Source organism: Anaerocolumna jejuensis DSM 15929 (assembly GCF_900142215.1).
Taxonomy (GTDB): domain Bacteria; phylum Bacillota; class Clostridia; order Lachnospirales; family Lachnospiraceae; genus Anaerocolumna; species Anaerocolumna jejuensis.
Genome location: NZ_FRAC01000006.1, coordinates 1 through 461,373, shown reverse-complemented (window position 1 = coordinate 461,373; position 461,373 = coordinate 1). Strand labels below are relative to the sequence as shown.

General features: G+C 40.5%; 402 protein-coding genes, 2 pseudogenes and 5 riboswitches. Of the genes and pseudogenes, 281 read left to right on the top strand and 123 right to left on the bottom strand.

What is annotated here, in order from left to right:
- The 13 genes from BUB77_RS30365 (at position 1) to BUB77_RS02000 (ending at position 15,863) form a co-directional block, all read left to right on the top strand.
- Positions 1 to 615 (top strand): tyrosine-type recombinase/integrase, encoded by a 615-nt coding sequence (locus BUB77_RS30365; RefSeq protein ID WP_073272424.1) that lies wholly within the window; start codon positions 1 to 3, stop codon positions 613 to 615.
- Positions 555 to 1,328, top strand: a complete 774-nt coding sequence (locus tag BUB77_RS30360) for a site-specific integrase (RefSeq protein ID WP_073272422.1) — start codon at positions 555 to 557, stop codon at positions 1,326 to 1,328. Before BUB77_RS30365 ends, BUB77_RS30360 begins: the two co-directional genes overlap by 61 nt.
- Positions 1,329 to 2,134: 806 nt before the next feature.
- Complete coding sequence (locus tag BUB77_RS02050) at positions 2,135 to 2,650, top strand: hypothetical protein (RefSeq protein WP_073272420.1); 516 nt, start codon at positions 2,135 to 2,137, stop codon at positions 2,648 to 2,650.
- A gap of 724 nt (positions 2,651 to 3,374) precedes the next feature.
- Positions 3,375 to 4,232 (top strand): AAA family ATPase, encoded by an 858-nt coding sequence (locus BUB77_RS02045; RefSeq protein WP_073272418.1) that lies wholly within the window; start codon positions 3,375 to 3,377, stop codon positions 4,230 to 4,232.
- Between the two features lie 184 nt (positions 4,233 to 4,416).
- The gene (locus BUB77_RS02040; protein ID WP_073272416.1) at positions 4,417 to 5,439 is read left to right on the top strand and encodes a DNA polymerase beta superfamily protein; all 1,023 of its coding nucleotides are present in this window, start codon (positions 4,417 to 4,419) and stop codon (positions 5,437 to 5,439) included.
- Complete coding sequence (locus tag BUB77_RS02035; RefSeq protein ID WP_242962336.1) at positions 5,429 to 6,778, top strand: CCA tRNA nucleotidyltransferase; 1,350 nt, start codon at positions 5,429 to 5,431, stop codon at positions 6,776 to 6,778. Before BUB77_RS02040 ends, BUB77_RS02035 begins: the two co-directional genes overlap by 11 nt.
- Before the next feature lie 568 nt (positions 6,779 to 7,346).
- Positions 7,347 to 8,951, top strand: a complete 1,605-nt coding sequence (locus tag BUB77_RS02030; RefSeq protein ID WP_073272413.1) for a response regulator transcription factor — start codon at positions 7,347 to 7,349, stop codon at positions 8,949 to 8,951.
- Complete coding sequence (locus BUB77_RS02025; RefSeq protein WP_073272411.1) at positions 8,945 to 10,762, top strand: sensor histidine kinase; 1,818 nt, start codon at positions 8,945 to 8,947, stop codon at positions 10,760 to 10,762. The genes BUB77_RS02030 and BUB77_RS02025 overlap by 7 nt, the downstream gene beginning before the upstream one ends.
- A 139-nt stretch (positions 10,763 to 10,901) precedes the next feature.
- The gene (locus tag BUB77_RS02020) at positions 10,902 to 12,305 is read left to right on the top strand and encodes an ABC transporter substrate-binding protein (protein ID WP_073272409.1); all 1,404 of its coding nucleotides are present in this window, start codon (positions 10,902 to 10,904) and stop codon (positions 12,303 to 12,305) included.
- 152 nt (positions 12,306 to 12,457) lie between these two features.
- The gene (locus BUB77_RS02015; protein ID WP_242962333.1) at positions 12,458 to 13,372 is read left to right on the top strand and encodes a carbohydrate ABC transporter permease; all 915 of its coding nucleotides are present in this window, start codon (positions 12,458 to 12,460) and stop codon (positions 13,370 to 13,372) included.
- Positions 13,372 to 14,220 (top strand): carbohydrate ABC transporter permease, encoded by an 849-nt coding sequence (locus tag BUB77_RS02010; RefSeq protein ID WP_073272405.1) that lies wholly within the window; start codon positions 13,372 to 13,374, stop codon positions 14,218 to 14,220. Before BUB77_RS02015 ends, BUB77_RS02010 begins: the two co-directional genes overlap by 1 nt.
- 478 nt (positions 14,221 to 14,698) lie before the next feature.
- On the top strand, positions 14,699 to 15,547 hold the full coding sequence (locus tag BUB77_RS02005) for a DegV family protein (protein ID WP_073272403.1): 849 nt from the start codon (positions 14,699 to 14,701) through the stop codon (positions 15,545 to 15,547).
- A gap of 19 nt (positions 15,548 to 15,566) precedes the next feature.
- A complete protein-coding gene (locus BUB77_RS02000) occupies positions 15,567 to 15,863 on the top strand; it encodes a hypothetical protein (RefSeq protein WP_073272402.1) in 297 nt (98 codons plus the stop codon).
- Positions 15,864 to 16,221: 358 nt separating this feature from the next.
- Here BUB77_RS02000 and BUB77_RS01995 read toward each other — a convergent pair whose 3' ends face one another.
- Positions 16,222 to 17,637 carry a DUF512 domain-containing protein gene (locus tag BUB77_RS01995; RefSeq protein ID WP_073272401.1) on the bottom strand — a complete coding sequence of 472 codons (1,416 nt, stop codon included), beginning with the start codon at positions 17,635 to 17,637 and terminating at the stop codon, positions 16,222 to 16,224.
- 406 nt (positions 17,638 to 18,043) lie between these two features.
- Between BUB77_RS01995 and BUB77_RS01990 the strand changes: the two genes are divergently transcribed.
- Positions 18,044 to 19,318, top strand: a complete 1,275-nt coding sequence (locus tag BUB77_RS01990) for a ParB/Srx family N-terminal domain-containing protein (RefSeq protein ID WP_073272399.1) — start codon at positions 18,044 to 18,046, stop codon at positions 19,316 to 19,318.
- A gap of 107 nt (positions 19,319 to 19,425) precedes the next feature.
- A riboswitch (cyclic di-GMP riboswitch) is annotated at positions 19,426 to 19,511 on the top strand.
- Positions 19,512 to 19,651: 140 nt separating this feature from the next.
- Positions 19,652 to 21,163 carry a sensor domain-containing diguanylate cyclase gene (locus BUB77_RS01985; protein WP_073272397.1) on the top strand — a complete coding sequence of 504 codons (1,512 nt, stop codon included), beginning with the start codon at positions 19,652 to 19,654 and terminating at the stop codon, positions 21,161 to 21,163.
- 20 nt (positions 21,164 to 21,183) lie between these two features.
- Here the strand turns inward: BUB77_RS01985 and BUB77_RS01980 are convergent, their stop codons facing one another.
- Positions 21,184 to 22,746: a putative polysaccharide biosynthesis protein gene (locus BUB77_RS01980; protein WP_073272395.1), complete on the bottom strand. Its 1,563-nt coding sequence runs from the start codon at positions 22,744 to 22,746 to the stop codon at positions 21,184 to 21,186.
- Positions 22,747 to 22,936: 190 nt separating this feature from the next.
- On the opposite strand from BUB77_RS01980, the gene BUB77_RS01975 reads away from it, so the two are divergent.
- The 4 genes from BUB77_RS01975 to mnmA all read left to right on the top strand — a co-directional run bounded on the left by BUB77_RS01975 (position 22,937) and on the right by mnmA (position 26,387).
- Positions 22,937 to 23,416, top strand: coding sequence for an RrF2 family transcriptional regulator (locus BUB77_RS01975; RefSeq protein WP_073272393.1), 480 nt, complete (start codon positions 22,937 to 22,939; stop codon positions 23,414 to 23,416).
- 29 nt (positions 23,417 to 23,445) lie between these two features.
- Positions 23,446 to 24,633 carry a cysteine desulfurase NifS gene (gene nifS / locus BUB77_RS01970; protein ID WP_073272392.1) on the top strand — a complete coding sequence of 396 codons (1,188 nt, stop codon included), beginning with the start codon at positions 23,446 to 23,448 and terminating at the stop codon, positions 24,631 to 24,633.
- Positions 24,634 to 24,808: 175 nt separating this feature from the next.
- On the top strand, positions 24,809 to 25,246 hold the full coding sequence (nifU, locus tag BUB77_RS01965; protein ID WP_073272391.1) for a Fe-S cluster assembly scaffold protein NifU: 438 nt from the start codon (positions 24,809 to 24,811) through the stop codon (positions 25,244 to 25,246).
- Positions 25,247 to 25,304: 58 nt separating this feature from the next.
- Positions 25,305 to 26,387 (top strand): tRNA 2-thiouridine(34) synthase MnmA, encoded by a 1,083-nt coding sequence (mnmA, locus tag BUB77_RS01960; protein WP_073272390.1) that lies wholly within the window; start codon positions 25,305 to 25,307, stop codon positions 26,385 to 26,387.
- A gap of 192 nt (positions 26,388 to 26,579) precedes the next feature.
- Here mnmA and BUB77_RS01955 read toward each other — a convergent pair whose 3' ends face one another.
- A complete protein-coding gene (locus BUB77_RS01955; RefSeq protein WP_073272389.1) occupies positions 26,580 to 27,392 on the bottom strand; it encodes a histidinol-phosphatase HisJ family protein in 813 nt (270 codons plus the stop codon).
- Positions 27,393 to 27,701: 309 nt separating this feature from the next.
- On the opposite strand from BUB77_RS01955, the gene BUB77_RS01945 reads away from it, so the two are divergent.
- The 5 genes from BUB77_RS01945 (at position 27,702) to BUB77_RS29725 (ending at position 29,971) form a co-directional block, all read left to right on the top strand.
- Positions 27,702 to 28,016, top strand: a complete 315-nt coding sequence (locus tag BUB77_RS01945) for a hypothetical protein (protein WP_073272387.1) — start codon at positions 27,702 to 27,704, stop codon at positions 28,014 to 28,016.
- A 244-nt stretch (positions 28,017 to 28,260) separates the two neighbouring features.
- Positions 28,261 to 28,395 (top strand): hypothetical protein, encoded by a 135-nt coding sequence (locus BUB77_RS30645; RefSeq protein ID WP_278277698.1) that lies wholly within the window; start codon positions 28,261 to 28,263, stop codon positions 28,393 to 28,395.
- Between the two features lie 272 nt (positions 28,396 to 28,667).
- On the top strand, positions 28,668 to 29,006 hold the full coding sequence (locus BUB77_RS01935) for a hypothetical protein (RefSeq protein ID WP_073272383.1): 339 nt from the start codon (positions 28,668 to 28,670) through the stop codon (positions 29,004 to 29,006).
- A gap of 249 nt (positions 29,007 to 29,255) precedes the next feature.
- Positions 29,256 to 29,498, top strand: a complete 243-nt coding sequence (locus BUB77_RS01930) for a hypothetical protein (RefSeq protein WP_073272381.1) — start codon at positions 29,256 to 29,258, stop codon at positions 29,496 to 29,498.
- Between the two features lie 296 nt (positions 29,499 to 29,794).
- Positions 29,795 to 29,971 carry a hypothetical protein gene (locus tag BUB77_RS29725; RefSeq protein WP_170866556.1) on the top strand — a complete coding sequence of 59 codons (177 nt, stop codon included), beginning with the start codon at positions 29,795 to 29,797 and terminating at the stop codon, positions 29,969 to 29,971.
- A gap of 140 nt (positions 29,972 to 30,111) precedes the next feature.
- On the opposite strand, the gene BUB77_RS01925 is transcribed toward BUB77_RS29725, so the two are convergent.
- From BUB77_RS01925 to BUB77_RS01915, 3 genes are all read right to left on the bottom strand, one after another.
- On the bottom strand, positions 30,112 to 31,881 hold the full coding sequence (locus BUB77_RS01925) for an Rqc2 family fibronectin-binding protein (protein ID WP_073272379.1): 1,770 nt from the start codon (positions 31,879 to 31,881) through the stop codon (positions 30,112 to 30,114).
- A 375-nt stretch (positions 31,882 to 32,256) separates the two neighbouring features.
- The gene (locus BUB77_RS01920; RefSeq protein ID WP_073272377.1) at positions 32,257 to 32,973 is read right to left on the bottom strand and encodes an ABC transporter ATP-binding protein; all 717 of its coding nucleotides are present in this window, start codon (positions 32,971 to 32,973) and stop codon (positions 32,257 to 32,259) included.
- 43 nt (positions 32,974 to 33,016) lie between these two features.
- Positions 33,017 to 35,548, bottom strand: coding sequence for an ABC transporter permease (locus tag BUB77_RS01915; protein ID WP_073272375.1), 2,532 nt, complete (start codon positions 35,546 to 35,548; stop codon positions 33,017 to 33,019).
- 273 nt (positions 35,549 to 35,821) lie between these two features.
- Here BUB77_RS01915 and BUB77_RS01910 point away from each other — a divergent pair, with 273 nt between their 5' ends.
- The 19 genes from BUB77_RS01910 (at position 35,822) to BUB77_RS01815 (ending at position 57,753) form a co-directional block, all read left to right on the top strand.
- Positions 35,822 to 36,700 (top strand): YicC/YloC family endoribonuclease, encoded by an 879-nt coding sequence (locus BUB77_RS01910; protein WP_073272974.1) that lies wholly within the window; start codon positions 35,822 to 35,824, stop codon positions 36,698 to 36,700.
- 19 nt (positions 36,701 to 36,719) lie between these two features.
- On the top strand, positions 36,720 to 36,971 hold the full coding sequence (locus BUB77_RS01905) for a DUF370 domain-containing protein (protein WP_073272373.1): 252 nt from the start codon (positions 36,720 to 36,722) through the stop codon (positions 36,969 to 36,971).
- A gap of 55 nt (positions 36,972 to 37,026) precedes the next feature.
- Positions 37,027 to 37,284, top strand: a complete 258-nt coding sequence (gene rpoZ, locus BUB77_RS01900; RefSeq protein WP_073272372.1) for a DNA-directed RNA polymerase subunit omega — start codon at positions 37,027 to 37,029, stop codon at positions 37,282 to 37,284.
- 232 nt (positions 37,285 to 37,516) lie between these two features.
- Positions 37,517 to 38,026 (top strand): signal peptidase I, encoded by a 510-nt coding sequence (lepB, locus tag BUB77_RS01895; RefSeq protein ID WP_073272972.1) that lies wholly within the window; start codon positions 37,517 to 37,519, stop codon positions 38,024 to 38,026.
- Between the two features lie 26 nt (positions 38,027 to 38,052).
- Positions 38,053 to 38,775, top strand: a complete 723-nt coding sequence (gene lepB, locus BUB77_RS01890; RefSeq protein WP_242962332.1) for a signal peptidase I — start codon at positions 38,053 to 38,055, stop codon at positions 38,773 to 38,775.
- Between the two features lie 31 nt (positions 38,776 to 38,806).
- Positions 38,807 to 39,376 (top strand): Ig-like domain-containing protein, encoded by a 570-nt coding sequence (locus tag BUB77_RS01885; RefSeq protein ID WP_073272370.1) that lies wholly within the window; start codon positions 38,807 to 38,809, stop codon positions 39,374 to 39,376.
- A gap of 215 nt (positions 39,377 to 39,591) precedes the next feature.
- Positions 39,592 to 41,457, top strand: a complete 1,866-nt coding sequence (locus tag BUB77_RS01880; protein ID WP_084123867.1) for an S-layer homology domain-containing protein — start codon at positions 39,592 to 39,594, stop codon at positions 41,455 to 41,457.
- Positions 41,458 to 41,481: 24 nt separating this feature from the next.
- The gene (locus tag BUB77_RS01875) at positions 41,482 to 43,371 is read left to right on the top strand and encodes an RND family efflux transporter (RefSeq protein ID WP_073272366.1); all 1,890 of its coding nucleotides are present in this window, start codon (positions 41,482 to 41,484) and stop codon (positions 43,369 to 43,371) included.
- A 14-nt stretch (positions 43,372 to 43,385) separates the two neighbouring features.
- Positions 43,386 to 44,117: an ABC transporter ATP-binding protein gene (locus BUB77_RS01870; RefSeq protein WP_073272364.1), complete on the top strand. Its 732-nt coding sequence runs from the start codon at positions 43,386 to 43,388 to the stop codon at positions 44,115 to 44,117.
- A complete protein-coding gene (locus tag BUB77_RS01865; protein WP_330392474.1) occupies positions 44,114 to 45,283 on the top strand; it encodes an ABC transporter permease in 1,170 nt (389 codons plus the stop codon). Before BUB77_RS01870 ends, BUB77_RS01865 begins: the two co-directional genes overlap by 4 nt.
- Before the next feature lie 67 nt (positions 45,284 to 45,350).
- Positions 45,351 to 46,940 carry a D-alanyl-D-alanine carboxypeptidase family protein gene (locus BUB77_RS01855; protein ID WP_242962331.1) on the top strand — a complete coding sequence of 530 codons (1,590 nt, stop codon included), beginning with the start codon at positions 45,351 to 45,353 and terminating at the stop codon, positions 46,938 to 46,940.
- 117 nt (positions 46,941 to 47,057) lie between these two features.
- A complete protein-coding gene (locus BUB77_RS01850; protein WP_073272362.1) occupies positions 47,058 to 47,915 on the top strand; it encodes a metallophosphoesterase in 858 nt (285 codons plus the stop codon).
- Positions 47,916 to 47,955: 40 nt separating this feature from the next.
- Positions 47,956 to 48,558 carry a hypothetical protein gene (locus BUB77_RS01845; protein ID WP_073272360.1) on the top strand — a complete coding sequence of 201 codons (603 nt, stop codon included), beginning with the start codon at positions 47,956 to 47,958 and terminating at the stop codon, positions 48,556 to 48,558.
- Between the two features lie 55 nt (positions 48,559 to 48,613).
- Positions 48,614 to 49,369, top strand: a complete 756-nt coding sequence (locus tag BUB77_RS01840) for a segregation and condensation protein A (RefSeq protein WP_073272358.1) — start codon at positions 48,614 to 48,616, stop codon at positions 49,367 to 49,369.
- Positions 49,370 to 49,446: 77 nt separating this feature from the next.
- Positions 49,447 to 50,016: an SMC-Scp complex subunit ScpB gene (gene scpB, locus BUB77_RS01835; protein ID WP_073272356.1), complete on the top strand. Its 570-nt coding sequence runs from the start codon at positions 49,447 to 49,449 to the stop codon at positions 50,014 to 50,016.
- A 297-nt stretch (positions 50,017 to 50,313) separates the two neighbouring features.
- Complete coding sequence (locus tag BUB77_RS01830) at positions 50,314 to 51,885, top strand: spore germination protein (protein WP_073272355.1); 1,572 nt, start codon at positions 50,314 to 50,316, stop codon at positions 51,883 to 51,885.
- 2 nt (positions 51,886 to 51,887) lie between these two features.
- The gene (locus tag BUB77_RS01825) at positions 51,888 to 54,113 is read left to right on the top strand and encodes an endospore germination permease (RefSeq protein WP_073272353.1); all 2,226 of its coding nucleotides are present in this window, start codon (positions 51,888 to 51,890) and stop codon (positions 54,111 to 54,113) included.
- Positions 54,114 to 54,429: 316 nt separating this feature from the next.
- Positions 54,430 to 57,381 carry an N-acetylmuramoyl-L-alanine amidase gene (locus BUB77_RS01820; RefSeq protein WP_073272351.1) on the top strand — a complete coding sequence of 984 codons (2,952 nt, stop codon included), beginning with the start codon at positions 54,430 to 54,432 and terminating at the stop codon, positions 57,379 to 57,381.
- 87 nt (positions 57,382 to 57,468) lie between these two features.
- Complete coding sequence (locus BUB77_RS01815; RefSeq protein ID WP_084123866.1) at positions 57,469 to 57,753, top strand: DUF4491 family protein; 285 nt, start codon at positions 57,469 to 57,471, stop codon at positions 57,751 to 57,753.
- A gap of 97 nt (positions 57,754 to 57,850) precedes the next feature.
- On the opposite strand, the gene srtB is transcribed toward BUB77_RS01815, so the two are convergent.
- Positions 57,851 to 58,867 carry a class B sortase gene (gene srtB, locus BUB77_RS01810; RefSeq protein WP_073272348.1) on the bottom strand — a complete coding sequence of 339 codons (1,017 nt, stop codon included), beginning with the start codon at positions 58,865 to 58,867 and terminating at the stop codon, positions 57,851 to 57,853.
- A gap of 336 nt (positions 58,868 to 59,203) precedes the next feature.
- Between srtB and BUB77_RS01805 the strand changes: the two genes are divergently transcribed.
- From BUB77_RS01805 to aspS, 13 genes are all read left to right on the top strand, one after another.
- Positions 59,204 to 61,291, top strand: coding sequence for a polyribonucleotide nucleotidyltransferase (locus BUB77_RS01805; protein WP_073272346.1), 2,088 nt, complete (start codon positions 59,204 to 59,206; stop codon positions 61,289 to 61,291).
- 568 nt (positions 61,292 to 61,859) lie between these two features.
- On the top strand, positions 61,860 to 62,726 hold the full coding sequence (modA, locus tag BUB77_RS01800) for a molybdate ABC transporter substrate-binding protein (RefSeq protein ID WP_073272967.1): 867 nt from the start codon (positions 61,860 to 61,862) through the stop codon (positions 62,724 to 62,726).
- 18 nt (positions 62,727 to 62,744) lie between these two features.
- The gene (gene modB / locus BUB77_RS01795) at positions 62,745 to 63,422 is read left to right on the top strand and encodes a molybdate ABC transporter permease subunit (RefSeq protein WP_073272344.1); all 678 of its coding nucleotides are present in this window, start codon (positions 62,745 to 62,747) and stop codon (positions 63,420 to 63,422) included.
- A complete protein-coding gene (locus BUB77_RS01790; protein WP_073272342.1) occupies positions 63,419 to 64,459 on the top strand; it encodes a sulfate/molybdate ABC transporter ATP-binding protein in 1,041 nt (346 codons plus the stop codon). The genes modB and BUB77_RS01790 overlap by 4 nt, the downstream gene beginning before the upstream one ends.
- Before the next feature lie 94 nt (positions 64,460 to 64,553).
- Entirely contained in the window at positions 64,554 to 65,798 is a 1,245-nt protein-coding gene (locus BUB77_RS01785; RefSeq protein ID WP_242962329.1) for a winged helix-turn-helix domain-containing protein, read from the top strand.
- 135 nt (positions 65,799 to 65,933) lie between these two features.
- Entirely contained in the window at positions 65,934 to 67,184 is a 1,251-nt protein-coding gene (locus tag BUB77_RS01780) for a M16 family metallopeptidase (RefSeq protein WP_073272340.1), read from the top strand.
- A 208-nt stretch (positions 67,185 to 67,392) separates the two neighbouring features.
- Complete coding sequence (locus tag BUB77_RS01775) at positions 67,393 to 68,691, top strand: sn-glycerol-1-phosphate dehydrogenase (RefSeq protein ID WP_073272339.1); 1,299 nt, start codon at positions 67,393 to 67,395, stop codon at positions 68,689 to 68,691.
- 483 nt (positions 68,692 to 69,174) lie between these two features.
- A complete protein-coding gene (locus BUB77_RS01770; protein ID WP_073272337.1) occupies positions 69,175 to 69,903 on the top strand; it encodes a ClpP family protease in 729 nt (242 codons plus the stop codon).
- A complete protein-coding gene (locus BUB77_RS01765; protein WP_073272335.1) occupies positions 69,888 to 70,130 on the top strand; it encodes a YlzJ-like family protein in 243 nt (80 codons plus the stop codon). The genes BUB77_RS01770 and BUB77_RS01765 overlap by 16 nt, the downstream gene beginning before the upstream one ends.
- Before the next feature lie 180 nt (positions 70,131 to 70,310).
- On the top strand, positions 70,311 to 73,013 hold the full coding sequence (locus BUB77_RS01760; protein ID WP_073272333.1) for an FtsK/SpoIIIE family DNA translocase: 2,703 nt from the start codon (positions 70,311 to 70,313) through the stop codon (positions 73,011 to 73,013).
- A complete protein-coding gene (locus tag BUB77_RS01755) occupies positions 72,994 to 73,932 on the top strand; it encodes an ATP-grasp domain-containing protein (protein WP_073272331.1) in 939 nt (312 codons plus the stop codon). Before BUB77_RS01760 ends, BUB77_RS01755 begins: the two co-directional genes overlap by 20 nt.
- A gap of 68 nt (positions 73,933 to 74,000) precedes the next feature.
- On the top strand, positions 74,001 to 74,918 hold the full coding sequence (locus BUB77_RS01750) for an ATP-grasp domain-containing protein (RefSeq protein ID WP_073272329.1): 918 nt from the start codon (positions 74,001 to 74,003) through the stop codon (positions 74,916 to 74,918).
- Between the two features lie 518 nt (positions 74,919 to 75,436).
- Complete coding sequence (aspS, locus tag BUB77_RS01745; protein WP_073272327.1) at positions 75,437 to 76,753, top strand: aspartate--tRNA(Asn) ligase; 1,317 nt, start codon at positions 75,437 to 75,439, stop codon at positions 76,751 to 76,753.
- Between the two features lie 359 nt (positions 76,754 to 77,112).
- Here the strand turns inward: aspS and BUB77_RS01740 are convergent, their stop codons facing one another.
- Positions 77,113 to 77,799 (bottom strand): HAD family hydrolase, encoded by a 687-nt coding sequence (locus tag BUB77_RS01740; RefSeq protein ID WP_073272326.1) that lies wholly within the window; start codon positions 77,797 to 77,799, stop codon positions 77,113 to 77,115.
- A 170-nt stretch (positions 77,800 to 77,969) separates the two neighbouring features.
- Here BUB77_RS01740 and BUB77_RS01735 point away from each other — a divergent pair, with 170 nt between their 5' ends.
- The gene (locus BUB77_RS01735) at positions 77,970 to 79,640 is read left to right on the top strand and encodes a formate--tetrahydrofolate ligase (protein ID WP_073272324.1); all 1,671 of its coding nucleotides are present in this window, start codon (positions 77,970 to 77,972) and stop codon (positions 79,638 to 79,640) included.
- A 143-nt stretch (positions 79,641 to 79,783) separates the two neighbouring features.
- On the opposite strand, the gene BUB77_RS01730 is transcribed toward BUB77_RS01735, so the two are convergent.
- Positions 79,784 to 80,449: an SdpI family protein gene (locus tag BUB77_RS01730; protein WP_073272322.1), complete on the bottom strand. Its 666-nt coding sequence runs from the start codon at positions 80,447 to 80,449 to the stop codon at positions 79,784 to 79,786.
- Between the two features lie 4 nt (positions 80,450 to 80,453).
- Positions 80,454 to 80,717 (bottom strand): metalloregulator ArsR/SmtB family transcription factor, encoded by a 264-nt coding sequence (locus tag BUB77_RS01725; protein WP_073272320.1) that lies wholly within the window; start codon positions 80,715 to 80,717, stop codon positions 80,454 to 80,456.
- 223 nt (positions 80,718 to 80,940) lie between these two features.
- On the opposite strand from BUB77_RS01725, the gene BUB77_RS01720 reads away from it, so the two are divergent.
- The 6 genes from BUB77_RS01720 (at position 80,941) to recQ (ending at position 88,957) form a co-directional block, all read left to right on the top strand.
- The gene (locus BUB77_RS01720) at positions 80,941 to 81,528 is read left to right on the top strand and encodes a superoxide dismutase (RefSeq protein ID WP_073272318.1); all 588 of its coding nucleotides are present in this window, start codon (positions 80,941 to 80,943) and stop codon (positions 81,526 to 81,528) included.
- 430 nt (positions 81,529 to 81,958) lie between these two features.
- Complete coding sequence (locus BUB77_RS29720) at positions 81,959 to 82,105, top strand: hypothetical protein (protein ID WP_170866555.1); 147 nt, start codon at positions 81,959 to 81,961, stop codon at positions 82,103 to 82,105.
- Positions 82,106 to 82,329: 224 nt separating this feature from the next.
- Positions 82,330 to 84,414: a class I SAM-dependent methyltransferase gene (locus BUB77_RS01715; RefSeq protein WP_073272316.1), complete on the top strand. Its 2,085-nt coding sequence runs from the start codon at positions 82,330 to 82,332 to the stop codon at positions 84,412 to 84,414.
- A gap of 127 nt (positions 84,415 to 84,541) precedes the next feature.
- Positions 84,542 to 85,561, top strand: coding sequence for an SPFH domain-containing protein (locus tag BUB77_RS01710; RefSeq protein ID WP_073272315.1), 1,020 nt, complete (start codon positions 84,542 to 84,544; stop codon positions 85,559 to 85,561).
- A 63-nt stretch (positions 85,562 to 85,624) separates the two neighbouring features.
- Positions 85,625 to 86,596: an NAD(+)/NADH kinase gene (locus BUB77_RS01705; protein WP_073272313.1), complete on the top strand. Its 972-nt coding sequence runs from the start codon at positions 85,625 to 85,627 to the stop codon at positions 86,594 to 86,596.
- Positions 86,597 to 86,662: 66 nt separating this feature from the next.
- Positions 86,663 to 88,957 (top strand): DNA helicase RecQ, encoded by a 2,295-nt coding sequence (recQ, locus tag BUB77_RS01700; protein ID WP_073272311.1) that lies wholly within the window; start codon positions 86,663 to 86,665, stop codon positions 88,955 to 88,957.
- Positions 88,958 to 89,072: 115 nt separating this feature from the next.
- Here recQ and BUB77_RS01695 read toward each other — a convergent pair whose 3' ends face one another.
- Together BUB77_RS01695 and pyrB are read right to left on the bottom strand one after the other, a co-directional pair.
- On the bottom strand, positions 89,073 to 89,498 hold the full coding sequence (locus tag BUB77_RS01695) for an aspartate carbamoyltransferase regulatory subunit (RefSeq protein WP_073272309.1): 426 nt from the start codon (positions 89,496 to 89,498) through the stop codon (positions 89,073 to 89,075).
- Complete coding sequence (pyrB, locus tag BUB77_RS01690) at positions 89,498 to 90,412, bottom strand: aspartate carbamoyltransferase (RefSeq protein WP_073272307.1); 915 nt, start codon at positions 90,410 to 90,412, stop codon at positions 89,498 to 89,500. Before pyrB ends, BUB77_RS01695 begins: the two co-directional genes overlap by 1 nt.
- Before the next feature lie 329 nt (positions 90,413 to 90,741).
- Here pyrB and BUB77_RS01685 point away from each other — a divergent pair, with 329 nt between their 5' ends.
- The 3 genes from BUB77_RS01685 (at position 90,742) to BUB77_RS01675 (ending at position 92,616) form a co-directional block, all read left to right on the top strand.
- Complete coding sequence (locus tag BUB77_RS01685) at positions 90,742 to 91,878, top strand: PQQ-dependent sugar dehydrogenase (RefSeq protein WP_084123865.1); 1,137 nt, start codon at positions 90,742 to 90,744, stop codon at positions 91,876 to 91,878.
- 97 nt (positions 91,879 to 91,975) lie between these two features.
- Positions 91,976 to 92,299, top strand: coding sequence for a DUF3892 domain-containing protein (locus tag BUB77_RS01680; protein WP_084123864.1), 324 nt, complete (start codon positions 91,976 to 91,978; stop codon positions 92,297 to 92,299).
- A gap of 128 nt (positions 92,300 to 92,427) precedes the next feature.
- Positions 92,428 to 92,616 (top strand): ferredoxin, encoded by a 189-nt coding sequence (locus BUB77_RS01675; RefSeq protein ID WP_073272305.1) that lies wholly within the window; start codon positions 92,428 to 92,430, stop codon positions 92,614 to 92,616.
- 88 nt (positions 92,617 to 92,704) lie between these two features.
- Here the strand turns inward: BUB77_RS01675 and BUB77_RS01670 are convergent, their stop codons facing one another.
- Positions 92,705 to 93,916 (bottom strand): YibE/F family protein, encoded by a 1,212-nt coding sequence (locus BUB77_RS01670; protein ID WP_073272304.1) that lies wholly within the window; start codon positions 93,914 to 93,916, stop codon positions 92,705 to 92,707.
- Positions 93,917 to 94,026: 110 nt separating this feature from the next.
- On the bottom strand, positions 94,027 to 95,565 hold the full coding sequence (locus BUB77_RS01665) for an alkaline phosphatase (RefSeq protein ID WP_330392472.1): 1,539 nt from the start codon (positions 95,563 to 95,565) through the stop codon (positions 94,027 to 94,029).
- Between the two features lie 304 nt (positions 95,566 to 95,869).
- On the opposite strand from BUB77_RS01665, the gene BUB77_RS01660 reads away from it, so the two are divergent.
- From BUB77_RS01660 to BUB77_RS01625, 7 genes are all read left to right on the top strand, one after another.
- Complete coding sequence (locus BUB77_RS01660) at positions 95,870 to 96,892, top strand: sugar kinase (RefSeq protein WP_073272302.1); 1,023 nt, start codon at positions 95,870 to 95,872, stop codon at positions 96,890 to 96,892.
- Positions 96,893 to 97,246: 354 nt separating this feature from the next.
- On the top strand, positions 97,247 to 99,535 hold the full coding sequence (locus tag BUB77_RS01650) for a hydratase (RefSeq protein WP_073272296.1): 2,289 nt from the start codon (positions 97,247 to 97,249) through the stop codon (positions 99,533 to 99,535).
- A 179-nt stretch (positions 99,536 to 99,714) separates the two neighbouring features.
- The gene (gene folD / locus BUB77_RS01645) at positions 99,715 to 100,560 is read left to right on the top strand and encodes a bifunctional methylenetetrahydrofolate dehydrogenase/methenyltetrahydrofolate cyclohydrolase FolD (RefSeq protein ID WP_073272958.1); all 846 of its coding nucleotides are present in this window, start codon (positions 99,715 to 99,717) and stop codon (positions 100,558 to 100,560) included.
- Positions 100,561 to 100,615: 55 nt separating this feature from the next.
- Positions 100,616 to 101,314, top strand: coding sequence for a hypothetical protein (locus tag BUB77_RS01640; RefSeq protein WP_073272293.1), 699 nt, complete (start codon positions 100,616 to 100,618; stop codon positions 101,312 to 101,314).
- A gap of 303 nt (positions 101,315 to 101,617) precedes the next feature.
- Positions 101,618 to 102,757: a CobW family GTP-binding protein gene (locus BUB77_RS01635; protein WP_084123863.1), complete on the top strand. Its 1,140-nt coding sequence runs from the start codon at positions 101,618 to 101,620 to the stop codon at positions 102,755 to 102,757.
- Positions 102,758 to 102,767: 10 nt separating this feature from the next.
- On the top strand, positions 102,768 to 103,541 hold the full coding sequence (locus tag BUB77_RS01630; protein ID WP_073272291.1) for a tetratricopeptide repeat protein: 774 nt from the start codon (positions 102,768 to 102,770) through the stop codon (positions 103,539 to 103,541).
- 64 nt (positions 103,542 to 103,605) lie between these two features.
- Positions 103,606 to 104,841 (top strand): GTP-binding protein, encoded by a 1,236-nt coding sequence (locus BUB77_RS01625; protein WP_073272288.1) that lies wholly within the window; start codon positions 103,606 to 103,608, stop codon positions 104,839 to 104,841.
- Between the two features lie 108 nt (positions 104,842 to 104,949).
- Here BUB77_RS01625 and BUB77_RS01620 read toward each other — a convergent pair whose 3' ends face one another.
- Complete coding sequence (locus BUB77_RS01620; protein ID WP_073272285.1) at positions 104,950 to 106,563, bottom strand: hypothetical protein; 1,614 nt, start codon at positions 106,561 to 106,563, stop codon at positions 104,950 to 104,952.
- 178 nt (positions 106,564 to 106,741) lie between these two features.
- Between BUB77_RS01620 and rimO the strand changes: the two genes are divergently transcribed.
- The 21 genes from rimO to BUB77_RS01510 all read left to right on the top strand — a co-directional run bounded on the left by rimO (position 106,742) and on the right by BUB77_RS01510 (position 132,443).
- The gene (gene rimO / locus BUB77_RS01615; RefSeq protein ID WP_073272282.1) at positions 106,742 to 108,103 is read left to right on the top strand and encodes a 30S ribosomal protein S12 methylthiotransferase RimO; all 1,362 of its coding nucleotides are present in this window, start codon (positions 106,742 to 106,744) and stop codon (positions 108,101 to 108,103) included.
- Between the two features lie 45 nt (positions 108,104 to 108,148).
- Positions 108,149 to 108,694, top strand: coding sequence for a CDP-diacylglycerol--glycerol-3-phosphate 3-phosphatidyltransferase (gene pgsA / locus BUB77_RS01610; protein ID WP_073272955.1), 546 nt, complete (start codon positions 108,149 to 108,151; stop codon positions 108,692 to 108,694).
- A 118-nt stretch (positions 108,695 to 108,812) separates the two neighbouring features.
- Entirely contained in the window at positions 108,813 to 110,072 is a 1,260-nt protein-coding gene (locus BUB77_RS01605) for a competence/damage-inducible protein A (RefSeq protein ID WP_073272280.1), read from the top strand.
- 175 nt (positions 110,073 to 110,247) lie between these two features.
- Positions 110,248 to 110,811 (top strand): GerMN domain-containing protein, encoded by a 564-nt coding sequence (locus BUB77_RS01600; RefSeq protein ID WP_073272277.1) that lies wholly within the window; start codon positions 110,248 to 110,250, stop codon positions 110,809 to 110,811.
- A 46-nt stretch (positions 110,812 to 110,857) separates the two neighbouring features.
- Positions 110,858 to 112,102, top strand: a complete 1,245-nt coding sequence (locus tag BUB77_RS01595; RefSeq protein WP_073272274.1) for a BaiN/RdsA family NAD(P)/FAD-dependent oxidoreductase — start codon at positions 110,858 to 110,860, stop codon at positions 112,100 to 112,102.
- A gap of 144 nt (positions 112,103 to 112,246) precedes the next feature.
- Positions 112,247 to 112,930 (top strand): (d)CMP kinase, encoded by a 684-nt coding sequence (cmk, locus tag BUB77_RS01590; RefSeq protein WP_073272271.1) that lies wholly within the window; start codon positions 112,247 to 112,249, stop codon positions 112,928 to 112,930.
- Positions 112,931 to 112,992: 62 nt separating this feature from the next.
- Complete coding sequence (gene ispH, locus BUB77_RS01585; RefSeq protein ID WP_073272268.1) at positions 112,993 to 113,838, top strand: 4-hydroxy-3-methylbut-2-enyl diphosphate reductase; 846 nt, start codon at positions 112,993 to 112,995, stop codon at positions 113,836 to 113,838.
- A complete protein-coding gene (gene rpsA, locus BUB77_RS01580) occupies positions 113,826 to 114,911 on the top strand; it encodes a 30S ribosomal protein S1 (protein ID WP_073272265.1) in 1,086 nt (361 codons plus the stop codon). Before ispH ends, rpsA begins: the two co-directional genes overlap by 13 nt.
- Before the next feature lie 123 nt (positions 114,912 to 115,034).
- Positions 115,035 to 115,814 carry a CheR family methyltransferase gene (locus BUB77_RS01575; protein ID WP_073272262.1) on the top strand — a complete coding sequence of 260 codons (780 nt, stop codon included), beginning with the start codon at positions 115,035 to 115,037 and terminating at the stop codon, positions 115,812 to 115,814.
- Positions 115,815 to 116,184: 370 nt separating this feature from the next.
- Positions 116,185 to 117,192 carry a phosphate acyltransferase PlsX gene (gene plsX / locus BUB77_RS01570; protein WP_073272259.1) on the top strand — a complete coding sequence of 336 codons (1,008 nt, stop codon included), beginning with the start codon at positions 116,185 to 116,187 and terminating at the stop codon, positions 117,190 to 117,192.
- An 18-nt stretch (positions 117,193 to 117,210) separates the two neighbouring features.
- On the top strand, positions 117,211 to 117,444 hold the full coding sequence (gene acpP, locus BUB77_RS01565) for an acyl carrier protein (RefSeq protein WP_073272256.1): 234 nt from the start codon (positions 117,211 to 117,213) through the stop codon (positions 117,442 to 117,444).
- A gap of 214 nt (positions 117,445 to 117,658) precedes the next feature.
- On the top strand, positions 117,659 to 118,390 hold the full coding sequence (rnc, locus tag BUB77_RS01560; protein ID WP_242962327.1) for a ribonuclease III: 732 nt from the start codon (positions 117,659 to 117,661) through the stop codon (positions 118,388 to 118,390).
- A gap of 18 nt (positions 118,391 to 118,408) precedes the next feature.
- The gene (smc, locus tag BUB77_RS01555; RefSeq protein WP_073272254.1) at positions 118,409 to 121,975 is read left to right on the top strand and encodes a chromosome segregation protein SMC; all 3,567 of its coding nucleotides are present in this window, start codon (positions 118,409 to 118,411) and stop codon (positions 121,973 to 121,975) included.
- Between the two features lie 46 nt (positions 121,976 to 122,021).
- Complete coding sequence (gene ftsY / locus BUB77_RS01550) at positions 122,022 to 122,945, top strand: signal recognition particle-docking protein FtsY (protein WP_073272251.1); 924 nt, start codon at positions 122,022 to 122,024, stop codon at positions 122,943 to 122,945.
- A 14-nt stretch (positions 122,946 to 122,959) separates the two neighbouring features.
- The gene (gene ilvA, locus BUB77_RS01545) at positions 122,960 to 124,180 is read left to right on the top strand and encodes a threonine ammonia-lyase (RefSeq protein ID WP_073272248.1); all 1,221 of its coding nucleotides are present in this window, start codon (positions 122,960 to 122,962) and stop codon (positions 124,178 to 124,180) included.
- A 660-nt stretch (positions 124,181 to 124,840) separates the two neighbouring features.
- Positions 124,841 to 127,120, top strand: a complete 2,280-nt coding sequence (locus BUB77_RS01535; protein WP_073272242.1) for a sodium-translocating pyrophosphatase — start codon at positions 124,841 to 124,843, stop codon at positions 127,118 to 127,120.
- Between the two features lie 705 nt (positions 127,121 to 127,825).
- Positions 127,826 to 128,860, top strand: a complete 1,035-nt coding sequence (recA, locus tag BUB77_RS01530) for a recombinase RecA (protein WP_073272239.1) — start codon at positions 127,826 to 127,828, stop codon at positions 128,858 to 128,860.
- Positions 128,860 to 129,456 carry a regulatory protein RecX gene (locus BUB77_RS01525; RefSeq protein WP_073272237.1) on the top strand — a complete coding sequence of 199 codons (597 nt, stop codon included), beginning with the start codon at positions 128,860 to 128,862 and terminating at the stop codon, positions 129,454 to 129,456. The genes recA and BUB77_RS01525 overlap by 1 nt, the downstream gene beginning before the upstream one ends.
- A gap of 529 nt (positions 129,457 to 129,985) precedes the next feature.
- Positions 129,986 to 130,954 carry a glycoside hydrolase family 113 gene (locus tag BUB77_RS01520; protein ID WP_170866554.1) on the top strand — a complete coding sequence of 323 codons (969 nt, stop codon included), beginning with the start codon at positions 129,986 to 129,988 and terminating at the stop codon, positions 130,952 to 130,954.
- Positions 130,955 to 131,094: 140 nt separating this feature from the next.
- Entirely contained in the window at positions 131,095 to 132,240 is a 1,146-nt protein-coding gene (locus BUB77_RS01515; RefSeq protein WP_073272231.1) for a glycoside hydrolase family 27 protein, read from the top strand.
- Positions 132,240 to 132,443, top strand: a complete 204-nt coding sequence (locus BUB77_RS01510) for a hypothetical protein (RefSeq protein ID WP_073272228.1) — start codon at positions 132,240 to 132,242, stop codon at positions 132,441 to 132,443. Before BUB77_RS01515 ends, BUB77_RS01510 begins: the two co-directional genes overlap by 1 nt.
- Here BUB77_RS01510 and BUB77_RS01505 read toward each other — a convergent pair.
- Together BUB77_RS01505 and BUB77_RS01500 are read right to left on the bottom strand one after the other, a co-directional pair.
- Complete coding sequence (locus BUB77_RS01505) at positions 132,436 to 133,137, bottom strand: flavodoxin family protein (RefSeq protein ID WP_073272225.1); 702 nt, start codon at positions 133,135 to 133,137, stop codon at positions 132,436 to 132,438. The two genes, BUB77_RS01510 and BUB77_RS01505, sit on opposite strands and share 8 nt — an antisense overlap.
- Before the next feature lie 3 nt (positions 133,138 to 133,140).
- Positions 133,141 to 133,686, bottom strand: a complete 546-nt coding sequence (locus tag BUB77_RS01500; RefSeq protein ID WP_073272222.1) for a PadR family transcriptional regulator — start codon at positions 133,684 to 133,686, stop codon at positions 133,141 to 133,143.
- A gap of 305 nt (positions 133,687 to 133,991) precedes the next feature.
- Between BUB77_RS01500 and BUB77_RS01495 the strand changes: the two genes are divergently transcribed.
- From BUB77_RS01495 to pgeF, 22 genes are all read left to right on the top strand, one after another.
- Positions 133,992 to 135,278, top strand: a complete 1,287-nt coding sequence (locus BUB77_RS01495; protein WP_073272220.1) for an MFS transporter — start codon at positions 133,992 to 133,994, stop codon at positions 135,276 to 135,278.
- A gap of 449 nt (positions 135,279 to 135,727) precedes the next feature.
- Complete coding sequence (locus tag BUB77_RS01490) at positions 135,728 to 137,161, top strand: acyl-CoA carboxylase subunit beta (RefSeq protein ID WP_073272216.1); 1,434 nt, start codon at positions 135,728 to 135,730, stop codon at positions 137,159 to 137,161.
- A 71-nt stretch (positions 137,162 to 137,232) separates the two neighbouring features.
- Positions 137,233 to 137,607 carry an OadG family protein gene (locus BUB77_RS01485; RefSeq protein ID WP_073272213.1) on the top strand — a complete coding sequence of 125 codons (375 nt, stop codon included), beginning with the start codon at positions 137,233 to 137,235 and terminating at the stop codon, positions 137,605 to 137,607.
- Between the two features lie 37 nt (positions 137,608 to 137,644).
- Complete coding sequence (locus BUB77_RS01480) at positions 137,645 to 138,064, top strand: biotin/lipoyl-containing protein (RefSeq protein ID WP_073272211.1); 420 nt, start codon at positions 137,645 to 137,647, stop codon at positions 138,062 to 138,064.
- Positions 138,065 to 138,091: 27 nt separating this feature from the next.
- Positions 138,092 to 139,522: an oxaloacetate decarboxylase subunit alpha gene (locus BUB77_RS01475; RefSeq protein WP_073272208.1), complete on the top strand. Its 1,431-nt coding sequence runs from the start codon at positions 138,092 to 138,094 to the stop codon at positions 139,520 to 139,522.
- A gap of 107 nt (positions 139,523 to 139,629) precedes the next feature.
- The gene (locus BUB77_RS01470) at positions 139,630 to 140,193 is read left to right on the top strand and encodes a GNAT family N-acetyltransferase (RefSeq protein ID WP_073272205.1); all 564 of its coding nucleotides are present in this window, start codon (positions 139,630 to 139,632) and stop codon (positions 140,191 to 140,193) included.
- A 1,107-nt stretch (positions 140,194 to 141,300) separates the two neighbouring features.
- On the top strand, positions 141,301 to 142,020 hold the full coding sequence (locus BUB77_RS01460; RefSeq protein ID WP_073272200.1) for a TrmH family RNA methyltransferase: 720 nt from the start codon (positions 141,301 to 141,303) through the stop codon (positions 142,018 to 142,020).
- 81 nt (positions 142,021 to 142,101) lie between these two features.
- Complete coding sequence (locus tag BUB77_RS01455; RefSeq protein WP_073272197.1) at positions 142,102 to 142,695, top strand: GNAT family N-acetyltransferase; 594 nt, start codon at positions 142,102 to 142,104, stop codon at positions 142,693 to 142,695.
- Between the two features lie 125 nt (positions 142,696 to 142,820).
- Positions 142,821 to 143,174, top strand: a complete 354-nt coding sequence (gene ylxM / locus BUB77_RS01450) for a YlxM family DNA-binding protein (protein ID WP_073272951.1) — start codon at positions 142,821 to 142,823, stop codon at positions 143,172 to 143,174.
- A gap of 152 nt (positions 143,175 to 143,326) precedes the next feature.
- On the top strand, positions 143,327 to 144,673 hold the full coding sequence (gene ffh, locus BUB77_RS01445; protein ID WP_073272193.1) for a signal recognition particle protein: 1,347 nt from the start codon (positions 143,327 to 143,329) through the stop codon (positions 144,671 to 144,673).
- 72 nt (positions 144,674 to 144,745) lie between these two features.
- On the top strand, positions 144,746 to 144,991 hold the full coding sequence (gene rpsP / locus BUB77_RS01440; protein ID WP_073272190.1) for a 30S ribosomal protein S16: 246 nt from the start codon (positions 144,746 to 144,748) through the stop codon (positions 144,989 to 144,991).
- Positions 144,992 to 145,084: 93 nt separating this feature from the next.
- The gene (locus BUB77_RS01435) at positions 145,085 to 145,315 is read left to right on the top strand and encodes a KH domain-containing protein (protein WP_033166400.1); all 231 of its coding nucleotides are present in this window, start codon (positions 145,085 to 145,087) and stop codon (positions 145,313 to 145,315) included.
- A gap of 144 nt (positions 145,316 to 145,459) precedes the next feature.
- On the top strand, positions 145,460 to 145,966 hold the full coding sequence (gene rimM / locus BUB77_RS01430; RefSeq protein WP_073272188.1) for a ribosome maturation factor RimM: 507 nt from the start codon (positions 145,460 to 145,462) through the stop codon (positions 145,964 to 145,966).
- A 69-nt stretch (positions 145,967 to 146,035) separates the two neighbouring features.
- A complete protein-coding gene (gene trmD, locus BUB77_RS01425; RefSeq protein WP_073272186.1) occupies positions 146,036 to 146,773 on the top strand; it encodes a tRNA (guanosine(37)-N1)-methyltransferase TrmD in 738 nt (245 codons plus the stop codon).
- 313 nt (positions 146,774 to 147,086) lie between these two features.
- Positions 147,087 to 147,434 (top strand): 50S ribosomal protein L19, encoded by a 348-nt coding sequence (gene rplS, locus BUB77_RS01420; RefSeq protein ID WP_073272183.1) that lies wholly within the window; start codon positions 147,087 to 147,089, stop codon positions 147,432 to 147,434.
- 121 nt (positions 147,435 to 147,555) lie between these two features.
- Entirely contained in the window at positions 147,556 to 148,221 is a 666-nt protein-coding gene (lepB, locus tag BUB77_RS01415; protein ID WP_242962325.1) for a signal peptidase I, read from the top strand.
- A 2-nt stretch (positions 148,222 to 148,223) separates the two neighbouring features.
- Positions 148,224 to 149,105, top strand: coding sequence for a ribosome biogenesis GTPase YlqF (gene ylqF / locus BUB77_RS01410; protein WP_073272180.1), 882 nt, complete (start codon positions 148,224 to 148,226; stop codon positions 149,103 to 149,105).
- 13 nt (positions 149,106 to 149,118) lie between these two features.
- Complete coding sequence (locus BUB77_RS01405; protein WP_073272178.1) at positions 149,119 to 149,877, top strand: ribonuclease HII; 759 nt, start codon at positions 149,119 to 149,121, stop codon at positions 149,875 to 149,877.
- A gap of 16 nt (positions 149,878 to 149,893) precedes the next feature.
- The gene (locus BUB77_RS01400; RefSeq protein WP_073272175.1) at positions 149,894 to 150,211 is read left to right on the top strand and encodes an EscU/YscU/HrcU family type III secretion system export apparatus switch protein; all 318 of its coding nucleotides are present in this window, start codon (positions 149,894 to 149,896) and stop codon (positions 150,209 to 150,211) included.
- Positions 150,212 to 150,254: 43 nt separating this feature from the next.
- Positions 150,255 to 150,866 (top strand): GNAT family N-acetyltransferase, encoded by a 612-nt coding sequence (locus tag BUB77_RS01395; RefSeq protein ID WP_084123861.1) that lies wholly within the window; start codon positions 150,255 to 150,257, stop codon positions 150,864 to 150,866.
- Between the two features lie 59 nt (positions 150,867 to 150,925).
- Entirely contained in the window at positions 150,926 to 151,282 is a 357-nt protein-coding gene (locus tag BUB77_RS01390) for a YraN family protein (RefSeq protein ID WP_073272169.1), read from the top strand.
- A 40-nt stretch (positions 151,283 to 151,322) separates the two neighbouring features.
- Positions 151,323 to 152,174, top strand: a complete 852-nt coding sequence (gene pgeF / locus BUB77_RS01385) for a peptidoglycan editing factor PgeF (protein WP_073272166.1) — start codon at positions 151,323 to 151,325, stop codon at positions 152,172 to 152,174.
- A gap of 49 nt (positions 152,175 to 152,223) precedes the next feature.
- On the opposite strand, the gene BUB77_RS01380 is transcribed toward pgeF, so the two are convergent.
- Together BUB77_RS01380 and BUB77_RS01375 are read right to left on the bottom strand one after the other, a co-directional pair.
- Complete coding sequence (locus BUB77_RS01380) at positions 152,224 to 153,402, bottom strand: ribose-phosphate pyrophosphokinase (protein ID WP_073272164.1); 1,179 nt, start codon at positions 153,400 to 153,402, stop codon at positions 152,224 to 152,226.
- A 96-nt stretch (positions 153,403 to 153,498) separates the two neighbouring features.
- Positions 153,499 to 153,912: a GNAT family N-acetyltransferase gene (locus tag BUB77_RS01375; protein ID WP_073272161.1), complete on the bottom strand. Its 414-nt coding sequence runs from the start codon at positions 153,910 to 153,912 to the stop codon at positions 153,499 to 153,501.
- Positions 153,913 to 154,396: 484 nt separating this feature from the next.
- Here BUB77_RS01375 and der point away from each other — a divergent pair, with 484 nt between their 5' ends.
- From der to BUB77_RS01360, 3 genes are read left to right on the top strand one after another with little or no spacing between them, the layout of a single operon-like run.
- Positions 154,397 to 155,722 carry a ribosome biogenesis GTPase Der gene (gene der, locus BUB77_RS01370; RefSeq protein ID WP_073272158.1) on the top strand — a complete coding sequence of 442 codons (1,326 nt, stop codon included), beginning with the start codon at positions 154,397 to 154,399 and terminating at the stop codon, positions 155,720 to 155,722.
- A 1-nt stretch (position 155,723) separates the two neighbouring features.
- Positions 155,724 to 156,350, top strand: coding sequence for a glycerol-3-phosphate 1-O-acyltransferase PlsY (gene plsY, locus BUB77_RS01365; RefSeq protein ID WP_073272155.1), 627 nt, complete (start codon positions 155,724 to 155,726; stop codon positions 156,348 to 156,350).
- Positions 156,351 to 156,363: 13 nt separating this feature from the next.
- Positions 156,364 to 157,377, top strand: coding sequence for an NAD(P)H-dependent glycerol-3-phosphate dehydrogenase (locus tag BUB77_RS01360; RefSeq protein WP_073272947.1), 1,014 nt, complete (start codon positions 156,364 to 156,366; stop codon positions 157,375 to 157,377).
- Positions 157,378 to 157,716: 339 nt separating this feature from the next.
- On the opposite strand, the gene BUB77_RS01355 is transcribed toward BUB77_RS01360, so the two are convergent.
- Positions 157,717 to 158,211 (bottom strand): pyridoxamine 5'-phosphate oxidase family protein, encoded by a 495-nt coding sequence (locus BUB77_RS01355; protein ID WP_073272946.1) that lies wholly within the window; start codon positions 158,209 to 158,211, stop codon positions 157,717 to 157,719.
- Positions 158,212 to 158,456: 245 nt separating this feature from the next.
- Between BUB77_RS01355 and spoIVA the strand changes: the two genes are divergently transcribed.
- From spoIVA to BUB77_RS01300, 11 genes are all read left to right on the top strand, one after another.
- Positions 158,457 to 159,965 (top strand): stage IV sporulation protein A, encoded by a 1,509-nt coding sequence (gene spoIVA / locus BUB77_RS01350; RefSeq protein WP_242962323.1) that lies wholly within the window; start codon positions 158,457 to 158,459, stop codon positions 159,963 to 159,965.
- A 397-nt stretch (positions 159,966 to 160,362) separates the two neighbouring features.
- A complete protein-coding gene (locus tag BUB77_RS01345; protein ID WP_073272152.1) occupies positions 160,363 to 161,415 on the top strand; it encodes a C40 family peptidase in 1,053 nt (350 codons plus the stop codon).
- Positions 161,416 to 161,491: 76 nt separating this feature from the next.
- A complete protein-coding gene (locus tag BUB77_RS01340; RefSeq protein WP_084123860.1) occupies positions 161,492 to 163,159 on the top strand; it encodes a MutS-related protein in 1,668 nt (555 codons plus the stop codon).
- A gap of 154 nt (positions 163,160 to 163,313) precedes the next feature.
- Entirely contained in the window at positions 163,314 to 165,287 is a 1,974-nt protein-coding gene (locus BUB77_RS01335) for a CotH kinase family protein (protein ID WP_073272149.1), read from the top strand.
- Positions 165,288 to 165,592: 305 nt separating this feature from the next.
- The gene (locus BUB77_RS01330) at positions 165,593 to 167,512 is read left to right on the top strand and encodes a sialate O-acetylesterase (RefSeq protein WP_073272146.1); all 1,920 of its coding nucleotides are present in this window, start codon (positions 165,593 to 165,595) and stop codon (positions 167,510 to 167,512) included.
- A gap of 165 nt (positions 167,513 to 167,677) precedes the next feature.
- The gene (locus BUB77_RS01325; protein WP_073272145.1) at positions 167,678 to 168,550 is read left to right on the top strand and encodes an AraC family transcriptional regulator; all 873 of its coding nucleotides are present in this window, start codon (positions 167,678 to 167,680) and stop codon (positions 168,548 to 168,550) included.
- 294 nt (positions 168,551 to 168,844) lie between these two features.
- A complete protein-coding gene (locus BUB77_RS01320) occupies positions 168,845 to 172,387 on the top strand; it encodes a glycoside hydrolase family 2 TIM barrel-domain containing protein (protein WP_073272143.1) in 3,543 nt (1,180 codons plus the stop codon).
- A 186-nt stretch (positions 172,388 to 172,573) separates the two neighbouring features.
- Positions 172,574 to 174,583: an alpha-glucuronidase gene (locus BUB77_RS01315; protein ID WP_207650817.1), complete on the top strand. Its 2,010-nt coding sequence runs from the start codon at positions 172,574 to 172,576 to the stop codon at positions 174,581 to 174,583.
- Positions 174,584 to 174,680: 97 nt separating this feature from the next.
- Positions 174,681 to 175,616 carry an ABC transporter permease gene (locus BUB77_RS01310; RefSeq protein WP_073272136.1) on the top strand — a complete coding sequence of 312 codons (936 nt, stop codon included), beginning with the start codon at positions 174,681 to 174,683 and terminating at the stop codon, positions 175,614 to 175,616.
- Positions 175,617 to 175,631: 15 nt separating this feature from the next.
- Complete coding sequence (locus BUB77_RS01305) at positions 175,632 to 176,543, top strand: carbohydrate ABC transporter permease (RefSeq protein ID WP_242962321.1); 912 nt, start codon at positions 175,632 to 175,634, stop codon at positions 176,541 to 176,543.
- Positions 176,544 to 176,601: 58 nt separating this feature from the next.
- The gene (locus BUB77_RS01300) at positions 176,602 to 178,269 is read left to right on the top strand and encodes a type 2 periplasmic-binding domain-containing protein (protein ID WP_073272133.1); all 1,668 of its coding nucleotides are present in this window, start codon (positions 176,602 to 176,604) and stop codon (positions 178,267 to 178,269) included.
- A gap of 168 nt (positions 178,270 to 178,437) precedes the next feature.
- Here BUB77_RS01300 and BUB77_RS01295 read toward each other — a convergent pair whose 3' ends face one another.
- Together BUB77_RS01295 and uxuA are read right to left on the bottom strand one after the other, a co-directional pair.
- The gene (locus BUB77_RS01295) at positions 178,438 to 180,051 is read right to left on the bottom strand and encodes a mannitol dehydrogenase family protein (protein WP_073272130.1); all 1,614 of its coding nucleotides are present in this window, start codon (positions 180,049 to 180,051) and stop codon (positions 178,438 to 178,440) included.
- Positions 180,048 to 181,121: a mannonate dehydratase gene (gene uxuA / locus BUB77_RS01290; RefSeq protein ID WP_073272127.1), complete on the bottom strand. Its 1,074-nt coding sequence runs from the start codon at positions 181,119 to 181,121 to the stop codon at positions 180,048 to 180,050. The genes BUB77_RS01295 and uxuA overlap by 4 nt, the downstream gene beginning before the upstream one ends.
- A 257-nt stretch (positions 181,122 to 181,378) precedes the next feature.
- Here uxuA and BUB77_RS01285 point away from each other — a divergent pair, with 257 nt between their 5' ends.
- The 32 genes from BUB77_RS01285 (at position 181,379) to BUB77_RS01130 (ending at position 213,039) form a co-directional block, all read left to right on the top strand.
- Positions 181,379 to 181,546 (top strand): YezD family protein, encoded by a 168-nt coding sequence (locus BUB77_RS01285; RefSeq protein ID WP_073272125.1) that lies wholly within the window; start codon positions 181,379 to 181,381, stop codon positions 181,544 to 181,546.
- A gap of 166 nt (positions 181,547 to 181,712) precedes the next feature.
- Complete coding sequence (locus BUB77_RS01280) at positions 181,713 to 182,153, top strand: pyridoxamine 5'-phosphate oxidase family protein (protein ID WP_073272123.1); 441 nt, start codon at positions 181,713 to 181,715, stop codon at positions 182,151 to 182,153.
- Positions 182,154 to 182,282: 129 nt separating this feature from the next.
- A complete protein-coding gene (locus BUB77_RS01275; RefSeq protein ID WP_073272120.1) occupies positions 182,283 to 183,617 on the top strand; it encodes a nitrogenase component 1 in 1,335 nt (444 codons plus the stop codon).
- 172 nt (positions 183,618 to 183,789) lie between these two features.
- The gene (locus BUB77_RS01270) at positions 183,790 to 185,328 is read left to right on the top strand and encodes a nitrogenase component 1 (protein ID WP_073272938.1); all 1,539 of its coding nucleotides are present in this window, start codon (positions 183,790 to 183,792) and stop codon (positions 185,326 to 185,328) included.
- A 39-nt stretch (positions 185,329 to 185,367) separates the two neighbouring features.
- Positions 185,368 to 186,348, top strand: coding sequence for a cysteine synthase A (gene cysK / locus BUB77_RS01265; protein ID WP_073272117.1), 981 nt, complete (start codon positions 185,368 to 185,370; stop codon positions 186,346 to 186,348).
- On the top strand, positions 186,345 to 186,707 hold the full coding sequence (locus tag BUB77_RS01260) for a NifB/NifX family molybdenum-iron cluster-binding protein (RefSeq protein WP_073272114.1): 363 nt from the start codon (positions 186,345 to 186,347) through the stop codon (positions 186,705 to 186,707). Before cysK ends, BUB77_RS01260 begins: the two co-directional genes overlap by 4 nt.
- A gap of 40 nt (positions 186,708 to 186,747) precedes the next feature.
- Positions 186,748 to 187,734, top strand: coding sequence for an ABC transporter permease (locus tag BUB77_RS01255; protein WP_073272936.1), 987 nt, complete (start codon positions 186,748 to 186,750; stop codon positions 187,732 to 187,734).
- The gene (locus BUB77_RS01250; protein ID WP_073272111.1) at positions 187,728 to 188,546 is read left to right on the top strand and encodes an ABC transporter ATP-binding protein; all 819 of its coding nucleotides are present in this window, start codon (positions 187,728 to 187,730) and stop codon (positions 188,544 to 188,546) included. Before BUB77_RS01255 ends, BUB77_RS01250 begins: the two co-directional genes overlap by 7 nt.
- Positions 188,547 to 188,827: 281 nt before the next feature.
- Entirely contained in the window at positions 188,828 to 189,934 is a 1,107-nt protein-coding gene (locus tag BUB77_RS01245) for an ABC transporter substrate-binding protein (protein WP_073272109.1), read from the top strand.
- 19 nt (positions 189,935 to 189,953) lie between these two features.
- Positions 189,954 to 190,373 (top strand): DUF4418 family protein, encoded by a 420-nt coding sequence (locus BUB77_RS01240; RefSeq protein ID WP_073272107.1) that lies wholly within the window; start codon positions 189,954 to 189,956, stop codon positions 190,371 to 190,373.
- Positions 190,374 to 190,415: 42 nt separating this feature from the next.
- Positions 190,416 to 191,639, top strand: a complete 1,224-nt coding sequence (locus BUB77_RS01235) for an ABC transporter permease (protein WP_073272104.1) — start codon at positions 190,416 to 190,418, stop codon at positions 191,637 to 191,639.
- Positions 191,639 to 192,295 (top strand): ABC transporter ATP-binding protein, encoded by a 657-nt coding sequence (locus BUB77_RS01230; RefSeq protein ID WP_073272101.1) that lies wholly within the window; start codon positions 191,639 to 191,641, stop codon positions 192,293 to 192,295. The genes BUB77_RS01235 and BUB77_RS01230 overlap by 1 nt, the downstream gene beginning before the upstream one ends.
- A 208-nt stretch (positions 192,296 to 192,503) precedes the next feature.
- Positions 192,504 to 193,001, top strand: a complete 498-nt coding sequence (locus BUB77_RS01225; RefSeq protein ID WP_073272098.1) for a GNAT family N-acetyltransferase — start codon at positions 192,504 to 192,506, stop codon at positions 192,999 to 193,001.
- 31 nt (positions 193,002 to 193,032) lie between these two features.
- Entirely contained in the window at positions 193,033 to 193,662 is a 630-nt protein-coding gene (locus BUB77_RS01220) for a hypothetical protein (protein WP_073272096.1), read from the top strand.
- Positions 193,659 to 194,129, top strand: a complete 471-nt coding sequence (gene rnhA, locus BUB77_RS01215) for a ribonuclease HI (protein ID WP_073272094.1) — start codon at positions 193,659 to 193,661, stop codon at positions 194,127 to 194,129. The genes BUB77_RS01220 and rnhA overlap by 4 nt, the downstream gene beginning before the upstream one ends.
- A gap of 57 nt (positions 194,130 to 194,186) precedes the next feature.
- Positions 194,187 to 196,880, top strand: a complete 2,694-nt coding sequence (gene mutS / locus BUB77_RS01210) for a DNA mismatch repair protein MutS (protein WP_073272091.1) — start codon at positions 194,187 to 194,189, stop codon at positions 196,878 to 196,880.
- A 47-nt stretch (positions 196,881 to 196,927) separates the two neighbouring features.
- Entirely contained in the window at positions 196,928 to 199,168 is a 2,241-nt protein-coding gene (gene mutL / locus BUB77_RS01205) for a DNA mismatch repair endonuclease MutL (RefSeq protein ID WP_073272088.1), read from the top strand.
- Positions 199,169 to 199,193: 25 nt separating this feature from the next.
- On the top strand, positions 199,194 to 200,162 hold the full coding sequence (gene miaA / locus BUB77_RS01200) for a tRNA (adenosine(37)-N6)-dimethylallyltransferase MiaA (RefSeq protein ID WP_073272935.1): 969 nt from the start codon (positions 199,194 to 199,196) through the stop codon (positions 200,160 to 200,162).
- A 17-nt stretch (positions 200,163 to 200,179) separates the two neighbouring features.
- The gene (locus BUB77_RS01195) at positions 200,180 to 201,466 is read left to right on the top strand and encodes a methionine gamma-lyase family protein (protein WP_073272934.1); all 1,287 of its coding nucleotides are present in this window, start codon (positions 200,180 to 200,182) and stop codon (positions 201,464 to 201,466) included.
- A gap of 79 nt (positions 201,467 to 201,545) precedes the next feature.
- A complete protein-coding gene (locus tag BUB77_RS01190; RefSeq protein ID WP_073272086.1) occupies positions 201,546 to 201,821 on the top strand; it encodes a DUF4321 domain-containing protein in 276 nt (91 codons plus the stop codon).
- 39 nt (positions 201,822 to 201,860) lie between these two features.
- A complete protein-coding gene (gene radC, locus BUB77_RS01185; protein ID WP_073272084.1) occupies positions 201,861 to 202,559 on the top strand; it encodes a RadC family protein in 699 nt (232 codons plus the stop codon).
- An 83-nt stretch (positions 202,560 to 202,642) separates the two neighbouring features.
- Entirely contained in the window at positions 202,643 to 203,665 is a 1,023-nt protein-coding gene (mreB, locus tag BUB77_RS01180) for a rod shape-determining protein (protein WP_073272081.1), read from the top strand.
- Between the two features lie 30 nt (positions 203,666 to 203,695).
- Positions 203,696 to 204,547, top strand: coding sequence for a rod shape-determining protein MreC (gene mreC / locus BUB77_RS01175; RefSeq protein ID WP_073272078.1), 852 nt, complete (start codon positions 203,696 to 203,698; stop codon positions 204,545 to 204,547).
- Positions 204,548 to 204,579: 32 nt separating this feature from the next.
- Positions 204,580 to 205,089: a rod shape-determining protein MreD gene (gene mreD / locus BUB77_RS01170; RefSeq protein ID WP_073272076.1), complete on the top strand. Its 510-nt coding sequence runs from the start codon at positions 204,580 to 204,582 to the stop codon at positions 205,087 to 205,089.
- Positions 205,090 to 207,972 (top strand): penicillin-binding transpeptidase domain-containing protein, encoded by a 2,883-nt coding sequence (locus BUB77_RS01165; protein ID WP_073272073.1) that lies wholly within the window; start codon positions 205,090 to 205,092, stop codon positions 207,970 to 207,972.
- A gap of 31 nt (positions 207,973 to 208,003) precedes the next feature.
- Positions 208,004 to 208,669, top strand: a complete 666-nt coding sequence (gene minC, locus BUB77_RS01160) for a septum site-determining protein MinC (protein ID WP_073272071.1) — start codon at positions 208,004 to 208,006, stop codon at positions 208,667 to 208,669.
- A gap of 22 nt (positions 208,670 to 208,691) precedes the next feature.
- A complete protein-coding gene (gene minD, locus BUB77_RS01155; protein WP_073272932.1) occupies positions 208,692 to 209,483 on the top strand; it encodes a septum site-determining protein MinD in 792 nt (263 codons plus the stop codon).
- A 16-nt stretch (positions 209,484 to 209,499) separates the two neighbouring features.
- The gene (gene minE / locus BUB77_RS01150) at positions 209,500 to 209,772 is read left to right on the top strand and encodes a cell division topological specificity factor MinE (RefSeq protein WP_073272065.1); all 273 of its coding nucleotides are present in this window, start codon (positions 209,500 to 209,502) and stop codon (positions 209,770 to 209,772) included.
- A gap of 20 nt (positions 209,773 to 209,792) precedes the next feature.
- On the top strand, positions 209,793 to 210,914 hold the full coding sequence (locus tag BUB77_RS01145) for an FtsW/RodA/SpoVE family cell cycle protein (protein ID WP_073272063.1): 1,122 nt from the start codon (positions 209,793 to 209,795) through the stop codon (positions 210,912 to 210,914).
- A 6-nt stretch (positions 210,915 to 210,920) separates the two neighbouring features.
- Positions 210,921 to 211,319 carry a methylglyoxal synthase gene (locus BUB77_RS01140; protein WP_073272061.1) on the top strand — a complete coding sequence of 133 codons (399 nt, stop codon included), beginning with the start codon at positions 210,921 to 210,923 and terminating at the stop codon, positions 211,317 to 211,319.
- A 207-nt stretch (positions 211,320 to 211,526) separates the two neighbouring features.
- Entirely contained in the window at positions 211,527 to 212,501 is a 975-nt protein-coding gene (locus BUB77_RS01135) for a D-alanyl-D-alanine carboxypeptidase family protein (protein ID WP_073272059.1), read from the top strand.
- Between the two features lie 118 nt (positions 212,502 to 212,619).
- Positions 212,620 to 213,039: a twitching motility protein PilT gene (locus tag BUB77_RS01130; protein WP_073272057.1), complete on the top strand. Its 420-nt coding sequence runs from the start codon at positions 212,620 to 212,622 to the stop codon at positions 213,037 to 213,039.
- A gap of 101 nt (positions 213,040 to 213,140) precedes the next feature.
- On the opposite strand, the gene BUB77_RS01125 is transcribed toward BUB77_RS01130, so the two are convergent.
- On the bottom strand, positions 213,141 to 213,338 hold the full coding sequence (locus BUB77_RS01125) for a DUF378 domain-containing protein (RefSeq protein WP_073272054.1): 198 nt from the start codon (positions 213,336 to 213,338) through the stop codon (positions 213,141 to 213,143).
- Positions 213,339 to 213,719: 381 nt separating this feature from the next.
- On the opposite strand from BUB77_RS01125, the gene BUB77_RS01120 reads away from it, so the two are divergent.
- From BUB77_RS01120 to BUB77_RS01065, 12 genes are all read left to right on the top strand, one after another.
- Entirely contained in the window at positions 213,720 to 215,105 is a 1,386-nt protein-coding gene (locus tag BUB77_RS01120) for a biotin/lipoyl attachment domain-containing protein (protein WP_073272051.1), read from the top strand.
- Between the two features lie 75 nt (positions 215,106 to 215,180).
- A complete protein-coding gene (locus BUB77_RS01115) occupies positions 215,181 to 215,888 on the top strand; it encodes a YggS family pyridoxal phosphate-dependent enzyme (RefSeq protein WP_242962318.1) in 708 nt (235 codons plus the stop codon).
- A gap of 35 nt (positions 215,889 to 215,923) precedes the next feature.
- On the top strand, positions 215,924 to 216,484 hold the full coding sequence (locus BUB77_RS01110) for a cell division protein SepF (RefSeq protein ID WP_073272049.1): 561 nt from the start codon (positions 215,924 to 215,926) through the stop codon (positions 216,482 to 216,484).
- Between the two features lie 5 nt (positions 216,485 to 216,489).
- Positions 216,490 to 216,750 carry a YggT family protein gene (locus tag BUB77_RS30940; RefSeq protein ID WP_073272046.1) on the top strand — a complete coding sequence of 87 codons (261 nt, stop codon included), beginning with the start codon at positions 216,490 to 216,492 and terminating at the stop codon, positions 216,748 to 216,750.
- 11 nt (positions 216,751 to 216,761) lie between these two features.
- Positions 216,762 to 217,523 (top strand): YlmH/Sll1252 family protein, encoded by a 762-nt coding sequence (locus BUB77_RS01100; protein ID WP_073272043.1) that lies wholly within the window; start codon positions 216,762 to 216,764, stop codon positions 217,521 to 217,523.
- 74 nt (positions 217,524 to 217,597) lie between these two features.
- On the top strand, positions 217,598 to 218,224 hold the full coding sequence (locus BUB77_RS01095) for a DivIVA domain-containing protein (protein WP_073272040.1): 627 nt from the start codon (positions 217,598 to 217,600) through the stop codon (positions 218,222 to 218,224).
- A gap of 81 nt (positions 218,225 to 218,305) precedes the next feature.
- Positions 218,306 to 219,412, top strand: a complete 1,107-nt coding sequence (aroB, locus tag BUB77_RS01090) for a 3-dehydroquinate synthase (RefSeq protein ID WP_073272039.1) — start codon at positions 218,306 to 218,308, stop codon at positions 219,410 to 219,412.
- Between the two features lie 141 nt (positions 219,413 to 219,553).
- Complete coding sequence (gene lspA / locus BUB77_RS01085; RefSeq protein WP_073272036.1) at positions 219,554 to 220,225, top strand: signal peptidase II; 672 nt, start codon at positions 219,554 to 219,556, stop codon at positions 220,223 to 220,225.
- Between the two features lie 20 nt (positions 220,226 to 220,245).
- The gene (locus BUB77_RS01080; RefSeq protein WP_139241072.1) at positions 220,246 to 221,154 is read left to right on the top strand and encodes an RluA family pseudouridine synthase; all 909 of its coding nucleotides are present in this window, start codon (positions 220,246 to 220,248) and stop codon (positions 221,152 to 221,154) included.
- Between the two features lie 246 nt (positions 221,155 to 221,400).
- Complete coding sequence (locus BUB77_RS01075) at positions 221,401 to 222,774, top strand: AAA family ATPase (RefSeq protein ID WP_073272034.1); 1,374 nt, start codon at positions 221,401 to 221,403, stop codon at positions 222,772 to 222,774.
- A gap of 351 nt (positions 222,775 to 223,125) precedes the next feature.
- Positions 223,126 to 223,491, top strand: a complete 366-nt coding sequence (locus BUB77_RS01070; protein WP_073272031.1) for a BlaI/MecI/CopY family transcriptional regulator — start codon at positions 223,126 to 223,128, stop codon at positions 223,489 to 223,491.
- Between the two features lie 116 nt (positions 223,492 to 223,607).
- Positions 223,608 to 225,023 carry an NADP-dependent glyceraldehyde-3-phosphate dehydrogenase gene (locus tag BUB77_RS01065; protein ID WP_073272028.1) on the top strand — a complete coding sequence of 472 codons (1,416 nt, stop codon included), beginning with the start codon at positions 223,608 to 223,610 and terminating at the stop codon, positions 225,021 to 225,023.
- 127 nt (positions 225,024 to 225,150) lie between these two features.
- Here BUB77_RS01065 and BUB77_RS01060 read toward each other — a convergent pair whose 3' ends face one another.
- The gene (locus BUB77_RS01060) at positions 225,151 to 226,131 is read right to left on the bottom strand and encodes a DUF5692 family protein (protein ID WP_073272025.1); all 981 of its coding nucleotides are present in this window, start codon (positions 226,129 to 226,131) and stop codon (positions 225,151 to 225,153) included.
- 257 nt (positions 226,132 to 226,388) lie between these two features.
- On the opposite strand from BUB77_RS01060, the gene BUB77_RS01055 reads away from it, so the two are divergent.
- Together BUB77_RS01055 and rpsO are read left to right on the top strand one after the other, a co-directional pair.
- Positions 226,389 to 227,111, top strand: a complete 723-nt coding sequence (locus BUB77_RS01055; RefSeq protein WP_084123857.1) for a Crp/Fnr family transcriptional regulator — start codon at positions 226,389 to 226,391, stop codon at positions 227,109 to 227,111.
- A gap of 277 nt (positions 227,112 to 227,388) precedes the next feature.
- On the top strand, positions 227,389 to 227,655 hold the full coding sequence (rpsO, locus tag BUB77_RS01050; RefSeq protein WP_073272022.1) for a 30S ribosomal protein S15: 267 nt from the start codon (positions 227,389 to 227,391) through the stop codon (positions 227,653 to 227,655).
- A gap of 51 nt (positions 227,656 to 227,706) precedes the next feature.
- On the opposite strand, the gene BUB77_RS01045 is transcribed toward rpsO, so the two are convergent.
- Positions 227,707 to 229,107: an NAD(P)/FAD-dependent oxidoreductase gene (locus tag BUB77_RS01045; protein WP_073272019.1), complete on the bottom strand. Its 1,401-nt coding sequence runs from the start codon at positions 229,105 to 229,107 to the stop codon at positions 227,707 to 227,709.
- Positions 229,108 to 229,282: 175 nt separating this feature from the next.
- Here BUB77_RS01045 and BUB77_RS01040 point away from each other — a divergent pair, with 175 nt between their 5' ends.
- The 3 genes from BUB77_RS01040 (at position 229,283) to BUB77_RS01025 (ending at position 235,585) form a co-directional block, all read left to right on the top strand.
- The gene (locus tag BUB77_RS01040) at positions 229,283 to 229,870 is read left to right on the top strand and encodes a P-loop nucleotide/nucleoside kinase family protein (RefSeq protein WP_073272016.1); all 588 of its coding nucleotides are present in this window, start codon (positions 229,283 to 229,285) and stop codon (positions 229,868 to 229,870) included.
- Between the two features lie 460 nt (positions 229,871 to 230,330).
- The gene (locus BUB77_RS01030) at positions 230,331 to 231,143 is read left to right on the top strand and encodes a DNA-3-methyladenine glycosylase family protein (protein ID WP_073272010.1); all 813 of its coding nucleotides are present in this window, start codon (positions 230,331 to 230,333) and stop codon (positions 231,141 to 231,143) included.
- A 209-nt stretch (positions 231,144 to 231,352) separates the two neighbouring features.
- Positions 231,353 to 235,585 (top strand): 2-hydroxyacyl-CoA dehydratase, encoded by a 4,233-nt coding sequence (locus tag BUB77_RS01025; RefSeq protein ID WP_073272007.1) that lies wholly within the window; start codon positions 231,353 to 231,355, stop codon positions 235,583 to 235,585.
- Here BUB77_RS01025 and BUB77_RS01020 read toward each other — a convergent pair.
- The gene (locus BUB77_RS01020) at positions 235,545 to 236,270 is read right to left on the bottom strand and encodes a D-alanyl-D-alanine carboxypeptidase family protein (protein WP_073272004.1); all 726 of its coding nucleotides are present in this window, start codon (positions 236,268 to 236,270) and stop codon (positions 235,545 to 235,547) included. The genes BUB77_RS01025 and BUB77_RS01020 overlap by 41 nt on opposite strands.
- 550 nt (positions 236,271 to 236,820) lie before the next feature.
- Here BUB77_RS01020 and BUB77_RS01015 point away from each other — a divergent pair.
- The 4 genes from BUB77_RS01015 (at position 236,821) to BUB77_RS01000 (ending at position 243,043) form a co-directional block, all read left to right on the top strand.
- Positions 236,821 to 237,849: an asparaginase gene (locus BUB77_RS01015; RefSeq protein ID WP_170866553.1), complete on the top strand. Its 1,029-nt coding sequence runs from the start codon at positions 236,821 to 236,823 to the stop codon at positions 237,847 to 237,849.
- An 81-nt stretch (positions 237,850 to 237,930) separates the two neighbouring features.
- The gene (locus BUB77_RS01010) at positions 237,931 to 239,244 is read left to right on the top strand and encodes a D-alanyl-D-alanine carboxypeptidase family protein (RefSeq protein ID WP_242962316.1); all 1,314 of its coding nucleotides are present in this window, start codon (positions 237,931 to 237,933) and stop codon (positions 239,242 to 239,244) included.
- A gap of 140 nt (positions 239,245 to 239,384) precedes the next feature.
- Positions 239,385 to 239,663 (top strand): hypothetical protein, encoded by a 279-nt coding sequence (locus BUB77_RS01005; protein WP_073271998.1) that lies wholly within the window; start codon positions 239,385 to 239,387, stop codon positions 239,661 to 239,663.
- A 152-nt stretch (positions 239,664 to 239,815) separates the two neighbouring features.
- On the top strand, positions 239,816 to 243,043 hold the full coding sequence (locus tag BUB77_RS01000) for a DEAD/DEAH box helicase (protein WP_170866552.1): 3,228 nt from the start codon (positions 239,816 to 239,818) through the stop codon (positions 243,041 to 243,043).
- A 771-nt stretch (positions 243,044 to 243,814) separates the two neighbouring features.
- On the opposite strand, the gene BUB77_RS00995 is transcribed toward BUB77_RS01000, so the two are convergent.
- Both BUB77_RS00995 and tyrS read right to left on the bottom strand, forming a co-directional pair.
- Complete coding sequence (locus BUB77_RS00995; RefSeq protein WP_073271995.1) at positions 243,815 to 244,861, bottom strand: Bax inhibitor-1 family protein; 1,047 nt, start codon at positions 244,859 to 244,861, stop codon at positions 243,815 to 243,817.
- 71 nt (positions 244,862 to 244,932) lie between these two features.
- Positions 244,933 to 246,168, bottom strand: coding sequence for a tyrosine--tRNA ligase (tyrS, locus tag BUB77_RS00990; RefSeq protein ID WP_073271992.1), 1,236 nt, complete (start codon positions 246,166 to 246,168; stop codon positions 244,933 to 244,935).
- A gap of 218 nt (positions 246,169 to 246,386) precedes the next feature.
- Here tyrS and BUB77_RS30355 point away from each other — a divergent pair, with 218 nt between their 5' ends.
- Positions 246,387 to 248,192 (top strand): glycoside hydrolase family 43 protein, encoded by a 1,806-nt coding sequence (locus BUB77_RS30355; RefSeq protein ID WP_073272921.1) that lies wholly within the window; start codon positions 246,387 to 246,389, stop codon positions 248,190 to 248,192.
- A 181-nt stretch (positions 248,193 to 248,373) separates the two neighbouring features.
- On the opposite strand, the gene BUB77_RS00980 is transcribed toward BUB77_RS30355, so the two are convergent.
- Positions 248,374 to 248,928, bottom strand: coding sequence for a folate family ECF transporter S component (locus tag BUB77_RS00980; protein WP_073271989.1), 555 nt, complete (start codon positions 248,926 to 248,928; stop codon positions 248,374 to 248,376).
- A gap of 68 nt (positions 248,929 to 248,996) precedes the next feature.
- Positions 248,997 to 249,095: riboswitch (THF riboswitch) on the bottom strand.
- Between the two features lie 253 nt (positions 249,096 to 249,348).
- Between BUB77_RS00980 and BUB77_RS00975 the strand changes: the two genes are divergently transcribed.
- From BUB77_RS00975 to ybaK, 5 genes are all read left to right on the top strand, one after another.
- A complete protein-coding gene (locus BUB77_RS00975; protein WP_073271986.1) occupies positions 249,349 to 249,732 on the top strand; it encodes a hypothetical protein in 384 nt (127 codons plus the stop codon).
- A gap of 429 nt (positions 249,733 to 250,161) precedes the next feature.
- Positions 250,162 to 252,042 (top strand): TIGR03960 family B12-binding radical SAM protein, encoded by a 1,881-nt coding sequence (locus BUB77_RS00970; protein WP_073271984.1) that lies wholly within the window; start codon positions 250,162 to 250,164, stop codon positions 252,040 to 252,042.
- Positions 252,039 to 252,803 (top strand): TIGR03936 family radical SAM-associated protein, encoded by a 765-nt coding sequence (locus BUB77_RS00965; RefSeq protein WP_073271981.1) that lies wholly within the window; start codon positions 252,039 to 252,041, stop codon positions 252,801 to 252,803. Before BUB77_RS00970 ends, BUB77_RS00965 begins: the two co-directional genes overlap by 4 nt.
- Positions 252,793 to 253,983, top strand: a complete 1,191-nt coding sequence (locus tag BUB77_RS00960) for a ribonuclease E/G (RefSeq protein ID WP_073271978.1) — start codon at positions 252,793 to 252,795, stop codon at positions 253,981 to 253,983. The genes BUB77_RS00965 and BUB77_RS00960 overlap by 11 nt, the downstream gene beginning before the upstream one ends.
- A complete protein-coding gene (ybaK, locus tag BUB77_RS00955; RefSeq protein ID WP_073271976.1) occupies positions 253,961 to 254,443 on the top strand; it encodes a Cys-tRNA(Pro) deacylase in 483 nt (160 codons plus the stop codon). Before BUB77_RS00960 ends, ybaK begins: the two co-directional genes overlap by 23 nt.
- Before the next feature lie 153 nt (positions 254,444 to 254,596).
- On the opposite strand, the gene BUB77_RS00950 is transcribed toward ybaK, so the two are convergent.
- The 3 genes from BUB77_RS00950 to BUB77_RS00940 form a co-directional block, all read right to left on the bottom strand.
- Positions 254,597 to 255,811, bottom strand: coding sequence for an alanyl-tRNA editing protein (locus tag BUB77_RS00950; RefSeq protein WP_073271973.1), 1,215 nt, complete (start codon positions 255,809 to 255,811; stop codon positions 254,597 to 254,599).
- A 154-nt stretch (positions 255,812 to 255,965) separates the two neighbouring features.
- The gene (locus BUB77_RS00945; RefSeq protein WP_073271969.1) at positions 255,966 to 256,511 is read right to left on the bottom strand and encodes a PadR family transcriptional regulator; all 546 of its coding nucleotides are present in this window, start codon (positions 256,509 to 256,511) and stop codon (positions 255,966 to 255,968) included.
- The gene (locus BUB77_RS00940; protein WP_073271966.1) at positions 256,495 to 257,688 is read right to left on the bottom strand and encodes a macrolide family glycosyltransferase; all 1,194 of its coding nucleotides are present in this window, start codon (positions 257,686 to 257,688) and stop codon (positions 256,495 to 256,497) included. Before BUB77_RS00940 ends, BUB77_RS00945 begins: the two co-directional genes overlap by 17 nt.
- Positions 257,689 to 258,022: 334 nt before the next feature.
- On the opposite strand from BUB77_RS00940, the gene rplU reads away from it, so the two are divergent.
- The 10 genes from rplU to BUB77_RS00890 all read left to right on the top strand — a co-directional run bounded on the left by rplU (position 258,023) and on the right by BUB77_RS00890 (position 264,775).
- Positions 258,023 to 258,331 carry a 50S ribosomal protein L21 gene (rplU, locus tag BUB77_RS00935; protein ID WP_073271965.1) on the top strand — a complete coding sequence of 103 codons (309 nt, stop codon included), beginning with the start codon at positions 258,023 to 258,025 and terminating at the stop codon, positions 258,329 to 258,331.
- A 15-nt stretch (positions 258,332 to 258,346) separates the two neighbouring features.
- Positions 258,347 to 258,658: a ribosomal-processing cysteine protease Prp gene (locus BUB77_RS00930; protein WP_073271962.1), complete on the top strand. Its 312-nt coding sequence runs from the start codon at positions 258,347 to 258,349 to the stop codon at positions 258,656 to 258,658.
- A gap of 40 nt (positions 258,659 to 258,698) precedes the next feature.
- Positions 258,699 to 258,986 (top strand): 50S ribosomal protein L27, encoded by a 288-nt coding sequence (gene rpmA, locus BUB77_RS00925; RefSeq protein WP_073271959.1) that lies wholly within the window; start codon positions 258,699 to 258,701, stop codon positions 258,984 to 258,986.
- A gap of 107 nt (positions 258,987 to 259,093) precedes the next feature.
- Positions 259,094 to 260,380, top strand: a complete 1,287-nt coding sequence (obgE, locus tag BUB77_RS00920; protein ID WP_073271956.1) for a GTPase ObgE — start codon at positions 259,094 to 259,096, stop codon at positions 260,378 to 260,380.
- Between the two features lie 108 nt (positions 260,381 to 260,488).
- Positions 260,489 to 260,803 (top strand): ribosome assembly RNA-binding protein YhbY, encoded by a 315-nt coding sequence (gene yhbY / locus BUB77_RS00915; RefSeq protein WP_073271953.1) that lies wholly within the window; start codon positions 260,489 to 260,491, stop codon positions 260,801 to 260,803.
- 19 nt (positions 260,804 to 260,822) lie between these two features.
- On the top strand, positions 260,823 to 261,440 hold the full coding sequence (gene nadD, locus BUB77_RS00910; RefSeq protein WP_073271950.1) for a nicotinate-nucleotide adenylyltransferase: 618 nt from the start codon (positions 260,823 to 260,825) through the stop codon (positions 261,438 to 261,440).
- Entirely contained in the window at positions 261,440 to 262,027 is a 588-nt protein-coding gene (gene yqeK, locus BUB77_RS00905; RefSeq protein ID WP_073271948.1) for a bis(5'-nucleosyl)-tetraphosphatase (symmetrical) YqeK, read from the top strand. The genes nadD and yqeK overlap by 1 nt, the downstream gene beginning before the upstream one ends.
- 10 nt (positions 262,028 to 262,037) lie before the next feature.
- Positions 262,038 to 262,397, top strand: coding sequence for a ribosome silencing factor (gene rsfS, locus BUB77_RS00900; RefSeq protein WP_073271945.1), 360 nt, complete (start codon positions 262,038 to 262,040; stop codon positions 262,395 to 262,397).
- 186 nt (positions 262,398 to 262,583) lie between these two features.
- Entirely contained in the window at positions 262,584 to 264,008 is a 1,425-nt protein-coding gene (locus tag BUB77_RS00895) for a tyrosine-protein kinase domain-containing protein (protein WP_073271943.1), read from the top strand.
- 47 nt (positions 264,009 to 264,055) lie between these two features.
- The gene (locus BUB77_RS00890; RefSeq protein WP_073271940.1) at positions 264,056 to 264,775 is read left to right on the top strand and encodes a CpsB/CapC family capsule biosynthesis tyrosine phosphatase; all 720 of its coding nucleotides are present in this window, start codon (positions 264,056 to 264,058) and stop codon (positions 264,773 to 264,775) included.
- Here BUB77_RS00890 and lexA read toward each other — a convergent pair.
- On the bottom strand, positions 264,758 to 265,372 hold the full coding sequence (gene lexA / locus BUB77_RS00885; RefSeq protein ID WP_073271937.1) for a transcriptional repressor LexA: 615 nt from the start codon (positions 265,370 to 265,372) through the stop codon (positions 264,758 to 264,760). The genes BUB77_RS00890 and lexA overlap by 18 nt on opposite strands.
- Positions 265,373 to 265,698: 326 nt before the next feature.
- Between lexA and yneA the strand changes: the two genes are divergently transcribed.
- Together yneA and BUB77_RS00875 are read left to right on the top strand one after the other, a co-directional pair.
- Positions 265,699 to 266,061 (top strand): cell division suppressor protein YneA, encoded by a 363-nt coding sequence (yneA, locus tag BUB77_RS00880; protein ID WP_084123853.1) that lies wholly within the window; start codon positions 265,699 to 265,701, stop codon positions 266,059 to 266,061.
- 214 nt (positions 266,062 to 266,275) lie between these two features.
- Positions 266,276 to 267,595 carry a nucleotide sugar dehydrogenase gene (locus BUB77_RS00875; RefSeq protein WP_073271934.1) on the top strand — a complete coding sequence of 440 codons (1,320 nt, stop codon included), beginning with the start codon at positions 266,276 to 266,278 and terminating at the stop codon, positions 267,593 to 267,595.
- A 397-nt stretch (positions 267,596 to 267,992) separates the two neighbouring features.
- On the opposite strand, the gene BUB77_RS00870 is transcribed toward BUB77_RS00875, so the two are convergent.
- Complete coding sequence (locus tag BUB77_RS00870) at positions 267,993 to 268,325, bottom strand: hypothetical protein (RefSeq protein WP_073271932.1); 333 nt, start codon at positions 268,323 to 268,325, stop codon at positions 267,993 to 267,995.
- A gap of 194 nt (positions 268,326 to 268,519) precedes the next feature.
- Between BUB77_RS00870 and BUB77_RS00865 the strand changes: the two genes are divergently transcribed.
- The 39 genes from BUB77_RS00865 to BUB77_RS00665 all read left to right on the top strand — a co-directional run bounded on the left by BUB77_RS00865 (position 268,520) and on the right by BUB77_RS00665 (position 312,184).
- Positions 268,520 to 269,659, top strand: a complete 1,140-nt coding sequence (locus tag BUB77_RS00865; RefSeq protein ID WP_073271930.1) for a UDP-N-acetylglucosamine 4,6-dehydratase family protein — start codon at positions 268,520 to 268,522, stop codon at positions 269,657 to 269,659.
- A 121-nt stretch (positions 269,660 to 269,780) separates the two neighbouring features.
- Entirely contained in the window at positions 269,781 to 270,461 is a 681-nt protein-coding gene (locus tag BUB77_RS00860) for a PIG-L deacetylase family protein (protein ID WP_073272917.1), read from the top strand.
- 60 nt (positions 270,462 to 270,521) lie between these two features.
- A complete protein-coding gene (locus BUB77_RS00855; protein ID WP_084123851.1) occupies positions 270,522 to 271,109 on the top strand; it encodes a sugar transferase in 588 nt (195 codons plus the stop codon).
- Between the two features lie 260 nt (positions 271,110 to 271,369).
- Positions 271,370 to 272,065 (top strand): WbqC family protein, encoded by a 696-nt coding sequence (locus BUB77_RS00850; protein WP_073271927.1) that lies wholly within the window; start codon positions 271,370 to 271,372, stop codon positions 272,063 to 272,065.
- The gene (locus tag BUB77_RS00845) at positions 272,062 to 273,168 is read left to right on the top strand and encodes a glycosyltransferase family 4 protein (RefSeq protein ID WP_073271925.1); all 1,107 of its coding nucleotides are present in this window, start codon (positions 272,062 to 272,064) and stop codon (positions 273,166 to 273,168) included. The genes BUB77_RS00850 and BUB77_RS00845 overlap by 4 nt, the downstream gene beginning before the upstream one ends.
- Positions 273,169 to 273,246: 78 nt before the next feature.
- Positions 273,247 to 274,650, top strand: coding sequence for a phenylacetate--CoA ligase family protein (locus tag BUB77_RS00840; RefSeq protein WP_073271922.1), 1,404 nt, complete (start codon positions 273,247 to 273,249; stop codon positions 274,648 to 274,650).
- A 7-nt stretch (positions 274,651 to 274,657) separates the two neighbouring features.
- A complete protein-coding gene (locus tag BUB77_RS00835) occupies positions 274,658 to 275,644 on the top strand; it encodes a glycosyltransferase family 2 protein (protein ID WP_073271919.1) in 987 nt (328 codons plus the stop codon).
- 19 nt (positions 275,645 to 275,663) lie between these two features.
- Positions 275,664 to 276,971, top strand: a complete 1,308-nt coding sequence (locus BUB77_RS00830; protein ID WP_073271916.1) for a glycosyltransferase — start codon at positions 275,664 to 275,666, stop codon at positions 276,969 to 276,971.
- 18 nt (positions 276,972 to 276,989) lie between these two features.
- A complete protein-coding gene (locus BUB77_RS00825) occupies positions 276,990 to 278,132 on the top strand; it encodes a polysaccharide biosynthesis C-terminal domain-containing protein (protein WP_242962313.1) in 1,143 nt (380 codons plus the stop codon).
- A gap of 27 nt (positions 278,133 to 278,159) precedes the next feature.
- Positions 278,160 to 279,182, top strand: a complete 1,023-nt coding sequence (locus BUB77_RS00820; RefSeq protein WP_073271913.1) for a polysaccharide biosynthesis protein — start codon at positions 278,160 to 278,162, stop codon at positions 279,180 to 279,182.
- A 70-nt stretch (positions 279,183 to 279,252) separates the two neighbouring features.
- Positions 279,253 to 280,023, top strand: a complete 771-nt coding sequence (locus BUB77_RS00815; protein WP_073271910.1) for an NAD-dependent epimerase/dehydratase family protein — start codon at positions 279,253 to 279,255, stop codon at positions 280,021 to 280,023.
- Positions 280,004 to 281,251 carry a glycosyltransferase gene (locus BUB77_RS00810; RefSeq protein WP_073271907.1) on the top strand — a complete coding sequence of 416 codons (1,248 nt, stop codon included), beginning with the start codon at positions 280,004 to 280,006 and terminating at the stop codon, positions 281,249 to 281,251. Before BUB77_RS00815 ends, BUB77_RS00810 begins: the two co-directional genes overlap by 20 nt.
- A gap of 95 nt (positions 281,252 to 281,346) precedes the next feature.
- Positions 281,347 to 282,453, top strand: coding sequence for an EpsG family protein (locus BUB77_RS00805; protein WP_073271904.1), 1,107 nt, complete (start codon positions 281,347 to 281,349; stop codon positions 282,451 to 282,453).
- A gap of 208 nt (positions 282,454 to 282,661) precedes the next feature.
- Positions 282,662 to 283,687 carry a hypothetical protein gene (locus tag BUB77_RS00800; RefSeq protein ID WP_084123850.1) on the top strand — a complete coding sequence of 342 codons (1,026 nt, stop codon included), beginning with the start codon at positions 282,662 to 282,664 and terminating at the stop codon, positions 283,685 to 283,687.
- Between the two features lie 45 nt (positions 283,688 to 283,732).
- Positions 283,733 to 285,382: an oligosaccharide flippase family protein gene (locus BUB77_RS00795; protein ID WP_084123849.1), complete on the top strand. Its 1,650-nt coding sequence runs from the start codon at positions 283,733 to 283,735 to the stop codon at positions 285,380 to 285,382.
- Positions 285,383 to 285,444: 62 nt separating this feature from the next.
- On the top strand, positions 285,445 to 286,398 hold the full coding sequence (locus BUB77_RS00790) for a glycosyltransferase (RefSeq protein ID WP_073271902.1): 954 nt from the start codon (positions 285,445 to 285,447) through the stop codon (positions 286,396 to 286,398).
- A gap of 15 nt (positions 286,399 to 286,413) precedes the next feature.
- Entirely contained in the window at positions 286,414 to 287,547 is a 1,134-nt protein-coding gene (wecB, locus tag BUB77_RS00785; protein ID WP_073271899.1) for a non-hydrolyzing UDP-N-acetylglucosamine 2-epimerase, read from the top strand.
- A gap of 105 nt (positions 287,548 to 287,652) precedes the next feature.
- Positions 287,653 to 287,737, top strand: a riboswitch (cyclic di-GMP riboswitch).
- A 39-nt stretch (positions 287,738 to 287,776) separates the two neighbouring features.
- The gene (locus tag BUB77_RS00780; protein WP_073271896.1) at positions 287,777 to 295,543 is read left to right on the top strand and encodes a cellulose binding domain-containing protein; all 7,767 of its coding nucleotides are present in this window, start codon (positions 287,777 to 287,779) and stop codon (positions 295,541 to 295,543) included.
- A 29-nt stretch (positions 295,544 to 295,572) separates the two neighbouring features.
- The gene (locus BUB77_RS00775; protein ID WP_073271892.1) at positions 295,573 to 296,046 is read left to right on the top strand and encodes an Imm26 family immunity protein; all 474 of its coding nucleotides are present in this window, start codon (positions 295,573 to 295,575) and stop codon (positions 296,044 to 296,046) included.
- Positions 296,047 to 296,202: 156 nt separating this feature from the next.
- Entirely contained in the window at positions 296,203 to 297,597 is a 1,395-nt protein-coding gene (locus tag BUB77_RS00770; RefSeq protein ID WP_073271889.1) for an RHS repeat-associated core domain-containing protein, read from the top strand.
- Between the two features lie 14 nt (positions 297,598 to 297,611).
- Positions 297,612 to 297,809 (top strand): DUF4926 domain-containing protein, encoded by a 198-nt coding sequence (locus BUB77_RS00765; protein WP_073271886.1) that lies wholly within the window; start codon positions 297,612 to 297,614, stop codon positions 297,807 to 297,809.
- A gap of 132 nt (positions 297,810 to 297,941) precedes the next feature.
- Positions 297,942 to 299,582 (top strand): RHS repeat-associated core domain-containing protein, encoded by a 1,641-nt coding sequence (locus tag BUB77_RS00760; protein ID WP_073271885.1) that lies wholly within the window; start codon positions 297,942 to 297,944, stop codon positions 299,580 to 299,582.
- 2 nt (positions 299,583 to 299,584) lie between these two features.
- A complete protein-coding gene (locus tag BUB77_RS00755; protein WP_073271882.1) occupies positions 299,585 to 299,941 on the top strand; it encodes a hypothetical protein in 357 nt (118 codons plus the stop codon).
- Entirely contained in the window at positions 299,938 to 300,186 is a 249-nt protein-coding gene (locus BUB77_RS00750) for a hypothetical protein (protein WP_139241071.1), read from the top strand. Before BUB77_RS00755 ends, BUB77_RS00750 begins: the two co-directional genes overlap by 4 nt.
- Positions 300,183 to 300,707 (top strand): hypothetical protein, encoded by a 525-nt coding sequence (locus BUB77_RS00745; protein ID WP_073271877.1) that lies wholly within the window; start codon positions 300,183 to 300,185, stop codon positions 300,705 to 300,707. The genes BUB77_RS00750 and BUB77_RS00745 overlap by 4 nt, the downstream gene beginning before the upstream one ends.
- Before the next feature lie 101 nt (positions 300,708 to 300,808).
- Positions 300,809 to 300,949, top strand: a complete 141-nt coding sequence (locus tag BUB77_RS00740) for an RHS repeat domain-containing protein (RefSeq protein ID WP_073271875.1) — start codon at positions 300,809 to 300,811, stop codon at positions 300,947 to 300,949.
- Between the two features lie 12 nt (positions 300,950 to 300,961).
- The gene (locus BUB77_RS00735; protein WP_073271872.1) at positions 300,962 to 301,489 is read left to right on the top strand and encodes an RHS repeat protein; all 528 of its coding nucleotides are present in this window, start codon (positions 300,962 to 300,964) and stop codon (positions 301,487 to 301,489) included.
- Positions 301,490 to 301,880: 391 nt separating this feature from the next.
- The gene (locus BUB77_RS00730; RefSeq protein WP_073271870.1) at positions 301,881 to 302,210 is read left to right on the top strand and encodes a hypothetical protein; all 330 of its coding nucleotides are present in this window, start codon (positions 301,881 to 301,883) and stop codon (positions 302,208 to 302,210) included.
- 861 nt (positions 302,211 to 303,071) lie between these two features.
- Positions 303,072 to 303,458 (top strand): RHS repeat-associated core domain-containing protein, encoded by a 387-nt coding sequence (locus BUB77_RS00720; RefSeq protein ID WP_073271865.1) that lies wholly within the window; start codon positions 303,072 to 303,074, stop codon positions 303,456 to 303,458.
- Positions 303,459 to 303,578: 120 nt separating this feature from the next.
- Entirely contained in the window at positions 303,579 to 304,349 is a 771-nt protein-coding gene (locus BUB77_RS30230) for a hypothetical protein (RefSeq protein WP_207650825.1), read from the top strand.
- A gap of 9 nt (positions 304,350 to 304,358) precedes the next feature.
- On the top strand, positions 304,359 to 304,622 hold the full coding sequence (locus BUB77_RS00710) for a CPCC family cysteine-rich protein (protein ID WP_073271862.1): 264 nt from the start codon (positions 304,359 to 304,361) through the stop codon (positions 304,620 to 304,622).
- 281 nt (positions 304,623 to 304,903) lie between these two features.
- Complete coding sequence (locus BUB77_RS00705; RefSeq protein ID WP_073271859.1) at positions 304,904 to 305,701, top strand: RHS repeat-associated core domain-containing protein; 798 nt, start codon at positions 304,904 to 304,906, stop codon at positions 305,699 to 305,701.
- Positions 305,702 to 305,748: 47 nt separating this feature from the next.
- Positions 305,749 to 306,075: a hypothetical protein gene (locus BUB77_RS00700; RefSeq protein WP_073271857.1), complete on the top strand. Its 327-nt coding sequence runs from the start codon at positions 305,749 to 305,751 to the stop codon at positions 306,073 to 306,075.
- A 54-nt stretch (positions 306,076 to 306,129) separates the two neighbouring features.
- The gene (locus BUB77_RS00695) at positions 306,130 to 306,360 is read left to right on the top strand and encodes a hypothetical protein (RefSeq protein WP_073271855.1); all 231 of its coding nucleotides are present in this window, start codon (positions 306,130 to 306,132) and stop codon (positions 306,358 to 306,360) included.
- Positions 306,360 to 306,884, top strand: a complete 525-nt coding sequence (locus BUB77_RS00690; RefSeq protein ID WP_073271853.1) for a hypothetical protein — start codon at positions 306,360 to 306,362, stop codon at positions 306,882 to 306,884. The genes BUB77_RS00695 and BUB77_RS00690 overlap by 1 nt, the downstream gene beginning before the upstream one ends.
- Positions 306,885 to 307,247: 363 nt before the next feature.
- Positions 307,248 to 307,778, top strand: a complete 531-nt coding sequence (locus BUB77_RS00685; RefSeq protein WP_073271850.1) for a hypothetical protein — start codon at positions 307,248 to 307,250, stop codon at positions 307,776 to 307,778.
- Positions 307,779 to 307,885: 107 nt separating this feature from the next.
- Entirely contained in the window at positions 307,886 to 308,269 is a 384-nt protein-coding gene (locus tag BUB77_RS00680; protein WP_073271847.1) for a DUF6960 family protein, read from the top strand.
- Between the two features lie 623 nt (positions 308,270 to 308,892).
- Positions 308,893 to 309,351: a hypothetical protein gene (locus BUB77_RS00670; protein WP_073271844.1), complete on the top strand. Its 459-nt coding sequence runs from the start codon at positions 308,893 to 308,895 to the stop codon at positions 309,349 to 309,351.
- 199 nt (positions 309,352 to 309,550) lie between these two features.
- Positions 309,551 to 312,184, top strand: a complete 2,634-nt coding sequence (locus BUB77_RS00665) for an alpha-L-rhamnosidase (protein ID WP_073271841.1) — start codon at positions 309,551 to 309,553, stop codon at positions 312,182 to 312,184.
- Positions 312,185 to 312,520: 336 nt separating this feature from the next.
- On the opposite strand, the gene BUB77_RS00660 is transcribed toward BUB77_RS00665, so the two are convergent.
- Positions 312,521 to 313,402 carry an AraC family transcriptional regulator gene (locus tag BUB77_RS00660; protein ID WP_073271839.1) on the bottom strand — a complete coding sequence of 294 codons (882 nt, stop codon included), beginning with the start codon at positions 313,400 to 313,402 and terminating at the stop codon, positions 312,521 to 312,523.
- 20 nt (positions 313,403 to 313,422) lie between these two features.
- Positions 313,423 to 314,541 (bottom strand): C45 family autoproteolytic acyltransferase/hydrolase, encoded by a 1,119-nt coding sequence (locus tag BUB77_RS00655; RefSeq protein ID WP_073271837.1) that lies wholly within the window; start codon positions 314,539 to 314,541, stop codon positions 313,423 to 313,425.
- Between the two features lie 204 nt (positions 314,542 to 314,745).
- On the opposite strand from BUB77_RS00655, the gene BUB77_RS00650 reads away from it, so the two are divergent.
- The 11 genes from BUB77_RS00650 to BUB77_RS00595 all read left to right on the top strand — a co-directional run bounded on the left by BUB77_RS00650 (position 314,746) and on the right by BUB77_RS00595 (position 323,850).
- Positions 314,746 to 315,201 carry a MarR family winged helix-turn-helix transcriptional regulator gene (locus BUB77_RS00650; RefSeq protein WP_139241069.1) on the top strand — a complete coding sequence of 152 codons (456 nt, stop codon included), beginning with the start codon at positions 314,746 to 314,748 and terminating at the stop codon, positions 315,199 to 315,201.
- A gap of 35 nt (positions 315,202 to 315,236) precedes the next feature.
- Positions 315,237 to 315,740 (top strand): nitroreductase family protein, encoded by a 504-nt coding sequence (locus BUB77_RS00645; protein WP_073271831.1) that lies wholly within the window; start codon positions 315,237 to 315,239, stop codon positions 315,738 to 315,740.
- A 21-nt stretch (positions 315,741 to 315,761) separates the two neighbouring features.
- A complete protein-coding gene (locus tag BUB77_RS00640; protein ID WP_073271829.1) occupies positions 315,762 to 316,052 on the top strand; it encodes a putative quinol monooxygenase in 291 nt (96 codons plus the stop codon).
- A gap of 29 nt (positions 316,053 to 316,081) precedes the next feature.
- Positions 316,082 to 316,924, top strand: coding sequence for a nitroreductase family protein (locus BUB77_RS00635; protein ID WP_073271826.1), 843 nt, complete (start codon positions 316,082 to 316,084; stop codon positions 316,922 to 316,924).
- A gap of 192 nt (positions 316,925 to 317,116) precedes the next feature.
- Positions 317,117 to 317,677: a TetR/AcrR family transcriptional regulator C-terminal domain-containing protein gene (locus tag BUB77_RS00630; protein WP_073271823.1), complete on the top strand. Its 561-nt coding sequence runs from the start codon at positions 317,117 to 317,119 to the stop codon at positions 317,675 to 317,677.
- A gap of 233 nt (positions 317,678 to 317,910) precedes the next feature.
- Positions 317,911 to 319,605, top strand: a complete 1,695-nt coding sequence (locus tag BUB77_RS00625) for an oleate hydratase (protein WP_073271821.1) — start codon at positions 317,911 to 317,913, stop codon at positions 319,603 to 319,605.
- 318 nt (positions 319,606 to 319,923) lie between these two features.
- The gene (locus tag BUB77_RS00615; protein ID WP_170866551.1) at positions 319,924 to 320,625 is read left to right on the top strand and encodes an Ig-like domain-containing protein; all 702 of its coding nucleotides are present in this window, start codon (positions 319,924 to 319,926) and stop codon (positions 320,623 to 320,625) included.
- A 341-nt stretch (positions 320,626 to 320,966) separates the two neighbouring features.
- Entirely contained in the window at positions 320,967 to 322,277 is a 1,311-nt protein-coding gene (murA, locus tag BUB77_RS00610) for a UDP-N-acetylglucosamine 1-carboxyvinyltransferase (RefSeq protein ID WP_073271814.1), read from the top strand.
- A 31-nt stretch (positions 322,278 to 322,308) separates the two neighbouring features.
- Positions 322,309 to 323,025: a phosphotransferase gene (locus tag BUB77_RS00605; RefSeq protein ID WP_073271811.1), complete on the top strand. Its 717-nt coding sequence runs from the start codon at positions 322,309 to 322,311 to the stop codon at positions 323,023 to 323,025.
- 22 nt (positions 323,026 to 323,047) lie between these two features.
- A complete protein-coding gene (locus BUB77_RS00600; RefSeq protein WP_073271808.1) occupies positions 323,048 to 323,272 on the top strand; it encodes a hypothetical protein in 225 nt (74 codons plus the stop codon).
- A 77-nt stretch (positions 323,273 to 323,349) separates the two neighbouring features.
- Positions 323,350 to 323,850 carry a cupin domain-containing protein gene (locus BUB77_RS00595; protein WP_084123844.1) on the top strand — a complete coding sequence of 167 codons (501 nt, stop codon included), beginning with the start codon at positions 323,350 to 323,352 and terminating at the stop codon, positions 323,848 to 323,850.
- 182 nt (positions 323,851 to 324,032) lie between these two features.
- Here BUB77_RS00595 and BUB77_RS00590 read toward each other — a convergent pair whose 3' ends face one another.
- The gene (locus BUB77_RS00590) at positions 324,033 to 325,088 is read right to left on the bottom strand and encodes a tyrosine-type recombinase/integrase (protein WP_073271805.1); all 1,056 of its coding nucleotides are present in this window, start codon (positions 325,086 to 325,088) and stop codon (positions 324,033 to 324,035) included.
- Between the two features lie 356 nt (positions 325,089 to 325,444).
- On the opposite strand from BUB77_RS00590, the gene BUB77_RS00585 reads away from it, so the two are divergent.
- From BUB77_RS00585 to BUB77_RS00520, 14 genes are all read left to right on the top strand, one after another.
- Positions 325,445 to 328,048 (top strand): N-acetylmuramoyl-L-alanine amidase, encoded by a 2,604-nt coding sequence (locus BUB77_RS00585; protein ID WP_073271802.1) that lies wholly within the window; start codon positions 325,445 to 325,447, stop codon positions 328,046 to 328,048.
- Positions 328,049 to 328,227: 179 nt separating this feature from the next.
- Positions 328,228 to 330,588 carry a glycoside hydrolase family 10-like protein gene (locus BUB77_RS30350; RefSeq protein ID WP_242962310.1) on the top strand — a complete coding sequence of 787 codons (2,361 nt, stop codon included), beginning with the start codon at positions 328,228 to 328,230 and terminating at the stop codon, positions 330,586 to 330,588.
- A gap of 257 nt (positions 330,589 to 330,845) precedes the next feature.
- Positions 330,846 to 331,430: a YcxB family protein gene (locus BUB77_RS00575; RefSeq protein ID WP_073271800.1), complete on the top strand. Its 585-nt coding sequence runs from the start codon at positions 330,846 to 330,848 to the stop codon at positions 331,428 to 331,430.
- A 106-nt stretch (positions 331,431 to 331,536) separates the two neighbouring features.
- Positions 331,537 to 332,136 (top strand): non-canonical purine NTP pyrophosphatase, encoded by a 600-nt coding sequence (locus tag BUB77_RS00570; protein ID WP_073271798.1) that lies wholly within the window; start codon positions 331,537 to 331,539, stop codon positions 332,134 to 332,136.
- A 91-nt stretch (positions 332,137 to 332,227) separates the two neighbouring features.
- Positions 332,228 to 332,315: riboswitch (NiCo riboswitch) on the top strand.
- Positions 332,316 to 332,394: 79 nt separating this feature from the next.
- On the top strand, positions 332,395 to 333,279 hold the full coding sequence (locus BUB77_RS00565; RefSeq protein WP_073272902.1) for a cation diffusion facilitator family transporter: 885 nt from the start codon (positions 332,395 to 332,397) through the stop codon (positions 333,277 to 333,279).
- Positions 333,280 to 333,430: 151 nt separating this feature from the next.
- Complete coding sequence (locus BUB77_RS00560; protein ID WP_073271795.1) at positions 333,431 to 335,140, top strand: M3 family oligoendopeptidase; 1,710 nt, start codon at positions 333,431 to 333,433, stop codon at positions 335,138 to 335,140.
- A gap of 50 nt (positions 335,141 to 335,190) precedes the next feature.
- Positions 335,191 to 336,171 (top strand): radical SAM protein, encoded by a 981-nt coding sequence (locus BUB77_RS00555; protein ID WP_073271792.1) that lies wholly within the window; start codon positions 335,191 to 335,193, stop codon positions 336,169 to 336,171.
- Positions 336,172 to 336,196: 25 nt separating this feature from the next.
- Positions 336,197 to 337,999, top strand: a complete 1,803-nt coding sequence (locus BUB77_RS00550) for an ABC transporter ATP-binding protein (protein WP_073272901.1) — start codon at positions 336,197 to 336,199, stop codon at positions 337,997 to 337,999.
- Positions 337,986 to 339,755, top strand: a complete 1,770-nt coding sequence (locus tag BUB77_RS00545; RefSeq protein ID WP_073271789.1) for an ABC transporter ATP-binding protein — start codon at positions 337,986 to 337,988, stop codon at positions 339,753 to 339,755. The genes BUB77_RS00550 and BUB77_RS00545 overlap by 14 nt, the downstream gene beginning before the upstream one ends.
- A gap of 240 nt (positions 339,756 to 339,995) precedes the next feature.
- Complete coding sequence (locus BUB77_RS00540; protein WP_073271786.1) at positions 339,996 to 341,624, top strand: hypothetical protein; 1,629 nt, start codon at positions 339,996 to 339,998, stop codon at positions 341,622 to 341,624.
- A 228-nt stretch (positions 341,625 to 341,852) separates the two neighbouring features.
- On the top strand, positions 341,853 to 342,194 hold the full coding sequence (locus BUB77_RS00535; RefSeq protein ID WP_073271784.1) for an antibiotic biosynthesis monooxygenase family protein: 342 nt from the start codon (positions 341,853 to 341,855) through the stop codon (positions 342,192 to 342,194).
- Positions 342,195 to 342,239: 45 nt separating this feature from the next.
- The gene (locus tag BUB77_RS00530) at positions 342,240 to 342,590 is read left to right on the top strand and encodes a hypothetical protein (RefSeq protein WP_073271781.1); all 351 of its coding nucleotides are present in this window, start codon (positions 342,240 to 342,242) and stop codon (positions 342,588 to 342,590) included.
- Positions 342,583 to 342,762: a hypothetical protein gene (locus BUB77_RS00525; protein WP_073271778.1), complete on the top strand. Its 180-nt coding sequence runs from the start codon at positions 342,583 to 342,585 to the stop codon at positions 342,760 to 342,762. The genes BUB77_RS00530 and BUB77_RS00525 overlap by 8 nt, the downstream gene beginning before the upstream one ends.
- A gap of 73 nt (positions 342,763 to 342,835) precedes the next feature.
- On the top strand, positions 342,836 to 343,354 hold the full coding sequence (locus BUB77_RS00520) for a CHAP domain-containing protein (protein WP_073271776.1): 519 nt from the start codon (positions 342,836 to 342,838) through the stop codon (positions 343,352 to 343,354).
- Positions 343,355 to 343,480: 126 nt separating this feature from the next.
- Here the strand turns inward: BUB77_RS00520 and BUB77_RS00515 are convergent, their stop codons facing one another.
- Positions 343,481 to 344,662, bottom strand: a complete 1,182-nt coding sequence (locus BUB77_RS00515; RefSeq protein ID WP_073271773.1) for a CynX/NimT family MFS transporter — start codon at positions 344,660 to 344,662, stop codon at positions 343,481 to 343,483.
- Between the two features lie 134 nt (positions 344,663 to 344,796).
- On the opposite strand from BUB77_RS00515, the gene BUB77_RS00510 reads away from it, so the two are divergent.
- Positions 344,797 to 345,672: a LysR family transcriptional regulator gene (locus tag BUB77_RS00510; protein WP_073271770.1), complete on the top strand. Its 876-nt coding sequence runs from the start codon at positions 344,797 to 344,799 to the stop codon at positions 345,670 to 345,672.
- A 519-nt stretch (positions 345,673 to 346,191) separates the two neighbouring features.
- Complete coding sequence (locus BUB77_RS00505) at positions 346,192 to 346,770, top strand: chloramphenicol phosphotransferase CPT family protein (RefSeq protein WP_073271767.1); 579 nt, start codon at positions 346,192 to 346,194, stop codon at positions 346,768 to 346,770.
- 214 nt (positions 346,771 to 346,984) lie between these two features.
- On the opposite strand, the gene BUB77_RS00500 is transcribed toward BUB77_RS00505, so the two are convergent.
- Positions 346,985 to 347,173, bottom strand: coding sequence for a hypothetical protein (locus BUB77_RS00500; RefSeq protein WP_073271764.1), 189 nt, complete (start codon positions 347,171 to 347,173; stop codon positions 346,985 to 346,987).
- 673 nt (positions 347,174 to 347,846) lie between these two features.
- Here BUB77_RS00500 and BUB77_RS00490 point away from each other — a divergent pair.
- Positions 347,847 to 348,089 carry a hypothetical protein gene (locus BUB77_RS00490; RefSeq protein ID WP_073271758.1) on the top strand — a complete coding sequence of 81 codons (243 nt, stop codon included), beginning with the start codon at positions 347,847 to 347,849 and terminating at the stop codon, positions 348,087 to 348,089.
- A gap of 70 nt (positions 348,090 to 348,159) precedes the next feature.
- On the opposite strand, the gene BUB77_RS29715 is transcribed toward BUB77_RS00490, so the two are convergent.
- The 8 genes from BUB77_RS29715 to BUB77_RS00465 all read right to left on the bottom strand — a co-directional run bounded on the left by BUB77_RS29715 (position 348,160) and on the right by BUB77_RS00465 (position 353,686).
- Complete coding sequence (locus BUB77_RS29715) at positions 348,160 to 348,333, bottom strand: hypothetical protein (RefSeq protein ID WP_170866550.1); 174 nt, start codon at positions 348,331 to 348,333, stop codon at positions 348,160 to 348,162.
- A 74-nt stretch (positions 348,334 to 348,407) separates the two neighbouring features.
- The gene (locus BUB77_RS00485) at positions 348,408 to 348,683 is read right to left on the bottom strand and encodes a hypothetical protein (protein ID WP_084123839.1); all 276 of its coding nucleotides are present in this window, start codon (positions 348,681 to 348,683) and stop codon (positions 348,408 to 348,410) included.
- 462 nt (positions 348,684 to 349,145) lie between these two features.
- Positions 349,146 to 350,147 (bottom strand): replication protein, encoded by a 1,002-nt coding sequence (locus BUB77_RS00480; RefSeq protein WP_073271755.1) that lies wholly within the window; start codon positions 350,145 to 350,147, stop codon positions 349,146 to 349,148.
- A 245-nt stretch (positions 350,148 to 350,392) separates the two neighbouring features.
- Positions 350,393 to 351,283 carry a zonular occludens toxin domain-containing protein gene (locus tag BUB77_RS00475; protein ID WP_073271754.1) on the bottom strand — a complete coding sequence of 297 codons (891 nt, stop codon included), beginning with the start codon at positions 351,281 to 351,283 and terminating at the stop codon, positions 350,393 to 350,395.
- Entirely contained in the window at positions 351,283 to 351,420 is a 138-nt protein-coding gene (locus BUB77_RS29710; protein ID WP_170866549.1) for a hypothetical protein, read from the bottom strand. Before BUB77_RS29710 ends, BUB77_RS00475 begins: the two co-directional genes overlap by 1 nt.
- A 276-nt stretch (positions 351,421 to 351,696) precedes the next feature.
- Positions 351,697 to 352,986 carry a hypothetical protein gene (locus BUB77_RS00470; protein ID WP_073271751.1) on the bottom strand — a complete coding sequence of 430 codons (1,290 nt, stop codon included), beginning with the start codon at positions 352,984 to 352,986 and terminating at the stop codon, positions 351,697 to 351,699.
- Positions 352,987 to 353,040: 54 nt separating this feature from the next.
- Positions 353,041 to 353,205 (bottom strand): hypothetical protein, encoded by a 165-nt coding sequence (locus BUB77_RS29705; RefSeq protein ID WP_170866548.1) that lies wholly within the window; start codon positions 353,203 to 353,205, stop codon positions 353,041 to 353,043.
- A gap of 205 nt (positions 353,206 to 353,410) precedes the next feature.
- Positions 353,411 to 353,686: a hypothetical protein gene (locus BUB77_RS00465; protein ID WP_073271748.1), complete on the bottom strand. Its 276-nt coding sequence runs from the start codon at positions 353,684 to 353,686 to the stop codon at positions 353,411 to 353,413.
- 359 nt (positions 353,687 to 354,045) lie between these two features.
- Between BUB77_RS00465 and BUB77_RS00460 the strand changes: the two genes are divergently transcribed.
- Positions 354,046 to 354,387: a hypothetical protein gene (locus BUB77_RS00460; protein WP_073271745.1), complete on the top strand. Its 342-nt coding sequence runs from the start codon at positions 354,046 to 354,048 to the stop codon at positions 354,385 to 354,387.
- Here the strand turns inward: BUB77_RS00460 and BUB77_RS00455 are convergent.
- Positions 354,370 to 355,125 carry an N-acetylmuramoyl-L-alanine amidase gene (locus BUB77_RS00455; protein ID WP_073271742.1) on the bottom strand — a complete coding sequence of 252 codons (756 nt, stop codon included), beginning with the start codon at positions 355,123 to 355,125 and terminating at the stop codon, positions 354,370 to 354,372. The two genes, BUB77_RS00460 and BUB77_RS00455, sit on opposite strands and share 18 nt — an antisense overlap.
- A gap of 378 nt (positions 355,126 to 355,503) precedes the next feature.
- Between BUB77_RS00455 and BUB77_RS00450 the strand changes: the two genes are divergently transcribed.
- Positions 355,504 to 358,086, top strand: coding sequence for a glycosyl hydrolase (locus BUB77_RS00450; protein ID WP_330392467.1), 2,583 nt, complete (start codon positions 355,504 to 355,506; stop codon positions 358,084 to 358,086).
- Positions 358,087 to 358,549: 463 nt separating this feature from the next.
- On the opposite strand, the gene BUB77_RS00445 is transcribed toward BUB77_RS00450, so the two are convergent.
- The 10 genes from BUB77_RS00445 to BUB77_RS00400 form a co-directional block, all read right to left on the bottom strand.
- Positions 358,550 to 360,394: a heavy metal translocating P-type ATPase gene (locus BUB77_RS00445; RefSeq protein WP_073271738.1), complete on the bottom strand. Its 1,845-nt coding sequence runs from the start codon at positions 360,392 to 360,394 to the stop codon at positions 358,550 to 358,552.
- A gap of 13 nt (positions 360,395 to 360,407) precedes the next feature.
- The gene (locus BUB77_RS00440; RefSeq protein ID WP_073271736.1) at positions 360,408 to 360,629 is read right to left on the bottom strand and encodes a cation transporter; all 222 of its coding nucleotides are present in this window, start codon (positions 360,627 to 360,629) and stop codon (positions 360,408 to 360,410) included.
- A gap of 26 nt (positions 360,630 to 360,655) precedes the next feature.
- Positions 360,656 to 361,009, bottom strand: coding sequence for an ArsR/SmtB family transcription factor (locus tag BUB77_RS00435; protein ID WP_073271733.1), 354 nt, complete (start codon positions 361,007 to 361,009; stop codon positions 360,656 to 360,658).
- 426 nt (positions 361,010 to 361,435) lie between these two features.
- Positions 361,436 to 362,773, bottom strand: a complete 1,338-nt coding sequence (locus tag BUB77_RS00430; RefSeq protein WP_073271730.1) for a metallophosphoesterase — start codon at positions 362,771 to 362,773, stop codon at positions 361,436 to 361,438.
- A gap of 199 nt (positions 362,774 to 362,972) precedes the next feature.
- A complete protein-coding gene (locus tag BUB77_RS00425; RefSeq protein ID WP_073271727.1) occupies positions 362,973 to 364,472 on the bottom strand; it encodes an ATP-binding protein in 1,500 nt (499 codons plus the stop codon).
- A gap of 88 nt (positions 364,473 to 364,560) precedes the next feature.
- The gene (locus BUB77_RS00420; protein ID WP_330392466.1) at positions 364,561 to 365,934 is read right to left on the bottom strand and encodes a vWA domain-containing protein; all 1,374 of its coding nucleotides are present in this window, start codon (positions 365,932 to 365,934) and stop codon (positions 364,561 to 364,563) included.
- A gap of 46 nt (positions 365,935 to 365,980) precedes the next feature.
- A complete protein-coding gene (locus BUB77_RS00415) occupies positions 365,981 to 366,973 on the bottom strand; it encodes a leucine-rich repeat domain-containing protein (protein WP_073271724.1) in 993 nt (330 codons plus the stop codon).
- A 245-nt stretch (positions 366,974 to 367,218) separates the two neighbouring features.
- A complete protein-coding gene (locus BUB77_RS00410) occupies positions 367,219 to 367,896 on the bottom strand; it encodes a DUF5680 domain-containing protein (protein WP_073271721.1) in 678 nt (225 codons plus the stop codon).
- 219 nt (positions 367,897 to 368,115) lie between these two features.
- Entirely contained in the window at positions 368,116 to 369,480 is a 1,365-nt protein-coding gene (locus BUB77_RS00405; RefSeq protein WP_073271718.1) for an MATE family efflux transporter, read from the bottom strand.
- A 289-nt stretch (positions 369,481 to 369,769) separates the two neighbouring features.
- Positions 369,770 to 370,621: an Ig-like domain-containing protein gene (locus tag BUB77_RS00400; protein WP_073271715.1), complete on the bottom strand. Its 852-nt coding sequence runs from the start codon at positions 370,619 to 370,621 to the stop codon at positions 369,770 to 369,772.
- 295 nt (positions 370,622 to 370,916) lie between these two features.
- On the opposite strand from BUB77_RS00400, the gene BUB77_RS00395 reads away from it, so the two are divergent.
- Positions 370,917 to 373,043, top strand: a complete 2,127-nt coding sequence (locus BUB77_RS00395; RefSeq protein ID WP_073271713.1) for a serine hydrolase domain-containing protein — start codon at positions 370,917 to 370,919, stop codon at positions 373,041 to 373,043.
- Between the two features lie 163 nt (positions 373,044 to 373,206).
- On the opposite strand, the gene BUB77_RS00390 is transcribed toward BUB77_RS00395, so the two are convergent.
- Positions 373,207 to 373,992 (bottom strand): InlB B-repeat-containing protein, encoded by a 786-nt coding sequence (locus BUB77_RS00390; RefSeq protein WP_073271710.1) that lies wholly within the window; start codon positions 373,990 to 373,992, stop codon positions 373,207 to 373,209.
- A gap of 50 nt (positions 373,993 to 374,042) precedes the next feature.
- On the bottom strand, positions 374,043 to 374,264 hold the full coding sequence (locus BUB77_RS00385; protein ID WP_242962307.1) for a hypothetical protein: 222 nt from the start codon (positions 374,262 to 374,264) through the stop codon (positions 374,043 to 374,045).
- A gap of 308 nt (positions 374,265 to 374,572) precedes the next feature.
- Between BUB77_RS00385 and BUB77_RS00380 the strand changes: the two genes are divergently transcribed.
- Positions 374,573 to 375,142 (top strand): DNA-3-methyladenine glycosylase I, encoded by a 570-nt coding sequence (locus BUB77_RS00380; RefSeq protein WP_073271707.1) that lies wholly within the window; start codon positions 374,573 to 374,575, stop codon positions 375,140 to 375,142.
- A gap of 203 nt (positions 375,143 to 375,345) precedes the next feature.
- Here the strand turns inward: BUB77_RS00380 and BUB77_RS00375 are convergent, their stop codons facing one another.
- Complete coding sequence (locus tag BUB77_RS00375; RefSeq protein WP_073271705.1) at positions 375,346 to 376,305, bottom strand: Gfo/Idh/MocA family protein; 960 nt, start codon at positions 376,303 to 376,305, stop codon at positions 375,346 to 375,348.
- 637 nt (positions 376,306 to 376,942) lie between these two features.
- Between BUB77_RS00375 and BUB77_RS00370 the strand changes: the two genes are divergently transcribed.
- Positions 376,943 to 377,722: a YjjG family noncanonical pyrimidine nucleotidase gene (locus tag BUB77_RS00370; protein ID WP_084123838.1), complete on the top strand. Its 780-nt coding sequence runs from the start codon at positions 376,943 to 376,945 to the stop codon at positions 377,720 to 377,722.
- Positions 377,723 to 377,731: 9 nt separating this feature from the next.
- Here BUB77_RS00370 and BUB77_RS00365 read toward each other — a convergent pair whose 3' ends face one another.
- The 19 genes from BUB77_RS00365 to BUB77_RS00275 form a co-directional block, all read right to left on the bottom strand.
- On the bottom strand, positions 377,732 to 378,253 hold the full coding sequence (locus tag BUB77_RS00365; RefSeq protein WP_073271702.1) for a cysteine hydrolase family protein: 522 nt from the start codon (positions 378,251 to 378,253) through the stop codon (positions 377,732 to 377,734).
- 21 nt (positions 378,254 to 378,274) lie between these two features.
- Complete coding sequence (locus BUB77_RS00360; protein ID WP_073271700.1) at positions 378,275 to 378,838, bottom strand: DUF1697 domain-containing protein; 564 nt, start codon at positions 378,836 to 378,838, stop codon at positions 378,275 to 378,277.
- A gap of 16 nt (positions 378,839 to 378,854) precedes the next feature.
- Complete coding sequence (locus tag BUB77_RS00355; RefSeq protein ID WP_073271698.1) at positions 378,855 to 379,220, bottom strand: ACT domain-containing protein; 366 nt, start codon at positions 379,218 to 379,220, stop codon at positions 378,855 to 378,857.
- A 187-nt stretch (positions 379,221 to 379,407) separates the two neighbouring features.
- Complete coding sequence (locus BUB77_RS00350) at positions 379,408 to 381,111, bottom strand: GMC family oxidoreductase N-terminal domain-containing protein (protein WP_073271695.1); 1,704 nt, start codon at positions 381,109 to 381,111, stop codon at positions 379,408 to 379,410.
- Between the two features lie 14 nt (positions 381,112 to 381,125).
- A complete protein-coding gene (locus BUB77_RS00345; protein ID WP_139241068.1) occupies positions 381,126 to 381,674 on the bottom strand; it encodes a gluconate 2-dehydrogenase subunit 3 family protein in 549 nt (182 codons plus the stop codon).
- 86 nt (positions 381,675 to 381,760) lie between these two features.
- The gene (locus BUB77_RS00340) at positions 381,761 to 382,384 is read right to left on the bottom strand and encodes a DJ-1/PfpI family protein (RefSeq protein WP_073271690.1); all 624 of its coding nucleotides are present in this window, start codon (positions 382,382 to 382,384) and stop codon (positions 381,761 to 381,763) included.
- A gap of 51 nt (positions 382,385 to 382,435) precedes the next feature.
- Positions 382,436 to 383,224, bottom strand: coding sequence for a GNAT family N-acetyltransferase (locus BUB77_RS00335; protein WP_073271687.1), 789 nt, complete (start codon positions 383,222 to 383,224; stop codon positions 382,436 to 382,438).
- A gap of 438 nt (positions 383,225 to 383,662) precedes the next feature.
- Positions 383,663 to 384,532 (bottom strand): Type 1 glutamine amidotransferase-like domain-containing protein, encoded by an 870-nt coding sequence (locus tag BUB77_RS00330; protein ID WP_073271684.1) that lies wholly within the window; start codon positions 384,530 to 384,532, stop codon positions 383,663 to 383,665.
- 93 nt (positions 384,533 to 384,625) lie between these two features.
- Positions 384,626 to 385,531: a helix-turn-helix transcriptional regulator gene (locus tag BUB77_RS00325; protein ID WP_073271681.1), complete on the bottom strand. Its 906-nt coding sequence runs from the start codon at positions 385,529 to 385,531 to the stop codon at positions 384,626 to 384,628.
- Positions 385,532 to 385,582: 51 nt separating this feature from the next.
- Positions 385,583 to 385,984: a VOC family protein gene (locus BUB77_RS00320; RefSeq protein ID WP_073271679.1), complete on the bottom strand. Its 402-nt coding sequence runs from the start codon at positions 385,982 to 385,984 to the stop codon at positions 385,583 to 385,585.
- A 184-nt stretch (positions 385,985 to 386,168) separates the two neighbouring features.
- Positions 386,169 to 387,053, bottom strand: a complete 885-nt coding sequence (locus BUB77_RS00315; RefSeq protein WP_242962305.1) for a YitT family protein — start codon at positions 387,051 to 387,053, stop codon at positions 386,169 to 386,171.
- Positions 387,054 to 387,264: 211 nt separating this feature from the next.
- Positions 387,265 to 387,531: a TIGR04076 family protein gene (locus BUB77_RS00310; protein WP_073271674.1), complete on the bottom strand. Its 267-nt coding sequence runs from the start codon at positions 387,529 to 387,531 to the stop codon at positions 387,265 to 387,267.
- A gap of 132 nt (positions 387,532 to 387,663) precedes the next feature.
- Positions 387,664 to 388,182, bottom strand: a complete 519-nt coding sequence (locus tag BUB77_RS00305) for a hypothetical protein (RefSeq protein WP_073271671.1) — start codon at positions 388,180 to 388,182, stop codon at positions 387,664 to 387,666.
- Positions 388,183 to 388,355: 173 nt separating this feature from the next.
- Positions 388,356 to 389,351 (bottom strand): serine hydrolase domain-containing protein, encoded by a 996-nt coding sequence (locus BUB77_RS00300; RefSeq protein ID WP_073271669.1) that lies wholly within the window; start codon positions 389,349 to 389,351, stop codon positions 388,356 to 388,358.
- Positions 389,352 to 389,436: 85 nt separating this feature from the next.
- The gene (locus BUB77_RS00295; protein WP_073271666.1) at positions 389,437 to 389,958 is read right to left on the bottom strand and encodes a hypothetical protein; all 522 of its coding nucleotides are present in this window, start codon (positions 389,956 to 389,958) and stop codon (positions 389,437 to 389,439) included.
- Positions 389,958 to 390,560: a CDP-alcohol phosphatidyltransferase family protein gene (locus BUB77_RS00290; RefSeq protein WP_084123837.1), complete on the bottom strand. Its 603-nt coding sequence runs from the start codon at positions 390,558 to 390,560 to the stop codon at positions 389,958 to 389,960. The genes BUB77_RS00295 and BUB77_RS00290 overlap by 1 nt, the downstream gene beginning before the upstream one ends.
- 151 nt (positions 390,561 to 390,711) lie before the next feature.
- Positions 390,712 to 391,263, bottom strand: coding sequence for a metalloregulator ArsR/SmtB family transcription factor (locus tag BUB77_RS00285; protein WP_073271664.1), 552 nt, complete (start codon positions 391,261 to 391,263; stop codon positions 390,712 to 390,714).
- Complete coding sequence (locus BUB77_RS00280) at positions 391,250 to 391,630, bottom strand: hypothetical protein (protein ID WP_073271662.1); 381 nt, start codon at positions 391,628 to 391,630, stop codon at positions 391,250 to 391,252. Before BUB77_RS00280 ends, BUB77_RS00285 begins: the two co-directional genes overlap by 14 nt.
- Before the next feature lie 11 nt (positions 391,631 to 391,641).
- Positions 391,642 to 392,637: an aminopeptidase gene (locus BUB77_RS00275; protein ID WP_073271659.1), complete on the bottom strand. Its 996-nt coding sequence runs from the start codon at positions 392,635 to 392,637 to the stop codon at positions 391,642 to 391,644.
- Positions 392,638 to 392,852: 215 nt separating this feature from the next.
- Positions 392,853 to 392,967, top strand: a riboswitch (FMN riboswitch).
- Between the two features lie 180 nt (positions 392,968 to 393,147).
- Between BUB77_RS00275 and ribD the strand changes: the two genes are divergently transcribed.
- The 5 genes from ribD (at position 393,148) to BUB77_RS00250 (ending at position 397,642) form a co-directional block, all read left to right on the top strand.
- On the top strand, positions 393,148 to 394,251 hold the full coding sequence (gene ribD, locus BUB77_RS00270; RefSeq protein ID WP_073271656.1) for a bifunctional diaminohydroxyphosphoribosylaminopyrimidine deaminase/5-amino-6-(5-phosphoribosylamino)uracil reductase RibD: 1,104 nt from the start codon (positions 393,148 to 393,150) through the stop codon (positions 394,249 to 394,251).
- Positions 394,236 to 394,883, top strand: coding sequence for a riboflavin synthase (gene ribE / locus BUB77_RS00265; protein WP_073271653.1), 648 nt, complete (start codon positions 394,236 to 394,238; stop codon positions 394,881 to 394,883). The genes ribD and ribE overlap by 16 nt, the downstream gene beginning before the upstream one ends.
- Before the next feature lie 12 nt (positions 394,884 to 394,895).
- Positions 394,896 to 396,095 carry a bifunctional 3,4-dihydroxy-2-butanone-4-phosphate synthase/GTP cyclohydrolase II gene (locus BUB77_RS00260; RefSeq protein WP_073271651.1) on the top strand — a complete coding sequence of 400 codons (1,200 nt, stop codon included), beginning with the start codon at positions 394,896 to 394,898 and terminating at the stop codon, positions 396,093 to 396,095.
- 14 nt (positions 396,096 to 396,109) lie between these two features.
- Positions 396,110 to 396,577, top strand: a complete 468-nt coding sequence (gene ribH / locus BUB77_RS00255; protein ID WP_073271648.1) for a 6,7-dimethyl-8-ribityllumazine synthase — start codon at positions 396,110 to 396,112, stop codon at positions 396,575 to 396,577.
- A gap of 330 nt (positions 396,578 to 396,907) precedes the next feature.
- Entirely contained in the window at positions 396,908 to 397,642 is a 735-nt protein-coding gene (locus BUB77_RS00250; RefSeq protein ID WP_073271645.1) for an aminoglycoside phosphotransferase family protein, read from the top strand.
- Between the two features lie 126 nt (positions 397,643 to 397,768).
- Here the strand turns inward: BUB77_RS00250 and BUB77_RS00245 are convergent, their stop codons facing one another.
- From BUB77_RS00245 to BUB77_RS00160, 18 genes are all read right to left on the bottom strand, one after another.
- Positions 397,769 to 399,313 (bottom strand): RICIN domain-containing protein, encoded by a 1,545-nt coding sequence (locus BUB77_RS00245; protein ID WP_073271643.1) that lies wholly within the window; start codon positions 399,311 to 399,313, stop codon positions 397,769 to 397,771.
- Between the two features lie 123 nt (positions 399,314 to 399,436).
- Complete coding sequence (locus BUB77_RS00240) at positions 399,437 to 400,933, bottom strand: response regulator transcription factor (protein WP_073271641.1); 1,497 nt, start codon at positions 400,931 to 400,933, stop codon at positions 399,437 to 399,439.
- Positions 400,934 to 400,960: 27 nt separating this feature from the next.
- Positions 400,961 to 402,736, bottom strand: coding sequence for a cache domain-containing sensor histidine kinase (locus BUB77_RS00235; RefSeq protein WP_073271639.1), 1,776 nt, complete (start codon positions 402,734 to 402,736; stop codon positions 400,961 to 400,963).
- Between the two features lie 67 nt (positions 402,737 to 402,803).
- Positions 402,804 to 403,634, bottom strand: a complete 831-nt coding sequence (locus BUB77_RS00230) for a carbohydrate ABC transporter permease (RefSeq protein WP_073271636.1) — start codon at positions 403,632 to 403,634, stop codon at positions 402,804 to 402,806.
- 1 nt (position 403,635) lies between these two features.
- Positions 403,636 to 404,493: a carbohydrate ABC transporter permease gene (locus BUB77_RS00225; RefSeq protein WP_073271634.1), complete on the bottom strand. Its 858-nt coding sequence runs from the start codon at positions 404,491 to 404,493 to the stop codon at positions 403,636 to 403,638.
- A gap of 68 nt (positions 404,494 to 404,561) precedes the next feature.
- The gene (locus BUB77_RS00220; protein WP_073271631.1) at positions 404,562 to 405,926 is read right to left on the bottom strand and encodes an ABC transporter substrate-binding protein; all 1,365 of its coding nucleotides are present in this window, start codon (positions 405,924 to 405,926) and stop codon (positions 404,562 to 404,564) included.
- A gap of 266 nt (positions 405,927 to 406,192) precedes the next feature.
- The gene (locus BUB77_RS00215) at positions 406,193 to 407,293 is read right to left on the bottom strand and encodes a helix-turn-helix domain-containing protein (protein ID WP_073271629.1); all 1,101 of its coding nucleotides are present in this window, start codon (positions 407,291 to 407,293) and stop codon (positions 406,193 to 406,195) included.
- Between the two features lie 124 nt (positions 407,294 to 407,417).
- A complete protein-coding gene (locus tag BUB77_RS00210; RefSeq protein WP_073271627.1) occupies positions 407,418 to 408,299 on the bottom strand; it encodes a carbohydrate ABC transporter permease in 882 nt (293 codons plus the stop codon).
- Between the two features lie 12 nt (positions 408,300 to 408,311).
- Positions 408,312 to 409,244 carry an ABC transporter permease gene (locus BUB77_RS00205; RefSeq protein ID WP_073272890.1) on the bottom strand — a complete coding sequence of 311 codons (933 nt, stop codon included), beginning with the start codon at positions 409,242 to 409,244 and terminating at the stop codon, positions 408,312 to 408,314.
- A 71-nt stretch (positions 409,245 to 409,315) separates the two neighbouring features.
- The gene (locus BUB77_RS00200; protein ID WP_084123835.1) at positions 409,316 to 410,968 is read right to left on the bottom strand and encodes an extracellular solute-binding protein; all 1,653 of its coding nucleotides are present in this window, start codon (positions 410,966 to 410,968) and stop codon (positions 409,316 to 409,318) included.
- A gap of 224 nt (positions 410,969 to 411,192) precedes the next feature.
- Positions 411,193 to 413,817, bottom strand: coding sequence for a family 78 glycoside hydrolase catalytic domain (locus tag BUB77_RS00195; protein ID WP_073271624.1), 2,625 nt, complete (start codon positions 413,815 to 413,817; stop codon positions 411,193 to 411,195).
- A 633-nt stretch (positions 413,818 to 414,450) separates the two neighbouring features.
- Positions 414,451 to 416,505, bottom strand: coding sequence for a DUF2264 domain-containing protein (locus BUB77_RS00190; protein WP_073271622.1), 2,055 nt, complete (start codon positions 416,503 to 416,505; stop codon positions 414,451 to 414,453).
- A gap of 354 nt (positions 416,506 to 416,859) precedes the next feature.
- Positions 416,860 to 417,420, bottom strand: a complete 561-nt coding sequence (locus tag BUB77_RS00185; RefSeq protein WP_073271619.1) for a VanZ family protein — start codon at positions 417,418 to 417,420, stop codon at positions 416,860 to 416,862.
- A 286-nt stretch (positions 417,421 to 417,706) separates the two neighbouring features.
- Positions 417,707 to 424,954, bottom strand: a complete 7,248-nt coding sequence (locus BUB77_RS00180) for a DUF5695 domain-containing protein (RefSeq protein WP_073271617.1) — start codon at positions 424,952 to 424,954, stop codon at positions 417,707 to 417,709.
- A 57-nt stretch (positions 424,955 to 425,011) separates the two neighbouring features.
- On the bottom strand, positions 425,012 to 425,881 hold the full coding sequence (locus BUB77_RS00175; protein ID WP_073271614.1) for a carbohydrate ABC transporter permease: 870 nt from the start codon (positions 425,879 to 425,881) through the stop codon (positions 425,012 to 425,014).
- On the bottom strand, positions 425,878 to 426,804 hold the full coding sequence (locus BUB77_RS00170; RefSeq protein WP_073271611.1) for a carbohydrate ABC transporter permease: 927 nt from the start codon (positions 426,802 to 426,804) through the stop codon (positions 425,878 to 425,880). Before BUB77_RS00170 ends, BUB77_RS00175 begins: the two co-directional genes overlap by 4 nt.
- Before the next feature lie 82 nt (positions 426,805 to 426,886).
- Positions 426,887 to 428,311 carry an ABC transporter substrate-binding protein gene (locus BUB77_RS00165; protein WP_073271608.1) on the bottom strand — a complete coding sequence of 475 codons (1,425 nt, stop codon included), beginning with the start codon at positions 428,309 to 428,311 and terminating at the stop codon, positions 426,887 to 426,889.
- Between the two features lie 79 nt (positions 428,312 to 428,390).
- Positions 428,391 to 430,331 (bottom strand): glycoside hydrolase family 127 protein, encoded by a 1,941-nt coding sequence (locus BUB77_RS00160; protein WP_073271607.1) that lies wholly within the window; start codon positions 430,329 to 430,331, stop codon positions 428,391 to 428,393.
- Between the two features lie 832 nt (positions 430,332 to 431,163).
- On the opposite strand from BUB77_RS00160, the gene BUB77_RS00155 reads away from it, so the two are divergent.
- Positions 431,164 to 432,204, top strand: a complete 1,041-nt coding sequence (locus BUB77_RS00155; protein WP_073271604.1) for a LacI family DNA-binding transcriptional regulator — start codon at positions 431,164 to 431,166, stop codon at positions 432,202 to 432,204.
- Positions 432,205 to 432,319: 115 nt separating this feature from the next.
- Here BUB77_RS00155 and BUB77_RS00150 read toward each other — a convergent pair whose 3' ends face one another.
- Positions 432,320 to 433,381, bottom strand: coding sequence for a HAMP domain-containing sensor histidine kinase (locus BUB77_RS00150; protein WP_073271602.1), 1,062 nt, complete (start codon positions 433,379 to 433,381; stop codon positions 432,320 to 432,322).
- 374 nt (positions 433,382 to 433,755) lie between these two features.
- On the opposite strand from BUB77_RS00150, the gene BUB77_RS00145 reads away from it, so the two are divergent.
- Positions 433,756 to 435,096, top strand: coding sequence for a hypothetical protein (locus BUB77_RS00145; RefSeq protein ID WP_073271599.1), 1,341 nt, complete (start codon positions 433,756 to 433,758; stop codon positions 435,094 to 435,096).
- 214 nt (positions 435,097 to 435,310) lie between these two features.
- On the opposite strand, the gene BUB77_RS00140 is transcribed toward BUB77_RS00145, so the two are convergent.
- The 18 genes and pseudogenes from BUB77_RS00140 to msrB all read right to left on the bottom strand — a co-directional run.
- Positions 435,311 to 436,492 (bottom strand): hypothetical protein, encoded by a 1,182-nt coding sequence (locus tag BUB77_RS00140; protein ID WP_139241066.1) that lies wholly within the window; start codon positions 436,490 to 436,492, stop codon positions 435,311 to 435,313.
- A 458-nt stretch (positions 436,493 to 436,950) separates the two neighbouring features.
- On the bottom strand, positions 436,951 to 438,309 hold the full coding sequence (locus tag BUB77_RS00135; protein ID WP_242962302.1) for a radical SAM/SPASM domain-containing protein: 1,359 nt from the start codon (positions 438,307 to 438,309) through the stop codon (positions 436,951 to 436,953).
- A 143-nt stretch (positions 438,310 to 438,452) separates the two neighbouring features.
- Positions 438,453 to 438,989, bottom strand: coding sequence for a hypothetical protein (locus tag BUB77_RS00130; RefSeq protein WP_073271590.1), 537 nt, complete (start codon positions 438,987 to 438,989; stop codon positions 438,453 to 438,455).
- A 232-nt stretch (positions 438,990 to 439,221) separates the two neighbouring features.
- Positions 439,222 to 439,755 (bottom strand): hypothetical protein, encoded by a 534-nt coding sequence (locus BUB77_RS00125; protein WP_073271587.1) that lies wholly within the window; start codon positions 439,753 to 439,755, stop codon positions 439,222 to 439,224.
- Positions 439,756 to 439,810: 55 nt separating this feature from the next.
- Positions 439,811 to 440,872: a HAMP domain-containing sensor histidine kinase gene (locus tag BUB77_RS00120; protein WP_073271584.1), complete on the bottom strand. Its 1,062-nt coding sequence runs from the start codon at positions 440,870 to 440,872 to the stop codon at positions 439,811 to 439,813.
- Entirely contained in the window at positions 440,869 to 441,540 is a 672-nt protein-coding gene (locus tag BUB77_RS00115; protein ID WP_073271581.1) for a response regulator transcription factor, read from the bottom strand. The genes BUB77_RS00120 and BUB77_RS00115 overlap by 4 nt, the downstream gene beginning before the upstream one ends.
- 153 nt (positions 441,541 to 441,693) lie before the next feature.
- Entirely contained in the window at positions 441,694 to 442,254 is a 561-nt protein-coding gene (locus BUB77_RS00110) for a CDP-alcohol phosphatidyltransferase family protein (RefSeq protein ID WP_073271579.1), read from the bottom strand.
- A 34-nt stretch (positions 442,255 to 442,288) separates the two neighbouring features.
- A complete protein-coding gene (locus tag BUB77_RS00105) occupies positions 442,289 to 443,131 on the bottom strand; it encodes a DegV family protein (RefSeq protein ID WP_073271577.1) in 843 nt (280 codons plus the stop codon).
- A 16-nt stretch (positions 443,132 to 443,147) separates the two neighbouring features.
- Entirely contained in the window at positions 443,148 to 443,390 is a 243-nt protein-coding gene (locus tag BUB77_RS00100; RefSeq protein WP_139241065.1) for a hypothetical protein, read from the bottom strand.
- Positions 443,391 to 443,474: 84 nt separating this feature from the next.
- A complete protein-coding gene (locus BUB77_RS00095; protein ID WP_073271572.1) occupies positions 443,475 to 444,503 on the bottom strand; it encodes a sensor histidine kinase in 1,029 nt (342 codons plus the stop codon).
- Positions 444,500 to 445,174 carry a response regulator transcription factor gene (locus BUB77_RS00090; RefSeq protein WP_073271569.1) on the bottom strand — a complete coding sequence of 225 codons (675 nt, stop codon included), beginning with the start codon at positions 445,172 to 445,174 and terminating at the stop codon, positions 444,500 to 444,502. The genes BUB77_RS00095 and BUB77_RS00090 overlap by 4 nt, the downstream gene beginning before the upstream one ends.
- 97 nt (positions 445,175 to 445,271) lie before the next feature.
- Complete coding sequence (locus BUB77_RS00085) at positions 445,272 to 445,922, bottom strand: GNAT family N-acetyltransferase (protein WP_073271561.1); 651 nt, start codon at positions 445,920 to 445,922, stop codon at positions 445,272 to 445,274.
- 667 nt (positions 445,923 to 446,589) lie between these two features.
- The gene (locus BUB77_RS30640; RefSeq protein ID WP_278277704.1) at positions 446,590 to 446,841 is read right to left on the bottom strand and encodes a peptidoglycan-binding domain-containing protein; all 252 of its coding nucleotides are present in this window, start codon (positions 446,839 to 446,841) and stop codon (positions 446,590 to 446,592) included.
- 9 nt (positions 446,842 to 446,850) lie between these two features.
- Positions 446,851 to 447,294, bottom strand: a pseudogene (locus BUB77_RS00080) (L,D-transpeptidase); the annotation flags it as partial.
- Positions 447,295 to 447,505: 211 nt separating this feature from the next.
- Positions 447,506 to 447,928, bottom strand: coding sequence for a MarR family winged helix-turn-helix transcriptional regulator (locus tag BUB77_RS00075; RefSeq protein WP_073271558.1), 423 nt, complete (start codon positions 447,926 to 447,928; stop codon positions 447,506 to 447,508).
- Between the two features lie 12 nt (positions 447,929 to 447,940).
- Positions 447,941 to 450,202 (bottom strand): ATP-binding cassette domain-containing protein, encoded by a 2,262-nt coding sequence (locus BUB77_RS00070; protein WP_073271551.1) that lies wholly within the window; start codon positions 450,200 to 450,202, stop codon positions 447,941 to 447,943.
- Positions 450,203 to 450,510: 308 nt separating this feature from the next.
- Positions 450,511 to 451,761, bottom strand: a complete 1,251-nt coding sequence (locus BUB77_RS00065) for a CYP152 family fatty-acid peroxygenase CypC (RefSeq protein WP_073271548.1) — start codon at positions 451,759 to 451,761, stop codon at positions 450,511 to 450,513.
- A 208-nt stretch (positions 451,762 to 451,969) separates the two neighbouring features.
- Positions 451,970 to 452,398: pseudogene (msrB, locus tag BUB77_RS00060) on the bottom strand (peptide-methionine (R)-S-oxide reductase MsrB); the annotation flags it as partial.
- Between the two features lie 206 nt (positions 452,399 to 452,604).
- Between msrB and BUB77_RS00055 the strand changes: the two are divergent.
- Entirely contained in the window at positions 452,605 to 454,281 is a 1,677-nt protein-coding gene (locus BUB77_RS00055; protein WP_170866547.1) for a S8 family peptidase, read from the top strand.
- Positions 454,282 to 454,502: 221 nt separating this feature from the next.
- Here the strand turns inward: BUB77_RS00055 and BUB77_RS29700 are convergent, their stop codons facing one another.
- The 6 genes from BUB77_RS29700 to BUB77_RS00030 form a co-directional block, all read right to left on the bottom strand.
- Positions 454,503 to 454,652, bottom strand: coding sequence for a hypothetical protein (locus BUB77_RS29700; protein WP_170866546.1), 150 nt, complete (start codon positions 454,650 to 454,652; stop codon positions 454,503 to 454,505).
- Positions 454,653 to 454,717: 65 nt separating this feature from the next.
- Positions 454,718 to 456,718 carry an ankyrin repeat domain-containing protein gene (locus BUB77_RS00050; protein ID WP_073271539.1) on the bottom strand — a complete coding sequence of 667 codons (2,001 nt, stop codon included), beginning with the start codon at positions 456,716 to 456,718 and terminating at the stop codon, positions 454,718 to 454,720.
- Entirely contained in the window at positions 456,715 to 458,415 is a 1,701-nt protein-coding gene (locus tag BUB77_RS00045) for a molecular chaperone HscC (protein WP_073271536.1), read from the bottom strand. The genes BUB77_RS00050 and BUB77_RS00045 overlap by 4 nt, the downstream gene beginning before the upstream one ends.
- A 198-nt stretch (positions 458,416 to 458,613) precedes the next feature.
- Positions 458,614 to 459,843 (bottom strand): DUF4272 domain-containing protein, encoded by a 1,230-nt coding sequence (locus tag BUB77_RS00040; RefSeq protein WP_073271529.1) that lies wholly within the window; start codon positions 459,841 to 459,843, stop codon positions 458,614 to 458,616.
- Between the two features lie 362 nt (positions 459,844 to 460,205).
- Entirely contained in the window at positions 460,206 to 461,081 is an 876-nt protein-coding gene (locus tag BUB77_RS00035; protein ID WP_073271528.1) for an MATE family efflux transporter, read from the bottom strand.
- 15 nt (positions 461,082 to 461,096) lie between these two features.
- The coding region (locus BUB77_RS00030; RefSeq protein ID WP_170866545.1) for a transposase at positions 461,097 to 461,373 on the bottom strand (277 nt) is incomplete at its 5' end.

The window sequence follows — 461,373 nt, the reverse complement described above, 5'->3', positions numbered from 1 at the left end:
ATGGGAAAAGATTTAAATGGCAAGGAACTGGGCACAGGAATTATGCAGAGAAAAGATGGAAGATACGTTGGTCGATTTACCAATCGATTTGGACAGCGGCAGGAAGTAAAAAGTCATGATCTAAAGGAATTGAAAACGTTATTAAACACAGCAATCTATGAAGATACCAATCATATGAATCTGTGTAAAACATCAATTACCTTAGATAAATGGTTTAAGACTTGGATGGAGCACTATAAGGAAAATACCATTTGTGCCAATACCAAACGACGTTATATGGAAATCTATCGAATGCACATTTCACCAGTTCTGGGAAAAATGAAACTGCTGGACATTACACAATTACAGATTTTACAGCTCCTAAAAAAGATGGATGCAAAAGGGTTACAGTTTGAGAGTCGAAACAAAGTTCGAATCTTGCTTCAGGATATGTTTGATAAAGCTATGATTAACGACATGATTTACAAGAATCCAGCAAAAGGAATTAAACTGGGTGCACATGATAAGAAAGAACCAAGAGTACTCACGCCAGAAGAACAGGCAAGTTTTTTCGAGTGTTCCAAGGGGAGACCTTTTATGACAACCTTTTTGTTGTTGCCGTATCTACAGGTTTAAGACCTGGAGAGGTATGTGCGTTAACCTTAAAGGATGTGGATTTCAAAGATTCTTTGATCCGTGTAAAAAAAACCCTCGTCTATCAGACATTTGAAGGAGAAGAAAAGAAGAGCTATCATTTTGGTAATCCTAAGACCAAATCAAGCAAAAGAGATATTCCAATGAATCAGCAATGTGCACTGGCGTTAAAAAAGCAACTCATGCAACGAAATGTTGTTATGGGAAGAACCGTGGCCAAGCCTATTACAGGATTTGAGGAACTCTTATTCACTACTAAATTTGGAACACCAATCAATACTCAGACTTATTCTGATGCCATTAAGGCAGTATTGGAAAACGTAAACCTATGCAGAGATGAGTTGGAGAAAATTGAATATTTCAGTCCCCATTGTTTCAGACATACCTTTGCGACCAGATGTTTTGAAGCAGGGATCAAACCAAAGACCGTACAACAGTATTTGGGACATGCCACCTTACAGATGACTATGGATTTATATACCCATGTGCTAAAGGAACATTCACAGGAAGAGATGATCAAACTGGAAAAAGTTTTGGACAATACACTGGATGTTTCGGTTGCTAGTATTCATGAACGATTTGATAAGTTCCAAGAGCTAGAAAATGATACGAATAAAGCCTTTAATAAGGAAACTTGCAAGACACAAAGTAAAAGCAAAAAGAACATCGTTTATCTAAGTTCTGTAGGTACCTGAGAGAGCCAAAAACTTATTGAGAAATACTTAAAAATCTCCAGGTACCAAAATTGGAGTCAAAATCAAAGAGATTGGTGTTGCCTCTCAACAAACCTAGATTCCACAAGCCCTCACAAATCAAAACAAACACACGTTTGTACGTCTTATTATGTATATCAGGTGACGCCGTATGATTTGTAGGAAATGACTTAAAAATCCAAGATTTTAAGCGGTTTTGGGCGATTTGAAAGTGGTTTTTCTTATCGTAAAATTTCGTATGTTTTGGGGCTAAATGTAAAAATTAGCAAAAAAGGTGTCAGAAATTTAGGGTGTCACTTGAGTTTAGAATGAGATTGATGGAGTCAGTTTTCTGACGTTAATTGAGTTTTGAATGGAAATTGGTATCACGTCTTTTGAATGTAATGTGTAAAAATTAAATGAATTGTAACGATGAAAGTGGATTGCAGAAGATAATCAGTGATATCGGAATCGGTACATGGCATGAATGAGAAAGCAGTATGTTTTGAAGTTGTCTGTGTAAGGCAACTTTGGCATGCTGCTTTTGTTTATCTTTTATCTTGTAATGGTATAATATAGTTGTATCACCTGGGGATGCAAAAATGCTTAATCATTACAAATATCTATTTATGAGTTGTAATGGACGTGCCATAAACAATTTATTGGCATGGAAAAGCAAAAATGGAATGTACCATTGATGATGTTGTTCCATTTGGTATATAGATATATATTTTTCTTGACATTACACCCAGCGGGTGTTATGGTAATATAAACACTCACTGGGTGTAACATTATTAAGGAGGTATTTTATGACATACACAGGCTATGCGTTACAAATACTCAAACTAACAGAAAATGATAAAAGCTCGAACACATATAGGATACTATTTGCTCTCAATTGTTATCCGAAAGGTGTTAGCTACACAGATTTATTAAATCATGCAGCTGCATTTAATCAAAGTGCATTATCCCGTACACTTCAAAGCTGTGAAAAGCGAAAGCTAATTAATTTTGACCCCGCTGCAAAGTTGTATCAAACTAATTATTTTTTTGACGTGTCATTGCTTTGCACAGATTGTTATAAATGGTTGTATAAAATTCTAAACTCAACTTTAATAGGTGCAAATATAACTCTTATAAGAATCGCTATATATCTCATTGCTGTGGAAAAAATAAAAATAAAGGATTTAGCAATCGTTTTAGATTTAACTGAGGGACATATTAAAAATACAATTCTTAAATTGACAGAAGAATTAGGTACAAGCATAATAACGGTAGATGAAAATTTTGATGTTATTTCAGCAAATTTATCATGGTTTAAATAAAATTTTGATTAAAGCACTTTGAAAACAGTGATATTAATCAGGTCAATGAATCTAGATTACATAAGGGTTTGCAAATCAAAATGAATATATGTCTGCATGCCTTATTATGTATATCAGGATACATCGTATGAGTTGTAAGAGAAGTGCCGAAGAATACCGGATTTATTGGGGCACGATATTTTTGTGATAATAATTCAGGTGCCGTAAGTTACCTTTTAATATAGTGATTTTAATCTAATTGTATGGAATATATCTATGATAGTATTAGTATATGTAATTTAATATTGTCCAGAAGAGGAAAAATATGGATTGCAAGATTCTATTAAATAAGTGAAACAGGTGAGATATATAGGAATTTTTAATAATCCAGACTATTCCATTTCGGATATATAGAGATTATAATAATAAGGGACCATACAAATTAAAGGTTGTTAATCCACAAACACCCGAATACTAAAGCCATCCATTCCAATGAATGGAGAATTTGATATTCTATTAATGCATGGTGTTGAGTTGAGATGAAGCTGTCAAAATAATTAAAATCTATACTTTGATATGTGATTTTGGATAATGTTAATAATGAAGGGTGTATGAAAGATTTTTATTTAGATGAATTAATTAAAGCGTTAATAAAGCTATAGCTGAATTAAGAAAATGGAATAATATTCAAGAAGATATACGGAAAAAATTCAGTTTTAATATTGAAGTACGATTGGAGAATAGAATGATTTACTTAAGGAGCTTTACCTTTCCGAATGCCGACTTGGAGTTCAACTTTTTTATGGATATAAAAAGAACCTGCTATGACTCTTATTATCCATTCAAGATCTTATCAAAGCATGACCTGGACAGGCTGGATTTTGATACGGTAACTATTTTATATGGAGGGAATGGGTCGGGAAAATCTACGGCCCTCAATGTCATTGCAGAAAAGGCGGGTATTTGCAGGGATTCCGTTTATAATAAATCAAATTTCTTCCCGGATTATGTGAAGCTGTGCGGGTTAAATGAGGAAGAGGAGATACCGGAGAACAGCAGGATCATCACAAGTGATGACGTATTTGATTATATGCTGAACATCCGTAATTTGAATGAGGGAATTGACCAGAAGAGAGAAAATCTATTTGATGAATATCTGGATGTGAAATATTCTCAATTTCAGATGAAGTCCATGGATGACTATGATCAGCTGAAAAGGGTGAACAACTCCAGACGGAAAACCCAATCACGATTTGTCCGGGGAGAATTGATGGACAATGTCCGTGAGTTTTCCAATGGCGAAAGTGCATATATTTATTTTACTGAAAAAATCGGAGAAAAGGGGCTTTATTTATTGGATGAGCCGGAGAATAGCCTTTCACCAAAGAGACAAATGGAATTAATGGGCTTTCTTGAGGACTCGGCCAGATTCTTTGGGTGCCAGTTTATTATTTCAACGCATTCACCATTTCTTCTTTCCATGCGCGGAGCGAGAATCTATAATCTTGATGAAAACCCTGTTACGATTCGACGCTGGACAGAATTGGAGAATGTACGTACTTATTATGACTTCTTCAAAACACATGAAAAAGAGTTTTTATAGTATAAACATATGACTCTGCAGATCAGAGTTTTAATAATCAGGAGAGGCATGGAGATTAAAGAGACTTGCTTTGGATGATGAAAATAGAAGAATGATTAAAACGAACTTAAAAATGAAAGAATTATGTTCAATACTTATTAGCTCCATTATTATTATATAATAATATCGTGCACAGAAGGAGAAAATCGTGGATTTTAAAATGCTCTTAGAAACGAAAGAATATCAATTTTTAAAAACCGATAAGCATTTAGGAGATAAAATTATCTTACTGGGGCTGGGTGGGTCATATGCCTATGGAACTAATATTGAAACCAGCGATGTTGATATTCGTGGTGTAGCATTAAATAGTAAATCTGATTTAATTGGAATGAGCAGTTTTGAACAGAGAGTAAATGAAGCAACAGATACCACTGTCTATGCATTTAATAAGATTATTGAATTATTATTAAATACAAATCCAAACACAATTGAAATGCTGGGACTTAAGCCAGAACAGTATCTGTTTCTTTCTCCTATTGGTCAGGAATTACTTGATAATAAAAAGTTATTCTTGTCAAAAAGAGCCATCTATTCTTTCGGGGGATATGCCAATCAGCAGCTTAGGAGACTGCAAAATGCCATTGCCAGAGATACATTAACACAAACAGAAAGAGAAACCCACATTCTAAATACTATTAATAATATGATGTTTGATATAAAAGCAAGATATGAGAAGTTTGAAAATGGATCAATTAAATTATACACAGATAAAGCAATTCAAGAAGAGATGGATACCGAAATTTTTATGGATATTAATTTAAGTCATTATCCACTAAGAGATTATAAAAGTATCTGGTCGGAAATGAATAACGTTGTCAGAGATTACAGTAAGATTGGTAAACGAAATAATAAAAAAGATGAGTTTCATCTTAACAAACACTGTATGCATCTCATTAGATTATATATGATGTGTTTGGATATCCTCGAAAAGGAAGAAATTAATACGTATAGAGAAAAAGAACATGATTTACTTATGAATATTCGTAATGGAGAATTTATGAGTGAAACCGGAACAATGAAACAGGAGTTTTGGGATTTGCTAAATGAGTACGAAAAGAGATTTGAGTATGCAAAAGAAAACACAAGTCTTCCTGCGAATCCAGATTACAAGAAAGTGGAAGAATTTGTGATTAGCGTAAATGAGAGGGCGGTCAGAGGTGAATATTAAATTTGATTTACCAGAAGAAGTGAAGGAAATTTTGAAACTATTAAATAACAATGGGTACGAAGCCTACATAGTTGGAGGCTGCGTCAGAGATAAAATATTAGGTTTATGCCCTCATGATTATGATATTTGTGCTTCTGCAAAACCCAGTGAAGTTATGGAGATATTTAAAAATTTTAGAGTAATTGAAACAGGATTGCAGCATGGAACTGTAACAATAATGATAAATCATCAACCATACGAAATAACCACATTCAGAATAGATGGTAAATATTCGGATAATCGCAGACCGGATAATGTGGATTTTACATTGAATTTAGAAGATGATTTGTCTCGTAGGGATTTTACGGTTAATGCCATGGCTTACCATCCTGAGATGGGGCTGATTGATCCATTCCATGGAATATTTGATATTCAAAATAAAATAATTCGTTGTGTGGGTACTCCGGCATGCAGATTTCAAGAAGATGCTTTAAGAATATTGAGAGCCATGAGATTTTCAATTCAGTTAGAGTTTAAAATTGATGAATTAACCTTTGACGCAATGCTTGAGAATAAGTCATTAATATCGGACGTATCAAAGGAAAGAATTAATGCTGAATTATTGAAAATGTTAGAAGCAAATAAATCCATTTCAGAACATTTTTATAGATGTAAAGAGATTATTTCGGAATTCATACCGGAATTTAACTCGTGTTTTGATTTTAAACAGAATAACCCTTTCCATATCTATGATGTATATCATCATATTTTACATGCTGTTGACAGCTACTCTGGAAATGATATGAAAATAAAATTATCGTTACTTTTCCATGATATAGGAAAACCAGCTTGTTATTCGGAAGATGAAAATGGTGGACATTTTTATAAGCATGGAATTATAAGTTCAGATAAAGCAAATGAAATATTGAAAAGGTTACGTTTTGATAATGATACTATTAATTCTGTAACGGAATTGATTTTATATCATGATGCAGTTATCAAAGATAATCATAAGACAATTAAAAGATGGCTAAACAAAATAGGAGAAGAGCAATTTAAAAGGTTATTAGAAGTTCGTACGGCAGATATTTTAGCACAATCAGATTTAGACAGAGAAACCAGACTTGAAAAGCAACATAGATTGTTTGGACTGCTGGAAGAGATTTTATCTGAAGAGCAATGTTTTACAATAAAAGATTTAGATGTTAACGGCAGTGACTTAATAAATGCCGGATATAAAGAAGGAAGGCAATTAGGTGCTGTATTACAAAGATTATTGGATTGTGTAATAGCAAATGAAGCAGAAAATAACAAGGAAGCTTTGCTTAGATTAGCGAAGGAATGGATTATCAAAGCTTAGCAGAAAACGTATTTGATGAGTATTTGAACTGTACAAAACTCATTGATTCTCGCACCTTCAGCAAACTCTATTGGTGTGTTCGTACCCCAACAAATTTCATGTTATGGAAGGCTTTCGTTTCCTGGCAGTGTACAATAATACTTCCACCAGCCTTTATCATGTAACAGCATTAAAAAAGGCAGAGCCGGTTCCTTTTGGTATCTGCCTATGCAGTTTTATTTCAATTTCCTGTCTGATTATTTCTCACGTTTCTATATGTTCGGATTGAAATCTCAGTTCCATTCTCAGATTATCCAATAGATATTATCATATTGATGATTTAACTCCATATACCGTATTTTTACAGTGATTTATCATATATAAATTTTTACTATATTTAATGTGCTAACAAATACAGATTATATAACATTCAACAATTGTCACTTGCTATTCGTTTTTTCAATACATATAATATTTATGAAAATTTGTTGAAATTTACAAATAAAATAGTCAAGTTTATTGTATCCGGGGATTGCGTTAGACGGGATATATCGTAAGCAGCAAAGAGATTTAGAAGGGAGACTGATATATGATTGATGAAGTACAATTAAGAGTCATAGTCGCAGATGATGAAGCAATGCAGCGGAATGTACTGAAAGAGATTATTCGCAAGCTATGCCCGTCTTTTGAGGTGATCGCATGCAGCAACGGGAAAGAGGTTTATGATATTTTAATAAAGGAACCGGTTGATATCGTCTTGACGGATATCCGTATGCCTGTTATGGGGGGAATGGAACTGATTAAAATGATGTCTAAAGCTTGCCCGCGAACCAAGATAATCCTGATCAGTGCCTATCAGGAATTTGAATATGCTCAAAAAGCAATCAAGTATAAGGTCGTTGAGTATCTGATTAAACCATTTCGTACATCGGAGGTCCAGAAGGTATTACAAAAGGTCCAGAGTGAGATTCAAAAGGAAAATGAGAATGAAAGCAGTATGAATAAATATCAGCTTTTGGCTATGAAAGCGAAGAAACAGGAAGAAGATAATCTTTTACAGGATATTCTTAATGGTAATCCGCAGGCAATTAAAACCAATGAAGTAAAATATGGCATATTGCAGGAATTCGGAACTGTGGCATTGCTTCGATGGAAAACCGGGATTTTGGATTCGCAGAAGGTATACAACACTTTATCAGAGCAGCAGCAAAGTACTTTAATGAAGCATATATCATTTTTGTTTCCCAATATGTTTTTTGTTTCTCAGGCAAATGATTTTAATAAATCGGTCCATAAGGCAGCACTGCTGCTTCCGAAAGAAACAGCCCTGGAAATATCACAAAAATTAGAATACTGTCTGAAGCAGCTGCAGCAGGATAATATTATTTTCTGGGCAGGTCTGTCGAATACAAAGTTATGTCTGGCAGAAGCCGCATCAGAAGCGCTGGCCCAGGCAGAAGAGATGCTGGCTTTTTATTTTTACGAGGAGGAGGGCGGTGTGTTTTCTTTTGATAAGATGCATACCATTATGGATATTCCGGCAAAATCCATGTCTTCTTATGAAAACCAGCTGCATCGGGCTATTCATAATTCCGATGCTAATCAAATGAACAATATGGTAGAGGATATGAAAACCGCATTAATAAAAGAATCAAGGTGCTATCCCAATAAAATTAAGCATAGGGTATCTTCTATAATCGTCTTGCTTCTGAAAGAATTAGAAAATAAAATCTCGCAGGAACAATTTGACCAATTATTAAACCAATCCTATAAAATGTATGCGGAATGTGACTCCTTCAATCAGCTGTTCGAGATTTCAAAGCATTTATTAGGGCAGGCTATACAGTATTCCGGGCAGAAAGTCAATCAGCCGGATATTGTGGATGAATGTATTACTTACATAAAAGCACATTTGGACAGTGATTTATCCTTGCAAAGGGTAGCGGAACATGTACACTTTCATCCAAATTATTTATCCGGAAAGTTAAAAGAGAAAACAGGACTGCCTTACAGCGTATATGTACTAAAATTAAGAATGGAGCTTGCCTGCAGGCTGTTGATGGATACCAATGATAAAATACAGGAGATTGCCTTGCAATGCGGCTTCCACGACAGTAATTATTTTAACCGCATGTTCCGCCGGGAATACAGTATCTCACCGGAACAATACAGAAAGGCCCATAAAAAATGGTAAAAATACATATGGAACGGATTCTGTACCTTAGTCTTCGTACAAAACTGGGCATTATTTTGGCTGTATTTGCAATTATTCCATCATTTGTGATATACAGCCAGGTAATGAAAACTTACGAAGCTGATATGGTGGATGTGGCATCACAGAATGTACAGTCTATTGTGAAAACGAATAATAACCTGATTAATACTACTCTAAGCCGGATCGAGGACGCATCCTATCTTCTTTTAAATAATAAGGATTGCTTTGACTGCTTCTCCAAGATAGACACCTTTACGGTCAGTGATTTTTTAAAGGAGGACCGTGTAATATCAGATGTACTGGGAAAGCAGTTTGCAGCAAATAATACAGTTTATGCAAAATACATATATACCTCAAAATGGATTTTTGATGTAAATAATACATCCATGAAACCTACCATTAAAGAAATACAAGGGTTCAAACTGGATAAAAAAGCTGCCAGGTCTGGAGGGCAGGTACTGTGGATTACAAGCTACGATTATGGAAAGTGGTTCCAAACAGAATACTTAAGTAAAAAGAGAAATTACAATTATCAATATCCAATTACAATGGTCAGACTGATGAATTTCCAATATTCACAGAACGGTAAGCTGTATGCCATGAAAAATGATCAGGAACGGCCTGTATTAGTAGTACATGTTTTGGAAAGTACACTGTCTTCCCTTTATAAATCAAGTGTAAATTATAATGGAAGTATCTATGGGGTAGTGAATGAAGAGGGGAGAATTATCTCATCGGATAATAAGCTGTTTCCCATCACATCCTTGGTGCCGGAACAGATACTTAAATTAAAAGCTTCCTCCGGATATACCTCCTGTTGGATAAATCACGTGGAATACTTGTTATGTTACGATGACATGGAAGAGCGTAACTGGTTTTCCTTCTGTCTTATACCTATGACAGAAGTAATCCGGACTACAAAGGAACTGATGCAGAATTCCCAGAGATGGATAACGATGGTTCTGCTGGCTGCTTCCGTACTCATTGCGGCACTCCTGTCATCAACCATCAGCAGGCCGATAGCGGCACTCACAAAGGCAGCAGAACGTGTCTCCACCGGAGATTTCAGAGCAGATACACCGGAGCCAAGAGGCAAAGATTTTAAAATCCTTACCCGGACATTTAATCACATGGAAAAGGAGATTACCAGGCTGATAGACGAGAATTATAAAATATCCCTGCGGGAAAAGGATACCCAGATTATGGCGCTGACCATGCAGATCAATCCTCATTTCTTATACAATACACTAAACACCATTAATATGATGGCTATTATAAATGATGATTCTCTGACCTCGGATTTAATCGTCAGTTTATCTGAGATGCTTCATTATTCTTTCAGAAATACAGATGAAAAAATACCGCTGTCTGATGAAGTACAATGGACGCTCAATTATATTAATATAATGTCCAGACGTTTTGAGGGAGTTTTTGAAACCATAATAGGCATTCCTGATGAGCTTATGGTATTTAAGGTACCTAAATTTTTTCTGCAGCCAATTGTGGAGAATTCCATACTGCATGGGTTTGAAGGCATGTCCGGGGGAGGAATCTTAAGGCTGAGTGCGGAAAAGCTGGGAGATTTTATTGTTTTTACTGTTTCTGATAATGGTAAGGGCATGAAAATCACGGATTTTGGGGAGGTCACCCAAATGCAGGAGAGTGGCATCGGCTTATCGAATGTACGCCGGCGGTTATCCCTTATCTATGGGGAGAATTATTCTATTGATTTACAATCGGAACCAGGTATCGGAACCACTTTATATCTGACAATTCCCTGCCAGAATTAAAGAAAGAATAAATACCTTTGAATTGTACTATTATATGAGAATCCTCATATAGAAGATCTGCAAGTGCTATGGTAAGCTTTAATTACCGGGTTAATAAGACGTCTCATTAGCATAACAGGGAAACTGAAAGGAGATTTTTATGAAAACAAGGCGACTTGTAAGTGTATTATTAATAGCAATCATGGTTTTTAGTGCGACTGCTTGTTCAGGCAAATCGAAGGTAACCGACAGCAAGGATACCGGTAATAAGGCTGAAGGCAGCAATGCTGCCGGGGGAGGCAGTGAGGAGGTTACGGAGATCCGTTTTGCAGAATGGGATGGCGGCAATACCTTGGAAGTTTATGAAGAGATTGCCGAACAATTTAATAAATCCCAGTCAAAGATTCATGTAACTGTTATGAATATACCGGATGAATATGATACCAAAATAACAACGATGGTTGCCGGAAATGATGCACCTGAAATATGTGAGATGGAAGCTGGAACCCTGATGTACCCCTATGCAGAAGAAGGCATCGTACTTAATATGCTGGACTTTATAAATAAGGATACAGATTTTGATAAGAACTGTATGCTGGATCAGTTTAAATACATGCTCACCAGCGACTATATGGCAGGATATGCATCCGGTTCGGAAAATATTACGATGTTCTATAATCCTTCTTTATTCCAAAAGTATGGAATAGAAGAACCACCAGCCAGCTATAAGGATGCGTGGGACTGGGATACTTTTGTAAATGTTGCCCAGCGGTTAACTATCGATAAAAAAGGCAGGAATGCCCTTGACCCGGACTTTGATCCTAAAAACATTGAAACCTACGGGGTTACCATCAGCAAGTGGTGGGCAGGATATATGCCATTCCTTTATTCATTGGGCGGAGATTACTTAAATGAAGACGGTACCTCAATCGGATACGCAACGGAGCAGGGAATTGATGCATTGCAGAAGTTAGCGGATTTAACCTTTAAATATCATGTTGCACCCACTCCAACGGCCAGCGAAACCATGCCTGGTGCTTCCGAAGCGCTTACTACCAATAAGGTTGCAATGACTTTTGACGGTCAGTGGATGAATGCCGCTTTGATGGCGGATGGAGTAGCTTATAATGTAGCCGCACTCCCGAAGATGGGAGATAAGGCTAAAACAACAATGACCTTTAGCGGCATCAGTATTATGAATACGGATAAAGCAGATGCAGCCTGGGAATTCGAAAAATACATACTTTCCAAAGGCTCCTGTGACCCTTTATATAAATCAGGTTTATGGCTTCCTACCACTGCAAACGAATATACGGATGAATATATCAAATCGTTTATCACCGATAAACATCCGAAAAACTATTTTGAATCCATCGTTGCTCCGATGATGGACGGCACCGCTGAAAGGCCGGTAGTCGCTACTATTAAGAACTTTAATAAAATTAATGATATTATCAGCCCGGCCTTGGACTTGCTGTGGTCCGGTGAAATGACGGCTGCGGATGCGATTGCTTCAATAAAGGATCAGGCAAATGCTGAGGTTAAGGGTTACTTGGGAAAGTAGACTTTATATTCCTGATAAGGGAATGAAACTGATTCAGAAAATGCGAAGAGCTTCTCCTCTTCGCATTTTCCATAAAGCTCTGTATTTATAAAGTCTGATAATGATTTTTAATATTCAAGGCATCCATAGAATGGATGAAAGGAGAATTTCTGGTGAGCTATAAAGAAAAAAAATTACTCAATGCGAAAACAAAATCCAATTTCGTCGGATGGACATTTGCCTTGCCGGCTGTTTTAGGTTTTCTGTTTTTGAATCTGGTTCCAATGCTGTTAAGTGGCTATTACAGCTTCTGTGATTATAATATTATAAGTAAACCTGTCTGGTCCGGTTTTAAAAATTACATTTCGCTTTTTAATGGGACGGATGCAACGTTCTGGTTATCTGTAAAGGCAACCCTGCTTTATACCGTTATGGCAGTCCCTGCCAATTTGCTTTTTTCCTTTGCTATTGCATTATTATTAAACCGTGATATGGCCGGCAGGGCATTTTTCCGCTCTTTGTTTTACCTGCCATGTATTTTGCCGGCTGTTGCCTCAAGCTTTGTATGGGTATTGCTTATGAATCCTGATTTTGGGCTGTTCAATGTGATTTTGGATTTTCTGCATTTGCCTGAAAGTAAATTTTTCTGGGGTAAGGGAAGTGTGCTTCCTTCCATTGTATTTATGGGAATATGGAGTACCGGATCTACCCAGGTCATCTTTTTAGCGGGTCTTCAAAACGTTCCGAGAGTTTATTATGAAGCGTTGGAGATTGATGGTGGTAATGCCTGGCACAAATTCTGGAGTGTAACCCTTCCCATGGTTTCATCAACGCTTTTCTTTAATCTTGTAATGGGTATCATTGGCGCTCTGCAGGTTTTTGGGGCAGCCTATATCATAACAGAAGGCGGTCCCAACAACGCTTCAATGTTCTATGTTTTTAATCTGTGGCGGCAGGCATTTAAGTATATGGATATGGGAAAAGCCTCAGCGATGGCATGGATTCTGTTCATTGTGGTATTGCTGGCGACTTTGGTTATCTTCAGAACGTCAAATAAATGGGTATATAACGAAGGAGGAGATCAATAATGGTTATCAGAAAAAATACTGCTTACTACATAAAAAGAACATTATTCTACCTCCTGATTGGTATATTGTCTTTTGTCTGTGTCATTCCACTTTATTGGATGGTACGGTCTTCTTTTATGAAGAATACGGATATCTACGTGATGGATCCGTTTATTTTCTGGCCAAAGAAAATGCTTTGGAGCAATTACATCAATGCATGGAATTCTGCACCTTTCACAAGATATGCACTTAATACAGTAATGATTGTAGCTGCGAATATATTTGGTACTTTATTGACCTCTTCCATGGCAGCTTATGCTTTTTCAAGGGTTAAGTGGAAAGGAAGAGATTTTTGCTTCGGAATGATTCTGACTACGATGATGCTGCCAGGAGCAGTAACCATTGTACCGCAGTTTTTAATCTGGAGGAATCTCCAGATGGTGGATACCTATGTACCTTTAATACTGCCGGCTTTCCTTGGGGGAGGAGCCTTTAACATATTCCTGCTAAAACAGTTCTTTTTGGCTATTCCCAATGATCTGGATGAAGCTGCGGAAATTGATGGGGCAGGGAAGCTCAGGGTATTCCTGCAGATTATTCTTCCTCTGTCGAAATCAGCTATGATCGTGGTGGCTTTGTTTACGTTCTTAGGGAACTGGAACGACTTTTTTGGTCCGATTATATATCTGAATTCAAAAGAAAAGTTTACCTTAGCAGTCGGGCTTCTGCAGTTTCGTGGAGATTATGCCACAAAATGGAACCTGCTGATGGCTGCTTCCACTATCGTTGTTGCACCCTGTATTCTTATCTATCTGATTGGCCAGAAATATTTAATCGAAGGAATTTCTTTGACAGGAATGAAAGCTTAGTTTGAGCTTAGATATATTCACATTCAATTAACTTATATGGTATAAATGCAGTGAAGGGTTCTAAGAAGAAAAATTAAATATGGTAAAAGTGCAGTCACTACCGGCTTTACCTTCATAGTTGGTAGTGATTTTTAGATTTAAATTAGGATTCCTATATTTTCTTTTATTTTTCATTTATTTTTCTTATGAGGTGACTTCTTAATTTTTTGCTTTATGTTAAATCAATAGCGTATTGATTTGATATCAAAAACGTGGTAATCTGGTTATAATAACCGGATATAATAATATTGTTATCACAACACGTGTTATGATAAATAGTATGATTATTAATCCGTTTAATATCATGAAATTTCTCCGGCAGGCGGGAATGGCTCTGTGAGTATTCCTTTTACTTCAAGCCGGGGGAAATTCACATAAATGCAAGAAGAAACCCGAGAAATTGATCAGGTTGCTTTCGTTATAAGGAGGAAAATGATAAATGGAAAAGATAGCATTAATTACGGATTCTGCCTGTGATATCGACGAGGAGACCCTTAGAAAATATAATATCCATGTTCTGCCCTTTAAGATTATTTATAAGGAGCATGAATATACGGATGGAATCGAAATTACGCCTCAGGAAGTTTATGCTAATATGAAAACGGAAATTCCAAAATCCTCCCAGCCTTCCATGGAGGACATTGAAAATTTATATAAGAAACTGGAAGCAGAAAATTATACCCATGTCATTTCCATAAATATTTCAAGCGGTATATCAGGAACAGTCAATGCCGTAGAATTTATCAGCAGGCAATATCCTGCAATCAATACTTTTGTCTATGATACAAAATCCACTTCCGTATGCCAGGGTATTATAGTAAAAAAATGCGGTGAACTGCTTAAGGAGGGAATGAGTTTTGAGAAGCTTAAAAAGGCTATTCCTGAAATGAAAAAGAAGGTTCACATGTACTTTGTATTCGGAACTTTGGAGTATGCCATAAAGGGCGGAAGAATAGGAAAAATATCCGGTACCATCGGAAATATTCTTGATATTAAGCCGATTGTAAGCTTTGATGAAGAATTCGGGCAGTGCTATACCTGTGAAAAAATCAGGGGAAGAGTGAAATCGCTGAACCGTTTGATAGAATTAGGTGAGAAATTTGTAAGTAAGAAGACCTGCGATGCTTATGTCATTCATGGAAATGTGGAAGAGGATGCACGTAAAATCTGCGATAAACTGCGCGAAAATCCCAGTATTAAGAATGTATACCTCATCGGACAGATCAGTGCCATTGTCGGAGTATATTGCGGGCCGGGAACAGTAGGAGTGTGCTATTCGGAAATATAAAACGAAAGGAGAGTGTCCTATGTCCGAATTGAATCAATTTCAAAAAACAATTTTAAATGCGATTGCTTCAGAACAGGAAGAGACTGTTCAAATAGCAATGTGCCAATATAAAGATGGCGACGACATAGAAAATCTTCTATACAATACGACTTATGAATTGATTGCAGGTATAATGACACTAATTGATGGATATACAAATGATAATATAAAGTTGGACATAGAGGACAGATTAACCGGCGACAGGTTGAAGGAAAAGCCGTTTATAGAATTACATGACCGTATAGCAGACTTTATTAAATATGAGAAACCGAAATAATTATTCTTATCCTTATTCAAAGGGGATGTCCATACTCTTTGGAATGCTTAGTAAGGAATAAATAATAAGGGCAGGGCTTCTTGCTTGGAATTTAATAAGGATAAAATAAAATCCATGAAGCGCTATCAAGGCTGGAACCTTTGCCTTGACTGCATTTCATGGATTTTTGTATATTATCATTAAGTCCAAAATGAGAAACTCTGTAAAATGAGTTACACGAAACTATAAACAAACGTGGATATTATAGTTTGTGAAAACAAAGCTTACACAAACTAAATTACTGAGCTAATCAAGAATATAAAATTATAAAAACCAGAATTAAAAATTATTCCGAAGAATCCATAAAGGATTTTACCGCTTATTCTTCATATGCTTTAACATAAACAAAGTTTTCGTTATTTCTCATCATCCGGTGGTCTTTATTCAAGACAGAATATAGAAAATCCTTGCCGCCGGATTCAATGGGTACAAGCTCTATTTTAAGTTCTTTCACCACTTCCTCAGCGGTAATATCATCAAGAAATACATTTTCTCCGGTTCTTAGCATGCTTGAGGGAATAAGAAGGCTGTCTCCTAAATCGGTTCCCTTCTCCTTAAGCTCTTTAAGCTGCTTTATTAAATCCTGTCCTGTAATCAGTCCGGCTACGGTTATCGTTTCACCAAAGAAATCGTTCCTGATACATACTACATTAATCTTTATATTGGGAAATGCCTGCATGATTTCCTCTGAAAAGGAGCGGAGGGTTTTATATGCCAGCTTTCCGGTAGCAACGGTAATGTTTCTTTGTACAGATAATTTTAAATCATTATATTCTTTTGACTCCAAAAGATTCTTTAAGGCTTCATGAAATTCATTTATGAACAGTCTCATCATGCCTACGCCGTTTTCTAGCTGTATATAACCATCATAGCGTTCTTCCTCCGGAAATTCACGTTCGGCAGTAATGTAAAATTCATCACTTGCATGTATGAAATGAAGCCCGAAATTATCATAATATTCCTGCTGATGACTCTCAATCAGGTCTATAACCTCTCCTGCCTCCTCCTTACTATATAAAGCAAGAGGATACAGCCCATCCCGGTATTTCGTAATTCCGGCGGGAACTACGGAAACACTTCTCATAAAGGGAAGGTATTTGGATAGGTCGTTTATGGACCTTTCAAGCTCTGTGCCATCGTTGACATTTTTGCATAAAACAATCTGTCCGTTCATTTCGATTCGGCCTTCATACAATTTGTCGAGACTTTTCAGGGCTTGTCCGGCAAAACGGTTATGAAGCATCTTGCAGCGCAATTCGGGATTGGTCGTCTGTACGGATATGTTAATGGGAGCAAGATTAAAGCGGACTATCCTATTGATATCCTTTTCAGACATATTGGTCAGGGTGATATAATTGCCCTGAAGAAACGACAGTCTGGAATCATCGTCCTTGAAATACAGGGTCTCACGCATTCCTTTCGGCATTTGGTCAATAAAACAGAAAATGCATTTGTTATGACAGGAGCGGTAATCACTCATAAGGCTGTTCTCAAAATCTATGCCCAAATCCTCGTCGTATTCCTTATCTATTTCCAGAATCCATTCTTCCCCGTTGCTTTTCCGGATAAGAGTTTCTATATATTCATCTTTGATCAGGTACTGGTAATCGAAGACATCATCTATTTCTTCGTCATTAATAGCAATAAGATAGTCTCCGGGTTCTATTCCCATTTCTTCCCCAATGGAATCCGGCATGACTGTTCTTATTAAATGACCTTTGGGTTTCTTATTCATTTAGGAACCTCTTTCTATAATCGGTATAAGCTACTATAATAGCAATAAGTGCATATAAATTTTACTGGGTCGGAAGCAATTGAAACTATTTAATATGAAACCTTTCCTTTCTGACCGCATGATTATTATACACATATCTTTTCCCGTTGTAAATGATGACATACATGGGCTGTGTATTTCCAGCGCCGCCCGCGGCACAGCCAGCGGTTGTACGGGCCTATAAAACCTCAAAACGGCAGGCTTTTAATATAGGCATATACTAAACAAATATCAGGGTTAGGAAAACCAGTTAATAGTTTTTAGTATAAACGTATGGTATACTGATTGATAGTAAGAGATAAAGTGAAGCGGAGATAAATTAAAGAAAGCAGGATTATTTTAATCCGAAGCAGGAGGTGGAAGCATATTGTTCCATAAAACTAAAGTCAATTCCATTACATTACATAAAGGTAATATGCCCGGATTTCCCTCAGAGCATTTGCTGTTTTCTGTTGAAAACAGTACCGGTAATCTGCGCATGGTCCGGTTTGAGCAAAGTAAGGACGAGCCGCCTTATGAAGATTTTTGCTCTGCATTGATGCTGAATGATACGCCCCTTGTCAGGACACAGTCCAGCGGATGTCCGACCTGCGAGAGCTTGCTGGCTGCCGGGTATGGACTGCCGGAGGATTCCAGTGAAATTGCGAATGCTTTAAAAGCATTGTGCCGGCCATATACAGAACTTGACGATGCCTTGAAGGGCCTGCAGCCAATCCTTGGGCTGCTCTATCCAGGTTTATATATCCTGTCGTATTCAGAATATTTTCCCACTGACGGAGATGGCCGTTTCTTTTGGGAGGTGCCGGAAGAGCTGACTGCATTCGGAGCAACGGCAGAACTCTATGATTCTGAAAACTATCGTGTACTGCCTTGCTTTCCCTGTTTTCTTTATCCATCCCAGCCGGCTCAGAAATACGATCCGGAGCGTGTTGATTATTACAGGGAAAGTATCAGGGCTGGAAAGAAGCTTCCGCCCGTCCTAGCTTATTATATTTATGGTTATATGAGTGTGCTGCTGGACGGTCATCACAGAACCTGTGCCTGTGCGCTGGAAGGTGCGAAGGTGCCTTGCCTGACCCTCGCCCAGCCAGACCGCATTTGGCGGAAGGGAGTTCCGTATATAGTCTGGCCCGACGGAAGCGAGACCGCTGCAGCGGAGCTATTGTCCCCAAAGCAGCAAAAGCTCTTTGATCATCAGGTGGCAGGAGAACTGATAAAGCCTCTTCAAACGGCGGCAGAGCATCCTGTTAAACTTCCTCCCTCATGGTCTCTGGAGTATGCTGATGCCGCCATCCGGTATCCAACCTGCCGGGAGGCAGGCTGCCTGGCACTTTATCCCAAAATACAATTAAATGAAGAGGGACTGCTGATGCTGGCATATGATGATGACTATGAAGAAGCTTCCACGGCGGCCAGTCTGCTGGCTTATGCTGCCCGGCAGCCTGAGATTGATGCCAAGGGATTTGCTATGAAGTTTACAGGGCTGTCAACTCCCGAGCCGCTGCGACGTACAGCTTTTGAAATCCTTGACCGGATCAAGGATGACCCTGAGATTGATGAGCTGATGATCCAGGTTTTAGTGGATTGCATACGAAAGGATGATCCCATCTATCAAATTGCAGATAGGCATTGGTCCTCTTAAACTTGAGCCGGGAGCGGCAGACAAAGGAAGTAAACTGGTGTATTATGTAATATTTTGGTGCATGATTTAATTTGCAAATAGAAAGGCTGTATAGTACAATAGACCTATATTTATATAGGCAAACTCATTGAAAGATGAGGACGCAAAGCTTAGGGTCTAAATCTGTACGCAGATATGACAGCCAGTTGCACGAAATGGGATATGTTGCAGTCTAAGCTCAATGTAAAAGCGTGAGCTTTTTTTAACGTTTATCCTTTCATTCGTATTGTAAAAAACAGATTTGGAGTGACTGAAAACGGTAGGTCTATGTACAAATCTGGAAGGGTGATGAAAATGAAGGAGATTAATACCGATAATATTCTGAAAAAAGGGATTCCCAGACTGAATAATACCATTGGAATCTCTCTCGGACTGGCAGCATGTGCAAGCGTATTACTTATAATAAACCTGGCAGTAAAGGATAATGAAGTATTTGATGAGGCAGCAAAAATGGGAGGTGTGCTATTCCTGTTTTTGCTTTTATTACTATCACTGATAGTAAGCTTTACCGTCAGTATAATTTGCAATAACAAGGTGAAGAAGGCTACAACGGAATTAGCCCATATCACAAAAAGTGTTCATGCCGGTTTTCTCAATTTTTGTCTGGAGCCCGGGTACCGGATTACTTATGCCAATCCAAAATTTTATGAAATAGCAGGCTATGACCGGTATGAAATCGAGAAGGAATATGATAACTGTTTCTTATATTTTGTTTATAAGGAGGACCAGGAGAAAATAAAGGGACTGAAAGAACAATTTTCAAATGGTATTTACCGGCAGATTGAATTGCGTATGGTTACCCGCAGCGGAGATGTTATCAATGTCCTTCTTAACGGTAATTACATTCTAGGCAGGGAAGGAGAAAAGGCTTTTTCAGCTGTTCTGCTGGATGTTACCGATCTAAAGAATATGCAGGATAAGCTTATGTTAGAGGAGGAAAGATACAGGATTGCTGCTGAGATATCAAATGATATCCTTTTTGAATATAAGGTCGACGACGACATCATGATATTTGCGGACAAGTACAAAGAGGTTTATGGACGTGACCCGGTCATTGAGAATTTTTCAGCTGTGGATGCCTATAACAAAGACATGGTTCATCCGGAAGATTTTCAGGATCTTAAGCTTTTTGCAAGAACTCTGAAAAGCGGAAAAGAAATGATTGAGGCAGAATTTCGTATTAAAAATGTAAATCAGGATCTGGTCTGGTGCCATATCAGAGGCAAGACGATTTATGACGAGAATAAAGTGGCCATCAGTGTTATTGGCAAGGTAGTAAATATCGATTTGCACAAAAAAGAATTGCAGAAGCTTGAATATAAAGCCAAGAGGGATTTGCTGACTGGCGTTTATAATAAAGTTACTACAAAGGAAATCATAGATGATTACTTAAAGCGCAACAATAATTCAAAGCACATACTTATGATGATAGACATAGATGATTTCAAGCGTGTAAATGACAGCTACGGACATCTTATCGGTGATAATATCCTGGTGTTTATTATAGATAAAATCAGGCGGATATTTTCAAGAGAGATTATCGGACGTATCGGCGGTGATGAATTTATTGTTTTCTTAGGCTATATGGAAAGCATGGAATGCATTATTGATAAAGCAAACCTGCTCAGGGAAGCCCTCAGCACTGCCTATGAGGTGAACGGGCAGGAGGTATATGTATCCGGAAGCATAGGGATTTCTGTATATCCGGAAGACGGTACCACCTATACGGAATTAATTAATTGTGCGGATAAAGCACTTTATTCCGTAAAAGATGAGGGCAAGAACAGTTTCAAGCTTTATACTTAGCAAGTGCAGCTTCAAGCTTTTTACTTAAAATCCTCTGAGTTTATTATTTTAGTCATATACATCAGGAGTATACTGGCGCAAAGTATTAATACACATAACAGCAATACGGACTTTAAGCTTTGGCTGGCAGCAGGCAGTTGTAAATAAAACTGATGGATTAGAAAGCTGCACAGGGCAACGATGATACCGGGCTTTGCAATAACCTCCATGGCCTGAAAGGGCGGATGGATATATTTGATTACAAGGATAGCTCCAAAGATTGTCATAATAAGCTGGCTTACCAAAAGGCTTAACAGATAACCGTTTATTCCCTGCATTGGTACGAGAGCAATAATAATAACTATCCTTACAATAAGTCCAAGTACAGTGCCTGCAAAGGTCAGATGAACAAGTCCCAGGCCGTTGATAATGCTGTTCAGTGTTGTAGTGATATAAAGAAAAGGGCACAGCCATGCCAATATGACAAGGAAATCTCCGGAAAGGCTGTTATGATATACCAGATTCCCCATTTCCTTGCCGAAGGTTATGAAGATACCGGTGCTTAATATGCCGATAAGCAGGCTGTATTTTATAGTGATAGCGGAGGTCCTTTCAATCAGGCTGTTTTGGCCGGCCGATTGGGCTTCGGAGATAGTGGGCAGCAGGAGCACCGAAAGTGAATTGGTGATGGCTGAGGGAAATAGGATAAAAGGCAGGGACATGCCGCTCAGGACACCAAATATACTTAAGGCTTCCTCACTGCTTAAGCCGTATTTTTTCAGCATGGCGGGAATCAGGATTGCTTCTATGCTATGAAGAATACTGATCAGTAAGCGGTTAGCGGTTAACGGAATACTCATTTTAACCAGGCTCCTGGTCAGACCGTCACCCTTCGTATTCATGGACATGGGACCGGAAGACTTCAATGCTTCAAAGGACGAGGACAGATTACGGATGTTTCTGGAGGTTTTATTAAGAAACATGGAGCCAACGTTATAAAGCTGTGAAGCTATTTCCCCGAATACAATACCAAGGACCGCAAGGTCACAGGTAACCTTTAAGCTGCCCCCGCCGGCGGAAGCAGCAATAAAATAGACGGCAAGAACTCTTATAACCTGCTCTAAGAGCTGGGTAGTTGCGGGGATTCCGGCTTTCTTCAGTCCGTAGTAATAGCCATTGATGCAGGAAGTGATACCGCAAAAAGGAAAACATATAGCAAGGATTCTAAGGGAGGAGGCAGTAGTCGGCTCCCTTAATATATGTACAGCAAGGAAGGAGGAATAACGGTAGGTAAAAAAGGAAAGGAGCAGTGCCAGGCTGACAGATATCAGCCCTCCGTTTCTTAATACCTTCATAATTCCTGTATAGCGCTGTTTTCCCAGTTCGTTAGCTACTAAAGTGGATATGGCAGTTTGTATACCGGAAGCAAATATAGTAAAACATATGCTGTAGATAGGAAATACAAGCTGATATACACCAAGAGCCTCGGCACCCATTGCATTGGACAGGAAGATGCGGTAGAAGAAGCCGACTATCCGGGTGAGGAACCCGGCTAAGGTAAGGATTAGGGTACCCTTTATTAAATTACTTTTGCTTTTTGACATAAATTAGACAAACCTTTAATTAACCATTGATTCATATTAATATATTCATTGGACGAACAAGAAAGAATTAAAATAGAAGGTAAAGTATATTGACTTTTTAAATACACAATGCTATTATTTTTGTAATGTACACTAATTTACTCGGAAATAAAATGGTAGGAATTTCAGTAGCTAATAGAGAGGTGGTACAATGAAATTATCTACGAAAGGAAGATATGGTTTAAGGGCAGTAGTCGATCTGGCTTTAAATAGTGCGGATGAAGCAGTGGCACTAAGCTCAGTTTCGGAAAGACAAGGTATCTCGATCAGCTATCTGGAGCAGTTGATTGCCAAGTTAAAAAAGGCAGGAATAGTAAACAGCATCCGTGGCGCCCAGGGCGGTTATGTTCTGGCAAAGAAGCCGGAGGAAATTTCGGTGGGAGATATATTAAGAGCTCTTGAGGGAGATTTGAATCCCGTAGACTGTGCAGAAATTGAAGGCAGCAGCAATACCTGTACGGGAGCTAATTCATGTGTAACAAAATATGTCTGGATGCGTATAAGTGATAGTATAAATAATACGGTGGATACTATGCTCCTCTCGGAACTGCTGGAAGAGGGCAGGCGTATTACAAATGAAAATACGTCTGAGAGCAAGGAAACCCGTATTAAGCCTTCATGCGGGCAATAAGATTTCAATCAATTTAGGAGATGACACAGATGGAAAAGAAGATTTATTTGGACAATGCAGCTACAACAAAGACACGTCCTGCTGTAGTGGAGGCTATGTTACCTTATTTTACAGAGTATTATGGAAACCCCTCCAGCGTTTATGAACTTGCCACACAGAATAAGAAAGCTGTGGATGAGGCAAGAAATACAATTGCCAAGGCTTTAAATGCCGAAAGCAATGAGATTTATTTTACGGCAGGAGGAACAGAGTCTGATAACTGGGCCCTTAAAGCAACTGCGGAAGCTTACAGTGATAAGGGAAATCACATTATCACATCTAAAATTGAGCACCATGCAATTCTTCATACATGCGAATATCTGGAAAAAAGAGGATTTGAAGTTACTTATCTTGATGTAGATGAATACGGCGTTGTTAAAATGGAGGAATTAAAGAAGGCAATCAGGCCTACTACCATATTAATATCCATTATGGCAGCAAATAACGAAATTGGAACAATCCAGCCCATAAAGGAAATCGGTGAAATCGCAAAAGCCAATAACATTTTCTTCCACACGGATGCTGTTCAGGCATTCGGTCAGGTAAGCCTTGATGTGAAAGATATGAATATTGATATGTTAAGCGCAAGCGGACATAAGCTTAACGGTCCTAAGGGTATTGGTTTCTTATATATAAAGAAGGGTCTTAAATTAAGATCCTTTGTACACGGCGGAGCCCAGGAGAGGCAAAGACGTGCGGGAACAGAAAATGTGCCTGGTATCGTAGGCTTTGGCAAAGCAGTAGAAATAGCCATGAATACAATGGAGGAACGTCAGAAAAAGGAAATTGAATTAAGGGATTATCTGATTGACAGAGTATTAAAAGAAGTCCCATATGTCAGGTTAAACGGACACAGAACCGGGAGATTGCCCAACAATGTAAACTTTGCTTTTCAGTTTATTGAAGGAGAATCCCTGCTGATTATGCTGGATATGCAGAACATCTGTGCTTCCAGCGGTTCTGCCTGTACCTCCGGGTCACTGGACCCTTCCCATGTGCTATTGGCAATCGGACTTCCTCACGAAATCGCACATGGCTCCTTACGTCTTACCCTTGGCGATGATAATTCCAAGGAAGAGATGGATTATGTAGTGGATACCATTAAGGAAATTGTTACAAAGCTCCGTTCTATGTCTCCTCTTTATGAAGATTTTGTAAAGAGCATGAGCAGGCAGTAAGAGCAGGCATAAATAATTTACCTGAATGCAAAAGCATATTTTATGATAGCTGTTGGAAAAAAGGTACAAATACAGAGAAAAAACGGATATAGTAAACCGATATAAATTTAGAAGAAATCCTGATTGGCAATAGGAACTGAAAGCACGGACATCAGGAAACAACGGAGGAATTAAGATGTACAGCGAGAAAGTAATGGATCATTTCACAAATCCCCGAAACGTCGGAGAGATAGAAAATGCCAGTGGTGTAGGTACCGTAGGAAATGCAAAATGCGGTGATATCATGCGTATCTATCTGGATATTGATGAGGAAGGAATCATAAATGATGTTAAATTCAAAACCTTCGGGTGCGGTGCCGCAGTAGCAACCAGCAGTATGGCAACCGAATTGGTAAAAGGAAAGAACATCAATGAAGCACTTAAGATAACCAATAAAGCAGTTATGGATGCCCTGGATGGACTTCCTGCCGTTAAGGTTCACTGTTCCTTACTGGCAGAGGAGGCAATTCATGCAGCACTCTGGGATTATGCGGAAAAGAACAACATTGTGATTGATGGTCTGGAAAAACCGAAGTCCGATATCGGAGAAGAGGAAGTAACGGAAGAGTACTAAATTGAAAATAAATATCTGCTAGAAGATATTTATTGCTGTTGGAGCTAGGAGGATTAGTTTGGACAAGAAGAAAGTAGTAGTCGGGATGTCAGGAGGTGTGGATTCCTCTGTTACTGCTTATCTGCTGAAAGAAGCCGGATATGATGTTATCGGGGTTACTATGCAGATATGGCAGGACGAGGAAAGAACCATACAGGAAGAAAGCGGCGGCTGCTGTGGCTTAAGTGCTGTGGAAGATGCCAGAAGAGTTGCTTTTGCCCTTGAGATTCCCTACTATGTAATGAATTTTAAACAGGAATTTAAATGCGCTGTCATGGATTATTTTGTAAAGGAATACCAAAGTGGTAATACACCTAATCCCTGTATTGCCTGTAACAGGTATGTTAAATGGGAATCCCTTTTAAAGAGGTCCATGGATATTGGCGCTGATTATATTGCAACGGGACATTATGCTAAGGTTGTGCAGCTGGAGAATGGAAGGTATACCCTTCAAAAGTCCGTAACAGTAGAAAAAGACCAAACCTATGCTTTATATAATCTGACTCAGCATCAACTGTCCCATACCCTGATGCCTGTGGGAGATTATAATAAGACGGAGATAAGAGAGATTGCTAAAAAAATCAATCTAAGAATTGCCTCCAAACCGGACAGCCAGGAAATCTGTTTTATTCCCGATAAGGATTATGCTAAATTCATTGAGGAATACACAGGAGAGGAAGCCAAGGCAGGTAACTTTGTGACGATGGATGGAAAAGTTATTGGAAGGCACCAGGGAATTATCCATTATACTATCGGCCAGCGTAAGGGCTTAAACCTTGCATTAGGATATCCTGTATTTGTAGTAGATATCCGCCCGGATACCAATGAAGTAGTAATAGGCACAGGAGACGAGGTCTTTTCTGACAAACTTTATGCCAATAATCTTAATTTCATGTCCGTAGAAGATTTAGAGGGTGAAATGGAAGTGGATGTTAAGATAAGGTATAATCACAGAGGCACCAGGGCTGTTATTCGAAAGACAGGAGCAGACCTTATAGAATGTATATTTAAAGAACCACAAAGAGCTGTAACACCCGGACAGGCAGTGGTATTTTACGATGGGGATTATGTGCTGGGAGGCGGTACTATTATAAGGTCATAATTAATATGATTGAGTCCTGTAAAACAATCCAAACAGCTTGATGTCCTTAATATTAATTAATCAGATATAAGAAAGAAAGCCATTTCACTTAAAAAGTGTCATGGCTTTTTATTTTATTACACCGGCTTTACTGATAATAGATACTCAGGTGCTGAAGATTTTGCAGGCAAAGCAAATAGCAAAGTTATCAGCTTATTTTCCAAGCGGCAGGAGGATAGGTTTTTGTTCTTCATAAACAGCATAATAACGGAAGCCCAGCTCCAGCAGGAGTTTTTCTGCCCGGTCAAAGTCAAAGGCAAGATGCTCTGGCTTATGTGCATCGGAGCCTATTGTTATCAGCTCTCCGCCAAGCTCCCTGTAGCGCTTTAGGATATCCGTATGAGGATGGGGCACGGACAGGCCGTATTTAAAGCCGGAGGTGTTGACCTCAATACCTTTGCCATGATCGATAATAGTCTGCAGCATGGTATCTATGGATTCAGCATATTTCTCATAAGTAAAATCCTTGTTTGTGTCGGGGGCATAGCGTATCATGTAATCTAAATGCCCATTTATAAGAAAGCAGGGATTTGTTATAAGATTCTGTGTTATCTCTTCAAAGTACATACGTACTCCTTCTTCCTTTGAGCGGCCGTCCCAGTATTCAGAAAGGTAAGGGTCCAGCTTCCTGACCAAATGGGTGGAGCCAATCATAAAATCAAAAGGATACTCATTTACCAGCTGCTGGTAGCGTTGACCCAGATGGGGCTGGAGTCCCAGCTCAATGCCTCTTAGTATTTTTATTTTACCTTCATATTTACCTTTTAACTCCGCAAGTTTTCGAAAATAATCCTCCGGCTCGAAGACAAAGGTATAGGTAGAAGTAACCGGAAAGTCATAGTCCATATGGTCGGTAAAACAAATCCTTTCAAGTCCAAGCTCAATTGCTTTTTCTATCATATCCTCCATAGGAGTGGACGAGTCACTGGAAAATTCGGAATGTACATGGTAATCTGCTCTAATCATAAGTTTCCTCCTAAGTTGGTGTATTTACAATACATCAGGCATTTTTTGTTTAAGGTTGGCTGACTTTTGACTAACTATAAAAATCATATATTTCATCAACTTTAAGCGTTTCATTTATTACTTTTCATTTTAAATCAATATTACTTGTATGTAAAGCCAGGATTTCACTTATTCTCATACCTGTATAGCGAAGTAAACGGATGGAACATTTTTCTGTTTATACTATTGCAATAGTCATTTACAAAAAAAGTACTTAATGTTATTATATGTATGCTGCAGTAATAAAAAATAACTTAGGAGGAATAATATATGAGAAAGAAAATGCAATTTAGTACTAACGCAGGAAATCTAACTATACAAGCGACTACTGCCAATTCTATTGGATTCAGTTATTCATACTATTATGGTTCTGGCACCACTGAGTTAGCTAATACGGAGGGAGTAATATCTTTTACAGCGACAAAGAAACATGCATCTGACACCATATGTTCTGCGTTTGGTGAATATGATGATGTACACTCCTCTATAGGTGATTTTTCTGTTAGTTACCCGTGGGGAATTAGTGTTGGCACATCAGTATCCAGAGATAGATATACTATTCAAGATAAATTGGATATAAGGTAGTAGTATGAATCGAAACATTAAGATAATTATTTTAGGATTTGCACTAATGTTATTAGGAGGATTCATATATATAGCTGGATCAGCAAGTAAAGTAGATTTACCTCGTATTCAAATTACATTAATTAATAGTTTGTATATTGGGTTTATATTAATTATTGCTGGATTAGTAATACCGCCTAAAAAGTAATAGTTTTTTAAGGACACGTCAGTTAGGGCGTGTCCTTTATTATAGGAGGGATGCATAATGAGTAGTAGTATAATTGATTTACAAAAAGTAACCCATATTAATCTTAATAAGGATGGTTTCAGGCTAAAAAGTATAGCACTATGGAGCGTGGAAAAGAATTTGAATTTAGTGATGTTTAAAAATATTATTTAGAGAACGATGCGAGTGGAAACTTAATAGGTAATTTTGTATATGAGTACATAGTTAAGCAAGTAACTGATCGACTAGCAACATATTGGTATGATAGTTTTGTGCATCTCTAAAATTTCAGCCGGGTTTTAATATTCAAGATACTACTGTAAATATAACTGTATGAGAACAGATGAATAAACTTGAGATAAATTGTCGTATATTGATAGCTGGCAGAAAATGGTGTATTATAAACATATTAAATTTAATCAGTATATTATTCGGAGGTATGAGATATGAACCCCAGTTATTTTAGGATTAAACTTCCAGAAGGAGAGGCAGTAAAAAGGTTATGCAAAGAAATGGGGGGGAAACCTTTTATAGAAAAAGTTGAAACCACATCAGATAAAATTGTACAGGTATCTTTAAATAATCAGGGTAACTGGAAAGGCAGTGTTCTGTATGCATATGAGAAGAATGGCTGGACAATATTTGAAGATATTTCGGGCTCATACTTTTCTATACCAGCAAATACATGGCTGGAATTTGCCCATAGTGAAAATTTGATTGTAGCCGGTTATAATGATGCAGACATTTCCGGGGAATTTATTGAATTAAGAATGGAAAAATCATAAAAGAATATCTGGAAATTATGGATTATCCTGAAGAAAACATAAATAATGGAAGTTCTGAACACGATATTAATAATTGGACAGACATTGCCGATTACATTGATTCAGATGATCTCGTGTTTTCAGAAACTGGAACGGTATATATCTTTTAAATAATAAATGTGCATAATTTTGAATAAGAAGTATAATTCACAGCTGCCAACTATCAACATCAGTTGGTAGTTTTTTGTACACAAAATTAAGTAGTCAATCATGGAAGATAAACTTAAGCGCTGCATCGACTTTTATTCAGTCTGGAAAAAAGCTATTAATCAAGAATTCAGTCTGGAAAAAGCTATTAATCAAGATGTTCATGAAATCAATATAGATGGAATGGCTAACAGTAGGATAAAGGAATTGACCACTGGTGCAAAATGTGATGAAGCAGCAAGGAAAGTCAGGACAACTCTGGAAAGTATATTTCAGCCTGGCGTGTCATTAGCCCATAAAGAATGAAAATAAACCTTAGAAAGAGGAGAGGCCAGCAGGTTATCCTACTGGCCAATTTATGAAAAAAAGTTTTATGTTAGCAAGGTGGGGAACCTTGTTTTACGCGATGAATTTAGTATACTGTTCATATATGTACTGGATATGACAGGTTATTGAAAAGTTTGTGAACAGAGAGAGGCGAAAGTATGAATCAGCAGACAGGTACATCTGATATATAGGACGTGCCTGTTTGTTGTGATAACCTTTTAAGTATGGTATTATTTGTATAATATACTTGAGCGAACAAAGGAGATATGGTTAATATGGATGGAAAAATTAAGATAATTATTTTAGGATTTGCTCTAATGATAATAGGGGGATTCTTTTATATAGGTAGTTTATTTAGCCTAAGTGACTACATCCAAGGGATATTAACCTATGGGTTATATGTTGGATTTATTTTGGTCATTATAGGGCTGATAATTCCGTCAAATAATTAATTCATGAAGCATCCTCGGGGTGTTTTTATAAGATAATTTCATGAGATTATAATACCAGAACATTTATTCTTTTGCACATAGTAAAAGTCCCCAGGTATTGTAGCCTGGGGATATTACTGCTCTAATCATAAAATGCTTCTTTATTCTGCGCTTTTAAGCCCGTCAATGCTAGGGGCTGCTACCATTGAAAAGTTTGTATAGTATACGACGAATCCAGGCTTGGCTCCGCCGGGCTTTTTAACATTTTTTTTCTCTGTATAGTCGATTTCTACCTTGTCATTTTCACGGCCCTTTGAGTAGTAGGCAGCAAGGCCGGCGGCTTCCTCAAAAGTACGGTCAGGCAGGGGAGTGCCATTGGCTTTTACGATAACATGGGAACCCGGGATTTTCTTGGAATGGAACCACCAATCTCCACCGGTGGCAAATTTAAAGGTTAATTCGTCATTCTGGTAGTTGTTTTTTCCTACATACATATGGAAGCCGTCAGAGGAAATATAGTGAAAGGGCTTGCTGGTGATTTTCTTGGCAGCCTTGACTTTTCCGCCGCTTTTGCTGCCGGGAGCTTTTGAGAACTTACGCTTCATATAGCCAAACTCCATGAGCTCTTCCTTTAAGGCAGCAAGGTCTTCCTCTGCAAGGGCCATATCCAAAGAGGTTTTAATAGAATCCAGATGCTCGATGTCCGCCTTTGTTTCTTCCAAAAGCTTGGTAAGAGCTTCATAAGTCCGCTTTAATTTATTATATTTTTCAAAATAACGCTTGGCATTTTCGGCAGGAGTAAGGGTTTCATCCAAAGGAATGGTGATTTCTTCATTGGTGTAATAATTAAGAGCCTGAAAGGACTTTGCTCCTGACTCCACCTGATAGCCATAAGTATTAATCAGTTCACCGTATATCCTGTATTTATCCCTTTTGTCCGTATCCTTTAACTGCTTAAGCTGCAAGTCATATTTCTTTACGGCTCTTTCCATTGCGTTTGTAATAATCTTGCGAAGGTCCGTGGATTTCTGACGGATTCTGGATACAGTATTCTTGGAGGAATAGAAGGTTTCCAGAATCTTTGAAATGGAATCCTCACCGTACACTTCAAGGTCTTTATAACAGCTTAAGGAGAAGCAGGAAAATTCCACCGGTTCCTTACCATCAAAGACAATATTGGGAGAAAATCTGGAATTTATCAAATCCTCCCTCATATGTTCAAAGTTACGGAATAAGTGCAGGCCTTCTTCCTCTGTCAGTGCATTGGCAGAGGGGGCAGAACCCAGAGAGGAGCGGTGGACCAGTTCCGTAGCCATGAGAGGGCTAAAGCCTGTAAGAGCCGAATAGATAGCTTTTTCCAAAGGCAGCGGCTTATTCAGTACAGAGGCCTTGAATTCATCCAGGGTAATAGTAAGGGGATCTGACTTCTCACCGGTCTGTGCAATTTTGTACGGCCTTCCCGGAAGGACTTCCCTGACAGAGCTTACCATATGGGAGATTCGCTTGATACTGTCCACTATGATATCTTCCTCATCGCAGAAGATAATGTTGCTGTGCTTTCCCATGATTTCAATTATGAGGTACTTTATACATAAGTCACCCATTTCATTTAAATGTTCGATTTTAATACGGATAATGCGTTCCAGGCCAGGCTGGAAGATATCCAGAATTCTGGCATTGTTTAAATGCTTCCGTAAAAGCATGCAAAACCCCGGTGCCACCATTGGGTTCTGCTTGGATTCCTCCGTCAGGTAAATTAACGGCAGGCTTGCATTTGCTGATAAATAAAGCTTGTAACTGTCTTTTCCTCTTTTTATGGTTAATACCAATTCGTCCTTTTCTGGCTGGGATATCTTAGAAATTCTTCCATCTATTAATTTATCCTTTAATTCCGAAACGACATTGGCGACTACAAATCCGTCCAGAGCCATTTTTCTTCTCCTTCAATTGTTTGATTCTATCTGCAGGATATAAAGTAAATATAAAACAACAGATATATAAAGTATACCATTTGCTGGTGTGCCATGCAAGAAGTGGTGAAAATTTGTCTATATTATTTTTGTGAAAATTAGTCTATATTATTTGGAGGATAATTAGTCTATATTACTTGAAATATCATATGAAAGGTTGTAAAAATCCATAATAGGAGATAGCCCCAAAAAGTCCGGCAAAACCAGCCGGACTTTTTGGTGTGATGACAGCTTCCACGCAATGACAGGAAGCAGGAAATAATATATTGAGAACAGCAATCACGCACCAGGGGTCGGAGCAGTAAATGCTGATTCTTCCAAAGGTAAAGGGAACTGCTATGCCGGGCAGGAGGAATCCATTGCGGCTAAAGCGATTTCACTGTGTTCAACTATTTCTCCATCCACTAAGCGGATAATAGAGGTACCATACAAAGCGGCATTGTTCGAATGGGTTACCTGAATTAATGTCTTTTTATAGGTCACATTAATCGTACGGAATAATTCCATAATCTCTTTTCCGGTTTTAGAGTCCAGGTTACCGATGGGTTCGTCTAGGAAAATAATGTCCGGTTCTGCAATCAAAGCCCTGGCAATTGCAACTCTTTGCTGCTGCCCGCCGGATAATTCCCGTGGGGTCAATTTTCTTTTGTCAGCCAGGCCGATGACTTCCAGAATTTCCTTAAGCTTCTTTTCATATTGCTTGGGATTTTTACCGTCGAGGATGATTGGAAGCAGGATGTTATCCTCGACATTCAGATTCTGTACTAAATTATAGAATTGAAATACAAAGCCTATTTTTGTTCTTCTTAATTTGCTCATTGCTTTCTTTTTAAAGGAACTAAGATCCTTACCGTCTAGTTTAATTGTTCCGCTGCTTGGTTTATCCAAGCCTCCCAACAGGTATAACAGGGTTGATTTACCGCTTCCTGAGGGCCCCATTATGGAAACAAATTCACCCTGCTCTACACTGAACGTGAGATTTTTCAGAATATGGGCTTCTTCTTTCCCGGTTATAAATTTTTTATTTAATCCATTCACTTCAATTGCCTTCATTGGATTGACCTCCTGTTTGTAATGATTTTCATGTTGTAATGGTCTATTCATACTTAATTTCCTGGATGACAGATAGCTTTCTGCTTCTTATGAGAATGGGCAGGGTAGCAAATAAAACAATAACCAGCGAGACAGCATATATAAGGGGCAGTGACGAATAATCCAGCGTTATGGACAGGGGCATACCAATTGATTTTGACAGGCCGGATATTAATTTAAGTCCGAATATGCTGTATACCGATGTAATAACCATGGCCCAGGTTACGGAAGCAATGGACTCATAGAATAAAATCCTGGTTCGTCCGGCATTTTCCATTCCGATAGAAGACAAGACAGCAAATTCCCCTTTTCTTTGTAAAAAGCTTATGGATACATTGTTTACAATGCCAAGAGCTGCAATAATGATTGCCATATAGGAAAAAATACTGAGAGCTTTCACCATCATCTTGTTATTTTCTACGTTATTATCACACATCTCATCCCTGGTGATGGCTGAGGCACCAACTTTCCGAAGCGTGGGTTTTAGCGTTTTCACTGCCTCCCGGGGGGCTGTATCGCTTCGAAAGGTAATAGTATTTGCGGAATTGATTCCGTAAAGTTCCTTTAAGGTGTCTAATTTTATAAGGATGAAGTATCCGTTATTAAATAGTCTGCCATCTACAATACCGGATATTTTAACGGATTTTTTGATGCCGTTGCAGGTAAGTTCAATGGTATCCCCAACTTTATTCTTTAATTTTTTTTCTAATGCGGTGGTAAGAATAATTCCGTTAGTATCCTTATTAAAGTCAGAAATGTAATTGCTGTAGTCTTTACTGTCCAGCTTTAAATAACGGTTATATTCCGTGTAGGTATCAATGTTTGTGCCGATAATATTAAGGCTGATATCATTGGCAGATGCGGTATTACCAATGGTGCCTTGTTGATTGTTGATCAGATTAATATCCTTCTCGCTGATACCCATACTTTTTAACTTATTTACCATATAATCCGCAGTCGATTCCTTTTCATTCCCTCTTAAGGTGGATATATTGCTCAACTCAACATCAAAATCCAGTTGGGTATAGGCCTGGGTCACAACACGAATCATACTGGAGCCCAAAGAGGAAATAGTAATAATGGAAGCAAGGGAAATGATGATCAGGGTTATATTTCCAAGCAGAATCTTTGAAGTACGCAGATTGTTTATGGCATAAATCAGATTTCTGCTTTTTCCTTTTAATAAGTGATACAAGCCTCTTGATAAGATGTCGATTAATTTGGGATAGGCCAGTATGACACCCGTCAGGGAGGCAATTAATACTACTGCCGAGAAGCCGCCTAATTTGCTTTTTAAGGTGATAAAAAGAATCAAAGATAAAAGGAGCAGGAAGCTTCCGCATATGAATTTCTTCCAACCAATGGTCTTAAGGATTCTTACATCGTTCAGGATAACGTCTTTTACCTGTAGACGTGATATTCTGTGTACCGGTATGATTACGGACAGGAAGGATAGGATTACCGCGAATAAGCATCCTTTTATCAGATAAGCAGGTTCGATAGTCACCGCTCCGTAAATGCCGTAATCTTTTAGCGGCGATATCATGCGGGTTATAATGTGTAAAGATACTACGCCCAGCAAGCAGCCTAATATGGCACCGCAAATGCCATACAGAAGGCTTTCCATATACAGAATGAATTTTACCTTACCGGCAGTAGCCCCCTGGCTTAGAAAAGTGCCTATGGCAGACAGCCTCTCAGTAATAATAAGTTTAAAGGAGCTGTAAATAATGATAGAGCTCATTACTACCACGATTATCAGCATGACATACAATATGGATTCCATACCGGCAAACTGTTCTTTTACGGCTGCTTCATCAAATAGCTTATCTGCCGTAAAGGAGGAGTTCCCTTTGTTAAACTGGTCAATGCCGTCCTGTACTGTCTTACCGGAGGAAAGGGCCAGAATGAGATTATACTTTCCTGTGGCATTAAAATCCTTGCTTAGATATTCATAAGGAAGAATCACGCTAAAGGAATCTTTTTTATCATTATAAAATACACCGGAAGGAGCACTGATGGCTGTAATCTGAAACTGTTCTGTTTTGCCGGCAATGACCAGCTCAAGGGTATCACCTGTCTTTAAGTTATGCTTTGCGGCTGTTCTTTCTGAGATGATACAGGAATTATGAAAGAAACCGGAAAGGCTGCCCTCAATTAGCTTATAACCGGTAATATACTTTTGTTCTCTTCCGATTACCGTGATATTCAGCATTGCTTCATCGTCAGTACCTGTTTTATCGGGCATCATACCGTTAACATAGAGCTCTTTTATGATACTGTCTTTTTGGATGCCCTGAAGCTTCAAACCCTTATCGGAATAAAAGGGCTGGCTTTTATCCGTAGAGGTAATAAGGATTTCTTTGTTTTCGTAGGATTCCAGTTGAGGACCGGCCAAGGTATCTAAAATAATGTCCATCATCCCGGTACTGGCAACTAACAATGCGGTACTGATGGATATTGCGATGAGCAGCAGTAAAAACCGTCCTTTCTTTTCTGTCATGCTTTTTAGTACATACTTTAAAAATACTTTCATGCCTTTCTCCTTCGGCTGCTAGATTGAGTAAATGATTTACTGATTGGTATTGTATTCCATGTATCCTGTCATTTGAAGTGTGTCATGTCACAGGTTCAAGTGACAAATGTAATATTGCAGTGAATCCTCATAGGTTCTGCCAAGCTGCAGGGAAATATTAAAAGATAAATTCAAACTGAAATTCTTGACTTGTACAGGTATTTCCATTATAATTAGATGAAATGCCTTAAAAAGGCAGGCAAGAAAAAATGAATAATGAAAGAACGTGAAATCATGTTGAAAAGTATGACTGGCTTCGGGCGCTGCGAAAGGGCAGATGCAGAGCGCAAGGTTGTTGTGGAGATGAAAGCGGTAAACCACAGGTATCTGGATATTAATATTAAGATACCAAAGAAACTGAGCTTTTATGAGGCTGGGATTCGAAGTATCTTGAAGAAATATATTAGCCGTGGCAAGGTAGACGTGTTTATCAGTTATGAGGAGCATCAGGAAAACAGCGTCTGTGTAAAATATAATGAGGCCATAGCGAAAGAATATCATGATAATCTAAAGAAGATGGCTGATACCTTTGGAATAAAGGATGATATAACAGCATCCATTCTCTCCTCCTACCCCGAAGTGTTTACCTTAGAAGAAGAGCAGTCTGATGAACAGGAGATATGGCATCTCATTGAGGAAGCCGTTACCGGTGCCTGTGCACAGATGGTGGAATCCCGCAGTCAGGAAGGGGAAAATCTGAAGAAGGACTTAAGCGACAAGTTAAAGGGTATGCTTAAGGTAGTCTATACCATAGAAGGCTATGCTCCCCAGATTCTGATAGAATACCGTGAGAAGCTTAGAGGCAAAGTGGAAGAGCTTTTAGGTGACACCATGATCGATGAAAGTATTTTAGCTACGGAAGTAACGGTCTATGCAGATAAGATATGTGTAGATGAAGAAACTGTAAGACTTAAGAGTCATATTGAAAATATGCTTCTGTGTTTAAATCAAGGGGAAGAGGTTGGAAGAAGACTGGACTTTATTGCCCAGGAAATGAACCGGGAAGCCAATACGATTCTTTCAAAAGCCAATAATATTGACATCACCAATATGGCTATTGATTTAAAGACAGAAATTGAAAAGATTCGAGAGCAGATTCAGAACATAGAATAGCTGAGGCGGTGAGACAGGAATGAATCGGTTAATCAATATTGGTTTTGGTAATGTAGTAAATGCTGATAAAATAGTCGGTATCATCAGCCCGGAGGCTGCTCCTATCAAAAGAATGGTTCAGAATGCCAAGGATGCAGGAAATGCCATTGATGCAACCTGCGGAAGAAAGACAAAAGCAGTGCTGGTCATGGACAGCGGACATCTGGTGCTATCCTCTCTGCTACCGGATACCATTGCAAACCGTGTTAATACAAGGGATGATTCTGAATGAAAGACAGCAAGGAATAAATTCCAATTAATATAAAGCGAAAGGCAGGAAATTCAATATGTTACATCCATCCTATACAGACTTAATGAAAGTAGTAAACAGTGACGTTGAACCCGGAGAACAGCCGGTTGTAAACAGCCGTTATTCCATCGTACTTGCGACAGCAAAAAGAGCCAGACAGTTAATCAGCGGAGCAGAGCCTATGGTCCGCGCAACTACCTCCAAGCCTTTATCTATTGCAGTAGAAGAAATGTATCAGTCTAAGGTAAAGATACTAAATGATGAAGAAGCAGGAAAGGAAAGTAAATCCGAATAAATGCGAAAGGCATTCCCGTTTATCCTCCTAACGTCCTTAAAAAGCAAGCTTGGCAGGTAGGAGGCATGGCGGGGGTGCCTTGCTTTCTATACGGAGGTTCTATAATATGGATGATAAAAAGTTAGCAGGAAACAATGAGGCGGATGAGAATAGGCCTAATAAGGAGCAGGAAAGTCCGGAACAGGAAAAAACAGCGTCAAATAAATCCGGTTACGGCAAGGATATAAGGGATATGCTGATTTATTTTACACTTATTATCGTTGCTGCGCTGTTAATTCATAATTTTGTGGGACAGCAGATAGAGGTAAGCGGAAGTTCAATGGAATCTACTCTACATAATGAGGACCACTTGATATTGGAGAAGATATCCTATGAAAAAGGGGATCCTAAACGTTTTGATATCATTGTTTTCAGACCCTATGAAGATGACAAAAAAACGTATTATATAAAAAGAGTTATCGGTCTTCCGGGAGAAACCGTTCAGATTATTGGAAGCGATATCTATATTAACGGTGAAATATTGAAAGAGGATTATGGGAATGCTTTAATAGAAGATGCCGGAATTGCAGGCGAACCAATTAAGCTGAACAAAGGCGAATATTTCGTATTGGGAGATAACCGTAATAACAGCAAGGACAGCAGAAATCCTGTGGTAGGAGTGGTCAGCCGTAAGAGTATTTTGGGAAGAGCCTGGGTTAGAATATGGCCGCTAAATGATTTTGAAGTATTAAAACATCAGTAAAGTCAGTGAAACGGAAGGAAACGAAAATGGAACAGGAGCCAAAGGAATATGCCGATTCCCCGGCAGAAGAAGCGGCTAAGAAAGCGGAAGCAAATGAAATGACACAGGGGACCGAGGTAACAGAGGTCGAGGACACAGATGTCCAGGTAAACGAGACGGATGATAAGCCTGATCTGCTCATAAACGGCAATCTGCCTGAAAAGAAGAAGGCAGCTTCCAAAATACGGGCTATTATTAAGGACATCATCACATATGCAATCATTTTTGCTGTCTGCCTCTATGTAATTCCTACCTTCGTTATTCAAAAGACAATCGTTGACGGACCCTCTATGGAGAATAATCTTCATAACGGCGAGCAGCTTATGGTTGAAAAAATCAGTTATCACCTGAATGCTTTAAAGCGTTTTGATATTATTGTATTTTATCCCTATGGCAGGCAGGATAAGGAAGATTACTTTGTCAAGCGTGTTATCGGCCTTCCGGGAGAAACAGTTCAGATAAAAGGCAAAGACATCTATATTAACGACAAGAAAATAACGGAGCATTACGGCAAGCAGCCTATAACCAAGGCAGGTATTGCGGCCAATCCCATTACCCTGGCCGATGATGAATACTTTGTTTTGGGGGATAACAGGAAGGTAAGCTTTGACAGCCGTTATTCCGATGTGGGACCGGTTAAAAAGAAAAATATCGGAGGCAGAGTGCTGCTTCGGGTTTGGCCATTGAATAAATTCGGAATTCCGGAATAAGATATAATAAGAAAAGCGAAAAGGATAAGGGATGAAAAAGGATTTTTTTCGCTTATTCCGTTTTCAGGGACCAATTTCAATTGTATATTACATTGCCTTTGCAGGTCTGCTTTGGTATCTTATAATACCCCATACCTCTCTCTATTATAAAAGCAATATCTTTGACCCGTTTTCCCAGAAGATAAACGCGGAGGATATTGTCTTAAAGAAAGGGGAAGAATTCCATATCTATCTTCTCAGGCTCAATAAGAGGGTGAGCTTTTCCTCTACGGATATAAAGGTGGCAGACGTCAACATTTTCGGAACGGTTACGGCCTTCCGGCCAGGAACTACCTTTATCCGTATCCGTTTTGATGGTAAGGAGCGTAAATGCAGAGTAAGGGTAATAGATATCAGCCGTAAAAAGCTCGTACTATCCAAATGGAACGGCAGCAGGCTGTATATAAAGGGGCCAAATGGCAGAGTAAAATGGTATAGCGGAAACAAGAAAGTAGCAACTGTAAGCCGTTTTGGCAAGGTAAGAGCCCGGAAAAAAGGCAGTGCTGTAATTTATGCCAGGGTTGAAGGAAAGCTTTTGACCTGCCAGGTCACAGTAAAATAAGAATAGCAAGCTCGTTGGCTGCGTCATCTTTTTTAAGATGGCGCAGTTTTTTAATTCTTTCAATTCTTTCTAAAATATTACGATAACTTTTCAAACTTCTTAATTTATCCTTAAATTTTTCACAATTTATTCACAGAAAAATCACCGCTTATTTTTAGAATGAAAATGTATTTTACTGGTTGATATTAGTAAACTTATTGAAAAGGAGACATTAAATGCAGCGAAAACTACTAATGGTAATACTTATTGCGGCTGTTCTTGTCACAACAGTGTATCCGTCTGTTTCAGTAAAAGCAGACAGCAGCAATGCACAAAAAGTAATCAATGAACTTGGGATTATGAATACGGACAAGGGCAGCTCCAATGCCCAGTCAGCAAATGTGAGCAGAGCTGAATTTGCGCAGATGCTGATTAATTTGTCTGCAAAAAAAGATTATGTAACAGCTAAAACCAATGTAAGCCTGTTTGGAGATGTTAAGAAAACCTATTGGGCAGCAGGCTATATTCAGGCAGCAGTGGAAGCAGGCTATATGTCCGGTTACATAAACGGTTCCTTTAAGCCTTCCTCAGCGGTTACCTTGAAACAAGCCGTATATGGTGTTATCAAGCTCCTTGGATATACCGACGGGGATTTTACCGGCAATGTATATACCGGAATGATGAATCTGTATACAACCAAGAATCTGAATGAAAATATTTCTAAGACAACAAACCAGTCCCTTACAAGAAATGACTGTATCAATCTGTTTTACAACGTACTGACAGGAACTACAAAAGAGGGAAAAGTTTACGGAGAGACTCTGGGGTATAAGGTGGATACAAATGGTGAAATCAACTATCTTACCTTAGTCAATTCTTCCATGAAAGGGCCTGTTGTAGTAAAGGACAACTGGAAAGAGAAGATTCCTTTTGCACTGGCACAGGCCAAATACTACAAGGATGGGAAGACTTCTTCCTTAACGGCAATTGACCAGTATGACGTGTTATATTATTCCACGAAACTTAAAACGGTCTGGGCATATGATAATAAAATTACAGGTACTATCCAGTCTGTCGGCACGGAAACCCTTTCACCGGATCAGGTTTCCATAGCAGGAACCCAGTATACTTTAAGTACAGTTGAGGCAAAAGAGCAGTTTGCAGCTGGCGGCAGCTTTGGAAAGGGAGATGTTGTAACCTTACTGCTTGGCAAGGACAATACCGTAGTTTATGCCCTGAGTGTGAATGAGCTCAATGTATCTTTAACGGGTATTATTTTAAGCACAGGAAACCACACCGCAGCCGATGTTAACGGAAATTATAAATATACAGCCTATATGACGGTGGTCGATGCAGGTGGCAGCACCTTTGAGCAGGACTATGATGATACAAAGGTGAGCTTTATGGCCGGGCAGCTTGTAAGTATAACCTATACCGACGGAATTTCAACAGTTGAAATCTGCAAATCTGCAAATACCCTGCTGACCGATTTGACCTTTTCCGCAGATGGCCTGGCTCTGGGAAATTATGAGCTGGCAGCCGATGCAAAGATACTGGATTACAGCAACGGAGCCTATGTTACCCTTTATCCGAGCCGTCTTGGAGGAACCCTGCTGGGTACAGGCGGTGTTATCTATTATGAATTAAATGCCAGAAATGAGATAACAGAGCTGATTCTCAACAATGCAAGCGGTGATTTATATCAATATGGCATATATCTTGGCGTCACTGGCTCAAACAGTTCCGGTATTACAAGCCAGTACATATTGAATGGAAAAACCTCTACTGCCACATCGACGAAGGTGCTTTCGGACAGTACCGGACCGGTAGGCTTAATGTTAAATGGAACGGTAATCTCCTCTGCTCTGAAGCTGCAGTCGACCTCTGTAAAAGCAGCAGGAACCACATACATACAGGATTCCTCCATGAAATATCTATTATCGGACAATGTACAGGTTTATTTTTATGACGGAATAAATTATACCCAGGCAACGTTAAGTCAGGTATCGGACTTAACAAGATATAAACTGACAGCTTATTATGATAAAACCACAGCCCTGGGAGGCCGTGTGCGCGTCATCATAGCACAGAAAACAAATTAAGCAGTATTTTAAGGAGGATAGATAATGAGTCTGTTTAAGAAAAAAGACGGCACAAAGACAGAAGCGGCAAATGGCAGAAAAGTAAGAAAAAAAGGCAAAGGGAAAAAAATCATACGTATTGTAATTATCCTGCTCATCCTTTTAATTTTGGCTGGATTAGGCTATAAAAAGCTGATAGCCGATAAAACCCAAAAAACATCCTCGGAAAATACGGTCCAGACAGCCAAGGTTGAAACCAGGGATATTGAAAATGTCCTGACTTCCTCCGGTACGGTTCAGCCCCTTAATACCTATGAGGTAAAGACTTTGGTAGAAGGTGAGGTAATATCCGCTGATTTTGAAGAAGGAGATGAGGTAAAGAAGGGTCAGGTCCTCTACCAGGTTACCACCGACACTCTTGATAAGAAGATTGACCAGGCGAAAACCTCCGTTTCCAGGGCGGAAAAAAATTATGATAAGTCTGTTAAAAATTACGATAAAGCAAAATCAAACTATGAGGATGCCAAGAAGGATTACGACGATGCAGTAGAAAAATATAAGAATCTAAACTTAACGGCCCCGGACTCCGGTGTTATAACGGAGCTTATGGTAAAAGCAGGGGATAATGTCCAAAAAGGCGGTCAGATTGCCAAGATTTATGATAACAGCTACATGCTGCTGGAGGTTTATTTTAATGCTTCTGACGCTGTTTCCTCCCTGGTCGGGAAGAAGGCTTCCATTGAATTATCAGGCAGCGGTGAGGCCTTATCCGGTACTGTTACCAAGGTAAGCAGCCTTGAAGAAGCCTTAAGCGGCAACCGGATTGTAAAGAAGGTCACAATAAAGGTAAAGAATCCCGGCGGTATAACCACTGAGAGTAAGGCAACAGCCACTATAGGAGACCTTTCCTCCAGCCAGGAAGGAGCCTTTCAGGTACTTACCGACACCGTGGTAACGGCAGATAAAGCCGGTGAAATAGCAAAGCTTTCGGTAGAGGAAGGCGACAGAGTAGCAGCAGGGGGCTCCATAGCGGTATTGGATAAGGATTCTACCAGTGAACAGCTGGATTCCTACGAAAAGGCTGTAGAGAATGCAAAAGATTCCATGGAAAATGCCAACGATTCCATTGAAACTGCAAAGGAAAGCATTGAAGATGCAAAATCCTCTTTAGAGGAGGCTGTGGATACCAAGACGGACTACAGCATTACGGCACCAATTTCCGGAAAGGTGATCAGTAAGGATGCGCTGGAAGGAGATACGATTAATAATCAAAGCAGCTTATGTACCATTTATGATTTATCTGCCGTAAGCTTTGAAATGTACGTGGATGAACTGGATGTCAGAAGTGTAGCGGTGGGCCAGGAGGTCAATGTAACCGCAGACGCACTGGAAAATACGAAAATAAGCGGTGTGGTAACAAACATAAGTCTTGAAAGTACGACTAACGGCGGAGTTACCCAGTACCCTGTAACGGTACGCATTGATGACATCGGAGATTTACTTCCCGGCATGAATGTAACCGGTGAAATTGTTGTAGAAAAGGCGGAAGGTGTTCTGGCCATACCGGCAGATGCCCTGATGCGCGGTAATTCAGTTTATGTGAAGGATTCTACGGTAACGAAAGCAAATGGAAATGTTCCGGCAGGCTTTAAGGAAGTGCAGATAGAAACCGGTCTGACAGACGGTGACTATATAGAGGCAAAGAGCGGGTTAACAGCGGGAGAGGAAGTCTATGTGAAGCGTACCAGCTCCGGTAACACACAGAACATGATGCCCGGAATGATAAATATAGAAGGCGCCCCAGGCGGACAGGGAGGCCCGGGAGGTCAGGGAGGTAACTGGCAAGGCGGCGGAAGCAGTCAAAGAAGCGGCTCCTTCGGAGGCAGTCAGGGCAGTAAAAGCCAGGGCGGCGGTTCCGGCAGCGGCGGCAAATAGGAGGTGTTACCGTTATGAGTGAAAGGTTGGAGGATGGAAAAGAACCATTAATTAATTTAATTGACATTTATAAGATATACCAGATGGGAAACACAGAAGTACGCGCCAATGACGGAATTAGCCTTAAAATCTTTCATGGTGAGTTTGTTGCTATTGTAGGAAAGTCGGGAAGCGGGAAATCTACGATTATGAACATTATCGGCGCTCTGGATGTTCCGACAGAAGGGCAGTATATCCTGAACGGAGAAGATGTTTCTACTTTAAAAGGAGATGAACTGGCGGATATCAGAAACCGGACCATAGGATTTATCTTTCAGCAATATAATCTGTTAGCCAGGCAGACACTTCTTGAGAATGTAGAGCTTCCCCTCCTGTATGCAGGGGTATCCAGGCGTAAGAGAAAAGAGCTTGCTATGGCGGCTCTTGACCGGGTTGGTATAAAGGATAAATATAAGAATTTTCCCAACCAGCTTTCCGGCGGACAGCAACAAAGGGGGTCCATTGCCAGAGCATTGGCCGGAAGTCCCTCCCTGATTCTCGCCGACGAACCTACAGGAGCTTTGGACTCCAGGACCAGCAGAGAGGTGCTGGACATTTTAAAGCAGCTCAATGAGGAAGGGAATACCATTGTATTAATTACCCATGACCAGTCCATTGCTGCGGAGGCTAACCGCGTTGTATCCTTAAAAGACGGAAAAATTGATTTTGACGGCAGCGTAGAGGAATACAGGAGGAGTCGTCCATGAGTATACTTCAGACCTTTAAAATAGCAATTAAAAGTATTATCGGAAATAAGCTGCGCTCCTTTCTGACAATGCTTGGCATGATAATCGGTGTTACCTCTGTTATCACCTTGATCGGCCTTATGAACGGCGTAACCAATTATGTACTGTCCACCTTTTCCGACATGGGAACCAATATGCTGACGGTATCGGTAACCAATACGGATACCAGGTTCGTAAAGGTGGATGATGTCTATGCCTTTGTAGATAAATACAGTAATGTATTTGAAGGGGTGACCCCTTCCGTTACGAGCAGGTATACCTTAAAATACGGAACCAATTCTATGACAACAACGGTTACCGGAGTGGGAGAGGATTATGCCGATTTGAATGACTTTAAGCTCTCCAGCGGAAGATTTATAGACTATGCGGACATTAAGAGCCGTTATAAAGGCTGTGTTATCGGCACCTACATCGTAAATGAGCTCTTTGACGGTTCAGCCAAAGTAGGAGATACTATCCGGATAAATGGTGAGATATACAAGGTTATCGGAATCAAAGAGGAGAAAGCGGATTCCGAGGAAAATTCCGCAGACGATTGTGTCTACATTCCCTATTCCAATGCCGTGCGAATGGGCGGAACCAGTATCTCAAACTACAGCTTTGCCGCTGTAAGTGATGACAAGGTAGATATCTGCAAGACCCTCCTTGATAACTATTTATACAATATTATGAAGGATGAAGACCTGTATACCATATCGACGATGGCAGAGCTTCTGGAAAAGGTAACGGAGATGACCAATATGATGGGCTCCATCCTGGGCGGTATTGCAGGAATTTCACTACTGGTTGCCGGTATCGGAATCATGAATATCATGCTGGTATCCGTTGTTGAGAGGACAAGGGAGATTGGTATCAGGAAATCCATGGGAGCCAAGAGAAAAGACATCCTTCTGCAATTTGTTATTGAAGCGGCAACCATCAGTATTCTGGGAGGAACAGTGGGGATTATCCTGGGATGGGCAGCGACCACCAGTATTGGTAATGCATTTGGACTGGATGCCTATCCAACGATAAACTCCATAATACTGGCCTTTGGAGTATCAGCCGGAATTGGTGTGGGCTTTGGCTTTATGCCGGCAAACAAGGCTGCAAAATTAAACCCTATAGATGCCCTTAGAAGCGAATAAAGTTGGTCTAAAATCGGATACTTCATACTAATTATATACTAATAGGTTATGGACTAGTGAGGTTAGTATGAAGTATAAGAAATATGCGAAAATTCTATGCTTTGTGTTATGTATTGCGTTATTATTTTCCAGTAATATAGGCGCAGAAGGCTCAGCAAAAACCTTTGCAAAGGCCGGACAAATTACGAGTGGTCTGATGAACGCAGCTAAAGACGCCGAACAGAAAGATAACGATAAGAAAGACAACGAGCAGAAGGACAGCAGCCAGAAGGACAACGAGCAAAAGGATAACGAACAGAAGGACAGCAGCCAGAAGGATAACGAGCAGAAGGACAACGAGCAGAAGGACAGCAGTCAGAAGAATAACGAGCAAAAGGATAACGAACAAAAGGACAGCAATCAGAAAGACAACGAGCAAAAGGATAACGAGCAGAAGGACAGCAATCAGAAGGACAACGAGCAAAAGGACAACGAGCAGAAAGACAGTAATCAGAAAGACAACGAGCAGAAAGACGGCGATAAGAAAGACAGTGCTCAGAAGGACAGCACACAGAATGTCCCCCAGGATAATGCAGCAGTTGATATCACATCTGAGTCGGCAGTTCTTATAGAAGGATCAACTGGAGTTGTTATTTATGATAAGAACAAGGATGAAAAGAGAAAGCCTGCCAGTATTACAAAGATAATGACACTTTTACTGATATTTGATGCCCTGGCAAGCGGTAAGATTAAACTGACGGATCAGGTAACTGTCAGTGAGTACGCTTCCTCCATGGGAGGCTCCCAGGTCTATCTTGAGCCCGGAGAAACTCAGGATGTAAATACCATGATAAAATGCATCAGCATAGCCAGTGCCAATGACGCAGCTGTTGCCATGGCCGAATACATAGCAGGCTCTGAAGAGTCTTTTGTAAACATGATGAATGAAAAAGCAAAGGAACTGGGTATGAACAATACTCATTTTGTGAATTGCTGCGGTCTTGATGTGGATAACCATTATACCACGGCTTATGACATCGCTCTTATGTCCAGAGATCTTATCACAAAATATCCGCAGATCAGTGATTATTCCACTGTATGGATGGAAAATATCACACATACTACGAAAAAAGGGCAAAGCGAATTCGGCCTTACCAATACCAATAAGCTGATTAAAAGCTATAACGGGATTACCGGGCTAAAGACCGGCTCCACCAGCCTTGCCAAGTACTGCCTGTCTGCAACAGCCAAGCGGAACGGAATGGATATGATAGCAGTCGTTTTGGCAGCACCGGAAACAAAGGTACGTTTCAGAGAAGCAGCAAAGCTGCTGGACTATGGCTTTGCCAATTGCAGTATATTCCAGGATGACAACAAAGATCTTGCAGTTACACCCATACCGGTGAAAAAGGGTGTGGCTGACGGCTTGAATTACCGGGTAAACAATAAATTTTCCTACCTTTGCCTAAAGGGAACCAACCCGGCAGATATTACAAAAAAGGTAACAATAGAAGAAAGTGTCTCCGCACCGGTAAAGGAAAATGACAAGGTTGGAGAGGTCACCTATCAGCTGGGAGGAAAAACCATAGGAAAGGTAGATATTGTAGCTGCCGAAAATGTCGATAAAGCAAGCTTTAAAGATTATTTTAAGGCAGCAGTCAAAAAATTCTTATTCTAAGAAAAAGGGCACTATAGACCGCAGAGAAAGTCTGTGTTATAATTGATAACAGGCTTTTTGGCGGTCTATCCTTTTTATGGAAATCATAAATAGAAAAATAAAAAGAAAGGGCTATGAATGATAAAAATAATAGGAGCTCTTATTTTACTCCTTCTTCTTATAGAATACATCAGAAATCTGAAACCGGAAATCACGGAAGAGAATGTGGAGTCGGAGAGACTTCCGCAGGTCTTTGACGGATTTCGTATGGTCATTTTGGCGGACCTTCATAATTACAGCTTTGGCAAAGGGAATGAAGTACTAAAAAAACAGATTGATTCTGTGAAGCCGGACATGATCCTGGTGGCAGGGGACATGCTGGTACGAAAAGCACCAAAAAAGTACGATACCGCCTTTGAGCTCTTAAAGGCCCTGTCCAGAAAGTACCCCATTTACTATGGATTGGGTAATCATGAGCAGAGTCTGGCTGGTGAAAAAGAGGAATATGCGGCTCTTTACCGGGAGTATGTGAATAAACTGGAAAAAGAGGGCATTATTTTCCTGGATAATCAAAGTGTAATACTGAGAAGAAAAAATGATAACTTGAAGATAACTGGTCTTTCCATTGAAAAGGATTACTATGGTAAATGTAAAATACCCGAGATGCCGGCAGATTATATTGAAAATCTGGTGGGAAAATGCGAAAGGCAGTGTTATAATATATTGATTGCTCATAATCCTGTATATTTTATGAATTATGCAGCCTATGGGTCTGACCTCATTTTGGCCGGACACGTTCATGGCGGGATTATCAGGCTTCCCTTTTTAGGGGGAATGCTATCACCCCAATACCGCTTCTTTCCGAAATATGATGCCGGGCGCTTTTGTGAGAAGGGAAGTACTATGCTGATATCCAGAGGCCTGGGACTTCATACTTTAAAATTCCGCATCGGAAACCGTCCGGAATTAATGACAATTACCTTAAAAAGAAAATAACAGTAGCAGACAGATTTGTTATGCAGGAGGAATGACATTTATGAGAATACAATTGATAAGTCTTTTCGCTGCTTTTTTGGCAGGCTGTATCGTAATGATACTCCATGAATTTCCAAAAGCCTTATTATACAATGGATTAAATAAAAATCAGGACCCAATGAAAAAGAGAAATGTCTATAAATTATATCAGTATATTGACCCTATCGGAATTCTGTTCTGCGTAACCAATCAGGCCGGATTTTCAAAGCCCTATATGTACCGGTTAAAAAACAGGCGGAGCAATTTATTACTAGGAATCTGCGGTTTTACAAGTTTATTCCTTGTGTTTGTCATCAGTGTTGTTGTAATGAAACTACAGCATGATTTTTCTACTCCCCTGACCTATAATCCCAACGACAGTACCGGCAGATTGTTTTTACAGTTTTCTTTGATATATATGGCACTTATCAGTTTGAGTATGCTGTTTGTGAATCTGTTTCCTGTGTCGACCTTTGATATGGGGCTGTGTATTGCCGCAAAGTCTCCTTCCAGATATTTTTCTATTATTAAAAATGACTATCTGATAAAAGTCTTATTGATTTTTGTGGTTATCTTTCAACTTTTAACAGATCTTTCAAAATTTATTTTAGCGCTGTTATTATGAAAAAGCTTTAACGGTACGGACAGAGCTGATATTATACGGTGAAAGGGTAGAAGTAATGGAAATTTCATTTAAGCTGGAGGTGTTTGAAGGTCCCTTGGATCTGCTGCTGCATCTGATTGAAAAAAATAAGGTAAGCATCCAAGATATACCGATTGTTCTGATTACAGAACAGTATATGGATTATGTTAATCATATGGAAACAAAAGACCTTAATATTATGAGTGAATTTCTTGTTATGGCAGCTACGCTTCTTAATATAAAATCAAAGATGCTGCTGCCTAAGGATGAGAAAAAGGATACCTCTGAAGAGGACCCAAGACAGGAGCTGGTGGAAAGACTCCTGGAATACAAAATGTTCAAATATATCTCCCTGGAATTAAAGGACAAGGAATTGGATGCGGGAAGAGCCTTTTACAAAACGCCGACCATACCGGAAGAGATTAAGGATTACGAAGAAAAGGTGGATGTAAGCGTACTGCTTTCAGACCTGACCCTTGCCAAATTACACCGGATATTTGAAACAGTAATGAAAAGACAGACGGATAAGATTGACCCTATCCGAAGCAAATTCGGACGAATTGAAAAGGAAGAGGGCAACCTGTCCGAGAAGATGGAAGAAGTGGCAAGATACGGGAGACTGCATAAGAATTTCTCTTTTTATCAACTGTTAATGGGACAACGGGGAAAAACAGAGATTATCGTTACCTTTCTTGCTGTTTTGGAACTAATGAAGACCGGAGAAATTATCATTAAACAGGACAACCTGTTTGAGGATATTATGATTACATATAAAGAAGCTGCAGTTGTATGATGGAACTGCATTTGATTTGCCAGGAATAAAGGATTCAGCCTGCCCGCAGGTTCAACACAGGCAGAAAAGAGGTTTAAATGGAGATAAAGCAGATTAAGGCGGCAATTGAAGCCATACTCTTTACCATGGGAGAAGCAGTGGAGCTGGACAGGCTGTCAGCTGCCCTGGGACATGATAAGGATACGATTAAGAAGATAATACATACCATGATGGATGATTATAGCAGCGAAGAGAGGGGAATCCAGATTATTGAGCTGGAGGATTCCTACCAGATGTGCACCAAAACCGAATTATACGATTCGCTGATTAAGATTACCCATGTGCCCAAGAGACATATATTAACGGATGTACTTCTTGAGACCTTGTCCATTATTGCATACAAGCAGCCCATTACCAGAATAGAGATTGAGGCAATCAGAGGTGTGAAATCAGATCATGCCGTCAATAAGCTGATTGAATATAATCTGGTCGGAGAGGTGGGCAGAATGGATGCACCGGGAAGGCCGATTCTTTTTGGTACAACAGAGGAATTCCTAAGAAGCTTTGGTATCCACTCATTGGAAGATCTGCCTGTCATAGCCTCGGATAAAGTGGAGGACTTTAAATTGGAGGCGGAGGAAGAGGTTCAGCTCAGGCTGGATATTTAAGGAAGAGCCTTTGATTATCGTTAGTTATATCCGAAATTAGATTTAGCAAATAGAAAAATAAATATAATAGAAGCACCATGACTTTAGGCGGTATACTCTTTAGGGGCAGACAGTTCAAGCAATAAAATTGTTTGCAATGCGGAGGAATATTAATGTCATGGTGCTTTTTTTTGATGTCTTCATTACAATATTTACCTTGCCTTTGGTTTATAAGTCCTCCTGCTGACCATGAGTAAACAGCGTATCTTTGGATATAATACCAGATATATGAAAACAATGGACTTTAAGGAGGCTTAAATGACCCTTTTACATGATGATAGGAACCATATAACGGCTCTTTTTTCCAAGGTTCTTGATGAGAACATCGACACCCTGTCGGTGCTGTTTGAAAATTGTGCTGATGTTGTAAAAAGAAAGCTCAGCGTTGGGGGCGAAAATAAGGTTGATATTTTTATTATTTATATCGACAACATGATAGATAAGGAACTCCTTGAAATGAACACGCTGCTTCAATTATTCAGGGATTTGCAGGATATGCCTGAAACAGATAAGTTTGATTATATAAAGAACCGGGGCATACAGACGGTGGATTTAATTGAAGTCAGCACCATACCGGAGCTGGTAGGACAGATCCTTTCAGGAGATACCATTATTATGGTGGACGGCTATGACAAAGCCCTGAGAGTATCCATGCGCAAGGCGCCGAACAGAGGTGTACCCACCAGTGAGAATGAAGTAACCGTCAGAGGCTCCAAGGAAAGCTTCAGTGAGGCCCTGTTCATTAACCGGGTACTCTTAAGGAGGCGAATCAAGGATACAAACCTTAAGATGAAGCAGCAAAAGTTAGGAGCCAGAACTCTTACGGATGTGGCAATCTGCTATCTGGATGGGGTGGCAAAGCCTGAGGTTATTGCTGAAATTGAGAGGCGGCTCAATGAATATACCATAGACGGCCTCTTGGACAGCGGCATGCTGGAGCAGCTTACGGAGCGCAATACCTATTCCCCCTTTCCGGAATTCCAGTCTACGGAAAGGCCGGACAAGGCAGCGGCAGCCTTATTGGAGGGAAGGGTGGTAATTCTGGTGGACAATTCCCCGGTAGCTACCCTGCTGCCCACTACCTTTAATTCTTTTTTTCAGGCTTCCGATGATGCTTATTCCAGATGGGAAGTGGCAACCTTTCTCCGCCTGCTGCGCTATATAGGAGCTTTTATAACGATGACTCTTCCGGGACTTTATGTAGCCGTATTAAACTATAATGCAGAGCTTTTATCACCTGCAATGGCCCTTTCCTTCTCGGCAGCCAGAGAAGGGGTTCCCTTCTCCGTACTGGTGGAAGTCATTATTATGGAAATAAGCTTTCAGATGCTGTTGGAAGCGGGAGTCCGGATGCCGGGGCCGATGGGAGGAACATTAGGCATTGTAGGTGGCCTTATAATTGGTGACGCCGCAGTAACTGCCAATATTGTCAGCCCCATTGTCGTTATCGTAATAGCGCTTACTGCCATTACGGCATTTACCGTTCCGAACGAACCTTTTGCTTCTGCATTTCGTATTATCCGGTACTTTATTTTAGCCTTATCCGCTTTTCTTGGCTTGTTTGGCTTTATTATAGGAATTACCTGTTTATTGATACATTTAGGCGGTTTAAAAAGTTTCGGTATGCCCTATATGGTTCCTTTTGCTGCATCTGGTATCAATCATGGCTCTGATACCAAGGACGGCATGATCAGATTTCCTTTTCGCAGGCTAAGCAGGCGTCCTTTATTTGCCAGAAGGGATGAAAGAACGAAGCTGGTCAGAAAAGAGCGCAGCAGTGGGATGAGTGGTAGGGAAGAAGAATATGAGGATGGGAAGGGAGAAGAATAGGAATGTTTTCAGATAATGACAGAATATCCTTAAGGCAGTTCACACGTTTATTAGTATTTGACCTCTTTAGTGTTTCCGGCTTGATAATTCCCAACATTGCAGCAGCCTCCTCCGGCAGGGACGGATTGTTAGCTATCTTCATCGGCACGCTGCTTGCATTTATATACGGCTATCTGATACTTTCTTTGTGTAAGCAGGCAGGCGGAAGGTATCTGAATTACTGTGACGATACTTTCGGCAGGTTTGTCACCTTTTTCGTAGCAATACCTTATATTGTGAAGCTGTTCCTATGCCTTGTATTTTCAGCAAAGATATTTGGACAGGTTATTAATCAGAGCCTTCTTGCAGATACGGATAACCGGATAATTATAATATTTCTCCTGATGGCATCGGCCTATGCTGCCTCAAAGGGCATGGAGGTAAGGGCAAGAATAACAGAAATCATTTATTTTTTGGTAATTATCCCGGTAATTCTCTTCCTTGTTTTGGGCATCAGAAAGGTAGACCCTGCCAATCTTACCCCTTTGTTTACGGAAAGCGTTAATGACATAGGGCTTGGCAGTTATCTGGTGCTTTTGACCTTTAGTGCTTTGGAAATGATGATTTTTGCGGCACCCATGATTCATTACCGGAAATCCGATATAAAAAAGGGTAAAAGGTTATTTAACTATGCGGGAAGGGCAATAATCATTACCGGCATTCTGGACGTCCTGATGTACATTGTTACCATGGGCCTGCTTGGCGGGAAGGAGACTGCGGATAAGCTGTGGTCTGCCATTAACATTTTTCAGATGGTAAAGCTCCCCGGAGGCCTGGTGCAAAGGCAGGATGCTCTTATTCTTTCCATATGGCTCCTCAGTATCTTTACCTTGACCAGTGCGCTGTTTTACTATTTGAGCTATATTTCAGGGCATATATTAAAGCTGTCCAACCGGAATTATTTGCTGATACCGTTGATTCTGCTTGTTTTCGGGGTGGCCGTTATTCCTATCGACACCGACCAGTTCTACTATTATTTCAAAAAATATATGATGTATATTGGCATGCCACAATCCCTGATTATACCTTTTCTGGTTGCATTTACAGGGAAATTGAAAAAAATCATAAATAAGAAGGCGGTCATCAACACATTATTTGCCTTTGTAATAGCAGCAGGAGCAATGACCTTAACGGGCTGCAGTGATATGACAGAAATAGAAGACCGGAATTTCATACAGGCGGTCGGAATTGATTCCGAGGGAGAAGATATGATAAAGGTTTATTATATTCTTCCCGATTTAAAAGCATTGACAAAGCAGGGGGTAGAAAACCCGAAAAAATTAACCCTGTCCTTTCAGGATAAGGACTTTTCCGAGATTGAAGAGGATTACCGGTTTGAGAATAATAAGCGGCTTGATTTCAGCCAGCTTAAGGCCATTATTCTTGGAGACGGCATTTCAAGAAGTAAGGAAAAAATGGATGCCTTTCTGACCTATGTGGAAAATAAATATGAGCTTGGAAGAAATACTCCTATATTTTTAGCAGAGAGTAAAGCCGGGGATATTATGGATTTGAATAATGAGATTGAAGGGGGCATCGGAGATTACCTGGCCCAGCTCAGCCGCATTAATCTCAGGAGCAACGGAATTGAAGAAATCGATGTGGGGGACCTGGTTCTGGCGAGAAATGAAGGTAATATGAACGTTATCATTCCCATGCTTAAATCGGAGGAAAAAAAGCTCAGAGTGTCCGGACTGGGTATTTATTCAGACAGGCTGGTGAATTTTCATGCTACGGAAAAGGAAAGTGACTTTATCTATTTTGCCAGCGGCTTTGGTAAGAATAAGATACTTTATCTGCCGGGAGAGGATAAGAGCGCTCTGCCCGAATATGTAATAAAAGTCAACCGTTTGACCAGGACCATGGAGTTTCATGAAAAGGATGGCAGGCCATATCTTACTATGATTGTGGAGGGCAATGCGACCATACAAAAAGGCCTGGAAAAAAAGGATGGAAAGGCTAAAAATGAGGATATAGAAAAGATAGAAGACAAATGCAGTGCTTATGTAAAGGAGAATATTGCAAAGACCATTAATACAATCTGTTTTGAAAAAGGCCTGGACTATATGAATCTATACCGGATGACCGGTTACAGGAATCGAGGTCTGTGGCTGGCTTATAAGGAGAAGCAGGCTGATTTTCTAAAGGATCTTACTATAAATCTTGAGGTGGATTTCCACATTCAGTAGAATTGTAAAGGAAAATCAAGGGAATGGAGTCGATTAAAAAGTTACGGGGCTGTTGCAAAAGGAAGCTTCATACCGGATATTGCATAAATTCGTTTGTGTATACAAGGTCCGATATTTGCTGTTCTTTTTGAAGCAGCCTTTTTGAAGCAGCCCTTTTGAGGCAGACCCTGATTTAATAAATTATCTTATATTTTATGTGCTATTCCTAATAAAAGCCATCAGCGGAATATTAAGGAAAATGATAGAAATTTGACACATTTCCAACAAATTATGGCATTAAATTTGGTATGATTATAAAATTAGGGAGGAATCAGGAGTGATAAAGTTCAAAAACTTAAATTTCAAAAATAATAAAATTCAATATAATGACAGAGGAAAAAATAAGCATATTGACTTTTGGAAAAGCAGATTAACCTATATCATGGCAGTTGTGATACTGATATGTTTTATGCCTGTTACCAGTGCAAAGGCAGCTGCCGGGCTTTCACTCTATAATTATCAGACGAAACAGGATTTTACATATAACGGGAACCAGGTAGTATACACCTATAATGGAAAGAAAATACCTTCAAAGGTACCGGGTATCATTATTGATGGTACTTCCATGGCTTCCGTGAAAGAAATCTTTGCAGATTCCGGAATCCAAATGGCATACAAGCTTCAGGGAGAAGATAAACTGACATTATCCTATGGAAAAACAGTTATGGCGATGACACTTGGCAGTAAAACTGTCCTTGTAAACGGGAAGACGGTTACGGCACCATTGGCACCTGTAAAGGTGAAATTTAAAGCACAGAATACATCTAAAATATTGGTTCCTGCAAGATTTGTAGCAGAATCCTTCGGATTTTCCTATCAGTGGGACGGAATTTCAACAGCTGGAATAACAGGTGCCCTGGGCTTAAATTATAACGGCAGTGATATAAATTATACAGGCACACAGGGAAAGGTAAGTATTGATGGTAAGACGGTAAAATCAGGGTCCATACCGGTTATTATAGTAGATGATACGGCACTGCTTCCGGGATGGAGTGTATTTGCCGATTCTTCCATTAAGGCAGGCTTTTCTTATAATAAAAAAACCAATGAGGTTATCTTAAAAAAGAACGGTACGGTGATTAAACTGACCATAGGTAATAAAACAGCCTATGTAAACGGAAAAGCTAGTGTATTGGATACGCCTCCTTTATATGTAACAAATCTAAGCAGCAAGGAAGCCTGTGTAATGGTACCTGGAAGTTTTATTGCAGCCAATCTGGGATATGATTACAGCTGGAATAGCGGGACAAAAACCTCACAGATAACTACGAAAAGTAACAGTGGGAAAAATAACAGCGGGCAAAACAATAATGGACAAGACAACAGCGGACAAAATAACAGTGGGCAAAACAATAACGGACAAAACAATAACGGACAAAATAACAGTGGGCAAAATAACAACGGACAAAGTAACAACGGACAAAACAACAGCGGGAAGAACAACAACGGGCAAAACAGTAACGGACAAAGTAACAATGGACAAAATAACAACGGACAGAACAACAATGGGCAAAACAGCAACGGAGATAATAATAACGGTAATCAGAGCGGTACAGACAATACTACCCTGCCCGATACAGACCTATTTCTGTGGGAGCTTTTGCCTCAGTTGTCAGACGGCTATATGGCAGCCAGCAATGCAGCTAACACCAAAGAAGTTTCTCAGGATGGAGGAATCTTATCCAATATACAATCCATTAATTTAGACCAGGTATTAAACGGGACCAGCCAAAAAGAGGTGTATACCATAAAGGCGGCAGCTCCACTCAGTAAAACAACAATAAATACGGAGGGGAATCTATTAAAGCTTCATATCAATAATTCCTATGTATATGCAGCTTCAAACAATCTGGGAGGGGTCCTTGCCGGAGGGTATAATGCAGTCTCTAATACCATAGAAAATTACAGTGAGATAAGCTTTCAATTAATCAATGCAGATACAAAATATGAGGCTGCCCTGTCAGATGATAAATGTACTTTGACCTTGACCCTGTATCCCAATTATATTAACTCAGTGGCTGCAGGAAGAAAAAATGGGGAGGAGTTTGTAAAAATAACTGGTTTGAAAGTAATGCCAGTCACCGTAACGGAGAGTACCGGCAGTATCGTTTTACAGGTACCTTATTCCATAAATGGGGTGGGAAATAATAGTTCGGCCTCTTCCCTGGATTGCATAAAGGCTGTAAATATTGCAAATGTGAATGACTATACAACGAATATTACCATAAATAAAGCATCAGGGTACAGTTACCGTGTGGAGCAGGACCAGAACAGCTACACCATCCTTTTCACCAAAGGCGATACCTCGGGTAACGGAGGAAATACACAGTCCGCCCTGCAGTTTAAGCTGCCCCAGGAGGTTAATTATTCCGATGTCACAACGGAAGACAGATACCGTTTTGACCGGAACCAAATAGCTATTCTCCTTCCCGGTGATTTGACGGATTTTTATAATAGCAATCCGGTTACATTTTCATCCGGTGTAGTGCAGAATGTCTCAGTAAATTATGTGAATAACCAGACAGAAATACTGATAGAAACCTCAAAACTTCAGGGCTTCCGTTTAGCCAAAACGAAAAGCGGCGTAAGCGTGACCTTAGGAGACCCCAGGGAAATGTACAAAAACATTGTGCTGCTGGACCCTGGCCACGGCAGTAATAGGGCAGGAGCCACCCGTACCTTAAATGGTAAAAAAATCATGGAAAAGGATTTGGCACTTGCCATATTATACGAAAAGGCTCAAAAATACTTTAATGCCCCCGATTCTCCAATCAAGGTATATTATACCAGAAATGGAGATGAAACCAAATACTCCGATTACTATAAGGAGCTTTATGACAGGGCTGCAAGAGCAAAGTCTGTTGGGGCGGACTTATATGTAAGCCTTCATATGAATTCCAGTACCGCCACATCACCAAAAGGTACGGAAATTCATTACAGCTCCAAGAACAACAAAGCCAATGCAAGCGGGCTGACCAGTAGAAAAATGGCAGAAATGTTTTTGAATAACCTGACGGCAAATCTTGGAACAATAAACAGGGGTGTGAAGGATGGCGGAATTATAGTTGTCAAAGAAAATACGGTACCCGCCGTACTCATTGAGCTGGGATTTATGTCAAACAAAGAGGAATTAACCTTATTAAATGATCCGGATTTTCAGGATAGGGCTGCAAAATCCATTTACGATACCTTATGCCAGGTATTTGCAGCTTATCCGACGGGAAGGTAGGAGCCCGGAAAAAAGAAAAGTATACATAATGACAGATGCCGGTCATAGTGGTATACTGGTAAAATCTTCATGAAAGGGGGAGATTACTTGTCTGCCAACGGTGTCATCATTGGAGCTGCAGTGTTTTTTATCATTGGAATCTACCATCCAATTGTTATAAAAGCGGAATATTATTTTGGTACAAAAATATGGCCTCTATTCCTGGTGTTCGGAATAGCCGGAATATGTGCGTCTCTTTTCCTTGCTTCGCATATTTTCTCAGCCCTTTGTGCTGTCTGGGGTTTTTCATCCCTTTGGGCAATCAGGGAATTGTTCGAACAAAAAACAAGAGTGGAGAAAGGCTGGTTTCCTAAAAACCCAAAAAGACAGTAAGAAGCTAGTGTGAAAATTAAAAACCAATTTTCACACAAAAGATTGCGCCTGGGAAATCCTCGGCCGAATCTTGCGGCGCATTGGGAAGGCATGGGAGCTAGTGCTTATTATACCAATCAATTTGTCCTGCCTCTAAAGCCTCCTGAAAGGAAGAGGTTTTGGGGGCAGTTCCTCCGTAAAGGACATACCAGCTGGCAGGATAGAGAATGGCAGGATTTTTTTCGGCCTTATCTGCTGCAACAGCAGAAGCTTCACCCTCCCTGACTTTTCTGGCCACAATAATGGTTCTGTAATTGTCCAGTTCATAGGAACAGGTGGAAAGGGTAATAATCTGGTCCTCTTCCTTCATATCCACAGGGATATTGTAAATGGAGCGGATTCGAAGCTGGTAGATGTATTCTAGAAAATCCGCATCATTATCAAACCGTGCCCGGGTGAAGTTAAAGAAGTCATCATTAATATTGGCATCCGCAATAAAGATAGAGATTATTTTCCATTGGCCCTTATGATACAGGGTATCAAAGGTAATAACAGGGTGCTTTCTGTAATAGTCAATATCATTGTATTTTATCAGATAATGGAACATATTATCCGTCGACTTCATGTTATGGCCGTAAATTACCATATTCTTCGTATTTTCTTCCACAGAGGAATTTACATCCAGAAATATACTGCCTGCCTTGTCCGTTTTACGGTCTATATTTTTGTGCAGGTAATATTCCGGATCATCTTTCCCGGACTGCAGCACCGGATAATCAATATTGGTGCCGTCAATTGTTATCCAGCCCTTTACATCCTGGTTAACGGACAAAAGTGCGGAAAATTCCTTTAACCTTCCCTTGCTGTCATAAAGGCTTTCCTTTTCCGCAGAGGGAGAAATAGCTGCCGGTTCTTTTGGCTCTTTTTCTTTGGCAGTTTTATTTTCCGGCTGCTGTTCCTGGGGCAGGTCCTCTTTTGAGGAGTCATATAGATCTCTGGCCTCAGTGACAGCCTTTTGGGACAGATAGGGACGAAGGACCATATCATATCCCAAATAAACAGCACAAACAAGAAAAACACAAAGAGAAGCCAGTCTTATGATTTGTATGATTTTATGTTTATTTTTATTTTTCATGGAAACCTCTTGTTGTTGGAAATATCAATAGGAAAATACTGTTTCTGGCAGCCTGGGGCTGCCAAAAGGCTTAATTGGATAAGCCGTGTTACTATTATACTATACTTTTCTATGCAAGGAAATATTTATTACCGGCTTTTGTCCTGATATTGAAAAATTTAGTAGTAATTTAAACTGATTAGTGCTATAATAATTGGAAGCAGTTTTTTTCTGCAATACATGCCAGAGATCGTATCCGAGACTTCTGAAAAGTGCATCGGTATTTATATGCTTGCGGTGAGTTTTTCAGTAGTTTCGGCATCTTTGGCAAATCTTTGAATAGAAGGAGTAAAATTCATGTACAAAAGTTTTTCCATGGAGCTTGCCGGAAGAACCCTGACCGTTGATGTAGGCAGAGTGGCAGCTCAGGCAAATGGTGCAGCATTTATGCACTATGGTGATACGGTCGTTTTATCAACCGCAACAGCATCTGATAAACCCAGAGAGGGAATCGACTTTTTCCCATTAAGTGTTGAATATGAAGAGAAATTATATGCAGTAGGTAAAATTCCCGGCGGATTTATCAAAAGGGAAGGTAAAGCCTCTGAAAATGCCATTCTAACCTCACGTGTCATTGACAGGCCCATGAGACCTCTTTTTCCGAAGGATTACAGAAACGATGTAACCCTTAATAATCTTGTAATGTGTGTGGACCAGGACTGCAGCCCTGAGATTACCGCTATGCTTGGTTCCGCTATCGCAACTGCAATATCCGATATACCCTTTGACGGACCGACAGCCTCTGCCATGGTTGGTATGGTAGACGGAGAGCTGGTATTTAATCCTACCAGTGCACAGAGAGAAAAATCTACTTTAAGCTTAACCGTAGCTTCTACAAAAGAGAAGGTCATCATGATTGAAGCCGGCGCTTATGAATTACCGGAAGATAAGATGATAGAAGCTATCTTTGCTGCTCATGAGTTAAACCAGAAGGTCATAGCTTTTATTGAGACTATCGTAGCAGAATGCGGTAAACCGAAGCATGATTATATTAAATGCGATACTCCTGAGGAGCTTTATGCGGATATGGTTGCTTTCGTTACTCCTGAAGCGATGGAAGAGGCTGTATTTACAGATGTGAAGCAGGTAAGGGAAGAAAATATCCGTGCTATTACCGATAAGCTTACCGAACGTTACCAGGAAACTCATCCGGAATGGGTTCCTTTGCTTGGAGAAGCAATTTATAAATTTGAAAAGAAAACTGTCCGTAAGATGATTTTAAAGGATCATAAGCGTCCAGATGGCCGTGAAATTACCCAGATAAGACATCTTGCAGCTGAAGTCGATATCCTGCCCAGAACTCATGGTTCTGCCATGTTTACCAGAGGGCAGACACAGGTTCTTACCATAACTACTCTGGGTGCTCTTGCAGAAATCCAGAAGCTGGACGGAATTGATGAAAATGAGAAGACAAAGCGCTATATGCATCACTATAATTTCCCTTCCTATTCAGTTGGTGAAACAAAACCCTCCAGAGGACCCGGAAGAAGAGAAATTGGTCATGGTGCCTTGGCAGAGAGAGCTTTAGTACCGGTACTTCCTTCTGAGGAAGAATTCCCTTATGCTATCCGTACCGTATCTGAAGTATTGGAATCCAACGGTTCCACTTCACAGGGAAGTATTTGTGCCTCCACCCTGTCCCTTATGGCTGCCGGTGTGCCCATTAAGAGCATGGTTGCAGGTATTTCAGTTGGTCTGGTTACCGGTGAAACAGATGATGATTATATTATCCTTACGGATATCCAGGGTCTTGAAGATTTCTTCGGCGATATGGACTTTAAGGTGGCAGGAACTCACAAGGGTATAACCGCTATCCAGATGGATATTAAGATTCATGGCCTTACCAGAGAAATCATTGAGAAGGCTATCAGACGTACAAAAGAAGCAAGGACCTATATTCTGGATGATATTATGGCTCCCTGCATCAGCAGTCCCCGCCCTGAAGTTGGACCTTACTCTCCTAAGATTGTTCAGATAAAGATTGACCCTACTAAGATTGGTGATGTAGTTGGACAGAGAGGAAAGACCATCAATGCCATCATTGAACTGACAGGCGTGAAGATTGATATTACCGATGACGGAGCAGTATCCGTATGCGGTGTTGATTCCGACAGTATCCAGAAGGCAATTAAGCTGATACAGACAATTGTTACAGACTTTGAAGAAGGACAGATCTTTGAAGGAAAGGTTGTAAGTATCAAGGAATTCGGAGCTTTCCTGGAATTTGCTCCTGGCAAGGAAGGTATGGTTCATATCTCTAAGATTTCCAAGGAAAGAATCGATAAAGTAGAAGATGTTCTTGCTCTTGGGGATATCGTAAAGGTTGTATGCCTTGGAAAAGATAAGATGGGCAGAATCAGCTTTAGTATTAAGGATGTTAAATAATAGTGGCTTTTGATATGCCATGTTTATAAAAACATTAGCTTATTATACCCTTTTACAGGGTATGTTATAGAGAACAAAACAGAAGCAGGATTTTGTCAAATCCTGCTTCTGTTTTTCTTTTTTTGTCAATACTGCAATATTATTATAATGTAAAGAAATTACAAAAGAAAAATAACTACATTTCACAAACATTAAAAAAGCGTCCCAAAAGAACTTGACACCGTATTGGAGCATGTGTAAAATACAAGAAATATTGAATGTGCAGATAAAAATAGATAGAAAGAAAATAAAAATGAAATATAAAAGTATTTGTAAGAAAGAACAGATAAAATGCACAGATAAAATAAACAAGCAAGTATGAACAGCCAAGAGCAGTATAATCAATTATAAACAAGTAAATAAAAGACAAAGCGGTCTGAGGCAATTATGCACTTAGGCCTTTTTTTATTTCAGAAATTGGCCTTTAAAATAAAAAACAGGCATTTATGCAGACAATTACTTCTGCATTTGCATACAAAGCTTTTCAAGAGCTATTGTTTGATTAAGAAAGGAGATTTTTATGAGGAAAATGAAAAAGCCGCTATTGTTAACTTTGATTATGCTGGTGATGCTGGCAGCTGGCTGCCAGGTCAAGGAGAAAAATTCAGATCAGGCGTCGGCTGTGACACCGGAAGCAACAGCTGCTGCCACGACGGAAGCGACGGAAACGGACACACCTACGCCGGAACCCACAAAAGAAGTTCAAAAGACAGAAATTTTAATTGCCGCGGCAGCCAGTCTTCAAAATGCCCTGGAAGAAATTAAACCCTTATATGAAGGGGCAAATCCCGGTGTGACCCTGACCTTTACCTTTGGTGCCTCCGGTTCCTTGCAGGAGCAGATTGAACAAGGGGCTCCGGTTGATGTCTTTATGTCGGCGGCGTTAAAGCAGATGAGCAAGCTGGAGGGAGAGGGGCTGATATTAGACGGAAGCAAAAAGGAACTGCTGGAGAATAAGGTGGTTTTAATTGTGCCAAATGACAGCAAGCTTGCTATTACGAGCTTTGAAGATATTACAAAGGCAAAGATGATTGGGCTTGGTGATCCTGCCAGCGTTCCGGTAGGACAGTATGCCGAGGAAGTATTCACTTCCCTTGGAAATCTGGAGGAAGTAAAGAAAAAAGCCACCTATGGAAAGGATGTAACAGAAGTTCTGACCTGGGTCGCAACGGGCAATGTAGATGCCGGGGTTGTCTATGCTACGGATGCAAAATCCTCTAAGGATGTCAAAGTCGTTGCGGAAGCACCGGAGGGAAGTGTATCCAAGGCTATCTATCCTGCCGCAGTAGTTAAGGCTTCCAAGATACCCGATGCAGCTAAGGCATTTGTTGATTACCTGGCTACGGATGAAGCAATGAAAATATTTGAGAATTACGGTTTTATTGCCAATAAGTAATAAAGAAGGAGTTATGAAATGGATTGGTCCCCGCTTTTCGTATCGATGAAAACCGCAGTACTTGCAACTGTTATAACCTTTTTCTTAGGCATCTGTGCCGCGCATCAGGTATTAAAGCTTAAGGGTAAGCTGGGATGGGTAATGGACGGCCTTCTCACACTTCCTCTCGTACTGCCGCCGACCGTTGCAGGCTTCTTTCTTTTGCTGCTGTTTGGAAAGAGAGGGCCTCTTGGTAAATTGCTGGGGCTATTTTCCATACAGATAGTATTCACCTGGCCGGCTACGGTTATTGCTGCCGTTGTGATTGCCTTTCCTCTCATGTACCGTTCGGCAAAAGCGGCTTTTGAGCAGACAGACGAGAACCTGGTTTATGCCGGCAGGACTTTAGGGCTGTCGGAGAGCAGGATTTTCTGGAGCATTCGTATGCCCCTGGCCTTTCCGGGTATTGTATCCGGTGGGATACTTGCATTTGCAAGGGCTCTCGGAGAATTTGGAGCAACCTTAATGATTGCGGGGAATATTAAGGGAGTAACGCAGACCGTACCGGTCGCTATCTATTCCGCAACCCAGGGGAATAAAATGGACCAGGCTATGCTATGGGTTGTGATAATTGTCGTAATATCTTTTTTAGGGGTATTCATTATGAACTACCTGCCATACCGGAAGCGGTACGGTAAGAAGGAGAGCGGAGCATGAGTCTTTTAGTTGATATCACAAAACAGTTCAAGGACTTTTCGTTAAATGTCAGCCTTGCAACAAATGGGGGAAGACTGGGACTTCTGGGAGCTTCCGGCTGCGGCAAGAGCATGACCTTAAAGTGCATAGCGGGCATTGAGAAACCGGACAGGGGGAGAATCCTTCTAAATGACAGGGTTTTATATGATTCGGAAAAACGAATCAATGTCATTCCGCAAAAGAGAAAGGTGGGTTATCTTTTTCAGAATTACGCCCTCTTTCCCAACATGAGCGTTTCCCAAAATATCGGAATCGGACTGAAGGGGAGCTACAAGGAAAAGCTTCCGAAGATAAATGAGATGCTATCCATGTTCCATCTGTCAGGCCTTGAAGACCGTTATCCGGCCCAACTGTCGGGAGGACAGCAGCAAAGAGTGGCACTGGCCAGAATTCTTGCCTATGAACCAGATGTGCTGATGCTGGATGAACCTTTTTCCGCACTGGATTCTTATCTGAAGGAAAGCTTATTGGAGGAGTTACTAGAAACTTTAAAAGGCTACCCGGGAGATATTATCATAGTATCCCACAGCCGTGATGAGATTTACAGTTTGTGTGAAAGGCTTGTTATTATAGACAAAGGCAATCTGGTTATGGCTGGGGATACTGGGGAAATATTTCGAAAGCCGGGAAAACTGGCTGCCGCAAAGCTTACCGGATGTAAGAACCTATCACCGGCGAAAGTGTTGGATGATTATACCCTGGTGGCAACGGATTGGGGACTTAAGCTCCGGGTAAAAGAAAGAATGAAGGGGAATATTCAGTATATAGGAATCCGGGCCCATGATATCAGACCGGCAGAGAAACCGGAGGAAGTAAACAGCTTCCCGTTAAAGGATTACCGTATGATAGACAGCCCCTTTGAAAAAAATATATTAGGCAGGTGCGGACAGGGAGAAATATGGTGGAAGGTAAGCAACGAAAAATGGAAGGAATTAGTAAGTACCGCGCCGCCGTCTTACCTGTGTCTTCCGCCGGAAGCACTGATAGTACTGGAATAGAAATATTCCGGTACTATTTTTTTCTTGCCAAACAGGTATATAGGGATTATAATAAAAGAACAAATGTTCGCTGAATGAGGATGACAACTATGAAATGAATATCTCCAAAAAATGGGTTTATTTGGGGTTTGATACGGAAGTGAAGGGAGAAGGTATGAAGGAATATTATCTAACCAGAAAAGAAGCAAGAAGATTTCTATTAAAAAAGCAGGGACTCCTTGGTGACTACCGCTTTCATGGCAAGGAAGGCGTGGTATCCTATATTGAACAGGCAGGCTGTATCCAGTTTGACCCTGTGGATGTATGCGGTAAGAATCCGGAGCTGGTTCTGCAATCCAGAATAGAAGGCTTTCGCAAGGAAATGCTTTATAAGCTCTTATATGAAGAACGGGTGCTGATTGATTATTTTGATAAGAACCTATCCATATTTCTGACAGAGGATTTCCGGTATTTTGAAAGAACCAGAAAACGTATGAAAGAAAATGTATGGTTCCAGAAAGAAGTGGAGGAAATCATTCCGGAAATCCTGAAAAAAATGAAGGAAAGCGGGCCCGTCTGCTCGAAGGATGTTAAAACAGGAGATTCTGTCTCCTGGTATTGGGGTATGAATACCAGTTTAGCAAGAATTGCCCTGGAAAATCTGTATTTTGCAGGAGAGCTTATTATTCATCATAAAAAGGGTTCCAATAAATACTATGCACCGGCAAAGGAGTATCTGGGAAAGGAATATAGAAGGAAGGACCCCTTAAAAGAAGATTATGAGCATTTGAAGTGGAGGGTATTAAGGAGAATTTCCGGTGTAGGGCTTCTTTGGAACAGGCCTTCTGATGCCTGGCTCGGAATAAAGGATTTAAAAGCAGGCACCAGGGACAGGATTTTTGGTGAGTTATTGGAAAAAGGAAAGATAGCTAAGCTTATAGTGGAGGATTTTAATGACCCGCTTTATTGTCTGAAAGGGGATTTGAAATATCTGGGCAGTGAGGAGGAATATAATACGGAGAGGACAGAACTGCTGGCACCCCTTGACAATATGCTTTGGGACAGAAAATTAATAAATAAGCTTTTCGATTTTGACTATAAATGGGAGATTTATACACCAGAGGATAAACGGAAATATGGCTATTATGTACTTCCTGTTTTATCGGGAGATGAAATAATTGGGAGGGGCGAATTCGTATTAAATAGAAAGAATAAAATTTTAGAGGTCAGGAAGCTATGGACAGAAGAAGGAAGGACATGGGATAAGTACCAGGAAGCCATACAGGGGGCTGTTCTTCGGTTTGCAGAATTCAACGAAGCCGGGGAAGTCAGTTACAATAAGGATTTTGTACAAATTTAATGTGAATCAATTTACAAAATAACTAAAATAATTACAAATAATGTATATTTTAGATTCCTTGGATATTTCACTGTTGTATAATAACGGTAATGATGATACAATTGATTTTATTGATTATCAGAAAGGTTGAATTAAATGGTAAATACCAGGAAATTATCCAATGGAATAACAGTCGTATTTGAACCAATGCCGTATCTTAGAAGTGCAGCCCTGGGAATATGGGTCAAGGTAGGCTCTTCCAATGAAAATGCTAAGAATAACGGAATTTCACATATAATAGAGCATATGCTCTTTAAAGGAACCAAGACAAGAACCGCAAAGCAGATTGCAGATGAGATGGCAAGAATCGGCGGGGATATCAATGCCTATACCAGCAAGGAATGTACTTCCTTTTATGCAGTGACACTGGACGAGCATCTGCCGATAGCAATCGGAATATTAGGCGATATGTTTAATAACTCTCTCTTTGAAGAAAAATCCTTCCAGAAGGAAAAGGGTGTTATAATAGAAGAAATAGATATGTATGATGATTCCCCTGAGGATTTGGTGCATGAAATGCTACAGATGAAGGTGTGGGACAAGCATCCTTTAGGCTTTCAGATTTCAGGGTCCAAGGAAACTGTCCGGAACACTACCAGGGACGAAGTACTTGATTATATGACGAAGCACTATGTAAGTGATAATATGGTAATATCGGTCGCCGGGAACTTTAAAGAAAATGAGATTATGGAGCTGCTGGAAGAGAACTTTGGAAAGGTTCCGTCAGGTGAAAAAATAGAAGCAGCCGTTGCACCTTCCTATGTCCCGACTATTTATGTAAAGGAAAAGGATGTAGAGCAGCTTCATTTGAATATAGCTTATGAGTCCATAATATCCGACGGAGAAGAGAAGTATATTCTTACGGTTTTGAATTCTGTTTTTGGGGGAAGCATAAACTCCAGACTGTTTCAGGAAATACGTGAAAATCTGGGATTGACCTATACCATTTATTCTTATGGAAGCTCCTATTCCAGAGCAGGACTGTTTCATATATACGGAGCGATGAATCCCTCCCAGTTAAGACCTGTTGTGGATAATATCTTTCAGATTATTGAGGATATAAAAGAGAACGGTATAACAGAGGAAGAACTTTCAATGTGCAAGGAGCAGATAAAAACAGAGCTTATTATGGGGGATGAAACAGCCAAGAACCGAATGAACAGTAATGGTAAGGCAATGCTGTTCAGAGGATATATCATACCCCTTGAAGAAATTATAGAAAAGGTAAACAGTGTAACGAAAGAAGAAGTGAAGCAATTTGCACTTAAATACTTAAACAAAGAAAAGGTCAGCATTTCACTGGTAGGTAACCTGGAGGGTGTTGACAGGGAGGGCTTGCTGCTATAACCCTTGGGAATTTAACGTTATTCTTTCATAGTAAGGAATGTAACGATATTACGAATATTAAGGAAAGCTTTCATATTTTGAAATAAACTTAAGGAACAGGACACAGAAAATTTAATATAATGAATTAGAATATTATGTTTCAGGGCATTACGGCTTATTAAGCCCGTAATGCCCTGGGTTTCCTGGAAAAGAAAAGGGAGGGTATACCGTGCAAATAGACATAAGCAGTTTTCACGGACCATGTAATTGCGGCAGAACCCATGAGATATTTGTGAAGGATATACTGATTGAAGAAAATGCGTTAAAGAAACTTCCCGAAAAATTAGAGAACATCTATAAGGGACCGAATTCAGGAATTGCAGTTATCTGTGATACCAATACATATCAAGCGGCAGGAAAGGCCATAGAAATACTGCTGCCTGGCTGTGAATTAATTATACTTCCGGCAAGCGGCCTCAGAGCAGATAACAGCGGAGTGGCACTGGCTGAAAAGGGCCTGATGTCTTCCGGCAATATAAAGCTGATCATAGCAGCAGGCTCCGGTACTATTCATGATATCTGCAGGTATCTGGCGACAGAGCATGGTATTCCCTTTGTATCCGTACCTACTGCTGCCAGTACGGACGGATGTGCTGCCATAATTTCCACACTGGTCTGGGATGGCTTGAAGAAATCCATCCCGGGTGTTTCTCCTATGCTGGTAATTACAGATACCCTCATTATTGCAAAAGCTCCCTACAGGCTTACGGCTTCCGGTATATCCAATATGCTTGGAAAATATACGGCACTTACAGATTGGGAAATATCCCATATGGTAACGGGTGAGTATATCTGCCACCGGGTCTGTGAAATGGAAATGTCAGCGTTAAAGGAAGTATGCCTTTGCCTCAACGAATTAAAGGGGAACATAAAGGAAAAGAATACTCTGAATGCTTATGAACAGTTAATGTATGCGCTTTTATTATCGGGTATTGCCATGCAGATGGTTGGCAGCACAAGGATAGCCTCCGGTGCCGAGGACCACATTTCAAACCTGTGGGAAATGGAGGTTATTAACGGCCCCCTGGATGCTTATCACGGTGAAAAGGTTTCAATCGGTCTTATGATAGCAGTCCATACCTATCACAAAGTAAAAAATGCCATAAAAAACGGAATCTGTAAGGTCATACCATATAAGGGCATGGAATATGAGATAATAAAAGAAACCTTTGGTAAGAAAGGCTTATATAAGGAGATTATAGAAGAGAATACACCGGACCCTCTGGCTTTGGTAGATGAAGATAAGTTAAACAGCCAGCTTCCTTCAATTGCCGGAGTTTTAGAGAAACTGCCCTCCGAATCAGATTTATTACAGCTCTTGGCAGCTGCCGGCTGTAAAAATAAGCTCAGGGATATTAATCTGGATGAAGGTCTGATACCGCCTACGATACGGCTGGCTCCTTATGTACGAAGCCGGCTGACGTTTTTAAGGCTTACGAAGCTTTTTAAAATTAAAAATGAAACTTAACCGAGATAATATATAAAAGATATACATAAAGATACAAAAAAGATAACACTTAAAAGATACACATAAAAAATAACATATAAAAAGGTAACAAATAAAAGGTAACACAAAAAGGTAACACATAAAAGGTAACACATAAAAGGTAACACATAAAAGGTAACACATAAAAGGTAACACATAAAAGGTAACACATAAAAGGTAACACATAAAAAAGATTAACCGTCCAAAAAAACGGTTAATCTTTTTTATGTCATTGACTTATGATATTTTACCTAGGAATGGGGAATATTAAAAATTATCGTAATAAGAAAAGAATATAAAGAATATGGTGCGAAAATTATAAATAAGTTCCACCTTTTATTTAGGAAGTACCACAAGCAGGCTGGCAGTAAGTATGGGTATTAATTTTTTGTTTATTCAAACAGCACCCCATGTAAACTTGCGGAATGCATGGTATTAATATGAAGATAGATGTGAGGAGATGTCATGGGTAAGAACGATACCAAGATAGAGAAGGAAAAGGAAGAAAAAGAAAAGGTAGAATTAGATGACGGTAAAATAAGAGAATTCGGACAGACGACCCTGGTGAATGAGGAGAGAAAGTCCAAGATACACCTGCTTTCCATAATTGGGGAAATCGAAGGGCATGAATGCCTGCCCCAGCATAACAAGACGACAAAATATGAACATGTGCTGCCCCAGCTTGCAGCGATTGAAGACAGCTCGGATATTGACGGATTACTGATTTTGATTAATACGGTCGGAGGAGATGTGGAGGCAGGACTTGCCATTGCCGAAATGATAGCATCCTTAAGCAAGCCCACGGTTTCCCTCGTATTGGGAGGGAGCCACTCTATCGGAGTTCCTCTTGCAGTTTCCGCAAAATACAGCTATATTGTCCCTACTGCGACTATGATTATTCATCCTGTACGGATGAATGGCACGGTGATAGGAGTTTCACAGACCTATGATTACTTTGAAAAAATACAGGATAGGATATTGACTTTTGTAGCCAACCATTCAAAAATTGACAAAGAAAAGCTAAAAAGCCTTATGCACAATACCAGCCAGCTTGCCAAGGATGTAGGCTCAATACTGGTGGGCCCTGAAACGGTAGAGGAGGGCATTATTGACGAGGTGGGAGGAATTAAGGAAGCTCTGAATAAATTATATGAAATGGCAGGAAGGGGTGAGAAGGAATGCTGTACACCGTAACTCCCCTGGATAGAATCTACACAGATAGAACGGAATCTCTTATTAAGTCGAAAAGGACAGAGGAAAAGTCGACAGATGTAGAACAAAGCAGCTTTGATGTGGAACATGGCAAAATATATACAAGAAAAGAGGGAGAAGGCTATATCATCGAAGGTATACAATCCACCGATATGCAGGATTATCTCAACCCTGTTTACTCCCCGGGAAATAATTTTCCTTGCAACTAAGGTTTTTTAAGGGTATAATATTCTATGAAAATCTCCTGAAAAATATGGAAAGTCCCAGTTGAGACTTTTAATATTCTTTCAGGAGAATGGTGTAGAATGGCTGTCAAAGGATCAGGAAAAGCCAGCAGCAGGCAGCTGCAGTTATTCCGGGTCTATTTTTAAGTTTAGGGAGGGTTTGTTTTGGCTGCCGTAAAAGAGAAGAATAAAAGTTCTGCCAGAAAAAGGACAAGCAGTACCGGCAAGACGAGTAGTACCGGTAGGAAAAGCAATGGCAGAAAGAGTGTACATAAAGGAAAAAGAAAAGATCCTGTAAAGGATATGTACAGGGATGAGATAATATTGGTAGCAAGCCTTGTTATATCACTCCTTTTGATACTTAGTAATTTTAATTTAAGCGGTAAGGTTGGAAACTGGATCAATGGCTTTACTTTTGGCATGTTTGGTTTCCTTGCTTATTTGCTGCCGTTTTTTCTGTTTTTCTCCGTGGCTTTTGGAGTTGCCAACAGGGGAAGCTGGGCAGCCCACGTAAAAATAATTTCGGCAGTGCTCATGAGTGCCGTTCTGGCTGCTATTATACAGCTGTTTAATGGAGGGTATGCGAAAGGGGTAAAGCTTACGGATATTTACCAGGAATCTTCAAAGGGGAGGAGCGGAGGAGGCTTTATCGGAGGCTTGCTTTTGAGCCTGCTTTCCCCATTGTTTGGAACAGCGGGAAGCTATGTTGTTCTATGTGGAATAATGATTGTTCTTATCGTAGTCTTTACAGGTAAATCCCTCCTTAAGCCTTTGGGTAAAAAAAGTGAGGAAGCGCTCCAGCAGATGAAGGAAATGAAGCGCCTGAGACTGGAAGAAGCGGAACAGGAAGTTCCGGAAGAAGAGGCAATGGTACCAAAGAGAAAGGCAAGAATAATTTCCTTCCCGAAGAATGAGAAAGAATCCACGGAAGGTGAGAATATAGCAGAAGAAGCAAAAACAGATGAGATTCCTCCCATGAAAAAAGGAAAGTCCGCAAGAAAGAAAAAAGAAGCGGAAAATAAAGCAGCTGTGGAGATGCAGGAGATAATTCCGGTAACAGAGGAAGAGATTCCCATACAGCAGGCAGACATGGGCTTTATCCTTCATGAAGAGGCAAAGGCAGAAGAACCCGCCTTTATGGAAGCAGATAATATTCCGGATACAGCTTCAGCAGACAGCTTTACGGAGGAAGGGTTTTTTAACAGCTATGCAGAGGAAGAGGAAGAAGAAAAACCGGATAGCCCTATTGAGTTACAGCAGGAGCCTGAGGAAGCCTTTCCAGAAGCAGAACAGCCGGTGGAACCCCAAAGGGAGCCTGCGGTGAAGGATAAAGCAGGGGAAGCAGAAGAGGATTTAACCGGTCTTTCCGATGAAATGAGCCGTAACCAGCAGGTGCCGGTGAAGGAATATGTATTTCCGCCTTTGGATTTACTGGCTAAGCCCAAAGGGAATGCCAGGGGAATTTCTGAAAGAGATCTGAAGGAAACAGCTATGAAGCTCCAAAAGACCCTGGAAAGCTTTGGAGTCGGTGTTTCGGTTACCAATGTCAGTTGTGGCCCTTCGGTTACCAGGTATGAGCTCCTTCCGGAGCAGGGAGTTAAGGTTAGCAGAATCACCGGCCTTGCCGATGACATCAAGCTGAATCTGGCTGCTGCTGATATCCGTATTGAAGCCCCTATCCCCGGCAAGGCTGCCGTGGGAATTGAAGTACCCAATAAAGACAATTCCATGGTACTTTTCCGTGAGTTAATAGACAGCAGGGAATTTAAGGAGCATTCTTCTGACATTGCATTTGCTGTTGGAAAAGATATCGGAGGACAGATTGTTGTTACGGATATCGCTAAAATGCCCCACCTGTTAATTGCAGGAGCCACCGGTTCTGGTAAATCTGTTTGTATTAATACCTTGATTATGAGTATTTTATATAAAGCCAATCCTTCCGACGTGAAGATGATCATGGTGGATCCCAAGGTTGTAGAGCTTAGTGTTTATAATGGAATACCACATCTTCTGATACCTGTGGTCACGGACCCCAAGAAGGCATCGGCAGCTCTTAACTGGGCGGTCATGGAAATGACAGAGAGGTATAAGAAATTTGCTGATTTAGGCGTAAGGGATGTAAAGGGTTATAATGAAAAGGTTGCAACGGTGGCGGAATACCAGGATGAAAGATACCAGAAGCTTCCCCAGATTGTAATTATCGTAGACGAGCTTGCAGACCTTATGATGGTGGCACCGGGAGAAGTGGAGGACGCTATCTGCCGTCTGGCACAGATGGCCCGTGCAGCAGGACTTCATCTTATTATAGCCACCCAGAGGCCATCCGTTAATGTTATAACCGGTCTGATAAAGGCGAATATTCCTTCCAGAATTGCTTTCTCCGTATCCTCTGCCATTGATTCCAGGACTATCATTGATGGATCCGGGGCGGAAAAGCTTCTCGGTAAGGGAGATATGTTATTCTTCCCTTCCGGCTATCCAAAGCCCATTCGTGTACAGGGAGCATTTATATCGGATAAAGAAGTCAGCGGGGTCGTTAAATTCCTGTCAGAGACCAACAGCGGTGCCGAATACAATGAAGAGGTAGCCGGCAAAATTGCCAATGCCCAGATAACAGACAGTGCGGGGGCAGCCGGCGGCACTGAAAGAGATGATTATTTTGTGGAGGCCGGTAAATTCATTATAGATAAGGATAAGGCATCCATTGGAATGCTGCAAAGAGTATATAAGATCGGTTTCAACAGAGCTGCCAGAATTATGGACCAGCTGGCCGAAGCCGGTGTGGTGGGACCCGAGGAAGGAACCAAGCCAAGAAAGATATTAATGTCTTTGGAGGAATTTGAAGAGTATGTCGACGAATATTTATAAAGCACCTGTGAAGGGATTCCTGGTTACCAATTCCTATCTTGTAAACTCTAAGTTTTCTGTTATACATCAGTGGTTTCTGGAGAGCGCAAAAAAGCTTTCCATAGACCTTAAGGGTTTTACGAATTCCCAGATACCGATATATCTTCCCGGCAGAAGAGAAGCTGCCCCAGAAGAAATAAGCAGAAGGAAGGACAGCAGGACCGGGGAGGCAGACTTTGTCCTCTTTTGGGATAAGGATATCAGGCTTGCCAGATTTTTGGAGGATATGGGCTACAGGCTGTATAATTCCTCACAGGCCATTGCCTTAAGCGACGATAAGAGCCTTACCCATCTGGCGCTCAGTAAAGCCGGTATACCGATGCCGGAAACTTATGTTGCCCCAATGACCTTTGATAATATCGGGTATACAAATCTGGATTTTTTGGATGAGGTAGAGGAGGTTATCGGCTATCCCTGTGTGGTTAAGGAATGCTTTGGCTCTTTTGGGCAGCAGGTGTATCTTGCAAGGTCCAGGGAGGAGCTTACGGCGATTACGCTAAGCATAGGCAGCAAGCCCATGCTGTTTCAGGAATTTATCGAGAGCAGCACCGGGAGGGATGTAAGGCTTCAGGTAGTGGGAGATGAGGTTATTGCTTCCATGTACCGCTATTCTGATAACGGAGACTTTCGAGCGAACATAACGGCAGGGGGAAAGATGAAGCCCTATGAGCCTGCAAAAGAGCAGATTGACCTTGCACTTTTATGCTGCAGGACACTGGGACTTGATTTTGCAGGGGTCGATATCCTGTTTGGACGGGATGGGGAGCCCCTTGTCTGCGAAGTGAATTCCAACGCCCATTTTAAGAATATTTATGATTGTACAGGAGTAAATGCAGCGGATGCCATCTTGGAGCATGTTCTTAGACAGGTTAAGCATTAATTTATTTCTGATTATTTCTTTATAAAATCATCAAAGTTTCAAAAGAGTATGGATTAAAGGAGCAGAAAATGACTGGCTGGTTAATCTATGGAGAAAAGGATGCCATAAAGAATAAGGGCTATATTGAATTCTATGAAACAGAGGGAAAAGCCATAGGAATCCGCATTGAGCTGATTTTTCGTGAATATCTTGAAATCGGTGTTGAAAATAACCAATGGTTTTTAAGATATAAGGGAAAAGAATGTCAAAAGCCGGATTTTGCCATTGTTCGGACAATATTTCCCCTTTTAAGCAGACAATTGGAATGTCTTTCGATTCCTGTTTTTAACTCTGCCGAGGTCTCCCGTATTTGCAATGATAAGGCCCTTACCTATCAGGAAGTGGCAGCCCTGGGTATTCCGATAGTTAATACTACCTTTGTAGAAAATGCTATGGTAATGGAAAAATACCAGAGGATTATGGAACCGACAGTGATAAAAACAGTTGACGGCCATGGAGGCAGCCAGGTATTTCTGGCACTTCCAAAAGCAACGCCTAAGAATAAGGACATTTATGAAGATTTACGAAGGGTGGAGTCAGCAAGAGAGGAGATTCTTAGAGGTATTGCTTCTTCGGACTGTGTAATGCAGCCTTTGATAACAGGCAGGCATCAGGATTTAAGGGTATATGTAATTGGAAGAGATATCGTGGCGGCCATTCTAAGAACCTCAAAGGAAGGTTTTCGTGCCAACTATTCACTGGGAGGAGAAATCAGGACCTATGAGCTTTCAGAAAAGGAAAACAGAGTGGTAAAAAAGATTATTCAGCATTTTTCCTTTGGAATGGTCGGTATTGATTTTCTCATCGGGGAAGATGGGGAGCTTATTTTTAATGAAATAGAGGATGTTGTTGGGGCCAGAATGCTATACCAGTGTACCGATATCAATTTGGTAAAGGAATACCTGGAGTTTATCTGCGGCAAGTGTTTGAAGGAGCAACAGCCGTGATAAGTATTGACAGAAAATCTTTGACAAATAAAAAATTTCATGGTAGTATAGTGTGAATTATTGAGAAGCATAAATCACACAACAGATGCAGCATGCAATGGGAGCTAATAAAAATTAAGAAGTTGAGTTGTTTACCAGTTAACTCAAAATAAATATATGAGGAATATGTGCAGAAGTGAGGTTAATTATGAATTCTTTTAAGCCTTCATTCTTGAATAGGGACGATGATAGGCAGCGCTTGTAGCTATGGATGTGCCATAGGTATAAGCGCTTGTTTGGCTTGTACCTATGGAGGCTGGATTCTTATATAGATAGAAAACAATTGCCACCCGGGTATTTTTATAAAATATCCGGGTGGTTTTTTGTTTAAGGGGGTGATACCATGCAGCATACAGATTATGCTGGAAGCGATTTGACAGAGGTATTTCAAAAGGAAGTTCTCGATGGGTGATAGGAATATCCAGGTAAAATTCTTGAAAAAATAAAAATTGACAGGAACGTAAAACAGGAGGTTACTTATGAATAGTATATTTGGTAAAGTCAATGAAATGATTGAGGAAAAAGAATTAAAAGAAAAAATCGGAAGTGTTGCAAGCTTTACAGGCTCTGTTTATAAAATCAGAAAGATGAGCGGATTTTCCTTTGTAATACTGCGCACTGCCAGAAATCTCATCCAATGCGTATTAGACACGGGCAAAGAAACCTATGAAGAGCTTTGTGAAAATGCCAGTGTTAGAATAAAGGGAATGGTCCGAAGAGAAGAACGAGCGCGTGCCGGCTTTGAAATTGATATACGGGAGATTGAAATTCTTTCCCTTCCGGCAGCAGAACCACCGGTGGTTATTAACAATAAGGAAGTAAAGGCTTCTCTTGAGACAAAGCTGGATTACCGTCCGGTAACTCTTAGAAACCAAAAAGAGAGAGCCGTATTTAAGATTCAGGAAGGAATCCTGGCAGGTGCAAGAAAATTTCTTATGGAACAGAAATTTACGGAAATACACAGTCCGAAAATTGTTTTTGCCGGTGTAGAAGGCGGAGCAAATATGTTTAACCTGGAGTACTTTGGAAAGGAAGCCTATCTTTCCCAAAGTCCCCAGGCCTTTAAGCAGATGATGGTGGCAGTATTTGACAGGGTTTTTGAAATAGGTGCGGTGTACCGGGCTGAGAAGCATGATACGGCAAGGCATTTGAATGAATATATAGGACTTGATCTGGAGATGGGGTATATCAGCAGCTTTTACGAGATTATGGAGACGGAAACGGCGATGCTTCAGGCAGTTATGGCGTACCTTTCGGAGAATTATAAAGAAGAGCTGGAATTACTCGAGGTCAATCTTCCTGTTATAGAGAGCATACCCTCCATATCCTTTCAGGAAGCAAAGGAATGGATACAAAAGGAATTTAAGAGAAATACAGCGGATGCCTATGATTTTGAGCCGGAGGAGGAGAGGCTGCTATGCCAGCTGGTAAAGGAAAAAACCGGCTGTGAATTTGTATTTGTGACTCATTATCCTACGGCAAAGAGGCCATTTTATGCCATGGAGGAGGAAGGGGAAAGAAACGTTACCAAGAGCTTTGACCTGCTTTTCAGAGGAATTGAGGTTACAACAGGAGGACAGCGTATTCATGATTATCATGCTCAGATAGAGAAGATGAAGGAAAGAGGAATGAATCCGGAGGCCTTTGAAAGCTATCTGATGCTGCATAAATACGGGATTGCACCTCACGGAGGTCTTGGAATGGGAGTGGAGCGCTTTACTATGAGTCTTCTAGGGAGAAGCAATGTAAGAGAAGCAGCCCTTTTCCCAAGGGATATGAACCGTCTGGTACCGTAAGATTTCTTTATGAGTTACATGCAAAAGGAAGAATTATAAAATATAAATCATAAATAAATAGAATCCTGTATGGAAGAGAAATATATAAGCTGAATGAAGTTTTTAACTTCTTTCAGATATAGAAATGCCATATATTCTGGTCTTTTTACAATTGAAAGAGAAGTATTAAAATTCAGATTATATAGATTTCTTTTATACAGGATTCGTATATAAACTTCTTTTTTGAAAGATTTTATATATAGCTATTTTTATATGTTTGTATTAAAGCTTTATATCAAGTTGACATGTTGGTTACCGAAGTACGGTAATTCACCTTCAATTGAATATTGAAAGAGACAACATTGTATTTAATAAATTTATTAAAGCCTCTTAACAGATTCTTTGTATTTCGGCATGCTTACAGAGGTTAGAAGAGTGAGCAGCTCAGAGGGGGCGTCTATTACGGCATCAGCACCTTCCTTTTCCAGAAAAGTCCTGCCGCGAAAGCCCCAGGAAACACCAATACAGGGAAGTCCTGCATTATGGGCGGTATGCACGTCCACATCGGAATCTCCTACAAATACAGTCTGGCTTTTGACAGAGCCTAACTCTTCCAGGGCAGAATATACACAATCAGGAGCTGGTTTTGTAGGGACACCTGTCCGGTTACCCACAGCAACCGTTACATCGTCAGAGAAATAGAGACGGCATAAATCCTTTACGGCGCTGTCATATTTATTGGAAATCACACCTACTTTAAAGCCCTTGGCTTTCAAAGCTTTTAATAATGGCAGAATGCCTTCGTAGGGTCTAGTTTTTTCATTTACATGGCTGGAATAATACTCTTTGTTATACATCAGGCAGGTATTGGTAAGCTCCTCAGAAGTACCGGCAGGCACGGCGCGCTTTATCAGCATGATAACACCATTTCCTACGAATTGCCGCACTTCCTCCAGGGATCTTTCCGGAAAGTTCATCTTTCTTAAGGCATGGTTAACACCGGCGGCAATATCCTCTAAGGTATTTAGCAGGGTTCCGTCCAAGTCAAATAAAACTGTGTCTATCATTTGTATTCCTCCTTAGTTAGATATAAAAAATATTATAACCCTTATTAAAGTATTGGTCAAAATAAAAATATTAATAAAAGGATACCGGAATTATAATGAATGAAACTCTTTTATTTCCGGCTGAATTTGGTATATAATAGATACAAAAGCTAACAGGAGGCAGTGAAAAGATGTTAACGGATATAGAAATTGCTCAAAAGGCATCTCTTAAGCATATAAGAGAGGTTGCCGAAAAACTTGAAATTGAAGAAGATGACCTGGATTATTACGGAAAATATAAGGCCAAGCTATCGGATGAATTATGGAATAAGATTAAGGATAATAAGAATGGCAGGCTGATACTGGTAACAGCTATTAACCCTACTCCGGCAGGGGAAGGAAAGACAACAACAACGGTTGGTCTTGGAGAAGCTCTGGCCCTGCGAAATAAGAAAGCAGTAATTGCTTTAAGAGAACCTTCCCTTGGGCCCTGCTTTGGTGTGAAGGGAGGAGCTTCCGGCGGCGGGTATGCCCAGGTAGTTCCCATGGAGGATTTGAATCTTCATTTCACCGGGGATTTTCACGCTATTACCTCAGCCAATAATCTACTTGCTGCCATACTGGACAACCATATTCATCAGGGCAACCAGTTAAATATTGATACCAATCAGATTGTATGGAAAAGATGTCTTGATATGAATGACCGTGCGCTGCGTAATATCGTAGTGGGTCTTGGCAGGAAGGTGGACGGAGTGGTAAGAGAGGACCATTTTATCATTACCGTTGCCTCGGAGATTATGGCTATTCTCTGCCTTGCCGACGATATGGAGGACTTAAAGGCAAGACTGTCCAGAATAATCGTTGCCTATACCTATGACGGCAAGCCGGTTACAGCCAAGGAATTAAATGCAGTAGGCTCTATGGCGGCACTTCTTAAGGATGCAATTAAGCCGAATCTGATACAGACCCTTGAGAATACCCCTGCTATCGTCCATGGCGGACCCTTTGCCAATATTGCCCACGGCTGCAACAGCGTAAGAGCGACCCAGACAGCTTTAAAATTAGCGGATATTGTTGTGACGGAAGCCGGCTTCGGTGCTGATTTGGGAGCTGAAAAATTCTTTGATATCAAGTGCGTAAGTGCGGGACTGAAGCCGGATGGTGTTGTTCTGGTAGCTACAGTACGTGCCTTAAAATACAATGGCGGTGTGGAAAAGAAGAACCTTGGACAGTCTGACCTTGCAGCCTTAAAAAAGGGTATTGTAAACCTGGAAAAGCATATAGAAAATCTGAAGAATTATAATGTGCCTGTAGTAGTAACCTTAAACCGCTTCTCAACGGATACGGAAGAAGAGCTTCAATTTGTAAAGGAATTCTGCGAAGAGAGGGGCTGTGATTTCGCAATTTCCGAGGTTTGGGAAAAAGGCGGCGAAGGCGGACTTGCTCTGGCAGATAAGGTAATAGAGATGCTGGAGACAAAGAAAAGTAACTTTACACCTCTTTATCCCCTTTCATTTTCTCTGAAGGAAAAAATAGAGACAGTTGCCAAGCGTATTTACGGAGCGGACTCCGTTACCTATGATCCGCAAGCGGAAAAGATGCTTAAGAAAATAGAAGAGATGGGCTACGGCGAAGTTCCTGTCTGTATGGCAAAGAACCAGTACTCCCTGTCCGATGACCCGACAAAGCTTGGAAGGCCGGAGGGATTCTCCATTCATATCAGGGAGGTTTATTTATCAGCCGGAGCTGGCTTTGTTGTGGCTATTACCGGTACTGTTGTGACAATGCCTGGCCTTCCCCTGGTACCTGCGGCAGAGCAGATAGATGTGGATAAGGACGGTTTTATTACCGGATTATTCTAGTTCATAAGAGGAAAATTCAGGAATAGTGAAATAATTATATCAGACATCAGATTTCTAAATTTAAAAGCTTATATCAAAAAGAGGCTGTAGGTTACCAGCCTCTTTTTCGCATTGACAGCATTTATTGCTATTAATGCTGCCCATTAATTGGAATATTTTTTGGCCATAAAATAAGTATACACAACGGAAACTATAAGGTCGATACCAAGTAGAACCATTGTAATTAGAAAGCTTTCCATATTATGAAAGAAGAACACATTTCCTATCACCATTAGAATTCCAAGAATTATAAAGGATGCTCCACCGAATTTCTGGGATTTTTTCCAGGTGGTCTCATTTTTCATACTCCAGCTTGTTCTCAGGCCGATTATACTGTTCAGCTTTAACTTCGGCATATAATTTCCTATAATAATGAAGGTTATCCCAAGTACTGTAAAGAGGAGGCTGAATAAATCTACCGGTACCTGCGTAAGGTTGGTAATCTTATGAAAGTCAACATATAAAAAATACAGGCAAAGTATATTAAATACTAAAAGTGTGCAGAGACCGGTTATAACGGAGATCTGTTCATTATTATTATTTCTTTGGGTTTCTTTCTTACTTGACTCTTTTCCCATAGTCAGAAGAAAATAGCCAAAGAGGATGGTTAGAACAGGAAGCAGCAGGGTCTCATATTTACTTCCATAGCGGTCCGCCTTATCCCCGCTGAAGTGAGCAGGTATCAAGTCAGGTAAAAAGATCAGGCTAATAAGAGTAATGACAAGCGGAAGGAACATCAAACAATAATACAGCTTTTTAAATTTATTCATAAATTTACTCCTCCTTTAAATCGGAAAACCAAAGGATTATTTCATCCAGTATGGTAGCATCCAATTCATAATAAATAAAATTTTTGTATCTGCTTTCGTATAGAAGGCCTGCCTCCTTCAGCTTTTTTAAATGATAGGATAGAGCAGCCGGAGAAAGGCCAAGCCTTGCAGAGATATCTCCGGCAGAAAGCTTTTCCTTTTTTAAAAGCTTTAGGATATCCCTTCTTACCGGGTCGGAAAGAGCAGCAAATATTTCATGTATACCCAAGTAGACGCCTCCTCTTGCTGAATCTATTTAAAATTATCTTTAAATACATTGTATAATAATATATTTCAGTTGTCAGTAACTATTTAAAAAATATTTTAAATAGTAAATAGTATTTATGGAAATTATTGAAACAAATTCAGGATTATGATATTAATTGAGATGTTTCCGCGTATATTTAATTAATGGTACCATTATAATTGAAAGGAATAATAGGAGGACTGGCATGCAGTTTGTAAAACTAGACTTTGAATATTCTGATGATGTTACGGTTATTAACAAGGAACAGTTTGATGTACATATGCGGTTATATGAAGGATACATTAATAAGATGAATGAAATTGATGCACTTTTAAAGGCTAATACCGGGGTAAAGGAAGCCAATGCAACTTACAGCGAATTCAGAGGAATTAAGCGGGGGGAAACCTATGCCTTAAACGGAGTGATTCTCCATGAGCTATATTTTGAAAATATAGGCTCAACCAATAATACACCCAGTCCTCAGATCAGCCAGATACTTTCCAGGGATTACGGAAGCTTTGATAATTGGAAAGCTCATTTTGTAGCAACTGCCCTGGCCAGCAGAGGATGGGCTATTCTGTGCTATGATCCAAGGTCGGATACGTTCCGGAATGACAGCCTGGATACCCATGATGACGGATATATGGCAATGTCCATACCACTGTTGGTTCTGGATATGTACGAACATGCCTATTTTCTGCAATATGCTGACAACAAGGCTGAATATATCAGCCGCTTTATGGATAATATCGACTGGCAGGTAGTAGGAGACAGAATGGAATTATTGCAGTAGAAAAAGGTGGAAATAAAAGAAAAATTCTGTTATAATAGGAAATAGATGGGGATATAAGCCCTGAGATTGGCTTAGCCTTTAACCGGTGCAGGATGGCTGACCGGAAGTTTCCTAGAATCCAAAGTGGTGGTTCAAGGGAAGAAATGAGCTATCACTCTGGATTGAACATGACATTCTGACATCTGAATCAAAATCTTATAATGATAAGAAGTATTAATCTTGTGGAAACATCCCAAGGTAACAAAAGCTGCCAGTCATTAAAAGCTCAACTAAGAGGAGCTGCTGGAAGAAGGTTCCTTTCTCTGCCGTTCGGCAATATTTTCTATTAAAACTGTAAATATTTCATTAGCTTTGGTATAATTATAGGAGAGTTTTTGGAGTTCCATAGTGGATGTCTGCTGTATACAACAGCATTGGATAGGGTGCTCATATGCCTGATTTGGGACTGGCATTAACGTATTCCATAAGAAAGGACAGGATTAGCAATAATAAAATAGAAAAATATCATAAAGCAGTTGACAAAAGAGTTCTTATGCATGATAATGATATTATGAAAATGATAATATCTAATGGATAATAACTACAAGATAACAACTATAGGATAATAATTATAGGATAACAACTATAAGATAATAATTATAGGATAACAACTATAAGATGATAATGACAGAATAATAACTAAAAGATAATAATTATTAGATAATAACAAATGAAAAATTCTAAGACAACAGCAGATGCAGCCTGCAGGCTTTCTAAATTAAATCGGTTCAACGCCGAAATCTAGTATGAATGGAGTATTATATGGAGAACAAAAGAAAAGGCTTATATTCACTTGAATGTATTGAGAGGCTGAGAAAAGGAGATAAGCAGGTATTAAAAGAAGAAAGATGGCTTATGTATCTGGCAGTGACCTCTCAGGAAAACATCAATATGGAAAGGCTCCATTCCATGGAGGAAAAAAAGAGCAGTTATGTACTGGACTATGTGGAACGCACCCTCCGCGTGCTGGAAAGCCTGGAAGCGCCGGATGAAATAGCCTCCCTGGTGGAGGAAGTCCTCATATGGTCGGAAGTGGCAAAGGGTGGTACGGATTTCTTCCGGAAGCGGTGGCTTAGAGAGGGTATCAATCTATTCGTTCATAACCGGGGTTCTGCTTACATTTACCGCAGGGAGGCCTCCGGAGAGGAAGAGCACAGGCGTATTGTGTATGTCCTCATAAGCACTCATGGGTTAATCGGACAGTATTTAAGAGGGGAGGTCTCCCTTGGAGAGAACATGCCACTGGCGGAGCTGGTAAGAGATGGCCTGATAACCAAAGAAAAACTGTCTGAGGTATTAAAGCTTCTTAATTGCTGTATTGTTTCCGGTGTTGACAGGGAACTATGGGAGGATATTAAGAAGGAAGCTGAAAATGCAATCAGTCATATTGTAAACGGAAATTTACAGGTGGATTATGATTTAAAAGAACGGCTGAAACGTCTTAGAAAGACTTCCATAGAAAATGGTGAAGATTTCGATGCGGCTTACGGGAAAATAGCGGAAGGTGAAGATATGAAGGCCAGGCTTTCCGCCCTTTTATCGGGAAGGGATTTATGGTTTGTGGAAGGGGCACTGTATGATTTTACCCTGGAAGAATTTATAAAGATATTTCTTATTGTCGGAGGGCAGGCAGAGGGAACTGTAAAACATATCAGCTTTGAGCCCCTTATGAAGGATATTTATTACCAGCATGAGGGACGTAAACGCATTAATATATACAAAAAGCGTATTATAGAGAATTACCTGTCTGCCATTTCCCTAAAGGATCTGCTGGAAGGCAATTTAAGGAACAACCTTCATGTTTCTCCGGTCATCAGCCTCTTTCAAGAGCTTGACAGCACTCTTTTCTTTAATTTTGAGTATTCCCCTGCCGGAGAAAAGCTTATTGAGTTTTGCGTGGAAGCTGAAAAGTCGGATGTATTGTATGAAAGTGCCATCATTCTTCTTTTTGACCTGTTTGGCCTCAGAAAGGATAAGTATGACAGGTTCTATGAAGAAGAAACCTACTTAAAGACTATGAATCAGAGCATCGATTATAAGAAAATCATTCTGGATTACATAAAAGGGGAAAAGGTCATTGACATTGGTCCGGGTGGCGGGGCTTTAATGGACCTGATAGAGGAAAATGCTCCTGAAAAGCTGGTTACAGGTATTGATATAGCTCAGAATGTACTGGATAGCTTAAAACGTAAAAAGCAGCTGGAAGATAAGAAATGGGAGGTTATGTACGGGGATGCCCTTAACTTAAGCTCCTATCTGCCAAAGGGCAGCATTGATACCATAATATTCTGCTCCATCCTCCACGAACTCTTCTCCTATATTGAATATGAGGGAAAGAAATTCAACTATGACACGCTTGCAGCTGCCTTTGTCAGTGCCTTTGAAGTATTAAAGCCCGGGGGAAGGATTATTATCAGAGACGGAATCATGACGGAGGAAAAGGATGAGAAGCGTATTATCCGGTTTTTATCCCATGACGGAATGGAATTTTTAAAGCGCTATTCGTCAGATTTCAAAGGCAGAGAAATACAGTATGAAGTCATCGGCCAGAATGAAGTAAAGCTTCCGGTTAATGATGCCATGGAATTTCTATATACCTATACCTGGGGCGAGAAATCCTATGTACATGAGGTGAATGAGCAGTTTGGATATTTTACACCGAATGAATTTGAAAGCTTTATCAAAAAGGTACTGGGCGACAGCGCAAAAATCATTGTTTTGAAGCATTTTCTACAGGAGGGTTATACAGTTGCCCTGTCACAAAAGATAGAGCTTTTTGACGAAAGCAGAAAGCCCGTAAGGCTCCCCGACAGTACCTGTCTGGTCGTAATTGAAAAGGTTCGGTAAGTGAAAGAGAGCCCTGTGTAATATCCATAATGCATTACATATGCTCTTTCTATAAATGGAACCGGTATAGGATACCGGAAGCAGCTAACTTGTCAATTTTTGCACCGGAAAGAAAGGAAGGATGTCTATGTTAGGATTACGTTATGTGAAGTTTGAACCCAGCCAGTATATATTAAAATTCAGGAATGGAAAGGTGGTCAGTGAAGGTGCGGGCTTGTCCTTTTATTATTATGCACCCAAGACTTCCATTGTTGCCGTTCCCATGGAAAGCGCAGAGGTACCTTTTATTTTTGAAGAAGTGACCGCAGACTTTCAGACGGTGACTGTACAGGGTCAGATTACTTACCGTATAGCAGATCATAAGAAAATAGCAGAAGTCCTGAATTACACCCTGGATATGAAGGGAAACGGTTATTCTTCCGAAGACCCTAAGAAGCTTTCTCAACGGATAATAAATATTGTAAGAGTACTCACGAAGAAATCCATTGAGGATGTAACATTAAAAGAGGCCATTAAGTCCAGTCAGCTTCTTGCACATAATATCAAAAAGGAAATAATGGCGAATGAGGAAATAGGCTTTCTGGGAATCGAAATCCTGGGGCTCTTAATCCTTTCTGTTCTGCCGAACAAGGAAACCGCCAGGGCACTGGAAGCCCAGACCAGGGAAGAAATATTAAAGAGCGCGGACGAGGCGATTTATGTTAGGCGTAATGCTGCCATTGACCAGGAAAGGCGTGTTAAGGAGAATGAGTTCAATACGGAAATTGCTGTTGAGAACAAAAAGCGCCTGGTAAGGGAGACACAGCTGGAGGCTGAGAGGGCTGTGCAGCAGAAGAAGAACCAGCAGAAGGAAGAACAGATGGATTTTGAAACCGCTCTGGAGGAGAAAAGAAAGGATTATATCAGCCTGACAGTGGAAAATGTGAAAGCAGAAGCAGACGGCAAGGCCTATGAGCTGGCAGCAGTTATGAAAGTGCTGGAAGGCATTCGTCCAGAAGTGATACAATCCCTGGCCAACATCGGTATGCAGCCAAGCAAGCTCATTGCTATCGCCTTCCAGGAACTGGCAGAAAAAGCCGGGCAGATAGGGCAGCTTAATATATCTCCGGATTTATTGAGGGAATTGATGAAGGATGGACAGCATTAATCAGTTTACCTGAGATAGGGACGATAAGCTTACAGGACCTTTCGGTTCGGAAAAGAGGTTGATATGGCTGACAGGATGTATGACCGGAAAATTATAGTGATAAAGAGAAAGTCCAGGCTGAAGGAATTAATCTACCGTTTTAATACGGTTGAACAGGCGAGATTTTATATAGAGCACATGGGGAGTGATTTCTCCGATTATGTGGAAGAGGATAAAAGGTATGAAGAAGCATTGACCCAGGTAAGCACAAAGCTGGAGCAGATTGGCAGGGTGCAGGTCCTGGATAGGGAGTTCGTGCCGAACTTTATCTTTGATACGGAGGATATCGTTGTAGCAGTCGGACAGGACGGTCTGGTCGCAAATACTATGAAATATCTGAATGGGCAGCTTCTTGTAGGCGTCAATCCGGACCCGGTGCGGTGGGACGGCGTACTCCTTCCCTTTCAGCCCTTTGAGGCAGCAGAGGTGGTAGCGGAATGTTTAAAGGGAAACAGCCGGATACAGAAGGTTACCATGGCAAAGGCAGAGCTAAATGACGGACAGGTCATATATGGGGTAAATGACCTTTTTATCGGGCAAAGAACCCATGTATCCTCCAGATACCATATTACCTATGGAAAAAGGGAAGAAAACCAATCCTCCAGCGGGATTATCATTTCTACCGGCCTTGGGTCTACCGGATGGCTGAAAAGTATTTTAAAAGGAGCAGCAGGAATTGTCAAGGAAAGTATGGAATATGAAGCAGGCATGGAATCGAGAGCAAACCGGGATTTTATACCGGGCAGGGAATTTAAAACAAGCTGGGACATGAAATGCCTGTATTTTACGGTGCGGGAGCCTTATGAAAGCAAGAGCACGGGGGCGGAGATTATTTTTGGAAGGGTGTCCTCGGAGGAACTCCTTGTCCTTACGTCCCAGATGCCTGAAAACGGAGTGATTTTCAGTGACGGAATGGAAAGCGACTTCCTGGGATTTCATTCTGGAATAACTGCCAGAATATCAGTAGCGGAAAAGTTCGGAAATCTTGTGGTATAAGTTATTTAAGGATATAATTAAAACATAATATTTGATATAGAAAAGAAAGATTTTAAAGGTGAAGAAATGATTCAAAACATTGACAGAAGAAATCAGGCTGCTGATACCTTAAAAAAGTATTTTGGCTATGACAGCTTTCGGAATGGACAGGAAGAGCTGGTATACAGCATATTGGAGGGAAGGGACGCCCTTGGCATTATGCCCACAGGAGCCGGAAAATCCATCTGCTACCAGGTTCCGGGGATTATCATGGAGGGAATTACTCTTGTTATCTCACCGCTCATATCCCTTATGAAGGATCAGGTGTCAGCTCTTAATGAAGCAGGTATTCATGCAGCCTTTATCAACAGCTCCCTGTCAGCAAGACAGGTCAGCCTTGCTCTGGGCTATGCCAGAGAGGGAAAGTATCAGCTGATCTATGTGGCGCCGGAACGGCTGGAAACAGAGGAATTCCTGAGCTTTGCTCAAAATACACCTATTGCAATGATAGCAGTGGACGAAGCCCATTGTATCTCCCAATGGGGACAGGATTTCAGGCCCAGCTATTTAAAGATTATAAGATTCATTGAAGAACTTCCGGTACGCCCGGTTATCAGTGCGTTTACCGCTACTGCCACAAAGGAAGTTATGGAAGATATCGGCTGTATCCTAAAGCTTCAGACGCCGGAAGTAGTGGTAACAGGCTTTGACAGGGAGAATCTTTATTATGAAGTCCGTTCCCCGAAAAATAAAACGGATGAGGTACTGGCCTATGTGAAAGAACACTTGGATAAATGCGGGATTATTTACTGTAATACCAGAAATAACGTAGAGGAGCTTTGTGAACTCCTTAATGAGCAGGGTGTTATGGCTGCAAAATACCATGCCGGGATGCCGGACGGGGACAGAAGCCGGAACCAGGAAGATTTTATTTATGACAGAAGGCCTGTAATGGTGGCAACTAATGCCTTTGGTATGGGAATTGATAAATCCAATGTGCGTTACGTCATCCATTACAATATGCCAAAAAATATGGAGAGCTATTATCAGGAAGCAGGAAGGGCCGGACGTGACGGAGAACCTTCCGAATGTATTCTCATGTACAGTGGCAAGGATGTGGAAATCAATAAATTCCTGATTGAAAAAGGAAATGTCAGTGAGGAACAAAGTGGGGCAGACCGTGACCTGATTCAGGAGCGGGATATGGAACGTCTTAAAAAGATGACCTATTATTGCTTTACCAGGGAATGCTTAAGAGAGTATATCCTGAATTATTTCGGACAATATGGAGAAGGTACCTGCGGGAATTGCTCTAACTGCCTGACAGAATTTGAGGAAACAGATGTGACAGAGGTCAGCAGGGATATCATCAGCTGTATCAAGGAAAGCGGGCAGCGCTATGGCGTGAATGTAATCATAGCGACTTTACTGGGAAGGCGGACCGCCAAGCTTGCTGCCAATAATATGGTGAATTCAAGCTTTTACGGAAAGCACTCTTCTGATACGGAAAGCTTTTTAAAACAGGTTATTAATAAGCTGATTATTGAGGAATACCTGTATGTAACAAATGACAAATATGCTGTGGTAAAGTTAAATCGTTCGTCTCTTAAGATTTCAGAGGGACAGGCTTCTGTCATAATAAAGGCACTCAGGGCAGACAGTAGTGATAAGGAGCAGGGAGAAAGTAAGTCAGGTAAACAGAAAGGTTTAAGGAGATCCGAAATATTGACTTCGAAGGGATTAGATCTTTTTGAACTGCTGCGGCAGCTGAGAACGGACATTGCAAGAGAAGAAGGCATGCCGCCCTATATTATTTTTTCAGATAAGACTCTTACAGATATGTGTGTAAAGCTCCCGTTAAACAAAGAGGAAATGCTTATGGTAACCGGAGTCGGAGAGAATAAGTTCCAAAAATACGGAAGCGGATTTCTTAAGGCTATTCAGGAATTTACCGGCGGCAGCAAGGAAGCTCTTTCTTACGAGCAGCCGGCAGACATACAAAAAGAAGAGAAGCCGCTCAAAACCAAAAGGACCAAAGAAGAATTCCATCTTACAGAAGAAATGAAAGCAGTTTTTGTGCCGGATGACAAGGTAACAATCAGCCAGTTTACAGATAAGCTGAATGATATGAGGGATGAAGCCGTTATGAAAAGGCTGGCTTCCGTACATATCACAACAGTGTTAAAGGAGGAAGGCTATCTCTTCGAGGATTATAATCCTTTACTGGGAAGAAATGAAACCTATCCTACGGAAAAAGGGCAGTCTGAGGGAATTACTGCGGACAGCCGCGTCAGCGGAAAAGGCAATGAGTACGCTGTGATAATGTATGATAAGAATGCCCAGATACTGCTGCTTGATATAATAGAAAGAATCAGAGGTTAGCAGAGGACAGTGTTTTTATAAGCTATGCCAGGAGGCCGGGAAGGGAAATGAAAAGGAAAAGCATAAAATTTCATGCTTTTCCTGATGAAGGTCTCAATAATTTGTATTAAGCCGGTTAATTTCTTTTAAAGGCCTGTTCGCAATACACACAGCGGTATACACCCTTTTGCTTATCGGTAAGTCTGAAGATATGGGGAAGCTCCTGTTCGATGGAGGTAATGCATCTGGGATTCTTACATTTGATGATGTTGGTAACCTTCTCAGGAAGGTTAAGATTTCTCTTTAATGTAATCTTTCCGTCTTCGATGATATTAACAGTAATATTTCTGTCAAGGACACCAAGGATATCCAGATCCATATCCAGGTTGCCGTCTATCTTGATGATATCTTTCTTACCCATCTTATTGCTTTTGGCATTTTTGATAATCGCAACACTGCAATCCAGCTTTTCAAGGTTTAAGTAGGAATAAATCTTCATTGCTCCGCCGGCTTCTATGTGGTCAATAACGATTCCCTGGTTCAATCCGCCGATATTTAACATTAAGCCACCTCCAATAATTTCATGATTAAGGCCATTCGCACATACACACCCAGCTCTGCCTGCTTAAAGTAAACGGCACGTTTGTCATTGTCCACTTCCGTTGCAATTTCATTTACTCTGGGCAGCGGGTGAAGGACCAGCATGTCCTCTTTTGCAAGGGTCATCTTCTTGGCATCCAGAATAAAGGAATCCTTTAAACGGATATAATCCTCCTCATTAAAAAAGCGTTCCTTCTGCACCCTTGTCATATATAACAAATCAAGGTCAGGAAGAACTGCTTCCAGGTTCTTTACTTCTTCATAGGAAATATTCTTTGCATCCAATACCTCTTCGCGAAGATAAGCAGGTATCTTTAGTTCATCAGGAGAAACCAATACAAAATGAATATTTTCGTAACGTACCAAAGCATTAATTAATGAGTGTACCGTTCTTCCGAACTTTAAATCACCACAAAACCCAACAGTAAGGTTATTTAATCTGCCTTTTAATTTTGAAATAGTAAATAAATCCGTTAAGGTTTGAGTGGGATGGTTATGACCGCCGTCACCGGCATTGATTACAGGAATGGAAGAATAAGTAGAAGCAACTAAGGGTGCGCCTTCTTTGGGATGACGCATAGCACAGATATCAGCGTAACTGGAGATAACACGTATGGTGTCGGCAACACTTTCACCTTTGGCGGCAGAGGATGAATCTGCAGATGAAAAACCTAAAACACTGCCGCCAAGATTTAACATAGCGGCTTCAAAACTAAGTCTTGTTCTGGTACTTGGCTCATAGAACAGGGTTGCCAGTTTCTTTCCGTGACAGATATCCGAGTACTTCGTTCTGTCATTCATAATTTCACCTGCCAGACTCAGGATATCCTCCAATTCTGAAACAGATAAGTCGAGGGGACTAATAAGATGTTTCATGACTACCTCCGTATACTGTTAATTTTTTCAACTGATTATTATACTATAAAAGCTCTTATAGTACAATAAGAAATTTAGTTTGGAGAAAAATTAGTTTGGAGAAAAATTAGTTTGGAGAAAAATTAATTTGGAAAAAATTTAGCTCTTACAAAATAATTCTTAGAAAATTAGTTTTTAGAGAAAATAGTTCTTAGATAAATTAATCGGAGGAGAATTAGCTCTACTAAATTAATTAGTAAGAGGAAATTAATTACCCGGTTCCCGGAATAAATGCACCATTTACCTGGTTTTCCATAGAATAATTATTATGATAAATGGCTGGAATGGGTATGTATTATTATAAAACAGTAAATATCGGCAAATTATTTAACTGGTACAAAAATGAAGATCAATCACATACCTTGGATACAGTAAACTGGATGTCTGAAAGAATGTGCAAGGAGGAAAACTCTTTAGGAACAGAAGAATATGAAGAGTTTCCTTATGATGTGGAAATTGTTGCAGAGGACCTTTTTGTTCCATGGGCAATGGATATTACAAAGGATGGAAGGATTTTCTTTACGGAAAAGAACGGAAATATACGCCTGATTGAAAATGGAGTTTTGCAGACTAATTCCATATATACCTTTCTGCCTCCCTTTGAAGCATTGGGAGAAGGAGGTTTATTGGGACTGGTACTGGACCCGGATTTTGATAATAACGGATATTTCTATGTTATGTATACCTATATGGATGACAGCGAGTACTTAAGCAGGGTGGTCCGAATGCATTATGATAGAGAGCATACGGTGGAAGATAAGGTCCTCGTAGACAGTATTCCTGCGAACCGGGTACACATTGGAGGCAGGCTTAAAATAGGACCGGACGGCAAGCTTTATGTTACTACAGGAGATGCGGGAATGCCGGAGCTTTCCCAGGATATCAGCAGCCTGGCAGGAAAAATACTGAGAATGAACCTGGATGGAACCATTCCTTCTGATAATCCTTTCCCGGACTCCTATGTATATGCCTTCGGAATTCGTAATTCACAGGGACTTGACTGGAACGACAATAAGGTGCTGTACGCTTCGGAGCATGGAGATATTGCCCATGATGAAATCAATATTATACTACCCGGGGGAAATTATGGCTGGCCCTTGAAAGAGGGGGATTTTATTAAGCCCTTATATGACAGCGGAAATGAAACCTATGCGCCTTCCGGGATTGCCTTTGCAAAGGGCGGGCCTTTTAATGGAAGGCTGTTTATCTCCACCCTGCGAGGCTCACAGCTGTTGGTAATGGAGCTAAGTGAAGACGGAAACCAGGTATTGAATACAAACGGATATTTAAAAAATGAATACGGTAGATTGAGGGAGGCATTTGGGGCTTCTGATGGCTCAGTTTATATTACGACCAGCAATCTGGATGGCAGAGGTCTTCCAAATCCCCAGGATGACAAAATTATCCGCCTTGTACCCCGATATTAAAAGGGAAAATACGTAAATGAAATATTTGGTTGAATATACCCATTTTAATATGCAAAGACTAATCTCATATTGTATATGAAAAACAGGAGGATTATGCATGGAAAATATGAATACTGACCGGACAAATATTTCATCGGTATTGCCCATGATGGCTCTATCGGATATCCCTGAAAGCAAACCGGATGCAAAAGAAATTGTGGCCCTTGTAAAAGAAAGCGGGAAAGTCAGCGGCTATAAGCTTTCGGATGGACAGATTCTGAATAAAGAAGAGGGCGTTGAAGCAGCAAAGCAGGGTGATATCAAAGGAGTCGGCGTAGCTACAAGAAAAGGAAATGAATATCTGAAATCCCTGCCCGATGGCAGGGAGGATAATAACCTGTCAAGCCTGCCTACCGTGACCGGATTACAGGAAAAAGGTTAATATGTATAAAATTTCTTTTTTTAACGATAATAACCATGTACAGAATTGACTCTGTCCATTTAAAGAAGTAATATTAAATTACTATAAAAGGAAGGAGCCATTCTCAGGAATGGTGAATAGGTAAAGTTATGAAAGCAAGTGTTAGTCCGGATCTTTGTATTAGCTGTGAGTTATGTACAAATCTATGTCCAGAAGTTTTCAGTATGGGAGAGGATGGTTTTGCCCATGGCGTTGACGGTGATATTCCTTCAGATAAAACAGATGATGCTGAGAATGCCAGGGATAGCTGTCCAACAAGTGCAATCGATATCGATTAGTTTTGATAGAATAATAACTGAATATTAACGGTTGAAAAGAGCTGATTTTACAATTATCTGTAATACAGCTCTTTTTTGCTGCTGCGGCTTATGAGCCGGAATTCACATCAGTATTTAAATTGTCAGAAAGGGGTAATTCTTCCAGGGGCTGGTTACTGGCAGCTTTTCTGCTGGTGAGAAGAAGGCTGCAGGTCAGGGCAGTGAAAGGGGCGACCAATACCAGGCCAATGCTGCCGATAAAGGTATCCAGAATTTCCGCAGATACATATTTATAGTTCAGAATATTGAACACGGGAGTCCCCTGTGCCATAAATACCATCAGAAGAGCAATATATCCGCCGGAATATGCTAAAAGGAGAGTGGTAGTCATGGTACCCATAGCAGCTCTTCCCACATTCATACCGGAAAGAAAAGCTTCCTTCCATTTCATTTCCGGTTTTTTTGAGATGACCTCGTTGATGGCAGAGGTAATATCAACAGCCAGGTCCATTACAGCACCGGAGGAGCCAATAAAAATACTGGCCATAAAGATTTTTGTCAGATTCAGATTTGCATAACCGCTGTAAAGAAGGCTTTCGGAATTGGGCATAATGGCTCCATGAATTTTATAGCTGGTCGTAAAAATCATACCAAGGAGGCAGGTGACCAGAATACCTAAAGATGCCCCGGAGATGGCAGCCAATGCCTTTTTATTAAACCCAAACACCAGTGACAGGATTAGGATCGTAAGAGATACATTGATAAAAAGTCCAAAGTAGATGGGATTATATCCGTTTAGATAGGCAGGGATTAACACCTTCCATATCATCAAAATACTGATTACAAAGGATAGAAGGGAGCGAAAGCCGGTTTCTCCTGCCACAATTATCAATAAGAGGGCAAAGGCAACAGCGAGAATGGCTTCTTTTTTTATCCGGTAATGGTCAATCAGATTGATGGATAGTATCCTGGAATCCTGATAGCTGATAACAACCAGAACCTTATCACCGGCACGAAAGATTTTATCATTTTCCAGAGAACCGTTCAACAGGTTAAAGCCCTCAGCCTGCTGGCCTTTAAAGCGGCCTCCCAGCAGCTTTACCACACAGGTCTGCTCACCGGAGCGGATAAGTCCGGTATCAACGATATTCTTATTATCCACGGAAATAACCTTGGCAGCCGTACGGTCCGTGCCCTTGTATATAACGGCATCCTCGTAGCCTGTCGGAATCAACAGAAGAAGCAGCAACACAGCCAGGGAAACTAAAACGGGCAGGTGGTAGGGGAGATTACTTTTTATTCTATTTTTAAAAAGGTTCATATTGAGCTCCTTCATTTTGCTTAATTGGAAAAGAAGAAAGGATTGCTTCCGGAGAACAGGACAGTCTCTCCTTTGCTGCAATCCTTCTCTTCTAAATTACCGTCAGACCGTTATTTTACCTTTAAAAGGTCGGCAAGATTATAATAAATCTGCGTATTGTCATAATAGCCTGTGAAAAGGTCGGCTCCCTGCCCCTGGGCAAAAACACCTACCGGAAGTCCTGTATGGGCATAGGAGGTAAAACCGATGCCGGACTTGTTATTCAGGATATGAGTGATGGTTACAGTCAAGGGTTCATAGGAGCCATAGAGGATGTATTCTTCCTGGCTCTTGGCAAGCTTGCCGCTTATGGTCATGTCGTAAGCAGCTTTTAGTTTGTTGTACTCATAGGATGTCAGTACCAAATTGGGATAGGCTTTTGCACTTGTATCCGTATCTGTAATCAGACCAAAATTATTCTTAATATCAGTGAGGACATCGGCAAAAGGGGTCTTTTTATCCTTGTATTTCTTTACGTAATCCGAATCAAATTTTGCGTAGGAAAGCTTCTGGTTGGAAAGATTGTCAAGGAAGGTATTATATTCCGTGCCAGCATAACCAATGGTAAGACCACCGGTTTCATGATCTCCGGTTACAATAATAAGGGTTTCGCTGGGATGTTTCTTGTAGAAGGTAACGGCCTCCGTAACAGCTTCATCCAGGGCAATGGTATCGGATATTGTGGAACCGGCATCATTTGCATGACAGGCCCAGTCGATTTTTCCGCCTTCTATCATCATAAAGAAGCCTTTTTTGTTGTCAAGCACATCGATACCTTTCTTTACATAATCCTTTAGTTCCCATTCTCCGGTTTTCGTATCATTGGAATAGGAGAGGGAATCGCTGTCAGCCAGGGTTTCACCGATTATGATTGCTTTTCCGTCTGCGGCAGTAAGCTTACCGGCATCCTTTTGAGTGTTAATGACCTTATAGCCTTTTTCCTTTGCCAGATCATACAAATTTTTCTGAGGTACATCCTTATTGTCTCCGGTAGGATTCTTTAAGGCACCGCCTGCAAAATAATCAAAGCCGCTTTGTATCATCTCAAGGCCGATAGCGTAGTAATTGTTTCTGGATGCCTGATGAGCGTAATAGGCAGCAGGAGTTGCATGATTTAAATTAACGGTTGAAATAACACCGATTTTATAGCCAAGCTGTTTCTTTAACTTTTCAGAAATTGTTTCATAAGAAGTGGTCATAGTCTCGTCCATATTAATTGTTCCGCTGTAGGTCTTGTGCCCTGTAGACAGGGAGGTTGCCGTTGAAGCGGAATCAGGACAAAAAGAGGTGGAATCATATGTAACAGCAGAGCCTGCCACAGGAAATTTTGTGAAATTCAGATATTTATTGCCTGCCATAATCTTGGATGATTTGTCCTGAGAGACAGCGCCAAGATAGTCACTGGCTGCCTGAATCTGAGGAAAGCTCATGCCGTCACCGATAAACATGAATACATATTTTGGTGCCTTTAAGGAAGTTGCCTGGGTTTCTTTTTTGCTTCCAGCGGCAGTACTCTTTACACTGGAAAAATCATTGGTGAATACAAAGGATAAGAGAAATAAACCTGTGATAATACAGGCAATAACCCTCTTAAAGGTTTTATTCATCATACTTTCATACTCCTTCTATTATTTGAGAATTTTTAGCAGCTGAACAAATCCTGTCCTACTATCAGCCTGCATGCAAGTCCGGTAGCCAATAGAAGAAGAATTGTTATTTCATAAATAACATAAGGAATAAAAATAAGCAATATGAAATGGAAACATTTAACATAAGGTTTACGTTGTATTAAAAAATTTACATGCAGTAGGCAATATAGTCCAGAATTAATTCAGTATTCTCCTTGCTTTGTCTGCAAAAAAACGGTAAAATCAGAGGTTGAGAGAAATAGTTTGAAACGGAGGAGAAGTTATTATGGCAAAAATAGTTACAATGGGCGAGATTATGCTTCGTTTATCCACACCCGGCTACCAGAGATTTATCCAGGCAGACAGCTTTGATGTGAATTACGGAGGCGGAGAGGCAAATGTGGCGGTATCTCTTGCCAACTTCGGACACAGTACTTATTTTGTATCCAAAGTTCCTGAAAACCCTATAGGAGAGAGTGCTGTAACTGCCTTAAGAAAATATAATGTAAACTGCGATTTCATAGCCAGAGGAGGGGAGAGGCTGGGGATTTACTATTTGGAGCCGGGAGCTTCCATGCGTGCCTCCAATGTTGTATATGACAGGGCTCATTCCTCTATGGCTGAAGCGAAGGAAGAGGATTTTGATTTTGATACTGTCTTTGAAGGGGCTGACTGGTTCCATCTTAGCGGCATTACTCCTGCCATCAGTGACGGAGCTGCCTATTTAACAGAACTTGCCTTAAAGGCTGCCAAGGAGAAGGGTGTCACCATATCCATGGATTTTAACTACCGCAAAAAGCTCTGGTCTTATGAAAAGGCAAATAAGGTTATGACAAACTTAATGCAATATGTGGATGTATGCATTGGAAGCAAGGAGGATGCAAAGTATATACTGGGATTAACTCCTGTAACAACAGAAAAGACCGGCATTGAAGCTGAAGATTACATATACCGGGATATCTTTCAGCAAATGATGGATAGATTCGGACTTAAGTGCATTGCCAGCACCTTGCGGGAAAGCTATTCTGCTTCCGATAACAGCTGGTCTGCCTGCATTTATGACGGAAAGGAATTTTATCATTCCAGAAAGTATGAGATGCGCATTGTTGACCGTGTAGGCGGAGGTGATTCCTTTGCAGCTGGTCTTATCTGCGGGCTGATAGAAGGAAAAGATATCAGGGAATCACTGGAATTTGCAGTAGCAGCTTCTGCCCTGAAGCATACGATTCCGGGAGATGTTAACCTGGTGACCAGAAGAGAAGTGGAAAACCTGATGGGTGGAGATGCTTCCGGCAGGGTACAAAGGTAGCAGCCTGTAAGTCTGCAAGCCTGCAAGTCTGAAAGTCTGCAATAGTGCTTCAAGATGGAATAAACTTGTATATATATACATTCTAACTGCTATGGAATTTTATGTTAAATATAAAAGTTTTAAAATAAAACTTGATTATTCTCTTCATAACTATTATGATAATGGGGTACTTATTTGTGTACCTCATTTTCTTTTATGGAAATTCAGGCTGCAAATCATATCACTGTTTTGTGTTTTAATTAATTATAGAAAAAAATGCATAAATCCAACATCAAAAAATACCTGCAGCACTTACCTGCTGCAAGTACTAAAGTACAGCAGTATTAAGTATTGCGGCATAAAGGAGACATTACTATGATTAAGCTTTACGAAAAGGGTGCCTATGTGCTCAACGGCACAGAGGTTATTGATGAAAGGGAAGCAACACAAGAAATGCTTCAAAGTAAAATGAAGGGAGCCTGTTCAAAGGAAGAGGCAGCAAAGAATACACTGGCCTATGGCATTCTGAAGGCCCATAATACCTCCGGTAATATGGAAAAGTTAAAAATTAAATTCGATAAGCTGACCTCCCATGACATTACCTTTGTAGGTATCATCCAAACCGCCAGGGCCAGCGGTCTTGAAAAGTTCCCGGTACCCTATGTTCTGACAAACTGCCATAACAGCCTTTGTGCCGTTGGAGGCACTATAAATGAAGATGACCACATGTTCGGATTATCCTGTGCTAAAAAGTACGGTGGTATTTATGTACCGCCTCATCAGGCAGTAATCCATCAATTTGCAAGAGAAATGCTGGCCGGAGGCGGCAGGATGATTTTGGGTTCCGACAGCCATACCCGTTATGGTGCCCTTGGTACGATGGCAATCGGAGAGGGCGGGCCTGAGCTTGTAAAGCAGCTTCTCAGCAAAACCTATGATATCAATATGCCCGGTGTAATCGGCGTCTGCTTAACCGGAGAACCAGTAAAGGGTATAGGTCCCCAGGATATTGCCCTGGCTGTTATCGGAGCTGTATTTGAAAAAGGCTATGTAAATAATAAGGTGATGGAGTTCTTCGGAGACGGCGTAGGAAAGCTGTCCGTTGATTACCGTATCGGTATAGATGTTATGACTACGGAAACGACCTGCTTATCCTCAATCTGGATAACGGATTCCAAGGTGAAGGAATTCTATGAGATACATAACAGGGCAGAGGATTATAAAGAGCTGGCCTTAGAAGAGGTCGTCTACTATGACGGACTGATTCATGTGGATCTATCACAGGTCAAACCAATGATTGCCATGCCTTTTCATCCAAGTAATGTCTATACCATTGATGAACTGAATGGGAATCTTTATGACGTACTTGCAGAAGTGGAAAAAAAGGCGTCAGTAAGCCTTGATAATAATAAAATAAAATACAGCTTACAGGATAAGGTCAGAAATAACAGGCTTTATGTTGACCAGGGTGTAATTGCAGGCTGTGCCGGCGGCGGTTTTGAGAATATCTGTGATGCAACGGATATCCTTAAGGGAAAATACATCGGTGCGGATGAGTTCTCCTTAAGCGTATATCCGGCAAGCCAGCCCATATTTATGGAGCTTGTAAGGAATGGTTCTGTGGCAAGCCTCATGGAAACCGGAGCCACTATAAGGACGGCCTTCTGCGGTCCCTGCTTTGGTGCAGGAGATGTACCCTCCAATAACAGTTTTAGTATCAGGCATACGACCAGGAACTTCCCTAACAGAGAAGGCTCCAAGGTTACCAACGGACAGATTGCTTCCGTTGCCTTAATGGATGCCAGATCCATAGCAGCTACGGCAGCGAATAAGGGATACTTAACTTCGGCTGAAAATATTGATACGGATTTCTTAAAGCCCAAGTACTTTTTTGACAGTAAGATTTATGATAACCGTGTGTATAATGGTACCGGAAACCCTCAAATTGAAAATGAAATCAAATTCGGACCGGGAATTGTAGATTGGCCGGCAATGTCAGGGCTTACGGACCATATGATATTAAAAGTGGTATCTGTAATAAAGGACCCGGTTACCACTACAGACGAGCTTATTCCCTCCGGTGAAACCTCCTCCTACCGTTCCAATCCCTTAGGGCTTGCAGAATTTACCCTTTCCAGAAAGGACCCGGCTTACGTAGGACGGGCCAAAGAGGTACAAAAGGCAGAAAAGGCACGTATCCACGGAGAGGATATCCTGGCGGCAAATGACGAACTGAAAGAAGTGTATAAAGAGATTCAGAAGACCTTTGCCTTAGAACCTGAGAATACGGAAATCGGAAGTGTAATATATGCCGTTAAACCGGGAGACGGCTCAGCCAGGGAACAGGCTGCCAGCTGCCAGAAGGTCCTTGGAGGACTGGCAAATATTGCAAAGGGATATGCAACCAAAAGGTACCGATCCAATTTAATAAACTGGGGCATGCTTCCCTTTCTGTTAAAAGAAGAAATTCCTTTTGAGAATGGAGACTATCTTTTTATCAGGGATATAAAGAAAGCAGTAGCTGAAAAAAATAATGAAATAAAGGCTTATGTAGTAGGAAAAGCTATGAAGGAATTCACCCTGGGACTGGGGGAATTGACAGAGGATGAAAGAGATATCATTGATAAGGGCTGTCTGATTAATTATTACCGAAATGAAAAATAAATCGAAGTAATTTTACTTATAATAAAAATGATTATCCTGTTTTGCTGATGCAAGGAGGATAATCATTTTTGTATGGCTTTATTTCTAAATGGATATGCTATTGGAAGAATCTCTCTTTTGGTTGTAAAGTAGAGACAGCTATGGTAAAATATCTTCTGGACGAAAGGAAGGGGGTTTTTATGAACAAGATAATTGATGGAAAGAAAATATCCTCCGACATCAAAGAGGAATTAAAGGAAGAAGTCAGACTGTTAAAGGAGCAGGGAATTTCGGTTACTTTAGCGGTAATCCAGGTAGGAAGTGATCCTGCTTCCACTGTATATGTCGGTAATAAAAAGAAAGCCTGCGAATATGTCGGCATCTGCTCCCTGTCCTATGAATTAAAAGAAGAAACAACACAAGAAGAGCTGCTTTCCCTTATTGGGGAGCTTAACCATAGAAATGATGTAAACGGTATTCTGGTTCAGCTTCCTTTACCGGAGCATATCAGGGAAGATGTAATCGTAAAAGCAATATCTCCCAAAAAAGATGTGGATGGTTTTCATCCGGAAAATGTAGGGCTTCTGAATACCGGACAAAAGGGTTTTGTGTCCTGTACTCCCGCCGGAGTAATCGAGCTTTTAAAGCGTTCCGGTATTGTTATAAAGGGGAAGGAATGTGTGGTAATCGGAAGAAGCAATATCGTTGGGAAGCCAATGGCGGCCCTTTTCATCAGGGAGGATGGGACGGTAACTGTCTGCCACTCCAAAACTGCGGATTTAAAAAAGGTCGCAAAGAGAGCGGATATTCTGGTGGCGGCCCTTGGTAAACCCAAATTCATCAACCGGGAGTATGTCAAAGAAGGTGCAGTTGTAATTGATGTGGGCATACACCGTATGGAAGGGAAAAAACTTTGCGGTGATGTGGACTTTGACGATGTTTATGACCTGGTCAGTCTGATTACTCCGGTACCCGGCGGCGTAGGGCCTATGACCATTGCCATGCTGCTGAAGAACTGCGTGGAAAGCGCCAAAAGAATGATTTAAATACAGGAATGATATATATTAAAGAATGGCTGAAATACAAGAGTAGTATAAATAAATGAATAGAATAAATACAAGTATGGAAAGAAAGGTAACAATGATAATGGCTGGCAGCAATCATGTTATAAAAGACGATAACAGCTATGTGGTTTTAAGATGTGAAGACAGTCCTTATTTACCTGCCGATTTAAATATTTCTCCCACATGGGAGAAGGATAAGAAATTTCAGTATAGCGGAAACATGGGAATTGAGGACTATAAGCTTTATCTGAAAGATTTGTCTGTTTTTTGCGACCGGTGCTTCCCTGAGATTGGCAATGTGGTACCAAAGCTATTTGAAATCAGCTATGGAATTACGAATGCCTGTTACGAGAATATTAATATTCCTTTAATCTATACCGGAGGAATGATTATCGGGGAAGGATATCTGAAGGATTATGATAAGGGCATGATTTGTTCGGGCCGTTATTATGATCCGCTGTATTGCTATGAAACACTTTTAGAGCTGATTTTCCAGGATGGCAGGCTGGTTACGGAAATAGACCATAGCAAGGCAATGAGGCGGATACGAAAGAATCTGGATTTGGGGCTTCGTTCCCTGGAAAGCGAAAGAGATGTTAAATGCATCCGTCATTTTATCAATACCTCCTTTATCGGAGATTATGAGCATCCCGGAAAAAATAAGAAGAAAAAGCGTTTTCATATCAATAATTATATAAAAAAGCTCAGAAAATCAAAAACTGAAAATCCCCAGTAAAGTCAAGACGGGGCTGTTGCAAAAGGAAGCTCTGCGGAGTATAACTTGTCTCACACACCGGTTGACCGACATCTGACATGATTTGTATGCTAAAATCGTACATAAAATGTTCGCTTATAGCATACAAATCATATCATCTGTCTGTCAAACAGTGCATTATGGCAAGTTATGCTCCGCAGAGCTTCATTTTGCAAAGCCTTTTAAATTATTTGCAGCTTGGTTGACAGGACGGGAGTGCAGGATTATAATGAGTAATGCAAATGATTTGCATTACTGCCAACTGCTTCGGGAAGGACTAATGACATGATTAGATATACAAAGAAGAATGTAATATTAATAACCGGATACCTTGGCTCAGGTAAGACAACACTGATGAATGAGCTGCTTAAAAATACATCGGGAAGAAAAGTTGCGCTGATTGTGAATGACATGGGAACTGTAAATATAGATGCCTCTTTGATAAAGCTGGAAAATAAGGATGCAGTCATGGATTACAGCATGATAGAGCTGAAAAACGGATGTATCTGCTGTACTTTACGTGATGAATTCCTGACACAAATAGAGAGAATAGCACGGGAAGAGGAGGTTGACACAATACTGGTGGAGGCCTCCGGTATCAGTAATCCGGCCTCTGTTGCGGAAGCTTTTTTATTATATGCGGAAGAAAACCCGGAAGCAAAGGCTTATTTAAGCACTATTGCCACTGTGGTTGACGCGGACAGGATTTACGCGGAATTTTTGGAAGAGCTTAAGAACATTACAGAAGAGGAGGAAGAAGAGGAAGACCCTGATATTATTAATCTGATCGTGGAACAGATGGAATTCTGCAATATCATCCTGCTGAACAAATGTGACCTTTTAAAGAAGGAGCAGCTGGAGGAAGTGAAAAAAGTCATTCGAAAATTCCAGCCCTCTGCTGAAATTATTGAAACGGAATACGGCAGAATTGACGCAGAGTATATTTTCAGGGAAAGAGAATTCGATTATAAAGCAGTTGAGGAATCCTCGCCTTTGGGACATAGCATGACAAGGCTGCATGGAGGCAGTGAGGGAGAGGAAGGAGCACATGAGGAATTCGGTATATCCTCCTTTGCATTTGAGGACAGGCATCCCCTGGATTATGATAAATTTATAGCTTTTTTAGAAGAGGATTACCCCGAAGAAATCATACGGGCAAAAGGCTATATCTGGTTTGCAGAGGATGACATGCATGTCCAGCTGTTTGAACAGGCAGGCAGAAATTCCTCCCTGTCTGAGGTATCCAACTGGACGGCTGCCTTGCCAAAAGAAGAGCAGGAGCTGGTCTTTGAACAATACCCGGAGGTTCTGTCGGATTGGGACCCTGTATACGGCGACCGGATGAATCAGCTTGTGTTTATTGGAAAAGATTATAACAGAGAACTCTTTTTGCAAAAATTATCGGAATGCCTTAAGAAAGGGTGACAATCAGCAGATGACAGAGCTTGAGAAGCAATATAATTATCTATACGAAAATCTGGAGAAAGCAACCCTGAAGGAGCTGAAGGATTTTCTGGATAACTGGGAGAAAGAGAAAAAGAATTCGGCCTTTTTCTGTCCCAACCATCCTTTTGAAATTTATTTGTACGAATTTGAAAGGAAGGATACTGGGTACGATATACTTGACTGGAAGCTTCACCTGCTGTACCGGGAACTGGCAGAAAGGTATAGAAAACGGGATGACCTGGAAATGGCACTTTATTACTATGAGAAGGCCCTTGCCTGTAATCCCCTGGATGTGGAGGTCCTATACGGACTGGCACATTTGTACCAGAATACGGGCAACTGGGACATGCTTTATAAGACAGCGGAAAGGATGTACCCATACTGCTACACCAGGGCGGATATGAGCAAATATTACAGGCTCCTTGGCCTGTATTTTCTGGAAACCTATCAGCCGGACCTTTCGGAAGCAGCTTACGAATACAGCAATTATTATTTTCCAAACGAAACGGCTGATAAAGAAATGGAATTTTTGGAAAAGGCCTTAAAAAGAAAGAGGCAGGCCAGAGAACTTTCCAAGCTGCAGGAAATTTTAAAGGAAAAAGGCATACCGATTGTACCCAGGCAGGAGACCCTGGGGCTTTTATATCAGGTCGGTAAATTGGAGCTTGGCAGAAACAATCCGGATTATGCCAGATATCTTTTTCTCTTTTTATACCAGCTGACAGGGGATGAAGAGGCAGAAGAGATACTGAACAGCCTGTGATTTTACACAAATGAATTCCCACAAATTTAATATGCGCAAAAGCGGCGCAGAAATGAGGTAAGAGATGGACAAAAGAATACCAATCACACTGATAACGGGCTATTTGGGCTCTGGTAAGACCACTTTGTTGAACCATGTACTGGAAAATCAGGAAGGGTACAAGGTGGCAGTCATTGTAAATGATATTGGTGAAGTAAATATCGATGCAGAGCTTATTCAAAGGGGCGGAGAAGTAACACTGGAAGATGACAATCTTGTGGCCCTGTCAAACGGCTGCATCTGCTGCAGCCTGAAAACGGATTTGATGAAACAGATTGTAAACCTTGTTAAGCAGGGACGTTTTGATTATATCCTGATAGAAGCCAGCGGAATCTGTGAGCCCTTATCCATTGTACAGACCATTGCCATGCTGGACGGAACGGTGGAGGATGACCGCCTGCCCAATATATGCAGGCTGGACAATGTGGTTTCTGTAGTAGATGCCAGGCGTCTGGTGGATGAATTTGTCAGCGGAAAAAGCCTTATTGCAGAGGATATCGGAGAGGATGATATTGAAAGCCTTATTATCCAGCAGATAGAATTCTGCAATACGATTATTCTGAACAAGGTATCTGATATAACCAAGGAAGAGAAGGCAGAAGTCCTGGCGGTGGTAAGAAAACTCCAGCCGGAGGCTGAGATAATCGAAACCGATTATGCCAAAGCAGCCGTATCGGATATCCTTAATACGGAGAAATTTGATTTAGGCAGCGTAGAGAATTCATCCGGCTGGAAGAAGGTGTTCCTGGAAGAGGATGCCGCCAGCGAGCATCATGAGGAGGAACATAAGAAGCATTCCCATACAGACAGCCATAATCATGACGATAACGATGAGCATGCTCACGGCCATGAGCACCGTCACCATCATCACCATCATGACGGTGATAAGGATGAGTATGGAATAGGTACTTTTCTATATTATACGAGAAGGCCTTTTCAATATGAAAAGTTTGAGAACTGGCTGAATAACAAATGGCCTGCCAATGTTATACGCAGTAAAGGCATGGTATGGTTTTCAGATGAATGGGATATGGCTCAGATCTTTGAGCAGGCAGGAAGGCAGATGAATCTTACACCGGCGGGGCTTTGGGCGGCAGCTGCTTCAAAGGAACAGCAGGAGGAAGCAATGAAAAATTATCCTTCCATAAAGGAAAACTGGGACAAGAAATATGGGGACAGGATGGTCAAGCTGGTCTTTATCGGAAAGAACATGGATAAAGATAAAATCACCAGAGAATTAGATGCCTGCCTGGATAACTAAATTTCCTGTTGAAAGGGTATGCTTATAAAAATAGGGCTGCTGCAAATATTCTCAATTCTGTCATACCAATGACATTTGATTATTTTGCAGCAGCCCTTTTATCAAAGACTATTTTTGAATTTCTTCCACAGTATTGTAGGCAGTACCGGGAGTATAGGTGAATTTCAGGAAATCACCGGCATTGTATCGGATGATTTCGGGGAATTTTGCCACGTTTATATCAAAGATCTGCTCATTTCCCTGAAGCAGTATATAGTAGTGTGTATTGCCGTCGATAACCACGTCTGCCAGCTTTGCTATATTGCCGGATGCCGATTGCAGGGTATCGGTATCTTCCTGAATGATGTTATCATCCTGAAGCTTTTGCAGGTATTGACGTTCACATTCCTTAATCGTCTCAGCTGTTGCTACAATCTGGTATCTTGAGATATTTACCATGGCGTAGCTTTTTACAAGTCCGGCAGCATCCTTTAATGCGATAAAATAGGTGGGTTCACCGCCGATGTTAAGAAGCAGCGGGAAGGTTGCGGTATACCCTAAATGCTGGACCTGCCCCTCGGCGGAAGCCATGGCCGAGTATTCTTCAGCACCTGAAATCGAATAATATCTTGTTTCAGCAGTTCTTTGATTCATCAGCACAAAGCCTACATTGGATTCATCCTGGCCTACGGAGGTAATGCCCGTATACACCCACACATCATCCTCCAGAGCAAGATAGTTGTATCCCTTGGTAGTTTGCAGGGAATCCTTCTGGCTGAAGATGGAATTGAAGTAGCCGTGCTTTAAGGTGCCATAGTAGTTAAATTGCTGTATCAGCAGTTCGGCAGAGTAGACCCGGTCCACCCACTCAGGAACCTCAGAAACCTTATAATTGCTGAGGTCTCCGGTAACTGCATTTACAAGGACGACTCTTCCGATGGATTCACCGCCGAACAGTCCGATGGTATAGTCCTTTACGGGGCATACCCAGTAAGGGATTCCTGCCTCGTCGATTTCAAAGTTATAGGAAGAAAAGACATAGGTCGGATAGTGGAAGCGCAGGTAACGGTTTAAATTTCTGCCGAAATGATCGGATTGGGAGTATTTAATCCCCTTTGATAATTTAACCAGCTCAACATTTTCCGTTGTCATATCAATTCGCATATAAGCGGGAATCCCTTTGCCGTGATTGGTAATCCATTTGATGGCATTGCCGTATTGAAGAGGCGTGACTCTGGTGGGTACCCCTTTATAATTAATCTGGGTGTAATTATCGGACACCTCGAACTGGGATACATATTCCGTGATACTCCCCATTTTTCTGGAACCCAGTAAAGTAGCGGAGGCTTTGTCCAGAACAGGAATTTCTGAATAGGAGATTTCTTTAATGTCCTTTTTAAAATCCCCTTCCTTTACAGGCAGGAGCTTCTGATATTTCCCGGAATTAATTATGGGAGAGGATAAAAGGGCTCCGGCAATGTAAAAGAGGATTACAAAGGCTGTTAATATGACAGAAGCCTTCATAAGAGGACCCTTCATAAAATCCTTGGGGCTGGTTATGACATGGCCCTTCCTGTTAAGAGCAAAGCCGATAATAAGTGTCAGCACAATCAGGGCTGTAATAATAAACAGCCAGAAGCTGTGGGAATGAACATTGATGGCTGGCAATGTGATATAATAGTAAATAAATAAAGCCAACAAGAAAACAAAAAGGCTTATAATGATATTACGAGTTTTTTTCATTGTGTCTGTTACCTTTCATATGATTTCTTTTATCTTAACAAAAAAAGGATAAAAGTCAATTATAATCAGATTAGAATTTGCAAAAGATTAAATAAAAATAAATTTGTTTCTTTTTTAGAAGAAAACTGTTAAAATGTCAAAGGTAACAATCTTAGTATAGAAATATTTGGAGGTCTGAATGAATATATTTTTTGTTTCGCTGGGCTGTGATAAGAACCTGGTGGACAGTGAGATAATGCTTGGAATTATAAAGGAATACGGCTTTACCATAACGGATGATGAAAGCCAGGCGGATATTATTATTGTAAACACCTGCTGCTTTATCAACGATGCCAAGGAAGAAAGTATTAATACCATTCTGGAAATGGGGCAATATAAGAAAAGCGGCAGATTAAAAGGTTTAATTGTAACCGGATGTCTTGCCGAGCGTTACAGGGAAGACATTTTGGCAGAAATTCCGGAAGTGGACGGGGTTGTCGGTACAAAACGATACGATGAAATCGCCTCTGTAATTGAAGAGGTCTTAAAGGGGAGCAAATCCGTTAAGATTGAAGAGGATGCCAATACTGCTCATACTGAAAAACATAAACGGATTAATACCACCGGCGGATATTTTTCCTATCTGAAGATAGCAGAAGGCTGTGACAAGCATTGTACCTACTGTATTATACCAAAGGTAAGGGGCAATTATCAGAGCAGGCCCATGGAAGAATTGCTGGAGGAAGCTAAGGAACTGGCGGATAATGGAGTAAAGGAATTAATTCTGGTTGCGCAGGAAACGACTCTTTATGGAAAAGATATCTATAAAGAAAAATCCCTGCATAAGCTTTTAAGGGAGCTTTGTAAAATAGAAGGAATCGAATGGATACGAATTCTTTACTGTTACCCGGAAGAAATTACAGAGGAACTGATTGAAGTAATGAAGTCTGAAAAGAAGATATGCCACTATCTGGATATCCCCATTCAGCATGCCAGTGATGAGATTTTAAAGAAAATGGGGCGTAGAACAACAAAGGCCGAGCTGGTACAGATGGTTGAAAAGCTAAGGAGGGAAATGCCCGATATTGCACTCCGTACCACCTTAATTACCGGCTTTCCCGGTGAAACAGAGGAAAACCATGAAGAACTAAAGGAATTTGTAGAGGAGATGGGCTTTGAGCGCCTGGGTGTTTTTACTTATTCCAAAGAAGAAGATACACCGGCAGCCAAGATGCCTTTTCAGATAAAAAAACCTGTAAAAATAAAGCGTCAAAAGGAAATCATGGAATTACAGCAAAGGGTTGCCTTTGGAAAATCAGAAGAGAAAATCGGCGAGAGAATGAAGGTTTTAATCGAAGGAAAACTTCCAGAAGAATCCCTGGATGATTACGGTATGGAAAGCGGAAATGTCTATATCGGAAGGACATATATGGATGCCCCTAATGTGGATGGATATATATTTATCCCTACAAGGGCCATGTTAATGTCCGGAGAGTTTATAGATGCCGTTGTGACAGAAGCAAGGGGATATGATCTGGTAGCTGAACTTATAAATGAGTAAATCTATAATAAGTAAGTTCCCTTTATGGGAGAAAGGATGTATAAGATGAATCTTCCTAACAAAATAACTATTGCCAGGGCCTGTATGATACCGGTATTTTTGGTGTTCTTTCTGGTACCTGGGATAGCGGGAGGCAAATACATCGCAGGTGTTATCTTTATTATTGCTTCCCTTTCTGATGCACTGGATGGGTATCTTGCCAGAAAGAACAATCTGGTCACAAATTTCGGAAAATTTGCCGACCCCCTTGCCGACAAGCTTTTGGTTTCAGCCGCACTTGTCTGTTTTGTGGAATTGGGGCTGGTACCTGCCTGGATTATTATTGTAATCATATCCAGGGAATTTATTATCAGCGGCTTCCGTCTGGTAGCATCCGATAATGGAGTAGTTATTGCGGCAAGCTATATAGCTAAATTTAAAACCACCGCACAGATGATTATGGCAGTATTATTGATTTTTCACCTGGATAACCCGGTATATCATGTCCTGGAACAGGTATTTATCTATCTGTCCCTGGTACTGACTGTGATATCCCTGATTGACTATATGTATAAGAATTGGAATGTACTGTCTGACAACAAAAAGGCTTAAGCAGTTTCGCAAGTAAACTTGCGAAATGCACGGGAGGCAATGTGAAAATTAAAAAGCAATTTTCACTTTTAATTCAGGCAGTTTCGCAAGTAAACTTGCGAAATGCACGGGAGGTAATATGACAGTTGAATTAATCAGCGTAGGAACGGAAATATTACTTGGTAATATTGTAAATACCAATGCAAGTTATTTAGCGGAAAAATGTGCCGGACTTGGAATGTCAAGTTATTATCAGATTTCGGTAGGAGATAATGAAGAAAGACTTTCGGAAGTTTTAAGAACCGCCCTGTCCCGCAGTGATGTGGTTATTCTAACCGGCGGTCTTGGTCCCACAGAGGATGATCTGACAAAAGAGGTTACGGCCAGGGTGCTTAACCGCAGGCTGGTGGAAGATGAAAATACAAAGAGCCGGCTGGAAGAATATTTTAATGACAGGGACAAAAAGGACATAACGGAAAATAACTGGAAACAGACATTTGTTATCGAAGATTGCCTTGTGCTGGATAACAGTAATGGAACGGCTCCCGGTATTATTTCCAAAACCGAAGAGGGAAAGTCTGTCATTTTGCTGCCCGGACCTCCGGGAGAGATGATTCCCATGTTTGAAGAAGCAGTCATTCCTTATCTGAAGGGCTTGTCAGGAAATGTCCTGTATTCCCGGATGGTTAAAATATGCGGAATCGGTGAAAGCAAGGCTGAAACCATGATAAAGGACCTGATAGATTCCCAGACCAATCCGACCATTGCACCCTATGCAAAAAACGGAGAGGTCCATCTTCGTGTAACAGCTCTTTCTGCTACCGAAGAAGAGGGAAAGAGCCTTACGGCACCTGTTGTTGCTGAATTAAAGAAGCGCTTTGGAATCCATATCTATACTACGGAAGAAAAGACAACAATAGAAGAAGCCCTGGTAGAGCTGCTAACGAAATACAAGCTGACCCTTTCAACGGCAGAATCCTGCTCCGGCGGTCTCTTGGCAGGCAGGATTGTGAACGTTTCCGGTGCTTCTTCGGTTTTTGAAGAAGGCTTTATTACCTATTCCAATAATGCAAAGATGAAATATCTGAAGGTATCCCAAGAAACCTTAAATAATTTTGGAGCCGTAAGCAAGGAAACAGCCGAAGAAATGGCAAAAGGAGCGGCGAAAGCCTCCGGAAGCCAGGCTGCCCTCTCTGTAACAGGGATTGCAGGGCCTGAGGGAGGCACGGATAAAAAACCCGTGGGACTTGTATATATCGGATGCTTTTTAAATGGAAGGACAGAGGTCAGAGAATGTCATTTTAAAGGCAACAGACAAAAGGTAAGGGAATATACGGTAATCAACGCAATTGATTTTTTACGGACAATGATATTAAATACCTATAAAGAAGAAGTATAAATGCGAATACCGTGTAACGCCAGGTTTTACCAGTAAATATTGGTGGTATCCGAAATTTCTGCTGGATAAAAAACAAGGTTTTAACATAAAAATGACATACTTGCTACCTATTATAATAGGTGGAGTGAGTATAAATGTTATGCCTATGTTTGGTAAATCAGCAGGAGTGATTAGAATGAAAAATACAACAAGGAAGCTTACTGTAATCCTGGTTTTATTTTTGATGGTATTGACAACGGCATGTACGAATAGGGAAGAGGTAAAGAAGGATCCCTCTGTTACTATAGTAACGCCTTCCGAGGAACAAAACAAAGAATCTGTCAAATCAACGGTAGCACCCATTGCAACGAAGGAGATTTCCATTTATACGATGAATGAAAATACCCAGGATGTGGAATCCGTATCGGCAGTAGTAAACGAAGATACGGAAATTACTCCGGAACTAATCGTTGATATGGTGACGGCTTCTTTGGCAGAACGTTTAATTGATGTTAGAATCGACAAGGTGACAACAGAGAAAGACACGGTTATCGTGAGCTTTGATTCGGATACCCCTCCTGTTGTCCAGGTGAATTTAACCGTTGAGACAACCATTCTGGATGCTATTGCCCAGAGCCTGGTAGACAACCTTCCCGAATATCCTAAGGTTATTTTCCGTGTGAAGGGGAAAGAATATAAGTCAGACAATCTCACCTTTGGCCTGAATGATGTTTATCTGGACGGTAATAAGTCGAAATAATAAGAAAAAGAAAAAGAGGCTTATGCCTCTTTTTTAAGAGGTAAAAATGAGCAAGGAAAGAAAAAGGATAATTGTTGTCGGCGCCGGAGCTGCCGGTATGCTGGCGGCAATCTACGCTGCCAGAAATGGTCATGAGGTCCTGCTATTAGAAAAGAATGATAAAGCCGGAAAAAAGCTGTATATTACAGGAAAAGGCAGGTGCAATATTACCAACGCCTGTGAGATGGAGGATTTATTTAAGAATGTAATGAGCAATCCGAAATTCCTGTATGGAGCTTTTTATGGATACAGTAATTACGATGTGATTGATTTTTTTGAACAGCTGGGTTTAAAAACCAAGATTGAAAGAGGCGGAAGGGTTTTCCCCGAGTCTGACAAATCCTCCGATGTAATTGGAGTTCTTTTAAAGGAATTAAAGAGGCTTCAGGTGGATATCAGATATCAATGTGAAGTAGAACAAATCTTAACAGAAGACTCTGCCGTTAAGGGAGTCTTGATTAAGAAGACACAGGAAAAGCTGTCAGCAGATAACGTTATCGTTGCAACAGGCGGTTTATCCTATCCCTCTACCGGCTCTACCGGAGACGGATACCGTTTTGCCAAATCCATGGGACATACCGTTACTAAGCTCAGTCCTTCCCTGGTTCCAATGAATATGAAGGAGATTGAACTGGTCAAGGAGCTCCAGGGATTGTCCCTTAAGAATATAGAAATAACCGTAACAAGTCAGAATAAGGTTATTTATTCCGAGTTTGGAGAACTTCTCTTTACTCACTTCGGTATAAGCGGTCCGGTTATCCTGAGTGCCAGCAGCTATTTAGTGCCCTATATGGGACAAAAAGACCTCACCCTTTCCATCGATTTAAAACCGGCTCTGACAAAAGAGCAGCTGGATGCCAGAATTTTAAGAGATTTTGATGAATTTAAGAATAAACAATATAAGAATGCCCTAGATCAACTCTTGCCACGAAAGATGATTCAAGTTATAATAGCATTAAGTAAAATTGACCCTGAAAAAAAGGTCAATCTTATTACAAAGGAAGAGAGAAAGCGGCTGGTGGACACACTAAAAGCGATGACTCTTTCTATAGACAGGTTAAGGGATTATAATGAAGCAGTTATTACAAAAGGCGGAATTACAGTAAAGGAAATCAATCCCTCAACGATGGAATCGAGGCTCATATCCGGGGTATACTATATCGGGGAAGTTTTGGACCTTGATGCCCTGACTGGAGGCTTCAATCTTCAGATAGCCTGGTCAACGGCATACCTTGCAGGAAATTCAGTCTGAATGGATACAGGTATAACTTTTGATTAAAAAATCAACAGAAGATTATTTGTATAAGTACGGATGGTAAACCAGCAGGCGGCTCTGGTATGGAACGCGGCAGAGAAGCAAAACAGCAAGTAAAATAAAAACAGGAAGAACTAAAATATGCAAAAAGAACAAAAGTATTACAGCATAGCGATAGACGGCCCTGCAGGAGCCGGTAAGAGTACTATTGCAAAGCTGGTAGCAAAAGAACTGCAATTTATATATGTTGATACCGGTGCCATGTACCGGGCAATCGGGCTTTTGGCCGTAAAGGAAGGTGTTGATATGAAGGAAGAAGAAACCCTTGGTGCCTTGGCCAGAAAAGCAGATATAAATTTGAAATATGAGAATGGCAGGCAGCAGATATATTTAAACGGAGAAAATGTCACAGACGATATTCGCACAGAAGAAGCCGGAAAAATGGCATCAGCCGTTGGCAAGGTAAAAGCAGTCCGTGAAAAAATGGTGGACTTACAGAAAAAAATCGCAGAATCCGACCATGTCATTATGGATGGCAGGGATATCGGCACAGTGGTGCTTCCCTTAGCCGACCTAAAGGTCTATCTGACTGCCGATGCAAGGGTAAGGGCAGAAAGAAGATTTAAGGAATTGACGGAGAAAGGAATTTCCTGTAATATAGAAGAAATTGAAAAAGATATTGTTGCAAGGGATTATCAAGACATGAATAGGGAAGCGTCTCCTTTAAAGCAAGCAGAGGATGCAGTTGCTCTGGACTGTTCTTATATGACCATTGAGGAAGTGGCAGCTTCCATTATTAATCTGTTTCGGAAGGCTGTTTCATAAAGCTTCCTTTTAAGACCTGCTTTTAAAGGTAGTAAAGCTTACCGGAAAGAAAGAGGTTTCTAGTGAAAAAGGTAGTTCTGGCCGATACCGCAGGCTTTTGCTTTGGAGTAAAACGTGCGGTAGATGCGGTCTATAATGAAATAAAGAAGGGTGATAAGGTTTATACCTACGGACCCATCATACATAATGAAGAAGTAATAAAGGATCTAGAGGAAAAAGGAGTATGTCTGATTCATACGGAAGAAGAATTAAAAGCCCTGAGGGAGGGTACAATAATCATACGATCCCACGGCGTTCCGGAAAAAATTTATGACATTATAAAAAACAGTAATCTAAATCTTGTTGATGCAACTTGTCCCTTTGTTCTGAAAATTCATAAAATTGTAAAAGAACAGACAGAGGATAACAGACATATCGTTATTGTCGGCAGCAAAGCACACCCTGAGGTACAGGGCATAATCGGCTGGTGTTTGAATAATTATACAGTATTAGAAACAAAAGAAGATGCCGAAACCTTTGATTTACCACTGTCCACTAACATATGTATTGTGGCTCAGACGACAATTAACTACAATAATTTTCAAGATATAGTTGAAATTATATCCGAAAAGGGTTATGATATAATTGTTATAAATACAATATGTAATGCTACAAAAGAGCGCCAAACCGAGGCAAGAAAACTTGCCAAGGCTTCTGACGCTATGGTTGTTATTGGAGATATGCACAGTTCTAATACACAGAAACTGTACGATATATCAAAAGCTGAATGTGAAAATACTTACTATATACAGACACTGAAAGACCTGGATTTGAACAGACTCAAATCTTTTCGTAGCGTAGGTATTACAGCAGGGGCTTCAACCCCAAACAATATTATCAAGGAGGTTCATACTGCATGTCAGAAATGAGTTTTGAGCAATTATTGGAGGAATCATTAAAAACTATACAAAACGGAGAGGTTGTAGAGGGCACTGTAATACGTGTAAAAGAAGACGAAATCGTCTTAAATATAGGTTACAAAGCTGATGGAATCATAACCAGAAGTGAATACACTAACACACCTGGTGTTGACTTAACAACCATTGTAAAGGAAGGCGACACCTTACAGGCAAAAGTATTAAAGGTAAATGACGGTGAAGGACAAGTTCTCCTGACCTATAAGAGACTGGCAGCCGAAAAAGGAAGCAAGAGACTGGAAGAAGCATTTAACAATAAGGAAGTATTAACAGCAAAGGTTACCACTGTGCTGGAAGGCGGACTTAGTGTAATCGTTGATGAATCAAGAATTTTTATCCCTGCAAGCCTTGTATCCGACGGATATGAGAAGAATCTTGAAAAATATGCAGGCCAGGAAATCGAATTTGTTATTTCCGAATTCAATCCCAAGAAGAGAAGAATAATCGGAGACCGCAAGCAATTAATCGTTGCTAAGAAACAGGCTTTACAGAAAGAACTGTTTGAAAGAATTAAACCCGGAATGACAGTAGAAGGAACAATCAAGAATGTAACGGACTTTGGTGCCTTTATTGATTTAGGCGGTGCTGACGGACTTCTTCATATTTCCGAGATGTCCTGGGGAAGAGTTGAAAATCCTAAGAAGGCATTCAAGGTAGGAGAAACCATTAAGGTCCTTATCAAAGATATCTCTGGAGAGAAGATTGCTCTCAGTCTGAAATTCGAAGATGAAAATCCCTGGATCAAGGCTCCTGAGAAGTATGCCGTTGGAAACGTAGTTCTTGGTAAAGTAGCAAGAATGACTGACTTTGGTGCATTCATTGAATTAGAGCCCGGTGTTGATGCGCTTCTTCATGTATCCCAGATTTCAAAAGAGCATGTAGAGAAACCTTCCGATGTATTAAAAATCGGCGAGGAAATTACAGCAAGAGTAGTGGATTTTAACAGCGAAGAAAAGAAAATCAGCTTAAGCATCAAGGCATTGGATAATGTAGTAGAAGAAGCTGAAGAACAGCCTCAGGAATAAAACCCTGATTTGTGGCAGTGCCATATCTGCGAGCAGATGGGGCATGCAATGGAAACTGGCGTGAAAATCAATTATAAGCTGATCTTCGCGTAAAGGTAATACGAAAGATAGGAGTGTATCTGTTTGACGGATAGCTATGAATCCTTTAAGACCCAGATTTATCAACTGACAAAAATAGACCTGAATCTATATAAAGAACGTCAGATGAAACGAAGAATAGATGCATTGATTACAAAGCATAAGATTGATTCCTACGGTTCCTATGTGGATTTTATTAAGAAAAATCCTGTGATGTTCGAGGAATTTGTAAATTATCTTACAATTAATGTATCGGAGTTTTACCGTAATCCGGAACAATGGAAGCTGCTGGAGAAGGAAGTAATTCCTTATCTATTTGGCAAGTTCGGTAATAACTTAAAAATTTGGAGTGCGGCATGCTCAACGGGAGATGAACCTTATTCTCTGGTAATGCTTTTAGCACAATTCATGCCATTATCCCGTATCAAAGTCTTGGCTACTGATATTGACAAGCAGATACTGGATAAGGCTAGAGCCGGTTTGTATAATGTAAAGAGCCTGAAAGGACTGCCGGAGGAATTTCAAAAGAAGTACTTTACGGAGATTAACAGCACTACCTATCAGATTTCCGACAGTGTAAAGGCTTGTGTCGAATTTAAACAGCATAATCTGTTAAAGGAAGAATACCCTTCTAACTGCGATTTAATCGTTTGTCGGAATGTACTTATTTACTTTACGGAAGAGGCAAAGGATATAATCTATAAAAAATTTAATGCGGCCTTAAAGAAAGAAGCTATTCTTTTTGTAGGAAGCACAGAGCAGATTATACAGCCTCAGAACCTACAGTTTGCCACTTACAAATCGTTTTTTTATAAAAAGATATAGCATTTATCACATATGTGATATTTCGAGTCATGTCAGTGGTTTATGGCAGATGCATACTGATAATTTCAGTGGCCTGTTAATACCTTTGACTGACTTGGGAATATCACTTTTTTTTGATATTTTATAGTTGATTTTTATAATGATATCTAGTATATTGTGTATAGATACTGGCTGGGTAAGATTTTTTTACAATAACCCAATAAAAAAGTATGTAAAATGTGTATTACAAACACAGGTAAAAACCATGTGTAGAGAATGTTACTTATTTTTTACATCTCTGGTTTAGGCAGTATCCGAAGCAGATGTTTCGGTCTAGCCAAAAAAAGAGCCTAGTTGAAAAAATTCAACTACGTATTCGTAAGGAGTTAATATGGATAAAGTTGTGAAAGTTGCAGTCGATGCGATGGGTGGCGATTATGCTCCGGCTCAGGTTGTTAAGGGTGCCGTGGAGGCTTTGAAGGAAAAAAAAGATATTAAGATTATCTTAGTAGGTCAGGAAAAAGCCATAAACGCAGAGCTAAACGGTATCGACTACGACAAGGATCGTTTATCGATTGTCCATGCGGAAGATGTGATAACCAACGATGAAGCACCGGTGATGGCTATTCGGAGAAAAAAGAATTCCTCCATTGTTATCGCAATGAATCTTGTAAAAAATGGTGAAGCAGATGCGTTTGTATCTGCCGGCAGTACAGGTGCGGTTTTAGTTGGCGGACAGCTTATTGTTGGGAGAATCAAGGGAATTGACAGACCGCCGTTAGCACCCTTAATTCCAACTGAAAATGGTGTATCCCTCCTGATTGACTGTGGAGCTAATGTGGATGCAAGACCTTCTCATTTGGTGCAGTTTGCCAAGATGGGTTCTATTTACATGGAAAATATTCTGGGAATTAAAAATCCCAGAGTTGCCATTGTTAACATAGGCGTAGAAGAAGAAAAAGGTAATTTATTGGTTAAGGAAACCTTCCCTTTGCTTAAGAATTGTAATGACATAAATTTTATCGGCAGTATCGAAGCAAGAGAGATACCTAAGGGCGGTGCAGATGTTATCGTATGCGAGGCATTTGTAGGTAATGTAATCCTTAAGCTGTATGAAGGGCTTGGAAGTACTTTAATCGGAAAGATAAAGACAGGTTTGATGAGTACGGCAAAGAGTAAAATAGGTGCTTTGTTATGTAAGTCGGCTTTAAAAGAAACCTTGAAGACATTTGATGCATCGAAATATGGCGGTGCGCCCATGCTTGGTTTAAATGGACTGGTTGTGAAGGCCCATGGGAATTCTTCCAGCAATGAAATCAAGAATTCAATTATTCAGTGTATTACTTTTACAGAGCAAAATATTAACGATAAGATAAGAATGCATCTGGAAGAAGAATAGAAAAGAAAGGTGAATATTATGGAATTTGAAAAATTACAAAAAATCATAAGTGAAGTTTTAAATGTGGAGGAAGACGAAATTACAATGGAGACTACCTTCGTTGATGATTTAGGAGCCGACTCCCTGGATATCTTCCAAATTATTATGGGTATAGAGGAAGAATTCGACATTGAGATTGCCAATGAAGAAGCTGAAAACATCATAACCGTAAGTGATGCGGTAGAGCAAATTAAAAACGCACTGAACCAATAGAAAGTTTCATATTGGAATAATATATGCCCTTCTGGAAGGGCCAGCCCTTTATGGAAGAGTTTTGCCCTTTCAATAAGAGCTTGGCCTTTCCGGAAGAGCTTTGCCCTTTCTAAAAGGCCAGCCCTTTCTAAAGGGCTTTGCCTTTTTAAAGGGTGTTTTTTATGAAAAGCCATGAAATCATACCCATAAAAATTCACAGAAATGGAGGAATAAAATGAATCGATCGGAAGAATTGATTTTGGAAAGACTGCGAAAGTTTGAAGAAGCAATAGAATATTATTTTAGAGACCGTATGATATTAAAACGGGCACTGACCCATAGCTCCTATGCCAATGAGAAAAGGCTTAGCAAGCTGGAAAACAATGAGCGGCTTGAATTCCTGGGAGATGCGGTATTAGAGCTTATAACAAGTGAATATCTCTATCTGAATAATCTCAAGATGCCGGAAGGGGAGCTTACAAAATTAAGGGCAAGACTTGTATGTGAGCAGACGCTTGCCAATTGTGCAATAGACATGAATGTCGGGAATTACCTGCTGCTGGGTAAAGGGGAGGCGGCAACAGGCGGAAGGGAAAGGTTTTCTATACTTTCTGATACCATTGAGGCAATAATAGGGGCTATTTATACAGATGGTGGTTTTACTAATGCAAAAGAGTTTATTTTACGTTTCATTTTATCGGATATCGAAAATAAGAAGCTCTTTTTCGATAGCAAGACTATCTTGCAGGAAATCGTTCAAAGCGAATATAAAGAACAACTATCATATGAATTAGTCAAAGAAGAAGGTCCTGATCATAATAAGCAGTTTACCGTTGTAGCCCTGGTGAAGGATATCCGTCTGGGAACAGGAGTTGGAAGAACGAAGAAAGCTGCTGAGCAGGAGGCTGCCTATTCTTCCATCTTAAAGATAAACCGCAAAAAAAATCTTATTCCCCAAACAAAATAAAGAATATCGGGAGTTACTATGTATTTAAAAAGTATCGAAGTATATGGCTTTAAATCCTTTGCCAATAAAATTATCTTTGAATTTCATGACGGAATTACCGGAATTGTAGGTCCAAACGGCAGCGGTAAGAGTAATGTAGCGGATGCAGTGCGCTGGGTATTAGGTGAGCAAAGTGCAAAGCAGTTACGTGGTGCCAGGATGGAGGATGTTATTTTTTCCGGTACGGAGGCTAGAAAGCCTTTGGGATTTGCCTATGTTTCCCTTACTATTAATAACGAAGACCACAAGCTTCCCATTGAATATGATGAAGTCACAGTAGCAAGAAGGGTCTACCGTTCGGGAGAAAGCGAATACCTGTTAAACGGAAACAGCTGCAGATTAAAGGATGTACAGGAATTGTTCCTGGATACCGGTATCGGTAAAGAAGGCTATTCCATTATCGGTCAGGGACAAATTGAAAAAATATTAAGCGGAAAACCGGAAGACCGCAGAGAATTATTTGATGAAGCGGCAGGAATCGTGAAATTTAAGAAAAGAAAAGCGGCAGCGCAGCATAATCTGGAAGAAGAACGGTTGAATCTGAGCAGAATTCAGGATATTCTATCTGAAATCGAGAAGCAGACCGCTCCCTTAGAGAAGCAGTCTGCGGTAGCAAAGGAATACCTGAAGTTAAGGGATGAATTAAAAGGACTTGACATACAGCTGTTTTTGTTAGAAAATGAGAAAATTAAAGAAACCAAGGACCAGACCAGTGAAAAGCTTGCTATTGCAAACGATGCCTTTCAGACTGCCAATGAGAAATCAGAGCACATGAAGGAAGAGTTTGAGCGTTTAGAAGGTGAAATCGAAGGCTATAATACTTCTCTGGAAGAATTAAAGGCCGCGCAGAGCAATAACCGTCTGGAACAGGAAAAGACAGAAGGTGAGATCAAGGTTCTAAAGGAACAGCTTCTTTCCATCAAGCAGAATGACGCCCATTACGAATCCCGGCTACAGGTAATCGCAGATGAAATCAAGACAAAATCCTCCGAGCAGGAAGGTTATATAAAGGAAAAGAACCAGCTGGATGCCAGAATGGATGAATTGGATGATAAGCAGTCAAAGGACATTCTGCTTTTAGAGGAAATCAGGGGTAAGATAAAGGAAGATACCAGGCGTACAGAAAGCCTCCATGGAGAGATATTTGATTTCTTAAGCGAAAATTCCGGTATCAAAACCAATTTACAGCGCTATGAAACTATTTTAGAACAAAATAACATTAAGAAGACGGAATTGACCCAGAAGCTGCTGCGCAATAAAAGTGAAGAAGCAGTTCTGGATCTGGAAATACAGAAAATCAGGAAGGACCTGGATGACCTCTGTCAGAATATAGAGAATAATCTGAAGGAAACAAAATTATCCCAGGAAAAGGTAGAGGAGTACCGGGAAAGCTTAAAGGGAATTGAGGAAGAGGTCCAGAAGAAGCAGCAGGCCTATCACACCGGCAAGTCCCAGCTTGAGGCATTGAAGAATCTGACGGAACGTTACGAGGGCTATGGTAACAGTATCCGTAAGATTATGGAGAAAAAGGATACTCCCGGAATTATCGGTGTAGTTGCTGATATCATAAAGACGGAGCCCCAATATGAAACTGCCGTAGAAACAGCGTTGGGCGGAAGTATTCAAAATATTGTAACGGATACGGAAGCAACAGCGAAGGAACTGATAGAATATTTAAAGAAAAATAAATTCGGCAGGGCAACCTTTCTTCCCCTGACGAGCATCTCAGCAAAGGAAAGCTACGGGCAGCAAAAATACCTGGAGGAAAAAGGGGTAATTGGCTTAGCTAATACTCTGGTAAAAACAGAGGAGCGTTTTAAGGGGCTGATGCAATATCTCCTTGGCAAAAGTCTTGTGGTTGATCATATTGACAATGCACTGGCAATTGCAAGGAAATATAACCATACCCTTCGTATTATCACCTTGGACGGGGAGCTGTTAAGCCCCGGCGGCTCCATATCAGGAGGAGCTTATAAGAATTCCAGCAATCTGTTAAGCAGAAGGCGTGAGATAGAAGATCTGGAGGAAAGGATTGCCCGCTTAAAGACCGAGGGACTTGAGCTTACAAAGCGCCGTGATGGTCTCAACCAGGAGGTTCAGCTGGTTCTTCAGGAGATGGAAGAGAAGAAGCAGGCACTGCAGGGAATCTATCTGGAGGAAAATACCTCAAAACTGCATTTGTCCCAAAGCGGTAAGAAGAAGCAGGAATTAGGGCTGCTTTACGAAGAAATTACAAATGAAATAAATCAAATTGAGACTCAGAGTATAGAATTAAATAAGAACATAAATAGCTTAAAGGAAAGCCTTGTTCTGAATGAAGAAAAGAGCAGGGAAAATGAACAGCAGATTGATGAGATGAACAGGAAGCTGGAAGAAGTGAAGGTAAAAGAGCAGGAAGTAAGCGAAAGGGTTTCCTCCTTAAAAGCTGAAATGTCTGCCTTTGAACAGAATAACCAGCATTTCCTTGAAAATATTAAAAGGGTAAAACGTGATCTGGAAAAACTATACGAAGAAGAGAACACCATAAGGAAAAACAGGGAGGAATCTCTGGCATCATACAGTGAAAAGCAGGATGCAATCCTTTCCGATGAAGAAAAGATTAAGAATTTTGCAGGTGAAATTCAACGGCTGGAAGAACGGATAAAAGAGCTGCAGGCGAAAAAAGAGGAAGTATCCATCACTCACAAGTCATTTTTCGAGCGCAGGGAAGAGCTTTCCAAGGAAATCATAAATCTGGATAAGGAAATTTTCCGCTTAAACGGTCAGCTGGAACGACTGGAAGAACAGTTAAATGAAAAGAAAAATTATATGTGGGAAGAATACGAGCTCACCTTACATACGGCGATAGAAGCGCTGGACAGTGAAGCTCTTAACAATACCGAGCCAACTTATCTGAAAAAACGCATTGGTGAGGTTAAGAGCAGCATGAAGGGGCTTGGCGATGTAAATATTAACGCAATCGAAGATTACAAGAACCTTTCGGAACGTTTCTTATTCTTAAAAGGACAAAAAGAGGATATTGAAAAAGCAGAAGAGACCCTGGTACACATCATAGAAGAGCTGGATGAGGAGATGAGGAACCAATTCAATGAAAAATTTGCACAGATTAAGGTGCAATTTGACCTGGTTTTCAAGGAATTATTCGGCGGAGGACGGGCAACACTGGAACTAACGGAAGGAGAAGATGTTCTGGAGGCAGGCATCATCATTACTTCCCAGCCGCCGGGAAAGAAGCTCCAGAATATGATGCAGCTGTCCGGTGGTGAGAAGGCACTTACAGCAATATCCCTGCTTTTTGCCATCCAGAACCTAAAGCCGTCACCATTTTGCCTTTTGGATGAGATTGAAGCAGCCTTAGATGATGCAAACGTAAAGCGTTTTGCGAAATACCTTCATAAACTTACGAAGGAAACACAGTTTATTATAATTACCCATAGAAGAGGAACGATGAATGCCGCAGATGTTTTATACGGCATCACCATGCAGGAAAAGGGTGTATCCACCCTTGTATCTGTAAACCTTATAGAAAATGATTTAGATAAATAATGCGTTAGCTAAGGACATAGAAAACATGTCCGGAAAAGAGGTAAGGATGGGAGAAAATAAGAAAGGTTTTTTTGGCCGGCTGGTAGAAGGACTCTCAAAAACAAGGAATAATATCGTAGCCGGTATTGAATCCATTTTCAGCGGGTTTTCAAGTATTGACGACGAATTTTATGAAGAGCTGGAAGAAATTCTTATTATGGCAGATATCGGTATTAATACTACAGGGTCCATCATATCTGATTTAAAACAGAAAGTAAAGGAAGCCAGGATAAAGGAACCCAAGGAATGCAAAGAGCTGTTAATACAGAGTATTATGGACCAGATGAAAGTCACCGAAGCCGCCTATGATTTTGAAAATCAAAAGTCCATTGTTCTTTTGATTGGTGTGAACGGAGTAGGAAAGACCACCTCCGTCGGCAAACTTGCCGGTCAGTTAAAGGATAAGGGAAAGAAGGTCATGGTAGCAGCAGCGGATACCTTCCGTGCCGCCGCCATAGAACAGCTTACCGAATGGGCCAACCGTGCAGGTGTTGAAATAATCGCACAAAAGGAAGGCTCGGACCCTGCAGCAGTCATATATGATGCGGTGACCTCGGCAAAGGCCAGGGGAACCGATGTACTTATCTGTGATACGGCAGGAAGGCTTCATAATAAGAAAAACCTTATGGAAGAGCTGAAAAAGATAGACAGGGTAATTACAAGAGAATACACGGATGCATACCGTGAAACTCTTCTTGTTCTTGACGGAACAACTGGACAAAATGCATTATCCCAGGCAAAACAGTTCAAGGAAATCGCTGATATAACAGGTATTATTTTAACCAAGTTAGACGGTACGGCAAAGGGAGGAATAGCAATAGCCATTCAGGCAGAGCTTGGCATACCGGTAAAATACATCGGTATCGGGGAACACATTGATGATTTGCAGAAATTCAACGCAGGTGATTTTGTAAACGCGCTGTTTAACTAAAAGGAGAATTCGAAATGATGACATTGGATAAATTCGAGGAAGCTGCGGAAACAGTAAAAAGGGTAACTTTAAGAACAAAATTAATCTATAGCGATTATTTTTCTGATACTACGGGAAACAAGGTATTTCTAAAGCCTGAAAATATGCAGTTCACCGGTGCGTATAAGGTAAGAGGTGCTTATTATAAAATCAGCACCTTAAGCAAGGAGGACAGGGAAAAGGGCCTGATTACAGCCTCTGCGGGAAATCATGCACAGGGAGTTGCTTATGCATCCAGAATATACGGTGCAAAGGCAAAGATTGTAATGCCCACCACCACACCTCTCATTAAGGTAAACCGTACAAAAAGTTATGGTGCTGAGGTAATTCTATACGGAAACGTATATGATGATGCCTGTCAGTATGCCTTAAAGCTGGCAGAAGAGGAGGGCTATACCTTTATCCATCCTTTTGATGATGAAGTAGTTGCAACAGGCCAGGGTACCATAGCTATGGAAATCTTTCAGGAGCTTCCTACTGTTGATATCATTCTGGTTCCTATCGGAGGAGGCGGCCTTGCGGCAGGTGTATCAACTTTGGCAAAGCTGTTAAATCCTAATATCAAAGTCATCGGAGTAGAGCCCTTAGGAGCAAACTGTATGGAAGAGTCCATAAAGGCAGGGCACGTTGTAACTCTGCCCCACATTGAGACCATTGCAGACGGAACAGCTGTAAAAACTCCCGGAAGTAATATCTTTCCCTATATTCAGAAGAACATTGATGAAATCATAACCATTGATGACCGGGAATTAATCGTAAGCTTTCTGGATATGATTGAAAACCATAAGATGGTAGTGGAGAATTCAGGCCTCTTAACGGTTGCTGCCTTAAAGCATTTAAACTGCAGCGGTAAAAAGGTAGTCTCCATCTTAAGCGGAGGCAATATGGATGTTATTACTGTATCCTCTGTTGTACAGCACGGATTGATCCAGAGAGGGCGTATATTCACGGTATCGGTTCTGTTACCGGACCGTCCCGGTGAGCTTGTAAATGTAGCCAATGTAATAGCAGAAAAGCAGGGAAATATAATCCGCCTGGACCATAACCAGTTTGTTTCCATCAACAGAAACAGTGCAGTGGAGCTGACGATTACCATGGAGACCTTCGGACATGAACATAAGGACGTTATTGTCCAGGCATTAAAGGAAAAAGGTTACGATCCTCAGATAGTACAGCCTAAAAATACATATAGTTAATATCTTAGCCGGGCGCTTGGTATTATTGGTATTCTGCTCATCAGCACACCTGTCGGAGCCATTGCAGGAATTCTTTCCCAGGATTAAATAAAATAAGCAATATTCAAGTGTATTAATTAAGGAGCTGTTGCACAGCAACTTTAGGGATACAAGGAGTTTACAGAGCTTCTTGTATCCCTATAAGTATAAAGGTGCAGCAGCTCCTTTGCTTTTTGAAATTTGAAAAAATTCGTATATAAATTTAATTGTAAAAGAATTATTGCAAAAAAATAGAATATAAATATAAGGTGGCATGCCAGTAATCTTTCATGTATAAATAAAATCCCCGGGTATTGCAGCTGGAGTACGTAGGTGTTGTGAAATGACATATTTCTACAAAACTGTTTCATAACAACTTCTTAGTCATAGCTCCTTTGTGTTATGAAATGACCTCCAATTGCTGTATTAATTCAAGGGAAAACAAAAACAACAATTAAACATTTTAAAATTATTACACTGTATAAAATGTCGAAATTAATGGAATTATAAGTAAAACGCATTGTAAGATGTGCTTAAATTATATTGTATTAATTAAGAAATTAGTAGCATTTTAATGAAAAACGGTATATAATTGTAAATGTTTATAAACTATACTTTATATCTGACAGGAGGAGTAATTTCATGTTTAATCTTGCAAATGCGACTACCTTTGAGATTGTCGCTATCTGGTGTGTACTTCTTATTGCATTTCTTGGTTTAGGGTATGCCCTTTTACTTAGAAGGCAAATTATGAAGTATGACAAAGGAACTGCTAAAATGCAGGAAGTATGGGGCGCTATCAAAGTCGGTGCGGATACTTACCTGAAGCGGCAGTTAAAAACAATCGTACCACTTATTGTTGTTCTTACTTTTGTACTGTTTTTATCTGTTTATGTTGTACCGCCTTCGGATGAGGCAATGAGCCGTTTCGCTGGCAAGTCCGAAAACACTGTTAAAGTCATTATCGGTATCGGACGGGCCATTGCTTTCATTATGGGAGCATGCTTCTCCTTGATGGTTGGTCAGTTTGGCATGAGAATGGCTGTCGAGGGTAACGTCCGGGTTGCTTCCGCATCAAGAAGAAGCTTTGGTGAAGCCCTTAAGATTGCATATAGAACAGGTACAATAACAGGTATGCTGACAGACGGATTGGGACTTCTTGGCGGTACCCTGATATTTATGGTATTTGGTATTGCCGCACCTGATGCGCTGTTAGGCTTTGGCTTTGGCGGTACGCTGCTGGCCCTTTTCATGAGAGTGGGCGGCGGTATTTATACAAAAGCAGCGGATGTTGGAGCGGACCTTGTAGGGAAAGTAGAAGCCAATCTTCCGGAGGATGACGAAAGAAATGCTGCCGTTATTGCAGACCTTGTAGGCGATAATGTCGGTGACTGTGCCGGTATGGCGGCTGATATATTCGAATCCTATGAAGTTACCATTGTTTCCGGCCTTATTCTTGGTCTGGCTTTAATGAATCTTAATCATGGTGATTTAAAGTGGATCGTATTCCCGCTGCTGGTAAGAGGTATCGGTGTATTGTCCTCAATGATCGGTACATATCTGGTTAAAGGTTCCAAGGACTTAAAAGGCAGTAATGCAATGTCTTCCATTAACAAGGGCTTCTATATATCGGCGGCAATAAGCCTTGTTTCCTTTGCGCTGCTGGCTCATTTCTACATGAATGAGTGGAGAGCCTTCTTTTCAGTAGGTGTTGGTATTGTTCTTGCTATTGTTCTTGATGAAATAACGAAATACTTTACGGATACCCATTACAGGCCTGTTAAAGATATCGCTGCCTCATCAAAGACAGGCTCTGCAACACTTCTGTTAAGAGGTATTGCGGAAGGCTATGAAAGTGCGGTATGGCAGACACTCGTTATTGCTATTACCATACTGACCTCTACCCTCATTTATCACGGTATGGGAACTACCTATATACTATATGGTGTGGCTATGACAGGTATCGGTATGCTTACCCTTACCGGAAATAATGTAGCGATGGATTCTTTCGGACCGATTTCCGATAACGCCAATGGTATAGGGGAACTTTCCGGTCTTGATAAAGAAGCAAGAAAGGTCATGGACCATCTGGATGCAACCGGTAATACCACAAAGGCGATTACGAAAGGCGTTGCAATCGGATCGGCCGTTATTGCTGCGGTTTCCCTCTTTGGCTCCTTCTTAACAGATGTCACGAAGATGCAGGCCCAGATGAATGTCAGCGATTCCTTAAGAATTGCAAACACCGGTATCCGTGTATCGGAGCCCAAAATATTCGTTGGTGTTCTAATCGGAGCATGTATTCCCTGGCTGTTCTCCTCGCTGGTTATTAATGCGGTTACCCGTGCTGCGGCAAAGATTGTAGAAGAAGTTAGAAGACAGTTTAAGATACCGGGACTTCTGGAAAGAAAAGTAAAGCCGGATTATCAGAAGGCAGTTGATATTTGTACAGTTTCAGCTCAAAAAGAACTTATAGGGCTTGCTTTAATCGGCATACTCAGTCCTTTGGTAGTAGGTATTTTACTTGGGGTTGAATCCCTGGGAGGCTTCCTTGCAGGTGTTATTGTTTCCGGGCAGCTTCTTGCGGTATTTATGTCAAATACAGGCGGTGCCTGGGACAATGCAAAAAAGACCATTGAAGACGGACTTTACGGCGGTAAGGGATCCGAAGCCCACAAAGCGGCTGTCGTCGGCGATACCGTTGGCGATCCCCTTAAGGATACTGCCGGTCCTGCCCTGAACCCCATGATTAAAGTCATGAACCTGGTTTCACTGCTTGCAGCTCCGGTACTTGTTCAATACAGCGCCACAAGCTGGGGGATGATAACGACTCTGGTCATATGTTCCGTTATAATCGTTATTGCAATACTGTACTCCAAAAATGGCGGATTTTCTTTCTTAAAACGAGAGGCTTCTAAATAGTAAAAGGATGCTGTGCGAAGAAAGCATAGCAACCAGCAGATAGTATATTAGCTAAAAGCGGCTGTAAAAGAGTAAGAATGCAATGCATTAAATTCTCTTACAGCCGCTTTTTACACGGCAAACCCATGAAACCAAATTATGGATATACACAGATGGCCAAGGAGGTTGTTTGGGAGTTTTGTCTCAAGAGGTTCCTTATGACACTTAAGCGGCAGGAAACGTGACTAGGTAAAACAGTGCCACTGTTAGAGCTCGTTAACTGACACAGCCATATTTGTCACAGCGAGTTTGGCGCTGATTTACCTGCCAGTTACGTTTTCTGCCGCTTTAGTGGAATAAGGGTTCTCACGTAACAAAACGCCCAAACAACCTCCTTGGTCATCGTCCGTTTCCATAATGCATTTCCCGTGGCCTTTTTCAGCTTTGAGCTTTACAAATGACTGTCTTTCTGCTATCATATTGATATAGTTATTTTTCTAATATATTATTCTTCCGGTATCTCGCCGGGTATTCCACAAAGCAATACCATATTGGTCAATTACTGCCTTTGGATCAAAGGATAAAAAGGGGGAGGATACGAGCTGTTGGATTGAATATGATATAAGGTGTATTTTTTAGTGCAGATAATTAATTTTAGATTGACAAACAGTATTAGATAGGCTATTATTAAAACAAGAACATAAGTTCGTGTAAAGGAGAGGAAAAATGTCAAAAGAAGATAAAAGCAGAGCATTGGAATCTGCCCTTGCGCAGATTGAGAAACAGTATGGAAAAGGCTCCGTCATGAAGCTGGGTGATACGGCAGCACACATGAATATAGAAACCATTCCTACAGGCTCCATCAGTCTGGATATCGCTTTAGGGTTAGGGGGAATTCCGAAAGGAAGAATTGTAGAAATATATGGACCGGAATCCAGTGGTAAGACAACAGTAGCTCTTCATATGGTGGCGGAAGTGCAGAAAGCAGGAGGTATTGCAGGCTTTATTGATGCAGAACATGCACTGGACCCTGTATATGCCAAGAAGATTGGTGTTGATATTGATAACCTTTACATATCACAGCCGGATAACGGAGAACAGGCCCTGGAAATTACCGAAACCATGGTTCGTTCCGGCGCTGTAGACATCATTATAGTGGACTCTGTTGCTGCGTTAGTGCCCAAAGCTGAAATTGATGGAGATATGGGAGATTCCCACGTGGGACTACAGGCAAGACTGATGTCACAGGCTCTGCGTAAGCTGACAGCTGCTATCAGCAAGTCCAATTGTATTGTAATATTTATCAACCAGCTTCGTGAGAAGGTCGGTGTTATGTTCGGTAATCCGGAGACTACCACAGGTGGACGTGCACTTAAATTCTATTCTTCCATCCGTTTGGATGTACGTAAGATTGAATCTTTAAAACAGGGCGGAGACATTGTAGGAAGCAGGACACGTATAAAGGTAGTAAAGAATAAGATAGCTCCTCCCTTTAAGGAAGCAGAATTTGACATTATGTTTGGACAAGGTATTTCCAGAGAAGGTGATGTACTGGATCTGGCCTCTAATGAAAATATAGTAATAAAGAGCGGTGCATGGTATGCTTATAATGAGGCCAAGATTGGACAGGGCAGAGAAAATGCAAAGCAATTTTTAAAGGATAACCCGGAAATCTTTGCAGAGGTTGAAAAGAAGGTCAGGGAGAAATATAATTTAATTAGTGAGGAACTGCCGCCTCAAAAGGAAGCAGATGAACAGTAATGATAGTAACTTGTTTGGAAGAGTGTGGTAAGAATAAGGTTAAAGTGTATTTGGATGAAAGATATTACTTCACTCTCTATGATAAAGAGATTTATAGATATGGTATAAAGGTAGATGAGAAAATTTCAGATATTGTCGTAAATGAGCTATCTGGCAACGCGATTAAGAAAGCAAAACAAAAAGCCATGGCCTTATTAAAGAATATGGACCGTACTGAAATGGAGCTGAAGCGTAAGCTTGAACTTTCCGGTTTTACAGGAGAGGTAACAGAGGAAGCAATTGAGTATGTAAAGAGCTATCATTACATTGATGATTTGCGGTATGCTGTCAACTATATACGCCTGAAAAAGCAGAGTAAAAGCCGAAGGCAGATTATAGGAGAGCTTAGACAAAAGGGAATATCCGATGAAGATATGGAAGAGGCCCTTGCAGCTGAATATGACAATGAAGAGGAAGCAATACAACGGGAAATTTCCAAAAAAGTAAAGGATGTGGATGACTTAAGCAAAGAGGAAAAGCAAAAGTTAGCTGCGAAGCTTTACCGGAAGGGATACGGTATGGACCTCATCAGGTTGTATGTAAAGCTGGAATATTGATTTTTTCATTTAAATAAAAATTCGTAATAAAATAGAGGAACTATATAAAACAGGAGTGTTTGCTCCAGGGTACGTTTTATATGGTTCCTTTTGTTGTGGTTTTATAAAGGAGCTTATCATTCTGATAAAATAAAATTGCAGCAAGTATAAAATAAAATTGTAAATTGTAAGAAGCATTTTATCTTGTGTTAATGAAAAAAGTGTTGTATAATGCACATGTAAAGCAATAAACATGCAATATTACATATATAATTATGCACATGCTTGCACGATTTTTAAAAGAGACTGAGCTGAGAATATATTCAACCAGTTATCAAAATGACCCAATGATAGACTGAATATTAAGAAAATTGGTTACTATAAGCAGGAAGCTTTTTTATGTTGTAATGCATTTTTAAATACTAATTTGAGCAATATCTCAGGCAGACTTGTGATATGCAGGAGGAATAGTTTAAAAATGTTGATGCATTTTTAAACTTACTATTTGGGCAGTATCACAAGCAAGCTTGCGATATGCATGGAGACTAATATGGACATTAAAGGATTTACTTACGGATGGGATAGCAAACGGGGCTCCTGTTTGAAGGAAGAAGCATTCAAATCCCAGGATTTACTGTTTGACACTGGAATCAACTGGATGTGCCTTGCTTTTTCCATACACCAGGAAAAGTTTTCGTCAACGGAGATTTATTTTGATTATAGAAACTCTTTAACCGACAAGGAAATTATCCATACAATTAACCGGGCACATCAAAGAGGAGTAAAGGTCTGCTTAAAACCGGTCATTAATTCACGAGACGGAGTTTGGCGGGCATTGATTAATTTTCCGGATGAGGATATGTGGGGAGAGGATAAATATTGGGATACCTGGTTTGAGTATTATACCGCATTTTTGTGCCATTATGCAGAAATTGCTGCGGATACGGGATGTGAAATGTTCTGCGTCGGATGTGAGATGAGCGGAACAGAAAGAAAGGAAAAGCATTGGAGAAATACCATACAGGAAGTAAAGAAGATTTATAACGGTCCCCTGGTATATAATGCCAATCATGGAAGGGAAATGGAGGTTTCCTGGTTTGATGCCATTGATTATATCGGTACCAGTGCCTATTATAAAGTGGGGAAAAAACCTGGTGATTCAAAGGAAAACATGGTGACGGAGTGGGAAAAGGTAGCAAAGAGATTAAAAGAGGTAAGTGAATATTTCAAAAAACCTGTTATATTTATGGAAATCGGTGTTCGAAGCGCAAAGGGATGTGCAATGATGCCCTGGGATTTCAACCATACGGAATTTGAAAGAAGTGAAGACGAGCAGGGGAATTTTTATGATTCCTGTCTGGAAGTATTTTCAGGAGAAGACTGGTTTAAGGGCATCTTTTGGTGGGATTGGAGTACCTGTATTTATGATACGATGGAAGAGGCTAAGCAGGATACAGGGTTTAATATCCATTTAAAGAAAGCCGAAGAGATAATGAAGAACTGGTACTTGAAGCTGTAATCAAGAATATATATTTTTTGTATCTGTATACGGTATAAGGGTGTAATTAATTTATAGAAGATTACTTATAAGAAAATTAATTATAGAACATTAACTATAAAAGATTAATTAATAGAAGATAAGGGAGGAACATTAACACAATGAGTATATTAGCAAAAACACCGCCTATGGGCTGGAATACCTGGAACACCTTTGGGTGGAAGATTAACGAGGAGCTGGTAAAGAAAGCTGCTGATGCTTTTGTTGAAAGCGGATTAAAGGATGCAGGCTATGAGTATATTGTTATTGATGATTGCTGGAGCTTAAAGGAAAGGGATGAAGAGGGCAGGCTTGTCTGTGATCCTGAGAAATTTCCCGGCGGTATGAAGCAGCTGGCTGATTATGTGCATAGCAAAGGATTAAAATTCGGAATGTATTCCTGTGCCGGAACCCATACCTGTGCCGGACACCCGGGAAGCTTTGAGCATGAATTTGAAGATGCCAAAACCTTTGCGGAATGGGGAGTGGATTACTTAAAGTATGATTATTGCTACAAACCGGACCATATTCCCGGAGAGATACTTTATAAGAGAATGGGTACGGCTCTAAGAAACTGCGGAAGAGATATCCTGTTTTCTGCCTGCAACTGGGGAAATGACGAGGTGTACCAGTGGATCAGAGAAACGGGAGCCCATATGTTCCGCTCGACAGGTGACATCCAGGATAACTGGGAATCGATTAAGAATATTGTGCTTTCCCAGATAGGAAAGGAAAGCCATTCCGGAACCTATTGCTATAATGATATGGACATGCTGGTGGTAGGTATGTATGGAAAAGGAGATAATAATGCCGTAGCATTAGGTGGATGTTCAGATATCGAATACCGCAGCCATTTTTCCCTTTGGGCACTTATGAACAGCCCATTAATGATTGGCTGCGATATTCGGAAGATGAGTAAGGAGACTGTTGAAATCTTAACCAACAAAGACATTATCGCTCTTAATCAGGATGAAGAAGCAAGAGGACCTTACTGTATCAGACAATGGAATAATCCGGAGAAGGTCATGGCTTTTGTAAAGCCTCTTTCCAATGGTGATTATGCTATTGGAATGTTTAACTTCAGTGAAACAGCCAGTGAAATGTCCTTGCAGTTTTGGGATATCGGATTATCCGCTGCCGCCGGTAAAGGTCTTTCCATCTATGACTGCTGGTCCCACGAGGAGGAAGGTACTTTTAAAGAGAGATATGTATGCACCCTTGAACCTCATGGCTGCAGAGTATTCCGGGGAAAGGTGATTGATTTCTAATGACAGCCAACTATGATTCCTGCATAAAGTGCGGTAAAGCGCTGGTTTCCGATGAAATATCCTTAAACCGAAAGCTGATTAACCGGAATGCAGTCACATTTCTTTGCATTGACTGTCTGGCGGAATATTTCAAAGTGGACAAGAACGTAATTGTGGACCGTATCCGTTTTTACCGGGAAAACGGATGCAGCCTGTTTAAATAGCCTTCCAGCTGGTATTGGCCATTTCAATGAACTGCTTGGCGGGAACCAGAAGAGCTTCCAATTCTCCTTTCGTTTCGGGAAGAATACATTGATGCTTTAATAATTCTTCTCCGGCTGCTCTGACGGAAGTAAGATAGGAGTCTTTTCTCGGTTTCAGCTGGGGAACCTGGAGTAATTCCCCTTCCGGACAGAGTATTTTCACATAATTCCCTTTTGTAAGAATATCAAACTGCTTTAATAAAGCTTCATAATTGTTTTCGACGGAGCAGAAGCCGCAGGTGGAGATCAGTATATGCTGCTGCTTCGTCAGGTCATAGCGGGAGGGGTGAAAATTGGTGCCATCCTCCTTTTCGCCTATATAGGGCAGATTAATTGGAAGTAATCTGTCCATAAATGCTTTCAGGAGCGAGGGCATTCCATAATAATATAAAGGAAAGCTCCAGATGATATAATCTGCCTGAATATATTTTTGCAATAACTCTTTCATGTCATCCTTTATGATACATTCACCGGGGGTATTCTGCCAGCAGCAAAAGCACCCTTTGCAATGGTCAATATGGTATTTGGTGACAGTGACAAATTCAGTTTCCAGTTCCTTTCCACTGCCCAGCATTCCTTCCAGAAATGCTTTGGTTACAATCAAAGTATTACTTCTTTCGCCCCTTGGGCTTCCGTTTAAAATCAAAACCTTCATATGTTATTCCTCCAATTTTTTTATTGAATTTTCAGCCCAGTCTGCACACATTTTCATAAATTCCCTTCCAAAATCCGAAGTGAGGCTCCAATAGAGAGGTGCATTCTCATCATCAACCAGTGAACTGTAATACTCAAAGCTGTCTTTGGTTTCTTCCAGCTCTTTCAAGGCTTTTAGGGTGAGGTTACGGTATTCTTCAAGAAGTGTTACGGTTGCCTTTTTATCTGCCGAACTGGAAAAGAACAGTTTCATAAGAAAACTATTCCGTATCAGAAAATCCTTCCCATGGCTGCTTTCCAATAGCCATTGCTTTAATTCTTTTTTACCCTCCTCCGTAATGGAATATAGTTTTTTATTGGGTTTGTCCGTCTGTATAACCGTTTCGGAAGTCAGCCAGCCGGATTTTTCCATAGCATTTAATTCACGGTAAATCTGGCTGGTTTGGGCCTGCCAGAAGAAATTTAGGGAAGCTTTAAAGGCCTTATCCAATTCATAGCCCGTCATTTTTCCGTAGCTTAAAAGCCCCAATAAGCCATGCCGCAGTGACATATTTCATCCTCCAGTCCGTCTTTCATTTTTTCTGTTACCCTCCTTTATATTATAAATGTATTATATTACACAAGTGGAATATGACGCAATAGAAAAATTGCATAAAACAACTTACCTTTTTACTGAAAATCTTATTGAAAATAAACTTGCCATTACAGGTCAAATTTAAGAAAGAAACCCTTGTAAAATACAAAATTTATGCTACTATAAAGGATAGAAAGGCAGTATTCGAAGGCTTGCAGACAGTTTGGTCTTAATACAGCATAAACATAGGATTTAAGAGACTTTCACGGAGGATTTCTTTCATGAATAAACCCTTGCGGCATATAACTGCAGCTGCTTTCAGTAAAAGATTTACATCTCTTTTCAGGCCTGATAATAATGCCTTACTTTGTTTTGCCCTGGAGGGAATATTATTTGCCACAGCAACAAACATCATAAATAATAACAATAATCTGTTTGCCCTCCGCCTGGGAGCTACGGATGCAGAAGTCAGCCTGATTACTTCCATCCCTCAGTTTGTGGGAGTACTTGTATTGCTGCCCATAGGAATTCTTACGGACCGTATGAGGAATAAACAGCTTATGGTGACCATGTCACTGTTCTTACTGTCTTTTTTCTATTTCCTCATTGGCTTTGTTCCCTTTTTAAATGAATATAAATTTCTTTTATTTTTATTATTTTTAAGCCTTTCCGTGGGGCCTTTAACAGGATATAATGCTTCCTGGCAGGCGTATTTTTCCGATGTGGTGCCCTTTGAAAATAGAAACCGGATACTGACTGTCAGAACCGGAGCGATGTTTTTTGTCAACATAGCCCTGCCGTTCATTACCGGTGCCTTACTTGCCTCTGCTCCTGAGGTAAGCTCCAAACTCAGGATTCATCAGATATTTTACTGGTCCATAGCTATTTTGTTCGTACTTCAGGTATTTACGGTCAAGAGGATTAAAGGCGGTTACTCACAAAGGCAGGAAACTCTCAATCTTGCAGCTTTTTATTCGACGCTGAAGGAGCTTATCCATCACAAGCCCTTTATGAAATTTTTGTCAGGCGCTCTTTTCTTTTATCTTTTCTGGCAGGCGGACTGGACGCTGTATTTCCTGGGGCAGGTCAATTATCTTAAGATGAACGAAGCCTGGTTAAGCTACGCCGCTATAGGAGCTGCCCTTGCCCAGTTTGTAACAATCGGCTTTTGGAGCAGGGTCAATGAAAGAATGGGACCCAGATTTGGCATTATTTTCGGTAATTTAGGACTTGCTCTTTGTCCCATATGCATGATCGTATCAACCAGTCTGCCCCTGAATTCAGGGCCTGTGGTATTTCTTATATTAAATACCCTGGCGAATCTGGCCTTTGCTACCGTACCTTTAAACATACCCCAATACCTTCTGTCCGTGATACCGGAGAAGAATAAGACCTTAAGTATCTCAATCTATACAATCTTTATTACCCTTAGCAATGCCATAATGCCAATGGCAGGGGTAAAAGCGTATCATTTACTTGGTAATAACCTTAATGCGTTACGGGGAGTCTTTGCAATACTGTTCCTCTTAAGAATACTGTCCTCCTTACAGTGGTATTTAAGCTACTAAGCCATGAGAGGGAGCTGGAAGGAATGCGATAAAGGTTTATTTAGCCCTGTTTCCTGGAAGGGGATGGAAAGAAGGAATTTACAAAGGCAGAAAAGATAGGAATTTTATGGTATGACCTGCATTTATTTGCAATAAAATCCATGGAAAGCGATTATAGAAATTACCCGGGTAAAGGTATGTATTTCCGGGCAAAGGAGAATATAGAAAAGACCATAGCGCAGTTAAAGGCAATTCCGCTGTTATGGACTAGATGAGATAATGTTGAAGTATTTTGTTACATTAAAAGGATTGCCGTCGCGTTAAAAGAGGCATATGAAAAGTTTCCTGAGAACTCATTCAGGAAACTTTTCTTTATTCATCCTTGAAATTACCGGTAATTTATCCTATAATATAATAGGCAGAAATTATGAATTTATGTTTATAATATAGAAATAAATGGAGGGCAGAAGATGAATACGGCTAAACAATTGTCAGCAAGAGAACGAATTAACGCTCTTCTTGACGACAACAGTTTTGTAGAAATTGGTGCTTTGGTCACGAAAAGGAACACAGATTTCAACTTAAATCAGAAGGAAATTCCTTCCGATGGAGTCATAACCGGATACGGAATCATAGATGGAAATCCTGTCTATGTTTACAGCCAGGATAGTTCAGCCGGAAATGGTACTATCGGAGAAATGCATGCAAAAAAAATAACTGCACTTTATGATTTAGCACTTAAGGTAGGGGCACCTGTTATCGGATTAATCGACAGTGCCGGCTTAAGATTACAGGAAGCCACCGATGCATTAAACGGCTTGGGAGAAATCTACCAGAAGCAGGCAATGGCGTCGGGGATAATACCTCAGATTACCGCAATATTGGGTCCGTGCGGCGGAGGGCTTGCTGTACTTGGCGCCTTAAGTGATTTTTCTTTTATGACGGAAAGCAGCGGAAAGCTGTTCGTAAATTCTCCTAACGCCCTGAAAAAGAATTTTACAGCGAAATGTGATACCACATCAGCAAAGTTTCAGGCAGAGGCAGGTAATATAGATTTCGTTTTAGAGGATGAAGAAGCAGTCATAGAAGCAGTCAGAAATCTGATAACCTTGCTTCCTGCAAGCTTTGAAGATGATGCTTCCTATGACGAATGCTATGATGATTTAAACCGTCTGGTGCCGGAGGAGGTCTTTACGGATAAAGATACCTCCCGTATACTAAAGGAAATATCCGATGATACCTATTTTCTTGAAGTAAAGGAAGAATATGCCAGAGAGATGGTTACAGGCTTTCTCCGACTGAACGGGATGACGGTGGGAGCCGTTGCGAACCGCAGGGCTGTAAAGAGCGAAGAAGGAGAGCTTCTCTTTGAGCATGACGGAACATTGACAACGGAGGGCTGTTTAAAGGCTGAAAAGTTTGTACGCTTCTGTGATGCTTTCCATATACCGGTATTATCCTTAACGGACACGGAAGGCTTTCAGACAGAGGTTTCAGAAGAAGCATCCATTGCAAGAGCAGTGGCCAAGCTTACCTTTGCATTTTCTTCTGCTACAGTTCCCAAGGTGAATTTGATTACAGGAAAGGCTTACGGAAGCGCTTATCTGGCTATGAATTCCAAGCATATCGGTGCAGACATGGTATTTGCACTGAATAAGGCCTGTGTCGGGATGATGGAAGAAAATGAAGCGGTTAGCATTATTTATGATAAAGAAGAAGTTGATTTAAAGGAAAAAGCCCTGGAATATAAGGAGCTTCAAGCCAGTGCCATGTCTGCTGCAAAGCGCGGCTATGTGGATGCTGTTATCGAAGAAAATTCCGTACGTAAGCATTTGATATATGCCTTTGAAATGCTCTTTACAAAGAGTATACCTGCAGGAAGCGGAAAGCATGGTACGGTTTAAGGACATACAGAAAATCGGAAAGAGATTAAATTCGTACGGACGTTAAGCTTACCGTGCAGATAGGAGCAGATATGAGTTTAGTAGGATTCAATGGGCTAACGGGCTTTCTTATGGCAGTCAGTGCCTCAAAGATATCCGATAAAATTCCCGGTGAGTATTTGGATATTGTAGTAATTCTTGGACTGGTCTTTATCGGTTTGATTGTGGTAATGGGTATTCTAAGTATTATAAGGCTGCTGGTATCCTTTACAAAAGGCACGTATAAAAAGGATGGCCGGGATGAGGCAGCTTACAGTAAGCCGTTAACAGGATATACAGGCCAGGAAGTGGTACAGGGTCCGGAAAATGACCCGCAGCTGGTGGCAGTTATAACAGCAGCTATTATGGCGTCCATGGAGGATGCCCCCGCAGACGGATTGGTAATCCGTTCGATCAGAAGAAAATAATATTTCACATTGTTTATTTAAAGGAGGAAATAAAGATATGAAAACTTATACAGTTACAGTAAACGGTATCGCTTATGATGTTGCAGTAGAAGAAACCACAGGACGTCCGGTAAGAGAATACAGAGCGGCAGCCCCTGCCCCTGTTGCAGCTCCCGTTGCTGCAGCAGCTCCAGCCCCAGCCCCAGCTGCTGCCCCGGTTGAAGAAGCTGTATCTCCCGCCGTTACGGCAGGCGGAACAAAGGGAAGGCTGTCTGTAGAGTCACCTATGCCAGGAAAAATCTTATCCGTTAAGACTTCCGTCGGACAGGCTGTTAAGAGAGGCGATGTTATTCTGGTTCTTGAGGCCATGAAGATGGAAAATGAAATAGTAGCGCCGGAGGATGGAGTTGTAGCCAGTATTGATGTTTCTTCCGGAGCCAGTGTGGAATCAGGAACACTGCTTGCAACCTTAAACTAATGATTTGCATAGAAAGGAGGCATACCGATGAACGAATTGTATAACAATTCGGAACAGATGAAAAGGCCGGTTAAGATAACCGAAACCATATTGCGTGACGCACATCAGTCACTCATAGCCACCAGAATGACTACCGACCAGATGCTGCCCATCATTGAAAAAATGGACAAAGTCGGATACCATGCGGTAGAATGCTGGGGAGGTGCAACCTTTGATGCATCCCTCAGGTTCTTAAAGGAAGACCCCTGGGTCAGACTGCGCAGGTTAAGGGATGGCTTTAAGAATACAAAGCTTCAGATGCTGCTCCGTGGACAAAACCTGTTAGGATACCGCCATTATGCCGATGATGTGGTGGAGTACTTTATACAAAAGTCCATTGCCAACGGCATTGATAATATACGTATTTTTGATGCATTCAACGATGTCAGAAATCTCAGCACAGCAATCAAGGTAACGAAAAAGGAAAACGGACATGCACAGATTGCCATAGCATATACCTTAGGGGAAGCCTACACAACAGAATATTATACAAAGCTAGCCAAAACAATCGAAGAAATGGGAGCCGATTCCTTATGTATAAAGGATATGGCAGGATTGCTGGTGCCCTATGAGGCTTCTTCCCTTATAAAAGCTTTAAAAGAGACCGTAAATATTCCTATTGATGTCCATACCCATTATACCAGCGGTGTGGCATCCATGACTTATATGAAGGCAGTGGAAGCCGGTGCGGATATTATTGACACGGCAATGTCACCTTTTGCCATGGGTACCAGCCAGCCGGCTACGGAAGTAATGGTGGAAACCTTTAAGGAAACCCCTTATGATACAGGACTTGACCAGAAGCTTCTGGCTGAAATAGCGGATTATTTCCGTCCAATCAGGGATAATGCCATGGAAGAGGGTATCTTAAATCCCAAGGTAATGGGCGTTGAAATCAAAACCCTTCTTTACCAGGTACCCGGCGGAATGCTGTCAAACCTTATGTCCCAGCTAAAGGAACAAAAGGCAGAGGATAAGTATTATGAGGTACTGGAAGAGATACCAAGAGTGAGAAAGGATCTCGGAGAGCCTCCTCTGGTTACTCCCTCCAGCCAGATTGTAGGAACTCAGGCAGTATTGAATGTAATAGCCGGCGAACGCTATAAGATGGTAACAAAAGAAACAAAGGCTATCCTATCCGGTGAATACGGTAAAACGGTAAGACCTTTTAATGAAGAAGTAAGAAAAAAGGTGATCGGAGATACCAAGCCCATAGATTGCAGACCTGCGGACCTGCTGGAACCTGAGCTGAAAGCAATGGAAGAAGCGGTAAAGGACTGGAAGGAACAGGAGGAAGACGTATTATCCTATGCCTTATTTCCTCAGGTTGCCATGGAATACTTTAAATACCGCCGTACACAGGAAACCGGCGTAGACCCTTTGTTTGCAGATTACGAGAATAAGGCATATCCGGTATAAATTACGGCTGTCATAATATAAATGTACGGAGTCAGCAGGGAGGCTTAGGTAAAACAGAGGATGTTTTACTTAGGCCTCCCTGTAAAGTATCTGAAAGGAGTTTGAACATGAAGATTGTATATGAGGAAGAAAGAATTGCAATCAGGGAGCTGGAAATAACGGATTCTGCAATATTTGCGGAATGGTGGAATAATGGGGATTTGATGAAAGATGTGGGATTTCGAAAGGGCATGGGAGTAACGCCTGGGTCCTTAGAGAAGGATTTTGCTGCCGAGATTGAAGATGATGCTCCTTTCCGGGAGAAAAGAAGGTTCGTGGTGGTTGATAAGATAAGCCACAGGCCCATAGGAGAGCTGGTTTATGGAAATCTGAATATGGAAAGAAAGAGCTGCGGCATAGGTATTAAAATATGCGATATAAGTCTGCAGGGAAAAGGCTTGGGCTATGAGACCTTAGTTGCTTTTATGAAATATCTCTACAGGGAATTCCAGCTTGATATTTTTGAAATTGACACATTAAAAGATAATGTACGTGCCTATCGGCTGTATAAAAAGTTGGGGTTTAAAGAAGTCAGGGTCATGGAAAATTTCTGGTCCGATCCCGACGGGGTTTCCCATGACTTAATTTTTATGGAGCTTGGGAAGGATGAATTTTTTAACGGGCTGCATTAAGGGTGCTTGGGATAATTCTCTGATAAACTGGAGTTTTAATTGGAATTCAAAATCTAAATTGGGTGAGAAATATATGGCAATATCAGGTTTGTTGAATGTAAATTGGGGGTATAAAAATACACTCAGCTCCGTGAAAGTCACTTCGTTGTATTTTTATACCCCCAATTTACATAGGTGAAGGCTGAGATTGTCTTACGAAACGCAGATTAGAGTTATAAATTTATTTCAAATTTATAACTCAATGGATTATCATTTAATGGTAAGAGTAAAGAAGTCAGAGGCTAATTATTTGTAATATTATCTTTGTACATAGAAATGAAAAAAAAATTACTTAAAATTATGAGAAAACAAATAATTATGTAAAACAAAATTATGAAAATACAAAGATATTCATAATTATTAAAATAGGATTTGAAGTACTAAAAAACAGGATATTTGAAGTTTTCAAAAGAAGTTTTCAAAATGGAGTATTTGAAATACAAAAAACAGGAAATTTAATTTTAAAAATAAAATATTTGAGGCATAAAAAATAGAATGATCAGCCCGACAAATGCCCTGTTTCAATATAGCTACAGGCAGTTTGCACAAAATAGAGAGCTTCCTGCGCCTATGGAAATGTATTAGAAGTCCTTTTCTCTGAAGCTTTTGTGCTATATCCTCAAACAGATTGTTTGAGCTTCGCGAGTTATCTGTTTGAGGATATGTCCAGCACAAAAGCTTCAGAGAATTAGGACTTCTTATACATTGGAATGAAGCAGGAAGCTCTCTATTTTGTGTAAACTGCCGTCCCCTTGCGAAAAACTACCCATTTGTCATTAATCATAGAATGTTTGAAGCGTAAAAAACAGGATATTTTAAGGATAAAAGCCTGGGATACGTTGAATTATGAAAAAATCCAGAATACTCTGAATTATCAGTTGACGTTTTATTTAGCAGGCTATAATATGGAGAAAGAGGTTTTTACTAAAAGATGATTGGAATATCATTAGAAAGCTTTGAATGAAATTCCAGTTGCATCAGCCAAGGATTTATTCTAAACCTGGCAGCAGTACCTTTGAAGAAAATAAGAAATAGTTTATAAAAAGCAGTAAAGAAATGAGGTTAAATATGGAAGCAGTAAAGCCGTATAAAAAAGGAGCAGATTATTCCTATACTCTTGGAGCCTTTCCGACCTATGAATTAATAGCAGGAAAGAAAGAGAAGGTAAGAGGTGTTTATGTACACTCGCAATATACGGATAAAGAGAATATTGTAAGTACCTGTAAGGCTGGTAACATACCGGTTCTTACGGATGACAAGCTTTTCAATAAAATCAGTGATAAAGAAAACTGCTATGTTATGGGAGTTTTTGATAAATACGAGGATATCGTAAGTGAGGACACCTCCCATATTGTGCTTGTAAATCCAAGTAATATGGGCAATCTGGGAACAATCCTCCGGACAGCCCTGGGCCTTGGGATAAAGGATATTGCCCTCATAACCCCCTGTGCTGATGTGTTTAACCCAAAGGTAATCAGGGCATCTATGGGAGCCTTGTTTAAGCTAAGGGTGCAGATGTTTGAATCCTTTGAAGAATACCGCAGCAGATATAAGAAGCAGGAGATATTTACCTTTATGTTAAACGGGGAAAATACCCTGGAGGTACAAAATTGTCCTAAAACAGAATTGTTTTCCCTGGTATTCGGCAATGAAGCAACCGGGCTTGACGATTCCTATCTTTTAGCCGGCACCAGTGTCTGCATACCCCAGTCTCCCGAGGTGGATTCCCTGAATATCACCATTGCAGTAGGGATCGGAGCTTTCTTATTTACTCACTGTGGGAAATAAATAAAATATTTTAAGTTTTTGGAAAATAAAATCAACTTATAGTACTTATTTGTTAAATCAACATAGGAAAAGAGGCAGGTAATGAAAAAGACAGAAATCAGAATCGCTGATCTAGAGGATGCAAAAGAAATCTATGGAATTTATGAACCATACATCCTGAATACAGTGGTTTCCTTTGAATATGATAAGGTTCCCCTTGAGGTATTTAAAGAAAGAATTCAAAAAATCACAGGTAAATATCCGTGGCTTGTATATACGGTGGAAGGTGAAATTGCAGGCTATGCCTATTGTTCCCTGCATAGAGAAAGAGCAGCTTATGCCTGGGACTGTGAATGCTCGGTATATATAAAGGATACTTATCACAAGAAGGGAATCGGTACAGCATTGTATAAGGCTCTTTTTGAACTGGCGGAGGCTCAGGGGGTTTATAACATCTATTCCCTTATCTGCGTTCCCAATGAAGGAAGTGTTGCTCTCCATAAGAAGTTTGGCTTTAATGAGTTAGGTACTTACAGCAGAACTGCTTATAAATTCGGTGAATGGCGTGACCTGCTGGTAATGGAAAAGCGTTTAAGGGAACTGAAGGGAGCACCGGATAAGCTGATACCGGCAGCTGAGCTAAGCAGTGATCTGGTTAAGGAAATACTGAAGAAATATGAAAAAATTGAACTGTAAAATAGTTATGGATTTTTAATGAAAAATTTCTTGACAAAGCTGTCGGAATCAGATATACTACCACCTGTAAAGAAAAAAACTTTACAGGTGGTGTTTTTATGGATAATACAGATATCAGCCAGAAGCTGCAGGAAAAAGTATATTTATCACTTCTCTTTGATTTTTATGGAGAATTGTTGAAAAGCCACAATAAACAAATATTTGAAGACTATATCCTCAATGACCTTTCCCTGGGTGAAATTGCAGAAGAGCAGGGAATCAGCAGGCAGGGTGTATATGACATTGTAAAGAGATGCTCAAAGAACCTTACGGAATTTGAAGAGAAGCTTGGTCTGCTTCATAAGTTCAGAACTACCAGGCAGATGGCGGAAGAGATTCACAGCCTTGCAATGAATATAAAAGAGAGCCACAGGGAAGAGGCAGAAGAAGCAGTGGAAAGAATTCTTACCCTGTCCCAGAACATGATAGATGCCCTGTAAAGGACTTCGCTCCGTGCAGAGGAAGCCGGCTCGGGCAGCTTGTAATGAAGAAGGATATAGAATAAATATAGACATATAGGATTCTTATTAAATAGATAAGTTTACCGGACTATTAATAAATCAGGCAAGAATAACAGGCAGGAGGTTCCCGAATGGCATTTGACAGCCTTTCTGAAAAATTACAAAACGTATTTAAGAACCTTAGAGGCAAGGGACGCTTAAGTGAAGCGGATGTTGCCACCGCATTAAAGGAAGTAAAGATGGCATTGCTGGAAGCCGACGTTAACTTTAAGGTGGTTAAGAACTTTATTAAGACTGTGCAGGAGCGTGCCGTAGGCCAGGATGTTATGTCAAGTCTTACACCCGGTCAGATGGTTATTAAGATAGTAAATGAAGAGATGGTAAATCTCATGGGCTCCGAAACAACGGAAATAGTCTTTAAGCCCGGCAACGAAATCACGGTTATTATGATGTGCGGCTTACAGGGTGCAGGTAAAACGACCACTACGGCAAAATTAGCCGGTAAGTTTAAAGCAAAGGGTAAACGCCCCCTTTTAGCAGCCTGTGATATCTATCGTCCCGCTGCTATTGAACAGCTGAAGATAAACGGTGACAAGCAGGGAGTGCCTGTTTTCTCCATGGGAGATAAGCACAAGCCCGTAAACATTGCAAAGGCTGCCTTAGAGCATGCCAAGAGCAATAATTTGAATGTGGTGATTTTAGATACCGCAGGACGTCTTCATGTTGATGAAGACATGATGAATGAGCTCATTGAAATCAAGGAAAATATAGAGGTTCACCAGACCATCCTGGTAGTGGATTCCATGACAGGCCAGGATGCTGTCAATGTAGCGGAGAATTTCCAGAATAAAATCGGCATAGACGGGGTTATTCTTACAAAGCTGGATGGTGATACCAGAGGCGGTGCGGCTCTTTCCATCAGGGCAGTAACAGGCCGTCCCATCCTTTATGCAGGTATGGGAGAGAAGCTTTCGGATTTGGAGCAGTTTTTCCCCGACCGTATGGCTTCCAGAATCCTTGGTATGGGTGATATCCTGACTCTTATTGATAAAGCCCAGGCAGATTTTGATGAGGAGAAAGCCAAGCAGCTGGAGAAAAAGCTTAAAAAGGCAGAGTTTGACTTTAATGATTATCTGGATCAATTACAGCAGATTAAGAAAATGGGAGGCATCAACGATATTTTAAAGATGATGCCCGGTATGGGAAGCCAGTTAAAGGATGTTGAGGTGGATGACAATGCCTTTAACGGAGTAGAGGCAATTATCTATTCCATGACAAAGGCGGAAAGAGCCAATCCCGATATATTGAATCCCTCCAGAAAGAAGAGGATTGCACAGGGAGCCGGTGTTGACATCAGCGAAGTAAATAAGATTGTAAAGCAATTCGATCAGACGAAGAAGATGATGAAGCAGATGTCCGGTATGATGGGCTCTAAGGGTATGAAAAAAGGCAAATTCAAATTGCCCTTTGGATTTTAGGTTGGCAGGTTATAACACATTATAACTTTTCAATAAATAAATATTAACACAAGATTTTAAGGAGGTGAAATCATGGCAGTTAAGATCAGATTAAAAAGAATGGGTCAGAAAAAGGCTCCTTTCTATAGAATCGTTGTTTCAGATTCCAGATCACCCAGAGATGGAAGATTTATCGAAGAACTCGGTACTTATGATCCTACAAAAGAACCTAATGCTTTTAAGATTAACGAGGAAGCAACAAAGAAGTGGTTACAGAACGGTGCCCAGCCTACTGAGACAGTCGGCAATTTATTTAAAAAAGCAGGAATTAGAAAATAATTTTCTGTTTGGCATTTTTAAGGAATGATGGCGTATTGCCGTAAATTCCGGTTTATGGTTGATTTAGTCATATTCCATTGGAGGTGTAGGGTAATGAAAGAATTAGTTAAAGTAATTGCTACATCACTCGTTGATCACCCTGAAGAAGTTGTTGTAACAGAAAAGGAAACCGACCAGTCCATTATTGTGGAATTAAAGGTTGCACCTGAGGACATGGGGAAGGTCATCGGCAAACAAGGCCGGATTGCAAAATCCATTCGTACCGTTGTAAAAGCAGCAGCTGCTAAGGATGATAAAAAGGTAGTTGTTGAAATACTTCAATAATGATTATAAACCTTTAAAGGACCCTGTCTGGAATAGGTGATTCGAAAGAAACTTCCGGAAAAAAGTTATTTTTCCGGAAAATTCTTTCCTTACCCTAACTTGTCATGGGTTCTTATTTTTGGTGAAGGATTAAGAGGAGTTTTAATGGAAAACTATTTAAGAGTAGGGATAATTACAGCTACCCATGGGATAAAAGGCGAAGTGAAGGTATTTCCCACGACCGATGATATGGGCCGTTTTAAGCAGTTAAAACAGGTCTTTTTAGATACTGGAAAAGAATATATGGAACTTGAAATAGCAGGAGTCAAATTTTTTAAGCAATGGGCCATCCTGAAATTCAAGGGAATTGATAATATAAATGATGTTGAAAAATATAAAGGACACGACCTGCTGGTAACAAGAGAGAATGCAGTGGAGCTTTCGGAGGATGAATATTTTATCTGTGACATTCTGGATTCTCTGGTCGTTACCGATGAGGGAGAAGAGCTCGGCACCTTGACGGACGTTATGACTACCGGTGCAAATGATGTCTATGTGGTAACCAGAAAGGACGGAAGTGAAGTTCTGCTTCCTTCTATTAAGGAGTGCATCCTGGAAGTGGATGCTGAGAACAAAAGGATACTTGTCCATCTGATGCCGGGATTATTATAAAGCAGCTATAGTCTATGCTAACCGCAACTTTGTCCTTTATTTTCATAATATTTTGAAAGGCTGTAATCCATGAATTTTTACGTATTAACTCTATTTCCTGAGATGATAAGGCAGTGCCTGTCAGCCAGTATAACCGGAAGAGCTCTGGAGAAGGGAATCCTTCAGCTCGATACGGTAGATATCAGAGATTTTTCAGAAAACAAGCATAACCGGGTGGATGATTACCCCTATGGCGGAGGGGCCGGCATGGTAATGGCTCCGGGGCCAGTAGTGAGAGCCTGCCGTTCCATACAAGGAAAGATAGAGATTGAAAGTCAAAAAGTTCCAAGAGTAATCTATCTTACTCCTCAGGGAAAAGTCTTTGACCAGACTATGGCAGAGGAGCTGTCGAAGGAAGAGAACCTGATCTTTCTATGCGGTCATTATGAGGGAATTGATGAACGGGCACTGGAAATGGTTGTAACGGATAATGTATCCATCGGTGATTATGTATTAACTGGGGGAGAACTTCCGTCAATGGTAATGATGGATGCGATCAGCAGACTGGTTCCGGGAGTCCTTAATAACGAAACCTCCGCGGAATTTGAGACCTTTCAGGATAATCTCCTGGAATATCCCCAGTACACCAGACCGGAGGAATTCGAAGGAAAGAAGGTGCCGGAGGTCCTTTTATCCGGCCATCATGCCAGAATTGAAGATTGGCGGAGAGAGCAATCACTTAAAAGAACCCGTGAAAACAGGCCGGACATGCTGGAAAAGGCTGCCTTGACGGAGAAGGACAAAAAGTTTCTTCACACGCAGGAGTAGAGTTTGTCATTTTTTTATACAGTTAGACATAAATGTCTATTGACTATTATAATAGTCAGTTTTATACTGATTGTAAGGTGTACGGGTAAGAGGGGGGTATAATCTTATAGAGGTTGTATTTTACCCGTGCATCTTTTATAGGTGAAATTTGATTTATCTTCGGAAAATACTTGCAATTTTGCCATTGCCATGTTATAGTAAATTGTTGTGAGATGGGATGGTCCTCTGATACAACGCCCTTTGACGGATTTGTACAAGCAGATTTCTGTGAGGCAAGGTATTAAGAACATCGAATTTAAAGGAGGTCACAAGAGTGAATAACATTATTAAAGAAATCGAAGCTGCTCAGCTTAAGAGTGAAATCGCAGATTTCAACGTAGGCGATACTGTAAAAGTATACGCAAAAGTAAAAGAAGGTAACCGTGAAAGAACACAGGTTTTCGAGGGTACTGTTTTAAAGAGACAGAACGGCGGCGCCAGAGAAACATTTACCGTAAGAAAGTCTTCCAATGGTATTGGTGTAGAGAAGACATGGCCCCTGCATTCCCCCAGTGTTGAAAAAATCGAAGTTATCAGACATGGTAAGGTTAGAAGAGCTAAGTTAAATTATTTACGCGGCAGAGTAGGTAAGAAAGCGAAAGTTAAAGAAATCGTAAAATAATAGCACGTGACCAAAAACGGGAAAGGGACAACTACTTATAGTATTGTCCCTTTTATTATCCTGCCGGGGAAGTATTACGGTGCATATCTGCAGGCAGATACGGCATGCAATGGGAGCTGGGTTGATAAATAAAAAACATTTTTCAACCATGTATTCAGGAATATCAAATCACAGAGTTGATATTTGCGAAAGGATTAAAATGCGTTATGATTTTGATAAAGAGGATAAGGGACCTGTTATAAAAAAGGTAATACTATCCTTGCTCATATGGTTTGTTGAGATTGCTGCGGTTATTGGTTTAGCTTATTTTATAGCCAATTATGCATTGGAAAAGACCGTTATGCCCGGGCAATCCATGGAAAATACCCTGAAGGACCAGGATAAAATAATTATAAACAAATTTGCCTATGTTTTTCATAAGCCAAAGCGTTATGATGTAATTGTGTTTAAGCAGTCCAACAAAGAGCACAGTTACCTGAATGTGAAAAGAGTAATCGGATTGCCCGGTGAAACGGTGCAGATAAAGGGCGGCAAGGTCTATATTAACGGCGAGGAGCTGAAGGAGCGGGCCGTAACCGACTCAATTGAAAATCCCGGACTGGCAGAAGAGGATATTAAGCTGGATGAGAATGAGTTCTTTGTTCTCGGGGATAACCGTAACAACAGTGAAGACAGCCGTTTTGCCAATATCGGAAATATTGTCAAAGAAGATATCATCGGGAAAGCCTGGATCAGACAAAACGGCTTTGCCTTTATTAATAAATTAAACATTGCAAAGGAGGAGTAGTAATGCATTTTCAATGGTATCCCGGTCATATGTCCAAAGCAAAGCGTATGATGCAGGAGGATATGAAGTTAATCGATGTAATCATCGAATTAGTGGATGCACGTATTCCGCTTAGCAGCAAGAATCCGGATATTAATCAGATGGCTGGGAGCAAATCCAGAGTTATTCTGTTGAATAAATGTGACTTGGCAGACGACAGCCAGAACCTGAAATGGAAGGAATATTTTGAGGGCCAGGGCTATATTGCGGCTTTGGTGAATTCCAAAAAAGGTGATGGAATCCGTAAGGTAAATGATGCGGTAATGGAGGCCTGCAAGGCGAAGATAGAAAGAGATAGAAGAAAAGGTATTCTCAACAGACCCTTAAGGGCTATGGTTGTTGGAATACCCAATGTTGGAAAATCAACCTTTATCAACAGTATTTCCGGCAAGGCTGCGGCCAAAACCGGCAATAAGCCGGGGGTTACGAAGGGAAAGCAGTGGATTAAACTGAATAAGTCCATTGAGCTCCTTGACACTCCGGGTATACTGTGGCCGAAATTTGAGGACCAGCAGGTGGGGCTCCATCTTGCTCTTATTGGCTCTATCCGGGAAGATATCTTAAACAGTTATGATTTAAGCCTGTCACTCATAACCTTTCTTACAAAGTATTATAAAGGAGCGCTTACAGAGCGCTATGGAATTACAGAAAGTGATATCCCGGAAGAGAATCTGACAGCGGTGGCAAAGAAAAGGGCCTGTTTGTTAAAGGGCGGGGAATTAGACCTTGAAAAAGCCTCCGGTTTTATTGTGGATGATTTCCGCAATGCCAAGCTTGGAAAAGTGACCCTGGAATTTCCGGCAGAACCTGCTGAGGATGTTGTACTTCCGATAAACGACAAATAAAGAGGAATATTACATGGAGAAGAGCATACAGGCAATTAAAGAAGAATTTCAGCTGGCGAAGGAAGAGGAAGTAGCCGATATTATAATAAAGTATCAGGAAGACCCAAGGGCAGGAGTAAAAAACCTGATTGATAAATACCATAAGAAACAAGAAGCCCTGGAATCAGAAAGACACAGGGTTTATGAGATGACCTCCTTTGAAAGGACATATGGTGAGTACTCTTATATCTGTGGTATTGACGAAGTTGGAAGGGGGCCGTTAGCAGGTCCCGTTATGGCGGCTGCCGTCATTCTTCCAAAGAATTGCGATATCTTATATATCAATGATTCCAAGCAGTTATCTGAAAAGATGAGAGAAAAGCTTTTTGATGAGATTATGGAAAAAGCACTGTCTGTTGGTGTGGGTTCTGTTCCTCCGGCTAAGATTGATGAAATTAATATCCTGCAGGCTACCTATGAAGCTATGCGCCAGGCAATTGGAAACTTAAGTGTTACACCCGATATATTGCTTAATGATGCCGTAACCATACCCAGGGTTCCCATAAAGCAGGTACCGATTATCAAGGGAGATGCCAAAAGCGTATCCATTGCGGCTGCAAGTATCATAGCAAAGGTCACAAGGGACCGCATCATGACAGCTTATGATAAGCTCTTTCCTGCCTATGGCTTTGCTTCCAACAAGGGCTACGGCTCGGCAGAGCACATAGAAGCCCTGAAATTATATGGGCCGACACCTCTTCATAGAGCAAGCTTTATAAAAAACTTCCAGTGATAAGGAGGCGGATTTCGTGGTAAGAAAAGAGCATTCTACTAATAATCCTGTGGATAGTGAGAAATTTAAAAACAAAACAGCAGTAGCTCTTGGTTACAGCCCGGAGGATGCCGCTCCGAGAATCATAGCTACCGGTAAGGGCTTTCTGGCAGATAAAATATTAAAGGGAGCCAAAGAAAATCAGATACCAATCCATGAAGACAATAAGCTGGCTTCCAGTCTCTCCAAGCTTGACCTTGGAGATTATATCCCTCCGGAACTTTACCAGGTGGTCTCTGAGATTATGATATTTGTAGATGATATGGACCGTTTAAAGGCAAAATTGGAGAAGTAAAGCGGAAAAGTAAAATAATCAGTGAGAAAGGATGTGTGTGTCTATGAATATAAATATAAGGGAAGAACAGGAAAAAGACTGGTATGAAACGGAAGCTATAACCAAAAGAGCTTTCTGGAACCTGCATGTTCCCGGATGTCTTGAGCATTATTTGGTTCATCTGCTCCGATCCTCTAAGGATTATATACCGGATCTAAGCAGAGTTGCTGAGGTAGACGGGAAAGTTGCAGGAACTGTCATGTATTCCAAGTCATATGTCGATAACGGGAAGCAAAAGACAGAGGTCCTGACCTTTGGCCCTTTGTGTGTTGACAAAGAGTTTCAGAATAAAGGAATCGGAAGCCTTCTTTTAAAAACTACCTTCGAGATTGCCAGGAAACAGGGGCATAAGGCGATTATCATATTTGGCGAACCGGGATATTACCCCAGACATGGCTTTAAAACCTGTGATAATTTCCATATTACTACAAAGGATGGAAAGAATTTTGATGCATTTATGGGCTTGGAACTGGTGCCGGATGGATTAAAAGGGGTAGAGGGAAAATTCTATCAATCGGAAGTTTTTGAGAATATCGATGCCGTAAAGGCGGAAGAATATGATAAAAAGTTTCCCTACATGGAAAAATTAAAGCTGCCCGGACAGTGGGATACCTGACCCAAAGCATAATAATAAAGCATGGAAGTCCAGGACAGTATAATACGATAAGGAAGGCTATGTATAATAAAAGAACCATAGGAAGTGAAAAGGAGCAAAAGGCAGCAGCTTATCTTACATCAGCCGGCTACCGTATTCTTGCCGCTAATTTCTTTACCAGGTCTGGAGAGATAGACCTGATAGCAAGGGAAGGGGAGGTTCTTGTATTTATCGAAGTGAAATACCGCAAGGATTTACAAAGCGGGTCCCCCCTGGAAGCCGTTGACAGCAGAAAGATAAGAAACATCTGCAAGGCAGCCAGGTATTACATGTACATAAATCATATACCGGAAGATACTCCCTGCCGCTTTGATGCGGTGGGAATTGTAGAAGAGGAAATAACTCTAATACGGAATGCATTTGATGCACAGTTTTAGCAGCCGCAGAAAGTGTTCTTATGACTAATAGAAATGAGGCATGAAATTGTTTGAGAATAATGAAAATATAACATTGCATCTGGAAAAAGAGACACCTTTTTTGACCTTTGCCCCATTGACAGAAATTTCTTATATGAAGCATGGCTTTACCACAAGGCTTGGCGGGGTTAGCGAAGGTTATTATGAATCCCTGAATCTTTCTTATTCCGTAGGGGATGAGAAGGAAAAAGTGGATGAGAATTATAAAAGGATTTGTGAAAGCCTGGAGATGAAATATGAGGATGTGACAGCTACTCATCAGGTTCACAAAACCAATGTCAGGCTGGTCAAGAGCAGTGACAGAGGAAAGGGATTGTATCTGCCAAGGGACTATGAGGAAATAGACGGACTGATTACGAAGGAAAGAGGAATACCTCTTGCTACCTTTTATGCTGACTGTGTTCCTCTTTATTTTGTGGATACAAAGAACCGGGCAATTGGGCTTAGCCATTCCGGTTGGCGGGGAACAGTAGGAAGAATGGGATTAAAGACAGTGCAGGCAATGCAGGAGGCTTTTCAGTCGGAACCGGAAGACATTGTTGCTTTGATTGGCCCTTCTATCTGCAAGGATTGCTATGAAGTCAGCGAGGAAGTGGCAGAGGAATTCAGGAAGGAATTTAAAGAGGAGTTAAGCGGAGAGTATGAAGAGATTCTTACAAAAAATCCAGCCGGAAGGTACCAGCTGGATTTGTGGAAAGTGAACCGTATCATTTTGGAAGCAGCCGGGCTTAAAAAGGAAAATATCCATGTCAGCGGTTTATGCACCTGCTGTCATTCGGACCTTTTATTTTCTCACCGTGCCTCCAAAGGCAAAAGGGGTACTCTGGCAGCCTTTTTAATGTTAACAGTATAGAAAAAAGCCTAATGGGCAAATGAAAAGCCTAATGGGCTTAAGAAAAGCCCTATTGGGCTTTTCTGCATTTTTCTCTGTAATCTGCCAGACGATTTCTTATCAGTCCTCCGGATTTCATGATATCATCAACGGAGCTGTCATGGTTGATGGTATCGATGATGAGGGAGAGATATTTGCTGACGTCTACGTTGGTGTAATAAGGCTTATCGATCAGTTCCTTCGGGGTATATATGAGATTGGTGGTATACACCCGGTCTATGATGCCGTTTTTATAGGCTTCATCAAACTTCTCAAAGCCGCAGGTAAAAAGTCCGAAGGTTGCGGCAATATAGATTCTTTCTGCTTTTCTGGCTTTCAGCTCAGCGGCGACCTCTAAGACGCTTTCTCCGGAGGCAATCATGTCATCTACGATATAAACAGACTTTCCGGCTATATTTCCCCCAAGGAATTCATGAGCGAGAATAGGATTCTTCCCGTCGTTGACAACAGTATAATCCCTTCTTTTATAGAACATTCCCATATCCACGCCTAAGATATTAGCATAGAATACTGCTCTTGACATACCGCCAACATCAGGGCTTACAACAATGAAGTCTTCTTTTTCGATGGAAACACCATCTTCCGTATGTAAAAATGACTGTAAGAACTGATAGGAAGTATAAAAGTTATCAAAGCCCTCCAGAGGAACGGAATTTTGCACCCTTCCGTCGTGGGCATCAAAGGTTATGATATTTTTAACACCCATTTGTACAAGCTCCTGCAGAGCAGTGGCACAGTCCAGAGACTCCAGGATAGTTCTCTTATCCTGACGGCTTTCATAGAGAAAGGGAAGTATGACATTTATTCTTCTGGCCTTTCCGTTGCAGGCATCAATAAGACGTTTTAAATCCTGAAAATGGTCATCCGGTGACATGCCGTTTTCAGTATTGTACAGGTTGTAAGTCAGATTATGATTACTGATATCTGCAAGGATAAAAAGATCGGTGCCGTGGATGGTTTCATTGATTACTCCCTTGGCTTCTCCCGAACTGAAACGGGGTACACTTGCGTCAACAAGATAGCTTTCTTTATAATACCCGGTAAAGGATAAATTGTCGGGAGAGGCTTCTTCCCTTTCTTTTCTGGAAACAGAAATGTGTTTGTCAACTTTCTCTGCCATGGAGCGGAAGCCTTCTAAAGATAGTATTCTCAAAGGTGCTACAGGGGTTTTTATTGCATTTTCAGACATTGCTTGTCCTCCTAACTGTTACAAAAACAAGATTTCCTCATTCTATCTAGTTATAGCATGAGGAAAATGGTAAGTCAATCTTATATGGAATATTTTCTATAGCCAAAGGGTCATTCCGGCTCCGTATTGTTCATTGGGTCTTTTGATGAATCCGAACTTTTCATAGAATTCTTCCTTTCCCTTAGCCGCTACCAATATGACCATTACAGTCTCACCTCCGGATAAAACATTTTTTATATAATCCATCACATCATTTAAAATCATCCTGCCAACACCCTTCCCCTGATATTCCTGGTTTACAATCACGTCGGCAATATAGGCAACGTATCCTCCGTCACTAATTACGCGTGCAAGACCAATGGTTTCTCCGTTTAGAACGGCAGCAGTAAGGTAATAGGTATTGGAAAGACCTCTTTTAGCCTGCTCCTCAGGTATCTCCTTCCAGTCGACACTTAATCTTAAAGCGTTGTATTCCTCAACGGTAAGGCTGTGTTTTAATTCAATATTCATATTATTATGCTGTAGGTTACTGCGGTACTCTTTACAGCCTGTCTCCTTTCATTTTTCAAACTAATCCCCCTGCATATCGCAAGCTTGCTTGCGATACTGCTTAAATAGAATTATGTAAAATGCAGCGCATTTTTCAAACTAATCCCCCTGCATATCGCAAGCTTGCTTGCGATACTGCTTAAATAGAATTATGTAAAATGCAGCGCATTTTTCAAACTATATCCAGCAATATTATGCACTTTAAATGGCTGCAATGTCAATATACAGTGTTCTTTTCTTAAAATATATTTGATAAATATTCCTATAGCTGATATACTATCTAAGGAGTAAGAAAGGAATCAGACTTTTAATTGTTCGTAAAAAGATAGAAGATGCATGGAAAATGCTTTACAAATAAAAGTTTGTATTGTAAAATCAGACGGAAAATCCTTTGCGGATGCTGTAATGGATTAACATGTAAATTTAAGAGAGGAATTTTTATAAAATGAGTAAACCGATTGTTGCAATTGTCGGAAGGCCGAATGTGGGTAAATCGACTTTGTTTAATGCACTGGCAGGTGAGAGAATAGCCATTGTTCAGGATTTCCCCGGCGTCACAAGAGACAGAATTTATGCGGATGTAACATGGCTTGACAAGCAGTTCACCATGATTGATACAGGCGGTATTGAACCGGAGAGCAATGATGTGCTCCTTTCCTATATGAGGCAGCAGGCTGAAATTGCCATTCAGACAGCCGATGTCATTGTTTTTCTTGTCGATGTAAGACAGGGACTGGTAGATAATGATTTTAAGGTAGCGGATATGCTGAGGCGTTCTACAAAGCCCATTGTCCTCGTAGTAAATAAGGTAGATAATTTTGATAAGCTGATGCCGGATGTCTATGAGTTCTATAACCTTGGAATCGGAGATCCCCATCCCGTATCCGCTTCCTCCAAGCTAGGGCTTGGTGATATGCTGGACGAGGTTGTCAGCCATTTTAACCCTGCGGATATGAAGGAAGAAGAGGACGACCGCCCCCGGATTGCCATTGTTGGAAAGCCAAATGTGGGAAAATCCTCTATTATTAATAAGCTGATCGGCGAAGACAGGGTGATTGTTTCCGACATAGCCGGTACTACCAGAGATGCGATTGATACTCCGGTAAAATACCATGGCAAGGAGTTTGTCTTTATTGATACTGCCGGGCTTCGAAGAAAGAGTAAAATAAAAGAAGAAATAGAACGCTTTAGCATTGTAAGAACCGTATCAGCCGTTGAGCGTGCGGACATTGTAGTTCTGGTAATTGACGGAATGGAAGGCGTTACAGAACAGGATGCTAAAATTGCAGGTATCGCCCATGAAAGGGGCAAGGGAGTCATCATTGCCGTAAATAAATGGGATGCCGTAGAAAAAGATGATAAAACAATCTATAAATATACCAATGAGATAAAGGGAACCCTGTCCTATATGCCCTATGCCGAGATGATATTTATATCAGCACTGACAGGACAAAGACTGACAAAGCTGTTCGACTTAATTGAGAAGGTTATCCAGAACCAGAACCTGAGGATTGCTACCGGAGTGCTGAATGAAATCATGGCAGAGGCCGTAGCACTTCAGCAGCCGCCTTCTGATAAGGGCAAACGGCTGAAATTATACTATATCACCCAGGTTTCCATCAAACCGCCGACCTTTGTTATTTTTGTCAATGACAAAGAACTGATGCATTTTTCCTACACCAGATATATTGAAAATAAAATAAGGGAAGCCTTTGGGTTTTCAGGAACATCACTTAAATTTTTCATAAGGGAGCGAAAGGAAAAAGAATAATATGCTGCAAAACATAATAATATGCTTAATTATAGGATATTTGTGCGGCTGCCTGTCCACCGCTTATTTCATTGGAAAAGCAAATCATATTGATATCAGAAAATACGGAAGCGGAAATGCAGGCACTACCAATGCCATGCGTTTACTGGGAGTAAAAGCGGGACTCCTGACCTTTCTGGGAGATGCCTTAAAAGCATTTATTCCAATCCTTCTCATTACTTATGTATTTTTTAAACAGGATCCTAATGTTAATTTACTAGCGCTTTACACCGGGCTTGGTGTTGTTGTGGGGCATAATTTTCCTTTCTGGCTGCGTTTTAAGGGCGGAAAGGGAATTGCCGCTACCGGAGGAGTCATTATGGCCTTTGACTGGAGAATTGGATTAGCGGCCTTTATCGTATTTGTTCTGTCTGTTGTAATAACCAGATATGTTTCCGTTGGTTCTTTGCTGATTTCACTCCTGTTTCCGATCGGCGTTCTGATAATTTATCCGGGAGATATACATATGCTTCTGGTCAGTGTTATCTTCACAGTATTGGCATTTATCAGACACAGGACCAATATTAAGAGGCTTATGAATGGAACTGAGAATAAATTAGGACAAAAGGTAAAAGTTGAAGAAAAATAAGGGAGAAGCGTACATGGCGAAAATAAGCATATTAGGTGCAGGTGCATGGGGAACAGCAATTGCTATTCTCCTTGGAAATAAGGGTCACGAAGTGGTATTGTGGTCAGCTTTAAAAAATGAAGTTGAGCAGTTGAATGAGGACAGGGAGTTAAAGGATAAGCTTCCCGGAATCAAGCTGCCGGACAGCGTAAGCATAAGCGGTGATTTAAAGACTTCCTGTGAAAGCAGGGATTTAATCGTATTTGCTGTAGCCTCCCCCTTTGTTCGTGCTACCGCCAAAAGTGCTTGCAGCTTTATTACAGATAATCAGATAGTTGTAAATGTAGGAAAGGGTATTGAAGAAAAGACCCTTGAAACCTTAACAGATATTATTAAAGATGAAATTCCCCAGGCTGATGTGGCAGTCCTTTCAGGACCCAGTCATGCAGAGGAAGTCAGCAAGGGAATTCCTACCACCTGTGTTGTAGGAGCAGATTCAAAGGATACGGCACACTTTGTTCAGGATGTGTTTATGGGTGAACGTTTCCGTGTATATACGAGCCCTGATGTAATTGGAATAGAGCTTGGAGGCTCCTTAAAGAATGTCATTGCATTGGCAGCTGGAATGGCTGACGGCCTGGGCTTTGGTGATAATACAAAAGCAGCACTTATGACCAGAGGAATTGCAGAAATCAGCCGTTTGGGAATTGCCATGGGCGGTAAGATGGAAACCTTTGCAGGGCTTTCCGGTGTAGGGGATTTGATTGTAACCTGTACCAGCAAGCACAGCAGAAACCGCAATGCAGGCTATCTCATCGGAAAGGGCTATAATATGGAGGAAGCCATGCAGGAAGTGAAGCAGGTAGTAGAAGGTGTTTACTCTGCCAAAGCTGCCCTGGCTCTTGCAAGGAAGTATGATGTGGAAATGCCCATTGTGGAGCAGGTAAACCTTATATTATTTGAAGGCAAGCCGGCTTTTGAAGCAGTATCGGATCTGCTTTTAAGAGATAAGAGGAGAGAATATACGGAGCTTCAGTGGAAGAAGTAGAAGAATAAGAAATAGCGTAATAAAAAAAATATGATTTAATCGTAGGTTAACAGCAGGTTTATTGAATGTATACTTGGGGTATAAAAATACACTCAGCTCCGTGAAAGTCACTTCGTTGCATTTTTATACCCCAAGTATACATATTGAAGGCTGAGATTAGCCTATGATAATTAGATTATAATATTATAAAAAACTATAAAATAAAACGGTATATTGGAAGGCTTTGAAATCAGAGCTTTCAGGATATACCGTTTTATTATTATTTTTTAGAGTGAAGGCATTTGTGTGAAAGCTTTTTTATCTTTTTGCAATTCTTGAATCTTGGTAAGTTCAAGTTGTTTACAGGTGTTTTGCTTTGAATAATTCAATTGCTTCTTTGCCGCTCATGTGTTCAATTGTAAGCTCGATCATAGTGACGATGTTGAATTCCTTATCAATTGTCTGCATACGGCGGATTTCTTCATGGTCAGGAGCGTAGCGTTTGGCTAAAAGTGCAAGAGTACTTCTTTTTTCTGCTTCATCTTCAAGGATACGGGCTTTGCCAAAAGCTATGACACTGCGAAAATAGCTCGTGTACTCGTCCGGGACCACCTGGTCCTTGTCTATCACGCAAAAGGATACTTTTTCGTTTCTGGCAATAGCGTCCAGCTTATGGCCTGTTTTGGCGCTGTGAAAAATAATCTTATTATTATGATAGACATAGCTGAGGGGGACGGCATAGGGATAGTTATCGTCCCCGGATACGGCCAATACACCGGATGTTCCTCGATTTAAGACTTCAATACATTCCTCTAAGGATAAAACCTGTTTTTTACGACGCATTTCTCTGAACATACAAACCTCTCTTTCCTTATAAAAAAATAAAACGCCTGACATTCATTCCTTCAATGGCCTAATGGAATGAATATAAGACGTTTACCCGGCGGTAAATTTATTTCCATATTAGTTTACCATACTTAGTCCCGGAAATAAAGGCTTTTATCCCGGTATCTTGAAAAAATAGATAAGAAATCAAATATCGTAATCATGAATGGGGGCTTTTCGGCATATGTTTAATTATAACCGAAAGGAGGATGTGTATGTTGGATCAATATTCGTCACTGGATATGCCAGGCCAGATATATGATGTTTATAATGATATTAAGGCTAGGACAGGCGGTGACATATACATAGGTGTGGTGGGGCCGGTAAGAACGGGGAAATCAACTTTTATAAAGCGGTTTATGGATTTACTGGTAATTCCGAATATTGCTGATGTCCACAATAAAGAGCGGGCAATCGATGAATTGCCTCAAAGTGCTGCCGGTAAGACTATAATGACAACAGAACCGAAGTTCATTCCCAAGGAAGCAGCTCAGATTCAGCTGGGAGAGGATACAAAGGTAAATATCCGGTTGATTGACTGTGTAGGCTTTATGGTAGAAGGAGCAGCCGGGCATATTGAAAATGAACAGGAACGTTTGGTAAAGACGCCCTGGTATGACTATGAGATTCCTTTTACCCAGGCAGCGGAGATTGGAACCCAGAAGGTAATCAATGATCATTCCACCATTGGTATCGTAGTTACTACCGACGGCAGCTTCGGTGACCTTCCCAGAGACAATTACATAGCAGCAGAAGAAAAAACAATCGGAGAACTGAAAAAGCTGAAAAAACCCTTTGTCGTTCTTCTGAATACAAGCCGGCCATATTCCGAGACCAGTCTGAATCTTGCCAATGATATTGCCGAAAAATACAATGTAAACTGCCTGCCGGTCAATTGTGAGCAGTTGAGAAAAGAAGATATCAATCATGTCATGTCAAGTATCCTTTCGGTATTTCCGGTATCAGAGATTAATTTCTTTATTCCGAAGTGGGCAGAAATGCTTCCTGATGATCATTGGCTTAAAGTTGACCTGATTGATTCCGTGAAAGAATTATTAAAGCGCCTTACTTTAATCCGGGATGTAAGAAATGACAATATGCTTACTGACAGCAAATTTGTCAACCGCTTTAAAATCGACAAGGTCGAAATGGAAAACGGCTCCGTTAAGGTGAATGTTGAGTTTGATGATTCCTACTATTACAATATTTTAAGTGACCTTATTGGAGTTGCCATTGAGGACGAATATCAGCTCATAAACACCATCAGGGAGCTGGCAGCAGTCAAGAAGGAATACGGTAAGGTGGCAGGAGCCTGTGACGAGGTTCGGCAGAAGGGGTACGGAGTAGTAAATCCGGTTAAGGAAGAAATTCTGATTGAAGAGCCAGAAATTATGAGGCATGGTAACAAATATGGCGTTAAAATCCGTGCAACGGCACCTTCCATTCATATGATAAAAGCAACTATAGAGACAGAAATTGCACCCATTGTAGGAAGTGAAGAACAGGCAAATGACCTGATTAATTATATCCGCAAGAATGCTTCTGAAAATCCGGAAGGAATCTGGGAGACTAATATTTACGGAAAATCAATCCAGCAGCTTGTAGAGGACGGGATTAATACCAAGATCAATAAAATGACGGATGAAAGCCAGGTAAAACTTCAGGATACAATGCAGAAGATTGTTAACGAGAGTAACGGAGGAATTATCTGTATTATTATTTAGCAGAATATTTAATAAAACGATTGGAAGCCGGTGTCTTTCCTTAAAGGATACACCGGTTTCTTTTGCGTTTATTGATACGGGGATTAGCTTATACACGATTTTTTCTGGCAGGCTGCCGCGCTTATGAGTAGGCAGCCATAATACACGTTGATTCGTCATTATTCTACAAAGCAAGAACAAGCTTTCTGTCAATTTAGATATTAAAGGAATAATTACATCCAATTCTGGAAATACTTACAATAATTTAACGGAATTTTATCAAATTTAATGCAAAGTGTTGACAAAACTATGAACGATTGTTATAATAACTTAGAAATATATTTAATATATTTGTAACAACTAGGGTGGAAGGCAAATACATATTAAATGAAAAGGGATAACTAGCAGGAGGAACCCAATGAACCATAGCACTACCAGATTTATAAAAATTTCATGTCTCTGTGCCACAGGTGCATTACTATTTGCCTTAAATACCAAGTATACAAGCGCTGAGTCCATCTACGGCGAGCAGCCTTTAGCAGGAATATCTGTAACTCTGGACAAGTATTATGATTCAGCCAATACGGCTGCATCTTCGGAGATTACCATTGCTACGCTGGAATCCAGTGTTGCTGCTTATGATTATAATAACCTTGGTATTGCGAGTGTGGATAACCATTTAAATATCCGCAAGTCTCCCGGCGAAGATCAGAAAATAATCGGAAAATTACCAAAGAATGCAGGATGTACAATAATAGATGAAGATAAAAACGGATGGGTTAAGATCAAATCCGGTAAAGTTACAGGTTATGTGAAGAAAGATTTCCTTGTTACAGGAGATAAAGCAGTATCACTTGCCAAGAAGGTAGGAAGTCTGGTTGCAACAGTGAATACCCAGACTCTCAATGTAAGACAGGAGCCAAGTCTTTTAGGCGGTGTGGTAACAAGTGTGCCAAGCGAAGAAGATATGGAAGTTACTTCTGTAACAACTGACTGGGTTAAGGTTAAGATCGATGATGACGAAGGCTTTGTTGCCAGACAATATATCGATTTATCCTATCAGTTGGAAAAGGCCGTATCAGTTGAAGAGCTTACAACAGGAACCTCCAGTGTAAGAGCACAGATGGTTGCCTATGCAAAGCAGTTTTTAGGCAATCCTTATGTATGGGGCGGCACAAGTCTTACAAACGGAACAGATTGCTCCGGCTTTACCTTAGGTATCTATTCAAGGTTTGGCTATAGCCTGCCCAGAGTTTCCAGAAGTCAGGCATATTCGGGAGCAAGCATCGGTTCTTCCAGCGTTAAACCCGGTGACTTGGTATTTTACGGAAGCGGTGATTATATCAGCCATGTTGCCATGTATATCGGTAATGGGCAGGTCATTCACGCAAGTAATCCCAGAACAGGCATAAAGATTTCCAATATGTTTTACCGCTCACCAATAAAAATTGTAAAGGTAATCAATGATTAATTCAATTTAAATAAAAGGGCTGCAGGAGCAGCCCTTTTTGAAATGTTTAACAAAAGATGACAGGAGGATAAAAATCATGCAAATTTTGTTAGGAATACTTATAATATTTGCTGTTTTTCTTATCAAAGGAGTATATGACAAAAAGGTCTGGTACAGGAATATAAAGCAGAAGATGCTTAGTGACTGGGGAATGGTGCCCGAGGAGGAATATACCGATGGTAAAATGAAAGCACTTGGTGCTTATTACCGTGCACTGGCAGACAAAAATGATGTTGATGAAATCACCTGGAATGATGTCAGTATGGAAGAGATCTTTATGCTGGTCAATAATACAGGGAGTGCCATTGGCGAAGAATATCTGTATGCAATGCTTCATAAGCTGGAATTCAGTGAGGATAAGCTGAAGGAAAGAGAGCGCCTCATGAATTTCTTTTCAGATAATGAAGAACAACGCTTGTCCTTACAGCTGGCACTATATAAGATGGGAAAGATTAGTAATGTTTCCGTGTATGAATATATTAACCGGCTGGAAGGGGTGGAGACGAAAAAAGTGTGGCCCCATATCCTTATGGGAGCCGGTTTTCTTGTTTCCATTGCACTGATAGCAGTTAATCCGGCTGTCGGAGGTGTTTTAACTGTTGCAATGCTTGCCAATAACATTTATCAGTATTATAGGGAGAAATCCAAAATTGAGATATATTTTACCGTATGCGGCTATATTGTCCGGCTGCTGGACGGGGTTAATACCATAATAAAGCTCAATATGCCTGAAATCAGTGATATTACAGAGCGGCTCAAGGAATCCAGGAAGGCCTTTCAAAAATTCAGGAAGGGCTCCTATTTGATATCCACGAAAAGCTCCAGCGGTGATATTACAGATATCTTCCTGGATTACATTAAGATTATTTTTCATGTTGACCTGATCAAATTTTATTCCATGCTGGATTGTTTTAAGGCCAATCGTGAAGTCCTTAACACGATATATGAAACCGTAGGCTCACTGGACAGCTGTATTGCTGCCGCATCTTTTCGCAAGCTAATTCCCTTTTACACCATCCCGGAACTTTTAAGCGAGAATGAGACTGTTTTGGAGGTGGAAGATATCTATCATCCCATGATAGATGAGCCTGTATTAAATTCTATCCATACAGATGGTTCCGTACTGATAACCGGTTCCAACGCATCTGGTAAGTCCACCTTTATAAAGACCCTGGCTGTCAATGCTATTTTGTCACAGACAATTCATACCGCTTTGAGCAGTGCCTATAAGGCAAGCTATTTTAAGGTATTCTCTTCTATGGCTTTAAAGGATAACCTGCTGGGAAAAGAAAGCTACTATGTTGTTGAGATAAAGTCCTTAAAGAGGATAATGGATCAGACAAATGAAAATATACCCACCCTGTGCTTTGTAGATGAGGTTCTCAGAGGAACAAATACCTTAGAAAGAATATCGGCTTCTTCCCAGATTCTCCATTATTTAAGCCAGACAAATACGATCTGCTTTGCGGCTACCCATGATATAGAATTAACGCATATTTTGGAAAATTATTATTCCAATTATCATTTTAAAGAACAGATTGCAGATAATAATGTATTATTTGATTATAAGCTGAGAGAGGGCAGGGCTGTATCAAAAAATGCCATCAAGCTTCTTGAGGTTATGGGATATCCCAGTCAGGTGACGGAAATGGCTTCGGAAAATGCAGAATATTTTTTAAAGGAAGGCAAATGGAAGGTGCTCTAAGGAGCATCTTTTTTATTACATAGCGCTGGTGTCTGCGCTGTATACAATTTAGCCGGCAGAAAGAATGCAGTTCACATAATAAACATACAAATACGATATCCTGTGATTACTTAGACGAAGTCCTAATGAAAGTAAACGGAAATGAGGTATTTGAATGAAAAAACGACGGATTGCTATGATACTGCTGTTAGCTATGGCCCTTATAGTCACTGGCTGTTCAAAGGAAGTATCCCCAAAGGAAAAAGAAAAGCAATCAGCATCGGATAAAACGAAAGAAAGCGCTGATTATGCCACAAAGCTGTTTGGAAAAGCTGTTATAACCGTAAAAATAAAAGCGGATAAAGCGGAATGGAAGAATCTGATGGAAAATGCCGAAGCCAAGAATTATATTAAGGCGGATGTGACCATTGGAAACATGACTTATAAGGATGTTGGTATCAAGACCAAGGGTAATACTTCACTTACCCAGGTGGCCGCTACGGACAGTGACCGTTTCAGTCTTAAGCTAAATTTTGATAAGTATGTGGAGGACCAGAACTGTTATGGACTCGATAAGCTGGTTCTTAACAATGTGTTTGGAGATACTACTTACTTAAAAGAGTATATGTCCTATGACCTTTTTGACTATCTGGAGGTTCCAAGCTCCCTCCATACCTTTGCGGATATTTACGTGAATGATGAGAACTACGGATTTTATCTGGCCTTAGAGGATGTAGACGACAGTTTTCTGACCAGAAATTATGGAGAGGATTACACCGGTGCTGCCTATAAACCGGAAAGCTTTGAAATGAATGCCGATGCGAAGAAAGCCGGCGGAGGGAACCTGCCGCAAGGAAATAATGGAGGATACTTTGGCGGTGAAAACCAACCCCAGGGAAATGACGGAGGAAATCCTGGAGGAAATCCTGGAGGTGGAAAAGACGGACAGAACATGGACATTGCAAAACTGTTCACTCTTACAGATAAAAGCGGCAAAGAAACAGATTGGAATAAGATAATACCGGATAACTTTAAGACAGACAGTATTTCTCAGATCATTTATAAGGATGGAACCGCTGCAGATTTTAATTTTCGTGATTTAATGAATATGGACCTTACAAAGATAGCCGCTTTTAAGGATGAGAACGGAGCAAAGGCGGATGTAAGCGGATATACACTGGCTGTAAGCTTTAAGAAGCCCCAGAATACTTCCGGTAAGCAAGGACAGAATGATGATAAGCAGAATCAGGGAGTGCCTGATAATAAGGGAGCCGGTGGTGCAGGCGGTCAGAACGGCGGCTCTCTGGGAGTGAATTTAGTTTATAATGGAGATGAACTTTCAAATTACTCCAATATATTTGACAATGCCATAACTAAGACAAAGGAAACGGATAATAAACGATTGATAGCTACACTGAAAGCTATCAGTGAAGGGAAAGACCTGGAGAAATATATTGATGTGGATGAGGTATTACGGTATACGGCAGTCAATGTATTCCTGGTGAATCTGGACAGCTATTTTTCTAATATGGGGCACAATTATGTTCTATATGAGGATAAAGGTAAACTAAGTATGCTGCCCTGGGATTATAACCTGTCCTTTGGTACCTTCAATAAGAGCGGCAATTCGGATGCTGTCAATTATGCCATTGATACGGTTTTTGATAATGTTACAGCGGAGGAAAGGCCGGTAATCGGACTTTTACTTAAGAATGACGAATATAAGGAAAAGTATCATAAATATCTGTCCCAGCTGGCGGAATACGTTACTTCCGGTAAATTTGATGAGAAGGCAGACTCCCTCAGTAAAACAATTGACAGCTATGTAAAGAATGACACCACTTCCTTTGAGGGTTATGATGCATTTAAAGAAGGAATTTCCGTATTAAAGGAATTCACAAAGCTTCGTGCAGAAAGTGTATCAGGACAATTGGATGGAAGTATTCCTTCCACGACAGAGGCACAGTCTGGAAGTACCGCACTTGTGGATAGCTCGGGTATCGACTTAAGCAAGCTGGGAGGAATGGAAAATAATAAAGGGCAGAATGGTTTTGGAGGCGGACCGGGCATGAACAGCAATGCACCAAATGAAAGCAGTTCCTCAAAGCCCCAAAAGGACAACGGGGAAGCAGCTTCAAAAGGTAAATGAAATAATTCAGGACTTTCCAGGTATACCCAAAGTGACTGATTAAATAAGTTTCATGATACTCATAAATATAACCAAATAAAACACTGCCTAAAAAGAGGCAGTGTTTTATTATCCTATTTTATTGCCTTTATAAATGAAGGTTATACATACCATAATAAAATTGAGCAATAATTAAAGAAAAAGCAGCAATAATTGGTAGGCTGGTTACCGTAGTACAATTTATAATAGTGTATGTAAAGGGACTTTTGACTCTGAAATCATATAAATGAATAAAGTCTGAGAAAAGAGAAGGAAGGTTAGAATGTATGAACACAGAACGGGCATTGAGGCTGCCAAGGCTGATAAGTGACGGGATGGTATTAAGGCAAGGCAGAAAGGTTAATATTTGGGGGTATGCCAGTCCGGGAGAGCTGGTTGACATACGGTTCTTGGGAGAGAAAGCAGAAGCTGTTGCCGATGAAAAGGGTAAGTGGGTGGCGGAGCTGCATGAGCTTAAGCCCGGAGGACCTCACGAAATGTTGATTTCCTGCCATAGCGGGGAAGAAATACGGTTAAAGGATATACTGATCGGAGAGGTTTGGGTCTGTTCGGGCCAGTCCAATATGGAGCTGCCCCTAAGCCGTGTGGCTGACAGGTATCCCCAGTTGGAAAAAAACAATGGGAATTACCATATCCGTGTCTTTAAGATCAATGAAAAATACAGCTTTCACGGCCCTCTGAAGGAGCTGGAATCCGGGTTTTGGCAGACAGCCGATAAAAATACGATTATGGACTTTTCCGCTCTGGCATATTTCTTTGCGGAATATATGTATGAAGCGGCTTCTGTCCCCATAGGTATTATAAATGCAAGTCTTGGCGGATCACCAGCACAGGCTTGGATGAGCGAAGAAATGCTGGAAGATTTCAAGGAATATGAAGAGGATATAGCTGCCTGCAAAGAGGATGATTTTATAAAGGCCCAGCTTAGCAGGAATGTGAGCCTTTCTGAGGAATGGTACAATTCCCTGAGGGACCTGGACGAAGGATTTGGCAGGAGTGAACAGCCCTGGTATCATACTGATTTACGGGAAGAAGCTTGGAGTGAGATTAGCCTTCCCGGATTTTTTGCCGAAGCAGGATTGGAAAACTTTACAGGAAGTCTGTGGTTCCGGAAGAAAATAGTTCTGAGGGAAGCCACAGAGGGAAAGGAAGCCTCTCTTTTGCTGGGGACTATCGTTGATAATGATGAAGTCTATGTTAATGGTGTATTGGTCGGAAGTACCGCGTACCAGTATCCTCCAAGGAAATACAGGATACCGGAAGGAATTTTAAAAACCGGTGAAAATATCATAACTGTCCGGGTGGTTTGTGATACGGGAAATGGGCGGTTCACACCGGGCAAAAGATATGCTATTATAACAGAAAAAGAAGAGGTTTCATTGGAGGGCTTCTGGAAATACCGGGTTGGAGCCATATGCGGCAAAAGACCTGAAACGATTTTTATCAGTTGGAAACCCACAGGGCTTTATAACGGAATGCTGGCTCCCTGCCTGGATTATACCATAACCGGTGTCCTTTGGTACCAGGGGGAATCCAATACGGGCAGCACGGATAATTATCGAGAATTGTTTCAAGAGCTAATTAATGGTTGGCGTAAGAATTGGAAGCAGGGAGATTTCCCGTTTCTCTTTGTTCAATTGCCGAACTTTGAGATTGACATTCCGGCTGGGGATACGGGCTGGCAAGAGATAAGGGAGGCTCAGCGCCAGGCCTTGCTGCTTCCCAATACCGCCATGGCTGTTACAATTGACCTGGGAGAAGAGAATGATCTCCACCCTACGGAAAAGAAAGAAATTGCCTGCCGGCTTTCACTTTGTGCAAGAGCCCTGGCAGGAAATGAGAATCTGGAATACAGCGGACCCCAGGTGATAGAAGCAGTGCAAAGGGGTAAGGAGGTAATTCTGACCTTTTCCCACACAAAAGAGGGACTTGTAACGCTTAGCGGCAGTTTATATCCCGGCAATTTCATGGCGGCCGGCAGGGACAGGCGCTATAAAAAGGTGGCTGCTGTAATCTCAGGCAGTCAGGTTATCCTGAAACCGGAGGGCTCAGAGGAGGAGAGTCAGCTGGAATTTGAATATGTAAGCTATGCCCGTTCCAACAACCCAAATGAGGAATTGTTATATAATAAGGAAGGCCTTCCTGCCTCCCCTTTTGAAATAAAAATAAAGTATAAGAACGAATAAAGAGATAAGCTGCCAGCAGAGGAATTTGCAAAGGAAGTGCTGAGGTTACATAAATTATTTATATAGCTTTCGGTATTAATTAGAAATTGGAGAGGTAATTGATATGAAAGGAACATTTCCAGGAATTCCGGAAATGTATTTTCAAATGGAGGATGTATAGCACTTATGAACTCATTAAAAAGCGAAATAACGGAAGAATACATTGAACGTATATACAATCCGATATCTGAAGATTTATTTATACGCTATTCTGATAAATTGGAAGGACAGTCCTTCTATCATACGCACAATGGTTATGAATTATATTGTTTGGTCGATGGAACTGTAAATTATTATATTGACCAGCAGTGTTACCGTATTGTTCCGGGAACCATCATCGGAATAAGCCCGGGTGAATATCACAGGGTCGAAATACTGGATAATAAAGTCTATAAGCGTTTTGTAATTAATATAAGCAGCCGGTATCTGGACACCCACTCCACCCCCCATACCAATTTAGCGGAATGCTTCCAGAAACGTTCCTGCAATAAGCCTAATATTGTAGTGCTCACACAGAAACAGACAGAAGAACTGTTGGAGCTTTATAACTCCTTACTGGATTTAAAATTCAAGACCGGTTATGGACAGGACGTTACCACATCCTCTTATGTGCTTCTCCTGCTGGTAAAAGTAAATCTGTTCTTTTCCAACAACGAGGATATTCCCATACCAAATGTTATGCCTCCTCTCGTCAATAGAGCAATCGGCTATATTAACGAGCATCTTTTGGAATCCTTCTCTTTGGAGGAGCTTTCAGAGGAGTTATTCTATAACGGAACCTACATCAGCCGAAAATTTAAATCCATTACCGGCCTGTCTATTCAGCAGTATATTCTGCGTAAGCGCATCTATCTTGCCCAAAATCATCTGAGCGCAGGAAAATCAGTGACAGAAAGCTGTATACTTTCGGGGTTTAGTGATTATCCTAATTTTTCGAAAGCATTTAAGAAATATGTGGGCCTGTCTCCGAAACAGTATCAATTAAAAATTCTGGAATAGAGTAAAAAATAAAATATGGCTGCAATTACCTTATGGTCAATTTATTCATACAAACAGATGTAAATTTGTTCTGTATGGATGGATTGGCCATTAACTCTGTAAAAGTACCAAAACAGACGGGATAACATAGAAAATAATATACATATTAACATGTAAAAAAAATCTAAAAAGTTATTTTGTGACAAAAAATTATGATGGATATACATGTCAATTGTTCAGAATTGATAGTATATTATAGATATAATTCATAAAAGCATTCTTGGAGAGGTTGTTTTAGAAAGGCAGGATAATTCTATGAAGTGGGGCAGATTATTCAATGACGGATGGGAATTTGCAAAACAGCTGACTGGGAAAGAAGAGGATGAAGAATTTGTTCCGGAAGCATTTTTACCGGTAGAAATACCTCATGACTGGCTGATTTATGATTCCCGCAAGCTTTATCAGGACAGTATCGGATGGTATAGAAAGATATTTTCCCAGGAGAAAAAGCAGAACAAATTATATTTCCTCAGGTTTGATGGTGTATATATGGACTGTACGGTATATGTGAACAGGAAAAAGTGCGGGGAGTGGAAATACGGCTATTCGGCTTTTACCCTGGATATAACTGAATTACTTGTGAAAGGTGAAAATGAAATTTTGGTAAAGGCTGTCTATCAGGGACCAAATTCCAGATGGTACACAGGTGCCGGTATATACCGTAATGTCTGGTTTCAGGAAACGGAGCGGACATGGCTCGTACAGGACGGCACCTATATAACCTGTGCTCCGGAGGAAGGGGGATGCTGGAGTGTAACGGCCGGGACGGAAGTCGCAACGCTGCAATATGAAGAATGGCATGAGACAGCCTTGCGTTTTCGGATATATGAAAGCAGATTTAACGGAAAAAGAGAAAATTCCTTCGCCCAGATCAGCAGCTATGAGGAAGAAGTGGGAGACAGACAGGAAGTGGTGGCAGAAAGTCTTGTGCCTGTAGAGAGACTTGGGCAGGCCGGGAAGAACGGGAATAGCGTGGGTAAGGTTACCATGGAGGCAGCGGTCCGATTCCAGCTTGACAGGCCGAAGCTTTGGGAGACAGAGACGCCGTTTCTTTACATATTAAAAACAGAACTGCTTGTGGATGGAAGGATATGCCAGACAGAATACAGCCGCTTCGGGCTCAGAACCCTGGAATATAATACGGAGAGCGGATTTTGGCTGAACGGGAAGCACATAAAGATTAAGGGAGTATGCGAGCATCACGATTTAGGAAGCCTGGGGGCGGCTTATAATCAGACTGCTATGAGAAGGAAATTCAGAATTCTGAAGAATATGGGAGTCAATGCGGTCAGGACGGCTCACAACATGCCGGCTGCAGAGCTGATGGATCTGGCGGATGAGACGGGAATGCTGATTCAATCGGAAGCCTTTGATATGTGGGAGAAGGCAAAGAACACTTTTGACTATGCCAGGTTCTTCCCAGACTGGTACCGGGCGGATGTAGCAAGCTGGATTCGAAGGGACAGGAACCATCCCAGTGTGATTATGTGGAGCATTGGAAATGAAATATATGATACTCATGAGGGGGAAAGAGGACTGGAAATAACAAAAAAGCTGCTTTGGGAAGTCAGAAAGCACGATCCGGGTGTAAATGCCCCGGTAACCCTCGGCTCCAACTATCTGCCCTGGGAAAATGCACAGAAATGTGCCGATGTACTTAAACTGACCGGATACAACTATTCGGAGAAATACTACAAGGCCCATCACAGGGACCATCCGGATTGGATAATCTATGGAAGCGAGACTTCCTCCACGGTACAAAGCCGGGGTATTTACCATTTTCCATATAAAAAGCAGGTGCTTGCCGATGAGGATGAACAGTGCTCTTCCCTGGGGAATTCTACTACAAGCTGGGGAGCCAGGTCACCGGAAAGCTGTATCATTGCAGAGCGGGACTGCAGCTTTTCCTGCGGACAGTTTATCTGGAGCGGCTTTGATTATATCGGGGAGCCTACTCCTTACCATACAAAAAATTCCTATTTTGGACAGATTGATACGGCGGGTTTTGAGAAGGATTCCTATTACATCTACCAGGCAGAATGGAAGGAAGCTGAGAAGGGGAGGATTCTGCACCTCTTTCCCTACTGGGATTTTAATAAGGGGCAGACGGTGGATGTGAGGGCTGCTTCCAATGCAGAGTATCTGGAACTGTTTCTGAACGGAAAGAGCCAGGGCACCAGGAAAATTGATCATGCCCGTGGTCTGACACTGACAGGGGATTGGCTTGTTGCCTATGAACCGGGGGAAATACGTGTGGCGGCCTATGACGAAAAGGGCAGCAGGATAGCGGAAGCAGTCAGAAGAAGCTTTACAGATGCGGCAGAGATTGTATGCAAGGCGGACAGAACAAGTGGGCTGGCAGACGGAAGGGATTTAATCTTTGTTGAGGTTTCCATGGCGGACAGAGACGGCAATCCGGTGGAAAATGCCAATAACCGTGTCTGTGTTGAGGTAAGCGGCAGCGGCAGGCTTGTGGGTCTGGATAACGGAGACAGTACGGATTACGACTCCTATAAAGGAAGCGACAAAAGGCTGTTTTGCGGTAAGCTTCTTGCCATTATACAGACACAGACCTGTCCGGGGAACATTACGGTAAAGATAAGTTCTTTGGGACTGCCTGACCGGACACTGATGCTTCAAGCACAAGAGTGCCCGGAGAGTAACAGCAGACAGCAGGAAGTGCAGAGGCAATATGAAGAGGAAACTGCTTTAAGAATGAAGAATGACAGACCTGTTAGGAAGATAGAGCTTAGTAATGCCGGCAGCCGTATCTTGAGTGCCGAACATCCGGAGGCGGAGATAAGTGCAAGGCTTCTCCCGGAAGATACTGCTTACTCGGAATTGTTCTGGAGTGTGGTGGATGACGGAGGAATCCCCTCGAACCTGGCTGAACTTAAGGTGGATGGAAACAGTGCCCGGGTAAGAGCAAAGGGGGACGGCTCTTTTAGGGTCCGCTGTATGTGCAGGAATGGAGGAGAACATGCCAGTTTGATTTCACAGCTTGACTTTGAAGCAGCAGGTCTGGGAACGGCCTGCCTGAATCCCTACGGCTTTGTAAGCGGGGGCCTTTACAGTTATTCAAAAGGGACGCCGGGAAATGGAAACGAGCATGGTGTTGCAACGGCCAGAGATGGAGAAACCCAGGTAGGATACCGGGATTTGGATTTTGGCGTCCAAGGCTCAGATGAAATAACGATTCCTATCTTTGCACTGACCGGTGAACCCTACCGTATCCGTATCTGGGAGGGAATGCCGGAGGAGAAAGGAAGCAGGCAGATTGGAGACGTGGTATACCAAAAGCCCTCCAGGTGGAATGTTTACCAGGAGGAGACCTACCGCCTGGATAAGAAGCTGAAGGGAGTCACCGGAATTTGCTTTGTCGTTGAAAAAAAGCTTCATATCAAAGGATTTTCCTTTACCCTGCAAAATCCTTCATTCGAAAGAATAGAGGCAGCCGGATGTGAACATATATACGGAGATAGCTTCCGTGTGGAAGAAGATGGAATATATGATATCGGAAATAATGTTACATTGGAATTTCCAGAGCTGGATTTTGGGGAAGAGGGAATAGGAGAAGTTCTTCTCTGTGGTAATTCTCCCATTGCCAAAAATACCATTCACCTTCGTTTTACGGAGGTGTCCACCGGTGAGGAATCCAAGCAGATTGTGGAATTCACTCACAGTGAGGGGCCGGAAGAGAGAAGGAGCCGCCTGGAGAGGGTAAAGGGCAGGCAGAAGGTGTTCCTTGTATTTATGCCGGGCAGCTGCTTTGATTTAAAATGGTTTCGATTTATTTAGAATGGTGATGGCTGCTTTTCTTCCAGCATTGTTTGGGATGCCAAATAGCGGCATCATTTTGGAAAGAGTGAAAGAAAATATCATTTTTGAAAGGATGCCACTTACAGATTCTTTCACTCGTTTTTAATTGTGGCAGTATCGCAGACTGGTCTGCCGGCCTGCCTGTGATATGCAATGGGGATAAATATGAAGTACAGTATGGCATGGCTTTCTTACCGCAGACTTCCTTTCTATGAGGGGAAGGAATATTTTCGGAAAATCTATGTACAGGAAGAAGATGAAATTACCGGCACGGCTGTTTATGAGCTTTGCCGTGGGGCCAGGGAGCTGCTGGGGATAAAGACAGTGGTTATTAAGCTGCCAGAGCCTTTCGGACAGGACGAAAGGGGAAAAACAGAGGAAGGGATATATCTCCTTTCGGACAGCAAGGGACCTGTGGGCGGCGGTTACCGGATTGCCGAGGAGAACGGAAGAATCCGGATTACCGCCGCAGAACCGGAGGGACTATTATATGGGAGCTTTGATCTGATACGGCTGGTACAAAGGGGAGTATCCCTTCGAGGTATTGACCGGCTAAAGCATCCGGATAATCCGCTGCGTATGCTGAACCATTGGGATAATATGGACGGCAGCATAGAGAGGGGATATTCCGGGAATTCCTTTTTCTTTCGTAATGACAGGGTCCAGGTAGAGGAAAGAACGGAGGATTATGCAAGGTTAACCGCTTCTGTCGGAATCAATGGAGTCGTAATTAATAATGTGAATGTAACGGAAAAGGCTACGAGACTGATTACCGGGGAGTATGCTGATTCGCTGAAGAGAATGGTGAAGATTTTTTCAAAATATGGAATACGGCTTTACCTCAGCCTGAATTTTGCGGCGCCTATGGAACTTGGAGGCCTTGAAACGGCGGATCCGGAGGCGGAGGAGGTCAAGGCTTGGTGGCAGGAGCAAATGAAGGAGACCTTCCGGAATATCCCGTCCCTGGGAGGATTTCTGGTAAAAGCGGATTCGGAAGGAAGACCGGGCCCCTTTACCTATGGCAGGACCCAGGCCCAGGGAGCCAATATGCTGGCAGAAGCCGTAAGGCCCTACGGCGGTATCATTATATGGCGCTGCTTTGTATACAACTGTACCCAGGACTGGAGAGACCGGAAGACAGACAGGGCACGTTCCGCCTATGATTACTTTATGCCACTGGATGGTAAATTTGAGGAAAATGTGATTCTTCAGATTAAAAACGGCCCTATGGATTTTCAGGTGAGGGAGCCTGTCTCTTCTCTCTTCGGCTCCTTAAAAAACACAAATCAGATGCTGGAGGTACAAATCGCCCAGGAGTATACCGGGCAGCAAAGGCACGTATGCTATCTGATTCCCCAATTCAAAGAGATTCTTGGCTTTCACACCTATTGCAGAAAAGAGGAGGATACGGTAGCGGATATTGTAAGCGGACGCAGCTTTTCCCACAAGAACTGCGGTATGGCGGCAGTAGCCAATACCGGCTCGGATGCCAACTGGACGGGGCATGACCTGGCGGCAGCCAATTGGTTCGGGTTCGGACGCCTTGCCTTTGATACCTCCCTATCAGCGGAGGAGATTGCAAGAGAGTGGTGTGAGTGTACCTTCGGTACGGATAAGGCGGTGGTTTATGCCATATGCAAAATATTGCTGATGTCCTGGCCTGCTTATGAAAAATATACCTCCCCCCTGGGGATTGGCTGGATGCTGACACCGAATAACCATTATGGTCCCAACGTGGACGGCTACGAATATGACCGGTGGGGAACCTATCACAGGGCGGATCACCTGGGAATCGGAGTAGAAAGGGGAAAGACAGGAACCGGATTTACCCAGACCTATCTGGAGCCCAATGCCTCCCTGTATGAGGAGATTGAGACCTGTCCGGAGGAGCTGCTGCTGTTTTTCCATTATATGCCCTATACCTACAGGCTGAAAAGCGGAAAGACATTAATACAGCACATCTATGATTCCCATTTTGAAGGAGTGGAGGATGTGGAGGAAATGGTAAGCCTTTGGGAAGGCCTGAAAGGAAAAATTCCGGAAGAGGTATTTGAGCGGGTAATGCTTCGTATGGACCATCAACTGGATAATTCTGCCGAGTGGAGAGACCAGATTAATTCTTACTTTTATAGAAAGTCCTTTATTATGGATGAAAAAGGAAGAAAAATTTATTGAAATTACCCGTTTTAAAATGAATTGAAGATGCTGGACAGAAGGAAAGCAGAATAAATGGGGAAGCAAAAAAAATAAATAAGAAAGAAAGTGATTGAAAATGGCTAAGAAAAAGCAAAGTAACAGTTTGGGGAAGGTCAAAATGTCCAGGCATCTGAAAAAGGAATGGCAGATTTACAGTCTTTTGCTTATACCGGTCTTTTATTTTATTATTTTTAAATATATACCGATGCTGGGTAATATTATTGCTTTCCGGAAATATTCCGGCGGAGTCAATATATTTGGGGAGAAATGGGTCGGCTTTCGGTATTTCAGGCAATTTATGCGGGATCATGCCTTTTGGAGAGCCTTTAGCAATACTCTTATTTTAAGTATCAGCTATCTGGCTGTACGATTCCCTTTAACTTTGATATTTGCACTGCTGCTGAATGAAATCAGGAATGTTAAGTGGAAGAAATTTGTACAGACCGTATCCTATCTGCCCCATTTTATCTCAATGGTTATTATTGCAGGTATGATTAAGGAAGTTGTTTCCCTGTCAGGTCCCATTAATACCTTAATTTCTTCTATGGGAGGAGAAAAGGTTTCCTTTATCCAGGAAGCAGCCTGGTTTCCTCCAATTTATATCATATCAGGCATCTGGCAGGCCTTAGGATGGGGAACTATTATCTACCTTGCCGCTATGACAGGAATTAATACCGAACTTTATGAGGCAGCAAGGGTGGACGGTGCCAGCCGCTTTAAGCAGGCACTTCATGTAACGATTCCAGGAATTTTACCGACTATTGTGACTTTATTGATTCTTGATATCGGAGGAATCATGGGGTCTAACTTTGAGAAAATTATTCTTTTGTACCTGCCTTCTACCTACGAAACTGCGGATGTTATCTCAACACTGGTTTACCGGATGGGTATTACCGGAGGAAATTTCAGTTATGCCACAGCAGTAGGACTTTTTGAAGGGATTATTGGATTAATACTGGTGACATCTGCAAACTTTCTTTCCAGAAAAGTAACGGAATCCAGTCTATGGTAGAAAGGGGTAGGAATAATGGGAAACAATAAGAAGATGCGGATTAACGCAAAAGGAGTGAAGGAGTCCCGGGGATACCGGATATTTAAGGTAGTAAATACAGTAATCATGATTTTTGTGGTATCAATAACGCTGTATCCATTTCTTTATCTGGTAGCACAGTCCTTTAGTTCCGAAGGGGCAATCTATGCCGGAAAGGTCAGTTTATTTCCGGTGGATTTTACCACAAGGACATACGAGGTTATATTAGGTAAGAAGGACTTTTTCTTATATTATAAAAATACGATTGTTTATTCCCTGCTGGGAACTCTGATTTCCGTAGCCGGCTCGGCAATGTTGGCTTATCCGCTGTCAAAGAACAGGCTGATACTGAATAAATTTTTTACTCCCTTTGTGGTATTTACCATGTTTTTTTCAGGAGGGATGATACCTAATTATGTGTTGATCGCACAGGCGCTTCATATGCGTGATACCATGTGGGCAATCATCATACCGGGAGCAATCAGTACCTTTAACGTATTAATTATGAAGTCCTTCTTTTCCAGTCTGCCGGGAGAGCTGGAGGAAGCAGCTTCGATTGACGGAATGAATACCTACGGTATATTTCTGAAGATTATTATACCTCTGTCCAAGCCGATTATGGCAACCATGTTTCTGTTTTACATTGTCGGAATCTGGAACAGCTGGTTCGGACCCTTTCTTTATCTGGATGATAAGGGGAAATGGCCGGTAGCTCTATTTTTAAGGCAGATTATTATGGGAGCTACGGGAACCACGGAAATTGGTGCTACCTCGGATGAGGCAAGTCAGATAGCTGCCAATGTACGTTCCTGCTGTATGGTATTAACGGCAGCACCTATTATATGCGTTTACCCTTTTATACAGAAGTATTTTGTACAGGGTATGATGATCGGATCGGTAAAAGGCTGATATTAATGCTGCTGATTATATCAGGCGGCTTAATAATAAATTTATAGGAGGATTATTTATGAAAGCTAAAAATGTATTGGCGGTGATACTTGCAGGGATTATGGCGGTTTCCCTTGCAGCCTGCGGGAAAAATTCATCGGCTGACAAACAGGTGAACACAGATGATACAAAGACAGGTGTTACCGGTGAAGCTGCTCAGGACTATACCTATGGAGCGGATGTGACCTTTCATTCCGATGAACCGGTAACCTATTCCATGATGTATTCCGACCATGAAAACTACCCGTATAATAAGGATTGGCTGCTTTGGTCGGCAATACAGGAGAAGACCAATGTAACCTTTGATCTTAATGTAATTGCCAGAACGGATTATGAGGACAAAAAATCGGTCCTTATCAATTCAGGGGACGCACCCTATATTATCCCCAAAACCTATGATGAAGGCAAGTATGTGGCCGGAGGCCAGGTGGTAGCTATATCCGACTGGGTGCAATATATGCCCAATTATCAGAAGTGTGTGAAAGACTGGAATATGGAACCGGATTTGAAAGCAAAATTACAGGCTGACGGAAAATACTACGTTCTTCCCGGTATGTGGGAAAAAGCTGGCGGCGGTTATGCCTATATTATCCGCAAGGATATATTTGACGCCGCAGGCGTAGATGTGACCAATCTGGAGAAAAAGTGGACTTATGAGGACTTCTATGCAGCGTGTAAAAAAGTGAAGGAATATACAGGCAGTGATTATGTAATTTCCGACGCCTCTAAGGGCGACTGCCTGCTGAATATCTCGGCAGTACCTTACGGTGTCAAGGGAGGCTGGGGAATCGGCAACGGTCTTAACTTTGACCAGGAAAAGAAGGAATTTTATTTTGCGGATACCACAGATAATGCAAAAGCATGGCTTGCCTATTTAAGTAAAATGGTGAAGGATGGAATTTTAGACCCTGAGTCCTTCTCACAGGAAGATGATGCAGCAAAAGCAAAATTCTTTACCGGTGAATCCTATGTAATATCAGGCAATTACCAGAATCTTAACGATTTTTCAACACAGATGCAGCAGGACGGCTCAAAATTATATATGGCACTGGTTCCCGGAGGAGCTGCCGGGCTGCCTCAGATGGAAAATTCCAGGCTGGAAAACGGTATTATGATTTCCCAGAAGGCCCTGGATGAGCTGGGAAAAGAGAAGTTTATTAAGATGCTAAGATTCGTTGACTGGCTATGGTATTCGGAAGAAGGACACGTATTAAGCCAGTGGGGAGTGGAAGGAAAAACCTATACCAAGGATACTGACGGAAATATCGTGTTGAATTCGGATATATCTTATAATGGATTAAATCCGGAAGCAGCCAAGAAGTTGAATGTAGATTATGGCTTTGGCGGCGGAGTATTTGCTTACGGAGGTCCGCTATGGCTTAAGAACAGCAAAATGGCAACAGAGGGTGAGAAAGATTACGATAAGAGAATCCAGGACAACAGGGAGGTAAGACCCCTTGATCCACCCTTCATGGCCAATGAAGAGGAAACAGAGGAACTATCCCTGATCCAGACACCTTTAATTGACAGTACCAAGGTGTGGATACAGAAGTTCATAACCGGGCAGGCGGATATCTCCACCCAATGGGACTCCTATGTTTCGGAATTAAAGGGACTGGGAATGGATACTTTCGTTGCCAGAGTAAATGAAATATTCCAGAAGAATAAGAGTAAGCTGGGTTATTGATAATTTGAAAAAGAAGGGTAAAGCCTCTATTATATACGGAGGCTTTACCCTTTTTCTGTTTTCTATTTTCTGTTTTTGTCGGAAAAATAATCCTATACCAAATTTGCAGTATGAACTTACGATTGGTCTATTAAGGATAAACGACCATCCATAAATGGTTACCTCCTATTACAGTACATATTTTACGAGAGTGGCATTCACAGCACCGGGACCTGCTGAAAGCTCTTTAAAGTAGGAAAGTACCTGTTCAGCAAGAGCGGCTTTGTATAAATCCACTCCAAATATATCTGCATTTTCCAGAATTGGCCTCAAAACAGCTTCCGCATTTTCTGTGTGCCCAAGAGTAAGCTTGCAGATAATCGGAGACAGCGAATCCAAAAGAGGGTCCATACTTGGGGTAAAAGCATTACCTTCGTCATCCACCGCCATCAGATAGCGCAACCAGCCGGCAAATACAAGGGGAATCATTTTTAAATCCGATACCTGTAAAGCCTCGGAGGAAAGATAAGCTTTTATTGTTTCACCAAAACGGATTGCAAGCTTTTGGGAGGTATCGGTAGCAATACGCTGGGGGGTATCCGGCATAAAGGGATTTGGAATCCTGACGTTCAGAACTTCATCAATAAAATGCTTTGGATTGATAATTCCCGGATCCACTACAACAGGCAGGCCTTCCTGATAACCGATAAGCTCTACCAGATGTTTTAATGCCGGATTTTTCATTTCTTCTGAAATAAGCTGATAGCCAAGAAGACAGCCAAAAACGGCAAGGGTCGTGTGCAGGGGGTTTAAACAGGTGCAGACCTTCATTTTTTCAACCTTATCCACAGTTTCTCTGGAGGTGTAGATAATGCCGGCCTTATCAAGAGGCAGCTTTCCGCCCGGAAAGTGGTCTTCAATAACAAGATACTGGCATTCCTCCGCATTCACAAAGGGAGCCACATAGGTATTCTTTGAGGTAACAAGCTGAGTAAGATCATCAATGGAATCCCCTGCCAGTATCTCCTGTACTTTGGAGTCCGGTCTTGGAGTAATTTTGTCAATCATGCTCCACGGGAATGAGATTTTACCGGGATCATTCAGGTAATTTAAAAATCCTTTTTCCGCCAGACCGTTTTCCGTCCATTTTTCCGCAAAAGCCGTAATTGCCTGAGAAAGCTTAGTGCCGTTATGGGAACAGTTATCCATGCTGACTAATGCAAGAGGGAGCTGCCCGGAAAGGTAACGCTCATAAACAAGGGAAGCAACCTTGCCGAGATAACTTTCCGGTGCCTTAGGGCCCTTCAGGAAATCTGCTCTGACGGCTTCCAGAAGCTGTCCCTTACCGTCTACAAGACTGTAACCTTTTTCTGTGATGGTAAAGCTTGCCATCTGTAAGCTCGGATTGCGGAATATATCCTTTAAACGTTCAAATTCCGGTTCATTTTTGCTGTCCAGAACCAGAGATTCCACAATACTTCCCACTACGGTTTTTTCGATGGAGCCGTCGGCCTTTAAGGTGACAAGAATACTGTAATCATCATGGGGATGGTTCATTTTTTCAATAATTTCATAATCATAGCCTTCAGCCACAATCAGCCCGGTGTTGCAGATCCTCTTGTTTAGCAGCTCCTGCATTACATTAGCCTGAAAGGCGCGGAAGATATTGCCGGCCCCGAAGTGTATCCAGCGGGGATGTTTCTTTGTTTCCTGTTCTACTGCGGCGCGGTTGAACTCTGGCAGCGAATAGCCTGCTTTTTGCCATGCCTCCCTGTTCTGTAGACCGGTATTGTTTAATTTCATTTTCTGCCTGCTCCTTTCACGATAGCTTCCCAGAGGCCATTTAAATAAGTGGCGCCAAGAGCACGGTCATAGAGCCCGTAACCGGGCATTGCCTTTTCTCCCCAGATCATACGCCCGTGGTCGGGACGAATAGGACCTGTAAAACCAATATCATACAGGGCCTTCATAATTTCATACATATCGAAACTTCCGTCGGAGGAAAGATGGGCCGACTCTTCAAAATCACCGGGAAAATTATGCTGCAGATTACGGACATGAGCAAAATGAATCCGTCCTTTCAGAGCGCGTATCATTCCCGGAAGGTCATTGTCAGGATTCGTTCCGTAGGAGCCGGAGCAAAAGGTGACACCGTTATGGGGATTGTCTACCATCTTTATCATGCGCTGCAGGCTAGGAAGATTCGTAATGATTCGCGGAAGTCCGAATACGCTCCAGGCGGGGTCATCCGGATGGATAGCCATTTGAATATTGTATTTATCGCATACTGGCATAATTGCTTCCAGAAAATATTTCAGATTAGCAAACAGCTTCTCCTCATCCACATCCTTATAGAGTTCAAACAGCTCCTTAACCTTCGCCATACGTTCCGGCTCCCAGCCCGGAAGGACGAAACCATTGGAATCGGAATTAATGGAGTCGAACATTTTTACAGGGTCAAGGCGGTCGACTGCCGACTGATTATATGCCAGCACGGTTGAACCATCGGGACGGACTCTGGCAAGTTCTGTTCTGGTCCAGTCGAAGACGGGCATGAAATTGTAACACACCAGATGAATATCCACCTGCCCCAGATGTTCCAAGGTTTTTATATAGTTATCAATGTATTGGTCACGGTCGGGAGAGCCGATTTTGATGGAATCATGAATATTTACGCTTTCAATGCCTGAAATATGGAGACCCGATGCCTCGACCTCCTGTTTCAGTGCATGAATAGCATCACGGCCCCATAAATCTCCCGGTGCCGTTTCATATAAAGTGGTAATTACCCCGGTTACGCCGGGAATCTGACGGATTTGCCGTAAGGTTATGTTATCAGATTTACTGCCGAACCAGCGAAATGTCATTTCCATTATTGTTACCTCCATTTTATTAATCTTTATCTATGAACATGATAACACAAACAATGGAGAGTTCGAATTGCAGGGATTGTTTAATATATTGCAAAAGTTGCGGTTTTTACTCTGACTGATGGGAAATGGGGACAAAGAATAGATATTTTTATTCTAAAAAAGTATTGACAAAGTTAGGAAGAAAAGTTATACTTACAAAAATAAAACATATAATTCATATATGACAAGTATGAATACATAATCTGAGGGGTGAAAGAGTGGGAAGTGATGAAAAGCAGCCTGTGAAAAAAAATTCCGTAAGCAAGAATGATATCCAAAGGATTGTGGAGTTTATTGAATCCATTCAATATGGCTCCATTGCAGTGATCATTCAGGATGGAAAGATTGTTCAGATTGAGAAAAATGAAAAGTTGAGGATGAAGTGATTTTCAGTTGACCGGACAGCCGGAGGCTTGGGAGAACAGGTAGGTTTTCTTGGGCCTTTATTCATTTACAGTGATGGACTGCCGGACTCTGAAAAAATTATCAGATACAGAGAGGGGGATATTATCCATTAACATAGATTACCGCATTAATCGAAAGGAGAGGAAAATGTCTGCATCAGAAGAAAAAATCAAGGAATACTTAAAATCAAACCAAAGAATCATACTGGCTACTACAGATAAAGAGGGCAGCCCTGACGTGCGTATATTGGGAGGTTATGGTCTGGAGGGTTATACCGTTTATTTTTCAACGGTAAAAGCAAGTAATAAAAATAGCCAGTTAAGCGAAAATAAAAACACTGCTGTCTTGTTTCAGCACGAAAACCAATTCATATCCAAATATTTTAATATCACAATATATGGAGAAGCAGCATTGGTGGAGGGAAGTGCGGAATATGAAAAGGGAAGGGAAATTATCCAGAACAAGAATCCTAATATCAAGGTAACGAAAGAAACCCACAATATCTATAAGATAGTCCCTAAGAAACTGAAAGTTCTTGATTTTGGCGAACCCAAGGTGGAAGAAAGAGTAACGATACTTCAGCTTTAAAAATGATTTCCTGGGGGTTGACCGGAAAACCGGAGGCCATGTGACAATATTTCCATTGTCCATGTGCCTTCTTTTTTTATAAAGTTTTTGAATAGTTAATTATTTACCAAAAGAAAGGAAGGAATTGATTTGGCAGAATTTATTGAACGCGCAAAATTCACCTGTGCCTTAGGAGGAGCGCTTACTACCATTGCAGGAATTAACCGGGCGGTTCCCATTGTTCATGCGGCAGGTGGGTGTGCGGCAGCATTATCCGGCACTTATAACCTGGCTGCCGGCTACCGCGGAACCGGCTATTGCGGCGGTACCATGATACCCACTACGAATATATCGGAGAACAATATTGTATTCGGAGGAGAGGAACGGCTGGAGGAACAGATAGAAAACTCCATTGAAATCCTGGATGCTGACCTCTACATTGTAATAACGGGCTGCCAGGTAGAGATTATCGGGGATGATGCGGTAGGCGTGGCAAGGCGGTTCCGGGACAGGAATGTAATCGGAGCCAGCACACCGGGCTTCCTGGGAAATACCTTTAAAGGCTATGATGCCATACTAAAGGCACTTATTAAGGATGTCATTGTACCTTCTGAAAAAAAGGATGTCAGAACCATTAATATACTTGGGACCGTTCCGGGCCATGATGTATTCTACCGCGGAAATCTGGATGAAATCAAACGTCTTCTGGGTCTATTGGGTATCAAGGTTAATACCTTTTTCGGAACAGTGGAATCGGTTGCGGACATTAAAGGCTATGGGAAGGCCGGGCTTACTGTCTTATTATCCAATCAGGCGGGAGTGGAGCCGGCCGAGCTGTTAAGGGAGCTCCATGATATTCCTTATATAAAAGCGGACCTTCCAATAGGACCTTCCGGAACGGAAGCCTTTCTCTATCAGGTCGGAGAAGCACTGGGAATTGAAAAGGAGTACATTGAGGCGGTAGCAGAAAAGGAAAAGCAGCATTACTATTCCTATCTGGAGCGGATTGTTGATATCTATTCCGATATTGACTTCCAACGATATGTGGTAATAGCGGCTGACAGCTATTATGCCTATCCGTTGACCGGCTTTCTGGCAAATGACTTGGGCTGGATACCCTTTCTGACATCCATCAATGATATCACAGAGGAGGAAGAACAGGAAAATTACAGGAAAAAGTTCGAGCATCTTACCTCCGAAACAAGACCTAAGGTACTATTCAGGCAAAATGCCGGGGAATTGTTAAAGGAGGTAAAGGACAGCTGGCCCAATAACCACAATCAAAAATATTATGATGCCTTTGGACCGGCTTTTGTGGTAGGAAGCAGTATTGAAAGAGGGCTTGCGGAAAAGCTGGGGGCGAACTTCTTATCGGTAGCTTTTCCGGTAAGCAACAGAGTGGTGTTAAATAAGAGCTATGCAGGTTTCAGGGGAGCACTGACACTGATAGAGGATTTAATAAGCGATTTGGTAGCTGCCAGATAAAATGAGTCAATATCCCTTCAGTTATTGGAAAGGCACGAGGACTGGTACTGCCTTGCGCAAGGCAGTACCAGTCCTCTGGGTATCCATAATTTGGTTTCTTATATTTGCCTTTATCATCAGGATAGCAGAAATAGTTCATAGGAAGGGATATATAAAAGAAAGGAAGGAAACTATGGGAAGTTATGCGGATAGTTTAAGCTATCATTATTTAGGAGCCGATGCTCCGCCCACAAGAGAAGAACGGATTGGTGCCTGTCATGCTTTTTGCGGTTCCTGCGGCCAGCTTTCAGGAGATATAAAGTCCGGCTGTGCCCAGCTGCAAAACAGAAAGTTCTCCCAAAGCGGAGGCTGTCAATTGACCCTGGCAGTGGGGATTGTCAGCAGCTTTACGAATGTCGTCATGATTGTTCATTCTCCCTTGGGATGCTGCTCAAATTTTGTGGGAAACAGCGGACTAAGAAAGACTATGAGAGCCTCAAAGGGAAAACCAAATGAAGAATTTGTATGGCTGCATACCAATATGGATGAATTGGATGTGGTGCAGGGAGGAATTGATAAGCTTCGCAAAGCCGTATTATATGCGGAAAAGGAATACCATCCCGATGCCATTATCATAGCCAACGGATGCGTTCCGGGCATTATCGGAGACGATATCGATTCCCTGGTAGGGGAATTAAGGAATCAGATTGCTGCTAAGATAGTCCCGGTACACTGTGAAGGGTTTAAGAGCAAATATGTAGCCTCGGGATATGACTCTGCTTATCACGGTGTTCTGAAATACCTGATAGAACCGCCGGAAAAGGAGAACAGTGCGGTTCCGGGAGCCAATGAGGAAAGGGAGCTGAAGGATAAATACCGCATCAGCCGGACCGTTAATATCTTTAATGTGGGCTCTAATTCAAATGGGGATGAGGTTGAACTGGCAAGGCTCCTTTCTGCCATCGGTCTGATACCGAAGGTTCTTCCCCTTCATGCATCGGTAGAGGAGTTGGCCCATATCGGAGAAGCTGCCCTGAATGTGAGTATTTGTGCGACTCATGACGATTACCTTCTGGGTCATTTAAAGGAGAGGTTCGGTACGGATTATCTGATTGATACCCTTCCAATCGGCATTCGGAACACCAATCAATGGATTAGAAAGATTGCTGCTTATTTTCACCTGGAAGAAGAGGCGGAAAAGCTCATTGCCTTTGAAAATTCAGAACTGGATAAAGCATTGGAGCCTTTAAAGACGGTGCTTGCCGGTAAAAAGGTCTTTGTCGGCGGAGGGGAGACCAGAATCCTTACCACGGCAGAATTCTTCTATTCACTTGGAATGGAATTAGTGGGTGTGAAGGCACATAATGTGGACCGTTTCGTGGAGGATATGCTGGAGGATATGAAGGCTCCGGAGCTCTTGATTGAGGTTGGTGCCGGACAGCCGGCAGAGGAGCTGAATCTCTTAAGAAAGCTAAAGCCGGATTTGTATATAGGACATCTGAATGCCAACGGCTGGGTCAGTAAGCTTGGTATCCCTAACTTCCCTCTTTTTGGCCAGAGCCTAAATTACATGGGATATTCCGGTGCTTTTGAATTGGCCAGAAAAGCGGTCAAAGTATTAAAAAACACTAATTTTGTGAAAAATGTATCCGCCAATATTTCCTTGCCTCTTTCTGAAAGCTGGTATGGCAAAGACCCCAGAGAAAATATAAAAGAAGCGGTCAATTATTAAGCAGGAGGCGCAAAAAAGCTGCGCGGAAATGAGGTAAGCATGGGAAGAATTGTTGAAAATTTAACGGACTTAATCGGAGATACACCAATCCTAAAGCCCCTGGCATTTTCAAAACTGGCTAAAATTGAGGAGGGAAGCCTGTTACTGAAGCTGGAGTATTTTAATCCCCTGGGAAGTGTGAAAGACAGAATTGCCTATTCCATGATAACGGATGCGGAGGAAAGAGGGCTATTAAAAAAAGATACGGTGCTCATAGAACCCTCCAGCGGAAATACCGGTGTGGGGCTTGCATTTGTAGCGGCAGCCAAAGGATATAAGCTGATTATAACCATGCCGGATTCCATGAGCATGGAAAGAAGGACCCTTTTAACTGCTCTTGGCGCGGACTTGGTACTGACACCGGGAAACCAGGGAATGAAGGGGGCTATCAGAAAGGCAGAGGAGCTTAACATACAAACACCAAACAGTATAATCTTACAGCAATTTAACAATACAGCCAATCCGAAAATACATAAGAGTACTACCGGACCGGAGATATGGGAAGCAACAGGGGGAAAGGTTGATATACTGGTGGCCGGTGTGGGTACGGGAGGAACTATAACTGGCGCGGGAGCTTTCCTGAAGGAAAAGAATCCGGAGGTCAAGGTAATTGCAGTCGAGCCGGATGCTTCTCCGGTTCTGTCGGGAGGTAATTCCTCCCCGCATAAAATCCAGGGAATCGGAGCCGGCTTTATTCCGGCAGTACTGGATACGGGCATTATTGATGAAATCTACAGAGTGCGCAATGAAGAAGCCATTGACACGGCAAGGGTGCTTGCAAGAGAGGAGGGGCTCCTTGTGGGAATCTCTTCCGGAGCGGCAGCCTATGCAGCAGCCTTTGTGGCCAAAAGACCTGAAAACAAAGGAAAGACAGTTCTTGCTATTTTACCGGACACAGGGGAGCGCTATCTTTCAACGGAATTATTTAACGCCCTTCCGGAGGAGAAAAGCCGCATCTGGTATGAAAGGAGCAGCCTTTGACCTATCGTATTGCTATCGGTACCAGCGACGGAATTCACATAACAGAGCATTTCGGCCAGTGCAGTCATTTTCATATCCTTGCCGTCAGCCAGGAGGATGATAGTGTTACTTTCATCGAAGACCGGATTACTCTGCACCAGGATTCCTGCGGTGACCATCAGGAGGCTGTAATCAGAGGGAAAATCGATGCCTTAAGGGACTGTCAGTTAATCCTGGTAAAACAAATAGGGTTTCGCTCAGAAAAGCTGTTAATCCATAGCGGAATTGTTCCTTTGCAGCATGAGGGTACTATCAGCCAGGCGTTGATAAAAATAAAAGCGTTTTATAAAAAGTATCAGTTCATCAAGGCAGATGCATAAAGAAATGTTAACCTACGCAGAAACGGAGGGATTTATCAGAATGTCGGAAGGACTTCAGGGGGAAAAGAATCGAAAGCTTCAATGGAACTACCGTACGGTAATACCAAGCGCAGGTCTGTTGATCGCATTGCTTACCGAGGTAATGATACCAAACCATAAAGATACAAAATACACTGACCTTACCAATCTAAGAACCGTTCTTATAGCAGCCTTAAGCATATCCCTGCTCCTATGTCTGCTTTCCTTGTTTATCCCAAGGCTCAGAAAAAGATATGCCTATGAAGGATGGTTTATTGGAGGCAGCGGAATCTTTGTCACTCTTATTAATATTTTGACAGCAAAGACCCACCTACTGCCTCAATTGTATTTCCCAAGCCTGAGCAGAGTGTTTAATGTGTATATTGAAGACCGGGATTTTTTATTGACCTGTATTCTCAGTTCCTTTACCCTTTTAGTAGAAGGGCTCATAATCGGAACCATAGTCGGGGTAATAACAGGGATACTGGTTGGCTGGAGCAAGAGCTGGAGTTATTGGATTTACCCTGTTATCAGAATTTTGGGGCCGATTCCTTCGTCTACCTGGATACCTTTGGCGCTCATTATATTTTCGGCACCAAAGGGGGCGGCAATATTCCTGATTGCCTTTGGAGTATGGTTTCAGATAACGATACTAACCAGTTCGGGAATTCAGGCTACAAAGAAATCCTATTTTGAAGTATCCTCAACCCTGGGGGCAAGCAGCCTTCAGAATTTATTCCACATAGCGATTCCCGATGCTCTGCCATCCATATTTCTGGGCTTCTTTAATGCGACCTGCAGCTCCTTTGTAGCGCTTATGGCAGCGGAAATGATGGGAGTTAAGTCGGGGCTTGGGTGGTACATCAACTGGCAGAAGGAAATGATAGCTTATCCCAATGTTTATGCAGGCTTAATTATAATTGCAGGCTTTTGTTATCTTTTTATCACTCTTCAATTTAAGGTAAGGGATAAACTACTTAAATGGCAGAAGGGAGTAATTAAATGGTAGCGGAACCGGAGGTAAGGAATAAGACCGGAAATATCAGGGCAGCCGGTGTATCAAAGGAATTTGTGAATCCCGACGGGGGGAAAACAATTGCACTAAAGGAGCTTGACACAGAGATAGAACCAGGGGAATTTGTTTGTCTTATCGGCCCTTCCGGCTGCGGAAAATCTACCTTTTTAAGATTGGTAGCAGGGCTTTCCGCACCTACGGAGGGAGAAATCCTTCTGGATGACAGGCCGATTAATGGTCCCGGATATGAGAGAGGGCTTGTATTCCAGGACCCAACCCTTTTTCCCTGGCTGACCATCTACGATAACGTGGCATATGGCCTTAAGATCAGGCATATTTACAAGGAACACAGGGAGGAAGTGGAGGAGTTTATCCGTCTGGTGGGATTGGAGGGCTTTGAAAAATCCTATCCCCATCAGTTATCCGGTGGTATGGCACAGCGTGCCAGCCTTGCCAGAGCACTGGTAAATCATCCGAAGGTACTGCTTCTTGACGAACCCTTAGGGGCTCTTGATGCATTTACCAGAATGAATATGCAGGATGAGATACTTCGAATCTGGAAGGAAAGGGGAACCACCATGATAATGGTAACCCATGATGTGGATGAGGCGATTTACTTAAGTGACCGTGTATTTATTATGACACCAAGACCTGCCAAGGTGGAGGAAATCATAACGGTAGATATCGGCAGGAATGAAACCTACGGAAGACAGCGGAACAGCGTGGATTTTCTTAACTACCGTTCTAAGATACTGCAGATTCTGGACTTTACCGGAAAGGTCCAGACACCGGAATTCTATCTGTAGTATGTGAAAATTAAAAAGCAATTTTCACACAAGATTATGCCTGCGAAATCCTCGGCCCAATCTTGAGGCGTACTGGGAAGGCATGGCTGTTAGTGTGAAAATTAAAAAGCAATTTTCACACAAGATTATGCCTGCGAAATCCTCGACCCAAACCTGCGGCGCGCTGGGAAGGCATGGCTGATTGAAATTTGGAAGAATATGAAAATGGGGAAAGATGCTTATCTGTACGGAAGATTTATGGAAGGAATGAAAAGGTATTATCGATCAGTGGAGGGAAAATTATGATAAATATGAAAAAAGGAAGTTTGCTCTTAAGTCTGCTGCTGGTGGCGGCATTGCTGCTTACAGGCTGCTCTGATGCAAAAAAGAATAAGGAGACCAGCTCGAAAGCAGATTCTGTGGCTGCTGACACCAAAAAATCAGAGGAGGGTGTTATTAAAATACTCTATGGGCCGGGCTTATGCGGTATTCCGCTCCATATTGCCAAACAGCTTCAATTCTTTGAAGGAGAGGGCTTAAAGGAAGGTGTGGACTACAGCTATGTAACAAGCAGCACCACAGGAGTGGAGATGCTCTCCACCAAGCAGGCAGATGTTACCTTTGGCTTAGTGGCAGGTATGCTGGCACCCCTTGATAATGGCCTGGAAGCAAAAACGGTACTTGGCATCCATACCGGATGTATCCAGCTCCTTGCGGGAAAAAATTCCGGTATTACCACGATAGAGGGTTTAAAGGGCAAGAAAATCGGTATTGAAAATGTTGCATCCTCACCGCATATTATTGCACAGCGCGCTTTGGCAAGTGCCGGCATCGGTACTACCGGTGACAACATGCAGGTGGAATTCGTGGTATTTCCAAAGGCGGACCTGCCGGTGGCATTAAAGGAAGGAAAGGTGGACGCTATTGCTATTGGAGACCCTCAGGCCTCCATCCTGGCAAAGGACGGCGATGGAATTTCCCTCTTTAATTCAGCTACCTCAGAGCTTTTAAAGGACGAATACTGCTGCGCCCTGTGGGCCAGAAATGAAACAATAGAAAAGCAGCCGGAAAAGCTTGCTAAAATTGTAACGGCTATTCAGAAGGCATCTGTCTGGATTGACCAGAATAAGGATCTTGCCGCCGAGATACAGCTTGATAATGAATGGGTTGTAGGGGAATTGGATGTGGACCAGCATACGCTGAAGGACTATAAATATCTGCCCTCTGTAAGCGGAGTGGAAACAGCTCTGACAAGAAACATTAAGGATATGAAAGACCTGGGGTTAATCCGCAAGGATACGGATGCCGATGCTCTGGCAAAAAGCAGCTTTATAAAACTCGATGGGGTAGCGGATGACATAACAGGGACGATTACTCCCCCGGTTGACCCGAAATCTCAGCTAAAGTGACAGGTTGGAGAGTAACTATATGAGAAACCGAATTTTCACCTTTATTATTTGGGGATTGTCTGGGCTCCTGTATATCATAGGGCCCCGCAGGATTTTCAAGGTATGTGCCTCAAAAGAAATGGTCATGACCTGCCATTGGTCGGTGCAGGCAGAAGCAGGTATTGGCATCCTGTTATTGCTGTCAGGTATTCTTTATCTGACAGCCGGCAGTAAGGAAGCACGGCTTTTCTTAAGTATCCAGACTATAGGAAGCTACCTTATCGGTATCCTGATACCTGCCTGGCTCATCGGCGGATGTAAATCCAAGGAGATGGCCTGCCAGAGCCTTACCTTTCCGTCCTTATACCTGATATCGATACTTGGGATTTTGTATACGGCAGGAAATATTGTTTATATCTATTTCGTAAGAAAAGCAGAGGGCTCACAAAAGCAGCCATAAGAACTCTGCTAACAGCAGTAAAAGAAGGAAGGCAAGAAGCCAATGGGCAGAAAGAATACGGGCAATATTCATTATACATATATAATTCTGCAGAACCTAAAGAGAAAAATGAGCCGGACTATTTTATTATCCGTATTTATGTTTTTTATGGTATTTATGATCTTCAGCCTTACCAGTATTCTTTGCAGCATGAAGGAAGGACTTAATAATACGGTAAAAAGAACCGGTGCAGATATCCTTCTGGTCCCAAAGGATTATTTCAGCTCGGTAAAAGATGCACTTTTTTTAGGAATTCCAAGCACTGTATATTTTGACAGCTCCTTGGCGGATAAGGTAGCAAAGGAAGCAGGAGTGGCAACGGTCAGTTCCCAGATGTTTCTTGCCACAATTTATGACAGCCCCTGTTGTGATGAAGCGGTTCAGATGATTGCCTATCATCCGGAGAGTGATTTTCTGATCCAGCCCTGGATTGCAAAGCAGTTAAAACGGAGCATTCCTGACGGGCAGATTGTGGCAGGAAGCAGGCTCTCTTATAAAAAGGGGGATACGGCCATATTCTTTGGCAGAAAATTCACCGTGGCAGGGAAATTACAAGAAACAGGGATGGGGTATGACAATAGTGTATTTCTTAATTTTAATACGGCAGAAGAACTTCTGAAAGAGCCGGTCGTAAAGAATTATCTGGCAATAGGGGATAAAAAAGAGGTTGTTTCCTTAATAACAGTTAAGGCTGATAAGAAGGCCGATATTGAAAAGCTGGCCAAAGCATTACAGAATAAATATGAGAAGAGCAACGTCAGTGTCGAAACACCCGGAAGGCTTGTGGAAAGCACCCGCAGTACCTTAAAGCAATATGCCGCCTGTTTTATTTTCGTTGGTGCCATATTGACTGCCTTTACCTTTGCAGCCCTGGTAAGCATCTTCACCATAACCATGAATGAGAGAAAAAAGGAATATGGCATTATAAAAAGCCTTGGGGGAAGTTCATTAAAGATAGTTTCTTTCACGATTGGTGAAGCGGCTGCAATAGGGATAATGGGAAGCCTGGCAGGAAGCCTGCTGTCCGTTTTGACAATTTCATTATTCCGGAATCTGATTGTCCTGCACCTTAAGCTTCCTTACCTGAGGCAAAGCTTTACAAGCCTTATTCTTCTTACCGTATTATGTACCGTACTATCCGTCCTTACGGGGATGATTGCAGCCGGCATAAGTGCCGCAGCAATCCAGGGAAAAGAAACCTATGCGCTTATAAGGGAGAATGAATAATGCTGGAGTTACAAAATATCACAAAATATTATAAACATTCCGTTAATTCCAATCCTGCGGTGAACCATGTAAATCTTCTTGTGAAAGAGAAGGACTTTATATCTGTAATCGGTCCTTCGGGAAGCGGGAAAAGCACGCTCTTTCATATCATTACAGGACTTTTAAAGCCATCGGAAGGAATTGTGGCCCTTGACGGTAAAGAGCTGACCACCCTTAAGAAAAAGGATATTTTTTTAGCAGAGCAAATAAGCTTTATCATGCAGGGACAGAATCTGCTGACTAATTTCACGGTAGAGGATAATCTGTACTTTCCGCTGTATTTAGCAGGGATAAAGGGGGATTACCGGGAACGGGTCAGAGAGGTGCTGGAATTAGTCGGACTTTACGGGGCAGTTTCCTCCTACCCGGACAGACTCTCAGGCGGTGAGCTGAGGCGGATTGCCATAGCAAGAGCCTTGATGCAAAAGCCGAGAATACTGATTGCCGATGAACCGACCAGCAATCTGGACACGGCCAATGCCATAAAGGTCATGGAGCTGTTCCGGAAAATCAATGAAGAAGGAACAGCTCTGTTAATAAGCACACATGATGAAAGATTCCTCCCTTATAGTAAAAGTATTTACCGGATGGAAATGGGGAATCTTGCCTTATTGTAAATTTCACTTTCTATTTAGAGTGTGTCTGATAATTTAAAAAGGGCTGTTGCAAAATGAAGTTATACTCCCCAGAGCTTCATTTTGCAACAGCCCATTTTTGCCTGTCAGGCATAATACACAGGTCTGAATCAAATATTCAAGAAATATTAAGATGAAATTCAGCTCAAAAAATGTTATAATAATTTTTATCGGATAAGCGGAGGTACCTATGCAAATCAGAAACGTAAATCTAAATGATACCGATAACTTTATAGATATGCAGCTTAGACTGGACCGGGAAACGGATTTTATGATGTATGAACCGGGAGAGAGGAAGACAGACAGAGACAGGGTAGAGAACCTGCTAAGAAGTGCGGAGGATGGCGGAAATCTTTTACTGGTATTGGAAGATAAGGACAAACTGTGGGGGTTTCTGTCGGCCCAAAGGGGAAATCCGAACAGAATACACCACAGTGCTTATATAGTAACCGGTATCTGTAAGGATTACAGAAGAATGGGGATTGGAAAGGCATTCTTTCAGGAGCTTGATAAATGGGCTGTCTTGAACCGGATCAAAAGACTGGAACTTACCGTAATATGTGCGAATGAAGCAGCTGTAAATCTTTATGAAAAGAGCGGCTTCGTAAAAGAAGGAATAAAGAAGAATTCCATGCTGGTAAATGGGCAGCTGACGGATGAATTCTATATGGCAAAACTGATGGAATAATAGATCAAAAGGAATTACGGAAGGAGTTACCATGTTAAAAGTTGAACATATCAGTGTAATGAATCTTGAAAATGCCCTGAGAGGCGCCAGAAATCCCATGAACAGCTGGGGAAAGAGCGACAGTTATTACAATGAAAAGGGCGAGTATATCCTGGGAGAAAATGACCTTGGTCTGGCAGCCAGACTGTGCAGCTCCGGTACGGACCACAGAAAGTTCATGCGCCAGATACTTGTTTCCATGGATATTACAGCTCCCATATACTGGTGGAAGGAATTTGATACTTATAAGGTTGGAACCACTGCCAATTCCACCAGTACCATGCACAAGATACATAGTAAGAGCTTTGAAGAAGCGGATTTCAGTACTGACCAGTCAACAGAGGAAACAAAGGCTTTTTTTCAAAGCGTCATCGGACAGCTGGAGAAGCTCAGACTTTTATTTATTGAGACCGGTGATAAATCCTACTGGTACAGTATCATACAATTGCTTCCTTCCAGCTATAACCAGATGAGAACCTGCACTTTAAACTATGAGAACCTGATTAATATGTACAATGCCAGGAAGAACCATAAGCTAAAGGAATGGCACGATTTTTGTGACTATATTAAAGAGCTTCCTTACAGCCAGGAGCTGATTACCTGGGAAAAGAGGCCTCAATGAAAGTAACTATTTATACCGATGGAGCTGCCAGAGGGAATCCGGACGGACCTGGCGGTTACGGAACCATTATAAGCTACATTGACCCCTCCGGAACGGAACATATCCGGGAATATTCAAAGGGCTATAAAAAAACGACCAATAACCGTATGGAGCTGATGGCGGCTATCGCCGGGCTGGAAGCCTTAAACCGTCCCTGTGAGGTGACCTTGTATTCCGACTCCCAGTACCTTGTAAAGGCTTTTAATGAGCATTGGCTGGAGGGCTGGATAAAGAAGGGCTGGAAAAGGGGAAAGAACGAACCGGTTAAAAACGTTGACCTGTGGGAGAGGCTTTTAAAAGCCCTGGAACCCCATAAGGTTACTTTTATGTGGGTCAAGGGCCACGACGGACATCCGCAGAATGAGCGTTGTGACAAATTGGCTACCAGTGCCGCAGACGGCACAGAGCTGGCAGAGGATGTTTTTTGAAAGCTTGCCGGCAGCAGCTGGAATTAACTTATGTATTAATAGGAAGGAACAAAGGATATGGCTGAATTGACTCCTTTAATGCAGCAATATGTTGAAATAAAGGAACAATATAAGGATTGCATACTTTTTTACCGCTTGGGAGATTTTTATGAGATGTTCTTTGAAGATGCGGTGACCTGTTCCAGGGAACTGGAAATAACCCTCACCGGAAAGAACGTAGGGCAGGAGGAGCGTGCTCCCATGTGCGGAATACCTTATCATGCGGTAGAAAATTACTTGAGCAGGTTAATTGCGAAAGGCTACCGTGTAGCAATCTGTGAACAGGTGGAAGACCCAAAGGTTGCCAAAGGTATTGTAAAGAGAGAAGTAATACGGATTGTCACACCCGGTACGAATCTGAACGCCCAGACATTGGAGGAAGGGAAAAATAACTTCCTTATGGGCATTGTATATACCGTTAATGCATACGGAATCGCTACGGTAGATGTTACTACCGGAGATTTTTATGTGACGGAAGTAGATACCGAAAGAAAACTGATTGATGAAATCAATAAATATTCACCTTCCGAGATTATCTGCAACAGTACCTTTATGGTAAGCGGTGTGGATATCTCTGATTTAAAGAACCGGTTACGTATTTCCATGTCTGACTTAGAGCCCTGGTATTTTGAAGAAGAGGCTTGCAGTAAGGCTTTGATGGAGCATTTTCAGGTGGCCTCATTGAATGGTCTTGGTTTAAAGGATTATTCCATCGGCGTTGTGGCAGCCGGTTCGGTAATGCTGTATCTTTATGAAACCCAGAAGAATTCCCTGTCCCATCTGACAAGAATACTTCCCTATTCTACCAGCAGGTATATGATACTTGACAGCTCCACCAGAAGAAATCTGGAGCTTGTTGAAACCTTAAGGGAGAAGCAAAAGAGAGGTTCTCTTCTCTGGGTATTGGATAAGACAAAGACAGCCATGGGTGCAAGGCTTTTAAGAAGCTATATTGAGCAGCCGCTTATTGATAAACAGGATATTACAGACAGGCTGGATGCCATAGAGGAATTAAACGGCTCGGCCATTACCAGAGAAGAAATCAGGGAATATCTTAATGCCGTGTATGATTTGGAAAGGCTTATCAGCCGCATCAGCTATAAAAGTGCCGGCCCCAGAGATTTAATAGCCTTTAAAAATTCCCTGTCCATGGTTCCATCCATTAAGCTGCTTCTTGAGAATTCCTCCTGCAGCCTTTTAAAGGAAATCGAAGAAGAGCTGGATCCCTTAAGGGACCTATACAGCCTTATCGAAGCAGGAATAGAGGAGGAACCTCCCATTACGGTCAGGGAGGGAGGCATCATAAAGGATGGCTACCATACCGAGGTGGACAGGCTCCGTAAGGCCAAGACGGAAGGAAAGAACTGGCTTGCGGATTTGGAAACCAAGGAGAGGGAAAATACGGGCATCAAGAATCTGAAGATTAAGTTTAACCGTGTTTTCGGGTATTATCTGGAGGTAACCAACTCTTACCAGAATCTGGTTCCCGATAACTGGATCAGAAAACAGACCCTTGCCAATGCAGAGCGTTATACGACCTCAGAGTTAAAGGAATTAGAGGATGTTATTTTAGGAGCGGAGGACAAGCTTTTCTCCCTGGAATATGAGCTCTTCTGCGATATCAGGGATACCATTGGAAAGGAAGTACAGCGTATACAGCGCACTGCCAAAGGTATCGCTAAAATTGATGTGTTTACCTCACTGGCCTATGTTTCCGAAAAGAACCGCTTTATCAGGCCGGTTATGAATGAAGAAGGAATAATTGATATCAAGGAGGGCAGGCATCCTGTGGTAGAGCAGATGATTACAGGGGATATGTTTGTTGCCAATGATACCTATCTGAATAATAAGGAAAAACGAATTTCGATTATTACAGGCCCCAATATGGCGGGTAAATCCACCTATATGAGGCAGACAGCCTTAATCGTTCTGATGGCGCAGATAGGCTGTTACATACCGGCAGTTTCCGGCAATATCGGAATCGTGGACAGGATTTTTACCAGGGTGGGAGCTTCTGATGATCTGGCCTCCGGGCAGAGTACCTTTATGGTGGAAATGACAGAGGTAGCCAATATCCTTCGCAATGCAACGAAGAACAGTCTGCTTATACTGGATGAAATCGGAAGGGGAACCAGTACCTTTGACGGACTGGGAATTGCCTGGGCGGTGGTAGAGCATATCGCAAATCCGAAGCTCTTAGGTGCAAAGACCCTGTTTGCCACCCATTATCATGAGCTGACAGAGCTGGAAGGAAAAATTGACAGTGTCAATAACTATTGTATTGCTGTCAAGGAGCAAGGGGAAGATATCATATTCCTTCGAAAGATAATTTCCGGCGGCGCCGATAAAAGTTACGGTATCCAGGTAGCAAAACTGGCAGGAGTTCCGGACGGTGTACTGAAACGTGCGAAAGATATCGTAGAGGAATTGAGTCTGAATGATATTACGGACAAGGCAAAGTCCATGAAGGCTGTTACCGTCCAGGAGGAAACCTCTGAGGAAGCTTATCTTTCCGAATGTGGGGCGGCCTTGGAGCAGAAGGAAAAGAACGGAAGGAAAAACAGGGAATTGGAGAATCAGATTTCTTTCTTTGATTATCAGTTTGCCGAGCCCTCCTATATAGAAGAAATCCGTGGGCTGAATTTAAATGCCATGACGCCTATGGATGCGATGAATTACTTATACCAGTTACAGGAAAAGGTGAAGCAATAGAGGTATGCAAGGATTGTTTTTCAGCCAGAAAGGATGGTGAATAATTAATGCCAAGAATAACAGTATTGGATGATGCTACCATAAACCAAATAGCAGCAGGAGAGGTTATTGAACGGCCCTCCGCCGTAGTAAAGGAGCTGGTGGAGAACTCCGTGGATGCCGGAGCAACTGTAATTACGGTGGAAATCAAAGAGGGCGGAATCAGCTTTATCCGTATCACAGATAACGGTTCCGGGATAGAGGAAAGTGATATGCCTTATGTATTCTTGCGCCATTCTACCAGTAAGATAAGGAATGCGGACGACCTTCTTCGAATAAAAAGCCTTGGCTTTCGAGGGGAAGCTCTCTCCAGTATTGCGGCAATATCCCAGGTTGAGCTTGTGACCAAGACGGCAGAAAGCTTTACCGGAATACGCTATCTCATAGACGGCGGTGTGGAAAAAGGAACGGAGAACATTGGCTGCCCCTCAGGAACCACCTTTATCATAAGGAATCTCTTTTTTAATACGCCGGCCAGAAGAAAATTCTTAAAGTCTCCCCAGACAGAAGCAGGTTACATACAGGATTTTATGGAAAGAATAGCGATTTCCCATCCTGAAATCTCATTTAAATTTATTATCAGCGGACAGATTAAGCTCCATACCTCAGGAAATAATAACCAGAGGGATGTTATTTACCATATATATGGCAGGGACATTACCTCCCATCTGGTTTCCGTAAAGTCCGAGGAGGATAGCTTTTCTATGTCCGGTTTTATTGCCAAGCCGGCTATTTCCAGGGGAAATAGAAATTATGAAAATTATTTTATCAATGGAAGGTTTGTCCGGAATCCCATTATCTATAAAGCCATTGAAGAAGCCTTTAAGCCTTATATTATGCTTCACCGGTATCCCTTTACAGCCCTGATGCTAACCGTTGACACAGAGCTTATCGATGTAAATGTACATCCGGCCAAGCTGGAGGTGCGCTTTAAGAACGGGGAAGAGCTCTTTCAGTTTATATACAAAAGCTTAAAAAATACCCTGGAGGGCAGAGATTTAATTACCGAGGTGTATTTGACAAAGGAAGAAGAAAAAGAAAAAGTAAACCAGAAGCTTCCGGAGCCCTTTGAGATTAAGAGAAGACAGGAGGAAGGGCATTCCTATCAGGCTCCTCAAAGGACTTTCCAAGGAACTAACGCTTCCCAAGCCGACCCGGCTATAAAGGAAGCCGTCAGGGAAACAGAAATCGGACGTCTGAAATCCTATGTGGATTCCGCTCCTTCCTTCTTAAAAGAAAATATGGACAGAAGGAGGATGGAAGGACAGGAGGGGGAAGAGCTGCTTTTAGAAGAAGCTGCTTACCCAAATAGCTTTTCACAGGCTTTCACGGAGCAGCTGGTGCAGAAGATGTCTGAAGAAGCAGCGGACGGAGCAGCAAAGGAAATTGCAGGTGATATGGCAAGGGAAGCTGCCGGTAATATGACAAAGGAAGCTGCTTTTGGAGCGGCAATGGAAGCTGGCGGTAATGCCGCAGCCGGAGTTACTGGTATTGCTGCAAGGGAAGCAATTGAGAATGCAGATGCTAATGTCCTGCAGGAAGCGGTTCCAGGTCCAGTAACTGAAGCAGCCCGGAATTCTGCAGATTATGCAGCTCAAAAAGCAGCGTCTGAAACTCCTGAAAATACTGCTTCAGCCTATGAACAGATATCCTTCCTTTCAAGAGAGGCTGTTACAGGGCATAAAATCATAGGGCAGCTGTTTAATACCTATTGGATTGTAGAATTTGGCGATAAGATGTTTATCATTGACCAGCATGCGGCCCATGAAAAGGTTCTGTATGAGCGGATTGTAAAGAAGCTGAAGGAAAAGGAGCATTTTTCCCAGCAGCTTATGCCTCCTATCATTCTTTCACTTAATATGAGGGAAAAGGAAGCACTGGTAAATAATCTTGATTTTCTGACAGAAGCCGGCTTTGAATTTGAAGAGTTCGGAGGGAAGGAATATGCCGTCCGTGCCGTCCCGGGGGATTTATATAATCTGGTCCATTATGATGTATTAATTGAAATCATCGACGGGCTTACGGAGGAAGGCTATAATAATACACCGGAAATCATACTGGACAAAATTGCTTCCATGTCCTGCAAGGCGGCTGTTAAGGGCAGCCACAAGCTATCGGTGGAAGAAGCCCATGCATTAATTGAGCAATTATTAACCCTTGAGAATCCCTATAACTGCCCTCATGGAAGACCTGTTATAATCTCCATGAGCAAATATGAGGTGGAGAGAAAATTTAAGCGTATTGTTTAAGTAAATAAGGATGGAATTAACAGATATGAAAAAACCTTTAATAGTACTGACTGGGCCAACTGCCGTCGGAAAAACTGCTCTTTCAATAGAGCTTGCCAAAAGAATCGGCGGAGAAATCATCAGTGCAGATTCCATGCAGGTATACCGGCATATGGATATTGGCACTGCCAAAATAAAGAAGGAGGAAATGCAGGGAATAAAGCATTACCTCATAGACGAGCTGGAGCCGGAGGAAGATTTCAATGTAGTAAAGTTTCAGGAATACACCCATAAATATATGGAAGAAATCTATTCAAAAGGCAAAATACCCATTCTTACAGGGGGAACCGGATTCTATATTCAGGCAGTGCTCTACGGCATTGATTTTAAGGAAGCGGAAGAGGATAATGCCTGCAGGGACAGCCTGCTTGCCCTGGCAAAGGAACAGGGAGCACAATATCTCCATGACCGTCTAAAAGAGGTGGACCCGGCAGCGGCAGAGGCTATTCATCCGAATAATGTCAAGCGGGTAATCAGAGCACTAGAATACCATGCCCAGACAGGAGAGCGGATATCCGCCCACAACGAAGAACAGCGGCAGAAGGAATCACCCTATAATTTTTGTTACTTTGTATTAAATACTGACAGGAAGATTCTGTATGACAGGATTAACCAAAGAGTGGATGTCATGATGAAGGAAGGACTCACAGAAGAGGTAAATAAGCTTCTGGAAAGAGGCTTAACCTCCGGCATGGTTTCCATGCAGGGCCTGGGGTATAAGGAAATCCTAGAATACCTGAAGGGGGATACTACCCTGGAACAAGCCGTGGAAGCTATTAAGCAGGAAACCAGACATTTTGCCAAGCGGCAGATAACCTGGTTTAAGAGAGAAAAAGAAGTTATATGGATTTTAAAGGATGATTATAAAAATGAAGAAGAAATCCTTGATGCCCTTCTAAAATCCATGAAAGAAAAGGGCATTACAGCATCAGAAAGGCAAAGGGCAAAACCGTGAAACAGCAATTGGAACAAATGTATAAGGACCTTTCCATCAATTCAGAAATACTGGAGCTTGGAAGGATAATTGAAAGTGAATTAAAGGACAGATTTGAAGAAATCGACAAAGTAGCAGAATATAACCAGCTTAAGGTCATCAAAGCATTTCAGGACAACCGTGTCAGCGACATACATTTTGCAGCTACTACGGGCTACGGCTATAATGATCTGGGCAGGGATACCATAGAACAGGTTTATGCATCGGTATTTCACACGGAAGCAGCTCTGGTAAGACCCCAGCTGATCAGCGGAACCCATGCACTAAGTACGGCACTTTCCGGCAATCTGAGACCGGGGGATGAAATTCTTTCCCCTGTTGGGAAGCCTTATGATACCTTGGAGGGTGTAATCGGAATCGGAGAAACCGGTGAAAAAAAAGAAAGGCTGACCGGTTCCTTACGGGAATACGGAATCACTTATTCCCAGGTGGATTTACTGGAGAATGGAGATTTTGATTTTGAAGGAATAAAAAATGCCATCAATGAGCGGACCAGGCTGGTTACCATCCAGCGCTCCAAGGGCTATGCCACAAGACCCACCCTTTCGGTTAAACGAATCGGCGAGCTGATAGCCTTTGTCAAATCCATCAAACCGGAGGTTATCTGCATGGTGGATAACTGTTACGGAGAGTTTGTTGAAACCATTGAACCCACCGATGCAGGGGCCGATTTGGTGGTGGGCTCACTAATTAAAAATCCGGGCGGCGGCCTTGCACCAATCGGAGGATATATTGCCGGTAAGGCAGAATATGTTGATAATGCAGCTTTCAGACTTACTGCTCCCGGGCTTGGAAAAGAGGTAGGGGCTACCCTGGGTGTTAACAGCCAGCTCTTTCAGGGCCTGTTCCTGTCGCCCCAGGTTGTATCGGGAGCCTTAAAGGGAGCTGTCTTTGCTGCCAATATTTATGAAAAACTGGGCTTTTCTGTAGTGCCCAACGGAACAGAATCAAGGCATGATATTATACAGGCCGTGACCCTTGGCACCAAAGAAGGAGTAATTGCCTTCTGCCGCGGTATTCAGGCCGCTGCTCCGGTGGACAGCTATGTTATCCCTGAACCCTGGGCGATGCCCGGCTATACCTGTGACGTCATCATGGCAGCAGGAGCCTTTATCCAGGGAGCAAGCATTGAGCTCAGCGCAGATGCTCCCATTAAGCCTCCTTATAATGTATATTTTCAGGGCGGGCTGACATGGTACCATGCAAAGTTCGGTATCCTGATGTCTGTTCAGAAGCTGCAGGAGGAAGGATTGGTATCCCTTTAATTTATTCTATTGGTGTATACAAACCCAGGAATATATGATAAAATATAGGGGAAATTTTTGTAGTGGAGGTACAAATCCAATGTCCAGAATAAATGCAAAGAATACAGGCGTCTTATTAATCGTTCTGCTGTCAGGGGTAGTCCTTGGAGGCTTTCTCGGATATCTGGCGAAAGATGTTCCTTACCTTTCTTGGCTTAATTATGGCCAGCAGTTCGGCATAGGCAGTTCTGGACAGGGCGGAGTTGTAAAACTGAATCTGGGTGTTATGGTCTTAAGCTTCGGCTTGACCATTAAAATAACCATTGGCGGTATTATTGGCATTATTTTGGCAATAATAGTATACCGAAAGCTTTAATATCCTGCTTTTTCCCGGAGAGAGAAGGTAGGAGGACAAATGAATGAAAAGTATTATACCTTAAAGGAAATGCCTTTATCAGAAAGGCCTTATGAAAAATGTGAAAGATTAGGCCCGGGTGTACTCTCTGATGCCGAACTTCTTGCTGTGATTATCCGAACCGGAACGGCAGGAGAACGGGTGGTAGATGTGGCAGCCCGGGTGCTTTCCTTTTCTAAGACCTATAAGGGACTCCTTGGATTGAACCACATGAGCCTTAATGACTTTAAATCCATTAAAGGAATCGGAAGAGTAAAGGCGATACAGTTTCTGTGTATTACGGAGCTGACAAAGCGAATGGCGAAAGCTACAAATGACGGGAGGCAGATACTTGCCACTCCCGAAGCAGTTGCAAATTATTACATGCAGGAAATGAGACATCTTCAAAGGGAAATGGTATATCTGGTTATGATGGATGCTAAGAGCAGGTTACTGAAAGATATGATTATTTCAACCGGCACGGTAAGCAGTTCGCTGCTTTCGCCCCGGGAAATTTTCTTAAATGCTCTTAAATACGAAGCGGTTAATATCATACTTCTTCACAACCATCCCAGCGGGGATCCTACTCCAAGCAAAGAAGATATCAAAACCACCCAAAGAATGAAAGAAGCTGGAAATTTAGTAGGAATCCGGCTTATGGATCATATTATAATTGGTGATAATAAGTATATGAGCCTTGCGGAGCAGGGATATATTTAGAAAGGAAAACATTGCGGCAGACAGACAGGTAGAACACCCTTTCATGTATGCGCTTAGATAAAAATATGCAATGAGATAAAAAAATGGCAGGAAAGACTTACGGAATTGATTTGGGAACCAGTACCATTAAAATATACCATAAGAATGAAGGCGTTGTGGTAGACGAAAAAAATATTATTGCGGTAGAAGGAAAGAAAAAGGTAATTGCTGCCGGTAATGAAGCATTTGAAATGCATGGAAAAGCACCGGCTAATATCAATGTCAGCTATCCGGTAAAAAACGGGGTCATAGCGGACATCAATAATATGCTGGAGCTGATTAACTATATGTTCAACAGGCTGTATAAAAGAGGCAGTATAAAGGCTTCCGCTATTCTGATAGCTACTCCTACCGACATCACAGAGGTGGAAAGAAGAGCCTTTTATGACCTGATAGCCAGCTCCCGGGCAAAAGCCAAGTCCATTAAAATAGTGGAAAAGCCCATTGCCGACGCAGTCGGTATCGGTCTTGATGTCAATAATGCCAAGGGTGTAATGGTGGTTGATATTGGTGCCGATACGACGGAAGTTTCTATTATGTCCCTGGGAGGAATCGTCATCAGTAAGCTTATTCCTATCGGAGGCAGCCGCCTGGATGAATCCATTAAATCCACTGTTAAAAAAAGTTATAATCTGGTAATTGGTGATAAAACGGCGGAAAATATCAAGAAGGAGCTGGCAACAGCCGTTCCTTCGGAAGAACACAGCATGAAAGCCTATGGAAGGAATGTGGTAACGGGCCTTCCTACGGAAGTGGATATCAGCTCCTCCTTTGTTTATGATGCTATCATAGAATATATTTATTCCATTATTGATGCCATACGAATAATCCTTGAGAGGACTCCACCTGAAATTTCTTCGGACATTATAGATTCCGGAATCTATGTTACCGGTGGTTCTTCCGCCATACAGGGACTGGATACTCTTTTAGCAAAGGAAACCGGACTTCAGATAAATATCTGCAATGACCCTGCCAATACGGTGGTAAACGGCCTCGGCAGGATTATAGAAGACCATCATTTATCAGACCTGGCTAGTCCGTTAAAAGAAACAACTATAAAGGTCTGATAAAAATAAATGAAAGGGAAGGAGGTCCATATGAGAAGGAGACCAGGTTTTTTGATTAACCCCAAGCATCTCTTTATCGGGGGAGTCGTCTTATGTCTCATCCTGATGTTTATATCCTTTCGTTACAGTGAGGCCTTATCACCTGTAAAAGGGGCAGTAGGGGATGTTTTAATGCCCATGCAGAACGGAATTAATACGGTGGGCAAGGCAATTGCTGCCCAGGGAGATAAATTTGTAAAGTTAAGCACTCTCCTAAAAGAAAACAAAGATTTAAAGAAACAACTATCCGAAGTTTCTTATGAGAACAAGATACTGCTTCAGGATAAATATGAACTGGACCGCTTCCGTGACCTGTATAAGCTGGATCAGAAATACGCGGATTATCCCAAGGTAGGTGCCAGGGTAATCAGTATAGATCCCAATAACTGGTATAATAACTTTACCATTGATAAAGGAAAGGAAGATGGCATCGATGTTGACATGAACGTGATTGCCGGAAATGGCCTTGTGGGAATTGTAACGGAGGTACATCAGAATTACTCCAAGGTGCGCTCCATTATCGATGATTCCAGCAATGTCTACGGAATGTTCATCAAAACATCCGACAACTGTATCGTCAACGGCAGTATGGAATCCTACAGCAAAGGAATTCTGGATGTTTCCCTCATTGCAAAGGATGCGAAAATATCCGATGGATTCGAGGTCGTCACTTCCTCTATCAGTACAAAATACTTACAGGGGATATTAATCGGCTATGTGACGGATATAACCGTTGAACCCAACAACTTGACAAAAACAGCTCATTTGATACCGGCGGTGGATTTCAGCAGGCTGGATGAAGTGCTTGTTATAACCGAACGAAAAGAACAATTAAAGAAGTAGCGGCGGGAAAGGTAAGGTGAACCAAAATTTAAGTGAAAAGATTCGTTATTGTAATTGCAGAAATATTCCTGTGTTTTTTAATACAGACTACCATATTTCAGTGGTTTTCCTTAGCCAGAGTTGCTCCGAACCTTCTGTTAATCTTAACCGCTACGGCTGGACTTACAAAAGGAAGAAGAGAAGGCTTGCTGACAGGCTTTTTTTGCGGACTGCTGATAGATTTATGTTATGGGTATATTGTAGGGCTTTATGCTCTGATTTTTATGACTATCGGGTATTTGAACGGTTTTTGCTACCGGATATTTGTGAAGGAAAATATGACAATTCCGTTAATACTTGTTGGACTTAGTGATTTAGTTTACTTTTTTCTCTATTATATATTTGAGTACTTACTCCGGGGCAAATTGAATATTGGATTCTATTTTGTTCACAAAGGGCTGCCGGATCTGATATATACAGTTATTATATCCGTATTCCTGTATAAGCTGTTAAACATAATTAACGATAAGACAGAGAAAAAAGAAGAAGAGGAGGGATTCTAGTTGCTGGATATTGTTTGGGAAAAGATAAAACAGGTCTTTACCTCCAGGTTATTTCCTGTCACCTTAATATTTCTGGCTCTGATTGGAATTCTGATAAGCCGTATTTATACTCTTCAGATTATACAGGGAGAAAGTTTTGAAAAGGCCAGCCAGGTAAGAACCACAAGAGAGAGGGAAATAAAGAGTACCAGGGGAAATATTTATGACAGAAACGGAAAATTACTTGCGTACAATGAAATTAGTTACTCTGTCGTATTGGAAAACATTACAAAAACCTCCAATGATGATCTGAACAAGATGCTTTTTAATCTGATAAACATTTTGGAGAAATACGGAAACAGTATAGAAAATGAGTTTGGCATTACACTGAATAAGGATAAAGAACCGGAATTTACGGTAAGCGGCAAGGCCAGATTACGCTTTTTGATGAATGCCTACGGGAAATCTTCCATCGATAAGCTGAGCGAGGAGCAGAAAAACGCCACTGCTGCACAGGTGTTTGATTTTTTAAGGCATGGGGATAAGAGTGTTGCCATGTTTAAAATTTCGGATGACTACAAAATGGAAGAAGCACTTAAGATTATGACCTTGCGCTACGCTATTTTCAGCAATTTTCCGCCTTATAACCAGATTATCATTTCCTCAAAGGTCAGCCCTGAAACAGTTGCAGCTATTTATGAAAACAGCAGTATACTTTCAGGAGTGGAAATTAAGCAGCAGCCCTACCGGGTATACAATGACAGTATTTATAATGCCCATATCATCGGATATACAGGACTTGTAAATGATACCGAACTACAGAACCTGGGAGAGGACTCCGGCTATAATACCTCTGATATGATCGGAAAGCTGGGAGTGGAAAAGGTATTTGAATCGTACCTGGCAGGAAAAAAGGGAATTGAAAGTGTTTCGGTCAATGCTGTCAATAAATACCTGGAAACCTTGAGCAGAACGGAACCAATTGCAGGGGGAGATGTCTATCTGACTACAGACAGCGACCTTCAAAAAGCATATTATAAGATTATTGAGCGTGCTCTTGCCGGAATTCTGCTTTCTAAAATCAATAACAGCACTGATGCGGGAACAAGAGGTGAATCGGCAAAGAACATTAAAATCCCTATTTATGATGTTTACAATGCATTAATTAACAACAGTGTAATTGATGTAACGACTTTTAATTCAGATGATGCCACCGGGCTTGAAAAAGCCGTATATAAGAAATATACGTCTAAGAGAAATTCCGTACTCGATGATTTAAAAAGTAAACTGTCCATTAACTCGGATGCTCTTAGTTCCAATGTTTCTGAATCCATGTCGGACTATCTGAATTATGTTTACAAGAAACTGAAAAATGAGGGGATTCTGCTGACAAAGCAGTCGGATATTACAGATTCTTCTTCTCTGCTGGAACCAATAGACCAGTCCGATGAGATGTATAATAAGTATGTGGAGGATAAGATAAGCCTTAGCAAGTTCCTGCAATATGCAATCTCAAAGAATTGGGTGGATACAAATAAATTCCTGGATAAAAAAACCGATGGGGAGGCCTATTACAGTACGGATGAACTGTACGGCAAGCTGTTGAATCATATTACGGATTCCATGGCAGATGATGTTCTTTTTCAAAAAATGGTCTATAAAGAGCTGGTATATTCCTATCAATTATCAGGAAAAGAAATTTGTCTTTTATTATTCGACCAAGGTGTGTTAAAATACAATAAAGAAGATATTACCAAATTAGAAAGCGGAGTTTTATCCCCCTATACTTTTATTACCCAAAAGATACGTAACATTGAGATAACACCGGCCCAGCTTGCTTTGGATCCCTGCAGTGCCTCGGTGGTAGTTACGGATGTCAAAACAGGTGAGGTCCGGGCTTTGGTATCCTATCCGGGTTACGACAATAATTATTTTGCCAATAAGGTTGATTATAATTATTTTACGAAAGTAAATAACGATCTTTCGCAGCCTACTATTTCCAGGGCAACAAAACAGAGAACAGCTCCGGGTTCCACTTATAAAATGGTTACCTCCCTTGCTGCTCTTGATGAAGGCGTATTACAGCCGGGAGAGACTGTCCTGGATAAAACCATATTTAACAAGGTAACCTATCATCCACCCAAGGACTGGTCCTCATCCAGCCATGGGAAGGTGGATATAACCACAGCCCTGGAGGTTTCCTGTAACTATTTCTTCTATGAAATGGGCTGGCGTTTAAGCAATAACGGAAATGATTCCGAAAAAACCTCAACCGGTCTTAAAAAGCTTGCCAAATATGCAAAATTATTGGGATTGGATAGAAAATCAGGAATTGAGTTGGAAGAAGCAGACCCTAAAACCTCCGATATGGATGCGGTACGTTCAGCTATCGGACAGGGCACTAATAACTATACGCCTGTCCAATTGGCAAGATATCTGACAACGGTAGCTACCGGCGGAACCTCTTATGATCTGACACTGCTTAAGAAGGTAGTGGATAAGGATGGAAAGGTGATTTTGGATAATAAGGCAAAAAGCACTCAAATCAATTCCATCAGCAGCACCTACTGGGATTTAGTCCATGAAGGCATGTACAAGGTGGCAAACGGAAGCAGAAGCTCCGTGTCCTATATCTTTAAGGATTTTCCTTTAAAGGTTGCAGGAAAGACCGGTACAGCCCAGGAAAGTAAATTACATGGAAACCATGCTTTGTTTGTTTCTTATGCACCCTACGACAAGCCGGAAATATCCATGGTGACTGTTATACCCTATGGTTATGCTTCCAGCAATGCAGTAGAGCTTAGTAAATATCTGTATGGATATTATTTCAAAAAGCCTGGATACAAGAAGCCGGAGGGAAAAGCGATTATGCCGGAATCTGAGACAGTGTCCTTTACAGATTAATTATATAGCATAGAGCAATCAGGAGGTGTTTATGAACAACCCAGTCATTATAAAAGGCAATAAATACGGTATTATTGTCGTGCTGGACAGTGAAATGGAGTATGACAGCTTAAGAGAAAAAATAGCTGAGAAGTTCCGCGAGTCCGCTAAATTCTTCGATAAGGCCCAAATGGCTTTAAGCTTTGAGGGAAGAAAGCTGACAACAGAGCAGCAGCGTGATATCTTAAATATCATTGCCGAAGAAACCAAGCTGCATGTGGTCTGTGTCATAGAAGATGATCCGCAGACAGAAGAAAAATTTAAAAAAGCCCTGGATGAAAAGCTGATGGAGCTGTCCAACACTACGGGACAATTCTACAAGGGAAATCTAAGGTCAGGCCAGGTGTTAGAGGTGGAAACCAGTATCATCGTGATAGGAGATATCAATCCGGGAGCACGAATTGTATCAAAGGGAAATATTATTGTTCTGGGTTCCTTAAAGGGAAGCGTATTTGCCGGTGCATCCGGCAATACAAATTCCTTTGTAGTTGCCCTTGATATGAGCCCAGTTCAGATACGGATTGCCGATACCATAGCCAGATCGCCGGACAAGCCTGAGAAAAGCGCAGGCAAGGAAACGAAGATTGCTTTTTTGGAAGATGGAAATATCTATATAGAACCTTTGAGTAAAGAGGTTATAAATGATATAAACTTATAATAAGTTTTTGGAGGATAACATGATGGGCGAAGTAATCGTAGTAACATCCGGTAAGGGTGGAGTAGGAAAGACAACAACAACGGCAAATGTCGGAACAGGACTTGCAAAGCTGGACAAGAAGGTTATTCTGATTGATACGGATATAGGACTTAGAAATCTGGATGTGGTCATGGGACTTGAGAACAGAATCGTTTATAATCTGGTAGATGTAATTGAAGGAAACTGCCGGGTGAAACAAGCACTTATAAAAGATAAGCGATATCCCAACCTTTACCTTCTGCCTTCTGCACAGACCAGGGACAAGACAGCGGTTACCCCGGAGCAGATGAAGAAGCTTGCGGATGAATTGAGAGAAGAATACGATTACATATTAATGGACTGTCCTGCCGGTATTGAACAGGGCTTTAAGAATGCCATAGCAGGCGCGGACAGAGCATTAGTAGTTACCACCCCTGAGGTATCAGCGGTAAGGGACGCCGATAGAATTATTGGTTTATTAGAAGCCAACGAAATGAAACAGACACACTTGATTGTAAACCGTTTAAGGCCTGATATGGTTAAAAGAGGCGATATGATGTCCAGTGAGGATGTTGTTGAAATCCTTGCCATCGGCTTAATCGGTGTTGTCCCCGATGATGAAAATATTGTTATTTCCACCAATCAGGGCGAACCCTTAGTTGGAACTAATACGTCAGCAGGCCAGGCTTATATGAATATCTGCCGCAGAATACTGGGAGAGGAAGTACCGTTCCTTGAATTAAACGGAAAGCAGGGACTATTTAACAGGCTGGTAAGCTTACTAAAGAAAAATTAGGGAGAGGAGTATTAATATGGGATTGGCGGACTTTTTCAGAAAAAAAACTTCCAGCGGTGTTGCAAAAGACCGTTTGAAGTTAGTACTTGTCTCAGACAGGGCAGGATGTTCACCGGAGCTAATGGAACAGATAAAAAATGACATTATCGCCGTTATTTCCCGGTATGTAGAAATTGACTTAGAGGGGCTTGATATTAAAATTACACAGACAGAATCTGAAGGTAATAATGGGACCGTTCCTGCATTATTTGCTAACATTCCCATTAAGGATATGAAGTCCAACAAATAAAGAAAAGTTAGGGTAAAGTTATGTTTCCATTAAAAAAGTACAGTATAAGGAATTATGATTTCAGCTTAGTGACCTTTGTAATTATCTTGAGCGCAATCGGGGTATACCTGGTTCGAATAGCTCAGGAAGGCTTGTTTCTCAAACAAATAATGGGGCTGGTACTGGGATTGTTTATAGTAGCTGTGGTATCTCTTATAGATTATCATTTCATCAGCCAGTTTTACATTATACTATACTTTATTAACCTGATACTTTTAGTTGCTGTAAAGCTTATTGGAGTGGAACACAACAGTTCCAGGAGATGGCTGGACTTAAAAGTATTTGAATTTCAACCATCAGAGCTTACAAAGATTATACTTATCATTTTTATGGCAAAACTATTAGTGATATTCAAAGACAGGATGAAGAAATTTTATGTATTAGTTCTGCTTGGAGTGTTGATAGCTATTCCAACTTTTCTTATTTTAACACAAACAAATTTATCAACGAGTCTTGTTATTCTGTTTATTTTTGCTATAATGATATTTGCGGGAGGGTTAAGCTTAAAGATAATTCTACCAATTTTAATTACTGTAATCCCACTTGTTATTGGAACTTTGTGGGGAATTCAGAATAATTATGACATTTTCTTCCTGACGAATTATCAGCAGAACAGAATAGAGGCTTTCATGAATCCGGGAGCCGACAAATCCTCTTCCACACTTTATCAGCAGGAGAATTCTGTTGAAGTAATTGGTTCCGGAAAACTTACCGGAAAGCTTTTTTCGGAAGGAAAGGATGCAATTCAAAGCGATACCTACGTTCCTATATCGGAAAGTGATTTTATTTTTTCGGTGGCAGGAGAAAGTCTTGGATTTATTGGCGGTTGTGTTATAATAGTGCTATTATCCATTATCATTTTTAAGTGTTTGATCATAGCAAGCCATGCGCCTGACAGATTGGGGCGGCTGATTGCTATCGGTATTTCTGCTATGTTTGTGTTTCAGATGTTTGTCAATATTGGTGTGGCGACAAAAATATTACCGAATACCGGTATACCACTGCCTTTTGTCAGTTATGGACTCAGCTCCATGATGAGCAGCATGATAGCCATCGGAATCATAATCAATATAAATTTACAGAGAAAATATAGAAGGGGGTAACACCATATGAATATTGGTATGATAGCGCATGATGCAAAGAAGAAATTGATGCAGAATTTTTGTATAGCATATCGGGGTATTTTAAATAAGCATGAACTATATGCAACCGGAACAACGGGAAGACTGATTGAGGAAGTGACGAATCTGAATGTTCATAAATACCTTGCTGGACACCTTGGCGGAGAACAACAGATGGGAGCACAGATTGAGCATAATCAGATGGATCTTGTTATTTTTTTAAGAGATCCCCTTTCTCCGAAATCCCATGAGCCGGATGTAAATACAGTTGTGCGTTTATGTGATACTCATAATATTCCTTTAGCAACTAACTTGGCATCTGCGGAACTTATGATAAAAGCGCTGGATCGCGGAGATCTTGACTGGCGTGAAATATTAAGATCATAGTTTTTTCTATTTAAGAAGTATCGCAGGCCCGCCTGCGATATGCATGAGGATTAGATAAAAATGCGTTGCATTTTAATCTTTTTATTAAAGCAGTATCACAAGCATGCTTGTGATATGCATGGGATTAGATTGAAAAATGCGCTGCATTTTTAATCTTTTTATTTAAGCAGTATCGCAAGCAAACTTGCGATATGCATGGGGATTAATATGAAAGCTGATAATACAATGAAGAAAAAGCTGTTTTGTCTTCTGTTATCTGTTACACTCCTGACCGGATGCAGGAATCAAGATGATTTGGCACTGCCCTTTGCTAATATGGATGGTTTGAACCTGTCGGCAAGCAGCAGTGAAGAAGCACCTGATTTTTTTGCATCTGATCTTGCAGTTATACCGGACAAACTTAATCACATGTCTGACCCTGCTATAACGGCAGAGGCATCATTAATTGTAAATAATACGGATAAAAAGGTTATTTATGCCAATAATGTATATGAAAGATTATATCCGGCAAGTCTGACAAAGCTCATAACTACCTTGGTGGTATTAGAAAAAGCCGACTTAAATGACATGGTCACAATCAGCTATAACGCTTCTCATATAACGGAAAGCGGAGCCAAGCTATGTGGCTTTAAAGAAGGGGATACGATTAAGTTGGAAGACCTTCTTTATTCTTTTCTAATATATTCCGGGAATGATGCGGGTGTGGCTATTGCAGAGCACGTTGGAGGAACCATCGGTGAATTTGCGAAAATGATGAACCAGGCCGCAAAGGACGCAGGTGCCGTGCATTCGAATTTTGTAAATCCTCACGGTCTGCACGATGATAACCATTATACAACGGCATATGATTTATATTTGATATTTCATCAATTAGTCACATACGATAAATTTCTTTCTATTATTAATAAATCAGAATATACTGTAACATATAAGGATGCCAGCGGCAATCCGGTAACAAAGAATTTCCTGACTACCAACCGTTATCTGAAGGGAGCGGAAAATGCGCCGAAAGGTATTACAGTCGTTGGCGGCAAAACAGGAACCACTGGTAAGGCGGGAAGCTGTCTTATATTGTACAGTAAGGATAAGAATAAGAAAGACTACATCTCCCTCATTCTAAAAGCCGACAGCAGTGATAGTCTTTTCTCACAAATGACGGATTTATTGAAGATGATTAAGTAACCGGTTTTCTATATTGTGGTTGTACTTTGGGTGAAAATATACTATAATATAAGTATATTTAGGAATTATTTATATAATTTCACCCGAATTTAATACACATCTTAAGGAGGAGATTACAATGATACAGATAATCGCAGGCGAAAAGGGTAAAGGCAAGACAAAAATACTAATTGAGAAAGCCAACCAAGCAGCAAGAGATTTAAAAGGCAATGTAATTTATCTGGACAAGAATAATAAACACATGTATGAGCTGAGCAACCGAATCCGGCTTATTAATGTGAAAGATTATTGTATTGAGAATTCCAGTGAATTTATTGGTTTTATATGCGGTCTTGTGTCACAGGATCATGATCTGGAAGCTGTTTTTTTAGACAGTTTTCTGAACATCGCCTTCATCGAAGGAGATCTCTTAACTCCCACCTTAACGAAATTAGATAAGATATCAAAGGAATACAACGTGGATTTTATCATTAGCATTTCCATGGCAGAATATTCATTACCTGAAATAATACGTGAAAATATAGCAGTTGCTTTATAAATAATGAAATAAGAGGCAGGTGTAACTATCACCTGCCTCTTATTTCATTTCCTGATTTCTGTTCCTAAGGTATACCACAGACTGTCCAAATCTTCAACGGCCTATTCGCTGCGAAGTCTTCCGAAGTAACTCAGGGCATACAAGCCTGCAATACCTACAAGAGCATAAATAATTCTAGACATTACTGTCATATCACCAAATATGACTCTTACAAGGTCAAATCCCAAGAAGCCGATGAGACCCCAGTTGATGGCGCCGATGATGACAAGTGTCAATGCGATATAATCTAATGTTTTCACTTGATTACCTCCTTCTTGCATTTTTTATTATTGCCATTTTTGTACAGATTATTCTTAGGGTTAAAGGAAGCAGAAAGAGACAGAGATTAAGTATAGAAAATAAAAATTTTGATTCGGAAGTCATAAGTTAATCACGGATTACGTCTATGTATATTGGGAGTATAAAAATGTAAATAAGTGAATTTCACAGAACTGAGTGTATTTTAACCCCCATACTTTCGTGGGCCCGTCTGTGATATTGACTTATGAAACCCGAATCAAATTTATTTGTTCAATTTTTTGAATTTAGGGCTTTTATTCTCCTGGCGTAGTAAGTATAATAGATAGAAGAATAAAAGATTTTAACTATTTATTCATAAATAAAAGAGGGGGTTAGGGAATTTGGGTTCCGGCAATAAGGTAAGAAAATTCAGGAAAGCCAGAAGCATAAACATTGGGGCAATTACCTTCTTCATTGTTTTTGTCTATGTGCTGATTAATATATATTTATATTTTTCAAAAGACCATCTTACAATTTATGAGGTAAAAGAGGGTGCCACGGCTGATGATTTTGTATTGGACGGGCTGATATTCAGGGATGAGAAGCTGGTTGATACGGATACGGCAGGGTATATCAATTACTATCACAGGGATGGAGAGCGTGTTGCAAAGAATTCTGTAGTATATTCCGTAGACGGCGGAAATGATTATTCCGATGTCCTTGCTGCAGATGACAGCAATCATACCATATCCTCGGATGATGCGGATGCCATCAAAGATGAAATTACGGATTTTCAGAAAGATTATGACAGCGGGAATTTTTCCTATGCTTATCAGCTAAAGGAGGAGCTTTCCAATTCTTCCATGCAGATTTATAATGACAGCATGCTAACGAATTTAAAGACACTTTTAAAAGATAAGACCACCTCCTTAAAGGTTGCCAGAACAGATACCAGTGGAGTTGTCGTTTATTATGCGGATGGTTATGAGGATATGACGGCAGATTCCGCAACGGCAAAGTCATTTGATAAGACTGCTTATCAGAAGAAGCAGCTGCGAACTAACAAGCTTCAGCAAAAAGGCAGCACGGTGTATAAAATTGTAACGAATGATAATTGGAGCATTCTATACTTATTAGAGAAAGAACAGTATGAAAAGATAAAAGACAATGAGTATATCACCATTATATTTACCACCGATGGCTTGAAACAGACCGTACCGGTCAAAGTGTTTCAGAAGGGTACGGATTATTTTGCCAGGGTGACCCTGACCAAATATATGGCCCGTTATATTAATCAACGGTTTATTCCAACGGAAATGGTAATTAATTCAGCCGAAGGTCTGAAAGTACCTGTTAGTGCCATTACACAAAAGAAATTCTATAAGGTCCCTTATTCTTATTTGACCAAAGGCGGGGATTCGGATAAGCTGGGTCTTACACGAATCGTTACCTCCTCAGGCGATAACGGAGATAAGGTTACCTATGAATTCATACCGGCCGATTATTACAAGGATGGAGATTATGTCTACGTTGATACAAGATTGTTTAAGAACAGGGACATAATAGAAGGAAAAAGTGACAGCGATACGTATATGCTTGAAAAAACGAAAACCTTTAAGGGCGTTTATAATGTCAACAAGGGCTATGCGGTATTCCAGCCTGTTGAGATACTTTATGAAAATGAGGAATACTGTATTATCAAAAAGAATACCTTAAGCGGCCTTTCCGAATACGATCACATTGCCCTGGACAGCAGTACAGCCACAGAACAGTCTATTATATATTAAGGAATGAAGACGGAACGTAATTCGTATATGAGAAATAATATAAAAGTAGGGTAGAATTAGAAAGGAAGTAATAATGTGAGTGCTGAGACAATAAAGGAAAATCTGAAAGAAGTGGAATTAAGGATTAAGGCAGCATGTACCCGCGCCGGAAGAAAAAGAGATGAAGTGACCTTAATAGCAGTCAGTAAGACCAAGCCGGTAGCTGATATGGAAATTGCTATGGGGGAAGGAATTAAAGTATTTGGTGAGAATAAGGTACAGGAATTGACAGAAAAATATGAACAATTACCCACAGATATCAAATGGCACTTAATCGGCCATTTGCAGACAAATAAGGTAAAATATATTGTCGATAAAGCAGAGCTTATCCATTCGGTTGACTCATTTAAGCTGGCAGAACAGATACAAAAGGAAGCAGAAAAGAAAAATATTGTCTGTAAGATTCTGATTGAAGTGAATGCTGCAAAGGAAGAAAGCAAATTCGGTGTTTTTGAGGAAGATGTCATACCGCTTATTAAGGAAATATCAAAGCTGCCCAATGTGCAGGTATGCGGGCTCATGACAATTGCTCCCAATGTGGACGAAGCTGAAAAAAATAGAAAGTATTTTAGAAAATTGCGACAATTAAATGTTGACATAAAAATGAAAAACATTGATAATGTTACTATGGACGTGCTATCTATGGGAATGACAGGAGATTATGAAGTAGCAATAGAAGAAGGAGCTACAATGGTTCGTGTTGGAACCGGTATTTTTGGGGAACGTAATTATAGCACACTTTAGCAGATAACTATGATTACAGATAGGAGACATGGAGTATGGAGAATATTTTTAAGAGTATTTTAGATTCACTGAAACTGACAGAAGATGACGATTACGATGATGATTATGAGGACGAAAGAGAATATAAACGCGCAGAAAAAGTTGAGAAAAAAGCAGTAAGACAAGCTTACCAGCCTGCCTATGAGACGGAAATACCGTCCCAGGTCGTTAATAATGTCTTAAATGAAGCCAGAAAAGACAAGCAGATAAAAACAGAAAGATCTTCACAGGGAAAGGTAGTGCCGATTCGGACAAGCCCCAAGGGCTTTGAGGTATGTATCATGAAACCGGCAACCTTTGAAGATTCCCAGGAAATCTGCGATATGCTGTTATCAGGAAGAGCAGCAGTTATAAACCTGGAAGGCCTGGATGTAGATTTGGCACAGCGCATCATGGATTTCATTTCCGGCTCCGTATATTCCCTGAATGGAAAGCTCCACCAGATATCCAGCTTTATATTTATAATATCACCCGAATCAGTGGATATTTCAGGAGATTATTCAGACATTTTACAAAGCAACGGATTTGAAGTACCTACACTAAACAAGGATTTCTAGAAGAGATGGCTCATACTATATATACAACATTTTACGTATTTTTTATTGTATTGCAGATTATACTGCTATTATATATGCTTTCGTCCTGGTTTGCCGGAGGGGAAAGGATTAAGAGCCTATTATCTCTTTTAATAGAGCCTGTTCTGGCACCGGTGCGGTTTATACTTAAATATTCTATATTTAATAATCCGGCTGCAGATTTGTCACCGTTAATTGGATTTGTGATAATTCTGTTCTTACAGGATTTTTTTGGAAAGCTATTATAACAGGAGTACTTATGAACACGGAGAAAGAGGAATTACTTTTTAAAAAAAGACTGCTTGATTTGGCAAGGGCTGCTTATAATAAGAACATAAATACATATACTGATTTTTTGACCTTAAATGAAACCAGTATTTTTCTTAGTGCAAAACCGGAATTACCTGATGTGAATTATAAACTTTTCGGCGGTTTTGATGCGGCTGAAAGGAAAGTCCTATGCTTTTGCGGAGATTCCTCCGTAAAAGCTTTTTCCGATTATATTGCCTGCCTTAAAATAATTCCGTTAAACAAAAAGTACAGTGATGAGTTTAATCATAGGGATTTTCTGGGCTCCATCATGAACCTTGGAATTGAGCGCGGAAAGATTGGTGACATTCTGGTAAAGGAAAAAGAAGGCTTTGTTTATTGTGAAGCCAAATTAAGTGCCTTTTTAGCAGAGAATCTCCAAAGAATAAAGCATACCAATGTACGTTGTGAAGTTGTAAAGGGAGATGCCTTGACCATAACTCCCGATTTTAAGGAAATAAAGGGAAGTGTGGCATCGCCAAGACTGGATGCAATTATTGCGCTTGCGTTCCAGTCCTCCAGAAGCAGTATTCTATCCCTGATTTCAAGTGGAAAGGTATATGTGGATGGAAAGCTTGTAGAAAGCAACAGCTACCAGCTGAAAGAGAATGAGACAGTTTCCGTAAGAGGTTATGGCAAATTCATTTATAAAGGACTTGAAAATCAAACAAAAAAAGGCCGGTATTATGTATCACTGCAAAAGTATATCTAAGAGAGCAAAAAATACTTTCAGAAGACTTTGTGCCCTTATAGCTTAAAGCTCCAAGGGCGGAATGAGAGGGAAATATGATTACACCAGTTGAATTGCAAAGCAAAAACTTTAAGTCAGGCATCGGATATGATAAAAAGGATGTAGATAACTTTGTATCGGAGCTTCAGAAAAATTATGAAACAATGTATAAAGAGAACATGGAGCTGAATGATAAGATAAATACCTTAAATGAAGGCATTAATTATTATAAATCCATTGAAAAGACCCTTCAAAAAGCGCTTTTATTAGCGGAACAGGCAGCGGAGGATACCAAGGAAGCTGCCAGGAAACAGGCAAAGGCCATTGAAGAGGAAGCCAGCGGAAAAGCTTCCTTACTTATCTCGGAAAGCTACAAGGAAGTCCTGCACTTAAAACAGCAGACAATAAAACTGGTACAGCAGTACGAAGCCTACAAAGCCCAGTTTAAGCATCTTGCCGCAGCACAGGCAGAAATGCTGGAAAGTGAGGCGTTTTCCTTACATATAGAAGATATGGATTCTTTAAAGGAAGTAACGAAAGTGGAACTTCCGAAAACAGAGGTTCCGAAAACGGAATTTCAATATAATACAGCTTCTGATATGAAAGAAGAAGGTACGTTAGATAAGAGTGTGTCGGCAGAAGAAGAGGCAGGCTTTGAATTTTATCATTTAACAGAAGAATAATTGTATTCATCAGATTATGATATATTTCCAAATGACCCGTGAAATAGGAAAAAGGGTATCATCTACAGGAAAGGAACCGACATGAATAATTCCCACCGAATCACCATTAAGAAGGATAATAAGCCCATATATGATATCGTTCTGGCAGAGGATTACAGCTTATTGCACGATGAATTACAGACGTTGAACCTGACCGGACGCAAGGTTTGTATTGTTACGGATTCAACGGTAAGTAAGCTTCATTTAAACAGCCTTTTGGAAATTGTAAAGGACTATGCCAAAATTGTAGAAACTTTTACCTTTACAGCCGGAGAAAGCAGTAAGACCCTTTCCACAGTCGAGCAATTATATGAAAAGCTGATTCTTTCTAATTTTGACAGGAATGATATGCTGTTTGCTTTAGGAGGAGGAGTGGTTGGAGACCTTACCGGTTATGCGGCTGCGACTTATCTCAGGGGCATTTCCTTTATACAGATTCCAACTACCTTACTGTCCTGTGTTGACAGCAGCATTGGCGGAAAAACTGGTGTTGATTTTAAGTCCTATAAAAACATGGTAGGGGCTTTTCATCAGCCTGGGTTGGTGTATATTAATCTGGCTCACTTAAATACACTGGATGACAGACAGTTCGTAAACGGCATGGGTGAGGTAATTAAGCATGGATTGATTAAGGATGCCGGGTATTACAAAGAGCTTAGGGAAAATCATGAGCTGATTTTAAAAAGGGAACCGGAAGCTTTAAAGGATATGGTATTACAATCCTGTAAAATCAAGCAGGAGGTAGTTGAGACAGATCCTACGGAAAAAGGGATAAGGGCCCTTTTAAATTTCGGGCATACCATTGGACATGCTGTTGAGCGTTCCATGGATTTTAAACTGCTCCACGGTGAGTGTGTTTCCATTGGAATGGCTGGAGCAGCCTATTTGTCCTTCCTGCGGGGGAATATTACCAAAGAGGATTTGGAGGAGATTGAAGAAACATTATCTTTCTATAAGCTCCCCCTTGGATTACCTGGAAATAGCTTGTCTACGGAAGAGGTATTAGAAGCGGTCTTTCATGATAAGAAGGTTGATGGTGACAGGATTAAATTTATTCTCTTAAAGGAAAAGGGAGAAGCCGTAATAGATGCAACAGTGACCAGGGAAGAAATAAGCAAAGTAGTTTCGTATATTCTGGACCGGAGATAATGGAGCAGTCAGCGGCTTACTATAAAAGCATCACATAAGAAAGAGCAAGTATTAACAATTAGGCAGTTAGCTATGCTTAATAGAGTTTTTATATAAATAAGAAACTAAATAAGGTACTAATAAGGTACATTCGGAGGCACTATGCGAAAATTAAGACATTTCTTATATTTTATTTTATTAATTGCATTAGACCAGTTTACAAAGCATTTAGCGGCATCGAACTTAAAGGAAAATCCCTTTATTATCATTCCGAAGGTTTTTCAGTTTACCTACCATGAAAATAACGGAGCAGTATGGGGAATCCTAAGCGGGAAAATCATCTTCCTGATACTGGTGACCTTTTTGCTGTTATTCCTGATGGTAATCTTATATTTGAAAATTCCAAAGGACAAACGTTATAATGCCATTCGAATTATATTAGTATTTATTTGTGCCGGAGCAGTAGGTAATCTTATCGACCGAGTTTTTAATGGCTATGTAGTGGATTATATTTATTTTGAATTAATTGATTTCCCGGTATTCAATTTAGCGGACTGCTATGTCACACTGTCCTCCATTCTTTTGATTATATTAGGATTATTCTATTATAAGGATGAGGATTTTGAATTCTTATCCTCTAAATCAGTAAAAACTGTCACGGCTGATGGAAGCGATTGGACAGAGGAAAAGGTTGTGATGAATGGCAGCGGTGAGACAGAAGAAAAGGCTGCAATAAATGACAGCGATGAAACAGAGGACAACAATGGTACAGACGAAAAAAATGCAGCCAGCAGCAATGATGGGGCTGATGAAAGGGAAGATAAAGACAATTGATGAGCTTGAAGGATGAAATAATGGACTTCTTTGTGGAAAAAGAGGAGGGCGTACTGCGTATTGACCGTTATCTCGCGGATAACCAGGAGGATTTAACGCGCTCTTATATACAAAAGCTCATTGCCGATGGACGGGTATTGGTAAATGAAAAGCCTGTGAAAGCAAATTACAAAGTGAATTCCGGGGATGGCATCAAGCTGATGCTTCCGCCCCCTGTTGACCTTGAAATAAAGCCGGAGGACATACCCCTTGATATTATCTACGAAGATAAGGATATCGTAGTGGTAAATAAGGGCAAGGGTATGGTGGTGCATCCGGCGGCCGGGCATTATACCAATACATTGGTAAATGCATTATTGTATCATTGCAGGGACGAACTTTCAGGAATTAATGGCGTTATGAGGCCGGGAATTGTTCATCGTATTGATATGAATACGACAGGTGTCCTGGTTGTCTGTAAAAACGATAAAGCTCACCAGGCAATAGCCGAGCAGCTGAAGGTTCATTCTATCACACGTAAATACAATGCCATCGTATACCAGAACTTCAAAGAAAGCGAAGGAACGGTAGAGGCGCCAATAGGCAGACATCCTGTTGATAGAAAGAAAATGGCAGTTAATCATAAAAATGGCAAGCATGCGGTTACTCACTATAAGGTACTTGAAAACCTTGGCAGCCGCTATGCCCATGTGGAATGTACCCTGGAGACAGGCAGAACACACCAGATAAGAGTTCATATGGCCAGTATCGGGCACCCGTTATTAGGCGATGAACTTTACAGCAATAATAAGAGTAATTTCAGCCTGGAGGGTCAGGCGCTTCATGCAAGAGTATTAGGCTTTATTCATCCCTCCACAGGAGAATATATGGAATTTGAAGCACCGCTTCCTGCTTATTATGAAGAACTTCTGATAAAATTAAAAAGATAGTTTGAAAAATGCGATGCATTTTCAAATATCTATTTAAGAAGTATCACAAGTAAAATTGGGATATGCATAGGGGTTAACGTGAAAATCAAAAAGCAATTTTTACACTCTATTTAGGCAGTATCGCAAGTAAACTTGCGATATGCATGGGGGTTAACGTGAAAATTAAAAGCAATTTTCACTCTCTATTTGAGCAGTTTGCAAGTAAACTTGCGGATTGCGTGGGGATTAAATAATAAGGAGTAAGCTTTGAAACGAAAATTAATAGAGCAGCTGGAAAACTGGTGTGATTCATTACAAAAGAAGCCATTAATTTTAAGCGGAGCAAAAGGTACAGGCAAAACTTATCTTGCCCTTGCCTTTGCAAATACCTTTTATGATAGTTATGTATATTGGAATTTTGAAAATGATCCTGTAAACATGGAAGACTTCTTACAGGCAGGCAAAGCTGATTTGGCTGCCTTTTTTACGTGTATTTTAACGAATGGCAAGAGTGAGGTGCCATTAGATAATAATGTAACTGCCGGCAGCCAAGTCTTTGTTTTGGATGAAATAACCTGCTTACAGGGGTTTGAGACATTAATAGGACTTTTAAAAGAGCAGTTTCCTGCCGCAGACATTCTGGCCATTTCGAGTTCGGAGCCGGTTTTTTCCGAAACAGAAGCAAAAGCTTATCACCTTCTGCGGCTTTATCCTATGGATTTTGAAGAGTTTCTCATAGCAACAGGGAACGAATGGTACATAGAAGTAATAAAAGAGCAATACAGGAGCGGGAACAGTATTCCTGAAATAGTTCACAAGGAGCTGTTAGAGCTTTTGGAAGACTACCTCTATGTCGGCGGTCTTCCCCTGGCAGTAAATGAATACGTTACAAACGGATGCCGGGAAAATATCCCAGAGCTTCATAAAAATATTCTGTTCTCCTATCTTTTTGACGCAGGTATGAAAAAGGGTGACAGTTGCGCCTTGAAAGTAAAACAAATTCTGTATTCATTGCCGGAACAGCTCTCAAAGCGCAATAAAAAGTTTCAATATGCCTTGTTACGAAAGGGAGCTACAGAAGCACTTTACCTTGAAGGTCATTCCTATATAAGGAAGACCTCCATTGGAATCTATAACAGGAAGATAACAGATAAAGAAATAGAAGGCCGAAGAAAGGATACAGCTGACGGGCAAAAAAATCCGGGAACGAAAATATATCTTTTTGATGTGGGTCTTTATCATTCTCTAAGCAGGCTTGCGGGAACCAGGAATGAAAAAGAATTCCGTGAAGGATTACTGGAAGCATATACCGCACAGGCACTTAATACGGCAGGAATTGATTTTGGATACTGGGAATCTGATTCCATGTCCCATTCCCTGTTCCTTCTTAAAAGCAGGCAAGGCTTTAAGCTCCATTTACCGGATACTAATTCAGCTGTTTCCCATTTTGACCAAAGTATACTTCCGCTGGAGGTAAGAGAAACAGGAGGAAACCGTTCCAAGGGCCTTTCTTCCTTCCACGAAAAGCATCCGGCAATTCAGGGAGCGGTTAAGATAACATCCGGTAATAAAGCAGTCAATAAGTCCAAAGGGGACAATCTATACCTTCCCTTATATAGCATATTTTGTCTTGGCTTATAAAGATATATAGATACTTTTTCATTGACAAGTTAATTCTATTTAGGTAGAATATAGATATGGTAAAAACTACTAATGTAGATTGCAAGAAAATGGCGATTAGAACACGATTCGACAGATGTAGACTATTTGTAAATCAAAGAAAGAAAATCCTGTCGGAATTTTCTTTCCAAGTAAATTTGAAAGGTTTATAATCCTTTCATAATCCCATAAATATCAGTAAATACGCACAATACGCCTTAATTCTACAAATGTAGTAAAAATATTATCCTTTTTTATTGTCCTTATCAGGATTTCATATAGATCTCTAACTATACTAAAGCACATCAGATATGAGTGCGGATTGGAGCTGGAATGAGTGAAATACGTCTACATGAGGGAGAATTAAATATTATGGAGCTGCTGTGGTCAAATAAAGTGCTTGCGGCCAAGGACATCTCCAAAATAATTAAAGAATACATAGGTTGGGAAAAGAACACAACATATACCGTCATTAAGCGTTTGATTGATAAGGGAGCAATTAAAAGAGAAGATCCTGGCTTTTTATGCAAGGCAACTGTATCTAAAAGAACGGTTCAGAATACGGAAACAGTGGCATTGCTTAACAAATTTTATAATGGTTCTTTAAGTAATTTCTTTACCGATTTTCTGAAAAACCAAAAGCTATCGCCGGGAGAAGTGCTGGAATTAGAAAGAATTGTCGGCGAACAGAAACTTTGAAATGTAACTTAGTTACATACGATATTTTCAAATCGTATTAAAATACCTTTATAATTTTCACGAAACAGAAGGATAATACACATTATAGCGAAGTGTTTATTAGAAAGGAGTAACAAGTGGCAGATATTAATACGATGAAGAATACAGAAAATACCATAAAAATAATCTCGCCTCTTAACGGCAGTCTGCTGGGTACTGTAAAAGCGATGTCTCAGGAAGAAGTAGATACCCAGGTAGTGAAGGCAAAGACAGCATTTCAGGAGTGGAAGGAAGTCCCTTTAAGCCAAAGGGCGGAGATAATGTATAAAGCGGCAGATCTTCTGATAGCCAATACGAAAAGACTGGCAGAACTGCTTTTGATGGAAGTTGGAAAGGATCAAAAGAGCGCTGAGTCTGAAGTGACAAGAACGGCTGATTTTATAAGGTTTACTGCTGATACAGCTAAGAGTATTCATGGTGAGAGCATACAGGGTGATAATTTTTCAGGGTTCAGCAAAGAAAAATTTGCTATGGTCACAAGAGAGCCGGTCGGTGTAGTGCTGGCAATTTCACCCTTTAATTATCCTATAAACCTTGCCGCTTCCAAGATTGCTCCGGCTTTGATTTCAGGAAATACCGTTGTATTTAAGCCGGCCACCACCGGTAGTCTATGCGGGATTGAGCTGGCTAAGATATTTATTGACGCCGGTCTTCCGGAAGGTGCTTTAACGGTAGTAACAGGAAAGGGAAGCGAGATAGGAGATTATATCGTAACCCATCCGGATATCAGCTTTATTAATTTTACCGGCAGTACGGAGGTAGGATTGGATATATCAAAGAAGGTGCATATGGTTCCCCTTCTCATGGAGCTTGGCGGCAAGGATGCCGCAATTGTCTTAAAGGATGCGGATTTACCCTTTGCCGCGAAAAATATCGTTGCAGGAGCCTTTTCTTATTCCGGACAGCGCTGTACGGCGGTAAAGAGGATTATTGTTCTGAATGATGTGGCAGATGAGCTAATCCGTTATCTAAAGGAGCAAATAGATAAGCTCAAGGTAGGAAATCCCTTGACCATGCAGGCGGAGGTCGTTCCTTTAATCAATGAAAAGGCTGCTGATTTTGTTTGGGAGCTTATGGAGGATGCCAAGGCTAAAGGAGCTAAAATGATAGTGGGCGGGAAAAGAGAAGGAAATATTATCTACCCCACATTATTTGATGAAGTAACAGAAGATATGAGGATAGCCTGGGAAGAACCCTTTGGACCAGTCCTTCCGATACTTCGTGTAAATACCGTCTCCGAAGCAGTTGCTCTTGCCAATAAATCAGAGTATGGCCTGCAAAGCTCCGTATTTACGGAAAACATTACCGATGCCTTCCATGTGGCTGGCAAGCTGGAGGTAGGTACCGTTCACATTAATAATAAAACAGAACGCGGACCAGATCATTTCCCATTCTTAGGTGTCAAAAAATCCGGTATCGGTACTCAGGGCATACGCTATTCTATTGAAGCTATGACCAGAGTAAAGGCAACGGTCATTAACTTGAACAGGTAAAAGGAAAGCCGGAAACGGCTGTTAATAATCTGATTTTCAGGATTTTACAGCTGCTTCCGGCTATTGTTGTTTTTATGGTAGAACTTCTTTTATGGTAATAGTTTTATAATCAAGCTTCCTGGTAAAATTATGCTACAAGATCTCTGACTTCAAGATATTTCTTACTGTCAGTATATAATTCTCCTGTGTAGGGATTCTTTTTCGTCTTAACAGCCTTCACAATCATGTAGATTAATACAGCGATATTAGAAAGCAGTGAAATCAAACCAAAGAAGAAGAGAGGAGTTTTGTTATAGCTGGAGGAAACTGCAAAGGTACCCTTGTCAATAAAGGCGGGAATCGTCTGAGCAAACATGCACCATAATGCTAAGGTATGGGCGCGGTGCTGAAGCCAGGCGCCTTTTCCGACAGTAAAGGCACAAATCGTTGGAGCCAGTAATAAAGCAAAACCACAATACCAGGAATGGCCGGGAAGGCAATTGTAGGTGTATGTAAAGTTCCAAAGGTCGTATGCTATAATCCAGAACCAAAGCATATCGGGCCAGAGCATATCCTGGCTCTTATCAGTGGATGTTTTCTTGCGCAGTTTTATTCCAAACCATCCGGTAATGGTTATGATGTTCAGGATACCGGCTGCCGCGTTCATGAAATTCCAGGAGCCGCCAAGAACATACATGGAGCCGTCAGCAAGATTGCCACCGCCGCTATACTGTAAACCAACCTGAATATCACGGCTTACTGCTTCTAAGATGTTAATAGCAAGTATTAAGGGAGGAAAACAAAGAGCCCATTTTTTATCGGCAAGCCTCCATTCCTTTCCGGTCTTTTTGTTAGTTCCTTTCAGGTGGCGGATAAGCCAGAAACCAAGACATCCAGCCGTAGCGGAATATACCTTTGCAAGATGGAACCAGTCTGTATAGGTAGTGTCCTTTAATACGGTAAACCATAATACTGACAGAACCAGCGGAAGAACCGTAAAAGCAAATAGTCCTGCATACTTAAATCTTCTGGTCACCTCGTTTAATAGAAACAGGATGACAAATACCAGAAGCCACATACCCCATGAGCCCAGGAAGGTGGCTCCGCTGTCATAGTTAAATTGAAACATGATTCAACCTCCGAATATTTATTATTTGATAACAAAATTATACATATAACTTTAAAACAAAGCAATAGACAGATTGGTTGTTTTGTACAAAACTTAAAGGATAAAAGCTTTCTTTCTAACAAAACTGCAATAAAATATTGATAAGTACTGTTAATTGAAATAATTTTAGAGTAAAATTATCTTGGTGCCAGACGAAAGCTGAGACTGACTTATGGCACCCGAATTAAATTATATGTGAGAGAGCAGATTATACAACAGTGAATAAATTCAACTTCTACAGAAAGGATAACAGTCAATACTATATGCATAATTCCATTTTAACCTGCAGGTTATTTGCCGATATACCAAAAGACGAGATAAACAGCCTTTTGCTGTGCTGCAAAGCAAGTGAACAGTCATACCAGAAAAATGACTTTATATTTTATCAAAAGGACAGACCAGAGTATATCCATTTGTTATTGGAAGGTGAAGTGGCAGTATGTCAGGATTCTCCCTCCGGAAGAAGAAACCTGGTGGCATCCTTCAGCCGCGGAGGAGATTTATTCGGCGAGGTCTATGCCTTTTTGGACAAACAGGAATATGATTATTATGCCATGGCGGTTACGGCGGCAAAGGTTCTTTGGATTCCCAGAACCTTTCTGTATAGAAATTGCAGCAATGAGTGCAGTTTCCACGGCATTTTAACCCTGAATATGCTTAACATACTGGCAGAAAAGGCATATTTCCTGAACCAGAAGCTTCAATTTCTCTCCGGGGAGACATTAAGGCATAAGATAGCTGCCTTTCTTTTAAAACATAATAAAGGGGACAATAAGGTACTGCTTGCCATGAACCGGGAAGAAATGGCAGATTTTCTTGGTGTCACCAGGCCTTCTTTATCCAGGGAATTCATGAAAATGAAGCAGGAGGGCATTATTGATATAAAAGGCAGCACGGTAACGATACTCAACGAGGAAAAGCTGGAAGATTTATTTAATTAAAGCAGGGAGGAGGAAGCTTTCTCTTCTTTGAAATGCTTCTATGATTTAAATTACGCAGCTTCTATGGTTCTTAGAAACAGCATCTTTGATTTTTAGAAACAGTTTTTTTATTTTTAGAAACAGCTTTTTTTATTTTTTAGAAACAACTTATTTTTTCTTTACAAATGCAGCATACTATGTTAAAATAATTTGCGTACGTTTAAAACCGGTGCCAGGATTTAGGACACTCCGACCTATCTCTTAGTACCAGGCGTTAACAATTTAAGGAGGAATTATCATGATTAGCAAAGAAAAGAAACAGGAAATTGTTGCAGCATTCGGAAGAACACCTGAGGATACCGGTTCACCGGAAGTTCAGATCGCACTTTTATCTGCAAGAATTAATGAGCTGACAGAACATTTAAAGAGCAACCAGAAGGATCATCATTCCAGAAGAGGTCTTCTGAAAATGGTTGGTCAAAGAAGAGGTCTTCTGGAATACTTAAAGAAGACTGATATCGAAGGATATCGTAGCTTAATTGAGCGTTTAGGCTTAAGAAAATAATAAAAAGAGCGGCTTTGCCGCTCTTTTTATTTTTCCGGAATACGAAGCTGATTATTTGGACATTTTCTCTAAGATACTTCTGGCTACGCTGATACCATTTGCAGAAGCCTGCTGAAGACCTCTGGTTACGGAAGCACCGTCACCGATAGCACGTAGTCCTGAAACACTGGTTTCAAAATCTTCATTCACTACGACCTTATTGGAGTAGAATTTAACCTCCACACCATAAAGAAGAGTTTCATCACTTGCTATACCGGGAGTTACCTTATCAAGGGCAAGCAGCATTTCCTTAATGTCCACCATGATACGGTGAGGGAATACTAAGGATAAATCACCCGGAACCGCATCCTTTAAAGTAGGTATCAGGTTGTTCCTGCAAAGTCTTTCTTCGGTTGTTCTTCTTCCTCTCTGGAAATCACCGAAGGTCTGAACTAAAATCTTGCCGTCACAGAGCATATTGCTTAGCTGGGCGATATATTTACCATATTCAATAGGCGTTTTAAAGGGCTTCGTAAAGTTTTTGGATACCAGGATTGCAAAGTTGGTATTGCTGGTCTTATATTCCTTTGATTTATAAGCGTGTCCGTTTACAACCGCAAGTCCGTTTTCATAGTATTCCGTTGCAACCTCACCGGAAGGATTGGAGCAGAAGGTCCTTACCTTGTCATCAAAGGTAGGGGTATAGTAAACAAGCTTTGCTTCATAAAGGTTCTTATTCAGGAAATCCATAACCTCGTCCCTGACTTCTACCCGGACGCCGATATCAACCGTACCGACTTTGGTCTCGATACCGTGGGCCTGGCAGATATGGCTGAACCAATCGGAGCCTTCACGGCCGATAGCGGATACAATCTCTTCTGCATAGAGGGTAGTTCCGTCGCTGCAGATAATTCCCTTAACCTTTTTCTCTTCTATGATAATATCCTGCACCATGGTATTAAATTTCATTTCAACACCCAGGGAGAGAAGGTGTTCCTGCAGTCTGGTATATATTTTATATCCTTCTTCTGTTCCTAAATGGCGGATGGGACATTCAATCAGCTTAAGATTGGCATTAATGGCTCTTCTTCTGATTTCCCTGATTTCTTCATCCTTATCCACACCGTACACATTGGTATCCGCACCAAATTTCAAATAAATATCATCGGATTCCTTTAGCAGTTCAACGGTTTTATCATAGCCTAATATCTCAGGAAGATTTCCACCTACATCAGGGGAAAGGGAGAGTTTGCCGTCTGAAAAAGCTCCGGCACCGGCAAAGCCAGTAGTAATGGAACAGGGTTTACAGCCAACACATTGCTTTGTTGTCCTTTTTGGGCACATTCTCTTTTCAATTGGGCGGCCCTTTTCAACCATAAGTATTTTCAGGTCTTTGTTCTTACTCTTAAGCTCATAGGCACAAAAAATACCGGAAGGACCGGCACCAATAATTATCACATCATATTTCTGCATTAAAACACTCCTTTGTAAGGTGAAAGTTTCAAATTGCCAGAAAAATTCTAACACATAAGCGGGAAGAGTGCAAGCAAATTATTTTAAAGGAAAGGAGAGAATTGCCTGTGAACATCTTGCTAATTTTTGCGGTTTACGGTAAAATTATCAAAACAAGACAACAAAGGGGAAGCATATGAAGAAATTAATATTAGTCACATCACCTCCTGCCTGTGGCAAAACCTATGTGTCAAAAGAACTGAGCAAGGCCCTGAGCCATGTGGTTTATCTGGATAAAGACACCCTGATATGCCTGTCCAAGCAAATATTTAAGGTGGCAGGGGAGGAATATAACCGGAGTTCTGATTTTTTTGAAGAAAATATCAGGGATTATGAATATGAAGCAATTGTTGCATTGGCATTGGAGGCCCTGGATTATGATGACATGGTTTTGATCAATGCACCCTTTACCAGGGAAATAAGGGATAAAGACTATATGAATGGGCTGAAGGATAAGCTAAAGGAGAAGAAGGCAAAGCTCGTTGTGATATGGGTGGATACCTCCGTGGAGGTATGCAAACAGCGTATGGTTGACAGAAATTCGGACAGAGATACCTGGAAGCTTACCCATTGGGACGAATATATTGCAGGCTGTAATTTTAATATACCTACAGAATTGGATGACCCCAAGGTACCGGATGATCTGTTGATATTCCACAATTCCTCCAGGGAGGAGTTCAGCAAATCCTTAAAGGACTGTGTGAAAATTCTGGAAGAAGTGTGAGGAATAACATCTTCACACAGAGGAAGTCTGAAACAAGTACAGGTGGTATTCATTCCAGACTTCTCCCATCATTGTTTGTGATGCCAAAAAGCAGCATCATGTCAGTAAATGTGAAAGAGTAGTTCTTTCACTCCATTATTTATGGCAGTATTGCAGACAGACACGCGGTATGTAATGGGAGCAGGAATAACAATCAAAGTAGGAAAATTCCATAAGAGTTGCTGCAGACTGATGTTATACAGTTGGAATGCAGCAACTTATTTTATTTTGCTGCTTTATATCAATAGTGGGGGTGGGATATTCTCTGAATTCTGCTCCATTATACATGGAACCTGTATTTCAAGATAGAAGAGGAAATATCTGCCATACCAACCCATATGGTTGCAAAGGTCGGGAGAAACAGTTACAATAAATAGGCAACATTTTTAAACATACATAAAATCAGATATGAGGTATTGCATTGATTATAGAAAATAATAATTTTATCCTGGAGCACATTGCCGCCTCCGGGCAGTGTTTTCGTATGAATAAAACAAGCGGCACAGAGTATTCTGTCATAGCAAAGGGAAGATACCTGACGCTTAAGCAGATGGAAGATAAAAAGGTGCTCTTATCCTGTTCCGAAGAGGAATTTATGGAATACTGGAGCGAATATTTTGACGTGGCTTATGATTATGATGGGATTGTTAGCAGCTTGGTTACCGGAGAGGATGAATTCTTACAAAAAGCGGCTTCCTACGGCCATGGTTTAAGAATCCTGAGACAGGAGCTTTTTGAAATACTTATTACCTTTATTATTTCCCAACGAAAGAGTATTCCTGCCATTAAGCGCTGTGTGGAGGAGCTGTGCCAAAGATTTGGGGAGAAAAGAACAGACGCTGCCACGAATACAGCCTATTATACCTTTCCATCACCGGAGATGCTGGGAAGAGCCGATAAAGAAGCCTTAAGGGAAGCTGGCCTTGGTTATAGGGACGAATATGTCAGACAGACTGCTCTGGCAGTCAGAGAGGGAGACATTGACTTGAACAGCCTGCAGACCTTAGGTTATGAGGAAGCTGTAAAGGAGCTTATGAAATTACCGGGTGTTGGCATTAAGGTGGCAAATTGCGTGGCTTTATACGGGCTTCACCAGATTGACGCCTTTCCGGTTGATGTGTGGATTGACAGGATACTAAAAGATGTCTATCAGAACAGCTTTGATGTGGCGGCTTATAAAGGCTATGCTGGCATTGTTCAGCAATATATGTTTTATTACATAAGGTCCTTATAGAAAAAATTTAATGAGATTATATACCAGTAAGCGAAAGAGAAGGAGCCCATTGGCTTCCACCCTTGCAGTAATGGCAGGGAAGGAGAAGGCAAGGGTTCCTTTTCTTTTTGTGGGTTGTTACCTGGCCGGAAAACCATGCTTTTACAGTCCAAAGTGAATGATTCCAGCATTTCCTGTCCATAATTAGGAGAGACAGGAGGGATTTTTTCGTGGAAAATGATAGAGAAATTTACAAAGTAGGTCTGGATATCGGTTCGACTACCATAAAAATTGCTGTTTTAGATAAGGAGAACCGGGTCCTTTATAAAGAATACAAAAGACATCTTTCGGATTTAAAGAATACAATATCATCGGTTGTTTCATTGTGCAGGGATTATATGGGAGATATATCCTGCCAATTAATCATTACAGGTTCGGGCGGCTTATCCATAGCGAAATGGCTCGGACTGCCCTTTGAACAGGAGGTGATTGCCTGTACAAAGGCTGTGGAAACGTATCTTCCCCAGGCAGATACCGTAATTGAGCTTGGCGGTGAAGATGCAAAGGTTACTTATCTGAAACCGGTAACGGAGCAGCGTATGAATAACAGCTGCGCAGGTGGAACCGGCTCCTTTATAGACCAGATGGCGGTATTGTTTCATACGGACGCAGCCGGCCTGAACGAATATGCAAAGTCTGCACGCACTATTTATCCCATAGCCTCAAGATGCGGAGTATTTGCCAAGACGGATATACAGCCCCTTTTAAATGACGGCGCCAGAAAAGAGGATATTGCGCTGTCTATTTTTCAGGCGGTGGTCAATCAGACTATAGAAGGCTTATCCTGGGGAAAGCCCATTAAGGGAAGAGTTGCTTTCCTTGGAGGGCCGCTGTATTTTTTGACAGAGCTTCGGAAGCGTTTTGCAGAGACCCTGCAGCCGGAGGAGGTACTGCTGCCTTCTGACGGGCTTTTTTTTCCTGCTATTGGAAGTGCTCTTTTAACCCAGGAGAGAAAATATGAAAACACGGAAGTTATAACATTAATGGAACTGACAGAAAGGCTGGAAGCCCTAAAGGCAGGAAAGGAAACAAAGACTCTTGCTCCCTTATTTACTGCGGAAGAGGATTATAAAAGCTTTAAAAGGCGCCATGAAAAATGCGACTGCAAGCGGATGCCTCTTCTGGAATACCGTGGAGAAGCATTTTTAGGAGTGGATGCAGGTTCTACTACCTTAAAGGCGGTACTCATAGGAAATAACGGAGAATTATTGTATGAGCATTACGAGAAGTCAGCCGGAGACCCGGTGGAAAAGACGGCAAAGGTCCTTGAGGATATCTATGGTCAGCTGCCGGAGGATATAAGGATTGCAAGAAGCTGCGTCACCGGCTACGGTGAGGAATTAATCAAGCGGGCCTTTCATATGGACATGAGCGAAATAGAAACCCTTGCCCATCTAAGGGGAGCAAGATTTTTTGAGCCTAAAGTTGATTTCCTTCTTGATATCGGCGGACAGGATATGAAGTGTTTAAGACTGGTGGGCGGAGGTGTTGATAACATTCTCTTAAATGAAGCCTGCTCCTCCGGCTGCGGCTCCTTCCTGGAAAGCTTTGCAGAGTCTTTGCATCTTTCCGTGGAAGAATTTGCAAAGCTTGGACTTTTCTCTCTTGCCCCAGTTGACCTTGGTACAAAGTGTACGGTATTTATGAATTCCAAGGTAAAACAAGCACAAAAGGAAGGAGCGGAGATTGCCGACCTTTCGGCAGGACTTTCCTACTCCGTAATAAAAAACGCCCTTTATAAGGTGATTAAAATACGGGATGAAAAGGACCTGGGACAATACATCGTAGTTCAGGGGGGAACCTTTTTAAATGATTCGGTTCTCCGCTGCTTTGAGCTGATTACCGGAAAGAAGGTGTTAAGGCCAAAAGCAGCAGGGCTTATGGGGGCTTTCGGTGCAGCTCTCCTGGCAAAGGATAGTTACAAAGAGGGAGGCTTTACGGCCCTTAAAGACAGGGAAATGCTGAGGAATTATCATGTCGAGGTGGAAAACAAGCGCTGTGGGAGCTGTACGAACCACTGCTTATTGACCATTAACCGGCTGGGTGAAAATGAGCTTTTCATTACAGGTAACCGCTGTGAGAGAGGCCTGGGAATGGAAAAGAACAAGGACAGTGTCCCAAACCTGTATGCCTATAAATACAAAAAACTCTTTTCCTACAAGGCTCTTTCCCAAGAGGCTGCCAGTAGAGGAATCATCGGTATTCCCAGAGCACTTTCCATTTATGAAAACTATCCCTTTTGGTTTACGCTGCTTACGGAGCTTGGTTTTCGGGTTATTCTATCGTCCCCTTCCTCCAAGGAAATCTACCAGAAGGGGATGGACAGTATTCCTGCAGATTCCGTATGTTATCCGGCAAAGCTTAGTCACGGACATATGATGGACCTTATGGAAAAAGGTATCAAGACCATCTTTTATCCTTCTGTGGTATATGAAAGGAAGGAGTATGAGGAGGCGGATAATTGCTACAACTGTCCTATTGTAATTTCCTACGGGGAGGTATTGAGAAACAACATTGAAGCAGCCAGGGAGATTACCTTTATTGCTCCCTTTCTAAATATGAACGATGACGGTCTCCTTACTCAGAATATTGTAAAAGCATTTGCAGAGTATCAGGTAAGTATAAAAGAGGCAAGAGAGGCAGTAAGGAAGGCCAGAAAAGAGTTTGAAGCCTTTAAGGAGGATATTCGGAAAAAGGGTGAGGAGACAATTGCTTATCTGAAGGAATCAGGAAAGCACGGCATTGTCCTTTGCGGAAAACCCTATCATATTGACCCGGAAATCCATCATGGAATTCCGGAGATGATTCAAAGCTATGGAATGGCAGTGCTGACAGAGGATAGTATCTCCCATCTGGCGCCCTTAAGGTCAAAGCTTCGCGTGGTGGACCAGTGGGCTTTTAATTCCAGACTGTACCGTGCAGCAGAAGCAGCAGGAAGAGAAGAGTGCCTGGAATTTATCCAGTTAAATTCCTTTGGCTGCGGATTGGATTCCATTACCTCGGACCAGCTGATAGAGATTCTGCATTCTCTCGACAGACAGTATACGCTCATAAAGATTGACGAGGGCATGAATCTGGGGGCCGCGAGAATTAGAATCCGTTCACTGATAGCAGCCTCGGAAGAGAGAAGAAAAAGAAAAACGGAAACGGAGCCCTTTCAGGATTACGGCTATGAATATAAGCTGTTTACCAAGGAAAACCGGAAAAAGCATACCATACTGGCACCTCAGATGGCACCCATTCATTTTGAACTTATAAAGGAAGCAGCCCAGACAAGCGGATATCTTTTGGAGATATTGCCGGATAAGGATGACGGTGCCATTGAAGAAGGGTTAAAGTATGTGAACAACGATGCCTGCTATCCGGCAATCCTTCTGATCGGCCAGATTGTCCATGCCTTAAAGTCAGGCAAATACGATATTAATAATACCTCCGTCATCTTAAGCCAGACAGGCGGCGGCTGCCGGGCAACCAATTATATGTCTTTTCTTAAGCTGGGGCTTAAGCAGGCAGGCTTTGGGAATATCCCCCTTATTTCTTTGAATGTAGCAGGACTGGGAGAACAGCCGGGCTTTAAGCTTTCGCCGGTATTTGTTCAGAGGCTGATAATGGCAGTGCTGTACGGTGATTTATTTATGAAGCTGCTGTACGGAACCAGGCCTTATGAACTGGTAAAAGGTACTTCCGGAGAACTTTACGAGAAGTGGAGGGAAATTGCCAGGGAAAATATCAGGAATGCCAAAAAGAGGCAGTTTGACAGGAATGTTGCAGAGCTCATAAAAGAATTTGATGAAATTGAAGTAACCAATACGAAAAAACCTAAGGTTGCCATTGTGGGAGAGATTCTAGCCAAGTACCACCCTATGGCAAATGGCGATATTATTAAGACCCTGGAAGAAGGAGGGGCAGAGGTGGTACTGCCGGATTTTTTGGATTTCTTTTTCTACTCCCTCTATAATTCCAGGTTTAAATACCAATATCTGGGTGGAAAGAAGACAACCATGGATGCCTGCAGCCTGGGAATTCATTACCTTTCCTATTATCGGAAAACTTTAATCCGGGAACTGAATAAAAGCAGGCACTTCCAGTCCCCTTCCTCTATCGATGAGCTGGCCGGGAAGGCGCAGGAAGTGCTGTCACTGGGAAATCAGACAGGAGAAGGATGGCTGATAACCGCAGAGATGATACACAGCCTGGAAAACGGAGTTCCCAATATTCTCTGCGTACAGCCCCTGGCCTGCCTGCCCAATCATATAACCGGCCGGGGTATGTTCAAGGCCATTAAGGAAAGGTATCCGAAAGCCAATATTATGCCCATAGATTACGACCCAGGCATATCACAGGTCAATCAGATCAACCGTGTTAAGTTAATGCTCTCTGTAGCTTTAAAGACAGAGTCATAACAAACCCGTCAATATTATTGCCGCTTACAGTAAATGGAATATTATCAGCCACCTCTACGGTTGTAGAATCCGTATTTTCCGCCTTAACCGAGAAGATTTCATATAGATTCTCCTTATCCCGGTAACAAAAAGCCTTTTGCTTTGCGGAATAATCTTCAATGGTCTTTAAATATTCCTCCATTGTAATATCCAGCTCCTCCATGATAACAGAATGGGGGTAGCCTACATAGCGAAAATGTCCCGGCTGGTATTCGACTCCGGTAATGCTTTCTTTTTCCTTGGGATACCTTTCAATAAATCCGTATTTTGCAGCCAGTTTTCGAAATTCCATGCAGATTCCTTTTTTGGGAAAGCCCTGTGACATAAAGGCCTTGTTTATGATATTGGCTGAGAGGTCCACCGCAAGTCCGGTAGAATGTTCCCCGTCCTTTATAGGAGAGACCAGGGGGGAGGATTTCTCGTATCCCTTGACCGGTATAATATCATTACCGCATTCCAGTTCATTGAGCAAGTGGGATAATTCCTTTGCTGCCAGGTAATCCAACAGAATGTTGTGGTTCCAAAAATCAATATTTACCAGGGCTGTATCATTTGCCGCATATTTTTCTTCAATGGGATGATTCTCATTCACGAGTATCAGATTCCCTCTATGTATATTACTATTCTCCAGTTTAATTTTTTTCATAAGGAGTACCTCATTTCTATTCCAAAGGAATAAATACTTTCACAGCCATATTATAGCAGAAAGAAGCTTTTCTGTGTGTTAAGGTGCTCTTATGAATCCTTAAGATAATCTTATGAAAACAGTGGATTGGATTAAGAAATTTAAGAATTTTTAAAGCAGATGTGAATGTGCAGGATTTTTCCGGAAGTCAGCCTAACAACAATTATACCTGTACAAAATATGAGATTAACCTATGACACCCGAATCATAAATTATAGCCCAGAAATCAATTGCAAATCATATAATCATGGCATATAATACACCTTGAGCGGATGCAGGGTACAGGTCAGGGATTCGTGCTGATATGGTCACAAGGAATTTGATTGACGTAAGCCGGATTGCCGGCAGGCGGCATGGATTAGAACCCCCATGCCTTGTATTCAGACAGGTTTACGGTATTAATATGTGAAAACAAAAAGGGATCCATGCTCTTTATTTCGTTTTATCGCATGCTGCGGTATGAATGGGAGTATGGATAACAAATAGAAAAATAAGAATCGGGGGAAAGACCTTGAAACGGGTACTTGTGCTAACAACAGGCGGAACAATATTAAGCTTTCAGACGACAGAAGGGCTAAAGCCCGGCAATGAAGATGTTACTGGACTTTTGCATGAAAAACTGTTAAAGCTTTCAGGTGAATATGAAATAGATGTGGAAGCGGTATTTTATAAGGACAGCAGTAATATCGTACCTCAGGACTGGTATATTGTGAAGGATTCCATACAGCGAAGCATTGATAAATACGATGGTATTGTGATTCTCCATGGCACAGATACCATGTCTTATAGTGCTGCCATGCTTTCCTTTTTATTTGCCGGGGTGAATAAAGCAATTATTCTTACCGGTTCCCAGATACCCCTGTCCTGTCAGGACAGCGACGGCGGCAAGAATTTACGGGATGCGGTAATAGCTGCCGGAGATTCCAGATTAAAGGGAGTATTTGTTGTATTCCATGATAAGGTAATTAACGGTACCAGGGCTTATAAACGAAGCTCCATCAATAAGGATGCCTATATTAGCTGTAATTATCCTTATGTAGGTGTAATAAAGGACTATAAGCTGTTTATTACCCAGGAATATAGTGACATGAGGGAAAAGGGCTGCCGAACAGAATTATCCTTAGGGGAGTTAAAGAAGAAGGACATTCCGAAGATATTTGTACTGAAGATGGTTCCGGGAATAGAGGCTTCCCTTATTGATTATATTCTGAAGGAAGGCTATCAGGGAGTTATCATTGAAGGCTATGGCCTGGGCGGTATGCCCGTTGACAATAAAGAGCTCATGGCGAAGATTGACCTTCTTGCCGGTAAAAAAATACCGGTAATCATGGCTACCCAGTGCGTTTATGATGGTGTAAATCTGGATACTTATGAAGTCGGCATGACAGCAAAGAAAAATGGAATTCTTTCCGCATATGATATGACCACAGAGGCTGTGTATACAAAGCTTATGTGGGGAATAAGCTGTACGGATTCCTATGAAGAACTGTTGGAATTGCTCCAGACGAACCTCTGCGGAGAACTGGCAGTAAAGTATTAAATCAGTTTCTTTTAAAATAAGGGATATCCGAAGGAAACATGCAATAAAATATTGTTAAGGATATCTTAGGAAGCTTCTGGCATGAAAAATCGATTAATATCAATAATTCTTTCTCTTATTGTTCTTGCGGTGTTTTCCACAGTTCAATATGATGCAGTATTAAAGCGGCTTACGAATGACAGACTGGTGACAAAAGAATTATTAATGGAAAAGAGTACTGACGGCAAGGACAAAACACCTCAGGGAGATGAACAGGTACCGGACCAGCAGGATGGGAGCGAGACCAAAGAAACAAAAACGAAGACAGAAGTAAGCACCGAAGAGATAAAGAAGAGCAGCCTGAGTGCCAAGGCGGCAGCGTTAGTGGATGCCAGCAACGGAAGAGTACTTTATGAGAAAAACGGCAATGAGGAACTTCCCATGGCCAGTACTACTAAAATCATGACCTGTATTGTTGCTCTGGAAAATGCTAACCTGGACGATGTGGTAACTGTCTCGAAATACGCTTCTTCCATGCCGGATGTTCAATTGAATATGGTCGCCGGTGAGAAATTTTATTTAAAGGATTTACTGCATTCCCTGATGCTGGAGTCCCATAATGATACAGCGGTTGCCATAGCAGAGCACGTGGGCGGCTCAGTGGAATGTTTTGCTATGATGATGAATGCAAAGGCGAAGGAATTAGGCTGTGAGCATACGAACTTTGTTACGCCTAACGGTCTGGATGCTGACGGACATTACACCACTGCCGTGGAGCTGTCCCGTATTGCCTGCTATGCAATTAAGAATAAGGAATTCCTGAAGTTAATCAGTACGCCCTCCTGGCAGTTTACCGAGATTACCAAAGGCAGAAGCTTTACGGTAAACAATAAAGACAGGTTTTTATCTCTCTATGACGGAGCGATCGGCATTAAAACAGGCTTTACCGGAAAGGCCGGTTACTGCTTTGTCGGAGCAGTGCAAAAGGACGAAAAGACCTTTGTATCCACAGTACTTGGTTCCGGCTGGCCGCCTCATAAGACTTATAAATGGGCCGATACCAAATCTCTTATGGATTATGGAACGAAGAACTATGAGATGAGGCAGGTATTTTACAGCGGCAAGAAGTTTGATCCGGTTGCTATAATAAAAGGGAAAGAAAAATATGCCTATTTATATTATGAGGGAGACATCTCACTCTTAATGAGAGAAGGGGAAAAGGTCCATATTGAGTATACCATGCCCTCTTTATTAAAAGCTCCTGTCATGTGTGATACGGAAGTGGGAACTGCTAAATATTACATCGGAGATGCTCTCATTGGGAAGGTTCCAATTCTTACGAAAAATTCCGTGGAAAAGATAGATTTTACATACTGTTTCCAAAAAATCTATGAAATATGGCGGCATATGAACTGATATAAAGTATTAATTGACGCCATTTTGCATTTCTAACAAATTTATTTCATTTTTATAACGAATTTCTGAAACTTTTCCTCCTTTTGAATCGTCTAATAATTGAAAGTAAAATGCGAAAGGGTCAAAAGGGGGAAATCTCTATGAAGAAACAGTGTAAAGTCAAGTGTAAATACCACATCATTAAAATAGGTTTTCTCTATGCGGTACTGTCCCTGCTTTTTTCCATTTGGGAAATCTATTATATCTTCGTTGGCGGTGAAAAGGTAAGCAGGATGCTCATCCCTTTTATCGGTCTGATTCTTTGCTTTGTTTCGGGTATAATTCTTATGCTGAAGGATAGGCGTAAATATTCAGAGAACAGTGTCAGACCCTATGAGGAAAGCGGCCAGAGAATGACTGTGAAGGAATACTATATTTAGTTTACATAGAAAGTCAGGAATTTGATTGATAGCTCTCTTTTTTTTGCGTTACAGTTAGTCTGGCAGCTGAACTGTATCTATTTCCTATACATTCCTATTGATTTTGCTTAACAAAGTATTTTGTTATGTGTTATAATAAAGGGATGCAAAGTATGGACAAGAAAAAGGAGACTGAAATGATACGGTTATCCAGAATGGAAATCAGAAATTTGGCATCCAGTGAAACCGCCTATGCAAGAGGTTTGCAGGATTACAAACAGAACTGTATAGTAAATGCAACCTGGTCAGGTCATAAAAACCAATATCGTATTACTGTGAAGGATACTTTTGAATATCAGGTGATTATCCAGGTTTTCGAGGACGGATCCTTTGATTATAAATGCAATTGCCCCGAGCATATTAAGGATAACGGAGCTTGCCGCCATGTGGTTGCAGCCCTTTTCTTTGTGCTGAATTATGTTGAACGTTCCATGATGGAGGAGCCGGAAAATCCGGAGGAAAAGCTGGTCTATCAGATTCTTGGTTATTTCAATAATCAGGAGGAAGCCATCACAAAAGGTGAGACTTTTCATATAAAGCCCACTTTAAGTATTCCAAGTATTATCCGTAGTGATGTGGGAGCAGCCCTTTTATCCTTAAGAGTGGGAAATCACCATTATTACAAGGTGCAGACGGTTAAGAAATTTTTATCGGATATGTACAACAAGGAAACGATAGTCATTGGAAAGGAATTCAAATTTATTCCCGGAGAGAGTAAATTTGATAAGCACTCCCAGAAGATATTGGATTATATAATGGAAATTTATGAAATACAGGAAGGAATTGATAAGCTGTTCTATTCCAGACTGTTTTCCAAAACAAACATCATCCTCACAAAAAATATGCTTTTCCGGCTCTTAACGCTATTGGAGGGAATGGATTTCAGCCTGGAGCTCTATGGCAAGACTTATGAAGAAATCCAGTTCAGGCAGGAAAATCCTCTGTTAAATTATGATTTATCCCTGGAGGAAGACGGGATTACGATGGATTATGCCGAAAACAGCGGAGTAATCCCCATTATGCAGTCCGGTGAGCTGCTGTTCTTTAAGGACTGCATTTATAAACCTACCAAGCGCTTTTTAAATAATTACCTGCCCTTTTATAATAACCTGGGTGTTAACAAGGAAGCTCTGATATTTAAGGGGCAGAATAAGAATAAATTTTTGGAAACGGTGCTTCCAAGAATTACAGAGACTTTAAAATTAAACGTTCCGAAGGAAATTAAGGACCGTTTTATTGTTGCGGATTTGGAACCGGTGGTATATCTGGACAGAAGCAAGAACAGTATTCATGCAGAGCTTAAATTCCGCTATGGAACCTATGAATTCAATGCCTTTGATAATGCGGCTATTGATAATTTTATTATTGTGAGACAGCCGGAAAAGGAAGAGAATTGTATAGAATTTTTGGAAAAGCTTGGCTTCCAGCCTAAGCAGCATGGCTTTCTCATGCGTAATGACGATGAAATTTATCAGTTTTTGACCAGCTCGATCAAGGAGCTGGCAGAATTTTGCGAGCTTTATTATTCTGAGGCTTTTAAGAAAATCGGCATCAAAGCCCCCGGCAATGTAAAGGCCGGTCTTCGTGTGGGAAATGGGCTCAATCTCCTGGAAATGGATTTGAATTATGAAGGAATTCCCGGTGAGGAATTAAAGGAGATGTTCCGTTCATTCCGCCTGAAAAAGAAATATTACCGGCTAAAGGACGGAAGCTTTATTAATCTGGAGGATGACAACATTTCCGGTGTGTGGGATGTCCTGAACAATCTGGGTGTGACAGGTGACATGAACGGCGAGACTGTAAGCATTCCAAAAAGTGCGGCAGTTTATCTGAATAATGTACTGGATACAAACAAATTCCAGGTTGTAAAGGAAGAGAGCTTTAACCGCCTGGTAGAGGCTATTGTCAACCCAAGCAGTATTGAATATGAAATTCCGAAAGGAATCCAGGCCGAATTAAGAGGCTACCAGGTAATTGGTTTTAAATGGCTTATGACCTTATCAACGAATCAGCTTGGGGGAATTCTGGCTGATGATATGGGTCTTGGTAAAACTCTTCAGACAATCGTTTATATAGCAGCGGTCAAGGAAACGAAACCGGATAAAAAATTCCTGATTGTATGCCCGTCCTCCCTGACCTATAACTGGCAGGATGAAATAGAAAACTTCGCCCCCATGCTCCGGACGGCAGTGGTTACGGGTAGTCCCAAGGAAAGGCAGGAGCTGATAGAAAATACCGGGGAGGTGGATGTATTGATTACTTCCTATCCCTTAATCCGAAGGGATATAAGCTTTTATCAACTGCATTGCTTCCATACGGTATTTATTGATGAAGCACAGTATATAAAAAATGCGGATTCCCTCAATGCAAAGTCTGTAAAATTACTGGAGGCAGAGCACCGTTTTGCACTGACAGGTACACCCATTGAGAATTCCCTGTCAGAGCTTTGGTCCATCTTTGATTTTATCATGCCGGATTATCTCTTTAGCCATGCCAAATTTGTCAACCAGTATGAAAAGCCCATCATGCGGGAGGAGCAAGGGGTGTTGGAAGACTTGAATAAACGTATTCTTCCCTTTATTCTCCGCAGAATGAAGAAGGATGTACTCTTAGAGCTGCCGGATAAAGTAGAAACGAAGATGCTTACGGATATGCTGGAGGAACAGCGGAAGATTTATATGGCTTACGTTGAGAATGCCAAAAATGAAATCAATATTGAAATCCAGGAAAAAGGCCTGCAGAAGAGTAAGTTGAAAATTCTGGCGGCATTGACAAGATTAAGGCAGATATGCTGCCATCCAGGTACTTTCCTTGAGAATTACAGCGGCGGCAGCGGTAAGCTGGAACTGCTGATGGAAATTATTACGGACTGTCTGGCGAATGGACACAGGATACTTGTATTTTCCCAATTCACCTCCATGCTTTCCTTAATTGAGAAGGAATTGGAGCAGAGCAATATCAGAAGCTTTTATCTGGAGGGCTCTACGAAGGTGAAAGAACGTAATGAATTTGTAAAGCGTTTTAATCAGGGAGAAGGAGAGGTGTTCCTGATTTCCTTAAAGGCCGGAGGGACAGGGCTTAATCTTACCGGTGCGGATACCGTTATCCATTATGATCCCTGGTGGAACCCGGCAGTCGAAGACCAGGCCACAGACCGGGCGTACCGTATTGGGCAGATAAATTCTGTGCATGTAATCAAGCTCATTACGAAGGGAACGATAGAAGAGAAGATATATAAATTACAGCTTAAGAAAAAGAATTTGTCGGATTCGATTATACAGTCACAGGAGGTATTTATCAATTCGTTGACAAAGGAAGAGCTGGAGGATATCTTTAGTTGATGAGGATTAAAACAAGTGCGTTGGAGCAGATTGGCTAAAAGGTAGTCTTTCACAAGGGGACGGCAATTTGAACAAAATAGAAATCTTCCTGCTTCGATTACAATGTATAAGAAGTCCTAATTCTCTGAAGCTTTTGTGCTGGACATATCCTCAAACAGATAACTCGTGGGCTCAGACAATCTGTTTGAGGATATAGCACAAAAGCTTCAGAGAAAAGGACTTCTAATACATTTCCATAGGCGCAGGAAGCTTTCTATTTTGTGCAAATTGCCTGTGTATGTTGAAGTAGGGTATTTGTCGGGTGAAGCATATTATTGATGTCGTGTGAATGAAATGAAATGTCAAAACTCTTATTTGGTCATTATCCTAGGTAATGCAGCGGTATATAGAAGTAACTGAATAAAAAGAAGTAATTGAAAAAAGTAGCTGAATTAAAAGTAGTACTTAAAAAAGTAGAATAAAAGAAGTACTTGAAAAAAGTAACTGAATAAAAAAGAAGCACTTAAAAAAAGTAGTAGCTGAATAAAGATGTATCTGAATAAAACAAAGAGGGACTCTTATAAAAAAGAAAGTTCAGAGGCTGTCGCGAAATACAAAATTTCAACAAGTTATGGTTCCTGACCACTTAGTCAGCATCAATATTTTGTATGAAAAATTCATTTTGCGACAGCCTCTTTGTTCTTTTATTACGAAAGTCCCTCTGTTTTTATAAATTTTTTTTATAGACTTTTTAATACTGACAATTTAAAAAATACATTTCAATTACCGGAATCAGTTTTCCTCTTCCTCTTCTTCAAAATGGTCGTTGTAATACTCCTCCATAAGACGGTCCAGGTATTTATCATCCATTTCACCGAATTTCGCAATTACCATGGCTTTCATTTTTTCCATTTTCTGAAGGAACTGGACCTCATCGGCGGCAGAAGCATCGGCAAAGCCATCTATCTTTTCCTTTGTAAGATTGGCATCCAGCCATTCCTGAATGGTATCGGTAATATTGTTTTCCTCACTGATTTCTTTTTCTACCAGCTTGCTTTTTTTGTAGGTGGTTACGCCAATAACGAAAAAGGCTACTAATACAACAGCCATAACGATGTAAGAAAGAGCACCGACAAATATGGAAATCACTCCCATTGCATTTAATATCAGTAATACCAGACCTGCTATGGAAACTATGATAAAGGAAGAAGCGGAAGAGCTCAGATCCTTATATTGTTCTTCCTTTTTCACATAGGTTGCGGATTCTGCTACAGGAGGTCTGGCGCTTTCCAAGATTCCCTGGATTTCCGCCTGTTCAAAAAGCTCTGCGGGAACTTCTTCCTCGTCGGTATCGTCGTCAGTATCGTCGTCGGTTTCCCCATCGGTTGTTTCCACAGAGGATTCATCTCCTTCATAAGAAGCATCCTCATAAGCTGATTCTGCATAGGCTTCTTCCAGTGCTTCATCGTCTTGTGATAAATCCTTCTTGAATTTTTCCGTTTCAGATGCAAAGGCACCGTTTGCAGCAGCGGCTTTTAAGGTTTTTTCAGACTCTACTGCATAAAAGGCATCATAAAGCTTTTTTACCTGCTTTTGATCCTTCTGATCAATGAGCACTGAGTAGGAAGCCTCTTCTTCCTTGTAGCTGTAAGAAGCATTTTTGATGTTGGAGTACTCAAGAAATTCTACAAACTTTTTGGCAAAGGCTTCTTTCTTTGTATCCAGAAATTCTACTTGCTTTTCCGTCTCTTCCAGGCTGTCAACTAATGGAACACCACAGGTCGTACAGGTGGTGATTCCCTCTACATATTCTGCTTTACATTCAGGACACCAGGGCATAGACATTACCTCCTAAAGGGTATTTTTTATTTAAGACTATTAAGTCTGTTTTCGAATATTACAGGAATACATCAGGCTTCCATTTTATAGGCATGGTAAGCTTTTTTTCCTTTGCGGATAAGAAGCATACCATCGCTGTCCAGGTCAGCTGAGGTGAATACCCTGTCAAATTCCGTAATCTTAGCGTCATTGACTGTTACACCGCCCTGCTGGATATTTCTTCTGGCATCAGACCTGGATGCAGCAAGGCCGCCGTCCACCATAAGGGTTATTAGATCAATACCCTGCGCAAACTGTTCTTCTTTGTAAAGGGTCGTGGGAATATCTTCGGATTTCATACCGCCGCCGAATAATGCCTTGGAAGCTTCTCTGGCTTTCGTGGCTTCCTCTTCACCATGGACAATCTTTGTAATCTCAAAGGCAAGAACATCCTTTGCATAGTTGATTTCCGCATCCTTAAGAGCACCAAGGCGCCTTACTTCATCCATGGGAAGGAAAGTAAGAAGACCGAGGCATTCTTCCACCTTTACATCCTCTATATTTCTCCAGTATTGATAGAATTCATAAGGAGAGGTCTTGCTTGGATCCAGCCATACGGCACCCTTCATGGTCTTGCCCATCTTAATGCCTTCGCTGGTAGTTAAGAGCTTAAAGGTAAGGCCATAAGCCGGTTTTTGTTCCTTCCTGCGGATTAAATCCACACCGCCAAGGATATTGGACCACTGGTCATTGCCTCCAAGCTCCAGAGAGCAGCCATACATCTGATTGAGCTTTAGGAAGTCATAGGACTGCATAATCATATAATTGAATTCGAAGAAGGTAAGTCCTTTTTCCATTCGCTGCTTGTAGCATTCTGCCGTAAGCATCTTATTTACTGAAAAATGTACCCCTACTTCTCTTAAGAAATCCACATAGTTCAGGTTCAGAAGCCAGTCCGCATTATTTGCAATAATAGCCTTATCATTGTCAAAATCAATAAAACGGGAGAGCTGCTTATAAAAGCAGTCTGCATTGTGCTGGATGGTTTCCTTTGTCATAATGGTTCTCATATCGGATTTACCGGAAGGGTCCCCGATCATGGTGGTGCCGCCGCCAAGCAGAGCTATGGGCCGGTGACCGGCACGCTGCATATGCATCATAGCCATAACCGTTAAAAAGTGTCCTGCTGTCAAACTGTCTGCCGTAGCGTCAAAGCCTATATAAAAGGTTACTTTTTCCTTCCCTAATAATTCTTTTATTTCCTGTTCGTGGGTGGTCTGTTCAATGAACCCGCGTTCCAATAAAATATCATAAACATTCTCTGACATTTTTATTGTCCTCCTTTAAGTAGTTAGAAACATTATATATGAAAAGAGAGAGATTTTCAATTGTTTCACAAATACTACATATGGAAAATTCCGATAAATTGATAAAAATTCCGGTGATATTGTTAGAAATTCCGCTGATTTTGATAGATGTTGACTTTTTTAGAAGGTTTGATATAGTTTAGAAAAAGAAGAAATTATTGCAGGAAGGCAGCAGGCATATGAAGAAGGATTTTAGAGGATATTTATTGGTGTATTTTACGGGAGAGCATGAAAATGGGGAGCAGGTATATTTTTCAATCAGCGAAGACGGCCTGCACTGGAAGGACTTAAACAGGCAGAGGCCGGTGCTGATATCGGCCATTGGAGAGAAGGGGGTAAGAGACCCTTTTATCATCCGTTCCGCTGACGGAAGTAAATATTATATCATTGCCACAGATTTAAGAATCGCAAATGGAAAGGGATGGGAAGGCGCTCAGTATGAAGGCAGCCGGAATATCATCCTGTGGGAATCGGATGACCTTATTAACTGGTCGGAGCCAAGGGCAGTTGAAGTCGGGATAGAGTCGGCCGGCTGTGTTTGGGCGCCTGAGGCTGTTTACAACGAAAAAAGCGGTGAATATATGGTATTTTGGGCTTCCATGGTTAAGGAAGAAGAAGACAAGGCAGCAAAGCAAAGAATTTACTGCTCGTTTACAAAGGATTTTAAAACCTTTACCAAGGCCAGAAAATATATGGAACGAGAGAATCATATTATCGACACGACCATAGTAAAGGATAAGGAGTACTATTACCGTATATCCAAGGATGAAATTACAAAGGCCATTACGGTTGATAAATGCACAGATTTAATAGAGGGGCCTTTTCTTCCGGTTCCTTCCGCTGACCTGGAAAGAATATATGGTGTAGAAGGGCCGGCAGCTTTTCCGTTAAAGGGAACGGAGGAATGGTGTCTTCTGCTGGACCGGTTTGCAACAGACGAAGGCTATATGCCTTTGCTTACAAAGGATTTTTCAAAGGGAGTGTATGTTCCTTCAACGGATTATGATATGGGTGAAGTTAAGAAAAGACATGGTTCCGTTTTATGTCTCAAGGAAAGTGAGTATGAAAATCTGCTTCGGGCATATGATTGTAGAAATCCTGTTTTGGGAGGCTTATACGCTGACCCTGATCTGCTTAAGGTTGGTGATACCTATTATTTATATCCTACGACAGATGGATTTTCCGGCTGGTCAGGCACAGTTTTTCATGTGTTTTCATCAAGGGACAGGGTACATTGGAAGGATGAAGGGGTAATACTTGACGTAGCCTCTGAGGATGTACCCTGGGCGGCAGGCAGTGCATGGGCCCCTGCCATCGTTGAAAGAAATGGCAGATACTTTTATTATTTCTGTGCTAAAAGGAGGGACGGGATATCCTGCATTGGTGTTGCCACAGCCTCAAGTCCCGCAGGTCCATTTACGGCAATGGAGGAGCCTTTCATAACGCCGGAGATACTTGAGGGTATGAATATCAAAATCAGCCAGACGATTGATCCTTCTGTCTTTGTGGATGATGATAATACTCCTTACCTGCTTTTTGGCAACGGAGAGGCTATTGTTGTCAGATTGGGAGAGGACATGGTAAGCATAGAGGCGGAGACCATGAGGAAATACGAGGGCGCTTATGATTTCAGAGAAGCTGTTACGGTGTTAAAGCGGGATGGCCTTTATCACTTTACCTGGTCCTGTGACGACACAGGCAGTGAAGATTACCATGTTAATTATGGAGTATCGGACAGTATTTTCGGCCCCATTGAGTACAAATATCCGATTCTGGTAAAGAATCCGGACAGAGGGATTCTTGGGACAGGGCATCATACTATTATGAAGGAGCCGGGCAAAGAGGAGTACCTGATTGCCTATCACAGATTCTGCACTCCTTTAGGCAGGCATCCGGAAGAAGAGGGCTATAACAGGGAAGTATGCCTGGACTGGCTGGAATTTGACGAGAAGGGCTTTATGAAGAAGGTTACAGTTACAAAATAGATGGTAAATTAAAAAGGCTCCATGCTTTTCCTTTAAGAATTCTGGAAAAGCATGGGGCCTTTGAGCTGTTTAATTTGTCTGTGTCAAGAGTGCTCTTGAACATGAATAACAGCGTATAGTGAATAATAATGCTGACAGCTGTATGTTACCTATTGAAATGCTGCCCTTTTGTTCTTGCCGTTTAACTGCGGAGCTTATGGCTTTTGGAAATCAGTGCCGGCAGTCTGGTAAGCAGAAAATAAATCATTGCAACATCAATGGGGAGTTGGATGATGCTCTTTAATATTCTGATTGCCATAAGAGCCATAAAGGCCTTATCGTAGAGCATATAAAGCCATAAGGGAGTCAGCAGGTTGTCGATGACAAGCATAAGTATAAGCTTTGTAACGATTACCCTCTTTAATGTAATCCTCTTTTTGTAGAAGGAAAAGCCAAATACAAGGCCCATGATGATTGCATTCAGTGTAAAACCAGGAAAGAACGGACCCTGAGGTGCTGCGATATAATTCAGGATATCGCTTATGGCTCCGATAATACTTCCGGCGGCAGGTCCAAAAAGCATGCTGCCAAGGGCAAGGGGAAGATAGGAAAAGGTAATGCGGAGAAATGGTCCTATCATAACGGTTCCAAAGATACCAAAGACAACGCAGAGAGCCAAGAGCATGGCGCAGATAAGCAGATTGTTCAGCTTCTTTAATTCCTGGGAAGATTCCTTTAATGTCGTAAAAAAATCCATGGTGCTACCTCCTTTTCAAAATTGTTGCAAAAACAAGTGCTACAATGAGAAGGTATGACCTGTCATGTAGCAGCGGGATGCGAATATCGTACCGCAAGTTTTACCTTTTCGTTCACCGGACAACTCCCCGTTCCGATGACACTTAACGCACGAAATCCTACTCTGCTATATTCGTTTTTGACTAAAGCTACTATAACAGAAATCCTATGGGCAGGCAATAGTAAAATTAATTAATTCCCTGCTTTTCGACACTTTTTTCCAAGATGAAAAAGTACATAATTATGCTATAAATTCAAGTATTTCTGGCATAACAGTGACATAAGGAGGAATATAATATGCTAGAATTATGTTATGCAAGTATGCTCTTCCTAAAATGGACAGGGGCATTCCAATAGAATAAAGTGCAGAAAGGATGAGAGCATGGATAAGCAGGAAGAATATATGATACCCAACAGAGCAGAATACATAAGGCTTGCAAGGGAAAGCTGTAACAGGAACCAGTCAATGAATACAACCGGCAAGGCAAAGAGCGGATACCGCAATAAAGAGATGTTCATACCGGAAGACGGCAGCTTTACAGGAGCAGCAGCGGATATGGGAGCGGGGCAGTCAAGGGGATTGAAGCTCTTTTTAATCCGTCTGATTTGTGCAAGCCTTTTATTTCTTGCCGTATTTTTAATGGATCAATTTAATTTCCAGATCAAGCAGGTAAATGTAAGCATGATTGAAAGCCAGATATCCGATAGTATCGGCGTGAAAGAAGCACAGGATTTTTTTGTATCTGTTTTGGATAAGTTTCGCTGATTCCTAACTATGGACCGCCTGTCAAATGGTCAGTTTTTCACAAATTTCCTGTGGTATATTGAAACAGGGCATTTGCCGGGCTTATCTGAAGCAACTATATAGGTTGATTTTAATTTAAAACCTAATTCAACTTATATAATCCATTTATATGAAAGGAAATGGATTGTTTTTTTACTTATATTAGTCTATAATTAAATTTATGTTTTAAATAATAACACATTGATTCACATAATTATATTATGTAAACCAATGTGTTTTTCTAAGGTCTGGCATTTTCCTTGTTACAAAAGCTGTGAAGGTGAAATAATCAGACAGACGCTGGAAATACAACAAAAGAAGTGGAGAGTAGTTGAAAAACGGGATATACTTTTCAACTAGGTACTCAAAGAATACCAAATCAATGATTTGATATTCACGAAAGGAGTTCGAATGAATAAGCTGGCCTTATCCGATGAGATTTTAATGACCATAGACAAGCCCGCCAGATATATTGGAAATGAGACAAATATGGTTGTGAAAGATACAAAAACTGTTGATATCAGGTTCTGTATGTGCTTTCCTGATGTTTATGAGATAGGTATGTCCCATCTTGGCATACAGATTCTTTATGATATGTTTAACCGCCGCGAAGATACCTACTGTGAGAGGGTATACTCCCCCTGGCCTGATTTGGACAAGATCATGAGAGAGAAAAAGATTCCCCTCTTTGCTCTGGAATCCCAGGAGCCCATTAAGGATTTTGATTTTCTGGGAATTACCCTCCAATATGAGATGTGCTATACCAACGTACTGCAAATCCTTGATTTATCCGGAATACCCTTGCTGGCAAAAGACAGGACGGAGGAGGACCCCTTTGTATTGGGAGGAGGACCTTGCGTTTATAACCCGGAGCCTCTTGCCGATTTCTTTGACTTCTTCTATATCGGAGAGGGAGAAACGGTCTACAACCAGCTGCTGGATATCTATCAGGAGCATAAGAAAAAAGGGGGAAGCAGAAAAGAATATTTGGAACAAATAGCGGAGATTGAAGGAATCTATGTGCCTTCTTTCTACGAGGTTACCTATAAGGAAGACGGCACCATAGAAAGTTTTACAAAAAACAATGCCCATGCCAGGGAAAGAATAAAGAAGCAGGTCGAAATGAACCTTGAAAATACCTACTATCCGAAGAAACCTTTGGTTCCCTATATCAGAGCGACCCAGGACAGAGTAGTCCTTGAGATTCAAAGAGGCTGCATCAGAGGCTGCCGTTTCTGTCAGGCAGGAATGGTATACCGCCCTGTCAGAGAGCGAAGCATGGATTTTTTAAAGGAGTATGCTGTTGAAATGCTTCGTGCTACGGGACATGAGGAAATTTCCTTAAGCTCTTTAAGTTCCAGTGATTTTTCCGGCTTACAGGAGCTGGTGTACTTTTTGATTGAGGAATGTAACCGGCAGAAGGTCAATATTTCCCTTCCTTCCCTTCGTATTGATGCCTTTGCACTGGATGTTATGAACAAGGTACAGGATGTCAGAAAAAGCTCCCTAACCTTTGCTCCGGAAGCAGGTACCCAAAGACTTCGTAATGTTATCAATAAGGGACTGACGGAAGAGAACATCCTTTCCGGTGCCATGGAAGCCTTTAATGGAGGCTGGAATAAGGTTAAGCTGTATTTTATGCTGGGGCTTCCCACGGAAACAGAAGAGGATGTTGAGGGAATAGCAGTATTATCCGATCAGATTGCAAGAGAATATTATACCATTCCAAAGGATCAGAGAAACGGCAAGGTAAGCATTACTGCCAGTACCTCCTTCTTTGTTCCCAAGCCCTTTACACCTTTTCAGTGGTCAAGAATGGATACGGCAGAGGAATACCTGAATAAACAGCATTTCCTGAGGTCAAAATTCAATGAGCAGTTAAATAAAAAGAGTATTAAGTACAACTGGCACGAAGCGGAGCTCAGTGTGCTGGAGGGTGTATTTGCCAGAGGCGACCGAAGAACAGCAAAGGCTCTTTTGGCGGCCTATCAGGAAGGCTGTCTCTTTGATTCCTGGACCGAATTCTTTTCCAATGAGAAATGGGAAAAGGCTTTTGCGGATACCGGCATTGATATCGGCTTCTACACCAGCAGAGAGAGGGAAGAAGAGGAAATCCTTCCCTGGGATTTTATAGATGCAGGTGTTTCCAAGGCATTTTTAATTCGGGAATATAAAAATGCCCGGGAAGAAAAAGTTACTCCTAATTGCAAAATGGCATGCTCCCATTGCGGTGCGATGGAATTCGGAGGCGGCATCTGTTATATCCCAAGACAGGAGGTAACCACTCTATGATGGTACGAATGAAATTTATTAAAATTGGACCCGTAAAATTCATCGGACACCTGGATATCATGCGCTTTTTCCAGAAAGCGGTGCGAAGAGCAGGCCTTGACGTGGAATATTCCCAGGGCTTTAACCCTCATCAGGTCATGTCCTTTGCTTCTCCATTGGGAGTTGGGTTAACCAGCGAAGGAGAGTATCTGGATGTTTCCTTTCACAGTCTTGAGGACAAGCAGGTCGTATTAAAGAAACTGAATGATGCTATGAATGAATTTATTCAGGTAACGGATATGGTGGTATTAAAAGACGGAGCCAAGAACGCCATGGCAAGTGTTGCCGCAGCGGATTATCTGGTATCGGTAAGGGATGGCTATGAATTTATGAACCGGAATGAATTTCAGGAAAAATTTACCGGTTTTATGGCGCAGGAAAATATCACAGTATTAAAAAAATCAAAAAAGAGTGAAAAGGAAACTGATATTAAGCCTTTTATTTACTGCCATGCATTTGCAGAGACAGAGTTTTATAAGGGTACTTCCGGAAAGGCCACCCTGCCAGAGGTTTATGACAATGGTGTTAAGGTGTATCTTAAGCTGTCCTCCGGCAGTGTAAATAATATAAAGCCTGAACTTGTCATGGAAGCCTTTTGTGAATATGCAGGGATACCCTTTCATGAATTTGCCTTCCAGATGCACCGCATTGAACTGTATGGAGAAACAGGAACAGAGAATGGAGCCTATATTCCTTTGTCAGAGGTGGGCTATGAAGCATAAACTGATTATCACAAAGGATGGGGATAGTATTGTATCCTCTGTATTTGAAGAAAAGGAGATGCTTCAGGTCAATGTATTCGGTCTGCAGGAGGAAAATCCTCTTGGAAATATCTATGTGGGAAAGGTCAAGAACATTGTTGCCAATATTGCTGCGGCCTTTGTAGAATATGAAAAGGGTAAGATGTGTTATCTTTCCCTGGAGGAAGTAAGAAATCCCATATTTTTAAATTCCAAAAAAAATGAAAAGATGGTAGTAGGGGATGAAATTCTGGTTCAGATTGCCAAGGCAGACGTAAAGACCAAGGCCCCGGTTGCCACGACAGGACTTAACTTTACGGGAAAGTATCTGGTGCTTACCCACGGAAACAATATTATCGGCATATCCGGCAAGATTGGGGACGAAGAGGAGAGAAAGCGCCTTAAGACCCTAATGGATGCCTATAAGCATACAGAATATGGATTTATCGTAAGAACAAACGCCGCCAAAGCAGAAGATTCCGTACTGAAAGAGGAGGCAGAAGCACTTATTTCTCTTTATAGGGAGACCCTAAGCTATGGAACACATAAAACCCCTTTTTCTGTGGTTTACCGGACCTTGCCCGGATATCTCTGTGATATCCGTGACAGCTTATCAGAGGCCATAACGGAAATTATTACCGATGACAGGAAGCTCTATGAGGAGATTGCTTCCTACCTTGGCAGATACCAGAAAGAAGATTTAGAGAAGCTTAGGTTCTATGAAGATAACCTGCTTTCCTTAAGCAAGCTCTATGGGATTGAAGTAAAACTGGAAGATGCCCTGAAGAAAAAAGTATGGCTTAAATCCGGCGGAACTATAATTATTGAACCTACCGAGGCTTTGACCGTTATTGATGTCAATACAGGAAAAGCGATTTCCGGAAAGAGAAAGGTACAGGAAACCTTTTTTAAGCTGAATCTGGAAGCAGCAGAAGAAATCGCAAGGCAGATAAGGCTGCGGAACCTGTCAGGTATTATTATTGTCGACTTTATCGATATGGAGGATAAGAGTGCCAAAGAAGCACTTATGAGGTTCTTCGAGGAACAGCTGAGGAAGGATTCCGTGAAAACGGTATTAGTGGATATGACAGCCTTGAACCTGGTGGAAGTGACAAGAAAGAAGGTGAGAAAACCACTCTATGAACAAATTAGGGAAGAATAAAACCAATGCCGCAAGGTTGTTGGAACAGGCGGGCATTTCGTATGAAACATATGAATATGAGCCGGATGAGAATAACCTGTCCGGTGAGCATGTGGCTGCCCAGATAGGGATTCCGCCGGCCCAGGTCTTTAAGACTCTGGTAGCAAGAGGAAAAGAAGAAATCTATGTATTTTGTATCCCTGTGAAAGAGGAGCTTAATCTGAAAAAAGCAGCCCAGGTTACCGGTGAGAAAAAGATTGAAATGGTCCACCAAAAGGACCTATTGGGCCTGACAGGATATATCAGAGGAGGCTGTTCCCCCATAGGTATGAAGAAAAAATACCCCACCTTCATGGATGAAACGGCACAGCTTTTTGATACCGTAACTGTCAGTGCCGGCGTCAGAGGCTTACAGCTGGAAGCAGATCCGGTTTCCCTTATGAAGTTTGTGCAGGGAATCTTTGCAGACTTGACGGATTAAGTTCCAATTCAATAGAAGCCGATTCTTTCGTTTTTTCTCTTCCAGGTGTAAAAAAGGCTGGATAACTAAATAAGAGCAGATGAGTTAATAAACGGATTATTATAAGAGGCAATTCAAGCTCAGAATTTTGGGGCGCTTGAATTGCCTCTTGTTTTAAGCTTTATATTGCAGAATAAAATCGGCGATTTCATTCTTACGGCCGGTTAAGCTTCCCTGAACCATTTCCTTGCTTCCGCCGCCTCTTCCCTGAAAGCTTTTATTAAGGGCTGTTCCCAAGGGCCTTATGTCTATGGTTTTAGCACACAGGACATAGCGGTATTCTATGGACTCATCTGTCTCAGAAAGGTCTGGGCTGCTTTTGGCAGACGGAAAGAAGATTCCGGTAACTCCATCTCTGCGGTCCTTTAAAAGATTGGCATAATTTCTTAGCTGATTGTCTTCGACTTCATTGTCGAAAACAGTATAGGGCTCTGTTCCAAAAGGGATGGACTCTGCCTTATAGGTTAAAAGCTTAAGAGAGAGTGCGGAAAGCTTTCCTTCCAGGGCTGTTTTCTCTTCCTTCAGATGTTTTACGGCCTCGTCTGTTTCATATATCCTGGCGGAAAGCAGCACGGAAATATTCTGGATACTTTTTTCTTTCCGGTTATAATCCTTTAAGGCTCTGTTTCCGCAGAGAATTTCCATACGGGTTCCGCCCTTATAGCTTTGGAAGGATACAATTTTAATCAGGCCCACTTCTCCCGTAAACCTGACATGGGGAGCACAGCAGGCACAGGTGTCAATTCCTTCTATGGTCACAATACGGACCGCACCGGATAATTCTTTCTTACTGCGGTAATCTATGTTTTTTAACTCATTCTGGGTGGGATAATAAGCTCTTACCGGAAGGTTGTGAAATACGGCTTCATTAGCCTTTTCTTCCATTGCTCTTAAATCCTCTTCCTTAAGAGCACCGCTAAAATCAATGGTAACCATATCTGCTCCCAGATGAAAGCCTACGTTGTCATAGCCGTAATGTTCATGGACCAGGCCGGATAGGATGTGTTCCCCGGTATGCTGCTGCATAAAGTCAAATCTGCGGCTGCGGTTGATTTCACCTTTTACGGAGATACCTTCCGGTATAGGAGCTGTTAATGTATGATAGACCACCTCTTCTTTTTCCTGCACATCTATGACTTCCATGCCATGAAGAAAGCCCGTATCACAGGCCTGTCCGCCGCCTTCCGGAAAAAAGGCAGTAGTATCCAGTATGACTTCATATGTTTTTTTATCAGCTTTCGATATTATTTCCCGGCAGGATAGGACCTTTGCGTTAAATTCAGAAAGATAGCTGTCTTCATCATATAATTTTATCGTTTTCTCTGTCATTGTAATTCCTTTCTCATTTAAAATGTCGCTATTACATAGTTCTGCGTATATTTTCGATTATATACATGCCATGATTAACATTTTAACAGTTTCATCTGTGTTTTACCATCCTTTTTAAGGATGATAAAATAAAGCTTAATGAGAAAAGTCCAGATTAATTGCTTTTTTCCAGAGCCATCATGATTTCATCGCACCAGTCAATGGCAGCCCTGGTATTTAAAATGCCCAAACGAAGGGGGGCGTATAAGAATAATTCTCTTTCCGGAACCACATCCTTTAAGCCTTTTTGAAGGTCTTTCTGCATGAGCTGGTATTTATCCAGCCTGTCGCAATGCATCTTTCTGTAATCGGACAGCATTCTTAGGATAGCTTTCTTATCCAGATTACTTGAAAAGGTGAATTTTAATAAAAACTCCGACCTTTCAGGCTGATAGCCGGCCGGCTCTGCAAGCCACCTTAAAAATTCCTGTCTGCCCGTTTCGGTAATGGAATATACCTTCTTTCTGGGTGAGGAAGACTCGTCTGTTTGAATCCATCCATCCTCCAGCAGCTGGTTCAATACAGGATAGATATGTCCGAAATTTTCATTCCAAAAGTTTGAGATGACAGTATCACAGTATTTTTTAATATCATATCCGGTTCCGGAATGGATGCTTAGAATTCCAAGAATCGCATAACGGGTTTTATTTTTTAATGCCATTTTTAACCTCCATTTGCTGTATAACATCGGCTGCTTTGCGGTATCCCCCTGCCTGCCGGGATATTCTGCTGAAATCCTTACAGTTATCCTGATAGGAAGTGTCTGTCAATATGGTATTAACTGTATTCGCCATAAGCTGGGCAGTGATTTCTGTAAATTTCAGTGACATACCCAATCCATGGGTCAAGACCTGCCTGGCTGTTATAAACTGGTCATTTACAAGGGGAACAACAATGGCTGGCACTCCATAATACAGGGCTTCGTTTATACTGTTAAGACCGCCGTGGCTGATAAAGAGTACACAGCGCTTTAATAATTCCAGCTGGGGGGCCTGCCGGCACAGAATAATATTACCGGGAATGTTCCCAAGGGATGAAATTTCTATTTTACTGCCCACGGACATTACAACCTGATATTCCGAATTGCTAAAGGCTTCCAGGCATATTTTATAGAATCCGGCAAGCTCTGTATTTATACTCCCCATGGAAATATAGATAAGGGGATTACCCGTTAGCCTCTGCCAGGGAAAGTCCATATCGTCCTGCCTTTCTCCTATAGAGGGCCCTGTAAATATGTAACTGTCGTCAAAGGCCTCGCTGCCGGGATTAAATTCCTTAGCGGTATATACAAGGGTAATATCACCCCTTGATGCAAAAAATTCTAAAGCATCCGGTACTCTGACTCCCAGACGGGCACATTCCTTTTGAAGGACAAGATAGAATTCATCCAGCTGCGGATGGCAGCCGCTTATAAGCTGTTCCCTTTCGATAGGAAGCCTGTTAAGGGCAAAAGTAGTGGCAGAGCATATGGATGGTATTTGCAGTATGGAGGGAAGGAAACTGCCTCCGCCTAAATAGGAATCATATACTAAAACATCAAAGGAAAGATTCTGTATCCGGTTTAGCAGTACAGGCACCATAGCTATATCGTATTTCAGCTTGTATTCTAACAGGGTATAAAATGGATGGTTACCGGAAGAACGAAAATTTTTATTGAATTCTTCAATCTCTGCTCCTGAGCTGATGAAATGAGCCCCCACAGACTCCAGTTCTTCCTTAAAAATCTCCGAAGCAAAGTACCATACCTCCTCACCGCGGCTGACCAGTTCCTTTACAACTGGCAGGGTGGGATTGAAGTGGCCCTTTAAATTACCGTTAACAAATAAAATTTTATGCATTTTTTCCTCCTTTTCGCACATGCTTTCATGTATATAGCAGATTCTTTCTACTATATCAGTGCCAGAAACCAGAAGTATATCACTCTGATATAATATTTTTACTAAGGATATATCACTCTGATATAATTGTCAATAAGAGTTTTTTAGAAAAGAGTCTTTGATAATTGGGCTCATACGTCAGACGTGTAAAAATTTATTTTATTCGTTGACAATAACTGGCTTATATGCTAGACTAATCTAGTGTGCCGCACAGCGAGGTTTTGAAATCTATTTTAATATACTATTGTAAATAGATACCAAAGCTGGCGAGTAATGATAATAGGAGGTGTGCCATATGTACGCAATTATTGCAACAGGTGGTAAACAGTACAAAGTAGCCGAAGGCGATATCATTAAAGTAGAAAAGCTTGGTTTGGAAGCTGGAACAACTTATACCTTTGACCAGGTACTTGCTGTAAACAATGGTTCTTTCGTAGCAGGAAATCCTACGGTAGCCGGAGCAACAGTTACTGCATCAGTAGTAGAAGAAGGCAAGAACAAGAAAGTTATTGTTTACCGTTATAAGAGAAAGACCGGATATCACAAGAAGAATGGTCACAGGCAGCCATATACCAAGGTTAAGATTGAAAAAATCAACGCATAACATAAGGGTTAAGTTATGATAACATTATCCGTATATAAAGATGCAGACGGAAAAATAACAGGCTTTCGCAGCACAGGACATGCAGGCTTCGCAGAAAGCGGACAGGATATCGTATGTGCAGCTGTTTCGGCTCTTGTCATTAATACCGTCAATTCTATTGAAACCTTTACTTCCGATACCTTTGATTTGAAGGAGGAAGAGGGGATGATAGATTTTAGGATTGTTTCAAAACCTTGTAATGAATCAACTTTGTTATTAAATTCCCTTTTTCTTGGCATTAACGGGATCAGGGAAGATTACGGAAAGAAGTATATTAAATTTGTTTAGCGGGATTTTCCTGCGGCATTTATTCAAGGAGGTGTAGGTTATGTTGAAAATGAACCTTCAATTGTTCGCCCATAAAAAGGGTGTTGGTTCTACCAAGAACGGCAGAGATTCTGAGTCCAAGAGATTAGGTGCAAAGAGAGCCGACGGACAGTTTGTTTTGGCTGGTAACATCCTTTACAGACAGCGCGGTACCAAGATTCATCCCGGCATCAATGTAGGACGCGGCGGAGATGATACCTTATTTGCATTAGTTGATGGTGTTGTTCGTTTCGAAAGAAAAGGCAGAGACAAGAAACAGGCTTCTGTTTATCCAGTAGAATCCAAATAAGATGAAACTTTAGGACCCCAGATTCTTGATTTATTCATGAATGTGGGGTTTGTTCATGATATAGGAATATCTTTAGGAGATTAGATATTCAGGAAAGAGGTGATACAATGTTTGCAGACAGTGCGAAGATATTTATTCGTTCCGGCAAGGGCGGCGACGGACATGTAAGCTTTCGAAGAGAGCTCTTTGTTGCTGCTGGGGGTCCTGACGGAGGAGACGGCGGTAAAGGCGGAGATGTTATATTTGAAGTCGATGGTAATTTGAACACCTTAACGGATTACCGCTTTGTTAAAAAATATATTGCCGAAGAAGGAGAAACCGGAGGCAAGAAGAACTGCCACGGAAAGAATGGTGCAGATTTAATCCTGAAGGTGCCCGAAGGAACAGTTATTAAGGAGACAGAATCCGGCAAGGTCATAGCGGATATGTCCCATGGAAACCGGCGGGAGGTAATCCTAAAGGGAGGCAGAGGCGGAAAAGGCAACCAGCATTATGCCACAGCAACCATGCAGGTTCCAAAATATGCCCAGCCGGGGCAAAAGGCCAAAGAGCTTAATGTTACCTTAGAGCTTAAGGTAATTGCCGATGTTGGTCTGGTAGGATATCCCAATGTAGGTAAATCCACATTCCTTTCCCGTGTAACCAATGCCAAACCAAAGATAGCCAACTATCATTTTACAACTCTGAATCCGAACTTAGGTGTAGTGGATTTGGAAAATGGAGACGGTTTTGTAATTGCAGATATTCCAGGGCTTATTGAAGGCGCCTCTCAGGGAATAGGGCTTGGTCATGAATTTTTAAAGCATATTGAGCGGACCAAGGTCATTATTCATATGGTGGATGCTGCCGGAGTGGAAGGAAGAGATCCAATAGCCGATATTGAGACCATAAACAGTGAGCTGAAGGCTTATAATGAAGAGCTTGCCGATAAACCTCAGGTAATAGCTGCCAATAAGCTGGATATTTTATATGGTGAGGAAGAGGAAAAGGCTGTTGGAGTTTTAAAAGATGCCTTTGAACCTCAGGGTATAAAGGTATTTCCCATATCTGCCGTTAGCGGTAAGGGAGTAAGAGAATTGCTTTTCCATGTAAAGGAATTGCTTGACAGTCTGCCTTCAGAGCCGGTAGTCTTTGAGAAGGAATTCGACCTTAATGCCATTGACTTTGGTAATGAGCCCTATACTGTTGTAAAGGAAGAAGAGCATCTCTTTGTAGTGGAAGGTCCAAGAATTGAACGTATGTTAGGATATACCAATCTGGATTCCGAAAAGGGCTTTGAATTCTTCCAGCACTTTTTAAAGGACAGCGGTATTCTGGATGAACTGGAAGCACTGGAAATTGAAGAGGGAGATACGGTCAAGATGTATGGTCTCCAATTTGATTACTATAAATAGAATTCGGTTTATTGATTGATAGATTGCAGGGACGGAAAGGAGATGTTGCAAAATAGCCTCGCATAGCTGGCTATTTTGCAACGACCCCTTCTCCGGGAAAGGAAATAAATGACGAGTAAACAAAGAGCCTATTTAAAAGGGCTTGCCATGAATATCGAGCCGATTTATCAGGTTGGAAAAGCAAGTCTTACGCCTGAACTGACACAGGGACTTGAGGAAGCTCTGGAATCCAGAGAGCTTATTAAGGTAACAGTACTTAAGAACTGCCTTGATGATCCTACTGAGATTGCCAGAACGGTTGCAGAACGTACCCATTCCGAGGTGGTACAGGTTATCGGAAAAAAATTTGTCTTATATAGAGAATCTAAAACCAGGAAAAAAATAGAGTTACCGAAGGAAACCTTAAGCAAAGGGAATAAATAATACAAATGAGGGTATAAAGATGATGAAAATAGGAATCATGGGAGGAACCTTTAATCCGATTCATATGGCACATCTCATTCTTGCACAAAGCGCCTTGGAGCAGCTTGGGCTGGATAAAGTACTTTTTATGCCTTCTAAAAGACCGCCCCATAAGTGTAATGAAATAATAACAGAAGATTGGCACAGGGAAAAGATGGTGGAATTGGCCATTAAGGACAATCCTTATTTTGAGCTTTCACGGGTTGAACTTACAAGGGAAGGCACAACTTATACTGCCGACACTTTGCAGGAGCTGACGATTCAGAACCCTGATGTTACTTATTATTTCATTATGGGGGCAGATTCCCTGTTTCAGATGGAAAGCTGGTGGGAACCGCAGGTAATATTCCGGTTAGCACATATTGTAGCGGCTGTCAGAGGTAACGAAACCAGACAGGAGCTAAGGGATCAGGCTGAACTTTTAAGTTCGAAGTACGGTGCCTTCATTCATATCCTGAACACTCCCTATTTGGATATAGCATCCCATGATTTAAGAAATATGGCAGGCAAAGGCTGTTCTATCAGGTATTACGTTCCTGATGCTGTATGTGATTATATCATGGAACATCATTTATTTTCAGGAAAAGGGCAGAAATAATGAAGGAAGATTTATATCAGCTGGAAAAAAGTTTAGGAGATATCCTGCCAAAGAAAAGATATCTTCATTCACTGGGGGTCATGACTACTGCATTTTCCATGGCATTGGTGCATGACGCTGATTATGAAAAGGCTTTGATAGCAGGACTTTTACATGACTGTGCAAAATACATGACCGGCGAGGAAATGCTGACAGAGTGCATTACCAATGGGGTGCCGGTAAAACAGGTGGAGATGCTGAAGCCTGACCTGCTGCACGCTAAGCTTGGAGCATTTTATGCAAAAAGCGTATATAATATAGAAGATGAGGAAATCCTTTCTGCTATAACCTGGCATACAACAGGCAGGCCGGATATGACATTGCTTGAAAAGATTATATTTGTAGCAGATTACATGGAGCCAAACCGTACCTCATCCGTAATCCCTAATCTGGATAACATAAGAAAACTATCCTTTGAAAATCTGGATAAGGCTGTTTATCAGATTTTAGGAGATACCATAGCTTATCTGATGGAATCAGGTAAACTGATAGATGAAACCACAGCCGATACCTATGATTTTTATAAAAGGAAATTGTGCAAAGAGTAAAGGAGTATCAATGGATACAGCAAAAGAAATCGCAAAATTGACCTATAAAGCTTTGGATGATAAGAAGGCAGAAGATATTAAGGTTATTGAAATTGGCAGCATCACCGTTATTGCTGACTATTTTATTATTGCAAACGGAACTAACTCCTCACAGGTTCAGGCCCTGGTGGACAACGTTATGGAAGAGCTGTCAAAGAATGGGTATGAGCCGAAAAGAATAGAGGGCATTAGGTCTGCAAGCTGGATATTAATGGACTATGGTGATGTAGTTGTGCATATCTTTTCCAAAGAGGACCGCTTATTCTATGATTTGGAGCGTATCTGGAGAGACGGTAAACTTGTCTCCAAAGAACAACTTGAAGTGAAATAAGTAACACCATATAAATATTGACCTTGTATGGGCTGCTGCAATCAGGCAAGAGAGAAGAATTTATTCTTCCTTCCTGTAATGTGGTAGCCCTTTCTTTATTTTACCTTTTTCTCCATAAAATGTACCCAAAGTCCTTATTCCTTCATAGAATAAAACAAAATCTATCCGGAAAGGAAACGGTCCAAAATGGAATTCACAGTTACTGATATTCTGCATCTTCTAAAAAAACGTTTTATTCTGATAGCAGCATGTACTCTTGGGGGTCTTTTATTGAGCTTTCTATATACCAGTTATTTTGTCGATAAAACATATACTGCTTCCACTCAGTTCTATGTTAGTACGGCGGACAGTACCGCTGCTAATCTGTCAGAGCTGGATTATGCACAGAAAATAGCGGAGACCTATATTAATTTTTTGAATACAAGGCAGTTCTATGCTCAGGTATTGGAGTTAAGCAGGCTTCCCTATAGCATGCCTGACCTTAAGAAGATGACTGAAATAAAAACAGTTCAAAATACGGAGATTTTCAGCATAACTTTAACCAGCAAAAATCCTGATGATTCCTATCGATTAGTTAAGAGTATGGAAACCATTGCGCCCAAGCTGATTGAAAAGATAAAATCAGATGCTGTTATAAATGTAGTGGATCCGGTAGTTTACCAGCCTTCCCCGTCAGGCCCCAATACGATCTTAAATACATTGCTTGGAGGTATAATCTGCGGATTTATGGCATTTTTTCTGTCTATGGTGAAGGAAGTCCTTAACCTTAAGGTCGTAAGCCAGGAGGATTTATTGAAACACTATAACATTCCATTACTTGGAGCGATACCGGACTTTGCAGCAGAGGATAACAGTAGAGATAAAAGTATCCCTGCCAGATTAAAAAAGCTAATAAGAAAAGGTTATGGAGAGGATTTAAACCAAGGATTAATTACACAGGATTCTTTTCTGGTGACAGAGAGCTATAAGGCTCTGCGGACAAATTTAAGATTCTCCATCCGGAAGGAAGAATGTAAGAAGATATTAATTACCAGTCCCTCACCGGAGGATGGTAAGAGTACAACGAGCATAAATCTTTCAATAGCCATATCACAGGCAGGATATAAGGTACTTTTGATTGACTGTGACTTGAGAAAAGGGAGACTTCATCATTATTTTAAAGCAAAAAGCCAGCCAGGTCTGAGTGACCTTTTATCCCATATCAATTCCTTAAAAGAATGCCTTTATATAACACCCTATGAGAATCTGCACATGATGCCAATGGGCTCCACACCTCCCAATCCCTCCGAGCTTTTAGGCAGCAAGCAGATGGAATTATTAATAAAAGAGCTGGAAACGGAATATGATTATATTGTACTGGACACACCGCCTGTAAATGTTGTGGCGGACTCTTTAAGCTTTATAAAGAGTACCGATGGGGCAATTTTAGTAACAAGGGAGAATAAAACTACTTATTCTGACATTGATAATGCACTTATGAAGTATCATTATGCAAAAGCAAATATCCTGGGATTTGTTCTCAATGGAATTTCAGAAAAGGAATTAGGAGGGCATAAATCGAAATACTATTACAGCACAAAGAAAAATAAAAATAACGGAATAGTTCATTAACAACAAAGCTTTTACATGCCGCTTTACGCGGCGGAAGAGAGGTAATCATGATTGATATGCACACTCATATACTGCCTGGCATTGATGACGGAGCTTTTTCCAGTGAAGAAGCAATTATGCTGACAGAATATCTTTACCACCAAAAGGTAACCACAGCTGTATGCACACCTCATTTTTACCCCATGGAGACGACATTGGAGGAGTTTGTTAAGAAAAGGTCCAATGCCATGGAAGCAGTATCCCACAGTAAGATACACTTAGTAGCCGCCAGTGAGACCTACCTGCACAGGTTCCTTTTCAATAACAGGGATTTAAAGCCGCTGTGTATTGAAAATACCAGTTACCTGCTTCTGGAATTGCCTGATATGAAAGCCTGGAATAATGAGTATATGGAAGAACTGGATAGGATAATCGGGTATTACAATATTAACCCCATTATTGCGCATATTGACCGGTACAAACCGCTGATGAAGAGCAGAAAGCTTTTAAGGAAGCTTAAGGATATGGGGTGTCTTTTACAAATGAATACTTCCGCCATTACAGGCTCTGAGACAAAAAGAAAGGCTTTAAGCCTGATAAAAGAGGGTTACGTAGACTTACTTGGCAGTGATTGCCACAATATATCTTACCGGCCTCCTGTTATAGGGGAGGCCAGAAGAATTATCCTTCACAAGCTGGGCGAAGATACTTGGGACAGATTAATGCATAACGCCAACCGGGTTGTTCATTCCAATGCAAACAATAAAAAATCAGAACATGCGGAATAGTCCGATTACCTTGCCAAGGATTTCAAGTTCATTAACAATAATAGGCTCCATGGAGTCATTTTCAGGCTGTAAACGGTAATAGCCATTTTCTTTGAAGAAGGTTTTGACGGTTACGGAATCTTCAATTAAAGCCACAACAAAATCTCCGTTTGAAGCATGGGACTGCTTCTGGACAAGTATCTGGTCCCCGTCGAATATACCGGCATTGATCATACTTTCGCCCTTTACCTTTAACATAAAGGTTTCTTCATTGGGCATGTATTCTGACGGAATAGGGAAATAGCCTTCAATATTCTCAACAGCAAGTATTGGCTGACCGGCTGTAATGGTTCCCACAATTGGAACGCTGACCATCTCTCTCTTCGATAAGTTAAAGGTGTCATCCATGATTTCGATTGCTCTTGGCTTTGACGGGTCACGTCTTATGTATCCATTCTTTTCAAGAGTTTCCAGATGGGAATGTACAGAAGAGGTGGATTTTAACTTTACTGCTTCACAAATCTCACGAACTGCAGGGGGATAGCCTTTTGATAATGTTTGTTTTTTTAAATATTCAAGGATTTCTTTTTGCTTCGGGCTGATTTTGCCATAGCTCATTTATATTTCCTCCGTTTATTGAAATTTATCAAATTCATGTATTATGTACAAAAGTTTCACTTTCATTGCAATCATTATAACATGCTTTTTTGTCAAATGCAAAACTTATGTTCGCTTTTTTTGAAAAAAGTTATAAATTACCGTTGACAAACAAATGTTTGGGTATTATAATCAGGATATGAAAACAAGTGTTCGCAACATATGTTCGATAATCCATATAAAAGGCAGCTGACAGCCATATTACAGGCATTGTCCAACAGCAGAAAAGCTTGCAGTGCCGAAGGGTATGTGATTACAGAAGATGAGAAATATAGGAGGAATGCATTATGAGTCAAACAACATTCACTTTGATTACCGGACAGATACCGGCAAGAATTATTCATTTTATACATAAGAAGCAATTTTTTGCACTGCTTGGAATTTTGATTGCAATTACTTTGACAGTATTCTTCCTCTTAATTCCAACGGATGTAACCGCACAAAAACTGGTGGATTCCAAGAAACAGATAGTAAGTGTTCAGATAAAAAAAGGGGATACTCTCTGGAGCATTGCCGACGAATATATAACGGATGACTATAAGAATATGAAATCTTATATCAGAGAAATCAAAGAAACCAACGGTTTGTCTTCCGATACCATTCATGAAGGCAACTATATTGTCATACCTTACTTTGCACAAGGGGAATAGGCTATAACAGCTTACAAACCGTCTAATTCCTTCGAAATACACCACTTAAAAATAGACCGCCAGGCAAACTGGCGGTCTATTTTTGTGACAAAAAGAGCATTTAGTCATACTATGGTTTTAGATAGGCTTTCAGAAATTTATGATTTAGGAGCCTAGATTTAACTTTAGGCAGAGCTTTAAGCTCCGTACTATTTAGAAGAGTGAGGTAATTTCCATGAGTTTGTCAAAGGATTTAAAAGCGAAAAAGGAAAGCCTTTCTGTTATAGGGCTTGGCTATGTTGGTATGCCCCTGGCACTGGCTTTCTCTAAAATATATCATGTTATCGGATACGATATCAGCAGTGATGTGATAAAAAAATATAAAGAGGGAATTGATCCAACCAAAGAGGTAGGGGATGAGGCAATAAAAAAGGCTGCTATTGACTTTACTGATGCAGAAGAAAATCTTCGTCTGGCAAAATTTCATATTATTGCTGTTCCCACACCGGTAACCTCTCATAAAATGCCGGACCTTAAGCCGGTAGAAACGGCAAGTGAGATTGTAGGAAGAAATCTTTTAAAAGGATCTATTGTAGTCTATGAATCCACAGTATATCCGGGTGTTACGGAAGGAATATGTGTTCCCATACTGGAGAAATTTTCAGGGTTGACCTGCGGGAAGGATTTTAAAGTGGGCTATTCGCCGGAGAGGATTAATCCGGGAGATAAGGTCCATAGGCTTGAGAATATAAGAAAGATTGTATCAGGCATGGATGAAGAGTCATTAAAGGAAGTAACGGAGGTGTACAGCCGTATTATTAACGCAGGGGTATATCCGGTCAGCAGCATTAAAGTGGCAGAAGCGGCTAAGGTTGTTGAAAACAGCCAGCGGGATATTAACATTGCCTTCATGAATGAGCTGGCTATGGTATTTGAAAGGATGCAGATTGATACCAGAGAAGTAATTGAGGCAATGAGTTCGAAATGGAATTCTTTGAATTTCTACCCAGGTCTTGTGGGCGGGCATTGCATTGGTGTGGACCCTTATTATTTTATCTATGAGGCGGAACGCCTTGGCTACCATTCACAGATCATTCTTTCCGGGCGCAAAATAAATGATGGTATGGGAGAATTTATCACGGATATTATTTTAAAGAAACTGATACTTACTAATAGACCGGTCAGAGACAGTAAGGTGGCAGTGCTTGGGATTACCTTTAAGGAAAATTGTCCGGATATCAGAAATACAAAGGTTGTGGATATCTATCATAAGCTTCAGGAATACGGTATTGAACCTGTTGTATATGACCCTTTGGCAAATGCGGAGGAAACCAAAAAGCATTATGGAATAAGTCTTATTTCCAGAGAAGAAATTAAGGAAGCCGACTGCCTGGTATTTGCCGTTGCCCATGATGAATTTAAGGCATTAAAGGAAAAAGAGATTATGGCAATGTTTAAGGCAGGTAAAGCGGAAGAAAAAGTTCTGATAGATGTAAAAGGAATCCTTGATAAGGACAAATGGATAGAAAAGGGATATCAATTCTGGAGGCTTTAATCATAATTAGATAAGAAGCAGATTGTAGATTGATATAATGAAAGAGACTGGTTAACATAAAATAATTATGTTAACCAGTCTCTTAATTATATATATCATTTTAAATTATATCATTAAAATCTATTTTAATTTATCTCAAAGTTCTTCTAGAATTTAATAAAAAACCTATTAAGAATTTAAAATTAAATAGCTTATTAATCATTTATATTAAAACCCATTAAGAAATTATATGGAAGCCCATTAAAAATTTATATTAAAAGTCCACTAAGATTTTACAGTATAACCATTATACTATTTGAAAATTAAAAGTCTTTTATCAATTTATTTATAAGCTTTTTAGTGTTTATAAGTTAAAGGTTTACAGCAAAAAAATAGGTCCTGGCGGACCTATTTTTTATTAGGTATCTTTACGTATTCTGCAAAGGAGCCAGCCAAAGACACCTGAAATTCCTCCTAATATAGCACCAACCAAAAGGCTGAGAAGTATAAATCTTCTTGTAAATTGCAGGCAGTCGAAAGAGGCAACAAGCATTGGAAAATGCGTAATATCCTTAAAAATGAATAATCCCCATATATTGATCAGATATATGAATAATCCAAATATCAGGGATGTAAAAATGCTGCTGGATTTTTCACACAAAGCAACTAGCCTGAATATTCTGTCTGCGAAAATACCGCTGATTAGAATAATTAATAACAATACAATAAACTGCATTACAATATAAGTCATAAAATTCTCCTGCTCCTTTCTAATTATCAACTTATCTTTGAGAAGTTTCTTTATATTTTATGCTGCATATGATTTATTGTTACAGGATATGACCTGCTTAGAACCGTTTAATGGTTTATATGTCACATTATCAGAAATAAAAGAATATATTAATATAGTTTCTGACGAAATTTTACCGGGAAGGGGCAGTTGAGTTGAAGTGGAAAAGGGCTTTTAAGTACAAAAGAGGCAAACTGAATCTGATACCGGATGAATTGCTGGGAAGGGAACCTGTCAGCCTTGGGAGGGAGGGTGGACAAAGCTTTTTATCAGATAAAGTTATCCTCGTTACAGGAGGAGGAGGTACTATAGGCTCTGAAATATGCAGGCAGGCAGCCAGAGAAGGACCCAGGCAGCTTATTATTCTTGATATTTATGAAAATAATGCATATGAGCTGCAGCAGGAATTAAACGTTACTTATAAGAATTTAAATCTGAAAATTGAAATTGCATCTGTCCAGGATGCTATGGCAGTTAATAATATATTCAGAAAATACCATCCTGAGCTGGTATTCCATGCTGCGGCCCACAAACATGTGCCGCTTATGGAGGACTGCCCGGGGGAAGCTGTCAAGAACAATATTTTTGGTACCTATAATGTCATAACAGCAGCCAGAGAATTCAGAGCGGAAAAGTTTGTATTAATATCAACGGATAAGGCTGTAAATCCCACAAATATCATGGGAGCCAGCAAGCGCTTTTGCGAAATGCTTCTTCAGAGTGTGAAGTATGGCAGCACCGGCTTTGCTGCGGTACGCTTTGGCAATGTTCTCGGCTCCAACGGCTCCGTAATCCCTCTTTTCCAGTCTCAAATAGACAGAGGCGGCCCGGTTACCATAACAGATAAAAATATCCTGCGGTATTTTATGACAGTAACGGAGGCAGCCAGTCTGGTACTAAAGGCCGGAGAAATGGCAGCCAGCGGGGAAATCTATGTTCTTGATATGGGAAAACCGGTTCGAATTCTTAGTCTGGCAGAGGAATTAATAAGGCTTAACGGATTTGTTCCATATAAAGATATTGATATCATTGAAACCGGATTAAGACCCGGTGAGAAATTATATGAAGAGTTATTAGCAAATAAGTGTGAACTAACTGCAACAGTAAATCATAAGATATTTATTGAAAAGCAGGAAGAAATTGCATTGTCTCAAATAACATATTCCCTTGAAAAATTGAAGGAAGCCTTAAAAAACAGTTCCAACGAAAAAATCCGGTCGGCTTTAAAGGAAGCAGTGCCAACTTATAAGGAGCCGGAGGAGGTCAATGATAGATTAAGAGAATTTCTGAATTAGTATGAAAGGACTGTAATTTGTTTCATATTATTTTGTAATCCTCAGCCATAGATAATTCTTTCATTTGTTTTTATTTGAGACTATATCACAGGCCAGTCTGTGATATGCAATGGGTATAAATATGAATTATTTATTTGTTGTAGCACATCCCGATGATGAAGTATTAGGTGCAGGCGGTACCATTAAAAAACTGTCAGAGGAAGGAAACCGGGTTGAGGTATGTATTCTTTGCGGCGAAGCGAAAGCCAGAAAAAACAGACCGAAAACAGCAAAGCTGCGCCAGGATATTATAAATTGCAGTAAAATAATTGGAGTGAGAAAAGTTTATCTTGGGAGCTTTCCGAATATAGAATTTAACAGTGTTCCGCATATCAGGCTGGTGCAGTTTATAGAAAAGATTTTAGCGGTCTCTGAGGCAGAAGCCGTATTTACCCATCATCCGGCAGATGTTAATAACGACCATTATCAGACTTCTCTGGCCTGCCAGGCAGCTATACGCCTCTTTCAGAGGAACCCTGTTATAAAACCGGTCAAGGAATTACTTTTCATGGAAATTCCTTCCTCTACGGAATGGTCCCTGAATTCCTCCCTCCATTCCTTTACACCCAACATATTTGTAGAAATCAAAGAAGCAGGGCTTGCAAAAAAAATAGAAGCCCTGTCCCAATATGAGGGTGTAATGAGAGAGTATCCTCATCCCAGAAGTGAAACAGCAATCAGAGGTCTTGCCTCCTACAGAGGATGCCAGGCAGGGCTATTATATGCGGAAGGATTTGAATTGGTATTTCGAAGAGAGCAGTAAAAGAATGCTTATGGGAACCCTTCTGCCATAGCTCATATATTTAGCAGGGGGATTGCATATATGAATAGGATTTATGAAAGAAAAATGAAGAGGAAGCTTGATTGTGCCATTTGCTGTATGGTCTTACTACTCACATTTCCGCTGCTGCTTCTGATAGGAATCGTTATTAAGCTGGAAGATGGGGGAAAGATTCTGTTTACACAATACAGAGTGGGAAAGAACAGGGTGCCTTTTAAAATATATAAATTCAGGACAATGAAGGAAAACCATGAAAACCCTGAAATAAGGGCTTTTCAGGGAGATAAGAGAATAACCGGAGCAGGGGCTTTCCTGCGGAGAACGAGCCTTGATGAGTTGCCCCAGCTTATTAATATCATAAAAGGGGATATGGCAATTATAGGACCTAGACCGGTATTACCGGAAGAAGCCAGGGAGGAAGAAGGTAAATTTCCCTATGAAAAGAGGTTTTCCTGCCTTCCGGGATTATTCTGTACCATAGATATGAAATACCGTGCGGCAGCCACAAGAGAGCTGCAATTTACAATGGATGTTTCCTATGCAGAAAATATAAGTTTTAGAGGGGATATGGTAATTTCAGTTTATACGACGGTTACCGTGCTCCTTGGAAGAAATATATACAGTTCCTAGGTTTGCAGTGGTGAAGTTGGAAGAATGTGGTGCGTTTTTTTACTTCTTATTTTGACAGTACAGAAAACAGGCTTGTGTTAAGCAGGGAATAGTTTGAAAATGCAAAGCAATTTTCACATTAAATAACACTACAAGCATGTTTTTAATTATGGGATTGATAAGAAAAATGTGGTGTATTTATTAACATCTTAAAAGCAGTACCGCAGCCAAGCTTGCGGTATGCACAGGATTAGCAGGAAGAAAGAGAGAGGGAATAAGCTATGAGAATTGCTATCCATCAGCCGGATTATTTTCCATATTTAGGATATTTTTATAAGATTTCCAAAGCTGATTTGTTTGTTTACCTGGATGATGCCCAATTTTCCAATGACAACATGCACCATAGAAATAATATCAAAACTTCTCAGGGCACAAAAAGAATAACCATACCTCTTGATTATCATTTTAAGGATGCAATCAATGAGGTTAGGACAAAAGATGAGCTTGGCTGGAAGAAGAAGCATCTGGACCTTTTAACGGCCAATTACAGTAATGCCAGATATTACAAGGAAATCTTTCCGGTGGTAAAGGAACTTCTTCTTACAAAATATGAAAACCTGGCAGACATGAATATGACAATCAACCGATTTATCCTTGCAGGTTTTGGCCTGCGTACAGCCATAGTAAAAGCTTCCGAGCTGAATGTGGATTCCAAAAAAGAGCAGCGGATTTTAGATATCTGCACAATACTTAGGGCAAATGAATACTATTCGGGACTTGGGGCAAGGGCTTACCAAGCAAAAGAGGACTTCCTGGACAGAGGGATTGCACTTACTTATACGGATTATAAACCCTTTAAATATCCTCAGCAAGGGGAGGGCTTTGAAGGTAACCTGTCCGTTCTGGATTTTTTATTTAATTGCGGCTTTGATTGGAATAGAGTACTTGAGGGTGTCAGGAAGGGTGAAGGACAATGAAGATATTGGTAGGAGCCAGCCATGGGCCTTCCATGTTTAATTTCAGACAGGATTTTATAAAGGAAATGGTAAAAAAGGGACACCAGGTAGTCTGTGTATCTGTGGAAGCAAAGGACTTAATGGAAGAGGATACTAAGAAGTTAGGGGCATCCTATGAATCTGTGGGAGGCAGCAGGACGGGAACGAACCTCCTGGAAAACCTGGTTATGTTTTTTAACTATGTGCGTGTTATCAGGAAAACAAAGCCCGATATTTGCTTCTTTTTTATGGCAAAGCCTATTGTATTTGGGGGATGTGCGGCAATTTTTTGCAGGATAAAGCATATTTATTCCTTTATCACCGGTCTTGAAACGGTATTTTACAATAAGGGAGTTAAGAATTGTCTGATAAGAAATATGCTTTGCCTGTTTTACAGATTCATCTTTCATTATAGTGAGAAGTGCATCTTCATGAATCAGGATGATTATAAAAGCATGAGAAAGCGGCAGCTTTTAAAAGCCGGAAAGGAAGTATTTGTGAATGGCTCCGGTGTCAATACAGAGTATTTTCGAAAAACTCCGGTACCGGATACTCCCTGTGTCTGTATGACGGCAAGACTTGTCTATGGAAAGGGAGTCGAAGAATATTGCTCGGCGGCTTCGGTCTTAAAGAAAAAGTACCCCCAGGCAGAATTTCTACTGGTGGGAGGACTGGATGAACATAAGGATGCCATTTTGGAGGAGGAGCTTATATCCTATCTGGAGGAGGGAGCCGTTACCTACTGCGGCCGTGCAGATGATGTCAGACCCTACCTTAAGAAATGTTCAATCTTTGTGCTTCCCTCCTATCATGAGGGAAACGGGCGGAGTATTGTTGAGGCAATGGCGGCAGGAAGAGCCATTATAACAACCGATGCTCCGGGCTGCAGGGATACCGTGATCGAAGGTTACAACGGATTTCATGTACCCGTAGGTGACAGCCCTGCCCTGGCTGAAAAAATCGGACTATTGATTGAAAATAAAGGACTTCGGGAAAGCATGGGAGAATATTCTTATCTTTTATGCAGGGAAAAATTTGAAGTAAGTAAAATAAATGAGATATTGTTGAATGCCATGGGACTGTAGAATAAAAGCATTTCTCAGAAAATACTTCCCAGGCAAAGGAGTGTAACAAGAACACATTTTGAAAGAAGGGGCTTATCGATGAAAATAGTAATCCTGGGCTTATATTACCGGTTACCGGTCTTTATGCAGAATCTTGCCGTCAGCCTCTATGGCTTAATGCTGTATCAGCAGCGCTACACCGGGGTTTATAAGAGGTATCGAAAGAAATATGCCCGGAATAGCCATGAGGATTTAAAAAGGGAGCAGAAAATACAGAACAAGAAATTTCTGCGCTTATTGCATTATGCTGCCGCTAACAGCCCCTTTTACCGTGAATTCTATAAGGATGTACCACTGGATGAAATAAGAACAGCAGCCGATATCGGAAAGCTTCCCATTCTTCATAAGGATATGTTAAGGGATAATCTTGACAGGATCTATACAATACCCAAAAGAAAAAGCCTTATCTTTTATACCGGAGGGACAACAGGAGTGCCATTGGAGGTAAGAAAGCGCAAGGCGGATGTGAGGAAGAGAATGGCCTATCTGGATGCCTATAAGCTTTCCTTTGGCTTTGAAAACAATAAAATGAAATCCGCCAGGTTTTTCGGGAAGAAGATTGTGGCAGATTCTCCGAAAAAGCCTGTTTTCTGGAGAACCAATTATGCGGGAAGACAAAGGCTTTATTCAACATATCACCTTACAGAGGAAAATCTTCCTTATTATGTGGCAGATTTAAACCGCTATAAACCGGCTGCCATAGACGGTTTCGTCTCGGCTGTCTATACCGTAGCCAAATACATGGAGGATAACGGCATAAAGTCTGCTTTTACACCTAAGGCAGTCTTTACCACCTCGGAAACAGTACTGCCTTTGCACCGTGAAACCATAGAAAGGGTTTTTGGATGCCCCCTGTCGGACCAATATGCTTCCAATGAAGGGGCCCCCTTTATTATCCAATGCAGATGCGGTTCCTATCATGAAGCTCTCGATACCGGAATTTTTGAACATATTCCGGCAGAAGGCGGGGTAAAGCTTCTTGTCACAGGCTTTGATACCTTTGGCACGCCCCTTATCCGGTATGACATAGGAGATATGATAATCACTACGGATAAGGATAGGGCCTGCGCCTGTAAGAGCAGTCATCCGGTTATAGCAGGTATTTCCGGCAGGGATACGGCATTTCTGATTACGGAAAAAGGAAGGTTCAGCCAGGTACAGCTGTCGGTGCTCGTAAGCAGTCTTTCGAAAACGGTAAGTCAGATGCAGTTTATACAAAAGAAGGACGGAGGGATCCATGTGCTTTGTATCGGAAAGGAAAAGAACAAAGAAAACAGCAGTGATAAGCTGTTAACTGCCCTGGGCCAGTTCTTTGGCACCGGGACAAAGATTACCCTGGAGTTTACCGACTCCCTTTACCGTCTAAGCAGCGGCAAATTCCAGCTGATTGTAAAGGAAGAATGGATGAAAGAAGGAAAGCAGCGTTCATATACGCAGGAATGAGGTAGAAATGAAAGAAGATATTCTTGTAAGTGTAATTATACCTGTTTATCAAGCAGAGAAATACTTATGGCGCTGTGTGGAAAGTGTCAGAAAGCAGTCCTATAAAAACCTTGAGATACTCTTGATAGATGATGGCTCCAGGGACAAAAGCCCGGCTATCTGTGATAATCTCGGACGTCTGGATAACAGGATCAGGGTTGTACATCAGGCAAATGGCGGCATATCAAGCGCAAGGAACACCGGTCTTAAATATGCGGCAGGGAGCTATATAGCTTTTCTGGACAGTGACGATTTTATTCAGGAGCATTTCATTAAATATCTGCTTTCCCTGTGTATCCGGTATAAGGCAGGAATTGCCGCCTGTCAGCTCCATATAGGCAGGGGTTCGGATTTTAAGGGAATATCCATGAAGGGAAAACATAGGGTATATGATAAAAAGGAAGCCTTTTTCAGCCGGAAAATGAAGTCCGGAGTAGTCGGCAAGCTCTACCGCAGGAAACTGCTGAAGGATTTATTCTTCCCTGTAAGCGACCACTTCAATTATGAGGATGAAGCTTTGACCTACAAGCTTATATACCGCTCTGACAAGGTGGTATTGTCGGAAAAGCCTTTGTACTACTACTATCAGAGTGCGGAAAGTACCACCAGAAAGGAAAACCATTATAAGCCCATGGACTTTTATGAGGTGCTGAAGGAGAGGATACATTTCTTCGCGGATAAGGAGAAGGAGCTTCTGGAGTATTCCTGGGAATACCTGTGCCTGAATCTGATGCTTTTTTATATAAACTGCAGAAGGGACCCGGAGAATACGAATGACAAGGAAAAACTGATAAAGCTGTACAGGGAAGCTTATTTTAAGATGCTTTACAGCAGGGTTACCCCTCTGCGGTATAAACTGATGTTTACCTGCTTTTATCTGGCACCGGAGCTATGTGCTTATTTTTATAATAAGACAGTAATCCCTGTAAGGAAGTTAATAAAAATCATTCAATAATATAAAGAGAGGATTTGATATGAATGTTTTGGTTCTGACAGAAGAAGTCTGGAATGACAAAATCTATCCTGGTAACGTGATGACAAATTGGCTGTCAGGCTTTTCCGGTACTCTGGCTAACCTGTATTTAGCGTCCGGGGAGCCGGATAACCTCTGCTGCAGCAGGTATTTTCAGATAACCGACCGGATGGCTTTAGAAAGCCTTATAACAAGAAAAGGAACGGGCAAATGGCTTATCACCAGAAGATTTGGTACGGCGAATCACTATCCTGAGCTTAAGGGGAAGAAGCTTCATCTGAAAGGAGATAAAACCAGGGGGTATAAACCGCTAAAGGCTGTATTGGGCGGTCCTCTCAGGCTGTGCAGGGACCAGGTGTGGTTAAGGAGCGACTTTAAAGGCAGTCTTTTAATGGATTTCCTGGAAGATTTCAGACCGGAGGTAATCTTCAGCCTGCGTTTTTACTCCAGAAGAATGCTGTACATGGAACGGCTTTTACATTCGGTTACCGGTGCACCGGTAATTGTCTTTACGGGGGATGATGAATATTCCTTAAGGCAGCTGAATATTTCTCCTTTTTATTGGTGTAGAAAACTGCTTTTCCGAAAAGACCTGAGAAAGACCGCACCTGTTTATGCAAAATATTTAACCCTGTCCGAGAGGCAGTCAAGGCAGATGGAGGAGGAATTAGGGGTTTCTGCCGGTGTTTTGCGTAAGGGGGGAAGCTTTGAGGGATACAGGGAAAAGCCGGCAGCAGGACCTATAAGAATTGTCTACGCCGGAAGGCTTTACTGTAACAGAAAGAAGACCCTTGCAGCCATAGCAAAGGCTATTTCTCTCATAAACCGGAATGAGGTTCTGATGACTCTTGAGATATATACAAAGGAGAAGCTGACTCAAAAAGAAAGGAAGCATCTACACGATGAAAGGTCGGTTTTTCTAAAAAGCTTTGTTTCACCTGAGAGCCTGGAGGAAATATATCAGGCAGCAGATGTTGCGCTTCTGGCAGAGAGCTTTGACTTGAAAAATAAGCTTCTGACGAAGTATTCATTTTCTACGAAAATTGTTGACTGTCTGGCTTCCTCCTGTGCAGTTCTTGCGGTGGGACCCTATGAAAATGAAGGTATACGGTATTTAAAGAAGAATAAAGCAGCTATCTGCATTGGAAGTCCTGAAAATATTTATCCGGTACTGTCACGTCTGGCAGGGCATCGGGATAAAATAGAATTATACCGGAGGAGAGCCTGGGAGCTTGGCAGGAAGGAGCACCAGGAGGAAAAAATCAGGGGGGAATTGGAAGAAGTGCTGAAAGAGGCAGTGAAGGAATAGAGAAGTTTTAAGAAAGGCATGGGTATTAGTATGAAGATACTGGTTACCGGGGCAGGAGGCTTCCTGGGAAAGAATCTGATAGCAGCCTTAAAGGCCCGGAGTAAGGAGCCGGACAGGATTTATACCTATGACAAGTCAAATGATCTGCAGGATTTGAAGAACTATACGAAGGATTGTGATTTCGTATATCATTTTGCGGCAGTACACAGGCCGGTAAGAGGCGAAGAGTTTATGAAGGTAAATTATGAATTTTTTCAGACATTACTTTCTTATTTGAGAGAAAATAAGAACAAATGTCCGGTTCTATATACCTCGTCCATTCAGGCAGTCCAGGATACGGAATATGCCAGAAGCAAGCGTATGGCAGAGGAAGCCTTAAGGGAACATGAAATGCTTAATAAGAGCAGGGTCATTATCTACCGCCTTACCAATACCTTCGGAAAATGGGCAAAGCCCTGTGCCTATTCCGTTGTAGCGACCTTCTGCTATAACATTGCAAGAGAGAAGGACATTGAAATACATGACCCGGATACCTTCATGAGATTCTACTATGTGGATGATGTGATGGATTCCTTTGTAAAGCATCTTAAGGAAGAAATTCCTCCTGATACCGACGGTTACTACAGGCTGCCGGAGGAATTATGCTATACCGTTACCTTAAAGAAATTGGCTGATACCCTTCTGGATTTTAAGAAAGCCAGAGAAAATAAGTATATACCTGATATGAAAGATTCCTTTACAAAGAAGCTTTACAGTACCTATTTAAGCTATCTGCCCCTGGAGGGGCTTAAAATTCCCTTAATAAGTCATGGAGATGACAGAGGCAGCTTTACGGAAATTTTTAAGACAGAGGACAGGGGGCAGATTTCTTTGAATATCACAAAGCCCGGCGTCAAAAAGGGAGAGCATTATCACAATACCAAATGTGAAAAGTTTCTTGTAATTTCAGGATCAGCCCTTATTCAATTAAGGCGGATTGGCTCGAAGGAGCTTATGGAGTATGTTCTTTCGGAAAAAGAACCCTGTATCCTGGAGGTTCCTCCCGGCTATACCCATAACCTGATTAATCTGGGAGCATCGGACCTATATACGCTGATATGGGCTAACGAAGTGTTTGACCCGGCTCATACGGATACCTATCCGTGCCTTGTATCCCTATAGAACGGAGCATGCAGAAGGGAGAAGATTATGTTTACGAATAAAGTGCTTCTTATTACCGGCGGCACCGGTTCTTTTGGCAATGCGGTGCTCAGCCGATTTTTGGAAAGCGATATCGGTGAGATTCGGATTTTTTCCAGAGATGAAAAAAAGCAGGATGATATGCGGCATTTCTATCATTCCAATAAAATAAAATATTACATTGGTGATGTAAGAAACCCTGACAGCTTAAAGGAAGCATTTTATGGGGTGGATTACATCTTTCACAGCGCTGCATTAAAACAGGTGCCATCCTGTGAATTCTTCCCCATGGAGGCAGTTAAGACAAATATTATCGGAACAGATAATGTTCTTACAGCAGCCATCAGCGCAGGTGTCAAAAAAGTTATCTGCCTTTCCACGGATAAGGCAGCCTATCCCATTAATGCCATGGGGACCTCAAAGGCTATGATGGAAAAGGTGATGGTGGCCAAGGCCAGAATGGTTTCCGAAGATAAAATCCAGATATGCGGGACCCGCTATGGGAATGTCGCCTGTTCCAGAGGCTCTGTCATTCCTTTGTTCGTAGAGCAGATAAAAGCCGGAGAGCCCTTAACCGTAACAGAACCGGAAATGACACGGTTTATGATGACCCTGGAGGAGGCGGTGGAACTGGTGATCTACGCCTTTTTAGAAGGAAAAAGCGGAGATATTCTGGTGCAAAAAGCACCGTCCTGCACTATAAAGACTCTGGCCCTGGCTCTTAGCGAGCTGTTTCAATATAAAGAGGGCATTAAAATCATCGGTGTGCGTCACGGCGAAAAAATGTATGAGACTCTGCTTACAAAAGAGGAAAGCCTCTTTTCCGTGGATATGGGGAACTATTACCGGATACTGCCGGATAACCGGGATTTAAACTATGATGTCTATTATACAAAGGGAAGTAAAAGGAGAAAAAGAATCAGGGAATATAATTCGAATAACGCTCTGCAGCTGGGAGTGGAGGAGATGAAGGAAAAGCTCGCAGACATCCCTTATATCATAAAAGAGCTGGAGTTTTTTAAGAACAGGTAAAGGATGGATATTTATTCTGCGGGAAGAATAGAATGTTTCAAATGGTTGTTTAAGAAGGAGCTTCTCCCATATGAACATTCTCGTTACCGGAGCAGGCGGTTTCGTTGGCAGGCATATTTCATCTGCTTTAAAAAACATTCCGGGGATAGTGGTTTACGAAAGTTTTCATGGAACAAAGAAAGAAGAGCTGGTTTCCTATCTTGAAAGAAGTGATTTCATCTATCATCTGGCGGGTGTTAACCGTTCGGGGAATTTAGAGGATTTTACAGAGGGAAATGTAAGAGTAACGGAAGAAATAACAGAAGCACTGGCTGACCTTAAAAATCCATGCGGTATTCTCTATGCTTCCTCCATCCACGCCCTGCTGCCTACCCCCTACGGAAGGAGTAAAAGGGCAGCAGAAGAAGTATTAAAAGCCTACGAAGTGAATTTAGGGGGGAGGGTTTATATTTACCGGCTGACCAACCTCTTTGGAGAGGGTGCAAGACCGAATTATAATTCCGTAATTGCGACCTTCTGCTATAACATAGCAAAGGGCCTTCCTATTACAGTCCATGACAGAAATACTGTTTTAAACCTATGCCATATCGATGATGTGGTAAGGGAATTTTTAAAGGTATTAAACGAAGAAGGCCATAAAGGGGAGGACGGCTTTTACTGTATACCAAAGGTATATCAGGTCTCCTTGGGAGCTTTAGCCGATAGTCTTCTTGCTTTTCAGAATAATACAGCAGAGGAAGAGAAGCTATCGGAGTTTGAAAAGGCTCTTTACCATACCTTTTTAAGCTACCGGAAGGAATGTTCAGGGAGCGAGGTTATTTATGAAAATTCTGCAGATTAATGAAGTTTACAAAATCTTAAGTACAGGCAGAACCACCATGGAGCTGGAGGAGTTCCTAACGGAGAAGGGACATACCAGTCTTGTTGCCTACGCTTACCGGGAAATGCCTGTTCACAGGCAGAAGAAAGCTGAGAGGAGAAAAGGCCACTATGTGATAGGGGTAAAGGCAGACAGAAAAATCCATGCCCTGTGCTCCAGAATAACCGGACTGCAAGGATATTTTTCCAGTTCCGCAACCCATGGACTTATCCGTTATATAAAAGAGCAAAAGCCGGATGTCATACATCTTCATAATGTTCACGGGAATTTCCTGAACCTCAGCCTGCTGCTTTCCTATCTTGGTAAAAAGGATATTCCTTTGGTTATTACCCTCCATGACTGCTGGTTTTATACCGGAAGATGCACCCATTATACCGTTAACCGGTGTTATCAGTGGAGAGAGGGCTGTATGAAATGCCCCAACAATAGAAATACTCCTATCTCCTGGTTCTTTGACCGCTGCAGCAAAATGTGGAGGGATAAGAAAAGGGATTTTGAGGGTATTAACAGGCTTGCGGTAATCGGGGTATCGGACTGGATAACCAAGCAGGCAAAATGTTCCTTTTTAAAGGATGCTTTTCTTATAAAAAGAATCTACAACTGGATAGATTTTGAGGTATTCAGGCCTGTGGAGGCAGAAGATATCAGAACCAGCCTTCACATAGAGGACAAATTTGTCATCCTGTCAGTAGCAGCCCTTTGGTGCAGGGAAAAGGGACTGCAGGGCTTTATAAAGCTTGCGAAAAAGCTCCCGGACTGCATTTTTCTGCTTGCAGGAGGAATGGACCGGAAGGTCTCTCTTCCCTCCAATATCATAAAAGTTTCTCCGACGGATAATTCTGCCACGCTGGCAAGGCTGTACAGTGCTGCGGATGTATATGTATCCCTGTCCAGGGAAGAATCCTTTGGGAAAACAATTGTGGAAGCCTTAGCCTGCGGTACCCCTGTCGTTACCTGCTCAACTACAGCTCTGCCGGAGCTTGTAGGAAATAATTGCGGGTATACGGTTGCAGACAACAGCTTAAAGGGCTTCTTCCGGAGCATTTTAATGGTGAAAAGGAAGGGAAAGGGGTATTTCAGCAAAAACTGCATCCGCTATGCCAGCATGCATTTTTCCAAGGAAGCCTGCGTAAAGGAGTACATAGAAGTTTATGAAAAGCTCTTAGCGATAAAGACAGACACCAAATAAAGAGCACGACATATTCTGGCTAGTGTGAAATAAAAGACATTTCACACAAGAGCCTGTGAAATCCTCAGCCCAATCTTGCGGCGCGTTGGGAAGGCATGGCTGATAATGAGAAGAAAAAGGGAGGGATGAAGATGCTGCCATATGTAATTGTACTGGTTATCCTTGCCGTATCAGCACTCTTTTCCATTAGGGAAGTTAAAGAAAGTGACACAGACATCCATAGGAAAAAGAAAACCTTTCTCCTGCTTTTTTCCTGCAGCCTTTTATATCTTCTAATGATATTAAAAGCACCTCTTGCCGGAGATTACAGCAGATATGCGGACAATTTTCTTAACTCGGCAGGTAAGAGCTTCCGGTTCTACCTGGAGAGAAAAAAAGAAGTGGGCTTTTACATGTTTACCAAGCTTTTAAGTGAGATAAGTCTCAGCACCTTTTTTTACTTTGCCGTTACTTCGGCTATCGTATGTATATGCCTGTTTTTCTTTTTGAACCGCTATGCCTATAATAAAAAGTATGCTGTTTATTTCTACTATACCATCGGGCTCTTTGCCTTTTCCTTTGCCGGCCTAAGGCAGACACTTGCTATGTCCTTGTGCCTTTTTGCTTATGAAGCCATAAGGAAAAGGAAACCGGTACGTTTTCTCCTGCTTGTTGGAATTGCTTTTCTTTTTCATAAATCAGCTGCTTTTTTCCTCCCTGCTTATTTTTTAGGGCGTATTCCATGGAAGGCAAAATACCATATACCCATTCTTCTTGCCTATGGTATCACAGGAATTTTATTTGACCGTCTGTACGGAGTGATAGCTTCCTGGCTGGATTATGACTATGGAATTGAAAGTACCGGAAATGGAAGCATTTTTCTTATTATTCTTATCATTATAGGCTTTCTTGGAATTATATACCGGAAAGAGCTTATGGCTCTTGATAAAGACAGCCTGCTTTTTTTGAATATGCACTTTGTTGTAATACTTTTGTGGTTATTCCGCTTATTTACAAGAACTGCCGAAAGGCCTGCTTTTTATTATCTATACGGCAGTATAATTCTGCTTGACAGAATCCTTTCTCTCAAGCAGCAGGAAACTGAAAAGGAGAAAACCAGGAAATTTCTGCTGCTTTTTTCGGTAGTATTGTTCGGAGTATTTTTCCTGTACCGTACGCTTAGGGATGGTAATCTTACTCCTTATGTCTGGATTTTGGGATAGTGTGAAAATTAAAAGCAATTTTCACACACAAGATTAAGCCTGCGAAATCCTCGGCTCAATCTTGCGGCGCGTTGGGAGGGCATGATATTAGTGTGAAAATTAAAAGACAATTTTCACACACAAAATTAAGCCTGCGAAATCCTCGGCTCAATCTTGCGGCGCGTTGGGAGGGCATGATATTAGTGTGAATTATTGAGAAGCAGCGTCAATGGTACGCGGGAAGGAAGAGGTTATGGAGGAAGCAAAAATAGATATTGCAGTGCTCTTGATTTTTTTTGCCCGGCCCAAACAGTTCGAAAAGGTGTTTGAGGTGATAAAGAAAGCAAAGCCCTCCCGGCTTTACCTGTATCAGGACGGACCCAGAAAGGGAAGGGCAGAGGACATGACAGGGATCATAGCGTGCAGGGCAATTGCTTTTGATATTGACTGGAATTGCGAAATACATACCTATTTCCAAAGTGAGAATGTCGGCTGTGACCCATCGGAATATATAGCTCAAAAATGGATGTTTCAAACCGAAGAAGAAGGGATTGTATTAGAGGATGATGATGTTCCTGCTCTAAGCTTCTTTCCTTTTTGCAGGGAGCTTTTGGAAAGGTATAAGTATGATGAGAGAATCAATATGATATGCGGAATGAACAATACGAAAGTCTGTGAATATACCCCCTATGATTATCTCTTTACTACCTCCGGCTCTATTTGCGGATGGGCCTCCTGGAAACGGGTGATTGATACCTGGGACGGGGAGTATGGCATCTTAAAAGATCCTTTTAATCTAATGCAGTTAAAGAGCTATCTGGATACCTTTTCCGACGGAGGAGGGCATATTAATACGGTAAAAGGGCATCACCGTTCAGGAAAGGCTCATTATGAATCCATCCTGAGCACCAGCATGCATTTAAACCACAGACTTAATATAGTACCGGCTAAAAATATGATAACCAATATCGGAGTCACGGCAAATGCTTCCCATTCGGTTTCCGATATCCGGATGCTGCCAAAGGGAATTCAAAGGATTTTTAATATGACGGCCTTCGAGCTGGATTTTCCCATAAAGCATCCGCCCTATGTCATAGAGGATATGGAATTTAAAAACAGAATAAACAGGATTATGGGAAAGGGTCATCCTCTTGTCCGATATTACAGAAAGGCCTCAAGTATTTTCCTGCGTATAAAATACAAGGACTATAAAGGGCTTAGAAACAGCTTGCTACGCGTGTTAAGGCTAAGGTGACCTGATTGGAAGGAAAGCAGTGCCGTATCTGCAAGCAGACACGGCATGCATTGGGAGCAGTGTGAAATAAAGGACATTTCACACCCTGATTTAAGGCAGTACAGTATCTGCAAGCAGATACTGTATGCATTGGGAGCCAGTATGAATGAGATAAATGAAGCAGAAAGCGCAAGGCAGATAAAGGCAGGCGCGGTATTAGGATATATCACTATCTTTATTAATCTGTTGGCAGGCTTAATCTATACTCCATGGATGATACGAAGCCTTGGACAGGATAATTACGGACTTTATACCCTGTCGGTATCCATCATTGGAATCCTTGTGATGGATTTTGGACTGGGGGCCGCCGTAACCCGATTCCTTTCCCTTTATAACTCAAGGAACGACAGGGAGGCTGCCAATAATCTTCTCGGTATTATTTATAAGTTCTTTTTATTACTGGATATTGTCATTGCCATCGTCCTTCTTGCCGTATATTTTTCCATTGGAAGTATCTACAGGGAATTATCCTTTGTCCAAATCCATAAGCTAAAAGTTATTTTTCTAATTTCCGCCATTTACAGTATTCTTGCCTTTCCCTTTGGTACCTTAAACGGTATCCTCACATCCTATGAGAAGTTCGTACAGCTTAAGGCCTGTGAGCTCTTTTACAAGCTCCTTAATATGGCCCTGATCATTGGTGCACTGAAGCTGGGATACGGGCTTTATACCATGGTAATGGTAAATGCAGTAACCGGAATCCTCAACATACTAATGAAATTTATTTTTGTAAGAAAGTCTACGAATGTCAGAGCAAATTACCATTACAAGGAGAAAAAGACTACAAAAGAGATTTTTTCCTTCTCCCTTTGGTCAACGGTAGTCAATATAGCCCAGCGCTTCATTTACAATATTATTCCCAGCATACTGGGCATCTACTGCGGTGCCGTCAGTATCTCCGTATTTGGAGCTTCCGCTACGGTAGAAGGCATCGTATTTACCTTTGCTTCGGCCATAAACGGCCTGTTTTTCCCAAAGGTATCCAGAATCCTTACAAAGGATAATAAGGAAGAAAGGCTTTTGGAGCTGATGATAAAGGTAGGAAGGATTCAACTTTTTATTGTTGGCATCATTTTCACCGGTTTTCTGGCAGTGGGAAGGGATTTTATCGGCTTCTGGCTGGGAAATGGTTTTCAGAATGCCTATATCTGCATCCTTTTCCTGATATTTCCGAGTATTTTTGAACTTACCCAGCACATCGCCGGGCTTACCGTCACCGCCTCCGGAATGGTCAGGCTGCAATCCTATGTTTATGCTGTCATGGCAGTTATCAATGTAGCACTGTCAATTCTGCTGACCAGAGAATATAAAGAGATTGGTGCTGCTGTTTCAGTCTGTACGGCTTACCTTTTCCGTACCACGGCTATGAACTTCATATACTACCGCAAGCTTAAAATAAATGTATTCCGGTTTTTTAAGGAGTGTTTTTTTAAGATGGGGATACCACTGATAGTCTCACTTGCAGCAGCTGTATTAATTGCTCTTATACCTTATAAAGGGATACCGTTTTTTCTTATTAAGGGGGGAGTAATAGCGGGAATTTACCTGCTTTTAATGTGGCTGTTCGGACTAAATGCTTTTGAAAAGGAACTGTTTCTATCCTTATTCCAGAAAAGTATCAAATTCTTTCGAAGGAGCCTTGAAAAACTCTTTTGAAGCAGCAGGATTGTGCAGATTATTTTAAGTAAAATAAAATATTAAAATATGGGGGGATGGCTATGCAAACAAGGTTAGCAATCATTATCTTACATTATAAGAATTATCAGGAAACCATAACCTGTATCAACTGTGCCTTAAAGCAGAGGGGAGAAGGCTATGAAATCATAGTCGTAGACAATGGTTCCGGTGACGGCTCCTATGAGCAGCTAAAGAATTATTATAAAAAGACACCCCATGTTACGATTAAAAGGCTTAAGAAGAATCTTGGTTTTGCCCGTGGGAATAATGCCGGAATCCGATATGCAAGGGCACAGTTTTCTGCGAAGAACTGCTTTATCTGTAACAGTGATGTAGTATTTGAAGAAACTCTTTTTGAAGAGCTTTTGGCTGCCGGCAGAAAAGGAATCGGCGTAATATCACCGGCTGTGTATGACACCGATAAAAAGCCTCAGCCTCTTTCTGTCAATTGGAAGAGTCCTTACCGGAGGATTTTCTTTACCTGGCTTTATATCCTGTACAAGAGTCTGCCGGAGGAAATCAGAAAGAAATTCGTGTTTGAATTGATAAAGCTATTATTTCATCTGTTAAAAAGAGGAATACATGGGGCTTCCTGCCTTTATTCCTTCTTGAAAGAACGCGGCTTTTATCTTAAGGCAAAAGAGAATGGAAATAATGCGGCAGGCGGTATCGGCTCTGCTCAAAAAGATAATCCTTACCGTATGCAGGGCTGTGCATTTATGCTGACAGAGGACTATTTTAAGTATTATCGCCAGCTGTACCCAAGGACCTTCCTTTACGGAGAAGAATTAAATCTCACCCTGTATCTGAAAAAGGCCGGTCTTCTGGCAGCAACGGTTCCTACTTCAACCGTTATCCATAAGGGAAGGCAATCCTCCGGTATGCTTTACGGAAAAGACGGAGAGAGAAGTAGACTGATTCTTGCCAGGCAGAGTCTTTTTCATTCCCTCCCTTTATTGTTCCTGAATCACCGGAAAATCAGAAGGTTTTATTAAGAAGGGCAGGTTGTTATGGGAAAATTAAAGCTGATGACTGTACTTGGTACCAGGCCGGAAATTATTCGTCTGTCCCAGACCATTAAGAAATGTGACAGCTATTTTGACCATATTCTGGTTCATACGGGGCAGAATTGGGACTATGCGTTAAATCAGATTTTCTTTGAAGATTTACAGCTAAGGGCACCGGATGTCTACCTGGATGCAGCAGGGGGCAACGTGGGTGAAACAATAGGAAATATCATCTCAAAAAGCTATGAATTCATGCTTTCGGAAAAGCCGGATGCCCTGCTGATATTAGGAGATACCAATTCCGCCCTGGCCGCCCTGTCTGCCAAAAGGCTTAAGATTCCGGTTTTTCATATGGAAGCCGGAAACCGCTGCTTCGATGAGAATTTGCCGGAAGAAATCAACAGACGCATTGTTGATCACATTGCTGATGTCAATCTTTGCTATAGTGAGCAGGCAAGAAGGTACCTTTATGCCGAAGGTATTCCAAAGGACAGGTGCTTTGTAACAGGCTCCCCCATGGCAGAGGTCCTCGCTGCCAGCCAGTCAAAAATAGAAAGCTCCCAAATACTGAATAAGCTGGGGCTTGCTAAGGAGCAGTATATTGTATTGTCCGCCCACAGGGAAGAAAACATAGACAATGAAAAGAATTTTTCCCAGCTGATGGAATCCGTTAATGCACTGGCAGAAGCCTATAACCTTCCGGTAATCTACTCCACCCATCCGCGTTCGGCCGGTTTCATTGAAAAACGGCAGTTTCATTTTCATCCCAAGGTAAGAACCTTAAAGCCCTTTTCCTTTTCAGATTATAACCATCTGCAATACCATTCCTTCTGTACCATATCGGACAGCGGAACCCTTCCCGAGGAGGCAGCCTACTTTAAACATTTTCCTGCGGTTTGTATCAGAACCTCTACGGAAAGGCCGGAGGCTCTTGAAAAAGGAGCCTTTATCCTTGGCTCTATTTCAGCGGAAGAGGTGCTTCAGGCAGTGGAACTGGCAGTGTCCATGGCGGACCGAGAGGAGAAAATCAGTCAGGTTCCTGATTATATTGAAGAAAATGTAAGCAGCAAGGTTATCCGAATTATCCAGAGCTACACCGGTATTATCAATAGAATGGTGTGGAGAAAGAATCTTTAGCACGAAATTGCACGCAGATGTAAAATAATGGGACTAATTTCCCAAAAGAATAATGTAGAATTCATAGAAATCCTGTCATAAAATGACTTTAATGGAATAAAGAGGTAGGAGAAATGATGCGAGGAACTTATGTAAATATCTGGGCACTTTGGGCATAAGGGAGCGAGTGGTGCAACCGGCATTTTTTTTATTGCCTTTTTTCAGGTAATCATTTGATGGGAGGTAAGTAATGGAAGCATTCAATTACGACAAAAGAAAGCAATTCACTAAAGTCCTGTTTAAAAAGGGACTCAGCCTGTTACTGTGTATCACAATCATCCTGACAGGCATACCATTTACGGCAGAAGCAGCAACACAAAAGAAATTTATTAAGGCAGAGCCGTCTGCCTTTGTACCCTCAGCCGGGGAGAAAGCTAAAATAACCTTTAACCTGGAGTCAGAGCATGTATTGGATGTAAAAATCATGCAGAAGGGCAAAGTAATAGCCTATCTGGCAAAGGGAGTGAAATACGAAGGAAAATATAAATCCCATGAATTGTCCTGGGACGGAAAAGATGCAGGCGGTTCACTTGTAAAGAACGGCAGCTACCAGGTAGTGGCAGAGCCACAGGAGGAAGGCTACCAGAAATTCAAGTCCATCACCACGGTTACGGCAATAAAGGATAACAGCAAAGAGATCTCGGTGGTCCCTTATGCCTCCGGCAGCACCCTTTTGGTATACGGCAAGGGAGGAAAGAAACAGGGAGTAAGCAGGGTAAGCCTTACCTATAGTAAGGATGGCGGCACTGGTAAGACAGTCACTGCAACGGTGGGAGATAATCTCTGGTATGCGCCGGTATCCATGAGTGCTTATAGTCTCTATTCCTTTTCTGCAGCTGTCACCTCATCCTCCGGCAGTTCCACAGAGAAGATGACAGCACTGCGTCATGTATTTCGAGTGACGGACCGGATGGAATATCTGGCGGGAGCATATTTTGATAATTATAAAAAAGACTCAGCCATTCTAACTGATAATAATCTGGCCAATGGGTACACCAATGACGGTGAACTGGTTGGCTCTAATATTCTGATTCTGAATCCCACAGGTGCCATAAGCGGTAAGTTGAAAAAAGATTCCAATCTTACGGGACAGCATCTGGGAATCATTGACCAGCTGCAGCGGACGGCATCGGAAAATCCTGTAAGCCTGACTATGGGAAATCATTTTTATGAAAATGAGGATATTACGGTGGAGGGCTTTCAACCCCTTACCTTCAGCAGGGTTTATAATTCCTTAAGCCACAGCTTCCATGAATTTGGCATGGCATGGTCCGATTCCTATTCCTATCATTTGCAGGATATGGGAAAAACCGTGGCAATACAGTTTGAAGACGGGCATCTGGAATACTATACCAAATCAGGAGATGGCTACACGACAGCGGAGGGTCTTGTAAGAAAGCTTGTTAAAGGGCAGGACGGAAGCTTTACCCTGACAAAGGACAAAAGGGATATCTATCACTTTGACCCTAACGGTAAGCTCGTAACAATCAAGGATTTAAACGGCAATACCATTACCCTCTCCTATACAGACGGATTACTAAGCAAAATTCAGAGCTTAAGCGGGTATCTGGACCTTACCTATAATACCGATGGCAGCCTTAAGAATATAAAGGACGGCGGAGGAAGAACGGTAAGCTATACATACAGCAATGGGGAACTGACAGGCTATACCGACGTAAACGGGAATAAAACCACCTATTCCTATGATACCAAGGGAAGACTGGCAAAGGCGGTAAGTCCCGAAGGAGTGCCCCTCCTTGCCGTCACCTATGACGATAACGACAGGGTGCTTGCCAAGACCCTTCAGGGCGGAACCTACCAGTACAGCTATGATGATGACAAACGAACCATTACCTGTACGGAGCCTAACGGGAATAAGACCTTATTCCGTTACAGCAAGGAATACCGTATAGAGTCCGAGGAAAATTCCGACGGAACGAAGAAATATTATTACAAGGACGGCAGTAAAACGGGAGCCAATGCAGGCACATCCAAGGAATCCGCAGCCGGTGCAGCCACAACCAGTGCAGGCAGCGGAAAGTCAAGTTACGTACTGGCAGGGAGTGCTGATTCAGGCAGCACACAATCTGACAGGCAGGCAGCTGTGGAATCAGATGCCCTTAATGTTCCTTTCTGGCGGGGACTTCTCCTTACAGACAACCTGCTCTCAAAGCAGGATAATGGCAGCAGGCTGAAATCCATGGGAGTGGCCTCGGATAACCTGTTCTTAAATCCTTATGGGGCAAGCCAGATTACCCTCAACGCACTTTCAGATTCCACTGTCTCCGGCTCAGCCATCAAGTTGGAACTGAAGACCCATAACATGAATACGGCAACGGGAAGTACCACCAACAATACCCTGTATCCCCAATACCGCATTTATAACACCGGTACGGAAACGGTGAGCCTTTCCGACATTACCCTGCGTTATTATTATACCGTTGACGGAGAAAGACCTCAGAATTTCTTCACGGACTGGTTCAGCGCCGGAGCGAATTCCTGTGTGACAGGCAGGTTTGCCAAATTGACCGAGCCTGCACAAACGGCGGATTATTACGTGGAGGTGGGCTTTACCGGAGGAGCCGGAGACCTGGAGCCGGGCAAATACATTGAGACCCATACCAGAATCGGAAAGGATGACTGGAGTGTTTTCAAGCCTGGAAATGACTATTCACAGAATCTTGCAAATGAATTCACCTACTTTGACCAGGTGGATATGTTCTATAAAGGAAAGCTTGTCTGGGGAAAGGGTTCCCTGGGAAGCGGCACTGACCCGGTCACACCCACGAATCCGGCAGTTACTGCCACACCGGAACCTCAGGCCACTCCTACACCGAAACCCCAGGCCACTCCTACGCCAGAACCGAAAGACTATAAGCTGACCCTGCAGATGTACAATACCGGCAACAGCGGTAAAACAGCCAATACCATTCATCCTATGATGCGCCTGCTTAACACCGGGAATCAAATGGTAAAATACAGTGATATTACCATCCGTTATTACTACACTGCCGATGATAACAAACCTCAGAATTTCTGGTGTGACTGGTCCGATGCCGGGCAGAACAACATTACGGGGGCCTTCCATAAGCTGACAGAAAAGTACGAGGGAGCAGACACCTATCTGGAGATAGGCTTTAAAGAGGACAGCGGCTATCTGGGCATCGGAGCATCAACGGACCTGCATATCCGTTTTGCAAAAAATGACTGGACGGATTATAACCTTACGAACGATTATTCCCTGCGGGCCGGCGAAAGCTTTGCTGACTGGGATCAGGTAGATGTTTTCATAAAAGGCGAGAAGGTATGGGGAAAAGGTATCCTTCCGGCAGAAGAGGAGGATGAGGAGGAGCATATTGATTATGCCGATACCACCTATACGCCGGTACGGGGAGAGATGTACAATACCGCAAAGGAAAAGAGAAGCAATAATCTGTCTCCAAGGTTCCGTATTTACAATACCAGCGAGGAAAACATCAGGCTGACAGACCTCCATATAAACTATTTCTATACTACGGACGGTGCAGAAGACCAGATATTCGAAGCAGACTGGGCAGGCATCGGAGGAATGTTCCAGACAAGTATCGGAAGGAACAATATTACAGCCGATTTTACCGAGGTGGGAGACAGTAACCTTGCTACCAACTGCGTGGCAGATATCGGCTTTACAGGAACAGATGCGGTGTTAAAGCCGGGGGATTATCTGGAGCTTCATACCAGAATCCACCGTCCCAACTGGACGAATTATGTCCAGACCAACGATTATTCCTTCAATGTCGATTCCACCGATTATGAGGAGTGGAATAAAATAGCAGTCTTTGTAGGCGGCAAATGGGCCTTCGGAAGCCTGCCCCTGACCTATGCAGGAATGGTGGACCCGGATCCGGAAGACGATTATCCGGTGGATACCAAGGGACCTTTTGGTTCCGATACGGATAAGGACGGCAATACCACCTACTACAGCTATGATGACAGCGGAAATATCACTGCCCAGGTAGATGCACTGGGAAATAAGATAGAATATACCTATAATAAATTCAACCAGATAACCTCTATCACAGATGCATTGGGAAACAAGACTGTTTATGGCTATGATGGGAATGGAAACCTGATCTCTTATACAGATGCCTTAGGGAATAAGACTGAATACACCTATAATTCTTTCGGTGCCATTACAAAGGTAACCCTTCCCGACGGCTCCTTTGAGACCAGAAACTATGACAGCAGGGGAAATCTGACCTCTGTGACAGATGCAGAAGGCAATACCGTAGCTTATACCTATGACAGCTTCAATCGCATCACCCAGGCTAAGGATGCTATGGGTAATGTAAATAGCGCAGGCAGCACCGAAAGCTATGAGTATTTGATGGACGGCAGTTTAACCAGGATAACCGATGCTTACGGTAATACCACACTTGCAGCCTATAATAAGGACGGCAAGCTGACTAAGGAGACGGATAAGAACGGAAATGCTGTCAAATACACTTACAGCACGGCAACCGGTCTTTTAAGCCAGGTAACGGATGCCTTATCCGCTGCAGAAAAATATGAATATGACAGCATGGGCAATGTAACTGCAGTTACGGCGGCAGACGGCGGAAAGACCACCTATGATTATGATCTGTTCGGTAGAAAATCAGCAGAAACGGACCCTCTGGGCGGAAAGACAACTTATACCTATGACAAGAACGGCAACCTCACCCAGGAGAAGGATGCCCTTGGTGATATTACCAAATACACCTATGATAAAGTAAACCGATTAAGCTCCTATACCGATGCCCTGGGAAATACCTCTTCCTATGAGTATGATGCCCTGGGAAGGACAACAAAGGAAATGGATGCCTTAGGGGGAGCGACTGCTTATGCCTATGATAAGAACGGCAGACTGACAGAAACTACCGATGCCCTGGGAAATACGGTGAAGCAGAAATACAATAACCTTGGACTTCTTACCGCAAGCATTGACGGGGAAGGAAACCGGACAGCCTATACCTATGATAAAACCGGGAATCAATTGACCGAGACCGATGGGGAAGGTAATACCCAAACCCAGGTATATGATAAGAACGGGAACTTAATAAAGGGAACGGATGCCTTAGGTCATGGGACTACCTATACCTATGATAAGCTAAACCGTTTAACATCAGAAAAGGATGCATTGGGAAATACAACCGGCTACCAGTATGATGCCAATGGCAACAGAACCGTAGAAACCGATGCTCTCGGAAATGCCACGAAATATACCTATGATGCTCTGAACCAGTTAACGAAGGTCACCGATGCGGCAGGGGGCATTACCCAGTATGCTTACAATAAGATGGGACAGCAGACAAAGGTTACGGATGCAATGGGAAACGGCACTTCCTATCAGTATGATAAGAACGGAAACCAGGTAAAGGTTACGGATGCTTTAGGCTATAATACTATATACACTTACGACAGCTTAAATCACTTGTTAACAGAAAAGGATGCTAAGGGGAAGGTAACTACTTACACCTATGACAGCCTTGGAAATCTGCTGACAGAAAAAGACCCGAAGGGGAATACCACAGCCTATGAATATGATGTCATGGGCCAGCTGGCCAAAGTGACGGATGCCCTGGGAGAAAAGGCAGCATATACCTTTGATAAGGGAGGCAACCTGGTAAAAGCTGTCCGCTTTGGAGAAACAGCCGACAAGAACCAGCAGACCTCATATCAGTATGATAAGAATGGGCAGTTAATCGGGCTGGAAGATTCTCTTGGACGGAAGGAAAGCTATGCTTATGACGGTGCCGGACGTAAGATAAAGAATACGGCCAAGGATAATACGGTTACCGGTTATACCTATGACAAAGCAGGCAGTCTGATAAAAAAGACGTATTCTGACGGAAAGACGGTGGCCTATACTTACGATGCCCTTTCCCGTATAAAGACTATGACAGACGGGACAGGAACTACTTCCTACGAATACGATAGTCTGGGACAGACCCAAAAAGTAACCGACGGCAAGAACCGGAGTATCCGTTATACCTGGACAAAGACCGGTGAGAAGGACTCCATGACTTATCCGGATGGCAGCAAGGTATCCTATGCCTATGACAAAGCCGGGAATTTGACAGGAGTAACTGATACCAATGGAGGAAGCAATACCTATAACTATGACGCTTTAGGACAGGTTACGGCAAAGAAGCTTGCCAATGGAGCAGAATCCCTTTATACCTATGACGGTACAGGACTGCTGACACAGAGACAGGAGAAAACCGGTGGAGCGGTAAAAGAGACTTATTCTTATGTATATGATGCAGGCGGAAACCGTACGAAGGAAACCGGAGTAAAGAATGGAACAACCAACACTATTACCTATACCTATGATGCCCTGAATCAGCTGACAAAGGTAGCAGATGGAACGGTAACCAGAAAATATGCTTACGATGAGTTCAACAACCGCAGCAGCAAGGAAGAGAGCGGAAAGAGTAAAATTACTTACAGCTACAATACATTAAACCAGCTGACAGAGGAAAAACAGGGAACGAAAGAAAAAGGCTATGCTTATGATAAACAGGGAAACTTATCACAGGTAAAAGAGAATGAAAAGCTAGCCGAAAGCTATACCTTTGATTCTGCCGGAATGCTGTCAAAGGTTATAAATGCTGATAAAGGTACGACAAGCAGTTATGCCTATGACGGAGCCGGGAACCGGGTGAGCTCTGAGGTGAAGTCAGATGGTATCCGAAAGAGTAAGAAAGAATATGTCATTGATACCCAGTCTGCTTATGGGGATATTGTAGGAGCAATTGATACCACCGAAGAAGGAAAGACAAAAACGTCCTACTTTACTTATGGAAATGGTTTGGTTAGTGCGGAGAAGGATGGTATAATAGGGTATTACCGGATAGACGAGAAGAATACAGTGACGGATATTCTGGATAAAACCGGGAATGTAAAGGCTTCCTTAAGCTATGATGAATTTGGTGTATTGGAAAATACAGAAGAGCTGAACAATAGGAATATCTTTGTGGGCTACCTGTTTTCTTATACCGGTCATGTATATGATGATAGTACAGGGTTGTATTATGCAAAGGCAAGGTATTATGATGCTAAGAGCGGAAGGTTTGTCAGTGAGGACAGATTTAAAGGAAGGCTAGCAACTCCTTTAAGCCATAACTTATATATTTACGTAAATAACAATCCAATAAGATATGGTGATCCAAGCGGATTAATCACAACGGTTGTTAATGATGGCGGATCCGGTTATAGTTCATTATTCCTTACGAGCGATGTATCCCTTAAGCCGGGGGTACAGGAAATAATCTCATATTATGATGATCTTTATGTTCAGGCTATAGTAGCATATGATCTAGGAATTCTAAGAGATTATGAGTACTCTGAATTAAAGAAAACTTGCATAGAGAATGTCAGAGAACTAAGGAAAACTAATAAAGTAAAAAAAGATAATTCCAAGATATTTGATTTTATTATGGGATTAGGCGGTTTTATACCCTATGTAGGACCAATATTTGATTCACTGAGTTCACCTATAATGCTAGGTGATGATACAATAAGTGGTGCGGCAATAAATAAAATCATAGAACCAAATAATAACTCCAAAATAACCAAGGCACTTGCCAATAGCCCTAAGTATGCCTTTACTTATACTGTTTATGAGCTATATAATGAGGCTGGAGAGGTAAAATATGTAGGGAGAACTAGACAGAAACTTGATATCAGAAAAAAGCAGCATTGGAAGGCTGATCTAAATAAAAGAGGATTGGAAATTCGTGCAGCAAAATATCAAGGTAAGGTTTTGGAAGGATTATCGTACTCTGAGGCCAGAGGATTGGAGCAAATAGTCTTTGATGATAGGGGAGGATTTAAGAAATTACTGAATGTAATCAGACCCCTAAATACCGAAAATAAAAAAGCAGCTAAAAAGATAGCAAAATATTTGAAAGATGCTAGAAAATTCTTGAAATAATTATATGATAGCAAGAAAGGAAAGATTTAATGGCTAAAATTATAAAATACAAAATAGGTGATTTATTTATAGTACCACTAGTGGATAATTTGAAGGGAGTCGGCAGGGTGCTGAATAAGAATGAAGATACTATTCTTATTGAATTATATAAGATGAAACCAATAACAAACATCTTGGAATTTGATTATGAAAGTGTCAGTAATGAAAAACCTATCGTCATACATTGGTGCTATGATGATGGAATTAAAAAAGGAATATGGGAAGTATTTGATAATAAACCTGTTCTAGAAGAAATTGAAATGCCTTATTTTTGGTATGATGATTCAGGTTATAAGAAATATTTCATTAGTAAAGGAGAGTGGAGTTCTTATAGGATAAAAGAAGATAGTATTGAAATTGCAAAAGAAGATACTAATAAATATGAACCATATGGTATTGGTAATGAAATATCGGAAAGAAATCGTTATATCAGGAGGCTCTGCGAAAAAGGTTTAATTAATTAAATGATATCAAGTGTTGGGTGTAGGGCAACTTTATTTTCAGCACTATCTTTATGAATTTAGAATTTCATAAAGAGGATTTGGAAAAGATAAGCATGAAAGTCATGTAAAATTAAGTGATTACTTTCATGCTTATTTTTATCAGCAAATTAATAAAATTTGTGTGAGACATTAAAACCAGTTGATTATAATGAATTCGGCAATCGGAAAAATAACTTTAAAGGAATCAACGATAATGCCGTCGCAGAAGATTTATTTTCTTACACGGGACACATTTATGAGGAGAGTACAGGACTTTACTATGCAAAGTCCAGATATTATAATCCACAGACGGGAAGGTTTATCAGCGAAGACACCTATCAGGGACGGGCAGAGAATCCGGGGAGTTTGAATCTGTATATATATGTTCAGAATAATCCAATCATTCATGTGGATCCTACCGGTCATGATTTGTGGAAGCTGAGTACAATATTACGATATACAAAGGGCAGTTATACCTATGATGCAAGAAGAGGGCATGTAAATGTATCAGCCAATAAAAAGTATAGAGTTTATAATATAGAAGAACTTGCAGTCTATAAAGGTGAAATCATTATAGATGACCGTCAGTTTGCACATGATTTCAATTACAAGGAAGGACCTTTTGAGTTCTTAAAGAAAAAGTTAAAGCTAAAATCCAAGAACAACGATATCAGAACCTTAAACAGTAATCCGCTTACGGTATCCCAGGTAAGGAGTAAAGCTGGTTATAATCAGTATAATCCAGCCATACAGAACTATATAGAAAGCCTGGTAAAGGAATATGGAGAGATAGGTTATGGTTATGCCTTACAAAGGATCGGTAATTTAGATAAGCTATTTAATAAGACCAGTAATTCAATAAGTGCAAAGGTTGCGCATAAATATGGACTTTCAGAAAACGGTATAAATATACTAAAATTAAGTTATCGCCTTGAGAAGAAAGGGTATTCCTTATGGCTCGCTGGATTTTACTATAACAAGCAAATGGAAGCAGAAAGAGAGTCCTTGCTTTATTTAAGTGTATTTAATCCATATAAATATGGTAATGGAACAGGAGAAAATCCCTTCTACTTGGAATCAGGCGGAAATAAATACTATAAAAATAGTGGAAAATCTGGTTGGAATAGGGCTAAGAATACTGTAAAGGGAACGGTTAAATCTGCTTTTGAAATAGATGGTACTGTTATAAGAAATGGTAATGTTTCAGCAGACATGAGAAAATTTACTGAGTATATATTTAAAGATGGAGCAGCACCCGGCAAAGATGTAGTATATAAAAATTTAGGTTACAGTATGGAGAACTCAGAAGCTTTAACAAAAAATTATATTGAGCAAGCAATGACAAAATATAAAAATGGCCAATATAAGATAAATGGTGAGCCTACTCAATATGGTCAAAAAATAAATATTGAAATAGAATTACCTGGTATTGGCGATGCAGCAGGAAATACTAGTTACCTAAAGTCGGGTTGGATGATAAGACCGGACGGATCAATAACACTGAATACACCATTTTCAGGTTTTACTAAGTAAGGAGATGATATGTTATGGAAGCATACAAAAAAGTTAGGCTTTTAACAGATAAGTACTTCGAAAAATACGGGATTAAAAAAGGTGACTTAGGATTTACTCTCGAAGACTATAACGATGGGAATTTTGAGGTGGAATTTTCCGATAGTACTAATGGGTATACTATAGCATTACTTGCGATACCTGGTAATGAATTAGAAGTTGTTGAAATATAATAAAATAGGTCACACAGTTTTGGCTAATGTGGCCTTTCTTTATGCTTTCAATTGCAGTGACATAATCCAACTCCGGTTGAGACCCCGCTTTGGACCTCTTTTTTCTTCAGTAAGTTTATTTTTCCTTGCCGAATGACCCTAAGTGAAAGCTATGCTTATGACGGTGCCGGACGTAAGATAAAGGAAACGACCAGGGATAATACGGTTACCGGTTATACCTATGATAAAGCAGGCAGTCTGCTAAAAAAGACGTATTCTGACGGAAAGACAGTAGCCTATACTTATGATGCCCTTTCCCGCGTTAAGACTATGACAGACTGGACAGGAACTACTTCCTACGAATACGATGGTCTGGGACAGACCCAAAAAGTAACCGACGGTAAGAACCGGAGTATCCGTTATACCTGGACAAAGACCGGTGAGAAGGACTCCATGACTTATCCGGATGGCAGCAAGGTATCCTATGCCTATGACAAAGCCGGGAATTTGACAGGAGTAACTGATACCAATGGAGGAAGCAATACCTATAACTATGACGCTTTAGGACAGGTTACGGCAAAGAAGCTTGCCAATGGAGCAGAATCCCTTTATACCTATGACGGTACAGGACTGCTGACACAGAGACAGGAGAAAACCGGTGGAGCGGTAAAAGAGACTTATTCCTATGTATATGATGCAGGCGGAAACCGTACAAAGGAAACCGGATTAAAGAATGGAACAACCAACACTATCACCTATACCTATGATGCCCTGAATCAGCTGACAAAGGTAGGAGATGGAACGGTTACCAGAAAATATGCTTACGATGAGTTCAACAACCGCAGCAGCAAGGAAGAGAGCGGAAAGAGTAAAATTACTTACAGCTACAATACATTAAACCAGCTGACAGAGGAAAAACAGGGAACGAAAGAAAAAGACTATGCTTATGATAAACAGGGAAACTTATCACAGGTAAAAGAGAATGGAAAGTTAGCCGAAAGCTATACCTTTGATTCTGCCGGAATGCTGTCAAAGGTTATAAATGCTGATAAAGGTATGACAAGCAGTTATGCCTATGACGGAGCCGGGAACCGGGTGAGCTCTGAGGTGAAGTCAGATGGTATCCGAAAGAGTAAGAAAGAATATGTCCTTGATACCCAGTCTGCTTATGGTGATATTGTAGGAGCAATTGATACCACAGAAGAAGGAAAGACAAAAACGTCCTACTTTACTTATGGAAATGGTTTGGTTAGTGCGGAGAAGGATGGTATAATAGGGTATTACCGGATAGACGAGAAGAATACAGTGACGGATATTCTGGATAAAACCGGGAATGTAAAGGCTTCCTTAAGCTATGATGAATTTGGTGTATTGGAAAATACAGAAGAGCTAAACAATGGGAATATCTTTGTGGGGAATCTGTTTTCTTATACCGGGCTTGTATATGATGATAGTACAGGGTTGTATTATGCAAAGGCAAGGTATTATAATGCTAAAATTGGAAGATTTATCAGCAAAGATAGCTATAATGATAATAATAGCAGCATCATTAGTTTAAATCTTTATATCTATACCTACAATAACCCGATTCGTTATATTGATTTGTCAGGTCATTTAACTACGATGGTAAATGATGGTGGCAGTGCTTATCCCAAGAAATTACGCATTACTTCAACCTTTAGAATAGATCAAAAAGATCTGGCAGAATTTTGGGCCAGGAAGGGGCAACCAGGCAAAACACCTATAAGAATCACGCAACATTATTGCAGGTTAGGCAGAATACACATAGAATAACGATGATGGTAGGAGTACTGGGAGCATACACAGTTCTTAGCTTCCTGCCGGTAACCGGTGATGTCATTGATGCAACGGATGTTGCAATCGACCTCTTTCAAGTTTGTGCGACACCAAATCCTATTAATATGGCAAATCTTGAAGTGGATTTAATAGCACTTTCAGTCCCGTTTGACGGTCTTATCAATAATATAGATACGATGGCGGATATTGCAAAGTATACTGGTAGGTCTAACGGAAAAATGGTGATGAATCTGCAGTTCTTTGCGGAAAAGGGAGCGAGTAATGCTACACCAGAGTTTGGTAAAAAACTTGAATATGTATTTGGTAATGCAACTGGAAGTAGGCATAATATTTGAGTTCAGTAGAAATGGAACGACAATTGAATAGTATTGGAATATTTGATAATAAAAGAGGAAGAAGGGTGGTTCTTGACAATCTTACCCAAGCTTATAATAATTCGTCAAGTATATTAAAAACACAAGAAAATGGTAGGGTTGTAAGAGAATCATTGCTTGTTGGACCAAATGGAGCCGTTAAGGTTGAATCTATATGGGATGGTAAAAGACTTATTACTGTGACGTTATATGGAGGAAAACGATGAGACTGGTAACTATTAGCAATGAAATTCACTTTTATGAATTAGATTCTGAGTCTGAATTGAATGAATACATCAAGGAATATAACGGGATAATTCTGGAAGATGATGTTCAGACTAAGAATAAATTTTATGTGTTTGAGTACTTAAATAATTCTACAAAAATTGTGTTGGGAATTTTAAATGAGGGGCATGGTATTATACCTCATGGAATATTACTCAGTAATGAAAAGGTATTAGTCATATCATCTGATAAAACGATTTATTTTTACAACACAATAAGTAAGATAATTGTTAAAAATAAGAAATGTGATTCGTTAATATATGATATAATAAATTTAGAAGATAAAGGAAAAATTATTATCTACTGTGAGTTAGGTATTCAATCATTAAATGTTAATGGGGATAGAGACTGGATATATGATTGTGATAATATTGATGATTTTACACTTAATGATAATTATATAAGGCTGATAACTAATGAAACAGAGCACAAAATTTCTTTATTGGATGGTAAGGAGCTATAATATTTAGTAACTCAAACTTTGTATTTGGATAAATTCCTATATTTCAGGGCATGTAAATGTATCAGCCAATAAAGAGTATAGAGTTTATAATATAGAAGAACTTGGCCATTACAAAGGTAACCCTTCCCGATGGCTCCTTTGAGACCAGAAACTATGACAGCAGGGGAAATATGACCTCTGTGACAGATGCGGAAGGCAATACCGTAGCCTATACCTATGACAGCTTCAATCGCATCACCTAGGCTAAGGATGCTATGGGTAATGTAAATAACGCAGGCAGCACCGAAAGCTATGAGTATTTGAAGGACGGCAGTTTAACCAAGATAACCGATGCTTACGGTAATACCACACTTGCAGCCTATAATAAGGACGGTAAGCTGACAAAGGAGACGGATAAGAACGGAAATGCTGCCAAATACACTTACAGCACGGCAACCGGTCTTTTAAGCCAGGTAACGGATGCCTTATCCGCTGTAGAAAAATATGAATATGACAGCATGGGCAATGTAACTGCAGTTACCGCAGCAGACGGCGGAAAGACCACCTATGATTATGATCTGTTCGGAAGAAAAACAGCAGAAACGGACCCTCTGGGTGTAAAGACAACTTTTACCTATGACAAGAACGGCAACCTCACCCAGGAGAAGGATGCCCTTGGGGATACTGTTAATTGCACCTATGATAAATTAAACCGCTTAAGTACCTATACTGATGCCTTAGGAAAGGCTTACTCCTATAAGTATGATGCTCTTAATATAAATATATTAAGACAGGTGAAATAATATATGATCGCGATATTGCTCTTGGTAGTGGAATACGAAATTTAACAAAGGGCGCGGGAAAGGTTACAGTTAGATATGGAGATGAAGCAGTTTCAGTCTATCGAGGAGGCAATAACTTTACGATAAAGCCCGGTGAAATAAAAGTTGATAAAGTAACAGGAATAGTAAAAGATACGCATGGAGTATCTCTTAATGTTAACCCAAGCGCAGTATCAAAATATGGCGGGCATATAAAATTGATTCATTACCTGATGGACTTAAAATAATACAACAAGGAAAAATGCGGAGCATTATGTAATTGTTCCATCTCGCTCTATGGGCGTTGACGAATTTCAAGGATTATTGAATCAAATAAAAACATCACCAATAAAATAGGGGGAGAATAAATATTATGCAAACAATAGAAATCTTTTTTCTAGATGATTCTGAATTGGCTGAATTTGAGGCTAAGAATAAAGGGTATCGAGTTGATGTTTATGTTAAAGTAGATAATATCTTTTTTCATGTAAGAGTATATGATGTTTTTACTCTAAAACAAGACTTTGAAAGGGAATTAGATAGTTATGGTTATTATGCAATTGAACCGAATTTAATTTTAGTTAAAGATGTAAATAAAGCAGAAATCATCGAAACAATCAAAAGGCTGTACGAGCAGAAATACTTTGAGGGCATTAAACCCGTAGAACGTATTGATATAACTGGTTTGACAAAAGTTAATTAAATTGTGCAGGCATAGGGACCAGCAATGACCCCACATGCTCCTTGACAATTCGAAGGTGCATTTTGAGGACACTTTTTAAAAAGCGGGATTTGGCTGAGATTATGCAAGCTAACTACCTGCACCGCACCTATAAAAACGGCTAGAAATGCGGGTTTATTGCCATTCACAGCCACCTACATAGCACAAAAGTTGTTTTACAGCACCCTAAAGCGAACCGCTACAACGCCGGCACTGCCGGCGTTTGTGGCTGTGAGGGGTCGCTTTATCCTGCTCTTTTTTCGACCGGGATTTACGCTGGATTTTAGAATGTTCGACTGTCCTCAAGTCAGCCCGACAAGCTTAAATTGAGCGCAGAGGGTACACCTGCCTCCCACCATCCTATTTGAAGGGGATACAGGGTGTTACCGTGCGTTACAGGGGTAAGACTGGGAGTGGATGCGATTGAAAGTAAAAAAATTTTGATAATATAGGCTGAACCCCTATGAACCCCTCTTTTCAAGGAAATATGCCTGTGGTAAAATTTGTGCCAGAGGGGGGTATAAGGGGGTACGAAAAATCTGCCCTTTTTCTTTTTCTGAATGTGACAGCTTGGATACAAACCGCAGAAATGACTTGCAATGCTTTTCAAACAGAGTTAACATCACACACCAAAGCAAATAACCTGTTTGAAATGATGAGTCTTGCGGTAGATAGGCTGTCGCGCCCTTGCCCGTTCTTAAGAACGAAGGCTATCATCTGAGGTTGCCGGTACTCGGGGCTTTATGTGGATGCAGGAGAAGACAAGCAGTTACGTTTATGACGGAGCCGGTAACAGGGTAAGTTCAGAGGTGAGGTCAGACAGTAGCCTAAAGTAAAGATGGAGTGGATAAAGGTAATACTGTTCAAGTTGCCATATTTGCTTTTACTGGACATGTGTATGATGATAATACTGGATTATACTATGCTAAAGCCAGATACTATGACGCAGAAATTGGAAGGTTTATCAGCGAAGACACCTATCAGGGACAGGCAGAGAATCCGGGCAGTTTGAATCTGTATATATATGTTCAGAATAATCCGATCATTCATGTGGATCCTACCGGTCATGATTTGTGGAAGCTGAGTACAATATTACGATATACAAAGGGCAGTTATACCTATGATGCAAGAAGAGGGCATGTAAATGTATCAGCCAATAAAAAGTATAGAGTTTATAATATAGAAGAACTTGCAGTCTATAAAGGTGAAATCATTATAGATGACCGTTAGTTTGCACATGATTTCAATTACAAGGAAGGACCTTTTGAGTTCTTAAAGAAAAAATTAAAGCTAAAATCCAAGAACAACGATATCAGAACCTTAAACAGCAATCGGCTTACGGTATCCCAGGTGAGGAGTAAAGCTGGTTATAATCAGTATAATCCAGCCATACAGAACTATAAAGAAAGCCTGGTAAAGGAATATGGAGAGATAGGTTATGGTTATGCCTTACAAAGGATCGGTAATTTAGATAAGCTATTTAATAAGACCAGTAATTCAATAAGTGCAAAGGTTGCGCATAAATATGGACTTTCAGAAAACGGTATAAATATACTAAAATTAAGTTATCGTCTTGAGAAGAAAGGGTATTCCTTATGGCTCGCTGGATTTTACTATAACAAGCAAATGGAAGCAGAAAGAGAGTCCTTGCTTTATTTAAGGGTATTTAATCCATATAAAAATGGTAATGGTACAGGAGAAAATCCCTTCTATTTAGAATCAGGTGGAAATAAATACTATAAAAATAGTGGAAAAGCTGGTTGGAATAGGGCTAAGAATACTGTAAAGGGAGCAGGTAAATCTTATGAAGGTACAAGAAATTTAGGTGCTGATTTCAAGAATGGTAAAAGACTCACATCACACTTCATGGACCATGGTGGAGACTTCGGATATAAAACAGAAGAAGAATATCTTGCAGGTGCCAGAAATTTTGTTAAGAAAAAACCCACAACAACAACAACCCAAAGTTTTGTATCTGAAAGAGGTACTTATTTCAGGTATGATATTAAAACTAATGAGTTTGCAATAGTAAACCAATATGGTGGTATATCAACTTACTTTAAACCTGAAAATGGTTTGAATTATTGGATTGATCAAGTTAATAGATATAAACCTAAATAAGGAGGATGTATGAATTATAAAATCAAATGCCCTTGCTGTGGATATTATACCATTGATAAAGAAGATGAAATCATTACAGAGATATGCGAAGTATGCTTATGGCAATATGATGAAGTTGCTCATTGTAATCCTGATAAAGTTATAGGCGCGAATAAGTTATCTTTAGTGGAAGCTCAAGAAAATTACAAGCTATATGGAGTATCTAAAAAAGAGTATATTGGTAAAGATTTCAATAGAAAACCAACGGATGAAGAAATTAATAAATATAACTAATAAGAGATTACCTAATGTTTATTACTTTTATAAGATTTAAATAATTTACATGGGCAAGGTCACTTTACAGTGGTTTTGCCCATATTTGTATTATAAAACTGTTTTTGAAATTACCAAGTAAAATACTCTGATTAATTGTTATCTTGAATAAATGCAATAACATCTTTTTCAATGAAATCCAGTATTTCGCATAACTGATAATGGCATTCAATGAAACACTACGATTATGTTTAAGATTATCTAATGTACCACGAGACAGGTTACGGCAAAGAAGTTTTCCAATGGAGCAGAATCCCTATATACTTATGACAGTACCGGACTGCTGGCACAGAGGCAGGAGAGTAGGCGGAGCGGTAAAAGAGAATGGAAAGTTAGCCGAAAGCTATACCTTTGATTCTGCCGGAATGCTGTCAAAGGTTATAAATGCTGATAAAGGTATGACAAGCAGTTATGCCTATGACGGAACCGGGAACCGGGTGAGCTCTGAGGTGAAGTCAGATGGTATCCGAAAGAATAAGAAAGAATATGTTATCGATACCCAGTCTGCTTATGGAGATATTGTAGGAGCAATTGATACCACCGAGGGCGGGAATACGAAGACTTCTTACTTTACTTATGGGAAAGGCTTGGTAAGTACTGACAACGATGGTATAATGGGATATTATCGGACGGATGAGAAGAATACGGTAACGGATATTTTGGATAAGACTGGGGCAGTGAAGGCGTCCTTAAGTAATGATGAGTTTGGAAAACTGCTAAGTAAAGATGGAATGGATAAAGGTAATACTGTTCAAGTTGCCATATTTGCTTTTACTGGACATGTGTATGATGATAATAGTGGATTATACTATGCTAAAGCCAGATACTATGACGCAGAAATTGGAAGGTTTATAAGCGAAGACAGTTATAAAGGTGATAACAGCATCATAATTAGCTTAAATCTTTATATTTATACTTCCAACATTCCGGTTATTAATATTGACCCAACTGGGCATGTATTTAAAAATACGATGGTGAATGACGGTGGATCCGGTCATGGTTCCTTTGATAAAGCTAAGCTGGTCAGGGGACGAATATAAGTAATCCTGATAATCAGTTATTAGCATATGAACGAGATATTCTGAATATGAAGAATTCGAAAAATCCATTAAATAAAGCTAAAAATTTTGCTAAATATCTTTGGGATAGATGGCCTGGATTATGGGGACATATTAATAAGCAAAATGCTTTAAATATGGGTATGGACCCAGAATGGGCTAAAATAGCAGGAGATTTTTCATCAACTTTAGTACTTGAAGGATTTACAACAGCAACGGTTAGTGGTGTAAGGGCATATAAATATGTTAAGACAGGTGAAATAATATATGATCGCGATATTGCTCTTGGTAGTGGAATAGGAAATTTAACAAAGGGAGCGAGTAAGACTGTACCAGAGTTTGGTAAAAAACTTTAATATGTATTTGGTAATGCAACAGGCAATATACATAATATTGAGCGTTCTGTAGAAATGGAACGTCAATTAAATAGTATTGGAATATTTGATAACGCAAGCGGAAGAAAAATAGTCCTTAACAATCTTACTGAAGCTTATAACAATTTATCAAGTATATTAAAAGTACAGGAAAACGGTAGGGTTGTTAGAGAATCACTACTTTCAGGAGCAAATGGCGTGGTTAAGGTTGAGTCCATTTGGGATGGTGCAAAATTAATTACTGTAACGTTATTTGGAGGAAAATGATGAGGTTATTAACTATTAATAATGAGATTTATCTATATGAATTAGATTCTGAGTCAGAATTGAATGAACACACTAAGGAAAAGGATGGAATAATTATAGGTAATAATATTCAGAATAGGAATAAGTTTTATGTGTTTGAATTTTTAATCTATTCTGTAAAAAGTGTTGTGGGAGTTTTAAATGAAGGGCATGGTATTATACCCCATGGAATTAAAATCAGTAATAAAAATGTAATGGTTTTATCATCTGATAAATCAGTTTACTTTTACAACACAATAAGTAAGGAAGTAGTTAATGAGATACAATGTGATTCGTTGGTATATGATGTTATAAGTATTGAAAATGAAGAAAGAATACTTGTATGCTGTGAGTTAGGTATTCAATCATTAACTACTAAGGGGGATAAAGTATGGATGTATGATAGTGATATTATCGATGACTTTAGACTTTATGAAAATTATATGAGTTTGATAATTAATGAAACAGAGCACAAAATTTCTTTAGCAGATGGTAAGGAACTATAATAATTTCTAATTACAAAAGGCGGCTATCTTGGGATAGCTGTCTTTTCAGGTTATTGATTCTTAATTATAATTTATTTAACGAGCAATTTCTAATTCTTGCATCATCAGTAATGAAGAACGAATACTTTCATAGTTATCAAATATTAGATAACTGCCCATATTTTATAAGATATCTCAGTCAGATAGATTAGGTTATGTTAGCGAAGCTACTTGTTGAGATAGGAGACGTTAATAGATTTTTCCAATGCAGATAAGTTTGCTTCTTTTGCGGATATTGCGCCTGGGAAAGGGAAGCGGCGTAATAATGGAACGAGAACATGGCATGGTTAACCTATGCCATAAAACGGAGCAGGAGGTTTTAAAATGTTTTATATACAAGCGTGTAAACCAATAAATAATCGGACAGTTGACGAGAATGATAGCAAATTAATGGAAGCAATAGAAACCATATTTCCTATGAGAACAGAGGCAGCAATAATGGTATGGAATTATGTTAGCATACCTTTATCATATAAATATGATATAAGTTATATGATAAATGACATTATTATAGTAATACAGGAACTTGTGATGAAACAAGAAGGGATATTAATAATTAATTGGTTACCTGATACTTTTTGCAGTCAATGGCTTATTAAATGGAAAGAAGATATAGTTGAGATTCATTCACGTTGGTATTGTGTGGTTGGAGATATAATAGATAATTTAAATCGAGTTTCCAGTATTTCAATGAATAAGTGGGATTTTATTAATGAATGGGAGAGAGTATTTTATAATATTGGAATTGCTTTAAAGGAGTGTGGCTATAGTCATAAAAACATTGAGGATATAGAACTATTTAACAAAATATGTTCAATGTTTTCGGGTAAAGGTATACTATATCAAATAATTTAATTACTCAAATAGTTGGAACCAGGTTTTTGGGGAATAAATATGTACTCTAAAAATTTCCAAAGATATGTACCTTATGATAAGTATTAATCAGCAGAAAGGATGATAGTGTGAGTAAATATAAAAATACAAGTGGGCTTTATCCTTGGTTTATTGAGGATGGCGAACATCTTATATTTCCAGGTGATTTAAAAAACTTTAGAAAATTGTTGCCTTATGGAAAGGTATTTAACTGTATTGATGATGTTAATGGATTTTTAACTCTGCAATATGGCAAAAATACATTCAGGGTAAAACATGATTTGTATAAAGTTGTGAATAAACCACGTTTTGGAATAGGGTGCAAGGTTATGCTTGCGAAGGACAATACACAGGAAGGAACGGTAGAAGAAATAAACTGGCATCAGAAAAATGGTATTCCTATATACTACATATCAATTAATGGTAAGCGGAAATCAACTCGTTACTTTGATGAAGACTTGATAGCAATATAGTAATTATATTAAGGACACCTATGATGTATATTGTTGATTTTATTTAAAAAAAGTTGAACCAGTTAATATAATTGAAAATAAGCTTGATATTTCACTACCTTCTTCATCTAAAATAATTAAATTTGATTATAATGGTTGGGATGATTATTTTGATGCTAAAATACTATTGAATAAACAAAATGTAGATAGTATAAAGAAAATGCTTGAGAAGTGCCTTGGAAAAGAATTTGATTATAAAAATAAAAACAGTTTACCAAACTTTGAAAACGTAGTTTCCTGGTGGGATATGGATAAAAACAACATTGAGGTATGTTACTTTCAATTTATTCCAAGGAAAAAGCACTTGTTTAGGTCGTCTCCTAAATCCGTAGAAGTGTGGGTGTTCATTGTTAAGCAAAATGATGGACAGCACTATCTATATATTTCGTATTGATTACTGATAAATCATCCGCCTTGGTGAGACATTAACCACACGCTGAAATTTATGTACCATTAAAATAGTAAGGACAGCTGCCTTGGAGTTTATGTTATTGAACTGGAGATTGTTTAAATGCCTCAACTCAACTTTAACATACTATACATATTAGCTTATCTGGAAATGGATTACAAAAGGAGAAGTAAAGTTGAAAATAAGAATTATATTATTTATACTTATAATCCTTTCAATATTATCTTATGGTTATCAAAAATCTAATAATAATAGCATTAATATTGATACGAAGGATTTGGCTACTGTGAGTAACCCGGTTACCTCGCCATCAGGAAAGTATCAATTGGTGATAAAAGAAGAAATCGTTGATGGGACTAAGCATAATAAATTTGATATATTTAAAATATCGGATGGAAAGCCTGGGACGAGCGCTATCTTTTCTTCCAAAGTTCTCTTTCGAACAAGGGATACCCTTTACTTTTTATGGGGAGATAACGATAGTGTTTGGGTCTATAGTGGAGATTTAGGTACATTTTTTTGGGAACGTGCAGCTGATAAAACGTGGAAAAAACATGATTACACTGAAGGTAATAAGGTTCCTGTTCCGGCATTATTAAAAAAGTTAAAACCTGAATATTTCAATGATAATTAACATAATCAACTTTCCACAAAGCGCTATTTCTAAGAAATGTAATAAGCATTCAATAGTAATTTTGCACATTTAACAGTTTATCATAAAATCCCCCCCTCATCACTATAAGATAACCCCAAGAAAATTAAGACAATTACGTGTAACATAAAATCAGCGGGGCAAAAACATTGCCGGCACTACGCAGGAAGGATGAGACGAAATGAAAATTGTTAATTTGAGAACGAATCATTTAACCAATCCACTGGGGTATGCCATGGATAAACCGGTATTTACCTGGACAGTGGAGGAAGCAACAGGTACCAGACAGAAAAGTGCCAGAGTACAGGTGAGTCTGTCGGAGGACTTTTCAGACTGTCTCTATGACAGTAAGGATAGGGAGGATATTTCCTCTCTGGGATTTATTCCGGAGATTACACTAAAGGAGCAGACCAGATATTACTGGAGGGTTCAGGTGCAGGGAGAGAATGAAGAAACCGGAATAAGTGAAGCTGCCTGGTTTGAAACCGGACTGAAGGAATTTAAAACCGGAAAATGGATTACTTCCTCTAAGGACATTAGTACCTGCCCTTTATTTTACAGGAAATTCACTATACCAAAGGGAATAAAGGCGGCAAGACTATACATTACCGGACTGGGAGCGTATAACTTTTATTTGAACGGAGCAGCACAGGAGGAAATCCTGACTCCCTTTTATAATGATTACCGAAACTGGATACAATATCAGACATATGATATCACCAGCCATTTGAAACAGGGAGAGAATGCGTTGGCCATTCTTATGGGAAAGGCCTGGTATATGGGAAGATTCGGTTTCATTGACAAGCTGGATAAGCTTTACGGAGAGGATTTTCTGCTGCTGGGAGAGCTTCACATCACAATGGAGGATGGTTCCTCTATGGTGGTAGGTACGGATACTACCTGGCTTTACGGGACTTCACACATTGGTGAAAATAGTATCTATGACGGTGAGCTATATGATGCAAGGCTTGAGAGAAAGGATTGGAACACGGAATACCTGAACACGGAAGGTTTTTGTAATGCTTTAGAGGCAGAGCCGCCCCGTGCAAAGGTAATGGAAAGATTAAGTCCCTCTCTTAAGGTAATGGAAAGAATCAAACCCAAGGGGCTGATTTATACAAAGGCCAGGGAGAGAGTAATTGACTTTGGTCAGGAAGTAACTGGCTATGCGGAGGTGAATATCTCCTTGCCGGAAGGTGCAAGGCTTTTTCTCCAATATGGTGAAATTCTTCAGGAAGGTAACTTTTATAACGAAAACTTAAGGACAGCTAAGCAGGAATATACCTATATATCTGATGGAAAGGCAAGAGTATTGCGTCCTCATTTTACCTTTTACGGCTTCCGTTATGTCAAGGTGGAAGGACAGGAGGAAATACATTTGGAGGATTATACCGCCTGCGTGGTATATTCAGAGCTTGATAAGACCGGAAACATCACTACCTCCGATGCGAAAATAAACCGTCTGTTCCAAAATACCCAATGGGGAATGAAGGGTAATTTCCTGGATGTTCCCACAGACTGCCCCCAGAGGGATGAAAGAATGGGATGGACAGGGGATGCCCAGGCATTTTCTGCTACGGCCTGCTTTCATATGTACACACCTGCTTTCTATCGGAAATATCTGTACGACATGCTGCTGGAGCAAAGAGAGTTGAAGGGCTCTGTTCCTCATGTGGTTCCGGATATTCTGGGGCAGATTCAGAGAATCAGCGGGAAAGAAGAGATTACAGATAATGGCTCCTGTGCGTGGGGAGATGCCGCAACGGTAATTCCCTGGAATTTATATCTATATTACGGAGATAAGGATTTACTGGAAAAGCAGTATGAAAATATGATTCTTTGGGTGGGTTATATGAAGAATCAGGATGAGACTCTTTGTAATGGGGAAAGGCTCTGGAAATGCGGCTTCCATTTTGCAGACTGGCTGGCTTTGGATAATCTGGATAAGGAAAGCTCCTTTGGCGGAACCGACCCCTATTATGTGGCATCTGCCCATTATTACTATTCCACACTGCTTACGGCAAAAGCTGCCAAGGTACTGGGAAAAGATAAAGATTATGAAGAATTTACCCGGCTGGCAGAGGAGATTAAGACTGCCATCCAAAATGAATATTTTACAAAGACGGGACGTATTGCAGTGGATACCCAGACGGCTATGGTTCTGGCCCTTCATTGGAAGCTGGTACCGGAAGAGCATAAAGAGCGCCTGGTAGGAGATTTAAAGAAGAAGCTGGAGGAGAACAAGCTCCACCTGACAACAGGCTTTGTAGGAACCCAGTTCCTCTGCCCTGTTTTATCCGATAACGGCTTGACAGAATATGCATATACCTTGCTGTTTAATGAGGATTATCCCAGCTGGCTTTACGAAGTCAACATGGGTGCAACGACTATCTGGGAGAGATGGAATTCCGTACTCCCTAACGGTTATATCAGCGATACCGGTATGAACAGTCTCAACCATTATGCTTATGGAAGTATTGCAGAATGGATGTATCGTTACATGTGCGGTTTTCAGCTGCTGGAATCCAACGCTGGCTTTAAGAAGATAAGGCTTGCACCAAAGCCGGATAAAAGGCTTCAATCGGTAAAGGCTTCTTATCAATCCGCTGCCGGGCTGTATGAGAGTGAATGGGAGTATCAGGGGAATCAAATCGATTTCAGAGTAAAGGTTCCTTTTGATGCCCTGGCTGAATTTGTTCTTCCGGAGGGCTTCCGGCTTCTGGAGGTAATGAAAGAAGGCAGCAGGAATTATGATAGCAATCTGGAACTGACTGCCGGACGGTATATCATTAAGGCCGAAAGCATTTCATTATAAAATGGATTAACGTGGAAGAATAAAGAAAAGGACCGGTTCAGGCTGTTGTGAACCGGTCCTTTTGATTTTATGGTTGGGAGAATAGTAAATGGTAAACTACCCGTGCCTGCAAATGAGCTGCCAAGTGTATGATAATCGTGTAAAGTTGAAAAAGTTGACACCAACTTTTCAAACGAAGCACAAGGAGTGGGACTCCTCAAGGATCAGGGCTGCACGGCACACCTCGACGGGAGTCCTATCTCAAAAGGCTATTTGATGCTTACTCCGAACAGAATGTGACAACAGAGCAGATTGAAGACTACGATGGGGAAAGGTGAATCATTTTGAATGAGTAGGTTATAGATGTCTTACTGGAATATACAAATCCACCTCAGAATCCGGATGATCATACCCAAGGAAGCGTTTGTCATAAAGCTCGAAGTCCTCCCGCCAGTCTAATTCTTCTTTTGTGGTGAGAAACCATGTTCCCCAAATGTAGTCAAAGGTCTGAGGCAGCATCTGTAGAGTACCCCGGTGGGTAAACACCGCATAATGTCCCCCGGGGATTACTTTTGGCACAAAGGGATCGGTTAGTCCTTCAAAAGATGATACTTCCGTTCCTGCCACCTCAGTAAATAGGATATCGTCATTCATCGTGTACAGCGTGTTTTCCGCACATGCCTCGCAGATGCCGAAAGCTCTCCCATTGGGGACTCGGTTGGGAATTTGACTATATAGAGAATTGGCCCTACCCCACAGTTCTTGCAGACGATTGTCCCGCAAGGTGGTTTCTCCCCGAATCCCCGCGACCTTGATTTCCGGCAGTTCCACGATTTTCGGATGGACCGTCACATTGCGGACCAGATGATTCAGCAGTCCAGTATCCAAGCGTTCCTTGTTGCCGATGAAGGTGTCCAGGCGGTTTTGACGATAGCTCTGGGGGCTGGCTTTATAAATGGCTTTGAATGCACGGCTAAAAGCCTCCGGTGAATCAAAGCCATATTCAATCGCTATCTCTATAATTTTAAGGTCTGTATAGAGAAGCTTCTTGGATGCGTCCGCCAGACGGCGCTTCTTAATATAGCTGCCGATACTTTCACCAAGGATGGCTGTGAACTGACGATTCAGATGATAATAAGAATACCCGGCAGCCTTTGCCACGTCCTCAACTTTAATATTATCCCCCAAATGGTTTTCTATATATATAACCGCCTGCTCCAATGCTTTTCGATAGTTCACAGCAATCCCCCTTTCGTTTTTTAAGTCAGCGGCTGCCAATCATAAGTACCCGGCACTGCTTTCTCCAAATTGATCTGCGCGTCTTCCATGCCATTCCCCAATGGTTTGGTGATATCATAAGTGTGCCAGCCATTTTCGGCCCGGCCACCCCAGCAAAGATCAATGATACCCTCTGATGGGGAAATCACCATGCTCTTTGTGGTTCCGAAATACTCCTCAAAGTAATGGCAGCATAGGCCATCTGGATACTTGGTGAGCAGCATTTCTTTGAGCTGTGCCCTCGTTACCCCGCTTCGATGAGCAAGCTGTTTTTCAATAACTGCATACCGTCTTGCTGAATGTGCCATCACCTGGGGCTCCTTCGCTTGAAGCTCAGAAAAAAGCGCATGGTTTGTGGCATAGAGCATCTGCTCTTTAGAAGCTGAGTTAATCTGCTTGACAGCGGTGAGACCATCCATCGTTTCTACCAATGCAGCATTGCCCGCCTTATCCAGTAAAAGCAAGTTGAGGTTGTAGGCGATGGGCATACCCTCCAGATATTTGAGTGCTTCCGTTACATCCCTGCAATTTTCCAACAAAGCGCGGGTAACCGCCCAAAACTGAAGACCTTTGAGCTTCGGTGAACGCATATAGGGAAGTGCCCCTACCGGAAAACCACAGGAGCTCATGGTGACAGCAAGGCCGTGCTCGTTGAAGCCGTCATCCCGCCCGAAGTGGAGTACGCTGGTACCCATATGCGAATACTTTCCTGTCACGCTGGTTTTCATTAGACAGAAATCCTCGGCTTCGTGACTGAATTCGTAGTTGCGAGCGAGCAGTGGTTTTCCCTCGGCGGTGGCGCTTGGCAGCAGCGCGATATGGCTGCACCGGGGAAGCAGATAGGTCATTCCGTAAAAAAACACCTGCTCAGGTGCTACCTTCAAAGCGTCGGCAAAACCGCAAAGTTCTTCGGTGAGACCGGGACACCAGCGGTCAAAAAGCTTCGCAGCTTCCACAGACTGCTCAGGGCCAAAGTCCTCTAATCCGGAAGTATGTATTGTTTGCAAATGTGGGATTGCAGCGGTTATTTTTCCGAACTGATATCCGATTTCATAGCTCGTCCCAGCAAGCTCTGCGGTATAGGTTTGTATTTTTAACATAGTATTGATTCCTCCTTGAGTTCGTTTTCTTTAGTATACCGAAACAATGGAGGGGCTGCATGACATTTTCTGCTGTTCTCTGATAAACCATTATACCATAGAAAGTGGGTGGTGGTATAGATTTGGAAACTATAGAATAATCTATCTTGACAAATCAATATACCAGTAGTATATTTGTATGTACAAACAAATGAGGTGATAACATTGTGTAATGGAAACAACGGGAACGAACAGGAATGTATGTTAAATGGCTGCTTATTCTTTTCTACCACGAAGCTTGCCAGGGCTTTTGGGAAAATTGCAGAGGAAGCTTTCAAAAAGACAGGGCTTTCCCCCAGCCATGCACTGCTCCTGTACCTTGTGAATCAGACCGGAAGCATCCATCAGAAGGAAATCGGGGAAAGGCTTCATCTGACACCTTCTACCATAACACGCTTTGTTGAAAAGCTGGAAGGTAAAAGGCTTGTTTCCAAAAGAACAGAAGGAAAGAATGTCTATATCTGCACCACAGAGGATGGGCTGGCATTAATGGAGGAAATTATCAAAGCCTGGAATATCCTTGAGGATGGATACAAGGACATTTTAACAGAGGAAGAAAGCGGGCAGTTTATCAGAATCAGCAATAAACTGCTGAGTAAGCTGAATAATCAGGAGGAGTAATCCTCCCAATAAAAGAATCAGGAGGGAAAATCATCATGGATGAAATCTTTAACAGACGAAGCATACGTAAATTTAAGGATCAGGCAGTGGAGCCTGATAAGATTGTCAGGCTGCTCCGGGCAGCTATGCAGGCACCTTCTGCCGGAAACCAGCAGCCCTGGGAATTTATCGTTATTCAGGATAAGGAAAGGCTTGCGCAGGTGTCGGGAACCTCACCTTATGCAAAGCCCATTGCTGGTTCAGCTGTTACCTTTGTACTGCTTGCAAATGAAAAGGAGCTTAAAATTCCCACTGCCTGGGAGCAGGATTTAAGTGCGGCAACTCAGAACCTCTTGCTGGAAGCAGTCCATCTGGGTCTGGGCGGGGTTTGGTTTGGTGTTGCAACCTCCGATGCCGTGGCGGAAAATGTCAGAAAGTTTTTTGAGCTTCCGGAGAGCATCAGGCCTTTTGCCATGGTTTCTGTGGGGTATCCCGACGGGCAGAAGAACGAATTTGCAGACCGTTACAAAACAGACAGAGTACACTATGAAAAATGGTAAAAACAGAAAGGAGAACATACGATGATTCATGTAGTAGCAAAGAATTACATCAAAGAAGGTAAGACGGAGGAATTTATTACAGTGGCAAAGCAGCTGGTAAAGGAAACCAACGAAAAAGACAGCGGCTGTATCCGTTATGAATTATTTCAGGACCTGTCCAATCCTCAGGTTTTAACAATTATGGAGGAATGGGAAAATAAAGAGGCCTTAGATAAGCATATGGCAGCAAAGCATTTTAAGGAATTAACGGCAGCCTTTGCAGAATTGGCTGAAAAACCCGGTGAAATTAACCTTTATAGCAAATTAGCCTGATAGATTACAGGGTATAGAAAGGAAGGTATATGGTAGCTGAATTTCCAGTAGAGAAAACCGTTCGGGCACGCCGCAGCGTGAGAACCTATGAGGAACGTCCTCTTTCCAAAGAGGACAAGGAAAAAATAACTTCCTATATTGCTGCTTTATCAAATCCCTTTTCCATAAAGGTCTCCATCGGATTGCTGGAGAAGAAATCAGCCGCAAACGGGGAAAAGCTTGGTACATATGGCGTAATTAAAGGAGCAGGGGATTATTTAGGTGCAGCAGTGACGGAAGGGGAGCTTTCTTTAGAGGCTCTTGGTTATTCCTTAGAAAAGCTCATCCTGTATGCGGCAGCCTTAGGCCTTGGCACCTGCTGGCTTGGAGGAACCTTTAACCGCAGCGGTTTTTCAGAAGCCATGGGGATTAAAGAAAACGAATTGTTTCCGGCAATCTCGCCCATTGGTTATCCACTGGATAAAAAGAGGATTACAGATACCCTTTCAAGATGGATTGCCAAGGCAGATAAGCGAAAGGGCTGGAAAGAGCTATTCTATCAGGATGACTTTTCACATCCCCTTACCGAAACAGAAGCAGGGGATTATGCCTTTCCCCTCGAGATGTTAAGACTGGCTCCTTCTGCCGTTAATAAGCAGCCCTGGCGGGTGGTGAAGGAAAAAAATAACTTACATTTTTATAAAACAAAGGCAGCGGAAGATACGAAGACCAAAATTGACATCCAAAGAGTGGATGTGGGAATTGCAACCTGCCATTTTCACTTGGCCGCCCTGGAAAAGAAGCTGCCGGGAGAATTTAAAAAACTTACAAAACCCGGTGTACAGAGCCCTGAGCAGCTGCAGTATGTTTACTCATGGATTGGTGAGAAATAGAAAATCAGCCTTGCTGACAGCGAAATGAACATATTGGAAAAATAATGCCGGATTAAAGATGCAGTTGGTTCAGATTGACAAATAGGACTGATGGCTTTGTGACAGGTTCGTAATAAATGTTGAAAACCATAAGGAAAAGTTATACAATAATGATTGTATACGATTACAATATGCCGGAAAAGGAAAGTCCTTATGTCTTCATCATTAATAACGAAAAATGCGTTAGCTCAGGCTTTAAAGTCTTTAATGCTTCACCAACCAATAAATAAGATATCGGTTAAAATGGTTGCCGATACCTGCAGTGTTACAAGGCATACCTTTTATAATCATTTTCATGATGTTTATGAGCTTCTGGGATGGATATTTGAAAATGAAGTGATTGAAGAGCTTGATGAACATTGCAGCCTGTCAAACTGGAAGGAAGGCTTGTTGATTGTCCTGAATTATACACAGGAAAACAGGACAATATGCGTCAACACCTGCAAATCCCTTGGCAGAGAGCATCTGGAAATGTTTTTATGCAAAACCTTCACCACCGTCCTGACAGGAGTGATAGAAGACATTTCCAGGGATTTGAAGTTTACGGTGGAGGATGGGAAAAAGACGGAAGTTTCCGAATTTTTTTCCTATGCCATAACCGGTGAATTCCTGAAATGGATTAACAATGGTATGAAGGAAGACAAAGTGGCTATTGCTGACAGAATTGAAAAAATGCTGGATGGAACCATACTCCGTATTATTAAAAGCATTTGAAAGCCCGCAGGAAGTATTTTAATTTTTATTTTAAAATGATTTTACACACTTTGAAGCATCTGTGAAAATTTTTCACAGATGCTTTTTTTGTTATTTGAAAGTCCCGGAGAGGAGAAGTAATATGGTGTTGTAAACAAAAGGAATAAAAAAGTAGGATACAGGTTTTTGAAATTTTATTGCCTGGTATCACATATCAGCGAATTAAAATTTGGTATTTCAGAAAGGGGATTGCTATGAACAATTATCAAAGAATTAATCCGAAAGCACCTAAAAACATCGGGACAAGAAAAGCATATCTGTTGGGAGGCGGAATAGGTTCTCTTGCTTCTGCAGCCTTCTTGATCAGAGATGCACATATGACTGGTAAGAACATTCACATAATGGAACAACTGGAGGTCTCCGGTGGCTCCATGGATGGTGCAGGAACGGCAGAAAAGGGATATACAGCCAGAGGCGGAAGGGAAATTGAAGAGCATTTTGAGTGCTTTATGGATTTATTCAGCTTCATACCTTCTCTGAAGGATAAAAATATAAGTGTACTGGATGAATTTGTGGAACTGAATAAAGTTGAGCCAATTGAGTCCCATTGCAGATTGGTGGAAAAACAGGGACAGAAGGCTGATTTCTCCGATTTGGGATTATCCAAACAGAATGCCATGGAGCTTGGGAAACTGCATATGTTAACAGAAGAAGCTCTTGGTGCAACTACTATTGGGGAATACTTTGACCCCAGTTTCTTTGAAACAAAGTTCTGGTATTACTGGGCAACCATGTTTGCATTTGAACAGTGGCACAGTGTGGTAGAAGTAAAACGTTACATGGAAAGGTTTATGCACCTTATTGGAGGCATGAACAGATTGGAAGGAATTCTTCATACGGAATACAACCAGTATGATTCCTTAATACTTCCTCTGATTACCTGGCTCAAGGAGCAGGGTGTCAGCTTTGAATATGGCTGTAAGGTAACAGATATAGATTTTCAATTTGCAGGGAAAGAAAAAACAGCTACGGCAATCCATTTTATCAGAGACGGAAAAGACCAGGTAATTAAGGTCGCTGAGGATGATCTGGTATTATTTACAAATGGCTCTATGACAGAAAATACAACAAGAGGGGATTTGAATAATCCTGCCGTATTAAACAGATCCGAAGATAAGGGCTGCTTCAGTGTGTGGGAGAAGCTTGCAAAGAAGTCTCCTGACTTTGGCCATCCGGAAAAATTCTGTAGTGATATTGACAAATCCAAATGGATGTCCTTTACCGTAACCTTGAAGGATGATGATATCGTATTTCCCTATCTGCTTAAATTAACAGGAGATAAGCCTGGTATGGGCGGTCTGGTAACTATCAAGGATTCCAGCTGGTTTATGAGCTGGGTAGTTCCGAAGCATCCTCATTTCATCAATCAGCCGGATAATGTAAAGGTTCTTTGGGCATACGCTTTAAATATGGATGTACCCGGAGATTACATTAAGAAGACTTTTTCTGATTGTACCGGCCGTGAAATGTTTGAAGAGCTTTTATTCCATATGGGCTTAAAGGATAAGATTCCCGAAATTCTCTCCCATACGACGAATGTCATCCCGAGCATGATGCCATATATCACATCACAGTTTATGCCCAGAATTGCCGGCGACAGGCCCCAGGTAATCCCGGAAGGAAGCAAGAACTTCGGATTTATCGGACAGTATGCAGAGATTCCGGAAGACTGCGTCTTTACCGTAGAATATTCCGTAAGAGGTGCTATGATGGCAGTGTACGGACTGATGGACCTTGGAAAGACAATGGACTCCGTATATCCGAGCCAATATGATATCCGCGTGCTGGTCAATGCTGCAAAGACCTGTCTGGGAGTAGATAAGCTGCCGCTTAAAAATATTCCTTTAGGGGAACTGCTAAAGAATACTGAGCTTGGTAAACTGCTGTAAGCTTAATGTATCTGTTAAATGTTGCATTTTACAGCTGTGATTAAGCGGACCATGATTCAATAGAGTAAAAGATAACCCTTCATACCTTTCCAAAACAGCGAATTACAGGAAAGGTATGAAGGGTTTTTTGTATCAAAAAGTATAGTAGCTTCCTGCAAGCCTCGGCAGTTTGACAGGCTAGTTTAGTGAATGGTATAAAAACGGCAGTCAGCATATGTCAATATGAACCTTATAGTAAATTATGTTTATTGCATATATTCTTTTCTTTCATTAATATGGATCTATACTTCTATAAATTACAAAGGAAAAAGCCTGCCTATGAGAAAATTAAGAAAAGTAAGATTACCATTGCTTTTTATTTTGACAGTCATGCTCTTGGTTTCTACTGGTTATCCAGTAAAAGGACAGAAAGTGGAAGCGGCTGCGGCAAAAATAAATAAGTCCGCCCTGACCTTGTACATTGGAGATACCTACAAACTAAAAATGAGCAAACCTGCTGCCGCCGTCAGCTGGATAAGCAGCAATAATTCAATTGTGACCGTTACACTCCAGGGAAAAGTTACCGCCTATAAAAAAGGAACCGCTGTAATCACCGCCCTGGAGGGAAAGAAAAAATCAACCTGCAGGATAACAGTCCGGCCAAGAACAGAAGCTCAGGTATCTAAAAAAATTGAAGGGCTCCGTAACAAATATCCTCAGGGAATGTCATGGGATAATAGTAAGCTTTATGTCAGTAAATATGAGCCGAATGTAATAGGCGGCGGTTGTTATGCTTTTGCATCTCGCATCAGTGATATAGCGTTCGGATATTCGCCGGCTGAAACACATCAGGATTTTGAGAAAATTAGAATAGGGGATACTATCAGAATTGGAGACTATCATTCGGTAGTAGTACTTACAAAATCCGACACCAGTATAACCGTAGTGGAAGGTAATGTTAATTCCGCCGTTAACTGGGACAGAAAAATTTCAAAAGAAGACTTAGAGCTTGAAGGCTTTCAGGTAACCACAAGATATTAGCAAAAGATGCCTGTCAGTTTCCGGCTGAAAACAGGAGGGGAAGGATTTGACGGAAATTTTCAGAAAAAAATGCCTGCCAGCTTCTTTTCCGCTGTAATATGATGAAAAAAATAAAAGGTAATGTACCTTGTAATGGGGGTACATTATTTTTTTTATTATTTATTGAGCAAATGTAAATAATCCTTATGAGCAGTTGCAAATATTCATTGATTTGTAGGGAAAAGAATAGTAATATTATAAGGTGAATAATTTATTTTTTATAAAGTCTTTACATTTTATTAATGAAAAAATACATAGTTAAAAAAGGAATACATAGAAAGCAATAAGCGAGGATACACATAATGACAGGCGGCAAAACTTATTTGAAAGTGAATGGTGGTAAGGCATTACAAGGCGAGGTTAAAATAAGTGGTTCCAAGAATTCTATATTAGCGTTAATACCGGCAATGTGTTTGGGTGAGGGGGAAGGTGTATTAACGCATATTACGGATATATCTGATATTGAGGCAATGCAAGGGATTTTAAAAGAAATTGGTATACAGTTGGTTTGTGAGAACAGTACTGTAGTAATCAGGGGTGATATGCATAGCTCTGAATTAAGTAAACAATATGTTTCGAAAATCAGAGCTTCCAATCTGTTTCTTGGTGTTTTATTAGCAAAATTCGGTAAGGCAACAGTGCCTATATCCGGTGGGGATAAGATAGGAAACAGGCCGATTGATATTCATTTATATGTATTTAATAAATTTGGGATTCGCACGGAAATTGTTGATGGGTATGTGAAATGCGAAGCAACGAGGTTTCCATATAAGGGGCAAAAAATATTTTTAAGGTTTCCAAGTGTAGGCGCAACAGAAAATGCAATGCTAGTTGCCAGTGCCGCTGATAGCGAGACTGTTATTTATAATGCTGCCATGGAGCCTGAAATAGTGGACATGGCTATTTTATTGAATTCTATGGGAGCTAAGATTACCGGTGCAGGCACTCCGGTCATTCATATAAAGCCAACGGCAGAAAAACTGAACAGAACCATTCATGAAGTCATACCGGATAGGCTGGAAGCCGGAACATTTTTATTTATGATTGCAGCAACAAAAGGTTCCGGAATTATAAAGAATGTCATTCCGGAGCATGTTATGTCTGTAATTACGATTTTAGCGGATTCTGGTGCACAGATAAAAGCGGAGGACAGTAATATCTTTATTGATGCATCTAATTGCAGTCTGGAGTCTATTAATGTGGAAGCCTTGCCCTTCCCCGGCTTTCCGACAGATTTACAGCCCTTTGCGGCAGTTTATGCTTTAAACTGCAAGGGAAAATCCTCTATAAAGGACACGATTTTTCCGGTGCGGTTTAACCATTTATTTGAAATGGGAAGAATGGGGATGGCTTATGAAAGTGTGCACTCCCAGGTTACAATTAAGGGGGTACAAAAGCTGACAGGAACTACCATGGCAGGAACGGATATCAGAATGTGCGCTGCATTGGTCATGGCTGCCTTGATTGCAGAAGGCGAATCAAAAATTTATGGGCTGGAGCATATATTAAGAGGTTATGATAATTTCTTTCAGAAGCTGCTTGCTTTGGGGGCGGATATTGCCGTTATTGAAGACGAAAATGATGGTATTGCCACGAAAACAAAATGTATTTAGTAATCTGGCTTTCCTATAGCGGAGGAAAAGTATGATTGAAGAAGCACTTAAGAGTTACAGTTTTATACAACCCGAGGCGGTTTTCATTCGGCATAATGAAAATATGACCTACAAAATATCGGATGGTGATAAAAATTACTTGTTGAGAATTCATAAAGCAGCAGAAGGCTTAGATTTCTCAACGAGCTATGGAGATACGCCCAGGCAGGTATTTATTGAAAGTGAAATTGAACTTTTAAGAAGATTACATGATATCGGCAGTATTAAAACACAATATCCAATCAGAAATGCAGCGGGTGAATATGTAACACGTTTGGAAAGTGGTGATTTGGTAACTGTACTTTCGTGGCTGGATGGCGAAGATTTAATTAATAGCCCAATTTCGGAAGAACTCGTTTTACAAATCGGACAAATGATTGGGACACTGCACTATGCAACGGCTCAAATACCTGATGTGAAAAGATGCTGCTATGATGAAGAGTATATTATCCGGATGTCAAATGAGATAAAAAATGCCTGGGAAGCGAAACATATAGAAGAACATTCCTATGTACTGATAGAAAAAGTTTTGAATCACATAAAACGGATTCTGGCAGATGAAAAACAGAACTTTATAATAATACATGCGGATTTAAGCAAATCTAACATAATTTATGATAAAGGAAGCTTTTCACCGATTGATTTTTCGTTATCAGGTTATGGCATTCCTGAAATGGAACTGGGGGGGGATTATCTGCAGCCTAAATAAAGAGGAGTATATTCCTTCACTTGTGGCAGGGTATGAATCAAGGAGTAATCGTAACATAAATAATGCCTATATTAAAGCATTTTCTTCCTTATCGATCATTGGCTATATTGTTATTCATCATAACAAGGTTTACAAAGAGGAAACATTTGTGAAAGCAATGAGCCGTTGGTGTGATACCTTCTTTGAACCGGTAATTAAACAATTAGAAGAATATTATACTAATAAAGAAAAGGCTGCCAAAACTTAAAAATAATATGCCAAAAGTTCATTGCTTGACCGTTGTTTTGTGCAAATCATTATTTTTATTTTGAGAGGAATGTTATCATGCGAGAACTGGAAATAAAAAATGTAAAGACAGCAGTGTACCGCGACTTCAATTTGAATCAGATTTATGACTACATTGGTAAGAGTGAACAATCGTTCGAATTTCAAAGGAGTGAAAGTGTTTCACCATATAGAAGCGGCGAGGGAAAACTCAGTGTTAACTTCTATACATTACAACCTGGAAAAAGTAATTATACATATCATCAGCATACAGGGAATGAAGAAGTTTTTTATATTATCTCTGGGACTGCTACGTTAAAAACACCAAAAGGTGACTCTGAAGTCTCTGAAGGTGATGTAATTGTAATGCCACCAAATGAAAACGGCGCGCATATGTTGACCAATAATTCAAATGAACTGCTTTTTTACCTTGATGTTCATACAGTAGGTTCACCGGAAGTAGTTATATATCCCAATACAGGCAAAGTGCGTATTATGTCTGAAGACATACAAAAATCATTCAAAATCGAGTCGGAAGTAAACTATCTTGACGGAGAATAAGTTCATCTTTGGAATATAAGCATATTGCTTTCCATTATCTGCATACTAAACTATGTTAAAATTCAAAAATAGTAAAAAAAGAAGCACTCACAAATTTTGTGGGTGCTATATCTCTCATATTAAATAAAGTTCATTACTTCATATATTTTCTTAAAAATTTTATTCAGTTATTAGTTGTATTTTCAGTCAGCTTTTTCCCGAAGCCGTACCTTTCCCGCGGCACTTCTCCGTCTGGAGTCTTCGATAGCGGCGTAGTGCTTTTTGGTGGTATTAACGTCCTTATGCCCCAGTACATCGGCTACCAGGTAGATATCCCCGGTCTCTCTGTAAAGACTGGTACCGTAGGTGCTCCGAAGCTTATGAGGGGTAATGTTTTTTAAACTGGTAACCATAGAAGAGTACTTTTTTACAAGATTTTCAACGGATTTTACGCTGATTCTTTTTCGCTGCATAGATAGGAAAAGGGCCTCCTCGCTGCCAGCTTCCGGAAGGATGGTTTCTCTTTCTAACAGATAGCTTTCAAGAGCCTCTCTGACCTCATCTCCGAAGTAAATAATCGATTCATACCCGCCCTTTCTCCTGATTTTAATGCCGTCATTATGGAAATCCACGTCATTCAGGTCAAGGCCGACACATTCGGATACACGGATTCCGGTACCCAGGAGCAGGGTAATAAGGGCAAGGTCTCTTTTTTTGGTCTTCTCATGGTATTTTAGCTGCTGCTTTGTCATTTTTTCACCGGATTCCACCTGATCCAAAAGACGGGCTACCTCATCAATATCAAGACGGATGATTTCTTTGCTGTGAAGCTTGGGAATATCCACCAAAGCGGCAGGATTGGTCAGTATCATTTCTCTTCTGAAATAATAGTTATAAAAACTCCGTAAGGAGATAAGCTTTCTCTTTTTACCTGTCTCCTGATTTATGTACTCCGTCTCCCCTTTTTTATAATAGGAGAGATAATCCAGGTATTCTTCAACATCGATTGCCTTAAGCTGGTCCAGTACATCTATCTTAATATCCTTAATTGCCTTATTTTTAAAGGCAGGATTTGTTACTGTCAGAAATTCAAAAAATACCCTCAAATCATAGGCATAGGCAATGCGGGTCAAGGAGGAGGTAGTAGGCTCGATTCCTCTGAAAAAATCTTTGCAAAAGGATGGCAATTCCTCCAAAACCTTTCTCAAACGCACCGTATTGTATATATTCATGCTATCGTGGTAATTATGCTCTGCCATAAGGCACCTCCAATAAGAACAGTATAACATGATTTAGGCAAAATGACCATAAAATTCATGATTAACAATAAAATGACATATTTTTAACATGTTTACACGTTAAGTTATAAGAGAATGAGGGATGGGAGTATATTACAGGGAAGTAACTTAAAAACGGCGTAAAAAAATAAGGGAGGTAGATATAGAAAAAGTAGATGGGAACCTGATAACAACTGTCGGTGGGAGGATAGTTATTTTACCGGCAACCTAACATTTCAAATGATTTTTTTGTAATTTTTGCAAAAAAACAGATGTTTTAGCGGACATATTTTATTTTACTGCTAAACCCATTGTCAATATACAGAAGGAAGATAAAAATGGTTAAATTTAAAAACAGCTGGAAAATAATAGGGGTTCTGGCCCTTGCATTAATATGCCTGCCCTTTACGGAGGTTTCAGCAGCGTCCAACCTAAACCTGTATCTGTATAATACAAAGTCAAATCTTACTTATACAGGAAACCAGGCTAAGTATTATTATGAGGGCAAAGCCATTGATATGAAGAATACACCCGGAGTTGTCATTAATGGTACTTCCATGGCCTCCTTTCTGGATGTCTTTGTGAATTCAGGAGTGGGATTTGGTTACGCCTATAACAAATCCAAGGGAATCCTTACCTTATCAAAAAGCGGTAAGAAACTGGTGCTGACAGAAGGCAGCAAAACTGCCGTATTTAATGGAAAAAAAGTAACGATGTCTCAGGCACCTACAAAAATTAAATATAAAAATGTTAATTTAACAAAATTAATGGTTCCGATAAGGTTTGTTGCGGAAAGCTTCGGTTATGTATATACCTGGAACAGCAGTACATCAGCAGGAACCATAACAAATCCCCTGCACCTTAGCTATAATGGTAAAACAGTTAACTATACCGGTTCAAGAGGTTCTGTCACCATTGATAATAAGAAGGTCAATGTCAGCGACCTTCCCAGCATTATTATAAATGACACAGCAATGGTTCAGGCTTATAAGGTATTTTCGGCCTCCTCAATTGGTGCCGATTATAAATATGATAAGGCTAAGAAAGTGCTCACCCTTACCAAAGATAAAACAGTAGTAGTACTTACCATGGGTAAGAAAACAGCCTATGTTAACGGCAAAGCCCGTGTTATGGATACTGCTCCTTTAGTTGTTACGAATCTGGATACCAATGTAGCTTATGTTATGGTACCCGGCAGCTTTGTATCTTCCTATTTGGGGTATGATTACCGCTGGAATTCCTCTGCGAAGACTTCTGTTCTGACAAAAAGTAAGATTATAACGGTTCCGGATCAGAATAATGGAGGACCGGAGCTTGGCGGTGACCCGGCACCGGATACTACCTCCTTCAGCTGGGGCTTAACATCAGATAATTTGAATGAATATACAGGCTTAAGCAGTATAACCAATACAACGGAAGTTTCCCAGGATACAGCTGCAAGTTCTTATATTAACAGTATAAGCTTGGATGCCAAAACATCAAACAGTGAGACTTATGCAATCCGCGGAAGCCTTCCTTTCAGCAAGTCCACCCTGACCAAGCAGGATGCCGTATTAAATCTGCATATTAATAATGCAAATGCATCTGCTCAGACCTATACCCTTGGAGGCGCCTTATCCGGGAACGTTACTTTAGCTTTGGATAGTGCAACACCAACAGGTGCCGATATTGCATTCAGTCTGACAGATACTGATTTAAAATATGAGTTATCATTATCTGCTGACAGCAGTACCCTGTATGTTAAGATATACCGTAATTTTATAAACACAATATCAGCAGGTATTTCTTCAGGAAATGAGTTCCTTCAGATTACCGGTATGAAGGATTTAAAGGTGAACTTAACCGAGTCCGGAAATACCGTAACCTTACAATTTCCTGCTACCGCAAACGGTATCGGCGATAACAGCATACAGCCAGGACTTTCTTCCATTAAGACTGTAACCTCCTCTACCGTTGGAGGCATGGCAGTTATAACCCTTGAAAAGAATGGTTCAAATCAATACAATGTGGAACAAGACGGCAGCACCTACAGAATCGTTTTTGAAGCTGCTCAGACTGCCGGTTATTCCCTTAAATTCAGTATTCCGGATGGTTTATCCTATAGTGACATCACTACGGAAGACCAGTATTATAAGAACCGGATCCTGATTAAGCTTCCCGGTGATGTTACATCCTACTATACACAGAATCCGGTTCAATGGTCCAATAATGTCATCAATTCGGTGGGCTTGTTAGTAGAAAAAGGTGTAACAGAAATTGTGATTGACACTGCCGTTCTTCAGGGCTTTAAGCTTACGGACCTTGGAAATGCAAAAGTCGGTGTAACTCTTGGCAATCCCAGGGACATCTATAAAAATATAGTTGTACTGGATGCCGGTCACGGCGGAACAGACCCTGGTGCCGTACGCAGCCTGAATGGTAAGACTATCTATGAAAAGAATCTGAATTATAAGATTATGTATGAACTTACCAGACAGTATTTTGACAGTCCTGATTCTGAAGTAAAGGCTTATTATTCCAGATACGACGATACCTTGGTGAATTTATATGACAGAGCGGCATTTTCTGACCTTGTAGGCGCTGATATGTTTGTCAGCCTTCATATGAATGCCAATACCAAGACAGAACCAAAAGGTACGGAAATTTATTATTACGCTCCCAATACCTCTGTTAATTCAGCAGGGTTGAACAGCAAGACATTAGCAACCTTTGTCCTGAATTCCCTTACAGCTAAGATTGGCACACAAAAGCGCTATATATCAAGCCAGAATCTGGTAGTAACAAGAGAAAATCATGTTCCTGCTATTCTGATTGAGCTTGGCTTTATGTCAAATAAGAGCGATTTAACACAGTTGACCAATGCAAGTTTTCAGGAAAAATCAGCATATGCTATTTATCAAAGCATTTGTGAGGTATTCGATGCTTATCCTACCGGCAGATAATCTATCAAAACGGTTCGGTACATAAGTTCAGTAAGCTTGAAAATAACAATAAAGATAATGACAGCCGGTTGTAAATATACAAGACCGGCTGTTTTACCGAAGATAAAAAATAAGGTTATATATAAGCAATTGCAATTAAATAGGATGCGCACTGAAAATGCGCCGGAATGAGGTGAAGTATGTTACGCAAGATAAGAAGAAGTTATATATGGACATTATTTTTCCTGTTATTAACAGGAAGTGTCCTGTTACAAAAGCCGGAAGCAGTTTTTGCCGCCAGGGATACGGCAGCTCCGAAATTAACTGTGACACAAAATACGGCAGCACCTACAAATGGTAAAGTAAATGTAACAGTAAAAGCGGTAGATGCCTCCGGTATCAAAACTGTAAAATGGGCCTATGATAAAAAATCTGCGTCCTACTTTAAGTCAGCAGGAAAAGCTCTGAAAGTCAATTCAAAGGGTATTGCTTCTGTAGCATATTCTGCCAACAGGACCTATACCTTCTATGCACTGGATAAGGCAGGCAATGCTGCAGTCAAAACCATTACCATATCCAATATCGATACAAAGGCCCCGGCCTTAACTGTCGGTATGAGTACAAAAAATATCACAAACCAGGATGTAATATTGACTTTTTCGGTAAAGGAAACCGGTAAAGGCATTGGCAGCCTGCAGTATCTTACAGGTACAAAGAAGGCGGGAGATTTTACAAAGCAGGCAAAATCCCTCAATTTAAAGACAGTATCGTCTGATACGAAGAAAGGTATCTATACGTATACGGCAAGCATGACGGTAAAAACAAATGCTGTCTTTACCTTCCTTTTGAAGGATAAAGCCGGAAATAAGGTATTTAAGACGGTTACTGTAAACAATATCGATAAAACAGCTCCGGTATTTTCCTATACCTTAAGTGATGCTGCTCCGACCAATAAAAGTATTACGGTTCAGATAAAGGGTGAAGATTCGGAATCCGGCCTCGCAGCAGCTTATTACATGTCCGGAGAGAAGACAATAGAAGACTTTACGGAAAGTGCCAGAAAGGAAATTACCTTAAATTCTGACGGAACCGGAAGCTTTTCTGTCTCTGCTAATGGAAACCAGACAGTATTACTATTAGATAAGGCAGGGAACAGCACGATTGGAGCTGTTAATGTAACCAATATTGATGCACAGAAACCGACCCTGGCTTTAAATTATTCTGCTCTGAAACAAAAAGCAACCATTACCTATACAGTAAAGGATGCTTCCGGTATCGGTAAAATAAAGTATCTGAAGGGCAGCAATACCTCCACAACATCGGACAAATGGGATAGTGCAAAGGATGTAAGCTCCGCCTCTTCTTTCGTTGTTACCAGTGGAGGAACTTATAGTGTAATGGCAGAGGATAAAGCAGGAAACCGTGTTATTGAAACCATTGATATCCAGCTGGAATTTAAGGCGGTATGGATTTCCTATCTGGAATTTGCAAGTTATGGTAAGAATGGGTTTACAGAAGAATCCTTTAAGAAGACTGTCAATACGATGTTTGATAATGTTGTAAGCCTTAAAATGAACGCAGTAGTCGTTCAGGTAAGACCTTATGGAGATGCCATGTATCCTTCTGCCTATTTCCCCTGGTCTAAATACATATCCGGAACACAGGGTACTAACCCAGGCTTTGATCCCCTGGCCTATATGGTTAAGGCAGCCCATGACAGAGGCTTGGCTTTCCATGCCTGGCTGAATCCTTACAGGGTAACAACCGGCAGCACGGATTACTCAAAGCTTTCCAAGGATAACCCCGCCAGAGTCTGGAAGGAAGATTCGGATGCTTCCAATGACAGAAACGTTTTATCCTTTGGCGGAAACCTTTATTATAACCCTGCTGTTAAACAGGCGCAGGATCTTATCCTGAATGGTATCAGAGAAATTGTTACCAACTACGATGTGGATGGAATTCATTTTGACGATTATTTCTATCCGGCTTTGGGCAGCGGATACAAGACGAACTTTGATGCACCGGAGTATCAGGCGTATGCAGAGGTGTGCAAGATGAATAACGTCACTCCTATGACCATTGCCAACTGGAGAAGATACAATGTCAATACTCTTGTAAGAAATGCTTACAGCATGATAAAGAAAATAAAACCTGACGTAGAATTTGGTATCAGTCCGGGAGGATTTATTGACTCACTGGCAAGTGACCAGGCTTATTATGTAGATGTTAAGACCTGGCTGTCCTCTAACGGCTATGTGGACTATATCTGCCCTCAGATTTACTGGACATTTTCAAACAGTACCTATCCCTATGATAAAACATTAAAGAAGTGGCTCTCTTACCGAACCAGTTCCACTGTTAAGGTGTATGTAGGAATTGCTACCTACAGAGCCGGCTCCACTTTGGAAAAGGACTGGAAAAATGACCCGGATGTACTGAGAAAACAGGTTGAATATGGAAGAGATACCGGTCTTGTAGATGGGTATGTATTCTTCCGTTATGAATTTTTCTATAACAAGACCACCAAACCAGGGGTAGACAGACTCTTAGATATTCTATAGGGTTAAATTACCTGTTACATAACGAAAGCTATCATAATATGGAAAGGTACCGTATATCAGAAATGGTATAGCGGTACCTTTTACTGTTGTGGATTGAGATTGTAAAGAAAAATGGTATAGCTTCCTATTTGCCAATCTTCTTGACGACAATTAGCACATTTATTTTTATGCAGGATATGGATAATCTGTAAGAAATAGATTACAATAAAGAAGTGTTAAAAAAGACAGGACAAATTCATTGTATTTTAGGAGGAAAAATGGAAGTTAAAGTTAGGTTGACGGAAGAAGAGTACAGAGATTTCAGCATGATCTTTCCAAAAATCAAAAGGAAAAGCATAAATAAGAAAACAGTAGTCATTTTGACGGCAATTGTGTGCATAGTTCTAATATTGGCGAATGTAATGTGGAAGTTGGCTGTTCCTGCTTCAACTTCAGAACCGGTAATAACAAGGGAACAATCAATAGCAGAGAGACTATTCCATCTTATGCTGCCGCTATTTCTCATCATAACATACGTTGTTTTACGATTGCTGCGTCCGCTTCTGGTCAAAAAATCTGCCGGGAAAGAATTCTCCAGCAATAAACCGGCGCAAAAGGAAATCAGCTATTTTATTTCGTCAGATTATATTGAGATTATATCACCTGATATTCATATGACACTTCATTACGAGGATATACACCAGATATTTGTAACGAATAAGTATATCGTACTATTTGAATCGGAAAGACTTATCCGTATAATTCCTAAGAGATGCTTTGAAAATGAAGCTGCGTTGCAGACAGCTATCCAATTGCTGGAACAAAATGTATCCAAGGGGAAATATATTACTTATAAATTATAAAATCTATTATTGGATTTTTTAAGTTACCTTATAGTAAAGACAGGATGATACCGGTTATTGCACGACGGGTCAGGCAAAGAATTATGCCCAGGAGGAACAGCATAAGATGAAAATATTATACGGTACCGGAAACCAGGCAAAGCTTGGAGTGATGCAAAGAGCACTGAAGGATCTGAATATTGAAATTATCGGCCTTAAAGAATACAGCGGCAGAATACCGAAGGTTGCAGAAGATGGTCTTACTCCTCTTGAGAATGCAAGGTTAAAAGCCACTGCCTATTACGAAGCCCTTCATATTCCTGTTTTCTCCTGTGACTCCGGTCTTTATTTTGAAGGGCTTCCCGAGGAATACCAGCCGGGAGTTTATGTAAAGAGAGTAGCCGGAAAAGAATTAACGGATGAAGAGATGATAGCCTATTACAGTGGACTTGCCAAGCGCTTCGGTAAGTTAAAGGCCAGGTATAAAAATGCGATTTGCTTTGTTCTGGATAAGGAGCATGTTTATGAGAGCATGGCGGATAATTTATCCGGTGAAGCCTTTTATATTGTAGATACACCCCATAGCAGAAGAGTGGAGGGCTTTCCCTTAGACAGCCTTTCGGTACATATTGAGTCCGGATTGTATTATTATGACCGAAAAGAAACCAATCCCGATGAACTGGCAATGGATATCGGTTTTTATGAGTTCTTTCGGGAGATTTTATAAAGTTATAAATAGGTATTAACAATATCTGAGAAAAATCATATATTATTGTATTGAAATATCCTTTTCTTATTTTCATCTATAAATCGGAAAATAAATAAGAGATGAACAGACAATGTATCCTGGATACATGTAGTCGGGTCTTGTAAGGGGACAGTGGAGATACGATCCATGGGACAATTTATGTATAATTGTCCCATGTTTTTTTTACCCTTTTCTGTAATCGTATTCTGTACATATCATATTATTGGAGAGGTATTCATGGTTAAGAATAACTATATAAGGGTACAAAGAATATTAATTATTATACTCCTGTTAAATTGGCTGGTAGCGGTTCTGAAAATAGTAATCGGCACCTGCATCAAAAGCACCAGTATGACAGCTGACGGACTGCACTCCCTGACAGACGGGCTTTCCAATATAGTCGGCTTGATAGGCATTGGTTTTGCCTCCAAACCGGAGGATAAAGAGCATCCCTATGGTCACAATAAGTTTGAGACTCTTTCGGGAGTATTCATTGCTGTCCTTCTTTTCTTTGTAGGAAGCAAAATAGTTATCAATGCCATTCATGTATTACAAAATCCGGTAAAGCCGGAAATTACGTTAGCAAGCCTTCTGGTACTGCTGGCTACCCTGTTCATCAATATTCTTGTATCAGCAGGGGAATACAAAAAAGGGAAAGAATTATCCAGCCTCATTCTGGTATCGGACTCCATGCATACCAGAAGTGATATCTTTGTATCCATCGGAGTACTTATAACAGTAGTCGGGGTCAAAATAGGGCTGCCGCCGGCAGTCGACGGGGCAGTGTCCATTATAGTAGCAGTTTTTATCTTTCATGGAGCTTATGAGGTAGGAAAGACAAATTGCAATATACTCCTTGACAGAGTAGTGGTGGATACGGAAGAAATCAAGAATATTGTTATGAGTTTTGACATGGTAAAGGATACTCACAAAATCAGAAGCAGAGGGACCCTCCAGAATCTTTATATCGACATGCATATTATGGTGGAACCTTATCTAAATATTTCTGAAACACACAGGTTGGTACATGAGATAGAAAATGCCATCAGAGACCGGATGAATGCGAATGCCCAGGTCATAGTACATCTTGAACCTTATGCGGAGGAAGCAGCATTAAAATAATTTGAAAGTTATCTGTACTGATTTAAGTACTGCCAAATAATTACTGTAGAAATAATCTATTATAGTTGTAACTTTAAGGAAATATTGATATGATAGTATTTGAAAATACGGCTTTTCATAAAAATAAATAATAAAATATAGGAGATAGCAAATGGAAAAATTTACATTTTCAACATTAAATTATCAAAGACCAGATTTTGATGGATTTGAAAAAGAATACAGAAACCTTGCTGTTCAGGTTAAGCAGGCTGAAAGTTATAAAGAAGTTCAGGAGGTTCTTCAAAAGATGCAGGAACTGTCCGACCCGATGGAAACCATGTCAACAGTTGCTTTCATCCGCAACTCATTGAATACCACCGATGAGTTTTATGAAAAGGAAGTGGAATTCATCAATAACAGAATGGCGGAAGTAAAGGCATCCATCACTGCCTTAGGGAAAGAAATCCTGGCGAGCAGATTTACCGAAGATATAAACAAGGAGTACGGGAAGGAATTTCTTGTGGGATTGAAAAGAAATGTGGACCAATTCCGGGAGGAGATTATTCCCTATTTACAGGAGGAATCAAAATTAACCCTGCAGTATCAGAAGTTAATGGCAACCGCACAGATACCTTTTGAAGGAGAAGCCTTAAATCTATATGGAATCCAAAAGCATTTTGAAGATTCGGACAGAAATTCAAGAAAAGCAGCCTTTCAGGCCTATTCTGATTTTTATCATCAGAATGAAGAAGAGATGGAAAATATCTTTGATAAGCTGATAAAGGTTAGAAATGAGATGGGTAAGGCTCTCGGCTATGAAAACTATATACCTCTTGGCTATATGCTGCAGGAGAGAAGCGACTATGGTGTAAAAGAGGTGGAAGCTTTTCGTGAACAGGTCAGAAGAGAAATCGTACCTCTGTGTGAAACTCTCTATGAGGCTCAGAGGAAACGTATCGGTGTGAAGGAATTAATGGTCTATGATGAAAAGTATAAGTTCACGGATGGCAATGCGGAACCAATTGGGGATGAGGATTATCTGATAAGGGAAGCACAGAAAATGTATCATGAGATGAGTCCGGAGACCGGCGGGTTTATTGATTTTATGATAGAGCATGAGTTAATGGATTTAAAAAATAAGCCGAACAAAGCTTCTACCGGATATATGACAATTTTGCATTCCTATAAGGCTCCCTATGTTTTTTCCTGCTTTAACCACACCATTTTTGATATGCAGGTATTGACTCATGAGCTTGGTCATGCTTTTGCCGGTTATGAAGCAATGCGGGAACAGAAGACTTCCCGGTATTATATGGGCGGTACGGATATAGCCGAAATCCATTCCATGTCCATGGAGCAATTTGCCTATCCTTATGCAGAGTATTTCTTCGGAGATGCTGCGGACAAATACCGCTTTGCACATTTGCAGGATGCCATAACCTTTGTTCCCTTTGGTGTGGCAGTGGACGAATTCCAGCATATTGTCTATGCCAATCCGGATTTGACCCCAAAGGAGCGAACCTTGGAATGGCACAAATTAGAAGAAAAATACATGCCCTGGCGTAAATATGAAAAGGATGAATTTATGGAAAGGGGAGGCTACTGGTACCATAAACTTCATATATTTCTGTATCCTTTTTATTACATCAATTATACTCTTACGACCATGGGAGCCATGGAATTTAAGAAGCGTTATCTGGAAAATAAGGAGCAGGCATGGAAAGACTACTTAAACCTGTGTAAAGCCGGGTCAAGCAAAAGCTATCTGGAGCTTCTTAAGGCTGCCAATCTGTCGGTGCCTTTTGAGGAAGGAAGCGTGGCCAATGCCATATCCTGCGCAAAGGAAATCTTATTAAAGAGTATTGAAGATATGAAAGCTTAACTAAGTAGCGGAAGCTATAGAAAAAAATTTTGATATACATGGAGATTATAATGGATTATTTACCAATAAAAACTCTTTATTTGGAAGTAACACATGCCTGCAATCAAAGGTGCAGGCATTGTTACCTTGATGGCGGAATGCACCATCAGACAGCGGAAATGTCTACGGAGCAGATAAAGCATATAATCAAAGAATTTCAGGAACAGGGAGGAAACTACCTCATAATAACAGGAGGTGAACCTGTTGTCAGAAAGGATATATTTGAAATACTTGATTATGCGGAAAACTTAAGCATACCGTTTAATTTTGCTTCCAACGGCCTTGCCATGACACCGGAAAGGCTTGAAAAACTGGCAGGTTACAGGTGCCTTGATATGTATTTTACAAGTATATTAGGTGCAAACGCCCGGCAGCATAAGGATATAACGCAAAGAGACAGCTATGACAAAGTAATGGAAGCCCTTGCCTTTTTAGACAGCAAGGGCATATTCACCTATGTTCAGGTTACACTGGCAAAAGAATATTTGAATGAGATAGAGGAAATTGGGAGGAAGCTCTTAGATTCTTACAATTGTATGGTCAAATTCACACCTATTGCCGCCCTTGGTTCAAAATCAGAAGAAGAGAAGGAAGAAAGCAAAGCATTGATAATTACAAAAGAGGATTTTCCTCTTTTTCTTCAGAAAGTTGAAGCGCTGAACCAAAGGTACCCGGAGCGTATTGACAAAAGCAATATTCAAAATTATGACCAGATAAAAGCCATGATTTCTGATTATCAGGATGAGCCGCTTTATTCCCTGTCCGATGGATTTCTGGCAGTGCGCCCCAACGGAGATATGAGCTTTTCCTGTAACATGGACAATCCTTATACCTTCGGAAAAGCCTATGAAAGCATCAGGATACCTGCCGATGAGAAGCTTTTCCATTACATAGATATACTAAAGACAGCAGAACAACAGGTTTTAAGAGACTCCAGGGAGAATATAGTAGAGGTGGATGTATTGGTTGATTACTATATCAAAAAGCAGTAATACGAAAGCGAAAAAGGAGTATATTTTGAATACGAAAGCGAAGGATGTAATAAATAATCTGTTATTTGTTATGGAATATATAGCTAAATGGAAAAAGTCCATCTTTTTTGATATCGGAATATATTCCATTTTTCTTGGATTATCACCATTTATATGGATATATGTGCCAAAGCTTCTGATTGATGAATTAACGGACGGAAAAAATATTAAAAAAATTGCAGTGATACTTGTATTGGCATTGGTCATAGCCGGAATAACCGGGTATTTTAAAGAATATTTACAGGGCAGGTTCCGCATGAAAATGAATGCGGTCCGGTATGGTTTTATCCGGATGTTAGCTGAAAAGACAATGAAGATGAATTATGCCTATACGGAAGATCCGGACATTTTAAAAGAAGTCAGGATAGCATTAAATACGGTAAATAACCCCGCAGAAGGATTTGGACTTGTAATAATTAAACTATTTTCCATACCCGGCAATGTTATAGGCTTTTTGATATTTTCGGTTATTCTCATTCAGCTAAATCCTTATATATGGGGAGTTTTGCTGGTTTCCATGTTTTTATCCTATTTGTTTATCGATAAGGCAAACCGCTATCGAAGGAGCTGCAAGGACGAGCTGGCCCAGGAAGAGAGAATGTCTTATTACGGCTCCTCCAAGCTGTCGGATTTTCAATATGGCAAGGACATGCGGTTGTATGGCTTAAAGTCCATGATACTAAAAAAGAAAAAAGAAGCGGAAGGGAAGGCCTTACAAATAACCAATGCCATTAAAAATAAATACCTCTATGCCGGCATAAAAGAAGGTGTACTTATGGCTGTCAGAGAGGGGATTGTCTATACATATCTTATTATAAATGTCCTTAATGACAATATTTCTATCAGTAATTTCGTATTATATACCTTTGCCTTAAATGGATTTGTTACCTGGATGCAAACTACGATTAAGGATTTTGCTGATATCTGGGTAAATGCTCTCTATGTCAGTGATTTCCGGGAGTTCTTAAAAAAAGACGAGGAAAGCAGCATCGATAAGGGTTACAATCCAGAGGCTTCTCAATTTGATATTGTGTTTGAAAATGTAAGTTTCCACTATCCAAACAGCAAAAGAGATATCTTGAAAGATTTTTCCATCCATATGAAAGCGGGAGAAAAGCTGGCGCTGGTTGGAATTAATGGTGCGGGTAAAACAACCCTTGTTAAGTTATTAACAAGATTGTATGAGCCAACAGGCGGAAGAATTCTGGTCAATGGAATGGACATAAGAGAATATGATTTGGAACAGTACCGTAAACTGTTTTCTGTGGTATTCCAGGATACAAAGGTATTTGCCTTTACCATAAGAGAAAATATAACCATGGAATTTGAGACCCAGGAGGAAGAGAAATACAAAGAAGCCTTGCTGCAATCCGGTATTAATGAAAAAATAAACCGTCTGGAGAAAAAGGACGGGACCAATTTGTTTAAAATAATGGATGAAGAAGGCGTCGAACTATCAGGCGGTGAAATCCAAAAGTTATCAATGGCAAGAGCTCTTTATAAGGACGGTGATATCATCATCATGGATGAGCCAACCGCTGCATTGGATGCCTTGGCAGAATCCAGAATTTATACGGAGTTTGATAATCTGATAAAGAATAAAACGGCAATCTATATCTCCCACAGGTTGTCAAGTACCCGGTTCTGTGATAATATTGCTTTTCTTGAAGACGGAGAGCTGAAAGAATACGGCACACATGAACAATTGATGAGGCTTAATAAGTCTTATGCAGCTATGTTCCAGATACAGGCAGAATATTATAAGGAGGAAGGACATGAAGAACAGTAAATTATTATTGTATTTTTACCGGATGGTCTATTCCTTATCACCTGCTTATATTATCACAATATTACTGTCTACTGCAATACAGGCAGCCGCACCATTTATTAATATCATTGTTCCAAAATTAATTATCGATGAATTGATGGGAGAGCAGGATAAGAAGAAATTATTTCTATATGCAGCAATATTGATACTGGGGAATTTATTCTTTAAGCTCTTAAGCAGCTATTTTGTTAAAAAGGTAGAAATGGGTGAAGAAAAATTCAGCTACCAGCTGGATTCCTATCTGGGAAGCAAATGCGTAGACATGGACTTTGAAAATGTCGAAAAGTCAGAAATACTGGACTTAAAGGAGAAAGCTTTTTTTGCAATATATAATCTGAATGCCGTCAGAAGGACCGTCGAGAGTGGAGCAGCAATTATTAATCAGCTTGTGACTCTTGCAGGGTTGGGCTACATCTTAAGCATATTAAATCCACTTATCATAATAGTACTTTTACTTATAGTATGTATGAACGCTCTGTTATTTAAAAAAATGGAGAGAATCCAATATGAAGATAACCAGAAGGCTGTATATGACAATAGGGCCTTTGGGTATTTTGTTAGACTGACTGCGGATTTTTCCATGGGAAAGGATGTCCGGTTATATAACAGTGCTCCTTTGTTAATCAGAAAAATGAAGCACTTTATGGATAATCTTCTGGCAATCTATTCAAGACTCTTTACGGAAACAGGAAAATGCACCGGAATCTCCAATATAAATGTCCAGATTCAGACAGTTATCGTATACGCTTATCTGGCAGTAAAGGTAATGGCCGAAAAGATTACGATCGGAAGCTTTACCATGTATGCAGGTGCAGCAAGGAGCTTTAGTGATTCCTTATTGAGCTTTATCAATGCTTTTATAGAAATAAATCAATTATGCATGTACCTGGAAATGTTTATGAAATTTGATAAAATAAAAGTAAAAGATCAGGATGGAAAATATACAGCAGAAGATATTAAGGATTATACCATAGAATTTCGGGATGTTTCCTTTGCCTATCCCGGTAAAAAAGAATATACACTGAAAAATATATCCATAACAATAGTTCCCGGTGAAAAGCTATCCATAGTAGGGTTAAACGGTGCCGGAAAAACGACCTTTATAAAATTGCTGACACGGCTCTATGAGCCTTCTTCGGGGGATATACTTTTGGGTGGGGTTAATATAAAGGAAATAAAATATGAGGAATACTTAAGGCTGTTATCGGTTGTATTTCAGGATTTCAAATTATTGTCCTATACAATCAGGGAAAATTTAACCGTGAAGCCAGGTATAGAAGAAGAGGACATACGAAAGGAGCTTGATAAAGCAGGTTTTGCAAAGGATTTAGAGAAATTGGAAAAGGGGATTGATACCAGCATCTATAAGGATATTGATAAGACCGGAGTTGAATTCTCAGGAGGACAAAGTCAAAAAATAGCCATAGCCAGAGCCTTATGCAAAGATTCGCCCATTGTTATATTGGATGAGCCAACCTCGGCTTTAGACCCTATATCAGAATATGAAGTATATCAGAGCTTCGATAAACTGGTCAAGGGAAAAACGGCTATTTATATCTCACACAGACTTTCCAGTACAAGATTCTCCGATAAAATTGCTGTATTTCAGGATGGCAGGATTGTAGAATACGGGCCTCACAAGGAACTGATTAAACAGAGTGAATCCCTCTATGCAACCATGTTTCAGACACAGGCAAAATATTATCTTGAGGCTTAAAGCGTAAGGTTTAAAGAAGGGATAGTGTGAAAATTAAAAAGCAATTTTCACACATACGATTGTGCCTGCGAAATCCTCAGCCCAATCTTGCGTCGTGTTGGGAAGGCATGGCGGTTAGTGTGAAATACTTTCTGGTTAATTGGTAAGGGGAACCAATAAAATTTCAAGGCATTTTTACATGAGTGATTTATTTACAACTTAAGATTGAAATGACACCACTTACAGAGGAGATTATACTACATGAGAAACAAAACAAAGACAACCGCTGCCGTGATTGCTCTGCTATTTACGGCAATCTTAGTTTTCTGCACACCAAGCACTGTATTTGCTGAGACGTTACATACGAAAGAGGTAACCGTAACGGATGTTGACCTGGATGACCATATCGATGAGCACATACAAGGAGTGCTGGCTTCCTCTGATCATGAAGCAGAAGATATTGCGATAGTCAGCAAAGTTTTAAAAGAGGTAACCCTTGAAACAGAATACATTGCAAAATATGCAGATGCAAATGAGCCCGGCGGTATTGGAGAAATTGATGAATTCTTTTCACTTACTTTAAATGGGAGCTATGATACGGTTGAAAGTCTGAAGAAAGATATCGAAGCAGCAATCTTAAAGCAATACCCTAATTTCCAAAGTGTAGAATTAATAAATAATCTAAGCTGCGATAAAATTGTTTATGATGTTCAGTATAAATATAGTGATGAGCTGGTAATAGGAGAGGAGTTAAAGCTGCCATACACCAAGGCAGACGGCCAATATGAATTGTCGCCGTTAACTCTTTATATATCAAGATGCAGAATTTCTTATGTGCTAGAGGATGGCGGGGAATTCTATATACCGGAAGATGATTATAATTTTTTAATTTGGGAAAACAGTCAATATTTGTTAGAAAGAATCAATTTTTTAGATGATAAACAATATAAATATTATAATGTAGATTATAAATTTTTTAAAAAATCAGGGACTGTAGTCGGTAAATTAGATAAGCTTGAAAAAAATTATAATTTCTTTGCCTGGTATAAAAAAGACAGGTATACCATAGGTCATGAAACATATTACAGGCTTTCAGATATTGTTGACTGGAAAAAAGATCTGAAGCTCTTTCAGTATGACGAAAAAACAAAAACACTGTACTATGGTAAAAAGCCTACTAAAAAAGATAAATTACAAAAAGATGAAATATATGAATTTACAAAGAAAGCAATCAAGGGCTGTAAGACCGATAAGGAAAAGCTTAGAGCTATTCATGATGCCATTGTATCAAAATATGATTCCTATGAGGAATTATTATATCTGGACAGTTTTCCCGGCTATGTTATGAGAGATAATTTGTATGATGCCAAAAAATTAATGAAAGATAAAGTCTATAAAATGGATTCCTTTGCCGACTTATTTAAAGAGTGCTGCAACCGGTTATTAATACCCTGCAATTCAGTGGACGATTCCTTTCTCTATTGGAACAGGGTTTATCTTGGAGATAAATGTTATCATGTAGACACAGTTTCAGATGCAAAAGTTACACATAGTACAAAGAACAATAAGATATACAGAGGGTTTTTCTTAAAATCTTCCTATGAGTTCATGGGAACCCATGTATGGGAGGGAGATGATTATACCCCGGAGAAGTTCAGCAAGAGCTGGAAAAATATTAACAGGAATAATATCAAAACCACAGACGATTTAAGGAGAGCTGCCTCCTATGCTTCATATCTGAGCCGGAACGGAAAGAAGCACACCTATACCTTTAAAATAAAAGGGAAGGATGTCAATACTTATTGTGAAGCTTATGTATATCATTATGGTTACATCTCTAATATCAATGCAAGTTACAGTAAGGGTATTTTAACAATAAAATTTAATTAATTTAAGATATTACAATATGGCAGAGTCAGAGACTCTGCCATACTGCGATTACAGAAGAGAAGTGGTAAAAGAAGTAAAGATGATTGTTATGAAATTTAGATAATAGATTAATAGATAATATTTGCACAACTGGGAAATTGAGGTATAATCTATATAATTAATTCATATTTGTAAATTGTAACGAACTGAAGCATTACTATATAATTTATATTATACGGAGGTAAGTTTATGAAAAATTCCTTTTCTGAGGTAAAAATATTTCAAGTCAAGCCAGATAAATTAGATGAATTTGAAAAAATAATAACCATCATAGCAGAGGAACAAAAACAGCAAGAAGGATGTATTGATATAAAATACGTTAAACGATTCTTTACTTTAGATGAGATTGGAAAACCGCCAAGAGAATTGACAAAAATCGTGAAATGCGTTAAATACTTTTCTTATTGGGAATTTGATAGTAAAGAGAATTATGGAAAAGCAATTGAATGGTTTTTTAAAGCACATGAAAAAGAAATACAGAAGCTGTTGATTATGCCTTTTGACATAAACTGCGGAAATTCAGTATATTAAAGCTGCTGTTTTCCCAGAGTGCATCGGCATTTTGGAGGTACAGGAATGATTGGAATATGCCCCAAATGTGGGGATTACGAATGGAATAAACAGATATCAGAAGATAAGAAATATGTTATATGTCAGCAATGCGGATACCGATGGAAATTTAAAGCAATGCCTCTTTTTATATTGACTGGATGCAGTGGAGTTGGGAAAACCACAACAGCTCAGGAATTAATTCAGCGTGATACGAAGTTCATCGTTATGGATGCAGATTTCTTATATAATATCATGCCTCATAATTCTGAAGCAGATTACAAAAATTGGGTAGAACAGATTATGTCTCTGTCTAAAAATAATTCATTATTTAGCTTTGGTATGCAATACCGAAGATTTAGAAATAAGGATGCGTGAAGGCAGGCATATAACCGATTCTAACTGGATAAATAGCTCTATTGAATATAATCGTTGGTTTATTGAAAATGGTACTTTATCCGGTAAAAAAATTGATACTTATGATATTACCGGAAAAAGCACCTCTGAGGTTGCTGATTATGTAACAAAATGGGTAGAAGTAAGACTGTAAACTAATGAAGAGGATACAAGTATATTTCGCAAAGCGACAACCTACTTTTATTATACAGAAAGGAGTTTATCTCATGTCTACTAGAGCAGAATTAGCAGAAATCGCAAAGTTAGAGGCATTAAGACCTTTCCATGGTATTCTTCCGGACGAGGAAGCAAATATTCAACCGATTGTCAGTTTATTTCCAAAATGGAATATTGAACAGGCAGATAGAAATTGGTGTGCAGGATTTGTTTATTACTGCTGCGTAAAAGCCGGATTTTCTATTCCATATAGCCCTAATGAGTGCATATCCTGCAGTCTTGCCGGCTGCGGCGGTTGGGAAGAGTTTGCAATTGGTGACAAAAGAATAGAATATCATTGTGGTAGTGATGATAATTTTATTCCTGAAGCAGGAGATATTGTCTTGTATGACAGGGTTATTAACAATCTTGAGCATGACCATATCGGTATTGTTTTAGAGGATAAAAAGGACAAAATCATAGTAGCAGAAGGCAACACCTACAATGACAATGTCTCTCGTGTCCTTGTACGATATAAAGATGAACATATCCGCGCATATGTTCGTATACCTGATGATTTTTCGTATTAACAGGAAAGTGATAAACCGTTCCTGGAAAAGCCTATCAGTGCTTTACAAATATTTTATTAACTTGTTTAAAGATATAACGAACTGTTTATGAAAGTTTATTATAGCCATTTTATAAAAATAACTTTATCAAGAGATTCGTTCATTTTGACCTGCTTGCACACCAACATATAGTAGAATCAGCGTAACGCCAGATAAAAATAAGATAGGCAATGTCCAGGAATCGGTAAGATCAAATAAGGAACCTAATAATACAGGGCCTGCAGCTGCTAATAGATATCCTACGGATTGAGCCATGCCTGATAATTCTGCAGCTTGTTTGGTATTACTGCTTCGCAAACCAAAGAAAGTAAAAGATAAGCTAATGCACGCCCCACCTGCGAATGCCATTAGAATCACAGCTATTGTTAGAACAACCATATTGTCACTCCTTAATAAACCTAATATACCAACAACATAGGTCAAACAGGAACTTGCAACAAGGATACGTTGATTCTTCAGCTTTTCAGCTATTATGGGAGCAACAAAAGAAGTTGGTAATGAAACTACCTGATAGAAAGACAGATAGAAACCGGAGGTTTCTATACTTAATCCCTTACTGAGAAGTATTTCAGGAAGCCATGCAATGAAGCTATAAAATAAAAAAGATTGCAGTCCCATAAATAATGCTACTTTCCAAGCTAGGGGTGAATGCCATACAGATATAGTATCTGGTTGTATATTATTCTGGTCCTTTGTATTATTAGATTCACATTGCTTTTTAGTTTGAGGAATCCAAAAAATAATTGCAGCCACAACTAATACACACCATATTAGCAGCGAATTACGCCAGCCTAAGCCTAATTTGATGGAAAGAGGCACACTTAACCCGGAAGCGATGCCTGCCAATAGTGACATTGCAGTCGAAAAAGTACTAGTCATTATCCCTATTTTTTGTGGGAATTTCCGTTTTATAATACCGGGGATAAGAACGTTACCAGTAGTAATTCCTGCTCCAATTAAGATGGTACCTGCAAACAAGGTGAAAATTCCACCGGATGAACGAAGCAGCATTCCAAATGCTAATAGCAGGAGCCCATAAAAAATTGTTCGCTCTTGCCCAATTTTAATCCCGATTTTTGATGCTATTGGTGATAGAAAAGAAAATATTAATAATGGTAAGGTTGTAAGAAAACCTGCCAAACTATTTGAAATATTAAGATCGATTTTTATGGAATTAATTAGTGGCCCCACTGCGGTTAATGGAGTCCTTAGATTGAAAGCTATCAAGATAATCCCCAATACCAGAAACTTTTGTCTGTGTTTTGTCATTTAAAATTACTCCTTATCTAAAAGTTAGTTTAATATAACTGCTAAAACCTATTGTATATGTTATAATTGATAAATAAAAATATATGATAATATATAAACACATAATAAATATCATATCAATAGGAGAGTGAAATATGGATTTATTGCAATTTAAATATTTTCAAACAGTAGCACGATTAGAGCATATGACCAGAGCAGCGGGTGAACTGCAGGTAGCACAACCAGCTTTAAGCGCGACGATATCTAAACTAGAAGACGATTTAGGCGTAGAATTATTCAATAGAACAGGCCGTAGTATAGTATTAAATGAGTTTGGTAAGGTATTCTTAAAGCGAGTAGACAAAATATTAAGGGAGGTTGAGGAAGGGCGTCAGGAAATCTCTGATATGTCAGGTAGTGAGTCAGGCTTTGTAGCTTTTTCCTCCACATCCCTTAACAAAGAATTTGGTGATTTTATATTTTCTTTTAATAAACTTTATCCTAAAGTAAATTTCCATATAACTCAACTGGGAGATGATAAGACAAAGATACATCTTTTGGAAACTAATGAAATTGATTTTGCCTTTATTAACACTGTTAAAGAATATCCCACTATTTCTGCAGTTCCATTACTGGTGGAAGATATCTTTTTAGCAGTATCACCGGAGCATTACCTTGCAAGCCGGGGCGAGGTCTCTCTTGGGGAGTTAACAAACGAACCTTTTATTAATATGACAGCAGATCATAGTTTGCAAGAGTTTTGTGATTATATTTATCAAAAGAATGGATTTACTCCAAAAGTAATTTGTGAATGCAGCGAATCCTCTGCGATTGTCAACTTAGTAGCTGCCGGCATAGGCATTTCATTCTATCCATGTGTTGAAGAAAAAAGGGAACAACAACCGATTGTATTGTTGAAAATCAAGGATTTGAAATATAAAAATATTCTTCAGATTGCATGGAAGAAAAAAAGGTATTTTTCAAAAGCAGCGATAAATTTTCGTGATTATGTAATAAATTATTTTGTATAGAATTTGAATAAATAAATTATCAATTAAAGAAAAAGGTACGATAGAGGAGGTACAGCTTTGTTGTACTTCTTTTTTTCATTACAATAGAATTACATAATGATATAAAAATAACTATCAATATATAAACAATTATATATTATATTTTATTATTCTTACGTTATATAATCAAACCATTAAGGTTAGTTTAAGCTAACTAAAACTTTGATAATCTAACTTGAAAGTGAGGATAAATAAATGCGTGATAGGAAAGGTAAGGAAAATAATAATAGAAAACCAGAATTGATTATTTTATCTAATTTACTTATTGTATATCTATTAAGCTATAGTTTTTACTTCAATAATTACATATCATTTTTTGATTTGATGAGCATAGATAATGATTGTAATGATTAGATGTTACTTTATATGGAAAAGTTTACACACTTGTAAATTTGCGGTATAATCTCTACATATTTAATTAGCAATTGTTTGTTATTAATAAGCATTTATGACAAATGAGAATCTGTGGAGGCGAAGGAAATGGCGAAAGGACATATTATATGGCTTAATGGGGTATCAAGTTCTGGTAAGTCGTCATTGACGAAAGAATTACAAAAGATACTTCCAGAACCTTATTTTTGTATTGGACAAGATACTTTTACAGATATTATAGCACCCTGTTTGAGCGGATATTTTAATGGAATTGACAGCGATACTTTATGGTATAGGGCAGTAGACGCTATGTATCACACAATAAAAACATACTCAGATATGGGATTAAATGTTATTGTTGATCATGTTGTTCTAAACCAAGATGATGGGAAAGAGCAGTCTCTATTTGAAGCTTGTATAAAAGAAATAAAGGATTATCCAATTACACTTGTAAAAGTGGTGTGTTCCTTGGAAGAATTAAGGAGACGTGAAAAAAGTCGAGGGGACAGGGATATTGGAAATGCTGAATGGCAAGTCAAACAAGGGCTGTATCCTTTTGATGGTTATGATGTTGTAGTTGATACCAATACGATGTCGTTGCTTGAATGTGCTGCAAATATACAAAAAGGGTTCAAGGAAAACCAGGCGAATTTAGGTAGTAATGCAAAATTCAGATATTGGGATTAGAATCCGTGATGAAGTCATTAATGCTTTCAAAGAAATATATGGTTGGTGATATTACGTGGATATTAATTATATTGAAAATTATTGTTATGATTAGAAGCATTTATGTCCCTCGACAATTTCCCTCGATAGTGAGTTATATCGCATTCAAGAGTGCTGATATAACTATTCGCAAAACACAAGATACGGAGAATAGTTAAAAGGTCAATTTATCGAACTAATATTCGAGTAAATTATCCCTTTTATCAGATAAAGCTTTCAGTAAATCTTTGTATATATATTCATCAATAAAACCATGCCAAAAAGCATATTTAATATCCCTTTTAATATCGTCCGTAATAGGTGCAAGCCTATATAATGTAAGATTAGAGATATCATTTCTTATTGAAATTTCCGCAGGATGCATCACACAACCCCCAATATGTAAGGGGATAATGGGAGAGTATATCAGTAAGTCCTACATCTTACATATGCCTTTATATACTCTTTTACTTGGCGAACCCATTAACCCTATTAAAATCTAAATTTGATTTTACTATTTGCTCGAATATACTTAAAAATTGATTTAAGTTATCCTCATGAATTGTATATTCGGAATAATAGCTTTCTAATTTATAACCACTATTGCAACCTATAACACACCAGTACCCATCTTCATCATGATAAATATCTGTTATGGCTGTATGATATTTTTTAGGGACCTTCTTCAATAAATTACTATCCATGCTTATTCCATCCATATTCCTGATAAAATGTTAGATTTATTATCCCCTTGCCTATTCTACAAATATATGTTAAAATTTTTAATACAAATAATATGAAACATTCATATACATTCTTGGAGAACCCAAGAACTAAAGAATCGTCAGTATTTAATTACCAAGGAACGAACCATCTTGCAAGTATGTACAAGAGGGATAGGCAATACGAACCGCCTAACAAGCTAACCATGCAGGATTTACCAATGCCATCCAGAAACAACTAGACCGACCGTGGTCTTAAGTAGACTACCTTATAAATAAAGTATACTACGGTAGACTACTAAAGTCAAGCGTTATTTATAACCTTAAGGAGAAATTATGCCAACAGATAAACCCCAACTTAAAACATATATCAATAAACAAGACAAAGCTAAATTTAGCCATATTGCTAAAAATGATAGAAGAAGCGACAGTAATTTACTTGAATATATTGTTTTAAACTATATAGAAGACTACGAAAAAGAACATGGTCAGCTAATAGTAGGAGAGGACGGTAAAGTTACACTTGCACAGCCTAAAGTAGTCAAGCAGGGAAAGTCATCAAATTCCAAGACTGGTTAAAAAAGCACAGGGATTATATTATCCTTGTGCTTTTTCATTTTTTATATAAACTTTTCCGCAATATGTAAAATCATTCCGGTAATGAATCAATTAAGTTTATCAATTTAACTATAATGTCTTTAGCAGACTTACGACAGTTCAAATCATTAATATCCATTCGTTCTGCCAATCTGTCTAACTTTAAATCTAAATAATCAATCTTTGCGAATATCTCCATTAAAATATCTCTTATTTCATCATCCATAACCCACCATCTTTCAATCAAAAAAGCACAAGGCATTTAACCATGTGCTTTTCATAAACCGTAATATTTTTTTGTTATCTTGGTAACAACTCATGTTGTTTTAATACTTCAATAATTGTTTCATTATCTTCTGAAAGCCCCCTAATATCTTTACGAATATTCGCTTCAACATTGCGAAGCCTTAAATCTAAATTATCAACCTTTAAATCTAAATTTTCAAACCTTTCATTTGTTCTATCAACCTTATATTCAACGATTTCCAAACGTTTGTCAATCTTATCCACTTTATCACTTAACTGCCTAATTTCAGCCACAACACCGCTAAGAGCTTCCTTTAACTCATTATCCATACGTTACCTCCGGTCCTTTTTATTAATAATAACACAGGATAGTCCTATAATTCAAGTATATAATAAGCCCGGTACTGTCCCCTCCCTCCCCCCAGGAGCGCATGAAGCGTATTCTCCGGTAAAGATTAGTGGATACGCTTCATGCGCTCCTGGGGGGAGGGAGGGGACAGTACCTATGACACAGGCTAAACGTCACTATCTATACTTTGCAACAAATCCATAGCAAGTATAGTAAAATCTATCAATATCAGGAACCCTAAAAATATCATAGGTATGTAATGTAATAGCATAATCATCCTTTCTTAAGCACTTATTAACCTCTAGCCAATTTGTTACAAACCCATGCCCCAAAACAAATCACAGTACATAAAAATAAAAAGGATAAGAGTAACACAACCATAATTATTAATAAGCATATAAAATTTTCCATAAACTCTTTAATATCTTCTTTCATATAACCCCCTAATCGTTAAATGGTATTTGTTCCTGAATATACCTTACAGGGACAAAGTCCGTATCTTTGCTAAAATACTCCTTTACGGTAAATATATCAGACTGTTTTTCCTGCATACATATAACCCTATGTATCCTCCTTAAAAAAGCGTCCCAAGTTTCCTTACAATCCCTTTGTATACCTTCATATTGGTCTGAAAGTGGGATATTAGTAATAATATATACCTGAGTAAAACAAGCTATCTTATTAGCGTACCTACAAGGCAATTCAAGGGGATATCCGTCCAAATAATTCAACATATCCTGAATCTTTAAACTACTTCTAAATTCCTCAAAAATAATAATGTCCTGACCCTTATAATTATCAAAAGGATGTTCATAATCCGTAACTCTAAATATATTCTGATACCCATACATTTCCATAATACCTCTTGTCTTACCGACACCAGTATGACCATATATGTAATTAACACTAAGCTGCCGAAACACTGTCTTATAATTTTCTTCCTTCACAATCTGCCGAACCTTTTCGACCTTATCAATATTCAAAAGATACTGCGGAGACATTTCCAGTATTTCAAAATTGGTCAAACCTTCTTTCACCATATCATATAAATCCTCAATATCCGACCTATGTCCTTGTCTCTCTAAAGGCATTTCCCCGAATTCCTCATGCGTATCAGGAAGATTACTTTCTTTCTTTTTATCCTTTTCATATTTACCCTCTTTAAAAATATAATCCCGATTTTCCAAACTGGTACCCCTAGCCATTTCCAAATGTGCACCATTAAATGCCTTTGATATCTGACTAAACCGAACAGCAGAAGAGAAGGCCATATAAAAATGAATATGATAAACATGATTCTCTAAGCCTATTTCATCCGACATACACCAATAAACAAGTGACTTAAAATTTTCAAATCTTTCCTTGATAACATCATGGGTATAACCCTTATCAGAAGGATTATTAATTGTTAACTGCCATTTGCGACTTTGCGTATCTTTTGCCATACCTTATCCCCTTTATTTGCGACAGAAGTTAACTTGCGACAGCATTTGCGACAACTTTGCGACAACTTTTTATAGCCTTTAACACCGCATAAAACCTAGAAAGTAAGTAAAATGCGACATGCGACAGAAGTGCGCTAAGGTAATACTAGACTTAGCGCACTTTAATTAACTAAAATGTCTGAAGAACTTTCAGTAGTAACAAAACTCCCAGTGGCGCTTCGCTTGCCCACTGGGAGTTTCTGGCATTATCTCATTTTTTTCCGGATTTTACGGAATTTACGAGATGGTGTTATTAAATTATCCGGATTTCCATTATTACATTGCAAAGCCAATATTTCTGATTCTGTAATCATATCACCATTTTCAGAGGATTTTTTTAAATTATCTACACAAGCTAGAGTATCATACATGTCATAATCCTTATTTCTAACAAACCATGCAGAGCGCCAATACGGCTTAACCTGCAAGATAGAAGTAGAATTTTCTATCTGCCATGCATCATAATAATCTATTCCCTGCAACCTCCAAGTCTTGTTACAACTAATACAATAACTTGTAACTTGACGTAGGAGAGCATCAACCTGATTAAATCGTTGAGTAGTATAATAAATAGCTATATAGTAATGCCGACAAGTTAGTATAGTATTCAACAATACAGGACTTATATTGCTTTTAAAATTACGCGAATTCATTTGACAACTAAATTCATCACCTAATACAAGTGTAACTGTTAGAGTATCATTATCATCATCATATTTCTGGTTATTCTCAGCACTATATACAATCTGCTCCAAAGATATAAATTTTTCATAAGGCACCTTTAAATCAACGTTAGAAATAATTTTTACCCTTTGATATACTAATTTTTTACGTCTACTACACCAAACTTTTTTACCATATTTACGTAAATACATTCGAGCAACAATATGTACAGCCGTAAGCGTCTTACCTTGCCCAAACAAGCCTATAATAGCAATAATATGACCCACTTTACATTTATTATAGTCCTTATGCTTAAAATACAAATATATATCCTTGGGAAGATAGAAGAGTACATGAGGTAAGTTCAATAAAAAACAGCCGAATTTTGGTATCATAATTGACACAAAAACTAATCCAGCCAATATAAATACCATTATTTAACCCCCTTTACCAATGATACAGTTACACATTTAATCATATCAATAAGAGCGAACACAATAGCCAGCCTTATGGCTACATAAATATCAAAAGAAGTGGAGGAACCCATTATAAATCCAACAAGAGCATCCATTAATTAAACCCCCTAAACAGCTTATTTACATTTAACCAAATTACATATATAGCAACACAATTACGTATTTCAAGTAAAAATTCCATAAATAGATTAAATTGTCCGTCAGTCATATTTACCCCCTAATCAAATAGATTTCTTATAAAACACACGACAAACGTAAGCAAAGCAAAATATATAAACATTTGCCAAAATGTCACAGTAACGCTATTATACGATATCTCAATTGACATAATATTGTTAACAGCCTTCCATACCTCAACCATATTAACACCTCTACTTAAGAAACTTAATAATACCCAATATAACCAAAAGTCCAATACCCCCAACCAATAAAGTAGGTATAACAGGAGACATACCAACAAATAAATATGCCATAATGATATTAAATTTACCTATACCACCGATAAGTGACACCAGAGCTTCAAACGTTTTTGCTAAAATATTAGGTATTGCTAATAAATAATCGGTAAAACTTCTTAAACTAGTAGGGTCTACCTTTTTTCCATCATTATCATATGTAGTACCGCCGTATTCGGGATTATCAACACTAATTTCATCCCCATTTTTGTCGGTGTAAACCTCATCATATTTATTAGTAACATTACCGTCGTCAAAACTTCCACCAGTAACTAAATCTACCTTAACCCAATTTCCATATTTAAGTTTATCATCTGAAAAAATAGAAAATCTGATATAATAAGCAACTAAATTAAGTTTCCCATTTTCAAACGTTTGACCAGATGTATTCGAATTTTTATCATGTATGAATTTTTCTATATCCGTTTGTAATAAATCCGTACGTTGACCCGCAGAAGCAAATACACCATCAGCATAAGTGACATATGGGATCACCTTTGTAATTTTATCAGCACCAGACTTAAAATTATAAACCAAGCTTATTTCAGCTCTTAAAGCACCAGACGTAGGAGTCCACGTACTTTGTAATTGTGTCTCTCTTATTTTTGGAAATAATCCTTTTGGTAATATATATTTCACACGTAGATTAGACGGAGTCGGAACAGTAGAATCATAAGACGGTACCGGGCCTGACATATCCGCTTGGGTAGGTTGATACTTTTCACCGACATTAACAGAACCTCTCATCAAAGTACCAGAATAAGTACATATAGAATAATCCGTATAACGAATACTATGATTAGAAATAAAACTACCACCAGAAAAAATATAATTAGTACCCCAGCCCGTCGGTAAGGTGAAAGTACCATCAGACTGTATATCTAATTCCATACTAAAACCACTTGAATCATTAGGGTGGATATAACAAGCGCCAAACTGATAATCAATTGTAGCAGTTAGCGTATTGCAATAAACAACAATACGAGCACCATTATAAATAGCAGTATAATGCAATATCTTGCCACTAATTTGAGATTTAATAGGTTCGTAAGTTGAAACATAATTCTTGAATGCATTAAGAGCAGATTGTAATTGCGCATCCGTAATAACATCAGGACCATAATCAGCAGCATAAACTTTTGAAGGAAACCAAAAAAGAATAAATGTAAAAGTAAAAACAAAAATAATTTTAAGAATGTTTCTCATTTTTCCCCTTTCTATAAAAAAGGGACTATATTAAATAGTCCCAAACATTATGTATTAATGCTTTAATTTGTGCATAATGCCAATACCAATACCAGCAACACCAGCCCAAAAGAAAATAGCTAAATCACCAGTAGTAGCAATAGAAACCACACTAGCCACAGCCGATGTAATATTGGATAACGCATTAGCCATACCACTTGTAGAAGCTAAAAACAACATATATTCACCCCCTTTACTTTGATTTCTATATAAAACTTGAGGAAGGAGAGAATCCGCAAATTTTAAAACTATGAACACGTACGCTAAAGTTTATACCCTTACGGATACCGCAAACGCACCCCCAAACCGTTGGGGGCACGTCCGCTTAAACTTCTTAACGCTGTTTACAAGGGCTTGCGCCCATACACCGAAAAAGAATTGGTGTTTAAGCCGTTTTCGACTTATCAGCAGAACTGGAAGAAATCGTAGGTGTTACAGACAAAAGAGACACAAACGTATTTTGCCCCGTTCGAATATCCAGTTCAACATCAACTGGAGTCTGTACCGGAATATTGTATAGAAGATTTCCTGAATCTTCATTTAAAAATATTTTCTGTACATCGGTTCCCTGCAAAAAGCAAGCTGACTTATAATCCTTATTGTTTTTCGTGGAGTGGAAAGTATCAACCCCCAAGTAAATAAAAGTACCTTTTAATTTCATAATTTTTCATTCCTTTCTAATTTTTATACATTTGTCAATTTAGGTACAATTTATTCAAATACCCCTTAAAGAAGGGCATAAAAATAACTATTCGCAAAACACAAGTTTAACGAATAGTTGGCAAGCGTTTTGCGTTATATTGCAGTTAATCCCTAAAATCACTTTAATGCAATAAATTAAAAAAGTCATGAAATAACTTGTAATAAACTCTTACTTGTATTTAATTCTTCTCTTATCTTTTACCATATTCCATATTCCATTAAACATATCTTCATCAAAGCTCCTTAGAGTTTCCCTGGCATTTAAATAATAACAACGCATATATTAACTATAATAGGTAACCGAATGGAAATATTGTGATGTTTGACAATCTATGTCCTGAAGACACTATGGTCCTGGCAAATGCAATTGCTTTGTCTCTTTATCCCGGAAAAACAGCCGATGAATTAAATGTTTTGGGCAATCTTATTGTTGCTGTTGGCAGCCTTTTATTAACGGCAGCTGCTCAGAAACAGGCTTTATCCTCCCAGCAAACAAATGCCGGCGCATCAATGGATTGTACCCCTTCGGATAATGCAGCTTCCGATAATATGTCTTCGGATAATTCTTTCAATGGAAATTCTACAGAAAATTCTACAGAAAGCTCTACAGATAATTCTACAGAAAATTCTACAAAGGACGCTTCAACGAAAGAAACTTAATGGATTATTTTTTCTGATGATGGGCATTTTTTCGTCTTTATTTTGCTGAGCAAGGTAATCAATAATACCTAAATATATTGCCCCTACAACTTTATCCTGGTATTCATTATTGCATAATAGTTCAGCCTCTCTTCTGTTTGAAAGAAAGCCGCATTCTACTATAACAATCGGACATTTTGAATTTTTAAGCATATAATAGGTATTGTTGCTTTTGGCCAATCTTTTATTTCCGTCATTTAAGGAATTTTTAAACCTTTCCTGCAATATTTCTGCTAATATCTGCCCTTCAGTCGAACCTTGATAATAAAAGATCTGTGCGCCTCTGGCGGATTCCTGTGTAAAGCTGTTTTGATGAATACTTACCGCTATCAAAGCATTGCTGGAATTTATAATATTTACACGGTTTTTCATATCTGCTCTTTTTATATCCTGGTCTGATTTTTTATATAAGCCGTTATCCTCTTCCCTTGTCATGACTACCTTTATTCCTTTCTGGAGCAATAAGGTCTTCAGTTTTTTGGCTATACTAAGATTAATATCCTTTTCCAGTGCTTTGTTAATTCCGATTTTACCTGGGTCAAAGCCTCCATGTCCGGCATCAATTGCTATTGTAACCTTACTATCCGGTTGGTTAAAAAGTTGGTTGATTTTTAGATATGCCTTTTTATAAAATAATAGACAAATCAATAGAAATAAAACAATAGATAAAAAAATTATAATAGTATTCTTCTTTTTCATTTTAGACACCTTATGAATAATCTATTGTATCATATGTTTTAAAATACTAATATAAGTCATAAATTTAGGCTTTACCATAAGATTATTATTTTTGACTATATTTTGAGGTTTATATAATGGGTTTAAAATACAAATCAAAGACTAATTAGATTAACTGGAATCAATATATCAGTTGTAGTTGAATTACACTTGTAAAGTGGATTTACGAAAATTTAGTTTTAATGCATTGATATCAAATATATTATTACTATAAAATATCACAATTTCCAAAACATATTTACATATTATGGGATATATGTTATATTTATTGTGCAAGGTGTAGAGATACTCCTTAACAAATAAACGCTAAACTGTTAAAGTTTACGCAAAGAAAGGGGAATGGAAATGAAGGGTTTAGTAAAAAAAGCAAGTACAATTCTACTCACATTTTCGCTGTTATTTCAATTAATGACATCTCCGGTTTACGCAGATACTGCTCTTTTCGTTATTGAAAGCGAAAATGCACAACTATCTTCAGAACTTCAAGTAACGACTCAAATTTATGGACAAGCAAAACCCGGATACTCAGGGAAAGGATTTGTCTGGATGCAGAATTCAGGAACAATGACCTTTGACGTAAATGTCCCGGAAACAGGAATGTATACCATATCCACCCGGTATATGCAGGAATTGAGTACGGATGGCAGATTGCAATATTTAGCAATTAATGGAATTAATAAGGGCTCCTATATGCTCCCCTACACTACGGTATGGTCGGATTACAGCTTTGGTATACATAAATTAATCAAAGGCAAAAACACAATACAGATTAAAGCAGGCTGGGGATTTGCTTATTTTGATACGTTTACGGTGGATTATGCCAAGCTTGACAACCTGGATGTGGAACCTGTTCTTTCCGATAGCAAGGCAACTACAGAATCACAGCTTCTCATGAACTATTTAACAGAAGTTTACGGCAAACATATAATCTCCGGGCAGCAAGAAATTTACGGAAATGGGAATAACGGAGATATGGAATTGGAGTTTGAATGGATTCATAATTTAACCGGAAAGTATCCTGCTATCAGGGGCTTTGACTTTATGAACTACAATCCCTTATATGGCTGGGAAGATGGTACAACAGCCCGTATTACGGACTGGGTTAATAACAAAGGCGGCATTGCTGCGGCATGCTGGCATATTAATGTCCCCAAAGATTTCACCTCCTATAAGCTCGGGGAACCGGTGGAATGGTTGAAGGCCACCTATAAGCCCAGTGAAACTAATTTTAATACTGCCAATGCTGTTATTCCCGGTACAAAGGAATATCAGTATGTGAAGATGACAATTGATGGCCTGGCACAACAGCTGCTGATCTTGCAGGATAATAACGTACCGGTTATTTTCCGGCCTTATCATGAAGCTGAAGGTAACGGCGGGCTGAAGGGAGAAGGCGCATGGTTCTGGTGGGCTTCAGCTGGTGCCGAAGTCTACAAACAGCTGTGGGAAATGCTGTATACAGAGCTTACACAAACCTATGGCTTACACAATTTAATCTGGACCTACAACAGCTATGTTTACAACACCTCTCCTGCCTGGTATCCCGGTGATCGGATGGTGGATATCGTAGGGTATGATAAATATAATACTATCTACAACCGTAATGATGGTTTATCGGGAGTACCAAATGAAGATGCCATTACATCTATCTTCTATCAACTGGTTGATTTAACAAAGGGTAAGAAAATGGTTGCAATGACGGAGAATGACACCGTTCCCAGTGTTGCAAATCTTACGGAAGAAAAGTCCGGATGGTTATATTTTTGTCCATGGTATGGTGAGCATCTCATGAGTTCGGCCTTTAATAATCCTGAAACGCTGAAGAAGCTTTACCAGAGCGATTATGTTATTACCTTGGATGAACTGCCGAACTTAAAAACGGAAAATCCTGCGGCCAATGCATCGATTACACCTACCTCTGCTGAGTTTGATAAATATACTGCGAATCAGAAGGATATATCGATCTTAATTAATCCTAACGGAAATACGTTAAATTCATTAAAAACAGACGGAACCGCCTTAAACTTAAATTCAGATTATACATTAAACGGGAATAATCTTCTTATAAAACGGGATTTCCTTTCTCATTTGTCCGTTGGTGAACATCAAGTCATCTTTGACTTTGATAAAGGAAAAGACCCGGTTTTAAAAATCAAGGTTATTGATTCAACACCAAGTGCTGTCATAACTCCTTTAAAGGCAGCTTTTGATAAAGCATCGGAAAAACAGCAGAATATCAATGTCTCAGTTACCTTAAACGGATATCAGCTCGTTAGTGTTAAAAATAATGACAATGTTCTGGTATCAGGCAGGGATTATACGGTATCGGACAATACGGTTGGGCTGCTTAAATCCTATCTTTCCACCCTGCCCCTTGGCGAAAATAATTTGATATTTCATTTCAATGGAGGAAATGATTCTGCCTTGACTTTGAATGTAGTTGACACTTCTAATCCTGTTATAACCGGTGATTTAACGGTTCAAGCCTATAATGGGAATACAGGAGCCTCGACTAATGGAATATCTCCCAAATTCAAAGTTATTAACACCGGGAATTCGGATATTCAGCTAAGTGATATAAAATTGCGTTATTATTATACAATAAATGGTGATATAACGCAGAATTTCTGGTGTGACTGGGCAAGTGCAGGCAATGGGAATGTAAAGGGCGAATTTGTCAAGCTTGCAAATCCGGCTACGGGAGCTGATTACTATCTGGAAATTGCTTTTACTGCTTCAGCCGGAGCACTTAAGTCCGGACAAAGTGCAGAAATTCAGGGAAGGTTTTCAAAATCCGATTGGACAAATTACAACCAGGCCGATGATTACTCGTTTAATGCATCAGGCAATCAATATGTAAATACCGATAAGGTCACAGGTTATATTAATAATAAACTTGTATGGGGAATTGAGCCGAAATAAAATTTACGCTGGAAGCCTCTGGTTAGACTTCTGTTCTGAAGAAATGTAGATTATTATATGGCAGCCGGCTAGATTAGTATTAAAACTAAATCTTATGTTCTAAACAAAGGTTAGAACTGGTATGTTTAAAATTCAATGTTCAAACAGACCGACTATGACCAAAAGAAAGGGCTGCCGTAAAAAAAGTTCATAAGGGATATCATACATTAAAAAATTCATTTATGTGTAGAGCATCCAATATTTACTTCTTTTTGCGGCAGCCTTATATCCGTATTTTTAAATGATAATGCAGTAAAATGATAACAATTTGATATTTCTTTCTTTTTATTATATTATTGATTCGGGTATCATAAGTTAATTTCAGCTAATAAACATGATCTTCTGACAGACACCCGAATCATTATTAATTTCTATCTTAATTAAAAACTTAATTTCAACCTTTAATTGGCCTGCCTATAATTGCCTACATATTGTTAACCCGAAGGGCTCTGAAAGAATTGATAATTGCAATAATTGTTACACCAACATCTGCAAATACCGCTGCCCACATAGTGGCAATACCTAAGGCACTTAATAATAAAACCAATATTTTAACACCGATTGCAAATATCATATTTTCCTGTGCGATACGCAGTGTCTTTTTCGATATTTTTATTGCTGTAACCAGCTTGGATGGTTCATCTGTCATAAGAACTACATCTGCCGCCTCAATGGCAGCATCGGAACCCAGCCCTCCCATTGCAATACCAATATCTGCACGGGCTAATACAGGGGCATCGTTCATGCCGTCTCCTACGAAAACCAGCTTGCCGTTCTCCGATTTTTCTGAGAAAAGTTCCTCTAACCGGTCAACTTTATCTACCGGTAATAGCTCCGAGTATACCTTATCAATTTCCAGGCTATTTGCTATTTTTTCCGCAACGGCCTTGTTATCTCCTGTTAACATAACGGTTTTTCTGATATGGTTTTTCTTAAGGGTTTTAATAGCCTGTAAGGAATCCGGTTTTATTTCATCGGATATAAGAATATATCCTGCATATTTTCCATCAATCGCAACATGTACGGCTGTGCCGATGATTTCTCCCTCAAAATAAGAAATATTCATTTTCTTCATCAGCTTGGCATTTCCTGCAGCTACTTTTTTCCCATCAATCGATGCAGTAACTCCATGCCCGGAGATTTCTTCAACTTCAGAAATTCTTGCATTATTTATTTCTTTCCCATAGGCTTGCTGCAAGGACAGGGAAATGGGATGGTTGGAATAACTTTCTGCATATGCTGCTATTTCTAACAGTTCATTTTCTGTAATTTCTGAGGGATGAATTTCCTGAACATTAAACACACCCTTTGTTAAGGTGCCGGTCTTGTCGAATACAACGATTTCCGCTTTAGCCAGGGCCTCCAGATAGTTACTGCCCTTCACCAGCACACCTTTCTTGGATGCACCGCCGATGCCGCCAAAAAAGCTTAAGGGAACAGAGATTACCAGCGCACAGGGACAGGACACAACCAGGAAGGACAAAGCCCGGTACAGCCAATCGCGAAAGGCTGCATCTTTTATTACGAGAGGCGGGATAACTGCCAGCAGTACTGCAACAATAACCACTATCGGTGTGTAGTATCTGGCAAATTTCGTTATGAACTGTTCAGAATTTGACTTCTTATTGCTGGCATTCTCCACCAGATCCAAAATCTTGCTTACGGTGGATTCACCGTATTCCTTCGTGACTTCTGCCGTTATCAGCCCATTGATATTAATGCAGCCGCTTAGGATTTCATCTCCTGTTTCCACACTGCGGGGCACAGACTCGCCGGTCAGTGCGGAGGTATCTAACATTGAAGTGCCTTCAAGCACTTTACCGTCAAGGGGTACCCTCTCTCCTGCTTTGATAACAATAATATCACCGATTTGAACTTCGTCGGGGTCTATACGAACAATTTCATCCCCTTTTTTTATATTTGCATAGTCCGGGCGAATATCCATAAGGCCGGCAATGGATTTTCTGGATTTATTTACGGCATAATCCTGGAACAGTTCGCCTACCTGGTAAAAGAGCATTACTGCAACACCCTCCGGATATTGACCGATAAAGAAAGCACCTATGGTTGCAATGCTCATCAAAAAGTTTTCATCAAAAACCTTGCCCTTAATTATATTTTTTACGGCTTTTAATATAACATCACCGCCGACAATAAGGAGACTGGCAAGATAAAAAGTGAGCTGCAGCCATTCAATATCTGTCTTTATTAGAGCTGCTGCAATATAAACGATAGCACCGGCAATAATCCGGTATAGCTTCTTTTTCATAATACTGCATCTCCTATGCTTTTTTCATGTTTGTATCGGGTTCGATTTTTTTGACGATTTTTTCTGCTTCTGTTATGATATCAGCCATTTTGTCATCTTCTGCTTCAATAATCATCTTGGTAGTCATAAAGTTAACAGTTGCTTCCTTCACTCCATCCAATTTACGTACCCCAGCCTCTATCTTTGCTGCACAATTGGCACAATCTAAGCCTTCCAGTCTGAATGTCTTTTTCATTTTAAATCCTCCCATATTATTATAATTTATTTTTCTCTTATATGTTCTAAGCCTTTTTCCAGGATTGCCTTTACATGGTCATCCTGCAAGGAATAGAATACTACTTTACCTTCTTTTCGGTATTTAACGAGATTAGCTGCTCTCAAAGATTTTAATTGATGGGATATGGCAGATTTTGTCATGTTTAAAAGCACTGCCAGATCACATACACACATCTCACTTTCATCCAGTGCCCACATGATTTTTATTCGTGTACTGTCACCAAAGACCTTGAAAAAGTCCGATAAATCATACAATTCATCATCCTGGGGCATAATCTTGCTGACCTTTTCAACAACTTCCGCATGTATAACTTCGCAATCGCAATCTGTTTCTTTCATCTGTTATCACCTGCCTTTCGTGAAACAATTGAATAATTGTTCAACTGTTATTCTTATTATAGTTGAACATATGAGCAACTGTCAAGATATATTATTAAAATTTTTGAAAAATGTTACCAATTAATTTACTCACCATATTGTTCTACCTATATGTGATATGTATTGCAAAGAAAAAGCAAGCTCTGACAAAGACATAGATTAGTATGTCTTTCAGAACTTGCTTTCAGTCACTTCTTTACTTCTTGTATAAGTGAATTTTATTTTACCTTTTTTGTTAAAGGGTTGGAATATATAGCATCTTTATACTGCAAGAGGTAAAAGGCTGTATGGTATTTTTGTGCTGCAAGGGGTAAAAGGCTGTGAGGTAATAACTTAATTCAGCTTATACATTTCCAGATTTTATTTCCGCAGCTTAGTTATACTGGTCTAGTTTATATGCAATTTGTTATTATCCATATCATCATGAGGTATCATACTAAGTATGTATGCTCTTAGATTTTCCAGAGATTCAATCTCGCCGGCTTTCATCCAAAGCTTATAGCCAATGGAATTCATAACAGAATCCTTTATATTATTTGTGGTTCCTCTAAAATAATTTACGTTTAAAAGGCTCAGGGTTTCCGCCATGGCCTCCATTTCCTCCTCTGTATATAATTCTGTTTTTGATAATGCTGTATAAGCTTTTTTGTAGGTATTATCAGCCAGGAAAAGCCTGGAGTATGACATGAAATCTGTGAGGTTGCTGTCTGAGATACCCGTATCTCTTGCCCAGCTGTCAACATTTACCTGTGAGGTACTGTAATCAAAGCCGGTAAGGGAACTGTATCTTAATACACCATATTGAATTGGATACATAAGAAGGGAAGACGTTGTAATTTCGTAAATACGGTCATTGTCCTCACCGTTGTATTTTATATCCTGTATGTGGATATGTCCGCTAAAAACCAGGTTAAGATTACATTCCCTGAAAACCTGTTCTGCTTTCTCACTGTTATCCAGGGTAAATCCATAGTTAATTCTGGTATTGTGGTTAAAAAGATTGTGATGCATGACAGTAACAATTCTTGTGTTATGCTTCTTTGCCATCTTACTGCATTTTCGTATCCAGTTCAAAGTATTTTCACTGATTTCGCCGTTGGTTACAGGACTTCCGGCTTTTTTATTTAAATGGTATTCGCAGGTATCCAGCATGAGAAGCCATACATCTTTGGATGGAGCAGCCAGATAGCTTAAGGAATATTTATCTTTGGATATAGCCTCACGAAATCCAAAATCCTTATAGATTTTTTTGAATTCTGATGCACTGATTGTTGGAGTCTTGTACCGTTCTTCTCCCTTAAAGCCTCTTGCCCAGGTATTTTCAATATCATGGTTCCCCGGTATGACATAAACTCTTGTTCCTGTATTTTTTTCGATTTTTTCCAGCTTTTTTGCCAGTGCAAGATGACTCTGTTTTTCTCCATTTGTTGTAAGGTCGCCGCTTATTATGAGGACATCCGGCTTATTGTTTTTGATATCATTACGAAAAGCATCGATAATTTCATCAGCATAGTTGAGCATTCTTCCGTCACCGGAGGTCCAGAAATTCTGAAAAGCCGTTCCTTTATCATTAATGCTGTCTGCCAGATAATGTACATCCGATGCTATATACATAGTGACAGCTTTTCCTGATTCAATGGGATTTCTCCCTATACTGCATCCGGTAACAAATACAGATATAATAAAAAATACAAAAATGAATCGCTTTATATATTTAGAAGACATCCATTTTCTCCTTGTTTTCACTCGTTTCGATATTCATAATCATTATAAAGATACTAAAGTAAATTATGCTTTGGACAGGGAAATTATAACATCTTTACGGGTATCCAATTCTTAAAAATAAGAGCAGATATGTATTGGCTGGCTTCACCTGTTACATACTGCCCTTGGTTTTTATGATTGTTACTTTGGATTTTTCAGCTTATTTTTCCACGTTACGGATAATTTCTTCCTGCTTTTCGCCAAAGAGGAGGCTCTTGTTGTATTCATAATATTTTTTACACCCATGGTTAGCTATGAATTGGGCACTGTAATAATTTACGGATAATTCGGTAATAAAGATTACCATTTCCTGTCCTTCGCCAAAGGCTTTTTCCATAAACAGAAAAGCATTGTCCAGCTCAAGAGATGTTTTTTCAATCCTCTTCATACGCTTTTCCTTATCTTCTTCAAAAAGGCCCTTAATCGTGTCGGAGGTTTTTATGGAAGTCTCTTTTTCCGTTCTCAATACCTCCTGGTATTTTTTTAAAGTGGTAAGAGCTTGAAGCTTATAAGCTTCTTCCTTCCGGTTTATGAGTCCTTCCTGCTTTCTATGGGTTAATTCTGTTTCTTCTTTTTCAATCATTTCTTTTAACAGTAGATCGGGTCTTGTCTCACTTAATGGCAGCTGCGCTAAGTACTCCTTTAGGGATTCGTAAAGCAGCTCCGTATATTTCTCTGAATTTTCAGTGTCAACAAAAGAACGTCCAAGTCTCCCCAGAAGAAGGCCGGTCAAATTAAGCCTTTCATCAAAAGGAGCTATTTTCAGGGATTTTATAAGCTTTTCAGAATAACTTCCCTGAACAATTTCCTCGATTTTATATTCCTTTTTATATTTATTATACAATTCGTAATAATTTGAAAAGTCCTTTGCAATTCTGTCATGCTGGATATATTCATAAACAAACTCAGCATCAACGGCTATATGAAGCTCTTCGCATACGGTCAGCATTTCGGACAGGTCTTCCCAGCCTCTTGCCGTTGCAAAAAAAGTTCCGTCAGGAGTTGTCTCGAACCGGTAGAAATTCTCCCTGCGGATATCCAGATATTGCAGGATGGAAGGATGAATATCCTGCTTATAGGCGTATTCCTTAAAGATTTCAAAATCAGGCTCTATTTCTATCTTACGAACCCTGTCCAGGGTTACGGCATCGAATTCCCGGACTGATTTATTATATTCAGGAGGATTTCCGGCAGCTATGATGATCCATCCGTCCGGAACCTTCTGATTACCAAAGGTTTTATACTGCAGAAACTGAAGCATGGTAGGCGCCAGTGTTTCTGAAACACAGTTTATTTCATCAATAAAGAGAATCCCCTGGGTAAAGCCTGTCCTCTCCTGCTTTTCATATACGGATGCGATTATTTCGCTCATGGAATAGTCTGTTACGGAATAATCCTTATCCTTGTATTTTTTCTTTACAATAAAGGGAAGGCCCACAGCGCTCTGTCTGGTGTGGTGAGTTATGGTATATGCTACCAGGGCTATATTGCATTCTTCTGCTACCTGTTCCATTATCTGGGTCTTGCCCACTCCCGGAGGCCCCATTAAAAGAATAGGACGCTGTCTGATAGCAGCTATTTTATAATTACCGTTTTCATCACAGCTCAAATAGGCCTTGACGGTATTGATTATCTCTTCCTTTGCACGTTTGATGTTCATTGTTTTCTCCTTTTAGAAACGGTTTATGTTAACCGGAAGCTTATGGTATAAACACCTGTTAATTTATGTTTATTCTTCCTGGGGAATCCTAAGATTCAGAGGCTTCTTTCAAGTCCTCCGTATTCAGGATTAATTTCATTGCCCAGGGCGGCACATCTGCATCCGAATAATCCTCTTTCAGAAAGACAAAGGCAGTATCATAGGGGGGCTTCTTTCCAGGGTAAATACCTTTTCCGTCTGTAAAGTATAATAATCCTTTTAGATGATGGAAGGCTTTGTTTTTGATCAAATTTCCCACATAAGCAAATACAGGGCGAAAATCCGTACCGCCGCCGCCCTTTAACTGCAGCTGGTTCATATATTCTTCCAGCTGCTGTTCATTTTGGATCAGTTCATCCGACTGTATTGTTTCATCACATTGCAGAATATGTATATTTGTCTTTCTGAAAAAGCTTTCGGATTCCTTCAGTACCTTGTAGGTCTGCATAAGAAATTCCTGAACTAATTCTCCGGAGCAGGACATGGAAGTATCCACGGCAATGACAAAATCTTCAATCCGCTTGCTTTCCCTTGACTCCTGATATTCAATTAAAGGCATATTTCCATATAGGGAAAGACCATAGGTGTAAAAGCTCAGGTCATAGGAATCCATGTCCAGAACTGCTTCCTCCTTCATAACGGAAAATTTACGCAGAAAGCTGCGGTAGTCATGTTTTTTGCGGTTCTCTATCTCTAATTGTTCGAGAAAGCCTTCCGCATCATCCGCCATATCCTGTGCCTGGGTTTCCAGATTGGTCTGGAGCTTTTCACTGATATCCTGCCATTTCTGTTCAGGGGAGCCTGGCAGGGGCACATCCTTTTTCTCCTGCTCCGACCAGAAGGAGTGATCATCCTTTCGGAATTCAAATTCCAGCTGTTCATACTCCTTATCCGACATGTCGAGCCCTTCCAATAGCTGATATACTGCCTGCGCTGTGGGGATTTTAAGCTTAGCCTTCAGATTCTCATAGAAGATTCTGCGGTATCTGGTGCCGGACATTCTCACACAGTGATACCGAAAGGAATCAAGAATATATTCCATTGCAATGTCACAGGATATATCCCATAGCCTTTTATTATTGCCATAGGGCCTAAAGGGGTGCCTGTAAATACAGTGGAGTATCTGGTGCAGATATGCCCTGTTAACCCATATTCTGCCGCTTTTATATTCTTCATACAAAAGGTTTGTATCATAGTACAGGCTGTTTCCGTCCGTACCCATTAACCTGACACCTTCCTTTGCTTCGAATTTAAGGGCACTAAGCGCAAGGTTCAGATAACGCATATAGACACTTAGTTCTGTTCTTGAGGAAAGCAGAATCTGGCTAGCTGTTGACTTGTCAGCCGCTGATTGATTAACCATTGGCTGATTAGTCATCGAATTGTCAGTCGTTGGCTGGTCTTCCTTTTCTTCCATTGCCATAGTACCACTCCTTTCCTGTTGCTGCATTCTATATTTATTTTAAATTTTATAATTGAAATTTATTGTCTTCTTTTTTTATGTTTACTTCCTGCAGGCTTAAAAGAACTCCGGTACATTCCGGCTTTTTATTCCGGATAGATTCCTTTAGTGCAAAGTCCATGAGGGCAGGGGCCAGAATTCCCTCCTTCTGCAAGGTAGTGAGGCCCGGTGCGTCGTTGGCCAGAATATATTTTGTAATGGTTTCTCTTCCATGAAGCTTTAAATAGTGGATGTAATGGGCCTTGCAGGCTTCTGACAGCTCATAGGGATGCTTTAACCGGCATAAAGCAATGTTGAGTGCGGTGTCATCCTCTGTCTGTATCTCCGGTGTGGAAAATAGAGCATCATAGGCAGGAATATCCGGAACTCCCATCTTAAGGCACTGCCTGTAGCGGTAGCCGGCACCATGGATAAGATAGTGAAACACTCTGGCAGGAGTGTTCTCAATGGATTCTTCATAGTATTCGGGAAAGATAAATTCAGCTTTTTTTTCATCCTTCTCAAAGATCACGGTAAGCTCTCCCTGTATTTCCCTTAAGAAACCGGAAAGTCCTGTTATATCCTCCGGATTTGTACGGAAATAAAGGCTTTTCAAATTATCACAATTCATGAAAGCACCGTTCCCAAAATCGATTACACCTTCACCAAGGCAGATGCTCTCTAATTCAGTACAGTTATAAAAGGCATATTCCCCAATTCTGGAAATCCCATCGGGAAGAAAGACTTCCTTTAATTTCTTTCCGGATATTAATTCCATCCTGCTAAAGGGGGTATCCACTCCCTGATGGATATATTCCTTTATTTCTGCCGGCACTTCAAGTGAATTGATACCTTCTTCCGGCTCAGAAAAACTATAGTTTCCAATTTCCTTCACAGGCAATCCTTCTATTACATCCGGTAATCTTACATAACCGCTTGTTCCGGTACAGGACAGGATTACTGCCTGCCCGTCCTTTATTCTATATTTAATGGCAAGGGAGCCAGGGATTTCCTCCTTCATCGGCTGATGCCCTCCTCAATGTTATCCGTATTCAGATGCCTATTATACTCCAAAAACCTCCTTAAGGGAACTGTTAATTCCCCCAAACCGCAAAAGCTTCACAAAGAAAAGCATGCAAAAAAGTATTTGCATGCCTGAGTCTGGAGGAAGGAGCGGTCATGATTTGAACACTCCCTGGTCCGTATATTCTGAATTATTTAGTTATTTATTTTGAATTTATTTGATAATATTTATAATTTTTTATTCTATGTGATACTGCCGCCATGGAAAAAGCATTCGTATACCTTTACTTCCAGATAGAATATCTCTTCTTTTCCCTGAAACCAGTCCATGTCCCCCTGAACCGTACAATGATAGGTATAATCCCCCTCTTTATAAAGGGAAGGTCCGCGGAAAGGTAATTCTTTTGTAGTGTGGTATAAGCAATTACATAAGAAATCTCCGGAAAAGTTTTCATGAAGGGTTCGTCCGGCGTAGTTCATAGCCCATACCGGTTTATCCTCTATCCATACTCCTTCTTCTCCTGCAAATTTCTCACCGCCTAAATAGGTATCGAGGTAGAGGTACTTCCCATCTGCAAAAGACAAATCATGGGAATCGGGTCTTCCGGAAGCAATTTCTGCCCCATGACTGGCATAGCCGGATTTTTTGGCTGTTAGCAAAAAGTCCAGGAAGTCCTCTTTCTTTTTCTTCTCTCCTGTCGGAAATTCCAGGGAACAGCCGCTTTCCTCTTCTTTTACCAAACGGTCAAGGCTGATTTTAAATATATTGCTTAGCTGTATCAGATTGTTAATATCAGGTACAGCCTTTCCTGATTCCCATTTTGCAACAGCTTGTCTGGAAATACCTATCCGTCCTGCTAATTCTTCCTGAGATAAGCGGTATTGATTTCTTAAAAGCATTAATTTTTCCTGAAAGTTCATGGCAGCCTCTTTTCCGGATTGTGAATCCTGATTATTTCTATAACTTATAAAAAGAATACCATAATGACAGGAAGAGAACCATCCTCCACAGTTTACGGATTTGTCAACTACGAGTTGCAATTTCCTTTTTTTGCGGTTTGCTTATAAGCTGAATTAATCCTTATTGAACACTTCCAGTATAAAATGCCTTATATTCCAGCTTTTATATGATTTCAGCTTTTATATGGACATATTTATCAGGCCGTTCTTTTTCTTAAAATAAAAATAGTAAATAAGGAATAATAGGGAGGTCACACTCCAGGTCAAGGGATAGGAAAATATTACTGTCTTTACATCATGCCATACAGGGACTGCTGATAATATCCAGGCAATTCTTAGTACACACACGCCCAAAAAGGTCAGGATAAAGGGTATCATTGCCTGTCCCATTCCTCTTAAGGCACCGGAAAGAATCTCAATCAACACATAGGTACAATAGGTTGGTACAAGAAAATGAAGAATTACCAGGCCTTCCTGAATAACGGCAGGGTCTTTATTAAAGATTCCCATAATATTGGCAGCAAAAATACTTAAGGTAACACTTAAAAATAGGGCGGAGGCCATGGCAAAGCCCAGGCAGACACGAATTCCTTTCTGGACCCTGTCCTGTTTTCCTGCTCCAAAATTCTGCCCCACGAAGGTGGTAACGGATACACCAAAGGAATTCATGATCATCCAGAAAATACCGTCAATCTTTCCATAGGCTGTCCAGGCAGCCAGTACATTGATATTAAAGCTGTTCATACTGGACTGGATTAACAGGTTGGAGGTCGAATACATGAGAGACTGCGCTCCTGCCGGAAGCCCGATATGTATAATTCTTTTTAATATTTCCTTATGAAAACGGATTTTTGAGAGGTACAGCTTATAACAGTCATCCGTCTTCATTAAAACCATGCAGATAAGACAGGCGCTTAATAACTGGGAAAGTACGGTAGCCGCGGCTGTTCCTCCTACACCCCAGTGGAAAACAACAACAAAAAGAAGATCCAGAACGATGTTCACACCGCAGCTTATAATGAGGAAATACAAAGGCCTTTTGGAGTCTCCGATTGCCCTTAATATTCCAGCTCCCATGTTATACACAACATTAAATACCGTTCCTAAAAAGTAAATCCGGATGAAGGTGAGGGCATCCTTATAGATTTCCTTTGGAGTACCCATTAGCTTAAGGGCATAGGGGGAACCCAGGAAGCCGATAATCATAATCACAAATCCTCCGGTAATAGCAAGGGCAATTGCCGTATGAACGGATTGGTTAACTTCCTCTTTTTTCTTTCCTCCATAGTATTGGGATATGATAACAGTGGCACCGGATGATAATCCGACAAAGAAACCAATTAAAACATTAATCAGGGTGCCGGTAGCGCCTCCTACTGCGGACAAGGCTTCCTTCCCTACATATCTTCCGACAACCACTGCATCGATTGTATTATATAATTGCTGAAAAAAAGTTCCAAATAATAAAGGGAAGAAATATAGCAAAAGCTGCTTCCATATTACTCCCTCTGTGATACTCACCTTTGAGTTATGTTCATTTTTCATTTGTCCAACCTCGATAGCTTAATAAGAAAATTTCTATTTTAATGCCAATAAATAAAATTCTAACACCGAGGGACCTGGAAATCAAATGTTTCTTTTGTTTTCTTTTGGGTTTTGAAGTTTTTCGTGATATTGCTTATAGTTGTGTACTCTTTTAAAAATGGAATAAAAAATTATGCATCCCATAAACAAGCTGTTTTATAAAGAAAACGATATAAAACAGCTTGAATGAGATGCACAAAATTCAATCAGTTAAATTTATTTAATCTGAAGTTAAAAATACTTATACTGCTTACTCAGAAACCTGAATGGTTTTTAACAGATAGTCAGCAACCTGTTTTACATCAGGGGATAGATTATCATTGATGTCTGTTACAGTGATTTGTATAAAGTGTTTATTAGTATAAATACCATAAATAACTTGTTTCATTGCTGTTCCACTGTAGTTCAAATCATATTGAGTGACGTAACCCAATCCAAGCTCTGTTTTATAACTGTTTACAGTTAGATTACTGATAGTAACCTCCATACCTGCCTGTGCAAATTGGGATACCAATGCATCAGTTGTAACTTCTTTATAAAGTGATTCTAATGTGGCTGAATCAATAGGGCTTTTCAGGTTGGACAAAATCAATGCTATATTTGACGATTTTCCAGCTGCTTCTGCTGTTTTTGGAATCAGAACTATTTGCTTGTAACCATTTGCTTCTGTTTCGGTCTTATTCCAATTGCTGGGGACTATGTAACTGATGGCCCCAGAGGTAACTGCCTGTGCCTTAAAGGGTGCGGCATTTACTAAAGGGTTGTTCTTTTTTACATCCTTTACTGTAACGATACAGATATATTTTTTAGTTTTTACCGTTGCGGTAATGGTTGCTTTGCCAGCCTGTTTTGCAGTGACCAAACCGGTTTTACTCACAGTTGCAACCTTGACATTACTGGATTTCCATATTGCTTTTACTTTTGTCCCTGTTACTTTTAATATTTTTGTTTTCCCGACTTCAAGAGTTACCTTTTTGGGATTGACTGCTACTGTAGCTGCATTTGCAACTGTAGTAAGGTGAATGGGAAGAGCTAATTGCATCACCATAGAAAGCATTAATACAATTGAAAGCATTTTTCCAAACTTTTTTAGCTGGTTCATTTTTAGTACCCATTTTGTACCCGCCGGATTACCTGCGGTACTGCCACAACATTAAAATGCGAAATTAGTTTCGCAGATTGAAAGAATCACAGTGTGGCAACCTTTCTTTTATTATATTTTCTTTCAACCGTTGTCCTCTTCTTTCATTATGCCAACTATACCATTATACACTTATCATATAAATATTTCCATATTAATATGGCAAATCTTTCATATTATGTTATACTATAAGTACCTTACTTTTATTATTCCATATAGCAAAGTAAGAATCTTAAAACAGGAGTAATGAAACAACATGAGCAAAAAAATATTTAAAAGATATCTTTCAATCACATTGATACTTATTTTAAGTTTTACAGTATATCCGCTCCGCTCTCCCATCGCCCATGCAGATGTAACGCCAGCTGACGCTGTTTCCTCTTCTACCGTTTCCGCAAGTGGTTCTGCGAGCTCAGATTCTGTAAAGGCTGCCGCGGAGAAAGAGGCAAGGACCTTAACCTCATTATACGGTGCTGACAGCGTATCCTATGCACTTATTGACAACGGAAGCATAGTGCTCTCAAGTAAGCATATAAAAAGCAGTCATAATTCTGAAAGCACCTCTGCCGATATATATGGAATCGGCTCCATCAGCAAAGTCTTTACAACGGTTGCCGTATTGCAGCTGGCAGAACAGGGAAAACTCAAACTGGACACCCCTGTAGTTACATATCTTCCCGAATTTACCATGGCTGATGAACGTTACAAGGATATTACCGTTAGAATGCTGATAAACCATTCGTCAGGACTTATGGGCAGTACCTTTGAAAATACTGCGTTATTTCAGGATAAGGATACTATTTCCCATGACAGTTTTCTCAATAATCTAAAAAGCCAGCGGCTAAAGGCAGCACCGGGTGCATTTTCTGTATACTGTAATGATGGTTTTACTCTGGCAGAAATTCTGGTAGAAAAGCTTACCGATATTTCCTTTTCGCAGTATATACGAAATAACATTTCTGCTCCGCTTAACCTTGCTAAAACATCTACTCCAACAGAAGCTTCAGCACCTACTCTTTTTGCGGGTGTCTATTCCACGCTTTTCCCCTCCGCACTTCCAACAGAAACCCTTCATGCCATCGGAGCGGGCGGAATCTATTCTTCTGCGGAAGATTTATGCCGTTTTGCCCAGCTTTTTATGTCTGCCGGTTCCTATCAGCGTGTACTTTCTTCTCTTGATGCAGATGCGACAAAATATCCCGAATACAGCAGGGGATTCTGGCCTGCAAACGGAAGTGCCCTCTCCTATGGTCTTGGCTGGGATACGGTGAATACCTCTCCTTTTGATACCTATGGGATCAAAGCTCTTACAAAAGGCGGAGATACCATTGTTTACCATGGCAGCCTTATTGTTTTACCGGATGAAAACATGGCAGTAGCTGTCTTGTCCTCCGGCAGTACCAGTGCATATGACCAGCTGATGGGACAGAATATCCTGCTGGAAGCCCTGAAAGCCAAGGGACGGATTGATAAAATAAACTCCTCTGTAGCCTTTACACTTCCTAAGAAAGTACCGCTGACAGATGATATGAAGCAGTATGAAGGTGTTTATGGCAATACAAGTAATGGGATGAAGATTACTATGAAGGAAGATGGAACTCTTACAGTAAAAAGCCTGTTAGCTCCCACAGCTCCTGCACAGTTGTTCTATTATACCGGAGACGGTAAGTTCTACTTTACCGATGGAAGCTATTACATCTCCTTTGAAAAAGCAGCCAATGGAAATACCTATCTTTATCATTCCGGCTATGGTAATCTGCCGGGACTTGGTCAAATGAAGACTGCCGGTTATTTAGGTGAGAAGCTGTCGGATAACCCTATTTCCTCAAGCCTTCAAAAAATCTGGCAGAAAAGGTCTGGCAAGACCTATTTCCTGGTGTCTGAAAAATACAGCTCCGAGACTTACGCCTTGTCAGCGCCCTTTGCAGAGCTTCTGATGCCTGAGGGTATAAAGGGCTATTGGATGAACACAGCTATTATTGATGATAATACTGCTAAAAGTACTTTGGAAATTCCGGATACCAGCGGCAGGGATTTGTCTGATTATACCTTCTATAAAGAAGGAGCAGTTGAATATCTTAAAGTAAATGCAGGAGTATTCGTATCCTCTGATTATGTTAAGCCCCTTTCAACCGTAAATAAAAAATACAGCATAGCTGATAACGGTTATGCTGCCTGGTATTCCATCAGTAAGAAGAATGCTTCTAAAAAAGTTTCAATCACAGTACCCAAAAATGCTGCTTATGCACTTTATAACAGTGATAATACATGTCTTGCTTATTCTTATATCAAAAAGGATAAGGTGATAACACTTCCCAAGGAAGGTTATCTTGTCTTTCTGGGAAACGCCGGAGCTACCTTCCAGGTTAAGTTTGTAAAATAATAAATATCCCTGCTCTCCTGTCATAAATGTTTACTGGCAGAGGGGCAGGGATTTCATTTTAGGAGTAGATTAAGAATGCGTTGCATTTTTAATCGTATTTAAGCGGTATCCCAAGCAAGCTTAAGATACCGCATGATTGTCAGCTTGAAAAATGATTAATTGCTTAGTACCACCTTGCAAATAGTGTTGTGGGTGAGGTATCTGTTACCTTTGTGGTACTCACAATTGGAGTAGCATCTATATTTGGATAATCCTTCCAGGTAAACCAGCCTTTAAAAGTACTTCCCTTTTTTATAGGTTTTGGCAGTGCCCCGTAGGTGCCGCCGCAGGTAACCTTTTTCTCATAGTCTTCCCCGTTATAGGCAACGAATTTGATTGTCAGAATCCTCTTTGTCCATAGGGCATAAAGCTTTTTAGGCGGGTTATCTTTGTAAAGAGTATTGGCTGTTATCTGCATGCCATTTTTTTTCTGGGTATACCAACCGCTGAATTCATAGTTCGCTCTTTTGGGAGTGGGAAGCGTCTGAAAATACCTTGTTCCATAGCGTACAGAAATTTTCTTGATATCCAGGGTTCCTTCATTGGCATCCAGAGTTATGTCAAAATCCTTTCCGTCCCACTGGGCATAAAGGGTGTGGTCCTTTGCAATAGTAACCTCTTTTTCGGCATTTATCCTGGTTCCGCCGGAAGGGAAGATATACCAGCCCCGGAAGGTGTAATTTTGTTTGGCAGGAACCGGCAGGGTACCATAGTTTTTTCCCACTGTTACCTTTATTTTATTGCTGCTTACCGTACCTCCCTGAGGGTCTAAGGTAACATTATAGGTGTTACTTTTGGTATCCGTTGAAGCGGCAGAGGCATCCAATCCAGTGTTGATGCATCCCATTGAAAGGACTAGTCCGAGACTGATAGAAAGTACCAATCTTTTTATTTTATTATTATCTCTCATTTGTATGTTATCTCCATGTAAAATGTCATCTGAGTTTTAAAGTAATCCGGTCAAAGTTCAGCACAAAGCTCTAATGCCCTTTTATAAAGGGGGTCAAATTCGCAGCCGCAGCTTCCGCATTCTATGTCAGCCTGGTTGATGGCAGCAACAAGAGCTTCCTTGCTGCTTTTTCCTTCCAGCCATGCATTGGAAGGGCCGTCAATAACCTCCCATCCTGATTCAGCAAATTTCTTTAATATCAGCCTTAATTCTTCCAGTTTATTTTTTTCCATATTTCATCACCTTTCTATTTTATAGCCATGTATAATATTAATCGGCTAATTTCTCCTGTTAGATAACCGCCTGAAGCTGTCGCATTTTCACTGTTTTTGCGCCGCTGTAACCTGCCGCTAACCTGATTCCCCATCTTATATGATAGTTCCTTTTTCAGATAGTTAATAGCATTATATATTATAACCTCTTTTCCAGTTTCAGTCAATTGAGGCATTTGATTCACAATAATAATTACATTTACCGGCAGTTATGCTATAATACCGGTAGAACTTCTAAGGGTACCAGATTATGCAAGGAGGATACAAAAATGGAAGGTCCGGAAATAATACGCTGCAGTTGGGCTGACAGCAGTGCAGAAGAAACAGAATACCATGATAAGGAATGGGGAAGGCCTGAATATGAGGACAGAAGGCTTTTTGCCATGCTTCTTCTGGAGGGCCAGCAGGCAGGCTTAAGCTGGGCAACTATATTAAAGAAGAGGGAGAATTTTTATAAGGCCTATGACAACTTTGATCCATCTATTTTAATCCATTATGATAATAATAAGATTGAAGAGCTTCTTCAAAATCCAGGAATCATCAGAAACCGGTTAAAAATCCAGGCAGCAATTACCAATGCCAAAGCTTATTTTAAGGTGGTAGAGCAATATGGCTCTCTAAATGATTTTCTTTGGAAATATGTTGACTATAAGCCTATAAAAAATAATTGGCAGAACCTTTCTGAGGTCCCGGCAAGCACCCCTTTATCCGATACTATCAGCAAGGATATGAAAAAATTAGGCTTTAAGTTCGTAGGTTCAACAATTATCTATGCTTATATGCAATCTATCGGCATGGTTAATGACCACCTCTGTGATTGCTTTTTACATGATTTATAAAAAAAGCCGAAATCGTTTTTCTTTTTTAGTAATCCATAAGCTTAGGCAGGAAGGAAAAAGTGTTAGTGCTTTTCCAGTGTTATAGCACCATTTTAATAAGCTTGAAATGTTTCTTCCTCCTTTTTCCTGCCTTACTGCTTATTTCCTGCTACTGCTTACTATTATACCTGTTTCTTTATATTTGCCTGAAAAGACGGATTGTATTAATTCCACTGGTCCATTAAAGTGTCAAATATTTCAGCACAGGCCCTGGTATCGCTCAGCGGAATAAGTGGACTTTCTAACTTCTTTCCCCTAAATAATTCGCAAATATGCAGGATTTCATATAGAAAACCATCTTCAAATTCTACGGTAAAGCTTTCAACCAGCTGGTTGTTTGCGTCATATCTTTCGCATTTGTGAGAACCAAGAAAATCATATACTATCACACGGCCTTCTGTTCCATAAACATTTGCATCCTGTGACACATTGGCATTTAACCCACAGGAAAGGGAAGCTAATGCCCCGCTTTCAAAGCCCAAATTAATTACCGAAAAGTCATCCACTCCGGTAGCACACTTATGAGCAATTCCATTTATCGTTACCGGGTTCTCACCTAAGATGCCGGTAGCAAATTCCAGAGGATATACTCCTGCGTCATATAAACCGCCGCCTGCTAAATCAGGATTAAATAACCGGTGCTCCTTATCAAATGGAATATTGAAGCAAAAAGCAGCCTGCACCAACTGAGGTTTTCCAATAAATCCCTTCGTAACCCATTCCTTTGCCTTTTGAAAGGTGGGGATGCATCTTGTCCACATAGCCTCCATAAGAAGAACCTGTTTCTCTTTTGCAAGAGCTATAAGCTCCGCCGCATCCTTCTGGCTGGTAACAAAGGGCTTTTCACATAATACTGCCTTGCCGTTTAGAATGCATTTCTTTACAATATCATAGTGAAAATTATGAGTTAATGCTATATATATAATGTCCACTTCTTCATCCTGAATCAAATCCATATAATTATCATAGGCCTTTGCAGCTCCATATTCTTTGGCAAACTTCTCTGACCTTGCCATTTCTCTTGATGCTACTGCAGTTAGGGCAGTATTTTCTGCCGTTTTTAATACAGTTGCAAATCTGGTTGCAATTGCCCCTAATCCAATGATACCAAAACGTACTGTCATATCTGTTCTCTCCTATTCTTGGTTATATTAAACACTGTACTCATTGTATGAATGCTTGTATTAGTTATTTTATCAAATAACGGGACAAAAGTCGAACAGAAAATGCCTTGAGGGGGCTTAGATTTAAGAAATATCGCAAGGGGGCTTGGATTGGGGGATTGGGAACGGACGATGATTTTGGCTTACCTTTCGTAATTTTCTCGTTCGGGGTTCCGAATTCCACTAAAATGCCAGCAGCTGTTCCTGGCAGGTGAAATTATACCAAACTCGCTGGAAGGTTGTATTTGTGCAGGGCTGTGAGCTCAGACAGTGGTATAATTTTACCTAGGAACAGCTGCTGCCATTTAAGTGTCATTAGGGAACGCCTCAATAGAAAATTACGAAAGGTAAGCCAAAATCATCTGGGGATTGGCAATAAACTCTTGGACAGTTGTTGTGTTGTTTGGGTCTTATAGGATTTTGGGCACAGAAAATGCATAAGACAAAATAATGGATATGCACAAACAACTCCATTGGTTATCGTCCGCTACCATAAATTTCTTTCGTGCGTTTGTCGTGCAATGGGAGCGCAGGTTGACAAACTGCGGTATATCCAGTAAAGTTGTATAATATGTAAATCTACAGGAGGTACTTTACTATGGAAGAAAATAAGCATTATACAGGGATTAAAAAATCATTGGATAAGCCGGATGAAGGCAGCAAAATTCATAAGCCTGGAAGTAAGAAATATGAATTACTGCTTTTTGATTTGGACGATACTCTTTTGGATTTTGAGGCTAATGAAAAAGTTTCTTTGGAGAAGCTTTTTGAAGATAATGGGATTTCCTTTACCAGGGAGGTATTTGATATATATGATGCCGTGAATAAAGAATTATGGGCCGGCTATGAAAAGGGTACGATTTCCCTTAATGAGGTATTGAATACCCGCTTTTCCAGAACACTGCTGGAACTTGGCATGACCGTGGACGGAACCTTATGGGAAGCACAATACCGAGCATTGTTAGGAAGGGGTTACCAGCTGATTGACGGAGCCTTTGAACTGTGCAAGGATTTATCCGGTTCCTTCAGGCTCTTTGTTATAACAAACGGTGTTACAGAAACCCAGCTTAGCCGTTTGAAGATGACCAATCTCTATCCGTTTTTTGAGGATATCTTCATATCCCAGGAAATTGGATACCAGAAACCGGCCGGAGAATTTTTTGACTATGTAAAAGAACATATGAAGGATTTTAAGGCAGAAAGTGCCCTGGTAATCGGCGATTCCCTGAGCAGCGATATAAAGGGCGGCAACCTTGCAGGAATTGACACCTGTTGGATTAACCGCAAAAATATCACTAATACATCGGATATACAAAGTACCTATACCATAACAAAGCTGGCTGAATTGTACGGTATTCTTGGAATAGGCACTTTTTAAACTTTGTGTTTATTTCAGGATATCTTCTAAGGGCATTACCTTAGCAAAGCGGTTATTCCATAAGGTATAATTAAAAAATTCATAAAGCTGCTTTCCGGTAAGATACGGATTATCAAAAGTAGAGTTGGTCTCTTCAGGGATAATGACTTCATATTCCTGTTCAAAGGCGGACTTTACAGTGGCATCAATGCAGTATTCTGTCTGTAAGCCTGTCAGTATCAGCTTCCTGATATTCTTACTGTCCAGGTATTCCTTTAAGCCGGTCTTTCGGAAAGCACTGTTGAAATTCTTTTCAAAAATCTTATCCGTATCCTTTGGGGCAACCTTATCAAAAATCTGCCATCCCCGTGTATTATTTTCTAATTCTGTCCCAGGTCCGTCGTCATGACGTATATAGATAACTTCTATTCCGTTATTTCTGGAATATGAAATTAATTTTTGTATGTTTTCTATTACTTTTTCTTCATTGCAGGGATGCTCCTCCATAAGTGCAGTCTGAACATCAATTATCAGTAAAACGGTATCTTCCATTATTACAGCCTCCTTAAAATTTTAGTTTTTCTTTGGGTTATTCATGGCATTATAGATTTTTTCCATCGTATTCCTGTTACGGGAGGTCAAACTGCTTTTATACTGTTTTTTTACAAGGACCTTTGAGCCGAATTCTGAGCTTAAGGTTGAGCCTTTTGGTACTATCCAGAAAGCATTGCTTGACACGACAAAAAATTGTTCCATAGGCTCGTGGGCTATGCTGTCAAAAAGCTCCTTTAATTCCGTAAAGCTCTCTTTGCTATCGCATATCAATGCGTACTGATGACAGTCTTTTGGTGCAGGATAAGCATCAATATCCCTTAAGATTACTTCTATTTCCTTTGTTTTCCGCAAAAAGACATGAGCATCGTATTGAAAATAGCTGCTTAATTCTTTTTCAATAAAAAGCTTTAGTTCTTCCTGGCTTAGCTCTTTTTCCGAGTCAAATATAACATTTCCAGATGCCAGTATTGTTTTAATATTAGCGAAGCCCATACTGGCAAAAGCGGCCTTAAGGTCATCCATTTTCATACTGGTGCCCTTTACATTTATGCCCCGAAGGAAGGCACAGAATCTATTCTCCATAGCATGTTACCATCCTTTATTCAATTGTATAGCCATACTCCTTTAGTACCGTTAGTGCATTCTGAAAATTATAATCCTTTATAAAAATATAGTCGGTATTGTATGTTGACACAGCAAATATACTTATATTATTTTCTGCTAACAGGGAGGATATTTTAGAAAGAATTCCGGTTAAGGAGAAATCCAGTATTCCCTGAACCCGAAATGCCTTCCAGCCGTCTTCTTTTGCAATTGTATTCGATGGGACGTAATCAGAGGTACATACCAATGATATTTCTTCATCCGTTTTACTGAGGAAACAAAATTCATCCTGAAAATTTACTTCTGCCAGATTTGTTACTTTGCATATACAAAATTCCTTGTTAATTATTTTTATATTCATTTCTATGTTCTCCTTTTTATATGGCTTATATTTTAACACAAACAATGGCAGAAGGAAATAGAAGTCTCTGCTTGTACCAGGGAGGCTTTCGGAGGGGGCGATATACCGTAAACAGCATAAGCTGCTCAGTACGCCAGTTTATATAAACTGACATATTGGGCAGCTCTTATATTAAACTCACATTATATTAGGAGCTAAAATATTTTTCTGCTATTTTATCGGCAGTTCTTGTTGCAAGGGCCTGGGTTGTAAGTGTGGGATTGGGACCTCCGATTCCGTTAAAAATAACGCTGTTGTCCGCTATGTATAATTTTTTTACCTGATATGCTTCGCAATTGCTATCCGTTACATACCCCATACGCATTGTACACATAATATGCAGGAAGCTGGCAGCAGGCCAATTGGAGCGGACTACTGTTTTTGCTCCGGCCTTACGAAAGATATCTGCCGAAATAGCAGCCAGGGTATCCCGTCTTATGCTGTCTTCTGGATTTGGCTGGTAAGTGATAACCGGCAGATAACCATTTTCATCACGCAGATAGGGATCAAGAGTAATACTGTTGTTTTGGTCTACCGTATCATCAGTTAAGATCAGACAGCTTAATGTTCTGGTATATTCTCTCATGAATTCCTTCAGCTGCTCTCCAATAATCAAGCCTTCATAATCCCAGGGTGCGTTGGAATCTGTTCTCCTTAAGGAGCTGCTGCCCATAAAACTGGCTCCATATGCTAAAGTTGAATAAATACCCGGGCTTTCTCCGCACATTAAAAGAGCACCGTAACCAGGATAATCAAACCGGACAGCCGAATTCTGTCCCACAAAGGGCTTTACATCAGAAACTCCCAATGCATCCATGACGGCTGCTTCATCGAAAATACCGGTTACACTGTCAAACCAATGGTTGATTAGGCCTCTGCCAACCCAGGGGTTATCAGGAAGGCCTGAATTCAGCCACAGACGCGGAGATTCGATACCGCCGGCTGAGAGGACGATTACTTTGGCTGTCAACTCTCCTGTTTCTCCGGTCCAGGTATTGCGAAAGGCTACTCCCACTGCCTGCAATTCGTTATTTTCATCAGTTTCGGTCAAAATTTTTGTGACAAAGGTATTTGGCCTGACCTCGACTTTATTTGTCCTGAGGGCTCTTGGGATATAGCTGACCAGTGTGGAACGCTTTGCAACACTGTCAACCGTAGGTCCTATGTGACAACCGTTTATGCATTGTCCCCTTAAGGTACAGCCAACGGAATTGTTTGTTACAAAATTAAAATCAGGATCATTAATTAAAGGATTGGGAGGAAGTATGGCATTGGTTTCCATCCGGTATCCCGGACTGGTGATATCCAAGGAATCTATAAGGCTCCAGCCGGCCTTTTTACAGCCGTAAATGAATAGATCCTCTTTTGCTGTTGCCGGAGCAGGTCTCACCGGAAGTGTCGTTTCAACCTTTTCATAATAAGGAATCAATTCATCGTAGGAAATAGGCCATATGTTATTGACAGACTGAGGGTACGCACGGGGAGAATTTCCGAAATAATGAAGGGTACTGCCTCCAACACCGGAATTCTGCCATATAAAGCCGCCGTTGAGAATCCTTCTGGTCCATGGGGGCTTTTCTCTGTCGGCCGGTCCCCAACGGAATTTACCGGAGACGAAATCGTTCATATCATCTTCCAGGTCAGTAAAGCTCTTCTTTAGCAAATCTATACTTAAGTCATCATAATTTGTACTGCCATTTGCTCCGGGCTCTGAGTTGGGAAGAGGCCAATTCTTATTGCCGTACCAGGGACCTGCTTCCAGAACGATTACTCCAAGACCTTTCTCTCCCAGTTCTTTTGCTGCTACCGCACCACCTCCGCCTGCTCCAATAATAATAACGTCTGTATCCATTTTATTATCTCCTTTTAACCGTTATTTCTTAGTGCATGATAACCAAGGGAGGGTCCCGGATAATTAATCTGTTCCCAACTGAATGGGTAAAATTCAAGCTGTCTTTGTTCCGGCGGAAGAAGCCTTGTATTTCCGTAACCGTACCATTCCGAGTAATATCCAAACATAGTTGATTTGTTCAGGGCTCCGTAGATATTTAAAACCCAATCTGGATTATCCATAAAAACTCTGGGGTAATTGGCCGGAAAAATGGGTGCCACCAGCAATAGCTCCAATGCCTGAAGTCTCTTTTCCGGCGGAATATTTGAAAAGGTGATTTCATCGGACTGGGAAATACCTTCATATCCTTCCGAATAAGTAAGTTTAGCAGCCAGATCCAAAAGCTCCATGGTATAGACAGCCAACGGATATTGCAGATTCTGCAAAGAAAGTATCAGAAACTGGTCTATATCGGCATCCAGTGCTCCATAATACTGAATTAAACCATACTCCTGTGCCAATCGCGGAGTCCTGGGGATTATGGTATCGACCAGTGCACGGAAGGTTCCTACCATATATGTCATGTTTGTACTTTCATTGTTTTGATCCTGGGGAAAGAATGTCCAATACAATTTATTTGATTAACTCCTTTGACAAGGCATTTTTATAATTATACTGATTTCACAGGAGTTTTATTACTATTTTCATTGTTTTTTGAAAAGGGATCCTTATCCTTATCTTCACTCCATTGATATTCTGTGCTGTCTGCTATCGCCCTAGCCTTCCCGGTGCCAAACCGGTCGGCAATGAAGCCAAGGGTCATATCCATGCCGGCAGATACTCCCGAGGAGGTATAGTAGATACCGTCTACTACCCATCTTGCCGCACTTACCCATTTAACCTGGGGATTTACGGATTCGACCCAGGCAAAAGCTTTCTTATTAGAGGTTGCCTTTCTCCCGTTTAACAAGTTAGTCCTTGCAAGCAGAGCGGAGCCGGTACACACTGTAAGGCAATAATCGGAAGCCTGTGCAAGCTGTTTTATAAGCTCTATAAAGCCTAAATCCTCCACTAACGTACGTGTTCCCTGCCCTCCGGGAAGTACCAGAATGCCAGAATAGTTTTTGGTATCGATGGGTTTAGTCATAACCTCCAGGTTCTGGCGGCTCTTTATCAGACCTCCCTTTATTGACAGAAAGTTTAAGTGATATTCTTCCAGGTGTCCCAGCATTTCCACCGGTCCGAATACATCCAGTGTTTCAAAGTCAGGAAACAGTATAATATTAACATCCACAGGTCTTTCTCCTTTCTCTTTTATCTTTCTTTGCCATCCTGCAGCAAAGCTTTATGAAGGACTGTCATCCTCTATTTTATTCATTTTATTGACGAATTCTTTCGGCTTTGCAGTCATTTCAACCCATGCAGGCCGAAAACCACTTTTGATTCCATTGCGGACTGACCGGATATTGGACCATGCCGCACAATAAAAGGGGACTTTATCCCTTTCAAGGATTTCCAGGGCAAGACGGCTTGTTAAGGCTGCTGCAATTCCTCTTCTTCGGTATTCCGGCAACACATCAATTCCAATCTGCCACATAGTATCACAGTCGGCTGAACAGCCCGCCATCCCAATGAGTTTATTGCCATCATAAGCCGCCGCAGCTAAAACATCCAGATGCTTTCTTTTCTCACAGAGGGCATTGCTCCATTCCTCCCTGTACAGCCCATTAAAATCAGAGGAAGTAAGAAGCCTGATTTCATACTCACAGGGCAAAGCTTTCAGAACCTTGATATCCGGAAGAAAATATTCTGCCATGAAGCAAATCCTATGATTTCTTTTCTCAAGCTCATCATTTAAGACATGAAAATTCGGCGTCTCAAAACAATGCTCCTTTGGGTAGCTGTCTATGTATTCCTTTACTGTTTTCGTAAGCTCACTGTTGACGGATGCCACTATATTATTCCCATAGGAAATCAGATTACAGTATAAGGGCAATTCCAGATATTTTCTGGCATCCGGATGGACAGCTGAGATAACGACTTTGTTCTCTGTCATAAGAAAATCTTCAGGGGAACAGTTCGCGTCAATAGCTGATTGTTTTCTGGCAATTTGATTTATTTGTTCGTTTGTCATGGTAACCTCCTTCTCTTTCTGAAATAAATAATTTGAATTCATTATGATACAAATATCCAGAAATGCTGTTTATCTCATTATATAGCCATATTCAATACTATACAAGAAGCCACTTGGTAATAAAGAAGTCGCTTATTTTTTTATGTAAGAAGCCCTACAATTTCATTATACAAGAGGAGTCTTATTTTCTTTATGCAGGAAGTCCTTTATTTTCACTATACAAGAGGAGGCTTATTTTCTTTATTTAAAAAGTCCTTCAGTTTCATTATACAGGAAAAACCTTACCTTCTTTATGAAGAATCCTTTATATAATATTACAATTAGAATTATACAAGAAGAATTTAATATTAACATAATTAAAACCATATAAACAGAGCAATAAAAAGGGCCATGATATAATATAAAATCATATCACAGCCTTATTTACAATGTGCAGGCTTAATCTTCTATTAGCCGGTATCCCTTATATGTAACAAGCAGTGCCTGGTTATCACGTAAAGGAATGTGAGGGAGGGGCAATTCCTTTTCCTGCATATCCTTTGTGCAGTGCACGGAAAGGTAGGCATTCAGAAGGCATAAGCCTCCGGTCTCTTCCTGGAATGGATTACCTATATTAGGGGCAGCTATAAGACTTCCCGCACTGACACCGACATAAACCTTATTTTGATAAACCATCTTCTTTACCATATTTTCAAAGCCGGTCTCTTTGAGCCGTTTTAGCAAATATCCGGTATTTCCCCCGGTAAAATAAATCACATCAAAGGCAAGGGCTTCCTTTTCAGATAAATCCTCACCGATATTATATACCGTTATATTTTCTTCTGATATCCCAGTATGAAGCAGCTCAAGGAAGCATAACTCTGCCATTTCCTTTGCATCGTCCTCAATTGCTGCAGTAGGGATAAATAATACCTTAGCAGAAGACACCGGTTTTTCAAGCATCTCCAAAAAGCAGTCTGTAATATTTGGCTTGGAATTTCCATCCATATCTTCAAAACCTGCTGAAGTAAGAAGAACTTTGTTCCAATTCATTTTACTTGATGCCGCTGCCCATTCACGGCAGACTGCAACTCTTTCCCCCTGTGGTTTATCACCGTGTTCCTTATCCAGATAGGAATAGCAGTAGAGCTTATTGCAGGGTATGTTACTGCATTCGCCGCAATGTGTAAGCTCTTTTTTCTGGCAGCAGGCCGCTACGGGACATTCACCGTAAAAAGGGTTTCCCATGGTTTCGATACATCCGCCGCATCCGTTGGTTTCTTTCCATTTGCAATTGGTACAATGAAGTCCGCATCTTGAATCAATCATATTTACTATCTCCTCTGTTATATTAAGATATAGGTCTATTTAAAACCTTTTATCCAATCTTACCAAAGGGAACAGGACCACAGTATGTCCTGTTCAGGAATAGTTTTTTATGATGTTGACGGCTTTCTGTTTTACTTCATCCGCAAGTTCTTTTGGTTCCAATACCTTGACTTTATCCCCAAAGCCAAGGAGCCAGCTGATAATGTGTTCTTTTATAGTATATCCGATTTCTGCCAGCAGCTTTCCGTCCTCTCTTTCTGTAAAGCTGTCCTTCCCATACTCCTCCATAAGCTGGTATCTGGCGGAGGGCTCAAATACCGCAAGGAGAATCTTATCATCAGGCAGATATGCATTAAAATCCTTTCTGTCTTCCGGGATTGCTCTTTGGAAATAGAGTTCGTCACAGGTTTTCAGCTCCCATAATCTTGCCAGCTTAAATAAGCGCCAATCCTGTTTCTCAAGACAAAAGCCGAATACATACCAGGCAGACCACTGGAATATTAGAAAATAAGATTCAATCCTGCGATGAGTAAGTCCCTTTTCATAATAATAGTCGAATTCGATCAGCTTCTGGTCCAAAATAGCCTGTTTGATCTGGGTTATTTTAGGGGTCAGTGTACCCTTGTAGTTGGAGGCAAGATCAATCACAATGGGGGCTTGCAAGGATATTACAGTATCCTTACTGGCAGAAAGCTTATCCAGTGTCCTTTCTATCTGAGAGGAATCAGATACCGTTCCAATGCCTTTTAGAGCAGCAATTATACCTGTAAGCTCATCTGCAGTAAGAATACTCTTGTCTAGTTTGTAACCGTCTAAGATGGATATTCCGCCTCCGCCGCCCTGGTGGGTCACAATGGGTATTCCCGCCATACAAAGTGCATCAATATCCCTTCCTATGGTACGGCGTGACACCTCAAATCTGTCTGCCAGCCAGGGAGCTGTGACCCTGTCATTTTGCAGGAGTATTGTAAGAATTCCAAGCAGGCGGTCTAATTTCATGTAATATCCTCCTTATACGTAAAAAGAGTGTGGTACGAATTTCCTGAAAGTCTACTCTACAAAGCAGAAGGGATGTCCTGCCGGGTCAAGCATTACCACCCAATGGTCTGAATATTGATCCTTTGCTTTTACAGCTCCGCAGGCCAGTGCATGCTGCACGGCAGCTTCCAGGTTCTCCTTGCTTCCTACACTGAAATCCAGGTGTACCATTTGCTGCTGTTTTCCTTCTTCCTCCGGCCATACGGGAGGAAGATAATCTTCGTTACTTTGAAAACTAATTCGAGCACCTTTTGCTTTTGACACAATACTAATCCAGATGCCTTCTTCCTCGTATTCCTTTTCCCATCCAAGCATACGGATGTAAAAATCAGAAAGAGTCTTAATATCATTGCTGTCTAACACAACACTTCCCAATTCAATTTGCGGAACAAAATCTTTCCTGTTATTTTCCATAATGACCTCCTAAAAAATATTATTTTATTGTATTCCTCAATACCTTTTAAGAATAGCAAAAAAAACCTGACAACAGGCTGTCATGTTCAATTTTTAGTTTGACTAATAGCTTAATTCTGGGGCAGCTTGTTCTAAAATTTTATAGCCCATATCATTAAGTTACCGGTTAAAACTCTTTTTGATTTTACATATTATCTTTGATATATTTTTTGCCCAGGCTGAAGCCTCTGCCTCTTACCTCACTGACACGGCTAATGATAACAAAGGCTTCTTCGTCTATGTCATGCACCAGTTTTTCTACCTTTGCCAATTCCCTGCCTGATATTACACTTAGCAATATGTCCGTCTCATTTTCCAAATACCCTGTCATGCCGTGTAAAAGGGTAACTCCTCTGTCAATTTCAGAAATAATGGCAGCTTTAATCTGATCGGATTTACTGCTTACCACTTTAATCTGTATCTTGCTCGTTCCTAGCATAAGCAGTTTATCGATAATAATTGTGTAGGTAAGGACCAAAAGGATACCATAAAGTACCTTTTCGCCTTCCTGCAGCATTCCTTTCAGTAAAAATGCCTGCAGAGCCAATATCCCACAATCTGCAATATAAAGGCTGACAGATACCGGTATACGAAAGAACTTGTATAATATCAAAGGTGGTATATCCATACCGCCGGTACTTGCGCCAACCCTGATAATAAGCGCAATAGAGGTGCCGATACAAATACCGCCAAAAATTGTACATAATAATATATCATCAGTAAGAATGTAGTTTCCCCAGGCGTTGCGTAACAGCTCCAAAGCAATGGGATAACAAAAGGTACTTATCAGGGTCGTAAAGGCAAATTTCTTCCCCAAGATAGAGAATCCTAACAAAAACATAATAATATTGAAGCCAAATACGAAATAGGACACCGGCAGACCGGTTGTATGGTAAATACATAATGCTATACCGGTAGTTCCTCCGGTAATGAGTCCCGATGGAATAATAAATAACACCACCCCTGCTGCATAAAGGAAATTCCCGAATAATACAGTCAGTATTTCTAAAACAAACCTTCTTTTGTTCATACACTCTCCCATAAAAAACACGCCTGTTATGGTTTTCCCTAACAGACGTGGATCAAGGCTTCAGCCTAATACTTTTTTTAATTATTAATTTATAAATATTTATATCATACTTTTCTTTTAATTTCAATCCCTACTAATTTATTTTTAGTATGTAAGCCTTTATCAGAGAAGCATTCCTTTTCTTCCCAAAATGCTTCAATCTCATTGGACCTTACTCTTCTTTATCACCGACAGTTTCTCCATGTATGCAAACACGTCCCCCGTCTGGACATTTGGCATCAAAGCACCTGGATTTACCATTGCCATAATCCAAAATTCCTCCGTTTAATAAAGTATAAACGGAAGGATAGATGCTGTTCCATAACTCATGGCACAAGGGAGGGCAAATATCTTCGACAAGAAATTCATCCCCCTTCCTGTGATATCCGCACCTGCATGCGGAAGCTGTAATAGTTAGTTTAACTTTCGAATGCTCCATTCTCCACCTCAAATCTTTAGCAGTTCTGACTTAAAAAGTTCTGACTTAAATGCTGGAATATTCTTTGTCAGTTGCTTCTATTGCTTTTATATGTAGAATTTCATTCATGTTCCTGCACCTATTTTAATTGGGTTAGAAATAAAGAGAATATTTCCCTTCCGGAAATTCTGATTGCAGTCCCAGTATTCTGGGCCATAAATCTTCCCCTGCAATAACATATCCCATCAGCATACCTATATGCATGTCAAGATGCCTGTGCTGTGCCATAATAAGATGGAATTTTGTATAAGGACATTTCTCGGGCTTTTCCAAAAGCTTTTCATCATCCAGTCCATCTAAGTAGGCAAGAATCTTTTTTTGGATATCCTGATAATAATTCTTCAGTAATTCTCTGGAAAGGCAGCCTTCCGTTTCTGCATCAAGGTCATTAAGCCCCTCTGTATGGAAAGGGGGTTCTACATATACCAGAGGATTTATATACCACATATCAAGGGAATGAAGCGTATGGTAAACGTGCTTCCATACCGGCATGTCACAATAAAGCCTTTCCCAGTAGAAATCAGGGATTGCATCTATTACATTGTTCAGGCTCCAGAGAGTCCTGTTTGTTTGGTCCTTAATTATTTCAATATACTTGGTTGGAGTCTCCATTATATCACCACTATATTGCAGGGTTTCCTGCAATACCGCCGCAGGAAAGAAAAATAAACGTACTGTTTGCGGTAGCCTTTCCTGAAGCAGCCTTTCCTGAAATTTGCTTTTACTGCTGGTTTATTCTTAGGGATAATCCAGCGACATTGTCCTTTGGATTTATAACGGACACTTTATATGGCAGTTCTTAGATTTCTTAAAAGCTTCCAGACATTGCAGCCTAAATTACTTACCAATGTCAGGTTTTTATTCTCACCGGGATGATACCATGATATAAAGCTTACACCCGGGTCACAGCCTTGAAAATAGGGGGTGAAGGTATTATCCTCTTCTTTTTTTAGCCAGATACCATAGCCGTAAAATCCTTCTTTTTCATTTCCACTATGTTCCTTTAACATTTCTCCTGTCATTCCGGGGGACAGCAGCTTATAAGAAAATAAGGCATCCCAAAACTTTTCAATATCATTAACCGTGGTAAATGCGCCGCCGGCTCCCGTCCCCTTTACATCCACGCTGTATATGTTGGTGTAATATTCTTCTCTGACCTTGTCATAAATATATGCGTTGGCACATCTTGCAGGTAATCTGTCCAGTTCGAAATACCCTGTATCAGACATTCCGGCTGGTGCAAAAACTTGGTTAGCCAGATATTCGTCAAAGGCCTGTCCGGTTACTTCTTCAATAATCAGCCCTAATACAACAAAGCCTGTGTTGTTATACTGAAATTTTTCTCCTTTCGGATACATCATAGGCTTCTGGATAAAAAGAGGAAGCAGGTCCTTTGAGGTACGAATCTTATAGTTGGGGTAATCCTTCCATAATTCCTCATATTCCTCCATAACGCTTTCATCAAAATAATCCGGTATGCCCGACGTGTGTGTCAACAGCTGCTTTACGGTAATATCTCTGTCGATTTGATAAAAATCAAGCGGAAGAAGGTTACCGATGGTATCTTCCAGTTTTATTTTACCCTGTTCAATAAGCTGCAGGATTCCCACAGCCACAAATACTTTTCCGGCGGATGCCGTTGCAAACCGGGTGTTTAATTCATTTGGTATTTTATTGGGCATGTCTGCATATCCATAAGCTTTTTGTAAGATATGCCTGTCATGCTCTCTTATTGCTATACAGCCGCTGAAATCGGTATCGATTAATTCGTCTATCTTCATTTCATTACCTCTTATAATTTGAATGATTTTTCATTAACCCTTTTTATAAACTCTATTTCACAGGAACTGTAACCACCGGCTGCTGCTATTCCTGACTCTTACTGTAATAAGCTGCCTGTGCTTTCATTAGTGCTTCTATTTCAGGAATATTTTCTTTACTAAAATCGAAAATTGAGATTAATTCCGAGCCGCAGCGGAATACCTCCCTGCCATCGTCATATAGGTAGGTATATCCCTGTGTACCGTCGCATCTTCCGCACCCATAGCATCCGGTATATCTGCCGTCAAAATTTTCTATGACCCTTTTAATACCAAGCTTGAAAATATCGGAATATTCCTTTACTGCAAAAAAACGCAGCCTGATTCCCGGAATATTTCTTTCTTTGTACTGGTATTCGTCATGCTTTTGCTCGTGCTGCTCCATTTTTAAAATACACTTTTTCGTTTTATTATTTTTAAAATCTATTGTAATATCCTGTGTTTTGTTTCTGACTGGGTTATAGCCAAGGGCGACGGCATATTCCGCCAGGTGTGCAAAAATATCCTTATAGGAATTATCCATACAGGTAAAAAGCTCTTCCATTACCTTTTGCTGTTTTTCGTTCATTACTTATCCTCACTTTTTAAAATAGATTTTCTATCAGGATTAAACGTTGGGACGGTTAAGGTTATTATAAATTCTTCACCTGCGGCAAGCGTTGCCATACTTAATAGTATGCCGGCTGCTGCAGCTAATCCCAAGGCATAATAGAACAACGGAAAGCAGAACAATAATATGCCGGTCAATTTGTTCATAAGGGTATGCAAAAATGCAAATGTGCGGTATTTTATGAAACCAGTCAATAGAGTGGCTGATTTAACCACTGCAATAAGCACCAGCCAGATAAGCATCCATAGCTCCAGATGTATAACCGGTATTAATATAATTAATGTTACAGCTATAAATATAAAATCTGCAATACTGTCAAGAACTGCCCCAAGCTTACTGGAAGTATTTGTTTTTCTGGCAATGTACCCATCCAGAATATCACTGGAACCGCATAGAACATAGATAATGAAGAAGGCTCCTGACATGGGTGCAGTAAATAGTAAAAGGATGGAGAGTATAATTCTGACGGCAGTAATAAAATTGGGAATACTTTTTATAGTAACGTCCTCCTGTACGGATTGTGTAAGCTTATGACGAATAGCTTTACCACTGATAGTCATGCTTGCAAAAATTTTGGTATCCGGTTATTTTATGTACCAGCTGAAATTCCAGCTGAATATCCTTTTGTAATATTAATACCTCGTTATGCATGCTGTCTGTGTGATTATTAAGTAACATTTTACCATAAGTAAAGGAGGAAGTCGATTAATTTTACTGACAAACCCTGTAGATATTATCTTTTCTTTCCAACAATCCCTCAGAAATCATATCCCTTCGCAGGGTGCAAAAGTCATCGTGAAAGTCAGCGATAATAATATTTATTTCCCGCTCCGTATATTCTCTTCCTTTTTCAAAGGATTTAGTGATTTCTTCTAATACAATACGCTCTTTTTTCCGTTGTGCTGGTATTGTCTTCAATTTTCCATATTCGAAAAAGGAGTCTAATACCTTTTGCCGATAGTTATTGTCACGTTCCTCCTGTTCCTTTGCATCCCCTGCTTCTTCCTTTATTATTTCTAAAATATTTGTCATAAAAATATCCTTGCATAAAGAATACATCATATAATATTGGTCCTTATAGGCAGTGACAGCGCCTGCATCCTCTAATTTTTTTAAGTGAAAGGAAATAGTGGCAGGCGTAAGATCCAATCTTTCGGACAGTCTTTCTACATACATGTCTTCTATTATCAGAGATTTTAAAATCCTCATTCTTGATTTATCTGCCAGGCATTTGAACAATTTTAATGCATCAGTCTCTGTCATACTGTTCCTCCCAAATCCTTAAAAAGGTAGTTCTTATTTCTTCCAGCGTTTGCAGTTTGATTTCTTCAATCATAGTCTTTTCCGTATCCTTAAAGGCCCTGGCATTCTCAAGGGATTTTTTCCAATTTGCTGGTATGCTTTCCGTTTTAGCCTGAAATAAATTTTTGACCTCTTCTTTATCAAGAGCCTTTTGATTTACTACTCCTAAAAATACTGTTTTAAATATCTGAAAGATGTTAGCCTTTACTTTTACATGATTGGCTTCATCATTTCTATCCTCTCCTGAAAGCTCCTTTATTTCCTCCTCTGAGCTTTTAAGAGATAACTCCAGATATTCTAAAAATTCCGTTTTCTCATTGTTATACATACGCTTCTCTCCTAATTGATTATTTCTATCTCTGCAATACCTACAAAATCCATATGAAGGTCAGCTTTATTTTTTCCGCCGAACATTCTGTTGTCACCAATTGCTATATGGAAGGAATCTGCCATTTTTTCATCCAATACCGCATAACCGCACAAACCGGTAATGTTTTCATTGCAGCCAAAGCCAAGCTCACAAACAGTTAAGCTCTCTTTTGCACAATTTTTAATAAAATCATTGACCTTTTCCTGATTACTGCTAATAACGATACCCTCTTCCACCGTTAATATTACCTTTTCAAATACTCCTGTATTTTCTATAAACAATTTATTGTAAAATACTTTTCCGGCAGTTTTTTCTTCTATTGGGGCTATATAAACCTCACCGCAGGGCCAATCCCCGTCACCGCAGTCAGCAATCCAGTTCCTGTCCCCCATTACCAGTTTTAAGCTGCAATTATCACCGGTATGCAGAAGGATTTCTCTGGCTGCCTTTAATTCTGCTATCTTCTTTTCACAAATTTCACTTAATTTTATGTAATCAATGTCATAGGCCTTTGTCATCCGTTTGATATAATCCTCTATATCCAAATCTGACTCCCGGGCATTTTCTGCCGTGGGAATACGGATTTGGGTAAATCTTTTTTTCTTCATCAGAGTCTCAAAGAGTTTCCTCATATAATTCCTGTAATAATTCATTTGCTCCTTTGAAATTTCATAATTCAATACTACCGGTTGATAGGTAAATACATCCAGAACGGCATCCACTTTCTCAAAGATAGAATAATATCTTTCAGGAAAGCATGCTTCTTTTGCTGCCGAAAAAATATTCCTGTTGTGGCTTCTTGACTGCTGTAATTCCAGAGGTGAGGCTCCAAGTTCTGCTACCGCCACAGCAAAGTCATGCATAATAGTAATATCAGAATCTTCTCCCCATAATTGAACCAATATCAGTTCTCCTTCCCTTACACCGCTGGATTTTACTATTTTTTTTATTAATTCAGAATCCATATTCGCTCCTTTTGATTAGATGGATATCAAATCATTGTTTTTGATATTATAATACATACAAAAATGTAATGTCAAGTGCAATTAGATAAATATCTAAATAGATATAGCATATTACCAGACTAATAATTGTAATGAGAGGCAAAAATAAATTGTTATGAGAGTCAAATATAATTATTGACAATTGAATACAATAAGAATATAATAACGGCAATTGAATATAGCTTCAGGGCAGGGTTCATTTCCCTACCGGTGGTATAGCCCACGAGCCGCAAGGCATGATTCGGTGAAACTCCGAAGCCGACAGTAAAGTCTGGATGAAAGAAGAAAAAAGATGTTCGCGTTTTACGCGCCTATTTGTATGATTGCTCTGGAATGATTTACCATTTCAGAGCTTTTTTTGTACAGTGTGAACAGTAAAAACCGGATCACATAGCTGCAATAAGCCTGTGTACATCTAAAAAATGCCTTGGATTTTATATTCAAGGTATTTTCTTTTTTAGGAGGTGTTGCATGGAAAACACAGAGTACATGCGCATGGCACTGGAACTGGCGGAAAAAGGAAAAGGTTTTGTAAATCCCAATCCAATGGTAGGTGCCGTTATTGTGAAGGACAATAAAATCATCGGTCAGGGATATCATGAAAGGTACGGCGGGCTTCACGCAGAACGTAATGCGCTTGCCGGCTGCAGGGAAGCCCCGGCAGGCGGGGTGCTTTACGTCACCTTGGAGCCCTGCTGCCACTTTGGCAAAACGCCTCCCTGTACAGAGGCTATTCTCCAAAGCGGCATTGAAAAGGTTGTTATCGGCTGCAAGGACCCAAATCCCATGGTGGCCGGGAAAGGAATCGAACAGCTTCGGCAGCAGGGCATTGAAGTTACAGAGGGAGTTTTGGAGCAGGAATGCAGAAAGCTCAATGAGGTATTTTTTCATTACATCCAAACCAAACAGCCATATGTGGTCATGAAATATGCCATGACAATGGATGGGAAAACGGCCGCCTACACCGGAAAATCAAAATGGATCACAGGGGAGCCGGCACGTAAAAAAGTGCACCAGGACCGCCTGTACTACTCTGCCATTATGACAGGCATTGGTACCGTACTTGCGGATAATCCCCTTCTGACCTGCCGGCTTGAAAATGGAAGAAACCCGGTCCGGATTATTTGTGACACTCATTTGCGTACACCGCTGGATTCAAATATCGTGAAAACAGCCGGCGCTGTGCCTGCAATAATTGCTACGGCCTGCCGTGACACCGGAAAATATGCTCCATATATCAAAGCAGGCTGCCGCATACTCCCTGTCACGGAAAAAGACGGCCATCTGGAGCTCTGTGAACTAATGACGAAACTCGGAGAAGAAAGCATCGACAGTATTCTTCTGGAAGGCGGAGGTATGCTGAACTGGTCGGCTCTGAACAGCGGTATTGTAAACAAGGTTCAGGCATATATATCTCCCAAGCTGCTTGGAGGCTTGGAGGCGAGAACACCCATATCCGGAAAAGGGGCGGAAAGCCCCGAAACTGCTTTCTGTCTCACAAACAGCACCATCTCACGGTTAGGTGAGGATATCCTGATTGAAAGTGAGGTGGCATATCCATGTTTACAGGAATAATTGAGGAAATCGGTATTTTGAAAGAAATCCGTAAAGGTGCCCAGTCCTCTGTACTTACCATTCAAGGAAAGGTTATATTCAATGACCTGAACCTTGGTGACAGTGTTGCGGTAAACGGCGTATGCCTGACTGTAACAGGCTGTTCAGGAGATACCTTTCAAGCTGATGTCATGCACGAAACATTGAACCGTTCTTCATTGGGCAGCCTGAAAAGGAAAAGTCCTGTTAACTTGGAACGGGCCATGCCTGTAAACGGACGCTTTGGCGGGCATATGGTTTCCGGGCATATCGACGGGGTTGGGGTCATTAGCAAAATCCATAAAGAAGACAATGCTGTCTGGTACACTTTCCGTGCTCAGGAACGCATTTTAAGGTACATCATTGAAAAAGGCTCCATTGCTGTTGATGGCATAAGCCTGACAATTGCCAGTGTGAGCGGTGAGGATTTTAGTATCTCAGCCATTCCACACACAGTCAAATCTACAATTCTTTCCCAAAAAGCCCTTGGAGATAAGGTTAACCTGGAAAATGACCTTGTAGGAAAATACATTGAAAAACTCTTCGGAACTTCTGCTGTTCCAAAGACAGAGAACACTTTGACAAAAGAATTTATCGAAAAATATGGATTTTAGGAGGGAATGCACATGTTTCAATACAATTCGGTTGAAGAAGCGCTGGACGCTTTGCGTAAGGGAAAAATTATACTTGTTACGGATGATGAGGGCCGGGAAAACGAGGGTGACTTTATCTGCGCGGCCCAATTTGCCACCACGGAAAATATCAATTTTATGGCAACTCATGGCAAGGGGCTGATTTGCATGCCCATGAGCGGAGAAATATGTGAGTGGCTGAAGTTTCCCCAGATGGTCACAGAAAATATGGATAATCATCATACCGCATTCACTGTGTCAGTAGATTATGCAGGAAACACCACCGGTATATCTGCGGCAGAACGCTCTGTTACCGCTATGAAGTGTGTGGACGAAAGCTCAAAGCCGGAAGATTTTCGCCGGCCGGGGCATATGTTCCCTCTTCAGGCAAAGAAAAACGGAGTTCTGGAGCGTGGCGGGCATACCGAAGCAACAGTGGATTTAATGCGGCTTGCGGGATTGAAGGAATGCGGTTTGTGCTGTGAAATCATGGGGGAAGACGGTACCATGATGCGTACACCTGCTCTGGCAGATTTGGCAAAGGAATGGGATATCATATTCATTACGATTAAAGCATTGCAGGAATACCGCAAGAAAAATGATACTCTCGTGGTCCGAACCTCTGTGAACAGTATGCCCACGAAGTACGGTGATTTCACGGCTCACTGCTATGTGAACAAGTTAAATGGCGAACACCATGTAGCTCTTGTCAAGGGTGACATTGGAGATGGCAGGGAGCTGCTGTGCCGTGTCCACTCCGAATGCCTCACAGGAGACGCCTTCGGCTCTCTCCGCTGCGATTGCGGGCAGCAGCTTGCCGCCGCAATGGCACAGATTGAAAAGGAAGGGCGCGGCGTGCTTCTTTATATGCGTCAGGAGGGCCGCGGAATCGGGCTGGTGAATAAGCTTCGTGCTTATGAATTACAGGACCATGGCCTGGACACCCTGGAGGCAAATCTTGCCCTGGGCTTTGACGGCGATTTGCGGGAATACTATATCGGTGCGCAGATTCTGCGGCATTTAGGAGCAAGGACTCTTCGTCTTCTGACGAATAACCCCCAAAAGGTATATGAGCTTTCTGACTTTGGGCTGGAAATAACAGAACGTGTTCCGATTCAGGCGGAAGCTAACCCTTATGACTTATTCTATTTGAAAACAAAACAGGAAAAAATGGGTCATATATTACATTATTAAAAGGAGAGGTTCACATGAAAGTATTTGAAGGAAAGTTAGTATCAAAGGAAATTAAAATCGGTATTGTTGCCGCACGTTTCAATGAGTTTATAACATCAAAGCTGCTGACTGGTGCCCTGGATTGCTTAAAACGCCATGATGTCCTAGAGGAGGATGTTGAAGTTGCATGGGTTCCCGGTGCCTTTGAAATTCCCCTGATTGCTTCTAAAATGGCATCCTGTGGTAAGTATGACGCGGTAATCTGCCTTGGCGCCGTAATCCGCGGAAGTACGAGCCACTATGATTATGTCTGCAATGAGGTTTCTAAGGGCATCGCGAATGTGGCCCTTCACAGCGGAATTCCTGTTATGTTTGGGGTGTTAACCACAGAAAATATCGAGCAGGCAATTGAGCGTGCCGGTACAAAAGCAGGCAATAAAGGCTTTGACTGCGCTGCCGGGGCCATTGAAATGGTAAATTTGATCCGCGAAATCGAGGGATAAGATAAGCTTGTATTTTTTTATAAAACAATGGGCTGTTAGAAAATGAATAAATCCTTGAATAAATTAAAAACCATGTATAAATACGGAATGAATTCTTTTATATACATGGTTTTTATTTATGAGGATTCATCAATATACGTTCTGCAGCAGTCACTACATTTTACTGGTTCTCTGCCGCTGCCACTCTCCCGGTCTTACGCTAACCTTGCTATTTCAGGGGTTATAGTTTAATATTTTTCTGGAAAGAATTTATTCTTTACTATATAATAAACATATTTATTACAATTAGAATTTTGAGTACATCAAATATAAAACCAGATTGGAGAAGCTATGGAGAAAGGCATTGTAATTGGTACGGGAAATACGGCAGTTGTTTACCAATGGGAGGAGGGGAAAGTCCTGAAACTCTTTCATCCGGGGTATTCCGAGGAAGTTGTTGACAGGGAATTCAGCAACACTGTCATAGTAAATCCCATGAAGTTCAATAAACCTAAAACCTACGGAAAATTAATATATGAAGGCCAGTATGGCATTATATATGACAGGATTGACGGAGAATCCTTACTTGACAGGGTGCTGGCTACGAAGGATCTGGAAATGTGCACGGATTACCTGGCAGGGCTGCATAAAGAAATTCTTGCCAATACCAGTACGGATATTCCTGATTATAAGGATTTTCTAAGGTATCATATCCAGGAGTCAGCCTTCCTGACGTTTGAGGAAAAGGAAAAGATGCTTAAGCTGCTGCATAAGCTCCCTGAGGGAAAAACTCTCTGCCACGGAGATTTTCACCCCGGTAATGTAATCATTTCTGGCGGAAAAGCAATTGCAATAGATTTTATGAATGTATGCCGCGGTAATTATCTGTACGATATCGCCAGGACAGTTTACCTGGTGCAATACACACCGGTACCGGATATAGGAGGTGACAGGGAACAGCTGCTGGTACTTAAGCAGACACTGGCCGACCGGTATCTGGAGAAAATGGGTGTGGATAGGGAATTGATACAGGATTATCTGACAGTCATAGCTGCCGCAAGAAAAGCGGAATGCCCGGGAGAATAAAGAATAAAAGTTATTAATAATTTTATAGTTGTAATAAAAAGCAAAATAATCAGGTGGGAATAGAGGGGGAACCATAGCAAAACTAATAATAACATTAGATAAGCATGGTTCCTTCTATTTTAACAATTAGTTTGATGAAAAGCGCCAGAGCTGATTATTACTGTAATTGCTGTACCATTGCTGCATGGGGGCACCATCACCTGTCTGGTCTCCGGTATCAAGACATTTACCGGTAGCGCGGTTCACGATCTTCCAGTAATCTCCGTCTTGGGATACAATTGACCACTGCTGGTTATAACTTGAACTGGCAGTATATTGGCCAACAATACTTCCATCTGTTTTTCTTCCCATAGTGTCCAATCTTAATCCCGTGGCTTTGTTTTGTATGGCGAAATAGCCATTACCCAAATCGACATTAATCCATAATTGGTTATCCGTTACATTTTCCGCAAATTGACATACATTTGAGCCGGCTGTTGTATCCCCCATTCCGTCAAGGGCTTTTCCGGCGGCTTTATTCATAAGCTTAAAATATATACTCTGTCCCTCAACTCCGTTTACAGGCATATCGGCATATGTAACAGAATTTAAAGCAGGTTCTTTCAAAGGACCGCCATTCATTATAAACAGTCTTCCGTTTGCTAAAGGCACAAGGCATCTTCTGTAGCCGTTTGCCAACGGGGCAGCCTGTTTCGTCCAAATGCCGGTACCATTATTTGCATTTACAAATATACCTGTATCATTGTAACCGCCGGCAACCACCTTACCGTCCTTCATAACAGCGACATAAGGATCTCCGCCGTATCCGTATACTGTTCCCCGCTCTGACGGAGACCAGTTTTCGGCATCTGAGGTGATTTTATAGTAATTGGGTGCTCCCGGTAACCCTATGTACTCATAAACCATTATATACTGGCCGTTGGCCATTTTTGTAACTACTGGCATACCGGGACGGTGACTGGGATTCAGGGAAGAAAAATTGCAAACATCAAAGGGAGGGCTCCAGTTAACTCCATCGGTTGTTGACTGTGCAACTATTTTTTGACCGCCGGAGGTCATGCCACGCTCATCGGAATAAAAGCAAATTAATTTGTTATTTGCTGCAATTAGCCATGGCTCCCAAATGGCACTGGCCGTGCCCATTGCTGCTTTTCCGCCGGAAGCCACTGAGCTTACAAAGGTCCAGGACCTGCAGAGGTCTGTGCTCTTGTACATATCAATTTTAGTTTTTGAATCATCTGCAGGTTCCGAATTGCCGATCATTATGATGGTTCCCTTCTCCAGGCTTCCAATGTCCTGGGGAAGCTCAAACAAATGCGGTTCCTGTTTTAATCCCCATCCGTTTACCTCATCTGTTACATCAGGAAGCCGTGTCCATGACGCACCACTGTCAGTGCTCTCAAATACCGGAAAAGTGAATGGCTCAACGGTGTATTTTTCAAAGGTTGCATACATCCTGCCATTATAAGCCCCGTTGTTCTGGTACTGAAGCTGAATTGCATGCGGATATAATGTTCCATACCGCACAGATGCTGCCGGCTCGGCAGTGTACATTGTCAGAGGACCATAAGCATTAACTGCCATTGCCGGAAGAATGAATACACTTAAAAGAATTATAAAACTGAGTAGCCCTGCAATCATTCTTAACACATTTTTTCTAACTTTTAACATGACCTTCTCCTTTCACTAAAAAGCAAAAATTTGTGTTAATATTCTTTTAAGTATATCAGGTATTTATCAATTAGACATGGATAATCCAGCATTTTACATGTAATATACAGCATAAGATGGCACTTATCCCTGCAATGAGATTCCTACTAAATAGTCAGTGGGACATTTTCCGGTATAGGAACGAAATACCCTGCTGAAATAAAACTGGTCGTAATAACCGACCATTGCTGCCACATCCTTTATATATTTTTCTGAATCATTCTGCATAATCTCAATGGCCTTATTCATTCTCATGGATATCAAATATTGATTAAAGGATTCACTGGTATATTTACGAAACATTCTGCTTAAATAGGTCTGTGAGACCGTGAATTTCTTACATATGACCTGCAAAGATAAATCTTCGGATAAATGATTCTCCAGATACAACAGGATGGAATTAAAAAATTCGATTGTATCCACCTTGTAATATTCCTCGGAATTTCTGACATATTTAAATATAATTTCGAGCAGGTTATCGACCAATTCTTCAATGGTTTCGGCATAAAAAAAGGTATCTTCCAGCATGTATTCACACTCGATCAGGGAAAAAGCTTCTTTATTATATTTATTGACTATATAAATAATCTGGTGGGATATGTGCTCAGTCCACAATTGGGGCTTCTTTTCTTCCAGCCATTTCTGATACAGCCGTTTTAATTCCTTTTTAAATTTGTCATATTGCTGTTCCTTTACCAGGCACTCCAGATTTTCCAATACTTTTTTTATAGCGGAACTATTAAATTCTATCTCCTTCAGTAAAAAGGGATTGTCAATATTTAAAACCTGATTTAAGCCCACAACACTGACGGTATCCAAGGTTCGATACAGTTCTTTAACCTTCTCCTGTAATTTTGACACCGGAAAACTATGATTGCCGTAAATTAAAGTTATATACTGGTTATTTGTTTTGCCTTTCTCTTTCACACCTGTAATATATTCTTCAAAGGTTTTCCCTACAAGTAATTCTTTTGGCAGAATATAGAGGGATTCCATCTCATCCCGCCCATAGATTGTCATTATTTCATGACTTTCCGGATATATCTCCACATTGCTGTCTGCGGCAAACCTGCGGAGCAATCCGTTCTTTCGGATAATGGCACAATAATACTCTTTATAAGGAAAATATTTTTGTATTTTATTTTCCTCACAGCTTTTGCCATTAACCAATTTATGAATAATCAGCTTACGTTCAAGAAAATAATTCTTTCTTAAAATTATGGCAAGCTTCTCTAAGACCATCTTCATATTCGATGGCAATATAGGTTTTAATATATAATCATAGGTCCCGGACTGAATTGCTCCTTTTGCATATTCGAAATCCTGATAACCACTTACGATGATGGTGAATATTTCCGGTAACTCATTCTTAATTTCAGATACCAGTTTAATTCCGTCCATCAGAGGCATTCTAACATCACTGATAACTAAATCCGGTTCCAGGCTTCGTGTCATTTCCAAAGCCTCCAGACCATTATCTGCCGTTCCTATAACTTCATATTCCGGATTTTTATTTTTAATAATTGTACAAATATGATCAAGTGCACTAGGTTCATCATCCACAACTATTACTTTAAACATAATTTTTTCCTTTCATATGATCTTGGCTTAAGTGCTTATATCAGTTCTTATAGATGCCCCAATTATTACCTCTGCACCGCCTGTTACATTTTTTAACTTAAAGTATAAATCGTCATTAAAAAGGAGCAGCAATCTGGCATAGGTATTAATTAAGCCCATACCGCCAATTTCCAATTCCATACTGGTTCCCTCTTTTAATAAGCGTTCCTTTGTGATATTCAGCTTATCCCTAATGGCTTCCAGTGTCTTTTCCTCAAATCCCTGTCCATTATCCTGTATTTTAATATACCAGTAGTTTTTTTCTTCCCACCCATAAATACGGATCTGCATTTGCTTCGTACTGTTTTTAAAGCCGTGGTTAACACAGTTTTCTACAATCTGCTGAAGTACTATTTTCGGAATTATCTGTTTTCGGATGTTGCTGTTTACGGTCACTTCAAAATCTATTTTATGTTCATATCTGGATTTCAATAAATAGAAATATTGGTCTAAATATTGCAATTCCTCTTCTATGGTTGCATAGCGGTTCTTGTTATTTGTGGAGTAACGCAGCATCATAGCGAGGCTTCCGCACATTTCACAAATATTTTCATCACCGGTACTCATGCCTCTTGCTGCGATTACGTTCAGCACATTATATAAAAAATGCGGGTTTACCTGAGATTGTAAAGAATCAAACTGAGCCTGTATTTGTAATAAAGACATTTTCTTTTCTTTTATAATAGATTTATGCAAACGCTCCAATACATTTTGATAGGAACTGCTTAAAGCCACGATTTCATCATCAGAAGTATCCAGGTTAACTTCATCATCTATGTTTTCCAGCTTTGTACGCTCCATAATTGTACGCAGCTGTCTTAGCGGCTTTGTTAGATATTGAGATAATATCATAACAAAAGCCATGGAAATAATAAAAAATGCTAAAACTATACCAAAGGTCATGGAAGTAATATAAGCACTTTCCTTCTTGATGATTTCCCTGTCTTCGGCTACCAGGATATTAAAACCATAAGTATTTGAATGCCCCTTTACTGCCAATTGCTCGCCATTTTTTGTTTTTATATTCTTTATAAAAGTGCCCTTTTGTTCAGCCAGCTCTTTATATATATCAAAAGCCGGCTCCTTTGAATTTGTCAGGAGCAGCTCACTGCTGTTAACATATATCATAAATAGGAGGTTGTCTTTTGATATTTGCAATTCTTTTTCCAGGTCCCCCAGGGACTTTTGTATCTCGATATACCCCATATTTTCACCCTGAATGGCTTTTACCAGGGAGAACACCTGAATATCCTTACTGCTCCAGGTATCTTTGTGAGCACTGACTATAATTGGTGTACCCTTTTCCTTATCTGCCCGCCCCAGCCATGGCATACGGGTCAAATCCACGGAAGATTCCGCTTTTCCGCTTGTTGAACTATAAGTGCTGATCATGCTTCCGGTTTTATTAAAAAATATGGTGCGGTAAAAATGCTTTGTTATGTAATCCGTATTGATTCCGGTACGGATATTTAAGTTAGCTTCTTCCTTATACTGTATGGGAACATTCTTTTCCGAGGTCTGGGCCAGCATACGAATACTGGATAAAACATCGGAATCGGAAAGAATATAATTCATGGTCATTTCCATCGTTTTCAGCTTTTCATCAAATTGAACCACCAGCTGATTCGCTGCTACCTCCAGATTCTTTTCCTCTGTCTTTTCGTACTGTTTTACGCTGTATTGATAAAAACCTAAACCAAGGACAAGAGCAATTACAACCATGAGAATTGCATACATTACGACCATTTTTGTTTTAAACCGCATATCCTGCCCCCCTTGCATCCATAATTTACTTATAATTCCAACAACATATTTCTTTTGATACGAATAATTACCCTTTAACGGCACCTGCCGTCATACCATCAACAATTTTCTTATTAAAAAAGATAAATAACAGAATCATCGGTATGGTAATAATGATTACATCTGCAAAAAGCAGGCCGTAGGAGCTTGAAAACTGCCCCATAAAATTATAAAGTGTCAGCTGCACCGTTGCATTTTTATTTCCCGGTAAGAAATACAGGGGATTTGTAAAATCATTGAATATTGTTACGGCATTTAAAATAGTAACGGTAGCAGTAACAGGCTTTAGCAGCGGCAATACAATTGAAATAAATAACTTACTCCTTGTACAGCCGTCAATATACCCGGCTTCTTCCAGTTCAACCGGTATGGAACTCATAAAACCACGGTAAAGCATTATGGTAAATGGTATTTGCAAGGCTACTTCAACCATAATCATACCAAACAGGGTCTTGTATACATGAAGATTCTGCATAATGGAAATCGTAGGCAAAATAGCGGGCGGAACCATAAGTCCGGCCATAACAAATACATTGGAGACGCTCATTACCTTGTCTTTTCTTCTTTGTAACACATAACCGGCCATTGCGCAAGCTATTATTAATACCAGTACCGAACCCAGTGAAATAATCAAGCTGTTTTTAAATGCCGTAAAAATGATTCCGTTATTGGCTGTTATCACTTCAGTATAATTCTTCCACTGAAAAGTCTCCGGAAGTGACAGCCTGAGCAGGTTGGCTCCTCTTCTATCTTTTAATGAATTCACAAGCATAAAGAGGAAAGGAATGACAAAGATGATCAAAGCACCCAGAATACCCAAAATATCAGCTAAAATCGATAATCTTTTCTTTTTTTCCATATTAATTAACCTCCCTGCTCAGTAAGAATTTCTGCAATGGATAAGCAATCACTGCAATCAATATAAACATGATGATATTTCCTGCCGTAGAAAGACCATAATACCCTGCAGCATATTGTTTATAGACAACCGAAGCAACTACATCAGTGGCAAAGCCGGGACCGCCGCCTGTCATGGACCAAATCAGATCAAAAGACCGAAGGCCTCCGATCAGGGACAGTATGATGACTGAATTCATCGCCGGTCTTACCAAGGGCATTGTTACGTTCCTCAGCTGCTGCCACCCGCTGGCACCATCAATGGAAGCGGCTTCGTAATATGTCTTATCAATGGATTGAATGCCGGCTATGTAGATGACCGTTGCCACACCGACTCCCTTCCAGACATCTGTAAAAATTACACTGTAAAGTGCAATATCCGCATTGCCCAGCCAATCGGCCCCTTTTAGACCGATCATATTTAAAACAGTATTAAACAGACCTTTTGTAGGGTGCATCAAAGCGGCAAAGGTAATTCCGATAGCCATGGTACTTACGATATTCGGGAAGAATACGATGGAACGTAAGAAATTCTTCGATTTTATGTTACTGGTCAAAAATACAGCCAGAAAAAACGCAATGATAACTTTTGAGCCACTGGTAGAAAACGCATAGACCAATGTGTTTTTCATACTGCCGCTTAAGGATTGTTCCGTAAAGAACATCTTGAAATTTTCCAGGCCCACAAAGCGAAAGCTGTTAAAGTCCCATACTGTTAAACTGTAGAATAATGATGTGATTAACGGAATTAAAAAGAAAACACAGAAAATAACAGCTGCCGGCACTAAAAACCAGGTAGAATAGATTTTCTTTTTATTCATATCATTTAAACCTCCTGCTTCTATTGATAAGTTTAGCCGCCTGAGACAGGCGGCTAATAATAGATTAATTATTTCCAATTTAATCCCAGCTGCACTGCTTGTTTTTTGCAATCTTCATCATAAGCCTTAGCCGCCTCTTTTGCCGTAGCCTGCCCGGTTCCGACTTCCTGGGTTATTGCCGCACAGTTAGGACCTTTTACGGAGGTCAGGAATTCCAAAGCAACTGCTGTTTTTCCGGCATCAAAGTAAGCCTGCATATCGGTTTTCACGGCATCATAAGCATTATCGGGCAGCTTGTAATTTTTAATACAGTAAGGACCATCAGGTAAAATAGAGGATGAATAGGCATCCAATGCCTTGGCGAAGGTGTAAAAATTGATAAAGGCTAAGGCTGCTGCCTCATTTTTGGATTCCTTATTAACATATAAAGCATTCGGCATCCATACGGTTAATCCGTTGTCGTCCGGATTATCTCCCGGTATTGCGAACACTCCTATATCATTCACCTTTTCCGGATACAATTCAAAGATATTGCTTAAAACCTGTGTAAGCATGATCCATTGGCTGCCTTCGCCATTTGCCAGCATATCAACACCATCATTATAGGTGGCAGCTAAATAATCTTTATTATAATATTTACTGACATCCGCCATTTTTTCAAAGCTTCTTAAACCGGCTTTTGTTGTTGCATATTTATTCTCTCCGGCTTCGAATTTTTTAGGGAAATCCGGCTGGGCCGCTAAAACATTGTAATTATCACCTAAGAATAGAACCTGAGAAGTCCAGCTGTCTCCAAAGGTGCCAATGAGAGCTGTCTTTCCTGCTTTTTGCAATGCATCACAGTTCGCCAGAAATTCCTCCCATGTCTTGGGAACGGATAACCCCAACTCCTTATAATCCGGCTTATAATATAAAACTGCTCCTGCGGCCGCTGAATTAAAGGGTACTCCATAAACCGCACCATCCACAGTAACTGTGCTCTTAAAGGTATCATCCAGTCTGGAAGCGGCTTCTTCGTTGGAAATATCCGCAAAGTATTCGGAGGGATTTAAGGCAGTCAGCAGGGAACCTGCATTGTAAATACAGAGATCCGACATTTCTCCCGAAGCCAATCTGGTTTTGATAATGTTGTCCCCGTCGGAGCCGGAAACATAGGTCTCTACATCAAATTTCATGCCTAACTCATCCGTAGCTGCCTTAAGTACTGCATTTAATCCCTCGGCTGACATGGAATTTTCCCTCAGAATGGATAGTGTAACCCCCTCATATTTTTTGGTACCGGCGTCCGTTGATGCTGTTGGTGAAGCTGTTGTATTCCCCTCTACCTTTGCTTTATCTGCCGAGGTGTCAATTTTGTTTGAGCTGCACCCCGTAGCAGATGCTGCAGTCAATGCAGCAATTAAAAATATTGCACTTAGCTTTTTAAATACCATTTAAATACCTCCTCTTTTTTGATAGTATTAGCTTACCATCCTTTATTATCTTCTTACATGGAGTATTGAAACATGTTGTATGGAATATTCAGCACTTAGTACTCTCCTTTCATAAAATAATGGATAAATTCAAGGCGGAAAAAGGAGATTAAAAAGACATACTGCAGCTGCCTGAATTGCCAGTTTACAATATGCCTTAATTACTAGGATTCTTATTTAATAAGAAGTGTAAGAAAAATCATAAGATGCTACAAGCACTGCATATTTTACAGATAAGGGATATTCCCTTGTTTTCTGTAAGCCGCAGGTGTCATTCTATAACACTGCTTAAATGCCTTGTAGAAATAACTTATATCTGTATATCCGACCTTCAGCATAATCTCCTCTACGCTGCATTGTGAATCTTTCAGCATCAGGGCTGCCTGGGTCATCCGGATTTCTTTTAGGAGATGTGTCGGTGAATAACCTGTTTCCTGTTTGATATAACGGCAAAGGTAGCTTTTACTTTTATGAAAATGCTCTGCTAGTGATGCCAGGTTGGCGGTATTATAGTGTGCATGGATATATTGTATAATCACGGGTAACTGCACCCTGCTCAAACGGGACTCCTGTATGGACTCCATATCCTGAGGAAAATGCCGTAGTGCATAGGCTAAAAATACCATAGCATAGCTGACCAGAAGAAAATTACTGTTCAAGGTATGCTTTTCATACTCTTCCCACATATCAAGTACAAACTTATCCAGTGTTACATCGGAATGGCAACGAAACCACACTACACTGCTCTCGCCCCGTTCATAGAGTACCTTCCAAAAGAATTTTGCCAGCTCTTCGGACTCTAATAGCAGGGTGGAAAATGCTTTTTCAAAGGTGCTGGACCGGATAAGAATATTGATAACAATATCCTCATCATGGCTGGCAAAAACCGTTTGTTCCACATTCGGCGGGACTATCATAAAGTTGCCTGCCTTAAGGGTCTGTTCCCCGCCTCCCCTGGTGTAGAAAATACATTCTCCGGACAGAACATAAACTATCTTGATGAACTTCAGATAATGCCAGAAGGGAGGGCAATATCTGGCATTTGCTATGAGGCAGGCATCCATGTCATCTCTGTAAAACCAGCTGTTTTCCAAAAACTCTTCTTCCATAGGAGTAGGTGCGATATCTGACATTTCCATTTCAGTTTTATTTTCTTTACGGTATATGGTAACAAATTCCTGCCAGTTGTGATACTGCTGCCTGCTCTTACGGAAGTCATAGATATCCGGGTTATTCTGATATAATTTTTTATATAATATTTCTTCGCTGTTTAATGGGTAAAAACGCTGTTTTCTTTCCTGATTTTCCAATAATAACATTCTATTCATTTTTATCACCTGCCGGTCACAAGAATACACAATGAGTTGTATTAAGATTATATCACAGGGTATATCCAGTTACAAATAATAGTATTGCAGGACAGCAGCAGAAACAAAGCAAGGAACGGCTTAATTATCCCTTTACGGAACCGACCACAATTCCCTTTACAAAATGCTTTTGTACGAAGGGATATACTATAAATATCGGTAACATTCCCATAAAAATCTGAGCAGATTTTACAGTTCTGTCAGATATATTCATTAATGCCTGTAAATCGCCGGCTCCAAGCAGCGTCATATCCCTTCTTACCACTACTGTTTGCAGGTAAGAGGCCAAGGGATAATTGGATGAAAAATTAGAGAACAGGAGGCCGTCAAACCAGCTGTTCCAGTGGGAAACAAATGTAAATAAGGATAAGGTCGCAATGGATGGCTTGGCACAGGGTATATAAATCCGAAAGCACGTCTGCCACTGGGTTGCTCCGTCAATCACGGAGGCTTCTTCCAATTCCTTTGGTATACCCCGGAAAAAATTCAGCATAAGAACAATATTATACACCGGTACTGCAGCAGGCAATATTAAGGCCCAGATGCTGTCCATCATATTCAGATTCTGAATCAGCATATACCCTGGAATCAATCCCCCGGAAAATAGCATGGTGAAGAAGAAAAACCAGACATATACCGTACGCATCCGAAAATGAGATGTTTCTTTGGAGAGGGGGTAAGCAATCATTATCGTCAGCAGCATGCTAAGAGGGACCCCGATGCCCACGCGTTCCAGGGATATTAAGACAGCATGCCAGAATTCCTTCCGCCCTGCCACATACTCATAGGAATAGGTTGTAAAGCCTACCGGCCATAGTGTCACAGTTCCCGCGGCAGCTGCGGTATTACTGGAAAAGGAAATTGCCAGTATGTGAATTACCGGTAATAAACAAATAGAGCCTAAAAGGAATAAAACTGTATAATTAATTATTTCGAATAGGATTCTGCCAGTTGATTTTTTTCTCATGTCATATGCCTCCTAAAAAATCCTGTAATCCGCCAGGCGGTATGCAAGGATGTAGGATATTGAAATAAAAATGGTGGAAATAATGGATTTAAACAGGCCCACGGCCGTTGCTGGTCCATATTGGGCATCCAGTACGCCCATCCGGTACACGAAGGTATCTATAATATCGCCGCTTTCATAAACAGCGGGGCTGTAGAGGTTGAATATCTGATCAAATCCGGCATTTAGTACGTTACCAAGACTTAATACCAGCATAAGTATAACAATCATACGCATACCCGGTAAGGTTACATGCCATGTCTGCTTCCACCGGTTTGCTCCATCAATCTGTGCCGCTTCATACAGTTCCGTATCAATGCCCAGGATGGCGGCCAAATATACAATAGCGCCATAGCCAAAATTCTTCCAGACATCGGACCATATACTGGTCCAGCGAAAATACCGATTATCACCCAGGAAGAAAACCGGATTCATTCCTAAGCTTTTCAAGGTTTCGTTCACGATTCCATTTGCAGAGAGGATATCTACTAGAATTCCGCTTAAAATTACCCAGGACATAAAGTAAGGAAGATATACAATTGTCTGAACAACCCGGTGTACTTTTCGCGAATGCACTTCATTTAAAAGAAGGGCAAATATGATTGGCACTGCCAGACCCAGCAGTATTTTCCAAAATGCAATAATAACCGTATTTCTCAATGCCCTGGTAAACCCGGGCAGATGAAATATAAAATTAAAATTCTCAAGACCTATCCATTTTTGCTCTCCAAACAAGCCCTTGCTGGGGATAAAATTCTGAAAGGCCATGGTCAGACCTGCCATTGGAACATAACTAAAAATAAATACAAGGATAAGTCCCGGTAAAATCATAAGATGCAGGGGCAATTCTCTTTTAAACTTGCCCAAGGTGTAGCTTGACTTTACATACCTGTTTTTCCTGTTCATAAATAATCCCTTCTTAAAAAACTGGTACGGATGCATTGTTTACCGTCCTTCCGCACCAGTAATTAATCTGACTATTTGGAGCTGTACCAATCATTTACTTCTTTTGTGATCTGCTCCCCGCCGGCTGCCTTCCAGTCGGCAATCGCTTTATCATAATCATCGACCTTCATCTGGCCGGATATAATTTTGATGATGGCTTCATCCAATATGGATTCTATGGTCGTCATTGTTTTAGACATAGTGGGTGTGGGTGCGCCGTAAAATTCATCATACACCAGATTTCCCGCTTTTTGATATCCAATCAGAACCTCCTGGGAGCCGCCTTTATTAAATTCAATATTCCATCCCCACAGGCTTCTGTCACCGCCCTGGTAAGCTTTGCAATAGTTGTACATATTTGTTTCTTCGCCGTTCATATCACTGGTATTTCCATCCTCCATGGCCTTAATCACTTTTTGGGTGGTAATCTGGTTTTTATTCGGTGTATTAATCGTTACTGGTGATAACCGCCATAGGCCTTCCATTTTTCCGCCCGGATTTATGTACTTGGAATAGTCCTCCTTGCTTTCTCCGAAGCTCTTTTCACAGTACAGGTTCATCATTTCAATGAATTTCTCCGGGTTTTTGCATCTAGAACTTACAACGTACCAGCTGGTGGTCGCAAGGCTGATACCAGGGCTTACCGTATTGCCGGCCTTACTTGGAACAAGGGAGAAAGGTCTCCAGTCAGCTTTGGGATTAGAGGTTACACTATCCTGCAGCGGCCATAAGCCATAGGCATGCCATGCATATACGGCACCGCATTTGCTGTTTACCAGGCTTTCATTTGCAGCAGTATCATCCTTTACATAAAATTCCTTGTCTATGAGGCCTTTCGAATACCAGTCTGCCAATTTAGCAAGAGGCTCCTTCATTGCCGTTGTAGATTTTCCATATTGGAGCGTTCCATCGGAAGCTTTGGTCCATGCTCCGGGATAGACACCATAGGCATTAAAAAAGCCTGGAAGGTTGGCGGTGTTTCCTACTCTCATACCGATTGCCCCGTCTCCGCCAATCTTTTGAAACTCTATCATTATCTTTTCCAGATCATCAATGCTTTCAGGTGCCTTAAGCCCTGCCTTATCAAGCCAGTCCTGCCTGAGCCAGAGCATGTCAGCTCTTTCCAGGTCACTATCTACAAAAGGAAAACCATACTGTGTTCCATCAAAAGTAGCTGCTTCAATGCTTTTGCTTCCAGCATCCCCAATGAGCTTTTTGAGTCTGTCACTGGCATATTTCTCAAAGTAAGGTGCAATATCAATAATCAGGCCCGCTTCCGCCATCTGCTTCATAGTACTCTTATCCACCTGGCATACATCGGGAATATCACCTGTTGCAATGGCAGCGTTTAATTTCTGCGTTCCCTGCTCGGCGGTAGTTGCAACCCACTTATATACAACATCAACTCCCAGCTCATCCTCATACAGCTTGTTCCATCTGTTATCTTCCCAGTTCTCATTGACTTGCGCAAATATATTGGATTCAATCGAAGCATCGGTTGTCCGGGCAAATGACATTGGCAACAAAGCCTTTCCATTACTTTCATCAGACGTAACCCCTCCGCCATCCTTTGCCGCACCATTGGTATTCTCTTTTGTTTTAGTACTGCATCCAGCCATAAAAGCAGCTGTCAATGTTACAGCCATTAATACAGCTATCCATTTCTTTGACATCTTTCTTTTCATAAATACCAGTCCTCCATTCCTTAACGTTAATAACCAATTTTTTTAGCCCTGCTCCCCCTTAAGTTCTTGAACTTAGTATCATTATACCGATGGAACAATTCTTCGTCACTGTCTATTTCTTTAGTTTATTTTGAACAAAAAAAGAAGCCGTAAATCTATTTTTATATAAATTTATGACCTCTTATTTCTTTGAACAGCCTTTTCCTATAGGCATAATTTATAATTTACAGTTCTACAATCTGTACGCCGGGAGGAAGTATTATTTTAGTTTTAATTCCTTCTTTTTCTCGCTTATATTGAACACTTATTTCACCGTAAGGGCAAACCAGGGTTCCTTTTAATTCATTGACTTCATCGGGCAGGAATGGCTTGACTGCCACCTTTTTGAAAGCAGGTTCAAGCTGTTTGATTCCCAGCATATAATAAGTCAGCCATTCTTTCACATGGCCCATCATGGCATGATTACGGCTTCTCTCCATACCTTGCCACAGCTCCTCACAATTCCAGTATTCCGGCAGGGTCGTAAGTCCCAAATCCGCAAAAAACCGATAGCTTGGGCTTGTCTTGTTCATGACCATTTTATAAACAATATCACTTCTGCCATTTTCAGCCAAGGCGATAAATACCTGTTTCAAACCTACTTCCCCGGAGGATAGATGATAATCTCTGATTCTGACAGCCTCAACAAGCTTATCTAGCGTGTCCTTTTTACTGTCTTCGGGAACCAACCCATTGTAAAGTACACAACCATAGCTGGATTGACTGCCATTTCCATAAACACCTCTAGAAGGATTATAGCACAGTGGATGCTTATGGAATGACCACCTTACCTGTTCTGCCAATTGCTTATACAGGATACAGTCAGAAGCTTCTCCCAGAAGTTCTGAAATCCTGCTGACAGTATCCAGCATCCGGTAATAGGAGCAGGTAGCGACCAATACTTTGGGAGTGGTTTCATTCAATTCACCCCATTCGCCCATTTGCGCATAATTCTCCAGTATTCCGTTATTGGTGTATCCGCCTAAATAATCCAGATATTTTTTCATAACAGGATAGGCTTCCTTTAGAACGGTAATGTCACCATAATACCAGTAATAATTCCAGGGAGTGAATATACATGCGCCGCTCCAGTTGGGATCCTTGTGCAGACCTATAATTCTCTGATATTCCGGAATGATGGCCGGTACATAGCCCGCAGGCTCATTGCCGGGAATAAGGGCTTCTTCTTCGCTTATCTGAGAATCAAGGATATCATGTATTATTTTTTTCATCCAGGAACGGATGTCATAGCTCCCTGCCATAGAACGAAACATCAGGTGGCTCGTTTCTATCCAGCCTAATTTCTCTATCTGGGGACAGTCCGTAAAAGCACTGAACATATTGCTTTCAATAGAGTGCTCCACCAAATCATTGATCTGATTCAGCAGCTTATCGGAGGAATAAAAGCTTCCGTTTTTTTCATTTTCCGTCCGCACGATGCAGTACCTGAAATTTTCTATGGATGGTTCACCGGGAAAGCCTTCCACCTCCAAATATTGAAAACCCTGATAGGCAAAAATGGGATGCCAGCACTCCTTACCGATTCCCTTCACTCTATAGGAATTAACAATGGAACAATGATATTTTTCACTCCAGCTCTGGGTGCAGGAAGCCTGGCTGACTCCGCTGCCGTCTTCCCTTAACAGTTCGGCTGGATACATCTTAATCCATGTCCCCCTCATTTCTGGTGTTGTTCCATTCAGATGCAGTTCTGGAAAACCGGCTCCGTTCCGTCCCATATCTACTAACCAATTACCATTGTTCAGCTTGGTAACAGAAGAAGGATGCTCACGATTTATAATCTTAATCGGCAAAAACTCCCTGGCTACCAGTTTACCCCCTGGCGGCTGCATAATAGAAGCCTGTAGCCAGTCCTTTTCCCTGTCCGCAGGTTTAAACCAGTCCTCAATCTCAAGGGTACCGTCATAGTCCTCACCCCCATACCAGTTTTGAAACATGATGGGGCTTTCTTTCCATGACCAGTCCTCATCGGATACCGCTATAATTTCTCTCTGCCCATCCCCATAAACCACTTCTACCTGGGCAATCATTTTTTTATCCCCGCAAATCCCTGGCCGGAAAACCTTCCCATCGTTTTTCTGATAGCGGTGCTCCGGCAGCTCCTGTCCATCCGGAAGGGTCATTACAGGGTTTACCAAATAATTTGTATACTGCCCGTTACCCAGCAATACGCCCAGTGTATTCCATCCCTTCTGAAGAAAAGAGGTAATATCATATGTAACATAATATACTGTTTTACCAGCATCACTCTCACCCGGATCGAATAAGGTATCGTCCAGCTCAGCTCCGTTCATATAAGCCTTAAATAATCCCAGTCCGCTTATATACAAACGGGCATATTCTATTGGTTCCCTGGTTATTTTAAAGTCATGAATCAGCATAGGTGAGGATGATTTATTTCCTCCAAATTCATCTCCCTGCCCTATCCAGCTGCCCGTCCAGTCCGAAGCATTTAACAGGCCCATTTCCCAGCATGAAATATCGCTCCACTCGGATTCCCTGTCACTTTCGTCCCAGATTTTAACCTTCCAGTAAGCTTTCTGCCTGGAAGCCATTTCTTTCCCTTCATAAACTATACCAAAGTTTTCACTTCCCATCCTTTTTCCCGTATCCCATAGGTCTCCGATATCCATTTCCAGTCCCTGCTTTGTGGAGGATACCAATATGCGGTATGCACACTGGCATTGGTCTGTTTTAGTATTATCCGGCAAATAACTTAAGATTGGCTGCTTTGTTCCAATGCCGAGGGGGTTATTTAAATTTTGAACCTTCATTTGCTTAATCTTCATATTGCCTCCATGAATAGTTTTAATTAAGATACTTCGCCTGCGATATAATTGTATTGTTATTATTCTATTGTGTCACTGTTTCTTCCATAGGTTTATTTTGACATATTGGAATGCAGAATTCTGAAATTAACTTTAAAACAGCTCAACAATTAATAGAATATTACTGCTCTGATAATCGCAGAAATGATAGTAGAAAAGCTAGCGGAATTGTAGCATATGAAGTAGTTACATGTGTTTATTTGCATTTAATATGCAGGGATTGCAGATTTAGAGTGTACGGCTATATTTAAGATAAACCTTTAGTTCCTGACGGGATAATGTTGTATTAAGAGAAGGAGTGGGGAACTGGGGGACTTTAGATATAATAGAATGAAAAAGGAGGATACAGAATACATACTGATATGGGGATTCCCTTTATATCTAAATTATAATATATGGGAATGCTGAATAACACTATTCAAAAAATACCAGCTTTATATACATCCAATCGGACAATTCATTGCGATTGCCGTATATAAAACTGGTAATGTATCTTAAGTCTCTATGCAGAGGAATGATACAAGCGCTTTCTATATCTCTATATCAAGAGTAACCTAAAACACAAAGCCTCAATTTCGTATTACCTATCTGAAATTACAGCTGCAGATTTCCCTCTATCCCTTCGAACTCAATTACTTTTCTGCTTCCATCTTTAAGCAGCACATTTACAGGGCCGTAACCACCGCATTTTTCCTTGTCCTTATAAGTGACTGAGGCAATGGGAAAAATTTCTTCTTCCCCAAATTCCTCCAGGCTTTCTTTCGTAATCACCTGGGAAATCATAATATAAGGCTCATATCCGTATTGCTTCTTTTGGGTAAGCTTTCCATAGACCACAATGGATTTTGCAGAGTCCGGATTAGTTCCCTCACTGTGGAGGAGTGCAATCTCATCCCAGCCATCATACAGTGTCATTGCAAGCTGCTTTTCTCTTCCGGTGAAATCGTGTCCTTTCAGGATGATTGCTTTTGCATTTCCTTTTTCCAGCTGTATTATCTCTGTTCCGTTATCCGGAAAGCCATAGGCACCCAGGGTCAAAGTTATGGGCCTGCGATGAAGCTTAAGCTTATCCACTCTGATTATTCCATAAGGCACCGGAAAATCCGCAAGATTCACTGCCTGAATCCAGGTGCTTTCCTTGGATAATTCGTAATGAAAGAACTGTCTCCGGTATAATACCCCCTCTTTCTTTCCATGCCAGAAGGTAACATTTCCTTTGGTATAGTCACCGGATGTCAAATCCTTTAACACATACTGCTGTGCTTCCACATCTGCAGAAGGTGCCGATTCCCATGGATATTTGGTGTTAAAGCACAGCTTGGAATAATTCCACATGCCATGCTCATCCCCGATATTCTTTACTACCTTGCCAGTCCGCAGAATAGTCTCTCCGTTGGCTCCATGGTTGGTAAAGCAAAGGGCCGGTCCGTCAAGGGTTGTCTCTTTCAGCTCCTTTTCCCCTAGCTTATCCCAGGTGCCGTTATTCTCTCTGGCTGTCCAGAAAGGATGGTCTGCCGGCAAATGCAGGCAGATAAATGCCTTCCCAAGCCAGAAGGGTGATTCCGCACAGGAATACCCCTGGACCAGGGGCGTGAACTGCCCGTAAAATCCCAGGGTAGGAATCCCTTTATAGAGGAAGTCCTCTCTGGTCAGAAACTGCAGCAGCGAGCCGGAGGCAATACGTCTGGCTCGCCCGGGGTCCGCCTCTGAGCTTTTCAGCAGCATATTTCCGTCAAAAGCACTGGTAGCCGCATTCCTGTAAATGTTGCTTCTTCCCCACATATTGGTAAAGCCATCCCTGTCAAAAAAGTCCCCATAGGTCTCCATTAATTTATTGGAATTCTCTTCGAATTTTTTCGCAAGATAAGGCTCCTTTTCATAGCCGTACCAAAGATTCCAGATAGGTGTATATACATTAAATGCCCAGCAGGAATAGTAATCAAAGGAGTGCCCATCCCGGTACCAGCCGTCTCCGGCATAGAAATTAAGGATTGCCTGGGCGTGGTCCCTCATGATATCCTCATCAATGGGGTACCCTTCCCTGTATAAAAAAGCCATATCCAGCATATTGAACAGGCGCCAGTTCTGGGGAACTGTACTGGCATGGGCATAACCAGACAGAAAGGCAGCTATGGTATCCTTTTCTTCTTTGGTATATGTGTCCCAGATTTCTGCTTTGCAGTTCCACAGGCACACTACCAGGGCACATGTCTCAACCGTCTGCTGGAAGGTTCTGAAAGGATCACGGGTTCCTGCTAATTCTAATTGTTCCTCATAATTTCCAACCGAATTTACGTCGCTTCTGGTACATGCCCGTAATACCTGCTCCTTATAATAGTCCGTGAGCCTGTAATTACAGACGGTAATATCCGGATCATTATGAATCAATGGTGCCGCCAGAAAGAAGGATCTTGCCAGTCCTTCAAAAATCTCCGCTTTTTTTTCAATTTCCTTTTGTCCCTCAGCCGCATTCTTATGAGGATAGGTAACTTCCGTTTCTTTTCTTGGCATGATTACGGGATCATGAATCGATTTAATATTCTGAAAGATACCTGTTAAAAGATACTCACCTGCTTCTATCCAGCTCTCTCTGGTAAGCCCTGTGTAGGGACTTATTGTATAATCCAACGTTTTAGGCTGAAAAATCATTTCATTACTGCTCCCTTCCTATTTTACAGACAAATAATTCCTGCCCGGTCAATTTTTTATTCCTGCTTCGTTCTGTCAGGGTTTCAACCATTTCTTTATTACTTCCGAAACACTTTCTGCCCATTTTTATTTATTCATATTTATTTGGTATTCAATTTCCCTTCTCCAAATAAACTTGTCTTCATTAATTGTATGATTTTTGGATACTGCTTTAAATAGCTTATAATGTTTTTTACTTACTTTTTCTGCTTTTTTATGAAAAACTATTACCTGCTCACTCTAACACTTTCCGATTCATGTCAAAGTGTTAGAGTAGGATATATATTTCATGAGTATATGACCGTTGCCTTGTATTTACACGGAATCCCCACTATGCATATTAGGCTCATTATAGTTTGACTTTATGGAATTTAATATGACATTCACGAACGGTCTAAAAATTATATATAGTATATATCCGATGATTCCACCAATTGTGTTTGTAATTAAGTCTGTTATATCAGATGATCGGAAACCACTGATTAATGGCTGAAGCAGCTCAATACCAAGACTGAATAGAAATGTCCGCAGTATGCACATGAATAGATTATTTTTTTTACTAATAGGCATTAAAAATCCAAATGGAATCATCATTATGATATTCAGTATTATTTGCCGCACTGTATCGCCTCTTCCTGAAAAATAATCGTCAAAAGGCAGCATGTTCATTGGCACATAAGGGTGATTAAAAATAAAAGGAAGAGAAACAATAATAGGCATAAGTGTCACATAGAGTACCAAAATTATATATACATAGAAAAGTGTATTAACCAGTAAAACATCTTTCCCTTTGAACTTCCATTTTTTAAAAAGATAAATAACGTATATTAGAATCAAAACAATAATGTCAACAAAACATTTAATTCCATTTCCCATAGTTAGTCCCCTTTATAAAATAAATAATATTCAATAAATCTATCGTTTAATTATACAACAATAGACTCAACTTCACAAATCCAACTCATATTCGAGGTGTTAAACCAAAGTGGACACATCCTTCACACAGTTAGCAGTCATTTTTCTTATCAAGTATAATAATATGTTGAGATGCACAACAACAGAAAGTCACTCCCGGAATTACAGAAAACCGCTGCCCTGTAAATTAGGACAGCGGTTTTATACTTCCGTTTGCCGGCATTAGATTAACCCTTCGGCAACTCTCTTATTTCACTACTACTTTTGTCTTTTTCGTTACTTTTCCAATGGTTACAATAACGTAATCCGTACCTTTTGATACAGCAGCGGCTTTCCCATTCTTATTAATGGTAATGATTGATTTATTTAAAGTCTTCCATTCCGCATTCCTTAAATCCAATCCTTTTGCAGCAATTTTAAACACAAAGGTACCTCCCACTTTTAAGGAAGATGTACTGCTGGTAAATTGAATACTTGCTTTCTTAACAGTTATCTTTGTCTTTATAATGACGGTTTCGTTGTAATAGAGCTTGATAACGGTCATGATGGCTGCCGTTCCGGCTCCTGCTGCTGTGACCCTGCCATTACCATCCACCTTAACGACTTTTTTATTACTGGATTTGTAAGTAATCGTCATTGCACCCATTGCACCATTGGAAGTCTTATTATTCAAAGAAGGTACGATTTCTAAAGTGGAAGGTACCTTAACCGTTATTTGTGCCCTGTTATCACAGGTTCCTCCGGCATAAAGAGTATTTTGATTAATTGACACCTTAATCTGCTTCGGCAGTGATGTAACAACTTTGTTATCTGCAGGCTTTGGTAGTACTACATAATCTGAACAATGAATCAGATTAATTGTGATATAGCCCTCAGAATCTACAGAATAGTCTGAACTGTAAGGCAGGGTTTCCAATGTATTGGTATCCTCATTGTAATAATACAAATATACTGTGCCGCTTCCCTTCGCCATTATATCGCCTGCATATACTCTGACATCTGCCTGTGCCGGTAATATCCCTTCATGATGAAAGCTGATAACAATGCCGGTATTTGCATCAGGAGTTGTGGACAGCAGCTGTTTTACAGAAGTCAGCTCAGAAACCTTTTTAACCGATAATACAAGGTTTACATCCTTTAAGCTTCTTGAGGAATTTGCCAGGTTCTCTCTGTCAAAACTCCAGGAGAAAAACTCTCTGCCATTCTCATCTTTCGCAGATACCTTAATACTAATACCTTTCTCTTTTGCCGCCTTTAATAATTCTTTCGGAAGCTTAATATTTATCCGGTCAAGCTTATTACCTGAGAGAACCTTACCTGGCAATACTACCGAGATATTCACTTTATCCAATTTGCCGTCGGCTGCCTGATGAATTAAATCGTCTGTAATAATGGGAATTTCAATGGCTTGTTGGGAGGAATCCTCCTTTTCCAATTGTTTTAGAAGGTCCTCCGTATCGATATGCACTGAGATATCCATTAATCCTTTTTGGCTCGTAACCGATAACGAGGCAGATGCCTTCCCAGCCCCTCCCCTGACTGCCACAACAACAGGCAGCGCAACAACCGGTGACACCACAGGCGTTTGGGGTGAATTCGGAACGGGTGTTACGGCAGGTGCTGCTGCCTTAAAGGTAACCGGCTTTTGTACAACAGAAGAATCCAACCATCCTTCTTTTGTACTGATTGCCTTTAGCACCTTGGTTTCACCAGCCTTATTACCTGTAAATACTTCAAATACACCATTATATCTGCTGGAATTCTTATCTGGCTGGGAGCCGTCCAGTGTATAATAGATTACCGTTGAATCCTCTGCAGCACTCAATCTGACAGATACCCTGGCATTATTCTCTAGCTCCAATATATTTACCGGCTCTGTCAGAATAACCGGCGCTGACAACTTCTTAGGAACAGCCTCTTTAGGAAGGAATATAATAGCCTTCTGGGCAATACTGGAATTAATCCATCCCGGTATTGCCTGGATAGCCTTGATAACAACTGTCTCTCCGGCCTCATTGTTCGCCGATACCACAAATTCGCCTGTGTATAAGGGAGAATTTACTGTTGGCACAGAGCCATCCGTTGTTACATAAATGGCTGACCCGGTCACAGAGATGGCTGACCCCGAAACCGAAGCGGCAGGTTCAATAACCGCAGAATCAATCTTAACCAAAACAGCACCCTCATTTGAAACTGCCGAGGTATCCGTTGGATTAGTCGTAATAATAACCTCCGGAACCCTTGAAACTTTTGAGCCGATTACTTTCCATTCAACCAATCCGAGGCCAACATCACTGCTGTCACTCTCTTTTGTCATAGTCACTCTGAAGGCAGTTGTTACAATCTCATCAAAGACAGTTGTGTTAAAACCATCCAGATTAATTTGATAGCCTGCCCCATTGGTTACTTCCTTCCAGGCGCCGCTACTGTCAAGATATTCGTATATATAACCTGTAGGAGTATGGATTCCTCCGCCGTCATTCCAGATATAAAGCTCGGAAGAGCTGATTTTAATAGGTAATCCCCAGGTATAGGTCACGGTTTCCGAGGTAACATCCGGGTGTCCCCAGGTGCCCCAATGGCTGCATTCCGACGAATTGGAGACACTGGATACTGCTCCGTCATTGACTGATGAGAGTTTTTCCCAGGAGGAGGTGTAGCTTGCATATACACTTGCACAAAATGCCATGTTATTTCCAATGGGAGTCAGTGAAACAATAGCTGTATTTAAAGCATTTGCTGCTGAATCAACTGCTTCCTGGGTACTGTTTTTATCTTCCGCAACTGCTTTTGCAAGAGCAAGAGCTGCTATTACATTCTCCATACCTGCCGTGAATAAGCTCGCCTTTAAGCCTTCCGCGGCAGAAATAGCCGCATTTAGGGAGGCTTTCTCTACAACCGTTCCCTGCTTAAATGCGTATACCCTCCATTCAATCACGCCACAGCCCAGTGCTGCCGGCGTCATGGTTACTCTTAAGGCTTTTGTCACAACGGCATCAAAGGAAGTCTTATTATAAGTATTGGTTTTAACACCCAGACCGGCTGCATTTGTTACAGAGCACCAATTCCCTTCTTCATTCAGATATTCTATGCTATAATTAGAAGGACAGAAATTACCGCTGCCATCTTTGAAGAAGTACATATCAATTCCTGTTATAAGCTGTGTATCTGTCCAATTATACTGAATCCAGGCAGGTGCACTGTTGTTACCGCCCCAGTTATGCCATGCTCCATGGCTGGTATCGGCAGAATTCTTCGGATCAAACCCGTCATTTAATCCCTTAACACCTCCAAGATCCCCTGGATTATTATAAATGGCACTTGGTGCTGCATCTCCCGCAATATTCTGCAAGGTTCCCATTACAACAATAACAGTGACTGATACCGGAATCTCCGTCCCCTTCAACCTGCCCTTTACGGTAAAGGTACCTGCTGCTGCATAGCTTCCAGGAGAAACGGCATCCCAAACTACCTCATAGGGCTCGTATACGCCATCTGAGAATAAAGCATTTACTTTTACGGGTAAAGCTGGGGCAATACCGATATTCGTAATAATGGCAGCTGTCTTTGCGCTAAGGATTTTATGATCTCCGCTGCCATAAGCCTTTTTCATTTCCTCTTCTGTCATGGCTGTTGATTTTACAATAAAGTTATCAATGGTGCCCTTTAAGAAGGGATTGGATTCGATATTTGATCTGCCGATTAAATATCTCTGATTATCCGTATTTATATCAGCCAATACCAATCCGGTATTACTTAATTCCGCCTTCCTGATACCATTAATATAAAGGATATAGTCATCCCCCTTTGCTGTTAATTCAATATTTTTCCAGTAGCCTGGAGCAAATTCAACACCGGTGGATGCCTGCCTGCCATTTATGGTCATGCTGACGGTATTCCCGTTGATAAATTCAACTGCCATCCGGTCACCCAATTCAAACAGTGTTGTTTTATTGGTCTGATCTCCGGCGAGCTTAACATCCATGGATATGGTAGCATTCCGCAAATTCCTGGTTAAGGCCCCCGGTAGTTCGACATATCCGCCTGATATGCTTCCTGTGAACAGAACGCCTTTTCCTTCTTTAGCGTCTGCCAGGGCTGAATTATCATCTATTGCTGCCTGTAAGGAACCGCTCCTTGAATTGGCCAGGAGTTTATTTGTTCCGACTACAGTACCGTCATCAAAAGTAAAATCGGCTACTGTTTCCGGAAGGGCAGGGTCCGGTGTGACGGTGACCCTGATTTGTTTGGAGGTACTTAATTCACTGTCATTTACGGTTACTTCAAATACATAATCACCGGTTTTATCAAAAGTGACTTTTGTAATTTGCTTATCAGGTGTGGCAAGGGAAGCTACAGCATCTGCCGGAGTGCTTACTGCTTTCCAGCTGTAATGCAAGGTACTGCCGGTATAACCGTCATCGGCAGCAGCTGCTGCCAGTCTTGTGTTATCAGAGACAGCAACCGTTTTACCTGCATCAAGTGTTACCACCGGTGCTTTATTCTCCGATGCTGTGCCTGCCTTTATCACTACTTCGGCAGTTGCTGCCGCAGGCAGTGCAAGGGTTACGGCAGAGGCTTTCTGCTCTGCCGAGCGGAAACTACCGGTTAATGTGCCGTTTACAAAAACCTCATAAAAACCTGGCTGTAATCCGGAAACATTTACGTCCGTAGTGTGGGCGCTCTTTTCCAGGTTCTTCACGGACAATTCAACCAAAGTATTATCTTTCGCCACCTTTGCACTTGTATACTGATCTCTGTCTAATTCAACATACAGCTTTTGATTGATGAAATTTAATCTTGTGGAAAGGCCATCCAGCGGAGTCACCCTGTAGCCTCCGGCTTCTTCTGCAACATTGCATCCATATCCGAATAATCCGAAGACCGGATCGAGTACAACATCAGAGGACAGAATCTGCAATGCCCCAAACAGACCAAGGTCTGATTCACCGGACATCTGACGCCATCCATTGTGCAGGCTGCCTCCGCCGGTACCCTGCCCGCCCAGATTGCCAAGCTCTGACTGATAGGTCCAGGCAACTGCGCCAATATTTTCACCATCCGCATCAATTTGACCGGAGTTAATGCAGGTTAGATTTGCCAGCTTAGCCCCATAGTTTAAGCGGGAAGCAATGGCTCTTTCCGTTTCTGTCATTCTATTATCCTGGAGCCTTAACCAGTCATCCATACAATAGCCGGCTAACGCAGCCGTATACTGGAATTGCCACCAGGCATCCCCGCAGATGGTAGTGGGGTCGGCATAATAATACCATACCGGCTGTAATCCGCGGCAGGCTCTGGTTTTTAAATCAATCTTATTCATCATTGCTCTGGCATTGTCCTCATCGGCTGCAAGATTCATCTTTGCCAAAGTATATACGGCCTCTTCACCGGTATTATCATAGGAATATTCGGAGCCATAGGGATATTTGGTGTTCTTGAAATTATCATATTTTCTCGCCATAATATCTTTTACAGCCTGCGCTTCGGAATAATACCCTTCCTTCTCAAGGGCAGAGATAATATCAGGCGTTGTCAGTTCACCCATAAGTCCCGTTGACCAGTTATAAGATACGGTACTGCCATATAATGCCTTTAAGATATGGAAGGCTCTTAATAAATAGGTATCTGCGTCTTCCGTGTACCGAATCATATCCGGGTACTTTGATGCAAGCTTATACATTGAAAAATAAGTATTATAGATATGGGGATATGCATATCCCCTATAGGTCGGAGAAGAGTTGGGAGATTCCATCAGGAAATCATGAATCAGATAATCCTTCTGATGCTCTCTCATTAACCCATTCCAGACGGCAATATCCAGATATTCATCAACAGCCTGAATTTCCTTTGCAACAGGCTGATATACATTTTTCTCTGCGATATACTCACCATGGGTCAAGGCCCAGTCGTCACCCCATCCCCAGTAATTCTTCTGCCAATAGGCAGGGTCTGTTTCCGCACGTCTTTTTTTAGAGTCCATCATCCAGTCATCAAATACCTTGTCACTTATAGCAAGGGGAGCATTAAACTGTGTTTTCTCTACCATGAAATCCGAGTGTGCGGCAAGGGCTGAAGCCACATCATCCATCATGTAGAACTGCAGAACGGTTTGGCTCTTCCCGCCGTTGTAGGTTAAGGTCACATTGTTCTGGCCCAGGTCTCCAAAATGCACATCATACACATGATACTGCTCCCCATCAAGAATTACGGTTTTATTATATTTCACCCAGGTATTTTCTGCGGTTTTCTTGCAGGCAGGCAAGTTGGACACAATGCCTTTTCCTGTAAATATATTCATCTCATGGGGGCATTGTACTGAGAAGCTGATTTCATCCTTGCTTAAAGGTGTATGTAAATAAAATTTTCCAGGCATATTTATGGAATAAGCCATACCGGGTACGGCAACCGCATCAATAATACCTTCCTGGTAAAGAGCCGACTTCATATTCGTATCATCTTTTACACCGCTGAAATTGAAGGCATAGGTTCTGGATTCACCGGGAGCCAGCTCCAGTTTTGTACTTCCGAGATATCCCCGGTTTGTTTTCTTAATATCATCAGAATACATATAATAAACATTCAGGCCGCTTGCCCAGCCGGACTGATCCTGGCACCACTCCTTTTCATCGGAAGCACGTTCCTCTGTCCTCCAGTGGTCGGCATATTCGAAGCCGGCATTGGTACCGGTATCGGGAGTCAATAACAAATACATTCCCAAACCGCTTGGTCTGGTAACATAGACATAGGAGGACTGCCTGCCGACAAAATAATGGTCAACAGTTCTGGTCTCATATATTTCTTCTCCGCCGGGCCATCTTTCATTAAAGGGCATGGGAAGTCCAAAATCTCCGATGGTCAGCTTTTCTTTCTTTGTATTCTTGACAGTGATTTCCCAGCGGAGCTTATCACCAACAAGGGAGTATGTCTCAATCAGCTTGAAATCCTTGATACCTTTTGCTTCTGCCGCATTTTGATAGGTAACGACCACTTTATTATTCTGCAGCTCAACAGTTCGTCCGCTATCTGACCGGCTGGTATTCTGCTCCGTATATTCTGCCGCATCACCTGCTTTTGCACGGAACATTAATTCACCCAGCCATTGATGTCCGGCGGTATTCTGACTGGGAGAATTCCTGGCATTCATTACATAATTGGTGGGGTAATCGTCGCCCTGTAGCTGTAAGGAGGTAATCTGGCCGTATTTACCGGTCTCAACAATAAAATACCTGTTGACCATTTTATATCCGTCCGAGGTCTTTGTAACCACCGCTGTATCTGACAAAGGTGCTTCCTCAGGCTGTTCTGATACCTTCCTCCCGCTTTCTGTTTCCGTTTTCTTAAGTGCTGTATCCGTAACCGATACTGTTGCAGCCGGTGTTCCGGTTTCCGCTTTTGCATACATCGAAGGTGGTAACAGAGTGATAAGCATAGCGCTTGACAGTACAACCGACAAGCAGCGCTTAACCGCTCTTAAATCCAAAAGTCCTTTCATTTCCAAGCTCCCTTCCGAGTTTGCTAAACGTTATTTTATACGGAGTTTACTGCTTTCCTAATTTTTCATCCCTGTCATTGTAATGCCTTCCACAAAATACTTTTGTCCTATGAGATAGAAAATCACACCCGGTGCAAAGGACAGGCATGTTGCACACATAGTCAGTGACCAATCCTGTTTTAATTGCCCTCTGAAATTTGTGAGTCCCAAGGCTATGGTGAATTTATCAGAAGAATTAATATAAACCATCTGTTGAAGCAAATCATTCCATAGGCCAATGAAAATAAATAATGCTACAACGATCATTGCAGATTTAATTGCCGGTAGAATGATGTTGAATAATATTCGAAACCGTCCGGCACCGTCAATAGTGGCAGCTTCGTCCAGTTCCTTCGGTATTGTCATAATAAATTGACGGATTAAAAATATATTAAAGGCACCGCCCCCGCAAAAATACGGAAGAATCAGAGGCAAATAGCTGTCATGGAGTCCAAGTCCCCGGGTCCACATAATATAGAGAGGAATTAATGTGACCATGGGGGGCAGGAGCATGGACCCTACACATAAAGTCCAGATGAAATTTTTACCTCGGAACCGAAGCCTTGCAAAAGCATATCCGCAAATTGTAGCAGTAAATGTTCCTGCGAGGCAGGCGGGCACTATAATCTTCATGGTATTAAAAAAATATTTCCAGAATTTAAAAATCTCCAGGGCTTTTTTGTAATTTGAAAACAGCCATTTCTCCGGCAAAAAAGAAGGCGGATATTTATAGATTTCTGCATTCGTCATAAGCGAGGTGCGAAAAATCCACCATATCGGGAACAGTACAACAAATGTAAGTAAAATTACTATGATAAATGAAACAATATTCCCTGCCATTTCACTTCTTTTCCTGCTTTTCATTTTCCTATGTGCTGCCATACTCATTTTTCGTCGCCTCCTTCATAGAAAATCCAGCTTTTTGATGTACCAAATAAGATAGCTGTAAAAACAGCTATAATAACAAAGATAATGAAGGATACGGCGCAGGCATATCCCAGCTTATTATTCACGAAGGCCTGATCGTACATAAGATAGGTCATAAAGCGGGAGGAATTTCCCGGACCGCCGTTGGTTAATGACAGGGCTGGAGTAACAATCTGAAGATTGGCAATCAAACTCATTAACAGGTTATAAAAAATAATTGGCGTCATACATGGTAGTGTTACATTGCAAAAACGCTGCCACCCATTGGCTCCGTCAATTTCGGCCGCCTCGTGATAAACTTTCGGAACATTTTGCAGTCCTGCCAGGAAGATAACAATAAGATTACCGGAAAGCCAGACAGCTATTAAAGCAAGGGAAGGAACCACATATTTTGAATCGGCGATGAAAAGTATTTTGTGGATTCCCAGCTTAGATAACAGATAATTAAAAAAGCCGAAATTCGCTTCATATAACCAGGCCCAGCCGACGTAAACTGCTGCTGCCGGAAGGACATACGGAACATAGAAAACTGCTCTGAAGAAGCTTCTTGCAGGGACTTTCCGATTTAACAGCATGGCAATAACTAAGGAATATATCATGCTTCCGAGTACTGAAATTACTGCAAAATATATCGTAACAACAATGGAATCCTTAATATATGGGTCCGTGGTAAATAATTTTATGTAATTATTAAGGCCGATAAACTTTGGCGAACTCAACCCGGTCCAGCGAAAAAAGCTGATTCCGAACACTCCAACAAGGGGCAGATAGGTAAGGAAAATCAAACCCAGAAAGGCCGGAATAAGGCAGATATACGCAGTACGCTCCTCGTTGAGATGAATCCGAAAATGACGTTTGCGTGAATTATTTATATTTTTGCTCATATAACACCTCATGTTTTCTAAAAGAAGGATGACCACCTTCCTGCTTTCAATACTGGTGCGGTCACCCTTCCACAAATTTTATTTACTGGTTGCCGTCATGAGCAGCCTTTAAAGCATCAAGATTTTTTGTAATGGCATCCTTTGCCGTTGTCTTTCCCGTCCATACGTCACCAAGGACTGAGCCGAGGAGAGTATTAAAATCAGTGGTATGATTAGTATAGAACCAGGAAGCAGATTTTGCAGCGGATGATTTTGCGTAGTCTACAACCGCACTCTTATACTCAGCATAGGGAGGAAAATTCGGATTATCCACCCACTTATGGGTCAATGTTTCATCGGTATACCACTTGTCAAGAGTGGGCATCCAAATGCCGCTTTCTATTAAGCTCCAGCTGTTTTCTTCCGAGTTGTACCACTTAATCCATTCCATTGCTTCCTTGGCATGCTTTGTCTGAGAGAACACCACATTAGCTCCGCCGGTACTAAGTGTTACTTTATCCTTCATATAAGGCAATACCGCTACGCTATAGCTAAGGCCTTCGTCCTTGGCTGTATTAAGACAAGTACCTACATTCCAGGCACCGTTCGTCGTCATAGCTACGGTTCCTGCAATTAGGGAACGCTGAACCCCATCATCTGTCTGACCAACGGACAAGGGAGCCACATAGTCCTTCAAATATAAATCAGCGACCTTCTGAATTGCTTCCACACTTGCATCTTCACCAATTTTAACCTCGGAACCATCACTTGAATAGAATCCGCTGCCATTGCTGAGTGCCCATGTCTCCAGCTGCCACGGTAAGTTCTCTACCATACATCCGTACTGCGTTATACTCTGGTTATCAAATCCATCTTCCCCTGGATGCTTTCCATTCTTATCAACCGTAAGCTTTTTAGCAGTATCCACAAATTGCTCCCAAGTCCACGCCTGGTCAAAAGATGCCGGAGGATAAGCAACATTTGCTTTATCAAACATGTTTTTGTTATAATAAAGTACCAGAACTTCATTTGCCGCAGCATAAGCTACAGTTGCTCCTTTATACTTATATGCCAGACTGTCTAAGGGCTTTGAATCACTGCCTTCGTACATGGAGCTTACATCATTCAGCATACCCTCGGAAGACCACTGAACAACACCATCTTCCTTTAACATACCGGTGTCAGGCAGCTGCCCTGCCGTAGCCATTGAGTTAAGCTTCGTCATGTAGTTTTCCCAGGGAATAGATACGACTTCAACCTGTATTCTATCCTGAGAAGCGTTGAACTTGTCGGCAACTGCCTGTGTTTTACTTCCCTCTTCCGCACTGCCCCACATTGAGTAAGTAATCTTAACCTTTTCAGTACTGGTCTTTGTGTCCTCTTTTGAATCAGCTTCCTTGCCGGAATCCTTTGGAGCATTGGTAACTTTGTCCCCGCTTGTGTCGGTTTCACCTTTACTGCATCCTATAAAGCTAAAAACCAGTATGAATGTCAGTAAAATTCCCAAAAATTTTTTTACTTTTTTCATTAATTCCTCTCCTTTTTATTATTTAATTATCCTGCAACCGTTGTTGAGAATAACTATTTTTAATAAACCCCAAAATAAATCAGATACTTTCCTTCATCCATACCAGCATCTCTCCGGTTTTACGGTTACCCCAATAGGGGTAAGGTATCAAGGTCAGTACCTTTTTGTTAAATACAGGCTTTTGCTCTGAATAGAGCTTTTCAGCTTCCCAGCCCTCCTGTATCATTTTTCTGCCTTCGCATTGTATTACCATGGTTCCGCCCAGCATTTCACTGTCATAGTGTTCTGAAAGTTCTGAAGAAGTATCGATATAATAAGCCGGCAGATTTGCTTCATTATCCATTTCTTCCAGGCAGTATACAAGCGGTCCCTTCATTACTGCCACTTTTCCTATATCTTCTTTTACAAGGGGATTTGCTCTGATAAAGCGGGGTGTAAGGTCAAAATAAATATCAATGGTTTGATTTTGTATTTCTAATTCCAGGGCACAATAACCACCTGAATATTTCAGCGTCTCAATATTTCTTCCATCAACTGATACCCTGCAGCCTTTTACGTAGTCAGGGACACGTAAATATATCTTCCCGTTCACAGCCGCTTCACTGCTTAATTCGATTCTTATGTATCCCTCATAGGGAAATTTAGTCTTCAGTTCCAGAGAAACTTCCTGATTGCCTATAATGGATTTCGTCTTACTGGAAATAAACAGATTGACCCAGATTGCGTTATTCTCAGCAAAATATATATACTCCCCCAACGATGCAAGGGTACGTGCAATATTCGGTGGACAGCAGGCGACTCCGAACCAAGGCTGCCGGGTTGGTTTTACATGCTCCTTTGAGGTTCTTGGTATACAGTTATCCGGCCATACCTCCAAAGGATTTACATAGAAAAAGCTTTTTCCGTCCGCAGCAATTCCGGACAATACCGTATTATAGAGTGCTCTTTCCACCACATCGTAGTATTTGCTGTTTTTCTCAATCTGCGCCATTCTTCTTCCGAACAAGGCCAGTCCGATGGAGGCACAGGTTTCCGAATAATTGCAGTTGTTCGGAAGGTCATAATCTGTCGTAAACCGTTCCAGTAATCCGGAGCTTCCGATGCTTCCCGAGATATACATCCTTCTCTCAACAATGTTATTCCATAATGCCTCACATACCGAAAGCAATTCTTCATCGTTATATGCTGCTGCGATATCTGCCATTGCCGAATACATATAAACAGCCCTCACCGCATGGCCCTCCGCTGTTTTTTGTTCTCTGATGGGAAGATGTGATTGAGAATAAGAAACATCATAATCTTTCAGTTCGTCAAATATCCGTTTAAAATCCGGCCTTTTCATCTCTTCCATGAAGTAATTCGGCTGTTCCCCTCTTCTGTCAAGAAACATTTTTGCCTGTTCCAGATACCGTGTTTCACCGGTAACTTCATACAGTTTAAAAAGGCCGATTTCCACTTCCTGATGCCCCGGATAACCCTTTGAATTTTTCAAAGGAGAAAATTCATCACAGATTAAATCAGCAAAGCGCTGCATAATATGAATAAATTTGTCTTTGCCGGTCGCGCGGTAATATGCAACCGCCGCCTCCATAAAATGACCGGCACAGTATAATTCATGACCTTCCTGGAGATTGGTAAAACGAAGGCTCTTATCCTTTATGGTAAAGTATGTATTAATGTAACCGTCCTCCTGCTGAGCCGCTTCGATCAAATCAATTACTTCATCAACGGTATTCTCCAAATCTTCATCCGGATGAACCGCAAGGGAATATGACACGGCTTCAATCCACTTAGCAAGATCGGAATCCTGAAAAACAGCCCCATAAAATTCTCCCGTTTCCTTTTCTGCGGCTATTTTAAAGTTTTTGATACAGTGACTTGTTTCAACATTCTCAAGCCTGTCATTAAGAATATCCCACTGATATGGAATAAGTATATCTTTTACAAGCTCCAAATATCTGTCCCAAAAGGGGTCACTGATTCTAACATTTTTTAATGGAATCATATTTAATTTTTTCATACGGTACCTGCTTCCCTCGTTTTTTATTTTAAAAGCCACAACATTTTTATCAGGAAATTATTAAGAAATATATGAAATTAATAATGTTTATTAATTGTTTTAAAAATCGAAAGATAACTTTTTTGATATTGTTATATAATTGATATCTAATTGCTATCTTTTAGATTTTATCAATACTTTCAGATGATTCTCAGCTAGAAAGTGAATAGTAGTCCACATAAATTAAACGTTTACCTTGATATGAGTTGATTATATCATGGGAATATCTGGATTGTAAATCCTTAAAATGGTAATACAATCAAATTTGTAATTAATATCCATATTTGTCAACTTTATTTGTTTATATTGCATAGAATAAATTCTGTATTATGGATAATAAAACGTTTACTCATAAACATGCTAACTGCTAGTAAATAGTTTGATAAATCAGAAAAATACCGGAAGTTCCTTGCATTCTTAGGTTCTTAATTTGTATTTTCCTCTCCTTAATATGATGATATTTATAAATTCGATTTAAATGTCACTGCATGCTTCATTAAATTAGGCGGAATGTCTGTAGCATGGTAATAACTATTCAAACTTCAATTTCAAAATCATATTTCAAATTCGTAACTCTAAACTCTAACCCTAATTACTGATTTTCACTTATCTCTGCCTTTAATATATAAATTTTCTCTTATCGGCAACGATTTACTTATTTTATAACAGTTTCCGAATTAAACGTTTACCCATTTAACACAAAATCATCATAAAAGCCTGATTTTGCTTGTAAAAAGATTTGCTTCTATGTATAATATTTTTTAAATCAATGTAAAAATTTAGGGGGATAGTTATGGCGAACTTGAAGGATATTGCACAAAAAGCAGGTGTTTCCGTCGCAACCGTATCAAAGGTTCTAAACGGCTTAGGTAATATCAGTCAGGAAACCACCGAGCAAATTCTTTCCATTGCCAAGGAATTAAATTACCGGCCAAATCTTTATGCACGTAATTTAAAGACAAGACAGAGTCGTACAATAGGAATTATTACCGAGGATATGACTGTATTCAATGCTCCGCCCATAATTGACGGAATCGGAGCCTGCTGCGAAAAGCGAGGCTATCATTATTTACTTGAGAATCTCCGTTTGAATAAGCTTGGAATAAGCCCGGTACTTGATGTTAATGATCATAGTGTTATTGTAAATGAAGCGGTCGATTTTATGATGTCAATGCAGGTGGACGGTTTAATTTACCTGGGCTGTCACAGTCATAAGGTACTGCATCTCCCTTCTATCGGAGATACCCAGTTTGTCTGTACTTATTGCAGCTGCACGGATTCCTCGGTACCGTCGGTGTTATATGATGATAAAAAAGCCGGCTATGATGTAGCAAAATATCTGATTAAAGAAGGGCATACCATAATAGGAGTGATTACAGGTCCTGCCATGAGCGTTCATTCCATCAACCGGCTTACCGGTTACCAGGAAGCACTTTATGATGCCGGTCTCCCGTATAATCCAAAGCTGACGGTTTGCGGCGATTGGAGTAGAGATTCAGGGTATTCCCTTGCAGAACAGCTGCTTCAGTCAGGGGTTACTGCAATATTTGCGCAAAATGATATTATGGCAATGGGTGTTATTGATTATTGCAGACAGAATAATATTGAAATTGGCCGCGATCTGGCATTAATAGGGTTTGACAACAGAGAGATCAGCACCGTATGCCGCCCTACTCTATCCACGATAGAAATACCGCTTTTTGATATCGGTCATACTTCCGCCTCCATATTGATTGATAATATTGAAGGTAAGCCTTCCGAGCTGACAGGTGAAATCATGCTGGAATGTTCCATTATAGAAAGAGAATCCGCCAAATATAGAAAAAGAGATTAATATCTGTATAGCAAAGCAGCACCCGCATTAATAGTGGATACTGCTTTTTGTGATTTATATACAGGAAACAGGCAATATCTTAATTGCCATCAATAGTCACCGTTACCAACCTTTTTTATAATTTCATTGATATATTAAAAGTTGTTCCCTTTTCCGGCTCACTGTCTACTTGAATAGTTCCGCCTGCCAGTTCGATTACCCTCTTTACCAGGGATAATCCTAAACCGTTTCCTTCTGTCGAATGAGAAGTATCTCCCTGATAAAACCTGTCAAATATTCTTCTGCTGGTTTCCTCATTCATTCCACAGCCGTTGTCAGATACCGATACTACTGCATTTCCGCCGTCTCTTTTTAGCCCCACTTTAACCTTACCGCCCGGCTCAGTAAATTTGATGGCATTGGTCAGGAGATTATTCCATGCAATTTCCATAAGACTTTCATCCGTTGCAATTGTTATTTCTTCAAGGTCCGCTTCAAATTCAATATGTTTCTCATCAAACCTATCTTCTAATGCCAGTATGCAAAACCGCAGTTGTTCATCCAGGGAATAAGGGCTTACCTGAATGATCTCCTGATTTTCCAGCTTATTAAGCCTTAAAATATTTGAAACCAGTTCGGAAAGCTTATGGGAAGCTTCCATAATCGTTATAATATACTCCCCTTTGTCTTCTTTCGAGAGCTCCTCTTTCCGTAAAGCTGCTGCATAGTTTTGAATAATAGCCAGCGGAGTTTTGATTTCATGGGATATATTTACGATAAAATCACCTTTTAATGTTTCATTGGTAGCTAATTCTTCGGCCATTTTATTAAAATCATCAATCAGAACCTCAAGTTCATCCTTTTTATCGTCTTTCCGCTGTGAGCGTACCCTTACGGTAAAATCGCCCTGTGCAATTTTCTTTGCTGCCTGCGCCAATTCCAGTATGGGTTTTGAGAAACCCGAATACATAATATATCTGGTGACTATACTGACAACCAGACCAACGAAAAAGACGTAAAGGCTATTTGCAATAACCATTTCAATCGGTCCATCTTTATCCGCCATCTGCTGGTTGAAAATTAACACCGAGCCCGTACAGCTGATTAATACGACCCCCCATATTATTAAGAACTCTTTCCAAAAGGGGCGTTTTGCATTTATCCGCTTATCCTGCGATTTGTTTAACTGCTTTCTCATTTTCTTCCCTCCGCCTTTTTCCAAAAACTGCGGTATCATTTTCTAAAACAAATTATATCTTAAAGTACTTCTTCCAAGCTCATATATCCAGTCATTTATTCCTTCATATTTTACCAGAATGTCATGAAACATTCCACCATATTCTGAATTCCCCCTATTTTATATCTGAATTCTCCCTATTTTATATCCCATGATATCCCATGGATTCAGGCGCTTAGATGCTAATATGATATTGTTTGCAAATCAATCTTACATTAATGTTTCTCAAACATTTCTATAATAGTTTTTAAATATTCCTCAGGCAGAATAAGGACAGTTTCAGCAGCATTTAAAATGAAGCATCGTTTAAATTTATCACAGAAAGGAATAAACAAATGGAAACTGTTCAAACAAAAATCAAAAACTATGGAAAGATTATAGCTGTAAATAATGAGAATTCCGGCCCAAATGGTGTATATATGGAAAAAATACGTTCCGGCCAGTCGTTTTTATACCGGGAAGGTGGCTGCCCCAGTATGGTAGTAGAAGCACGTATGAAAGAGGCGATATGTGAAAGCGCACTAATACATTCCTTAGAGCTGGCTTTGTCACGATATCCGTATTTAATCCGTAAAATAATTGAAAAAGACGGCACTTTATATCTGGTTAAAAATCCCCTTCCCTTTATCCTGGATGAGACAAAAGTATTACACTCATTAGGAAGTTCACTGGTCAACTATCATTTAATTGATGTGACCTATTATGAAAAGACAATATATATTTCCTATCATCATGGACTTTGTGACGGACGGGGAATCATGCCGTTTATCAAAACCCTGATTTATTACTACTGCACTTTTAAGTACCGCCGTAAATTAAATGTGAAAGGTGTAAGACTGGCCGGGGAGCCAATTTTGCAAGGTGAAACTGCCGAGCCTTTTGGGGAACACCGTCAAATCAGTGAAACCCGGATTCCCGAAATTCACAAAGAGGGATTTGCTTTACCGGATAGTTTGAATTCTATCGGCAAGAACAGGTATTACCGCTACGAAGTAAAAATAAGGCATGATACTTTTATGAAATTTGCAAGGGAAAATAACGCAACACCGGCTATCACTGCTGCTTTGCTTATTTCAAAGGCTATTAAGAAGATACACCCGGAAACGAATAAGCCAATCCTGTGTAATCTGGCCAGTGACCTTCGCAGCGGTATTAATATGGAATATACTTATAAAAATTGTGTCGGAAGCCTTGGTTTGCCTTATACGGATGAATTTGATAGATTATCCTTTAGCCAACAGGCAGCTGCCTGCAGAAAAATAATAAAAGAATATAAAAATACAGATAACCTGAAAGGAGAAGTTAATAAGCAGATTAATTTATATGATAAATTGGATGAACTCTCTTCTTACGAAGAGAAAAAGCAGATGATGGCCTTCTTTAATAATTTGATTACAAATACTTTTATTCTCAGCTATGTGGGACAGTCAGAACTTGGGGACTGTGAGAAATATATCGATTCCTTTCACACGTATATAAGCGGAACTACCGGATTTGCAATACAGATGCTGTCCGTCGGTGAATTTATCACTCTTGACTTTATGCAGAGTTTTCACACCAGTAAATATAGAAACTCCTTTGCAGAAATATTAGAGGAACTGGGGCTTGAATATAGTATTTCGGACATCCTAGAATTCTCGACACCAAAGGATTCCATTATGTCAGGTGCTTCATGATATGAAGTTTAAAGCTTACTTTCTAGAAAATTAATCATGCTGTTTAAACCAGTTGTAATGCAATGAATAGGTACTTTCCAGACTATTCATTGCATTTTTTCTTTCCATTATGCAAACGCTTTTTTATAGCAGCCCCAATTTGTTATATTACTTACAATAAAAAATCTGATAGGTATCATAAACACATCAGATAAAAAATTGTACACAGACAGCACTAGGACTGTTCTTCACGATATCTTTTTCTTAAATATTTTGACCTTAACATCATATAAACACCAACGAAGGCAGACATACCTCCAAAGATAATACCGGAAAGCCTGTTCGTAAAGGTATTATCACCTTCATTGGAAAAAGACATAATAGCTACCTGTGTTAATACCAAACAAATGAAGGTAGAGGACAGGCCAATCAGTTTAATTTCTTCCGATATGAGATTTTTTGCTTTTCTTGCTTTCATGTAATCTTTGATAATCAGAAAAAATTCGGTAAAGGTATATAAAGCAATAATTAATGCAGCATTCATGTCAAACCGGAAGAAAGGATTCGAAAAAGTTTGATATGAATAAGCTACATAACATAGACTTGCGCTTGAAATCGCTGCTCCAATTTCAAAATAGCTTCGGATTTGTCTGTTCTGTTCCTTGTTTTGGGCATAAATTGCAAGATATCTTGCTATACCCATTCCTGCACTGTATAGGGCATTTACCAGCATAAAACCAGACAATGTAATAAGGCTTAACACAACTTTACCAAATACAACAATAATATCTTTTTGAAGGGAAAGCCTCGTAAAAATAATGGTTCTGTTATTGCGTATATGATGATATAACTTCCGGTTCTTTTCTCTGGTGAGTAATGTTTTCCACAATGCATATCCCGTCAAACAAAAAGCACAGCCGCTAAGAAGAATACCGGTCAATCCGGTCAGGTTATCTTTATCTCCATAAATTCTTAAGGTAACACCAACAAAAAGTGCAAAGACCACTAAAAGATTGGCCTGATTCAAAAGGCGGTAAAATCCGATCACCATACCGGAATATTTTCTTACAGCAATCAGATTATAAACAGAAAAAAACAGATTAATCACTGTAAGGCTTTGTATAATTACCGCAATCATTCTGTCTGTTACATTATCTTTGGTAAAAAGAAGCAGGCCGCAGGCTGCCATAAGAGCAAAGGAAGCAAGGAGTAATACAATCCCGCCGTCAATACAGCTGCTATATAGCTTATCCTCTGAGACCAAAACCTCTTTTTTGCCTTTATTACCAGTAAATTTACTTAATATTATGGTTCTGGTAAATACATTGATAAAGCTATAAACGGCACAGGCTATAAAAAAGCAGGAAGCTGCCTTTATGCAGGCAAATAATGCCGCCGACAGGAATAAGATTTCCAATGGGGTAAATTTCCTTATCTTTTTCAATAGCAATATGTCCGTTTCTAAGCGTTTTTTCTTGTTTTTTAATAAATCCGGCCTTTTAAACCGGATGCCTTTTATTAACCGTTTAAGACTTATCCTCACTTGCTTCATTCCTTTATTTAATGTAATTTTACTCAGAAATTAAATATCTGATTAATCCCAAATTACCCCAATACTGTAAAGCTGCTCTTCTATTACAGTATTGAGGTAATTCTGTTCTACTTTACAACTGATATTTCTTTCAATACTTTAGATAAATATCTACAATGGAAAGTGTTTATCTAAATTTTCTTTATTAAAAAATAAGATGAACCCAAGTACTGCTGCCGCTATTACTGCTATAGCCACTATTCCTTTTTTCATTTACATTACCTCCATTATAACTTGATATTTAAACGCATCCCAGCAGATAACCCAGCGTCGCACTGATTATATTATTTTGTACACATATCGCAGTGTCCGGAGCATTCCCATATTTTATCCGCTGTTACTGCCCAGTTATCTGCTGCATTATGGCATTTCGCAGCCAGGTTATGTACATTCTCAGGATTCTGTAAATCAGTGGAATGTGCGCCTGACTCTTCTACCATTCCAGGAAGTTCTTCCGGATTATCAAGCAGGGGACAAGGTCTCAGATGATTTTCGTTAAAGGGCTGGTTTTTCCTGTAGGCTTTAAATAGAGGGGACTGCAGTGCTTCTAAAAGTGTTTTTTCTCTTATATTGGAATCGGAATAATGAATAAAAGCACAGGGCTCCATATCACCGTTTGCATTGATGTGCAAATATCTTCTTCCGCCTGCAAGACAACCTCCTGAATATTCGCCGTCATTCCAGAAATCCAATGTAAAAATAGGTTTTGTTTCTCTGAAGGTGTGAATCTGATGATACATAAATTCACGCTGCTCTGAAGTTACCATAAGTTCGGGTACTGCCTCATTGCCAACAGGCATGTAGGTAAAGAACCAGCAGAATTTAGCACCCCAGGCAATCATCTGATCAAAATACTCTTCCGAGCCAATCATATCAACATTTTTACTGGTATAGCAGCAAGAAATACCAAAGGGTAGTTTCTTTTCTTTTAAAATTCTCATTGCCTTTTCTACTTTTCGAAAGGTTCCATTACCGCGTCTGAAATCCGTATCCGATTCAAAACCTTCTACGCTAATGGCCGGAATGAAATTTTTTACACGCAGCATGTCATCGGCAAAAGTCTCATCAATTAAGGTCCCGTTGGTAAATGCCGCAAACTGGCAGCCGGGATGTGCTTCACATAACCGGATCAAATCCGCCTTCCTTACTAAAGGTTCTCCGCCCGAATAGAGGAAAAAGTAAGTTCCCAGTTCATTTGCCTGGTTAATGATACTGTCAAGCTCTTCATAGGTCATATTCAATTTATTGCCGTATTCCGCAGCCCAACAGCCGGTGCATTTAAGATTACAGGCAGAGGTAGGATCCATTAGGATTGCCCATGGGATATTACAGTCTAAATTTTCCTCCATCTTTCTCTGTTTCGGATATCCTATCATACTGGCATTAATGAGAAAATTTTGAAAGGTTGCCTGCAAAATTTTAGAATCAATATCCTTAAACAAACTCAAAATATAGTTGTACCAGGTGTTTTCAGTGTCATCCACAATGCTATGAAAAAGTTCCCTCTGGGATTTCCAATTCCCTGCAATATCAAAATCATCTGCCCACTTCATTAGCTTTGGCAGGTTTTCTTTTGGATTTCCTGCAATATAACTAAATGCCTTTTCAAGTACATATGTACTCGCTTTCTCTTTTAAATTCAAGTCATTTTCCTCCATGAGATATTATAGCTGTGTAATGATTCTTTCCATTATCTTCTTAATCTGTATCGTTTTTTGAAAAAGTACTTATAAATTCGCTGCCGGTATCAAATTTTGTAAAAGGCTTTATAGAATCGCAGCCGGTATCAATTATCTAATAAAATACTTGCTTTTTCACAAGTTTCATAAATCAGATCATACTGCTTGTCAATCAGAGGTGTTACACTTCTTATTTTTTTGTCTTTAAGTTTTTCATAAAGAAAATAAGGTAAGATCCATCCGGCAAATGCGGGAACTGCAAGGACAATGCACAGAGGAATTAAACCACCGATGTAACTGAAAACAGAGCCTGCCATAAATGCAGTTCCGATCACTCCAAATGTAAAGGCAAAGGCGGATGCCCCCGTTGCCTTTGATTTTTCAAGGCTTTCGATTTCTCTTACCGCTGCTTCAAATTGACGCTGAAGCCTTGTAAGCTCCGCTTTATTCCTAATCTTATGGTCCCTTTTAAATTTTAAATTGACCGTATTAATGCCCTGGGTTAAAGAAGTTTCACTTCCCTCCAGTGCCCATCCAAAACTTGCCATACTGTCCGACCACAAAGCTTCCATACCCTGTACTGCTAATATATCCCTATACTCATAGCCTATAAAATTACTGTTCTCTCTTTTTTCTCCTGTCATAACGGAGTTCTCCTTTCACAGTCATGTTTTTAATGAGAAACATCTGCTGTAGTAATCTCATTATTAATTACATGCTTATCCTACTGTTAAAATGTTGCCAAAATACTTATGAAATGTTTGAGAAATATTAATTTACCAGCAGGTATTCAATTATCATACTTGCTAAATAACAGCCGGCAGCTGAATGAAAGCCAGCATTACACCTGGGCATAATGCTGGCTTTTTCATAATGTCAGAGTAGTAATTTGCTTGCTTTTTCACAGGTTTCATATACTTTGTCATACTCCTGTTCAATAAGCGGTGTAAGACTGGCTGTTTTCTTATTCCGGAGTTTTACATAACAAAAATAAGGTAATATCCATCCCAAAAAACCAGGTATGGCAAGAATAATCGTAAGTGGAATCCTTCCCGCTTCAAAGCTGAATACAGAGCCTGCCATAAATGCGCACCCAATAATACCTAAGGTAAACGCAACTGCTGATGCCGAGTTTGTCTTGGACTTTTCAAGGTTCTCAATATTTTTAACACTGGCTTCAAATTGTCTCTGAAGCCTTGTAAGTTCTGCTTTGTTTATAATTTTGCGGTTTCTCTTGAATTTTAAATTTACTTTATTGGTTCCCTGAAGGGAGGATATATGCCTTCCCTCCAGCTGCCATCCAAAGCATTCCATACTGTCAGCCCATAAAGATTCCAACTCATAAGTAATAGTGAAATCCCTATATTCATAGCCTATAAAATCATTGTTTTTCCCATTCTTTTCATCCAAAAAAATGCACTCCTTTATATAAAATTTACACTCAACTGATAATTCATTATGAGATTTACAGTTTTGTTTCCAGCCTGACTGTGAAGGTCGTCCCTTTGCCCGGCTTGCTTTTAACTGTTATAGTCCCTCCTGCCAGTTCAATCACTCTTAGGGCCAATGCAAGGCCCAGACCATTTCCTTCTTTTGAATGAGAGGTGTCTCCCTGATAGAATTTATCAAAAATATGCTTCATAGTTTCTTCTGCCATACCACAACCGGTATCTGTTAGGGAGACTTCCACCGAATCTTCCTCTGAAGTCTGTGTCAGGGTTATTATGCCGCCTGGCTCTGTAAATTTCACTGCATTGGAAATCAGATTATACCAAACAATTTCCAGCATACCTGCATCAGCCCAAATCATGACCCGGTCTTCTATTTCTACTTTAAGCTCAATATTTTTTTGCTCCAGCTCCATGTCGAATAATATAATGCATTCACAAAGCTGCCTGCATAAATCAAAAGGTTCTGTAACGGGTACAATTTCCTGATTTTCTAATTTGTTAAGCTTTAAAATATTTGTAACCAGAGTCGTCAGATTTTTACCGGAAGAAACAATTGTATCTATATAGTCCTTTTTCAAGTCTTCCGCCAGATCAGTTTCATACAATGCAGCTGCATAATTCTGAATAACCGAAAGGGGTGTTTTGATTTCATGGGATACATTGGCAATAAAATCATTTTTCAGCGTGTCAATCGTTCCCAGTTCTTCCACCATTTTATTAAAATCCTGGAACATATAATCGATATAATTTAATTTATCCGATGTATGCAACGGCTCTATAAAGACAGAAAAATCACCTTCCGCTACCTTTTTGGCACTATCACTAAGTTTATGCAGCGGTTTGTCGAAGGTCCTGTATTTTTGATACGATGTAAATATACAGAAAAATCCGCTGATAACAGCCCAATATAAAAGATACCAAAGGAAATAACTTGCCTTTACTGCCCGGATATCCGCTCCATACATAATAGCCGGAAGAGCTCCCAAAATGCCGAGAACTGCCAGCGTTCCAACATATTCGTTCCATGAAAAATAAAGGCACTTCCTTCTTTCTCCCTCCTTCGGTTTGTTCTTCACAACAGCACCGCCTTATATCCAAGCCCATGCACCGTTACTATCTTAAATTCTTCGCAGTCAGAAAATTTATCTCTTAATTTGGTGATATATACATCTACTGCCCGAAGACCGGTATCATTTTCAGCACCCCAGAATTCATCCATTAGCTGCGCTCTTGTAAAGGTATATTTCGGATAAGAAAGCATTTTATACAGAATATTAAACTCCCTTACTGTTACCGGTATTTCTTTCCCATCAACACTGACACTTATGTCATTTGCATCCATCACAAATTTCCCTAATTCTATTTTATTGGTATTTGTAATATTGGCACGCCTAAGCAGTGCCTCTATGCGCAATATGAGTTCGTCCAAATTAACAGGTTTAATTACATAATCATCAATACCTAATTGATATCCCTTTTGCTTAGACCGAAAATCATCCCTTGCAGTCATAAATACAATGGGAATAGTTTTATTGATACTTCTTACGGTTTCAGCAAATTCAAAGCCATCGATTTTTGGCATCATGATATCCGAAATAATTAAATCAAAGTTAGTATTATACATAGCTTCGTAAGCTTCCTGAGGATCCAGACATCCCTTTGCCGTATATAACCTGTCATTTAAATAGGTGCATACAATTTTATTAAGTTTCAAATCATCTTCTACTATCAGTATTTTTACCATAAAAGCCTCCTTACAAGTTATGTAAAGATACTGTAGCATCTAAATGTTAAAGAATTGTTTATCTTTACAAAGTTTTTATTTCCAAATAAAAAAGCGGAGCAGCTATTAATCCTAATTAGTTGCTTCGCTTATCTTTATTTCTTTTTATATTAATTACTGAACTTCCTGCCTCATCCTATAAAACACGGGAATATAAAGTGCCCATGTTATGAGCATTATTATTATTTCCATAAATATCATAAGGTTGGTTGCGGTTTCCGGTAACTCTGGAACCAGAACGAATATGGATAAAACAAGAAATAAACTCGTAGTACAAATCTTTCCGTGCATCTTTGCTCCATCCAGCTTCTTCCCATGCCGTAAATTTATCAGCCCCATAATCACCATAAACCCCTCTTTTAAGGCCATCACCAAAACCAGATATTTCATGAAGTGATACCTTAGCATAAGGCATATCGCTATCGCACCATGTGTCAGCTTATCTGCTACGGGATCTATGAACTTACCCAATTCCGTTATCATATGAAACCTTCTGGCTATTTTACCGTCTAAAAAATCTGTTATAGCAGATATTACTACAATTACTGCTGCTGTAAAATAATCTTTTATGGAGTCTGCTTTTATATATGTAATACAGAAAAAAGGTATCAGCAATAACCTGAAATAACTCATACAATTTGGTATGGTAAAAATCTCTTTCCTATCAATCTTCATATCTCTTTTCTGCCTTCCATTTCTTATTTGATTATTATTTTTCTATAAACAAAACACCCAAAGTATTCTGGCCGCAATGGCTCGAAACGGTACAGCCTGCATTTGTTTCATGTATCTTTTCAAAGATTGCTTTCTGAGTGACCGTATCTATAACAGATTTTACTATTTCCGGTTTTATGGCCGTATGTGTAATAAAAATCCTTTTAGGTGCAATATTGCACGAATTATCTAACTTATCCTTTACATACTGCATCAGGCATCTTTGTAATGTACCGCGATACTTTTTCCCAAGCTTCATTTTCCCGTTTTCCACTTCGATGCAAGGCTTTAGCTTCAGGAGATTTGCCCCCAATGCCATGACAGACGAGCAACGGCCGCCCTTTACCATATAATCCAGACGGTCCAGCAAAAAGCTTGCCCGTACCTTCGGAATAATATCAGCCAGATGTTCCAATATACGGTCAGGGGAATAACCTTCCTCTGCCTTTGCTGCCGCTTCCAATACAATATGTCCATGTCCTGTTGACAGATTTTTTGAATCTACGATAAAAACATTTTTAAATTCCTGTGCTGCCAGGCATGCATTCTGGTAACAGCTTGAGAAGCTGCTCCCAATATTGATATGTATTACCGCCTCATATTCCCTGGTAAACTTATCAAAAAATAATTTATATCCTTCGGGATTCATTGCCGAGGTTTTGCAAAATGCTCCTCCTTCATCCACAAACTTAAAAATATCCTCAGGAAATATATCAATGCCATCCCTGAAGGTATGCCCTCCCTTTTCTATCTGAAGCGGAAGGATGCCGATATGATATTGCTCCAGTATATCAGCTGATAAATCGCAGGTGCTGTCCGAGGTGATTTTAATACTCATAAAAACTTCTCCTATTTCAAAATATACTTTTTCTTTTTGTCTTCTCTCCAATCCTGCTGAATACCTTTGTTTCAAAAATGTTCATCAATGGATTAATAATAAAGGCAAGGCAAAGTCCAAGGATAACCGGCATAAAAATATGGATTGCCTTTAATGCAATCATTAGGGCTTTATCTAAATTGAGCATCACAACAATAAAGGAAATGACGGAAAGAAGTATCCAAATAATATTTCTGGCTGTGCTTTTGTCTATTTTCATATTATATTTCCTCCCAAGGTTACTCATAGAATACCTCTCCTGATTCAACCAAGGCTCAACTCAGGTTCAACTATTGTTGAAGTTTTAAAATTTAGGCAGTTTAATTATAAATTTTGCCCCTTCACCCACCGTACTGCTAACTTCTATCGTTCCCTTACTGATATCCAAAATCTGCTTTACCAGTGCCAGACCAAGTCCATTTCCTTCTGACTGATGGGAAACATCACCCTGATAGAACTTATCAAATATATGTTCTTTCGCTTCTTCCGGTATACCCACACCAGTATCTGTGATAGTGCAGACAATCTGCTGACCGCCGCTTTTCAGCATGATAGATATATTTCCATATTTCGGTGTAAATTTAATCGCATTATCCAGTAAATTAGACCATACATGATACATTAATGCTTCCATTCCTGTGTAACTGACACTGTCAAGTTCAACGTCAAGTTCAAGCTCTTTTTCCATCCATTTCGATTCGAAAGAGACGATTGCCTGTCTGATTTGCTCATCCAGGGCAAATTTGGTTTTTTTCAGGGGAATGCTCTGGTTCTCTACTTTAGAAAGCATCAGGATATTTCCCACCAGGCTGGAAAGGCGTTTTGTATTATTGACGATTTTTAATATACACTCTTCTTTTTCTTCTTCTGACTGATTCTTATCCTGCAGCAAAGTAGCATATCCCTCAATCGCATTTAAGGGCGTTTTAATTTCATGGGAGACATTCGATACAAAGTCATTGCGTAGAGTCTCTATAGCACCAAGTTCCGTTACCATGATTCTAAAATTCTCAAACAGCTCATTCATTTCATTCAAATTTGATTTGGAGTTGGGATTGACAGAAAAATCACCTTTGGCAACCTCACGGGAGGCGTTACTTAACTTCTTAATAGGCTCAATAATACTCTTATCAAATATAAAAGCAATAAATATCCCCACGAATGTGCAATATAAGGTTATCTGTACGATTGGGCTCAGATGGGCCAGCCATGTTATATTCATCCATGTAAAGAGCAGGTTTATAATACCTGCAAAGATAATGGTTGCAACAACAACGAAAACCACCATAATAGAAAAATATAATCGCATGGAATTAAAGAGTTTTTTCTTCACACCCGTTTCACCACCTTATATCCAACTCCCCGCACTGTTGCAATCTCAATATCTTGATTATCCCGAAGTTTATCCCGTAGTCTGCCAATGTGGACTTCGACCGTATGCGGGTCCGTATCGGTATCAAATCCCCATATATCATCCATCAGCTGCTGGCGGGTAAAAATGTGACCGATTTCAGAAAGCAGCTTGTATAATATCTGGAATTCTTTTTGAGGAAGCATTACGTTACTGCCTTCATAGCTTACTGTCATGGCATCATAATCTAAAACAGTACCTCCAACAGACTGTTTCCTTTCGCTGATCATCTGTGCACGGCGCAGTAAGGCTCCAACCCGGATAATCATTTCATCTACATTAATTGGCTTTATCATATAATCGTCTGTTCCGGAAGAGAAGCCCCTTTTCATATCATCAAATGAACCGGCAGCCGTAATCATCAAGATTGGAATTTTATATCCGGCCTCGCGAAGAGATGCCGTCAATTCAAAACCATCTACTTTTGGCATCATAATATCCGAAATAATTAAATCAACTGTTTCATGTTCGAGAATGTCCAATGCCTGAGCACCATCTGCCGCCTCTATCGGTACATATCCATTTCGGCTTAAAACACGGCTAAATAAACGCCTGAGTTCCATATCATCTTCTACGACCAGTATTTTAAACATAATAAAATCACCTCTTTTTGTAATGTATTATAGCATACACTGCTATGATAAAAAAGTTATCCAATAATGGAGTGTGAAAGCACTTTTCTTTCACCTTTTACACTCTGATTCGTTCCAATTCGTAATAATATAATTGCTCACGAAAACGCTGCTTTTCCGTTTCCACCATATAAACTGCTTTTTCCTGTTTAGTAAAGCCTTGCGCCAGGGCAAATTCATAATTTGAATTCTGATTTAATATTCCATAGGCATGTTTTATATTATTTTCTTTAAAATAAGTTTCTAACCGTCCCCATAATTCGCTGCCAACGCCTTTCCGCCTATAATTTTTTTTCACAATGCAAAGGAGTACTTCGCCGTCCGACTCATGATTTATTCTCTCAATCATTTCATTTTTAGAGGCCTCTATGTTATGTAATATCTTCAGCGCCCTTCTTCCGTCCTTTTCCATATTTATGCGAAATTTCAGAAATGCTATTTTTACGGCTAATACAGGTTTGGGTCTTTTTCTGTCTTTAGCTCTGCCCATTATTACACCTATTATCCGGTCACGGTATACTCCTGCCTGTCCAAAAGTCATTTCTTTCAAACAAATTAAAAAATATAACTTTGCAAGTCTTCTCCGGGTATTTTCATTTTCAGCAAAGCGGCTGAATTCTGCCGTTTCTTCAATCAAATTATATAAATCAGCATAGTATTCTCTTTTTAATTTATGATAACTTATTTGAGTTATATTTTTCTTTTCCATCTATATATCTCCATCTCGTTATAATATTGACTCTTTAACTTGATATAACGCATTCTTTAACAAAGGTCTTTAACATTAAAAATCAAAACCATTTCACTAAATAGCGGAATGTATAAAACCAGCCTGATTAATGTAACCAGTATCAATATTTCTTCTATTGCTCTATTACCTCTGTAATTTATATAGCTTTATTTTTCGTTACATAACTATGATAATCTATCTTCTTCAACATTACTTCAACTAAAGTTCAACTTATGTTGAAGTTTAAGTGGAAGGGGTGGAAAGGCCAATACAATGCAACCAACTAAAGTTCAACTTATGTTGAACTTTAAGGGAGATTGCATGCCGGCGTACTTCTGATAGTTCTGAGAATTCTCTGCAAAAGCATCTATATAATGCCTATCCTTAGCCGCAGTATGTTAATTGGAGCAATTATAATACAAAGAAGGGCAGGAACCGTTGTATAATGGTCTTGCCCTTCCTATATCCATTCATTTTTTAATTACTTTCAATCTCACTTCTTCCGAATGAAGCAATTTACCCCCCTGACTCCTGCAAAATTTGGTTCCCGCTCATTTCAATACTTGCTTGTAAATATTTCTCTAAATCAAACGCTCATCAGATTTACCTATATTCCGGTTTACAGCCATCCATAATTACAGACTGGTCATTCAAATTCTCTGAGGCCCATAGCGTCATAGTCCTCTCGTGTTATTGTATTTTTGATTTCAAGGTTTTTATCTTCCTGAAACCTGTGAACGGCATTTTTAAGATCTTCTCCAAATATTCCGGTCATATTTCCCTTATAATAACGCAGTTCTTTGAGCCGTTCCTGGACAGCTAATACATCAGCTCCCCTATCTCCGGGCTTTAAACTTCTAAACCCTGTTCCAAAAGGGCCAAAAGGTCCATTATTTATTATAACAAGAGTGTCTAACGGAACAATCTTATATAATTCTTTTATATCCTTGTTGTACATTCTAATGCACCCGTGGCTGGCAGCACTTCCAATGGATTCCTCTCTTGTTGTTCCGTGTATCCCATAAGTTCCCCATGGTACGTCCAGTCCCATCCAATGACCTCCAAAACCCTTACCTCATTCCCCCTTATCTATTATTTTCCATGTTCCGATGGGGGAAGGCAAATTTTTCATACCTGAGGCTATGGGGTACTTCTTAATGAGCTTGCCGCCTTCAAGTAAATACAGCTTTTTCTCATCAATCTCAATTAAAATAGTATATTCTGGCTGATTACTTATGGTATTTTTAATACTATGTACCCTTATAATCAAAATGATGAAGACAAAAGTGAGTATTAAAATGTATATAAGCAGTATAAAATATAAAAACCTTTTTTTTATAATGAAAGACATTGCATCTCACCTCTAGAAATATATATGCAAAAAGCAAATGTGGTATAATCATTAAGGTGAGTTATGGTTATAAATATCTGTAAAATTTACACGTTGGATTGCGTCCATGCTGGTTGTACATGCGTAATAAGCTGATGCTCTGTACCACGATCTCTATTTCCACCTGAACATCATATTAGTTTATGCATCCATTTCTGAGCGGCAAAGCTGCTCATTGCTTTTCAGCAAACAAACTCGTAATTTTTTTGCACATCATTGAGAAAGTTTGTATTTCTTCTACTGTTAATGCTTCTTCAATTAGGTTCATAATTTCATTTCCGAAATCCTCAACACGATTTAAAAAGGCTTTTCCATCGTTAGTAAGTACAATGTTATAAGAACGGCGGTCATTAAGCTGCCTTTCCTGAACGATATAATTTTTTTCCAATAGACGCTTTGTTAGTTTTGAAATACCAGATTGTGAAATGCCTTTCATTTCAGCAAGCTCCTTTGCGGTTTTCGGACCTTGTTTATTCAGCATATCTAATATATAGTATTGTGCCGTTGATACTCCCTCCACATTAAATTGGTTGGAAGCTGACACAATCATACACTGGAAGGGAATATAGCTTTCTTCCAACTCTCTCATTGCCATTTAACCGACCTCCTATATTCTCTTAATATATTTTTTTAGGTGCTTTCCTGTCAGGGAATCTTTACAATTTATTAAATCTTCCGGTACCCCTGAAAATAAAATTTTTCCGCCATTCTGTCCGGCATATGGGCCTAAGTCAATTACCCAGTCTGCCTGACAGATAATATCCAAATTATGTTCGATTACTATAAGGGTAGAATTTTGCTCTACAAGGCGGTTCATTACACCAATCAACTGTTTTATATCTGCCATATGCAAGCCTGTAGATGGCTCGTCCATAACATAGACCTGCCCGCCGTTTTCAAGCTCAGACGCAAGTTTTATTCGCTGTAATTCGCCGCCCGAAAGGGTACTAAGCGGCTGTCCCAAAGAAATATAGGTAATTCCAACATCTGAAAGCCTTTGGAGTATTGTTAATATTTCTCTTTCCTGAAAAAATTCCAAGGCTTCCGAAACAGTCATTTTAAGGATTTCTCCAATATTTTTACCTCTTAGCTGATACGTAAGCACCTCTTTGGTATAACGGTTTCCGTGACATTCTTCGCATATTGTAACAAATGTATCCATAAACGCCAAATCTGTATAAGTAACACCTAAGCCTTTACAAACAGGACAAGCGCCTTGGGAATTGAAACTGAACAGTGATGCGCTGACACCGTTCCTTTTTGCAAATAGTTTTCTAATGATGTCAAAGATTCCTGTAAAGGTCGCTATGTTGGAACGCTTTGATGCCTGTATCCCTTTTTGATCGATAAAAATAGTATCAGGATAAAACCGGGGCAGCACCCCATTGATAAGTGTACTTTTACCTGAACCGGCAACCCCGGTCACAACAGTCATTACCCCTTTGGGTATTTCAACAAAAAGATTTTTTAAATTGTGCATTGTTGCATTATGTATGGAAAGCCAACCCCTCGGGGCGCGTATATCAGGTTTTAATTCAGGGCTATAAGCCAGATACCTTCCTGTCAATGTTCCAGATGCTTTCAAGCCCTGTATGCTTCCTTGATATACGATCTCACCCCCGTGGGTGCCCGCACCCGGCCCCATATCGATAATATGATCTGCAATCTTTATAATGTCAGGGTCATGTTCTACGATAAGTACGGTATTGCCTTTGTCGCGCAGAAGTTTCATAAGGTCATTGATTTTGCTTATATCGTGAGGGTGAAGTCCTATACTCGGTTCATCAAAAATATAAGTGAGGTCAGTCAAACTGCTGCCCAGTTGACAAACCATTTTGATTCTTTGAGATTCCCCGCCTGAAAGAGTAGAAGTTTCTCTGCTTAAACTTAGATAGTCCAATCCAATGGATACCATGTGCTTCAGGCGATTTACCAGTTCTGAAACTACTGTAGCTGCCACAGGAGCACCGACTGACTGAATAAAGTCTAACAGTTCGTTTATCTGCATATCTGAACATTCGGCAATATTTTTACCGTTCACTTTGCAAGATAATACTTTATCATTCAGGCGTGTACCGTGGCAGTGAGGACAATCTTGTTTTATGACAAAACGCTCAATCTCTTTGCTGTATTTTACTTTTTCACCGTCTTCTTTTTTAAGAAAGCTCCGCTCAATGCGTGGAATAAGCCCCTCGAACAATGCGGTTTTATGCCATTCGGGAGACGGGGTTTTCACCTTGATTCCGTCAGTGTAAAGTAACAGCTCCAATTCTTCGGCGGAATAATCCTTGATTTTTTTATCGTTATCAAAAAAACCTGAATGAATATAACGAGTCAAACGCCAGCCGCCGGGTTCAAAAGTAGGGAAAAGGATAGCGCCCTCATTCAAGGACTTATTTTTATCTAACAGCTGCTCGATATCAACTGCTTCAATCTTACCTAATCCTTGACAGCAGCTGCACATTCCAATGGGGTTATTAAATGAAAAAACATCAGAATAGCCTGCAAAGGGTTTTCCAATTCGAGAAAACAACAGGCGCAATAAAGAATAAATATCTGTAATTGTTCCTACTGTTGACCGGGCATTACCACCTAACCTTTTTTGATTGATAATGAAAGCTACCGATAGATTTTCAATCGTATCCACATCAGGTTTTCCATAATGTGGCATACGGTGACGTATAAAGCTGGTATAGGTCTCATTTAATTCCCTTTGCGATTCTGCCGCTATTGTATCGAATGCCAAAGACGATTTGCCGGAACCGGATACGCCTGTAAAAACCGTAATTTCTTTTTTGGGTATCAGGACATCTATATCTTTGAGATTTCGCTCTCTTGCGCCAGATACATGTATATGATTATCATGCATAGTTTTACCTCTTCTTTATAGTTAACACGGTTAATATATGAGTGGGTCAACTATATTTTATCAATCTTTTCTCTTTATTGCAATAATTAAAAAACTTTTTATAAGCTCTGACAAGTAAGATACGCTTACTGGTTAAACCAAATACATACCAAATATTGAATAATTTAGCTGCAGTCAAGCAAGAATTTGCTTTAAAGCTATCAGCCCGCTTTCTTACTTTGCGATTGCTCTCTTCTTATCATTCAAATAAAAAAGGGCATAATCTCTAATAAGTGATCATGTCCTTTTAAACAATAAAATGATATTTTTCATTTGGATGTCACATTAGTAATTACAAATCCGCTTTTAGGAAATGTCGGTATTCTTGTCATGTTATAACTTAAATCCTGATCAGGCACTTTGTATTGGATTTTATTTACAAGAAAATTAAGGGTTGCTTTCATAATTTCAACTGTAATACTCTCTCCGGGGCAACGGTGTCCATTGGCAGGATCGCCTCCGCCATGGGGAATAAACTCAAAGGGATTGTATTGCCAAGTCCTGAACCGCTCCGGCTGAAATTCATAAGGATTTTCCCATATGCGTGAATCGTGATCTATTCCAAATACATCAAGAATTACAAGCGTTCCTGTTTTAAAATCACAGCCATTCCAGGCAAACTCTTTTTTCACTTTTGCTCCGACAAAAGGGGTAAAAGGATAAAAACGCCGTACTTCCTGTACAAACATGTGAGCTGCATCGGCATCGTTAAGCAATACGTTTTTGTAATCAGAATGTTCATGCAGGGCCACAGCCATAAACGTAATGTAAGTTGAAATGGCGACTATGGGACGAATGAAATTAATCAGTTCTTTTGCCGCCATTTCAATCTCCAGTAGGTTACCGTTAAGCTCTTTGTGATTCGCCACCATATAAAGTGCCGAATTTTCAGGGGCCTTTAACCTGCCTGCCCGCAAATTATCGATAATGGTTTCAATCCACTTTTCCGTTTTTGTTCTTGCTGACTTCCCTTTCCAATGCCTTGGCCCGGCAGCTCCAAAAGCGTCGATCATTTCGGCAAAATCGTCGGCATATTCCTTTGTTTCAGCTTCCAATAACGGAACACCGGCCCATTGGCAGGCTATTTTACATAAGACAATTTTACTCTCATCAAAGAGATTAATCTTTTCAGCCGCTTCCCATCTGGGTATAGCCGCTTTCCATTCCTTAGAGGCAAGATCGGCAAGTACCCTTGGATTCGGATCTGTTGTCAGAGACATGAAAAGGGATTTGCGGTGATTATGCGCTTCGCCATCCATACCCTGTATTGCATTTTCTCCGGTCAGGGTTTTTTGCACCCGTTTAGGTGCCGCACCACTGCGTACAAACCTTTCCGTATCGTAGAATATTTCCGCAGCTTCTTTTCCGGTTATACATATTGCTTCCTGTCCAAATAAGTGTGTTTGAAACAAGTCGGATTTATGTTTATCCATCCTGTTCTTTATATACAGATAACCCTCTTGTGACAGGGCAAGGGTTTCATCAATATCTTTTTCATGGGGAGTATTGGTTTTTGGCATTTTAGCATCTATTCCTTTCCATCCTGAATAACACACTGACATGCATTCCATGCAAGCTTTGCACACCTGTTGCAAACGTCAATATATTTTTGTGTTTACCGATTACCTTTTTTACGATTTCCATACTAAAATTACCTCCTTTCATTTTAGTTTTTACCAGTTCTATTTCTGTTATACAACGTACTTCTTTCTATTTTGGGTGCAAATTTTAAATAGCAGTTAGAAAGTCTCCATACCCTTCCTTCTGCATTTCTTCTTCCGGTATGAATTTCAGGGATGCACTATTGATGCAGTACCTTAAGCCACCCAATTCTACTGGTCCATCCTCAAATACATGCCCTAGATGAGAGTCTCCTGTTTTGCTTCTCACTTCCGTGCGTTTCATGCCATGGCTATAGTCGGTAACTTCTATAACAGCATTTTTATCAATGGGTTTCGCAAAACTGGGCCATCCGCAGCCGGACTCGAATTTTTCACTGGATATAAAAAGCGGTTCCCCGGTAGTAACATCCACATATATTCCTTTTCTGAATTCATTAAAATATTCATTTTGAAAAGGCCGTTCTGTGGCATTGTTCTGCGTTACTTCATACTGGGTTCTTGTTAAAGCTGCTTCTAACTCTTCTTTTGACTTCTTCGAATATTTATTATCATTCATATATTGCACACTTCCTTCTTTGTCTTCCTGTCTTGTGGGTAAGATAGTATTTGAATAGTCAAGAACAATTATAACAATTTGCAATAAAAATTAACATCATATGAAAATAAATCCCCATATATTTTCATATGCTAGAGTAACCTGATTGATCTGAAAGTTGTTTAAGAATGAATGAAGAAGAAAGAATGAGAATAATCAGTGAGGATTATGTGGATGGTATAGTTGAATATGCCATTAGTTCCGAAGAATATGCCAGGTATGCGGGCACGACCACTAATTTCATTAATGATAAGTACGCAGCTGTATATGTTCCGCTTTCTAGAATACCGGAAAAACTAATCGGCTCCATTGCTTATTCCGTAATACCAAAGCTTTTTGCTCTGCTGGATCTTGTAAGTCTTGAAGAAATGGGGGTAATAAGACTTCAAAGCAGTCCCTTATCTCTCAAGGGGAGTGGCGTTCTCTTAGGTTTTGTTGATACTGGAATTGATTACCTCAACCCAATGTTTCAGAATGCTGATAAGACTACCAGAATTGTTTCCATATGGGATCAAACAATTGTAAATATGCAGGCTTCCCCTGATATTTTTTATTATGGTACGGAATATACAAAAGACCAAATTAATGCCGCTATTCAAAGCGAAACACCTCTTAGTATCGTTCCAAGTATAGATGAAATCGGACATGGAACTACCCTGGCCGGACTTGCAGGAGGCTTTACAGATGTAACAGCGGACTTTTACGGAGCAGCACAGTTATCAGAATATCTAATTGTTAAATTAAAACCTTCAAAAACAAATGTCAGAACATATTTTGGTGTCCCTGATGACGTACCATGTTACTCTGAAAATGACATCATGTTTGGAATTGCCTATTTGGTGAATATGGCAAAGAAATTAAACCGCCCTATTGCTATCTGCATCGGACTAGGCACGAATCAGGGGAGTCACGAAGGATTGGGGCCTTTGAATGACCTTATTTCTAATTATTCAACTCAGGTTGGTGCAGCTATCATTATTGCAGTCGGTAATGAAGGCAATGCCAGGCACCATTTTTTTGGACAAATTAATGGAGCTGCTGCTAACACTTTAGTAGAATTGGCGGTGGGTGAAAACGAAAATAACTTTTCAATTGAATTATGGGGGAATACCCCAGGCACCTATTCCATTGATATTATTTCTCCTTCCGGAGAATATATCCCCCGCATTCCTGCGCGAATCGGTGAATTCAGAAATATAAGATTTATTTTTGATGATACTACTATCTATGTAGATTATGTCATTGTGGAAGCCCAGACAGGTGATGAATTAATTCTGATCCGTTTCCGAAACCCTGCTCCGGGTATATGGAAATTCAGAGTCTATGGTTCAAAAATAACCTCCGGCTTTCATTTATGGCTTCCCGTTCGGGGGTTTATCTCAGATAAAACAGTTTTTGTGTCACCCAATCAATTTACAACAATAACGGACCCCGGAAATAACCTGTCCGCTATTACAGCCACAGCATATAACCCAATCAATCAATCCCTGTTTTTGGAAGCCAGCCGGGGCTATACGCGATATGAACAAGTTAATCCTGATTTAGCGGCACCTGGTGTAAATATCTATACGCCTCTGCCTGGCGGCCAGCATGGATTGGCTTCCGGTACCAGTCTTGCAGCCGCACTTATGACAGGTATTTCTGCTTTGCTGCTTGAATGGGGAATTGTAAGAGGCAATGACCGCTCCATGGATACTTATCAGATTAAAAAATATTTAATACGGGGTGTTAAACGCAACCCTGCCCTGACCTACCCCAATCGTGAATGGGGGTATGGCACAGTTGATATTTATGGTACTTTTGAAAGCTTACGAGGGGAATGAATCAGTAGTTTTTCTGATGGCTGAGGCTGTATTAAAACGGATTCGGGACTGCTTCTGGTGAAGTATAATTACAGGCCTGGAACAATAGGCATAAAAAATATAAGTGTAAATGTTTAAGCACTAATAGTGTGCTTTAACATTTACACTTATATCGTACTAAAAACTACCAACTGATTTTAATAGTTGGTAGCCACATAATAGTTATAAACTGATAAATTTCTTTATTGCTCATTGCCTGATGCATTTGCGGCAACTATAATAAATCCAATAACCCCTAATATTACTCCAATCCACCAGAATAAGGGTTCTACTGTAACAGCAAAGATAATCCCCAATAAGATTAAAGCGAAACCTACATTTTGCTTTTTCATAATGCTCTCCCAAGATATTATATTGATTAGCTTATTACATATCCTATTTTATTCCGGAATAATCCCTAACGTAATTGCTGAGTCAAGTAATTTACAATGTCCTTTTGCTGGAGTTCTTTCGCATAATCCAAGGCGGTTTTGCCCTGGTTGTCCGGCTCATTCACTACTGCGCCCTTTGATATCAGCAGCTTTACCATATCAGGCAAAGCAGCTTCTACGGCAAGCATCAAAGCTGTTTTACCGTTCTTATTTTTCTGGTCGATGTTATAAGGCTTTTTCATCAAATATCTCAGAAGTTCAAATTTTCCTTTCCCTGCGCCAAGCATAAAGGCTGTATTGCCCTCATTATCTGTGTCTTCCAGACGAAATCCTTCTTTCAAAAGAAATTCTATCATATCAAGCTGATCATACGCCGCAGCAATCAGAAGCAGGTTTCTCCCTGCGTTGTCTTTTGTCTGAATATTCGCACCTTCTTTTAATAAGAATTGAAAAATCTCCGGCCGGTTACCGGAAACAGCTTTTGACAGCGCATCCCTTCCTTCTTCGCTCTTAAGGTTGATATCGGCACCGTGCTCGATTAAGTATTTCATAAGGTCCATTTCGCCCATATTTGCAGCCTCCATGAGTGCACTACTGCCAAACAGGTCAATGGCATTAATATCCGCACCATTTTTTAAGAGATAATCCATGGATTTATAGACCTCATCATCTGCACAAAACATCAGTGGAGTTGAGCCTGAAATACTGCTGCCCAAATCCAGGTCAGCACCATTTTTCAGCAAAAGCTCCATCATCTTTATATTCTCTTTTACGGCAGCCGTTATTAATGGTGTCCACCCATAATTCGTTTGAGTATCCACAAAGGCTCCGCGCTCCAAAAGATATTTTGCTATCTGAAACCGGTTATGTTTTACTGCCATAAACAGTGGGGTAGCGCCATCTTTCCTTCGTTCTTCGATATCTGCACCCTTTTCTTCCAGCAGGTACTTTACGCGCTCAAAAAGCCCTATACTGCTTGAAAGCACCACATTCAGCAGGCTATCATCCCCACTGTGCTCCAACAGGCATAAAACGACCTCCCGGTGCCCATGGTCTGCCCCAATATCAAAGGCAGTCTCACCGTTATCCAAAGCTGCACTGACTGATGCTCCGTTCTCCAGCAGGCACTGTACCAGCTCCAGGTCTCCTTGCTCTACCGCATACATTAGAGGAGTCCTCGTATCACTGCTTCTCGCTTCTACATTTGCCCCTTGTTCCAACAGGTATTCCACCAGTTCTATATCATTATTCCTCACCGCCCACATGAGGGAGGTTTTTTCGAAACTTCCATTTGCTTCTATATTGGCACCGTATTGAAGCAGCACCTTGACAATATTATGGTACCCCATTGCCGCTGCGGATTCCAGTGGGGTCATACCCTTGCGATTCACAACCTTTGTACTGGCCCCATTCTCTAACAATCGAAGTACAATAGCATCATCACCAAAGCCTACAGCGTAACATAAATCATTTTTGACCAGTGCCGAAAATGCCACGTCCTGCTCGCTCCAATGAAATAAGCTGTCCAGAAGGCTAAAGACCTCACCGGATAGCCGGTAATTCTCCATTAGAAATTCCATCATTTCGCAGCCCAAAAGGCTCCGATCCTCCAAATTCCACAGTACTTCGTCATTCAACAGTACTTCGTCATTCAACAGTACTTTCCACTGATTCATATCATTTCTTGACTTAATTTCAGCATAAATGTGTTCCACTTTTTCCATGAATTCCCGAAATCTGTCCGTATCATCTGCCAGGGTTGATGGACTTTCTTCCGAATAAGTCATATTGTTATCCATATATTCTGTTAAAGCATCATCAGTAAAATCCTTAAAATCTAAAGTTTCCTGCCTGGGTTCTGTCCTTTCTTTTATCTGCTCCAAAGCTATGTCATAAGCAGCCTTTAGTCTTTGAAAACCCTCCGGATCTTCTTCCGGACGATGCTGCTTCAACTTTTTTGCATATGCCCTTTTAACTTCTGAAATACTTGCGTCAGAGCCTATATCCAAAATACCCCATATATTCATCTGTACCCCCACCACCTTTCAATTTCTTCCAGCTTCCTTTTTAGTTCTTTTGCTGCTTTTTTAATCGCTCTTTCATTCTGACTTTCAAGAACCTGCTCAAACCTTCTCAATATATAATCAATATGTTCCCGGTTCTCCCCCAGGGTCTCCTGATACAGACGCTCACCTTTTGCAAGCAGCAGCCTGTTTTCCGTATGTTCCCTGGGATGGATTTTTATGCTTTCCAGAACTCTAAATCTCTCATCAATTTCTTCCCTTGAAAGACTTCCGGGACTTTTCTCTATAATTAATCTTCCTTTTTTACCTGTACTTACTACTATCGCCTCTACTTCCAATATTCCGTTGATATCATAGGTATAACGGACCTCTATCGTTTCTTCCCCGGCGGGAGCGGGCGGAATTTTAATCCATAGCTCTCCTAACTTAATATTGTCCTGGGCTCTCCTGCTTTCACCCTGGTATACATCAATGACAATGAGGGTCTGGTTATCCTTAATGGTACAAAGCTGTTCCACTTTGCTGATGGGTATTGCCGTATTCCGTTCGATGATGGGCAAATAATAACCGGATTCATATTTTCCGCCATCCAAAGATTTGGATACGGATGTTCCAAGGGAATAAGGGCATACATCCGTCATAATAATCTCATCCAATGCCTCATTTTTATCTTTCAGAGCCGCCTGTACGGCAGCTCCTAAGGCAATTGCTTCATCCGGGTTTATATTGGTAAAAGGAAGCTGTTTCAATATTTTTCCGACAGTTGATTTGACGACCGGCATCCTGGTTGCTCCTCCTACCAGAATAACGGCATTCAGATCTCTTGGATTAAGAGAGGCATCCCTTAAAGCGCGCTCAATCGGATGACGCAAACGGAATAACAATTGACTTACAATAGATTCAAAGCTATCATTATCCACTGTCATTTCATAGCTTTTACTGTCTATCATGATGCTCATTTTTTCTTTCTCCGATCGTCCAAGGGCACATTTGCAGAATTCTGCCTGCTTATATAAGGCGGACATGGTTTTTAGATTCAGAGCTTCCCTATCCAGTTCCTGTGATTCTATAAAATAAGAAACCAGTGCATTGGTAAAATCCTCACCTCCCAGGAAATTATCTCCTGCTACTGATTTGACCTCAATTACTCCTTCAAATATCTCAAGTATGGAAATATCAAAGGTGCCTCCTCCCAGGTCAAAAACCAGAAAGGTGCTCTCCTCCTGCCGGTGGATACCATAAGAAAGAGCCGCAGCTGTCGGTTCGTTGATGAGTCTTTCCACCTTTAGTCCTGCCAGTTCCGCTGCATACTTGGTAGCTTTGCGCTGAGCATCATTAAAATAAGCAGGGACACTGATAATTGCTTCCTCAACAGGAGTTCCCAAAAAGGCTTCCGCATCTGCTTTTAATGATTGCAATACAAAGGAAGAGAGTTCTTCCGGTGTAAAATTGTAATTGCCCATTGAAAAGCGTTTTTCAGTCCCCATAAAACGCTTGAAGGAAGCTGCTGTAAGGTGGGGATGCGTGATAAGCCTTTCCCTGGCTATCTGCCCTACAAGGATTTCCCCGGTCTCGTCAATACTGACCACAGATGGGGTAAGCCTTGCTCCAATTACATTTGGGATGATTTCCGGCCCATTGTCAGTCCAGTAAGCCACAAGGCTGTTTGTTGTCCCTAAATCAATTCCTATTGTTGTCATTTATACCTCCGCTGCTGTAATTTGTCGATATTTTATCATTTATATATCTCTGCATCACTTAAGAATACACGGGTATGTAAAAAGGCACACCATTTTGATGTGTCCTTAATTTTACAGTATTCAAGAAGGTTACTTAAACCGTATAGTACCTGAACGTAACCGGATTAAATACAAACTTATATTTAATATGATACAATCTTAAGTATCAATGCGGATATCATCCCAGTCACAGGCTCCATTAGCCCCGATTAACCAGTTCAGAGCATAATGCTGTTCCTGTACTACTCCCGCCTCAAGTCCTGCCGGCGGCTCCAGATTTTTTATTCTTGCTTCCACACAGGCCCAGTCATAATATAGAATTTTCGTTTGCATATCCAGCAATTCTTTATTTGATTTAACATTCGCATTTTGTATTAGTTTATCTAAAGAGCCACAGGAGCGAATCACTTTTGCAGCCTTGCCAACATCACAAATATCCGTTGGAGCGTTTAATTCCATTAGCCCAAGAGCCCATAGTAATACCGCACATCTTTCATATTGCCAGGAAAATTGTATCAATGCGGATTTCTCAGGAGCCTCCGTTTCAATATATTCTTTTTCTTTATTACTTAGGTAGTCCATAACGCCATACCTTTTATTCACTTCTTCAAAATTACTCTTTGCTAATTTTAAAGAACCATCTTCCATTAACAAACATTCTGCAAATAGAGCACAGGAAAATATGGCAGCCGCTCTCTTAGCAATCTCTTCTACACCTGGGACCACAACTTCCTGTTCCATGATTTGTGTACCTAACCTGTAATCGGTGTGTGGTATTCCTGAATTATCGCACTCTTTCATAATCTTTTTATATCGTTCTTCATCCTGAAGGGTCGCTTTGGCATCTCTCTTTAATAATTCAGAACTTGCAATTGGATAATACTTATCCAAATCTGTCTCACCTGTTATCGATATTAGCAATTCACCCTTTGCCGTATATAACTCCATACTGGGATAAAGAATAAAGCTTTTCGTTCTTTGGGCTGTTTTAAAAATAGTATTTACAATAAATTCGTTTCTTTTTTCATCAGGGCTTAATCCATATGTAATTCCTACAATGCATGTAAACATTTGAATCTGGTTTATCGCTTGTTCCAAAACCTGTGTATTTTCCAAGGGTGCCTGAGAAAAGAAATTAGCCATGCCATTGGCTTGCTGTCTTACAAAGTTCATATCATCTTTCAGATTCATCTTTATCTTTGTATCATCTTTCAGTACAATGATAAAGTCATCACCTGTTTGGCTCGATTGTTTTATTTCCTCTGCAAACTCATCTTTGGCAATTTCATAGAAACTACTGCTATTTAATGTTACTGAATATAACGTTAAAACTCCTTGTGCTTCTTCCTTTTTCACTGTTGCATCTTTTTTCCTGCGAAATAACCCCACCGCTTATCTCCTCCATAGTTGAATTATATTTATTTCCGTCTTACCATATTTATCCTTAATATCTCAAATGATATCACCAGAAACAATGATTAGCAAGCATAAAATTCGACTTTTTACTGCATAAAATCAGTTATCCTCAAGTTTAAGTATTTATGTAAACTTCAACAGAAACTAAATATAACATGCAATTCTTGGTTCTCATAAATTTGAAAAAACGCAGCAAAATTAATTATTAAGAAGTAAGAACCGGAAAGTTAAGGTTATGCCTGTACATTCCGGTTCTCAATTTAAGTACGGTAAAGGCTGCCTGATTATGCGTTCAGTATATTTTGAAACAAATGTACAAAATTGCTCTAACTGATTTAGTCCTGATTTTTTAGAGATGGAACCGTATCTTCCTGTCTGCATGGATACACATCAGTACTGCTTAAATGCATGTCCTTTTTCCAATTCCCAAAGAAGTTATACAGCAGGCTGTTAAGCGTAGTGGCTGCAAAGCTTATAACAATAGCAAGCCATATACCATTTAATCCCAGTGCAGAATGCTGGGATAAATAACCTGCCAGTGGAATACGAATCAGGCAAAGTGAAATAAAGGATATTACCATAGTAGTTATTGTTTTTCCTGCGCCGTTAATAATACCGTTTGATACATAAAACACCGTAAAGAAGAGATAGCCGGGTCCTACTATTTTGAGGTAAGCGGCTCCTGTTTGAATGACATCACCTTCTCCGACAAAAATACGCATTATGTCCTGTGGTATAAGAATGCAGAGAACAGAGATAATCAAAATAACAGGAATGTTAATGATAATGCCGTATTTCATAATCTCCTTAATACGCTGAAGCTTTCCTGCACCTATGTTTTGGGCCGTCATTGCAGAGACTGCCATCATAACAGCCATAGCAGGCATGGCAACTAAGGAATCAATCCTGCTTGCTATTCCAAAGGCAGCTGTGGCGGCGGCACCATAACGGTTAACAAAGACTATAATGAATGCATACCCCATGGAAACCAGCATCTGCTGGATGAAGGAAGGCAGACCGATTTTAAGGATTTCCAGTACAGTATGCCCATCAAATTCCCAAGCAGTGGGATTCAAGGGTTCCTTTTTATACTTATGCTTCGTGTATATAAAACCGGGTATTACGGCAGTGCCGGTTGCAATAAATGAAGCAATGGCCGCGCCATTTAAAGACAGTGCCGGTATTGGACCAGGCCCTAGTACAGCGACCATTTAATAAGTACCCTATTAAGTTTCATTTGTGTTGCAGATATCAATCTCATCCATTTTGTATTTCCAATGATATATGATTGGATCCTGATTGACCTCCTTAAAATACTGATAGATACGATTAACCAATTCCTGTTTCGATTGAACTCGAATTCCACGTAACATTTGTTTTGTCATTTTTCCAAAAAAGCTTTCTATCATGTTAAGCCATGAACCATGTGTTGGGGTAAATACAAATTCAAACCTTCCTTCTGGCATGGTTGCAAGAAAGTTTTTTGTCTCATTTGATTTATGA

What these genes read in the sequence shown, in the direction of transcription:
- BUB77_RS00470 (WP_073271751.1), bottom strand. Translation starts at nt 352,986, where the DNA reads ATGAGAAACATTCTTAAAATTATTTTTGTTTTTACTTTTACATTTATT.
- BUB77_RS01485 (WP_073272213.1), top strand. Translation starts at nt 137,233, where the DNA reads ATGAGTTTAGTAGGATTCAATGGGCTAACGGGCTTTCTTATGGCAGTC.
- BUB77_RS01705 (WP_073272313.1), top strand. Translation starts at nt 85,625, where the DNA reads ATGGCTGACAGGATGTATGACCGGAAAATTATAGTGATAAAGAGAAAG.
- BUB77_RS00555 (WP_073271792.1), top strand. Translation starts at nt 335,191, where the DNA reads ATGGATTATTTACCAATAAAAACTCTTTATTTGGAAGTAACACATGCC.
- ribE (WP_073271653.1), top strand. Translation starts at nt 394,236, where the DNA reads ATGTTTACAGGAATAATTGAGGAAATCGGTATTTTGAAAGAAATCCGT.
- BUB77_RS00585 (WP_073271802.1), top strand. Translation starts at nt 325,445, where the DNA reads ATGGTTAAATTTAAAAACAGCTGGAAAATAATAGGGGTTCTGGCCCTT.
- BUB77_RS00630 (WP_073271823.1), top strand. Translation starts at nt 317,117, where the DNA reads ATGTCTTCATCATTAATAACGAAAAATGCGTTAGCTCAGGCTTTAAAG.
- BUB77_RS01355 (WP_073272946.1), bottom strand. Translation starts at nt 158,211, where the DNA reads ATGTTCAGAGAAATGCGTCGTAAAAAACAGGTTTTATCCTTAGAGGAA.
- BUB77_RS00810 (WP_073271907.1), top strand. Translation starts at nt 280,004, where the DNA reads ATGAAAATTCTGCAGATTAATGAAGTTTACAAAATCTTAAGTACAGGC.
- BUB77_RS01250 (WP_073272111.1), top strand. Translation starts at nt 187,728, where the DNA reads ATGGTAGCGGAACCGGAGGTAAGGAATAAGACCGGAAATATCAGGGCA.
- lepB (WP_242962332.1), top strand. Translation starts at nt 38,053, where the DNA reads ATGGAACAGGAGCCAAAGGAATATGCCGATTCCCCGGCAGAAGAAGCG.
- BUB77_RS00755 (WP_073271882.1), top strand. Translation starts at nt 299,585, where the DNA reads ATGATGGTAGGAGTACTGGGAGCATACACAGTTCTTAGCTTCCTGCCG.
- BUB77_RS01880 (WP_084123867.1), top strand. Translation starts at nt 39,592, where the DNA reads ATGCAGCGAAAACTACTAATGGTAATACTTATTGCGGCTGTTCTTGTC.
- BUB77_RS01220 (WP_073272096.1), top strand. Translation starts at nt 193,033, where the DNA reads ATGTTAAAAGTTGAACATATCAGTGTAATGAATCTTGAAAATGCCCTG.
- mreB (WP_073272081.1), top strand. Translation starts at nt 202,643, where the DNA reads ATGGCAGGAAAGACTTACGGAATTGATTTGGGAACCAGTACCATTAAA.
- BUB77_RS00765 (WP_073271886.1), top strand. Translation starts at nt 297,612, where the DNA reads ATGGAAGCATACAAAAAAGTTAGGCTTTTAACAGATAAGTACTTCGAA.
- BUB77_RS00475 (WP_073271754.1), bottom strand. Translation starts at nt 351,283, where the DNA reads ATGGTATTTATATTGGCTGGATTAGTTTTTGTGTCAATTATGATACCA.
- BUB77_RS01360 (WP_073272947.1), top strand. Translation starts at nt 156,364, where the DNA reads ATGGCGAAAATAAGCATATTAGGTGCAGGTGCATGGGGAACAGCAATT.
- BUB77_RS00795 (WP_084123849.1), top strand. Translation starts at nt 283,733, where the DNA reads ATGCATTGGGAGCAGTGTGAAATAAAGGACATTTCACACCCTGATTTA.
- BUB77_RS01270 (WP_073272938.1), top strand. Translation starts at nt 183,790, where the DNA reads ATGGGAAGTTATGCGGATAGTTTAAGCTATCATTATTTAGGAGCCGAT.
- BUB77_RS00155 (WP_073271604.1), top strand. Translation starts at nt 431,164, where the DNA reads ATGGCGAACTTGAAGGATATTGCACAAAAAGCAGGTGTTTCCGTCGCA.
- BUB77_RS00165 (WP_073271608.1), bottom strand. Translation starts at nt 428,311, where the DNA reads ATGAAAAAAGTAAAAAAATTTTTGGGAATTTTACTGACATTCATACTG.
- pgsA (WP_073272955.1), top strand. Translation starts at nt 108,149, where the DNA reads ATGAATCTTCCTAACAAAATAACTATTGCCAGGGCCTGTATGATACCG.
- BUB77_RS00105 (WP_073271577.1), bottom strand. Translation starts at nt 443,131, where the DNA reads ATGAGTATTAAAATCACCTCGGACAGCACCTGCGATTTATCAGCTGAT.
- BUB77_RS01375 (WP_073272161.1), bottom strand. Translation starts at nt 153,912, where the DNA reads ATGAATATTGAATTAAAACACAGCCTTACCGTTGAGGAATACAACGCT.
- BUB77_RS00615 (WP_170866551.1), top strand. Translation starts at nt 319,924, where the DNA reads ATGAGAAAATTAAGAAAAGTAAGATTACCATTGCTTTTTATTTTGACA.
- BUB77_RS00315 (WP_242962305.1), bottom strand. Translation starts at nt 387,053, where the DNA reads ATGAACAAAAGAAGGTTTGTTTTAGAAATACTGACTGTATTATTCGGG.
- BUB77_RS01340 (WP_084123860.1), top strand. Translation starts at nt 161,492, where the DNA reads ATGCAAATTTTGTTAGGAATACTTATAATATTTGCTGTTTTTCTTATC.
- BUB77_RS00285 (WP_073271664.1), bottom strand. Translation starts at nt 391,263, where the DNA reads ATGACAGAGACTGATGCATTAAAATTGTTCAAATGCCTGGCAGATAAA.
- BUB77_RS00355 (WP_073271698.1), bottom strand. Translation starts at nt 379,220, where the DNA reads ATGAATATAAAAATAATTAACAAGGAATTTTGTATATGCAAAGTAACA.
- BUB77_RS00385 (WP_242962307.1), bottom strand. Translation starts at nt 374,264, where the DNA reads ATGGAAAAAAATAAACTGGAAGAATTAAGGCTGATATTAAAGAAATTT.
- radC (WP_073272084.1), top strand. Translation starts at nt 201,861, where the DNA reads ATGAATGAAAAGTATTATACCTTAAAGGAAATGCCTTTATCAGAAAGG.
- BUB77_RS00480 (WP_073271755.1), bottom strand. Translation starts at nt 350,147, where the DNA reads ATGGCAAAAGATACGCAAAGTCGCAAATGGCAGTTAACAATTAATAAT.
- minE (WP_073272065.1), top strand. Translation starts at nt 209,500, where the DNA reads ATGGGATTGGCGGACTTTTTCAGAAAAAAAACTTCCAGCGGTGTTGCA.
- BUB77_RS00190 (WP_073271622.1), bottom strand. Translation starts at nt 416,505, where the DNA reads ATGATTTTTCAGCCTAAAACGTTGGATTATACAATAAGTCCCTACACA.
- BUB77_RS01935 (WP_073272383.1), top strand. Translation starts at nt 28,668, where the DNA reads ATGAACCCCAGTTATTTTAGGATTAAACTTCCAGAAGGAGAGGCAGTA.
- BUB77_RS00575 (WP_073271800.1), top strand. Translation starts at nt 330,846, where the DNA reads ATGGAAGTTAAAGTTAGGTTGACGGAAGAAGAGTACAGAGATTTCAGC.
- BUB77_RS00975 (WP_073271986.1), top strand. Translation starts at nt 249,349, where the DNA reads ATGGATAAGCAGGAAGAATATATGATACCCAACAGAGCAGAATACATA.
- BUB77_RS00275 (WP_073271659.1), bottom strand. Translation starts at nt 392,637, where the DNA reads ATGGATTCTGAATTAATAAAAAAAATAGTAAAATCCAGCGGTGTAAGG.
- BUB77_RS01405 (WP_073272178.1), top strand. Translation starts at nt 149,119, where the DNA reads ATGGAGAAGAGCATACAGGCAATTAAAGAAGAATTTCAGCTGGCGAAG.
- BUB77_RS01225 (WP_073272098.1), top strand. Translation starts at nt 192,504, where the DNA reads ATGCAAATCAGAAACGTAAATCTAAATGATACCGATAACTTTATAGAT.
- BUB77_RS01680 (WP_084123864.1), top strand. Translation starts at nt 91,976, where the DNA reads ATGGAAAATATGAATACTGACCGGACAAATATTTCATCGGTATTGCCC.
- BUB77_RS02000 (WP_073272402.1), top strand. Translation starts at nt 15,567, where the DNA reads ATGTCCGAATTGAATCAATTTCAAAAAACAATTTTAAATGCGATTGCT.
- BUB77_RS01980 (WP_073272395.1), bottom strand. Translation starts at nt 22,746, where the DNA reads ATGTCAAAAAGCAAAAGTAATTTAATAAAGGGTACCCTAATCCTTACC.
- BUB77_RS00570 (WP_073271798.1), top strand. Translation starts at nt 331,537, where the DNA reads ATGAAAATATTATACGGTACCGGAAACCAGGCAAAGCTTGGAGTGATG.
- BUB77_RS01230 (WP_073272101.1), top strand. Translation starts at nt 191,639, where the DNA reads ATGCTGGAGTTACAAAATATCACAAAATATTATAAACATTCCGTTAAT.
- BUB77_RS00375 (WP_073271705.1), bottom strand. Translation starts at nt 376,305, where the DNA reads ATGACAGTACGTTTTGGTATCATTGGATTAGGGGCAATTGCAACCAGA.
- BUB77_RS01390 (WP_073272169.1), top strand. Translation starts at nt 150,926, where the DNA reads ATGTATAATAAAAGAACCATAGGAAGTGAAAAGGAGCAAAAGGCAGCA.
- BUB77_RS00850 (WP_073271927.1), top strand. Translation starts at nt 271,370, where the DNA reads ATGAGAATTGCTATCCATCAGCCGGATTATTTTCCATATTTAGGATAT.
- BUB77_RS00820 (WP_073271913.1), top strand. Translation starts at nt 278,160, where the DNA reads ATGTTTACGAATAAAGTGCTTCTTATTACCGGCGGCACCGGTTCTTTT.
- BUB77_RS00300 (WP_073271669.1), bottom strand. Translation starts at nt 389,351, where the DNA reads ATGAAGATAGACGAATTAATCGATACCGATTTCAGCGGCTGTATAGCA.
- BUB77_RS00685 (WP_073271850.1), top strand. Translation starts at nt 307,248, where the DNA reads ATGTTTTATATACAAGCGTGTAAACCAATAAATAATCGGACAGTTGAC.
- BUB77_RS01805 (WP_073272346.1), top strand. Translation starts at nt 59,204, where the DNA reads ATGTACAAAAGTTTTTCCATGGAGCTTGCCGGAAGAACCCTGACCGTT.
- BUB77_RS01945 (WP_073272387.1), top strand. Translation starts at nt 27,702, where the DNA reads ATGAGAAAGAAAATGCAATTTAGTACTAACGCAGGAAATCTAACTATA.
- BUB77_RS00895 (WP_073271943.1), top strand. Translation starts at nt 262,584, where the DNA reads ATGGAATTCACAGTTACTGATATTCTGCATCTTCTAAAAAAACGTTTT.
- BUB77_RS00520 (WP_073271776.1), top strand. Translation starts at nt 342,836, where the DNA reads ATGTCTACTAGAGCAGAATTAGCAGAAATCGCAAAGTTAGAGGCATTA.
- BUB77_RS00115 (WP_073271581.1), bottom strand. Translation starts at nt 441,540, where the DNA reads ATGGTAAAAATACTGATAGTAGAAGATGATTTGAAACTTAATAAAATT.
- yqeK (WP_073271948.1), top strand. Translation starts at nt 261,440, where the DNA reads ATGAAGGAAGATTTATATCAGCTGGAAAAAAGTTTAGGAGATATCCTG.
- BUB77_RS00535 (WP_073271784.1), top strand. Translation starts at nt 341,853, where the DNA reads ATGAAAAATTCCTTTTCTGAGGTAAAAATATTTCAAGTCAAGCCAGAT.
- BUB77_RS01100 (WP_073272043.1), top strand. Translation starts at nt 216,762, where the DNA reads ATGAACACGGAGAAAGAGGAATTACTTTTTAAAAAAAGACTGCTTGAT.
- BUB77_RS01245 (WP_073272109.1), top strand. Translation starts at nt 188,828, where the DNA reads ATGATAAATATGAAAAAAGGAAGTTTGCTCTTAAGTCTGCTGCTGGTG.
- BUB77_RS01500 (WP_073272222.1), bottom strand. Translation starts at nt 133,686, where the DNA reads ATGTCACTGCGGCATGGCTTATTGGGGCTTTTAAGCTACGGAAAAATG.
- plsY (WP_073272155.1), top strand. Translation starts at nt 155,724, where the DNA reads ATGCTGCAAAACATAATAATATGCTTAATTATAGGATATTTGTGCGGC.
- BUB77_RS00180 (WP_073271617.1), bottom strand. Translation starts at nt 424,954, where the DNA reads ATGAAAGGACTTTTGGATTTAAGAGCGGTTAAGCGCTGCTTGTCGGTT.
- BUB77_RS30350 (WP_242962310.1), top strand. Translation starts at nt 328,228, where the DNA reads ATGTTACGCAAGATAAGAAGAAGTTATATATGGACATTATTTTTCCTG.
- BUB77_RS01080 (WP_139241072.1), top strand. Translation starts at nt 220,246, where the DNA reads ATGGACTTCTTTGTGGAAAAAGAGGAGGGCGTACTGCGTATTGACCGT.
- BUB77_RS01915 (WP_073272375.1), bottom strand. Translation starts at nt 35,548, where the DNA reads ATGAAAGTATTTTTAAAGTATGTACTAAAAAGCATGACAGAAAAGAAA.
- BUB77_RS00310 (WP_073271674.1), bottom strand. Translation starts at nt 387,531, where the DNA reads ATGGAGCATTCGAAAGTTAAACTAACTATTACAGCTTCCGCATGCAGG.
- BUB77_RS00195 (WP_073271624.1), bottom strand. Translation starts at nt 413,817, where the DNA reads ATGAAGATTAAGCAAATGAAGGTTCAAAATTTAAATAACCCCCTCGGC.
- BUB77_RS00320 (WP_073271679.1), bottom strand. Translation starts at nt 385,984, where the DNA reads ATGGAAAATAACAGGAAAGATTTTGTTCCGCAAATTGAATTGGGAAGT.
- BUB77_RS00690 (WP_073271853.1), top strand. Translation starts at nt 306,360, where the DNA reads ATGAGGTTATTAACTATTAATAATGAGATTTATCTATATGAATTAGAT.
- BUB77_RS00645 (WP_073271831.1), top strand. Translation starts at nt 315,237, where the DNA reads ATGGATGAAATCTTTAACAGACGAAGCATACGTAAATTTAAGGATCAG.
- rpmA (WP_073271959.1), top strand. Translation starts at nt 258,699, where the DNA reads ATGTTGAAAATGAACCTTCAATTGTTCGCCCATAAAAAGGGTGTTGGT.
- BUB77_RS00460 (WP_073271745.1), top strand. Translation starts at nt 354,046, where the DNA reads ATGTTTGACAATCTATGTCCTGAAGACACTATGGTCCTGGCAAATGCA.
- BUB77_RS01985 (WP_073272397.1), top strand. Translation starts at nt 19,652, where the DNA reads ATGAAGGAGATTAATACCGATAATATTCTGAAAAAAGGGATTCCCAGA.
- BUB77_RS01475 (WP_073272208.1), top strand. Translation starts at nt 138,092, where the DNA reads ATGAACGAATTGTATAACAATTCGGAACAGATGAAAAGGCCGGTTAAG.
- BUB77_RS01770 (WP_073272337.1), top strand. Translation starts at nt 69,175, where the DNA reads ATGGGTAAGAACGATACCAAGATAGAGAAGGAAAAGGAAGAAAAAGAA.
- BUB77_RS01110 (WP_073272049.1), top strand. Translation starts at nt 215,924, where the DNA reads ATGGAGAATATTTTTAAGAGTATTTTAGATTCACTGAAACTGACAGAA.
- BUB77_RS01190 (WP_073272086.1), top strand. Translation starts at nt 201,546, where the DNA reads ATGTCCAGAATAAATGCAAAGAATACAGGCGTCTTATTAATCGTTCTG.
- BUB77_RS01865 (WP_330392474.1), top strand. Translation starts at nt 44,114, where the DNA reads ATGAGTATACTTCAGACCTTTAAAATAGCAATTAAAAGTATTATCGGA.
- srtB (WP_073272348.1), bottom strand. Translation starts at nt 58,867, where the DNA reads ATGAAAAATAAAAATAAACATAAAATCATACAAATCATAAGACTGGCT.
- BUB77_RS01870 (WP_073272364.1), top strand. Translation starts at nt 43,386, where the DNA reads ATGAGTGAAAGGTTGGAGGATGGAAAAGAACCATTAATTAATTTAATT.
- BUB77_RS00130 (WP_073271590.1), bottom strand. Translation starts at nt 438,989, where the DNA reads ATGACAGGAGAAAAAAGAGAGAACAGTAATTTTATAGGCTATGAGTAT.
- yhbY (WP_073271953.1), top strand. Translation starts at nt 260,489, where the DNA reads ATGACGAGTAAACAAAGAGCCTATTTAAAAGGGCTTGCCATGAATATC.
- BUB77_RS30355 (WP_073272921.1), top strand. Translation starts at nt 246,387, where the DNA reads ATGAAGAAGGATTTTAGAGGATATTTATTGGTGTATTTTACGGGAGAG.
- BUB77_RS00175 (WP_073271614.1), bottom strand. Translation starts at nt 425,881, where the DNA reads ATGAGTATGGCAGCACATAGGAAAATGAAAAGCAGGAAAAGAAGTGAA.
- BUB77_RS00110 (WP_073271579.1), bottom strand. Translation starts at nt 442,254, where the DNA reads ATGAAGATTGATAGGAAAGAGATTTTTACCATACCAAATTGTATGAGT.
- BUB77_RS01455 (WP_073272197.1), top strand. Translation starts at nt 142,102, where the DNA reads ATGAAAAAGACAGAAATCAGAATCGCTGATCTAGAGGATGCAAAAGAA.
- BUB77_RS00590 (WP_073271805.1), bottom strand. Translation starts at nt 325,088, where the DNA reads ATGGCAGAGCATAATTACCACGATAGCATGAATATATACAATACGGTG.
- BUB77_RS00805 (WP_073271904.1), top strand. Translation starts at nt 281,347, where the DNA reads ATGGCTGATAATGAGAAGAAAAAGGGAGGGATGAAGATGCTGCCATAT.
- miaA (WP_073272935.1), top strand. Translation starts at nt 199,194, where the DNA reads ATGAAAAAACCTTTAATAGTACTGACTGGGCCAACTGCCGTCGGAAAA.
- BUB77_RS00640 (WP_073271829.1), top strand. Translation starts at nt 315,762, where the DNA reads ATGATTCATGTAGTAGCAAAGAATTACATCAAAGAAGGTAAGACGGAG.
- BUB77_RS00500 (WP_073271764.1), bottom strand. Translation starts at nt 347,173, where the DNA reads ATGCATCCTGCGGAAATTTCAATAAGAAATGATATCTCTAATCTTACA.
- BUB77_RS01140 (WP_073272061.1), top strand. Translation starts at nt 210,921, where the DNA reads ATGAATATTGGTATGATAGCGCATGATGCAAAGAAGAAATTGATGCAG.
- BUB77_RS00530 (WP_073271781.1), top strand. Translation starts at nt 342,240, where the DNA reads ATGATTGGAATATGCCCCAAATGTGGGGATTACGAATGGAATAAACAG.
- BUB77_RS01850 (WP_073272362.1), top strand. Translation starts at nt 47,058, where the DNA reads ATGATAAAAATAATAGGAGCTCTTATTTTACTCCTTCTTCTTATAGAA.
- BUB77_RS00840 (WP_073271922.1), top strand. Translation starts at nt 273,247, where the DNA reads ATGAAAATAGTAATCCTGGGCTTATATTACCGGTTACCGGTCTTTATG.
- BUB77_RS00225 (WP_073271634.1), bottom strand. Translation starts at nt 404,493, where the DNA reads ATGAATAAAAAGAAAATCTATTCTACCTGGTTTTTAGTGCCGGCAGCT.
- trmD (WP_073272186.1), top strand. Translation starts at nt 146,036, where the DNA reads ATGAATTTTTACGTATTAACTCTATTTCCTGAGATGATAAGGCAGTGC.
- BUB77_RS00545 (WP_073271789.1), top strand. Translation starts at nt 337,986, where the DNA reads ATGAAGAACAGTAAATTATTATTGTATTTTTACCGGATGGTCTATTCC.
- BUB77_RS00595 (WP_084123844.1), top strand. Translation starts at nt 323,350, where the DNA reads ATGCGAGAACTGGAAATAAAAAATGTAAAGACAGCAGTGTACCGCGAC.
- BUB77_RS00825 (WP_242962313.1), top strand. Translation starts at nt 276,990, where the DNA reads ATGGGTATTAGTATGAAGATACTGGTTACCGGGGCAGGAGGCTTCCTG.
- spoIVA (WP_242962323.1), top strand. Translation starts at nt 158,457, where the DNA reads ATGTTGGATCAATATTCGTCACTGGATATGCCAGGCCAGATATATGAT.
- BUB77_RS01525 (WP_073272237.1), top strand. Translation starts at nt 128,860, where the DNA reads ATGATAGTAACTTGTTTGGAAGAGTGTGGTAAGAATAAGGTTAAAGTG.
- lexA (WP_073271937.1), bottom strand. Translation starts at nt 265,372, where the DNA reads ATGAGCTATGGCAAAATCAGCCCGAAGCAAAAAGAAATCCTTGAATAT.
- uxuA (WP_073272127.1), bottom strand. Translation starts at nt 181,121, where the DNA reads ATGGAAATGACATTTCGCTGGTTCGGCAGTAAATCTGATAACATAACC.
- BUB77_RS00465 (WP_073271748.1), bottom strand. Translation starts at nt 353,686, where the DNA reads ATGAAATTAAAAGGTACTTTTATTTACTTGGGGGTTGATACTTTCCAC.
- BUB77_RS00035 (WP_073271528.1), bottom strand. Translation starts at nt 461,081, where the DNA reads ATGGTCGCTGTACTAGGGCCTGGTCCAATACCGGCACTGTCTTTAAAT.
- BUB77_RS00150 (WP_073271602.1), bottom strand. Translation starts at nt 433,381, where the DNA reads ATGAGAAAGCAGTTAAACAAATCGCAGGATAAGCGGATAAATGCAAAA.
- BUB77_RS00280 (WP_073271662.1), bottom strand. Translation starts at nt 391,630, where the DNA reads ATGTATAACAATGAGAAAACGGAATTTTTAGAATATCTGGAGTTATCT.
- BUB77_RS01670 (WP_073272304.1), bottom strand. Translation starts at nt 93,916, where the DNA reads ATGAACCTTTTTAAAAATAGAATAAAAAGTAATCTCCCCTACCACCTG.
- BUB77_RS01905 (WP_073272373.1), top strand. Translation starts at nt 36,720, where the DNA reads ATGAATCGGTTAATCAATATTGGTTTTGGTAATGTAGTAAATGCTGAT.
- BUB77_RS00835 (WP_073271919.1), top strand. Translation starts at nt 274,658, where the DNA reads ATGAAAGAAGATATTCTTGTAAGTGTAATTATACCTGTTTATCAAGCA.
- BUB77_RS00335 (WP_073271687.1), bottom strand. Translation starts at nt 383,224, where the DNA reads ATGACAAACGAACAAATAAATCAAATTGCCAGAAAACAATCAGCTATT.
- BUB77_RS01045 (WP_073272019.1), bottom strand. Translation starts at nt 229,107, where the DNA reads ATGCAGAAATATGATGTGATAATTATTGGTGCCGGTCCTTCCGGTATT.
- mutS (WP_073272091.1), top strand. Translation starts at nt 194,187, where the DNA reads ATGGCTGAATTGACTCCTTTAATGCAGCAATATGTTGAAATAAAGGAA.
- BUB77_RS01460 (WP_073272200.1), top strand. Translation starts at nt 141,301, where the DNA reads ATGGAAGCAGTAAAGCCGTATAAAAAAGGAGCAGATTATTCCTATACT.
- BUB77_RS00380 (WP_073271707.1), top strand. Translation starts at nt 374,573, where the DNA reads ATGGAAGGTCCGGAAATAATACGCTGCAGTTGGGCTGACAGCAGTGCA.
- BUB77_RS00405 (WP_073271718.1), bottom strand. Translation starts at nt 369,480, where the DNA reads ATGAAAAATGAACATAACTCAAAGGTGAGTATCACAGAGGGAGTAATA.
- folD (WP_073272958.1), top strand. Translation starts at nt 99,715, where the DNA reads ATGAACAAGATAATTGATGGAAAGAAAATATCCTCCGACATCAAAGAG.
- cmk (WP_073272271.1), top strand. Translation starts at nt 112,247, where the DNA reads ATGCAAAAAGAACAAAAGTATTACAGCATAGCGATAGACGGCCCTGCA.
- BUB77_RS01695 (WP_073272309.1), bottom strand. Translation starts at nt 89,498, where the DNA reads ATGTTAAATATCGGCGGATTGAACCAGGGAATCGTTATTGACCACATA.
- BUB77_RS01600 (WP_073272277.1), top strand. Translation starts at nt 110,248, where the DNA reads ATGAAAAATACAACAAGGAAGCTTACTGTAATCCTGGTTTTATTTTTG.
- pgeF (WP_073272166.1), top strand. Translation starts at nt 151,323, where the DNA reads ATGAAATTGTTTGAGAATAATGAAAATATAACATTGCATCTGGAAAAA.
- BUB77_RS00430 (WP_073271730.1), bottom strand. Translation starts at nt 362,773, where the DNA reads ATGTCTTCTAAATATATAAAGCGATTCATTTTTGTATTTTTTATTATA.
- BUB77_RS01255 (WP_073272936.1), top strand. Translation starts at nt 186,748, where the DNA reads ATGTCGGAAGGACTTCAGGGGGAAAAGAATCGAAAGCTTCAATGGAAC.
- ylqF (WP_073272180.1), top strand. Translation starts at nt 148,224, where the DNA reads ATGCATTTTCAATGGTATCCCGGTCATATGTCCAAAGCAAAGCGTATG.
- BUB77_RS00815 (WP_073271910.1), top strand. Translation starts at nt 279,253, where the DNA reads ATGAACATTCTCGTTACCGGAGCAGGCGGTTTCGTTGGCAGGCATATT.
- BUB77_RS01825 (WP_073272353.1), top strand. Translation starts at nt 51,888, where the DNA reads ATGTTTTCAGATAATGACAGAATATCCTTAAGGCAGTTCACACGTTTA.
- BUB77_RS00170 (WP_073271611.1), bottom strand. Translation starts at nt 426,804, where the DNA reads ATGAGCAAAAATATAAATAATTCACGCAAACGTCATTTTCGGATTCAT.
- rimO (WP_073272282.1), top strand. Translation starts at nt 106,742, where the DNA reads ATGAATATATTTTTTGTTTCGCTGGGCTGTGATAAGAACCTGGTGGAC.
- BUB77_RS01345 (WP_073272152.1), top strand. Translation starts at nt 160,363, where the DNA reads ATGAACCATAGCACTACCAGATTTATAAAAATTTCATGTCTCTGTGCC.
- BUB77_RS01515 (WP_073272231.1), top strand. Translation starts at nt 131,095, where the DNA reads ATGAGTATATTAGCAAAAACACCGCCTATGGGCTGGAATACCTGGAAC.
- BUB77_RS01315 (WP_207650817.1), top strand. Translation starts at nt 172,574, where the DNA reads ATGAAGTACAGTATGGCATGGCTTTCTTACCGCAGACTTCCTTTCTAT.
- BUB77_RS00360 (WP_073271700.1), bottom strand. Translation starts at nt 378,838, where the DNA reads ATGGAGAATAGATTCTGTGCCTTCCTTCGGGGCATAAATGTAAAGGGC.
- BUB77_RS00185 (WP_073271619.1), bottom strand. Translation starts at nt 417,420, where the DNA reads ATGGGAAATGGAATTAAATGTTTTGTTGACATTATTGTTTTGATTCTA.
- BUB77_RS30645 (WP_278277698.1), top strand. Translation starts at nt 28,261, where the DNA reads ATGAGTAGTAGTATAATTGATTTACAAAAAGTAACCCATATTAATCTT.
- ftsY (WP_073272251.1), top strand. Translation starts at nt 122,022, where the DNA reads ATGGGAGAAAATAAGAAAGGTTTTTTTGGCCGGCTGGTAGAAGGACTC.
- BUB77_RS01750 (WP_073272329.1), top strand. Translation starts at nt 74,001, where the DNA reads ATGACTGGCTGGTTAATCTATGGAGAAAAGGATGCCATAAAGAATAAG.
- ribD (WP_073271656.1), top strand. Translation starts at nt 393,148, where the DNA reads ATGGAAAACACAGAGTACATGCGCATGGCACTGGAACTGGCGGAAAAA.
- BUB77_RS01780 (WP_073272340.1), top strand. Translation starts at nt 65,934, where the DNA reads ATGGTAAATACCAGGAAATTATCCAATGGAATAACAGTCGTATTTGAA.
- BUB77_RS01510 (WP_073272228.1), top strand. Translation starts at nt 132,240, where the DNA reads ATGACAGCCAACTATGATTCCTGCATAAAGTGCGGTAAAGCGCTGGTT.
- yneA (WP_084123853.1), top strand. Translation starts at nt 265,699, where the DNA reads ATGAGTCAAACAACATTCACTTTGATTACCGGACAGATACCGGCAAGA.
- BUB77_RS01195 (WP_073272934.1), top strand. Translation starts at nt 200,180, where the DNA reads ATGTATAAGGACCTTTCCATCAATTCAGAAATACTGGAGCTTGGAAGG.
- BUB77_RS01495 (WP_073272220.1), top strand. Translation starts at nt 133,992, where the DNA reads ATGAATAAACCCTTGCGGCATATAACTGCAGCTGCTTTCAGTAAAAGA.
- BUB77_RS01020 (WP_073272004.1), bottom strand. Translation starts at nt 236,270, where the DNA reads ATGAAAAAAATTAAACTGGAGAATAGTAATATACATAGAGGGAATCTG.
- BUB77_RS00525 (WP_073271778.1), top strand. Translation starts at nt 342,583, where the DNA reads ATGCGTGAAGGCAGGCATATAACCGATTCTAACTGGATAAATAGCTCT.
- aroB (WP_073272039.1), top strand. Translation starts at nt 218,306, where the DNA reads ATGAATAATTCCCACCGAATCACCATTAAGAAGGATAATAAGCCCATA.
- BUB77_RS00695 (WP_073271855.1), top strand. Translation starts at nt 306,130, where the DNA reads ATGGAACGTCAATTAAATAGTATTGGAATATTTGATAACGCAAGCGGA.
- BUB77_RS02050 (WP_073272420.1), top strand. Translation starts at nt 2,135, where the DNA reads ATGACATACACAGGCTATGCGTTACAAATACTCAAACTAACAGAAAAT.
- scpB (WP_073272356.1), top strand. Translation starts at nt 49,447, where the DNA reads ATGGAGATAAAGCAGATTAAGGCGGCAATTGAAGCCATACTCTTTACC.
- rsfS (WP_073271945.1), top strand. Translation starts at nt 262,038, where the DNA reads ATGGATACAGCAAAAGAAATCGCAAAATTGACCTATAAAGCTTTGGAT.
- BUB77_RS00505 (WP_073271767.1), top strand. Translation starts at nt 346,192, where the DNA reads ATGGCGAAAGGACATATTATATGGCTTAATGGGGTATCAAGTTCTGGT.
- BUB77_RS00045 (WP_073271536.1), bottom strand. Translation starts at nt 458,415, where the DNA reads ATGACAACAATAGGAATTGATTTAGGGACAACAAACAGCCTTGTGGCT.
- BUB77_RS00485 (WP_084123839.1), bottom strand. Translation starts at nt 348,683, where the DNA reads ATGGATAATGAGTTAAAGGAAGCTCTTAGCGGTGTTGTGGCTGAAATT.
- BUB77_RS00965 (WP_073271981.1), top strand. Translation starts at nt 252,039, where the DNA reads ATGATGGTACGAATGAAATTTATTAAAATTGGACCCGTAAAATTCATC.
- BUB77_RS00215 (WP_073271629.1), bottom strand. Translation starts at nt 407,293, where the DNA reads ATGAATAGAATGTTATTATTGGAAAATCAGGAAAGAAAACAGCGTTTT.
- BUB77_RS00945 (WP_073271969.1), bottom strand. Translation starts at nt 256,511, where the DNA reads ATGGCATTAAAAAATAAAACCCGTTATGCGATTCTTGGAATTCTAAGC.
- BUB77_RS01635 (WP_084123863.1), top strand. Translation starts at nt 101,618, where the DNA reads ATGATTAGATATACAAAGAAGAATGTAATATTAATAACCGGATACCTT.
- BUB77_RS02020 (WP_073272409.1), top strand. Translation starts at nt 10,902, where the DNA reads ATGAAAACAAGGCGACTTGTAAGTGTATTATTAATAGCAATCATGGTT.
- BUB77_RS01650 (WP_073272296.1), top strand. Translation starts at nt 97,247, where the DNA reads ATGATTAAGCTTTACGAAAAGGGTGCCTATGTGCTCAACGGCACAGAG.
- BUB77_RS01005 (WP_073271998.1), top strand. Translation starts at nt 239,385, where the DNA reads ATGAAGAAACAGTGTAAAGTCAAGTGTAAATACCACATCATTAAAATA.
- nadD (WP_073271950.1), top strand. Translation starts at nt 260,823, where the DNA reads ATGATGAAAATAGGAATCATGGGAGGAACCTTTAATCCGATTCATATG.
- BUB77_RS29705 (WP_170866548.1), bottom strand. Translation starts at nt 353,205, where the DNA reads ATGTTGTTTTTAGCTTCTACAAGTGGTATGGCTAATGCGTTATCCAAT.
- modA (WP_073272967.1), top strand. Translation starts at nt 61,860, where the DNA reads ATGAAAAAGCCGCTATTGTTAACTTTGATTATGCTGGTGATGCTGGCA.
- BUB77_RS00085 (WP_073271561.1), bottom strand. Translation starts at nt 445,922, where the DNA reads ATGGAAAAGAAAAATATAACTCAAATAAGTTATCATAAATTAAAAAGA.
- BUB77_RS00515 (WP_073271773.1), bottom strand. Translation starts at nt 344,662, where the DNA reads ATGACAAAACACAGACAAAAGTTTCTGGTATTGGGGATTATCTTGATA.
- BUB77_RS00790 (WP_073271902.1), top strand. Translation starts at nt 285,445, where the DNA reads ATGCAAACAAGGTTAGCAATCATTATCTTACATTATAAGAATTATCAG.
- BUB77_RS00070 (WP_073271551.1), bottom strand. Translation starts at nt 450,202, where the DNA reads ATGCATGATAATCATATACATGTATCTGGCGCAAGAGAGCGAAATCTC.
- BUB77_RS01710 (WP_073272315.1), top strand. Translation starts at nt 84,542, where the DNA reads ATGTTAGGATTACGTTATGTGAAGTTTGAACCCAGCCAGTATATATTA.
- BUB77_RS00425 (WP_073271727.1), bottom strand. Translation starts at nt 364,472, where the DNA reads ATGAACATCAAACGTGCAAAGGAAGAGATAATCAATACCGTCAAGGCC.
- minD (WP_073272932.1), top strand. Translation starts at nt 208,692, where the DNA reads ATGGGCGAAGTAATCGTAGTAACATCCGGTAAGGGTGGAGTAGGAAAG.
- mreC (WP_073272078.1), top strand. Translation starts at nt 203,696, where the DNA reads ATGAGAAGGAGACCAGGTTTTTTGATTAACCCCAAGCATCTCTTTATC.
- BUB77_RS00345 (WP_139241068.1), bottom strand. Translation starts at nt 381,674, where the DNA reads ATGACATATATGGTAGGAACCTTCCGTGCACTGGTCGATACCATAATC.
- ybaK (WP_073271976.1), top strand. Translation starts at nt 253,961, where the DNA reads ATGAACAAATTAGGGAAGAATAAAACCAATGCCGCAAGGTTGTTGGAA.
- BUB77_RS01295 (WP_073272130.1), bottom strand. Translation starts at nt 180,051, where the DNA reads ATGAAATTAAACAATACCGGTCTACAGAACAGGGAGGCATGGCAAAAA.
- BUB77_RS00365 (WP_073271702.1), bottom strand. Translation starts at nt 378,253, where the DNA reads ATGGAAGATACCGTTTTACTGATAATTGATGTTCAGACTGCACTTATG.
- BUB77_RS01280 (WP_073272123.1), top strand. Translation starts at nt 181,713, where the DNA reads ATGTCTGCATCAGAAGAAAAAATCAAGGAATACTTAAAATCAAACCAA.
- BUB77_RS02025 (WP_073272411.1), top strand. Translation starts at nt 8,945, where the DNA reads ATGGTAAAAATACATATGGAACGGATTCTGTACCTTAGTCTTCGTACA.
- BUB77_RS00220 (WP_073271631.1), bottom strand. Translation starts at nt 405,926, where the DNA reads ATGGTATTTAAAAAGCTAAGTGCAATATTTTTAATTGCTGCATTGACT.
- rnc (WP_242962327.1), top strand. Translation starts at nt 117,659, where the DNA reads ATGAATCGATCGGAAGAATTGATTTTGGAAAGACTGCGAAAGTTTGAA.
- BUB77_RS00260 (WP_073271651.1), top strand. Translation starts at nt 394,896, where the DNA reads ATGTTTCAATACAATTCGGTTGAAGAAGCGCTGGACGCTTTGCGTAAG.
- rplU (WP_073271965.1), top strand. Translation starts at nt 258,023, where the DNA reads ATGTACGCAATTATTGCAACAGGTGGTAAACAGTACAAAGTAGCCGAA.
- BUB77_RS00970 (WP_073271984.1), top strand. Translation starts at nt 250,162, where the DNA reads ATGAATAAGCTGGCCTTATCCGATGAGATTTTAATGACCATAGACAAG.
- BUB77_RS01335 (WP_073272149.1), top strand. Translation starts at nt 163,314, where the DNA reads ATGAAAAAACGACGGATTGCTATGATACTGCTGTTAGCTATGGCCCTT.
- BUB77_RS01685 (WP_084123865.1), top strand. Translation starts at nt 90,742, where the DNA reads ATGTATTATTATAAAACAGTAAATATCGGCAAATTATTTAACTGGTAC.
- BUB77_RS00440 (WP_073271736.1), bottom strand. Translation starts at nt 360,629, where the DNA reads ATGAAAAAGACATTCAGACTGGAAGGCTTAGATTGTGCCAATTGTGCA.
- BUB77_RS00100 (WP_139241065.1), bottom strand. Translation starts at nt 443,390, where the DNA reads ATGAAAATAGACAAAAGCACAGCCAGAAATATTATTTGGATACTTCTT.
- BUB77_RS01930 (WP_073272381.1), top strand. Translation starts at nt 29,256, where the DNA reads ATGGAAGATAAACTTAAGCGCTGCATCGACTTTTATTCAGTCTGGAAA.
- obgE (WP_073271956.1), top strand. Translation starts at nt 259,094, where the DNA reads ATGTTTGCAGACAGTGCGAAGATATTTATTCGTTCCGGCAAGGGCGGC.
- BUB77_RS29715 (WP_170866550.1), bottom strand. Translation starts at nt 348,333, where the DNA reads ATGGATGATGAAATAAGAGATATTTTAATGGAGATATTCGCAAAGATT.
- BUB77_RS01995 (WP_073272401.1), bottom strand. Translation starts at nt 17,637, where the DNA reads ATGAATAAGAAACCCAAAGGTCATTTAATAAGAACAGTCATGCCGGAT.
- BUB77_RS00435 (WP_073271733.1), bottom strand. Translation starts at nt 361,009, where the DNA reads ATGAAAGAAACAGATTGCGATTGCGAAGTTATACATGCGGAAGTTGTT.
- BUB77_RS01885 (WP_073272370.1), top strand. Translation starts at nt 38,807, where the DNA reads ATGAAAAAGGATTTTTTTCGCTTATTCCGTTTTCAGGGACCAATTTCA.
- BUB77_RS01630 (WP_073272291.1), top strand. Translation starts at nt 102,768, where the DNA reads ATGACAGAGCTTGAGAAGCAATATAATTATCTATACGAAAATCTGGAG.
- BUB77_RS00350 (WP_073271695.1), bottom strand. Translation starts at nt 381,111, where the DNA reads ATGGATACAGACGTTATTATTATTGGAGCAGGCGGAGGTGGTGCGGTA.
- BUB77_RS00705 (WP_073271859.1), top strand. Translation starts at nt 304,904, where the DNA reads ATGGAGCAGAATCCCTATATACTTATGACAGTACCGGACTGCTGGCAC.
- BUB77_RS01830 (WP_073272355.1), top strand. Translation starts at nt 50,314, where the DNA reads ATGACCCTTTTACATGATGATAGGAACCATATAACGGCTCTTTTTTCC.
- BUB77_RS02005 (WP_073272403.1), top strand. Translation starts at nt 14,699, where the DNA reads ATGGAAAAGATAGCATTAATTACGGATTCTGCCTGTGATATCGACGAG.
- der (WP_073272158.1), top strand. Translation starts at nt 154,397, where the DNA reads ATGAGTAAACCGATTGTTGCAATTGTCGGAAGGCCGAATGTGGGTAAA.
- BUB77_RS00510 (WP_073271770.1), top strand. Translation starts at nt 344,797, where the DNA reads ATGGATTTATTGCAATTTAAATATTTTCAAACAGTAGCACGATTAGAG.
- BUB77_RS01505 (WP_073272225.1), bottom strand. Translation starts at nt 133,137, where the DNA reads ATGAAGGTTTTGATTTTAAACGGAAGCCCAAGGGGCGAAAGAAGTAAT.
- BUB77_RS01735 (WP_073272324.1), top strand. Translation starts at nt 77,970, where the DNA reads ATGTTAACGGATATAGAAATTGCTCAAAAGGCATCTCTTAAGCATATA.
- BUB77_RS00235 (WP_073271639.1), bottom strand. Translation starts at nt 402,736, where the DNA reads ATGCGGTTTAAAACAAAAATGGTCGTAATGTATGCAATTCTCATGGTT.
- BUB77_RS01380 (WP_073272164.1), bottom strand. Translation starts at nt 153,402, where the DNA reads ATGTCTGAAAATGCAATAAAAACCCCTGTAGCACCTTTGAGAATACTA.
- BUB77_RS00370 (WP_084123838.1), top strand. Translation starts at nt 376,943, where the DNA reads ATGGAAGAAAATAAGCATTATACAGGGATTAAAAAATCATTGGATAAG.
- BUB77_RS01235 (WP_073272104.1), top strand. Translation starts at nt 190,416, where the DNA reads ATGGGCAGAAAGAATACGGGCAATATTCATTATACATATATAATTCTG.
- BUB77_RS00050 (WP_073271539.1), bottom strand. Translation starts at nt 456,718, where the DNA reads ATGAATATATGGGGTATTTTGGATATAGGCTCTGACGCAAGTATTTCA.
- recA (WP_073272239.1), top strand. Translation starts at nt 127,826, where the DNA reads ATGTCAAAAGAAGATAAAAGCAGAGCATTGGAATCTGCCCTTGCGCAG.
- BUB77_RS00055 (WP_170866547.1), top strand. Translation starts at nt 452,605, where the DNA reads ATGAGAATAATCAGTGAGGATTATGTGGATGGTATAGTTGAATATGCC.
- rpsO (WP_073272022.1), top strand. Translation starts at nt 227,389, where the DNA reads ATGATTAGCAAAGAAAAGAAACAGGAAATTGTTGCAGCATTCGGAAGA.
- BUB77_RS01910 (WP_073272974.1), top strand. Translation starts at nt 35,822, where the DNA reads ATGTTGAAAAGTATGACTGGCTTCGGGCGCTGCGAAAGGGCAGATGCA.
- BUB77_RS00420 (WP_330392466.1), bottom strand. Translation starts at nt 365,934, where the DNA reads ATGGCAATGGAAGAAAAGGAAGACCAGCCAACGACTGACAATTCGATG.
- BUB77_RS01730 (WP_073272322.1), bottom strand. Translation starts at nt 80,449, where the DNA reads ATGAATAAATTTAAAAAGCTGTATTATTGTTTGATGTTCCTTCCGCTT.
- BUB77_RS00400 (WP_073271715.1), bottom strand. Translation starts at nt 370,621, where the DNA reads ATGAACCAGCTAAAAAAGTTTGGAAAAATGCTTTCAATTGTATTAATG.
- BUB77_RS00735 (WP_073271872.1), top strand. Translation starts at nt 300,962, where the DNA reads ATGGGTAATGTAAATAACGCAGGCAGCACCGAAAGCTATGAGTATTTG.
- BUB77_RS01480 (WP_073272211.1), top strand. Translation starts at nt 137,645, where the DNA reads ATGAAAACTTATACAGTTACAGTAAACGGTATCGCTTATGATGTTGCA.
- BUB77_RS01605 (WP_073272280.1), top strand. Translation starts at nt 108,813, where the DNA reads ATGACAGTTGAATTAATCAGCGTAGGAACGGAAATATTACTTGGTAAT.
- BUB77_RS00540 (WP_073271786.1), top strand. Translation starts at nt 339,996, where the DNA reads ATGAGAAACAAAACAAAGACAACCGCTGCCGTGATTGCTCTGCTATTT.
- BUB77_RS00730 (WP_073271870.1), top strand. Translation starts at nt 301,881, where the DNA reads ATGCAAACAATAGAAATCTTTTTTCTAGATGATTCTGAATTGGCTGAA.
- BUB77_RS00780 (WP_073271896.1), top strand. Translation starts at nt 287,777, where the DNA reads ATGGAAGCATTCAATTACGACAAAAGAAAGCAATTCACTAAAGTCCTG.
- rnhA (WP_073272094.1), top strand. Translation starts at nt 193,659, where the DNA reads ATGAAAGTAACTATTTATACCGATGGAGCTGCCAGAGGGAATCCGGAC.
- BUB77_RS01325 (WP_073272145.1), top strand. Translation starts at nt 167,678, where the DNA reads ATGAACTCATTAAAAAGCGAAATAACGGAAGAATACATTGAACGTATA.
- BUB77_RS01040 (WP_073272016.1), top strand. Translation starts at nt 229,283, where the DNA reads ATGAAGAAATTAATATTAGTCACATCACCTCCTGCCTGTGGCAAAACC.
- rpsP (WP_073272190.1), top strand. Translation starts at nt 144,746, where the DNA reads ATGGCAGTTAAGATCAGATTAAAAAGAATGGGTCAGAAAAAGGCTCCT.
- BUB77_RS00950 (WP_073271973.1), bottom strand. Translation starts at nt 255,811, where the DNA reads ATGACAGAGAAAACGATAAAATTATATGATGAAGACAGCTATCTTTCT.
- wecB (WP_073271899.1), top strand. Translation starts at nt 286,414, where the DNA reads ATGGGAAAATTAAAGCTGATGACTGTACTTGGTACCAGGCCGGAAATT.
- BUB77_RS01855 (WP_242962331.1), top strand. Translation starts at nt 45,351, where the DNA reads ATGAAGTATAAGAAATATGCGAAAATTCTATGCTTTGTGTTATGTATT.
- BUB77_RS01875 (WP_073272366.1), top strand. Translation starts at nt 41,482, where the DNA reads ATGAGTCTGTTTAAGAAAAAAGACGGCACAAAGACAGAAGCGGCAAAT.
- BUB77_RS01535 (WP_073272242.1), top strand. Translation starts at nt 124,841, where the DNA reads ATGTTTAATCTTGCAAATGCGACTACCTTTGAGATTGTCGCTATCTGG.
- BUB77_RS00410 (WP_073271721.1), bottom strand. Translation starts at nt 367,896, where the DNA reads ATGAACTTTCAGGAAAAATTAATGCTTTTAAGAAATCAATACCGCTTA.
- BUB77_RS01920 (WP_073272377.1), bottom strand. Translation starts at nt 32,973, where the DNA reads ATGAAGGCAATTGAAGTGAATGGATTAAATAAAAAATTTATAACCGGG.
- BUB77_RS01070 (WP_073272031.1), top strand. Translation starts at nt 223,126, where the DNA reads ATGAGTGAAATACGTCTACATGAGGGAGAATTAAATATTATGGAGCTG.
- BUB77_RS00445 (WP_073271738.1), bottom strand. Translation starts at nt 360,394, where the DNA reads ATGAAAAAGAAGCTATACCGGATTATTGCCGGTGCTATCGTTTATATT.
- BUB77_RS01715 (WP_073272316.1), top strand. Translation starts at nt 82,330, where the DNA reads ATGGAGAACAAAAGAAAAGGCTTATATTCACTTGAATGTATTGAGAGG.
- BUB77_RS01840 (WP_073272358.1), top strand. Translation starts at nt 48,614, where the DNA reads ATGGAAATTTCATTTAAGCTGGAGGTGTTTGAAGGTCCCTTGGATCTG.
- plsX (WP_073272259.1), top strand. Translation starts at nt 116,185, where the DNA reads ATGGATAAAGTTGTGAAAGTTGCAGTCGATGCGATGGGTGGCGATTAT.
- ribH (WP_073271648.1), top strand. Translation starts at nt 396,110, where the DNA reads ATGAAAGTATTTGAAGGAAAGTTAGTATCAAAGGAAATTAAAATCGGT.
- BUB77_RS00210 (WP_073271627.1), bottom strand. Translation starts at nt 408,299, where the DNA reads ATGAGAAAAAAATCAACTGGCAGAATCCTATTCGAAATAATTAATTAT.
- BUB77_RS00980 (WP_073271989.1), bottom strand. Translation starts at nt 248,928, where the DNA reads ATGGATTTTTTTACGACATTAAAGGAATCTTCCCAGGAATTAAAGAAG.
- BUB77_RS01135 (WP_073272059.1), top strand. Translation starts at nt 211,527, where the DNA reads ATGAAAGCTGATAATACAATGAAGAAAAAGCTGTTTTGTCTTCTGTTA.
- BUB77_RS01790 (WP_073272342.1), top strand. Translation starts at nt 63,419, where the DNA reads ATGAGTCTTTTAGTTGATATCACAAAACAGTTCAAGGACTTTTCGTTA.
- BUB77_RS00560 (WP_073271795.1), top strand. Translation starts at nt 333,431, where the DNA reads ATGGAAAAATTTACATTTTCAACATTAAATTATCAAAGACCAGATTTT.
- BUB77_RS01435 (WP_033166400.1), top strand. Translation starts at nt 145,085, where the DNA reads ATGAAAGAATTAGTTAAAGTAATTGCTACATCACTCGTTGATCACCCT.
- BUB77_RS00200 (WP_084123835.1), bottom strand. Translation starts at nt 410,968, where the DNA reads ATGAAAAGAAAGATGTCAAAGAAATGGATAGCTGTATTAATGGCTGTA.
- BUB77_RS01095 (WP_073272040.1), top strand. Translation starts at nt 217,598, where the DNA reads ATGATTACACCAGTTGAATTGCAAAGCAAAAACTTTAAGTCAGGCATC.
- ffh (WP_073272193.1), top strand. Translation starts at nt 143,327, where the DNA reads ATGGCATTTGACAGCCTTTCTGAAAAATTACAAAACGTATTTAAGAAC.
- BUB77_RS01310 (WP_073272136.1), top strand. Translation starts at nt 174,681, where the DNA reads ATGGCTAAGAAAAAGCAAAGTAACAGTTTGGGGAAGGTCAAAATGTCC.
- BUB77_RS01300 (WP_073272133.1), top strand. Translation starts at nt 176,602, where the DNA reads ATGAAAGCTAAAAATGTATTGGCGGTGATACTTGCAGGGATTATGGCG.
- BUB77_RS01755 (WP_073272331.1), top strand. Translation starts at nt 72,994, where the DNA reads ATGTCGACGAATATTTATAAAGCACCTGTGAAGGGATTCCTGGTTACC.
- BUB77_RS01665 (WP_330392472.1), bottom strand. Translation starts at nt 95,565, where the DNA reads ATGATGAATAAAACCTTTAAGAGGGTTATTGCCTGTATTATCACAGGT.
- BUB77_RS00775 (WP_073271892.1), top strand. Translation starts at nt 295,573, where the DNA reads ATGGCTAAAATTATAAAATACAAAATAGGTGATTTATTTATAGTACCA.
- nifS (WP_073272392.1), top strand. Translation starts at nt 23,446, where the DNA reads ATGGAAAAGAAGATTTATTTGGACAATGCAGCTACAACAAAGACACGT.
- BUB77_RS01010 (WP_242962316.1), top strand. Translation starts at nt 237,931, where the DNA reads ATGAAAAATCGATTAATATCAATAATTCTTTCTCTTATTGTTCTTGCG.
- BUB77_RS00655 (WP_073271837.1), bottom strand. Translation starts at nt 314,541, where the DNA reads ATGTTAAAAATACAAACCTATACCGCAGAGCTTGCTGGGACGAGCTAT.
- mutL (WP_073272088.1), top strand. Translation starts at nt 196,928, where the DNA reads ATGCCAAGAATAACAGTATTGGATGATGCTACCATAAACCAAATAGCA.
- BUB77_RS00250 (WP_073271645.1), top strand. Translation starts at nt 396,908, where the DNA reads ATGGAGAAAGGCATTGTAATTGGTACGGGAAATACGGCAGTTGTTTAC.
- BUB77_RS00295 (WP_073271666.1), bottom strand. Translation starts at nt 389,958, where the DNA reads ATGAACGAAAAACAGCAAAAGGTAATGGAAGAGCTTTTTACCTGTATG.
- BUB77_RS00855 (WP_084123851.1), top strand. Translation starts at nt 270,522, where the DNA reads ATGAATAGGATTTATGAAAGAAAAATGAAGAGGAAGCTTGATTGTGCC.
- BUB77_RS00875 (WP_073271934.1), top strand. Translation starts at nt 266,276, where the DNA reads ATGAGTTTGTCAAAGGATTTAAAAGCGAAAAAGGAAAGCCTTTCTGTT.
- BUB77_RS00635 (WP_073271826.1), top strand. Translation starts at nt 316,082, where the DNA reads ATGGTAGCTGAATTTCCAGTAGAGAAAACCGTTCGGGCACGCCGCAGC.
- BUB77_RS02010 (WP_073272405.1), top strand. Translation starts at nt 13,372, where the DNA reads ATGGTTATCAGAAAAAATACTGCTTACTACATAAAAAGAACATTATTC.
- BUB77_RS00860 (WP_073272917.1), top strand. Translation starts at nt 269,781, where the DNA reads ATGAATTATTTATTTGTTGTAGCACATCCCGATGATGAAGTATTAGGT.
- BUB77_RS00760 (WP_073271885.1), top strand. Translation starts at nt 297,942, where the DNA reads ATGACCCTAAGTGAAAGCTATGCTTATGACGGTGCCGGACGTAAGATA.
- BUB77_RS00845 (WP_073271925.1), top strand. Translation starts at nt 272,062, where the DNA reads ATGAAGATATTGGTAGGAGCCAGCCATGGGCCTTCCATGTTTAATTTC.
- BUB77_RS30940 (WP_073272046.1), top strand. Translation starts at nt 216,490, where the DNA reads ATGGCTCATACTATATATACAACATTTTACGTATTTTTTATTGTATTG.
- BUB77_RS00230 (WP_073271636.1), bottom strand. Translation starts at nt 403,634, where the DNA reads ATGGAAAAAAAGAAAAGATTATCGATTTTAGCTGATATTTTGGGTATT.
- BUB77_RS00490 (WP_073271758.1), top strand. Translation starts at nt 347,847, where the DNA reads ATGCCAACAGATAAACCCCAACTTAAAACATATATCAATAAACAAGAC.
- BUB77_RS00930 (WP_073271962.1), top strand. Translation starts at nt 258,347, where the DNA reads ATGATAACATTATCCGTATATAAAGATGCAGACGGAAAAATAACAGGC.
- BUB77_RS01330 (WP_073272146.1), top strand. Translation starts at nt 165,593, where the DNA reads ATGAACACAGAACGGGCATTGAGGCTGCCAAGGCTGATAAGTGACGGG.
- BUB77_RS00390 (WP_073271710.1), bottom strand. Translation starts at nt 373,992, where the DNA reads ATGAGAGATAATAATAAAATAAAAAGATTGGTACTTTCTATCAGTCTC.
- BUB77_RS30365 (WP_073272424.1), top strand. Translation starts at nt 1, where the DNA reads ATGGGAAAAGATTTAAATGGCAAGGAACTGGGCACAGGAATTATGCAG.
- murA (WP_073271814.1), top strand. Translation starts at nt 320,967, where the DNA reads ATGACAGGCGGCAAAACTTATTTGAAAGTGAATGGTGGTAAGGCATTA.
- BUB77_RS00830 (WP_073271916.1), top strand. Translation starts at nt 275,664, where the DNA reads ATGAATGTTTTGGTTCTGACAGAAGAAGTCTGGAATGACAAAATCTAT.
- BUB77_RS00330 (WP_073271684.1), bottom strand. Translation starts at nt 384,532, where the DNA reads ATGATTGATTCAAGATGCGGACTTCATTGTACCAATTGCAAATGGAAA.
- BUB77_RS01470 (WP_073272205.1), top strand. Translation starts at nt 139,630, where the DNA reads ATGAAGATTGTATATGAGGAAGAAAGAATTGCAATCAGGGAGCTGGAA.
- BUB77_RS01675 (WP_073272305.1), top strand. Translation starts at nt 92,428, where the DNA reads ATGAAAGCAAGTGTTAGTCCGGATCTTTGTATTAGCTGTGAGTTATGT.
- rpsA (WP_073272265.1), top strand. Translation starts at nt 113,826, where the DNA reads ATGTCAGAAATGAGTTTTGAGCAATTATTGGAGGAATCATTAAAAACT.
- cysK (WP_073272117.1), top strand. Translation starts at nt 185,368, where the DNA reads ATGGGAAGAATTGTTGAAAATTTAACGGACTTAATCGGAGATACACCA.
- BUB77_RS00605 (WP_073271811.1), top strand. Translation starts at nt 322,309, where the DNA reads ATGATTGAAGAAGCACTTAAGAGTTACAGTTTTATACAACCCGAGGCG.
- minC (WP_073272071.1), top strand. Translation starts at nt 208,004, where the DNA reads ATGAACAACCCAGTCATTATAAAAGGCAATAAATACGGTATTATTGTC.
- BUB77_RS00160 (WP_073271607.1), bottom strand. Translation starts at nt 430,331, where the DNA reads ATGAAAAAATTAAATATGATTCCATTAAAAAATGTTAGAATCAGTGAC.
- BUB77_RS00415 (WP_073271724.1), bottom strand. Translation starts at nt 366,973, where the DNA reads ATGAAGGAGGAAATCCCTGGCTCCCTTGCCATTAAATATAGAATAAAG.
- tyrS (WP_073271992.1), bottom strand. Translation starts at nt 246,168, where the DNA reads ATGTCAGAGAATGTTTATGATATTTTATTGGAACGCGGGTTCATTGAA.
- lspA (WP_073272036.1), top strand. Translation starts at nt 219,554, where the DNA reads ATGCGAAAATTAAGACATTTCTTATATTTTATTTTATTAATTGCATTA.
- rpoZ (WP_073272372.1), top strand. Translation starts at nt 37,027, where the DNA reads ATGTTACATCCATCCTATACAGACTTAATGAAAGTAGTAAACAGTGAC.
- BUB77_RS01955 (WP_073272389.1), bottom strand. Translation starts at nt 27,392, where the DNA reads ATGATTAGAGCAGATTACCATGTACATTCCGAATTTTCCAGTGACTCG.
- BUB77_RS00565 (WP_073272902.1), top strand. Translation starts at nt 332,395, where the DNA reads ATGGTTAAGAATAACTATATAAGGGTACAAAGAATATTAATTATTATA.
- BUB77_RS00745 (WP_073271877.1), top strand. Translation starts at nt 300,183, where the DNA reads ATGAGACTGGTAACTATTAGCAATGAAATTCACTTTTATGAATTAGAT.
- BUB77_RS00455 (WP_073271742.1), bottom strand. Translation starts at nt 355,125, where the DNA reads ATGAAAAAGAAGAATACTATTATAATTTTTTTATCTATTGTTTTATTT.
- BUB77_RS01975 (WP_073272393.1), top strand. Translation starts at nt 22,937, where the DNA reads ATGAAATTATCTACGAAAGGAAGATATGGTTTAAGGGCAGTAGTCGAT.
- BUB77_RS01845 (WP_073272360.1), top strand. Translation starts at nt 47,956, where the DNA reads ATGAGAATACAATTGATAAGTCTTTTCGCTGCTTTTTTGGCAGGCTGT.
- BUB77_RS00625 (WP_073271821.1), top strand. Translation starts at nt 317,911, where the DNA reads ATGAACAATTATCAAAGAATTAATCCGAAAGCACCTAAAAACATCGGG.
- BUB77_RS00145 (WP_073271599.1), top strand. Translation starts at nt 433,756, where the DNA reads ATGGAAACTGTTCAAACAAAAATCAAAAACTATGGAAAGATTATAGCT.
- BUB77_RS00245 (WP_073271643.1), bottom strand. Translation starts at nt 399,313, where the DNA reads ATGTTAAAAGTTAGAAAAAATGTGTTAAGAATGATTGCAGGGCTACTC.
- rimM (WP_073272188.1), top strand. Translation starts at nt 145,460, where the DNA reads ATGGAAAACTATTTAAGAGTAGGGATAATTACAGCTACCCATGGGATA.
- BUB77_RS01000 (WP_170866552.1), top strand. Translation starts at nt 239,816, where the DNA reads ATGGACAAGAAAAAGGAGACTGAAATGATACGGTTATCCAGAATGGAA.
- acpP (WP_073272256.1), top strand. Translation starts at nt 117,211, where the DNA reads ATGGAATTTGAAAAATTACAAAAAATCATAAGTGAAGTTTTAAATGTG.
- recQ (WP_073272311.1), top strand. Translation starts at nt 86,663, where the DNA reads ATGATTCAAAACATTGACAGAAGAAATCAGGCTGCTGATACCTTAAAA.
- BUB77_RS00305 (WP_073271671.1), bottom strand. Translation starts at nt 388,182, where the DNA reads ATGGAGACTCCAACCAAGTATATTGAAATAATTAAGGACCAAACAAAC.
- lepB (WP_073272972.1), top strand. Translation starts at nt 37,517, where the DNA reads ATGCTGATTTATTTTACACTTATTATCGTTGCTGCGCTGTTAATTCAT.
- BUB77_RS02030 (WP_073272413.1), top strand. Translation starts at nt 7,347, where the DNA reads ATGATTGATGAAGTACAATTAAGAGTCATAGTCGCAGATGATGAAGCA.
- modB (WP_073272344.1), top strand. Translation starts at nt 62,745, where the DNA reads ATGGATTGGTCCCCGCTTTTCGTATCGATGAAAACCGCAGTACTTGCA.
- BUB77_RS01490 (WP_073272216.1), top strand. Translation starts at nt 135,728, where the DNA reads ATGAATACGGCTAAACAATTGTCAGCAAGAGAACGAATTAACGCTCTT.
- BUB77_RS00700 (WP_073271857.1), top strand. Translation starts at nt 305,749, where the DNA reads ATGAAGAATTCGAAAAATCCATTAAATAAAGCTAAAAATTTTGCTAAA.
- BUB77_RS01395 (WP_084123861.1), top strand. Translation starts at nt 150,255, where the DNA reads ATGAATATAAATATAAGGGAAGAACAGGAAAAAGACTGGTATGAAACG.
- BUB77_RS01595 (WP_073272274.1), top strand. Translation starts at nt 110,858, where the DNA reads ATGAGCAAGGAAAGAAAAAGGATAATTGTTGTCGGCGCCGGAGCTGCC.
- smc (WP_073272254.1), top strand. Translation starts at nt 118,409, where the DNA reads ATGTATTTAAAAAGTATCGAAGTATATGGCTTTAAATCCTTTGCCAAT.
- BUB77_RS01765 (WP_073272335.1), top strand. Translation starts at nt 69,888, where the DNA reads ATGCTGTACACCGTAACTCCCCTGGATAGAATCTACACAGATAGAACG.
- BUB77_RS01305 (WP_242962321.1), top strand. Translation starts at nt 175,632, where the DNA reads ATGGGAAACAATAAGAAGATGCGGATTAACGCAAAAGGAGTGAAGGAG.
- BUB77_RS00240 (WP_073271641.1), bottom strand. Translation starts at nt 400,933, where the DNA reads ATGTTTAAAGTAATAGTTGTGGATGATGAACCTAGTGCACTTGATCAT.
- BUB77_RS01240 (WP_073272107.1), top strand. Translation starts at nt 189,954, where the DNA reads ATGAGAAACCGAATTTTCACCTTTATTATTTGGGGATTGTCTGGGCTC.
- BUB77_RS01785 (WP_242962329.1), top strand. Translation starts at nt 64,554, where the DNA reads ATGAATATCTCCAAAAAATGGGTTTATTTGGGGTTTGATACGGAAGTG.
- BUB77_RS00710 (WP_073271862.1), top strand. Translation starts at nt 304,359, where the DNA reads ATGAATTATAAAATCAAATGCCCTTGCTGTGGATATTATACCATTGAT.
- BUB77_RS00075 (WP_073271558.1), bottom strand. Translation starts at nt 447,928, where the DNA reads ATGGCAATGAGAGAGTTGGAAGAAAGCTATATTCCCTTCCAGTGTATG.
- BUB77_RS01660 (WP_073272302.1), top strand. Translation starts at nt 95,870, where the DNA reads ATGGCAAAAATAGTTACAATGGGCGAGATTATGCTTCGTTTATCCACA.
- BUB77_RS00800 (WP_084123850.1), top strand. Translation starts at nt 282,662, where the DNA reads ATGGTACGCGGGAAGGAAGAGGTTATGGAGGAAGCAAAAATAGATATT.
- nifU (WP_073272391.1), top strand. Translation starts at nt 24,809, where the DNA reads ATGTACAGCGAGAAAGTAATGGATCATTTCACAAATCCCCGAAACGTC.
- BUB77_RS01925 (WP_073272379.1), bottom strand. Translation starts at nt 31,881, where the DNA reads ATGGCTCTGGACGGATTTGTAGTCGCCAATGTCGTTTCGGAATTAAAG.
- BUB77_RS01625 (WP_073272288.1), top strand. Translation starts at nt 103,606, where the DNA reads ATGGACAAAAGAATACCAATCACACTGATAACGGGCTATTTGGGCTCT.
- BUB77_RS00065 (WP_073271548.1), bottom strand. Translation starts at nt 451,761, where the DNA reads ATGCCAAAAACCAATACTCCCCATGAAAAAGATATTGATGAAACCCTT.
- aspS (WP_073272327.1), top strand. Translation starts at nt 75,437, where the DNA reads ATGAATAGTATATTTGGTAAAGTCAATGAAATGATTGAGGAAAAAGAA.
- BUB77_RS01720 (WP_073272318.1), top strand. Translation starts at nt 80,941, where the DNA reads ATGCAGTTTGTAAAACTAGACTTTGAATATTCTGATGATGTTACGGTT.
- BUB77_RS01520 (WP_170866554.1), top strand. Translation starts at nt 129,986, where the DNA reads ATGGACATTAAAGGATTTACTTACGGATGGGATAGCAAACGGGGCTCC.
- BUB77_RS00090 (WP_073271569.1), bottom strand. Translation starts at nt 445,174, where the DNA reads ATGTTTAAAATACTGGTCGTAGAAGATGATATGGAACTCAGGCGTTTA.
- BUB77_RS02045 (WP_073272418.1), top strand. Translation starts at nt 3,375, where the DNA reads ATGATTTACTTAAGGAGCTTTACCTTTCCGAATGCCGACTTGGAGTTC.
- BUB77_RS01060 (WP_073272025.1), bottom strand. Translation starts at nt 226,131, where the DNA reads ATGTTTCAATTTAACTATGACAGCGGAGCCACCTTCCTGGGCTCATGG.
- BUB77_RS01130 (WP_073272057.1), top strand. Translation starts at nt 212,620, where the DNA reads ATGATACAGATAATCGCAGGCGAAAAGGGTAAAGGCAAGACAAAAATA.
- ilvA (WP_073272248.1), top strand. Translation starts at nt 122,960, where the DNA reads ATGATGACATTGGATAAATTCGAGGAAGCTGCGGAAACAGTAAAAAGG.
- BUB77_RS00665 (WP_073271841.1), top strand. Translation starts at nt 309,551, where the DNA reads ATGAAAATTGTTAATTTGAGAACGAATCATTTAACCAATCCACTGGGG.
- BUB77_RS29725 (WP_170866556.1), top strand. Translation starts at nt 29,795, where the DNA reads ATGGATGGAAAAATTAAGATAATTATTTTAGGATTTGCTCTAATGATA.
- BUB77_RS00890 (WP_073271940.1), top strand. Translation starts at nt 264,056, where the DNA reads ATGATTGATATGCACACTCATATACTGCCTGGCATTGATGACGGAGCT.
- BUB77_RS00995 (WP_073271995.1), bottom strand. Translation starts at nt 244,861, where the DNA reads ATGCCCTGGTGTCCTGAATGTAAAGCAGAATATGTAGAGGGAATCACC.
- BUB77_RS00395 (WP_073271713.1), top strand. Translation starts at nt 370,917, where the DNA reads ATGAGCAAAAAAATATTTAAAAGATATCTTTCAATCACATTGATACTT.
- BUB77_RS01320 (WP_073272143.1), top strand. Translation starts at nt 168,845, where the DNA reads ATGAAGTGGGGCAGATTATTCAATGACGGATGGGAATTTGCAAAACAG.
- BUB77_RS29720 (WP_170866555.1), top strand. Translation starts at nt 81,959, where the DNA reads ATGCCTGATTTGGGACTGGCATTAACGTATTCCATAAGAAAGGACAGG.
- BUB77_RS01740 (WP_073272326.1), bottom strand. Translation starts at nt 77,799, where the DNA reads ATGATAGACACAGTTTTATTTGACTTGGACGGAACCCTGCTAAATACC.
- BUB77_RS00325 (WP_073271681.1), bottom strand. Translation starts at nt 385,531, where the DNA reads ATGAAATTAGACCGCCTGCTTGGAATTCTTACAATACTCCTGCAAAAT.
- BUB77_RS00450 (WP_330392467.1), top strand. Translation starts at nt 355,504, where the DNA reads ATGGAAATGAAGGGTTTAGTAAAAAAAGCAAGTACAATTCTACTCACA.
- BUB77_RS01620 (WP_073272285.1), bottom strand. Translation starts at nt 106,563, where the DNA reads ATGAAAAAAACTCGTAATATCATTATAAGCCTTTTTGTTTTCTTGTTG.
- BUB77_RS01145 (WP_073272063.1), top strand. Translation starts at nt 209,793, where the DNA reads ATGTTTCCATTAAAAAAGTACAGTATAAGGAATTATGATTTCAGCTTA.
- BUB77_RS01640 (WP_073272293.1), top strand. Translation starts at nt 100,616, where the DNA reads ATGAATAGAATAAATACAAGTATGGAAAGAAAGGTAACAATGATAATG.
- BUB77_RS00870 (WP_073271932.1), bottom strand. Translation starts at nt 268,325, where the DNA reads ATGACTTATATTGTAATGCAGTTTATTGTATTGTTATTAATTATTCTA.
- BUB77_RS00960 (WP_073271978.1), top strand. Translation starts at nt 252,793, where the DNA reads ATGAAGCATAAACTGATTATCACAAAGGATGGGGATAGTATTGTATCC.
- BUB77_RS00940 (WP_073271966.1), bottom strand. Translation starts at nt 257,688, where the DNA reads ATGCATAAAATTTTATTTGTTAACGGTAATTTAAAGGGCCACTTCAAT.
- BUB77_RS00205 (WP_073272890.1), bottom strand. Translation starts at nt 409,244, where the DNA reads ATGAACAGGAAAAACAGGTATGTAAAGTCAAGCTACACCTTGGGCAAG.
- BUB77_RS29700 (WP_170866546.1), bottom strand. Translation starts at nt 454,652, where the DNA reads ATGAAAAAGCAAAATGTAGGTTTCGCTTTAATCTTATTGGGGATTATC.
- pyrB (WP_073272307.1), bottom strand. Translation starts at nt 90,412, where the DNA reads ATGAAACATCTTATTAGTCCCCTCGACTTATCTGTTTCAGAATTGGAG.
- BUB77_RS00290 (WP_084123837.1), bottom strand. Translation starts at nt 390,560, where the DNA reads ATGACTATCAGTGGTAAAGCTATTCGTCATAAGCTTACACAATCCGTA.
- BUB77_RS29710 (WP_170866549.1), bottom strand. Translation starts at nt 351,420, where the DNA reads ATGGATGCTCTTGTTGGATTTATAATGGGTTCCTCCACTTCTTTTGAT.